We start from the raw sequence: 341690 nt of genomic DNA, 5'->3' as shown, positions 1-341690 counted from the left end.
GATCCTGACGTAATTTATTTAATAGGCTTTCTCCTCGTCTAGATAACCTAAGGTCGTTAAAAAGTTTACTGTAATCTGTTCCAAACATGAAACAAAAATAAAAATAAAGATGTGGGTACACGGTAGGGGTAAAGCGGCATACTTTTAACAAAATTGAGCGCAGCGAAATGCAGTTAAAAGATATAGCGAAACACGGGACTAACTTTAATAGGAATTGGTCAATTGCTTTTCAAAACAATATTAAATCTGACAAAATTACGACTACCAGGGAAAACCACTCCATTTTTAAATTGTTGACCTTTTATAACATTTCACATCATGGAGAAACGAATTTTAGGAAAAACAGATTTAAATATTGCACCCATTGTATTTGGAGGAAACGTTTTTGGCTGGACAGTTGATGAACAAAAATCTTTTGAGATTTTAAATCAATTTATAGAAAGCGGCTTCAATTTTATTGATACTGCCGATGTTTATTCTCGTTGGATGCCAGGAAATAAAGGTGGAGAATCGGAAACAATTATTGGAAACTGGCTAAAAAAACAAAATAAAAGGCACGATGTAATTATTGCCACTAAAGTTGGCTCAGATATGGGTAATGGCAAATCGTTAAAAAAAGATTACATCATTAACCAGGTTGAGCATTCTCTTTCTCGCCTGCAAACTGATTATATAGATTTATATTTCTCTCACTTTGATGATGAACAAACGCCGGTTGATGAAACCTTGAGCGCTTATGAAACATTAATCAAAGCGGGAAAAATCCGATGGATTGGCGCATCAAATTTTTCTGCAGAAAGGCTGAAAGAATCTTTGGTTTATTCTGCCAATAATAACCTTCCTCGCTACGAAGTTTATCAGCCAGGTTATAATTTATTCGACAGAGCTGAATTTGAACAGGAACACGAAAAAATTTGTCTGGATGCAGGTTTAGGAGTTGTAACGTATTATTCTCTGGCTAGCGGATTTTTAACCGGAAAATACCGTAGTGAAGATGACTTGAACAAAAGCCAGCGTGGTGGTGGCATAAAGAAGTTCTTAAACGAGCGTGGTTACAGAATTTTAGACGCACTTGATAAAGTGGCAGGTCAACATCATGTTGAACAAGCATCTGTAGCTTTAGCCTGGTTAATTAATCGCCCATCAGTTACCGCACCAATTGCAAGTGTAACGGATTTAACTCAGCTAAAATCCTTTACAGAGGCAGCCAATTTGAAATTATCAGCTGATGACATTTCTCTATTAGATAAAGCGAGCATATATTAAAAGATTAATTATATATTTAAAATCCCGATGAACAAAACATTTATCGGGATTTTTTGTATTATTCTGGATTTTAATATTACGATGAAAGATAAACTCTCTTTTCTACCCAAATTAGCACTCGTGCTGTTCTGTTTAATCAGTTTAACGTACATTGCTATTTTAGGGCATTCGCTACTTGCTCCCTTACTTTTTTCTTTCTTGATGGCGATTTTATTATTGCCTTTGGCGAATACTTTAGAGCATAAACTAAAATTAAAAAGGAGTTTTTCTACCATTCTATCTGTAATTGTGATGGTGGTTATCATTGGTGGTATAGTTTATTTTTTCGGGAATCAACTAAGCGATTTATGGCAGGATTGGCCGCTTTTAAAACAAAAGGCCGGTGTTTCATTTAACGAATTACAACAATGGATTTCGAAAACCTTTAATGTAAATACTCAAAAACAGTTAGCTTATTTAAACGATAGTACAGAAAAGGCGCTTGCTACAAGTGCAACCATCGTTGCAACAACATTAGCTACATTGTCTTCTACCCTATTATTCTTAGGTTTTACATTATTATTTACTTTCTTTATTTTAAACTATAGGCGCATACTTTTCACTTTTCTAACTTCCGTTTTTAAAGAGGAACACAAAGAAAAAGTAGGCGAAATTGTATCGCAAATTCAATACATAATCAAAAAATATATCATTGGCTTATTTTTACAAATGCTGATTGTTACTGTTTTAATGATGGCCGTGTTAAGTTTATTAGGCGTCAAATACGCTGTCCTTTTAGGTTTGGTTGCCGGCATTTTCAACGTGGTTCCTTATTTGGGTATTTTCTTTGCATTGCTGATAAGCTGTTTAATTACCTTTGCTACCGCTGGTGCAGGTAAAGTTTTGCTAGTTTTAATTGCCTTTGTTGGGGTGCACGCTATCGATGGAAACATTTTAATGCCATTGGTTGTAGGTTCAAAAGTTAAAATTAATGCTCTGATAGCCTTTTTAGGTATAATTGTTGGCGAAATGGTTTGGGGCATTTCTGGCATGTTTTTATGCATTCCTTACTTAGCAATACTAAAAATAATATTTGATAGAGTAGATACTTTAAAACCGTGGGGCTTGTTAATGGGCGAAGAACACAAACCTGAAAAGAAGAAGCGGGTATACCGATTAACAAAGAAAATTCAACTTCAGGAAAAGGATTAATTCAAATCTTTTTACAATAAAGGCTTTTGCTAAAAGCAATTGATTATGTGTAATGTGCTTACCAAAAGCCTTGCTAATTTCTACCTTCCATATAGTTTATTTCAAAGCATTCAATTTTTCTTAATCAAATGGTATTGGTAATTTAGCAGCATAAAATAAATACCATGCCCAACAATCCAATTCCTGCCGCTGCACATAACCCTGCTGATGCTTTTAATCGTTTACTTACCGTTTTAGATACTTTAAGAACGCAATGTCCGTGGGATAAAAAACAAACCATGGAAACCTTGCGCCATTTAACAATCGAAGAAACTTACGAGTTAAGTGATGCCATTTTGGATGGTAATTTAGACGAAATTAAGAAGGAACTTGGCGATGTGATGATGCATCTGGTTTTCTATTCAAGAATTGCTTCAGAAACGAATGATTTCAACATAGTTGATGTACTAAATGGTGTTTGCGATAAATTAGTAAATCGTCATCCGCACATATACGGCGATGTTGAAGTTGAGAACGAAGAAGACGTTAAGCGAAACTGGGAACAAATTAAGCTAAAAGAAGGAAATAAATCTGTTTTGGCGGGCGTTCCGGCTTCGCTACCGGCTTTGGTAAAAGCTGCCCGCATTCAGGAAAAAGCCCGCGGTGTGGGTTTCGATTGGGAAGATAAAAGCCAGGTTTGGGAAAAGGTAGAAGAAGAATTACAAGAATTCAAAAATGAGTTTAATGTTGCCGACAATACGGCTATTGATGTAGAAAAAGCTGAATCTGAATTTGGCGATGTACTTTTCTCGTTAATCAACTATGCCCGTTTCATAAACATTAATCCAGAAAACGCCTTAGAAAAAACCAATAGAAAGTTTATTAAACGTTTTCAATATTTAGAAAACAAGGCAAAAGAAAATGGTAAAGCTTTGGCCGACATGACGCTTGCAGAAATGGATATTTATTGGAACGAAGCGAAAAAACTGTAGTATGATTACTGAAAACGACGATAGCCAACAACCAAAAAACTTAATATATATCATCACTTTTAATGTTAGGGCAACTAAAACCGTTGGAGATGATGGCATTATACCCTGGATAAATATTGCCCGAGCGAATGAAGAAATTTTGAATTTAGTTGATGCTGATGAACTTGTGATTGCAGAAAAAGAGGTTAGCATTTCCATTGATTATCCATTTGAAAGACCCGAAACTTTTTTCTTAACATCGCCAATTGGATTTACCAGAACCCACCTTTTAATAGCAATAAGAGAAAAATTTATAGCCTTATCTAAAGTTCAAAATATAGAGATTGATGCTTTAGATTTAGTCTCTTTGGATGTTTACAAAACCGATTCAGGCTCCATAGAAATTACTTTGGATATTGATTTATAAATTCAAGCAAAGAAGAATCCGTCATTGCAGGTCAATAGCCTTTAAGATTGCTTCGTGCCTCGCAATGACGACAGTCTAAGAAAATTTCCTTTTACCTAATACCTAAAATAGAAGAATCCGTAATTGCGAAGTACGAAGCAATCTCTGACAAATTCAGGCAAGTCAAAAAGATTGCTTCGTGCCTCGCAATGACGACAGCCTAATAAAATGTCCTTTAACCTAATACAAAAAAATTAGAAGAATCCGTCATTGCGAGGAACGAAGCAATCTCTGACAAAACTCACGCAATTAATAAAATTGCTTCGTACCTAGCAATCACGACAGTGTAATAGAATTTTCAGTAAATTAATACCTAAAATCAAGCAAAAATAGAAGAATCCGTCATTGCGAGGTACGAAGCAATCTCTGCCAAACTTCAGGCAATTAATAAGATTGATTCGTGCCTCGCAATGACGACAGTGTAATAGAATTTTTCTAATTAATACCTAAAATCAAGCAAAAATAGAAGAATCCGTCATTGCGAGGCACGAAGCAATCTCTGACAAAATTCAGGCAATAGCTTTAAGATTGCTTCGTGCCTCGCGATTACGACAGCCTAATAAAAAACGCCATCTACATAATACCATTTACCATCTTCCAACTTAAAATATGATTTTTCGTGCAGAACTTCGGTTTGGAACTTATGGTTCAAATAAAACGCTTTAAACTCAACCTTATCAAACTCAGCTGCAACAATTTCCAATTTTAACCACTTCGTATTTTTAGCACTTTTTGTATAAGAATCTGCTGAATTTCCTTTGCGTTTGCTAGGATGAGTGGTTTCAAAAAGGTAGTTTCCATTGGCCAAAACAAATGCCGAATACCTCGAACGCATTAAAGCTTCGGCTGTTGGTGCGTTAGATTTATTTAAATGATAAGGCTGACAACAATTTGCATATTCAAGTCCGCTTGCACAATAACAATTCATTCGTTATAAATTAGTTTTGAAGCACAAAAGTAGGATTTAATAATTTTGGAGCTAAAATTTCCGTAAAATTGCAATGAATAATGAGGTACTTTTTTCACATTGCATACAACGGTCAGTATTTTAGCGGCTGGCAAAAACAACCAAAAGTTAAAAGCGTTCAGGAAGTTTTAGAACATTCGCTTGAACAGATTTTTAAAGTTACCATACCAATTATTGGTTGTGGAAGAACGGATGCACACGTACATGCGAGCCAGTTTTTTTTCCATGCAGATATTGCAATCGATTTTGATTTTGATTTATTGTTTAGGATGAACAAAATACTGCCCTACAACATTGCGGTTTTCGATATTATACAGATGGAAGGGCTGCCTCACGCCCGTTTTGATGCTGTTCAAAGAAAATATGATTATTTCCTTCATACCTATAAAGATCCTTTTCTTAGTCAGCAAAGTTCCTTTTATTTATTGCCCAAGTTAGATTTAGTGCAAATGAAAGCCGCTGCAAAACTTTTACCAAAATACAAAGACTACAGGCCGTTTTGTACACACCCTGATAAATACGAACACACCATTTGCAATGTAATGGATGCAGACATTTTTATTAATGAGCGTGGCGACAGAATCCGCTTTCACATTGCCAGCAACAGATTTCTGGGCAAAATGATTCGGATTTTAATGGGTAAAATTTTGAAAATTGGCAAAGGAGAATTAACAGTTTCTGAATTTGAGCATCATTTAGCTACGCTAGAAATGCCAAAACTTTTAGAGCCTGCTCATCCAACAGGTTTGTATCTATCTAAAGTAACTTACCCTTATTTAAATTTAGCACCACGTACCGAATTTCTTTCGGCCTTAGAAGGCACAAAGTGGATTTCTGTTTAAGCCTGGGTTTTTTGAGTTTTTGCAGTGTTTTTGCCTTCTAAGCGTGATTGCAGCGGTATCCTTTTTGGTTGCAGAAACCTTGATTACCCTACCATTTTGAAGTTCAAAAAGATATAGCGAAAAGCAGGATCATCGTAACCGAAACGAACCACACCCTGCCTTACAAAAATCTATTTAAACCTGATGGCTTTTAGCGGCGAAACTTTACTGATTAACAACGAAGGGATAATTAATACGGTTAAACAAACCACAACGGTGATTACGTTCAATGCTAAAACATCAATAAAATGAAATTCTATTGGCGCATAAGCGAGGAAATAATTGGCCTGATCTAGCTTGAAAATATGCGTAGCCTGCTGAAAAAACCCTAAGCCCAAACCTAAAATATTGCCTAAAAGCAAGCCAATTCCGATAAGGTAAGCTGCATTGTATAAAAATATTTTCATAATGCTCCAGTTGCTTGCGCCGAATGATTTTAGCATTCCAATCATATTTGTGCGCTCTAAAATCATGATAAGCAAAGCGGTTATCATGTTTATTACGCCTACAATTAGCATTAAAATCAGCAATACATTCGTATTTACATCAAGCAAACCGAGCCAGGTAAAAATATTCGGAAAGTTTTCTTTGATAGAAAATGAACGTAAATTTTGAGGGAGTTGCTCAAAAATTTCATCTGCAACGGGCTTTAACTTTGAAAAATCTTTAGTTCTGATTTCTACACCGCCAATTTCGTCAGCTTTCCAATTATTTAAGCGTTTTACAATGTTTAAATTGCCGAGTACAAAGCCCTTATCAATGTCTTCTACCCCAATATCGTAAACACCAACAATTTTAAATTTTCGTGGGCGAAGCTGATTTTGAACAAAATACATGATAAAATCGTCGCCAGTTTTTAGCTTTAAGCGTTTAGCGGTGTAATTCGATACCAATAATTCTTGCATGGCCGCCGTAGAATCGGCAAAATCAATCACTCTACCACTTATTATGTGTTGTTTTATATATGTCCAATTGTAATTTTTATCTACGCCCTTAAAATTAATGCCTTCAATTTCTTCATTAGCAGATAAAATTGCCGGTTTGGTTGCAAATGGATAAAAATACTCTATATTTTTATTGTTCTTGAGCATTTTCTGAGTTTCAGCATCAAGGGTAAAAGGTGAATGCTCAAATGAATTATTTAAATCGTAACGGGTAATTTGCACATCGCCCAAAAAACCTCTAACCTTATCTTGAATTTCTGTTTTAAAACCTTTAATTATTGCGATAGAAAGTATCATAACGGCCAAACTCAGCATTACACCTGCAATGGCAATACGTACGATGAGCTTAGAAAAAGTACGTTCTGATTTTAAAGAAATGCGACCGGCTATGAAATATTCGAAATTCAATTTTGATAAATTTGATGCTACAAAAATGCTTAATTACTATTTAAAAATGGCATTTTTGAAGATAAATTACCAGTTTGAAATGAGTATCTAACTATCTATAATTAAAAAATTGCTAAATTGTTTGTTTTGACATAATAACACAACAAAAACCTATTGAAATGAAAAAATATATCAGCTTTGCTTTAACAAGTATAATTGCCCTTTCTGCATGCGGGCAAACACCTAAACCAGAAAAAACTGAAGAAAATGAGCCTGTAACTGCAACTGAAACAAATGTACCTGCAAACGCTATAAAAACCGGAGCAGAACAAACCGAAAAATATTTGCCATTATTAAAAGGCAAACGAGTTGGTATGGTAGTTAACCCAACATCAATAATTGGTAAGCAAACCTCTGTAGATAGTTTGTTAAAGAGAGGAATAAAAATCCAGAAAATATTTGGTCCGGAGCATGGTTTTAGAGGCAATGCTAGTGCTGGTGTAAAAGTTAGTGATGATGTTGATGAAAAAACAGGTATAAAAGCAGTTTCACTTTATGGAAAACATAGTACGCCAACTAAAGAGGATTTGGCTGATATAGACATCATGGTTTTCGATATCCAGGATGTAGGTGTTCGCTTTTACACGTACATAAACACCTTGCAACACGTAATGGAAGCCTGCGCAGAGAACAACAAACCATTATTAATTTTAGATAGACCGAACCCGAACGGATATTTAATTGATGGTCCGATTTTAGACCCAAAATTTAAATCGGGCATTGGTATTCAACCCATTCCAATTGCACATGGTTTAACCATTGGCGAGTATGCGCAGATGTTAAACGGAGAAGGTTGGTTAAAAAATAAATTGAAATGCAAAATCACCGTGATTAAAAATGCCAATTATAATCATAATATGGAATATACTTTGCCCGTTAAACCATCACCAAATTTAAATACGCAGCAATCTATTTTACTTTACCCTTCAACTTGCTTATTCGAAGGCATTTACCTTAACCATGGCCGCGGTACACAGTTTCCTTTTACTGTAATTGGTGCACCATATTTAAAGGGCATTTATAAATTTTCTTATACACCTACCGGGATAAAAGGAATGGCAGAAACGCCAATTTTTAAAGATGAAGAATGTTTCGGTATTGATTTGAGAAACTACGATACTTCTATCTTAAGAAAAAAAGGACAAATTAATTTAGGATGGGTTATAGAATTATACAAAGCATCGCCTAAAAAAGAAGATTTCTTTAATTCTAAATTGAGCAACCAAACCATGCCAGTAGAAAAGTTAATTGGCGTTGGAGATTTCAGACAACAAATTATTGATGGCAAAAGCGAGGCAGAAATCAGAGCAACCTGGGAACCAGGATTAAGCAGTTATAAAACCATGCGCAAAAAATACTTATTGTATAATTAATGATTGAATTTTGAATGAGTGAATTTATCAAACAATAGTGGATAAAACTTTGTTCTTTAGTTAAAGATTGTTATTTATTCAATGCATAAAATTCATTTATTCAATCATTAAACCATGAGCGGCAAGAAAGAAAAAAGTGATAAACCCGGAAGTAATTATGAGCAAGAAGTACCAAAGGGCAGAGAACCAGTAGATAATAAAACGGTTAGAAAGGCGAATGATAGTAGCCCGCAGAAACCGGTAAAGACTGAGGAACCAGCAAAAAAGAGAGAAAACGAAGAACAACCTGTTCATCCGATAAAAGAAGCACCTAAAGAATAAAAAAAGCTTTCACTGAAAAAAGTGAAAGCTTTTTAGCTTTAATTACTCTTCGTTGCTTTACAATATAAATAAGACCGTCATTCCCGTGAAAACGGGAATCTTAAAGCGAAAAAACAATTGAAAAATACATGTTTATTTAGGCTTTAATATGCCCAGTCAAGCTGAGCATGACGATAGCATATGAACTCTAAACATGCTCATTTAAAAGACTACTCCAAAAATTTAGTTGCTATTCGTAGATTTTAGGAAAGATAGCAACACTTTTTCATCGTGTTCTAAACCTAATTTACCTATACCATTATTATTATCCATTTTCTTCAAAAACTTTTCTAGTTTTTCCTCCTCGTAAGCAGTAATAAGCAAAGGATAAACGTAAGAACTTTTACACACAGCCCTTGTATTACCAAGCTTTTTTGCCACACAATCCAACACGTTTACAATGGTTTTTTTTGTGTTGATTTTTATATCTCCATCTTGTTTACACTTAGAAAATTGTCTTAATGCTTCTAAGGTTCCACCCCAGGTTCTAAAATCTTTTGCAGTAAAATCACTCCCGGTTATTTCTCTGATATAACTGTTTATCTTGCCCGAATCGATACTTTTATGTTCCTTTCCGTTAGTATAAAATTGAAACAAATCTTGCCCAGGAATATCGCGGCATTTTTTAACCAACTTGGCCAAAGAGCGGTCGTTTAGTTCTACGTTTTGTTTAACACCCTTTTTACCAATAAAATCCATGCTAATTTTACTGCCATTTATTTTAACATGCTTATCTCTTAAAGTGGTTAAACCGAAAGAACCATAAAGCTGCTTATAGTTTTCGTTACCAATACGGATTAATGTTTTTTGTAAAACATCAACAGAAATAGCCAACACCTTTCGCTCGTCTAAATCTTTGCGTTTTAAATCTCTGGCCAGTTTCTTTCTGGCTTCAGGTAAGGCTTTGCCAAATTCATATAATCTAAAATATTTATCTTCCGAGCGGCGTGAAGTCCATTTTGTATGGTATTTATATTGCTTCCTTCCTGCGGCATCTGTGCCTGTTACCTGCAAATAACCATTGGCTTTATTGCAAATCCATACACTTTGCCATGCCGGTGGAATTACCAAAGTTTTTATTCTTTCTAAATGCTTCTCGTCGGTAATTTTTGCGCCGTTCTTATCTTCATAATGAAATTTACCAGGTTTCCCTTTTCTGTAAATACCAGGCATCGAATCGGTAACATAAATTAGTCCGCTTGCCTTTACAACGTCTTTACCTTGTATCATTTTAAACTATAAAATAGGGTTAATTTTTAGTTATTTTGTAAAACCTAACGGGAGCATTTCACGTTAATTTACTACACAACATATTCCAGATGAAAATAGTTTTTATGGGCACGCCCGATTTTGCAGTTGCTTCTTTAGATGCTTTAGTAAGGGCAAATTTTGATGTGGTTGCCGTTGTTACAGCCGCCGATAAACCTGCTGGCCGCGGACAAAAATTAAGCGAGAGTGCTGTAAAAAAATATGCTGTAGAAAAAAATATTCCTGTTCTACAGCCCGAAAAACTAAAAAATCCTGAGTTTTTAGCACAGCTTAAATCTTTTAATGCAGATTTACAAGTTGTTGTTGCTTTTAGGATGTTGCCCGAAGTTGTTTGGGCAATGCCATCTAAAGGAACAATTAATCTTCATGGTTCTTTACTGCCACAGTATCGCGGTGCTGCACCAATTAACCATGCCATAATCAACGGAGAAAAAGAAAGCGGTGTTACTACTTTTTTCTTAACCCACGAGATTGATACCGGAGACATTATTCAAAGTGCAAGTGTTGCTATTGAAAGTACCGATACTGCCGGAGATTTACATGATAAACTGATGAACGTAGGTGCAAGCCTATTGGTTAAAACGGTAACTGCAATTGCTGAAGGAAACTACCAAGAACAGCCACAACCACAAAGTGATGTATTAAAACATGCTCCAAAAATTTTTAAAGAAGATTGTAAAGTTGACTGGAATAAACCATCATTAGAAGTTTTTAATTTTATTCGTGGTTTAAGCCCCTATCCTACTGCTTTTACTTTATTAAATGATAAAACATTAAAAATTTTTAAAGTGGATATCGAAGAAAAAGAACCTGCAATTGCAGCCGGAGGCTTTTTAACGGATGGTAAAACTTTTCTGAAATTTGCTACTAAAGATGGTTTTATCAAACTTCAGGATATTCAATATGAAGGCAAAAAACGTATGCAAATTGAAGATTTTTTAAGAGGAATGCGGTTGTAACTCAACCCAAAATTTCCTTAAAACTTCTAATTTAATACAAATTAAAACCTTTCAACTTTACAACATTACAACAATTTTGAAACAACAATTGCTTAAATTCGCCCCATGGCAAAAATATCAATTAACCTTGCTACAGGTTCGTTTCAAAAGGAAGAAATTATAGTCGGAATCGATTTAGGCACCACTAACAGTTTGGTTGCGTTTATTAATCCCGATAAAAATCCGCAGGTTATTAACGATGCCGGTAAAGGAATTTTGGTGCCATCTGTTGTGTATTTCAATAACCAAAATGAAACCGTTGTAGGTAATGAGGCGAAAGAGTTTTTAACAACCGACCCAGCCAATACCATTTTCTCTGTAAAACGATTGTTAGGTCGCTCTTATAAAGATGTAGCCGAACATGCAGCTATTTTTTCTTACAAAATTATTGATGATGATACAGATTCATTGGTAAAAATTCAGGCTGGAAATCGTTTCTATACACCTATTGAATTATCAGCAGAAATTTTAAAGGAGCTAAAGGCCAGAGCCGAACATGCACTGAAAACCCCGGTAAATAGAGCAGTTATCACAGTTCCGGCATATTTTAACGACAGCCAACGCCAGGCTACGCGTGATGCAGGTAAACTTGCAGGCTTGGATGTGATGCGTATCGTGAACGAGCCAACGGCGGCAAGTTTAGCCTACGGAATTGGTTTAGATCCATTGCAGCAAAAAACAATCGCAGTTTACGATTTAGGTGGCGGAACTTTCGATGTTTCTATCCTTCAAATTCAGAATGGAATTTTTGAAGTTCTGGCAACAAATGGAAACACTTATTTGGGTGGTGATGATTTTGACAGAGCCATTCTAAATCACTGGATAGAGAAAAACAACCTTGATATTAAAACTTTAGCTAATGATGCGGTACTGATGCAAACTTTACGCTTACAGGCAGAGGCGGCTAAAAAAGCATTATCATCACAAAATTTATATAACGAAAAGGTTGGCGAAATTTGGTGTACTTTAGATAAGCAAACATTTGAACAGCTTATCGCAAGTAAGGTTGAGGAAACTATAATTGCCTGCAAAAATGCATTGAAAGATTCAGAATTAACTGCGGCAGATATTGATGAAGTAATTTTAGTTGGCGGTTCTACCCGTACACCATTTGTAAAACAACAAGTAGAAAATTTCTTCGGTAAAAAACCACAAGATAATATCAACCCTGATGAAGTTGTAGCTTTAGGTGCAGCCATCCAGGCTGATGTTTTGGCTGGAAACCGTTCTGATATTTTACTACTAGATGTAACGCCACTTTCACTTGGTATTGAAACCATGGGCGGATTAATGGATGTAATTATCGCTCGAAACAGTAAGGTTCCAACAAAGGCTGGTCGCCAATACACTACTTCAATTGATGGTCAGGTAAACATGAAAATTTCTGTTTACCAAGGTGAACGCGATTTGGTTAAAGAAAACCGTAAGCTTGCCGAGTTCGATTTAAAAGGAATTCCGGCTATGCCTGCAGGTTTGCCAAAAGTTGATATTAACTTTTTGCTCAACGCTGATGGTATTTTGACTGTTCAGGCGATTGAATTACGCTCAGGAGTGAAGCAGGAAATTGAAATTACGCCAAGTTACGGTTTGAGCGATGATACCGTAGAGAAAATGCTTTTAGACAGTATTGAACATGCAAAAAGTGACGTGGAACAAAGGATGCTGATTGAAGCTCGAAGTGAGGGAGAACAACTACTTTACACCGCCGAACGTTTCATTGAAAAACATGCAGAACACTTAACTGAGCAAGAAATTACAGAAACTAAAGTTCATATCGAGGCTTTGAAAACAGCTTTGGCTTCGCAAGAAAAAGATACAATTTTGAAAAAAGCCGATGAACTTAATGAGTTTACTCGTCCGTTTGCAGAACGCGTAATGGATGCAGCGATTTCTACAGCAATGAAGGGAAAGAAGATAGAATAGAGTCAGAAGTCTGAAGTCCAATGATATTATCTGATACGCATTTAACCGTCATTGCGAGGCACGAAGCAATCTTACAACTACGGGTTTTTAAATAGCGCTTTAAGATTGCTTCGTGCCTCGCAATGACGTGAGTGTCAAAAAAGCCAATCCAACCATAAAACCTCCTTTTTCTTACCATACATCAAAAATTCTCTACTCCTAACCTATTAACTTTGTTGTATAAATTACAGCGATTATGGAATTAGGTATTGGCATGTTTGGCGATTTGCAAGTGAATGCAAAGGGAGAAATTCAACCAGCACAACAAAGATTACAGGAAATTATAGAAGAAATAAAGCTCATGGATGAAGTGGGCTTAGATTTTTATGGTATCGGCGAGCATCATCGGCATGAATATGCCGTTTCTAGTCCTGAGATTATTTTAGCCGCAGCATCTACAGTTACCAAAAATATAAAATTAAGCAGTGCCGTGTCGGTTTTAAGCTCATCAGACCCAGTAAAACTATACCAGAATTTTGCAACGGTCGATTTACTTTCAAATGGAAGAGCTGAACTTATGGCCGGTCGCGGAAGCTTTATCGAGTCATTCCCGTTATTTGGTTATAACCTTCAAGATTATGATGAACTTTATGAAGAGAAGTTAGAACTTCTTTTAAAAATAAATAAGGAAGCAAAAATTACCTGGAAAGGAAATTTCAGACCAGAATTGGTTAATCAAGAGGTTTTGCCTCGTGCAGTAAACAATAATTTAAAAATTTGGGTTGCCGTGGGTGGTACACCAGAATCAGTAGAGCGTGCCGGCAGATTAGGTTTACCTGTAATGTTTGCTATAATTGGCGGTCAGCCTATGCAGTTTAAGCCACTTTTTGATTATTATAAAAAAGTATATCAGGCTTATGGCCATGATATGAATAAGTTTGAAGTTGGTGTTCATATGCACTCATTGTTTGGAGAAAACAGTAAGGAAATTGCCGATTATTATTATCCATTATATTCAGCACAAATGAATAGAATTGGCAAAAGTCGTGGCTGGGCACCTTATCAAAGAAACCAATTTGATGGTGGAATAAGTGAAAGCGGCGCCTTAATTATTGGTAATGCAAATGAATCAGTAGATAAAATTTTATCGATGGAAGAAACTTTTGGCTTAACACGTTTCTCAGCACACATGGATGTTGGAGGTCCATCACACGCAGCCATGATGAAATCAATTGAGATTTTTGGGACAAAGATTGCTCCAAAAGTTAGGGAAGCATTAAAGAAATAATTATGCTTTCTCTTTTTTAAGCATTTGTAAAAAAGAATAAACATAGCAGCCAACGCAAACGGCAAAAAGGCTTTCTAATAAAGCAAAAATTATCATTGTAGATGTTAATATCAGCGTTGCGGTAGTAAAATTTAATATAAAAGTCGCGGTAATTAAAAGGCAAAAAATAAAGCCCAAAGTTGCCGCGAATTTTTTTGGAGCCAAATCTTTCATTTTTGAAGTAATGTTGAATGTTTTAACAACTTTAACTGCAACCATTTTTAGCAAACTAAACTTTCCATCGGTAAATGCTCTAAAAGAAAAATCAATAAGTAAAAACAATATTGCCCAGTAGTTGGAAGATATAACACAAGCAATGGCAATTAAAGCAACCATAAAAGCAATTATTCTAACTACGTTTTCATTAACTCTTTCTGCTGATACTGGGCAAGACAACTCCATGATTTTATTTTTGGCGAATCTATTAAAATTTTTTGCTAATAATTATCATCTAAAAACTTTTACATCAATTACATAATCTTTTAACCTTTTAAAAATTCATTCTTATATTTATTATTACAACATTTATAAGAATGCAATGATGGTAAAATCCTAACCGAAAATTATATAGGCTTTGATTTTATATCACATTAATTATGGTGAGTTTCTTTTAAATAATTGAAAATTTAAATATAAAAATGAAAAGATTAACGATTCTAATTGCGTTAATCATCCCATTTATTTTCTGTACTTCCTGGGGTTTCTTCGCACATCAAAGAATAAATAATCTTGCTGTATTCACTTTACCTTCCGGGATGCTTTCTTTCTACAAGAAAAATATAAAATACATTACCGAGCATGCTGTAGACCCTGATAAACGGAGATATGCCGATACACTAGAGGCTCCCAGACACTATCTTGATGTTGAAAACTACGAAAAAAGCATAGATAGCATCCCTGAAAAATGGAATGTTGCTGTTGCTAAGTATGGTTTAAAGAAACTTAATCAGGATGGAATAGTTCCCTGGCAAATTCAGCGTACTTATTATAGTTTAATTAAGGCTTTTGAAAATCGAGATTCGATTAAAATATTGAAATACTCAGCAGATTTGGGTCATTATATTGGAGATGCACATGTTCCATTGCACACAACAGCTAATCATAATGGTCAGTTAACTAATCAGGTTGGCATTCATGCTTTTTGGGAGAGCAGATTACCAGAATTATTTTCTGCAGACTATAATTTTATTGTTGGTAAGGCAACATACATAGAAAATCCTTTAAAAGAAACCTGGAAGATTGTTAAACATACCAATACTTTGGTTGATACTGTTCTAAAATTTGAGGCTCAGCTTGCTGCAAATTTTCCATCAGATAAGAAATACAGTTTCTCTGAAAGGAATAACACCGTTTTAAAGCAATATTCGATAGCTTATTCAAAAGCTTATCACAATAAAATGGAGAATATGGTTGAGAAGCAAATGCGTTCTGCCATATTAAAAATTGGTTCATTTTGGTTTTCGGCATGGGTTGATGCCGGCCAGCCAGAATTAAAAAATCTACTCAAAATAGAACCAAAACCCGAAGAAAAGAAATCTGATACAGATACGGAAAAGAAATATCTAAAGGGAATACCTATTGGAAGAGAAATTTGATAAAAACCAAAAGGCAAGAAATAATTTCTTGCCTTTTGGTTTTTTAAAGATTAACAGATTCTATTTTGAATCGTCACCTTCTATTATTTTTTCTATTTTTTTAGGTTGTAGTTTACTCTTTACAGCCGCCCATATTGCTGGCACAAACGTTACTACAGCAATGAAAACAATAACCAGTTCAAAATTATTTTTTATAATTGGAATTTGTCCCAACACATAACCGCCTAACAATAAAGCTACAATCCATGAAACACCACCAATAATATTAAAATAAGTAAAACGACCGAAAGGCATTTTAGCAATACCAGCTACAAATGGTGCAATAGTTCTAAAAATCGGTAAAAAACGACTAAAGATAATAGCCTTTCCTCCGTGTTTTTCAAAAAACTCGTGAGATTGTTCGTAATATTTAAGCTTTAGAATCTTATTATCTTCTTTAAACACACCAGCACCTAATACACTGCCCAGTTTAAAATTTACGGTATTGCCTAAAATTGCTGCAACAATTAAAATTAGCAGCATTAGCCAAATATTCAAACCGGTTTCATGCTCTCCAGCAATTAAAGCACCCATTGCAAATAGCAAAGAATCGCCAGGTAAAAAAGGCATCACAACTAATCCAGTCTCTGCAAAAATTATAAGGAATAAAATTAAGTATGTCCAGGTTTGATAATCATTCACGATTTGAGCCAAATGAACATCAATGTGAAGAATGAAATCTAAGAGTTGTTGTAGTAATTCCAATTGTATATGAGTTTGGGCAAAAGTAGGAATATCAATTTGATTTAAAGACTAATCTAAATTTATTAGTAGAAATTTAATTACTACTGACAATTACCCGTTTTTGTAATTTACCTGCATTGGTACCTTTATTTACACCATCAATCATGATTGTATAGGTATTTCCTTTGACGAAATTTGTATTCAGAATTGTATCTGTAACATTAGGCGAAGCCAAAAGATTTAAATAAATATTGGCATCAGCATCAACAGGGAGCTTTATATAACCTGAATTTTCTCCAGGACCTAATATTTTGACAACACTTGACGATTCATTTCTAATATTAACGTTGGAACTTAAATTATAACCCAGATTAATAAAAAACAATCGAACACTAGATGCATCACGGGCTAGATCATCTTCCAAAACAGTTAAAACAGAATCGGTTGCTGACTTTTTAGTATAGTAAACCGTATAATTCTTACCAACACTAAATAAATATTTAATAGAATCGCTTATACTAGATGTACCAGCGCCTCTTGCATAAACATTATATTCTTTATCGCCCGCCGCAGTTATATAGCTACTGCTTGAGCCATAAACAACAGCTGGTGCAACTTTCAATCCATTAAGATAAAAATCTTGTGCACCCTGGTCAATCGCATTTAAAAACCTAACTCTGGTATCGTAATCATTATTATCATTCTTTACACAAGCAATTGAAAATGAAGCAATAACTAAGACTAAAACAAACTTAATATTTGAAGATAATTTAATTTTCATTGGTGGTTGTAAAGATTATTACAAAGATAGGCTTTGTATTGCAAATATTTGAAAGCCTTGATTTCTTAGTTATCGACTATTAAATGTGCCTCTAATGTTGCAGTAGTTAAACCACTGAGCCAAATCGTATAAATTTTTCCTGGCAATAAATCTGTGGCCGCAATAGTTTTAATATTCCCAGAGCCCACAACGTTGTACCTTAGCGCTGCGCCATTCTCTATGGTATAGTAATTAGAGGCCTCTTTAAACATTAAAGCATTTATAAAAGGTGAACCTGTTTGGATGCTAACATTAACACCTGTATTAAAAAATGGCGTTAAATTAACCACTCTGATTTTCGCCATCGACATGTCTGATATGCTCAGATTATCCTCAAAGTTGATAATCTCTTTTTTTCCATCTCTATCTGCAATTAAAAATGTGCTGTAAGTAAGAGCAGGTGTAAAATTCAAGTTTGTATCTGTATTAAAACTATTAGAACCCATAAAATTAACGCTTCTGTTACCAGAGAGGATTTTAACATATTCACTGGTTTCGCCAAATGCCAGTGGGGCAATAGTCATTTTTGAATTGTCAACAAAAACATTTTGTTTAACCTCACCTTGTACAGCATTAATTACTTTAATTTTTGCCTCACCTTTCGCTACAACGTTTGGATCGTGTTTTTTACAATACATGAAAAATATCGAACAACATATCAACAAAAAAATATGTGTTTTGAAAGATGAAGGATTAGAGCTTTTCATGAGATGGTTTATTTGGTTTAAACAAAAATGGCTTGGTTCAAAAACCAAGCCATTATAAATATGTTTAACTAAAATGTTAGTAATTAGTAACTGTTGTTTAACATTACTGGCATTACAAGCATCAATACATCTTCGTTTTCATCATTTGTTTGAGGAATTAATAATCCTGCCCTATTCGGGGTAGATAGTTCTAAAGTAACTTCATCTCCACTTAAATTATTTAGCATTTCAATTAAGAAACGAGCATTAAAACCAATTTCCAGGTCTTCACCATCATATTGGCAACTTAAACGTTCGTGTGCTTCGTTAGCAAAATCTAAATCTTCTGATGAAATATTTAATTCGCTTCCGTTTATTTTTAACCTAACCTGGTGCGTGGTTTTATTTGCAAAGATTACCACACGACGAAGCGTATTTAAAAACAAACTTCTATCAATAACCAATTTATTAGGATTATTTTGAGGGATAACTGCCTCATAATCAGGATAGCGCTCGTCTATTAAACGACACACTAAATTTATATTCTCAAATTTAAAGAAAGCACTTGTTGCATTATAGTCAACTGATACATTAATATCATTGGTTGGTAATGCAGCTTTTAATAATGTAAGGGCTTTTTTAGGTAGAATAAATGATGTCGCTTTATCAGCTTTACTATCCATACGACGATAACGTACAAGCTTGTGCGCATCAGTTGCTACAAATGTAATGTGCTGAGGTGATAACTGGCAAAACACACCTGTCATTGCCGGTCTTAATTCATCGTTACTAACCGCAAAAATTGTTTTTGTTATTGCTTCGGTTAAAACAGAGGCAGGCAAGTTAACAGATGATGCATTTTCAACTACAGGGATTTTAGGGAAATCATCACCGTTCTCACCGCTAAGTTTATATTTTCCATCGCCTGCGCTAATTTCTATAGCAAATGTTGTATCATCAATGTTAAAAGCAATTGGCTGATCTGGTAAAGTTTTAAGCGTATCTAACAAAATTTTAGATGGAACAGCAACTTTTCCTTCTTCTTTCGATTCTACAGCCAGAGCAGTAGTCATGCTGGTTTGCAAATCGGTAGCAGAGATTGTTAAATTGCCATCTTTAATTTCAAAAAGAAAATTTTCTAATATAGGTAAAACTGTGCTGCTGCTAGATGCACCATTAACAGTTTGCAGGTGTTTTAATAAAGTTGATGTGGATACTATAAATCTCATGATATCTTTTAGTCTTCTTCAAAAATATAAAAATTATTTAGCGTACTTGTACTTGCGGTAATAATGTTGAAAAATTGCAAAGAATATTAACACTAATAATGGAAAAACAACATTAATAATCTGCCATTTAGTTTTTTCGAGCTTGATTTTGGCTTTATCCAATAACCGAATTTTAACTTCCTTGTTTCTTAGATCTATTAGGTTATCATCATCAGTAAAATAATCGGCAATATTTAAGAGCAAAGCTTTGTTACCATAAGTACGTTGAGTGTATCTGTCAAAACCTAATGGTAATGGAGAATTATCTTTAGCTACAACCTGATTTTTAAAAATATCACCATCCCCTATTACAATCATTTTAGCGCTTTTGCCCACATTTGTATTCGTAAATGCACTTGCTATTTGAGCTGGCAAAGGTCTGCCGGCAAATACTGAAGGAAATTCCCCTTCTAACAAAACGCCCGCACTTTGTAGCGGATTTTGAAACGACTTAGGATCTGGCTGTTCGGCAACCATTCGCAAAGAAAACAACTTTGGTGCGTTAAAAACCTTATTAAACGATGATGTGGTTAATATATAGGTTTTCTTTACACCTTTAGCGCCAATCGTATCAACGGTGCTCGGAAACTCGGCTTTAATACCATCTAAATTTTTAACTAAACTGGCGGCGGTATCTGGTAACAAAATTGGATAATAAAGCCAAGGCACAAGTTGTATTTGCGGCTGGCCACCCACAACACCTGTCGAAACCGGAATTTCAGCAGAATTTTTATCCGCTATGATATTATAATTGATTCTTGCCCCATACATAAAAAGCATGTCATCAAGATTAAGATTTTTATTAAAAACCATTTGCGAGCCTTTCCCCTGCAAACTATCCAATTCGGCAGATACCTGATCGATGCTCCAAAGCACCCTGCCCCCATTCATTACAAAATAATTTATTTTATACTTTTCAGTTTCGGTATATGCTTGCTGAGGTTTTATGATAACTAGCATTTTCAACTTATCCAACCCTGCTTTATCGATGGTGTTTAAATTTACTCTTCCAACTTCATAACTATTAGAAAGTGTATGGATTGCATCATAAAGTTCTAAATCGCTTGGTTCTCCATTGGCTTCAGTGAAGCCTATTCGAGGATTATTGCCGTTAACTACTTTTTTAATGCCCGAAGTAAATGCATATTCCAGGTTTTCTATCGAACGGTTAATATTGTCTTCATAATTTCCGCTGGCATCAAGATTTTGAAAAAGTTTAACCGGTAATTCTTTCCCGTCGCTCTCAATCATTGCCATAGGGTAAACCAACTTTTGCGTTAAGCCACTTTCTGTTTTAACACTTAAATTTGTGGCTTCAATACCGTGCATGTATAAATTATTGATAACCGTATCTTGGTCTGCAACGCTTAATCCAGCTAATGGATCAACAAAAACAACTTTTAGATCTGCGTTAGAATATGCCTTATAATCGTTAAGCAAATCTTTTACAGATGTTTGCAAACGCTTAAAAGCTGCAGGCAATTCTCCATTTAAAAAAACTGTTATAGTTATAGGTTTTTGGCTTTTTGCTAATGCATTTTTAGTTTTATCGGTTAAGGTAAAACGCTTATCAGCTGTAAAATCAAAGCGATGAAAAAAATATCTTCCAGTAAGATTTAGTGAAATAAGAATTAAGAAAACGACAATTATATTTAACCAGTTTTTATTGTTTTTCATTATTTCTTTCCTCCCGCAGCCAACATTGTAAATAATAGAAATATTGATGAAAAACTAATAAAATATATTAAATCTCTGGTATCTAAAACGCCTCTACTTATCGATTGGTAATGTTCGTTAATCCCTAAAGATGATATAATAGTTTCGAAACTTTTTAAGGCAAAAAGTTGACTTGTGTAATCAAAGCCCAAGAAAGCAAAAGCACAAAGTGCCGCTGAAACAGCAAAGGCAATAATCTGGTTTTTGGTGAGCGATGAAGCAAAAATTCCAACCGAAGTGAATGCGGTGCCTAATAAAAAGAGCCCAATGTAGGAGCCTATAACTGCCCCTGAATCTATATTTCCTTCAGGTAAACCAAGTTTTGATATTGAAAAATAATAAATTGTTGTAGGTATTAAAGCAAATAAAACCAAAACCAAACATGATAAATATTTAGCAAAGATGATTTGCCAAAGCGTAATTGGCTTGGTAATTAACAATTCGTAGGTACCTTCCTTTTTTTCTTCGGCAAATGAGCGCATGGTTATCGCCGGAATTAAAAACATAAAAAGATATGGAACTAAACTAAAGAAACCACCCATTTCTGCGTAGCCGTAATCGAGAATTGATGTATCAGGAAAAAACCACAGCAAAAGTCCAGAAACCAATAAAAAAACGCCTATGGTTATGAAAGCAACCATCGAACTTAAAAAACTATTTAATTCGCGTTTAAAAACTGCGTACATAACTAAATTTAAATGCCGAAGTTAACAAAATAATAAAGTAATTTATAGATGTCTTACTGTTAAACTAAGTGGTTAAAAGACTTTGAAATACATTATTTTTAAAATGATATAAAGCATCTGTGTATAAAGGAAATATCTAAAGTTCAAAAGCATAAGCTACTTTTAAGCCTGCAAAACCTTTTGTATTTGAAGAATTTAATAGTTGAATATTATCATTTTTTCCCGTCCAGCCTTCGTATCTTAAACCAACATCCAACAATCCCTTATTTCTCAGTTTAAATATATTTCCAATTCCTGGCGACCAAATCGCTAGTGTTTTTTGTGTTTCATTTATTGGGATTCCTGCGCCTAATTGCGCTTCTGCGTAAAAACCTTCGCTTAGGTAATATTTTAAACCAGCTTTTAATGGGATGTAAGTTAAATCTTTAACCATCAGAACTTGGTTTCTTCTGCCAAAAAAATTCATAAAACCGCCGTTTAAACTTATAGCAAGTTGATTTGAAATCGGTAAATCAAATTTTATGGAGCCACCTGTTCCTATTGCCGAAATACCTGAGAAATTTCCGGATGGAAGCCCGATTTCTGCACCAATGCTTAAATTAGTTGTATTTTGAGCTTTTAATATTGTAGCATAAAATGATAGTATGGCAAATAGTAGTAACCGAAATTTAAACATGAATTAAGCCGTAAGTTTTCTAAAAATATCCTCTAATGAATTGTGATTATTTGCCATTTTCAAACCTTCCAACGTATCATTGGCTACAATTTTGCCTTTATTAATGATGATGATATCGTCGCAAATAGCTTCAACCTCCTGCATGATGTGTGTAGAAATAATGACAGTTTTATCTTTACCCAACGTTTTAATCAAGGCTCTTATATCAACCAATTGATTTGGATCTAAACCTGATGTAGGTTCATCCAAAATTAAAACTTCCGGATTGTGAATAATCGCCTGAGCCAAACCAACCCTTTGTCTGTAACCTTTAGATAGCATTCCAATTTTTTTGTGCTGTTCTGGTGTTAAACCAACCATTTCAATCACATCTGCTACACGCTTAGAAATATCTGCAAGCTTGTAGATTTGCGCAACAAAACTCAAAAATTCCTTTACGTACATTTCGGTATAAAGCGGGGTATTTTCAGGTAAATAGCCAATATGCTTTTTTGCATCAACAGCCTCCAGACTAATATTTTTACCAGAAATTTTTGCTTCGCCAGATGTAGCTTCTAGGTAGCCGGTTAGCATGCGCATTGTAGTAGATTTACCCGCACCATTCGGACCCAAAAAGCCCAAAATACGGCCAGGCTTTGCTTCAAAGCTTATAGAATCTACTGCTTTTTGATTGCCGTAATGTTTAGAAAGGCCTTTTACTGAAATGCTCATTGTGTTTCTTTATAAATCGGTTGCCATTGCAATGCACAAAGCAATGACGATATTGTTAGTTAATATTTGCCGAACTTATCTTTTTATTGTATCGAAACTTATCAAGTTGTTCTGCAGCTTGCACAATATTATCTGATGATAAAATATCGGCCCCATTACTTACCAGATGATAATAAATATTCTTCGCAGGATTTGCAACAGAGCTTTTATCAATGTTACCCATGGTACCTAAAATTGTAGTAATACCCTTATTATGCAGGTAATTGTATAGTTCCTTTTCAGGAGCGCTAACACCTAAAAATGCTACAATTCTATTATTTGGTATACCTAAATCATTAAGTCTTTTTAATTCAGATTTTTTCTGCACTGATGCCGAAATCATTAAATCCGGCGCCAGTTTATGAACTTCCTGAGCCTGATTTGCATTGTATGTAATAATGATTGAGTTGCTCTCTACTTTGTACTGCTTAACCTTTTCAATTACTTTAGCGTAAGAAACACCTCGTTTTAAATCTATCGTTAGTAACACTTTCCCCTTACTCCAGCTTAACACGCTATCTAAAGTCGGTATCTTAAATTTAGTTTCGTTTCCTTCATTATCCTTTAAATTAAAAGTTTTAAGTTCATCGTAAGTATAATCTCCAATCAGCCCTTTTCCTGTTGATGTTCTGTCCAGTTTATCATCATGCATAATTACCAAAACAGAATCTTTACTATAAGCGATATCGAATTCGATAACCATTGGATTGTAGGTGGTGGCATTTTCAAAAGTTTCTATGCAATTTTCTGGATAGCCGGGCATCGGACCACCGCGATGCGCACTGATTAATGGATAACGATTATCAGGCGACCATTTTAAGAACCGGTAAAGTTGGTTTGTGGTATCAAATTTAATGTAATGATGAACTTTTTCTTCTTGTTTGCAGGATAAAAAAGCCAATAAAACAGAGAAGAAAAATAATAAGTGAAATTTCATGATTCAAAAGTAGAAAAAAATGGAAGATGGTAAAGGTAAAATGGAGGATTTTTGGTTGAATGTGTTTATTGGTTAATCGTTAAACGGATACATTGAGCATGAACAATTCAACAGTCTACAAATTCTACAATTTAAACGACTAATTAATTCAGCAATTGAAACAATTAATCAATTTAACTAATTAACCGATTCAACAATTCAAATAATTCAAATAATTAACCTTCCGCTACGCATATCCATTTTTAATGGCAAAAACGGCCAAACCAACTCGTGTTTTTAGCTCTAACTTTTCGCAAAGATTGTCGCGGTAGCTTTCTACAGTCCGTGGGCTACAAAACATTTTATCAGCTATTTCCTTGTAATTAAGTTCAGTAACCGTGTATTTTAAAAATTCTTTTTCCCTATCGGATATTTTAATTTCGGCTTCTTTGGCTTTATTTAAACTAAAAAATATAATTTTTGATGCCCATTCTGGATAGAAAAATCCATTTGCTGCCAATTTTGTTAGTGCATTTTCTAATTCTGCCGGATGCGCATTTTTTAATAAATAACCGGTTGCGCCATTGGTAACCATTTTAATAACACTTTTTTCTTCGCCTTGCATGCTCAAAGCCATCACTAATATTTCAGGATGATTTAATTTGACCCAGGTTACAGTTTCAAAACCATCCATTAGGGGCATGCTAATATCAAGAAGTAAAATATCCGGAATTTTACTTCCATTAATAAACCTATCTATTAAATCTTTACCGTTTTCGCAAACGTAGATAACTTCAAAATCTTCAAAATTATTGATGATGCCCTGCAATGCCTTGGCTATAAGTACATGATCATCTACAATAACAATGGTTTTTTTCATGATTAGTTATTTAAAATCACAGTAAGTGCTGTACCATGATTAGGTTTACTTTCAAAGCTGAATTTGCCACCAATAATTTCGGCTCTTTTCTTCATGTTTTTAAGTCCTATTCCTTCTGCATAATTTTTCTCATAATCAAATCCAACACCATTATCCTGAATTTTTAACCTTAAAAAGGCTTCATTATCAGATTGTAAATCAATTTTAATCTCATCACAATTGGCATGCTTTAAACTATTTTGAAGAAATTCTTGCGTAATCCTCAGTAAAACATTTTTACGAACAAAGTCTAAATCAAAATAATCACAATTGTAATTGAACAAAACCTCACACTTTTTCAATGCATTTAAATGATTTACTTCATCTTGTATTAAAGTTACAATTTCATTTCTACTAACATTATCATTTGTTAAATTTTTCGATAGGCTTCGTAAATCCTGTAAAGAGGAATTTACAATTTGATATATCTGTTCAATTTTATCACTCGCCTGTGGCACTTTTTTTTCGTAAACGAGTTGCTGCGCATACAAGCTTACCAAAGTTAATTTTTGCCCAATGTTATCATGCAGTTCTCTACCGATTTGTTGCATGGTATCTTGCTGTATTTCTAATTGAGTTGATAAAAGTTCTTTTTGATGTATTTCATTATTGATTTTTATTTCATTTAAGTACTCCTTTTTTCTCGATTTATATTTCCTGATGTAAACCATAATGGCAACAGTAAAACTCACAAAAAACAGGTTAAATAAAATAACCGTAATTAATAGCTCTGTTTTCCCCATATAAATGAAATTGAAAATAATAAATACATAACTACACCTGAAATTAAGAAGTAATTGTAATAAATATCCCAAATGGTTGAATAATCTTTTAGCAAAGAATAAAATGTAAAAAACGGCAAAGTACCGATGTAAAAAAGTGTTACACCTAAGTTTATGTAAAACATTTTATTTTTATGAAAATTGAGGATGTTTATAGAATTAACCTGATTATAATATTCTTTAAGCACTAAAAACATTAGCAATAAGCAACCTAAAGTGTAGTTGAAGGAGAAATAGATTTTGCTCTCTCTAAAAAACAATTCGCTTACTAAAAACGAAGAGAAGTAAATTGTAGAGCATGAATAAAATAGAACTTTACTATTAAAACATTTGATGGCATAAAGCCAATAAAAAAATATAAATTGAAAAGGAATAATGAGGTAGTTATAATATTTTGCCTTTGAGAAGCTGAAATATAAACCACCCCATTTGCCAATAATTTCACTTAAAAAGATGATTACTAAATAATAGATAAAAAATCGCCAATATTGATTTTTTAATGATGCATAATTAAGCAAAGCGATAATTGCAGCTAAGCCTTCTACCCAAAGAAAGCTATCGCTCAAAAATTTCTGGAAATTACTTAATTCCATTTTTACTAATAATTTTCTACAACGGTAACAGCCGGTGGAATTGTTTGTCCGTGGTTTTGGGCCATTACCTGCATCGCTTGCGTTTCGCCGTCATCACTAATTTTCATCATACGCATGCTTTGGCCTTGCGTTGCTCTATCGGGTGAGTAAGTTCTTTCATCCAGCGGATTAAAGTCAAAGTCTAAATACCCATCAACACTTTTCATTTTTAATGTTGGTATCATTATCAATGTATGTTTTTCGGCAGATTCTTTTGGTATGTTATTATTCTTTCCAAAAATGTCCCAATTATCTGCTTTTGGGTAAGCTGCGTAATAAAAACGTAAGCCCAGGCTATCATCGCTAATGTCTTGTTTTACTCTTTTACTTTCATTTTCGATATCCTGAATAAATTTTTTCAAGGTTTTTAAATCAAACCAAACAGAGTGTGCATCATTTATACCGAGCGTTTTATTAATCAATTCCAGCTGAATATTACGGTAGTTATCAACCATCAGTTGAATAGCTTTTTGGGGCATGGTGTTGGGTTTTCCCGTAGGTGTATCCTTAACTGAGCCTCTAAAAAATTTTTGAATTAAATAAAATGCAATTGCTCCTAAAACAAAAGCAATAATGTAACTGAATGTTGGGTTCGATTCCATAGTTTTTTGGTTTTTATTAAAGTTAACTTTTATTCTCAAATGTGGTAAATCTTTAAAGCATAAAACATGGGGTTTTCCCCATATTTTTTTAGTTGTTTTCACCAATAATCGATTTGTTACTTTTCCCACTGATTTTTAGTGATTTACCTGCCAGTTTTCTACTCAAACTATAACAATTTAGGTGGTGTTAAACGTCGACGATTTTAAAGGAATAAACCGAAAATCCTAAACAGAGTAGGTAACCATTCAATAAAACTAAAAATCATGTCAAAAACTTTAAAAAAAGAAGAAAAGGTAGAGTACACTGGCCGATATCTTGTACTATTACCTGAAGGATCGAATACATCAGATTCTATCAACCAAATCAACTCAATTAGCGGACTGAACCTTAAAAGCTCACTTGAATTTGAAAACGAATTTTTTACAGATAAAGACCTTGCCAAAACAGATGGAATTATCTTAGATAAACTTGGAATTGCCATTGTAAATGAAAAACCAAAAATTGAAAACAACATTAGCAGTTTTGGCGACAACCAAATGATTGTGGAAAAAGAAACGGTTGTTTATGCCATCGGCATGCTTGATGAAAGTACCCAAAACTACGTTGAAGGTTACAGAGATGCCATCAATCAGATTGCAAATGTTTTGGTTGGCCAGGAGATGGACGAATCGAGCTATGCCGAACAAGAATCAGAAGTTGAATCTGTTGGTGCAACCTGGGGATTAAAAGCAACCAACGTAGTTCCAACAAATTTCTTAAGGTACAACCCATATAACGGAGCTGGCATAAAAGTTGCCATTTTAGATACAGGTTTTGATTTTAATCATCCCGATTTTGCTGGCCGACCTGTGGTACACCAAAGTTTTATTTCAGGAGAAACCACGCAAGACGGACACGGACACGGAACACATTGTACCGGTACTGCTTGCGGTCCTTTGAGTTCTCCATCAGCTTCTGAAAGATATGGAATTGCTTATGCTGCAAGCATTTACATCGGCAAAGTATTAAGTAATGGTGGTTCTGGCGGCGATGGGGGCATCCTTGCGGGCATTAACTGGGCAATTGCGAACCGTTGCGAAGTTGTAAGCATGTCGTTAAGAGGCTTTTTAAATGGCTCGGGTTATTCAGCTGTTTTTGAAACCGCTGCAGCCAGAGCTTTAGCCCAAGGAACTTTGATTATTGCTGCTGCCGGTAACGATTCTGCAAGACCAGGTACGGTTAGACAAGTGATGCATCCTGCAAATTGTCCGTCCATAATGGCGGTTGGTGCTGTAGATGTTAATATGAATGTTGCAAATTTCTCTAACGGTGGCTTATACCCTACTTATGGCGCTGTTGATATTGCTGCGCCAGGTGTAAGTGTGTATTCATCTACCAAATTGCCAACCAAATATGCAACCTGGAATGGTACCAGTATGGCTACACCACATGTTGCGGGCATTGCAGCACTTTGGGCACAGGCAACAGGTTTACGCGGTATTAACTTGTGGCGCAAATTAACCTCAACTGCAAAAGTATTATCTTCGCCAGCTAGAGACGTTGGTGCAGGTTTAGTGCAGGCACCTACAAAAACCAGGTTAATTAAATTTCCAATTGACAGGATTCCGATTGATAGATTTCCGCTTGAGAAAGTGCCAATTTTGGTCAACCCAAGATTCCCTATCGACCCAATTGGTCCAATTGAAAGAATAATAAGATGAAATCAAAATGGTTAATATCTGTTAAGGATGGTAGTTTAGACACGGTAACTGCCGAGCTCAGAAAACTTGGTGTGAAAAGTGTTGAAACACTTGAAGCCATAGGTGTGATTATTATTGTGCCAACAAGCCAGAAAATAACAGATGTAAAGAAAATTAAAGGTGTTTTAAGTGTTGAGGAAGAAAGGGACGTTAACATTTAGCCAAACCATTTTTTTATAAAATTAGAACGATGTTGCAAGCAGCAGCATCGTTTTTTTTTGTTAGCAATGCTGATGAAACTTTAATAATTGAACAGCCTTTGCAATTTAAACCCGATCCTCAAACATCTAGGATAATTTGTTTAGGCAATTTTATAACGTCAAAACGCTTGTTAAAAACCTTTTACCTTTTACCTCTTACCTTTTACCTTATTTATTATCTTTGCCTCCATTATGGCTCAAAAGAATAACGACGAACAATTTAAAAATGTAATATCACACGCTAAAGAATATGGTTTTGTGTTCCAAAGCAGCGAAATATATGATGGCTTAAGTGCCGTTTACGATTACGGCCAATTGGGTGCTGAGTTGAAAAACAATATTAAAACTTATTGGTGGAAAGCCATGGTGCAAATGCATGAAAACATTGTAGGAATTGATTCTGCAATTTTTATGCACCCTAAAGTTTGGAAAGCAAGCGGACACGTTGATGGTTTTAACGACCCGATGATTGATAATAAAGATTCGAAAAAACGTTACCGTGCCGACCAATTATTGGAAAATAAAATTGATGAGTTATATTCTGAATTAGCCAATTTTAGCACAGATAATAAAGCTAAATTCGAAGAATTTCAACAAGAAATTTTGGGTTTAAGCGACGAAGGGCAAGCGGCATGGATTCCGGGCTTTAAGGAAGAAAATTCGATTTTAGATAACGCCAAATATCCATTTGTTGATGAGGCAAGCTGGAGATTTGTGAAAAAAGGATTGGCGCTTGAGGTTGAAATGAACCTGGCCCTTAAATCTGAAAATTTAGCACAGCTGAAAGATTTAATTGTTGATTACAAAGTAATTTGTCCGATTTCAAAAACTTCAAACTGGACTGACGTTCGCCAGTTTAACCTGATGTTTAGCACGCAATTTGGTGCAATGGCCGAAGGTAGTGATGAAGTTTACCTTCGTCCGGAAACGGCGCAAGGTATTTTTGTAAACTTTTTAAACGTTCAAAAATCTGGAAGGATGAAAATTCCTTTCGGTATTGCACAAATTGGTAAAGCTTTCCGTAATGAGGTAATTGCCCGCCAGTTCATTATGCGTATGCGTGAGTTTGAGCAAATGGAAATGCAATTTTTTGTTCGCCCTGGTGAAGATAAAAAATGGTTTGAATACTGGAAAGAAGCCCGCCTAAAGTGGCATAAAGCTTTAGGAACTTCGCCTGAAAAGTATCGTTATCACGACCATGTTAAATTAGCGCATTATGCAAATGCTGCAACAGATATCGAATTTGAATTCCCGTTCGGATTTAAAGAAGTTGAAGGTATTCATAGTCGCACAGATTTCGATTTAACACAACACCAGGAATTTTCTGGCAAGAAAATGCAGTATTTTGATAACGATTTAAATGAAGCAGGTAAACCTTATGGAAATTACGTTCCTTACGTTATCGAAACGTCAATAGGTTTAGATCGTATGTTCTTGTTAACCATGATTAATGCTTTTGAAGAGCAAGATTTAAGCACAGAAGATAAGCAAGACAGCCGTACTTTACTACGTTTACATCCTGCCTTGGCACCATATAAAGTTGCTGTTTTCCCATTAACTAAAAAGGATGGTTTACCAGAAAAAGCACGCGAAATTATGGATACTTTGAAATTTGATTTTAATTGTATTTATGAAGAAAAAGATGCAATAGGTAAACGTTATCGCCGTCAGGATGCGATTGGAACCCCGTTTTGTATTACAGTTGACCACCAGAGTTTAGAAGACAACACAGTTACAATTCGCCACCGCGATAGCATGGAGCAAGAACGTGTTGCCATTGCCGATTTAGCTAACATTGTAAATAAACAAGTTAGCTGGAAGAATTTGTTAGCCTAGATTTTACAACCATAGACATCTAAGTTTTGATTATAATATTAAAGTCGCAGGTTTTTTAGCTTGCGACTTTTTTTTTATTTAAGCTTCTTGACCATAATTTCAATCGGTTATTTAGATGTAAAAAACTGAAGATTATGTATTTCAAGCCATCATCACAACTATATTTGAAATCAGAAAACTGATTGAAAATGAAAATCCCTCAAAAATTCTTTGCCCGCCAACACGAAATTGCAGCCGATTATTTTATAGAATTAGATAAACATCTAGCCGATATCGTTTCTGGCAAAGCCACCGAAATGTTCGAGGTAAGGGATTTTGCCGAAATATTGCATGTTCACCCAACTCATTTCAGCAACACCATTAAGTCAGCAACCGGCCATTCGCCATGCTATTTCTTTGAAGAACGTTTAATGGAAATTTCTAAATCGATGTTACAAAATGTTAGTACTCCAATTTCTGAAATCGCAAGGATTTTGACTTACGATCCATCAAATTTTACTAAGTTTTTTAAACACTTTTCAGGGCAAACGCCTAAACAATACCGCGAAGCATATTTTCAATCGCTGGCAGAAAAAAAGGAAATTATCACCATATAAAACTTAATTACTCACCATTTTTCCTTAACGTATCACCATTTTTGAAGCACATTTCCATTTAATTTTGTTTATCAAATTAAAAGAAAAATGGAAATACAAAATAAGATTGTACTAGTAACCGGCGGAAGCAGAGGCTTAGGTAAAAACGCAGCTATTCATTTGGCTAAAAAAGGGTTGGATGTTTTAATAACTTATCAATCGAAAAAAGATGATGCAGATGAAACCGTAGAAGCGCTTAAAGCAATTGGCGTAAATGCAACAGCATTACAATTAAATGTTGGCGATGTAAAAAGCTTTGATGGATTTGTTAACGATGTTAAGGCCATTCTGCTGTCGAATTTTAATGCTGAAAAAATTGATTATTTGGTAAACAATGCAGGGATTGGTGTTCACGCATCTTTCGAAGAAACCACAGAAGAACAATTTGATACTTTGTTAAACATTCAATTTAAAGGCGTATTCTTTTTAACACAAAAAGTATTGGCCATATTAAATGATGGTGGCGGCATTATAAATGTTTCTACCGGCTTGGCTCGTTTTGCTTTACCTGGTTATGCGGCTTACGCATCTATGAAAGGTGCAATGGAAACACTTACCAAGTATCAGGCTAAAGAATTAGGTTCTAGAGGTATTAATGTAAATATTGTAGCACCGGGTGCAATCGAAACCGATTTTGGTGGTGGTGCTGTTAGAGATAACGAGCAATTAAATAAAATGATTGCCTCTCAAACTGCTTTGGGCAGAGTTGGCTTACCAGATGATATTGGTGGTGTTATTGCCTTTTTGTGCACAAAAGAAGCCAAATGGATTAATGCACAACGTATTGAAGCATCAGGCGGTATGTTTTTGTAGCTATTAAATAGAAGCCCTCAACATTGTTGAGGGCCTTTTGTTAAAAAATTTAACACTTTTATCAACAGCAAAAAATAAATACAACTTCAAGGCGTTATCATGTTATCATTGTAAAACCAAACATGTTTCGCCTTTTTTTTATCTCCGGCATATTTTTATTTCTATACGCTAATGCTGCAATGGCGCAACGCTGGACAGATGCTGAATTTAAAAAAGCAAATACGGGTGTATATGCAGACTATTTAACCAGCGAAGAAAAGAATACACTGCTATACATGAACCTTATACGCATTGATGGAGAGAAATTTTATTACACCTTTCTAGAAGATTACATTAACAACTACAACGAGAAAGTTAAAAAATACCGCAATTATAATGAACTTAAAATTTCGCGAAATAATGCTTATTACTTATCATTATTAAAACATGTAAAAGGCATTAAAAACCTGCCAATGTTTTACCCAAATGAACAGTTAAGTGCAGTGAGCAGAAGCCATGCAATAGATTTGAATCGGAATAATATTGATACGCATGAAAGCAGCAATGGCGATTCTTTTTCTAAACGCGTATCAAAATATTTCCCTAAAAAGGCAATGAGTGAAAATATAGATTTCGGCTATTCGAATAGTTTAGATATTGTTTGCCATTTGCTACTAGATTGTGGCGTGCCATCACTAGGGCACAGATTTAACCTGTTAGATCGAAAATATAAATTAAATACAGTCGGAATAAGCATTCAACCTCACCCATCTTACAGTTGGTGCGCAGTTATCGATTTTGTTGCAGAGCCAAACACCCTTTCAAAATAACTAAATCTAAAATTTTTACACGCAAAAAGTCCCTAATTAAAAACAAACAATTAATCTTTATATATTTAAGAGTCTTGGTTTAAAACCCAAGACTTTTTTGTGCCAATCCACAATAAATATTTAAAAAAATTACCTTTGCAACTTAAGTTAATCTAATGCGAAAATTCATCCTGGCTTTTATCGATTTTTTCTATCCTCCATTTAAAGGCTTTATTTCTCAGCATAATTTTAGGTATTTGGCAACCGGTGGCAGTACATGGCTTTTGGGTATTGTGGTGTATTGGTTGGCTTTTCACTATCTTTTTTTAGCTGAAGATGTAAATATTCTGTTCTTCACCGTTAGAAGAGAAACCGCAGCATTAATAGCCGATTTTATGGTTGTAATTCCATACAGTTTTTTACTAAACAGGTACGTAATTTTTACGCATAGTGAAGTAAAAGCACATATTCAGTTGCTACGCTTTTTAAACTTAAACTTTATAAACATATTGCTAACCTACGTTATGCAGAAGTTTTTTATCGAGTATTTAGGCGTTTATCCAACCGTTTCAAAAGTTGTAGTTTCAGTTTTAATTGCCGCATTTAGTTATTTATACCAACATTATTTCACTTTTAGCGTTAAAAAAATTGGTGTTAAAAAGAAAGATAAAAAACATTTGTAAAGCAATTTTTTAGCTTTTGGCAAACAGCAGTCCCGCCCCCGTTTCAAGTCCGCAGTTCGTTCCTCACCTTGCGGGCTTTCTCACTTCGGTCGGGTTTAAATGGCGCAGATAATTCAACTATTTTCGTTTCATTTTGCAGGTGCTTTACCTGTTTTTAGCAAAACATACAATGTTTCCTGAGCGATTAAAAAAATAGACTTCGTAAGTTTAGATTGGTTATTGCACAAACTTTGTTTTTAAACGGGATGGACGCGATATCCTTTTTCGTTTTAGTTAAAACCCACAAAGTATCTTAAGCAGTTTCTTTAATATGTGTGGTTATTATGCCTTGCGGCGAAAAAGATTTAGCAAACAGCCCGACTGAAGGACCCAAGAATGTTGGACCTTCATTTTCAAATCAAAAGGGAAATTATTATTTAATATCATAAGGAGTTAATTTGTAGGCTTAATTCTTGCTAAGGTAAAATCAACATCATAACTTAGCCACTAACCAACTTATTTTTATAATACCTATGAGCCATTTTAACGATTTTAATAATGCGCAAGTAGCAAAATTGCCCAATCATTTAAAGCAATTTATTGTTGCCCAGAATTACGAAAAATACACACCGATTGACCAAGCAGTTTGGCGTTATGTAATGCGCCAAAATTATAGTTATTTAAAAAATGTAGCCTATTATCCATACATAAAAGGCTTGCAAAGAGCTGGCTTAAGCATAGAATACATCCCCGATTTACAAACCATGAATGATAATTTAGGTAAAATTGGTTGGGGTGCTGTAACGGTTGATGGTTTTATTCCACCTGCAGCTTTTATGGAATACCAGGCTTACCGAGTTTTGGTTATCGCGGCAGATATTCGTCAAATTAATCATATTGAATACACGCCTGCACCCGATATTATTCACGAAAGCGCCGGCCATGCGCCAATCATTGCCGATACAGATTACAATAATTATTTAAGTTATTTTGGTTCAATTGGCGCAAAAGCAATGTTTTCGGCAAAAGATTTTGAGCTTTATGAAGCCATCAGGAAACTTTCTATTTTAAAAGAAGCTTCAGATGCTGACGACGCTCGAATTGCGAAGGCCGAAAGAGAATTGAAATTTATAAGCGAAAATATGGGTGAGCCTTCAGAAATGGCTTTACTTGGTCGTTTGCATTGGTGGACGGTAGAATACGGATTAATTGGAACGCTTGAAAACCCAAAGATTTATGGTGCGGGTTTACTTTCTTCTATAGGTGAAAGCGCATCATGCATGCAAAAAGAGGTAAAAAAGTTATGGTACACTATTGATACAATAAATTACCAATACGACATTACAAAAACACAGCCGCAACTTTTTGTAACGCCAACTTTTCAAAATCTGATTGATGTTTTAGAAAGCTTTGCCGATACGATGGCATTTAGGCGTGGCGGCACTGAAAGCATTATGAAAGCCATTGCCTGTAAAAATATTGCAACTGCAGTGTACAGTTCGGGCCTTCAAATTAGTGGGGTTTTTACCGATGTTGGTGTAGATGCTAATGACGAATTAACTTTTATTAAAACAACGGGCCCAAGTGCTTTGGCTTTAAATGGCAAACAGTTAAAAAACCATGGAAAAAATTATCACGCCGATGGTTTTTCATCGCCGGTTGGAAGGTTAAAAAACAGTTTAAAACCGCTTGAAGATTACAACGATAATGAACTTAAAGCTGCTGGTATTGGGTTAAATAAACAAGTTTCATTAGTTTTTGAGAGCGGTATTTCGATAGATGCCCTAACGCAGAAAATTTTAAAAGCTGATGATAAAATTATACTCATAACATTTACAAATTGTACAGTTACCGAAAGCAACGGCAACATATTATTTAAACCGGAATGGGGCAATTATGATATGGCAGTTGGAGCTAAAATTGTTTCGGTATTTAATGGAGCGGCAGATAAAGAGGCTTTTGAAATAATTGCGCCAATTAGTATAGAAAAAACCCACAAAGTTGTTTACGATGATAAAACCATTAAATTACACGAATTATATAAGCAGGTTAGAGCAGTACGGGAAACAAATATGGGGTTTGAAAAATTAAGCAATATTTTCGGTCAGCTTAAAACGCAGTATCGCCAGGATTGGCTTTGTGCCTTAGAAATTCTGGAGCTGGTCTTTCATAAAAAAATCTTTCATCAACTAGAAAAAGAAATTCTGGTATATCTTGAAATTAAAGCCGGAAAAGAGCCAGAACACACCAAATTAATTTTGGATGGATTGCATGTTATTAAAAATCCGGTTTCGCAGCTTATAAGCGATTAATTAACTTTGCACTTTAACTAAAGAATTAAGATGAACATCATTATAACAGGTGCAAGCAGCGGCATTGGTTTTGAAACTGCATTAGAGCTCAGTTTACAAAACAATAATAAAATTGTTGCCATTGCCCGTACGGCAGATAAATTGCGTAAACTTTTAGAAATTGCAAAAAGCATTAATCCGGATTGTACATTACTACCTGTAGAATTTGATATTGCTATTGATGATTACGCGGCCTTAATTCCTTTTTTGAAAGAACGTTTAGGTACGATAGATATTCTAATTAACAATGCTGGAACATTAATTAATAAACCATTTTTAGAAACCACTGAGCAAGATTTAGGTGAGATGCTTCAAAGTAATGTGATATCGCATTTTAGAATGATACAAAATACTATTCCATTAATGCAAGCTGGTACACACATCGTTAACATTGGTAGTATGGGCGGTTTTCAAGGGAGCATTAAATTTCCAGGCTTAGCGGCTTACTCGGCTAGTAAAGCAGCATTACACACGCTTACAGAATGCCTTGCTTTCGAGCTTGCAGAAACTGGAATAAAAGTAAACTGCCTGGCTTTAGGTTCTGCACAAACAGAAATGTTAGAAGCCGCTTTTCCTGGATACCAAAGTCCTGTAATGGCTTTTGAAATGGGTAAATATGTAGCAGATTTTGCCAGAACCGGACATAAATTTTTCAATGGAAAAATTATTCCAGTTGCAGTAACAACGCCTTAAAACTTTAAATCTTAAAAATTATTTGTTAATTAGAGTATTGATAATCAATAATTTAAAATATGGAAACAAATAATCCTTTTCAAACAAATCCGGCATCAGCAGACAATGGTAAAAGCGCTTCTATTGTAAGCTATTTCTGGTTTATTGGCTGGTTAATTGCCTATTTTGCCATGTATAAAGATAATAAGACCGACCTGGCTCGCTATCAATTAAGGCAAACGCTATTATTTCATCTTGTAACTACGGTTATAAGTTGGGGTTTAGGTATTTTTATTGGCCTGGCTTTATTTTCAACAGGAGGTACGGCCATTTATTATTTATTAAGAATTATTCAGGTTGTTTTTCTTGTATTTTGGATTATAGGTTTAATTGGCGCCTTTAACGGCGAAAAAAAACCAATACCATTTATCGGAGAAAGGGCACAAACCATGTTTCCGAGCATATAATTACGCTGTAAAAAATTAAATATAACTGAAGCCCAAACTTAGTTGGGCTTCTTTTGTTTTAACTGGTTTTCAACATTTTAACCTGCTTAAAAATATTTTTCTATCTTTGGTAACAACATATGAAGAAAATATTAGCTGTAATTTCGTTTTTCATTTTGTCTGCAACTGCAGTAAATGCCCAAACTCAACTGCCTGCCCAATATCAGGAATTGGTTAAAAAGTTGAGCGAAAACCTTCCGAAAAGTATCGAGGAAGCTCAAAAGGAGCCTAAATCTACAAACTCAACAAGCCTTATTGATTTTGCTAAAAGCATGTTAGGTATTCCTTATCGCTACGCTACCAGCAACCCAAAAGTTGGTTTTGATTGCTCAGGATTTGTGAGCTATGTATTTAGCAATTTTGGTTTCAAAGTACCACGTTCATCAAGAGAATTTAGTTCAACCGGTAAAGCAACCACCCTTGCCAGTGCAAAAGTTGGAGATGTAATTTTATTTACAGGAAGTAATTCGCGAGTACGTAGAATTGGCCATGTTGGAATTATTTATTCTATCGATAATGATGGCATAAAATTTATTCATTCATCTTCAGGTAAATCAAAAGGCGTAACTATTACTGATTTGGATGGACATTACCGCACCAGATTTATGAAAGTGGTTAGTATTTTATAACAACTATTTCTTAATATATTTCCACATTCTGGTTTTTCCATCTGCAATCCATTCTATTGCAGTTTCCAATCTACGCTGCCTGGTTGCTTCGGTTTTAGCTTCCTCTAACCACAAAACGTAATCTTTTTTATTAGAATTACTAAAGTTTTGAAATACGGCTAATGCCTTCGAATCTTCTTGCAAAGCATCGATAAAATACTGTGGTACAATAAGTTCTTTAGGAGTAGCTTTAATTTTTGCTGGTAATTTTATTCCATCTTCATTTAACTGTGTGGCTTGTTGTATATAAGCCATTAATATATCATCCTCTGGTAAGTCATCAAATGATTTTATTTTACCCAGCAAGCCCATTGCTTCGCTACGCTCTTTAAAAACCCCTAATTCATCTTCAATTAGTGAACCTTTCCAAAAGCCAAAAACGCAATGGTTTTTAAATGCAGCCATGTGGCAAACCGTTCCTTTATATTCAAAAAATGGCATGCTCCATTTCATTCGCTCTTCTATCCTGGCATCTGCCCTATGCACCAAATCTCTAAGATGCTCTAATATTGGAATAGCAAATTCAGCCGAATTCGCAATGTATTGGTCTACTGCTACAAGAGTTTTCATATTAAAAATTTTTAGAGTAAAACAATTTTTAGAGCGAGCTCTACATTACCTTTCTGCAACTGCAATTTTGCTAAATCATGCAATTCGCGTTCGCGTGTGTAAGCATCGCCAATAGTCGCATCTAAAACTTCTTTAACCTCGGGTAATTGACTAACCAAATCGATTTCCTCATCTGCTGGCAAATGTTCAACATTTCCAAGCATACCTAAATCATTGCCGGTTAATACTTTTGATAAGCGAACCGATTGCGGTAAACTATCTACACCAATACCCAATTTTGCTAAAGGTTTTGCTACTTTAAACAAATTTTCGGCAGTTACCCTACAATACCAATCGCCGCCTAAACGAGCAACCAAATCAATTTTCTTCTGGTCAATTTTTCCAGTAGCATCTAAAATATCTTCATTGATGTGGATGAGTTTAACTTCCGCCAGAATCAAATTTCCCGCTCCATGATTTTCTCCCAGTGGGATAACCTGATTAATTACACATTCAAATTGAACAGGTGCCTCCGCAACTCTTGGTGGCTTTACCAAATCGGATGGTAGCATGGTAAAACCTGCCTTTTCAAATTCGTTAACACCTTTTGCATATTCGGTGCTTGCCAAACTCATTTGCTGCACCATATCGTAATTAACAATATTAATAACACATTCCTTCACTTGCAATACGTTTTCGAGCGTATGTTTGGTTGTATTATCTCGTACACGTCTCGCCGGCGAAAAAATACAAATCGGTGGCTTGGTGCTAAACATATTAAAAAAGCTAAATGGACTTAAATTAATATTTCCATCGCTATCAATTGTAGATGCAAAGCAAATTGGCCGTGGCGCAATGGCATATTGCAAATAATCTTGAAGCTGTACAGCAGATAAATCTTCGGTTTTGAGGGTTAGCACGGTTGAAAGGTTTTAAAAAATTACATTCAGGAAATTAGTATTATAAACAATAATTGGCAATCAAAGCCGTCATTGCGAAAGCGATTTTTCATCGATTGAAGCAATCTCATTTACGAATTTATTTACTCAAATGAGATTGCCATGTTCCAATGAAAAATCGGAACTCGCAATGACGATCGCCATAATTGGTCAATAAGCATAAACAACAAATGCTAATAAAAATCCACCAACTTTAGTTTGCCGTCATTGCGAAAGCGGTTTTTTATCGATTGAAGCAATCTCGTTAATGAATTCATCAACTCAAATGAGATTGCCACGTTCCGATGAAAAATCGGAACTCACAATAACGATCGACTTAATGGGTCAATAAGCATAAACAACAAATGCTAATAAAAATCCACCAACTTTAATTTGCCGTCATTGCGAAAGCGATTTTTCATCGATTGAAGCAATCTCATTTACGAATTTATTTACTCAAATGAGATTGCCATGTTCCAATGAAAAATCGGAACTCGCAATGACGATCGCCTTAATTGGTCATTAATATGAAAACCGAAACCTGCTTTTCAAATTATCTTATTTCTTCAAAGCCAATATCGAAAAATCTGTGTTTGCCTTTGTAATTGTATTTGTTAGCGCTCCTAAACCGGTGATTTCCATTTCTACAACATCACCTGGCTGCAACCATTGGCTTGTGTAATTAGGGTCGTTGAGTAAACCTGTGCCATTAAGCTCAAGAAAACAGCCCGTACCCACCGTACCAGAACCAATTACATCGCCTGGAAGTATATCTACACCGTAGGCACAACGTTCAATAATTTCGGCAAATGTCCAATCCATGTCGGCGGCGTTGCCTCTAGAAACTTCGATTCCATTTACGTGGCAAGTCATTTTTAAATTATAGGCGTTACCAACATGCCCATCCTTTGGCGCAACTTTGTATTGCTCCAGTTCATCTGGTGTAACCAACCAAGGGCCAATTACGGTAGAAAAATCTTTGCCTTTCGCCGGACCTAAATTCAGCAGCATTTCTTCCATCTGCAAAGTTCTGGCGCTCATATCATTCATTACCATGTAACCTGCAATGTAATCATCAGCTTCTGAAGCCTTTATATTTCTACCTTTTTTACCAATCACGATTGCTAATTCTAATTCAAAATCCAGCTTATCGAAATGGTCGGGCATACATTCGATATCACCAGTTCCCTGAATGGCATTATGATTTGTAAAATAAAAAATCGGATACTCATCAAACTGCGGAATCATATCTACCTTGCGGTTTCTACGGGCCGCAGCAACGTGTTGCCTAAAAGCATAACCATCTCTGCAACTTGTAGGGTGCGGAACGGGCGCCAAAATTTCGTAAAATATCTCTTCTTTAGCTTGTATGGTGCCATTTTTTATGTCAGCATCTACCTTTTTAGCTCGTTCCATTAACACTTCGCCACCTTCCAGAAATTCCTTCATATTATCCGGGATAAGCTTATCGCAACTATTAAGATTATAAATATGTCCGTTATTGAAAATGCCAAGATGCTCCTGGTCTTCGGTTTTGTAGGATACAAATTTCATATACGATTTGGTTAAAATACGTGGTAAAGCTAATGATTTAGGGCAGTAATTAAAATGATGAAAAAATTATTTAATCTCAATACATTCTTTCGAAACCGGGTTTATGAATTGTAAACCCTTTAATATTCTTTGGATACTATTCATAAAATTAAAATAGAGATTTCCAGAACAAAAAAAGCTCAGCAATTGATAGAAAGAACTAAATGTAAAGAAATTTTATCTTCGAAATAAAATCTGTAATTTAGCAGAATCAAAACCATGATTTTAAAAGCATTACATATTAACTTAGTGAACGACGCGATTGCTGCACGTCGCTATAAGATGCTATCTAAATTAATCATGGCTCAGTATTCTCTGTAATTTTCCGCAACTACCTTTTTGATTAAAACGCCTTGCCGTTTTAATAGTCGATTATTAAGATTTTTTTCTAACCTAACATAAATCAATATGCCTGTTTATCATAAATTGGGGCAAATTCCTGCAAAGCGGCACACGGTTTTCCGTAAACCTGATGGAAATTTGTACGCCGAAGAGTTGGTATCAACCGAAGGTTTTTCTAGCCTTTACTCTTTAGTTTACCATTGCCACCCGCCTACTATTGTAAAACATTTGGGCGAGCCTTACAATGTTGAGCCAAAAATAGCTCGCGAAAAGCACCTTAAACACACCAGTTTAATAGGTTTTAAAATTAAGCCCGAAGATGATTTTTTAAAAAGCCGTAAGGCTGTTTTGGTGAACAGCGATTTACATATCGTTTTGGCGGCGCCAAGAAAATCTATGACAGATTACTTCTATAAAAATAGCCAGGCTGATGAAATGATTTTTGTGCATGAAGGTTCGGGGAAACTAAAAACCGGTTTTGGCGAAATTAAATTTGTTTATGGCGATTATTTAATTATTCCGCGTGGCACTATTTACCAAATGGAATTTGACACGGAAGATAATCGTTTGTTTATTGTAGAAAGTTTTAGTCCGTTGAGGCCACCAAAACGTTATTTAAACCAATACGGACAATTAATGGAACATGCCCCGTATTGCGAGCGAGATTTAAGATTACCAGAAAATTTGCAAACGCATGATGAATTTGGCGATTTTAAAGTGCTCATTAAAAAGCAAGGCCTGATTTATCCGTATACATACGGCACGCATCCATTCGATTATGTGGGCTGGGATGGTTACCACTACCCATACGCATTCTCTATACACGATTTTGAGCCTATAACCGGTCGCTTGCACCAACCGCCACCGGTTCATCAAACTTTTGAAGGACACAACTTCGTTGTTTGTTCTTTCGTTCCACGTAAATATGATTACCATCCAGATTCTATTCCGGCGCCATATAACCATAGTAATGTAGATAGCGATGAAGTGCTTTATTATGTTGATGGCGATTTTATGAGCAGAAAAAGTGTGGTAAAAGGACAAATCACTTTACATCCCGGCGGCATTCCGCATGGGCCACATCCCGGAACGGTTGAAAAATCGATAGGAAAAGAAAAAACGGATGAACTTGCTGTAATGATTGACCCTTTTAAACCTTTAATGTTAACGCAGGAAGCTTTAGATATTGAGGATGAAAATTATCATAAAAGCTGGCAGGAAAATATAGAATAAGATAAGTCTTTAGCCGGAAGTTCGAAAACTTATCACATAAAAGAATTATTGAATAAAATTAATTGACTTCGGTCTTAAATAAAAAATCTTCGGATACTTAATTCGGCATCCGAACACAATACAACAAAAATGGAAGCACTAACATTCGCAGAAAAAATATCTAAAGCACAAGATTTTCTGCCAATTAATGGAACAGATTATATAGAATTTTATGTGGGTAATGCTAAACAGGCGGCTCATTATTATAAAACCGCTTTTGGTTTCCAAAGTCTGGCCTACGCCGGACCAGAAACTGGTGTTCGCGACCGTGCATCGTATGTTTTGCAGCAGGGCAAAATCAGGTTAATATTAACTACGGCTTTAAAATCAGAGCATCCAATTTCTGAACATGTAAAAAAACATGGCGATGGTGTTAAAGTTTTAGCACTTTGGGTTGATGATGCTTACAGTGCGTTTGAAGAAACGACTAAACGTGGAGCTAAATCATATTTAGAGCCGCAAACTTTAACCGATGAGAATGGTGAAGTTAAAATGAGTGGCATATACACTTATGGCGAAACGGTGCACATGTTTATCGAAAGAAAAAATTACAAAGGAACTTTTATGCCGGGTTATCGCGTTTGGGAAAGTGATTATAAACCAGCTGATGCCGGACTTTTATACATTGACCATTGTGTTGGAAATGTGGGTTGGAATAGAATGAATGAAGCGGTGCAGTGGTATGAAGATGTGATGGGTTTCGTTAATATTTTATCTTTTGATGATAAACAAATCAACACCGAATATTCTGCTTTAATGAGCAAGGTTATGAGCAATGGTAATGGCTTTTCAAAATTCCCGATTAATGAGCCTGCAGAAGGCAAAAAGAAATCGCAAATTGAAGAATACCTTGAATATTACGAAGGCGAAGGCGTACAACACATTGCCGTTGCTACAAAAGATATTGTTAGTACCGTAAAAGAATTAAAATCGCGTGGTGTAGAATTTTTAAGCGCTCCACCAGAAGCTTACTACGATATGATGCCGCAAAGAGTTGGCAAAATCGACGAAGAAATTAAAATTCTTGAAGATTTAGGCATTTTGGTTGATTGCGATGAGGAAGGTTATTTATTACAGATATTCACCAAACCGGTAGAAGACCGACCAACTTTGTTTTTTGAAATTATTCAACGCAAAGGCGCTCAAAGCTTTGGCGCAGGTAATTTTAAAGCGTTGTTCGAATCTTTAGAAAGAGAACAAGAATTAAGAGGAAATTTGTAATTAATGATGAAAGTGCATGTTATCTTTCGTTTAAAGGCATTCTTCACTAAAACTTCATAATTGAAGTGCACCTTTGAAATAACAAAACACGAAGCGATTTCTATTTTGTTAAATTCTAAAAAATCATAATTAGTTTTTTAGTTTTCCGGTTACCCTTATCTGATACCTCCTGTATTGCAAAATACGGGAGGTTTTTTTTACTAACCGAGCTTCTGTCGTTTAATTAAATAGGCCTGTAATATTGGATAAAATCCTTCACTAATATCAGCATCAATTAAATCAATTTTATATTGTGCACACTTTAATGCAATATTTTGCCTGTAAGCAGCTACTGCATTTGTATAATTTTCTTTAACCTGGTTGGTATGAACTTTAATTGTATCGCCGGTTTCCATATCTATAAACTGATAAGGGCGATTTTCGAACTCAAAATTAACTTCTTTTGATTTATCAACTACGTTGAAAACAACAATTTCGTGTTTGTTAAATTTTAAATGTTGCAAGGCATCAAAAAATTCATCGGTTTTTTGAGTGTTGGTTTGCGTATTAAATAAATCGCTGAAAATTACTACCAATGATCGTTTATGTATCAACTCTGCCACCTGATGCAAGGCTTCACTCAAATTTGTTTGTGCATTAACTTTGGGTTTTTGCAATAACTCATCAAGCTTGGTAAATAAATATTTTTGATGAACAGTTGTAGATTTTGCGGGTGTATTTAATAAAATTTCATCCGCGAAAAGACTTAAACCAAAAGCATCTCTTTGTTTTTTTAACAAGTACATTAATGATGCCGCCGCTTGAATTGCAAAAGTTAATTTATTGTTTTTTGGTTCGGGGAAATACATCGACGAAGAAACATCGATAACAAACTGACAACGAAGATTGGTTTCTTCCTCAAACCTTTTACTGTAGAGCTTATCGGTTTTGGCGTATAATTTCCAATCAATATTTTTAACATTATCGCCATTGTTATATTGCCTGTGCTCGGCAAATTCTACAGAAAACCCATGAAAAGGACTTTTATGTAAACCTGTAATAAAACCTTCAACAACCTGTTTTGCTAATAATTCGAGGTTTCCATAGCCCGACTCGTTTTCATAATTAAGTTCCTGCATAGAGTAAAGCTAATAAAAGATATATGAAGGGCGAAGCAATTTATTTTTCGTAAATCACATCATAACTGTCACATTGAGCCTGTCGAAATGTTTTTAATAAATTCTTCGACAAGCTCAGAATGACAAATACTATAAGAACTTCAGATATTGATTTTGGCTAATCTGTGCTACTATCCACAGTTCATAAACCCAATGGCAGTGGCAGCCTCCGATTTTTCATCGGAGCTATAACGGACAGTGGGACTGAAATTGCGAAGAATTGCTGAACATTCATTTCCAAAAAAAATAAATTTAATTCAAAAGAGAATTTATCATAAGACCTTTCATTCGGCTGTGGTTGTCACGTTGAGCTTCCCCAAGTTTCGGGAAGCTCAGGATGACCGTGAAGTCTTATAATGATTCTTTTATTTCTTCGCTATTTTATAAAGTTTTCCATTGTCGGTAACGCTGTACATGGCGCCATCTTTACCTTCAACCATATCTCTAAAACGTTCGCCTTTGCCTTCGAGCAAGCGCTCTTCGCCAACGATTTTATTATCTTTAATTACCAATCTGATAATATGAGAACCGCTTAATGCGCCTACAAAAAGATTTCCCTTCCACTCGGCTATAGCGCTACCGTTATAAAACGCAATGCAACCAGGTGAAATACTTGGGTTCCAATAATAAACCGGCTGTTCCATTCCTTCTTTTTGCTGAATGCCATCCCCTACTTTCTTACCGCTATATTCTGTTCCGTAAGTAATAATTGGCCAGCCATAATTTTTACCAGGTTTAATTAAATTTACTTCATCACCACCTCTTGGTCCAAATTCAGCTTCCCATAAATCGCCTGTTAGAGGGTTAATAGCCAAACCATCAGGGTTACGTAAACCTAAAGCATAAATTTCTGGTCGGGCATCTGCTTTACCAGCAAAAGGACCATTTGGAACAGGTTTACCATCTTTAGATAAATGCAGAATTTTTCCTAATGATGAGTTTAAATACTGTGCCTGAATTCTGATATCGCCGCCTGAACGCTCTCCTGTACTCACAAACAAGTTACCGTTTTTATCAAACACAATTCTTGAACCATATTGAAGTTTACCTCCGTAAGCTGGCGTAGCACGATAAATAATGGTTTGATTTTCGATTGAAGTTTCGCTAGCCGCTAATTTGCCTTTTGCAATGGCTAGTAAAACGCCCTTATCTTGCGGCTCGGAATAAGCCCAATAAATCATTCTGTTTTTAGCAAAATCTGGATCTAAAGTTACATCCAACAAACCGCCCTGGCCAGAATCATCTACCTTCGGCAAACCTTCTATCGTTTTACTTAATTTTCCATCTGCTGTTAAAATTACCATGTTACCGGCTTTTTGAGTGATTAAAAAACCACCTTTTGGAAGCTCTGAAATTGCCCAAGGGCGATCAAGTTTATCGTTAAGGATAGAAATATTGAGTTCTGTTTTCGTTTTAACACCTGCAATTCTGGTTTGACCATCAAAAGCGGGTTTAAAATCTGCCGTTGCCTTTTGAGTTTCTACAGGAGTTTGTGCCGAAGCAATTGCTGAAATGCCTAAATTAATAAGGCAGCAAGAAATTATAAATGTTGATGTTTTACAGTTGGATAGTTTCATTAGTTATGATTTTGTTAGATAAAAGAACAAAAAATATCTGTAATAAAAAACCCGAACTCTGTAACGAATTCGGGTTATATATTTTAATAAAGCAAGCTTTATTGAATTAAGCTAATTGCTTATTTAATTTTTCAGCTAATACTGATTTTGGAACCGCACCAACTTGTTTATCAACAACCTGACCATCTTTAAAATATAGTAATGCAGGAATGTTACGGATACCGAATTGCATAGAAATTTGAGGGTTGTTATCTACGTTAACTTTACCAACGATAGCTTTGCCATCATATTCTTTAGCGATTTCTTCTACTACCGGACCCACCATGCGACAAGGGCCACACCATTCTGCCCAAAAATCTACTAATACTGGTTTATCTGATTTTAATACAAGCTCCTCGAAGTTTGCATCTGTGATTTCTAATGCCATAATCTATTTTTTTATGTTCAAATATATATATTCAATTCTAATGCCACCAATAGTGTAATGCCAATTTGACATTTGCGTGGTTTGTCTCACACTTTCTTCATTGCAAGGCACGAAGCAACCGTTATAGTTGAGATTGTTTCGTGCCTTGTAATGAGAATGTTTATCTTAGTTTAACTTATAATTTACAACATTCAATCCGGTTATTTGTTCTAAGAACTTGTTGTTAGGGTTTATCTTTAAATTTTTAGAAGGCAAATCTAACATAAACTCCTTTTCTCTATCGTAAATTGCAAAATTTAGCTGACAGTTTTGCTGTTCGGAATTTGCCTTATTGTCTGCTAATATTTCTTCAATCTGGCGCATCAATTCGTCATTAACCTTTTCTATCGGAACCTGAATGGTAATTGTTTTTGCTAGTTTATCTCGCAGCTCAGACATTAAGTTTATTGAAGTAACTTTAAATTCCCAATCGCCGGCTTTTCCAAAACGCTCGCCTACTCTGCCTCTAATTTGAAGGAAATAACCTTCGGTTAAGAAAGATTTAAACTTCAGGAAATCTTCTCCAAAAAGTGCCATTTCGCTGGCATCATCATAATCTTCGAAAACGAAAGTACCAAACGGCTTGCCGGTTTTAGTTATACGTTGCGAGGCTGTTACAACCAAACCACCTACACAAAGTTCGCGGTTTTTTAATTTTTCAAATTCAGCTAAAACATCTTCATTCGTATCGCCCATGCGTACTTTATTAATAATGCTTAACTGGCGAACGCCATGCGTACAGAATTTATCGAGCTCTAACTTATAATTATCCAAAGGATGGCCCGAAAGAAAGATACCGATAGCATCTTTTTCGTATTTCAACCTATCCATTAAAGCCCACTCTGGCGATACCGGTAAAGATGGTTCTAAAATCATATCTGCCTTTGAGCCACCAAATAACGAACCTTGAGATGTGTTTTCATTATTCTGAAAATCGTTAGCGTATTTGATTATTTTCTCGATACCATTCATTTTATCATTTGGCCCGATGTAAAAATATTGCGCTCTATGATGCCCGAAAGCGTCAAAGGCACCGCTATATACAAAACTTTCGTAAGCTTTTTTATTTACAATTCTTGTGTTAGAGCGTTTCGCGAAATCGTAAATGCTGTTGTAAGTTCCTTTTTCTAATCTTTCTTCGATGATACTTTCTACCGCTTTTTCACCTACGCCTTTAACCGCCGACATGCCAAAACGAACCTCTCCGTTTGTATTAACAGAGAATTTTAAGTCAGATTCGTTTACATCAGGACCCAGTACAGTTACGCCCATTTGCCGACATTCTTCCATAAAAAAAGCTACTTGTTTAATATCGCTCATGTTATTGGAAAGTACAGCTGCCATATATTCTGCCGGATAATGTGCCTTTAAAAACGCAGTTTGATAAGCAATCCAGGCGTAACAAGTAGAGTGAGATTTATTGAAGGCATAAGATGCAAAAGCTTCCCAATCCTTCCAGATTTTTTCTAATGTATCCGCGGCATGTCCTTTTTCTGAAGCTTGCTTCACAAACTTAGGCTTCATCTTATCCAAAACATCCTTCTGTTTTTTACCCATTGCTTTACGCAACACATCGGCCTCACCTTTGGTAAAACCTGCTAATTTTTGCGATAAAAGCATTACCTGCTCCTGGTAAACGGTAATACCATAGGTTTCCTTTAAGTATTCCTCACAGGCATCTAAATCATATTTTATATCTTCTTCGCCGTTTTTCCGCCTAACAAAACTTGGAATATATTCCATCGGTCCTGGTCTGTACAAAGCATTCATGGCAATTAAATCATCAAAAACCGTTGGCTTTAACTCCTTCATGTATTTCTGCATACCCGGACTCTCGTACTGGAAAATACCAATGGTTTCTCCACGCTGGAAAAGTTCGTAAGTGGCTACATCATCTATCGGGAAGTTATCCGGATCTAAATCTATATTATGTCTTTTCTTAACAAGTTTAACCGTGTCTTTAATTAAAGTAAGGGTTTTTAAACCCAAAAAGTCCATTTTTAATAAACCAGCGCTTTCTACAACGGAGTTATCAAACTGGGTTACATATAAATCAGAATCTTTTGCGGTTGCTACCGGAACAAAATTGGTGATATCGCTTGGAGTAATAATTACACCGCAGGCATGAATACCAGTATTTCTTAACGAACCTTCTAAAACTTGCGCTTGTTGAATGGTTTCGGCGCTTAAATCTTTAAGCCCGCCCATGTTTTTAAGTTCAACAACACGTTCGTATTCATCCGGACGTAATGCATCTTTTAGCGCTTTTTCATCAAGATTGAAGATTTTTGCAAGCTTCATATTCGGAATCAGCTTTGCAATTTTATCTGCTTCAAAAAGTGGTAAATCTAAAACCCTTGCCGTATCTCTTATGGATGACTTTGCAGCCATTGTACCATAGGTAATAATTTGAGCGACCTGACTAGAACCGTATTTATTAATTACGTATTCCATTACACGCCCACGACCTTCATCATCAAAATCGATATCGATATCGGGCATGGAAACACGATCGGGATTTAAGAAACGCTCAAAAAGGAGGTCATATTTAATAGGGTCGATATTGGTAATCCAAAGGCAATAAGCCACTACAGAACCTGCCGCCGAACCACGACCCGGTCCTACTGAAACATCCCTCCTTCTGGCCTCTGCAATAAAATCCTGAACAATTAAAAAATATCCCGGGTAACCGGTTTTCTCAATCGTTGCCAATTCAAAATCCAACCGCTCGGTAACATCAGGCGTTAAAACACCATAACGTTTTTTTGCACCTTCGTAAGTTAAGTGCCTTAAATACTTATTCTCTCCACGTTTACCACCGTCAGCTTCATCTTCAGCTACTAAAAACTCCTCAGGAATATCAAATTTTGGAAGTAAAACTTCTCGGGCAAGTTTGTAGGTTTCAATCTTATCTACTATTTCCTGTATGTTTAAAATCGCCTCTGGCAAATCGGCAAAAAGCGATTTCATTTCATCGGCAGATTTGAAATAATATTCTTGATTTGGCAAGCCATAACGGTAACCACGTCCACGACCAATTGGTGTTGCCTGCTTCTCACCATCTTTTACACAAAGCAAAATATCATGCGCATTTGCATCTTTTTTGTTGATGTAATAAATATTGTTTGTAGCTACCAGCTTAACATTATGTTTTCTTGCCAGTAATATCAGTGATTCATTTACACGATTTTCATCTTCCTGATTGTGGCGCATTACCTCAATGTAAAAATCATCGCCAAACTTCTCTTTCCACCAAATCAATGCTTCCTCGGCCTGGGTTTCGCCCATGTTTAAAATCTTACTCGAAATTTCTCCCGATAGATTTCCGGAAAGTACGATGATATCGTCTTTGTATTGCTCAATTACGTTCCTATCGATACGTGGAACGTAGTAAAAACCTTTCGTGTAAGCAATAGACGACATTTTGGCCAGGTTGTGATAACCATTTTTGTTCTTTGCCAAAAGCACCATTTGGTAACCATTATCTTTTGCAGTTCTGTCCAAATGATTATCGCACACAAAAAATTCGACACCAACAATTGGTGTCATAACCATTTCAGTTGGTCTTTCACCAGCTTCTATAGCTGCAGCATTTTTAGCTTCTGCAGCTTTATTATGGTTTAAAACATTGTTCACAAAGTGAAAAGCGCCCATCATATTGGCATGATCGGTCATGGCAACGGCAGGCATTTTATTTGCAGCCGCAGCTTTAACCAAATCGGGTATACTGATGGTACTTTGTAAAACTGAAAACTGTGTATGATTGTGTAAGTGCACAAAGGTTGCCGCAGCAAGTTCCTGCTTATTACCTTCTAATTCTTGTTTAGAAATCCCACCACCTTCAGCTTTTTGAATGCGTTTACGAATTTCATCAGACGCGGCCTTTAAATTGATGTGTTTTAAGCCAATTCCTTTAATTGTTGCAGGATTTACCGCTCTAAATTGCGGGAAATATTCGGCATCAACTAAAAGTTCTTCTTTCTTAAATACTTCGCGTTTTACCAGCTCCAGAAAACAACGTGTGGTAGCTTCTACATCGGCCGTTGCATTGTGTGCTTCGTTAAATGGTTCGCCAAATAAATAGCTATGCAATTCGGTTAAAGTTGGCAATTTAAATTTACCACCTCTACCGCCCGGCAATTGCAAAAGTTGCGCAGTAACTTCTGTACAGGTATCTAAAACCGGCATTTCTGCCATTCGATTTGCAACACCAAAGCGATGAAATTCGCAACCCATTATATTCACATCAAAGCCAACGTTTTGGCCAACAATGAACTTTGCTTTGTTCAGTACTTCGTTAAATTTAGCGAGCATTTCATCAAAAGAAATGCCTTGTTCAACGGCTAAATCGGTCGAAATACCATGAATTCTTTCAGCATCATAAGGAATATTAAATCCTTCCGGTTTAACCAGATAATCCTGATGCTCAACCAATCGCCCCATCTCATCATGCAATTGCCATGCAATTTGAACACAACGCGGCCAGTTATCGGTATCGGTAATTGGTGCATTGTAGTTACGCGGCAAACCCGTGGTTTCAGTATCAAAAATTAAGTACATACGCTGGTTAAAGAATTAGCCGTTCAGAATAATAACGGTTCTTCAAAAATAAGGATTTTGATAGGCTGATTTGTCAAATTTTATCAACAAAAAACTCAAATTATTATGCACAAAAAAAGCCGAAATAAAATTCTATTTCGGCTTTGATTTCACGAAAAAATAGGATATTATCCTTTCAAAGTTTCTAAAAGCACATTTGCAGCTTCTTCTGATGAACCTGGGTTTTGTCCGGTAATTAACAAACCATCTTTTTTAACATAAGAACTCCAATCTGCACCTTTACTATAATGCCCACCAAGCTTTTGCAATTCATCTTCCAGCAAAAACGGCACAACATCTGTCAACTTAACAGCTTCTTCTTCAGTATTTGAGAAACCGGTAACTTGTTTATCTTTTACTAAAGGATTGCCATCCTTATCCTTAACTTTTATTAAAACTCCAGGTGCATGGCATACAAAAGCAACAGGTTTTTCAGCATTGTAAAAAGATTCAATTAAAGAAATTGATTTCTCGTCGTTTGCCAAATCCCAAAGTGGTCCATGTCCGCCCGGGTAAAAAACAGCATTGTAATCGGCTTCATTTATTTCAGCCAGTTTATGTGTTTTGCTAAGCTTATCTTTTAATTCTTCATCAGCTTTAAATCTTTTTGTTGCTTCGGTTTGCGCATCCGGAGCATCGCTTTTTGGATCGATAGGCGGCTGACCACCTTTTGGCGATGCAAGGGTAATTTCTACTCCTGCATCTGATAAAACATAATATGGAGCCGCAAATTCTTCAATCCAAAAACCTGTTTTTTCACCTGTATTTCCCAATTCGCTGTGGGATGTTAAAATCATTAATACTTTCATTATTTATTTTATTTATGTTGATGCTGGCTCTATATTAATGCCAGAAAATGGTTTCTTTATTAAAATGACAAATGCAATACGTTTGGCTAAAAATGTTCCTGACTTGTCAATTTACTTACATCATATCCTTTTACACGGCATCTTTCAATTATATCAGTTAACAAATCAGCTTCCATTCTAGGTGCTCTTGCCATAATAAAAAGATATTTTTCGTCGGGATGACCTACCACAACATAACTGTAATCATCTGCCAATTCTATAATCCAATAACCAATTTTGAAAGGCCACAAAAATTGAGCTTTCATATCGCCGTCAGCTTTCTCATCATAAAAAAACAATTTTGAAGTGATGGATTTTTCTTCCGGATTACCTTCTTTATGGTAAGTTGTTAAAACATCGAAATGATCATCATCTTTTAATGTATAAGTTTCTGTTGTTTGTTTCCAATTCTTATCCATTAAAGTTGGGATAGAATATAATGAATACCATTTTCCGGCAAAGGCATTCAAATCGATATTAGAGATTGGTTTGTTTTCCATATTTATTTGCGTATTAATTAAATTATTCATGCTCCTGACTAACCAATTTGCTCACATCATAACCTTTATTTTTACATCTTTCTACAATTTGCTGCATTAGGTTTTTATCAAGATTTGGTTTGCGAGACATAATAAAAAGATACTTTTTATCTGGGTGACCTACTACTAGATAACTGTAATCTTGGGGCAGCTCGATTACCCAATAACCAACCTTTATAGGCCAAAAAAATTGCGCCTTCATCTTTCCATCCGGTTCATCCGAATAAAAAAATAATTTAGATTTTATAGATTGCTCTTCAGCTTCACCTTGTTTATAATAAGTGGTAAAAACATCAAAACGATTATCTTTTAGCGTGTAGTTTTCTATTGTTTTACGCCATTTTTTATCTAAAAAAGTTGGTATGCTGGTTAATGAATACCATTTTCCCTGAAATTTATTAAAATCTATTTTAGCTATTGGCTGATTTTTTAAATCTTCTTTATGTTGATTTTCTAGAATAGAAAAAGCGAACAATGCTGGAATGGAGATGGCTAAAAGAAGAAAAACTTTGTAGGTATTTAATCTCATAATGTGTTTAAAGTTTTAACAGACTAGTAGTCATAAAGTTTTGAAAAGCATTTTTAAACCTTATATTTATTTATACCTTCGATAGGTAATTAACAGCAAACCATAAAAAATATAGATATATGAAAGTAACGGTTGTAGGAGCAGGCGCTGTAGGCGCAACTTGTGCAGATAACATTGCACGCAAAGAACTGGCTAACGAGCTTGTATTATTAGATATTAAAGAAGGTTTCGCCGAAGGTAAAGCCATAGATATGATGCAAACGGCTACCCTTTTAGGCTTCGATACAAAAATTTCGGGTGTAACAAATGATTACAGCAAAACAGCTGGTTCGGATGTGGTAGTTATTACATCGGGATTACCACGTAAACCAGGCATGACCCGTGAAGAACTTATTGGAATTAATGCCGGCATTGTAAAAGGTGTAGCAGAAAATATATTAAAATTTTCGCCAGAGGCGATTATCATTGTAATTAGTAATCCAATGGATACAATGACCTATTTGGCATTGAAATCTTTAGGTTTACCAAAAAATCGCATTATTGGTATGGGCGGCACTTTAGATAGTTCTCGTTTCAAATTCTATTTATCTCAGGCTTTAGATTGTAACCCAAATGATTTACAAGGTTTTGTTATTGGCGGACACGGAGATACAACTATGATTCCGTTAACTCGCTTAGCTACTTACCAGAGTTTACCTGTAAGCAATTTATTGGATAAAGCTACGCTCGATAAAGTGGCTGCTGATACAATGGTTGGTGGCGCAACACTTACTGGCTTAATTGGAACATCTGCATGGTATGCACCCGGTGCAGCCGGCGCCGCTTTAGTTGAAGCTATTTTACGTGATGAGAAAAAACTTTTCACTTGCTGCGTTTCTTTGGAAGGTGAATATGGCCAAAACGATATTTGCTTGGGCGTACCAGTTATTATTGGCAGAAATGGTTGGGAAAAAATTATCGATTTTAAATTAACTGATGATGAGCAAACTGCATTTAACAAAAGTGCCGATGCCGTTAGAAACATGAATAGCGTATTAGCTGATATGAAATTGGTTTAATATTTAGAGAATTGAAGCAACGCAGCTAGAAGTTTAACGTCTTCTGTTTTAAGCCTCAATGATTAAATTATTATGAAAACAATTTCTATTCCACTTAAACTTATAAACTTACAAGATGATGGCTTCCACCTTTTGGTGGAAGTTGTTGTTTTTAAGGAAAAGCATTTTGCCGTTCTGGATACCGGCGCTTCGAGAAGTGTTTTTGATAAATCATTAATTGAAAAGCATCTTGCTGAAACCATTACAGTATCTGAAGAAATTAATGCCGCAACACTTTTTACAACTACAACAACCATACAAGCTACTATTCCTGAGTTAAAAATCGGTAGGTTGAAAATTCCTTACTATGAAACTGTAGCATTTGATTTGCAATCGGTAAGCGATACCTACCAACAATTTGGGCACCCGCCAATTGGCTGTATCATTGGTGGCGATATTTTAATGAAGCATAAAGCCATCATCGATTATGAGAATTTGCATCTTATTCTTCAAAGATAATCTTCAAACTTATTCATACCATATTTTAAAAGTCCGTATAACTCCATATTTGCATCAGCATGAAAAGTGATATTAGAGATAGAAAAGACATTATACTTTTGGTTGATACTTTCTATAAAAAAGTGGAGCAAAACAATAAAATCGGACCAATTTTTACGGATGTTGCAAAAGTAGATTGGTTGCATCACCTGCCTAAAATGTACGATTTTTGGGAAAGTATTCTATTTGGGAAAGCAATTTATAAAGGCAACCCAATGCTTACACATTTCGATTTGCACAAGAAAGTTGACTTACATCAAGCTGAATTTGAAGAGTGGAAAGGCTTATTTTATAACACTGTTGATGATTTATTTAAAGGAACAAATGCAGAAGCCATTAAGCAAAAAGCTCAATCGATTGCTGATTTAATGCATTTTAAGCTCAACAATCCTAAACCCAAAATTAATATCGTTTAAAAAATTTGTGTCGTTAGGTTGAATATTTTAAATTTAGGTAACCAAACTAATAGAATATGAAATTTTTAAAAGTATTATTGGGAATTATTGTTGTATTGGCAATAATTCTGGTGGTAGGAAGTTTCTTTTTACCCAAAACTTATTCAGTAAGCAGAAGTACAACTATAAATGCTTCAGATAGCGTAGTGTACAGAAACATTGCTGATTTTAATCAATTCTACACCTGGAACCCATGGGCAAAAATGGAACCTACAGCCAAAACAACCTTTGAAGGAACGCCATGCGAACCTGGACATGTTTACGCATGGGTGGGCAAAGAAACGGGTTCTGGTGAAATGAAAATTTTAAAAGCAGAGCCAAATAAACAAGTAGATATAGATTTATTTTTTAAAGAACCATTTGAAAGCCATGCAGATACAAAATTTGATATTGCACCTGATAATGGTGGCAGCAAAGTAACCTGGACCATGAGTGGCGAAAATAATTTTATAAGCAAATGGATGTGTTTGGTTATGGGTGGTATGGATAAAATGATAGGAAAAGATTTTGAAAGTGGTTTAGCATCCTTAAAAGAAAAATCAGAAAAGGGCATCTAAATTCATTTTTTTATAATTTAGCCTTTCGTTAAGCGAAAGGCTTTTTTTATGTTATTTTTTTGTTGATAAACTTTAATGTTTATTTTACGATAATCTAATCAATAAAGATTTGTTAATTCCCAATCCTTTAAATTAATTACTGAAATATGAATTTGTTAATTGTTGAAGATGAGCCAAATGTGGTTTCAGTAATTTCAAGAGGTTTAACTGAAGAAGGTTTTGAAGTGAGTATTGCTCCTGATGGTTTAATAGGCAAGCAAATGGCTTTAAATAATGATTTTAGTTTAATTATACTTGATATTATGCTACCCGGCATTAATGGATTAGAATTATGCAAAATTATAAAAGAGCAAAAGCCCAATACACCCGTAATTATGCTCACGGCATTAGGTACTACAGAAAATGTGGTAAATGGACTAGATAACGGCGCCGACGATTACCTGATTAAACCATTTAAGTTTGCCGAGCTTTTTGCCCGGATAAGAACCTTATTAAGAAGATATAGCGGCGCTCCTGCTAGCGATCAAATTATTCATATTGCTGATTTGAAGATAAACGTAAGCGCCAAAACCGTTCAGCGAAACAATGAAGATATTATTTTAACTGCTACTGAATACAGGTTATTGGAGTTTATGGCTAAAAATAAATCGAAAATATTATCTCGGATTGATATTTTAGAGAGTGTTTGGGATATTGATTTTAACCTCGGCACCAACGTTGTTGATGTATATGTTAATTATTTACGTAAAAAAATCGATAAAAATTACGAACCTAAATTAATCCGTACTGCTGTTGGTTTGGGTTATGTTTTAAGAGAACAATAATGTCTATCGCCAAAAAAATCACCTTACTTTTCGTAATACTTTCTGCAGTAATTATTTCCCTGTTAAGTGGTTTTGTTTGGTATTTTTCTAATGAATTTGCTTTCGAAGATTTTTATAAACGTTTAGAGGCAAGGGTTAACATTGCAGCCCAAATAAAACTTTACAAAGATGTTAACAATAGCGCATACGCTAAAATGCGTAACCAATATTTAGAGCGCCTTCCATCAGAAAGAGAATATATTATTGAAGCCGGGAAAACCGAAAAAAAACTAGACAGAGAGCTTCCCTCAAGTTTTTATAAAAGAATTAATGCTGGTTTAACTGCAAGGTATAGAACCGATAATCATTTTTATGCAGGTAAATTTTTTAAAAATACTTCCGGAAGTTATATAGTAATTGTATCAGCGAATGATCCGGTAGGTTTTAGAGAGCTGAAAGACCTGCAAAAAATCCTAATCATTGGTTTTTTCCTATCGGTATTTTTATCCTTTATTGTTGGGTGGAAATTTTCTGATTACATGCTTCGCCCTTTACGGAAAATTATTAAAAGCGTAAAGCACATGAAAGCTGAGAATTTACACATGCGCCTTGATGTTAAGAAAGGCAAAGATGAAATGACTCAGCTTGCTGAAACTTTTAACAATATGTTAAATCGTTTAGAAACAGCTTTCGAAACACAAAACAACTTTATAAGCAATGCTTCGCATGAGTTACGTACACCATTAACGGTAATTAGTGGTGAACTTGAGCTTGCCATAAACACCAAACAGGATGCAGAAAAGCAACACATAGCCTTAACAAAAATTAAAGATGAAGCCGATAGATTAGAGCACATTCTAACCAGTTTACTAGGCTTGGCACAATCTGGCTTTAATGGCAAAAACCAACCTTGGGAATTAGTTAGAGTGGATGAAATTGTTTGGGAAGTTATAGAAGCCGTTAGCCTGGTTCATCCGGAAAATAAAATTGAAGTGGATTTGAGTAAACTACCGGATGATGAAAATCAATTGGTAATCAGAGCAATCAAAAACCTGGTAAAATTGGCCATTTCAAACATTGTAAGTAATGCCTGCAAATATTCAAATAATAATATAGTCACCGTATTAATAGAGGCCAATCAAAATACTGTTTCTGTGGCGATTACCGATAAAGGTATTGGTATTCCACAATCTGATATTCAGCATATTTTCGAGCCTTTTTACAGGGCATCAAACACCAATGAATTTAAAGGTTATGGCGTTGGCTTACCACTCTCATTAAATATTATCCGCCTGCATCGAGGCAGCATTGGCATCAAATCTCAGGTTGGTGTTGGTACTGAAATTAAGGTAATGATACCAATACATTCCTAAAAGGGATAAATTTAGGCAGATTTATTCTTGCAAAGAATAAGTTTTTCCAATTCTAATCTCGTTTTAATCCTGCTCTTATTTCGCTGTAATCTCTATGGCTTAAAATTGTAATGTAATATTTATCAATTTAAAAAGCACAGCCATGAAAACAGTATTAGTACCAACAGATTTCAATTTAGAAAGCACTAAAATTATCGATGCGCTTGTTCAAGACCAACCGCATGAAAAATTAAACATAATCTTTTTACATGCATTTAAACTGTCAGATTCTATTACTGATATGTTAATGTTAAGTCGCCGCAGCCGTGATTACGAAAATGTGAGCGACGAATTTTATCAAACTCTAAATCAATACCGAGAAAAGTTTCCAAATCAGGTTGCTACAACTGGAGTAGAATATTTCTATGGAAGTACAGTTGCCGCCTTTAAAAATTTTATCGAAGCTTTTGACGTTGATTTCATCGCCTATCCAAAAGCATACAATTTTTGTCCGATTAATAAGTACAGTATCAATCCAAAATTTTTAACAGAACGTTCTGGATGTGCTGTTCTGGAATTAGACATTAACAACATTCGTGTTCCGGAAAACTTAATTGACACCAAAATCCCGGAAAAAGAGCTTATAGAGGCAACCGCCTAACCACTCATCAATTTAAATCAAATTACCATGCTGTTACGCAATAATATTCCGCTCACCTATATATTTGGAAAGATTAAAACAGAATTACTTTTTGTAATAACCTACTCCGTAGGTATTGTTGTACTCTACCAAAATTTTCACATTACACGCATCTCCATTCCGGTAGCAGTTCCCGCACTTTTAGGTACCGTTATTTCACTTTTATTAGCATTCAGATCTAACCAGGCTTACGATAGATGGTGGGAAGCCAGAATACTTTGGGGTGCAATTGTTAACGATTCACGATCAATCTCCCGTCAGATATTATCTTTTGTAGAAAATCCATACGGGCAGGACGACATTGAGCATTTTAAACAAAAATTTATTAAACGACAAATTGCATGGTGTTATGCTTTAAGTCAGTCTTTAAGGGGTTTTAATCCACGCAAAGGACTTGAGCAATATTTATCTCCGGAAGAAATGGCTTTTTTAAAAACGCGTAAAAATGTTACGGTTACCATTTTAGAATTACATGCGATGGATTTGAAAAAAGCCTTGCAAGAAGGATGGATTAATAAATATCAGCAAATTGAAATTGATAAAACCATTACTGCCTTATGTAACCACATGGGCGGCTCTGAAAGGATTAAAAACACAGTGTTTCCGGTAACTTATAGCAAATATATAAGCATGTCTATCCATTTATTTATCGTTTTGTTGCCATTTGGTTTGATAGAATATTTTGGATACATGGAAGTTCCGCTAGTTGTTGCCATTGCTGCATTTTTCTTATTGGTTGAAAAAATGGCTGTGCATTTGCAAGATCCATTTGAGAATAAGCCAACAGATACACCCACAACAACCATTTGCAGAACTATTGAAAGGGATTTATTACAGATGCTGGATGATAACAAATTATATGAGGATAAACCTCAAACCGAACTTGCACCTATGGGCTCGTACTATATTTTGTAAAAAGATAGTTTTTAGTTACATCTCATAATTTGGGATGGTTAGTTAGCCAGCGCCTTTAATCCGGATGGAGAAATGGCAAAGCAAAGTTTGATAGTTGACTCTACAATTATCAATGTAAATGTAAAAACCTCTTCAAGTATAACTCGAAGAGGTTTTTTATTTTCTGTGCTTTTGAAATTCCCTTTAAAGATTTAAGGATTAAGCATCAATTTTAGCATATTTTGCATTACGCTCAATAAATTCTCTACGTGGTGCAACTTCATCGCCCATTAGCATAGAAAAAGTATGATCGCATTCTGCAGCACTTTCAATTGTAGCCTGTAATAAAGTACGCGTAGCCGGATTCAAAGTTGTATCCCAAAGCTGTTCTGCGTTCATTTCACCTAAACCTTTATAACGTTGTATGTGTACGCTATCTTCTTTACCTGCGCCTTTTAAGCGTTGTACAGCAGCATCGCGTTGCACATCATTCCAGCAATATTCAAATTCTTTACCTTTTTTAACCTGATAAAGTGGTGGAGATGCAATGTAAACATAACCAGCCTCAATCAAAGCCCTCATGTAACGATAGAAGAAAGTTAAAATTAAAGTTGTAATGTGCGAACCATCAATATCGGCATCCGTCATGATTACGATTTTGTGATAACGAAGTTTCGTCATGTTCAAAGCCTTATCATCTTCAGGAGTACCTATGCTAACACCAATGGCGGTAAACATATTTTTAATCTCGTCGTTTTCGTAAATTTTATGCTCCATCGCTTTCTCTACGTTCAAAATTTTACCTTTTAAAGGCAAAATTGCTTGAATGTTTCTATCGCGACCTTGCTTTGCAGTTCCACCTGCCGAATCTCCCTCTACTAAATAAATTTCACATTTTTCAGGATCACTGTCAGAGCAATCGGCAAGTTTACCTGGTAAACCAGAACCGCCCATTACACTCTTACGCTGAACCATTTCGCGAGCCTTACGAGCCGCAGCACGAGCCGTAGCAGCCAAAATCACCTTATTGATAATCATTTTTGCTTCCTTCGGATTTTCTTCCAAATAAGCACCTAACGCTTCGCCAACAGCAATATCTACTGCACCCATTACCTCACTATTACCTAGTTTGGTTTTGGTTTGCCCTTCAAATTGTGGCTCCTGTACTTTAACAGAAACAACAGCGGTTAAGCCTTCTCTAAAGTCATCACCAGTAATTTCCATTTTCAGGTTTTTTAACAAACCCGATTTATCTGCGTAACTTTTTAAGGTACGCGTTAAACCTCTACGAAAACCAGCAATGTGCGTTCCGCCTTCGTGTGTATTAATGTTGTTTACATAAGAGTGAACATTTTCCGAATAACTATCGTTGTATTGAAAAGCCAACTCTACCGGAACACCATTTTTAATACCATCAATGTAAATTGGTTCTGGTAAGAAAGATGCTCTTGTACCATCTAAAAAGGTTACAAATTCTTTTAAACCACCTTCTGATTGGAAAACTTCTGATAAAAACGAACCGTCTTCTAAAGTTTCACGCTCATCCGTTAAGGTTAATTTAATGCCCTTATTAAGGAAAGCCAGTTCGCGTAAACGGCTTGCTAAAGTATCATATTTGTATTCAGTTGTTTGCGTAAAAATTGTAGCATCCGGACTAAAAGTTACAATCGTACCACGTTTATCGGTAGTACCAACTTCTTTAACATCGTATTGCGGAACACCAATTTTGTATTCCTGCATCCAAATTTTACCCTCGCGGTGTACCTCAGCTTTTAAATCAGTAGAAAGTGCGTTAACGCAACTTACACCCACACCATGCAAACCACCAGAAACCTTATAAGTATCTTTATCAAATTTACCGCCGGCGTGTAAAACCGTCATTACAATTTCCAGTGCCGATTTATTCTCTTTTGTGTTAATACCGGTTGGAATACCACGACCGTTATCTTCTACTCTGATTGAGTTTCCTACTAGAATCCTTACATCAATTGTATCTGCATGACCGGCCAAAGCCTCATCAATAGAGTTATCTACAACCTCGTAAACCAAATGGTGCAAACCTTTTACACCAGTATCACCTATATACATCGAAGGGCGCTTACGCACCGCTTCCAAACCTTCTAAAACCTGTATATTATCTGCCGAATAATTTGACTTTAAATCTTGTTCTTCGCTCATATTTTATTTAAAACTATAATCCTCAAAAATACGGAAATTTCGGCACTTTAACTAATATGTGGATAAGTTTTGAACTGTTAGAAAAACGCCTTCTGCAAGGTTTAAATAATGATTTTGAAAAGCAAAACCTGCAAATCAGTTTAACCCTCGCCCCGCTTTTTATTACAAGCCCCGAGAAAATCGGGGGCTTTCCATTTCAATCGGGTTTAATCTACAAAAACTGTGGTTCTTTTGTTAGTTCTGCACCCTGCAAGCGCCAATTTTAAAACTGCATTAGCCAACTAAACCCCAGCCTGCAGGCTGACAGGCGATATCAGCGAAAATACTTTTGTTTGCCTTAACAAAAAGATTGTAATGGTTAGCGGGATGAGGCTTTAAAATGAAAAACTGTTACTGCTTTTCAAATAATTTAAACTACTTAACGTTTTATTTGCGAGTGCGTAACTCTTAAATTGCATATAAAAACTAATTTATATAAGTTTGCTAAAATTTATTAAACAATAATGGAAAGAAGAACCTTTAAAACCTTTGGTTTATTTGCTACAGCAGCATTAATTACTGCTTTTTCGGCATGTCAAAACAAAGACGCTAAAACAACTGAAACTAAAAAAACAGATAGCACAACTGCTGCGGTATCTCCAAGCGAGAAAATTGTATATGTTAACTCTGATTCTTTATTAACAAAATACGATTACTTTAAAGACCTTAAAGTAAAATTTGAAGGCAAAAGCAAAAGCGCTCAAGCAGATATGCAAGCTAAAGGTCAGGCTTTCCAAAGAGAGGTTACGCAATACCAACAATCGGCACAAACTTTATCTGCCGACCAAAGAAAATCTACTGAAGAACGTTTAGCACGTAAACAACAAGAGTTACAAACCTACCAACAAAATGCCGGCGGTGCTTTGCAAAACGAGCAAGCTGCAGAGAACGAAAAGCTTTACGATAAAGTGGCTGCTTATTTAAAAACTTACGCTAAAGAAAAAGGCTATAAAATGGTTTTAACTTACTCAAAAGGCAACAGCGCTATATTATTTGCCGATGAAAGCTTAGATGTAACTGCAGAAGTAATTAAAGGCTTAAATGCTGATTATTCTAAAAAATAATTAAACAATATTTAAACTGAATGCCCTGAGTAATCGGGGCATTTTTTTTGCTTAAAATTTAATATGGAAAACATCGAAAAACATGCTGAATTTATGCGTTTGGCAATTAGCCTTTCAGTAAAAAATGTAAAAGAAAATATTGGTGGCCCTTTTGGTGCAGTTGTAGTTAAAGATGGCGAAATTATAGCTGGTTCGGGAAATAAAGTTACTTCCACTAACGACCCAACCGCACATGCAGAGGTTTCGGCAATTAGATTAGCCTGCACCAAATTAAACACTTTTGATTTAAGCGGTTGTGTTATTTATACCAGCTGCGAACCATGCCCAATGTGTTTGGGTGCAATTTATTGGGCCAAAATTGATACAATTTATTATGCAAACACTAAAGTTGATGCAGAAAACATTGGCTTTAGCGATAAATTTATTTACGAGGAACTTGATAAAGCTATGGACGACAGAAGCCTCCCTATTGTACAGTTAATGCGTGATGAAGCCCTGGAAGCTTTCAGGCTTTGGGAGAAATCTCCATTGAGATTGGAATATTAAAGAGGCGTAGTGGCAAAACTGTCATCCCGAGCTTGTCGAAGGGCTTAAGAAATAAACTTAAGGCATTTCGACAAGCTCAACGTGACATATATTATAATGAAAAATTAACCTATTTACTTGCTTCTTTGCTCGTTAATAAGCCAATCATTGAGTCTATTTCTTTTACCACTCCATCATCAGAACCTGAAAAACCAACCGCTTTGAAGCGAATATTTCCATCACCATCGATAATAAATTTGGTTGGTATTCCTTCTACCTTGTAGGCACTTACAATATCAAATTTGGAAGGATCTTTCACATTTTTGGTATCGTACAGAACATTAAAGTTTAACTTTTTTTCAGCGATAAAATCGGTTACAACTTTTTCTCTATTTTCTTCTGTTTGCCATGTATTTACATATAAAAACACCACATTAGGGTTGTTTGCATATTTAGCCATCGCTTTTTGCATACCTGGAAAAGATGCTACACACGGACCACACCATGTTGCCCAATAATCAAGTATTACAATTTTACCTTTTAAATCACTAAGACTAACTTTTTCGCCTTTTAAATTTGCCAATGAAAAGGTTGGAGCCGGAATGTTAATCATTTTTTTAGTCCACTCTGCTTTTGCTTTTGCATTGGCTTCTTTTTCCAAATCAGCCATAAATGTTTCGTATGAACCGGCCTTTTTAAGGTTTGCGTAAAGCATTTTAAAGTCTTTCTTAAGCGAATCAGAGCCTTTTCCTTCTCTGATTAATTTTTCGGCCTCCGTAAATGCTTTTTCATTCTTACCGTCTTTAATTAAATACGTAATGTAGCGTGTGTTAACATCTGGAGGTATTACTTTATAATATGACACCGCTTTTTCTTGTGTTGCCAAGGCTTCCTTAAATTTGCCATCATGATAAAGCAGTAAAGCATACGTGTCTGCGTACATACCCCAGCTTTGGTCTAATGCTTTAATGTAATCTTCTTTTGTTTGATAGAAAGCAGGTTTTTCATCATTCTTCGCCAATTCTATCAAATCGAGCGATTGTTTAGAAATCTTTGTAGCGAAGGCTATATTTTCATTTTTCTCTGCCAATGGCCAGGCTAGCTGATTGTACAAGCCGGCACGAGTGGTTTTTGCATCAACTTTGTTTGCATACAATTCAAATTTTGCATCATTTTTAACACTTGCAAATGCTTCGGCCACAAGTGCATAAACAGAATTTAATTTAGCTGCATCGGCTTTATTAGCCTTGTCTAATTTGAATTTAGTAATCAGATCGTTTGCTTTCTGTTCTAAAGTTGGAGGGTCTTTTTCTGCGTACAAAGCATTCATTGCTTGTCCGTAAGCATAATTCCCAGTCGAAAATTTCTTTAAAACAATTGCCTTAACCGAATCGGCTTGCGCTTTTTTCTTTAAAATATTATATAAGTTCAAATTCGTAACTAAATCTTCCTCTTTCGGATCATTAATTTTAGAAAGTGTTTTAATATTTTCTTCAATCAATAGTGCACCAGTTTCTTTATTTGCTTTATATACGTTAGATAAATAGTTTACCAGGTATTTCTTTTCCAAAGCAGGTTTGATGGCGAAGGCTTGTTTGTAGCTTGCCGCACTTTTTGCATAATCTAAGGTTAAGCCCAGATAAAATTTACCGGCCAAACCAAACAAGAAAGCTTCATTTAGGTAAGCCTCTGCAGGTATTTTTCCATCTTTGGTAAATTTTAACATATAGCCATTTGGCGACTCATCTTTCTGTTCATCTACAGAAAATGCTAAAGCAGCCAATGTAATACTGTCTGAGGTTACAATTTCCCCCTTGTAAATATCTCCTTCTTTTACCAAATCCACTTTTGCGCTTTTAGGATTTGTAGTAGAAAAAAAACTTAATGAGGTACATTTAACATCAGCCAGATTTTGCAGGTTTGTACCTTTGGGGTCGTAAGTAAATTTTACTGTTGTGCCTGCCACCGGATTTTCAGTTGAAAATTTTACCGATTGAGCTCCTGCTAATTTTGCTATAAAACACAAGAGGAGAAATAATTTTAATGGTTTCATATTTAAAAGGTTAGGTTTAGGAATAGAATAACTAAATATATAGTTTATAAATTTAAATCACAAATTATTTTATTAAAATTTAAGGTATAATTATTGCAAAGGTATTTGCATGACCTACGAACAAAAAATTACAAATGAACTTGAATTTTGGAAGTTTAAAACCTTGCAAAAACCATCTCTGTTTAACAAGGTAACGGATAATGTTCAAAAGAAAATAAATAGCTACATACCAGATAAAGTACATAGTGCAATTACGGTTGCAATAAAACAAATGGTAAAGGCTGTACTTTTTGGTTCAACATTTACAACGGCTAAGCCTGTGGAGGATTTTACTTTCATGCATCGCGAAGCGCTGATAATGCAGAAAATAGATAATTATAAAAAAACAGGTGCAGCAGAAGGTGGAATTACCGGAGCGGGTGGTTTTTTAATGAGCCTTGCCGACTTCCCCATCCTTTTAGGTATTAAAATGAAAATGCTGTTTGATATTGCGGCAACCTATGGTTACGATGTTAAAGATTATAGAGAAAGATTATTTATACTACACATTTTTCAGCTGGCATTTTCCAGTAAAAAAGAGAGCCAGAATGTTTTTGCAAAAATGCAGAATTGGGATAACCTGGCTCATAAACTTCCAACCAACATTGATGAGTTTGATTGGTTAACCTTTCAACAGCAATATCGCGATTATATAGATTTAGCAAAACTTGCGCAAATGCTTCCTTTTGTAGGTGCAGCTGTAGGTGCCGTTGCCAATTATAAACTTATAGATAGATTAGGCAAAACTGCAATGATGAGTTATAGAATGAGGTATTTCAGTATGCAATCGGTAGTAATTGCTGAAAAGCAGGTTAAGGATTTACGACTGGAAACTAACGAATAATTTAATCTTCTTCGTTAAACAAGCCTCCTATCAAATCGTCTGTTTCCCTGCGATCTTTCTTGGTTGGTCGCCCGGTTCCTCTATCTCTTTTTAAACTTGGCGAATGAAACGCAGATTTAAATGCATGTGTTTCTTCAACGGGTGTTAAATCTTTGTATTTGGTTAATGCCGTTGGCGAATCGGTTCGGTTGTAACTAAAATCTACAACTTCAATAACTTTTTTTTCTATTCCTTTTGATACCTGATAAACATCGCCAATTTTAACAATTGCTGATGCTTTAATATTTTGGCCCTTAAGTTTAACCCGGCCGGCTTTACAAGCATCTGTTGCCAGGCTTCTGGTTTTAAAAAGTCTGATTGCCCACAAATATTTATCAATTCTAAGTTTTTCTGCTTCTGCCATGTGAGTGTGTTTGTTGCCTGGGTTTATAACTGATTGGTTTAGAACCTAAGCTTACAAATGTAAAAAACCAAAGTTAAGCAACCCAAAGCCAAAAAACCAAGCATCCAAAAAACTAAAAAACAAAATTAAAAACCAATTTTTTTAAGTTATTTTGCATAAAATTTAAAAACATAATGTATTCAGATTTAAAGAAATTAATTGAAGCCGCTTGGGAAGATAGAACCCTTTTAAAATACAGTAATTATTGTGAAGCTATTGAAGCCGTAATTATGGGTCTTGATAAAGGAGAAATCCGCGTTGCTGAACCAGTTTTAAACTCTTGGGGCATTAACGAATGGGTAAAGAAAGCCGTTATTTTATATTTCCCAATCCGTGAGATGAAAGAGATTAAAAGTGGTCCTTTTGTTTATCATGATAAAATGGATTTAAAAACCGACTATAAATCTACTGGTGTACGTGTTGTGCCTATGGCAAGTGCTCGTTATGGTTCATTTTTAGCTAAAGGCGTAATCATGATGCCATCGTACGTAAACATTGGTGCTTATGTAGATGAAGGTACAATGGTTGATACCTGGGCGACTGTAGGATCTTGTGCTCAAATAGGTAAACGTGTACATTTAAGTGGTGGCGTTGGTATTGGCGGCGTGTTAGAACCGGTACAAGCTGCTCCGGTAATTATCGAAGATGATGCATTTTTAGGTTCGAGAGCAATTGTTGTAGAAGGCGTAAAAGTTGAAAGAGAAGCGGTTCTTGGTGCTAATGTTGTTTTAACAGCATCAACTAAAATTATCGATGTAACAGGTCCTACACCTGTCGAATATAAAGGAATTGTACCAGCTCGTTCGGTAGTTATTCCGGGTAGTTACACCAAAAAATTCCCAGCGGGAGATTTTCAGGTTCCTTGCGCTTTAATTATTGGTAAACGTAAAGAAAGTACAGATAAGAAAACTTCGCTTAATGATGCATTAAGAGAAAATAATGTAGCTGTATAAGCCGAAAGCAAAAAGTTGAAAGCTGAAAGCGAAAATAAAATACAAAAAGCCGAAAGTCGGGAACTTGAGCAATCAAGCTTTGGTCTTTCGGCTTTAAGCTTTAAGCTTAAAATCGGTTTCGATGGCAAGCGTGCTGCAAATAACTTAACCGGCTTAGGAAACTATAGCCGTTCGTTGATTGAGAATTTAGCCATCCAATTTCCAGAAAATGAATACTATGTTTATGCTCCAAAAGTTAAGGTAGCTAAACAAATTCAATCCTTCTTTACATTAAAAAACATTCGCCTAAAGCTTCCACAAAGTGGAAAATTTTTATGGCGAAGTTTTAATATTTTAAAAGATTTAAAGAAGGATAAAATTCAGCTTTTTCATGGCTTAAGTCATGAAATACCTTTAGGGATATCTAAAACTCCAATTAAATCAATTGTTACCATCCACGATTTAATCTTTCTTCGTTACCCAGAGTATTATAAGTTTATCGATAGAAAGCTTTACGAATGGAAAAGCAAATCAGCTTGCAAAAATGCCGATAAGGTAATTGCCATTAGCGAAAAAACTAAAGATGATATTGTTGAACTTTACGGGATTAATCCTGATAAAATTGAGGTGATTTATCAAAGCTGTGATGATATTTTTAAAAGCCTGATTCCTGCAGATTCCTTATCAAGAATAAAAAACACCTATCATCTTCCTGAAAAATACATTTTAAATGTTGGAACTATTGAGCCTCGGAAGAATCTGAAATTAATTGTTCAAGCATTAAAAGATGTTGATAAGGATTATAAATTAGTAGTTATTGGTAAGCCAACGCCATATTTCGAATCGGTTAACAATGAAATCCAAAAACTGGGTTTAGAAGAAAGGGTAATTTTCCTCAGGAACATTCCATTTGCAGATTTACCAGGAATTTATCAAATGGCTGAAGTTTTTGTATACCCCTCATTTTATGAAGGCTTTGGTATACCAATAATTGAGGCTTTGTATTCTGGAGTGCCTGTTATTGCAGCAACTGGTTCATGCCTGGAAGAAGCCGGTGGCCCTGATAGTTTGTATGTTAATCCTAACGATTCAAAACAACTTAGCCAGCACTTAAATCAAGTTATAAACGAGCCAGGGTTAAAGGACAATATGAAAGCAAAAGGGCTGGAATTTGTTCAAAAATTCAACAGCCCTTTTGTTACTAAGCACTTGATGGATTGCTACCAGAGTATTTTAAAATAATTACTTCGAAGCTACAGCTGGCGGATACTGAGCCAAAATTTCTTTAATACCTGTATTTAAACGTTCTTCTCTCTTATTTAAATTATCAAGATTAAAGCCACTACCGCGGCCATGCCAAACTAAAGTTTTTGATTTTGGATCTAAGAAATCGATAATTACGGTGCCTTCCATGTATTGGTTAACGTTGGTCATGCCGCCGCCGCCCCAGCCGCCCCATCCCCAGCCCCAACCCCAACCTGGTCCATAAAACCCTGGGCCGTAGTTGTAAATCTGGGTACGTTCTCTGGCTACCACAACTAAATTTACCAATAAATCTGGTTTGGCAGATTTACTGAAGCCTTTAGCTGTTAAATCAGCATCAATAGCTGCCAACATTCTACGCTTATCCAAATTATTCATTTGTAATCTGTTTAAGCCTTTTTCATAAAAATTGTAAGTTTTGTAATTACCGAAATTAGCGGTTTTGTCGTAATCAGATGCTGTACGAAGCGACGAGCAGCTGCTAAATGCTATTACGATCGCGAATAGCATAAATAATTTGGTTAAAGTTCTCATATACATTTTATTTGCGTGTTTCTATTTTTTATAACCTAACTAAAAATACGAATAATTCGGATAATTAGATTACATAACAGCCTAATTTTTACACTATTATTGTTATTCTAACAACCAATAGAAAAAGCCATTGTTTTGGTTTAAATGTTAAATATTGTTCGGTTGAGCGAATTTAACATCTTATCTTTGTACATGCTTAAAGATGAAATTAACAAAGCTTTAGAAGTTTTAAAGGCAGGTGGTGTTATCCTTTATCCAACAGATACAATTTGGGGACTTGGTTGCGATGCTACAAACGCTGAAGCAGTAGATAAGCTCTTGGCCATCAAAAACAGACCAGCTGAAAAAAGCCTTATTATTCTTTTAGACACAGAGAACAAAATTCAAAGCTATGTAACCGAAGTTGCAGATGTAGCTTACGATTTAATTGAGTATGCCGAAAACCCCTTAACTATTGTTTTTTCTGGAGCAAAAAACTTGGCTCAAAATGTAATAAATACTGATGGAAGTGTTGGAATCAGGGTAGCTAAACATGATTTTTGTACACCATTAATTCAAAGATTTAGAAAACCCATTGTATCAACCTCAGCAAATTTAAGCGGAAATCCTTCACCAAAATACTTCGATGATATTGATAGTAAAATTGTGGATGCTGTAGATTATGTAGTAGATTTTGAGCAAGAAAATCGCAGCATAAAAAAGCCTTCAACCATAATGAAACTATCGGCGGGTGGTCAGTTCGAATTTATTCGCAAGTAATTTTATAAATTTTAAAAAATTTAATCAGGTTGTTAACCAAATAGAAAAGGTGTTTTTTCGTGATGAATTCATCATCTTAAAAAAGCTTGTGCTAACAACTCCATTATTATGCAACAACATTTACATAACCCCATATTTAAAATACTATCTACAATTGCAGATAAAAACCAAACCGAAGCTTACGTAATTGGTGGTTTTGTACGCGATTTGTTCTTATATCGTTCTTCAAAAGATATTGATGTGGTGGTGTTAGGCAGCGGAATAGAATACGCAGAAGCTGTAGGTAAAAAATTAAATACTAAAGTAGCCGTGTTTAAGAGTTTTGGTACAGCCAATATAAAATATAACGATTTAGAAATTGAGTTTGTTGGTGCCAGAAGGGAATCTTACCGATCTGATTCTAGAAAACCAATTGTAGAAGATGGTACGTTAAAAGATGACCAGCTTCGCCGCGATTTTACAATAAATGCATTGGCAATAAACTTAAATGCAGAAAATTTTGGTGAATTATTAGATCCGTTTGGAGGCATTAAGGATATTGAAAATAAAATAATCAGAACGCCTCTTGATCCTGAAATCACATTTTCGGATGATCCATTAAGAATGATGCGGGCCATTCGCTTTGCTTCTCAATTAAATTTCACTATTGATGAGCAAGCAATTGAAGCCATAAAAGCTCAAAAAAGCAGAATCAGCATCGTTTCTAAAGAACGTATAACGGATGAAATGAATAAAATTATTTTATCGGCGAAACCATCGGTGGGTTTTAAACTTTTGTTTGATACTGGACTACTACATATAATTTTCCCTCAAATGGCTCAACTTTACGGAGTAGAAATCATCAAAGGGAAAGGTCACAAGGATAATTTTTATCACACCTTGGAGGTTTTAGATAATATTTGTAAAACCACCGACGATTTGTGGTTGCGCTGGGCAGCAATTTTGCATGATATAGCAAAACCGGCAACTAAAAGATTTGAAGAAGGCCACGGCTGGACTTTCCATGGGCACGAAGACAAAGGCGCTAGAATGGTTCCAAAAATTTTCAACGATTTGAAGTTACCCCTTAACGAAAAAATGAAATTCGTTCAAAAACTAGTGCAATTACACCTTCGTCCGATAGTTTTAGCGCAAGATACGGTAACAGATTCGGCGGTTAGAAGATTACTATTTGACGCCGGCGAAGAAATTGAAAGCTTAATGTTGCTTTGCAACGCCGATGTAACCACTAAAAACGAATACAAAAAAGCAAAATATAGAAACAACTTTGAGTTGGTTAAACAGAAGCTTAAAGATGTTGAAGAGCGAGATCAAATTAGAAATTGGCAACCACCCGTTACCGGAAATGATATTATGCAAACTTTTGCTTTGGAAGCTGGCAAGGAAGTCGGAATTATAAAAAGTGCCATTAGAGAAGCCATTTTGGAAGGAGAAATCGCTAATGATTATAATCAGGCTTTTAATTTTATGCTGAGCTTAGCCAAACAAATGGGTTTGAAACCCGTTAATAAATAATTTAATTGCCGAATTGATAAAACAAACAACCTTTTTGTTGCGTTTGTTGTTTTGTGATGAAACAAATTAACTTTATTTTTACGGCTCCAAAAGACAATAATGGCTATTTATAAATTTAAAATTACCTTCGAAGATTTTGATGATGTGGTACGTGAAATCGATATCAAATCTAATCAGACATTTGAAGATTTGCACAAAGCAATACATAAATCAACTGGTTATAATGCAGAAAAACCATCATCATTTTATGTAAGTACCGATAATTGGTTAAAAGGTGATGAAATTGCTTATTTACCTAATGATAGAAAAAAAGATCGTGTTGTTTTAATGGAGAATTCGAAGCTTAGTGGCTTTATTGAAGATCCTCATCAAAAATTTTATTACACCTATAATTTTGATCGCCCTTTTGATTTTCACGTAGAATTGATAAAAATCATTTTGGATGCCGATCCGCATATTGAATATCCTTTTCTGGCTAAAAGCACTGGTGAAGCCCCTAAAATTCTGGAACAGAAAAGCGGTCAGATCGTAGATGCCGGCTCTACAGCTGTATCGGCTGGTGAATTTGATTTCCTTAATGAATTAAATTTTGTTCCTGAAGATACTGATGAATTAGAAGCTATGGGAGAAATGGGCATTAATGAAGAGGAACGAGACGAAGATGATGAAAAGGAAGATGACGAATTTGGTGATGAATTCTCTGACGATGATAATTTTGAAGACGATACACAAAAAGAAGATTACTAATTAAATAAAATGATATTATTAAACTGTCGGACATACATCCGACAGTTTTTTTATGCAAACAAAATGGCTACAAGCAAAAAATCCAAAACATTAGTTGTTATTGTTGGACCAACAGCAATTGGAAAAACAGCTTTAGCTATACATGTTGCCCAACATTTCAAAACAGAAATTGTATCTGCCGATTCCAGACAATTTTTTAGAGAGATGGAAATTGGTACGGCAAAGCCTGATGGAAATGAACTGAGCGCTGCAAAGCATCATTTTATAAATTCTCATTCGGTAAAAGAATTTTTTAGTACCGGAGATTTTGAACAAAGTGCATTAAAAGTAATTGATGGTATTTTTCAAGAGCATGATATTGCTATTATGGTTGGTGGCTCAGGCTTATATATAAATGCCCTTATCAATGGTTTGGATGAAATGCCTGAAATAGATTTAGCCATACGTGCTAAACTTAACCATCAATTTGAAACAGAAGGATTGGAATCTATCCAAAATCAATTAAAAGCATACGACCCCGAATATTTCGACAAAGTTGATCAAAATAATCCTCAAAGGATGATAAGAGGTTTAGAAGTTTTTCTTTCTACCGGAGAAAAGCTTTCTTCAATGTTATCCGCAACTAAAAAAGAAAGACCTTTTAACATCATTAAAATTGGTTTAAACACAGATAGAGCCCTTTTGTACAACCGAATTAATGAAAGGGTTGATAAAATGATGGAATCTGGACTCGTGGATGAAGTAAAGTCTCTTATTGAATATAAAAATTTGAATGCCTTAAACACAGTTGGTTACAGCGAAATATTTGATTTTATGGATGGGAAAATCTCACTAGATGAAGCCATTTCTGCCATAAAACAAAATACCCGTCGCTTTGCGAAAAGACAGCTAACCTGGTTCAGGAGAGACGAAGAAATAAATTGGTTCGAACCCAATGAAAAACAAGCTGTTATCAGCTTAATTGCTCAAAATATTGGCGTATAAAAAAAGCTCTCGAAAAAATCGTGAGCCTACCGTTTAATTATTGATTTTCAGTAAAATAAGACCTTCATTACCAGGGACGAAGCAATCTTAAGGCGATAAATATGACTTTATCGAAGGATTGCTTCGTGCCCCGCAATGACGGAAAAAGTCATTAATTCTCCTTAATTAGGAAATTTAACGCCTCTGTATTGTGAAACATCAACCACTGGAATATTTGAACCGTATTTATTGTTTATCGCATCTATAAATACATTAGCAATAACCGCATTTCCTCTCGGCGTTAAATGCACACCATCCAAAGAAAAAGCGCCACCCGTAATAAAAGATGAATTAATACTTACACCCTGAATCACAATACCAGTTTTAACCTGATTTAAATAACTATAAGTATCAGCAATGGCTAAACTTTTGCTTTCTGCTAACGATTTAATTGTACTGTTGTAACTCAAAACATAATCCTTAACTCTGGCAACTTCATCTTTATCTAAAACCCAATTATTTGCTATCGGATTTAAAGGGTGTAATCCATAAGGCAATCCGGCAGCATTAGGTACACCAAATAAACCTGAAGATTGAAAAGGTAAACGAATTAAATCTTCAGCAGTTGCGGCTCTAACTGTTCCAGCACCTGTTTGAATATAAACTGCGCCAGCAGCAGGATTTATTGCCTTTGCTGCATTTAATAACGCAGCTACGGTAACAGTATTAAAATAGGGAATTGAAGTTACATCGGGTATAGTGGCAACTACACCCTTTTGTCCGTTTGCAGTTAATAAATTAATCAGATTAGAGTATAGAAGCGCAAAGGTTGATTTATCTGTTAGCACATTGGTGGCATCAGTAGTTACACCGCCATTTGTTGCATAACCTAAAGCATCATTATTTCCTAACCAAAGGGAAAAAAATGTATGATTTCTTCCTTGTATAAATTGAAAATAACTAACCGTTCCTACTTGTGCATCAGTTAACAAGCGCTCGAGATAGGGATTTGCAGCGCCAAATGGTGCAGCAAAAGCTAAATCTACTCGCATACCAGGTACACCTAAATTTTGAACCTCGCCACTAAATTTTGTTAACTTACCCGTAGCATCTCTTAGTGCCAGATTTGTGGTTACAGGCGTAAGTGTGGGTGTTCCGTTTATCAAAGCTGTTAAAGATAAATATCCTGAACCATTAGCCTGTGCATCAGTAAAAAAAGGAGAAGTAAAACTTCCGCCTCCTACAGTAGCCATTTTTGCAGCAATTAGATTTGGGTAGGCCACCTTTTGTCCTTCTAGATAGAGTCCACCATCTGCAAAACCTGCTGTAAGAGAGTTTCCTATAGAAATATATTTGCTAAAATTGGCTTGTCCTGCGGTAGTAGCAGCGGTAGATTCAATTTCAGGCTTACACGCAGCAGCGAAAAACATTGCTGCAATCGCCAAACTATTTATTATATATCTTTTCATATAAATTTCTCCTACCATTTGTATGTTAATGAAATGCCTGGTGCATAAACCAATGTTTTAAAGGTACCATCCAAACCTGTTTCTATATTTTTTTGCTTACGCGATTGAACATCTTCAAAAAAGAATGATGCATTGACTTCAAACCTTGAAGTAAAAGAATAGCCAGCGCCTGCACTCAAAATGTAGCGGTTAGCATCTGGTGCCTCTGGTGTTACAAAACCATCCTGAACGGGAGTAAGTGCATAACCAACACCAGCACGTAACGCTAACTTTTTGCTAGCTTTATGATTTACACCAAGCTTAAAGGAAGAACCATCACGGTAATTACGGGCAGATTTTGTATCTGCTAATGCTGATGTATTTACAGCATAATCAAAAGCCAACTCCTTATAAACTCTCCACTGCACCCAACTTGCATCAAAAGCTAAAGTTGTACTTTTTGATAATGGAATACCAATACCTAAAGTTGTTGTAGAAGGTAATGGCAATTCTGCAGTAAATTTATTTCCATCAGGGAAAGAAGGTTTTAATGATGCCGGCACATCGAATATCGCATCACCATCATTCAATTTTGTTATAACTTCTGAGCGGTGAACCACAGCAAATGTGATATTACTTAAGGTGTTGATGTAAATACCTGCATTCCAACCAAAACCTTTACCAGTTCCTTCCAATGTTGCATGACCAGATCTTCCATCAGGAAAATTTACAGGTAAAGCACGTTGTAGGTTCACTTCGCCATGGTTATAAACAAAACCGGCACCTATGCCTATCCTGTCTGTAATTTTAACACTTAAAGTTGGCTGTATATATATTGCCTTCAGATTTAAAGAGGTTAACGCATATTTGCCAGACCAATCATTACCCCAATCTACCAGTCCACCAAAAGGTGTATAAACGCCTAAACCTAATTTCCATTTGTTAGATTTAGTGCCCCATAATGCATAGGCTTCAAAAGGTGGAGCAATTTTATTTTTTACATTTTCAGATATATTTGAACCATTTTGTTGGAAAACAGATTTAAATAGCAGAGGATTAACACCTGCCGAAATTGAGTTTTTTTCTAAAAAACTTACGGCACCCGGATTAAAAAAGATTGAAGCTTCATCTAAAGCTAAAGCAGAACCTGCTCCAGCCATGCCAATTTGCTTCTGTCCTTGTAAATTAACTTGAAAACCTTGCCCCAATACCCAAAAAGGAACGGAAAGTAACACGCTCAATAAAAATTTTTTCATAAAATATATGGTTATAGCACAAGTGCGTACTATGCTAACATAGCAACAAATAATTTGTTTAATAATAAACTGAGAAAATTATGCTTGCGCAGTTGGCCCGCCAAAACCCATCGGGAATGGTGGTTCTTCTTGTGTTTTGATACGCCCGTTCGCTGCCTCAAATTTTTGGATATTATCATCCAATGCAGTTAATAAACGCTTAGCGTGTTCTGGAGTTAATATAATTCTTGATTTTACTTTTGCCTTCGGGATTCCTGGCATAACACGAATAAAATCTAAAACGAATTCGGTATTTGAGTGCGTAATGATTGCTAGATTAGAAAAAATTCCTTCGGCAATTTCTTCTGATAATTCTATATTCAGCTGGTTTTCGTTTTGTTGCTCGTCCATAAGTTTATAATAATATTCGGTAAATAATGCGTTAAAGTTAAGGTTTAATTACAAGCTATAAAATTATTGCTTAACAAAAAAGGGTTGTTCCTATTAGAAACAACCCTTTCTAAAATAAAATGCTATTTTAAGCTTCTACCTCTTCTTGTTTCGAAGCTAATAATTTATCGTACTCTTCTTGAGAACCAACAATGATACGCTCATAACCACGAACACCAGTTCCTGAAGGAATTAAGTGACCAACGATTACGTTTTCTTTTAAGCCTAACATGTTGTCGCGTTTACCTGCAATAGCTGCTTCATTTAATACTTTAGTAGTTTCCTGGAACGAAGCCGCAGAAATGAACGATTTAGTACCTAATGACGCACGAGTAATACCTTGTAAGATAGAACTTGCAGTTGCTGGTCTGGCATCTCTAACCGTAATCTGTTTCATATCTTTACGTTTCAACTGAGAATTTTCATCTCTTAATCTACGTAATGATACAATCTGACCTGGTTTGAAGTCAGCCGAATCGCCTGCATCTTCAACAACTCTCTTATCGTACATTGCATCGTTTTCTTCTGCAAAATCCCAACGGTCAACAGCGTTATTTTCTAAGAAAATTGTATCACCCGGATCTTCGATGTGAACTTTCTGCATCATCTGGTGAACAATTACCTCGAAGTGCTTATCGTTAATTTTTACACCTTGCAAACGGTAAACCTCTTGAATACCATTTACTAAGTATTCTTGAACCGCTGCCGGGCCTTTAATTGATAAGATATCTGCAGGAGAAATTGAACCATCTGATAAAGGCATACCAGCTTTCACAAAGTCATTATCCTGTACAAGGATGTGCTTAGACAATGGAACAAGGTATTTTTTAACTTCACCATCTTTAGATTCGATTGTAATCTCACGATTACCACGTTTAACACCGCCTAAAGTTACAACACCATCAATTTCAGTAACAACTGCCGGATTAGATGGGTTACGAGCCTCGAATAATTCGGTTACACGAGGTAAACCACCCGTGATATCTCGGGTTTTACCAGTTGCACGTGGAATTTTAGCGATAATCTGTCCAGTTTGGATAGCCTCACCTTCATCAACTGAAACGTGAGCACCAACCGGAATGTTATATCCTTTAATAAATTCACCTTTCTTATCAACGATTTGAACAGAAGGGTTTTTAGTTTTATCACGTGTATCGATAATTACTTTTTCACGGTGACCAGTTTGTTCATCTGATTCTTCACGGAAAGTAACACCTTCGATAATTGCATCGAATTGCGCTTTACCACCAAATTCAGAGATGATAACCGCGTTGTACGGATCCCATGAACAAATTTTATCGCCTTTAGCAACTTTATCGCCTTCTTTAACAAATAAGAATGCACCGTAAGGAATGTTATTGGTTACAATAACTCTACCGCTTCCTGGCTCAACAATTCTAAACTCACCAGAACGGCCTAAAACAACCTGTACTTTACCGTCTTCTGTTTGCGTATCAACTGTACGGATGTTTTCGAATTCGATTACACCATCAAACTTAGCAACGATGTTTGATTCTGCAGCAATGTTTGATGCAGTACCACCCACGTGGAAAGTACGAAGTGTTAACTGCGTACCCGGCTCACCGATTGACTGTGCAGCAATTACACCAACAGCCTCACCTCTTTGAACGCGTTTACCAGAAGCTAAGTTACGTCCGTAACATAATGCACAAACACCACGTTTAGCTTCGCAAGTTAATACCGAACGAATTTCGATACCTTCTAACGGAGATTCTTCGATAGCTTTAGCTACATCTTCGTTAATATCTTCGCCCGCACCTACTAACAATGTGTTATCCAAAGGATTATAAACATCATGTAATGAAGTACGACCTAAAATTCTTTCATATAATGGTTCAACGATATCTTCATTATCTTTTAATGCAGTTGTGTACATACCTCTTAAAGTACCACAATCAACATCATTAACAATCATATCCTGAGCAACATCATGTAAACGACGAGTTAAATAACCAGCATCAGCTGTTTTTAACGCCGTATCTGCCAAACCTTTACGAGCACCGTGAGTAGAGATAAAATACTCTAATACCGATAAACCTTCTTTAAAGTTTGATAAGATTGGGTTTTCAATAATATCGCCACCTGAACCAGATTTTTGAGGTTTCGCCATCAAACCACGCATTCCGCAAAGCTGACGAATCTGCTCTTTAGATCCACGTGCACCCGAATCAAGCATCATGTAAACTGAGTTAAAACCTTGGTTATCGCTAGATAACTGGTTCATAACGAAAGTAGTTAACCTGTTGTTGATACGAGTCCAGATATCGATAATCTGGTTGTAACGTTCGTTGTTTGTAATGAAACCCATGTTATAGTTGTTTCTTACTTCTTCAACTTCGTTAGCGGCCTGCTCTAATAATGTATGTTTCTCTACCGGAATGTTTACGTCTTGTAAGTTGAACGATAAACCTCCTTGGAAAGCCATTCTGAAACCTAATTCTTTAATATCATCAAGGAACTGAGAAGAACGAGCCATACCAGTCATTTTAACTACCTCACCGATAATATCTCTTAACGATTTTTTAGTTAATAACTCATTGATATAACCAACTTCTGCAGGTACCAACTGATTAAATAAAACTCTACCAACAGTAGTTTCCGTTAATTTATTAACGATAGAACCATCATTTTGCTTAACATTAACTCTTACTTTAATGAATGCATGTAAGTCTAATTCTTTCTCGTTATAAGCAATGATAACCTCTTCCGGAGAGTAAAAATTTGAATCCTGTCCTTTTACAACTCTAGTTTCATCAGTTCTACGGCCTTTAGTAATATAATAAAGACCCAAAACCATATCCTGAGAAGGTACTGTAATTGGTGTACCGTTTGCAGGGTTTAAGATGTTATGTGCTGCCAACATTAATACCTGGGCTTCCAAAATTGCTGCGTTACCTAGTGGTAAGTGAACAGCCATCTGGTCACCGTCAAAATCGGCGTTGAATGCAGTACAAACTAATGGGTGTAATTGGATTGCTTTACCTTCAACCAATTTAGGTTGGAAAGCCTGAATACCTAAACGGTGTAACGTAGGTGCACGGTTTAATAATACCGGGTGTCCTTTCAATACATTTTCTAAGATATCCCAAACTAATGGATCTTTTCTATCAACAATTTTCTTTGCTGATTTTACTGTTTTTACAACACCTCTTTCAATCATCTTACGAATAATGAATGGTTTGTAAAGCTCAGCAGCCATATCTTTTGGCAATCCACACTCGTGTAATTTAAGGCTAGGCCCTACAACAATTACAGAACGAGCAGAATAATCCACACGTTTACCTAATAAATTCTGACGGAAACGACCTTGTTTACCTTTCAGGATATCTGAAAGAGATTTTAGGGCACGGTTACCTTCAGTTTTTACCGCATTAACTTTACGTGAGTTATCAAATAACGAATCTACAGCTTCCTGTAACATACGTTTTTCGTTACGTAAAATTACCTCTGGTGCTTTTATCTCAATTAAACGTTTTAAACGGTTGTTACGGATAATTACACGACGGTATAAATCATTTAAATCTGAAGTAGCGAAACGACCACCTTCTAATGGAACTAAAGGACGTAATTCTGGTGGAATAACCGGAACGATTTTAACAATCATCCACTCCGGACGATTCTCAATACGTGTATTAGCACCACGGAAAGCTTCAACAACCTGAAGACGTTTTAAAGCCTCATTTTTACGTTGTTGAGAAGTTTCGTTAGCAGCCTGGTGACGTAAATCATAAGATAAAGTATCTAAATCAATACGTTTTAATAAATCTTCTAATGCTTCAGCACCCATTTTGGCGATGAATTTATTAGGATCTTTATCATCAAGATATTGGTTTTCTTTAGGTAATTTATCTAAGATATCTAAATATTCTTCTTCGGTTAAGAAGTCCATATAATTGATACCTTCTTCGGCCATTAAGCCCGATTGAATAACTACGTAACGCTCGTAATAGATAATTAAATCTAATTTTTTAGTAGGTAACCCTAATAAATAACCGATTTTGTTAGGTAAAGAACGGAAATACCAGATGTGCGCAACAGGAACCACCAAAGCGATGTGCCCCATACGTTCTCTACGTACTTTCTTCTCAGTTACCTCAACACCACAACGATCACAAACGATTCCTTTGTAACGAATACGTTTATATTTACCGCAATGACATTCGTAATCTTTTACCGGACCAAAAATGCGCTCGCAAAACAAACCATCACGTTCAGGTTTGTAAGTACGATAGTTAATGGTTTCCGGTTTCAACACCTCACCGCTAGAACGTTCCAAAATAATTTCCGGAGACGATAAGCTAATCGTGATTGATGTGAAATTGCTTTTTAATTTATTATCCTTTTTGTAAGACATATCTCTTTCTTAAGTTTTAAGTTTTAAGTTTTACGTGATAAGTCAACATATAACTTACCACGTATTACCTATAACTTTTAGTCTAACGTAATATCTAAACCTAAACCGCGTAACTCATGTACCAATACGTTAAACGATTCTGGAACACCTGGAGTTGGTAGGTTTTCACCTTTAACAATGGCTTCGTAAGTTTTAGCTCTTCCGATAACATCATCCGATTTAACGGTCAATATTTCCTGAAGAATGTTAGCAGCACCAAATGCCTCTAATGCCCAAACCTCCATCTCACCAAAACGCTGACCACCGAATTGAGCTTTACCACCCAATGGTTGTTGTGTAATTAATGAATATGGTCCAATTGAACGGGCGTGCATCTTATCATCAACCATGTGACCTAATTTCAACATGTAGATAATACCTACAGTTGTAGTCTGATCGAAACGCTCACCTGTTAAGCCATTGTATAAGTAAGTTTTTCCTGATGCAGGAACGCCAGCTTTAGCAATCCATTCTTCTACTTCGTGGTGGGTAGCTCCATCAAAAATCGGTGTAGCGAATTTCACGCCCAATTCTTGTCCGGCCCATGCCAAAATAGTTTCATAAATTTGACCAAGGTTCATACGTGAAGGTACACCCAGTGGGTTCAACACAATATCAACCGGAGTACCATCAGCTAAGAAAGGCATATCTTCATCACGTACAATACGTGCAACAATACCTTTGTTACCGTGGCGACCAGCCATTTTATCACCTACTTTTAATTTACGTTTTTTAGCAACATAAACTTTTGCCATTTGTACAATTCCCGATGGAAGCTCATCACCTACACTAATCGCAAATTTATCGCGTTTGTAAGCACCAAGTTCTTCGTTAACACGGATACCGTAGTTGTGAAGCAACATTTTAATTAACTCGTTTTTATCATCATCAGTAGTCCATTTGTTTGGATTAATGTGATTGTAATCAAGTTCTGCTAAAATTTTCTGAGTAAACTTAGCACCTTTAGCCACTAATAATTCTTTGTAGATGTTAAATACACCTTGCGATGTTTTACCATTTACAATTGTGAATAATTTATCAACTAATTCGGCTTTTAATTTCTCAGTAATATTGTTATATCCTTTGTCTAATTTCTCAATTGCCGATTTTTCTTCAGCTTTTGTAGTTTTCTTAGCACGGCTGAATAATTTAGTATCAATTACTACACCTTGGATTGAAGGAGGAGTTTTTAAAGACGCATCTTTAACATCTCCAGCTTTATCACCAAAAATTGCACGTAGTAATTTCTCTTCAGGTGAAGGATCAGATTCACCTTTTGGCGTAATCTTACCAATTAAAATATCACCTTCTTTTACATCAGCACCAATACGGATAATACCATTTTCATCTAAATCTTTAGTAGCCTCTTCAGAAACGTTCGGAATATCTGGAGTTAACTCCTCTTCACCACGTTTTGTATCACGTACTTCTAACTCAAATTCTTCAATATGTAACGATGTGAAAATGTCATCACGTACAATACGTTCGTTAATAACAATTGCATCCTCAAAGTTGAAACCTTGCCAAGGCATAAATGCCACTTTTAGGTTTCTACCTAATGCTAATTCACCATCCTGAGTTGCATAACCTTCGCAAAGCACTTGTCCTTTAGTAACTTTCTGACCTTTTTTAACAATAGGTTTTAAGTTGATACAAGTATTCTGGTTGGTTTTTTTGAACTTAGTTAAACGGTAAGTTTTGCTATCACCTTCAAAAGAAACTAAACGATCATCTTCGTTACGTTCGTATTTAATAGTGATTTCGTTAGCGTCTACATTTTCTACAACACCATTACCTTCAGCATTAATAAGTGTTCTTGAATCGCGAGCAACGCGACCTTCTAAACCAGTACCAACAATTGGCGCTTCAGGACGTAACAAAGGTACGGCCTGACGTTGCATGTTTGAACCCATCAAAGCCCTGTTCGCATCATCATGTTCTAAGAACGGAATTAACGAAGCAGCGATTGAAGTAATTTGGTTAGGAGCAACATCCATCAAGTCTAATTTCTCAGGCTCAATAATCGGGAAGTCGCCCTCATAACGTGCTTTAACGCGTGGTGTTATAAAATTACCTTTATCATCATATTCTGCATTAGCCTGAGCGATGGTTTTACCATCCTCATCTTCTGCTGATAAATAGATAACGTCTGAATCTACTACAACTTTACCATCTTCAACACGCTTGTATGGTGTTTCAATGAAACCTAAATTATTGATTTTTGCATGCACACAAAGTGATGAAATTAAACCAATGTTTGGTCCCTCTGGTGTTTCAATTGTACATAAACGACCGTAGTGAGTGTAGTGAACGTCACGTACCTCGAAACCAGCACGCTCACGTGATAAACCACCTGGGCCTAATGCTGATAAACGGCGTTTGTGTGTAATCTCTGCTAATGGATTGGTTTGATCCATAAACTGAGATAACTGATTTGTACCAAAGAAAGAGTTAATTACTGACGATAACGTACGGGCGTTAATCAAATCAGTTGGTGTAAACACCTCGTTATCGCGAATGTTCATACGCTCACGGATTGTTCTAGCCATACGGGCTAAACCAACACCAAATTGTGCGTATAATTGCTCACCTACCGTACGTACACGACGGTTTGATAAGTGGTCAATATCATCCACCTCTTCTTTAGAGTTAATTAATTTAATTAAGTATTTAACAATTGCGATAATATCAGCTTTTGTTAAAACTTTTACATCATCAGGAGTATCCATTTTCAATTTACGGTTGATGCGGTAACGACCAACATCTCCTAAATCGTAACGTTTATCTGAGAAGAATAAACGATCAATGATACCACGAGCAGTTTCCTCATCAGGTGGTTCTGCGTTACGCAAAGCACGATAGATGTTTTCAACAGCCTCTTTTTCTGAGTTTGATGTATCTTTTTGTAATGTATTATAAATAATGGTGTAATCGGCCTGGCTAGCACCATCTTCTTTAGAAAGAATGATAGTTTTAACACCAGCTTCGATAACCATATCAATGTGTTCGTCTTCTAAAACGGTTTCTCTTTCAAGAATCACTTCATTACGGTCGATAGAAACTACCTCACCTGTATCTTCATCTACAAAATCTTCAACCCATTTCTTTAAAACTCTTGCTGCAAGTTTACGGCCGATGTATTTCTTTAAACCTGATTTACTAACTTTTACTTCGTCAGCAAGATCAAATAATTCAAGAATGTCTTTATCAGAATCGTAACCAATTGCACGTAATAAAGTGGTAACCGGGAATTTTTTCTTACGATCGATATAAGCATACATTACGTTATTAACGTCTGTAGCAAACTCGATCCATGAACCTTTGAAAGGAATAACACGAGCAGAATACAATTTGGTTCCGTTAGTGTGACGGCTTTGGCCGAAGAACACACCAGGAGAACGGTGCAATTGAGAAACGATAACACGTTCTGCACCATTAATAACAAATGTACCTTTTGGTGTCATATACGGGATTGTACCTAAATACACATCCTGAATAATGGTTTCAAAATCTTCATGTTCAACATCGTTACAAGAAAGCTTTAGCTTTGCTTTTAATGGAACATTGTAGGTTAAACCACGCTCGATACACTCATGAATATCATAACGCGGCGGATCAACAAAATAATCAAGAAACTCTAATACGAAGATATTTCTTGAATCTGTGATTGGAAAGTTTTCAGCAAATACCTTAAACAAACCTTCGCTCGAGCGATCGTCTGACGTTGTATCTATCTGGAAAAATTCTCTGAATGATTGCAATTGCACATCCAGAAAATCCGGATAGTCTATAATGTGCTTACTAGTTGCAAAATTTACTCTTTGTTCGACTGTCTTTGCCAATGGACTAAAAGATTTTAGTTTAAGAATAAACTATTTGTTTGGTTTTGGTTCAAGCATTCTCATCAACCAAGCAAAATGAGATGATTATAAACAGGTAAAGACACCGACATTTTCAGTCGGTGTCTGATACATTTTTAGCTTAGCTAAATTAAGTGATTACTTAATTTCAACTACTGCTCCAGCCTCTTCTAATTGTTTTTTAAGAGCTTCTGCTTCGTCTTTAGCAACACCAGCTTTTAATTCTTTTGGTGCACCATCAACTAAGTCTTTAGCTTCTTTCAAACCTAAACCAGTTAAGTCTTTAACAAGTTTTACAACTGCTAATTTCTGACCACCAGCTTCTTTTAAGATAACATCAAAAGATGTTTTTTCTGCAGCAGCAGCAGGTGCATCACCACCAGCAGCAGGACCAGCAACTACAGCAGCAGCTGCAGGCTCAATACCATACTCGTCTTTTAAGATTTGAGCTAATTCGTTAACTTCTTTAACTGTTAAGTTTACTAATTGCTCAGCAAACGATTTTAAATCTGCCATTTTATTAAGATTTTAAAAATTTACGTAAAATAATTTTATTTAATTTGCGAACTTAAGGTGTTCGTTAACCTTCTCTTTCTTGAAGAGTTTTAACAATTCCTGCAATTTTGCCTCCACTTGATTTAAGCGCAGAAACAACATTTTTAGCTGGTGATTGTAATAACCCAATGATATCGCCAATAAGCTCTTCTCTTGATTTTAAGCTTACTAAGTTATTCAATTGGTCATCGCCAACATAAACTGATGAATCTATGTACGCCGCTTTAAGTACTGGTTTATCAGAAGTTTTTCTCAAAGTTTTAATCAACTTAGCCGGAGCGTTAGCTGTTTTTGAGAATAATAATGATGATGAACCTTTAAGGGCTTCGTATATCTCAGAAGCATCGCCATCTAAACCTTCAATCGCTTTGCGAATTAAAGAGTTTTTAGCAACCTTCATTACGATATCACCTTCAAAACATTTGCGGCGGATGTTATTGATCTGCTCAACAGAAAGGCTAGAAGTATCAGCAATATAGAAATTGCCAAACTCTTGCATTTGTCCTTGTAGTTCTAAAACTACTTCGTTTTTTTCTTCTCTGTTCATGATTAGATCCCCGCTACTGATTTAGTTTCAATTGCAATCCCAGGACTCATTGTAGAAGACACGTGAATGCTTTTAAAATAAGTTCCCTTTGCAGCAGATGGTTTTAATTTAGAAATAACAGAGATAATCTCCATAGCGTTTTCATAAATTTTATCTGCTGGGAATGATACTTTTCCTATTGAGGCGTGTATGATACCCGTTTTGTCTACTTTAAAATCAATCTTACCTGCTTTAACCTCTGTTACAGCTTTACCAACTTCGTTAGTTACTGTACCTGATTTTGGGTTTGGCATTAAGTTACGCGGTCCTAAAACACGGCCTAACTTACCTACCTTAGCCATACAAGCTGGTGTAGTGATAATAATGTCTACATCGGTCCAACCACCTTCAATTTTAGCAACATACTCGTCTAAACCTACAAAGTCTGCGCCAGCTGCTTTTGCTTCTTCTTCCTTATCAGGAGTTACTAAAGCTAAAACACGTACAGTTTTACCTGTTCCGTGCGGTAAAGTAGCAATACCACGTACCATTTGATTGGCTTTACGCGGATCTACACCTAATGAAACATCAATATCTACTGATGCATCAAATTTAGTTGTAGTGATTTCTTTTACCAAAGCAGCAGCATCCTTCAAAGTATAAGCTTTGCCAGCTTCTATTTTAGCATGTGCCTTTTTTTGATTTTTAGTTAATTTCGCCACTGTTGTAAACTTTTTTTAATTAATTGTTCCAGGGTGCGTCACCAGAAACGGTGATTCCCATACTGCGTGCTGTTCCAGCAACCATACTCATTGCAGATTCGATTGTAAATGCATTTAAATCAGGCATTTTATCCTCAGCAATAACTTTAATTTGGTCCCAGGTCACCGACCCAACTTTTTTACGGTTAGGCTCAGCAGAACCACTCTGTAATTTAGTAGCATCTTTTAACTGGATAGCTACCGGAGGGGTTTTGATGATGAAATCGAATGACTTATCAGCATAAACAGTAATTACAACTGGCAATACTTTACCTGCTTTATCTTGGGTACGAGCGTTGTACTGTTTGCAAAATTCCATAATGTTAACACCTTTAGCACCTAATGCAGGTCCTACTGGTGGCGATGGATTTGCCGCTCCGCCTTTGATCTGTAATTTGATCATTGCACTGACTTCTTTTGCCATTTTGTGTTTTTTGTTTATTTAAAACTCAATGTTAAATATTGGAAGCATGTAACATTTATTTTCCTTTCAATTCCTATAAAAGTAAAAGGACTGCAAAGATATGAATAATCTTGCAGTCCTACAATATATTATGTAAAATAAATTTTACTCTTTTTCTACTTGCATGTAGTTAAGTTCAAGCGGCGTTTTACGACCAAAAATCTTAACCATAACTTTTAATTTTTTCTTCTCTTCGTTAACTTCTTCAATAACTCCAGAGAAACCATTAAACGGTCCATCCATAACTTTGATGTTTTCGCCAACGTAGTAAGGAACATTCATTGTTTCACCTTGCTCACTCATTTCATCAACCACACCTAAAATACGGTTAACTTCTGCCTGGCGCATTGGAATTGGATTGCCTGCTTTATCGCCTAAGAAACCAATAACACTGTTAATTCCTTTAATGATGTGCTCTAGCTCTCCATCTAAAGTTGCTTCTATTAAAACATAACCAGGATAAAAGTTACGCTCTTTGGCAATTTTCTTACCGTCTTTCATTTGGTAATATTTTTCCATTGGTATTAATACCTGTGGAACCAAATGAGAGAAACCTAAACGGCTAATCTCAGCATCAATATACTGTTTTACCTTTTTCTCTTTACCGCTTACTGCTCTTACAACATACCACTTTAATTCGCTCATTATAGTATATTAATTAGAAAGTGATTTGTAAAAAGTATCTAGCACAAAAACAGAACCTTTATCCATTGCAAAAATTATTAATGCAATAATTAAAGAGGCTACCAAAACAAGAACTGCAGAGTTTTGAAGTTCTCCCCAAGTAGGCCAAGTTACCTTTTGGGTCATTTCATCGTACGATTCCTTTACAAATTGAACTACTTTAGCCATATTTCTTTTTAATGATTAAATGATTGAGTTAGTGAGTGATTGAGTTTTAAAAACATCCAATCATTAAAACAGTCACTAATTCAATCATTATATTTTGGCACGGGAACAAGGATTCGAACCCTGATCAAAGGTTTTGGAGACCTCTATTCTACCGTTGAACTATTCCCGTGTGTATAAAAAAGAGCTAGCCGAAACTAGCTCTTTTTATATTATTGTAGCTTAAATTAAGCTAAGATTTCAGTTACCTGACCAGCACCTACTGTTCTACCACCTTCACGGATAGCGAAACGTAAACCTTTTTCCATTGCAATCGCGTTAATTAATTTAACTGTGATTGTAACGTTATCACCTGGCATAACCATTTCAGTACCTTCAGCTAATGAAATTTCACCAGTTACGTCTGTAGTACGGAAATAGAATTGAGGACGATATTTGTTGAAGAATGGAGTGTGACGACCACCTTCTGCTTTTGATAATACATAGATCTCAGCTTTGAAATCTGTGTGAGGAGTTACTGAACCTGGTTTACAGATTACCATACCACGACGGATATCAGTTTTCTCAATACCACGTAATAATAAACCTACGTTATCACCAGCTTCACCGTAATCTAAAATTTTACGGAACATCTCAACACCAGTTACAGTAGATTTTAAGTTCTCAGCACCCATACCTAAGATTTCAACTGGATCACCTGAGTTGATTACACCACGCTCAATACGACCAGTAGCAACAGTACCACGACCAGTGATTGAGAATACATCTTCAACAGGCATTAAGAAAGGAAGTTCAGTTAAACGTGGAGGGATTGGAATGTAGTTATCTACAGCTTCCATTAATTCCATGATTTTACCAACCCATTTAGCATCACCGTTTAATCCTCCTAAAGCAGAACCTTGGATTACTGGAATATCATCACCTGGGAATTCATAGAATGATAATAATTCACGAACTTCCATTTCAACTAATTCTAATAATTCAGGGTCATCAACCATATCCACTTTGTTCATGAATACAACTAATGAAGGAACACCTACCTGACGAGCTAATAAGATGTGCTCGCGAGTTTGTGGCATTGGACCATCAGTAGCAGCAACAACGATAATTGCACCGTCCATTTGAGCAGCACCAGTTACCATGTTCTTTACGTAATCCGCGTGACCTGGACAGTCAACGTGTGCGTAGTGACGGTTAGCTGTTGAATACTCAACGTGAGCAGTATTGATTGTAATACCTCTTTCTTTTTCCTCTGGAGCAGAGTCAATAGATTCGAATGAACGTGCCTCAGATAAACCTGCATCAGCTAAACATTTTGTAATAGCTGCTGTTAAAGTTGTTTTACCGTGATCGACGTGACCGATTGTACCGATGTTTAAGTGCGGTTTACTGCGGTCAAATTTTTCTTTTGCCATTTTATTTATAACTAATTAGTAGGTTAACTTTTTATTAATTTTATTTATTGTTTTTGCAATGCAACACAAAAAACCTTGTCTCTTCTGTTTATTTAACAGATTTAACAAAGCTAATTTATTTTAGAGCCAAAGATGGGACTTGAACCCACGACCTCTTCCTTACCAAGGAAGTGCTCTACCGCTGAGCTACTTCGGCTTATTACCTTTAGCTCATAGTTCATTCGTCCATTTGTTCATTAGGCTACTAGTGAACCATTGAACCAATTTTCCAATGAACTGCTAGGAGCGGAAGACGAGGTTCGAACTCGCGACCTATAGCTTGGAAGGCTATCGCTCTACCAACTGAGCTACTTCCGCTTTCGATTTCGGATGGATGATTTACGAGTTACGATTTGTATCGTTAATCTAAATCTTTAAATCTAAAATCTATTGTGGGGAGAGAAGGATTCGAACCTTCGAAATCTTGCGATAACAGAGTTACAGTCTGTCCCATTTGGCCGCTCTGGAATCTCCCCATCTTTTATTTACGATTTTGGATTTACGACATACAATTTTTCAATCGTAAATCTAAAATCTTCAATCTAAAATAAAAAAGAGCCTCCTATCGGAATCGAACCAATGACCTACTGATTACAAGTCAGTTGCTCTACCAGCTGAGCTAAGGAGGCTTTTAATTTTGTGCAATGATACGAAAAATCTTCATTTTTCATATACCTAGCGTATTTTTTTAAATTTTAACTTTTTAAAGAACTAATCATTTCTTTTCGGGCAGCCCCTCTCCGAAATGGAATGCAAATATACACACTTATATTTCAGTTCAAAATTAATTTTAAAAAAAAATAGCGGGTTTAAACACCCGCTATTCCATATTGTATTTTTATCAAAAATAGATGCTTAATAATCAGATATTTCGCCTTCGATTAAAACATTTTTAAGCTCACTATTTTTTTTCCTGGTTTTCTCTTTATGTTTAGTTATTTGCTTTCTTAACGATTCAATTGCTAAATCTGTAGCTTCTTCAAATGATTTACATTGTTCTTTAGCAAACAATGTTCCACCTGGTACAATCAGTTTTATCTCACTTATTTTATTGGCCTCATCTTCTACATTCTCTAATTTTAAATACACTTCACCACTAATAATCTGATCAAAAAACTGATCGAGCTTATTTGCCTTCTTCTGTATAAAATCTAACAACTTACTGTCTGCATTGAAATGGATTGATTGAACTCCGATTTTCATTTTTCCTCCTTTTTTTTACGCCTTTGGATGGGCTTGTTTATAAATTGTTTTTAATCTTTCGATTGAATTGTGTGTGTAAACCTGTGTGGCAGCCAAACTTGCATGACCCAAAAGCTCTTTAATCGCATTTAAATCTGCACCGGCATTTAGTAAACTTGTTGCATAACTATGCCTTAGCACATGCGGGCTCCTTTTATCGCTTGTTGATACCAGTTTTAAATAAGAACTAACAATACGGTATATTAACTTTGGATAAGCTTTACTACCTGTATTGGTAACGATTAAGTTAAACAAATTGTTATTAAAGTTTTGCAACTTTTTTAACTGCAAATAGCTATTTAACTGATTTATAAGCTGTTTATTTATTGGTATAATCCGCTCTTTATTTCTTTTTCCCAATACCTTTATAGTTCCGCCGAAAAAATCTATATCCGTTTCTTTGAGTTGTATAAGTTCTGATAAACGTATGCCAGCACCGAAAAGCATTTCGATAACTAAATGATCTCTTGTTGAATCAAAACTTTCATTAAATACACCATCGGTATCCAGGAGATGATTAATTTTTTCGGTTTCGATAAATGCAGGTAAACGCTTTGGAATTTTTGGTGCTTTTATAACCTGCATCGGATTATTTGAAATCTTTTCTTCGCGAAGCAAAAATTTATAAAAACTGCGTAACGTAGATATTTTTCTGTTGATGGTGCTTTCTGAAGTATTATCTTCTATTAAAAAAACCATGTAACTACGAATGTGTGTGGCTTTAGCCTCTGTAAGCAGAATCTCGTAGGTGACTTTAATATACTTTTCAAAGCCTAACAAATCTGTTTTATAAGAAGTTACGGTATGTTGCGAATAACGTTTTTCGTGTTGTAGATATGTTAGAAAACTATTCAGCAACATATAAGAGATCATTTTTTGTGGAATGATTGAAGTTACTAATTGTTTTAATATTAAGAAATTATTAAGGATTTTTTTACAAAAAAAATGCCTTCAGAAAATATTCTGAAGGCATAATTTATAATTTATCGTTTAACAACTAGATAGTTGTATCTTGATTCATGTTTTGAATATAAACAGCATGTTTAATTTCAGTACGACGAGCTACAGATTTTTTCTCGTATGCCTGACGGCTACGTAGTTCTCTTAAAACTCCAGTTTTTTCGAATTTCTTCTTGAAACGTTTTAGGGCTTTATCTAATGATTCGCCGTCTTTAATGTTGATAATGATCATAACGCTGAAATACCTCCTCTCATTTGGGATTGCAAACATAAGGATTTTATCTGAAAATTGAAAACTTTTTTAGTGAGCACTAAAAACAAAAAAGCAGTTTAAGATTTTTGCCTTAAACTGCTTTAATAATTTGATTAAAAACCTTTTAATTATCTGTCATTAATCTGTTGTACAATAATTCGGTTTGTGAAATAGGGAATATGTACCTTCTATCGCTTGATGGCACCGATGAAACAGTTCCTTTACCTGGCAAATCCAACCCTAACCTTAATAAATCGGGGCTTCTTAAGCCTTCGCCCAGAAATTCGATGTTACGCTCTTTTAAAAAAGCATCGTACAAAGCTTGCGGCGTAGCAAAATTTGCTGCTGTAAAAGTTGTTGTTGCATCAGACCTTTGTCTAACAGCATTTAATAAACTTATTGCTCTCGCATCAACACTATTTGTACTGCGTGCTAAAGCTTCGCCCAAGCTTAACAGTACTTCCGCATAGCGGATAACAGGTACATAATCGCTATATGGTGAGCTTGTAAATTTACTCATTAATTGACTTGGCACGTTTGCTACAGTTGCAGAGGTTACCAATGCCCTTCTCGCATCTGTCGATTTCCAACCTGCATCAGCTACAATTCCAGCATCATTTAATTTATATTCTCTAACAGAAAAGAAATAAGAACCTAGAGCGGTTTGGCCACCTACGATATCGGCGCCAACTACCATTGGCGATGATAATATTGATTCTGTTGTAGTATAAGGCGTTTTATACACGTTTGCCACATTTGCCTGTAAGGCATTAGCTACTCCGGTGGTTGCAGTAAAAGGTGCGGTAGCACTTACAATTTTGTTTGCCTCGGTAATTACATCAGCATAACGCTGCATGCTTAAGTACACCCGGGTTTTAAATGCAATTGCTGTATTTCTATGTCCGCGAACAGTATTATCATAAGCTGTGGTATAAGTTAATGGTAACCCGCTTTCGGCTTCATTTAAATCTGTAATAATCTGCGTATAAACTTGTGCTACGGTACTTCTTGCCAAATCGAAATCGCCTGCTCCGGAGTTCCCTTTTAAGCGAAGCGGAACACCAGGCTTACTTCCATTGCCATCCCAATACGGGCGGGCATATAATTGCAATAAGCTATAATAGGCAATTGCTCTAACCATTTTAGCTTCGGCTATATAGTTTGCCGCAAGCGTTGCACCTACGGTTGCAGAACCGCCAGCAGCCATTCCATCTAAAAATAAATTACAACGGTTAATTACAGAATATGCAGCGCCCCATAAGCCGGTAACTTCTTGGGCATTGTTAGAAGTTGTAAAATTCCAAACCTGGTAGGCGGTAACAGCGTTTGTTGTAAGGTTGATGTAATTATCTGCCCTTACCTCGTTATAAACGATGTAACGACCGCCATAAAAATCACCAGCTTTTAATCCAGAATATATGCCCAAAACCTGAGCTTTAATACGATCTGGAGTGCTAAAAGAAGAAGTAAAATCAACAGCATTTAACGATACCGGATTTAAAGCCCCCTCCTTTCTGCAAGAGGTTGCCATAACAGCAGCCAATGCAAGTGTATATATAATTGATTTTTTCATGTTAATATTCTTAAAATTTAAAGTTTAATCCTGCTGTAAATACTCGACCGTTCGCCACCGAATTTCGCTCGATACCTTGAGATGCGTTAGCACCACCATTTGATGAAACCTCCGGATCGGTACCATTATATTTAGTTAGAATTAGTAAATTTTGCCCGCTAACATAAATCCTGGCGCTTGTTATTTTTAATTTAGCAAGCAAACTATTTGGAAGTGTGTAACCTAGTGAAATATCTCTAAGCTTAATAAAATCTCCTTTATAAACATTGATATCCAGCGGAACTGCTGAACCATTAGACATATTATCGCCGGCTACAACCCTAGGTACTGATGTTATTTGACCCGGTGTTGTCCATCTGTTTAAAATGTCTACAGAGTTGTTCCAGAAACGTTGATCCATGATGGATGCCTGGGTACCGTTGTAGATATAAAAACCAGCCTGATAAGTAAGTGTTAAACCTAAATCGATATTCTTATACCTGAAACTGTTTGTAAAACCACCAAAAAATTTCGGCTGTGAATTGCCATAGATGGTTTGATCTTGAGAAGTGATACCTGGTGCAATCGAACCATCTTCATATCTCCACCTGCTTGCTACAGGAGAGCTGTGATCATATAACATTTTTCTGCCATTGGCTGCAACAAAAATTCTACGTCCAGTTGCCGGATCTACACCTGCTGTTCTGGCGACATAAATCATCCCCAAAGATGTCCCTACTTTAGAAATACTTGCAGTTTCTAAAGATGAGGTTGCCGATGTAAACTGATCTATTGTTGGCGTTAGTGATGTGATTAAGTTTTTATTATAAGTGATGTTGAATGATGGTGACCAGCTGAAATCTTTGGTATTTACAGCTTGTGCATTTACTGTAAACTCAAAACCTTTATTATACATTGAGCCGATGTTTGTTTGCGGCGAATTAGGCAAACCTGCTGATGGCGCTTGAGGTACGTTATAGATCAATCCATCAATATCGTTGTGATAATAAGCTGTTTCGAAAGTAATTTTATCATTAAGGATACCAAAATTGATACCCACATCAAGCTTTTTACTGGTTTCCCAACCTATCATTAAGTTACCTGCCTGACTGAAGTTTAAAGTTGGTGCACCGCCAAACAAACCAGCGCTATAGTAAGAATTTGGCGCATAATTATCTAAGCCATTAAAGTTACCCACCTCACCATAACTACCTCGCAAACGGAAACTGCTGAATATTTTGCCAATTCCACCATTTTTCCAGAAATCTTCCTGTGCAATTTCGTAACCTGCACCAACACTGTAAAAGGTTCCGGCTTTTTTATCCGGACCAAAAGCAGAATACTCATCCTGACGAATGGTTGCATTTAAGATATATTTCTTTTTAAAATCATAGCTTAAACGTGCAAAGAAAGAAACCAGATAGTTTTCGCCGTAGCTACCAGAGTTTGAAAACTGAGCATAACCAGCGGTATAATCATTAAAAGCCTGATCAGATAAACCAGTTCTGGTTGCACCAAAAGCACGACCTACAGTTTTCTGTTGCTCCGTTCCTAATAACAAAGAGAAAGAGTGCACTTCATTAAACGTTCTATCCGCTTGCGCTGTTGTAGTCCATACCCAACGCTTATTCTGACTATAGCTCAAAGTGGCCGAACCCGCATTCGCAGGGTTAGCATTATAGCCATCACCATTAAAAGGATTTGCGAAAGAATCGTTGGTTGAATAAAGATAATCGATACCAAAAACACTTCTTAAGTTTATCCAGGAAACTGGCTTGTATTGAGCATAAGCATTTGATTGAATTCTGTTTAAGTAGTTATATGAACGATCTAAATCAATTTGCACAACAGGGTTGTAGAAACCCACTTGCGAAACCTTATTATTCATCAAACCCAGGTTGTTTCCCGTTAGGTTGTAACCACCAGAATTTAAGTATGGCGATACGTTTGGTGCATTTACCAACGCCACACGACCTAAACCAGCTGTTGCAAAGGCCTGTCCAGACAATGAACCTGAACTGATAACAGCCAAGTTATCTTCATTTGAATATTGAAGTTTCGCACCAATACTTAATGATTTACTTATTTTATGATCGATATTAAAAATCGCCCCTAATCGCTTGTAATCATTCTTTACAATAATACCTTGCTGATTAGTGTAGTTTAGAGACATATAATAATTTGTAGATTCTGAACCACCAGAAACACTTAAGGAGTTACTGTAAGATGTGCCTTGGCGATAAGCATAATCATACCAATTGGTATTAATGGGCTGCCCATCGGGACCATTTGTTAAAGCATAGGCCAGCGTTGCAGCATTATACGTACCGGCATTTCTTAAACCTTCATTTTTTATATCAGTATACTGGAAAGCATCCATCATATCTGGCAAACGCTGTACGTTGGCAACACCAACCCAACCATCATAAGTTACAATTGCTTTACCTGTTTTACCTTTTTTAGTGGTGATAACAACAACCCCATTAGCCGCACGACTACCATAAATAGCTGTTGCCGATGCATCTTTCAAAATATCCATTGATTCAATGTCATTTGGATTGATGCTGGCAAGCGCATTTCCCGCAGCATTTGTACCACTTGCATCACCGGTAAATGTTGCTACACCATCAATTACTATTAAAGGATAAGAACTTAATGAAATAGAGTTTGTACCGCGAATACGCAACACCGGAGGATTGTTTAACACACCATTTGGAATTGAAACCTGAACACCGGCTGCTTTACCACCTAAAGCCTGATCGAAACTTTGAATTGGCTTGTTCGCAATCTGGTCGCCTCTTATAGAAGTTACGGAGCCAACAAGATCTCTTTTTTTCATTGTGCCATAACCGGTAACAACCACGTCATTTAAAGTTGTATTATCTTCAGTTAATGCTGCATTTACTACACCAGATTTAATGCTTATGGTTTTAGGTTCGTAACCAACAAAGCGAAAAATTAGTGAAGTTGTGTTATTGGGTACCGAAATAGAGTACACACCATCTGCCCCGGTTTGGGCGGCTATCCTTACACCCGGAACACTAACTGAAACACCTGGAAGTGGAAGTCCGTCTGAAATTGAAGTTACCTTACCGGTAATCTTCTTTTGTTGCGCCAAAGCCGATAAGCTAATGAAGGCGAGAAGGAATAAAACGAGTAGTTTTTCTTTCATACTTGTAATTTTAGGTTATTGATTAATTATTTAGAGAAAATTGTATTCATTTTTTACAATATCAACCCTAATATAATCGATCAATAAGCTAAAAAAGCTTAAAAAACTCCACATTACGCCCTTCTGAAACGATTAAAAAACACAATAAATAAAAAAATACCACAATATTACTTGAAAATACATAATATTTCCATGCAAAAAGTGATATCTGGTTAAAAATTAGTTTGTTTTAGGTTTTGATTCCCTAAAAAAACAAAAAATTATGATAAATAAGAAATAAATAATAAGTTTTTTTGATAATTATTAACTAAATAATGAATTTATAAGATAAAATGAGTTTATAAACCTAAATATCAATTAAAAAATACCAAAAAGTGTAATTTATAAGATATTTAGACATGATTATGAACTAAAAAATTATTAATATTAAAAATCATTAAAATTATTTACCTAAATAAGAGTTTTTATTACATTTATGCTTATAAACTGTAAAAAATGACATCAGGAAAGAAGGTAATTAGCATAATTTCTATCGTAGTGATATTAATTTTAGCTGCAATTGGTTATTATAGATATTTTTTTGTGTTTGGAGAAGGCGTAAAAGCGGGAGAGCTTAATTACGTTGTTAGAAAGGGATATCTGTTTAAAACTTACGAAGGAAAACTCATTCAAAGCGGTATTAAATCCCGACAAACCGGAACACTGCAAAATAACGAATTTGAATTTTCTATTGGTAATAAAGCGATTGCAGAAAAGATGATGGCAAATAGCGGAAAATTCTACGAACTTCATTACAAAGAATATAAAAACACTTTACCATGGAGGGGATTTTCAGTTTACGTAGTGGATAGCATTATCTCAGTTAAAGAATTGCCACAATAGTTGGTTGGTTAGGTGAAACTACTATCAATTGATAGTGTTTTAGTAAAATTAACTTTTTTACCAGTTTAACTCTTTTGCACAACCCATAGGCTTTTATAATTAGACATAAAAAAATCCGGTGGTTATTCACCATCCGGATTTACTCATAATATATTTGGTTTGTTTTTTCTTTACTTTACAGGCCAGCTCGCCTAGCTTTTAAATTTAGCTTAATATTTCTCTTGCAATCACTATTTTTTGAATTTCTGAAGTCCCCTCGCCTATTGTACACAGTTTGCTATCGCGATAAAACTTCTCTACCGGAAAATCTTTTGTATAACCATAGCCTCCAAAAATCTGCACAGCTTCTGTTGCAACTTTTACTGCAACTTCAGATGAAAAATATTTAGCCATTGCCGATTCCTTTGTCATTGGCAAATGCCTGTTTTTTAAATCAGCCGCCTGGCGAATTAACAATTCAGAGGCCTCGATTTCGGTAGCCATATCGGCCAGTTTGAAGCTTATAGCCTGAAAACTGGAAATCGGTTGCCCAAATTGCTGACGCTGTTTTGAGTAATTAACCGCAGCATCAAAAGCTCCTTTAGCAATTCCTAATCCTAATGCAGCAATTGATATCCTACCGCCATCCAAAACTTTCATTGCTTGCTTAAAACCCTCACCAACATTCCCCAGCAAATTCGCTTTTGGTACACGGCAATTGTCAAAAATCATTTCAGTTGTTTCAGAAGCACGCATCCCCAACTTATTTTCCTTTTTGCCTGCAGCAAATCCAGGTGTTCCACGCTCTACAACTAATGCAGAAATTCCTTTCGAACTTCCCTGATCTCCAGTACGCACCATTACTACTGCAATATCACCACTTTTACCGTGAGTTATCCAATTCTTCGACCCATTAATAATGTAATCATCACCATCTTCAACGGCTGTAGTCATCATCCTTAATGCATCCGAACCGGTATTCGCCTCTGTTAAACCCCATGCACCAATCCATTGTGCAGTTGCTAATTTTGGCAACCATTTCTGTTTTTGTTCTTCATTACCAAAAGCTAGTATATGCCCGGTACAAAGTGAATTGTGTGCCGCAAGCGATAAACCGATTGAACCGCATACCCTCGAAACCTCAACAATAACATCAACATATTCCTGATAACCAAAACCTGAGCCTCCATACTCTTCTGGCACTAAAACACCCATTAATCCCATTTCCCCTAATTGTTTAAACAATTCTACCGGAAAAGTTTGTTCCTCATCCCATTGCATAATATTCGGACGGATGTGTTTTTCGGCAAAATCCCGAACCATCGTCTTAACATTTATCTGCGTTTCAGTTTCTGAAAAATTATAGCTTACGCTCATGAATATATATTTTTTAGTTAGATGCGGCAATGATAAACAATTATTTTTGAGTTATTTACCATCAAATATTTGCGTAGATGTAGAATGAATTGGTATTTGGTTCAATTATTACATACGCTAATTTTAAACCTTAATAAAGACAGTTTTAAAATTTTGATTTTTTTTCATAAGATTTTTGAAATGAATCAATTATTGATAAAAATCTATTATCAGCTAAAAAACTAAATATGGAGCGATCTTATCGATTACTTGCGGTGTAAGAATTTGGATTTTTCTTAAATCATCGATATTTGAATAATTACCATGCTGCTTACGATATTGGATGATGGCGTTAATTTGTTTATATGATAAGTAAGGAGCGCTTTTTAATGCATTAAAATCAGCCGCATTAATATTTATAGTTCTTATTGCATTCGCATTAACCGAAATCTGGTCTTTCACTTCTGCGTATTTAGCCGAGTCTAAACCATACACCTCCATTAATTGCTCTTTTTTGTAAAAACCACCTAAACGCTCCCGATACTTTAAAATCCGTAATGCAAAAGCTGGCCCTATACCTTTTATCTGATCTAATGCTGCTGAGTCTGCCCGATTAATATCTACAACAACCAATGCCTTTTTAACAAATTCCTTTTTTTCATACTGAAAATCCTTTTTTGGAAAGTCAATCTTTTCAATTTCAACATAAGGTAAAAGCTTTTTATACATCTCAGGCGAAATCGTATACATGCGTTGTAAATCTTCGGCCTTAAAAAATTTACCGCCTTTGTTTCTATAGTTTACTATAGATTGAGCCTGTTTTGCTGATAAACCTAAGGTTTGCCAATCTTCAGCATCAATTTTATTTGGGTCGAACTTGAATAACCTATGTGTAATCTTTTCAGATGCATTTTCAATATATTCTTTAGTATAACTAAAGCGTTTTTGATCGCTTATCTCAATCTTCTGTATGGAGGCAAGCATGTTTTCATTGTCTTTTTCTACCTATAGAAAAGAGGAAAGGTTTTAAGAAGGATGATAATAATGATTAAAAGCAGCAATCCATTGAATTCGCTTTTGCTGAAACCGAAATGTTTGTTTAGCCAAATTCTCATTGTGCGATATGACATGTGTATTATAAATATAAATCTTATTTTTGGGATTGCAAAGCACTTGGCGTTTCGCAAATCAACAAGCCCATTATTTTTTTATGAAGATTATAACTACCTCAGAATTTGCAAAGGCAACGAAGATTGATAAATTGGGTGTACCGGGACTAGCCGGCTTGCTGATGGAAATTATGAAGCTGAACGACATTAACGATGTGTTCTCTCAAAATCAGCATTTTAAAGGTTTAGAGTTTGTAGATAAAATATTAGAAACAATTGGTGTTTCGATTGATTTTGATGAGGATGAATTAAACAGCATCCCTAAAACCGGACCATTTATAGCTATTGCAAACCATCCGTATGGCGGTGTTGAGGGTTTAGCATTGGTAAAACTTTTATGTACCGTTCGCCCGGATGCGAAGGTTATGGTAAACTTTATTTTAAAGAAAATCCCAAACCTGGATGAATTTTTTGTTGCGGTGAATCCTTTCGAAAATGTACAACATTCATCAAGCATCAGCGGCTTAAAAACAACTTTCGATTTATTAAGAAATGGAACGCCAATAGGTATTTTCCCTGCGGGAGAAGTATCGACATTTAAATTAGATGCCCAGCAAGTTACGGATAGAATGTGGCATCCGGTGGTTGGAAAACTTATTGCCAAAGCAAAGGTGCCGGTTGTACCAATTTATTTTCACGGCAATAACGGTGTATTCTTTAATATTTTAAGTTTCATACATCCTACGCTACGTACCGCTAAATTACCATCCGAATTTTTAAATAAACATGGCAGAACCATCCGAGTTAGGATTGGAAAGGCTATTGGTTTAGATGAAATTTCGAACATGAACAAAAGCAATAAATTAATGGACTTTTTGCGTGCCCGTACTTATGCCTTAGGTGTGGGTTTAGATACTGAAAAAAAGCTCTTTAATCCTTTAAATTTATTCAAAATCAAAAAGAAAGCTGCTGATGTTATTGAGGAAACATCAAGAGTTTTGATTAAAGATGAGGTAGCAACGCTTGAAGATTTTAAAGTTTGGACTGAGAAAAACTACGAGGTGTATATTGTACCCACTCTTAAAATTCCGAATGTGCTAAGAGAAATAGGACGTTTAAGGGAAATCACTTTCCGTGAAGTTGGCGAAGGCACAAACAAAAAAATAGATTTAGATAATTACGATATTTACTATAACCATTTATTTATTTGGGATAGAGATTTAGAAAATATAGTTGGCGCTTACAGAATTGGTAAAGGTGATGAGATTTTAGAAAGCATGGGCCGCCGTGGTTTTTATTTATCAGAGCTTTTTAAAATGAAGGATCAGTTTTATCCAATCTTAAGGCAAGGGATAGAACTTGGCCGTTCGTGGATTAGAAAAGAATATCAGGGTAAACCATTGCCACTTTTCTTACTTTGGAAAGGGATTTTAAAATATCTGATTGATAATCCTCAATACAGATATATGTTTGGTCCGGTGAGTATTAGCAATAGCTTTTCTAAATTTAGCAAGGCTTTAATTGTAGATTACATCACAAAAAATCATTTCGATTATGAAATGGCCAAATATGTTAAGCCAAGAAATAAATTTAAAGCTGATTTATTGCCAATTTCTACCGATACACTTGTAGATAGCAGTGATTCTTTTAAAGATTTAGATAGTATTATTGGAGACATTGAAAACTCTCACATTAAGGTTCCGGTGCTGTTAAGACAATACATGAACCTAAATGCCAAAATTATTTCGTTTAACATCGACCCTAAGTTTTCTGATTGCTTAGATGGATTTTTGGTAGTTGATACCCACAACATCCCGGCAGAGATTCTTGAAAAACTTGGTAAAAATCTTTAATAAAAAAACCCGGACATCCATCCGGGTTTTTTATTATCAACTAACCTAAACTTTTATAAATACTAACCAAATATTTACATCGGCAAAGGTGAAGTATTAATGTTAAGTTAAAATCAATAAATCGTTATAAAAACACTTTTTTAGAGCAAATTGCATTGATAAATTTACCTTCTTAAGAATAATTTATCCGGTAGAATATTAAAATTATCACAGAGCTGCTATCATTCAAAATTAACTAGAAGTTAAGTTTGTACCCACTTGTTAACATTAAATAATTGTTGATTTTACATTAAATAATATTAAATTTAATGTTACCAAATATTTGAAATTGAAAAACGGTATAAACAAGTTTTCGTTTATTTCTTTAGTCTTGTTAAGCCTATTTTCGTCGCTTAATAGTGCACAAGCTCAATCTTATGCTTTTGAGTTTTTTGATGGCACTTTCAATTTCAATATAGATTCTGGCTCCATTATTAAAACACCATCGCTGGCAACTGCCCAATCGGTTAAAGATTTTTACAATAAAGCCAATACATACAATTACAAACCTCTAATCTCCTTGTTATCTGATTATAAGAAAAAACATAATTTAAACGATTGGATTTTTTATCAACTAATCAGAAAAACGGCTGAACAGATTAGTCCGAAAGCGGAAAATTACAGTCAATACACCTTGTACAAGTGGTTTTTATTAACAAAATGTGGTTATGATGCGAAAATTGCCGTGGGCGATGGACAGATTATTTTTTATGTTAAAAACGATGAAGACATAAGCGACATTCCATTCTTCGAAATTGACAGCAAAAAATATATGTGCTTAAATTACCACGATTATGGCAAACTTTTTAAGCAAGCAGGAGCCTATAAACAGGTAGAAATCTCAGTTCCGGAAGCTACACATGCATTTTCTTACAAAGTAACCAGCATGCCTGATTTCAAACCTGATAATTACAAAGAAAAAGATATACAGTTTAGTTACAAACAAAAAATCAATCATTTTAAACTAAAGGTAAATGATGATGTGGAATCCATTTTTAAAAATTATCCAATAGTTGATTTTGAAACTTATTTTAATATTCCTTTAAGCAGAGAAACCTATAGCTCTTTGATTCCGGTTTTAAAAAATAATTTGAAAAACATGAACCAAAAAAAGGGTATTGATTATTTGATGCAATTTACCCGATATGCGTTTTTATACGAAGATGATGCTCAGAATTTTGGTAAAGAAAAACGTTATTCACCAGAACAAACATTATCCAATACAATAAGCGATTGTGATGATAGGGCTGCGCTTTTTTTCTTTTTAGTGAAAGAGATTTATAACTTACCCATGCTGGCCGTTTTATATCCAAAACATTTAACAATTGCTGTACAATTTGACCAACCTATCGGAAATTCAATTACTTATAATGGCAAAAAATATTCTTACTGCGAGCCCACTCCGCAAATTCAAAACTTAAAAATCGGTCAAATATCAAACAGCCTGAAAGATAAAAAGTATGAAATTGTTTACGCTTACGAACCAATTAAGCGTTAATGTTAATTTTAAGTTAATTCAAAATTAAGGGAAGGTTATCTTATCTGTAAATTTAAAATTGAGTTAAGTTTTTGTTTACATTTAAGTTCTAATTAAAATTTTGAAAATTATCCTCTACACATGGCTGCAATCATTTATTCGGTTTTAAAAGAATTTTTTGTAGAAATTCATAATCATCAGGTTAAGGCCAGAATTCTTTCTCCCGTACATGATGAAAATCTATTTACATTTCAGGTAAATTTATATTTCAAAAATAAGAGTGATGCAGATGCGAATGACCCGACATCAACTTTCAATTCTTATGCAAATGCCGAAAGACACCTTTTAGGTTATTTAGAGGCATTTCAAAACACACTTGATTTAGGTGGCGACATCGCCGAAGGTGCTAAATTTTAAACCAACATTTGCCATCAACATTTTGCGATTGCTACAAGGGGATAGACGACAATTAATCTATATACCAGCTGTTTATACAAAACAAATAATTTGGTGTTAACTCACAATCAATTGGTTAACATAATCATAATATTGATTTCATATTCACATAACATATCTTTGGGAAAATCCATTATTGTTAGATGAAAAAGAAAAAAACTTCAAAGAAAACCCAAGGTACAAGCAAGACACTAAGAAAAGAGATAGCATCTAAATTGACTTCTGCATTTAGCGAAATTGCAAAGGTTTATGGAAAAGAGAAGAAGGCAGAAAAATCAATTGAAAAGCTGGCTAAGAAATTATCAAAGAAGGTAAGCATTAGCACAAAAAAAGATGCAATAGAACCTTTTATTAAGGAAGATGAGCTTCTAACTATCGTTAATGATGCTAAGCCAATCGTAAATAAAACAAAGCGTAAACCAAAGGTTGAAGAAACCACAGAAACTGCATCATAAAAAAAGGGTTTCAGAATTTTAGTTCTGAAACCCTTTTATATTTTACTACTGATTTAACTATTTTACTGCACCTGGTGTAGTGTATGGTAAATTTTGTGGGTCGAAATGAGCCCATCCTGCTGCCCAGTTCTCAGCACCGAATGCACCTTTGTAAGCAACGCTTGTAAAACCTGCTGTTAATTTAGAGTTTGTAAATGCTGCACCTGCGGCTGCTGCCGAATTAACAACTACCGTAAAGTTTGGTACTCCAACTCTTGCTGCTGCAACTAAATCTGCCGAATATTTGTAAGGGTCTGTAAAAATACTTGCGGCCAACGCTGCTGCATCAAAAGTATTTGTTGCGGTTAATAATGGTGTAACAACACCCAAAGCCGTAGCGTTAGAAGCTTTGATTTGATTGCTTTTGCTGTTTGAATTATAAATCAAGTTATTAGCAAAAACAGATCTTCCGGCAACTAGGTTTCCTGATGCATTTAAAGTTCCACCTGCTGGTAAAGCATCATCAAAGAAAACACCTTCAGTGTAACCAACTATTACAGAGTTGAAAATACTGATTGCAGAATTACGACGGATTTGAGCTCCATGTTGGAAGTTAGCATTGATACTTGAACTACCAGAACCCACAGGACCTAAAATTGTCATATTTGAAAATACTGCTGAAGTTTGCGGAGAAGCATTGTCACCAGCTGCGTTGTTATCTGATTCAAATCCATTTGAACCTGATACGTCTGCTGTAACTGATAAACGCTGTGCTAAACCAAACTGAACTTTACCTGAGAAACCATTATCTGTATCAAAATCATCATCCCAAGAATCGATAGCAACTAAGTGAGAACAATTAACAGAACCTCCAAACCATTCGAAAGCATCATCTCCTGAACGATAAACTTCAACATAATCTACAACAGTACCAGAACCAACCGAACCAAAAGTTAAGCCATTAATTTCGTTATCCGGACTTAAAGCAATACCTGCATATTCAATGCGGATGTATTTTAAAACTCCAGAGTTATCTGCGTTATCAGTACCACCGTGCTTACCTTTATCTGTAGCATCAGAGATACCTTCGATAGCTACCGAAGTACCAACATTATTTTGTGCTTTACCTAAAATAATTAAACCACCCCAATCACCTTCTTTGCGGGCACCTGCAGCCACACTCGAAGTAAATACAATTGGCTTTTCTACTGTACCGGTAGCATTGATTTTAGAACCTCTGGTAATTACAAGTGCACCTTTTGTTGCTTTATCACCTTTTATAATTGTTCCTGGCTCGATAGTTAAAGTAGCATTATTTGTTACAAAAACATTACCTTTTAATAGATAAATCTTATTTGCTGTCCAAGTTGTAGATGCAGTAACATCACCTGAAATTTCAACTGTACCTGCATCAGTTGGTGGGTTAATCTCGCCATCATCACCACTTTTAGAGCAACCTGCTAAGAAAACCAATACGCTTAATGCGCATAGTAATAATTGTTTTTTCATTTTAATTAATTTTACTTTTTCCAAAATTAGGATTTGAATGTAATTTGAATATTAAGCCTTGTTTAACAGATCATTAATCCAGCTTTAAATTAATGTTAACCTTAAAATGTGTATGAGAATGATAACGAATAATTGCTACCTGGTTTGTAACTCGCTATCGTTTCATCAGATGTTCTGTTGTACTTTTTGTTTACATCAATATCATAGTATTGAGTAATGCGGTTACCAAGAATATCACCAGCATTGAATTTTATTTCACCTTTGTTTTTAATTACTTTTAAGGCTAATTGCAAATCAATAACATCTCTTGGAACTTCCCAAATTTCAGGGAATAACACACCACCGGCAACTACTAATCTACGTCCAACTCTATTGTATAATGCGTTAAAACTTAATTTATCGCCTAAGAAATTATGTTGTAAACCCGCATTAACAATGTATGGCGCCTGTCCAACCATTGGTCTGTTTGTTTGTTTTAGATTGATGCCTGTATTTGCGGTTACAACTTTAGATTTTATTAAAGATAAGTTTGTGTAAAAAGTTGTTTTCTTTAGAAAATCAGTTTTAGCGATAAAATCTAAATTTTTGCGGAACTCAAACTCAACCCCGTAAACATCTACATTATCAGAATTGATGTAAGTAATAATTCTGGTCGAACCGGCATCCTGATTGTAAGATTCTATTGCATTATGAAATTTTTTGTAGAAACCAGATACAGAAATGATTTGGCCAGCCTCTGGGAAGAACTCGAAACGTAAATCTGCATTATCAATTTTAGCTTCCTTTAAGTTTGGATTACCTTGTTGTAAAGCAAGTAATTCGTAATCATAAATAGCGGCAGAAGATAACTCTCTAAATTCTGGTCTTGCTAGCGTACGATAGTACGATGCTCTTAAGTTAACTTTAGGAGTTAAGCTGTAAGTATAATTAACAGACGGTAAAACATCAACATAATTATCGTTTACTGATGTTTGCGGAGTTGGAACTTTGGCATCTAAAACAACATTAAATTGCTCTACCCTTACACCCCAAACTAATCTCGATTTTTCGCCAAATTTATTATCAAGCATTAAATAACCGGCATTAGTTATCGAATGTGCTTTATAGCTATCAGCATCTGCCGAAATATCATCTAATGAATATGCACCACCGTTTATTGCATCAGCACCATATAATGTACTTAATGGGCGCTGGCTTATTAAATCTGCGTTTGGCGCACCAGTATTCGCTCTTAAACCTACAAATCTTGCATCAAAAGTTCTATCGCGATATATTGAACTTAAACCCGTTTTAAAGGTTGCCAACTGACCGAACATTTTTAATGGAAGCGTATAGTTTAAGCCACCGCTAAAATTGTCTTCACTCAGTTTAGAAAATAACCTCGAGTTTTCTTTACTTAAAGTTCCTGTGCTGGCAGTGTAAACATAATTTGCAGTACCGGCATCAGATGGATTTCTCTGGTAAGAAATTTTCTTTTGGTCTGGTTGATCATTTAAGATATTAGCATAGCTTAATGACCAGTTAATTTTCGAGTTATTTTCTCCTAAAGCATGATTACCTTCAACCGTAGATTTAAATAATTGCTTCTGCATTAAATCAAAAGCGAAAAATTTAATATCTCTACCTCTATCGCTATTAAATCCATCTCTTGTTAAATATGCATCATCATAAGCTCGGTTATAAATATTTTTGAAAGTGATTTTACTCTTTCCATACGTGTATGCAAAGTTTGCAATGGCTCCTAAACTTGTAGAGAATCTGTAAATATCATCATGGTAATCATAATTTACATAATCACGAATTACATCATTATTTATAGTTTGCGAATTTCTGTATGTAAGAGAGAATAGAGCACCAAATTTATTGGTTGTTTCTTTAAACTCTTTAACTCTGCCTAAAGTAAATTGATAATTCTGAGTTGGTAAAGCCGTATTGGTATAAATTTTCCAATCCTGAGATAGCGATTTCATTGCTGAGATTTGCTGAGCAGATGTTAAACCGCTGCTAATTCTGGTACGCGAAGGAAAGTTGGCAGGTAAAGCTTTATCGCCATTATCAAATCCTAAATAATCAGTTGCATTTCTTTTGCCACTTTTAAAATCTTTAAATGTAGATTCTGTATTATAACCTGTACCTACACCAAAACTAATAAAGTTTCTGTCTGGAATATCTTTAGTATTAATTTGTATTGCTCCACCTGTAAAATCGGCAGGTAAATCTGGAGTAGCAGTTTTGCTAATCACTAAATTATCAACCAAATTAGATGGCACAATATCAAAAGAGAATGCTTTACGGTTTGGCTCTGTACTTGGAAGTGATGAACCATCTAGTGTGGCGTTATTGTAGCGATCACTTAATCCTCTGATGACAACAAATTTGTTATCCTGAACAGTTGCACCACTCACTCTCTTTAAAACGTCTGATGTATTTCTATCAGGTGATTTTTTAATCTGATCGCTGGAAACACCATCAGAAATTACGGCACTGTTTTTTTGTTTAGCATATAAAGAGTTAACAGATTCTTGTCTGAAACTAGCTTTTACTACAACTTCACCTAAATTTTGTCCGCCAGATTCACTAAGCACAACATTTAATGAAGTAGTAGCTCCACTTTTAACCTCAACATCAGAAATTTCTTTGGATTGATATCCGATAAAAGAAAATTCTAAAGTATGCTTCCCATCAGCCATTGGAAGAATATATTTTCCATCCACATCTGTAGAAACACCTTTGTTTGTACCTTTAATTCTAACCGTTGCACCGATAATGGTTTCACCCGTTTTTTTATCTGATACTGTACCTGAAATTTTTCCGGTTTGTGCATAAGAAATTATGCCGAAGAATAAAATCAACATCGTTAATGCCGATTTTCTAAAAATTGTAATTGAGTTCAATTTGCCTACGTTTAATTTTAGGCAAAGCTATTACCACAATGTTAGCTACATGTTAGGTGTTAATTAAGCTTTTTTTAGCTAAATGTTAACTCAGTGTTAATTGGTAAAAGATTAATATCTCAAACCTATTTTCTTACAAATAAAGTGCAATAACCATATCGGACCAATTAACAAGAATTTAACATCATCTAAAAACGATGGCTTTTTTCCTTCGATTTTATGCCCGATAAATTGACCAATCCACGCGATAACGAAAATTATTAAGCAAACTAACCATAATGCCAAACCACCAGCCTTTTCCCACTGCTCTAACGCTACAATACCATAACTCATAGCAGCAATAATTAAAAGCATGAAATAAGAAAGCACAGGCGACAGACGATAATAATAATACACTGAAAAGGCAATTAAAAAAGAAGCCCAATTCAAATACATATTATACTTACCTAAAAAAGAAATTTGCGGAAATGGAATTGACCAGACTAAACCTAATAAACTAAAAATAATCAATGGCACACAAATCCAATGTATAACCTCATTTGTATGGTTGTTATGACTTTCCTGATATTTATCGAAATAAACATCTACAGGACGTTTTTGTACAATAGTTTTGGTTTGCTTGCTCATCATGTAAAAATAAATAAAATATTTAAAAGGCAATTAATATCAGGGCTTATACAACATGAATCTGCTTAAATCATTGCAATCAGCAGGCATGAAATAAACTTAGCCATAAAATGCTGTGTATTCCGTGTTTTCTTGGCAAACAAAAAAAGCGATGAAAACTCATCGCTTTAAAATCTATATAACCACATAAATCTGTGGAATCTTTCAATCTGTGTAATCCTCTATTTAGCAAAGGCTACAGAACGGGTTTCTCTAATAACCGTTACTTTAATCTGTCCCGGATACGTCATTTCTGTTTGAATACGAGTTGAAATATCTGCTGCAAGCAATTCTGCCTGAGCATCAGTAATTCTTTCGCTTTCTACAATAACGCGTAACTCTCTACCTGCCTGAATTGCAAAAGTTTTTTCTACGCCAGGATAAGAAAGGGCTAATTCTTCTAAATCTTTTAAACGTTTGATATAACTTTCTACAACTTCTCTACGTGCCCCAGGGCGAGCGCCAGAAATTGCATCACAAGCCTGAATAATTGGAGAAATCATCGATGTCATTTCAATTTCATCGTGGTGAGCACCAATTGCATTACAAATTTCCGGATGCTCTTTATATTTTTCTGCCAATTGCATACCTAAAATAGCGTGTGGCAATTCAGGATTATCATCTGGCACTTTACCTATATCATGTAATAAACCAGCACGTTTTGCCATTTTAGCGTTCAAGCCTAATTCGGCTGCCATGGTTGCGCAGAAATTAGCAACTTCACGAGAGTGGTGCAAAAGGTTTTGACCATAAGATGAACGGTAACGCATACGTCCAACCATACGGATAAGCTCCGGGTGTAAGCCGTGAATGCCTAAATCTATAACCGTACGCTCGCCGATTTCTACAATCTCGTCTTCAATCTGTTTTTTAGTTTTGGCAACAATCTCCTCAATACGAGCCGGATGTATACGGCCATCGGTTACTAAACGGTGTAAAGCCAAACGAGCAATCTCTCTTCTAACAGGGTCGAAACCCGATAAAATGATGGCTTCTGGTGTATCATCAACAATAATCTCAATACCTGTTGCGGCTTCCAAAGCACGGATATTTCTTCCTTCTCTACCAATTACCCTACCTTTAATTTCATCACTTTCGATATGGAAAATAGATACAGAATTTTCGATTGCGGCTTCGGTAGCTGTACGTTGAATGGTTTGAATAACCACTTTTTTAGCCTCTTTGCTAGCCGTTAATTTTGCTTCATCAACAATATCTTTAACCTGCATCATAGCCTGTGTACGGGCTTCTTGTTTCAGGTTTTCTACCAATTGCTCCTTCGCCTCTTCGGCAGATAGCCCGGCAATAGTTTCCAATTGTTTTAAATGCTGATTTTTTAGAACCTCAACTTCTTCTTGCTTTTTAACTGCAATTTCAGTTTGTTTTTCTAAATGAACCTTTTGCTTATCTAACTCTTGTTCTTTCTTGTTGTAATTTTCTAAACGCTGATTTACCGATTGTTCTTTTTGTTTAATCGTATTTTCACGTTGATTAATAGCATTGTTTTTAGCATTAACTTCCTGCTCATGCTCAGCCTTTAGCTGTAAAAATTTTTCTTTTGCTTCTAAAAGCTTATTCTTTTTTAAAATTTCAGCGTTATTCTCTGCGTCTTTTAAAATTTTCTTCACTTTACTCTGTGCAGCAACTTCTTGTTGTTTTAGCAAGTTGCGTAACAGGAATCTACCAACCACAACACCGATGGCTACACCGGCAATTAAGGCAAACACGTATCCTAATATTTCCATTTTGTTTTGTTTGTAAAAAAAAACCGCAGCTAATTTTTAAAGTCTCATCTTTTTCAAACCTCAACTAAGCATAATTAGGGTTTAAGCCATTTTCAGATACTAAAAGCAAATGAAATCCGCCCTCTTAACCCTATAGATATTGAAGTGTTAAGTTTTATAAAATTTGAAACTCAAAAAATAGCTACGGCTATATTTTTGTGCTAATTGTAAAAAGTTTTCATCAGGTTAAATTTATTTCAGCATCTGATAAATCAAATTCTGGTTAAAACCAAAATAACGAATACTTAAAAAGAACGTACCTTATTTTGAAAAGAAATCGTTTAATAAAACATCCAATTCTTCAACTTTATCAGCAACAGCAGTATCCTGGTTTTGCACTTTATTCTCCGTTCTTAGCACAGCGGTTGCGTAATGCAACACAGCCATGGAAAGTAAATCCTGCTTATCTCTAACCGCATAATTTTCCTGATAGTCTTTTATGCGCTCATTAATCATTTTTGCTGCCCGTCTCACAATCTCTTCCTCTTCCATATTAACCTTTAGAGGATAAATACGGTCGGAAATGGTTATTTTAATAGAGATTTCTCCCATTTTTTAGCTTAGTTTCGATTTTTTGCTTTACTTATTTTTTAAGCAATGCAATACTTTTGTCTATCTCCCGCACAAAATCGTTAATTTTTTGTTTAATATCAAGCGACTTTTCGCTTGCTCCTTCAATACTCTTGGCAAGTTTTGTAACCCTTAATTTTTCTTCAAGGTCTACATGTTTTACTTTTGAAGTATCAAGCGCAACTTTTAACGATTGATTCTCAAGCTTTAATAAATCATTTTCTTCTTGTAAGGCATTGCACAACTCGATTACCCGGGTTGTTTTTTGTATTACTTTACTTAATTGTTCTGCAACAGAAGTCATGAATTTATTTTTTAAAAATACAAAATAATATTTTATTTCCTAATTTCTGCGCCTGCTTGAGCTGTTATATTTGTAATTAATTTATGCATAGTTTGCTCAATCTGCTTATCTGTAAGGGTTTGTTCCTCATCTTGCAAAATGAAATTTAATGCATAAGATTTTTTTCCCTCCGGTAATTTATCGCCCTCATAAACATCAAAAACACCAACATCTTTTATTAGCTTTTTGTCGGTTTTGTAAGCAATTGCCTTTAAAGTATCAAAGGTTATATTTTTATCAATTAATAAAGATAAATCTCTTCTTACCTGCGGATATTTTGAAACCTCTTTATTTACAATTTTATTTTTGCGAACAATATCCAGTAGAACAGCCCAGTCAAAATCAGCATAAAAAACCTCTGCATTAACATCAGCAATTTTTCTATCTGCTTTTGTAACCGCACCAAAACGTACTAAAGTTTTATCGCCTCTAAAATATTTAATACCATAGGCGAAATCTTCATCCTCTAATACATCCGATTGATAAGCCGTGATACCCAAACGCGAAATTACTGCATCAACTGCTGCTTTTAAATTATAAAAGCTTGAAGTTTTAGCCTTTTGATTCCATTGCTCATTTTCTGTTGCACCAGAAATCAGTAACAATAACCTCGGACGCTCTACATACTGCTCATTAATTAAATGGTAGGTTTTACCATATTCGTAGAATTTAACATCAGCATTTTTACGGTTCTGGTTATAAGCAACACTCTCCAATGCCGGCATCAGTAAACTTTGGCGCATTACATTTAAATCACTACTTAAAGGATTTAAAATAAAAACGGCTTCATCTGTATTTTTAGAATATGCAGATTTAGTTAAAGAATTACACCAAATTTCTGAATAGCCATTTGCGCTAAGCATATCTGCAATTACGTTTTGTGTATTTTCTTTATCAGGTTTTGATGTATAAGAAAGCGAAGCATTAATTTTAGAAGGAATTTCAACGTTGTTGTAACCGTAAATTCTTAAAACTTCTTCAGTAATGTCGCACTCACGGGTAACATCAACTTTAAATGATGGCACTCTTAGCGCTAATTTATCATCAGATGTATTGGTTGCCGAAATACCCAAAGCCGTAATAATATGCTTAATTTCTGCAGCCGGAATGTTTGCACCAATTAATTTATTAATGCTTGTGCAACTCACTTCAAACTCAAATGGTTTTATGTGTTTTGGATAAATATCAGAAACTGATGAAGAAATTGTACCGCCAGCAAGCTCCTTAATTAAAAGCGCAGCATATTTTAATGCGGTAACCGTCATTTCAGGATCTGTTCCTCTTTCAAAACGGAAAGATGCATCCGTTTTTAAGCCATGCCTTTTAGCTGTTTTACGAACGGAGACAGCGTTAAAGTATGCACTTTCTAAAAATATATTTTTTGTTTCTGAATCAACTCCAGAAGTTTTTCCACCAAATACGCCTGCAATACACATAGGTGCATCTGCATTGCAAATCATCAAATCTTCTGAACTTAATTTGCGCTCAACATCATCAAGTGTTAAAAAAGATGTGCCTTCTGCAACTTTTTTAACAATTACCTTTCCGCCAACAATTTTATCAGCATCAAAGGCATGTAATGGCTGTCCGAGTCCATGCAATACGTAATTTGTTATGTCTACAACATTATTTATCGGCCTTAAACCAATAACCTTTAATTTATCTTTCAACCACTCAGGAGAATCTGCAACCGTAACACCAGAAATGGTTACACTGCTATAACGCGGACAAGCGTCTAAATCTTCAACCTCAACCGGGATAACCAGATTTTCGTTCTCTGTTTTGAAAGCAGATAAATCAGGCATTTCAAATTCACTTCTGAAATAAGCAGCCAAATCTCTGGCTACACCTAAGTGCGAAGCTGCATCAGCACGGTTTGGGGTTAAACCGATCTCGAACACGAAATCATCTTCCATTTGAAAATGCTCTTTCGCTAAAATCCCAATTTGGGTTTCTGCCGGAAGAATCATAATTCCATCGTGAGATTTACCTAAACCAATTTCATCTTCAGCGCAAATCATACCTTGCGATACCTCTCCCCTGATTTTAGATTCTTTGATTTTAAAAGGCTCGCCTTCTAAGGGATAAACCGTTGTACCAACGGTAGCTACAACAACTTTTTGCCCGGCGCCAACGTTTGGAGCTCCACAAACAATCTGAAGATTTTCTTTGCCGCCAACATTAACAGTGGTAACACGTAAACGATCGGCATTTGGATGCTGTATACAAGTTAAAACCTCACCAATAACCAAACCCTCTAAACCGCCAATAACTGGTTGCACTTTATCTACACTTTCAACTTCCAAACCTACGTTTGTAAGGATTAGCGAAAGTTCTTGCGGGGTTTTATCTATTTGAATGAATTGCTTTAACCAGTTGTATGATATTTTCATCTTTTAGTATCAAGTAGCGAGTATCAAGTCTCAAGATTAATCCTGATTGATAATCATATTTTATAAAACGCAAAGATATTATTTAATGGTTAAAGCAGAAAGCTTATCGAGAAATCTCGGTGTAATAAATATGACTTAATTGTTCATTATAATTGAAGCAAGCCTATCTCTAACAAATTCCTCCGTCATCTCGACTGAAGCGCAGCGAAACGGAGAGATCTTTGAACCATAAAAATCGAACTCACAGTTCGGTTTACCACATAAGTATATCCTGGCATAAATCTGTCCATTCATTGTTTTTGATTGCTATTAAATGCTCTTTCTTTAACCTACTCCACTTTTTCAATTGTTTTTCTCTTGCAATAGCTTCTTCAATAGATGGATACATCTCATAATAAACACAAATACTTAAATTATATTTAGCGCTAAAGGATGTTGGATCATACTTATCGCGATGCTGTTTCATTCTTATTTGTAAGTCAGAAGTTACTCCTATATACAATGTTGTTCTTTGGTAATTAGTCATTATGTATACGCATCCTCCTCGTTCCATACTATTTTTTTAAAAAATTTTATATTGAAAGTAAGGATAAATTTATCTGAGATGCGATATACTCCTTCAAAAAACTTTCAAGCTAACTGAATACTTTATCTTGTTTATCAACAGCTGAAATAAAGGTGATAAATAAATAAAAATCATATTTAACGGAAAAGATTTCTCTGCTACGGTCGAAATGACGATGTAGACGAAATGACTACGGCTATTCCTGCGTCATCTCGACTGAAGCGTAGCGAAACGGAGAGATCTTTGAACCACATAACCATTATTAAAAGATTTCAGCTTCGCTGAGCACTTCGTGGTTCTCTGCTACGGTCGAAAAAATGACGACCACAACTAATCTCTGCGTCTATCAGCGCAAACAACTCCATTAACCATCCTAAAAGAAAAGGCGAACAAAAACAGGTAAATGATCTGATGGGTATCTTTTGTCTTTACTATCACTCAACACTGCAAATTTTTGAACTTTAAAACCTTTATTAACGAAAATATAATCGATCCTGTTTTTTAAATCGCTATTAAAATCAAAAGCATTAAAAGTTCCATTCGGACCATAAGGTACTTCGACAGTAATTTCTTTAGCATCTTGCAGAAAAGATTTTATGGTTGAAATTGCTTCAGTTTCAGGCGTAACATTTAAATCGCCAGTGTAAACAACAGGCAATTTTGGGGCAATTTCCTGTATTTTCTGCTTAATTAATTTTGCAGATTCTATGCGGGCTTTTACACCAACATGATCGTAATGCGTATTAAAAACAATAAATTCTTTCTTATTTAGCTTATCATACAACTTTACCCAGCTACAAACCCTTGGCAAAACCGCATCCCAACCTTTTGATGGAACATTGGGGGTTTCTGATAACCAAAAAGTACCACCATCTTTTTTTGTGAACCTTGTTTTATCAAAAAATACGGCAGAAAATTCGCCTTTACGCTTACCATCATCTCTGCCAACGCCAACAAAGTCAAAATTAGAATTTGCTATTAAATCATCGAACTGGTCGGCCAATGCTTCTTGCACACATAAAATATCTGCATCATAAAACTTTACCAAAGCTTTAACATTATCTTTTCGATTTGGCCAAGCATTTACTCCATCGCCTGGATTATTATACCTTATATTATAGGTGATAATATTTATTGGTGTGGTGCTTTTTTGAGCAAAAACTGGTACAGATAACAATGCACAGATTGCAATGGCTATTAAGTTTTTCATGCTGCCAAATTACAAAATTGTTAACTGCCTGTTGTTCATTTTATGTTAAGTAACAATTGTTTTATCTTAAATAATGCCTTCATCGCGATAGCTGTAATAGCCATTATCTGTAAAAATTAGATGGTCAACAATAGGAATACTGAGCAAATTACCCGAAGCAACCATATTTAGGGTAAGTTTATTGTCGCTATCGCTTGGTTTTAAATTCCCTGATGGATGATTATGCGCCATAACAATATAGGCTGCATTTTGCTCTAGTGCAACTTTGAAGATAATTTTCGGGTCGGCAACAGTACCAGCTTGCCCACCTTTACTAATTAATTGTTTGCCAGTAATTTTATTTGCCCGATTGAGCAACAAAATCCAAAACTCTTCATGGTTTAAATGTGCAAAAGTTTGGTAGAGATATTTGTAAACATCACTTGAGGTAGAAACTTTCACAATATCTTCGATGGCAGTTTCTCTTCTGCGCAAACCTAATTCGAGTGCGGCAACAATCGAAATTGCCTTCGCCTCTCCTATCCCTTTAAATTTAGAAAGTTCGGCAATGGAGGCCTGCCCTAACTTAGTGAGATTATTATTAAAAGAATTAAGAATTCGTTTACTCAAATCTACCGCACTTTCGTTTTTATTACCCGAACCAATTAGTATTGCGATAAGTTCTGCATCGGTTAAATGCCTTCGCCCATTAAGTAATAATTTTTCTCTTGGCCTGTCTTCCTCGGCCCAAAGTTTAATTCCTAATTTCTGCTCGTAGTTTTCCATAATTTTTTACCCAAAAAAAAGGCATCCCAACTTGCGGTTGGGATGCCTTTTACTAATATCGTAAAAAATTAGCTTATTTTAAACCGTTAACGAATTTCGTTAATTTTGATTTATTGTTAGCTGCTTTGTTTTTGTGAATAACGTTTTTCTTCGCTAAACGATCTAACATAGAAATTACTTTAGGCAACAAATCTGATGCAGATTTTTTATCTTCAGATGCACGTAATCTCTTAATAAAAGTACGTGTAGTTTTTGCCTGATATCTGTTACGTAAACGTTTTGTAGCGTTTGCTCTAATTCTTTTTAATGAAGATTTATGATTTGCCATTGTAATTAGCCTTTATTTTTTTCTTTAATCGTTTCCTATAATTCGGGTTGCAAATATAGGATTTATGTTTTTAAATTACAAAACACTTTAAACTTTTTTATTTTATTTTTTTATCCCCTTATTATTGGCACAAAAATACTCATAATTTTTAATTCTATATACTGTAAATCACATTATTGAATTGTTTTCTATTAAACCTGCCTAAAAATGCTATTTTTGGACAAAACGACTTTTGAGTGAAAAAACGAATAGCCATATTTGCTTCAGGTTCGGGCTCTAACGCCCAAAAACTAATGGAGCATTTTAAAAGAAGCACCGATACGGAAATTTCATTAGTTTTAACGAATAATGCAGATGCTTATGTTTTGCAGCGGGCGGATAATTTTGAAATCCCCAGCCATGTATTTGATAAACATGAATTTTATAAAACAGATGAAGTAATCGATTTATTAAAAAATCTCGACATAGACCTTATTGTTTTAGCTGGCTTTCTTTGGCTAATCCCTAAAAATTTAATTGCCGCTTATACAGGCAGAATTGTAAACATTCACCCGTCTATTTTACCAAAATTTGGCGGCAAAGGCATGTATGGCGATAACGTTCATAATGCAGTTATCGCCGCAGGCGAAACAGAAGGCGGAATTACCATTCATTATGTTAATGAAAATTACGATGAAGGTGAATACATTTACCAGGCCCGTTATAAAATTGATAAAGCTGATAACCTGGAAATGATAAAGTTTAAGGGTCAACAGCTTGAGCATTTACATTACCCAAGAATTGTAGAGAGCATTGTAAAAAAGATTAAAAAGTAAGTTAATTTAGTTTGTATACTTATCTATTTTAATTTTCTTAGCGATGACTTGCATTTATAATAAGCTATCGCAGATTACAATTATGCAGGCAATAAATCGGTTAACAAAACATCTACAATATTTTAAATCAGTATTAAATTGTGATAAGGGATAAAAATTAAGCTACAACTATCCATAATAAGATAATGTATTTTTTACTCCTTAATCGTATAAAAAAACATTCTGTTTTACTACCTTTGCGGCTCAAAATTTATAGTAAAATGAGTCAACCCATTAAAATCAAAAACGCTTTAATTTCAGTATATTATAAGGATGGTTTAGCGCCATTAGTTGAGTTGCTTGCTAAGCAAGGTGTTCAATTATTTTCTACAGGTGGCACTGAGCAATTCATTAAAGATTTAAACCTACCGGTTACAGCGGTTGAAGATTTAACGGGTTACCCTTCTATTTTAGGTGGTAGAGTTAAAACCTTGCATCCAAAAGTATTTGGCGGCATTTTAAATCGTAGAGGTTTAGAAGGCGATAAACAACAAATTGCCGAATATGAAATTCCGGAAATTGATTTGGTAATAGTTGATTTATACCCATTTGAAGAAACGGTTAAAGCTGGTGGAACAGCAGAAGAAATCATTGAAAAAATTGACATAGGTGGAATTTCTCTAATACGAGCAGCGGCTAAAAACTTTAACGATGTAGTAATTATTGCATCTAAAAACGATTACCCGACTTTGCAGGCTCAATTAGAAGCCCAGGATGGCGAAACAACTTTAGCTCAGCGTAAAGCCTTTGCTAAAACAGCTTTCCACACTTCTTCTCATTACGATACCGCAATTTTTAACTATTTCAATCAGGAAGAACCACTTGATGTTTTTAAACAAAGCGTAACTGAGGCGAAAACTTTACGTTATGGCGAAAACCCTCATCAAGGTGGTGTTTTTTATGGCGATTTAGATGCCATGTTTACAAAGTTGAACGGAAAAGAACTTTCATACAATAACTTGGTAGATGTTGATGCGGCGGTTGCGCTGATTGATGAATTTGAGGAACCAACTTTTGCAATTTTAAAACATACAAACGCATGTGGTATTGCCTCTCGCTCTACTGTAAAACAAGCATGGCTTGATGCACTGGCCTGCGACCCGGTTTCTGCTTTCGGTGGTGTGTTAATTACCAACCGCGAGGTTGATTTGGCAACCGCTGAAGAAATTAATAATTTATTTTTCGAAGTTTTAATTGCACCATCATATCAACCAGAAGCAATTGAGTTATTCAGTAAAAAGAAAAACCGCGTTATTTTACAACGTAATGAGGTTGAACTTAGCAAAAAACAATTCAAAACTTTATTAAATGGTGTAATTGAGCAGGATAAAGATTTAATTATCGAAGGTCCGGAGCAAATGACAACCGTTACGGATAAAGCACCTACTGAACAAGAATTGAAAGATTTATTTTTCGCAAATAAAATTGTAAAACACACAAAATCTAACACTATTGTTCTGGTTAAGGATGACGTTTTAATTGCAAGTGGCGTTGGTCAAACCAGTCGTGTTGATGCTTTAAGACAAGCGATAGAAAAAGCAGCTTCATTTGGCTTTAGCATTAAAGGCGCTTCGATGGCATCGGATGCATTTTTCCCTTTCCCTGATTGTGTTGAAATTGCTGCTGAAGCAGGTATTACTGCAGTTTTACAACCTGGTGGCTCTATTAAAGATGCAGATTCTGTTGCGAAAGCAAATGAAAAAGGTATTGCAATGGTAACCACAGGCGTTAGACACTTTAAACACTAATCGGAAAGAATAAAGTTAAAAGCTGAAAGTTTAGCTTAAAATGACTGTCATCCTGAGTTTGTCGAAGGACAATAGTTAGAAGTTTAATAAAGGGTTAAAACTTAAAGGCCTAAGGGTTACATGCTCCTCATTACGGAGGCACAATAGTTTTTATAGAAGCGTAGGAATTTTTGCAACGGCAAACCCGAGTAAAATAGACCCGATTGCAGTGGAAATATTTTTTGATTTGCAGGTCTTCCATAAGTTCAGCCTGACTAACACAAAAAGATTGGAACAAAAAGCGGGACTGGTTTAACCTAAGAATTACCGCTTTTGATTTTCAATAAATATTTTAATTGCAACAAAATCAATTAAATGAAGAATGAAAATAAAACATAAAACAATAAAAATCCTATTTTTACATTAGGAATAGTATAGATTTAAACAAAATTAAAATAAAGACACCTTTTACATGGGATTATTTAACTGGTTTACGCAAGAAGTTGCCATTGATTTAGGCACTGCGAATACCCTGATTATACATAACGACAAAGTTGTGGTAGATGAGCCATCTATTGTAGCTTTTGATCGTACTACAAATAAAGTAATTGCAATTGGCCGTCAGGCGATGCAAATGGAGGGTAAAACCCACGATAATATTAAAACCGTTCGCCCATTAAAAGATGGTGTTATTGCCGATTTCAACGCTGCTGAAGCAATGATTAAAGGTATGATTAGAATGTTGAACGGTGGTAAAGGCTGGATGTTTCCATCATTACGAATGGTAATATGTATTCCATCGGGTATAACCGAAGTTGAGAAACGTGCCGTACGTGACTCTGCAGAAATTGCCGGTGCTAAAGAAGTTTACTTAATACATGAGCCGATGGCTGCTGCAGTTGGTATTGGTATTGATGTAGAAGAACCGATGGGTAATATGATTATTGATATCGGTGGTGGGACAACTGAAATTGCAGTTATCGCTTTATCTGGTATTGTTTGCGATCAATCTATCCGCGTTGCGGGAGATAACTTCGACTCCGATATTGTAAACTACATCCGTCGTCAGCATAATATTATGATTGGTGACCGTACCGCTGAGAAAATTAAAATTGAAGTTGGTGCAGCGCTACCTGAATTGCAAGATGCGCCTTCTGATTTCGCGGTTCAAGGTCGAGATTTAATGACGGGCGTACCTAAGCAAATTACGGTTTCTTATACTGAAATTGCGCACTGTTTAGATAAATCGATTTCAAAGATTGAAGAAGCAATTTTAAAAGCTTTAGAAATTACTCCTCCGGAATTATCGGCAGATATTTACCAAACCGGCATATATTTAACCGGTGGTGGTGCATTATTAAGAGGCTTAGATAAACGCGTTGCCGCAAAAACTAAATTACCTGTTCACGTTGCAGAAGATCCACTTCGTGCTGTAGTACGTGGTACTGGTATTGCCCTTAAAAATATTGGTGGTTATAAATTCTTAATGCAGTAATCAGGTAATACGTTGTAAGTTTTGCGTTCTACGTTATCAACTTACAACGTATTACCTTTAACTTATAACATAAATGCGTAACCTTTGGACTTTCATAAGCAGATATAACGCATTCTTCCTGTTCATTATTTTTTTTGTTATAGGGATTTACCTTACCATTAAAAATAATGCTTATCCACGCAGTGTAACCTTAAATTCATCTAACGAAGTTGTTGGAAATGCTTATGAGCAATTAAATGTGCTTAAAAGATACCTAAACCTTGGAATGGTAAATGATAGTCTTGCCGCTGAAAACGCAAAATTAAAATCGCAATTATTGGCTCTAACAACTATCGATTCTGCAAAAGATGTGAAGGTTAACGATACGCTTACCAACCAGCAATACACTTACCTTGCAGCAAAGGTTGTTAAAAACTCCATCACACTTAGAAATAACGTAATGACTATTAATAAAGGTTCAGTAGATGGTATTGAAACTGGAATGGCAGTTATTTCTCCCCAAAAAGGTGTAGTCGGATTTATCAGAGATGTTTCATTGCATTTAGCAACCATTCAATCCTTATTGCATAAAGACACTAAAATTAGTGTAACCATTAAAAAAAGTAATGCATTGGGCTCTTTGGTTTGGGGCGATAATAACTTCGACATCAGGAAAGCATTTATTAAAGAAGTGCCAAACCATATTAAGATGAACGTTGGTGATACAATAGTTACATCGGGTTTTGGAAAATTTCCGGCTGGTGTTCCTGTTGGTAGATTAAGTAAAACCGGTGTGGCAACTAATGATAATTTTTTATCGGGCGAACTGAGCTTATTTAACGATTTTGGTACATTACAGTATGTTTACGTTATTAAAAACAAATTGGCAAAAGAACAAGAAATTTTAGAAAACCCTGTTACTCCGAAATGAACAGCAGATTAATTATAGTAAACCTAATCAGGTGGTTCATCCTTTTATTTGTGCAGATATTTCTGCTTAAAAACATGGGCTTTTATGATTTATCTACGCCTTTTATTTACGTTTTGTTTATTCTTTTGCTGCCATTTGGCATCCCGAACATATTGTTGTATGCCTTAGCTTTTGCCACAGGTTTAACACTCGATGCTTTTTATGACACCATGGGCGTACATGCAACAGCTTGTACGGTAATGGCTTTTGTTAGAATATCTTTTATTTCAATCAGTTTAAACCGCGACGCTATTGACGATCCGGAACCATCACTAAGCTATATGGGCTTTCAATGGTTTGCGTTATATGCCTTTCTTTGTGTAGTATCGCACCATTTGGTTTTATTCTTTTTAGAAACATTTAAGCTAACTGAAATTAACTACACATTAATGAGATGCGGCTTAAGTTGTATATTTACGCTACTCATTATTTTACTTGTAGAGTTTATTTTCTATAAAAGAACATCTCGCTAATGGAGCAATTATTTAACAGGAAGTATATTATTCAAGGCTTATTTATTGTAGTTGCCCTAATTCTTCTGGCAAAGCTTTTTTATATACAAATTGTTAGTGATAAAGCATTCGTTTCGGCAGAAAGTAATGTATTAAAGAAAAAGTTTAAATACCCGGCTCGTGGTGCAATTCTGGATAGAACTGGTAAAGTTATCGTACAAAACGAGCCTGTTTACGATTTAATGGTTATACCTAATGAAGTTAAAGCTTTTGATACACTTGCACTTGCTAATGCATTAGAAATTTCGCTTGCAGATGCCCGCAAATTTATGCGCAAAGCGAGGGCGAAATCGCCATACCAGGCTACGCCTTTTGTAAAGCAAATCTCTGTTCAAAGTTATGCTCGTTTGCAAGAAATTATGTACCGCTTTCCGGGCTTTTCTACGCAAGACAGAACCATTCGCCACTATCCTGATAGCGTAGGCGGACAATTATTTGGTTATGTAAAAGAGGTTAGTCAATTAGATATTGAAAAATCAGAAAACTATTACCGCTCTGGAGATTACATTGGAAAAAGTGGCTTAGAACGTTCTTACGAAGAGGTTTTGAGAGGAGAAAGAGGTGTTGTAAATACGATTTATGACGTTCATAATACACCTCAAGGCAGTTATGCTGATGGTAAATATGATATTAATGCCATAGCTGGAGAACGTTTAATTTCAGGAATCGACATTCAGGTGCAAAAGCTTGGCGAAGAGTTAATGCAAAATAAAGTGGGTGCTATCGTTGCCATTGAGCCATCATCCGGTGAAATTATATCGATGGTAAGTAGCCCGGGTTACGACCCAAACTTATTAGTTGGTAAAGATCAAGGAAATCATTATATGGATTTAATTGGTAATCCATATCGACCATCGCTTGTGCGACCAATTCAAGGTTATTATCCTCCGGGTTCTGCTTTTAAACCCATTGATGCTTTAATTGGTTTGCAGGAAGGTGTTATCGACCCAAATACTACATTCTTTTGTCCACATTATTATCAGGCAGGAAATAGAAAAATTAAATGTGAGCACTTTGATGGTTCAATAAGTTTAAGGCGAGGTATTGCCAGATCTTGTAATACCTATTTCTGTTATGTTTTTCAAAAACTGATAACTAAAAATGGGATGAAAAATCAGCGTCAAACTTATCAGGAATGGCGGGATAAAGTGTCTAAATTCGGTTTTGGTGTTAAATTGGATATAGATTTACCTTTTGAAAAGAAGGGATATTTCTACAACAGCGACCATTACGATAAACTTTATGGTAAAAGATGGGGCTACACTAACGTGATTTCACAGGCTATTGGCCAGGGAGAAATTACAGCTACCCCACTTCAAATTGCCAATGCAATGGCTGTAATTGCCAATCGTGGATATTACATAAAGCCGCACTTAATTAAAGCCATAGGCGATAGAATTAAAAAGGAATATGTTGAGAAAAACTACGTTGGCGTAGATGCAAAACATTTTGAACCGGTTATAGATGGAATGCAGGATGCAGTAAATACTTCATGGGGTACGGCAGTACTTTCTCGCATACCAAATATTTTAATGTGTGGTAAAACCGGAACAGTGCAAAACTCAAGAGGAAAAAATCACTCTGTATTTATTGGTTTTGCGCCTCGTGATAATCCTAAAATTGCCATTGCTGTAATTGTAGAAAATGCTGGTTATGGCAGTACATACGCTGCTCCGATAGCGAGTTATATGGTAGAAAAATACATTACCAGACAGGTTTCCGGTGCAAGGGCTAATCAGGTAGAATGGATGAAAAGCCAGAATTTACTACCATTGATAATTGATAAATCGAAGAAACCTAAATTAACCAAAGCCGATAGTCTTTCTATTAAAAAGGCCGATTCTGCTAAAAGGATTCAAGATAGTATTCGCATAAAATCAGCTTCATCAAAAGAAGTGATTTCGGTACAATTAAATAAAAAAACAAAAGTAAATACCAATAAATAATGCAACAGCAGGGCAATCGCTTCTTTTTTAATGTAGATTGGATATCGGTGTTAATCTACATCTGCTTGTGCGCAATCGGCTTTGTAAATATTTATGCATCTATACCGCATCCAGAAAATTCTTCTGCCTTTGATTTTGGAAGCAGTTATGGTAAGCAACTGATTTACATCATAACCGGTTTAATATTAGGTTTATCTATTCTACTTTTTGATGGCAGATTGTTTAATGTTTTTTCTCCATTTGTATATGGAGGCACATTATTATTGCTAGTTGTTGTTTTGTTTGTAGGAAGAAATGTAGGAGGAAACCAAGCCTGGATACCATTAGGCTCTTTCAGGTTACAACCTTCAGAATTTGCAAAGTTTGGAACAGCACTATTTTTAGCGAGATATGTAAGCTCATTTAATCCAAAATTCAGAGATTTTAAATCGATATTTTTTGCTGCAATAATTGTTTTAGCACCTCTGGCCTTAATTATGCTTCAGCCAGATACCGGTTCGGCACTTGTATTTTTAGCCTTTATGTTTCCACTGTATCGCGAAGGTTTGTCTGGTTATTTTCTATTAATATTTTTAGGAATGATTGTACTTTTCGTGGCCGACTTTTTGGTTCCAAGTGCAATATTAATTGGAATTATAATCGCCGTTGCCGGATTATTTATTTATGCTAATAAGCGAAAACAAACCATAATTATAACTACAGTTATGGTTACCGTGATTGCAATAGCCTACCTGTTTTTGGTAAAAGTTGCCTTCAATAATATTTTGGCACCGCATCAGCGTACTCGTATTGAGCTAATGCTCGGATTAAAAACAGATAATAAAGGTGCCGGGTATAATGTAATTCAATCGCAAATTGCTATTGGCTCCGGACAAGCAACCGGAAGGGGCTTTTTGCAAGGTACGCAAACAAAATATGGCTATGTGCCCGCTCAAAGTACAGATTTTATCTTCTCTACAGTTGGTGAAGAATGGGGATTTGTTGGCTGTTTTGTTATTATTGGCTTGTTTATTTTTTTATTATTGAGGTTAATAAATCTTGCCGAGCGACAGCGCTCTACTTTCTCCAGGGTTTACGGATATAGTGTTGCTTGCATTCTATTTTTCCACGTATTTATTAATATTGGTATGACGATTGGAATAATCCCCGTAATTGGCATTCCATTACCTTTTATAAGCTATGGAGGTTCTTCTCTGTGGAGTTTTACAATCTTACTTTTTATTTTTCTTAAGCTGGATTCGAACAGAATGGGATTTATTTAATCTGTTATGAGTTTTCTACTTATAAATTAACTGTTATAAGTTGCCTTTTGTGATGCTCTACCCAGGATAATGTTGGATTATAATTATTTTTACTGCATTTTTTATAGTTAATGCTCTACTCCTAAACGGGTCCAAAACAGACAACTGAACCTAACTAAACCTTCTGTTTAACAATTCATAAAACTGATCTACCGTTGCTTGCTTTGCAGCCCAATTATTTTTGCCGGCATAGTTATTCTGTAAAAAACTATCAGCTGATTCAAAATTTGGCATTTTATTTACGATATCAATAGCTTCAGAATAAGCAAGGTTGTAGCCTCCAAATAAATCCTTAATAAATAAAAGCTTTTCGTTTAAGTTTATAGCCTGTTTCAAATCCAAAACTGGTGCCTTTGCTGGTTCTGCTTGCTGATTTGTTTTTGCCAAAAGATCATTCAATGTAGGTGTTTTTACTTCCTCAACTGGTTTAGGTTTTACCGGAACCGCTTGCGGAAAGAATGCAGGCTTTTCTTCAACTGCCGGAGAAATGATTGAATCGTCAAACAATTCTACTGGCTTAAATGCTTCAATTGGTTTTTCTACATGCGGTTCTTCTGCTACAGTTTCAATTTCTGGAGGTGCTTCAACAGGTTCATCATGTGGCATTAAGAAAGGTTCAGGACCAACCTCATCCTCATCTCCACCAGTAGGCTCATCAACTTGTTGCTCATCTTTTTCATGAATACGTTTCTTTTGCGCTAAAATCTCTTCTTCAGCTCTGCTTAATGGTCTGTCGAAAATCTCATCTGTCGATTTTTGTTCATAATCAAATTTATCATCAGAACTATGATTATTCAAAACAAACTCAAAAGTATTCTCTTCATTATCAGGCTTAAAGAAATTCTGACTTAAAATTTCATCAGCCTTTTCTTCATGAATTTTCTCCTCATCAATAATTTCCTGCTCAGGTTGAATATCTACACGTTCTTCTTCTTCCTCAGCAGTAATAACTTCAGGTAACTCAGCAGGGTCAAAACATTCCTCAGCTTCTTTATAGCTTTTTACGTCAGGCAGAATTATCGTATTTTGCTCATTTAAAAGAAGTGACGAATCTGTTTCAATAAAAGTAGGAGAAGGCTCAGTGTGGTTTAGCTTTTTTATAATTCGAACATGGTCGGCCAAAAAATCGGCATTAGCTAAGAAAAGTTCAACCTCAAGTTCATTTAGCTTTTCAGGATTTTGGCCTAAAAATTCGTACTGTTCATTAAGTTCTGCTAAAATGCTTCCTATCTTTCTGAATATATCTTGTTGATTCATCATAAACTATAAACGATTTTTTAACTGATTTATGTTTGTAACTAAACGTTCAAAAATAACACTTAATTAATGATAACGAAGCGTTATATTTAAAAATCAAGCATTAGAAAGAAACACAACCAGATTTCGAATTTGTTTTATATTTATTTATAAGAATTATTTTCATGTGTTGCAGAAATAGCATGTTCAACATTTTTTTCTAATGTTTTCTTCCCTTTATTCCAGGTTTGAGGTGATGCTAAATCTTCAATAATATGTTCGTACTGTATTGGTAGTTCTGGTAAAACATGCTCAAAATCTTTAAGGTCATTTACAAATTTAAACGAGTTCATGTCACCATATCCCCTAAGTTGTTTTACCTTCAACAATAAGTTATCTAAAGTCTGTAGTTTATCGCTATTCTCCATAAATGGGCTTAAAATGTAATATAAATCGATTAACGTTAGGCATTTTGTTGGCGATTTACGCAAATGATTAGTCCTTAGATTTTCAGAAATTTATTTTTTGAACGATTATTGCAACCATATTACAAAAGCAATTTTCTGATTAATTGGCAACTGGCTTCTTATCGATTCAGATATTTTAATAACTTTGAAACTCATTTAAATAAATCTAAGCGCATATATTAAACCATGTTATTTAGCGAACAAAATTTTAGAAGAAGGGGCGAATTTTCGGGCAGTATTGAAGTTGTTTGCGGTTCGATGTTTTCAGGAAAAACGGAAGAATTGTTAAGAAGGTTAAAAAGAGCGCAGATTGCAAAATTAAACGTAGAAATTTTTAAACCACGAACGGATACACGCTACCACGATTCTGCAGTCGTATCTCATGATTTAAATTCAATCAATTCAACACCTGTAGATAATGCCTCGGCAATTTTGCTGCTTGGAACAAATACGCAAGTGGTTGGTATTGATGAAGCACAGTTTTTTGATGATGAACTGCCTGCTGTTTGTAATAAACTTGCAATGAGAGGAATAAGGGTTATTGTTGCCGGTTTAGATATGGATTTTACAGGTAAACCTTTCGGTCCAATGCCTGCATTGATGGCCATAGCAGAACATGTAACTAAAGTAAATGCGGTTTGTGTGTGCTGTGGAAATCCTGCACTTTATAGTTATAGAACTGTTGAAGATGAATCGACTGTTTTACTCGGCGAAAAAGAGAGCTACGAACCACGCTGTAGAGCTTGTTACTATACAGATAAAAGCTAAGTACCCTTATGCAATCTACACCGTTTAAAAATATTTCTATTTTAGGTTGTGGCTGGTTTGGTTTTGCATTTGCAAAAAAGCTGGTTGAATTAGGTTTTGCTGTAAAGGGCTCTACCACTACGAAAGAAAAGTTGGAGTTATTATCTGCTGAAAAGATTAAGCCTTATCTGGTAAATTTTACAGCAGAACATATAGAGGCAGCCGAAGATTTTTTTGAAGCTGATGCCTTATTCATCTGTATTCCACCGAAACGAAATTCTTTGGAATTAAATGATTACCCGAATAAAATTAAACTTATTCTCGAATCAGCGAAGCATAAAGTTAAAAATGTAATTTTGGTTAGTTCTACCAGCGTTTATGGCGATGAAAACAAAACCCTAAACGAATATGATGATACACATCCAGATACAGATTCAGGGAAAGTAGTTTTACAAGGCGAGCAGATTATTCGACATGTTTATCCATCCAATTTCACCATAATTCGTTTTGCGGGATTATTTGGCCCGGAGCGCAACCCAGGTAGATTTTTTGCAGGTAAAACTGCAGTGCCAAATGGTTTAGCACCAGTAAATTTAATTCATCAAGATGATGCAGTTGGTATTGCTTTGGCAATTATACAAAAGCAAGCTTTCGGCAGAATTTACAATGCTTGTGCACCGCAGCACCCATCAAGAAAAACATTTTACACTAAGGCAGCTACAGATACAGGTTTACAAATACCAGGATTTCTGGAAGAAAAAACCGATTGGAAAATTATCGAAAGTGTAAATGTTCCAAGATTTTTGAAATATGATTTCAAGGTTGGAATTTAATTAAACCGAAAAGACTACCAATCCAACTCCTGTTTTTTAACAAATTGTAGCGGCTTATGAAATATGGTTTACTGTTGTCTTGCAAACTCAAACTGCATTCAGGCATAAGCCTATAATTCCTAACAAAACAAAATAAAATTTGAAAGGGAAAAGTATTAACTCAACAAACCGAGCAAGTCTTTTTTCGTTAAACCTTTGAAAAAACTACCATCGCTTTGAATTAAATTTTTAACCAAATCCTTTTTAACTGCCTGCAGTTTCATAATCTTTTCTTCAATAGTATCTGGACAAATTAAACGTACAGCCATTACATTTTTATGTTGCCCGATGCGGTAAGCCCTATCAATAGCCTGGTTTTCTACTGCCGGATTCCACCATGGGTCTACTAAATATACATAATCTGCCTCAGTTAAATTTAAACCAGTACCGCCGGCCTTTAAACTGATTAGAAATACCGGAATTGAACTATTCGACTGGAAATCCCTCACCACTTCTTCCCTATTTTTTGTTTGCCCGGTTAAATATTGAAATTTAACACCCTTCTCAATCAATCTACGCTTGATTAAATCCAGCATACCTACAAATTGAGAAAAGATTAATATTTTATGGTTTTGAGCTTTGCCCTCAATTTGCTCAACCAGTACATCAATTTTCGAAGAAGCCTGGACGTAAGATTTACCATCAGCAAGTAAAGCTGCCGAGTTGCAAATCTGCCTTAAACGGGTAATACTTTTTAGCACATGCATAGAACTTTTTGGCAATTCATCTTCGGCTTTGCCTAAAATATAATCCTGAATTTCTTTTTTGTTTGCCTCGTAAACCTCTCTTTGCTCTGCACCCATTTCGCAATAAAGTACTATTTCCGTTTTGTCTGGAAGTTCTTTGGCAACCTGCTCTTTGGTTCGCCTTAAAATAAATGGTTTAATTTTATTTTGAAGTTCTTTAGCCCTTTTACTATCCTTAAACTGGTCTATCGGTGTAGAATATAAATCGGCAAACTGTTGTTTGCTACCAAATAAACCCGGACAAGCAAAGGATAACTGTCCGTATAAATCGAAAGTATTATTCTCTATCGGTGTGCCCGTAATGGCAACCTTATTTCTGGATTGCAACATTCTAACGGTTTTGTAGCGCTGCGATTCAGGGTTTTTAATATTTTGAGATTCATCCAGAAAGATATAATTAAAGCGAAAATCTTTAAGGAAACGAATATCAGAAAGTAATGTTCCGTATGATGTTAAAACAACTTCAAAATCATCAAAATCGGTTGTTACCCTGGTACGTTCATTGCCATAAATGGTTTTTACTTTGATAGATGGCGCAAACTTTTCAATCTCGGCTTTCCAGTTAAAAATTAAAGACGCAGGTACAATAACAAGATTTACATTTTCTTGTACTTTTTCTCGTTGTGATAAAATGAAAGCGATAATTTGTATGGTTTTACCCAAGCCCATATCATCTGCCAATATGGAACCGAAATTAAAATCATCAAGAAAATTTAACCAGTTTAAACCTTCATGCTGGTAAGGACGTAGTTTGGCATTAAGCTGTTTGGGAATTTCTACAGGTTGAATATGCTCTGGCCCGTTAAACTTTTCTTTTAATAGTTTTATTTCGTTTATTACATTTCCATCCAGCAATGCTTCTTCGTATAAATCATTTATCGAAGCAAATTTTATTTTTGGGGTCAGCAAAGCATCGTCGGTAATTTCGGCAGCATTAAAATAACTGGTAAATTTTTCAATCCATTCCTGTGGCAAAATACCCGTTGTACCATCATCCAGCGTAACAAATTTGCTTTTGTTACGTATTGATTTATGGAGGTATTTAAGTGCAACGTTTTGCTTTCCGAATTTAACTTTAACTTTGGTTTCAAACCAATCTGTTCCGCTTAAAACCTCAATATTTATATCTGGTTTATGCTCATTAAGTTTATTGTTTTTGAGTTGGTTGAAACCTAAAATATGAATATCCTTTTTTCGCCAGGTATCAAAAGCATCTAAAAACCAAAGCTCTTCTAAAAAACGTTTTCTGTGTAAATAATAAGAATCGTTGGTTTCCTGATCGTAAAAATATGGATGTTGCCTTATAATATCTGCCGTAAACTGAAGTTCTGCCTCTTCATCCCGATGCAAGGTAAAAACGTTACCAAATTTATCCTGCGCCTGAATTTTTTTCTTCGATAGAACCGGAATCTCCATATTGCCGTACTTCATTACGGGAGTAATCAATATATAATCTTCAGATTCTGAAAGATAAACAAGCTTTTCGTTTTCCAAATCGAATCCTTTTTCTTCAATTTGTTTTGGCGTTGCAGGTTTTAGGTATGAATAATCTACGTGTATATTTCCTTCTAAGGGGATGAGGATATTTCGCTGAAATTCTTCGTATTTATTTTTATGAATAACCAGGCGATTACTTTGTTTAATAAAAAAATTAATTACCCTAACATAATGTGCTTTATGAATTAAGTATAGATGGTTATTAAGCTGCACAAAATATTGGTATTTAATGGCTAAAGCATCTAACTGATAATCGTTTCCGTTAATAAACAAACGCCCGGTAATTTCGAAAAAATCGTCTTTTTGATTAACCTGGAGCCGCAAATCCATTTCGAGTAAATGAAGATGGAAAGGCACTATTGATGAAGCCTGAAGGTTTGCAGAAAGTTTATCATCATGTAAATAAACCGGAATATTTAATGGATTTTTAGCAACAGCGGCCAGGGCTTCCAGCTCAATATCGATTTGCTCAGTAGCATAGTTTTGATGAAATCTGCTCAGTCCACCGAAATATTTGAGTGCTTCGCTTTGCTCCGTTTTAAAAATTAAATCAGCAGGATTTACCGCCTTAAACGGATTTTTAACTTTTCCGCTTTTTGTGATTTCGGTTTCAAATAAATTTAAGGTTAGGTTGCCATAGTAGCGGTGCGGACTAAAAACAAGGATGAGATTGCCACTAACAGGCTTTAAATTTTTTGAAGCAAAATTATTCTTATCTGAAGGAAGTAAAACCGATTGTAAGTTTTGCTGCATTTCTGCACTAAAGCCTTGTAAAGCTTTATTTTTGGGTTTTATCTGCAGGCTTTCATTTTCAATTTTTAAATCGAAAAATTCATCCAGATTCGCTTCGTTTTCCAGGCCGTAATCTTCAGCAATTTTAACTAATTTTTGTTTACGCAAAACATCATCAAAGAAAATGCGCAAATCATCAAACTTTAAAATATTATATAAAACCTGTGCCTGATGGCTGCAAAGTTTAGTTTTTGGTGTTTCGCACCTGCAGGTAAGTTTAACAGAATATTCATTTTGCTGAACCAACACAATTAGAAAATCATTAGCGGTTGGCAAGCTAAAGGCTGCAAAATTCAACTCTATTTGTTCCGGCTTTATGTTGTAAAAACCCTTGGCATCGGTAAATATTTGCTGGTTTAAATGCTTTAAAATAAGGGTTTGACTGAGGTTTTTGAGGTTGAAATCTGATAAAACATAATCACAAAAACTCGCTTCCCTTTCCTCACTTCCGATATTATTTTGCTGCATTTAATGGTTAAATATTAAGAAAATAAAAGTAAGATTTTTTAGCGCTTTATTAAAGCATTAACCTTGGAAAGAAGTTTATTATGAATTTTTTGCCTATTCTATTTAAAGATAGATGCAAATAAAAAAACCAGAATTGATTTTAGCCTTTAAAGAGTAAAAATCAATTCTGGTTAAATATCTTAAACAGTAGATTAAGCTAGCACTGATAAAGGATTTTTAAACCAATAAGCTTTTTAAATCCGCTGGAGAATAATTTATAGATTTTAAGGTTTTATCGTCTGCTTTTCTGAAAACCAAAAACAATCCATCAACTTCTTTATAGTAAGATTCTGTATTATCTTTATCCAAATAAAACTGAATGGTCTGTTCGGCTTCTTCTACCGTTTTACAAGCCTTACTCATGTTAGAGCGATGTACTTCATCAAAAAGTGCTTTAAACCTATTACCTAAGCCAAACTCGTGGATTGCACCTGCCAAAACATACTGTAAATCGCAAAGTGCATCAGCAACTTCAACTAAATCATCATTATCTACAGCTTCCTGCAACTCCTTTAATTCTTCCGCTAAAAGCGATATCCTCAAATTAGCACGTTGTTTGGAAGGGATAACCGGTGTTTCTAAAATAGGATGTTTAAAGGTAGTATGAAATTCTGCAACCTGATTTAATGAATTCGTTTCCTGCATGGTAATTGTTTGGTTTAATTGTAGGCTGCAAACTTAAAAAATCTTTCTCACATCACTTCCCTTCGCGTATAATTTTAAAAAATCCTTCGCGGTAAGTATCTCCTATCGGGATAGATTGGTCGTTAATGTAAAGTGCATTACCATCAACCATTTTTATTTTTTCGAGTGAAATAATGTAAGATTTATGAACACGGTAAAATGGCGGTTGTGGCAATTGGGTTTCTAATTCTCTAAGTGATTGATAGGTCACGATTCTTTGGTTGGCGGTGTAAACCGATACATAATTCTTTAATCCTTCTATGTAAAGAATTTCGTTATAGTTTACTTTGATAAACTTATTTTTGGTATCGCCTTTAATAAATATAAAATCGCTGGCAGCAGTTGGTGCATTTAAAATTTCTACCTGCGTAGGCGAAATAATTTGCTGTGCTTTTAACGATGCCTTGTAAAACCGCTCATAAGAAATCGGTTTAAGCAAATAATCAACCACATCAAACTCAAAACCATCAAGCGCATATTCTGGATAAGCAGTGGTTAGAATTACCTTGCATTTATCGCCACAAATTTTCATGAACTGTATTCCTGTTAATTCTGGCATTTGAATGTCCAGAAACACCAGATCGACCAAACCATTTTGAACCATGTTTAAAGCCTCAAAAGCATTGGTTGTGGTGCCAACAAGCTCTAAAAAAGGTGTTTTAGAAATAAACGTAGCAATTATATCTGATGCATAAGATTCATCATCAACAGCAAGGCAGCGGATCATAGTTAAAGGTTTATAATTAATGTTGCTTTATAAGTATTTCCATTGTTCGCAATTAGCAAATCATGTTTATCAGGGTAAATTAAATCTAACCTACGATGAATATTTACTAACCCAATGCCGCTGGTATGATCTTTTTGCGCATGGCTGATTTTATTACTCACTTCAAAACTTAACCTTTTTTGATAAACTTTTAAACGCACTCTTATTGGATGTTTTTCATCATTTAACACACCATGCTTAAATGCATTTTCTAAAAAGGGAATCAACATTAAAGCTGCAATTTTTTGTTCCTCTATTCCTTCCGCTTTAAAATCTACATAAAAATTAGGTTCAAATCGCATGCGGAAGAGTTCAATGTAGCTTTCCAGGTAATCAACTTCTTTGCTTAAACTAACTTTGCCATCCGGACTATCATTTAAAGTATAGCGCATTAAATCTGATAACCTAAGTACCGCATTAGCTAATTTATCTGAAACGGGAATCGCCAGCGAGTATACGTAATTTAAGGTATTGTATAAAAAATGTGGATTAATTTGCGATTTTAAAAAAGCTAATTCTGATTTTACCACCTCATCTTTCAGCTTTCTGTTTGCAATTTCAGTTCTAAAATTTTGCTGTATCGCATAAACCGCAGCCGGAACAACAAGAAATGCAATGCTGTAATAAATATTATCGGATATATATTTTGAGACAGGTGTATCATCCGAATAATTTTTCATACCGAACCATTCGAAATATAATATTTGCTCAATTAGATATCTCATGGAAATGAATATGGCAACTGTAAAAAGGATTCCGGCAATTAACTGAAATATCTTCTCACGCTTTAAAAAGCTGGGATAAAGCCACAAATAGCAAATATAAAATTCAACAATTTGTATAAAATTCATTGATATGTCAAATGCAGATTGCCTTAACGTAACACCTTTGATTAGTGCTTCACCATAAAAATAAGCCAACACAGCTATCCAGCATATAAAGTGTATAACAATGGTTCTGATTTTTCTCATATGGTAAAACTAGATAAAGTAATTCGCCTGATATATTTTGTTATGCAAAACGGCTCAAAAATTATCCCAACAGGTTGTTTACAACGATAAACTATAGAACCAGCAACATCCATACATTGCAGGCAAAGTGCCCAGAATTGCCTAAAGGACTAGCCAAATTTTTAAATCCAGCTTTCTCGTACATACCAATTGCTGTATTTAATTCGGGGAAAGATTCAAGGTAAACTTCATTGTAGCCGAAGTGCTGAGCTGATTCAATACTTTTTTCCATCAGCATTTTTCCAATACCTTTACCTCTTGATGCTGCAGAGACATAAAATTTTACCAGTTCTACGCAACCATCAGGTAAACCATCGGTTGGGTAAATGCCACATCCACCTAAAATTACACCATCTTCTTCGGCGAGCCAATAAACTGAACCTTCTTTCTCAAATAACTCATAAAGTGAATCTGTTGTCGGGTCGGTATATACTGTGCCAGGTTTATCAATCTTAAATTCTCTAAAAATAACTCTAATTACTTCTGCAATAATCGGATTATCTTTTCGCTCTATTTTTCTGATGGTTATTGACATTCTACAACAAATTTTGGGATATAACGCTTTGACAACATTCTGTTAACAATACAAAGGTACATTTACTTATATTTTATTTTATTTATGAATCAGATTTTTAGTTTATTTATACCCAAAGACAGAACATTCCAGCCGCTATTTGAAACAGGTGCAAAAAATTTGATTAATATTTCAGAAGCATTGGTTTTATATCTGCGCTCTAAAGACCAATCGGTTAAAGACAGGCTCTCTAAAGAAATAAAAAACATGGAAGCGGTTGGCGATAAGGCAACTAACACCATCTACGATGAGCTGAATAACAATTTTATTGTTCCGTTTGATAAACAAGACGTACATGCATTGGCTACAAGTATCGATGATATAGCCGATGAAATCCTTTCCATCCTGACGAAAATTGAGCTTTATCAATTAATCGACTTCAAAGAGCCAATTGTAAAATTTGCAGAAATCATTTGTAAAATGTGCACTATTCTTTCAGTTTCCATTAATGAAATTAAGGATTTTAAGAACAAACAGATAATTATCGATATCTGTACCGATATTAAACAATTAGAAAATAAAGCAGACAGGCTTTATGAACAATCAATTTCTATATTGTTCGAAAGTGAATTTGATGCAATCACGTTAATCAGGCAATCGGAGGTTTTGGCTCTATTTGAAAAAACAGCCGATAAATGCGGCGACTTAGCCATAACTATTGAAACAATTTTCCTTAAAAACGCCTAGTTTATACACTTTTCAAAATACTATTCTTTTAAATAGATTGTAAAATATCAAAACAAAAGACACGTAAAAACCTTTTGATATAAAAAGGTATTATGGAAAATCAAGATAAAAACCAAAATCCAAAAGCTGAACAGGATCCTCAGTCTTTAGTAGAAACTATTATTCCTTCAACATCAACAGAAGAAAGTAAAACGACTGAAGTGAAACACAAAATCACTTTAGAAACGCCAAAAACAGGTGCTGATGATGAAAATGTAAATAAAGAGGATGAAAACGATGCTGCAAACAAGAATAGCGAGCCAGAAAGCGCTAAACAAGAAGTTGAATCGGCAGATAATAAAGATGTTGATGATGATGAAGGCGATAAGATAGAAACCGTTGCTCCATAAAGTATTTGGCGAGATAATTGTTATATCGCTAAAATAATCTTACTTACTTGGTATTATGACACACATGAAAAAAACACTATTTTTTTGCCTTCTAACCATTACGATTTTTGGTTGCGGCATTAATAAACAGGCTCAGCAAATTAAAGCTTTAGAAGCCTGTACCTACAAAATAAAGAATGTAAATTCAATTACTTTAGCCGGTACTGATTTAAGCAAGCTCCTTAACCAACAAGATTTTAATATTGCAAGCCTGCCTGGCGTTGCTTTAGGTTTATTGAGAAAAGATATTCCACTCAGAGCAAACCTTAATCTTGAAATTACTAATCCATCTACAAACTTAGCTGCAATAAATCAGTTTGAATATAAAATATTGGTTAACAACACCGATTTAGCAGAAGGAATAGTAAACCAGCCGGTTAGCATTCCGCAAGGTCAAACCGTTATGGTTCCTGTACAAATGGGAAGCAATATTTATGGATTAATATCAAGCGGAAATGTTTTAAGCGACATTATTAAAGCAGCGCAAAAAGGCGCTAAAAACGATGATAAGCTTGGTTTATTGACGATAAAAATTAAGCCGACATTTATGATTGGCAACACACCAGTTAAATATCCTGGCTACATTACCATTAATAAAGACATTAGCAATAAAATATTATTGTAAAATAAAGTCACGTGTAGATGCAAAGCCTCCAAAATTTAAATAATTATGGAGGCTTTTGTATGCTTAAAACTTTTTAGACGGTTCTTTAACCATTCCTTTAAAGCCGCTCTGGTCTAATTGTTCAGAAACCAATTTAATTTCAGCTGATGATAACCTTTGTAAACTTGTTGTAGAATTTGCCCCTAGTGTAGCTGATTTAGCTGCCGTGGTTACAAAACTCCCGGTTCTTGCGTAAGTTAGCGCAAGGTTAAGTAAACTTTCACTTGCATCGCCCCAATCTTTCGTTAAGTCTTCGTAAGCTTCTTTATCTACCGCCAAACCCGAATAATAACCTCCAACACCTAATTGGTTCTTTGTTTCAAATTCTGGAATATACATTTCAACCTTATCAATTTTAATAGGGAAAAAACCAACAGGCTTACCATAAGTTTGTGTACCTATTAATTTTACATCCATAACCGGTTTCAAGCAATTAATGGTTAATTCGCTTGCGGATGCAGTTGCTTCGGTAACAATAAAATATACTCTGTTCAAATTTAATGAACCTGATTTTGCAAAACGCTCAATGTTATCTGCAGAAGTTGATGAATAATCTAAATCGGCATAGGTTGCATATTTACCATTTACGCCTCCTGTAAAACTTTGTATTTTACCTTGCGCATCGAGGAGTGGTTGATGCGATATAACCGTTGCTTTCTTCTGCTCCTTAGTTAAGTTATTTAACCCTTGCAGGTATGAATTATAATAAGAAGTATACATTACATTTCCATTCTGGCCAGATGGAGCCAGTATATCTATAATTTGAGTTGCAGTGCTCACATAACCGCCACCATTGTAGCGCAAATCTACAATTACTTCTGTTACGCCTTGTGTTGCAAAATTTGCAAATGTTGAGTTTATTGCAGCTGTAACATTGTTTGTATAACTGTTAAATACTACATAACCTACTTTTTTTGTCCCAACGGTATAAACGTTTGTAAACAGAATTGGATTTAAAGTATAGGTAGATTTTGAAACTGTAACGCTTTTACTAACGCCAGCTAAATCTGTAAAGGTTAAATTAATCGAAGCAGCAGTTCCAAATAATGCATCATTTAAAAAAGCCACATTACCTGAGCTGTAAGAGATATTTGTTCGACCATTTATTGCGGTTATTCTGCATCCTCTTGTTAATCCCTGTGCACTGGCTGGCGAATTTGGATAAACATATTTAATGCGTAAATCTGGAATGGTGTTGTACAAAACAGAAAAACCAAAATCATTTTCTGTACCATTTAAATCTGCCTTAAGTGCAGCTGTTTTTCCTGTTGCACCATAATCAAAAAATGAATATTTGGGAGAGGTGCTATTCGCAACATATTCATAAGGCAAACCTGTATCCGGATTTTTAGAATACTGCGTTATAGCGAACAGTTCAGTTTCATTACTACTAAAACTTCTTGGTTTAAATACTTCGTAAGTTGGCAACGAAGTATTCCAATAATAAAGTTCTTTAGCGTATAGAAAAATTGAATCTTTAGTAAGTTCATCCCGGGTACCTACCGGATTTACGGGTGTGGGCGGTACAACATCTGGCGAAGTGCTGTTTTTTTTACAAGCAGAAACCAAAATAAGGCCAAACAACACTGTTGATACTAGTGGTTTGATACAGAAATTTTTCATAAAAAATTGATTTCCAAAGGGATTTAATATAAATACGAATAAATAGGAACAATAGTTTACCTAAATGAGCGATTTATTAAATATACGCAATATTATAATTTTAAGTATGCATATGTTTTGTAAAGTTTATTTCAAAAACACCAAAAAAGCCTCTCATTGCTGAAAGGCCTTTTCTGTAATAATACAGGATGGGATGTTAAATTCTTCTATTTTTAGAACCGACTTATTTTAATAAGCCTTTATAAACATTAATTGCTTTATAAAAAAACTGATTGCTCAAACAAAGTATTTTAAAAGTTATAATCTATTCAATCCTTATCTAAATAAACAGGTTCGAATTGAACGATTATAAAGAGCGCTATATTAATTTAATGATGTGAATTTATTTAAAAGTAGCTTGTTAAAATAACAAAGTAGATGAAATGCCTGAAATAATCGATATACTTATTTCTGTAACTAATGGATAATTAAATATACAAAAAATATTTGTTTTTAATACTAATCAAACGTTTGTTTTACAATTAGAAGTAAATTTTGCATTACAATTTCAACTCATATTTTTAAGCTTTACAACTTTAATGTTTATTATATTTATATAGATATTTAACTGGGAATAATAAAATTGGAGAAACTATGGAAAAATTACAATTCGTAAAACAGATTAAAGCAAGTCCGGAAAAGGTTTGGAACATCTTATTTGGAGAAAAAACTTACAGTTTATGGACCACTCCTTTTGCCGAAAACTCAACAGTTGATACTGATTGGCAAAAAGGCAGCAAGGCTATTTTTGGAGATGGAACAGGCAATGGCATGATTGCGAGAATTAAGGAAAATATCCGCAATGAATATTTATCTATAGAACATCTTGGCGAAATTAAAGAAGGTAAGGAAGATTACGACAATAATTGGAGTGGCACCTTAGAAAATTACACTTTAGAAGCCACTGATGGTGGAACACTTTTAAAAATAGACATGGGCGTAGAAGATGAATGGAAACCTTATTTTAACGAAACCTGGCCAAAAGCCTTAGATAAAGTTGCTGAATTAGCGGAAGCTTAGATGAGCCAAAAATAATGGTTGATAAATTTGTTTTAAAACAAAAAGCCTTTCATTGCTGAAAGGCTTTTTAGGAAGTGGTGCCACCTGGATTCGAACCAGGGACACAAGGATTTTCAGTCCTTTGCTCTACCGACTGAGCTATGGCACCTCCCGTTTGGGCTTGCAAATGTAATATTCTTTTTTTCAAATCCAAGAATGCTTTTGCAAAAAATAACATTCTTTAATTCAAAATAAAAAAGCCTTTTATTTCTAAAAGGCTTTTGAAGTGGTGCCACCTGGATTCGAACCAGGGACACAAGGATTTTCAGTCCTTTGCTCTACCGACTGAGCTATGGCACCTCCCGTTTGGGATTGCAAATGTAGTGTTCTTTTTCCAAAAGCAAAATTTTTTTTTCAAAAACAAGCTCGCTAGCTGATTATCAATAAATTAATTTTTTTAAGCTTAAAATATATTTCGCTTTTAATAATTTAGAATAAATACAAACTGAAGTTTTTTTATGCATGCATAACAATTAATTTAAATTAAATATCCTAATTTAGCGCAACAATCCTAACTACATGGTGAGCCAAATCTTATTTCTTGCACTTACTGTTGCTGCAATAGCCCTTTTTACGGTTAATATGCGCAAAATTATCCGCAACATTCGTTTGGGTAAAGCTGTTGATCGAAATGATCAGCCACAAAAAAGATTGATGACCATGTTACGCGTAGCTTTTGGTCAGTCTAAAATGGTTGTAAAACCTATACCTGCATTTCTACACTTCTTCGTTTATATTGGTTTTGTTATCATCAATATAGAAGTATTAGAAATAATGATTGATGGCTTATTCGGCACACACAGAATTTTTCATGGTTTGGGCGGTTTATATAATTTCTTAATCGGTTCTTTCGAAATACTTGCCTTTACCGTTTGGTTAGCTTGTATCATCTTTTTTATCAGAAGAAATGTTTTAAACCTGAAACGCTTTAAAGGTGTTGAAATGACTAGTTGGCCAAAATCTGATGCCAATTACATTCTAATCACAGAGGTTTTGTTAATGACGGCTTTTCTGTTGATGAATGCAGCAGATGCAAAATTGCAGTTGTTAGGTTACGACCATTATGTATCTGCAGGCTCATTTCCTATCAGTCAGTTTTTGGTAAATTTACTGCCAAATTCCACTCAATCTCTTGTAATGATTGAAAGAAGTACCTGGTGGTTTCACATCATCGGCATTTTGGCCTTTTTAAATTACTTACCATATTCAAAACACTTTCACATACTATTCGCATTCCCAAATACGTATTATTCAAATCTAAATCCAAAAGGAGAATTTACAAACATGGCTTCTGTTACCAATGAAGTTAAAGCCATGCTCGACCCTTCATTTGTTCCGGCAGAAACCGAAGCTGGTAAGTTCGGCGCTAAAGATGCTACCGATTTAAATTGGGTAAACCTGATGAATGCCTATACTTGTACAGAATGTGGCCGCTGTACCTCAGTTTGTCCGGCTAATATAACAGGCAAGTTATTGTCGCCACGCAAAATTATGATGGATACCCGCGACAGAATTACTGAAATCGGGAAGAATATTGATAAACACGGAGCAGAGCATCAGGATGGAAAATCTTTATTGGATGATTATATTACCAGAGAAGAAATCTGGGCATGCACAAGTTGTAACGCATGTGTTCAGGCTTGCCCGGTAAACATCGATCCGCTACAAATTATTACTGAATTAAGGCGTTTTGCAGTGATGGAAGAATCTCAGGCACCAGGTAGCATTAATACAATGATGGGCAATATTGAAAACAATCAGGCACCCTGGAAATATTCTCCTGCTGACCGTTTTAATTGGGCAGAAGAAAATAATGGTTGAGGTTGAAACCAAAGTTAAAGATTAAAGAAAACGCTTAATACGTTATTTTCATCACGTCTTGATACTTGATACCTAATACTTGATACTAAATAGAACAGACAAAAAATGGAATTTAAAGTACCAACAATGGCCGAGTTAATGGCTGCAGGAGAAGAACCAGAAATATTATTTTGGGTGGGTTGTGCCGGGAGTTATGATGAACGGGCACAAAAAATCACACGTGATATTTGCAAGATCCTTCATCATGTTGGTATAAAATATGCAGTTTTAGGTACCGAAGAAAGCTGTACAGGCGACCCTGCAAAAAGAGCTGGCAATGAGTTTTTATTCCAGATGCAGGCCATGACAAATATTGAGGTTTTGAATGCCTACAATATCAAAAAAATTGTAACGGGTTGCCCGCATTGTTTCAATACCATTAAAAATGAATATCCGGGTTTGGGTGGAACTTATGATGTTATTCACCACACACAACTTATTCAGGATTTAATTAATGAAGGTAAATTAAAAGCTGAAGGCGGCGAAAGTTTCAAAGGCAAAAAAATTACTTATCATGATCCTTGCTATCTTGGCAGAGGAAACGGAATTTACGAAGCGCCCAGAAAAGCGCTTGAAGTTTTAGATGCACAGCTAGTAGAAATGAAACGTTGTAAAAGTAACGGTTTATGCTGCGGAGCAGGTGGTGCACAAATGTTTAAAGAACCAGAAAAAGGCAACAAAGACATTAATGTAGAGCGTATTGATGAAGCTTTGGAAACCAACCCACAAGTGATAGCTGCAGGTTGCCCATTCTGCATGACCATGTTAAGCGATGGAATCAAGTTAAAAGATAAAGAACAAGAGGTAAAAGTATTGGATATCGCTGAAATTACTGCAAGAGCAAACGGCTTATAATTTACTTTCCTTTAATTGAATAGTTTTGTTGGGCCCGATTCGGGTCAGGCTTTCTCTTATTTGATTTAAATCCTCGGCTTCAATATTTTTTAATGGAATTACTATACTCGCTGCCATCGAATCAACATCTCCTGCCCTATCATTATAAGTCTGAACAATTACATCATCGCTTTTTGTTCGCAAATATAATTTACCGGCTGTTGATGTTCCCAAATAATCCAAATCTTTAAATTTGGCAAGTTTAAATGCAAAGTATTCTACCTTTCCACTGTTAAAGTAACGCTTATATCTGCAAAAACCGTTGTTAGTAACATTTAGCTCGTACTTCTTTATCGTGCTACTTTCCTGCGCAAAATCATAGTGTTCTGTAAAGCTCTTTTGCAAATAATTTACGTATTCATCAACCGAATCTACTGATGAAAAAGCATATAAAAACATACATAGAATAGGAATACACAATAATCGCAAGCAGAATGTAAACTTTTTCATAGGGGTAGCGTTTTGATGAAAGCAAGTTAATTAAATTGATAAATTTGTAATATGATTTTTTCTCCACAATCAAGAGTTTGGATATACCAGAGCAACCGTAAATTAACATCGATTGAAGAAAGAGAAATTCTTCAAAAACTTGAGGCCTTTACCAGTCAGTGGAAAGCTCACGGCAACGAATTAATGGCAAAAGCCGAAATTCGCTACGGTTATTTTATTATTTTAATTGTTGATGAAGCCCAGGCAGGTATTACAGGTTGCTCAATAGACAGCTCTGTAAGAATCATTAAAGATATTGAGCAAACCCATGGGATTGATTTGTTCAATCGTTTCAATATAGCTTACAAGCTTGATGATGTGGTGCACGTTCAAGGCAAAGAAGATTTTGAAACTTTGGTAAACATTAAAAATGTAACACCAGAAACAATTGTTTTTAATAACATGGTTCAATCCTTGCAAGAACTAGAAACTAAATGGGAAATTCCCTTTAAAAACAGCTGGCATGCCCAGGTTTTTGCTCACCTACTTTAAAAATAATTCTATTCAACTTCACAGATATTTCGTAAAAAACTAATCCTCAATAAAATAAGAGGTTAATTTTATGTTAAATGCCAAAACAATTTGATTGGTTAAATCATTATATTGGTTAAATCAAACAATATCTATGGCACGCTGGTTAAAAATCTCCCTAAAAATAGTTTCAGCAATATTTATTTTAATCATTTTAACCTGGTTGGCCAGTGCATTTTACATCAGCAGAAATAAGAAAGAAATCTTAAGTTCCATTTTAGGGAAACTAAATAAAAACTTAAATGGAGAAATTACCGCAACCGGTATGGAACCCACATTACTTAAGAGTTTTCCCGGCGTATCAGTTTCTTTAAATGGTGTTTTATTACGAGATAGTTTATACAATCAGCACAAACACGATTTATTAAAAGCACAGGATATTGATGTTTCTTTAAACGTGCTATCTTTAATTGTAGGCGACGTAAACATTAATCAAATTGCCATCAATAATGCTTCCATTTACATTTATACCGATACTAACGGATATAGTAATACAAGTATTTTTAAAAGTAAAGCTACAAAAACAGAAAAAACTGATTCTAAAACACCAGATTTTGCGGTGCGAAAAATAGACTTAAACAAAGTAAACTTAGTAATTGAGAACAAGAAAAGATTTAAGCTGTTCAATTTCAATATCGACCAGGTTCAGGGCAGATTAAAATATCCTGATAGTGGCTGGACTGGTAAAATACGTTTACGAACAATGGTAAATAGCTTTGCTTTTAATACGCGAAAAGGCAGTTTCTTGAAAGATAAAGTTTTAGATGGGACACTTTCTGCACATTATAGTCGCAAAGACGATGCAGTTATATTAGAGCCTGAAATATTGAAAATTGGGGAGCATCCTTTTAAAATTGGTGCAAGGATAGATTTAGCTAAAGCTGGCTTTAACATTAGCATTGCAGTTGACCAAATCTTATTTAAAGATGTTGCTATGCTGCTTTCGCCAAATATTTCATCAAAACTTTTAAAATTTGGAATTGAAAAACCAATTGACATTAGAGGAAACATAATTGATGATGGTTCTGGGAAATATGGCGATCCGTTAATAAAAGTGGGAATTAAAGTTCGGGATAATGTAGTTAGTATACCCGCCGGGCAATTAACGGCGGCAAATTTTGATGGTTCTTTTACCAATCAAGATACCCTTGGCGGTATAATAGGTGACGAGAATTCTTCTATCAAATTCCATAACTTAACCGCTAAATATTTTAATGCACCTTTAAAAATAGACAGTTTTACTGTTAACAATTTAGCCAGACCTATTGCTACCGGATTGGTAACATCGCAATTTCCATTAACTAACCTAAATAATTCTATAGGAACTAACGATTTTGAGTTTAAAAACGGAACAGCCGATGTAAAACTGTATTGCAAAGCAGATATTGATAATTTCCGGTTTACAAAGCCAGTTGTTTCTGGCGCCATAAAAATCGCTAATGCTGATATTCTCTACATCCCACGCAAACTCCATTTAATAAAAAGTGCACTTAACATCAATTTCAATCAAAATAATTTAATAATAAATAATGGCCATTTTCAACTTGGTAAAAGTGAATTAAACGTTAATTGCAATATTGCTAATTTTGCAAATTTATATTATACCGACCCTGAGAAAATTGTGGTTAACCTGAGCATGTATAGCCCACAATTATATTTAAATGAGTTTTTACCTTTTTTAGGACCAAGAACTGTAAAGAAGAAAAGTAAATCTACAGGCGGCATGAAAACGGCTTCTAAAGAATTAAGTAATGTTTTAGAGCTATCTAAAATGAATATTCAACTTAAAGTTGATAAAGCTATCTATGATAAATTTACTGCCAAAAATTTAAATGCGGATGTTTCACTTAGAGGTTCGGGCATTTACTTCAATAAAATTAGTGTAGCGCATGCTGGTGGTTTACTAACGTTAGATGGAAACATTATTCAGGAAACAGGCTCGAATGTTTTTAAAATCAACTCAAAAATCAGCCACGTTAGCGTAAAGGATTTTTTCTATTCATTTGATAACTTTGGCCAAAACACAATAACGAACAAAAACCTGCAAGGCTATCTATCATCCTTAGTAAATATTTCTGGCAGAATCTCTCACGCTGGAAAAATTCTTCCCCGTTCTATAAATGGAAAAGTGGCCTTCAATTTAAAAAATGCAGCTTTAGTTAATTTCGAACCAATGGTTAAAGTGGGCAAATTTGCTTTTGCTAACCGTAATTTATCTGATGTAAGAATTAATAATTTAGATGGAACATTGATTGTGAAAGGTGATAAAGTAGAAATTAAGCCAATGCAAATTAATTCCAGTGCATTAAACTTTAATGTAAAAGGCATATATGCGCTAAACACCGGAACAAATGTAGAGATGGATATTCCCTTAAGAAATCCAAAAGGCGACGAAAACTTAACCAATAAAGAGAAACGCGAAGCCAGAATGAAAGGAATAGTACTTCACCTAAAAGCTATAGACGATGAGAAAGGTGGAATAAAAATCAGATGGAATAAAGAGCACGATTAATCTTACATATTAAGTAACAATTGTAACACACCTTTTGGGAGTGCCATAGAGTTTTATAGAAAATAGTATATTTGATCTAATCATTATGCTCTCAAAAAATCTATCCCAAATTCTCTCAATATTACTCTTATTTTCAGTCTACTCTTGTACTGATAAGAAAATAGCGAATTCCAAAATTTCTATCCAGGAAATTAATGGAAAGTTTAACTTATTAAAAAACGGAAAAGTTTTTAATATTAAAGGTGCCTCCGGTTACACAAATTTAGAAGAACTAAAAAAATCAGGTGGCAACTCCATTAGAATATGGGACACAACGCATGTGGACAAAATTCTAAATGAAGCAAACAAGCATGGCATTTCAGTTATAGTAGGTTTACCTATTCCGCCAAGTAAATATTTGGATTATTATAATAACGAAGCCAAGGTTGAGGCTGATTTTAAAAAAATTGAAGCATTGGTAAATCGCCTTAAAACCAACCCTGCTGTTTTGATGTGGTGTGTTGGTAACGAGCTGGTATTTCCAAACAAACCTAACTATTACCATTTCTATAAATCATTTAATCGTATTGTTGATATGATACACAAGGATGATCCCGACCATCCGGTAACGACTACGATGGTTAACTTCCAAAAAAATGATATTGTTAATATCAAATTAAGAACGAATATTGATATCATTTCCTTTAATATCTTTAGTAGAATATCTGAACTAAAGGATGACTTAAAAAATTTCAGTTGGTTTTGGGATGGACCTTATTTGATAACAGAGTGGAGTATTGATGGACCATGGGATGGCCATGTTGAAACTGCCTGGAAAGCCAAAATTGAGCCTACAAGTACCTCAAAAGCGAAGGCTTACATTGATAGGTATCAAAAGTATATGCCAACTAACGACCCACGATTTTTGGGTTCGTTCATTTTCTATTGGGGTCAGAAGCAAGAGATTACCCATACCTGGTTTAGCTTATTTGATGAATTCGGAAATAAAACTGAAGCTGCTTATGCCGTAGAAGAATTATGGAAAGGGAAAAAACTAGCTTACACCGGACCGAAAATTACCGATATAAATTTATCAGATAAAAAAGCGATAAGCAATATTTTGCTAAAGCCACAAGAAGCACAAAACGCCCGTATTAATGTTCCCGGAGATACAAGTAATTTAGAAATTAAGTGGGAAATATATCCAGAAGATTGGTTTAAGAAAAACAACGTAGATAATGTTGTGAGACCATCAAAAATTGGCGGTTTAATAATACGGCAATCTGGATTTAGTGTCAGGTTTAACGCACCGGGCATTGAAGGACCTTACAGATTGTTTGCAACTGTTTTTGATAAACAAGGAAATATAGCAACCGCAAATATTCCATTTTACGTAGTTGGTAATGAAAAATAAACCCGAAACTATAATTGCACCCTCAAAATGGGAACTGTTCCGTTTACGCATTATTATCATAGCTGGGGTTTTCGTGATGTTGCTCTTTTTAAACGAGGTTTTTAAAGGCACAGCAGAATATCCGGTATTATATTACATGCTAACCATAACCATCGTGTATACTTGCTCAAGGCTTATACACGAATGGATTCATTACTTTTATATAACCGTACCAACTGATAAAACGTTAAGTAAAGTATATACTGTGGATGTTTTTACAACATTTTGTAAAGGCGAGCCTTATAAAATGATTGAGGAAACACTTCAGGCTATAGTAAATATCACCTACCCACATCAATCTTATTTATGTGATGAATCTGATGACCCCTACTTCAAAGACTTATGCAGGCAATTAGGTGTTCATCATGTAACCAGAATAGAAAAAATTAATGCTAAAGCTGGAAATATTAATAACGCTTTACGTCAATCTAACGGAGAATTATGTGTGGTTTTAGATCCAGACCACGTTCCACAACCTGATTTTCTTGATCCTATAGTTGGTCATTTTAGTGATGAGAAAGTGGGCTACGTACAAATTGTGCAGGCATATAAAAATTATGGCGAAAGTCTTGTTGCAAAAGGTGCTGCACAACAAACCTTTCAGTTTTATGGTCCGATTATGATGACCATGAATAAGTATGGAACTGTACTTGCAATTGGGGCTAACTGCACATTTAGGAGGACGGCTCTGGAATCAATTGGCGGTCATGCTGCTGGCTTAGCCGAAGATATGAATACCGCGATGCATTTGCATGCTAAAGGCTGGAAATCGTTATATGTGCCGCAAGTATTAGCCAGAGGTTTGGTGCCTTCAACAATGTCTGCCTATTATTCGCAACAGTTAAAATGGTCAAGAGGTGTTTTCGAACTTTTGGTAACCTCCTATCCAAAACTTTTTAAAAATTTTACTTGGCAACAAAAAATTCATTATGCAGTAATTCCATTATACTATTTATCCGGATTAGTATTTCTGATGAATTTCTTGATTCCAATTCTGTCGTTAATATTTAATACCAGTCCGATAAATATCGATTTCCTCTATTTTATGCTCTATGCAGGACCTCTGGCCCTATTATCCTTTCTCATCAGGCTTTTTGTGCAACGTTGGGTTATGGAAGAAGAAGAAAGAGGTTTCCATGTTGTAGGCGGCCTATTAATGATTGGAACCTGGTGGATTTTTCTGATTGGATTATATTATACCATTTTAAGAAAAAAGGTTCCATATAACCCTACACCTAAAGATGGTAAGGAGGAGACCAGTTGGAGCATAAACATTCCAAATATTTCTATTATCGTTTTAACGATAGCGGCAATTATTTATGGTTTAAATTCAGATTGGAACCCATACAACTTAATAATGAGTGGATTTGGTCTCGTAAACTGCCTTATTCTTAGCTTTTCAATATTGGCGAGCAGGCAGGCTGGTTTTAGAAAGATAAAAGAAAGTAAGCCAGTTTTAAATACCATAATGTCTGGCCTGTCTGAATTTAAGAAAAGGTTTTGGCTGACTAGAAGATTTTTATACAAGCAAGTTAGGCGTTCGGCATTGTTAATAGCAACTTTGATTGCAGCTTGTATCGGATTTTGGTCTTTCAAAAATAACTTCATATCAGAAAAAGTGACCATCCCAAACTATAATAAAAATATTTTAATACCTGGAATATTCCTACCAGATAATACAAATGGATTATCCTCTGTAAAGAAAATTAACGAACAAGAGAATAAATCAAAACTCAATTTTGGCATCGTATCCCTTTATCTTTCATGGGGCGATGCTGAAAAATGCAAAGTCCCTAGGCAACTTATCGATTCGATCTATCAAAAAAAATCGATTCCGATGATAACCTGGGAACCCTGGCAAAGTTTATTTAATAATTCATCTAATTTAAAAGCTGAAATAATTGAGCAGAAGATTTTTAAACGCATTTTAGAGCATAAATTTGATACTTATTTAGCTGACTTCGCAGCACAAATAAAAAATATCAACAAACCAATATTTATTCGCTTTGCGCATGAAACAGACAACCCACTATATCCATGGAGCGCAACAGGATCAAACACGCCTGCTGAGTTTAAACAAGCTTGGGTGTACATACATCAATTTTTTGCTAAAGAAAATGTTAATAATGTAATTTGGGTTTGGAATCCGTGGAAAGCTGAAGCCATAGATGAATATTTTCCTGGCAACAATGTAGTAGATTGGATAGGTGTAACTAATCTGAACTATGGCACTTCTGATAAAAGTAGTTATTCTATGGAGCAACTTTATCTACCATTTCATCAAAACAAAATATTTAGAACAGGTTTACCTGTGATGCTTGCAGAAATGGGTTCTCTACATAAAGCTAAGCAAAGCGATTGGTTTAATCAGACTACACAAACGTTAAAAAATAAATTCCCGGAAATTAAGGCCTATATTTTATTCGATAGTTCAGTAGATATGAATTTACCTAATGGCTGGACAGGCGATAAACTGAATTGGCAAATAGAAAATTTTAATAGTTTTACTGAGCTTACAAAGCTGGAAAATAAACGTAGTAACTGGATTTTGTTTAATTATAATGTAGATAAACCACATCAAAATAGAATTACAACCAAAAACAACAAGAATCTTAAATTTTTAAATCAAATTAGAGGCATTAACTATAAAAAAAATCAAAACTGGTTTAGTAATGGAATCGTATTAAAAAAGCGTGATATAATTGAAGATTTAACTGAAATCAAAAAAATTGGCTTTAATACAATTAAGTTTTATGGACTTACCATTTACGACAAAACCATTTTAAAAGCCGCCGACGATAAAAATTTGAAAGTTGTTATGGGTTATTGGGTTCCTGAAAATGTAAGTTTGATAGGGGATAGCCTGGAAATGCAAAATTTAGCAGATGAGATTTTCAAAAGTATCAAAGAGCATAAAGATAATTCAAATATAATCATGTGGAATATTGCTAATAATCCAATGAAATCTTTACGTTTTAAAAATTTTAAACCCGATTTATATACAGAACAACAAGCATATTTTGTTTGGTTAAACACGTTAATTAAAAGAATAAAAACCATTGATAGCAGGCCATTAAGTGCAGATATTTATGTTGATGAACATCTTGAAGAGGATTACAACAAATTTGCACAAGCAATAACTGATATAGATTGTATAGGAGTGGTTGAGGAGGAAAGACAAAAAATGGAAGAAAAACTTCCTGAAGTAGAATCATTTTTAAGCAGCATTACACTAGAATCTTACTTAGCAGATAAAAATATCGCAACTGGTTTTTTCATCTCCAGATGGCAAGATGAAAAAACGACAAACTTTATATCTTTTAATGGTTTAAAGGATAATACAGATAAATTTAAAGTTGAGGCCTATCAATTGGCAAATCAATTAACTAATGGTAATCAGAAAATTGAAATACCACTCACTAAAATATTGCTACCTGCAACCACTATGTGGCCGAAAAGCCAGGTTACATTTAATGCATTAATTTTTGAAAATGGTCAATGGAAATTATCTGATGAGAAAAGTATTTTAAAATTTAGATGGGAAATTATTAAGTACGACCAATTTAAAAATCCTATAGAAGTTAAAGACGCTGGTACCGGCACTAATGGAAATATAACTGTACCAGATGATCCGGAAAATTATAGAATAAGACTATATGTATATAACGATAAAATGGTGCGTATTGTAGATTCTCAATTAAACATACGCCTAAAACGTAAGTAGCTTTAATTAGGGTTGAGTTTTTTTGATTAGATGTGAATAGAATTATCTTCAAAACGAATTTTTTGCGGGCATGTAAAAGATGGGATTAACATTGCCTATAACTTCTAATTTGAAGTGTTCATTTTAACTTAAAAATCTAATGGTCCAAGGCGCTTCATATTTCTTAATATTAGATATTGGCGGTGCCTGATGTAAGGCGTAGCATTTTTGGGTGTCCAACGACGTGGATTTGGGAAACATGATGCAATTAATGCTGCCTGATTTCTACTGAGTTTTTGGCAGGATTTGTTATAATATTCTTGTGCAGCTGCCTCGGCTCCGTAAATACCATCACCCATCTCAATCACATTTAAGTATACTTCTAAAATTCTTTCTTTACTCCAAAAAATCTCTATCAATAAAGTAAAATAAGCTTCAAAACCTTTTCTTATCCAAGAGCGACCAGGCCATAAAAACACATTTTTAGCTGTTTGCTGTGAAATTGTACTACCGCCTTTCACTTTTTTCCCTTTTGCATTACTCGCGAAAGCCTTTTCTATTGATTTAAAATCGAAGCCAATGTGTTTCAAAAAAAGTTGATCTTCGGCAGAAACGGCGGCCCTTTTCATGTTATCAGAAATATCTTCAAACCTGACCCATTTTTTCTCCAACTTAAAGGCTTTCCCATCAGCTTTACGTTCAATGTTGCGCAACACCATCAACAAAGTTATTGGCGGATTAATAAAACGAAGTGCAAGAACCCAGATAACCGAAACTAAAAGAAAATAAATAAAAACCTTTGTTGCTATATCAATTGATTTCTTTAACCAAGGTCTTTTAGTTGTAGTTCTTGATTTCGATTTTCGTTTTTTCGTCATGCTGCAAAGTTAGCAAAAACTTGTTCGAGATGTAATTTCTATCCAATCGTTATTGACATTTCGATTATCAAAACTAATAAAGCTTAAACATATTTGTATTTCAATGGTTAATTCAGAAAAGGATATTATGAGTCAGAAAATAGTTTTAATAACAGGCGGAAGCAAAGGCATAGGTTATGGAATTGCAGAATCGCTTTTAAAAAGTGGTTATAAAGTTGCCATTACAAGTAGAACAATAGATGGTGCAAATGAAGCTGCATCGAAATTGGTAGAATTTGGAGATATATTAGCTATAGAAGCAGATGTTAAAGATTTTGCTTCGCAGCAAGAAGCCGTAAATTTAATAGTTGAAAAGTGGGGAAGATTAGATGTGTTAATTGCTAATGCAGGTGTTGGACATTTTGCACCGATTGATGAAATTGGTATTGCAGAATGGAATGAGATTATTGATACTAATTTAACCGGCGTATTTTACAGCATTAAAGCTACCGTTGAGGAGATAAAGAAAAACCAGGGTTACATATTTACCATTTCCAGCCTGGCCGGAACTAATTTCTTTGCTGGCGGTTCGGCATACAATGCCAGTAAATTTGGCTTAACAGGTTTTACGCAATCTGTAATGCTCGATTTAAGAAAATACGGTGTTAAAGTAAGTACGATTATGCCGGGTTCTGTAGCTAGTCATTTTAATGAGCATAGCCCGAATGAGCAGGATGATGCATGGAAAATTCAACCTGAAGATATGGGTAAATTAGTGGTTGATTTACTTGCTATGCCAGCCAGAACACTACCGAGTAAAATTGAAATCAGGCCGACTACGCCTAAAGGATAGATGGATGGAAAATGGATGATGTGAAAGGGAAGATGGAAAAGTCTCCAATTTCTGTATCACCCACCTTACATTTCACATCTTCCATTATAAAAAAAGTCCTTTCAAATTAATGAAAGGACTTTTTTTATGTTTTAAAGAAATGCTTATTCGGCGATAACTTCGAAAGGAACCTGAACTTTCACTTCTTTGTGTAAGTTTAAGTTAGCAACGTATTCGCCAACAAATTTTGGTTCAGTTTCGAAAGTGATACGACGACGGTCAACATCAAAGCCTTGAGCTTTTAATGCTTCTGCAATTTGGATAGTGTTAACAGCACCAAATATTTTACCGCTTTCGCCAGCTTTAGCACCGATAGAAAGTTTAACATCAGTTAAACGTTCAGCAATACCTTCAGCATCTTTCTTAATTTTATCTTGTTTAAAAGCAGCTTGCTTTAAGTTCTCAGCTAATACTTTCTTTGAAGAAACGGTAGCTAAAGATGCAAATCCTTGCGGAATTAAATAGTTACGGCCATAACCTGGCTTTACTGTAACGATATCGTCTTTCTCGCCTAATGATTTAATATCTTGTTTTAAAATAATTTCCATATCAAATCCTCCTATTTTAATTGGTCAGCAACGAAAGGTAACAAACCGATGTGGCGTGCACGCTTAACAGCTTGTGCCACTTTGCGTTGAAATTTTAACGAAGTACCAGTTAAACGGCGTGGTAATAATTTACCTTGATCGTTAATAAATTTTAACAAAAAGTTTGCGTCTTTGTAATCAATGTATTTAATACCGTTTTTCCTGAAACGGCAATATTTTTTACGGTTATCCTCTACTTTAGGGGCAGTAACGTATTGAATTTGTTCTCTTGCCATTACGCTGCAACCTCCTTAGTTTTTTTGTTGAACGCACCGCTGCGTTTTTTAGCGTTATAAGCAACTGCATGTTTATCTAACCTGATGGTTAAGAAACGAAGCACACGCTCATCACGTTTTAATTGTAACTCTAATTTAGCAATCAAATCACCTGGAGCATTATACTCAGTTAAGTTGAAAAATCCGTTTGATTTTTTAGCGATCGGATACGCTAATTTTCTTAAACCCCAATTATCTTCGTGGATAATTTCGGCACCGCCATCAGTAAGAATAGCTTTGAATTTAGCCATAGCCTCTTTCGCAACTTCTTCTGATAACAACGGGGTTAGAACGATAACAGTTTCGTACTGATTCATTGTTATAAAATTTTTAATTTTTTAAGCCCGAGGTATATTACGGGGTTGCAAAAGTAACAATATAATTTTAATTTTCAAACGTTTAGCTAAAAATTCAGGTAAATTTAATGTTAGAAAAACTAAGCAATTATCTGAAAATCAAAAGCATCAGTTCTTTTGACTAAATCGGGTTTTGGATTGTTGCAATTTTTAAACAAAATGAACCAACTTTGCAAATGAGCCCCGATTGCAGTGAAAATACTTTTAAAAGATGTAGCAACCTTAAATCTGCTGCCATGCTGAGACACAGCCTGTACCAACACTTCGGTAGGCAGAATGACAGGAGCTTTTAAAAGATTGCCTGTCTGCGGTAGGCAGGTAACGAAAGCGGAACGGCAGTTACCTAAACGCACAGAAACCTGCGCTTCAAAAAAATATTCCTTCTGTTTTTACCAAAAAAAGGGTTACCTAAAAAGCTAACCCCTTTATAACAATTGTTATAAATTTAATTAGCGAGATTCGATTGTTTTGGTAAATTGTTGTTTGTTAGTAGTTACAATAAAGGTTAATTCTTTTGATGGCGTGCTGCCCACGTTAAATTTCTTAGTCAATTTAGCTCTGTTTGTAAAAGTTTCTTTATAAAGTTGTTCGTTAAATTCATTAATGATTTCAACTTCGATTGGGCTTTTATCAGCATTATCTAAACTAAGCGTAACCATAGCGCTGTCTTTTTCCAAAATGGGTTTAAAAACCTCTGTAATTTTTGGTTCAGAAACTTCTGCTTTATTGTTTACAATATTGATTTGGTATTGAGCCAATTGAGAACCTGTTGTTACGTTTAATGTATACTCACCATCTGGTAATTCATTTAAATCGTAAGTTTTGGTAGATGCACCAGATGCATGGATACTTTCCTGATAGATTAATCTATTATCAACAGCATCGTTTATAGCAAGCTCTATATCCTTTGCTTCGTCTATATAAAAACGGATAGATTTATTGTTTTCTGCTTTAACTTTTAAACTAACAACTTCATCATTTGCTTTAACTCCCGGAGCAGCAAATATTGCCGCTACAACAAGGCTGATTTTTATTAAGTTTTTCATGTATGTGAATTCTTTTAGATGAACAATTATTTAACACCACTAAATTACTACTGTTAAGCACGCATAGTTGATTGTATATTTTCAAACATCTATGCTATTTTACCCTTGAATTATAAATTCATATACAAATGAAACAATCAACCATAATTATTTTAGTATTTTTGTTATAAATGATGAAAAAAATTAAGCCAAGTTTTGAAGTTGTAGAGCCATCTTTTGGCAGCTCATTTTACTATTCTAAATATGTAGAAAATGAGAACAATAAGGCGCATTTATGGCATTACCATCCAGAAATTGAAATGGTTTATGTTAATGGCGGCTCGGGCAAGCGGCAAATTGGTAGTCACGTTTCTTATTACACAGATGGCGATTTGATTTTAATAGGGAGTAATTTACCGCATTGCGGATTTACAGATACCCAAACCGGAAATAAAACGGAGGTTGTTGTTCAAATGAAACCCGATTTTTTAGGCGCTGAGTTTTTAAAGCTAAAGGAAACCAGAGGAATTGCTAATTTATTTGAAAAGGCTAAATATGGCGTAGCTTTTGGAAAGGATACAATGAAACTTGTTGGTCCGGCTTTAGAAAAAATGCATAATGCATGGCCGCTTGAAAAACTATTGGCCTTACTTGGTATTTTGAGAGAGCTTGAGCAGGCATCTGATTATAAACTTTTAAATGCACAAAATTTTTCGCTGGAGATGCAGGTGCAAGACAACGACCGGATAAACATGATTTTTAATTATGTTAAGGATCATTTTTTGGAAGAAATTAGTTTAGAATACATTGCTGACATGTGTAGCATGACGGTCCCTTCCTTTTGTCGCTATTTTAAAAAGATTACCAAAAAAACATTTACGCGTTTTGTAAATGAGTACCGAATTGTACATGCATCTAAGCTTTTAGCAGAAAAACCAACAAGCATTGCAAATATTTGTTTTGAAAGCGGATTTAACAACTTCAGCCATTTTAATAAGCTTTTTAAAGAATTTACAGGGAAAAGTGCCTCGCAATATCGGCAAGAGCTAAAAGCGGTGATTAAGTAGGTTTAGGGTTTAGGGTTTAGGGTTTAGGGTTTAGGGTTTAGGGTTTAGGGTTTAGGGTTTAGGGTAAATTGTTTTATTGGTTAATTGTTTTATTGAAAGTTGTATTTTGGTTATTGATAATTGCTGTTTACTCATCTGATATTATTCTTTTCAACATTCCAACTTTACAACATTCCAACTCAACAAAAATTCCTATTTTCGTGCCGATGGAAAATTTTATAGTTTCTGCCCGTAAATATCGCCCGGCTACGTTCGAAACCGTAGTTGGACAATTGCATATTACAGGAACTTTAAAAAACGCCATTAAGAACAATCAATTAGCGCAGGCATTTTTATTCTGCGGTCCGCGTGGTGTTGGTAAAACAACTTGTGCCCGTATTTTAGCTAAAACCATAAACTGTACAAACCCTACAGCCGAAATGGAAGCTTGCGGCCAATGCGATAATTGCCAGTCTTTTCAAAACGGGCATTCCTTTAACGTTCATGAATTAGATGCAGCTTCAAACAATTCTGTTGATGATATCCGAAGTTTAATTGAGCAGGTAAGGATACCGCCACAAGCCGGAAAGTATAAAATTTATATTATTGATGAGGTTCACATGTTATCTCAAAGTGCATTTAACGCATTTTTGAAAACTTTAGAAGAACCACCATCTTATGCGATATTTATTTTAGCCACTACAGAAAAACACAAAATATTACCAACTATTTTATCGCGTTGCCAGATTTTTGATTTCAACCGCATCCAGGTTGATGATATTTCTGAGCATCTTGCTAAAATTGCCCAAAGGGAAAATATTGCTTATGAAACAGATGGTTTACACATCATTGCTCAAAAAGCAGATGGCGGTTTACGTGATGCGCTTTCGATGTTTGACCAAATTGCCAGTTATGCAAATAAGAACATTACATATAAGGCAGTAATTGACAACCTGAATATTTTAGATTACGATTACTTTTTTAAACTAACATCCTATTTAACGGCTGCACAGGTTAGCCAAACGCTACTTTTATTTGATGAAATATTAAACAATGGCTTTGATGGAAACAATTTCATTAATGGCCTTGCAACCCATTTCCGTAATTTATTGGTTGGAAAAGATACCGCCACAATTAAATTATTAGAGGTAAGCGAAAACATCCGACAGAAATACCTGGAGCAGTGTAAACAAACTGAATTATCATTTTTACTCACCGCATTGAACTTAGCCAATGCCTGCGATTTAAATTATAAAAATTCTAAAAATCAAAGGCTGCAAGTAGAGCTTGCACTAATAAAAATGTGCCACATACGGTCGGTAGTTCAACTCGCTCAACAGCCATTAAGCAATAATAATACAGCAACTGACCTAGATCAGGATAAAAAAAAAACTGATGTAAGTTCGGTTGAGAGTGAAAAGCTGAAAGCTGAAAGTTCCAATGAAGCAGAAAACTTAAAGCTAAAAGCGGAAAGTGAAATTCCGAATCCAATTAATCAGGAATCTGTTTCTCCAATTGCAGTAGATAAGCCTAAAGAAGTAACAAAAGCTAGTCCAACCCCTTCGGCAACATCAATCAGTATAAAAATTCCGAAAGCAAATGCTGCGAGTACACTCATTCCATCTTTAAATGATTTAGAACGTGTTGCAAGTGGAGAAGACGATGGAAAATCTAAAACAGTTACCGGTGAGGCTCGGGAACCTTTTACTTTTGAAAGGCTTCTGGAAGTATGGAATGCTTACATCCAAATTTTAAAGGCCAGCGATAAAATTAATTTATTTACCATTTTAAATAATTTTGCGCCTACGCTACTTAGTCCTGTTTTAATTGAAATAACGGTTGAGAGTAAAACACAAGAACAATTTGTAGTTCAGGAATCGGTAGAACTGATGAATTATCTACGAAAAGAATTACAAAATTTTGCTGTAGACATCTCATTCAAACAAATGGAACGGAAGCTTGAGAACAGGCTTTATGGAAACCGGGAGAAATATGATTATTTGCTCAACAAAAACCCGAAGCTTGAAGAATTAAGAAGGCGATTTAATTTAGATGTAAATCCATAAAAAAGCAGAATTAAAAAGAAATTAATTCTGCTTTTTTTTTACACTGCTATCAGTTAAAACAACTGAATCTTATTGTTCTGTAGCATCATTAATCGGATAGCCTTCTTCATCTAAATCATCCCTATCATCTTCAGGAGTGCGGGCCAAAATCTCATCCTCCGGACTAAGTTTTACACTTTCGCCATTATCTACATGCATACCTAATTCTTCTAAATTATCATCTGCAATGTCTTTATTTCTGGCATATTCATCACCAACGTATGGATTTGCTTCATCATAAGTAGAATCATCATCAACCGCTCCCGCAGCAACCGTTTCATAACCCATTGGGTGATCATAATCTTTATCTTCACCTTTTACATCAAGCTCATAGCTTTGTTTATGTTTATCGTAAGATAGATTTTCTTTGTTGATTTCGCTGTTTGTAGTGGTGCTGTGGATTTTATCCTGTGAACCTTTATTTTCGTTATCTGCCATGATGGTATCTCCTATTTAATTTTAATTATAACAACTGGGTTGGTGGATGGTTTTTGAATTTATTTAGGAATATAATATGTGATAATAAGAAATTATATGCGTTTTTAGATATTCAAACAATGCAAAGATATTTTAAATTTCAGAAACCTAAGCGCTTTGACACACTCACCGTTACAAGTGGTGATTTCCTCCTGCAGATACAATGGATTGTCGCAGATTTAGTAGTCGTCATTTCGACTGCAGCGAAGAAACCTTTAAATGCAACCTTAAATAAATATGTGGCTATTGGAAAAGCTCTATCTCCTGAAAATTCAGGACTGTGCTCCAGGCGGACGGAAGAGCATTAATAGTGATTTTGGCAACACCGGAGAAACCCAAAAATGCACAGTGAAGCTAATCTTTAATGTGATTACTTACAGTTTTTAGCAAAATAAAAAGGCTGTATCATGTTAAACGTTGTCACGTTGAGCCTGTCGAAATGTTTACAATATTAAGCCCTTCGACAAGCTCAGGATGACATCAAATCAGTGATACAGCCTGTTATATAAGTTAGCTTTACCTACAAACTTGCTAAAGCATTATTTAAAGTTGCACTTGGGCGCATTGCCTTACCTGCCAACTCATCATCAGGGTTATAGTAACCACCAATTTCCTGAGCTTTACCTTGTGCACCAATTAACTCCTCATTAATTTTCGCTTCGTTTTCTGCTAAAGCTTTTGCTAAAGGCGCAAATTTAGCTTGCAAATCAGCATCTTTAGTTTGCGCCGCTAATGCTTCAGCCCAATATAAAGCCAAATAAAAGTGAGAACCACGGTTATCAATGGTGCCTAATTTACGACCAGGAGATTTATCTGTAGCTAAAAATTTAGCATTTGCTTCATCTAAAGCATCAGCTAAAACTTGGGCTTTCGCATTGTTTTGCGTTTGCGATAAATGCTCTAAAGAAGCCTGAAGCGCTAAGAACTCGCCTAAAGAATCCCAACGTAAGTAACCTTCTTCAATAAACTGCTCAATATGTTTAGGTGCAGAACCACCAGCACCGGTTTCGAATAAACCACCACCGTTCATTAAAGGAACGATTGATAACATTTTAGCAGAAGTACCCAGCTCTAAAATCGGGAATAAATCTGTTAAATAATCACGCAATACGTTACCCGTAACCGAAATTGTATCTTCACCTTTACGAATACGTTCTAAAGTGAATTTAGTTGCTTCGATAGGCGCCAGAATACGAATATCCAATCCTGTTGTATCATGATCTGCTAAATATTTTTTCACTTTAGCAATGATTTCTCTATCGTGAGCTCTATTTTCATCTAACCAGAAAACCGCAGGTGTTTCAGATAAACGAGATCTGTTTACAGCCAGTTTAACCCAATCCTGAATTGGAGCATCTTTTGTTTGGCACATGCGGAAAATATCACCTTGCTCAACTTTCTGATCGAAGAAGACTTTACCATCAGCATCAGTAACGCGGATTACACCGGTTCCTGTCGCTTGAAAAGTTTTATCATGCGAACCATATTCTTCAGCTTTTTGCGCCATTAAACCTACGTTTGGAACTGAGCCAATTGTAGTTACATCAAAAGCGCCATTCGCTTTACAATCATCTATAGTTGCGGTGTAAACACCAGCGTAAGATCGGTCAGGAATTAGAGCAATTGTATCTTGAGGCTTTCCTTCTTTATTCCACATCTGGCCCGAAGTACGAATCATTGCCGGCATCGAAGCATCAACAATTACATCACTTGGAACATGTAAATTGGTAATTCCTTTATCAGAATTTACCATTGCTAAAGCTGGCCCGTTTGCTATTGCATCTGCCAATGCAGCCTCAACTTCAGCTTGTTTACCATTGCCAGCAATTTTCGAATAAACATCTCCTAAACCATTGCGGGTATCAATGTTTAGTTCTTTAAACAAATCTGCATATTTTGCAAAAACATCAGCAAAGTAAACTTCTACAATTGCACCAAATATAATCGGGTCAGAAACCTTCATCATCGTTGCTTTTAAGTGCGCAGATAATAAAACACCTGCTGCTTTTGCTTCTTCAATTTCTTTAGCTACAAAAGTTTTTAATGCCGATAAACTTAAAGCAGAACTATCAATTACTTCACCTGCTTTTAAGAGCGTTAAACCTTTCAATTCAGTTACCGTTCCATCTGCAGCAACAAATTCAATTTTAAATTGAGATGCACTTTCAATTGTAGTTGATTTTTCTGAACCATAAAAATCGCCTTCAGTCATGCTGGCAACTTTTGTTTTAGAATCTGCAGACCATTTACCCATCGAATGTGGATTAGCTTTTGCGTAGTTCTTAACCGCTTTTGGTGCTCTTCTATCAGAATTACCCTCACGTAAAACCGGGTTTACAGCAGAACCTAAAACCTTTGCATATTTAGCTTTAATAGCTTTTTCTTCTTCGCTTTGTGCGTTATCCGGGTAATTTGGAATAGCAAAACCTTGCGATTGTAACTCAGTAATTGCACCTACCAATTGTGGAATAGATGCAGAAATATTTGGTAACTTGATGATGTTCGCTTCTGGAGTTGTTGCCAATCCGCCAAGCTCTGTTAAAGCATCGCCAATTTTTTGGTCGTCTTTTAAATACTCAGGAAAGTTTGCCAAAATTCTTCCTGCTAAAGAAATATCTCTGGTTTCTACATCAATACCTGCTGATGCGGTAAAAGCTTGTACAATAGGTAAAAGTGAATAGGTTGCCAACATTGGCGCCTCATCGGTTTTGGTATAGATAATTTTTGATGTATTTGACATGTTTTAATTTGATTTTTACTAATTAATTAACAAGAAATCGGATTTTTTATAAAATCCAGAATTTTAAAATCGCCTAAAGATAAAATAAACAGATGAATTAAGGAACATTGTATTGTTAATTATCCTCGGTTACTTAATTTCAAATCGTTAATGTTTACTTCAATAAAAGAATCAATTTTATAATAAAATGAGTTCGTTTTTGTTTAATTAACGCTGCACAAACAACTCCTCAACTTATGTGTTCTTTTAGTGGTAAACGATTCTTCATCATTAAGAAAACTATGAAAAAACAACTTTTATACACAACGCTTCTTTCCTCGGCAATATTTGCAAGTTGCCAATCTGGTTCTAAATCAAATTCGCAAAGCGATAGTTTGGAAAGCGACACAACAGCTAAAACCGCTGTCGCAGATTTAAATCTTCCGGCACCGGATACTACTGCATCCAAAAATAAATTTAGCAAAGTTATTGGCTGGCCTGAAGGCAAAACCCCGATAGCGCCCGACGGTTTTGTGGTTACAAAGTTCGCTTCGGGGATTAAGAGCCCAAGAAATATGATTATTACCCCAAATGGTGATGTTCTTGTGGTTTTAACAAATTCTGAAAGAAGCACTGCAGAAAAAATTGCAGGCGCTGTAACCGGCAAATCAAAATCAGAAGTTCCGGGTAAAAGTGCAAATACAATTATTCTTTATCGCGATGAAAATAAGGATGGAAAGCCTGAAACAACAACTACTTTTTTAGCGGGTTTAAATCAACCTTACGGGATGGCAATTATCGGCAACAGTTTTTACGTTGCCAATACAGATGGTTTATGGCAATACCCATATAAAACTGGCGATACAAAAATTTCAGGTCAGGGTAAAAAGATTTTAAGTTTACCTGCCGGAGGTTACAATAACCATTGGACCAGAAATTTGATAACTAATGCCGATAAAAGCAAAATATATGTAACCGTTGGTTCTGGTAGTAATGTTGGCGAAAATGGAATGGAGCATGAGGTTAGAAGAGCAAACATTTTGGAAATAAATCCGGATGGTACCGGGGAAAAAATTTATGCAAGCGGATTAAGAAATCCGGTTGGTGTAGATTGGGCTCCTGGCACAAATATGTTGTGGACTGCAGTAAACGAAAGAGATGGTTTGGGTGATGATTTAGTGCCAGATTATATTACAAGCGTTAAAGAGGGAGGTTTTTATGGTTGGCCTTATGCCTACTTTGGTCAAAACGAAGACCCACGTTTAAAAGGCCAAAAACCTGAATTAGTGGAGAAAACAATTGTACCAGATGTTGCTGTTGGCTCACACACAGCATCATTAGGTTTAGCTTTTTATAAGGCAACTAAATTTCCTCAGAAATACCAACGAGGAGCATTTATCGGTCAGCACGGTTCATGGAATCGTTCGAAAATTTCGGGTTATAAAGTTGCATTTGTTCCTTTTAAAAATGGCAAACCAACAGGCAAGCCTGAAGATTTTTTAACCGGCTTTATCGCTAATGAAGAAAAAGCTGAAGTTTATGGAAGACCGGTTGGTGTAACGCTTACGCCTGATGGAGCACTACTGGTTGCTGATGATGTAAGTGGAGTGGTTTGGAGAGTTGCAGCTAAGTAAAAATCGAAATCAATAATTTTCAAAGCAGATTAAAATTGTAATTTTAGTCTGCTTTTTATTTTAATTAAATCTTAAACCCAGCCCTTTGAAATCACTTTTCTCAATAGCTTTTCTATTCATATCTTATTCTGCCATTGCCCAAATTTCAAAACCTGATACCGTTAAAAAATTAGATGAGGTTGTTGTAAAAGGATATTATAATAGTGAACAAATCATTCGTTCAGTTTCGGCAGTTAGCCTTTTAGATAGCAATCTGCTTCGTTACCAACCATCAGCTTCAATGGTAAGCGCTATTAACACAATTGCCGGGGTAAGAATGGAAGAGCGTTCGCCAGGTAGTTACCGTTTATCGCTTCGCGGAAGTTTACTACGTTCTCCTTTTGGTATCCGAAATATTAAAATTTATATTGATGATTTTCCTTTAACTGATGCAGGAGGCAATACTTATTTAAATTTAATTGATGCCAGTGCGATACAAAATCTCGAAGTTTACAAAGGGCCGGAAGCGAGTATTTTTGGTGCAAATACCGGGGGCGCAATCTTAATCAATAATCCAGAAATTACGAATAAAATTGAGGCATCCATTACTGCGGGCTCATTTGGTTTATTTCATCAAACGTCAAACATTTCCCATCAATTTAAAAATTACAGTTTAAACTTTGTGCAAGGTTATCAGGAAAGCAATGGTTATCGCGAAAACAGCACTATGAAACGTAAATATTTCCAAACCAATCATCAATGGAATTACAATAAATCGGGTGTTTTAAAAGCATTTATTTTTTATAGTGATTTAGCATATAAAACGCCGGGAGGCTTAACGCAGGCACAAATGGAATTAAATCCGCAGCAAGCCAGGCCAGCAACCCCAACCCTGCCAGGAGCGATTACACAACAAGCTGCAATATATAATAAAACCATTTTTGGCGGATTATCAAATGTTTATCAATTAAATGAAAATTTCAAACACGTGGTTTCCATATTTACTTCCTATACTGATTTTAAAAATCCATTTATTACAAATTTTGAAAAGAGGTATGAAAATACCCTTGGTTTAAGGACTTTTCTGGAGTATAAAAAATCGTTCAGCAATTTAACATGGAATAGCCAATTAGGTTTGGAAAGTTCATCTACAAAATCGCAAGTCAGAAATTTTAATAATAATGCAGGCATAACAGGCACAGCCCAAGCTTTTGATGATTTAAAAGCCTTTCAGGATTTTGGCTTTTTTAGAACTACATTCGATATCAATCGAAAATTGTTGATTGAATTAGCCACGAGTTTAAATTTTTATAAATATAAATATCAAAGCTTTTTCCCGGTTTCGACAGCACAAAGAGAAAGGAAATTTGCAGAACAGTTGATGCCCAAACTGGCAATTTCGTACTTAATTAATCAAAATTTTTCTGTAAGAAGTTCTGTTAGTAAGGGTTACGCCCCACCAACAATTGCCGAAGTACGTTCATCAGACAATAACATTAATAATGATTTACAGGCAGAAAATGGATGGAATTACGAAGTTGGCTTGCGTTACAAATCGCTGGACAATAGATTTTATGCAAACGCTAATGTTTATCAGTTTAAATTAAAAGATGCTATTGTTAGAAGGTTAAATTCTAACGACACTGAATATTTTGTAAATGCAGGTGGAACCAATCAAAAAGGAATTGAGATAGAAACGTCATTTTGGGTAATAAAAGAAAACACCGGACTTTTAAATGCTTTAGAAATTAGAAATAACTATACCTACAGCCATTATTATTTTGATGATTTTAGTAACGCGACAAATAATTTTTCGGGCAATAAGTTAACCGGCGTACCTGCAAACGTATTAGTAAGCAGTTTAAGTTTTCAGTTTAAAAGTGGTTTTTATTTGTTTGCGCAACATAACTACACATCATCTATACCGCTAAATGATGCGAACAGCGTTTTCTCAAAGCGTTATAATTTAATAGAAGCCAAAGCTGGTGTTAGTGCGCTTAAAATTGGCAAAACAAAACTGAACATTTTTACAGGGGTTAATAATCTACTAAATGAAAAGTATAGCTTAGGTAATGACTTAAATGCGGCTAATAACCGATACTTTAATCCGGCAGCATCAAGAAACTACTACGTTGGTACAGCCATTAAACTATAATGCCTTACTTGTTTTAACAAATAAGGCATTACACATCAGAAAAATTTGTTTACATTTTTCATGGGATGTAGAGCTGATAGGATAGACGATTTATTTAGTTTGTTTGGTTTGTAGTTTCGTTTTCTTTAAGATAAATTTCATTTACAACAATTTCTATTGAGTAACGCTTGCTTCCATCTTTTGCTTCGTAAAAATTATTGAGCAAACGTCCTTCAATACTTAAATGTGTACCCTTTTTTACCTTTTCTGCAGCTAATTCTGCTTTGGCGCCCCAAAAAGTTAGCGTAAACCATTGTGTTTTCTTAACCTCCTGTCCACCAGAAGTTTTGTAAGAATCATTAACAGCCAGTTGTACCTTTGCTAATTTTAGTGTACCAGATAAATTTTTAATTTCTGCATCTGCACCTGCAAATCCACTTAATTCTACTTTGTTTGTAATCGCATCCATAATATAAATATTTAGTTTCTTGATAATTAAAGACCAATAGTGCAATTCACTACCGACAGAACAAAGTTGCATATAACCGAAAGGCTTACTCGGGTATTAAACATTTATAGTCGTTTATAAACGTTTAAAATCGGCTATGACACTGATTTAAAAGGATTTATTTTTTGTACCTTATATATTTTATTAATTTTATGCCGTCATCCCATAATTAACTTTAGAAAAATTATGGACCGTTTATGCCTCGATTGCGGTAACCCGGTTAAGGGTCGTGCCGATAAAAAATTTTGTGACGACTTATGTCGCAATAACTATAATAACCACCTAAAAGCTGAAGATAACGCGATTGTTAAAGCAGTAAATTTGATTTTGAAAAGAAATCGCTCAATCCTATCGAAATTTAATCCGGATGGAAAAGCTAAAATAACCCGAAACAAGTTAATAAGTGCGGGATTTAATTTTAATTACCATACTTCAATACACCTTACACATAATGGAAACACTTATATTTTCTGTTATGAGTTTGGTTACCTTGCTATTGGAGAACTTGACATTTTAATTGTAAAAAAGGAATAGGTTTTGCCACACCGCATTTCTTGCCTGGATAATAACTTTTTTGCTTATCAGCAATAAGAATTAAATTTTAAGAATACATTAGCATAGTATTTAGGAATTCATGGAGCAAAGCATTAAACCATCACCAACCGAGCAAGTTTCTGCATATATAGATAAACTTGAACCAAACGTGGCAGAAATTATTCAGGCCATTAGAAAGTTGATTTTATCTACAGATAAAGAAATTGCAGAACATATTAAGTGGAATAGCCCAAGTTTTTACTATACCGGTAAAATTAAAGACTTCGATGCGAAAGAATACAAAAGAGATATTGCAGTATTAAACCTAAATAAACAACGAATTATGCTTGTTTTGCCAACGGGCGATAGGATAACTGAAAGTTTGGATTTATTAGAAGGGAATTATAAAGATGGTAGAAGGATAATAAATTTTAAAGATTTAGATGATGTTTTATCTAAGGCTACAAAACTTCAAAAAGCAATAGAAAATTGGCTTCAAACAGTTGAGCAATAAAAAGGTCAAGTATATAAACTCGACCCAATTATATTCTCTTAATATTCTTTTATTTAAATTCACTCAGCTCCACAACTCTGTCTGGATCGCTCACTTTTAAAAATGATGTTCCTTTTGCGTTTTTATACCAGGTGAAATTATTATTGAAATTCGCCATATTCTCTGGAGCAAGCAAATCGCTTGAAGCCTTTAGATCTACAGATTCGCCAGTTTTATAATTCGTTTGATAAAGAGAAGTTTTTGTGGCAAATACAAATGTGGTTTTATCAGGCGAATATAAAATGAAACGACCTTGTATGCGCTCCGCATCATTTTGTCTTTTCAGCTGATAAACTCTACCATTTATTATCGTTACTACGTAATCGTTATTAAGTAAAAAAATACTCAGCGTTAACTCTTCCAAACCCTTCGTTATTTTACTATCCATTGCGCCATTTGATGGGCGATCGAGTTTGGTAACTTCTGGTTGCCCGTTATGTAGCGAGATTATGTAAAAGGGAGAAACTAAACCTGAACTATCCGCAACCTGAACAATTGCCGCAGTTTTCTGAGTATTTAAAAATCTGGGTTGTAAAAAAATACTTGCAACTGGTTTTGGGTCGTTTTTAACTGAAATTACAGTGTCTTTGTATTTAACATTGTAGGTAATTGCATTTACATTAGATGAATCAACCTTTTTAAAAGTTAAAATATCTTTTTTGCTTTTAGGAGTAGTATTGAAATTCTCTTCTCCGGTAAAATTATTTGCAACTATTGTTTTTTCCAGCTTCGATTCACTACAAGAGAAAAAGCAAATTGAGATTAGTACGAATAAGTAAGTTACTTTCATAAAACAGATGTCTTTTTTTTACTAATTTATAATCTTTATTTCCCAAATCAATAGTGATGGTTAAAGTATTACGTAAAAAAGTGCTCTAATTAAAAAATACATAAATAAAAGATAACATGGTTTGTAAGCAATTATTTAAGGTTTATGTAACGATTAAACATTCATTTTTAGGTATTTATTTAATGACAAAAAATTTGATTGTCATGATTAAAAAACTTTTTGAAAACAGATATATCATATTTTTGCATTTTACATCAAAAAATAAATGAAACAAAATTTGCAACACGTTGCCATTGTGGTAAATGATTATGATGAAGCAATTGAATTTTATACTCAAAAATTAGATTTTGATTAATTGAAGATACGCGTCTATCTGATACAAAACGTTGGGTTCTAATTAAACCAAAAGGTGACAGTGGAAGTTCAATATTGTTAGCAAAAGGCATAACCGAAGAACAAAAAAGCAGAATTGGCAATCAAACTGGTGGTAGGGTATTTCTATTTTTGAGCACTGATAACTTTGAAATAGATTATCAAAAGTTGGTTAATAATGGTGTCATAATTATAAGGGAACCAAGTATTGAAGAATATGGTAAAGTGGCAGTTTTTGCAGATTTATATGGTAATCTCTGGGATTTAATTGAATCAAAAAAATCTGAGCCTTACTTCTACTCTACCAGAATTTAAAAATAAAGGATACAACAAGAATAGAGTTTACAATTTCAGAACTAAAAAAATTAAAGGATTTAACTCTTTTAGAAAGTGGAAATATTTTGTTCGAGATTAAAAGACTAAAAGAAGACCCAAGTGTGATAGTTTTATGGGAATGTTTTAAGAACGAAGAAACTTTCAATAAAAATTTAAAATCTCAACATTTAAAATCATTTCTTAAACTTGATTTGGTAGAATTTGAAAAAGGTTATTTAACAGATAATATTGATTAATAAAAAACAACTGCCCACAATTAATCCTAATTTAAAGCTGACCAAAGTTTATGTAATATTTGCTTTGGTTTGGTTTTTGTGAAAGTTTTAAAAATTATCAATTATGAAAAACCTACTTATCCTCGGGATTGCTTTATGCTTTTTTAGTTCATGTTTAGAAAAAGTTAATCCTGATACCTTAAAAAATACAAACTGGGAATTGACGAGCATAACCGGAATTACATTGCCTGAAAGTGGTACAGCGTCTTTAATATTTGGAGATAGCCTAAAGGTGAGCGGAAAATCTTTTTGTAATAGTTATGGTGGCAAGGCAGAAATCAATGAAGATAAGGTTTCTTTAAAGAATCTCTTTAGTACAAAAATGTTCTGCCAGGACACTGATTCATCAGAAAGGGCTTATTTAAATGCCTTAAACGAAACCAATAATATAAAAATCGTTGATAATAAGCTTGAACTACTAAAAGATGAAAAAACGCTGTTGGTTTTTACCAAAGTAAATTAATATTCATATTTCAAAAAGCCCGATAGAAATTTTTAGTATTTTCGGGCTTTCTGTTCCAAGCCTCTTAAATGCCGATAGCAAAAATTAAAGAAGATTTAAAGTTCTTTTTCTCTACTTTGAGAAAGGCATTTAACGTATTTCAGGAAAACGATCCTTTGCGCTTAGCTGGCGCAACCGCATTTTTTACTAATTTTGCATTACCACCCATATTAATTATTTTAATTAGGCTTTTCGGTATGTTTACCGATAGAAGAACACTTGTTGCAAACATTTTTGACCGTCTGGCTAATATTTTAGATGAGAATAGTATTAAGCAAATCAGACTTACATTAAGAAACATCCGCGGCATAGACCAGGAATGGTATATCACTTTATTAAGTTTTGTATTTTTCTTTTTTGTGGCTACTACCCTATTTAACGTAATAAAAAATTCTTTAGAACAAATCTGGAGTATTGGCATGAGCAGTAAAAAAGGCATTGTTAATACCTTAAAATCCAGGGCTATATCGGTAACCATTATACTCTTGGCTGGTATTTTATTTTTTATAGGTTTACTGGCCGACAGTATTCAGGCGGTTATAGGTTCCTACCTTAAAACCAATTCTCCATCATTTGAACTGATTGCAACATCTATAATTAACCAAATTGTATTTGTAATTATTGTTACCGCATGGTTTACAATTCTGTTTAGATTTTTAACTAATGGTCGCCCAACCTGGCGAGCCGCAATTTCTGGTGGATTATTAACCGGATGCCTGTTTACAGCAGGAAAATATATTTTACGCATTTTGCTTCCGCTAAGTAATATCAGCAATATTTATGGTTCTGCAGGTTCTATAATTGTAATTATGCTGTTTGTATTTTACTCATCGCTAATATTCTATTTCGGAGCATCGTTTATAAAAGCCTTAAGTGTTGGCAGGGAAACACCAATTATCCCTAAAAATGGTGCATTTGCTTATGAACTAACCGAAGTAGAAAACCAAATGATTGAGCACAAAAAAAGGACAGAAGTTTAATTCTGTCCTTTTTTACTTTTTTTAGATTATTTATCCCACCGCAGGAATTTTTTCATATCCTTCCATTTCAAACACGGCAAGCTTATTAAGTAAGTTATAATGTAATGTTCCGAATAGATTTACCAATCCATCTTTGCTTCTGCCTTCCATCCAAACCGACTCTTTAACAATTTCAGTATTTCTGTTTACCTGACTTTTAAAGATGTTATTTTCATCTTTAATAATCAAATCATTAACATCAATCCTAAATTCATTTAAAAGCGAAATGAAACTTTGGCCTTTTAGTAATAGTTCCTTTAAATTCATGGCGATATATTTACAAGGTTAGGTTATTACTAAAACCACACGATGTTAAATTGGTTTTAAGTTTATGTAAAATAATTACAAAATTCGGTATCCAACACCGATTGTAAATAAGTTAAGTTTGGTATCCGGGTAACCTGCCTTATTTATTTTAGATAAACCAAGTTCGTAACGAGCATCTAAACTAAGTTTTTTAATGTCTAAACCCGCACCAAATTGCCATGCAATTGCCTGGTCTTTAAAGTTTGCTTTAAAAACATTTCCTGCTGCCTGCCCAAAGCTTTGATTTTCATCAAGGATTAAAGAAAAAGCAGGTCCTGTATTTATTCTTATACCCACGCCCGCAGCGCCAAATTTTGTTCCAATTAGTAAAGGAACATCTAAGCTGGTAAAACGAACTTCGTTAACTTCGCCCGTAGCATCACTTACCAAATTTGTTTTTTTGCCAGAAATATATAATTCTGGTTGAAAATGAAGACCACCCGCTCCAACCCTCGCCCACAAACCACCATAAAAGCCGGTTCTGTTAGTACTACTAAACGTGTTTTCAGGATCAAATTTTGAAAAATTTGCGCCCGCCTTTACACCAAGTTGAAATGATGGTAAAACTTGCGCATTGGCAAAAAATCCTGCTAATGCGCAGGCCAGAGTTAAATAAATGGTCTTCATAACAATAGGGATAATTAAGTTATAAATTAGTTGATAGCATCATTAATCGCTTGTTGCTCTTTTAAAGCTTCAACATTATTTTTATTTCCAAAGTTCTGTGTTTTATCTGCAAAGTAATCCAAAATACCTGAAATGGTATCTAAGTTATCTGCTAAATTCTGATGAATATCTGGTAAATCTTTTTCCAGTCTGCTATCACTTAATTCGATATTATCAACCTCAATTTTAGCAATTTTTTGAATAAGCGCCTGTTGTGAGTTCTGCACATCCTCTAACTCACGCACTATCTTTTCCATTAATTCAAATTTTTCTAAAGTATTCATAAGTTTTTGTTTTAAATGATTAATTAGTAGATAATAAACCAACTTGTGCGTTTTTTGTTTTTTTTAAGGATAAAAGTTTGGAATTATAAGAAACAACTAATACTTTAGTTTAAAATTCCAGCCATATGAAAAAGTTAATTATCCTTCTACTATTCGCTTTATCAATATCAGTTTCTGCGCAAAATCAAGCCTTTGATAAGGAAAAGCTTTTTGAGTTATACCAGTTGCAAAAATATAGTGAAGCAGCAGATTATCTGAGTAAAATTTACGGTGATGATACTAAAGATTTAAAAGCGCTTAGTCAAATTGGTTATTGCTATATGATGGCCGATAAAACAGCCGATGCAGAGAAATTTTACGCCAAAGCAAATCAGTTACAGCCAGAAAATTTATCAATATTATTTAATCTGGCAAGTATCGTAGCCAAAAGAGGAAATAATAATAAGGCAAACACACTATACGAGCAAATTATTAAAATTGATAGTAATAGCTTTTCGGCATATAAACAACTTGCAAACCTGCAAACTGAACCTTTGAGTGTGAAAAAGATTAATTACCTGAGAAAGGCCAATAAACTAAACCCAACAGATGCAGATGTAGTTTTTGATTTGGCCGAGCTTTACATGAAATCAAATCTATTTTCTATGGCAAAGACCATATTAGCACCTGCACTCAAAGTAGATTCGACTAATATACAATTGCTTAAAATAAAATTACCTATTGCGCTGTCGCAATCGCAACTTGATGAAGCCTTAGCCACCGGACAAAAATTGCTTGCACTAGGCGACAGCTCATCGTTCGTAATGAATAATTTGGGTAAAGTTTATTACATGAAAAAAGAATTTCAGAAAGGGCTGGATTGCTTTAAAAAAGTGAGTAAACTAGCTGATGAAGATAGTAATGAAGGACTTTATTACAATATGGCGCTTTGCTACAGAGGATTAAAAGATTACAACAATGCTGCTGTATACTTTACCAAAGCCATTAATGCAGGAATTTCGAAGAAAACATTATTGTACTATACCAAATTAGGTGAAAGCTATGAGCAAATCGAAAAGTTTGAAAGCGCTGCTGCAGCATATAGAAAGGGTGCATTTTTTGATAACGAAGGTAGTATGCTTTATATTTTAGCGCAGATTTATGATATGAAGTTAAACCAGAAAACAAATGCGATAAATACCTATGCACAAGTTTTAAAGGTATTGCCAAATACCGAAGGCAATAAATCTGTTTTCGAATTTATAAATAAAAGGATGGAAATTTTGAAAAAGTAGTTAGTTTAAATCTTCAAAAACCGGCTTAACATTATCCCAAAATTCATCAAGTGCTACTATTCTTGGTTTAAAGAATGATATCAAATCTGGCCATTGGCTTTTGTTAAAAATGCTAATGCCTTTAAGGGTAATTATAATTTGGCTTATGGTTTTACCGTATTCATCTGTATAATCTTGTATCCATTCCCACTCTTCATTCACGGTATTGGTAAACATTGCTTTAAATTCTTCAAACTGATTAAAGATTAAATGCCTTATTCCAATATCTGAATGGGTAAGTTGGATTGAAATACTTGCTTTCTTATTATCGGCATCCATTTTAAAAAATATATTTTTTACGCCGGTTTTGTAATTTATCCAATGTACTGTAGAGCCACCGGCAGATGGAACAGGTTTCATGTACTGGCCAAAACTTATCCAAAATTGCTGACGTAAACGTGCCGCCTCTTCCTTACTGTACATACAATTATTTATTACCTATCAAGCGGGCAACATATTTACCAATAATATCAAATTCTAAATTTACGGTATCTCCAACCTCAACTTCGTGCAAATTGGTGTGCTCAAATGTATATGGAATAATAAAAACAGAAAATTCATCGCTTTGCGAATTTACAACAGTTAGGCTGATGCCATTAACACAAACAGAACCTTTTTCTACAGTAACATTGCCACTCGCTGCATCGTACTTAAACCTGTATTCCCAGCTTCCATCCAACGTTTCTCTTTTTATGCAAGTTGCAGTTTGGTCTACATGCCCCTGAACAATATGGCCATCCAACCTGCCATTCATTTGCATGCAACGCTCCAAATTTACTTTACTGCCAACTTTTAAACTACCTAAACTGGTTTTACTCAAGGTTTCATCAATCGCCGTTACGGTATGCGTATCATTACTTAATGCCACAACTGTAAGGCAAACACCATTGTGGGCCACACTTTGGTCTATTTTTAATTCGTGGCTAATTGCCGATGCAATGGTAAAATGGATATTTGTATGCGCTTTTTTAATGGCTTTTATTTCGCCAAGGGTTTCTATAATTCCGGTAAACATGGTAAGGGATTAGTATTTTAATCTGTTTTTTCTCCAATCTGATGAATTTTTAACTGCTGATGAATTTGTTAAATTTCCATCTTTCTGATTGAAAAGTTTTGTTGCAATTAAAGCCGCAATTAATGCTTCGGTTTCATCCTGACTTTTTAAGCTATCGGCATTAAAATATTTGCCAACAAAGTGAGTGTCGAATTTCCCTGATTTAAACGCTTCGTGCTGCATTACAAATTTACCAAAACCAAGCGTGGTTTCTATCCCGGTAATCTCATATTCTTCAATTGCCCTAACCATTCTGTTAATTGCCTCTTCCCTATCTTTACCAAAGGTGATGAGTTTTGCAATCATTGGGTCGTAATAAATCGGGATTTTCATACCCTGTTCAAAGCCATCATCAACCCTTACACCGTTTCCTTTAGGAATTTTATAAGTTTCCAGTGTACCAATATCCGGCAGGAAATTATTGTTCGGGTCTTCGGCATAAACTCTTAATTCTACGGCGTGTCCGTTAATTTTTAAGTCTTCCTGGGCAAAAGATAAAGCTTCGCCCCGGGCAACTTTTATTTGCTCTTTAACTAAATCTATTCCTGAAATTAATTCCGTAACCGGATGTTCAACTTGTAAGCGGGTGTTCATTTCCAGGAAGAAAAAATCGAGATTCTCATCTAGAATAAATTCAACAGTGCCTGCTCCGGTGTAATTTACAGAACGGGCAACATCAACTGCACACTTGCCCATAAGCGCTCTAATTTCTGGTGTTAACACCGATGATGGTGCTTCTTCAACAACTTTTTGATGGCGACGCTGAACCGAACATTCGCGTTCAAACAAATGAACAATATTGCCATAATTATCGCCCAAAACCTGAATTTCGATATGCCTTGGTGAAGTAACGTAACGCTCGATAAAAACAGAACCGTCGCCAAAAGCAGAAGTCGCCTCGCTCACCGCAAGTTTCATCTGCTCTTCAAAATCCTCTACCTTTTCTACAATCCGCATTCCCTTTCCACCGCCACCTGCAGCCGCTTTTATCAAAATAGGAAATCCAACTTCAACAGCTCGTTCTTTAGCTTCATTTACATTTTTTATAGCCTCTTCCGTTCCGGGAACCATCGGGATATTGTACTTTAAAGCTGCGGCTTTTGCTGATAGTTTATTGCCCATTGTTTCCATTGCCTGTGGCGATGGACCAACTAAAATTAAACCTGCATCGGCAACCATTTGCGCAAAACCTGCATTTTCCGAGAGAAAGCCGTAACCTGGATGAATAGCCTCAGCACCTGTTTTCTTACAGGCATTGATGATATTTTCACCTAAAAGATAACTTTGATTAGAGGGCGCCGGACCAATGCAAATGGCTTCATCAGCATAACGAACATGCAGGGCATTTCTATCAACTTCCGAAAAAACAGCAACCGTTTTAATACCCATTTCTCTTGCCGACCGCATAATCCGGAGCGCAATCTCTCCACGGTTTGCAACAAGTAATTTAGAAATCTGACGAAAATTTAATTGTTTATCTGGCATTTGGTTAGTAATAAATACAGCTTAAAATACAATTTGCTTTAAAACAAATGTAATATAATTTCGATTGCTCTATCAACCATTTCGGGGCTAATATCCAAATGCGTTACAAACCTGATGGTACTGTTGCTGGTTGTAGCACATAGCAAACCCTTATTTTTAAATTGCTCTACAACTTTAGCTGCCGTTCCGTTTTCAACTTCAAAAATTACAATATTGGTTTCAACCGGCATTATCGATTTTACGTATGGTGTTCGGGCTAATGCAGCGGCTAAATCTTTGGCATGTTTATGGTCGTCTTTTAATCGTTCAACATGATTATCTAAAGCATATATGCCTGCTGCGGCTAAAAACCCAGCTTGCCTCATACCACCGCCAAAAGCTTTTCTAATTTTTCGGGCTTTTTTAGTGGTTTCTTTACTCGCTAACAAAACTGAACCAACAGGAGCACCCAAACCCTTTGATAAACAAACCGATATGCCGTCAAAATATTTGCCATAATCATGCGCTTTATCGCCGGTAGCGGTTAGCGCATTAAATATTCTGGCGCCATCTAAATGCAGTTTTAAACCCTTAATATTACATAAGTGATGAATTGGTGCTATCTGATTAAGGTTGTAACAGCTTCCACCACCTTTATTTACTGTATTTTCGAGCACCAATAAGGATGAGTTTGGATAGTGAATATTATCTTCATTAATTTCTGGCTCAATCAGCTCGGGCGTTAAAATACCTCGTGTTCCATTCAATAACCTTACAGATGCAGCCGAATGAAATGCAATACCACCAATTTCATAACGATATACGTGTGCTGTTTGGTCGCAAATTACCTCATCCATGGGCTGAGTAAAACATTTAATGGCAATTTGATTGGTCATTGTTCCGGATGGACAAAACAAACCAGCTTCCATGTTAAACATTGCAGCAAGTTTTGTTTCCAAATGGTGTACAGTTTCATCTTCACCAAAAACATCATCGCCAACTTTTGCCTGCATCATGGCTTCTAACATTCCGGCTGTTGGTTTTGTAACGGTATCACTCCTGAAATCGATAATTTTATTAGTCATTATGCTAAAAATTTGTAAAATATTTATTTCAACTTAAAAAAGACCAATGCCTTTTCGGGTATAATTTTAAGGTTTTAATGCAATTAAACGGCATCTATAGTGTATTTTTTACACACTTAAATTTAAACAACAATAAATTGTTAAAAAATTATTAAAAAAAAAGATACAAAATATAAGACTTTTTATACTTTTATCGTGCTAAAACCAAAAATAAATAAAATGATAGTAATTGCAGACGGTGGATCAACCAAAACAAATTGGTGCTTGATTAACGAGGCCGGCAGAAAAATTTACTTTAATACCGAAGGTTACAATCCATATTTTTCAAAAGGAGAATATATTGTAAAATCATTAAGAGAATCTCTTCCGGACCACTTAGAAAGAGAAAAATTAACCGCGGTATATTACTATGGAGCTGGTTGCTCTACACCGGCTAACAAAAAAATTGTTGCCGATGCTATGCAACAAGTTTTTACAAATGCAGAAATATTTGTTGGCCACGATTTACTTGCGTCTTGCAGGGCTTTACTTGGAAACGAGCCGGGTTTTGCTGCAATTTTAGGCACAGGAACAAATTCTTGCCTTTACGATGGAAATGACATCACCTTAAACATCGATTCTTTAGGTTATTTCTTAGGCGATGAAGGAAGCGGTTCTTACATTGGTAAAAGAATTTTAAGCGATTACATGAAAGGCTACATGCCAAAAGGTTTGAGAGAAGCTTTTTATGATAATTATGCTTTAACAAACGAAGATATTTTTGATAATATTTACAACAAGCCATTGCCAAACCGTTTTTGTGCAAGTTTTAGTAAATTTTTATACGATTTTAAAGATAGTTATGAAGACTATACTTATAAGACCATCGACTATGCTTTCACGGCATTTTTCGAGGCTTTAGTAATTCATTACCCTAACTACAAAGACCATAAATTAAACTGTGTAGGCTCTGTAGGGTATAGTTTCCGAGATATTTTGAGCATTGTTGCCGACCGCTACGAAATGGGCGTTGGTAAAATTATCCGTTCTCCGATAGATGATTTAGTTCACTATCATTTAGAACTTGCTCCAAAGGCTTAGTTTAGAGTTTAAAGGGGAAAGTACAAAGTTTAGAGTACAAAGCTTAGAGTACAAAGTTTAGAGTATAAAGTTTAGAGTACAAAGTATAGAGTACAAAGTATAGAGTTTAAGATTTAGAGTACAAAGTTTAAGTTCTACCAAAATAAAAAAGGTTCAGTTTGAAATTTCAAACTGAACCTTTTTTGCTAATAATCTATTAGATCAACACTTTCGACTTCCAACTTTTTACTTTCTACTTTTCACTTTTCACTTTTCACTTTCCACTTTCCACTTTCCACTTAAAAAGATATTTCCTTACCGAAAAGTTTAGCGTATTTACGTTTATCAAATCGGTATAATGTAGCAGCTCTGTAAGAAACGCCTTTTTGTTTTTCATCAAGTTCTTTCAATACACCGAAACTTACAATCTTCTTTCTAAAATTTCTCTTATCCAGTTTTTTGCCAAGCACTAGCTCATAAACATGCTGTAATTGAGTGAGTGTGAATTTCTCTGGAAGCAATTCAAAAGCAATTGGCTGGTGCTTAATTCTTCGTTTTATTTTCTCTAAGCCCTTATCGTATATCTTCTGATGGTCGAAAGCCAATTTTGGTAAGGCCGTAATTGGCAACCAATTAGCCTGTTTTGCGTAATTACTTACCGGGCGTAAATCTTTATCACCTCCTAAACGTATCAGCGCATAATAAGCTAAGGTGATAACCCTTCCCTGCGGGTGTCTACCAGGATCGCCGAAAGCATAGTATTGTTCCATGTATATGCCACGCAAACCTGTTAATTCGTATAAAATTCGAGAAGCAGATTGATCTAAACTTTCATCAGGACCAACAATATTTCCTGGCAGCGCCCACCAATCTTTAAAAGGTTCTTCATTCCTTTCGATGAGTAAGATTTTTAATTCCTTTCCATCGAATCCAAACAGCACACAGTCGATGGAAAAAACGGAATCTAAATGAGGTAAAATTTGTTCCAAGGTAAAATTTAGTTAATTTAAGCGTTAAAGGTATGACTTTCAATATTAAGTAAAAAAAATAAAATAAATTACTTAGTGTAGAAAATACACACTATATTCGTAACACGAAGATGAAACCAAATATTAAAAACATAGCCGTACTTACATCTGGAGGTGATGCTCCAGGTATGAATGCTGCAATTAGAGCGGTTGTACGTACAGGAATTTACCATGGCATTAACATGTTTGGTGTTATGCAAGGCTATCAAGGTTTAATAAATAACAACATTAAACCAATGGATGCACGCTCTGTAAGTAATATTTTACATTTAGGCGGAACCATTCTTAAAACAGCAAGATGTTTAGAGTTTAAGACAGACGAAGGTCAGCAGATTGCATTCGATAATTTAAAAGCTAACGATATCGACGCTTTAGTTGTTATTGGTGGCGATGGAACCTTTACCGGCGCTAAACGTTTCGGCGAAAAATTTGGCGTTAAAGTAATTGGCATTCCGGGCACAATTGATAATGATTTAAGTGGCTCTGATTTTACTTTAGGTTACGATACCGCAATAAACACAGTTGTAGAAGCAATTGATAAAATCAGAGATACTGCCGATGCCCACGATAGATTGTTCTTTATCGAAGTAATGGGTAGGGATTCTGGTTGTATTGCTTTAAGAAGCTCTATAGCAAGTGGTGCCGAAGCCGTTTTATTACCGGAAGTAGAAACCAGCGTTGAAGACCTTATTCAGAAATTAGCATTGGGAGCCGCAACTAAAAAATCATCGAGTATTGTTATTGTAGCCGAAGGACACAAACAAGGTGGCGCTTATGATATTGCAAAGCGTGTTAAAGAAACATTTGACCACTATGATACCAAGGTTACGATTTTAGGTCACCTTCAAAGAGGTGGAAGCCCAAATAGTTTCGACCGTATTTTGGGTAGTAGATTGGGCTACGCAGCGGTTAATGCACTAATTGCCGGAGAAAGCGCAAAAATGGTTGGCTTAAATGGTAATTCAATAAAATTAACAAGCATTGATGAGGCGCTTAGCGCTCATTCATATAAACTTGAAAACGATTTAATGGAAATGACGGAAGTTTTATCCATATAATAAAAATGATAGCAGTTGTTTATAGTGGTTCGAGAACAGCATTTTGGAAATTAACTCAAAATGGAGAAGTTGTGGCGCACTGCAATACTACAGGTATAAATCCATGTTTTGTTGACAAGAAAACAATCCTCCAAATTTTAAACAAAAAGATTGTACTTGTTAATAATGCTGAAAATATTAAAAAGATATATTTCTTTGCTGCAGGTGCATCATCTATGGATAGAAAAGATGAACTTGCAGAAACTTTGTCATCTTTCTTTAGATATAGTAAGGTTGTGGTAGAAAATGATTTATTTGGCGCTGCGAAGGCAGTTTGCTATAATAAATCGGGTATTGTTAGTATGTTAGGTAGTGGCGCTAACACCGCTTACTTTGATGGAAAAAATCCCCATGTTAATAATTTTGGCCTTGGTTATGTTTTAGGCGATGAAGGTTCTGCAAATTATTTAGGTAAAATGCTTCTAAGAAGTTTCCTGAACAACAAATTACCTAAAGAACTTGAAACTAAGTTTATCAGAACTTATAATTTAGATAAAAGTCAGATACTTGAAAGGATTTACAATAAGCCACAGGCAAATATATTTTTAAGTTCGTTTCTCGATTTTTTTGTACAGAATAACAAACACGGACATATAATAAAAATGGTTGATGAAGGTTTTGAAAAACATTTCCAAACATACATCTTACCAATAAAGGAAAAATATCCTAAAGAAGATTTACATTTTGTTGGAACGGTTGCAGCAGAATTTGAAGATAGGTTAAGACACACAGCCGATAAATACGATTTAACTATCAAAACCATTATAAAAGAACCAATACTAAATTTATTAAAACATTACACTAATTAACAAAACAATGAGCAAAATTGGAATAAACGGCTTTGGCCGTATCGGCAGACTCGTTTTTAGAGCTGCATTAAAAAGAGGATTAGATATTGTAGCTATTAACGACTTAATTGAGCCGGATTACATGGCTTATATGTTAAAATATGATACTACCCACGGTAAATTCGATGGAACAATTGAAGTTGTAGATGGTAACCTAGTTGTTAATGGCAAAACCATCCGCGTTACTGCAGAAAAAAATCCTGCTGATTTAAAATGGGATGCTGTAGGTGTAGAAGTTGTTATCGAATCTACAGGTTTATTTTTAACTCGTGCTGATGCTGAAAAACACATCGCAGCAGGTGCAAAAAAAGTAGTTTTCTCTGCTCCGGCAAAAGATAGCGACATCCCTACTTATGTAATGGGTGTTAATCACGATAAATTAACGGCTGACCAAACTATCGTTTCTAATGCATCATGTACTACAAACTGTTTAGCACCTATTGCTAAAGTTTTAAATGATAACTTCGGTATTGTTGAAGGCTTAATGAGTACAATCCATGCGGTAACTGCAACTCAAAAAACTGTTGATGGACCATCAGCTAAAGATTGGAGAGGTGGCCGTGGTGGTTTCTCTAACATCATTCCATCATCTACCGGTGCAGCTAAAGCAGTTGGTATGGTATTACCAGAATTAAAGGGTAAACTTACAGGTATGTCTTTCCGCGTTCCTGTTGCTGATGTTTCTGTAGTAGATTTAACTGCTCGTTTAGAAAAACCAGCTACTTATGAGCAAATTAAGGCAGCTATGAAAGCAGCTTCTGAAGGCGAATTAAAAGGTGTTTTAGCTTATACTGAAGATGAAGTTGTTTCATCTGATTTTATTGGTGATGACCACGCATCTATCTTTGATGCAAAAGCAGGTATCTCATTAAACGATAACTTTGTAAAAGTTGTTTCATGGTACGATAACGAGTGGGGTTATTCTTCAGCGTTAGCTAAATTTGTAGAATACTACGCAAGCCTGTAATTATAATTATTAAATAATATATTTTTATTTAAAGGTTAACATTGAAAAATGTTAACCTTTTTTTATTTACTAATAAAATTAAAATTTAAAAAAGAGATTATGGTATGTTTATTGCAATCAATTTAAAAAATATTGAAGAAAATTTAATTTATTGGTTACATAAAAGAATAACAAATTCTTAATACTGCATAAAGAATCTGAAATCGAAAAAATTAGCAATAAAATAACATGATTTCACATTATTTAACAATTAGTTAACCAATTTCCTCACTAAATTTGAAGATTATTATTATTTATCGTGAAAATTAAGCTAAATAATAATTGAAATAAAAATATGACAAAAAAAATACTTAAAAATTTCTTAGTGTATTTTTTACACTAAGAAATTTTTTACTATATTTGTAGAGTAATAATCAGAGATTGATTTTACATTGATAAAAAAGATAAATCATTTTCTACGTTAACATTTGTTCACTGGAAAATTTAAGACAAAGCCTGGCTCATAACAGGTTTATATTTGGTTAGAAAAAAGAGATACGTCTGGATGGAGTATCTCTTTTCTTATTTTACGCCATATTACGCACTGAAAATCAATAGGTTAACTAAGATGCCAAACTGGTATGTTTATGATTCTGTTAATTTTTACTTGCATTATTTATATATTAAAATATGCAATTACCGTTTATCTAAACACTTTTATCTTTCGTTAGTTCGTCCTCAATCCCTGATACCCTCTCAGCTTACATCACGTATTCATCAGCAAAACTAAAATAGCTATTATTGGCAACTGTAATATAACCGCAAACTTCAATATCAAATAGTTGACAATCTTTTAATTTCTGTGCTAGTGTTTATCAGCTTCGCTAGGTCGTAAATTTTCCCTTGGACGATTCTGTACTAATATCAATCTACTGATTTTTTTTGTGCTGTTGCAAGAAGACTTTTAGTTTGATAAAGCACTAATGATACTTAAGATAAAGATTGCATCACTCATTAATTTTTATGATCAGAGGTTAATAGAAGTCCTAAAATTACTATTATTGTTAAAAAAGAAATCTACCGCATAACTTTATCTAACTACTCATGTCATACAAACATTGCCCGAATTGCCAAAAAAAAATGGATGGTCTTATGACTTCTAGATACATTCTAAGTGATCAAACTATCGCAATTATCAATTCATTGCACAATCCCAAGGCTGAAGCATACTGCAATGAGTGTGGCTTGAACATTTTAGCTGAAAAGAAACTCGCTATTGATACCGCAAAGGCAGTTTTGATGGCCGAAATTGAAAGCCTAATATCAGCAATACCCATTATCACAATTCAGAATCCAACAAAGTGGAATTTCAAGATTCTTGGGTTGATTAGTGCTCAATCAATCTCAGGCACTGGTTTTCTATCAGAATTATCAGGCTCTTGGGCAGATTTCACAGGCGGGCAATCATTGACTATGTCAAATAAGGTTTCTTCAGGTGAAGAGATATGCAAAAAGAAATTACGCCTTGTCTGTGCGTTGCATGGTGGTAATGCAATAGTTGGAACAGATATCGACTATTCTGAGGTAGGTGGAGGCAAAGGTATGTTAATGGTTTGTATGGCAGGAACGGCTGTAATTGTTGATTTAGAAAATGAAGATTTTGACACTAAGCGTGACCGACTGAAATTACTAATAAGTAAAGTTAATGAATTGAATGCCATACCAGTATTAAAGCATAGCGAATATTATAGTTAATGAGATATAAATTTTTATCTACTTAGTTACATACCGTGAATGTTGTGCAGCGATTGTAGACATGTGTTTTGTATTTGCTTTGTTGCATTCTCAGCTTTAGCATCCGTTCCAGACAATTTTTTCGCCTGAGCGAATAGCCCTTGTGATTATTATCTGCCATTGATAGCCGTTTGTAGTTTGTCTATCGCTTAATAGCTCAAGTTCTTCTCCTGTCATCATAATATCATTTACTATTTATACTACGAGTCCTTATTATTCCGAAGCGTTTCTTTACCTGCTTTTACTCACCCGTAGCATAGGAAGATCTTATGAGGCGATTAAAAATTTAACACCCTCAAAAACAGGTATTTCAAGGATATCAACATCGGCATGCATGTGTACTTATTCAAGATAGTACGAAGCAAATCCTAGATAGAGAAAGCATTCATGAGGCAACCGCTTCTCCAAAATTAAAACTATGACAGAAACGTAGTGAATGGCGTGTGTTTTAAGTGGCATTAATCTCGCCGGATACCAATATTCTTAATGATATGAGCACTGCCCTGAGCCAATGATCAACAACCGAAGTAACGGCAAACTATAAACTTTTATTAGTAATAGATTTTCCGGCTTTTAAAAGCCAAATAAAGATTTTGTTTTTAGATTCATCAAATGATGAAATATTATTCCATGCGTAAGTAAACGTATTTTCGAGGATTTCAAGACTTTTAATTTCATCTGGTATGCTTCTAACAATGGAACCATATAACGCAGGTGCATAAAGCTTGTAGAGCATTTTGAAACTTTCCTTATCGCCTGATTTTAATTTAATCAAACACAAATCATCTTCCAAGCGACTAACTTTTAATAGTGGCTCACTAAGTTCTGAAGAAAGGTTAGAGATTTGCATTTGTTTAATTAGGGGTAATTAGAACATTAACAAAGTGATTGCTATTATTGTTTAATACAAAGTGGTAAAACAAACAACCCAATGGAATATAAAATTAATAGGCCTGAAAATTAGATTGTTACATACCATAACCTTACAATGAAAGAAATTTTAAAAAAAAAGATCTACATTTGTGCCTTTCGGGTGCTTCCACCCCGAAAAAAAGAAAAGCTTTCCGGCAACGGAAAGCTTTTTCTGTTTAAATTATGTCTAGTCCTGATATTAAATACTCTTAAAAATAGTTATGGCCAGCGGTGGCAAAGTAATGTTTATAGAATACTCCTGATTATTATATCCGCTTAATTCTGGAATTATAGCTCCGCTATTATTTATCCCCGAGCCATAATAAATAATATCGTCTGAATTAAAAATTTCTTTCCATTTCGTTTTAAATGGAACACCTATTTTATAATGCTCTCTTACCACAGGTGTAAAATTTAAGGCAATAATTAGTGTGTTTTTAGCTTTTGGACCTTTGCGCATAAAAACAAAAACAGATTCACTTGCATTATCAGCATCAAGCCATTCAAAGCCCTCGTAACTAAAATTAAAATGATGTAAAGCAGGCTCACTTCTATACAAGAAATTTAATGCCTTTACCGTTTCCTGCAAACCTTTATGTGGCGCATGTTCAAGCAAATGCCAATTTAAGGATTGGGTAAAATTCCACTCACTGGTATCTCCAAATTCATTACCCATAAATAGAAGTTTAGCCCCCGGATGCGCAAACATATATCCGTAAAGTGCCCTTAAATTCGCGAATTTCTGCCAATCGTCTCCAGGCATTTTATATAACATTGGAGATTTACCATGAACCACTTCATCATGCGAAAAAGGCAACATAAAATTCTCAGTAAAAGCATAGGTCATGCTAAAACTAAGTTGATGATGATGATGTTTTCTGCCCAGGGTATCTATTTTAAAATATTTAAGCGTATCGTTCATCCATCCCATCATCCATTTCATACCAAAGCCTAAACCGCCTGAATGTACAGGATGTGTTACCCCCGGGTAAGTGCTACTTTCTTCAGCTATTGTTTGTATACCTTCAAAATTTCCGTACACAGCCACATTCAAATCCTGTAGAAACTGAATGGCACCTAAATTTTCACTTCCGCCATATTCATTAGTTGCAGCATCTCCATCTTCTCTTGAAAAATTAAAATAAAGCATTGAGGCAACCGCATCTACCCTTAAGCCATCTGCATGGTATTTATCTAACCAAAACATCGCATTGCTGATTAAAAAAGAGCGAACCTCGTTTCTATCGTAGTTAAATATATATGATTTCCAATCTGGATGAAACCCTTTACGCATATCGGCATGCTCATATAAATGTGTTCCATCAAACTCATATAAACCATGTCTGTCGCCCGGAAAATGCGATGGTACCCAATCTAAAATCACAGCAATATTTGCTTTGTGCAATTCTTCAATCAAGAACATTAAATCCTGCGGACTGCCATATCTGGAGCTTGCCCCAAAATAGCCAGTAATTTGATAGCCCCAACTCGGAAAAAACGGAAACTCCATTACTGGCATAAGTTCTACATGTGTAAAACCCATTTCGAGTATATAAGGAATTAATGTTGATGCAACTTCTCGAGCATTTAAAACCCTTTCAGGATCATTAGGATCTCTTTGCCAGGAACCTAAATGCAATTCATATACAGAAATTGGTTGATCTAAAGCATTTAATTTTGGTCTCTTTTTTAACCATGCTTTATCTTTCCAGCTGTATTCTGTATCCCAAATTACACTTGCCGTTTGAGGCGGATGCTCCCATTTGGTTGCATAAGGGTCACCTTTTAAATGTTCTGATTCATCAAAACCTTTTACAAAATACTTGTAAACTTCACCCTTACCAATATTTGGAATAAAACCTTCCCAAATGCCTGATTTATCCCAGCGCTTATTTAAAAGATGAGCGCCTCTATCCCATCCATTAAAATCGCCAACAACGCCAACTTTAATTGCATTTGGTGCCCAAACAGAGAAATATGTACCCGCAGTTTTATCAACTGTTGTAATATGGGCACCCATTTTTTCGTATAAACGGAAATGCTTACCGACCAAAAACAAATCAATATCATAATCAGTAAATAAACTATGAGCCCAAACACTTCGATTAGTATCTACTTTAGGCAATGCTGTTTTTTTTACGGTTTCTTTTTTTGCTGCTGACATTTAGAGGTGGTTCTGTTAGATAACTATAACCCCGAAGCTGGTTTAAAGTTTCGGGGCTTAATTAGTATAGGTTACAAACTTAAAATCTGTATTTCTGAAAAGGTTTTAAGGCATTTAAAGTGAAGGATGTTTTTATCATCTGTGTAAAAATCACTCACCTCTTTATTATCTACAATAATCTTTTTTACCTGGAAATTTACACCAACTACATTGCATGCATAGAATTCGTAATTTGGTGTATATAAACCTACAATTCTTTGGTTAACTTTTAAATAATGATTATCACCTTTAACGGTAAACTTTTTCTCCAGGTAGATGTCCTGCTCAAAAGCAAAAGTATCTCCGTGATCTTCATACATATATGAGTTTACTTCGTAATCGCTGTTGTAGATATTTAAAACAACCTCAGTAATAGATTTTTCGTCGACATATTGCATTACAGGATATTCTGGTATAACAGAACCTGCACGTACAAACATTGGCATACTATCTATTTTTGCTTCAACGTGATGCTCGCTTTCTCCATTAAGAATTTCATTAGTCCAGAAATTAAACCACTTACCTTTTGGAAGGTAAACCTGCCTTGCAATAGCACCTTGCTCTAAAACCGGGCAAATTAATAACTTATCACCATAACAAAACTCATCCTGACGGAAGTGATTGCTAATTTTTTCCTGCTCCAGCATAACAAGCGGTCGCAGAATTGGGAAACCATAACGATGATGCTCCCAGAAAACCGAATATAAATAAGGAAGTAAACGATATCTTAATTCGATAAATTTACGATTGATGTCTTCAAAAAATTCTCCGAAGCTCCATGGTTCACGTTCAGCGGTATCACCAGCAGAGTGTGCACGCATAAATGGAGAGAATGTTCCGAGCTGAATCCATCTGGTAAATAATTCGCCATCAGGTTCACCGCTAAAGCCGCCTATATCTGTACCGCAAAAAGGCACACCAGAAACTGATAACCGCTGACATTGGATGTTACCCATTTTTAGGTGTTCCCAGGTTGCAATATTATCACCCGTCCAAACACTTGCATAACGTTGCATACCAGAATAACCAGCTCTTGTTATTGTAAACGGACGTTTGTTACGCATAAGTTTCTTCAAACCCTCGTAAGTAGAACGTACCATTTGCATACCATAAACGTTATGCGCTTTACGGTGAGAACCACGGTAACCATCATAGTTATGGCGAACATCATTCGGGAAGGTTCCCGAACCAAATACAGCAGGCTCGTTCATATCGTTCCAAAATCCGGCCACACCCATATCTACAAGTTCTTCGTATAATTTGCCCCACCATTTTCTAACTTTTGGATTGGTGAAATCAGGGAATTGACAACGGCCAGGCCAAACATGACCCTCCATAAAATAATCATCACTTCTACGGCAGAAATATTTATTGTCTTTACCTTCTTTAAAAACCCAGTAATCATCATCAACTTTAATCCCCGGGTCAATCATCACAACAGTTTTAAAACCATCATCAGAAAGTTCTTTTATCATTCTCCTTGGGTCAGGAAAATACTTTTTATTCCAGGTAAAGCAACGATATCCATCCATGTAATCGATATCCAGGTAAATTGCATCACAAGGAATTTTACGTTCCCTGAATTGTTTAGCAATTTCTTTTACCTTGCTTTCAGGATAATAACTCCAACGGCATTGCTGATAACCCAAAGTCCATTTTGGAGGCATAGCGTGTGTACCGGTTAAAGTTGCATAACGCTTAACCACATCCATCATGTGCGGACCATGGATATAATAATATTGTAATTCGCCGCCATCTGACCAAAAACTGGTTTTCGAAACATCTTCGCCACCAAAATCAAAGTAAGATTTGAAGGTATTATCGAAAAAAATACCATAAGCAGCCTGATTATGCACGCCGATATAAAAAGGTATAGTTCTGTATAATGGATCTTGATTCCAGCCGAAAGAATAGGCATCGGTATTCCAATTTTCAAATCTTCTACCTCTTAAATTGAAATTACCTGATTTATCGCCTAAACCAAAGAAGTTCTCTTCGGGCTGACATTTTTTAGTTGCATAAATGTAGTAGCCACCAAAATCTACGTTTTCTTCCCAATGCATTGAGTTGTGCTCATCTACCATTGTAATGCCAGTAATATTATCCGAGAAAGAAATATGAAAATTCTTTTTCTCTATTTTACAGGTTACAACGCTTGTAGAAACCGTATAATGATCATCATGTTCCTGCATTTTAAAAACAGAAACTTTTTGGTCAACTTCCGGAACGGCGTATGAAAAATCATCTAAGAAAACGCCGTGTGGTGCCAGGCGAACCCGGATCATCTCGTCGCTTACTACTCTAATTTCTACTTTGGCATCTCCATCAGAAAAATAAAAACGGTTACCTTCCTTTTTTACCCGTTTTACTTCTCCTAAATATTGCTTAACTATTGGCTTTACTGAAATATCAACAGGATTATTTAAATGTTGAATTTCCTGCTCTTTTTCGATTAAATCCTTAACGTCGTTTTGCTTGTCGTTTGTTTCTTCCATCCTTAACAATTCAAAAAAAATTTATTAAAAGTTCTTAAACCGGGATGCGTTTAAGAAAGCACTATTATACAAATATTTTACAAAAGGAAACTTAATTGTGCATAAAAAAGCCTGCAAAGTTTAAAACTATGCAGGCTGTTCATTTTATTTTGGGTAATCTGTAAACTACGGGTTAAACGAAAATGCTAAATAATAAATTGCTCCTGCTGCCGGATTGCCATAAGAAGTGATGTAATATTTATTCATAATATTTGAGCCTCCAAGTTTAATAACAGAATTTACTGAAGGTATTCTTAAACTAACCTGGGCATCAGCTGTGCTGTAAGCAGGTACATCTCCTGATGCGAAGGATGAATTCCAGTAGAATTTATCTTGCCAGCGATAAGAAATATTAAACCCAAAGTTTTTAATAATTTCTTTATTGCCCAAACCTAAATTGAAACGAACTTTTGGCGTGTTGAAATCATTGATATAATTTACAGGAAGGTCGCCGATTTGATTGTATGAAACGTTACCGCTTACTGTCCATTTGTTCATTAAATAATCTAAACCTAATGCACCACCATAAGAATTTACTTCACCTTGTGCATTTACCGGAACGCCGTATTTTACAAATGTTGGACTAGCCAAAGTTCCTACATTTTGGTAAACATCTACCGCTGTAATGAAATCTTTGTAAGTATTGTAATAACCGTAAGCATCAATTAAAAGGTTTGGAGTAATTAATCCTTTATAACCTAATTCATAAGATTGAACACTTTCCGGACGAACACCTTTATCATCAAAAGTATATTGCTGTAATAAAGCAGGGTTAGGCGTACCTGTTGCAGCAGATGCTATAAAGGCTCTGTAACTTACATCGGTAAAAGCTTTGTTGCCATTAAGGTTGTATTTACCGAACATAATTTCTGGCAAACCACCAATTAACCTTTGTGAGCCACCGCCAACTGATAAATCTATATATTGGTTTTGAGTGGTTGGGTTACGATAACCTGTTTGATAAGAAGCTCTGATGTTGTTGTTTTTTGCTACTGTGAAAACCCCGGTAATACGTGGCGTAAAACGACCTTCAAAGTTCATGCTTTTATCGTATCTGCCTGCAAATGTAAACTTTACTTTATCATTGAAAAGTTTTTTACCAATCTGCGCAAAAGCACCGTATTCGTTAATATCGATAGATTGATTTAAATCATTAAAAATTGTTCCTGCGGAGTTTAAATCATATAAACGATAGGATGCACCAACCTGAAATTCAACTACGTTATTAAATGCATTTGTAAAATTGTACATACCTTCATAATGGTAAAGGTTTGTTTTATCATCAAATTTAGCACCGTAAACGCTTTGTGATGGATTAGTCGAATTTATAGTGGTTGCGCTGATAGTAGTATTCATGATGCTATTCATTGCAGTGGCAAATTGTGGTGAACCAGGCTCGAAACGGCCTTGATTTGCAACACCCCTTGCTAAAGCATGTGCCGCAGCATCTGTTTGGCCTGCTGCTCTGGCGCCTACATAATTACCTATATACTGCGGAAACCATGTAGTAGATGGTTTTGAAAGCTCATTGATGTAGCTACCCAAAATAGATGAAATATAAGAATCACCTGAACGCTCCTGGGTAGTATAACCTTTAACGTAAAAATCCTGACCTTTAATTTCTAATTTGTACTGACCAATATTAAAATTACGTAGCGAATAACGATCTGAACCTGTGTAAACAGAAGTACCAGTACCCCAATTTGCTTGTGCAACCGCCTGAACGGTATTGGTGATGTTGTAATACATCGCTCCGGATACTTTTAATGATTTAGTATCATAATCAACCAGGTTTTCTTCATTGTAACCTGTTCTTGATACATTTTGATCAGGAATTAGGTTTGCCTTTAAGCCAACATAAAATGGGAAGTAATTTTGAACCGCCGGACGTAATCCAGCTGGCAAATTAGCAATAAACCCTGCTTGTTGTGCCGCATTTGGAATAGCAGCACCAAAGGTACCATCAATTAAATTTTTAATGTTCGGAATAAGTCCTCCCGAACCCGCATTAATACCAGAAATAGTAGCATTTTGCACACTTAATGCAACATTACGCATATTCTGACTTACTTCGTCACCATAAACGTTTATACCGTCATAGTTCGTATCGCTATTTCTATCTCCGGCTTTAGCAGTTCTTGAATTTCTATCAAAATTTGAATAATTATTTCCAAACCAATCTTTAGCTTGTAAGAATGAGAATGCAGCTTTTACACCAAACTTATTATTCCACGATTTTGCTAAACGTACATCTAACTGGTTAAAAGGTTGCACGCTACTGTTATTATCATTTACATGGTTTACGCCCGTTTTATACTGAAAACTTGCTCCCTGATATTTAAATGGATCTTTAGAAGTCATTAATAATGTTCCATTAATACCACCGGCACCGTATAAAGCTGAGGATGCACCAGGTAAAAGCTCAACATTATCAACATCTAATTCAGTTATACCCACAATATTACCTACAGAGAAATTTAATCCAGGCGCCTGGTTGTCCATACCATCAATGTATTGGTTGAAACGGGTGTTACCGTTTGAGTTAAACCCCCTTGTGTTTATAGATTTAAAGGTTAAACTCTGCATACTGCTTTCAACACCTTTCATATTATTCAAAGCATCATAAAAGGAAGGCGCTGCAATTTCGCGAATCGATGCTGCACTCATTCTTTCGATAGATACAGGAGATTCCAAAATACGTTCCGGTGTTCTGGAGGCTGATATGACTACATCGCCACCTAAAACCGTACCTGCATCTAAAAGGATATTAATACCGCTTGTACTGCCGGTAACTTGTTGTTCTATGGTTCCATAACCAATATAACTTGCTACCAAAGTAAAAGGAGCCTTTGCAGCAGTTGTAAAACTAAAACTGCCATCATTGCCGGTGGCGGCTCCACCAGTTTGTCCTTTAACGATTACGGTTACACCAACTAATGGTTCTTTCGATTGTTTGTCTTTAACGGTTCCGCTAACGGTAACGTTTTGGGCATGTACTGCAAAATGAGTTGCACATACAAGCATAAACACATACAAGATTTGCGTAGAGAATTTGCTCATAAAATGATTACTATTTGGTTAGTTGTTCTTTAGTTAATATAAACTTAAATGCTTTTTTTGAATTAAACAAATTATGTTAGCATAATAATTTTTATTAAAATTTATAATTTTGTTTCACATATAGATTGTTGTATTTTGCAGTATTATCGCTCTATCAAACATATAAGTCTGTAGTTAGCTAACCACTATGAATAAACTAAAAGCGCTTTTTTGTATCATTATCCCTATTTCTCTGGCTTTTCTGTTCAACACAAAAATTGGAAACACACCTCCCGTTTTAAAATTCCTAAATCCTTTTATGGGGTTTTGGCAAAATGCAGAGAACAACCATTTTATGTTTAATCACAAAGCGAAAATAAAAGGCGCTATTGATGAAATTGAAATCGTTTTTGATGATAGAATGATACCACACATCTTTGCCAAAAACGACCACGATCTTTACCTAGCTCAAGGTTATGTTACCGCGATGCATCGCCTATGGCAAATGGATTTTCAAACCCGTTTTGCTGCCGGCAGAATAAGTGAGGTGGTTGGCGAAAAGGCAATTGAGGTTGACCGCTATCAACGAAGAATGGGTATGGTTTACGGTGCAGAAAATTCTTTAAAAGGAATGATGGCCGACCCAAAAGCGAAAGAAATGATTCTAGCTTATACCGATGGAATTAATGCTTATATCAAAACACTTTCTCATGCAAATTACCCTATAGAATATAAAATACTCGATTTTAAACCTGAAAATTGGTCGCCGGTTAAGTGCGCTTTGCTTTTAAAACAAATGTCGGCCGTTTTGGCTATGGGTTCTGATGAATTTTACATGACCAACATTCTTAAAAAATTTGGCACCGATGTTACCAAAGACCTTTTTCCTGATTATCCGTTTCGCGAAGACCCGATTATCCCGGTAGGTACAAAATGGGATTTTAAGCCATTGACTATTCCAAAAACGCCCGGATCATTTTTAAAAGCAATAACAGGTAATGTTAAAACAACTGAAAAAATAGAAGGCATTGGAAGTAATAACTGGGCACTTTCGGGCAATAAAACAGCATCTGGTTTCCCAATTTTAGCAAACGACCCACATTTAGACTTAACCCTACCCTCTATCTGGTATCAAATTCAGCTGCATGCTCCAGGCGTAAATACTTATGGCGTTTCGCTTCCGGGCGCTCCAGGGGTAATCATTGGTTTCAACCAGAAAATTGCATGGGGCGTTACCAACGTTGCTGCAGATGTTCTGGATTTTTATCAAATTAAATTTAAAGATGATTCGCACAAAGAATATTGGTATAATAATCAGTGGAAAGCGACAAAAACAAGACTGGAAACTATAAAAATCCGCGGTAGCAAAGATGAAGTAGATACGGTTTATTATACCCATCACGGACCCGTTGTGTATTTTCAAAAACCCAAGTATGCAAGGGCCAATAATGTTCCGGTTGGCGATGCCCTAAGGTGGATTGCACATGATGAATCGAATGAACTTATGACTTTTTATTACCTTAACAGAGGAAGTAATTATGATGATTATCGTAAAGCTTTAACCTATTACACCGCTCCGGCTCAAAATTTTGTTTTTGCAAGTGTAGACAATGATATCGCCATTACGCCAAATGGTAAGTTCCCTTTAAAGTGGAAAAATCAAGGCAAATTTATTTTGGATGGAACTGATCCATCTTATGATTGGCAAGGCTGGATTCCGGCAGCTCAAAATCCAACGGTCAAAAATCCTGCCCGTGGTTTTGTAAGTTCTGCAAATCAATCCTCAACCGATCAGAGTTATCCGTATTATATAAACTGGGAATTTGCACCTTACGAGCGTGGTAAGAGAATTAATGATAGGTTAACGGTGATGAATAAGGCAAATCTCGACAGCATCAGATTAATGCAAACCGACAATTACAGCATCATGGCTCAAAATATTTTGCCGGCTCTGTTACCAATGATAAATAATGAACAACTAAATGCAACCCAAAAAGAAGCGCTTAGTTACGTTAACAAATGGAATAAACGCTACAATGCTGATGAAATTGCAGCAAGTGTTTTTGAAATTTGGACCAAACGCTTATCTTTTGATATTTGGAATGATGAATTTCAGGTTGATGGCACACCCATGCGATATCCATCAAGAGACAGAACCATCGAGATGATTTTAAAACAACCTGAGGCTAAATGGTACGATAATATTAAAACGCCGCAAAAAGAAACTTTAGCTGATTTGGTAAATGAAGCCTTTAAATACAGCTGTGACAGTTTAGAACGTAGATTTGGCCCCATTAATAAGGATTGGAATTGGGCAAACTTAAAACAAACTAATGTTCCGCATTTGGCAAAGATTCCAGGTTTTGGTTCGAAGGTTTTATTAATTGGTGGAGCAAAAAGCACCATAAATGCCATGAGCGAAGCAAACGGACCATCGTGGAGAATGGTGATTGAACTCGGCAAAACACCAAAAGGTCATGGTGTTTATCCTGGCGGACAATCTGGTAATCCAGGAAGCAAATTTTACGACAACATGGTTGATAAATGGGCGAATGGTGAGCTTTACGATTTATTCTACATGCAAAGTGCTGATGATAAATCTGGCAAGGTAATTTCTCGGTTAAAAATATCTAAATAATAAAAAATGGTTTTTCTGGTTATCTTAATTATCTGTTTCTTACTTCAAATGGTTGCGCCTTGGTGGGTCATCATTGTCATTTCATTTGCAACCTGTGGTTTTATCGGCAAAACCGGTAAAATTTCCTTCTGGCAATCTTTCTTAGCCATATTTTTATTGTGGATTGGTTATTCCCTTTTTAAAAGCCTGCCTAACGACAACCTTTTGGCAAGCCGCGTAGCAGTTATGATAGGCGTTAAAATCTGGTGGTTACTATTAATAATTACCGGATTAGTTAGCGGTTTGGTTGCCGGCATAAGTGGTTATTGTGGTTATCAATTTCGCAAAGCGATGCTAATCAAAAAAACTGACGAAAAAATAGCATAAGGCTTTGTACTTTTGCGCCTGTGAATTTCTCTGCCGATAAAATATTTTCTATTCAAGATAAGCATCAATTTGATGCACTTGCATTAAACATTTTCAGATTTCAATCTGAAAATTGCCTGGTTTATCGGGATTATGTTCAAAACTTGCGGGTAAATACCGATGAGGTTAAACGCATAGAAGATATTCCTTTTTTGCCCATTAGTTTTTTTAAAACACACTCCGTATTAAGTTCTAAAAATCGCGTTGAAATAACTTTTAGCAGTTCTGGAACAACAGGCATGAGCCAAAGCAGCCATCACGTAACTGATGTGAGTTTATATGAGCAAAGCTATCTACAGGCTTTTACCCAATTTTATGGCAACATAGAGGATTACTGCTTTCTTGCGTTGCTTCCATCCTATCAACAACGTTCCGGTTCATCATTAATTTACATGGTTAATGATTTGATTGAAAAAAGCAAACATCCACAAAGCGGCTATTTTTTATATAATCATGATGAGCTTTTTTCTACTCTTAAAGCACTACAATTAAAAAATCAAAAAACCATTTTAATTGGGGTAACTTATGCTTTGCTCGATTTTATTGAACAATTTGAGCTTAGTTTTCCAAATCTCGTGATTATGGAAACCGGTGGAATGAAAGGGAAACGCAAAGAAATGGTTCGTGAGGAATTGCATGACCAGCTTACAAGAGGCTTTGGTGTAAAAGCAATTCATAGCGAATTCGGTATGACAGAATTGCTGTCCCAGGCTTACTCTTTGGGCGATGGTATTTTTAACTGCCCATCGTGGATGGAAATTTTAATCAGAGATACGAACGACCCACTAAGCTTGGTTAAAAATGGCAAAACCGGAGGCATAAACGTTATTGATTTGGCAAATGTAAATTCCTGTTCGTTTATTGCTACGCAAGATTTAGGTAGAATTAATCCTGATGGCAGTTTTGAAGTTTTAGGTCGATTTGATAATGCCGATATTCGGGGTTGCAACCTACTGGTACAATAGTTTAGGCCAGTCGCTCATCAAACTGAAAGGGTTTAACCTCTAAAATTTTAATTTTATTAGCATCTGGATGATTTACATTCATTAGAAAATTATATTCATCTTCAATTAAAACGGAAGGCACCCTCAACAGCAAAAATTCCTTCTGCTTTGCAAATGCATCTCCTATTTTAGCGAGCTGTGGTATCGCCGGGTAACTTTTCCAGTTTTTAGGTAAATCTGTAAACTCAACGTTTTTAATTAAACCATCAGGAAGTTCAAAAACAGTTAGACATAAATTTCTGGAATTTATCAGTGCATTTTTATTAGCAAGAATTTCAAGCGCAGCCAAAGCTCTATTTGAAGCCATGTAATGCAAGGGAACACCCACCGAATTCCAGCGTCCACCAAATAATTTAGCGCCTGTTCCAGTGTAATCATTCGCGTAAGTGCAATTGGAAATCCGGTAAAGAATCATTAGCTAAAAACACCGTATTCTATCCTGCCAAGGATGTTTAAAACCATCGTAAAACCAATCCGGGTATCTAGTAAATCGAAGGGGGTTTCGCCTCCTAAAGCAACATTTGGAGCCTTTACCCAGTTGTTAAATGCTTTTTCGCTACCCAAAACTTCAATGCCACGTTCATATAATAAGGCAAGTTCAATTGCTCTATCGGCATACTCTGTTTTAACTAAAGTTGTGGGGGTATACCTTTGCAAGGTACGCTCTGAAATGTGCAATATGGCCGCGATTTCTTCTATGGTTAAAGAAATCTGCTTTGCTAAAGCCAATAACGACTTTTTAGATATGCCTTTTCTTGCAAGCTGTAGCAAATCAAAATCAGATGGGTTTGCGTATTGGCTTCCCATCATGGCGACCATTGGCGTGTAGTTTTGATTACCATACGCTATAGCTGGCTCTTCGGCTTTAGAAACATCTTCCGATTTCCTTTTCATATCAGACAATTATACACAATAATACACATTTTGTCTGAAACAAAAAAATATCAAAAAAAAATCCCAATCGATTTGGATTGGGACTTAAGATTATAGAAGAATATATCTATTCTGCAATCAAAAGGAAATAGTTTTTCTTACCTTTCTGAACAACTATAAACTTATTATTTATCAGATTTTCTGCGTTCAATACTTGATTCGCATCAGTCAGTTTTTCTTTATTTACAGAAACGCCTCCACCTTGTATTAATTTTTTTGCTTCACCTTTAGAAGGAAAAACAGCTGTTTTTTCTGCTAACAACGTTGCAGCATCAATTCCTGCTTCTAATTCAGGTTTAGATAGTTTAAACTGAGGAATACCTTCAAACATTTCTAAAACCTGATTTTCGGATAAGCTTTTCAAAAATTCTAAAGAGCCATTTCCAAACAAAAATTCTGAAGTTTTGATAGCCGTTTCAAGTGCTTCTGCAGAGTGTGTTTTCACTGTAATATCTTCTGCCAATGCTTTCTGTAAAACCCTTAAATGCGGTGCTGCATCATGCTCTTTTTCAAGCGCTTCAATCTCTTCTTTATTTTTTAAGGTAAAAATTCTAATCCATTTTTTCACGTCATCATCTGATGCGTTTAACCAGAACTGGTAAAATTTATATGGCGAAGTTTTCTCAGCATCAAGCCAGATAGCGCCACTTTCTGTTTTACCAAATTTGGTACCATCAGCTTTTTTAATCAGCTGTGTAGTAATTGCATAAGCGGTTCCGCTATCTTTTCTTCTAATTAATTCTGTTCCGGTAACAATATTACCCCATTGGTCTGAACCGCCCATTTGAACAATACAATTATGGTTTTTCCATAAATAGTAAAAATCAAATCCCTGCACCAATTGGTAGCAAAACTCCGTAAACGACATGCCCGTATCGCCTTCTAAACGTTTTTTCACGCTATCTTTCGCCATCATATAATTAACAGTAATGTGCTTGCCAACATCGCGGATAAAGTCTAAAAAATTCATGTTTTTAAACCAATCTGCGTTATTAACCATTACAGCACCATTACCTGCATCTTCAAATTTTAAAAATTTAGAAAGCTGGCGTTTCATACCCGCTAAATTGTGCTCTACCATTTCAGGTGTTTGCAAATTACGCTCATCAGATTTTCCGGAAGGATCGCCAACCATGCCTGTAGCACCACCAACCAAAGCAAAAGGTTTATGACCTGCATTTTGAAAATGAATCAATGTCATAATTTGGGTTAGGTGACCAACATGCAAAGAATCAGCAGTTGGGTCGAAACCAATATAACCAGAAGTCATGCCCTCATTTAACTTTTCTTCAGTATTAGGCATAATATCGTGCAACATGCCTCTCCAACGTAACTCTTCTACAAAATTTGTCATGGTATAAAATTAATTGCGCAAAGATAGTTTTTTGATGCTAAAGCAGAAACCAAATGAAAAGCTAAAATCTTTTTATAAATGAATTGTTATCTTGCTGTTAATAAAAATTGCAATTTCAAAACAGGTAATTTTAAAAGCTATATTTACGAAATGAACTTCCTTTCACATTTTTATTTCGACAGAAACACAACTGATGCAAATATTGTAATGGGAACTGTTTTGCCAGATTTAATTAAAAATGCAGCAAAGGATGCAAATTTATATCCTCAAAAAAATGAGTTTTTATTTATCGGAAACCCCGATGAAGAAAATTTATTAGCAGGGTGGAAACGCCATTTGGCAGTAGATTTACACTTTCATTCTTCTCCATTTTTCTTTGCAAAAACAGCAGAATTAAAACAACTCCTAATTCCTATTTTAGAAAACGCTGTTATTAGACCATCATTTTTAGCACACATCGGCTTAGAATTACTTTTAGATCATCTTTTGATTGAGCATAATCTAATTCAGGTGCACCATTTTTATGATAAATTAATTGCTGTTAAAAAGGAATATTTAAGTGATTTTCTTGATCATTGCGGCTTGAAAAATCCTGATATTTTCTTTAAATTTCTGGAGCAGTTTATCAGTAGTAAATATTTATTAAGCTATCAAAAGCTCGATAACATCAGCTATGCCCTAAACAGAATTTGTATGCGGTTATGGCCTGAAACCTTAAACGAACATCAGCTCAATCAGCTTACGCTTCAACTGAGTTTATTTAAAGAAAAACTGGAAAAGGATTTTATGGATATTTTTGAAGAAATAGAATCAAAACTCGCCTAACTTATCATTAAGCAATCTAAACATCCCTGCTTTTTTTATCTTTGTGTTATGTCGCTATTTGCAGTAAAAGAAGAAATGGATGCATTAGTATCCGAATTAAACCAGCATAATTACAATTATTATGTTTTGGCAATGCCGACTATTGGCGATTTTGAATTTGACAAAAAACTCAAACATCTTGCAGAATTAGAACTGGCAAACCCAGATTTCGCTGATCCAAATTCCCCAACGCAGCGAGTTGGTGGCGACATCACGAAAAATTTCCTTACAGTTCAGCATAAATATCCAATGCTCTCGCTAGGGAACACTTATAATGAGCAAGATTTACGTGATTTTGACGAGCGCATTAGAAAAGCTATTGGTGATAATTTTGAATACGTTTGCGAACTTAAGTTTGATGGACTATCCATTAGCCTCACCTATGAAAATGGCAAGCTTTTAAGGGCTGTAACCAGAGGTGATGGAACTAAAGGCGATGAGGTAACCAATAATGTAAAAACGATACATACCATACCGCATCAAATTAAAACAAAAACTGCACCCGAACATTTCGAAATAAGGGGTGAAATATTTATGCATAAGGCAGCTTTTTTAAGGCTGAATGCTGCCCGCGAAGAACTTGGGGAAATTCCTTATGCTAATCCAAGAAATTTTGCATCGGGCACGATAAAAATGCAAGATAGCAAGGAGGTAGCCAAACGTCCTTTGGATGGTTTTATTTACTTCCTTTACACAGATAAAAATGAATTTAAAAATCATTGGGAAAGTTTAAATGAAGTAAAAGATTGGGGATTTCATGTATGCGAGCACAACAGGCTTGTTAAAAATATTGATGATGTTTTAGCATTTATTCACCATTGGGAAAACGAACGTTTTAAGTTAAGCTACGATATTGACGGTATTGTAATTAAAGTAAACAGTTATGCTCAGCAGCAGGAATTAGGTTTTACGGCCAAATCTCCACGTTGGGCAATATCTTATAAGTATAAGGCTGCAGAGGTAGAAACTATACTCGAGAAAGTAACTTACCAGGTTGGGCGTACCGGTGCAGTTACGCCGGTTGCAAATTTAAAGCCTGTTTTACTTGCCGGCACAACCGTTAAAAGAGCAACTTTGCATAATGCCAATGAAATTGAACGATTAGATTTGCACGAAGGCGATACAGTTTTTGTTGAAAAGGGAGGCGAAATTATCCCTAAAATAATTATGGTAAATGTTGATAAACGCAAAAGTGGCGCTGAAAAAATTCATTATCTCAAAAACTGCCCGGAATGCGGAACCGAGCTTATTAGAAAAGAGGGCGAAGCAGTACACTATTGTCCGAACGATGAAGGGTGTCCGCCACAAATTGTAGGTAAAATACAACATTTTATTTCTCGCAAAGCGATGAATATTGATGGTTTGGGTGATGAAACTATTGAAACTTTCTACAAAAATGGATTGGTAAATCACATCAGCGATTTATATACTTTGCATGAAAAGGCTGTACAACTAAAATCGCTGGATAGATTTGGGGAACGCTCAATTGAAAACATGCTAAGTGGTATTGAAAAATCTAAACTTATGCCTTTTGAAAAAGTGCTTTTTGGTTTAGGTATTCGGTATGTTGGCGAAACAGTTGCAAAGAAACTTGCTGCAGGCGTTAAAAATATCGACAAGCTAGCTAACGCAACTGTTGAAGAATTAACTGCGATAGATGAAATCGGCCAGCGTATTGCGGAAAGCATTGTTGAGTATTTTGGAAATACGGAGCATTTGAAGCAGATAGAATTATTAAAAATAGCCGGATTGGCCTTCGAAATTGAAGAAAAGGTAATTACGCTCGACAGCGATACACTTATTGGAAAAACATTCGTAATTTCGGGCGTTTTTGAAAAATATAGTCGCGATGAGCTGAAGGATTTAATCGAAGCAAATGGCGGCAAAATTTTAAGTGGTATTTCCGGCAAACTCGATTATTTCGTTGCCGGAGATAACATGGGACCATCGAAACTAGAAAAGGCTACAAAATTAAAAGTTCCAATTATAAGCGATGAAGAGTTGCTTGGAATGTTAGCAAAATAAGCGCTTAAGGTAAAATATTAATTATTATGAGACACATCCTAAACGGGGATTTATAATCAAAAGGAACACGTAGGTAAAAAATTGCCTATGTTAAACAAAAACAATATATCAATAATGAACAAATTTCAGGGTACTGGTGTAGCCTTAGTTACACCTTTTAACACAGATGGACAAGTTGATTATAAAGGTTTAGAAAACCTGATTAATCATTTGGTGGACGGCGGGGTAGATTACCTCGTTTCTTTAGGCACAACCGGCGAAACTGCCACAATGACTAAGGAAGAGAAGAAGAAGGTGTGGGCTTTTACCGCTGAAATTAACAACAACAGGCTGCCTTTAGTTGCCGGTATTGGTGGCAACAATACGCTTTCAGTTGCTGAAGACTTTAAAGCCTTTGATACAACAGGTTATTCTGCAATTTTATCTGTTAGCCCCTACTACAATAAGCCAACACAAGAAGGAATTTATCAGCATTATAAATATTTAGCTGAAATATCTCCCCTGGATTTAATTCTTTACAATGTTCCCGGGCGTACAATGAGCAACATGAGTCCGGAAACGACTTGCAGACTGGCGCACGATTTTAAAAACATCATTGCAACCAAAGAAGCATCAGGAAGTTTCGATCAGTTTAACCAGATAATGCGAGACAAGCCGGAAGATTTCTTATTGATTTCTGGTGACGACCCTATCACTTTACCTATGATTGCTTTAGGTGCAAGTGGTGTTATTTCGGTAATTGCAAATGCGATTCCAAAACCTTTTACCGATATGGTTAATTTATGTTTACAAGGCGATTTCCGAACGGCTAACCCTTCACATTTAAGTTTGGTTGAATTTACGCGTTTGGCTTTTGCAGAAGGAAATCCGGCAGGAATTAAAGCGGCTTTAAAACATTTAAATGTTTGTGGAGATACAGTAAGATTGCCATTGGTAAAGGCTTCGGCAAGTTTAGAACAGCAAATCATTGCAGAACTTGAGAAGATAAATCAACCCGCATAATCAAATTTTAATTATATAGAAAAGGCTTCCAGATTGAGTTTGGAAGCCTTTTTCATTTAATAAGATTACTTAAACAACATTGGCGTAAATTCGGATAAGTAATCTCTCCAGTTAGACCAGGTATGTCCGCCTTCGCTTTCTTTATAATCATATTTAAAGCTCATGCCATCAAGCTTCTTTTTAAAGTCGCTCACATTCTTATATAAAAAATCGGTTTTACCGATGGCAATCCAATATAACTTATAGCCATTTTTCTTTTGTGCTTCAAGTTTCAAATCCAAATCTTTATATATTGGGCTATTTGCACTGGCAGGAGGTAATATTGCCGGAGAAAATAAACCTACATAACCAAAAGTTTTAGCGTAGTTTGCTGAGATATAAAGCGAGTGAAATCCACCCATTGATAATCCTGCAATTGCCCTGTCATTCTGATTTTTTCCGGTTCGATAGTTTTTCTCAGTGAAATCAATAATTTCCTTAAAGTAAGATTCCATATCGCCATTAAATACATCAGGTGTCATCATAATCGGTTTGTATAATCCTTTTGAAGATTCACCTGGGGCAGCCGTATTACTAGTGTGTCCATTAGTCATTACAACAATCATTGGCTTCGCTTTGCCCCCGGCGATTAGGTTATCCAATATCTGCGATGCTCTACCAAGTTGCATCCAGGCCTCTTCATCACCACCAACACCATGTAACAGGTATAAAACAGGATAATTTGTTTTAGATGCCTCGTAGCCTGGTGGCGTATAAACGGTAAGTCGGCGGTTGGTTTTTAGACCGGCAGATTCATACCAACGTTTTGCTACTGTTCCATGCGGCACATCTTTAACCATGTATAAATCTGCTTTACCATTTCCCACTAAAAACACGTTTACAACAGAAGAAACATCCCGTATGAGATAAACATTATTTGGGTCGCGTATTTTCAATCCATCAACAATAAAACTATAACTGTAAAGCTCTGAAGGTAAAACTGCTGAAGTGTATGACCAAACGCTGTCTGTCCCTAATTTTAACTGTTCAACTGAAGGTCCATTTGGTTTTGAAGCCAAAAAATCACCATGTATTTCAACCTTTTTAGCATTTGGTGCCTTAAGACGAAACGTAAATGTTCCATCAGCATTCGCTTGAGGAGAAATGACCTCTTTCTGCCGGCCAAAATTTAAATTCTCTTGAGCATAAACCAATTGTGTGCTTAAAAGCAGCAATAGTAGAATTATTTTTTTCATGATTGGATTAGTGACTTTAAATAAAGTTAATGATTTATATATTCAATAATGTAGAGATAAGTAAATCACCACAACAATTAATAAAATACATGGCAATAACCAGATTTATAAACCTGATAGACTTACTGATTAAAAATTCCATTACAAAAGAAAAGGCCTCCTGATGTTCAAGAGGCCTTCAATGTATAATATTTTAATCGCCTAAGCTTTGTTTTTAGTATCCTGTACTTCTAAACGAATAGCCTGCGCTAAGTTTTTCAAATCTTGCATGCCTTTACGTACACGCGTTCCAGCTGCACTGTTACCTTTGTTATAGAATTTGTCTGCGTCAGCTTCCAAAGCTGCAACTAAACTTTTTACTTCTTCAAATTTTTTCATGTTTAAATGCTCCTGTAATTTTAGGTTTTTAGTTTTAATTTAATTCGTGTATCTAATTTAATGTGTTTAATTAAATAAAAAAACTTTTAACATGATAAAAAAACCACTTTAAACTGCTTTTTATCCACATTTATCGTGTTTATAAACAATTAAATCACAAAAAAATAATCCAATTAGTTAATTTTCAGATTATTATAAAAAATTTAAAGCAAAAAATGCCCTTTAAACTGAATTAAAGGGCATGTATTTTATCTATAAAATGCTATACTATGGCAAATTGATTTTCTTTGTAATAGCCATTTTCTAATTTCTCACCAACTTCGCTAAAAGCATCTAATGTACGTTGTACATCTTCAAGTGTATGCACTGCAGTAGGAATTAATCGCAATTCAATCATTCCTTTCGGGATAACCGGATAAACTACAATTGAACAGAAAATGCTGTAATTCTGACGTAAATCAAAAGTAATTGCTGTAGCATCGCTCAGCTCACCCTTTAAAAACACAGGCGTTACAACAGAATCAGTAACCCCTAAATCGAAACCACGCTCACGAAGACCTTTTTGCAAAGTCATTGCAATTTCCCAAAGCTTATCTTTTAATTCAGGCTTGCTTTTTAACAATTCCAGGCGTTTTAATAAGCCAATTACCATTGGCATTGGTAAAGCTTTAGCAAATGTTTGAGAACGCATGTTGTACCTCAAGAAATTGGTAATTTCTTCTGTTGATGCCACAAAAGCACCAATACCAGCCATTGATTTAGCAAAAGTACCGAAGTAAACATCAATTCCTTCAATACAATCCTGAGCTTCGTGTGTTCCGGCACCGGTTTTACCCATTGTACCAAAGCCATGCGCATCATCTACAAGGATTCTGAAATCGAAATCCTTTTTCAATTCGACAAGCTCTTTTAATTTACCTTGTGCACCACTCATTCCAAAAACACCTTCGGTAATTAATAAAATACCACCGCCTGATTCTTTTGTTAATTTAGTTGCACGTTCTAATTGCTTTTTTGCACTATCGATATCATTGTGTTTATACACAAATCTTTTACCCATGTGCAAACGTAAACCATCGATAATACAAGCGTGAGATTCTGCATCATAAACAATAACATCATTTCTATCAACCAAAGTATCGATGATAGAAACCATTCCCTGATAACCATAGTTTAACAAAAAGGCATCGGGTTTACCCACAAAGGCAGCAAGTTCTTGCTCCAATTGCTCATGATATTTCGAGTTACCACTCATCATACGAGCACCCATCGGATAAGCCATCCCAAATTGTGCTGCTGCTTCTTCATCTGCCTTTCTTACCTCTGGATGATTAGCTAAACCTAAGTAGTTGTTTAAACTCCAAACCAAATGCTCTTTACCTTTAAACTGCATGTGTGGTGCAATTTCTCCTTCCAATTTAGGGAAAGAAAAATACCCATGAGACCATTTTTGGTGTTGACCAAGCGGGCCCATGTGCTTTGCTATTTTCTCAAATATATCCAATGTATTATGTGTTATTATTTGTATTAAAATTTTGCGAATTTACGGTTTATTCGGCTTAAAATCAACTCAATTCATCGCTAAGATGTCAATTATAAAAATTTAACATTTTAACCTTACGCCAAAAAGGCCCCGATACATCGGAGCCTTAAATTTATGCTTTGATTAAATTAATCAACATTATCATGAAGAAACGAGTTATTAGGTCTAATCTCCGTTCCCCCATCCTGGTCGTTACTTAATGTAAAGCGACTAACCTGAGACTCAGAAGAATGTTGAACCTGCTGTAACTGCATTTGCTTGCGTTTGTAAGCTGGCTCGTTTTCCAGTTCTTGCAATCCATTAGTTGTACGCAGTTTCATACTCAAATCTTTTAAGCGCATAATGCGCTCTTTTGATTTTTTCAACTGCTCTTCTACTGATTCATCATTTTGATTATCATCTAAACCAACTACCGGTAATTCAGGTTCCGGCTCTGGCATTCTCGGTGCCTCTACAACAGGGGTTTCAAAAACGTATTCTGTTTCTGCAAGTTTTATTTCAAACTCAAAACCTTGTTCTGTAGGCGCTTCTGCTTGTGGCTCTTCCTCAATTAATGTATGGCGAACAATTTCATTTTCTGGTTCCTGATATTTTGGTGCTTCTGCCTTGTTAAACATGCCGCCAAATAAATCAACTTGTGGTGCCTCTTCTTTCAATTTCATTACAGGCTCGGCTACTGGCGCAGCTTTAGGCTGAATAAATGAATTAACAGGCTCAACAGGACGAACCAAAGGCGCTTCTTCAGGTGTTAATAAAGAGATTTTCTTTTTGTTTTTCTCTTCATGTACACGCTCATCAGAAGTTTGGAAACCTGTTGCAATAATGGTAACCGATAATTTATCTTCTAAAGTTTCATCTGTACAATTACCCCAGATTAAATCTGCAGATAAACCTGCTTTTTCCTGTATGTAATCGGTAATGATAGATACCTCATCCATGGTAACTTCACGAGCACCAGAGCTGATGTTCAATAAAATATAACGGGCACCTTCAATTTCATTATCCTTTAAAAGTGGAGATGCTAAAGCACCTTCTACCGCTTGTAAAGCTCTGTCCTCACCTGCAGATGCATGGCTACCCATGATGGCTACACCGCTTTCTTTCATTACGGTACGCACATCTTTAAAATCCACGTTGATATATCCCGGAACAGTGATAATTTCAGCAATGCCTTTCGCAGCAGTTGTTAAAATATCATCAGCCTGACCGAAAGCTGAACCTAAAGTAAGGTTTCCAAAAATCTCGCGTAATCTATCGTTAGAAATGACCAGGTAAGAATCGACATATTTTTTTAGCTCTTCCAAACCTTCATCAGCTTGCAATCTTCTGCGTTTTCCTTCAAAAGAGAAAGGTGTGGTAATAATTGCAACTGTTAATATATCAAGTTCTTTTGCAGCTTTCGCAATGATTGGGCTTGCTCCTGTACCAGTACCACCACCCATTCCGGCAGTAATAAATAGCATTTTAGTTGTACTACCAAGCATAGCTTTAATATCATCGATATTCTCAATCGCTGAGTTTTTACCAACTTCAGGAATTGATCCTGCACCCATCCCTTCGGTTAAGCTAGCACCCAATTGAACCTTATTAGGTATAGGACTAGACTCCAAAGCCTGAGCATCGGTATTACAAATAATAAAGTCTACACCCGTTATTCCTGACAGGTACATATGGTTTACTGCGTTGCCGCCACCGCCTCCAACACCAATTACTTTGATGATTGATGACTTATCTTTTAACATTTCGAACTGCATATTCTTATGAATCAGTTGTTTAAAATTTTTTAAATTCTGTTCATTACTCCATGTAATATTAACACTTTTTCAACAGACGTTTTCCACAAGTGTGCATAATGTGGAAAACTCTTTGCATGTTGAAAAAAATTAACCTTTCAAGTAATCTTCATCACTTACATCCATATCATCCTGGATGAAAATTCTAGCTTTACCTAGCAGTTTATCGAACAAACCTGGTCCGCTTTTGGCTTTTTCTTTAATTGGTTTCGATTTATCAACGATAACCGTACCTTTTCTAATTTCTATTTCCTGCTCTTCGGCTCTTTGAATACCCTTGATTAATAAACCCACACTGGTTGCATACATCGGGCTTTTTAAATCGTCATAAATGGTTTTTGGCATATCCTCATATTTAGATAAATGCTCATTTGGGTAACCAATACGGCAATCTAAACCTGTTACATACTCAACCGCCTGAGATAAATGTTTAAGTAAAGCACCACCACCGGTTATTACAATACCACCAATCAATTTTTTCTCGTATCCTGAAGATTTGATTTCGTAATAAACATGCTCAATAATTTCTTCCATTCTAGCCTGGATAACATAAGCCAAGTTTTTTACAGAAATTTCTTTAGGCTCTCTACCTCTTAATCCGGGAACACAAATAATTTCATTTTCCTTATTCTCTTCGGCCAAAGCAGAACCGAAACGTGTTTTTAACAATTCGGCCTGGTTACGCATAACGGAACAACCCTCTCTGATATCTTCGGTAACGCTGTTTCCACCGAAAGGAATAACTGCTGTATGACGGATGATACCTTCGTGAAAAATTGCGATATCTGTTGTACCACCACCAATATCAACAAGTGCAATACCCGCTTCTTTTTCTTCATCGCTCAACACCGATTCTGAAGAAGCTAAAGGCTCAAGAATTAAATCCTGAGTTTGCAAACCTGCATTATTAACACATTTAATAATGTTTTTTACCGCCGTTACCTGACCAGAAATGATGTGGAAGTTAGCTTCAAGGCGCACTCCAGCCATCCCGATAGGATCTTTAATTCCCGGCTCATTATCAATAGTAAATTCTTGTGGCAAAACATGAATAATTTCTTCGCCCGGAGGCATAACCAGTTTAAACATATCATCAATTAACTTATCGATATCTTTTTTACCGATTTCGTTATTTAATTCCCTTCTGGTTAAAATACCACGGTGCTGCAAACTTTTAATGTGCTGCCCCGCAATACCAACGTTAACAACCTGAATTTCTACATTCGATTGCCCGCTGGCGATTTCAACTGCCTGCATAATACCTTGCACGGTTTTCTGAATATTAGAAACCACACCCCTCGTTACACCTGCCGATTCGGCTTTGCCGATTCCTAATACTTCAATTTTACCATGCTGTGTTCTGCGGCCTACAATAACACAAATTTTTGTAGTGCCGATATCCAGGCCTACTACAATTGGAGACTGACTAGTATGTTTTGCCTTGTCCATATTCGTTAATTTTGTTGAGTTTTATATAATGTTTTTCTAAGGGATCTATTTGTTTTTTTTCTCTTTATTCGTTTTCTGATTTGCATCAGTTTTTGGTTTCGTAGTTACCACAGGCTTTACAGTTGTAGTCTTTTTAACTTCTTCTTTCTTAGGCTCTGCTTTTTTAACCTCAGGTTTTGCAATCACTTTTGGTTTTTCCTTTTCAGGCTCTTTTTTAATTACAGTTTTAGCAGGCTCGGGTTTTGTTGCAATTGGCTTTGAGGCTGCAGTGGTTTGTTTCTGTTCATCTGTACGCTCGTCCGCATCATCAGCCATCGATTTGCCGATTGCGGCTCTTACTAAAGAATCTGCAACTTTTCTACTAATGCTTAAACTATCAACTGCGGTTAGTTTTCTAGCCTGCTTTGCGATTAACGACGAATCACGTTTTTCGCAGATAATTTGGTTCGTATATTTTATATTGATGGTACGGTAGGTTTCCCAGCCAACCTGAGGCATCGCTTTTTTATAAAAAATCAAAAGATTTTTCATCTTGATATCTAGCGAATCGGCATTACCTAAAATGATACGTTGGTTACCCACCCTTGGAATAAGTTCGATATCATTTTTTAAATCCACTGTAATTTGTTCGATTTGGTTATCCCAAAGGGTATCTCTTTTCATGTACTGAGCCGTTTTGTATAAATCTCTAGCCATCTGGGTTCTCAAAGTATCAACCCTTGTACCAAATACTTCCTGGATATTGCCTGTAGCAACAAGTACATTGGCTGTAAAGTTTGGCGAAATCGGCATTTTCAGTCCATCATTATCAATATAAAAATCCTGGCCGCTATTATTTAAAATTCTTAAAACCGGCTGACGCTGCTTAATCTCGATATTCAGCACTCCATCCATATCTACAAAAACCTTTGCAAAGCCTATGTATGGGTTAGCCTGAAGTTTCTTTTCTATCTGATGAATGTTAATCTGCTCTAAATTTCTGCCGACTAAAACGCCCTGATCTTCACGTAAAATCTGGTCTACTTCTTCTCTCTCAATAAAATTATCAGCGCCCGGAATTAATATTTTAACGTTTGTACATTTAACCGTTTGCTTTTTAACATTAATAAAACTTAAAAGCACCACAACGCCTACCAAGCCTACAAGCCAGGCAAACCCAGTAAAAATTGTGCTCCAGTTTGTCCGATTAAACATTGGTTAAAGTGTTTTTTATTGGTTCAATTAAAGTATCAACATCGCCTGCGCCAACAGTTAAAATCAGCTCGGGATTTGTATTTTTTATATAGTTAACTACCGCATCTTTTTCAATTATCTTTTTATTTTCTAAGCTGATTTTGCTTAATAAAAAAGATGCATCTATGCCTTCGATCGGTAATTCCCTTGCAGGATAAATGTGTAAAAGCAGTAATTCATCTGCGGTAGATAAAACCTTTGCAAATTCATCAGCAAAATCTCTTGTTCTGGTAAATAAGTGGGGCTGAAAAATTACTGTCAGTTTTTTTTCAGGATATAATTGCCTAACGGCATCGAAGCAGGCTTTTAATTCTTCAGGATGATGCGCATAATCATCAATATAAATCTGATGATTGTTGTTTACAATATACTCGAAACGACGTTTCACACCTTTAAAATTTGCCACGGCTGCTTTAATCTTTTCAGCATCAATACCAAGTTTTAAAGCAATTGCGATGGCCACAGTTGTATTGGCCACATTGTGTTTTCCTGGCAACATCAGGCTTAAATCCTTAATTGTATGATGCTCATCTGCATAATCAAACACGAACTTGTGTCCTTCAACCCTTAAATTTTCTGCTCTTGCTGTTGCAGAATTACTTACTGCATAACTAATAGAATTATCTAATGGTAAACCTTCGTGAGCGAACAAAATGCCATTTGGTTTTAACTGACCAGCAAACAAATGGAAAGATTCTTCCAATTGGCTTTTATCGCCATAAATATCTAAATGGTCGGCATCCATAGAAGTGATTACCGCTACATCAGGATGCAAGGTTAGGAAAGACCTGTCATATTCATCGGCCTCTACAACCACAACATTATTGTTTCCAAATAATACGTTGCTGTTATAGTTACTGGTAATGCCACCTAAAAAAGCAGTACAATCATAGCCAGTATCTTTTAATAAATGCGCTACTATTGATGAGGTAGTTGTTTTACCATGCGTACCGGCAACAGCAATACAAAACATACCCTTGCTGATAATGCCTAAAACTTCAGAACGTTTTTTTAAGCTGAAACCCTTATCAATGAAATGATTTAATATTTCTGAATGTTTAGGAATTGCAGGTGTGTAAACCACCAAACTATCATCGTTCTTATTTAAAAATGAAGAGGGTAAAGTGGAAATTTCATCTAAATAGGAAATTGAAATACCTTCAAGTTCCAAAGTTTCGGTTAGCTTGGTTTTGGTTTTATCATAACCACAAACAGTTAAACCTCGTTTAGCAAAATAACGGGCAAGCGCACTCATACCGATGCCACCGATACCTACGAAATAAACCCTATTTATTTTACTTAATTCCATGCTTTGATTTATGTTTTTTGAATAACCACTTACAACAATTAGATGTTATAAATGTGATTCTTAATTCCTTGTTTCTTTTATCAGTTTTAATACTTCTTTAGCAATAATTTCATCTGCCATTGGCAGCGCCATCTTCCCTATATTGTTCGCCAGTATTTCGCTATTTTCTTTATCATTTAATAGCTTTAAAGCTTCTGTTACTAAAGTATCTTCAGCAGAACGGTCGTTTATAAGCATTGCAGCATTATTTTTTACGAGCGCTAAAGCATTTTTTGTTTGATGATCTTCTGCAACATTTGGCGATGGCACCAAAATCACCGGTTTCTTAATCATACAAAGCTCGGCTATGGTTCCTGCGCCAGCCCTGCTGATAATTAAATCTGCAGCAGCGTAAGCTAAATCCATTCTGTTTAAAAACTCTAAAATCCTCACATTTGGATGATAGTTTAAACCCAGGCGTTCGATAATGCCTTTATAATAAAACTTACCCGTTTGCCAGATTACCTGAACATCTTGTGCTAGGATTTCCGGTAAATGCTTTTCAATCGCCTTATTTAAAGTTCCGGCACCTAAACTTCCGCCGGTTATTAATATGGTTTTTTTCTGCGGATCGAGTTTTAAAAGCTCAGCACCTGAATAATGCTTTCCTTTAATATCCACCACTTCTCCCCTTACCGGATTTCCGGTTTTCAAAATCCTGTCTGCCGGAAAGAAAGCATCCATGTCATCAAATGCAACACATATTTTTGAAGCCTTTTTACCTAACCATTTGTTGGTTACACCTGCGTAAGAATTTTGCTCCTGTATTAAATAAGGAATCCCTTTTAACGATGCCGCATACAACAAAGGTCCGGATGCATAACCACCCACGCCTACTACAGCATCGGGCTTAAAATCATTAATCAATTGCATCGCTTTGCTTACACTACCTAAAACCTTAAAGGGCAAAGCCAGGTTTTTCATAATAGAGCCACGTTGAATACCACTAATGTTTAAGCCTACAATTTTATATCCGGCAGCAGGAACTTTTTCCATTTCCATCCGTCCGTTTGCACCCACAAATAAAATTTCACAAGCAGGTACAATGCGTTTTAGCGCATTGGCAATGGCAACGGCGGGAAAAATGTGCCCGCCTGTGCCACCTCCTGATATGATAATTTTTGGGGAATTATTCATTTGTTATATTTAATTATTTTAAGATTACTGTTCCGTCATTGCAAAGCACGAAGCAATCTCTTTCTATTTATTTTTTTATTAATATTTCTACAAATTGGGTCGTTATGCTTCCTCGCATTGACGACTTTCCTTTAACCCATCGCTGGGATTTCTCCAACAATAACCTTATTGCTTATTTTTTCTTTATCGGGTGTTGCTTTACCTAAAACGTTCTCTTCAACATCGCGGCTAACGCTTAATATAATTCCAAAGGCCACACTTGTAAATATCATCGATGTACCACCCATACTTACTAATGGTAATGGAACACCTGTTACCGGACCTAAACCAACTGCTACCGCCATGTTTGCAAAGGCCTGAATGGTTAAACTAAAGCTTAAGCCTGCGGCAAGTAAAGCGCCGAATGCTTTGGGCGCCTTGGTTACAATTTTTATACATCGATATAAAAGCACCAGGTAAAGCATCATAATCACAATTCCCCCTAACGTTCCCCATTCTTCAATAATAATGGCAAAAATAAAATCAGAGTAAGGGTGTGGAAGGAAATTACGCTGTGTGCTGTTACCTGGTCCTTTACCAAAAACACCGCCGGTTGCCAAAGCAATTTTTGCCTGGTCGGCTTGAAAACTTTTATCAGAATGCACCAATTCCGGATGCAAAAATGTTTTAATACGCGATTTATAAGTTTCACTCCTCGGACCTAAAAACCCAACAAGTAATAATAAGACCAAACCACCTGCACAAACAATAGAGATTTGCTTGATGCTAATTCTGCCAATAATTAAAAGCAAAATACTTACGCCAAAAAGCATTAAAGCGGTTGACATATTTGCCAGGGCAATTAAAACAAAAACCGAACAAACCGAAGCCATAATCGGAATAAAAGACTCTTTTAAATCCTTGATATTTTCCTGCTTTTTGGTGAGCATTCGGGCTAAAAAGGTTATCAAAGCCAGTTTAGCTAAATCGGAGGTTTGAAAGGTTAAGCCAATAACCGGAATTTTAACCCAACGCGATGCATCATTTAAATTTGTACCAAATATTAAAGTGTATAACAATAATGGTATGGTTACAATCATCAAAATTTTGGATATGCCGGCGTAATACCTATAATCTAATAAGTGAGAAATGTAAATCATTCCAATACCCAGCAAAACAAAAATTAAGTGTTTTGTTAATAAAAGCTTTTCTACTGCTTCACCTTTTTTGTATGCCAATGTACCTGTAGCGCTGTAAACAGCCATTACAGATATTAGCGAAAGCAGGATGATGATTAACCAAATCCATCTATCGCCTTTTGTTTTATTTAGTAGAGCTTGCAACATACCGTTAACCTCCTTCTATAATTCTTTTACTGCCGCTTTAAACTGATTGCCGCGGTCTTCATAATTTTTGAACAAATCGAAGCTTGCACATGCCGGCGATAATAAAACAGCATCGCCACGTTTTGCAAGGTGGAAAGCAATTTGTGCGGCTTCCTCAGCTGAGAAAGTATTTACAATAACTTCCACATCATCTTCAAAAGCATCGTGAATACGTTTATTATCTTTACCTAAACATACAATCGCTTTCACTTTGCTTTTAACCAAATCTTTAAGCATGCTGTAATCATTGCCTTTATCTACGCCACCCATTATCAAAACCACATCAGTTGTCATGCTTTCTAAAGCATACCATGTAGAATTAACATTAGTTGCTTTACTATCGTTGATGAAATCAATTCCAGAGATTTTGGCCACATGCTCAAGGCGGTGTTCAATATTTTTGAAATTGCCCATACTCTCACGAATAGAATCATTTCTTAACTCTAAAACTTTAGCTACAATGCCCGAAGCCATAGAGTTGTAAATGTTATGCTTGCCTTGTAAGGCTAATTCTGTAATAGACATGGCTAGTTCGTTATTTGGTTCAATGTGTATGTGTATTGTATTATTTACTAAATCAGCACCGTTTTCTACCTCATTAATAATAGAAAAAGTGTAGGTTTTAGCGAGTGGTTGTACGCTCTGTAATGCCTTTAATGTTTCCTCATCATCAGCGCAGTAAATAAATGTATCTGCAGTGGATTGATTTTGAATGATGCGCATTTTGGAGGCAGCATAATTTTCAAGCTTGTAATCGTATCTGTCTAAATGGTCGGGTGTGATGTTCAGCAAAACAGCTATATCAGCTTTAAAATCAAACATATCATCAAGCATAAAGCTTGAAATCTCCAACACATACCAATCGAAATTTTCTGTTGCAACTTGTGCTGCAAAACTTTGTCCGATGTTACCTGCTAAGCCAACATTTAAACCTGCATTTTTTAAGATGTGATAAGTAAGTAAACTGGTCGTCGATTTACCGTTTGAACCGGTAATGCAAACGGTTTTAGCTTTAGTATATCGCTTTGCAAATTCAATCTCAGAAATAACCGGAATGCCTGATGCAACCAATTTTTTAATAATTGGCGCCGAAGGTGGAATGCCGGGGCTTTTGATCACCTGATTTGCATTTAAAATAAGTTCTTCTGTATGCTGTTCCGATTCAAATGGTACAGCTAACTTTTCAAGCTCGGTTTTATATTTATCAGCAATAGCACCAAAATCTGAAACAAAAACATCGAAACCTTGCTGTTGGGCAAGTTTAGCTGCACCAACTCCGCTTTCGCCTGCACCCAAAATTACAACACGACCCAGCCCTGCCATTGCTGAGGGACTAGTATTGGTTGTATTTTGATTAGTGCTCATTTTTAATTCTTTTATTAAACCACCTAAGACACCTTAGATAGACTTTTTACTTTCGACTTATTACTTTGTACTTTCTACTTTCAACTTTTAACTTTTTACTTTCAACTCTGTACTTCCCACTTAATCCCTATCTCAACTTCAAGGTTACAATCGTCATGATTGCGAGCATAATGCCTATAATCCAGAAGCGGGTAACAATTTTTGCTTCGTGATAGCCCTTTTTCTGGTAATGGTGATGCAAAGGCGACATCAGGAAAATCCTCCGGCCTTCGCCAAATTTCTTTTTTGTGTATTTAAAATAAGACACCTGCATAATTACTGAAACCAGTTCTATCAAAAACACACCACAAAGGATTGGAATCAAAAGTTCTTTACGAATCATAATCGCGAAAGAAGCGATAATTCCACCGATGGCTAAACTGCCGGTATCGCCCATAAAAACCTGAGCCGGATAAGAGTTATACCAAAGAAAGCCAACACAAGCACCTACAAATGCACCGGCAAAAATCATCAGCTCGCCCGAATTTGGGATGTACATAATGTTCAGATAATCTGCGAAGCCGGTATTTCCGGAAACGTAGGCTAAAATACCCAGGGTTGTACCAATAACGGCCGATGTACCAGTGGCAAGCCCATCAATACCATCGGTAATATTTGCTCCATTTGATACCGCGGTAATGATAAATACAGTAAAAGCTAAGAATACCAGAAATGCATATTTTTCATATCCCGGTCCTAAAAACTTAAGTACTTTGGCATAATCAAACTCATTATTTTTATAAAAGGGAATATTGGTTTTGGTTGATTTAACATCCTGCGTATAGTAAAAGGTTTCTCCTTTTTGGCGCAACACCATTGGCACAGAAGAGGTATTTTTTACATCATCTTTAACCGTTTGGCGAACCACAATATTCGGGTGAAAATACATGGTACAACCTACAATTATACCCAAACCCACCTGACCAACAACTTTAAATCTTCCGGCTAAACCTTCTTTATTTTTTTTAAAAACCTTGATGTAATCATCCAGAAAACCAATTGCTCCCATCCAGATGGTGGTAATAATCATTAGGATAACATACACGTTTGCGATGTTTGCAAATAACAATGTTGGAATTAAAATACCAAGCAGAATAATGATTCCACCCATAGTAGGCGTACCTTGTTTTTGCATTTGGCCTTCAAGCCCTAAATTTCTTACCGTTTCGCCAACTTGTTTAGTGTGCAGGTAATCAATTAATCTACGACCGTAAACAGTTGTGATAATCAGCGATAAAATAATGGAAACAGAGGCACGGAAAGTAATGTACTGAAACAACCTTAATCCAGGAATATCGTAATGCTTATGCAGGTATTCGAATAATAAATATAACATTAGCGGCGAGGGTTAAATTGTTCAAGTAATATTTCCTTATCATCAAAGTGGTTTCTCACACCATTTATTTCCTGGTATTTTTCGTGTCCTTTTCCGGCAATCAAAATAATATCTCCGCTTTGTGCTAAATGGCAAGCCGTTTTTATAGCTTCCTTTCTATCCAAAATGGATAAGGTTTTACGTTTGTTACTTGGCGAAACACCAACTTCCATATCATCAATTATGCTTTGCGGATTTTCAGTACGTGGATTATCGGAAGTAAGGATAACTTTATCGCTCCAATCACAGGCAACCTGAGCCATTATTGGTCGCTTGGTTTTATCTCTGTCGCCACCGCAACCTATAACAGTAATCACCTGTTCATTTCCCTTTCTAATGTCAGCAATGGTATTCAAGACATTTTGTACAGCATCCGGAGTATGTGCATAATCAACAATTCCGATTATTTTATCATCAGAAACGATATAATCAAAACGACCTTCAGCCCCGGTTAAACGGCTTAAAAGTGTTAAAACCTTTAATTTATCTTGCTCTAATAAAATTGCTGTACCATAAACCGCCAGTAAATTATAGGCGTTGAACGAACCGATTAATTTGAAATAAACATCTTCATTATCAATATCCAAATGCAAACCAGCGAAACCGTTTTCAACTATTTTAGCTTTAAAATCGGCAAGTTGTTTAAGCGCATAGGTTTTTTTATGAGCTTTGGTATTTTGCAACATCACCATACCGTTTTTATCATCAATATTGGTTAATGCAAAAGCAGATTTAGGCAGCATGTCGAAAAATGTTTTCTTTGCCTTTAAATAAGCATCGAAAGTTTTGTGAAAATCTAAATGGTCATGCGTAAGGTTAGAAAACACTCCCCCCGAAAAGGTTAAACCCTCAATTCTGTGCTGCGAAACTGCATGGGAGCTTACTTCCATAAAACAATAATCGCAGCCCGCATCTACCATATCTTTTAACAAATGATTTAATGCGACCGGGTTTGGAGTAGTATGTGTAGATGGAACAACTGTATTATTCACGAAATTTTCAACCGTAGAAATTAAGCCGGTTTTGTAACCTAAATCTTTAAACAGCTTATATAATATTGTAGCAATTGTTGTTTTACCGTTGGTACCGGTAATGCCTACTAGCTTAAGTTCTTTTGACGGATTACCGTAAAAATTGCCCGCCATAATGCCCAAAGCAACTGAAGTATTATCTACTTTAACATAGGTAACACTGTAATCTTCAATTTCCGGCAGGTTTTCGCAGATGATAACTGCTGCACCCTGAGATACCGTTTGACTAATATACTGATGACCATCTGCCGCCGTGCCAACGATTGCAAAAAACACATCATCTTTAGCAACTTTACGCGAATCAAAATTAAGTGCAGCAATTTCCCTATCGGTTTTGCCAACCAATTCTTTAATCGTTACACCATATAATAAATCCTGTAATTGCATATATTTTATTTTTGAATGATTGAAATCTGTGGACTCAAAGTCCTGAAATCCCAATCAGTCTTATATTTTAATCTAATTGTATATCTACCAATAATCCTTTGCTAACCTTCACACCTGCCTGTACGGATTGCCTGATAACTTTTCCAGAACCTGAAACCCTGGTCTTTAAACCTGCGTTACCTAAAAGATAAAGCGCATCCTTTAATCCCATTCCTGATACATTCGGCATAACACCTTTACGCTCGCTGTTTTCCTGGAAAATTGTTCCTGCACTGGTATCTATTGTATTGTAATATTCAGATTTAGAAGCAAAAAGTGGTTTAAAACCAAATGCTTTGTAAACTTTTTGAGTTGCTTTACTTTGTCCGGCTTTTGTTGGCGGATTGCCTGTATTACCTACCAACCTCGTTGGCACATCGTTATACATTTGCATGTCGCTGGCGTAAATTCTGTCAGCTATTTCTCTGAATACCGGTCCCGAAACCAAAGCACCGTAATAAGCACCTTTCGGGTCGTTAATCACCACAATCATCGAATATTTTGGCTTATCAGCAGGGAAATATCCTACAAAAGATGCCTGATATTGTCTGTTGGCCTTATAACCTTTATTGGCGTCAGCAACCTGAGCAGTACCTGTTTTACCTGCGATTTTATAAAGTGGGTTGTAAACAATCTGCTTTCCACTACCTTCAGTTACCACACCTTCGAGCATTTTTCTCATTTTGCTAAGGGTTTCATCCGAGCATATCTTTTCGTTGATTACTTTTGCTTTAAACTGCTCAATCGGATTACCTAATCTTCTGATTTCTTTTACAAAGATTGGCGCAATATATTTCCCGTTATTTGCAACCGCATTATAAAAAGAAAGCATTTTTAATGGCGTTAACTGCATCTCGTAACCATAAGCCATTTGTGGCAAAGTCATTTTTCCCCAGCTTTTATTTGTTTTTGGATTTTTAACAACTGGCATTGCTTCTCCAGGAATTTGGAGACCCATTTTTTCATTCAAACGCCAGTCATAGAGGTGGTCTGTAAATTTTATTGGATCAGCTCCATAATGCATGTTAATCAATTTAGCAATCGCTGCATTTGAAGATTCCTCGAAAGCTCTTTTAACTGTTACTGAAGTGACTACTGGGTGTGAATCTGTAATTAATTTTCCAGGAATCTGGTAATAACCTGTCCCTATCATTGTGTTGGTATCTACCAATTTATCTTCAAGTAAAGCCATATACGAGGCTAACTTAAATGTTGAGCCTGGATCTTGATTACCCGCAATAGCATAGTTAAATTTTTCCTTATAAATACCCTCTTCAACTTTTGAGAAATTAGCTACAGCTCTAATTTCTCCTGTTTCAACCTCCATTAAAATAGCCGTTCCATGGTCTGCTTTAGTTGCTATCAATTGTTTCTCTAATGCATTTTGAACTAAATCCTGCATATTAACATCGATAGTAGAAATAATATCGGCACCATCTTTCGGAGCTACTTCTTCTTCATCATTTACCGGAACATACACACCACCAGCAATACGCTGCATTAGCCTTTTACCGGTTTCGCCATTGATGTAGTTTGTATAAGCACCTTCTAAACCTACACCGTTTTTAACATTGGCATTTTTATATCCAATGGTACGGGCAGCCAATGCCTGAAAAGGCAAAATGCGTTTGTTTTGCTGCACAGCGATTAACCCACCGCTGAACTTACCTACGTTGTACAAAGGAAATGTTCTTACTGTTTTTAAATCCGAATAACTTACCTTACGGCGAATTAATAAGTAACGGGCACTGTCCGCACGACCTTTACGAAGCATTCGCGAATAATCTTTTGCAGATTTATCCTGAAAAATACCTGCAAGCTTAATGGCCAGCGAATCAACTTTTTCGTTAAAAATTTTATCATCTGCGATACCACCGGCAAACATATCCATGTGCAATTCATATTCCGGAACAGAGGTTGCCAGTAAACTGCCATCGTTTGAATATATGTTACCTCGAGTGGCCTCTACAGGTAAATATTTTGTGGAAAGACTATCAGCCATAGCTCTCCATTTATGCCCCTGTACAAATTGTACCTGGCCAAGGCGTAAAACTACCGCCAAAGCAAAAAGCACAATTAAGCCAAATGCCAGATATACACGAAGCAATATGTTTGCTCTAATATTCATCGCTTTTAACAATTATTTTTTTTGGAGGTTCTATTAATTCTTTTATGCCTAGTGTATCAACTTTTTTAGCCACTTCGGTTAGTTTGCTTTTAAACATCAACTCGGCTTTCATCGATTTATATTCCCACCTTAATTCTTTTACTTCTTTATTCAGCTTATCAATACGGCGAACATTATTTACTGCAAAATGGCTGTTAGCGATATAAATCATCCCTAAAAAAGCCAGAAAGCATAAAAACGGCAATGCATCTGTAGCCGCTTCTTTTGATATTACACCTTCTATAAAGAACTTACCTAAAAAGGTTTCTGCAAATTTTTTCTCTTCTTCAGTTTTTACCCGCTCAGTTTTTACCTTTTCTGTCTTTACCTTTAATTCAGGTTCAGGCCCTAACTCCTCTTCATCTTCTCTAAACCTGTTCATATCTTTTCAGCTATTCTTAACTTTGCACTCCGAGCCCGGTTATTTTGAGCAATCTCTTCTTCTGTAGCAACTATCGCCTTGCGTGTAATTACATTGAATGGTTTTTGCTGGTTACCAAAAAAATCTTTTTCAACCTCGCCCTGAAATTTACCTTTGGCCATAAAATTTTTTACAGGCCTATCTTCTAATGAATGATAAGACATCACCACCAAATGACCACCTGGCTTTAAAACCTCAGCCGCTTGCTGTAAAAAGTTTTCCAACACCTGGATTTCAGCATTAACTTCAATCCTCAAAGCCTGAAATACCTGCGCTAAATATTTGTTCTCTTTTCCTTTCGGGATGTATGTAGCGATTGCAGATTTAAAACTATCGATATCTGTAAATGGAGAATCTAAACGTGTCGTTACAATAGCTCTGGCTAGTGATTTAGCATTTTTAACTTCTCCATATATTCCAAAAATCTTATGAAGCTTATCTTCTGAGTAAGTATTTAAAACCTCAGCCGCGGTTAAACGTCCGTTTTTATCCATCCTCATGTCCAAATCTGCGTTAAAGCGAATAGAAAAGCCCCGTTCAGGAATATCAAACTGGTGAGAAGAAACGCCTAAATCTGCTAAAATGCCATCAACCTGTTTAAAGCCGTTTAAGCGCAAATTATTTTTAAGGAAACCAAAATTCTGATCGATAAAGATGAAACGATCATCTGCAGGAATATTTGCCTGCGCATCTGCATCCTGATCGAAAGCAATTAATCTTCCATTTTTACCAAGATGTTTCAAAATTTCTTTAGAATGACCGCCACCACCGAAGGTAACATCAACATAAACGCCATCGGGCTTAATATTTAAACCATCAATACAGGGCTGAAGCATAACAGGGATGTGGTAATTATTCTCCATCAAGGCCTCCTTTCTTTCCACCCATAACCTTTTGTGCTAATGCAGCAAAATTCTCTGGTACGTCATCAAAAATATCTTCGTATGATTTTTTATCCCAAACTTCGATTTTATCCAGCTGACCAGCTAAAACAACATCACTACTTAAGCCAGCATATTCTGCAAGCGATTTTGGAATTAAAACACGACCCGCAGCATCAAGATTAATTTCGGTTGCACCACGAGTAAACGAACGGATAAACATCCTAACCTCTGTGTCATAAGCATTCAATTTGCCTATTTCAACAAGCACTTTATCCCAAACAGATTTAGGATAAATAACAAGATTTTTCTCAAAACCGCGGTTAATAATAAATACATCTTTCTCATTTTCAGGCAATTGTTTCTTAAGCGCAGCAGGTACCATAAGGCGTCCCTTTGCGTCAAGTTTACAATCAAATTCACCTAAAAGTTGAGTCATAGCGGTGCTTACACTTTTTATGTAGTGTAAAAGTAAAGAGTTCTACCACTTTTTACCACTTTTTACCACAAAAAAGTTTTCCACATCACTTTTCTCCCACCGAAGACTAAAATACAGGGATTAAAAAACCCCTTTCAGCATTGATTAAATGGCTTATCGACTGATAAAAAGCCAGTTAGCTGACCCTGATTTTTTCGTCAGTTAAAAATTATTTTCATCATCAACGACTAAATATCCACCATTAATAAGGCAACAAATATACCTTCATGACAGTCGTTTTTGCCGAAATGTTATAAACATCATAACATTTGAGATTTCAGCTGTGCGAACATATTTTGTGTATAAATGTTATTATCAGATAATTATATTAAAATGAAGATGAATTTGAAACAGACCGCAAAGATTTTATTAGGTGCAGGATTGATTTTTGCTGGTATTGGTCATTTAACTTTTGCCAGAAAGGATTTCCAGGCACAGGTACCGGATTGGGTACCGCTAAAAAAGGATGATACCGTTGTATTATCTGGCATCGGAGAGATTGCCTTGGGTGCTGCTTTGATTGTAACACCAAAAAAATATGAAAAGCATGTTGGAGTAATGGCAGCGCTAATGTTTGTAGCAGTATTTCCTGGTAATATTGCACAATACACCAATAAACGCAGTGCTTTTGGGTTGGATACAGATATCAAAAGATTCGCCCGCCTGTTTTTTCAACCGGTACTTATTTACTGGGCGTTAAAAAGTTGCAATGCCTTAAAAAATAAGAGCAATTAGGAATATTAACCATCAAAATATATTAGATTATTAATTTTGGAATCCCTTAACTAAATGTAGCCTCTTGCATCCCTTTTTTTTAACCGTTATTGGTGCAATTTTTATATTATCCCTTGTTGTAATCCTTTTATGGATATACGGACGAGATAAGAATTATCAAAATGCTTTATTAGCTGTTGCAATTGGCGGCACTGCATGGTACGCCATGATATTTCTTTTAACGGGTTCGGGCAATATTCAACATTATCCAATCTTATTTAACAAGGGCTTGCCACTATATTATGCTATTGGCCCATGTTTTTACTTGTACCTAAGAGGAGAACTAAATCCCAGCTATAGAAAATTTAATAAGAAACACCTCTTACATTTCTTAATTGTTATACCAGCGCTGGTTTCGGTAATGCCTTATAATTTTCTTGATTTATCGCAACAGCAGCTTGTTGTAAACCGGGTGGCAAAAGATGTTCATTACGCATTTTCAAATAGCAAATATATTGTAGAGCCCTGTCATTGGTTTACTTTTCCGCTTTCAGCACTCATTTATTCTTTCCTTCAGTTAAGACTCACTTATACCGCAGCCAAACAAAAAAGAACTAAAACCATTAAATGGGCCTATCTTTTTTCAAGCCTGTTGGCCTTGATATTTCTGGGGATGCTCGCTTTAAATATTGCAATTGTACACAATGCAAACAGTGCCTACTTCATGTTACATAGAAGTCCGCTGATTTTAACACTAGCCTTAACTTTACTTTTACTGAGCCTGTCTTTCTTTTTAAACCCGGAAATGATATTTGGTTTCGCGGTTAAGTTTGAAAAGGAAGATAACAATTTTCCCTCAATCCAGGTTTCGACAGATAATGTCGCTTCAGAAAAACGAAAGGCGAAACCGGTTGATGAGAAGCTGATTGAGCAGGTGGAATACCATGTTATAAAGCGGCAAGCCTTTAAACAAGTTGGCCTAACGATGAGTGAACTTGCTTCTCAAATGGATGTAGCAAATCATAAACTCTCAGATTTATTTAACAACCACTACCAGTCAAACTTCAATACTTATATTAACCATCTGCGAATTAAATATGTAAAGGAACGCCTTGATTCGGGTGACTGGAAACAATATACTTTAGAAGCCATTGCTTTGGAAGCAGGCTTTTCATCAAGAAACACCTTCTTCGTCGCTTTTAAGAAAGTGATGGATAAAAGTCCCTCTACTTATCTTTCAGGACTTAAAAACGGATAATTTTGTAATGATTTTCAATATCAATACAAAAACCACTTCCCTGTTTAAACGATTTATAAATATTAAATAAGATTTTTGTGAGACCATTAACCGAGTGTACGAGCTTGGTTAATGCGGGAAACTAAACTAACAGGCAGCTATGTCAAATTCAGAGAAAAAAACCTTAATGGTTTTTAAAATTACATCAGAGAAGTTTCTGGAACTTCGCAAATATGTTGACTGCGACAAGCGATCGTTAACCATATTTTCTCCTGGTCATAAGATTTCGAGCGGTGCTGTATTCTTAGATAAAACTTCGCTCGAGGCTATGTTCGAGGAGTTTGAAAATGCTTCATAAATACTATTAATCTCTCAACTATAGTATGGCATTTAATGCCTGTGAAAAAGGCCCGGATTTTATTTCGGGCCTTTTCTAATTATTTGCAGGATTTGATTAATCGTTGATTGCTTTAACGCCCGGTAATTCTTTTCCTTCCATATATTCTAATAAAGCACCACCACCGGTAGATACATAACTTACTTCATCTTCCATACCAAATTTAGCAATTGCTGCAGCAGAATCGCCGCCACCAATTAATGAGAATGCACCATTGTCTTTCGTTGCAGCTACAACAGCATCAGCAACAGCTTTGGTGCCTACTTCAAAACTCTCCATTTCGAACACGCCCATCGGGCCATTCCACAATAAGGTTTTAGAATTTTTAATTACTTCCTGAAATAATTCAGCTGATTTAGGACCGATATCAAGGCCCATCCAATCTGCCGGTATCTGACCAGAATCTACATTTTTCTTATCAGCATCATTGGCAAATTTATCAGCAATTACAGTATCAAGGGGAAGAATTAAGTTTACACCTTTAGCTTTTGCTTTTTCTATTAACTCTAAAGAAAGTTCTTGTTTATCAGCTTCTAAAAGTGAAGTGCCGATTTCTCCGCCCTGCGCTTTTGCAAATGTGTAAGCCATACCACCGCCAATAATCAGGTTATCGACTTTATCTAATAACTTTTCAATTAAAAGAATTTTATCCGACACTTTTGCGCCACCCATAATTGCAGTAAAAGGTCTTTCGGGATGATTTAGTACCTTCTCTGCATTCTCTACTTCAGAAGCCATCAGATAACCAAAGTATTTTGCATCAGGAAAAAATTCTGCAACAATTGCCGTTGAAGCATGCGCACGGTGAGCTGTACCAAAAGCATCGTTTACATATACATCACCTAAAGCCGCAAGTTTTTTCGCGAAAGCTTTGTCGCCTTTTTCTTCCTCTTTATAAAAGCGCAAATTCTCTAACAATAAAACTTCACCTGCTGCCAGATTTTTAGCTTCATTTACCGCAGTATCGCCAATACAGTCATCTGCAAATTTAACCTCCAAATCTAACATAGAAGATAAATCAGATAGAATGTGTTTTAAAGAATATTTATCTGTCGGACCATCTTTAGGGCGACCTAAATGCGACATTAAAATAACCGAGCCACCATCTTTCAATATTTTTTGGATGGTTGGAAGTGCAGCACGCATTCTTTTATCGTCAGTAATTTTAAAGTTATCATCCAAAGGGACATTAAAATCTACCCTTATTAAGGCTTTTTTATCTTTAAAGTCAAACTGGTCTATTGTTCTCATGTTTATTATTTATTTTGATTTTAAGTTTAATTTCATTTCGTAGTGGAAGCCAATTCCTGGGATGTCGAACTCTGGAGATTCGGTTGTAAAACCGATTTTCTTATAGAATGGTGCAGCGGTTGAACGGGCATTGCACCACAGATAATTGGTATTGTATTCTTTCAGGTATTCGATGGCAAAATCTACAAGTGCCTTTCCGTACCCATTGCCTCCATAGTCGCTATGCGTAGCCATCCCTCTCAACTGATAACCCTCTCCCTGGTTTTCAAAAAAATCGTTACGCATAAAGCTCGCAATGGATCTGATTTCTCCATCAAGCTCATAGCCAAGGTGAAAAGTATCATAAGCTTCATCACCATCAAAAATGCAATGCTCAAATGATTTTCCATTTCTAAGCATCATGCTTCGAAGCGGAAGAACTTCTGTTGACGATATGAATTTTACCATAGATTTAATTTATTTCGGGGATGTTTCAAATTTATGCAATCGTTCCCGTAAATTAAGGTAATTGCTGGTTTTTTAGTTGATTGGTTTTTAGATTGTAAATTGTTTATTCCTATCGGATGATTGTTTTTTTTCTAACTATGCTGCAACTGCTTGAATCTTTTTAATTAAATCAACAATTCTGCTGCTATAGCCAAATTCATTATCGTACCAACCCACCACTTTGACTAAATCGCCTACAATAGAAGTAAGCTGTGCATCGAAAACGCAAGAATGTGGGTTATCGATAACGTCGATAGAAACAATTGGATCTTCTGTATATTCTAATAGATTAGCCAGTTCATTATCGGCAGCTTTTTTAAATGCGTCGTTAATTTCTTTAACCGTTGTTTTTTGTTTAAGGATGCAGGTAAAATCTGTTAAGGAACCATTTAACACCGGAACGCGGATTCCGGCGCCACCCAACCGACCATCCAGTTCTGGAAAAATATGCGTAATGGCCTTTGCGGCACCTGTTGTTGTTGGAATAATTGATGATGAGGCTGCCCTGGCTCTGCGCAAATCTTTATGATTGCTGTCATGCAGGTTCTGATCGCCCGTCATGGAGTGAACCGTAGTAATGTAACCTTCTTCCACCCCCCAGTTATCATTTAAAATTTTTATCATCGGGGCGATGTTGTTGGTGGTACAACTGGCATTTGATAAAATCGGACTTGTTAAATCTATATCTTCATCATTTACACCCAAAACAACCATAGGGATATCATCAGCCGCAGGAGCAGAGATAATTACCTGCTTTGCGCCAGAATGAATGTGTCCTTCAGCATCTTCTTTCGTTAAGTTTTTGCCAGTACAATCTACTACAATATCCACTTTTAAAGCCGACCATGGAAGCTGAATGGCATGTTTCATAGAAAAAAACGGAATAGAAATCCCGTTGATAACGATGGCATCAACTTTAGATTCTACAGTCCCTTTAAATACGCCGTGAATGGTATCGTATTTAAACAGGTGTGCCATTGTTTTAGGCTCCGATAAATCATTAATCGCCACCACTTCAAAACCCTCGGCTAATGCCAAACGTAAAAAGGTTCTCCCTATTCTACCAAAGCCATTTATTGCAATTCTCATTAACTAAAATTAGAGCGCAAAATTAATCTTTATTTTGAATTGTTGAGATAATATAATTATTAAGACTTATGATCCTTTCCTGTTTTTGTAGAGAGGGTGCTATTTATGGAGATTGAGTTAAAAAGGGTAGCGGGAAGTGAAAATCTCAGCCGATTTAACCTCAGCACCCGCCCTCTCCTTGAAGAGCCGGAGCCGTTGGTGCAAAGAAAATGCAAGTTTAGAGTTAAATGTTAATTGAGACCTCACCCCCCGCCCTCTCCTTAAAGAGAGGGAGCCGTTAGTGCAGAAAAAAATCACGTTTAGAGTTAAATGTTGATTGAGACCTCACCCCCCGCCCTCTCCTTAAAGAGAGGGAGCCGTCAGTGCAGAAAAAATGCATGCCGGCTAAAAAGCAGAGCGATGATGTAGTGGAAAGGCTTAGCAAAGTGGAATAGAAAGTAGTTAGTTTAACCTCACCCCCCGCCCTCTCCTTAAAGAGCCGGAGCCGTTAGTGCAGAAAAAATGCATGCCGCTAAAAAGCAGAGCGATGATGTAGTGGGAAAGGCTTAGCAAAGTGGAAATAGAAAGCAGTTAGTTTGACCTCACCACCCAACCTCGCCTTGAAGAGCCGGAGCTGTTAAAGCAAAAAAAAATCAAGTTTAGAGTTAAATGTTTAATTGAGCCATCACCCCCAACCTCGCCTTGAAGTGCCGAAGCTATAACTGATAACACGCAACTTATCACAGCTTTAATATTGCTTTTTGGTCCTTTATGCGGAGGCGGTAGAAGAGTACGAAATCAAAGATTATGCACAGGCCAATAATAAAAAATATCAGAAAGAAATTACCGAAATTTTGCATCAGCAATGCCATTGTTATTACCGCTATATTTAATCCGGCGGTTAAGAGAATAATTTGTGGGGGTTTATAGCCTAATCTTTCTAAACGATGATGAATGTGGTTTCTGTCGCCTTCAAATGGCGATTTTCCTTTAAATATTCTTACGGTAAAAACACGCAGAGAATCATATATGGGTACTATGAGCATAGCAACTGCAATTGCCGGTGCAGAAAAAACAAATGGAGTAGTTTCACCTGTAAATTTACTCAGCTCGATAAACTTTATTGATAAAGCCGCTGTTACCAAACCTATAATTAGTGCCCCGGTATCGCCCATAAAAATTTTTGCAGGGTACCAGTTATATCTTATAAAACCTAAAACAGCACCCACCAATGCAAAGGCAATAAATGCATAGGCAAGCTGGTTCATCATGGCAAAAAATACACCAAAAAACAGATTTGCAATGATGCCAATAGAACCCGCCAGGCCGTCAATTCCATCGATGAGGTTAAAGGCATTGTTCAAGAATATAATTAATATCACCGAAAAAACTCCACCCCAAAGCATGTTCATGTCTCCAATTCCTAAAACGCCATACAAACTGCTTAATCTAAAACCACCAAAAAAGACAAGTATAATGGCTACAATTAATTGCAATATGAATTTTGTACTGGTATTAATACCATAAACATCGTCTTTCAATCCCAATGCGGCCAGTATTATGCATGATGTAATCAAGAAATTTGCCTCATTAAATTGAACAAGTGCTGCAAAAAGTAAAACACTAATCGTGAAACTTACAAAAATTGCTAAACCACCTAATCTGGAAATATTATTCCCATGGCTTTTTCGATGCATGTCATTAGTATCAAAAAGACCGTATTTTATTGAAGTAAAAATTATTGAAGGAATACTAAATACAACCATCAACGCTGCTAAAACGAAAATGGCTACATAGAACAATTCGGGGTAGGATTGCAATAGGTATTTTAACAAAATTAGAGGTTTGGTTTACACAAATATATGAAATGCAATTTTACTGTGACAAAGCAAGTGTATTAAATGATAAATATCATAAAGATAATTTTAACTACGTAAGAAAAAACTGTTCAATTTTGTTCAGTTTCTTTTTAAGCAAAATAAGGAGAGGTAATGGAAGCTTATTTCTTCTTAGTGCAATCCAATCATTCTTTGCGGCTTTTAAGATTCCTCGCAAGCTACCATTGCTTAAACCTCCCGTACGCATATTTACCATAAGCATTGGCAGGTATTTACTTTTAATATGATGAACATAAAGAAAGCGAAGCATTAAATCGTAATCTGCAGCTGTGCCTAAATCTAAAGCATAGTTGCCATATTTTTCAAAAACATCTTTTTTTATATATAAAGTTGGGTGTGCGGGCATCCAGCCATTTTCAAAATCCTTTTTGCCAGCCTGCCTGGATGTCCATTTTCTAATAATTTTATTATTTGTAGGGTGGATATAATTTAAGTCACCGTAAAGTGCCTGAAGATTTCCATCATTTTTAAAAGATGTTGCAACTTCAGTAATTATAGAATTACTGGCCAACATATCATCTGCATTCAATAAGCCAATTACAGCTCCCGAAGCCAGATTCAGACCTTTATTTACAGCATCATATAATCCTTTATCAGCTTCTGAAACAAATTTATAGATGTGATTTTCGTACTTTTTAATGATGTTTAATGTTCCATCTGTTGAAGCTCCATCTATGATGATGTATTCTAAATCCGCATAATCCTGAGCGATTACAGATTTAATACACGCTTCCAGAAAAGATTCGCCATTATAAACTACTGTTATTACAGATACCTTCATTAACTATTTTATATCTTTTATTGATGCTGATGCAGCCAATACCTGCGGTAAAGATAAAAAATACGGGTAAATAGTCGTCGATTGGGCACTGTTCGTAATAAGTTCCTTTAATACCACCTTTGGCATGCCCAACGCAGCCATTATATGGCTTTGATGTATCTAAAACCCATATGCAGCCGGCATTTGGATAGATATTTGGATTATTCGAAAAAACACCACCGGGTGGATTTGTTTGATAAATTAATAGTTCTGGATAGCCCGGAACTAAGCAACCATATTCGGCAAATGCAAATAAATGGGATAGAAAGAGCGGGATGATTAAACACAACTTTTTCATAAGCTATAGGATTAATCATACAGCAATATAAAATTAGTTTTGTTGAAATCAAATTTATTTTATATCTAATTTGCTTTAAAATAGCGACTTGTGTTTTGCGGCGGGAAACACTATGCTAACATAACTTAGTACTATTACAGTACTTTATCTATGCTTTATCCCTACTTGATCTATGCCTATGGTATGAAGACCCTTAGGTTACCGTATTTTTTTTCTTCGGATAAATATAAAACCAAAAATACCTGTGGCTGTACCGAGGGCCCAGGAATAATCATCGAAGTTGCAATTGATAACTGTAAAAGAAGCGTAGTAATTACCATTGTAAATAATTCCATCTCTGGGACCAAATAAATCTGCCGCACATACTAATAGGCCTGCTACTACAGCAGCTGTCCCGTTACAAACCTGGCATGATCCTGACGGTGCTGGAGACCAACATCTTCCATTTGAATCAATGTAACTGGTTGTCGTGAAAGCAGGACCAGCTAATATGGAAACTGATGCAAGGCTAGTGTACATTCTATTGCCAACAAGACATCCTTCGGCAGCACTTACATTTTTATCAATGAGTAATGCAAAAATAATTAAGCATAATCTTAAGCGTCTCATATTTGTAACGGATGATGTGTTACAAACCTAAATACACTATTTACTGAAAAGATCGTTCTTTTTGTTCATTCCTGGCTTCCTTGTTAGCTAGTGGTAACAAGTTTTCTGTATATCATTAAGCTAAGTTAAATTGCCTGCGCCTTAAGTACATAAAGCCTAATACCCCTATTGGCAAAATTAGAAATGGTATGTAATCATCAAGGGGGCACTTTATAGTATTCGTAAAATATCCATAATCCCCTAAAGCATTTGTTGTAACCCCAGCTACTATTTTTCTAATTGTACAACCATTTACAGAAGTAACTACGAAAGAAAAGCAGCGATTTAATGGTCGAGGTTCATCCAAATTCCAATCCGAATAACTTACACCAGAACTAGCATTGAAAATTGTACCAGTGTAGGTTTGTAGATATATACGCTGATTATTGATGTTAAAGTATCCATTCAGGTTTTTATCTCTGCACCCCAATTGATTATTCGTTGGAACAAAATAACCTTGAGCCTGGCAGATAAGACTTAAAAATACAAAGATTATAGTAAGGTTTATCTTTTTTAAATTTGAGAAAGGGTTAACTATCGTGAAAGAATGCTCTGTGATTACAGTGATGTTGACTAAAGTTTTCATAGCTTATCAAGTTGACAAGCTTATCAAATCAGCAAAGATTAACCAGAGGATGTAAATATCTCAAACTAAGGCACTACAGTATTATATACGTTAATTTTAAATAAAAAGTTTTTACGCTGGATTTTTACAATAAAAGCTTCTATTTCGAATGTAACAAAAGCCAATGAGACCAATTGGTAGAATTAGAAGTGGAATGTAATCATCTAAAGGGCATTGGTAATAATCCTGAGCAAAAACACCACCATACCATTTATAAGGACTAGCATTACCTGCTCTTACTGCACACTCCCTGCGTGTTGTAGGATTTGGATTTTTGTAGCACGTGTAGTTTACTGCCACACTTAGCCCTTGCCCATCGTAAACAGTTTTACCTTGAATATCAGCATTTTCATTGGTAGGTACAGACACTCCAGGCAATACAGAACGGTAGACATTTGGATAGGCTGAAACTGCGCCATAAGGAAATACAATGATGCATCCTGATGGATTTTGCTGAGGAAATACAGATAAACTTAGCGAAATTAATATTAAAGTAATTAAAAATTTCATTAGAGGATATGGAACGGGACAGTTTCCATATACAAAAATATAGAACAGCGTATCAATCACACTAATTATGCTACATCATCATACAACTTTTATGGTTTTCGAACAATATTCATAACCAATTATTGAAACGCCACAACTTGCAGGAATTTTTAATCTAAATTCACCTACTTTTTCGAAGAAATCAATAGAAATAATAAATTTTATTAATTCCTTCTTAAGTATGCAAAACCAAATAAACCAACCGGAAGAATTAGCCAAGCCAAATTATCATCAATAGGGCAATTGATATATACGGGCGTAAAGGTTATGGTTCTGTAGGATGTTTTAGGATACCCAGTTAAGCTGATTATGACGATTGCATTCGATTAGAAAGCTATTCCTACACCACGTTAAAATTTTTTTTTCTAAAATATGGAAAGCCTAACATACCAATCGGTAGAATTAGAAAAGGAATATAGTCGTCGAGTGGGCAGGGAACAAAAATGATTCTACTTGCAGGTATATAATAGTTTCCTATTAGCGTTCCATTTACTCTACAAGTTTGACCATTGGTCGTTGCATCATCGTAACTATATTTTGGGCAGGCACTTGGATAAGCTGTACTTGGCGAATTATTATAAGCTACTGGAGCACCAAAATTTCTTGTTCCTGACAAAGCTCCATAATAGATAATTTCACTGGTGGTCCCGTAATTAACAGCACATCCTTGACCAGAGGAATATGACACAGTTAAAATTATGAATGATAATAATGACGTAAAAAATCTGAAACTCCGCATAAAAATCTTAAAAATTTTATGGGATATGCTATAAACAATAGAGGGCGTACAAAAATATAAATCTGGTCGGTATTTCCTAATCATATCAAATTCGACGATAATTGATTAGAAAAATAGAATTGAACTGAACTTTGCTAAGTCTTGTACAAATGTACGATGTTACCTGAAGCGCTTTAAATAGAGGTTTTCCCATAAAAATATCTAATTCTTCCGGGCGGATATGCTTCACATAAATAGGTTTACAAAATTACTTTATCCCCATTTTCTTAAAGAATTGGCTTAGTAGATTCTCTTGATTATTGTCAAGAAAAGCATTTCGAGTTGATATTTGTCAACAACATTAGGCAACTGAACAAAATGTTAAATAAAAAACAAGGCATCATTTCAAAAACAAGTAATATTAATCCTACTAAAAATCAAACGTTCTGTATTATTCGTTTCGTAAAAGTCTTGCTTTAACAATTTGGAATATCCATGATAATTGTCAATTGATGTTCTGGTACATCATATTTTTTCTTCATAAGTCATTTTTTAAATTATTTTTGTAATACCAAACAAACACACTTAAAAGCTCGCATGGCCATTTTGAATAGAAGAAACGTATTTATATTTTTAATTCCACTACTATTATTAAGCATATTAAGTGCCTGTTCTGCAAGAAGGGAACGTAGTCTTTTTAATGCGCCAAGTGATATCGTAACAGACACCATCAAACAGGTTTATGTTGTAAACGATCAGGGTATCAGCGATGCTTTTTACAAAATAAAAATAAACGACCAGTTGGCTGTAAGAAATGTTCAAAACCCGGAGTTTGGCGCAACAGGTTCAACAGGATTGGCTAGCTCGGCAATTGGCAGCAGTGCTGGCGCAGCATCAGGCAGTATAAATTCTGTGCTTTCTTATCCGGTAGATTTAGATGGTCAGGTTAATTTACCTGCAATAGGCAAAGTTGCAGTTGTGGGGCTGAGCAGAAGGGAGGCCGCGACTAAAATTCAGGATTTGTATGCTAAACAACTGTTACGCAATCCAATTATCGAATTAAGTGTAGTTAATTTAAAAGTAACGCTTTTAGGTGAGTTTGGCAGACAAGGAAACTTCCTTTTAGAGAAGGAAAATACTACCCTAATTGATATTATTGGTGAAGCCGGAGGTATCACTAAAACCGCAGATCCAAAAACGTTAAAAATTATTCGTGGCGACCGCAGCAATCCGGAACTTATTTATGTAAACTTAAATGACATTAATAGTTTGGCAAGTAAGAAGCTGATTTTGCAGAATCATGATATTATCGTTTTACAGCCTACAAAAAATGCGGCTACTACGGAGAAATTGCAGAGTTTTAATAATATTTTACAGCCACTGCTGGTTGTGGTGAATTTAGCGATTTTGATATTTACCGTAACGAAATAGATTTGGGTGTTATGTTGGCATGGGTGTCTTAGCCGGACAGGCTTTTTTCTTTTGACTACAAAAGAAAAAAAATTGCCGGCTCCCTAGATTTCTTTTGAAGTTATTAGGTTGGGTAATTTCTGCATACCGTGATTCAGACCATGCCGGTTGAGAAGCGAAACGTAGATGTAGTGGTAAGGTTAGTTGGGTATAATATATGGTGCAGATTAAATTACGAGATAAACCTAAGCCCCCGCCCTCTACTTATAGAGCTGCAGCCATCTGGCAATAGAAAACTGATAATAAATTAAGTATATAAATAAAAAACATTGACTGAAACGATTCAAGAAAATAAGGGTGTTAGCCAAAGCATAGATTTTTATAAAATCTTTCGGGTTTTTTTAAGTCGCTGGTATTGGATTGCCGCAACGGTTGGTATTGCTTTAAGCATTGCCTGGGTTTACCTTTGGTATACACCTCCGATTTATCAAACCGGAGCTTCTTTAAAATTAGAAGACAGCAGTCCCTCGTCATTAGGCAGAGATGGCAGTGTACAAACTTCAAATTATAATTATACAGATAAAATACAGGCAGAGAGCTTTACCATTCGCAGCAATGAAGTAATTTCTAATGCTGTAAAAATGCTGGATTACAAAATCAGCTATTACCTAAAAGGAAGGGTTAGAACTACCGAACTCTACCCAAATGTGCCATTTGTTATTGAAATTATTAAGCAAGACAGTGTTAATTTCGATCGTGCCCTTTACGAGGTCACTGCGGCGGATGATGAGCACTTTACTTTATATTTAGCAGAGAACGATAAGCAGAAAACGGTTTACAAATACGGTCAGAACATCAATATTGGCAATATGATTTTCCGTGTTAAAGATAAAATCCCTGGAAAAAGCACTTACCAGTTCAAGTTCAACAGTAAAGAGGATTTTATCGGAAGGGCTATGAGTGGTCTGTATATTGGTGAAGCGGCTCGTTTTACAAATGTGATGAGTTTGAGCCAAACAGATGCTAATGCTGTATTTGCGGCTGATATTCTTAATGCCATCATGAAGGAATATGTGAAGTATGACATTATCCAAAGAAGGCGATCGGCAAAACAAACTGTAGATTTTATTGATAGTCAGTTAGGGTTTATTGATAATGAGGCCGGGAAATCGGGCAGCAACCTAGCCAATTTCAAAACACAGAATAAATTGGTAGATATGAGCTCATCTACCTCAATGACCGTCGGAAAGCTTTCGGATTTTGAGAAGCAAAAAACCGAGCTAAAACTAAAGCAATTTGGAATCAGGCAGCTTCAAGAACAGTTAAACAGCAACAAATCTAAAATTGAGATTGGTTTAGATTTAGATGGCGAACTAAATTCGGGATTGAGTTTACTGGTTACACAACTTAATTCACTTTTGGCCAATCGTGAAGCAAAGCTTAGTCAATTTAACAGCGACTCGCAACCCCTTAAAAATATAGATCAACAAATTTCTAACGTAAAAGCAAACATCAGAAGCAGCGTTGATGCCATGCTTAGAAAGAACGAACAAACCATTAGGTATTTTGATAACCAGATTGCAGGTGTAACGCAAAGCATGAGCACAATTCCGGTTAAAGAGCAGAATTTCGTGAAACTTCAAACCAATTTTGAAGTCAATAATAAGGTTAGAACATTTTTATCAGAGAAGAAACTCGATGCAGAAATGAATGCTGCAGCAGTGGTTTCGGGCGCATCTATTGTTAACCCTGCCTATCCATCATATTATGCAATTTCTCCAAACGCTAATAAAGCTTACAGTACTGCTTTAACCCTTGGTTTGGCTGCCGGATTCGGATTGATTCTTTTGGTAAGATTTTTAAATCCTTACATATACGATAAAGAAACTGTTGAAAGCTTAACCCATACGCCTATAATCGGGGTGATTAGAAAGTTTCCAGATTTTATAGACCAAGATAGTCGCCAGGCACTGTCTTTATCAAAACCTAAATCGGTGTTTGCAGAATCCGTTCGTTCCGTTAGGACAAACCTAAGCTTTTTAGCCAGCCATAAGCAAAGTAAAGTTATTTGTATTACTTCAGAAATTTCCGGGGAAGGAAAATCATTTGTAACCGTAAACCTGGCCAGTACGCTTGCTTTAATTGAAAAACGTGTAGTTTTAATTGCTGCCGATTTACGTAAATCGAAATTGCATAAGGCATTTGGGAGTGATAATAAGAAAGGATTAAGCTCTTTATTATCTGGTCAGGCCACTTTGCAAGATGTAATGATACATGATGACATGCATCATATTGATTTCATTCCATCGGGACCGGTGCCGCCAAATCCTTCTGAGTTATTGCATACAGAAGCTATGAAAGAACTATTAAAGGATTTACAAGCGAAATACGATTACGTATTGGTAGATACGGCACCAGTAGGTCTGGTATCAGATGCCATCCCGCTTATTCGTTCTTCTGATGTTAATTTATTTGTTATCCGTTCGGGCGTTTCGCAACAGAGGGCAGCAAATATTCCGGAGCGTTTATCCAGGGAGTATGGTTTGAGCAATCTTGCCATAGTATTAAATGCCTTTGGCGATGATGCGCTATATTCAAATTATTATACCACAGATTACTCAAGGGGAGGCGGAAACAGTACATATTACTATTCTGATTACTCTGGTTATTCGGGTTCTGGTTATTACGATGATGAAAATAGAAAATGGTGGATGTTTTGGAAGAAGAAGTAAGGGTTTAGGGTTTAGGGTTTAGGGTTTAGGGTTTAGGGTTTAGGGTTTAGGGTTTAGGGGAAAGTTTTGAATTGTAATAATGTTTGTAATTTTATGTTTACTTCAGTCGCCGCCCTCTCCATGAAGAGATGGCGCTATTATGAATAGATTTTAAAAGTTACTAAATAAGATAAAAGTATGCGATTGCCGAAGAAGAATGGATATCTGTTTGATAATAGAAAGATAAAAATGTTGGGGTGCTAAATAACCTCACCCCCCGCCCTCTCCTTGAAGAGCCGGAGCTATTAGGAATAGATTTTAAAAATTAATAAAAATATATCCTGTTTAATAATAAAAGATAAAAATATCGGGGTGCTAGATAACCTCACCCCACGCCCTCTCCTTGAAGAGCGGGAGCTGTTATGAATAAGCCCAAGCCATACTTGAAGAGCGGGTATTAAATTGAAAATTGTTAATTAGATGGATAATAATTACAAGTGGTATCCTGTTTATACGCGTTCGCGGGCTGAAAAAAAAGCTTATGATGAGCTCCAAAAAAAAAGCATTACCTGTTATCTTCCTCTAAAAAAGACAATTAAACAATGGAGCGATCGTAGAAAAATTGTTGAAGAACCCTTGATAAAATCTTACCTCTTTGTGTATATTTCTGCCAAAGAGCATTTAGAGGTTTTAATGACTAATGGCATTTCCCGGTTTCTTTATTTTTCAGGAAAGATTGCTTCCATGCCGGATAAACAAATAGAGGATTTGAAATTATTATTGGCTACTGATGCTGAATTAGAAGTTTTGGATTACAATATTGAACCAGGTGAAAAGGTGAGCATAAAAGCAGGACCATTTAAAGGTATGCTTGCAGAAACTGTTTCCATACACAATAAACAACGCCTAATTTTACGTTTAGAAAATATGGGTGTAGCGATTGAAATAAACACATCAATGGCTTTTGTAGAGCGGTTGTAAAGACCTCAGTCCCCTCCCTCTCATTGAAGAGCCGGAGCTATAATAATCGGCACATTTTTAAAAGCAAAATGTGACTGAAAGGGCGAAGCTGTGTCTAACAACGTGATTGAACTAGTGATTTTACCTCATTCCCCCGCCCTCTCCTTAAAGAGACTAAGCTATGCATTAAATGTAGTGGAAAGGTCTCATTAGTTGAGAAACCTCACCCCCGCCCTCTCCTTGAAGAGCCGGAGCTGAAAACCAATAGATATGTGCCGTATTGCTGGGATTATAGATAAAACTAAAACAGAAGCTCAATTAGTTGCAAATGTAAAAGCAATGTGCGATGCGATGGCTCATGGCGGACCTGATGATGAAGGTTTTTATATTGAAGCGCTCCATGGAATTGCTTTCGGCCATAGAAGGCTAGCGTTGATCGACCTTAGTGCAGCCGGGCATCAACCTATGTTTTATAACGAAAATCGATTGGTGTTAAGTTTTAATGGTGAGATTTATAATTATCGGGAACTAAAAGCCGAATTGTTAAACCTCAGTTATGAATTTAACAGCAACAGTGATACTGAAGTTATCCTTGCAGCTTATGCAGAATGGGGAATTAAAAGTTTTGATAAGCTTAAAGGCATGTTTGCCTTTTCAATTTTCGATACCATTCAAAACGTTACCTATCTGGTTCGCGATTCTTCAGGTATTAAACCCTTATATTACAGCACCATAAACCAAAATCTAGTTTTTGCTTCTGAGGTTAAAGCCTTTAAACAAACGGATTATAAATACACTAATAACAAAGACTGGAAAATTTATTTTCTCGCTTTTGGGCATATTCCCGAGCCATACACTACTCACACTGAAATACAAATGCTACCAAAAGCTAATTATATGGCTTGGTGGCATGCAACAAATAGTTTTGAAATCCATAGTTATTCACATGTGGCAGACGAAAACAGGATCAACAATTATGCTGAAGCATTGGAAAAAGTAAAAAAAGGCTTGCAACATTCAGTAAAACGGCACCTTTATGCTGACGCAGCAATAGGCACTTTTTTAAGCGGCGGAATCGACAGCAGTATCATCAGTATTGTTGCAAATCAGGTGATTAAAAATCCGTCAAATTTGCATACCCTTTCTATCAATTTTGATGAAACTGAATATTCTGAGAAAGCTTTTCAGGATTTGATTAGTAAACAAATTAATAGCAATCATAAGGAAGATAATATAAACAAGACGTGTTTTGAAAAGTATTTCCCACATGCAATGGCTGCCATCGACCAACCTACAACAGATGGCATTAACTCGTGGTTTATCTCTTATTTTGCCAGGCAAAATGGATTAAAGGCTGTGTTGTCTGGCATCGGTGCTGACGAATTATTTGGTGGTTATCCTTCGTTTAAAAGAATGGATTTAGTTGAAAAACTAAGCAAACTACCTCGATTCATCCTTAAACAAGGTTTAAGATTCAATAGTCAAATTTTAAAAAGAGCTTATTATTTAAGCTATAAAAATACCAGCGGTAAGTATCTCTTTTTACGAGGCTTTTTTAATCCCCAGGAAATTGCATCCATATTGAATTTATCAGTTGATGAGGTTGATGAGGTATTGAAAACTGCCAATGTTGGAGTTATGAAATCGAGCTTAACCGCTAAACAAAAAGCAAGTTGGCTGGAGTATAACCTCTATATGCAAAACCAACTTTTAAAGGATACAGATGCTATGAGCATGCAACACGGTGTTGAAGTGCGTGTTCCATTTTTAGACAAGGATTTGGTTCAAATTGTAAAAGAGATTAAAAGTGATTTAGTTTACGAAACGAAGAAACCAAAGGGATTATTAGTTGATGCTTTTAAAAATGTATTACCCGAAAAGATATGGAATCGCCCTAAGATGGGTTTCACATTTCCTTTCGAAAATTGGCTGTCAACGAATGAACAGTTTTTGAGCAAATTTTCCGGTCGTGGAAATAAAAATGTTAACGCTTTTATTGAGGATTTTAAGAAAGGGAAACTGCATTGGAGTAAGATGATAGCTTTATATCAGGTAGTTGACTAGGTGTGTTACACCTCACCCGCCGCCCTCTAATGTGATTAACTTGAGAAAAGCCATTGTCAGTCTGAGCCTGTCGAAGGCCTTTCTTAAAATCTAAATAAAAAATATTTGTCCTTCGACAAGCTCAGGATGACAAACGCAGATAAAAACACCCTTAAGTTAATTACGTACCCCGGACTCTCCTTGAAGTGAAGGCGCATATCAATTAAAATTACCGTTTGACAACTCATAAAAAAGTCCTGTTTCTTACATTATATATTTTCGGTTTAACTGGGGGTATTGAAAAAGTTTGCAGGAGTTTTGCCAAAGTTTTGAAGGATTTATTTGCGGAGGGCAGCATTGAAAATTATCAGGTATTAAGTATGTATGATGCTCAGCCTGACGATAGATATGTTGATTTAAACAAATTCAAAGGGTTTCGAGCGAGTAAGTTGAGATTTGCTCTTGAAGCGATAATGAATGGAAAAAATGCTGATGTTATCGTTCTGAGTCATATTAACCTCTTGCCTTTTGGCTGGCTGATAAAAAAAATTAGTCCTGAGAAAAGAATTGTTTTATTTGCGCATGGTATAGAAATCTGGGGTAAGCGGAGCAAATGGAAAACTAGTTTCATCCAAAAGCAAGTTGAAGTGATCGCAGTAAGTAACTACACTGCCCAGAAACTGAAAGAAATCCATCAGGTATCAACAAAAAACATTAAGGTTATACATAATTGCTTAGATCCTTTCTTTGCAACACCGATTTTATTTGATAAACCACAATCTTTGCTTAAGCGATATAATCTTGAAATAGATTCTAAGGTATTGTTTTCGTTAAACAGATTATCATCGTCTGAGCAATACAAGGGTTACGATAAAGTTATTGAAGTTTTAGCCGAACTTCCTGAAAACTTCTATTACATTTTGGGTGGCAAAGCTGATGCTAGAGAAGAACAAAGGGTTAAAGCACTAATTGTACAGCATAAGCTCCAGCATAGGGTTAAATTAATTGGATTTATTAATGATGATGAACTTATAGATCATTATTTACTGGCGGATGTTTTTGTAATGCCAAGTAAGGCTGAAGGTTTTGGGATAAGCTTCATTGAAGCCGCAGCTTGCGGAAAACGTTCTGTTACCGGAAATCAAGATGGCAGTAAAGATGCAATATTAAATGGTTCTTTGGGTCAGTCGGTAAATCCAATTGATAAACCTGCACTTAAAGCGGCAATACTGGACGAAATAGATTTGATTTACAACAAAATAGATCTACAAGAGAAGTGTTTAAAGGCTTTTGGTTTTGAAGGATATAAGAAACGGATAAGTGATAGACTGGTTAATTGTTGAATTGGCTAATTGGTTAATTGTTCAAAAAACAGGTTCATTGTCTTGCCTGGGTAGGCTTATTTCTCGTGATAAAAAAAGACCTGCGAAGCAAGCTTGAACACAAAACCTAAGCCCCCGCCCTCTCCTTGAAGAGCCGGATCAATTGAAATCTAGACCATGCCGTTTTAAAAGCGGAATCTAGGTGAGGTGATAAGGCTTACCCGGATGGAGACAGAAGGTGAAACTACAAAAACCTCACCCCCCGCCCTCTCCTTGAAGAGAGGGAGCTAAAATTGGATAAACCAAAAAATAGATTGTGGGGTTAGACTTAAAGAGCCGGAGCTATTTGATTGACCAAAACCTGGTAACCAATAAACCGCAACAGATAAAAGGAAATAGAAAATTGGTTACAATCGGCTAGAAATGGGAAATCCGCAACGAATAACGAATTAATGCAACATAAAGAGGAACATAATTGGACTATTGAATCAAAAGCTTCCTTATTTGATTTAAAGTTAAATGAGGTTTGGGCTTATCGCGATTTATTAGTTCTCTTGGTAAGAAGGGATTTTGTTTCGTTTTACAAGCAAACCATATTAGGACCGCTGTGGTTTTTCATACAACCATTATTCACCACCATAATTTTCACTTTTATTTTTGGAAATCTTGCAGGAATTTCGACCGATGGTTTACCAAAACCACTCTTTTATATGGCAGGCATAACCGCCTGGAACTACTTTTCTGATTGTTTGACAAAAACATCTACCGTATTCAGAGATAATGCCGGCATTTTTGGAAAAGTTTATTTCCCGAGGTTGATTATGCCTTTAAGTATTGTGGTAAGTAATCTGGTTCGTTTTGGTGTGCAAATGATATTGTTTCTGATAATGATAGGCTATTATTATTTGAACGGAGCATCCTTCCATATCACATTAACCATTTTACTTTTTCCATTAATTGTTGTTTTAATGGCCTTGCTGGGTTTAGGTGCCGGAATGATTATCTCGGCAATGACCACAAAGTATCGTGATTTAGCTTTTTTGGTGGGCTTCGGCGTACAATTGCTTATGTATCCAACAACAGTAATCTACCCATTATCAACAGCTTTAACTAAATATCCTGAGTATGCCTGGATAATTGAATATAACCCTATGACACCAATTCTGGAAACCTTTCGCTATGGCTTTTTGGGTGAAGGTAGTTTTAGCTGGGGAAGCCTGGTCTATGCTATCGGGGTTACTATGGCACTGCTTGTGTTTGGGATAGTGATTTTTAATAAAGTGGAGCGGACTTTTGTGGATACGGTTTAGGTGAGGTTGAGGAAGAGGTTGAGACTAAGGACGAGGTTGAGACTGAGGTTGTATGGCGCTTAAAAAATAATTTCAATTTTGTTTATATTGCTTATTATATCTCGAGCTAATGAATGTTAAATTCAATACTAGACCATGTATTATAATTTCACAGAAATGCCAGTATGGAAGTTAGCAATGGAATATGCAGTTTCAGTATTCAATTTAACTACTGATTTACCAAAGCAAGAGGATTATGCGCTGACATCACAAATTAGAAGATCATCCCTTTCTATCTCCGATAATTTAGCAGAAGGTTTTGGAAGAGAAACTAATCTAGATAAAAAGCGATTTTACGTAATGTCTAGAGGTTCGCTTCTAGAATCAAAAAATCAACTTATTTATGGGCGAAACGTTGGCTACTTTGATGTTGAAAAAGGAATTGAATTAATAGCAGTGAATGAAAAAATCCATTTTGAACTTAATAAACTAATTAAAAGCTTAAAGTCTTGAACTAGGCCTCAGTCTTAACCTCAACTTTATTTAAAGAATGTCAATAGCTATCAAAGTAGAAAATCTTTCAAAAGTCTATTAATCCAAGATAGAATGATAAGTAAGATTAAAGCAATAACAAAGCAACTAAATTCTCCATTTATAACTCCAGATTTTTTGGACGTAAAGTACATACCTTCATTGGACGGTTGGAGAGCTGTGGCCATAATAATGGTTATTCAAGCACATTTTATGCTTACTTTGGAGAAAGGAACACTAATTCATACGATATTAAAATTTACAGCTATTGGGATTTTAGGTGTAAAAATATTTTTTGTTTTAAGTGGTTTCTTAATTACTACGCTATTAATTAAAGAAAAAATAAAGTTTGGCCATTTAAATCTAAAGAAATTCTTTATTCGCAGAGCATTAAGAATAGTGCCTGTTTTATACCTCTATCTTATTTCAGTTTTTGTTATTAATCAAATTCTTAAACTTAATTTAATACAATCAAATTTTCTAGGACCATTGCTCTACATTAATAACTTTAGCTTTTTTTCTGCGACTTGGCTTACTGGGCATACGTGGAGTTTAGCTGTAGAAGAACAATTTTACCTAATCTGGCCTTTTGTTTTTAAATTTTTGCGCAACAGCTTCAAGATTTGTTTAATAATAATCCTAATCATACCTTTTATTAAGGTTTTCCAGCATTTAAACCAAGAGATTTCGAATTATATTTTAGCCCCATTTTTTGTTCCGGCAAGCTCAATATTTACTGGTGTTTTAATAAGTCTATCATGCTTTAATTCTCGCATCTCAAATAAACTTATCAAACAAAAAAATTTCAAATATGGCATCTTCATAGTTTGTAGTATATGGATATATGTGAATTATTATATATCTGCAAGAGGTATTTATGGAATTTATTCAGTCCCATTTGGCGATATTTTTACTGATTTTTGTATAGCCTACTTGATTTTGTTTTCGATTATCAGAAAATCACATTTCATTTTTGCCATATTAAATAGCAAATTCATAAAAAAAATTTGTGTTATTTCTTATAGTATCTACATCTGGCAACAACTATTCATTATACCTAAAGGAAATTATCCAATATTAGAGCAGTACTTTTATTTTCCTTTTAATTTAATTCTAGTGTTTGGATTTGGTTTTCTATCCTACTACTTTTTCGAAAGACCATTTCTAAAATTAAAAGATAAGTTCTCAAATCACTAAGTCTGCAAGTTTGTCTAAAAAAATTTCCATAAGAGTCGAAAACCTCTCAAAAGCTTATCAACTCGGCCAAATTGGTACAGGCACTATTAGCCGTGATTTGGAGCGATGGTATGCCAAAGTACGAGGAAAAGAAGATCCTTTTTTACGGATTGGAGAAGCTAATGACCGCAGCACCAAAGGTGATAGTGATATTGTTTGGAGTTTAAAGGATATCAATTTTGAAATTGAGCAGGGCGATGCTGTTGGGATTATTGGCAGGAATGGTGCTGGCAAAAGTACACTGTTAAAAATATTAAGTAAAGTTACTGCCCCAACTTCTGGGAAAATTTCGGGTAGAGGTAGAATCGCCAGTTTGCTAGAAGTTGGTACCGGTTTTCACCCAGAACTGAGTGGCAGAGAAAACATCTTTTTAAATGGTGCTATTTTAGGCATGCGTAAAAAGGAAATCCAACGTAAATTGGATGAAATTGTAGATTTTGCGGGGATTGAGCGGTATTTAGACACACCTGTGAAGCGTTACAGTTCTGGCATGTATGTACGCCTAGCTTTCGCGGTTGCGGCTCATTTGGAAAGCGAAATTTTAATAGTTGATGAGGTTTTGGCGGTGGGTGATGCTGAGTTTCAGAAAAAGTGCTTGGGGAAAATGAGTGATGTAAGTAAGGGTGAAGGGAGAACGGTGCTGTTTGTGAGTCATAATATGGGGATGGTTAACCATCTTTGTGACAGCGCTATTGTTCTTAAGAATGGAGTCATAACCAGTAATGCAACAACTTCTATCAGTATAAATGATTATCTCAAAGAGAATAATGGTAAAGCGGATAATGATTTAAAATTAAAACTTTTGACTAAAAAAAATGATTACGGTATCATTTTACATAGTTTTGAAATCAAACCGCACTTTTTAGATTCCAATGATTTTTTAACGAACAGAGATATAGAGATAGTTATACAGTTTGAGTTAAATATGGACGTTATAGGATTACGAATCGGTTTCGAAGTAGTACATGCTGCATCTGAGACTGTAATATTCAGATCTTATCATGATGATGAACATAAACAACATTTTAAATTTAATAAAAAGACTGTACAACTAAAAACTTTCATTCCATCAAACTTTTTAAGTAATGATGAATATATAATTTATCCTACGATTGGGATACACAATGTAAAATGGTTAAACTATAAAGAACAGAGGATTTTGCTAAATATGATAAACTTGGATGGGATAAATTCACTTTATTCAGATGAAAGACCTGGCCTAATTAATCCATTATTTAAATGGCAGTTATTATGAACATAGATATCCTTCTAGCGAAAAAAATTATCAATTTATTCAGTAAATATATTACATACCGAACAACTTCGGAAGCTGAAAAATGGCAAAATTTATTTCATGAAAATGATGCTTTCATAGTTCACGGCCTAAGTAATGGCACCAGATTAAAACTATACAAAGATAGTATATTATCAAAATTGATTTATGAAGGTTTTGAAAACAAGGAGTTACTATTTATAGATAAATTTTTAAAACCAGGAGATACTTTTTTCGATATCGGATCAAATATTGGATTACATTCGATCTTTGCTTCTGCAAAATTAAAGAAAGACGGATATATTTATGCATTTGAACCATCAGTCAAAACTTTCAATAGACTGAATGAAAACGTTTCATTAAATAATTTAAAATCAATAATTACCACATTCCAAATGGGAATTTCAGATAAAAACGAAACCTTATATCTAAACGTTTCTGAAGATGGTCATGATGCCTGGAATTCTTTTTCCAAACTACAACATATAAATCTTAGTCTAAAAGAAGAAATAAGCGTTATCAGATTAGATGATTTTATTTTTGATAATGCTATAAAACCAGATACTGTGACATTCATCAAGATTGACGTTGAAGGATGGGAGTTGCATGTATTAGGCGGATTAGAAAAACTCATTCATTCTAAAGACTTTAACCCAGTTTTCTTAATCGAATTTACTGAGGAGAATGCATTTAGAACAGGGTATTCATGTCGTGATATATATTCATATCTGGTAAATAAAGGATACAAATGGTATGGCTATGATGAGCTTAATAATGAGGTTTATGAGTCACCGCTTAAGGCATACTACCCATATGAAAACTTAATTGCATTAAAACCAGAACGACTTAATAATTTAAGAATAAGACTGCAAGCTGAATGACAGTAACCATTATTACAGTATGCCTTAATAATGATGATTTAGATCAAACCATCGAATCAATTGTCAAGCAATCTTTTGAAGATTTCGAACTTATTGTTATGGATGGATGTTCAACTAATAGCAGGACTATCGAAACATTAGTAAAATATCAACATCATCCAAAAATCAATATTATTTCCGAACAGGATAATGGCATATATGATGCTATGAATAAAGGCATCACTAAAGCGACGGGAGAATATTTGATTTTTGTAAATGCAGGAGACCAATTAATATCTGAGAATGTGTTAAAAGCTGTAACGAAGCATTTTAATAATGAAGATATTATTTATGGTAATCTACAAATAGAAGGAGACGATTTTAGTTTGATTAAAGAATATCCTTCAAAATTGAGTTTTAATTATTTTTTGAAAGATACACTCCCTCATCCTTCCACATTTATCAAAAGGTCGCTTTTCGAAAAATTTGGTTATTATAATTGTAATATGAAGATCTCTGCTGATTGGGCATTTTTTATTAATTCAATATGCAGAAATAATGTTTCCTATAAACATATTCCTCTCGTAATTTCTTTGTTTAAGTATGATGGAATAAGTTCAAAAAGTGAAAATCAAGAGTTAATAAATAACGAAAAGAATAATTATCTACAAAAAAATTTTTCTGCATATATGACCGACTATCAATTACTAGATAGACTTGAAAGCGACCGACTAGCGCTCAAAAACTCTAGAGTAAGGAAGTATCTGTCGATAATTTTTAAGCAACTGAAAGTTTCCGAATTATGAAAATAGTTTCAATAATAGTCCCTTGTTTCAACCATGGAGAATTTTTAGCTGAAACTTTAACATCAGTCTTTAATCAGAGCTATAAACACTGGGAATGTATTATTGTAAATGATGGCTCTAATGACTGGAGTGAGCACATTGCTTTAGAGTGGAGTAATAAAGATGATAGATTTATTTATTATACTCAATCTAATCAAGGTGTATCGGTTGCAAGAAATAATGGGATAAAAAAATCTACTGGCTCTTATATTTTGCCACTTGATGCAGATGATGTCATTCACGAAAACTATTTAGAGGAAGCTATTATCACATTTGAAAATAATCCAAACCTAAAATTAGTTTACTGCAATGGCAAAAAATTTGGCTTAGAGAATGAAAGTTTAAATCTGAATAAATATAATTACAAAGATTTGTTGCTAGGTAATATGATTTTCTGTAGTGCAATGTTTAAAAAAACTGACTTTTATAATACAAGCGGTTATGATAATGATATGCACAATGGATTAGAAGATTGGGAATTTTGGATTCGATTTTTAGACCAAGAATCAAAAGTTATTAAATTAGAAAAAGAATATTTCTTCTACAGAATTCGAGAGAACTCCAGAAACACTATTAAATCTGAACTCCATAGAAATATTAACTGGCAAATTTTCTTAAAGAATATCGACATTTACAAATCTCACTATATTGACCCAATAAGTCAAATAAAACTCAGTCAAACATATAAAAATATGTATCAATTTTCTTTGGATTACAGATTGGGTAATTTCATTATTAATCCATTTAGAAAGATAAAAAATTGGCTTTTTAGTAAAAATGAGTTCAGAAAGAAAAACCCATATTAGGATTAAATTCACTGATTTTTGGCCAGACTTTATACCGGAAAAATCCTTCTTTTATAAAAGATTAGCTCTCAAATACGAGATCGAATTAAGTGATAAACCAGAAATATTATTCTATTCAGTATATAGCACAAATCATCAAAAATATAATTGCACTAAAATACTTTTCACTGGAGAAAATTTACGTCCTGATTTTAAAGATTGTGATTTTGCTTTCAGCTTTGATTATCCAATAACTGAAAGAAATTATCGGTTACCACTTTATGCGCTCTATCAAGATGCTGATACATTAGTCAAAAGAGAATTGAATTTTGAAGAAATATTAAATCAAAAAAAAAAATTCTGTTGCTTTATCGTTTCTAATCCAGATGGTCAATCAAGAAACGAATTTTATCTAAAACTTTCTAAAAGAAGGCGTGTAGATTCTGCTGGCAAACTATACAATAATACAGGCTTTGAATTAATTGATAAAATAAATTTCATTAAAGATTTCAAATTTGTTATCGCTTTTGAAAACTCATCTTATCCTGGCTATGTCACCGAAAAAATTTACGAACCATTTATTTCTAATTGTATTCCAATTTATTGGGGTTCTGATTTAGTAACAAGAGATTTCAACCCAAAAAGATTCATTAATTGCCATAACTATAAAAGTTTTACTGAAGTAATAGATTATATAGAATATCTTGATGATAATGATGCTGATTATCTTTCTATGCTTAAGGAACCGATCTTCAAAAATGATGAAGTAAATGAATTTGTTAATGAAGAATTTATTATGAAACAGTTGGATAAAATCGTCGATTTTGCCCAGAATAAATCATTAATACAAAGATTAATTGAATTTAGAAGATTATTTAAATATTATGTTACTGTGGTAGTTAGAGGGCTTAAACTTAGAAGATATTAATGAGTAGTCCTTTAGTTTCTGTAATTATACCAAATTATAATCATGAAAAATATCTTAAAACGAGGATTGAATCTGTCTTAAATCAAACTTTTCAAGATTTTGAAATTATAATTTTAGATGACTGCTCTACAGATTTTAGTGTAGCAATCTTGGAAAAGTATACAACTCATAAAAAAATATCCATTTTATTATATAATGAAACAAATAGTGGTAATACATTTAAGCAGTGGATTAAAGGGCTTTCCCTTTGCAAAGGCGACTACATTTGGATAGCAGAAAGTGATGACTTTGCGTGTAAAAATTTCTTAAAGTACACAGTAAGGAAGCTTAATGCATCGGATAAAATTGGCTGTGTGTTTGCTGAATCTATTTGGATAGATGAAAATAATGAGAAAATTGCCAATCCAAAGCACAAATTATCTAGTGTTGCGGATATGGAATCTTCAAATTTTATTATAAATTATATGCTTGACGGAAATTTCATATATAATGCAAGTGCTGCATTGTTCAGGAAAGCAGCTTATATACAAAATAAGGAAACTATAGATAAAAATATAATAAAATATAAAGCATGTGGTGACTGGTTATTTTGGGCATTAATTTTAGAAAACTATTCGATAGATTTAGTTTATTCAAGTCAAAATTATTTTAGAAGGATAGAAAGCTCAGTATCTGCAAAAAGTATAAATAGCATAGAAACCAGTTTCGAAACGATTAATGTTATAGCTTTTATAAAAAAATACTATAAAATAAATCTTGGATCAAAACACATAAAGGCAATAGCCGATAAAATTATAACTGTATACACAGCTGGAAGATTCAATATTAAGGATCATTTCTTTATATACCTGTCTGCCACCAAAATTCATCCATCATTGCCTTTTTTAATAGGCTTCAAAGAATTTAAACGTAAACTATCAAGAATACCAAATCCTTTTAAAGTTTAATTATCTTGCCAGATATCTCTATAATCATTTGTTGCTACAATAGCGCAGAGCGTTTGCCTAAAACTATCGAGCATATTTCCAAAATTGAAAATATCGAATCTCAGATAGAAATAATCATCGTTGATAATTGTTCCACAGATGCAACATCCAAAGTGGCTGAACTTGAACTTAATCGATTTTCAAAAAAAATAGATTATCAAATAGTTTACGAATCAAAAGCTGGTTTGAATTATGCGAGAAAAAGAGGATGTGAAGTAGCCAATTATGATTGGTTATTATTTTGTGATGATGATAACTGGCTTGAACGCGATTATATCATTAATTTCTTAAAAAACCTAAATGAATATCCGCATCTAGAAATTTTTGGTTGCGGAATATCTAATCCTGTCTTTGAAAAACAACCTCAAAAATGGTTCTATAAATATCAATATTTATGTGCAATTTTTAATATCGAAGAAAAAAAAAAAAATGTAATGATATCAAATTCTATGGAAGTTGAAAGTTTTGTTTGTGGGGCCGGTATGTATGTAAGAAAAGAGTTCATTAACGCTTATTTTAGTGATGATAGGTTTAAATTAGTAGATAGAATTGGTGAAGCTCTATCATCGGGAGGAGACACAGATTTAGTTTGGTTTGCTCTTAGCAACAACTTGCATGTTGGGCAGTTTTCAAACTTAAAGTTGCAACACTACATAACAGCAAATAGAATAACAAAAAAATATATAATAAGGCTTTATATGGGTATAAGTTTTTCATTTGCGCTTTTAGATTACAAATACAAGTCTACAACTAAAAAGCCAAGGGTATTCGAGTTCTTTTATCATTATGTTAACAACTTACTCCACTTCAATTTTTTAATATCAAGATTGATATATGCAGAATTTATTGGAAGGTATAAAGCGTATCGTTACATACAAACAATTTGATGCAAGTACTTCACATCATTTCCAACAAAGACAATAGCGGAGGTACTATTGCGGCATTGAATTTACATGATGCTTTACAGCAAAAAGGAATTAATAGCGCTGTTTTATCAAGCGCTGAATTGGAGGGTTTTCTGGAAGGTAATGGTTATAGAAGATTTGGCGGTATAGTTGGCAGAATTCAACAAGGGTTGTTAAAGCTTGAGAACCTATTTGCTAAACCAGGATGGATAAATCCTATAGATAAATTCGTTTCGCCCAATATACTCGACAATTATTCGGGCATAGTTCATATCCATGTAACACATGTTGCGCAAATCTCTTTCGATTTACTAAGTAAATTGGCAAAAGGCAATAAAGTTTTCTGGACCCTGCACGATTTATGGCCATTAACTGCAAAATGCATCCATCCTATTGATTGTGATAGGTACATTAGCAATTGCCATCATTGCCCGAAATTACAAGAATATCCAAAACTAAATTGGGATAACACTCCATACCTGCATCAGCAAAAAAGGAACTTCATCAAACAACATAAAATTCATTTTGTATCTCCATCTAAATGGATAAAAAGCGAAAATGAAGCCTATATTAACAATCTTGATGGAAGAATTTCAACCATACCTCACGCCGTAAATTCTAACTTTAGTAAAGCACTTATTGGTAAAGAAAATATCCGAAAAGAATATAATATCCCTGTAGATGGAGATGTAATTCTATTTCCGCAAGGGCGATGGGAAGACGAAAAAAAAGGGGCAAGCTGGTTCGAAGCAATAAAAACCAGATTAGCAGAATGCTACAATTCAGAGCGCAAAATCTATCTTACAACACTTACCGGGGATGTTGTAAGATTTAATAAATTAAATAGTTGGTTAACAGAAATACATTTGCCAGCAACTTCAGATAAGGAAATTATGGCAGCCTATTACCAACTGAGCGATTGTAGTATTTCTTTAAGCGAAATTGAAACGTTTGGTTTATGCGTAGCAGAAAGTTTGGCTTGCGGCGTACCTGTGTTGGCCCGTTCGGCCAAAGGCGTAAATGAGCTCTTAGTTAATGATGTTATTGCTTACACGAAAGATGAATTAGCAGATTATATTTTAGAGCAAAAATGGCAGAAATTTAATTACGAGCCATTATTTTCGAGAGTTGGCAACGATATGAATATAAATAATTGGGCGAAGGCACATATTGCTTTATATGCATCTTAAATCATTCGAAGAAAGCTACAATTCCAAAGATAATGCTATTGGTTTTATCCGTTTAATTTTAGCCGTCTTCGTAATCGTACAGCATAGTTATGTGCTTTTAGGTAGTGTAGACCCACTCAGCCGAATTGGATTAATTAGTTTTGGTGCTTTGGGTGTGAATGGATTTTTTATTTTAAGTGGATTCTTAATTACTTCGAGCTGGTTAAATAGTACGAGCATCACAAATTATGTGTGGCGTAGGATACTTAGAATTTTCCCTGCTTTCTTAGTTTGTTTACTGGTTACAGCTTTCATTATAACGCCATTAATTATCATTCTGAAAGGACAAAGTTTAAGTCAAAATATTTTAAGCCAAATGCTTGGATATATTTTTAGAAACGCGTTGCTGATTATCAATCAACCAGATATTGCAAATCTCACAGCTCAATTAAGAGAAAAATCACTGAATGGTTCATTATGGACTTTATCCTGGGAGTTTCTTTTTTATATTCTATTAGCTATTGGCGGTATATTTGGAGTATTAAGCAAAAGGAAATGGGTATTAATAATTTTTACACTATTTTATATTGCCTGCTATTGGATAGACGAATGTAAATGCACATTCTTTTTAAAGTTTTACACCAATGCAAATGTGGCTATTTTACCTTATTACTTTTTAGTCGGTTCAATTGGATTTCTTTTCAAAAAACACATTCCAGATTCGAAAATATTATTTGCTATATGCACTGCATTGTGGCTACTGGATTTGAAGTATAATCCGCATTATCCACTACATCCGTTCTTTTTACTCTATATTTTACTTTGGCTAACTACACACCTACCAATAAAATCGGTTGAGCGGTTTGGCGATTTTTCGTACGGATTGTATATCTACCACTTCGTGGTTATTCAAACGATTTTAATAAGCTTTAGCCATGAGTTCAAACCTATAATATTATTTTTGATTACTTTGCCAATAGCCTTTGGTTTAGCATATTTAAGCTGGAACTTAATAGAAAAAAGATGCATGAATTTCAAAAGATTAGTTAAATGACGGATAAGAAGTGGCTGATTATAGGTGGTGGTGCAGTAGTGCAAGAGTACTATCTTAAAGCATTTGAACATCTTGGCTTGCTTAATTCGATAACGATTATTGAGCCAAACCCTGAAACTTTCAAAATACTTAAGGAAAAAAAATTAAATGTATTACAACTTGGTTTTGAAGCATTTTTAGCAGAAACAAAAGTGAATTATGATTACGGAATTATCACTTTGCCAAATCATCTTCATGAAACAGCGATAGCATTATGTGTTGCTAAAAACATTTCAGTTTTATGTGAGAAGCCACTCGTACTGACTACCGCAGCATGCGACAAAATAATTGAGCTTGAGGCTGAAACAAACGGAAATGTCTACACTGGCATGGTCCGTCGGTATATGCCATCCTATCTTGCCCTTAATAAGAGCTTAAATCTTTTGGGTAAGATAAAACAAGTTAATATTGAAGATGGTAATCCTTATGCCTGGGTTGCCGATAGCTATGCGGTTTTCGATCCAAAAAACGGTGGCGTATTAGCCGATATGGGCGTACATTATCTGGATTTAGTATATCACCTTTTTGGAGTGCTCCAACCCGTTAAATACGATGATGATTATGAAGGAGGAGTTGAAGCCAACGTTCATTATATTTTAAAAAATGAAGCGGAGATAGAGATTTCTCTAAAACTTTCGAGAACTGAAAAGCTTAAAAATACTTTTGAAATTATCGGTGCAAACGGAAAACTTTGGATGGAGAAAGATAATTTCGAAAGTTGTTTTTTTTCTTCAGCTGATGACATTGTGCATGAGGTAAGTTTAAATTATGCATTTAGCGATGCATCATTACAATATGTATTTGAAGCCTGTTTTGTTGAGCAAATAATCAAATTTTCATCGAATGATAAATCATTGGTTAAAGTTGAAGATGCCAAAGCAGTAATTACGCTTATTGAATGGGCATATAAAAATAGAAAAACGGCTTCAGCAAATTTAAGCAAAGATAGCTATTTAATTACCGGAGGTACCGGATTTATTGGAACCGCATTAACTGAACGTTTATGGAGTAAAGGCATCCAAAACATAACTGTACCCGTTAGAGGGTACAAAAACTGCGCAGCAATCGCCCGATTCAATATTGATTTACCAAAAGTTAATCTTTTAAATTATGAAACGGTACTCAACATTGTTAAAGGGAAGAAATTTATTGTCCATTTAGCTTACGCCACAGATGGTAAAAACGCTTACAATATTAATGTTGAAGCTACAAAAAACGTAGTAAAAGCCGCATGCGAACAAGGTGCGGAGGCCGTTGTTGTACTAAGTACAATGAATGTTTATGGTTTTCCTGATGGTTTTGTAGATGAAAATTCTAATGGAAAACCTGCCGGTGGAGATTACGGTAAATCAAAAAAAATAATGCAAGATTGGTGTTTGCAATTTGCAAAAACTCAAACCAAAACCAGGATTATTGTTTTAAATCCAACATGTGTTTATGGGCCAAATGGCAAAACTTATACCACATTACCAATAACACTTGCCAATTCAAATCGTTTTTGCTGGATTGATAACGGCATTGGAAAAGCAAACATTGTTTACATTGATAATTTGTTAGATGCCATTGAAAAATCTTTGAGCGTAAAAAGTGCACATGGTTTAAATTTAATTATTAATGATGATACAATAACCTGGAGAAATTTTCTTCGTCCGTTATTATTAGATAAGGCTGAGCTGATAGAAAATCTGGATACAAAAAGTTTACTTTCACAAAATTTTAAAGAGAAAACAAACCTTAAAAAGATTACCCGCTATTTAGTGGCTAATTATGAATTTGTTTCTTTAATAAATCAACATCCCATTTTAGGAAGTTTGAAAAAAGTGATTTTCAAAAGCATCCCTAAATTTAGAAACAAGTTAAACGGTGAACGTGAAATTGAATGGCATGATAACGGAATTGAAAATCTGAGAAAAGATACTAAGGAACCTTTCAACCCTCCTATCTGGTTAAATGAACTTTTTGGCAATACGAAAAGTGAATTCTCTTCTAAAAAGGCTAAAGAAATTTTAGGTTGGGAGCCTGTAATACCCACTGAAGAATCATTAAAAATAACTCAAGAATGGCTAGCTCAGCGGAATTAGTTTCCGTAATAATTCCCGCGTATAATGCTGAGCAAACAATTGTTGAGACTTTAAATTCTGTTTATGCTCAAACCCATAAGAATTTAGAAGTTATAGTTGTTAACGATGGTTCTACAGACAACACTTTAAGTATTCTAGAAAAATATTCTAATCCTGTAAAAATACTATCTACAGAAAATAAAGGTGTTAGCCATGCCCGCAGCTTCGGTTTTAAACATGCAAAAGGAGATTATATTCAATATTTAGATGCTGATGATCTACTAAAACCAAAAAAAATTGAGCTGCAATTAGAAGCTTTAATTACACATAATGCTGATGTTGCTTACGGTGATTGGCAAAAATTCAGAGCTGAAAATAATGAAACAATTATCTCTGAAACCATCAAACGCGAAATTGAAGGAGACTTAGAAATCGCACTTTTTACTTATTTCTGGTGCCCTCCTGCTGCAATATTGTATTCCAAAATCATTTGCGAACAGTTAAAATGGAACGAAAATTTACCTGTGATACAAGATGCAAGATATTTTTTAGATGCTGGAATTGCAAAAGGAAAATTTGTTTATACAAATGGAATAATGGCTCAATATAGAACCGGTCAGGCAAATTCATTATCAAAAAAAAGCGATTTAAATTTTGTACGGGATTTGTATGAAAACACTAAAGCTGTTTATGCAGTATGGAAAGTTGATATTAATATTGATAAAAAAAGGGCAATTATAAAATCTTTAAGGCATTGCATTAACCGGCTGAGTGTTTTGGATAAAGGTTTAGCAAAAGAAGCCATTGAATTTCTGCTTCAAATTGAACCGGATTATTTACCGCCTGAAAAAGGGATATTGCGAATACTATCAAAGATTATTGGCTACAAAAGCGCAGAAAAAGTGGCTGGAATTAAAAGAGCGATTAATTCATGAAAATTCTATTTGCTATACAGTATTTTTACCCCACTTCAAATGGAGGAACCGAACGTTATGTCTACGACTTAGCGAAAGAATTGATTGCAAATGGTAACGAGGTGGCGATCTTGAAGATTGGCATCGAAGATGATTACTATTACGAAGATTTAAAAGTATATGTTTTACCAAAAGGTAATTTTTCTAGAAATCTTACAGAAAGAGAAAATTCAATTTTGGCAATGTTTAAAAATATATTAGAAGAATTTAAACCAGATTTATTTCACCTAAATACCCTGCATGAGAAGTTAAATGCACATTTTTTTAAATTAGCAAAAAAAATGGGTATTCCGTGTGCGTTTACTAGTCATTTAGCTAATACAACTTGTTCGACGGGGGAATTATTATTAATGGGTAGACAACAGTGTGATGGTGAATTTAATCTGCAAAGATGCTTTAAATGTGCTCTAAAGACAAATAACAGTCCTCTATCAAGGATATCTGAACTTATTATAGCTGCTGATAAGCATACTGATTTTTTTTCGAAAAATTCTTCAGCATTAATGGCACTACACCAAACAAATTACCAAATAAACCTTCTAAAGGAACACGCTAACTTAATCTTTGTTCAAAGTGAATGGCAGAAAAACGTTCTACTTCTAAATAATTTTAATAAAAGCAGACTTCATTTAATAAGATTGGGTTTGGAATATAATTCAACTGAATCTCATAAAAGTGATGAAAGTAAAGATTCAGTTTCATTTGGTTTTATCGCAAGATTTTCTAAAAACAAAGGATTAAAAGTTTTAATAAATGCTTTAGAAAAGATTAAAATTCGATTAAACTTATTCGTTTGTATTTCTATTGATAAAAAAGATATATCAATATTTGAAAAATCAATTAGCACTATAAAGTTAAATCATCAAATAAATATAATCTTTAATGCCAATAAAAGTGAGGTATTAAAAACCTTGGATTGCATTGATGCCTTAATAGTTCCTTCATTAGTTGTAGAAACTGGGCCGTATGTTGTGTTAGAATCATTATCTAGAAATACACCGGTTATTGGCTCAAACATAGGAGGAATTGCAGAAACAATAATACATAGAGTAAATGGATTATTATTTGAAATGGGAAATGATGATGAACTCACAAAATCAATATTAGATTTTATTGAAAACCCTATAAGAATAAATTGCAATGACTTTCCTTTTGAGATAAATTCGATTAAAAAGTATGCATCAGAAGTAGAAAAGAAATATAAAAATGAACTTGAATTCAGATAAAATATTAAATATTTTTTACCAAGAACCAAACCCTGATAGATGGATTAAATACGACCGTTATCCAAGGCAGATAATTAGAAGAATTATTAGAGGTAAACAAAAACCAGGCGGTGTAATGATGGTAGCCTTACAGTTATTAAAGGGATTAGATAATTTAGGAATCCCTTATCGATTTAATGATTTCCAATACGCTAAAAAAAATCCAGATGAGTTAATAGGAGTAATAGGAAAGCCTCAATTGATTTTTGATGAAAAATTTAAAAATCCAATTCTTTTTGGAGCAGGGGTTTTTTCACATCCAATAGATTGCCCTGATTTATTTGAGAAATATCCGAATGTAAAAAAAATGCTTGTACCAGGCGAATGGATGCGAAAAATGTGCGAACCATTTTACCACGATAAAGTTGAGACTTGGCCAGTAGGAATTGATACTGATAAATGGAAGCCAGAGATAATTAAAGATAAACAAAACATAGACTTTTTAATATATAATAAAATTCGCTGGAATAATGAATATTATAACAAAGATTTAGTCATCCCTATTCTTTGCGAACTCGACAGTAGAAATCTCACATATAAACTTATAAACTATGGTAAGTATGACCATTCCGAGTTAATTAGCAGTTTGAGTAATGCTAGGGCAGCAATCTTCTTATGTGAGCATGAAACCCAAGGTATAGCTTATCAGCAAATTTTGGCAACAAATACCCCCATTTTGGCCTGGGATATGGGTGGATTTTGGCTAGACCCATCATATTATCCAGAAAAGGTAAAATTTAAACCTGTTTCTTCAGTTCCTTATTGGAATAAGGATTGTGGTGAAAAATTCGAAAATATTGAACAGTTCAAAAAAAAACTTATTACATTTTTATCCAATTTTCAATTATACAGACCAAGGGAATTCATTGTTGAAAATTTAACTTTAGAAATTTGCGCAGAAAAATACTATAATATTTATAAAGGTTTATTAAAAACTTGAACACTAAACATGTCAGACTAATTATAGAACATTATAAATATGCAAAATGTAACATTGATAATAAATGTAGCTATTACTGATTTGGATTATGTTGAACAAAACCTACGCCATTTATGCAAATCTCACAATGACATACAAAGACGTATTGTAATTCTAGATAATGCTAAATTTAAAACAGCTATAGATAACCACGTTAACAAAGAGTTAGAAATTTTGATTTCTCTTGCAGAAAAATTAAAAAATGAAAATGTTATAACGGAAATCATTTATAGCAATAATTTTAATTCAAAAAACAAACTTTATAAAAAATATTTAGGTGGTATAATAAATGAAAATGAAGCATATGATTACAGAGGGGCACCTATTTTAGCATACGTAATTGGATTTGAAATCACTCATACAAAATATCTATTACACTATGATGCTGATATGCTAACATATGCTGCAGAACAAAAGTGGGTGAAGTATGCTATAAGTAAAATGGAGAATAATGCTAAATTCTTATGTGCTTCCCCAGCTACTCATCCGGTAATCGAGCAATTTGAAAAAGAAGATGCTGAATTTTGTTGGTTCAGTACAAGATGCTCACTTATCAATTTGTCTGTGTTCAAACAAATAAGACATAACTATCCGATCATGTTTAGAATTGAACTGATTTTAAGAAAACTTTTAAAAAAATCATACCCGAGTGCATTTGAAAGTCTAGTATCTATACTTATGGTTCAACAAAATCTCACAACAATTTATGTAAAATCAAATCCTGCCTATATAATTCATCCAGAAATTAAAAACAAGAAATATCTCCGTCTATTACCACGAATAATAGAATCTATAGAAATAAACCAAATACCTCCGTTGCAAATAGGGAAGGAAAATATTGACGTTGAAGCTTGGAAAAACTACCTAAATTAAAAATAGCATTAATTGCAGATCCAGAATTACCGGTACCACCACTATTATATGGAGGAATAGAACGAATTATTGCCGTGTTAATTGATGGCTATACTAATTTGGGCCATGATGTAACATTATTTGCTCATCCACTTTCTAAAACACCAGCAAAATTATTTGCTTACAAAGGAAAAACAAGTAATGTTGCCAAAGATATTGCTAAGAACATATACATAATTAACAAAGAACTATTTAAAAGTAAGTATGATATTGTGCACAGCTTTGGTAGATTATTGTATTTGTTCCCTCATCTGTCATTAAACATTCCCAAATTAATGAGCTATCAGCGGGAACCAACGATAAGCCAAATTAAAAAAGCTAAAAAATTAGCTAAAAAAAATACTTTAGCTTTTACAGGTTGCAGTACCTACATTAGCAATCAAATTTCACCTTATGCACCTGCCTACCCTATTTTTAATGGCGTAGATTTAAAGATTTATAATTTTAAAACCGTAATTCCAGATGATGCTCCTTTGGTTTTCTTGGGCAGGATAGAACCTATTAAGGGAACTCATATTGCTATAAAAGTTGCTAAAGCCACAAATAGCAAATTAGTTATAGCAGGGAATGTTCCTGTAGAGTATTTTAAATATTTCGAGCAAGAAATTAGGCCTCAACTTACAGACAAAATCACTTATGTTGGACCTGTAAATGATATTCAAAAAAATGAATTACTTGGCTCAGCGTTAGCTCTTTTAATGCCCATAGGATGGAATGAACCTTTTGGCATTGTAATGGCAGAAGCAATGGCCTGCGGTACACCAATAATTGCTTTTAATAAAGGTTCAGTACCTGAAATTATCATTGATGGTTTAAATGGCTTTAGATGTGATAATCTAAACGAAATGATTGAGGCAATTTCCAATTCCTATAAGCTAGATAGAAAGAAGGTGAGAGAAGATGCGGAAAGAAGATTTTCCTCCGACGTAATTATTCAACAATATTTAGATTTATACAGAAAAATGATTGTGCAGGATGTATAAGGGAATACTTGCCAATCCAAATGTTGCGCCACATATCAGGCAGAATGTTCAGGCCTTAGTCGATCATAATATGATTTCTAGGGTATATACAACCTTTTACTATCATAAACAATATCCATTTACAAAATTCCTTAGGATAATATCTAGTAAGATAAATCAAGAAATTAAAAGGAGAAGTCTAGATAAATTCTCTTATGAATTAATAAAAGGTAAGCCATTCTTAGAATTAATACGAACAATTGCTTCGAAAATTACAAATGCTAAAATTACAGATGCTATTTGGAATATTAGTGAACATAGTTTTGATAATTGGGTATCATCACAAATTAATAAAAAAAATGATTTCATTTTCGTTTGCGAACATTCATCGTTAAAAACATTGTTAAAGGCTAAATCAATTCGAATTTTATCATTCTATGAACAGCCAAGTATTCATCACAACACTTTCACTGAAATAATTACCGAACAATCTAAAAAATATCCTCATCTAGTAAATGATGCAGTTAATTTAACCATTGATGAAAAATCTAAAAGTAGAAATCAAAGAAGAGATCAAGAATTGAATATAGCAGATTTCATTATCTGTAATTCTAGCTTCACAAAGAATTCCTTAATATCAGCAGGTATTGAAATAGAAAAAATTATAATGATACCCTTAGGCTTTCCAGAGGTAAAAAATGAAAATAAAAAGAAAAAAAACTCTTTATTTATTTATATGTACGCGGGCAATTTGACTATGGGTAAAGGTATTCATATTTTGATAGATGCTTGGAAAGAAATACAACACCATATAAAAGATGCTGAACTACATTTATATGGCACTTATTTTCTACCAACATCACTAAAAAATGATTTACCAAAAAACATTAAATTTTTTGGTAATGTTCCACATAACGATTTGATTGAAATTTATTGCTCAGCAAACGTCTTTGTTAATCCAACCTTGGCTGATGGGTTTGGAATGGTAACTACAGAAGCCATGTCCTGTGGTCTACCTGTCATTGCATCAAAAAATTCGGCTGGACCAGATATAATTAAGGATAGTGTTGACGGAATTCTTATAAACGCCGGAGACATAGATGAACTAAAAAATAAAATGATTTGGGCGTATGAAAACCAATCACACATTGCAGAAATGGGTTTAAAGGCTATAGAGAAAGCTAAATCATATACTTGGAAAAATTATAGAGATACACTTGCTAAAACAATATATTCCAAATTAAGCAATGATTAAAAAAATTTGCTTAATCACACCTAGTCATATATCTAGTAATCCGAGATTAATTAAAGAAGCAAAAGCATTAGTTAGTCTAAATTACGCTGTGCATATTATATTTGCTCAAACACTTAATTATTTAATAATCGAAGATGAGAAAATATTAAAAAATAATCCAGATCTGACTTATCAAATAATTAGTAATAAGAACATATTTCAAAAAACTCTACTAAAAACCTTAGGTGTAATTTCAAAACATATTGACAAATTTTATTTGATTAATTATCAAGTAAATTATTCATGTAGTTTATTTTTAGATTGCGCAATTAAATTTGATGCGGATATCTACATCGCACATAACCTAGCAGCGCTACCCGTGGCCGTTAATGCCGCAAAAATAAACAAAGCAAAATGCGGCTTTGATGCAGAAGATTTTCATAGAAACGAATTAAGTAATGATCCAAGTATTCATGATGTTAAAATTAAAACCTTTATAGAAGATAAATATTTAAAGCAACTCGATTATATCACTGCTGCTAGCCCACTAATTGCAAAAGCTTATAAAAACATATATCCCAAATTAAAACCAGTTGTGATTAATAATGTATTCGAGCTTATACATCAACCACCAGTTAATTTAAATGAGAATGAAGGCTTAAAATTATTTTGGTTTTCTCAAACTATTGGAAAAAACAGAGGCTTAGAAGATGTAATTGAAGCTATTAATATTATTAATGATGCAAAAATTGAGTTGCATTTATTAGGTAATTTATCAACTGAGGATTTAACCTACTTTAATAGCTTAGCCAAATTCCCTGTAAATTATTATGAGCCAATATCTGGTGATGATATATTTAAATTCGCAGCTAAATTTGATATTGGATTAGCGCTAGAACCCGGATTTTGTTTAAATAATGAAATCGCTTTATCAAACAAATTGTTTACACACCTAATTTCTGGCCTGGCAATTATTGCTTCCAATACCCAGGCGCAACAACAATTTTTAGAAAAAAATGCATTCGTTGGTAGGCTCTATCCTATCGCTAATGTAGCGGAGCTTGCAAAAATTATCATTCAATTTTTAAATAATAAGGATTTATTAAATGATTATAAAAAAAATGCCTATGAACTGGCTAAATCAAAATATAATTGGGAAAGTGAGAGTAAAAAGTTCCTCACTGTTGTTGAACAAACATTAGCTACTTGAAAAAAGTCCTGATTATCTCGCCATATTTTTCTCCAGTAAATGCAGCTGATATGCATAGAGTTAGAACAAGCCTACCCTATTTCGCAGATAACGGTTGGCGAGCGGAAATAGTGACCGTTGACGAACGTTATGTGGATATGGGCAAAGATCCACTCCTATCACATGATATACCTGCAAATATTATAATTCATAAAATAAAAGCTTTATCTAAAAAATGGACAAGTAAATTTGGTTTAGGAAGTATTGCTCTAAGATCATTATGGTTTTATAAAAAGAAGGTAAATCAAATCTTAAAAGCCAGTAAATTTGATTTAATTTATTTTAGCACAACACAGTTTCCAATAATAATATTGGGAGCCTATTGGAAGAGAAAATTTAACATTCCTTTTGTAATAGATATGCAAGATCCCTGGCATTCTGATTACTATAAAGATAAACCTAAAAATGAAAGACCCGCAAAATATTGGTTCTCTTATCGCTTGAATAAATATTTAGAGCCTATTGCCATGAAAAGTGTTGATGGCTTAATTAGTGTATCAGAAGCTTATTTAGATACTTTAATAAAACGTTATCCTTGGTTAAAGGCAATTCCAAAGCAGGTCATTACTTTCGGTGCTTTTCAACCAGATTTTGATTTTGTAAGAGATAACTATCAATTATTTACTAAACCTATTCAAGAGGATGAGGATTCTTTTAACATCGTATACGTAGGCAGAGGCGGACATGACATGAAGGTTGCATTAGTTATGTTATTTTCTGCATTTAAAATAGGGTTAAACAAAATGCCTGAACTTTTTGAAAAAATTCGATTCCAATTTATCGGTACCAGTTATGCACCAAAGGGCGAGGGAATCAAAACGATAGAAGCACTTGCACATGAGCTAGGATTAGCAGCGTATGTTTATGAACAAACCGATAGAATTCCATATTATCAAAATATTTACACTTTAGAAAATGCCGATGCTTTGTTAATAGTTGGTTCTAATGATCCTCAATATACTGCCTCAAAGATTTATCCTTATATTTTGGCTAACAAACCACTACTTTCTTTCTTTCATTCTAAGAGCAGCGCAGCTGAAATTATTAAAGATTGCAATGCAGGCGTAGTCATTCCATTATCGGATAAACAAGAGCATTCTTCAATTGAAACCGCCTATCAAACGCTTAAAGATTTTGCTAGCTTTCAATACAAACATCAAACAAATTGGAGTAATTTCGAACCTCAGAGGGCAAAAGATACGACTTACCTGCAATGTGAATTATTTAATAAAGTGACCGGTTGAAAAATTATCTTTTCAGATTCATCCTTCGAAGAAAACTATTCAAAGGTCAGTTCCGAATATTTTCATGGTTGTATGCAAACAAATTTTTAAGGGTAGTATCGAGAACAACTAAACCAATCATTGGTAATTTTAATATAATTGTAAACACAAAAAACTACATAGATGCTTGCATTTATTACATGGGCGACTATGAGACTTATTTAAAAACTCAATTTAATAATTTAATAAAGCAAGGCGACATCGTTTTAGATGTTGGTGCTAACATTGGTTTTCATACAATGTACTTTGCAGAGTTGGTGGGCAAACAGGGGAAAGTATTCGCCTTTGAACCAATCCCTATTAATTACCATGCACTTCAAGAAAATTTGAAGCTAAACGAATTCTCTCAAATTATCACCGTAAACAAAGCTTTAGGAGATATCAACTCATCTTTAAACATTCATATCGATGAGAATAAAACTAACCCGGGTGCATTTAACCTCTTAGAATCAGGAATAAAAAACACTGTTATTGAATGTGTTAGGGGTGATGATTTTTTAAAAACGAATGGAATTGACAAAGTAGATTTTATAAAAATTGACGTGGAAGGATATGAATTAGAGGTTCTGAAAGGATTGATGGAATCCATTAAAAGCATGATGCCCATCATCATTTTTGAATATGATGATTTATACCAATCGAAGTTAAATGCCAATTCAAAAAGCATCTTACATTTTTTAATAGGTCTTAATTATGGCTTATACAAAATAGATGGTTATGGAAAAAGGTCTGATTTAAACATCGATGAAGCTTTATCTAGTTTAGAAGTTTTGGCTATTCCAAATAAGAACTAATTTTGAAAAATCTAGCCATTATCACAACCCACCCCATTCAATATTATGCACCAGCGTTTAAACTCTTGGCAAAACAATGTAATCTAAAAGTTTTTTATACGCTTGGTTCAGAGACTGAAAATGGCTTGTTCGATAGTGGATTTAATCGAACCATAAAATGGGATATAGATTTACTTGATGGATACCAGTATGAGTTTTTGGAGAATACGGCTAAACAGCCAGGAACACATCACTACAGTGGAATAAAGAATCCTCAAATTATACAAAAGATAAATACTTTCAACGCAGATGCACTATTAGTTTATGGCTGGGCATATCATAGCCATCTAAAAGTTTTGCGATATTTTAAAGTAAAAGTTCCGGTATGGTTTAGGGGTGATAGTCATTTATTGGACGCAAAACCTTTATGGAAAAATTTAGCTAGAAAAGTTTTATTAACATGGGTTTACAGCCATGTCGACAAGGTATTTTACGTAGGCAAAGCAAATAAGGCCTATTATAAAGAATTTGGACTAAAGGAAGAGCAACTCGTACTTGCGCCCCATGCTATAGACAATGAAAGATTCTCTGTAGATAGAAAAGAGGAGGTCAATCTTCTCAGAAAAAGCTTAGCCCTAAATGACGACGATATATTAATTCTATTTGCCGGAAAATTTGAAAGAAAGAAAAATCCGGAATTGTTACTGCAGGCTTTTTTAAATTTGAGGATTGATAATGCTCATTTGTTCTTTGTAGGTAATGGGGAATTGGAAGAAAAGTTGAAAGCGGAGAAGGCCCATCGATACGCTCAGGATGACCATTATACAACTGTTCATTTTATGGATTTTCAGAATCAGAGTTATATGCCAGTGGTTTATCAGGCTTGTGATTTATTTTGCTTACCCTCGCAAGGGCCTAATGAAACCTGGGGTTTGGCCGTAAATGAAGCTATGGCTGCCGGGAAAGCTATTTTGGTATCAGATAAGGTGGGTTGCGCTACAGATTTAATTGAACCGAAAAAGACCGGTGATATTTTTCAATCTGCAAATCATTCAGATTTTATATCTAAATTATCGGCCTTGGTAAGTAACAAAACTCAACTTAAACAAATGGGCCTGCAAAGCAAAGGAAAAATTAAAGATTGGAATTTCGAACAGCAAATCAATCAAATACTAAGCGTACTTCATGCAATCTAATAAGCTATTACATTATTTAACCCTGTACATCCCCTTTATTGTTGCTTATGCATTTAGCAAGAATGCCCACATTTCATACTTAATCGCCTGGCTAGGCTCTTTCTTCATCTTTATTATCTGCTACAAAGAGGTGATTAAAAAATTACCTTCAGATTTACCTGTAATAGAACAATTGCTCAGACCGGTTTTTTTTATGCAGATTGTTTTTGCCGGTTATATGAGTTGCACATCCATATTCTATTATTTAAATACGCTGGGCTATGAATATATTACCTATGTTGGCAATAAAAATCTATTACCGTTTAATATTTACGAATCTATCGCTAACTGTCAGCGGTTGTACGTTTTAGGTCACGCAGCATTAGTAAATGGCATTTTGGTTGCAATGCGTTATCCCTTAAAACAGCATTATCGGATTTACACAAATTCTATGAGTAACCTGCTTTTAGGTATTTCATTTTTTTGTTTGCCTCTAGGATATTTAACAGGAAAAGTTGGAGGACTAAACCAGTTCAGCGTTCAATTGAGCAGTTTAAGTTTTGTAGCCGGCACCATTGCATTGGCATTTGCAATACGCGAACGTAAACGTGTTAACTTGTGGGCCTCCGCAATATTATTTGCAATGAATATGTTTGCAGCGCTATCCTCGGGTTTTAAAGAGCCTGTAATCATAACCACTTTATTATTGGGCGTGTTCCTTTTACCCGTTTATGGCCGTAAAATTATTCCACTTTTTGGAGCAATACTAATTGCATTATTTTTTGTTTTACCAACATTTATCGGAAACTTCAGACAAATGGTTGCAGAAGGTACTGATGTTGCAACTGCAAGAAACAAAAGCATTGATAACATTATTAATAATGATAATTTAATTGATGAGCTTCAAGATGATAACTGGGCGTTTTTGGTTGGGCGGCTTTCTGAAATTGATATGTTTATCAGATACACAAATTCGACGCCCTATTTTATGCCTTATTACAAAACAGAACTGGCAGAAAACGCATTGAAAATGATTGTTCCAAGATTTTTTTGGCCGGCAAAGCCAGATGTTGAGCAGTTGGTTATGACTCGGGTTTACAATGCAGGAGTTGTAGATCGTATATCGCTTGTATCTGCAAAACCTGCATATATTGTAGATTGCTACCTATCTTATGGTAAAATCGGTATTTTAATTGGCCTATTTCTGTATGGTTTTATTGCTCAAAAAATTTCACAAATTTCTGAAATCTGGTTTGGTGGCTATTTTATGGGAACAGCAGTTATGTTTGCAGGCTTATTTCAAATTTTATGGCGTGGAAATAGTTTTGAATTTCTAATAAGTGCTATGTTCTGGAGTTTTATAACCTTAATCATTCTGCAGGCTATCTTAAAAGCCAGAGGTATTTTAGTAAGAATATAAATTGAAAATCATTCACATTACACCTTCATACAAACCTGCTTATGTTTATGGCGGACCGATTGTGTCGGTAGCGAAATTATGTGAAGCATTGGTGAACTGCAAAACGCAAGAAGTGGAAAGCTTGGAGTTACAAGTAGAGGGCGGAGCGCAATACGTAGAAAGCTTGAGGCAAAAAATTGAGCTTAAAGTTTATACTACTACAGCAAATGGAAAAACTGAGTTGGATGTTGACATTGAAACGCCAATATTGGCAGATGGTGTATTGGTTACATATTTTAAAAGATGGACAAAGGATCATAGTCATTTCTCGCCTGGCTTGTTGTGGGGATTGAGAAAAGTGATTCGACAAGCTCAGCATGACAACTTAATTATACATATTCATGCCTGGTGGAATTTGGTTTCTGTATTGAGTTGTTTAATTGCTAAATGGTATAAAATTCCTGTGGTATTATCTCCCAGAGGGATGCTTACTCGTTACACGCTAAACAACAAAAGTTCGATTTCAAAGAAGTTATTACATAGATTAATCGGTTTAAAATTGCTAAAATATTGCCATGTTCATGTAACCAGCGAACAGGAGATAAGAGATGTGCTTCAGATTGTTCAGCCAAAGAGCAATATGGTTATCGCCAATCTGGTAGATGTGCAAAAGATAGTAGTAAAAGGTGAGGATAGAGTGTCAGGTAATAAGTATCAGGTATCAAGTTTGGAAGAACAGGTAGCAGAGGAAAGCGAAAAAATTGTAGCTGAACAGAAGGTTAATACTTCTGTATTCAAACTGTTGTTCTTATCCCGAATAGAAGAAAAAAAAGGTTTAGAACTTTTATTTGATGCACTTGCGACAACTGAATTTGATTATTACCTTACAATTGCCGGTACTGGTGATGAGGATTATGTTAAAAGCTTAAAGAAAAAAGCGAAAAGCTTGAAGTTGGCTGAACGTGTTGAATGGATTGGTCAGGTGAGCAACGATAAGAAGTTTTCTATAATGGCTCATCATGATTTATTAGTACTTCCCTCCTACAATGAAAATTTTGCCAATGTAGTTATCGAAAGTTTGAGCGTTGGTACCTCCGTTTTGCTGAGTGAAAAGGTTGGGTTGGCAGATTATGTAGAAGCCAATAAACTTGGATGGATTTGCAACTTAAATCCGGAAGATATCGCGGTTAAGCTAAGTGAATCTTATCAGCATCATTCAAAAAGAGAAAATATTCGCGTTATTGCACCAGTAGTAATCAGAAAAGATTTTAATGATCAGCTTTTGGTTGGAAAGTATTTGGAATTTTATGAAAGTGTTCTTCGACTACGCTCAGAATGACAAATTAGGAAGGTAACAACTAATTGTAGTTCTTTCGACAAGCTCAAGATGACAATTCTAAAAGGTGAAAACTTAATTATAAATTCTTCGACTCTCTCCATGAGAAAGTTAGCGATACCTCGACAAGCCCGAAATAGCAGAATAGAAAGTGAAAACTAAAATATACATAAGTGAATAGAAATTTTAGTTTTATCATTTTAACTTTTAATGAAGAGATTCATTTGCCGAGGCTGTTGAATTCCATTATAGCGTTAGGTGCTCAAATTTATATTCTGGATAGCGGAAGCACAGACAATACGGTTCAAATTGCTAATGATTATAAGGCTGAGGTTAAAACCAATGCATTTAATAATCATCCACAACAGTGGGATTTTGCGCTCAAAAACTTTGAAATAACAACGCCCTGGATTATCGGGCTAGATGCAGACCAAATTGTAAGCGAAGCATTATTTCAGCAGCTTAAGGATTTTCGAAATGAAAATTACGAAGGCATTAATGGAATCTACTTCAACAGAAAAAATTATTTCCAGGGCAAATGGATAAGGTTTGGAGGCTACTACCCTTTTTATTTATTGAAAATGTTTAGAACAGGAATCGGCTATTCTGATTTAAATGAAAATATGGATCATCGATTTATCGCATCTGGGAAAACCATTGTTTGGAAAAAAGGCTATCTTTTGGAAGATAATTTAAAAGAGCATGATCTCAGTTTCTGGTTAAAAAAACATGAACGATATAGCGATTTGATTGCTATTGAAGAAGCTGAACGCATGCAAAATATTAGAAACCAGACCAGTAAACCATCGTTATTTGGAAATCCGGATGAAAAAAGAGCATGGTTAAAAAATATTTGGTGGAGATTGCCCTTAGGTTTCCGCCCGTATTTATACTTTTGCTACCGTATATTATTTAAGCTTGGTTTCTTAGATGGTATTAGCGGCATAAGATTTCATTATTTGCAAGGATTTTGGTTTAGAGCAAAAGTTGATAAGAAAATAAAAGCAATAAAAAACCCGGTATTTAAGAATATTAAGCCAGAAATTTAAGAAGCGTAATCACGATATGAACGAAGCAGAACTAAAAGAAGCGAAAAAACAGGCCGATAAAAAAGCCATAAAATTCATCCTATCCTTATTTATCTTATACATATTATTTAGTCAAGGCAATTTATTTATGAACAGTGTAATGAGCCCTGGAGGAAGGTATTATAATGCTTCGATAGCTGAGCATTTTAATTACATTCAAGGGTTAAAAAATGCATTAATAATTCCTGCCGTTTGGATAATCAAGCTGTTTGGTTTCTATGCGATTCATAATGATATGGATGTAATGGTTGTAAATGGTCCATTGCTGCGTATAAATTATTCGTGTTTGGGGCTAGGCGTTATGAGTTTTCTGGCAGCCTTTGTACTATCCTTTCCAGCGAGCTGGAAAGAAACTTTTAAGATGTTAGTTATTGGCATCATTACCGTTTATATTTTAAACATTCTTCGTATCGCCGGTTTAGGTTTGCTATTCGGTTATTTCCAAAGTCAGCGGAATTATTTCGAATACCATCACGAAATTTTTAATGTAATTGTTTACATCATTATTTTTGTTATTGTTTTCTTTTGGATAAGAAAGAACACAAAAACCAATAAGCTACAGGCCACTAATATTAGTAAAAAAGCCAACGATACTTTAGCAAATCAAGCTTAATTTAGGATGTACATTTTAGGCATTAACGCATATCATGGCGATTCTTCAGCCTGCATTTACAAAAATGGGCTTATCATTGCAGCATCAGAAGAAGAACGTTTTACCCGTATAAAGCATTGGGCAGGTTTCCCCATTTTAGCTATAAAATTTTGTTTAGCAGAAGCAGGAATTGATATTAGAAAGATTGATCATATTGCCATTTCCAGAGACCCAAAAGCAAACTTTAGCAAAAAAGTTTTAACCGCAGTTAAAAACCGGTTAAGCCTAAAAAATATAGTCGACAGGATGCGTAATCTGCAAAAGGCTAAAAGTATCCAGGACGAATTCATTAATCATTTTGAGCTTAAACCAAATGAATTAAAAGCGCAAATACACAACGTAGAGCACCATCGTTCACATTTAGCGAGTGCATTTTTTGCATCGCCATATAGCGAATCTGCCATTTTAAGTATTGATGGTTTTGGAGATTTTACAAGTACAATGACTGCCATTGGAAAAGAAAACAAAATCGAGCTAATCGACACCGTTAGCTATCCACATTCTTTGGGATTATTTTACACAGCTTTAACCCAATACCTCGGCTTCCCACATTACGGTGATGAATATAAAATTATGGGATTGGCGCCTTACGGTGAAACTAAATACGAGGCGGAGCTTCAACAGCTGGTTCGTTTAAAACCTAAAGGCTTGTTCGAACTCGATTTAAGTTATTTTAAACACACTAAAAAAGGTGTACAAATGGTGTGGGAGAACGGCGTTCCGGCTATGGAAGCTGTTTTTTCAGAAAAGCTATGCAAATTGCTTGGTGAGGCAAGAAAGCATGATGAACCGCTTAACCAGAAACATAAAGATATCGCGGCAAGCGTTCAAAAAGTTGCAGAAAATGTTTTGTTCCATGTTTTAAACCACTTACAGGAATCTACCGGATTAACATCGATTTGTATTGCCGGTGGCGTTGCGCAAAACTCTGTAGCAAATGGTAAAATTAAAAACTTTACTAATTTTATACAGGTGTATATTCCTCCTGCAGGGCATGATGCAGGTACAGCAATTGGTGCTGCCTTATGGGTTTACAACCAAACTTTAGGTTTTGAGCGAACAGAACCTATGGCACATGGCTACTTGGGTAGCCATTATTCAAACGCCTACATAGAAAACCTGTTAAAGCAACAAAACATCGAATATCTTAAACCCTCAGAAGATGAATTTTTTGCATCAGTTTGCGATTGTTTAACAAAAGATGGCGTAGTTGGATGGTTTCAAGGCCGAGCAGAATTTGGTCCAAGGGCATTGGGTAACCGTTCCATTTTGGCCGACCCGAGAAATAAATCGGCCAAGGAAATTCTAAATAGTAAAATAAAACGCCGGGAATCTTTCAGACCATTTGCACCTTCTATCTTAAAAGAATTCGTATCCGATTACTTCGAGGCAAGTGATGATGTGCCTTTTATGGAAAAGGTTTTTAAGATAAAACCAGAGAAACAACCCGAGATTCCGGCGGTTACGCACCTTGATGGCACCGGCAGATTGCAGTCTGTTACAGCGGAGCACAATCCAAAATACCATAAACTTATCAGTCGTTTTTATGAGCAAACCGGAACTCCAATTTTGTTAAATACCTCATTTAATGAAAATGAACCAATCGTGAATTCTCCACAGGAAGCTTTAGATTGTTTTTTAAGAACAAAAATGGATATGCTGGTATTGGGGGATATTATCATTACAAGATAAATTTATTTTTAAGATTTGAGTCAAAATACATTCATTACCATAGAAACCAGGGCTGAACTTGAGGCAACGTTAAGACTAACTTTTATAAATCTGTTGTACACAACTGACTTTTTTTACTGCAAAACATTCATCAATAAATAATAGCGTATTTCCTTGTTCTTTTGATGGAATTTGGAATGCTAGAAATAAAGCCTCAACTATTAGATGAACATTATCGAATTGTTCGAAAAAACGGCGATGTTCGGGTTTCTCGAGATTAAGTAGTATGGCATACTTAAAGTGTTGTGAAAAATCTTTTATTAATGTAGTTTTTCCTACCTGTCTTGCACCCCTGACTATTAAAGGTTTCCTGAGGCTATTTTGCTTCTATTTCATTAAATCCTTCGTAATTGCCCGTGTAAACGCCATACCAACTGTAATAAAGTCAACCCATATTTAATTTAATGCCGTAACAAAGTCAACCCAAACGTAGATTCTTCCAATAAGCGACGGCCTTATCATGATATATTATTTTAGATGGAAGCTGACCTTTCGAAAAAAAGTCCAAACTAAAATTGAACGAAATTTACAATAATGGTTTCAGGCTATAAGTCGTCGCTATTGGAGTTAGAAGGGGTTTATTTAATTTATTAATAATGAATGATTTATGGATTTATAGAAAACAATTAATTTTTATTTTCCATATCAAAATGTGTGTCTCGCTAGCGAAAGAGACTTGTAGGACTTTTGTATTATGATTTTTCAGCAGGCATTTATTGATTGGGAACATAGGTCTAATTGCTAACGCTTGTCCTCCAACTACGGCATCGGTCAAGGCTGTAAGCTGATTCATCTTTTTATTTTTACTTCGGGTTCCAGTTCTGGCTGATTTTTATCAACAGGTGCAGAAAAACTCAGCGGGGAGTTTTGAGGGATAGCAATCTCTGGAAAAATTTTTTCGTTTTTCACTGGTTGCATATGCTCATCATAAAGATTCAAAATCTTAAACTCCGGGTCAGCCGACAGATACACGGACACCGTTTTGCCATCCAATACCATTTTTAGTGAGATTAAATTCCCGAAAAGCAGTGCCTTGATGGCCGCTTCCCGTTTATCTGAATCCTGCAAATCTGCGAAAGGGTATCTATTAAAGGTTTTTTCCAAATCAAATCCATATTCTGGAAAAAATAATTTCATTGGATGTTCACCATCTTTATTGGTAACCTTTAAATCGAGTTTATGCCATACGGGTACTTTTTTATTCTTATTCTCTTGCAAATCGTTGAGATCCAGGACGAAAATATCCTTGCGAAAACTCTGTCCGCAAAGAAGCTTATAGGCTTGAAGGGCAGAAATCCGGTTTCTACTATCCAGTTCAAAGCGCTTTTGAATTGGCTCGGTAGCATTGTATCTTGTTAGTTTTGCTTCCATGGCATTCAGAAAATATGCATCCCCTGTTTTTGATCTGTTGAAACGAAGTTCAAAATGCATCTGATCAACCCCTCTATTGGGATCTGATTTGAATTCCGAGGGAATGTAACGCTGGTTAAAACCGATAGAGAAGGAAATATCCTGCTTTCTGATTGCCTCATGCAATACCTGGTTTAAATGGGTACCAAAACCAAGGTAATCCAATGATTTTTTCAAATATTCATAATTATTTTCATCCATGACTTTTAATTTATTGTTAACTAAGCTTATCTTCCAACTTTTCTCATAGTAGATTCTACCGGTAATTCAGGCATTCCAAATTCGCGTTGCCTTGACACTTTCACCCCTTCCATCTCTGCAAGTGCTGAATTAAAGGCTGGCGTTAGGTGGTCTTTCTGATCTACATTTTCACTCAGTGATCTGATGCCTCGGAGCAGTAGGTAACTAATGCCGCCATCGATCAAAACCGATAGCACTAATGCCTTTCGGTCAGAAATTATCCCTTTAGGTTCACTTGCCCTGTGCTGGATTTTAGTTCCGTCAGCAAGTTCGAGCAAATTTCCCCGTTTGAAAGCCGACTTGTCTTCTTCGCTAAGCAGCATACCATTTATCCGATCTGGCGCCTGAACTTTCGAAACATCATAACCCACAAAATCTTTGGTTAGCTTATCATATTCTACATTAAACATAGTAGCCCTACCTTCTTCACGTTCAACCGCTCTGGAAACAAATGATTTAGCGCCTGAAATTAGTGCCTTCATTTCATCCTCTTTAAGCAAGGGATGAGCCCTTGGTTTTTTATAAATCGGATGAATAAGTAACTCTACTTCACCAGTAGGTCCGCGCTGAAGTGAAAGTCTGGCATCCAGCCTTTCAATCGTAAAATCTTTTCCTTTGAGCTCATGCAGAGAAACCAGGGTAGTTCTTCGGCCGGAAAGCAGGGTGCTTAAATCTTCTGGTTCTAACAGCAGCTGCCCGTCCTGGTATATACCTAGAGCCTCAAGCTGACTTACTGGAAGTTCACTAATATTAAACTGGGTTTTCATAGTTCATCGTTTTAAGTTTTGAAAGATATTGTACTCCGGAGCCGCTTTTGCTGGCGGTATTATCAAAGACACACCCGAAGACTGGCTTAGCTTTTCAGCCAGTAGGGCTGCGTAAAGCGGGTCGGCGCTGGAAAGCGAAAATTGAATACCTGATGGCATTTGAGACATGCGCAGCCGGCCCTGCTTTAAGTGCCCTTCGACTTTATAGATATTATCATTATATAGAATTTCATCCCCTGTGGATAGGAATTTCAACTGTTTTTCAGGCGCTATGGGCAGCTCCGGAGTAGCGGAAGTCTCAAGCACCCTTTTCCTTTCAATCGCCATTAAAAAATCAAATATTTTTTCAGCATCAGCCGCAGCCGAATGGATCTCCATCGGCGTATCGGTCAATATCGATACCCAGCTATCTACATAAGATGCGTGCTGAGCAGGGTCATGGCCAATACCCACCTCCGCGCCAATAATCATGGAAGCAATCTCTGCCCGGAGTTCCTCTTTTGCATAAGGTATCATACCGCTGGTCATCAGCGATGCGCGGTCCAGCCTGGATGGATGACCTGTCCAGTGCGCAAGCTCATGCAGGGCTGTTGCATAATAATTATCTGCTGAGGAGAACTTACTGCGTTCAGGTAAAGTAATGTTATCATAACGAACATCATAAAAGGCCGCATCGATATGCCGGTGGCTGATGTCTGCTCCAGATGCCGAAATCAGAGCTTCGGCTCTGCCAAGTGGATCCCATTGATTCTCTGATGGTTCAATCCTTTTAAGTGCCGGTAGACCGCTAACCTGCTGGGCGTTAAATACCCATGCAGAGCAGACTAAGGGTCTGTCCAGCGGAAGCTTTTGGATGAGCGGCTGGCCTAAATCATCGAAGAGTATTTTGCCTTTATCATCACGAAGTGATTTTTGCTGATGGGTTTTAACATACTGAATTAAGGTGCCCTTTTCTCCACGATTAATGGTTGCATCAATCGATTCGGCCTGCTTAAAAGTAAGCCACCTGGGATCCTCATATCCTTTTAAAAGCAGATTCATCACATTGATGCCCCGGTAGCGGTTCGAGGAAATGACATTATAGGGCAGTTCGAATCCTGCCAAATCTCCCCCTTTCCATGGCTTTTGCCAGGGGGCCGTACCTTTCTGCAGCTGCTCGATTAACAGGTCAGCCACCTGTTGGTGTAACGGGATATTTTTAGTAATCATCTTCTTCCCCTTCCTCTTCGATGGGCAGTTCATCCGAAACGTCTGTCCCGTATTCCTGCGCTTGTTTTTCAGAGAGCACCACTCGGCCATTTTGAGCCAGCAATACCAGCATCGCAGCCAGCGAAAGGTTATCGGTTTGGGTTGTAGTTTTTTCCATGTAAGTTTTAATATTAATAGCCAGCAGGGCATTTATCACTGCCAGCGGGTTTACGAATTTTTCTGAAATTTTTATGCTAAGGTGTAAATGAGGGCCGGTGGAACGGCCGGTGTTGCCGGAAAGCCCGAGCACTGCGCCGGCAGAAATCCACTCCCCTTTTTTCAATGCCACAAATGACAAGTGACCGTAGATACCCTGTAGATTGCCATTGGTTATCTTGACGTATTTTCCAATGATTTCATTTTCTCCTAATTCTGTAACCAGACCAGAAAAGATGCTGAAAACAGGTTCATAGCGGGCAGACAGATCTATTCCAGAGTGGAATTTATGCATCTTTAATGTTGGATGAAGCCTGATGCTATATGCACTGGTTATTTTAAAACTTCCAAGCGGGAGGGAAAACTGAGCAGTGACAAAACCATAATCGAAAACTAAAAAGAGCGTGAATAAAAGGCAACTGATGCGGGCATTCATCTTGAATGCGATTGAGGCTGCAGAGCGACATTGATTTCCAGACGGGCGCTGAGTTTATCAGTTGCCAGATCAATTGCGGTAGGCGATGACTTCAAAAGCTGGCAGGCCTGGATTTGTGAAGAAGAATCGCCTCTGTCCTGAAGCATGTTGACCTGAAAGAGCAGCTTATAATCTTCAAGGGGAATTTTATCTGCACGAGAGAGCAGCAAAGTGTAAAGCTCGGATTTATCTTTTAAAATGAGTACTTCTTTAGCCGGGAAGCTACTATTGTTCAAATCAGCAAAAGTAATTCTGGCAAAAAGCAGACTCTCATCAACCGAGCTGATTACACCAATGCGCATGAGCGATAAATATTCATCAATACGGTCTTTGACCATAGCGATGTTGCCAATTAAATTTTCCATAATGTTGTGGTTTATTTAAGATTTTGCCAAAGCGGCAATGATACCGGAGACCTCCAGGTTTATTTTTATATAGTTTTCCGAAAGCACGGCCTGCTTAGTTCCTTTAAAGTCATAAAATACTGGCATGGACGGATAAGTGGCCTCTTCGGCTGCGATAGCCTTTAAATCCAGATTGATTTTGCAGTTGACCGCAGAGGGAGAAAAATTTCCATTAAAAACATGCTCAGCGTCTTTTGCTAAGATCCCCACCATCTCTCCGGTATTCAGGGCTGCAATTTTACCTGAAGGAATCAGATTTTCCAACCGCTCAGAGAGCGAGACAGAGGTTTTCGAGCGGTCAATGGAAAGGCTCTGGGATTCCTGCTTGACTTTTCCGAAAAGCTTTTCTAACCAGTCTAATGTTTCTTTACTCCGGACTGAACCGGAGAGCACGTTACCGATTACTGCACAAATGGTGTTGGCCACTTCTTTGCCATAATGCTGATGAAACTGAGGCAGCTCCTGAAGGCCCATTAATACCGCTACCTTGTTTGATCTGGCGGTTGCGATAAGGTTTTCAATCCTGTGTACGAATATCGTCGGCAACTCATCCAGAATTATCGCGCTTGGCAAGTTCCCTTTGGAATTAATCAGCCTGGTTAACCGGTTTAATACCACTGAATAACAGGCAGAATTAATGTTCTGGGTGGATGGGTCATTAGCTAGCACCAACGTAGAAGGATTCCAAGGATCGCTGATTTTCAGTGAAAAATCATCTCCGGAAAATACCCAGAATGTCTCCAATGTGGCCAGACGGGATATGAAAATTTTCAGCGTGCCCACCTGGCCTTCAAGCTGATCGAAGGCTTTGGCCTGATAGGCACTTTTGAATGGGGAAAGCAGTGAAGAAAGCTCAATATTACTCATCAAACAATCAAAGATTTCCTGATAAGAATGATTTAAAAAAGCAAGCACATGTGGAAGCGTTGAATATCTGCCAGCCTGGTAGCGGGCAAAAAAATAAATACACGCCGAGAGAAAATTCACGGCGCTCTGTGTAAAAAACTGATCGCTGCCACCGGATTTATCACCCTTTTTTAAGGCCTCAACCAATGCTTCCGCTGTCTCAGAAGCATCAGCCAGTGAGCAGATGTATTCACTTTTGAATACGTTTATGCGCCTGCTTAGCTCTACCTGATTTAAATTGATGACGTGGAAATCCATTTTATTACCTGGAGCACTTTTTTTAGCGCTCAAGTGAGCGCTGTACGCTAAACTTGCCAGGTCCGGAAACTTGAAATCATAGACGCATACACAGAACTGCTTGTAAATAAGCTGTCTTAAAAATGGCATGACCACGCCAAAAGATTTTCCAGAGCCCGGGGTGCCAATGAGCAGTGTCCCGCGAAAGATGTTTTCAATATTAATATACCCCTTTCTCACCTTTTGCCTATAATAATATAGCATTGGAATGCTAACTGAATAAAGGGATTTTGAAGGCAATGAAGGTTGCTCAAAGGATTCTGATTCTACGTTCCATTTATCACCTCCAAATTTTGAACTGATGATTTTTGAAATGTTATCCATGGCGATATGGAGCAGAATCACCCCGGATATCAGGGTTAAACCATAAAACAAGGCGGCTTGTAAAAGCATATCAAATAGGTAAATCGGCGGCGCCGAAAAAAACAGCAGACTTAAAATAAAAAACATAAGACCTAAAGCCAATGGCAGGAGAATCTGCTTATTTACTTTAACATCACGCTGCTTTTTGCTTAAAGTACCGGTGGATGCCAGGCAGATAAGCATCAGTATAAAAAGTCTACTCGCTAGTGGGCTATCGTAGATAATCATTCTACTCATCCCCTGATGCAAACTGAGCAGGATTTTCCCGATACTCAGGGAATCTATTGAAATAGAAGGCATTAATGAGAAGTAGGCAATATCAAGCGATACAAATAAATAGATGCAGAACTGCAACAAGCGGTGCAGTCCCTGAAGTTCCGTACGTTCTTCCATATGAAAAATATGAGGCGCAATAGCGTAGGATTAAAAGCCATCTGCCCGGAGCAACTCACCATAACTAAGCTCAAGAACGACCGTCCTTGAAGAAGGCTGGCGCTCTGCTAAAGTTATCCTTAGCCGCTTGGCGGGGGAAAAGCTAGCTTTTGGCAAAACGTATATATTTCTGGCCTGGTGAATAAAAGTTTGAAGATTAGAAAGGGAGAATTTAGGTTTAAGGTCAAATTGCTGAGCGTTTGTGGCCTTATTGATTTTTTTATCGACTATAGAAAATTTCAGCTCTTCTATCTCATAACCCAGTTCCGAGTCGTTGCTGAAACTAAGATCTAGAAAGATGAGATCCCCGGCGCATCGGATTTGATTCAGTTTTATACCAATGCCCCGTTGTTTTGATAGCGCCATTGGCTTTTTTTCCCTCAATGAAATAAGCGCAACGGATTTGGCATGCATTTGTGGGGTAGAGAGTGAGGGTTGTGATGGGATTAGAGGCAGCATGTGAATGGGTAGTATTTCTACCTCATCGTCAGCTTTCATTAACCCCTGCTCCACCAATACGATTCTGTATTGGGCAAAAAACTGCTCTCCGGTAATGGTTATGACCCCAATAGAACTTCCGGCAGTAATATTGGTCGCACTAAAGCTTTCCTGCAGGCGAATACGCAGGAGATTTTTTAAAGGCAAATCTCCCCTTAACTTTGACTTTGGTAAATCAACGTAACTGATGGGTTCCGGGGAACGGAAATGCAGGGTACTTTCTAAGCTCATGTAAATTACTGGAAGCTCAGTAGCATAACTGTATAATGGACTAAAGTAAAACAATAGCGAACAGAGCGCAAAGTTGAGGTATCGTTTCATAACTGGTTTTTGGTTTTGTTTGAGGATTTATCCAGCAAGTAAACCCTTGTTGGATAATTGATTCTGGCTTTATTTGATCGGACAAGCTTATTTACAGCGCCTCGAGTGGACTGGAACAGCTTCCCTAAAAGGCTCACCAGTTGCCCGTTTTGAGGTGTAGAAGATTCAACCGTGAGGCCGGATAGTGAGGAAGCGCCTAATTCCCTGCTAAATTCCCGGTACAGGGAAGCTGGAACATAAAGCCCCTTTAAACCGTCTAAATCATATAGCTCTAAATTCACCGGCAGTATTTCTCCCTTTAGGGCTATCGAAAAAATGCTGAGTGATATCCGCTGGGTTGAAAAGCCGCTGATAAGCGCATAAAGTATAGTTCCTTTTGAAAGCTCATATTGTCCGACTTTAATTTCGCTGAGTAACCTGATGGGTACCCTTGAACCAATGTAACCTGTTATGGGCTCATCGATAATGGCCTGAATAAAACCCTGTTCCGAATTTTCAGCCATTATGGTTGAATCATCAGCTAGCAGGTGACTCATCTGGCTAACCTTAAGTGGATGAGGATTATATTTAGTGTCTGTCAACAGGTTCTCGCTTTGTTTGGAAAGCATGCCCCGCGGCATTGCCGCTGCCTTGTTCATGCTATCCACTATGGCCATCTGCGCGCGGAATATGGCCATGGGATCGGTTTGCCTGACGCTTTGGGATTTTTCTGGACCAGTATATTGAGAGAGTAACGCTTTTAATGCCCTGTCTTCCTCGCTATAACGTGTTGGAGCGGGATTAGCGGATAAGGAATTTTGATTGGCCTTACTGCTATTACCCATGATGCTGTTTTTTGAAGCCCTGTTTATCGCCTGATTAATTGAATCGAGCATCTGCTTTTCTTTAGCATTGTAAGCAGATGAGAGTTCTTCTGCTGTAGGATTGCTGAGCTCTAGTGCTGACATGGCGGTATAGCCGTCTGATTTTTTATAACGCTGCTTAAAAGCTTCTAATTTGTCTTCAATGGCCCGGCCACTCACCTGAGGGGAGGCTGGGGAGATTTCGCTGCTCAGCTCCCCCGGCTGCTCATTGCGGGCAGGAGCTTTTGCCAGGCTGATGCTATAAACATAAAAAAGAAGATAAATAAATGGCAGGCATATTACCGGCAGCACATATCTGGGGTTTTTAAGGTCAATGTTTTTCATCATTTTTTAAAGATTTATTAAGCTGTTGAATCCTGAAAAAAATATGTTCCATCCTCAGGCTGTCGCTTTTGGTGGGCTGCTTTTTATCTAGGAAAGTCTTTAGCTCAGCTTGAAGGGAGAGGATTTCCACTAAAGCGGCGCTATTGCTTATTGCCCCTTTTGGTAAACCTGAGCTGAAGTTTTGATAGAGATTTTCAGCGCTGGATTTCGGATAGCGGTTCACGGTGAAACATAATATAGCAGAAGCTAGCAGCGCTGCGCCCATAATGCTTAGGCTAAGGGTCCGGGAGTGGATAAAAAATTGAAGGATGCTGGTCTTCAGTTTAAGGCATAATTCTCCCAGCCTATGTTTGGGCATAGAATGATTTTGGATTTTCATGATTAGGATTTTAGAATTGATTTTTTTCTACACTGGAGCGCTCGGTATTATCAAGAGTTTTCCAGGAAGTTATCAGCACGGCGTGCGGGTTAGATTCTGAACGGGCCGGCAAGTCTCTTAACCGGCCTTCGGTAACGAGATTGCGGATGGTGACCATACTTTTGCGGTCAATCCGCTGGGTAGCATAGTATTTAAAGTAGCCCTTTTTTTCATCCAGGTGGATAGAATCCATCTGAATGGTCAGTACCGCTGAAGAAGAAAGTACGGAACTAAAAAAGTTCCTTTCCTTTAGGTTATTATACTGGGCCACTCCGCTTTCATCTATCAGATACATCGCCTGGCGCATTTGGGACTCGATAAAATGCTCATCCGGGATCAAGGAAAAAAACAGGGAATGAAAACGGGATATATGTGCCCGGTATTCAGCTGCCCTGTTAAGTTCTATATCGGTCCTTATCGCTCTTAACGGATTTACTCCATCCTGCAAAACGTAAATGGATTTTCTGGAATCTGATACCTGTCTGTATGCAAAAAAGCTCGCCGTAACAGATATCAAAAGCGCAAGTACGAAACTCGAAAGGGCAAGGAAAGTGGCAAGGCGAATCTTTGCTTCTATATTTTTAATTATCATATCACACTCCCCCAACCGCGGCCGTAGCCATACTGGTCATTTTAGTGGCCCCGCTACCCATTGCGCTTGCTGCCGAAGATACTCCCGAAGTACTCACAATCCAGGTAGAAATACTTGGAACGGTGAACATCGTAAGTGCGCCGATAACAAAAACAATAATGACCATTCCGAAAGAAAGTACGCCGTTGGCAGCAAACCAGCTTAATTTTTGAACGCTCTCCCCGTCGGTGCTAAGCAGCTGGGCATAACGTGAAATTTCTGCCTGCAAGGCAAAATGCTGGAAAAGGGATGCAACATACATCACCAGGTAGCCAATACCAGAATAAAGACTGACCGAGATGAATCTGGCAATCCATTCAGTGAATGAACGCTGAAACCAGGGCAGAATACTTGCTGCGACAGAAAAAGGCCCAAGGATGATGAGTATGGTTGAAAATATGATCTGAACGATAAATATCACATATACGCTGATTCGAAGCAGCCATATCGCCAGGGTTTCCATGATAGAGCTGGCCAGTAACTGCAGGCCAACCTGGAGCCGGTTGCGCATTTCTACAACCGGATTCCAGACCTCAGAGAAGCCTTCCTTAACCGAGCTTTTGACCGATTCCCATGCATTTTCATACCAGGTGTCTGCTTCGGTTTTTGCAACTTCAGTGCTGGCCTGCAGCTTGAAGAGCTCATCGGCAACATCGACCATTAATTTTGCACGCTGCATTCTCAAATTATTTATCTCCGCCGTTCTGGGTCTAATTCCTGATTGAGGTACAATCTATATTCATCCCTGGTACCATCTGCAGTATTTAATTTATCATTATGATAAACCAAAGTGGAATAAACTTTAGAATTCGTAAACGGAGGAATTATATTTCCTGAAAACTTTATTCCTGAAAAAGGGAGATAAAAAAGAAGCAAAAAACTCGTTTGATAAATTTGGCAAATATGTGCTGAATGGAACATCTCTATTTGGAAATTTAACCAAGATTGCCGACTCGCTCAATGAAGGTGGAGCGCATCAAAATTTATCGGGAAATTATTTCAATATGCTAGTTTATAATCATTTCATTAAACCAACTCCTGCTAAATGACCTTCCCTCTACCTCAGCGCCCCAGTCTCCCCATAGACCAATTGGCTGCAGGTTTCAACAACACCTCAGCAACCCACAACTATTACTGGTTGCTATCCATTTTATCGGAACTGGAAGAAGGAAACATTTTAATAGCAAAGCATCATCGTTACATCACTCTGAGAATATCGATTTAAGGCATTTAATATTTTTAAAGGCAAAACGCTGGATTTTAAAAAAAAATAAATGCTTTATTGATGACCATAGGTAAGTCTATTAATTTTCTGAAATAGGATGAGCGGACGGTATTGCTGTTCCTCAAGCATGTTGGGCATTGAGCGTGCTTTTCTGATCTCCGGGCAAACAGCCGGACTATGGAATCTTGTATTTCTGAAAGGTATATTTCGATCCTCCAGTCAGCGTAAAAGAATGCTGCCAGATTTCGGTTAAGTGAATGAGGTACAATCAAAGCTAAAGTATCTGATTTTTAGTGCTTTAAGTCACGAAAAAGAGAGTTGCAAAGCAAGTTTATTGAGCGATAAGTATACTGATTAATAAGTACTTATCAATAAATATTGGGTTTTTACGATTGCATCAAAATTGGCGAAGAACCACTCTTAATTGCCAATTCTTGTGCGGTGTTATTGCCCGATTACATAAGTAGATGGGATTTTAAAATAAGTATTCAATAGGTTTTGCTATCTTTATTAATCTAAATCTTACATCTCATCTTGCATGAACTTAACAGAGCAGTTTTTAAATGAAGAGAATTTTTTCAACGCATTCAAAAAAGTAAAAAATTATCTAAACAAATTAGATGAATGGTATAATCCAATTGAATTAGCAGAATATGAAGCAACTCTATCTTTGCGGATACCATTCTTAATTAAACAAATTCAAGACAAAACATACCTTCCTAAAGCGGTACAACCATTTCCTTTCCCAAAGAAAGACAAGCAAAATGGTGATCATCAAATTAGGCCCTATTTTAATATTCATTTAGATGATCAACTGATTTGGACAGCAATAACGAATGTAATAAGTGATAAAGTTGAAGGAGAGATGCCAAAATGGAGTTATGGAAATCGTCTATATCGTCCGATTTGGTTCGAAGAAAATCCTGTGACAGGAAAAAAAATCTTGGTGAGAGGAAGCTTTAAAAATACTTCGCAAAACTTATATCGGACTTGGAATCAAAGTTGGCCATTGTACAAGAGACATATTTCTTTGACCATTAAGGTTATGTCAAAAAACAAAAATTTTGTTAAGGAAGATCTAGATGATGAAGCAGAAATTAGAATTTATGAACAATCAGAACAAAATCAATTTAAAGATATTCAATACATCGATAAAAATTATTGGAATGAAGGTAAGCTAGATACTCTCTATTGGGCTGGACTCGATTTTAAAACATTTTTTCCAACTATCGAGAAAAATAACATAATCAAGAATATTAAATCATGTCTAATAAGATATGATGGAAGTGATCGAGATGATGTTGATTTAATCCTCTTCACAATTAATCTTATGTTAAAATTTCCTTTAGACACTACTGGGTGGTCTAAGGGAAGACTTTCTACAAAAAATGGGTACAATTTGCAAAACTTAGACATTTATCCTGGACTCCCTACTGGTTTAATTGCTGCTGGTTTTTTAGCTAACGTTTCATTGTTAGAAATAGATCGAGCTATAATCAAATGGATGGATGGTAGAAGAGATGTTGCAATATTTAAATATGTTGACGATCATGTCGTTCTAGCTCAATCTAGGCCTGCACTCTTGGATTTTCTAAATTTCTATAATGAGCAATTAGAAAAAATATGTCCAAACACAGAATTTCAGCCCAGCAAGGTTGAACCTAAAGAAAGCCTCCAATATCAAAAATCTAAAGGTTTTAGTCTCAAAAGGATGAAACACGCAGTGGAATTGGATGTTGATTTTCCAAACCCATTGATGACTAATACATTAAAAAAAGTGTCAAACATCAATAACTTAGATTTTGATCTTTTAGAAAAAGAGGAACTTACCAATATTGAGACTGACCTAAAACACTTACTATTAACTGACTTTCCCGCAACTGAAATTAGGAAAGATACTAAGATGTCGTTTGCCGCTAGTAAAATTTGTTTACTCGCAAGAGAGCTTAAGCCAGATTTCGATCGACTAGATCCATTTTCACCCCTAAATTCTGATTGGATCAATAACAAATATAAGGAATTAATAAAAGACGAAATTTCGAAGGGCAATGATGAAATTTCCGATGAAACTAGAGCAATTAAGAAACAGGAAGCCGCTGAAGAATACATTGCTATAAATTTACCAAAGGCGATAGAGAAAGTCACAAAACGGCATGAATCTTTATTCTTACATCTTCTAAAAGCGATTAAAGATAATGCTGATAAAATCAAATTATGGAAGCGCGGTATCGAATTTTGCTTCTTAACCGGATTCGATGGTTTAAAAGAAATTTTTGATCTAATTCCACAATGTAGTCTAGACCCTCAAAGTGCCGATTATTTGAAAAGTTATTGTTTGTTAAACATCCAAGTATTATTAGAACGTGCTTTTGTCGAGCTTCATGATGAAACAGCTTTGTTTTGGAAAAGCTACTGTTCATGGAAATTTATCCATCATGTAATAGACTTTGACGAGCCTATAATTCGAAAGCCTAAAAAACGATACCCATTTGTCAATCAGACTTGGAGTAATTTTCAGGAAATTAGGATTTTTATTGCCAGCCAGTGTGCTAATCCTCCAACGAGACTTAACAAGTTTGAATTCTTGTTAAATAAGCGTATTGAATTGTCTGAACAAGAAAAGTTCAGGAGTATACTAGGAGTAAAAAACAAGAACGAAAGATTTAGTGTAGAGATTATTTGGTATATCTTATACAAAATCAACTGGTTTGATAAAGAAGAGTTTTTTATTAGGCAGGTTGAGAAAATAGACTTATCATTCCCTTTGTCCTGGAGTATAATTTCTATATATCCTGATCATATTTCACCGACGTTGTTTTACAGAATACAGAATGAAATAGCAAAAACGCCCAAAGATAATTTACTGCGATTTTCCGAAATGCAAAATTTTGTCAAGGAAAATGGATTTACATATGATTTATTTAAAAAAATTCAAACAGAAGATTCTGAAATATTTAACACATACATAGATTTATATCCAAAACTTAAATATCACTTACTAGCAGAAAACAAAGAATATTTGCCTCTAAATAAATGGCTTGAACTTTCATTGGAACGATCAGCTGGGGCCAAATGGATTGATCCAAAATTGTCGGAGTGGAGTCTTATTGAGATAGTAAAACAAATTATTTTTATTATTGAATCCAATATAAATTCAAAGGCTAGAAGTCCGTTTACCTATCCTGACTATGGATATTACTTGGTTCACCCAGCAAATTATCTCATACCCCTAAAATGGCTTGAAGCAGGGAAGGTTGGATGGGATGAATGGAAACAAATTGTGTCTGAAAATCGACTCAAGCTTGTAGAAACCCAAAATTTGATCGATGATTTCAGATACTTTCCTGTATCGAATGTCTGGAATAATACACGTGCAATCTTATTTATGGGTAATGGCGAGCTTCCACTAGTCATCGGTTATTCGATGCTACTCTTAAAGTTGCTGTCAAAGTCATTCATTTGGCCACCAACCGCTAATAAAATTGAGTTTATTGATCAATTATACACACAAGCCTACCAAATACTTGAACAAGAACCTCTCTCATCTGATATGCGTAATTTATTAGGTGCAATTTTTTCCAAAAAGTCCATCGACATTTTTTATTCTTATGAAAATATAGTTCTCGATAAGGAAAAAAGCATAAAAGGGCTGAAAGACTTTCAATTCTACCTAGAAAAAATACAAACTAGACTACTCAACTTTCAACTGACATTAAAGGGTAGAGAACCACGGCAGCTTATCTATATTAATATTGATGATTTAAATCAATCTAACAATAATTTTTTTGAAAGGTTATGAAGAATTTAGTAAATGTTGGCATTATTCAGCCAGTTATAAATCCAGATAATGCGTGGGGTCTAACCTCAGAATACGATTTAAATATTAATTTATTATCAGCTGAACGAGTTTGGGACGAAATACTCATAGGCTTGATCGAAATGTTAAAGGTTGATGGCAGGCCTGACATTATCCTAATTCCTGAATTGCATATACCCGTGTCTAAGATTGCGCAAATTAAAAAATTTAGTAAAAAATATAACGTAATCATTATTGGGGGAGTTGATTTTCAGGTTAACCCTACAAATAAAAAGAAAATCCGCAATAGAGGGATAATTTGTATTCCTGATGCTGCAGGATTTCTATCGAGTGCATTGAGAATTTCCGCAATGCAATTTGGCAAAACATATTTTACATATATGGAGCGTAACATGTTTAGCAAAGGTATTGTTGGTCTTGGTGCATGTGAAGCAGATCCTGAGCAAAATATGTATATATTTGAATCTGAGCAACTAGGAAACTTTGGAGTAATGATTTGCTCGGATATCTTTGATTTGGAGAGAATAATGTTGTATCAAGGTAGAATTCACCATCTTTTTATAATATCACTTAACAAAGACTTGAACACTTACTTTGCAATGGCTGAATCTTTAACAAGAATGCTTTATTGTAACGTTGTAATTTGTAATACAGGACATTATGGTGGGTCTATGGCAGTTTCACCTTACAGAAATGTAAATCAAAGAGTTATTTACAAATATATAGGCCAGCAAATGTTCAATACACACGTTATCAATATTCCACTCACTAAGCTAGAGGAAGCTCAGAATTTCGACTTCATAAATGAAAAAAATAGTCATATTCCGTTCAAATCATCTCCCCCTGGATATAAAAAGCAAATTAACACTCGAAAAATCATAGAGGTAGTTAGGAAAACTTCTGAAATATAATTGCCTTTATACTAGAGATTTTTTTTTCAGATATTTTTTTTGAGATGCATTCATTTAGATTCCCTTTGAATTCAAATTATGCGACTTTTTCTTCCTGGGCATGATTACAATTTTTCTTTCTACATACAAGCGAAGTTTGAGATAAACAAAACTATAGAATTCCCTCTCAATTTCCATATGAATTCAGTGCTCGTTTTAACAAATAGAAATTAGCTTACGAATTAAACAGTTTACTTTCAATAACGACATAAATCTATTTCGATAGACTTTTTTGGACTTGCCTAATTGCGGTGCCTTTTGTTGACCAGTTTCTTTCTTATGGATTCTATCCTTTCGATTTCAAGTTGTGTCAGACCTAGTGAAGTGTTCAGGATACTAAAGTTGTATCGTTCTAAAAGTTCATCGATCGATTTCTTGTTCTTAAAATCTTGTTTATACTGCCCAAAATCTTCTGGAATCACATACGGCACGGGAAGAACCCTAAACTCGTTTGGCGTAAGTTCAAGTACCCCACCACCATAATAGCGTCCTTCGAGCTCAGCGAATGCAAGGGTAAGGGAATTATAGAACGAAAAAATAAAGCCGTTAAGCTCAAAGCCATTTCTCATTTCGATCATGTATGCACTATCTGTAACTAATACCTGTGCATCGTTGCTGAGCAGTTTGGGATATTCGTGGGCTCTCTTGAAAAAAAAGGCCGATGGTGCATCTGCGATATTTGGGATCTGGTACCAAGGCTGCCTCATGGCGCACTTATAGCGAGTGGGCAATTCAAGTTTGACTCCCATGTCTATATAATCAGATAGTTCACCCGCGATATCTTCCCGTTCTAAATTTGAAAAATCAAGCAGGTAGCTTGGCTTCTTCGCCGCAACCAGCGCAGCAAAATCTTGCTCTGTAAAGTCGACAGATCCATTGACGAAAAACCCTTTTTGGAGAATTGGCCTGGCAAATTCTTTTAGGTTATATTGCCCAATAGTATCGCTATTGACGATAAAAAAGCTGTTTGCAGCGGTCACAACTCCTGGCTTATTGTGCACATAATGTGAAATAGGTTCCAACCTTATCTTGAGCTGTTCGATAAAATCATAATCTTCTGGCGAAATGAAGTGGTGGGTCCACTTTTTATGCTTTTCGGCGAGGGCGGTATTCTGATAGAACTCAAAGCGCTGCTCCAAAAGCTCATCCAAGGATTGGATGTTGGTATAAAAAGTGCCAGCTTCATCATGTGTCTTATATCCGATCAAAAGAACCGTATCCTGGCCCTTGCATTCCTGGAATTGTAGTTCGTCGAAGGTAAATATTTCGATCCTTTCAAATTCCTGCTTAAGTAGCTCCCTGATTTCTTCAGTAAATTTTACCTGCAAAAGTTCGAGCGGCAATATTAGTGCTAGGATACCATTTTCATCGAGTTTTCCCAACCCACTGACAAGGAACGAAGTCCAGATATTATTAATTGATTTATTGGAAAGCCCCTTTTCCGCGTGTATCAGACTGGCCAATTCCTTTTGCTTATCGTCCAACAGATTCTTTTTGACGTAGGGCGGGTTGCCAATGTACAGTGAAAAAAGCTGTTGCTCAACAAAATGGTAATCAAGGTAGTCCATATTAAACCCACCTGCCTCTATTTTTGGATCTAAAGGGAGAGCCATGGCCTTGTCCAACTCCTCTGCATTCCTTTCCACTGCCGTAATCAGTACCGAACCAAAACGCTCTAAGTTTTTGCTGCTGGAGATTGCGGACAGAAACGAACCATCGCCAACGCTGGGTTCGAGCACGGTAATCCGCTCACCCGCACTGAGTTGCAAAAGGCAATAATTGGCAACCGCCTCGGCAAGGCGCAGAGGGGTGTAATAAGAACCTGATTTTTTTTTGTCCACGTCTAAATGCTATTGTAATAGTTCATCAGCTCGCTGTCTTGTAGAAAGTATTCCCAACTAATCTTCTCAGCCTTTGCTTTGATGTCCTTATATTCCTGCGAATTTACGTCTCTTTTGGCAAGTTCTGTTGCAAAGGTTTCCAACATTTTCCTTCTTTGGTTCAATTCCCATAACAATTTGATGGACGAACTTCGTTCATCAAACTTGAATGCTTTGGTAACCAGCCATTTCCCCAGATTTGATTTCCACATTATCGCACCATCGGCAGTCCGGAAAAGATGATTGTCAAAATCGGCATCGCAGGGATCAACAAAGCCTGTCTCATTTATGACACGGACATCTTCATCTTTCGACGGCCATTTGGAGAGCTTTTTATTATTGCAAAACTTACACGAATAAACTAAGTTATCGTATTGGCATAGGCCAATTTTTCCCTTGACTATTAATAGGCTTTTTGGCACGAAATGGTCGACTTCGAAATAGGTATGGCGGTAACCATCATAGGATCCGCAATATGCACAATGATCATTAAAATCTATCTTAAGATCAGGTTTATGCGCGGACCAGTTTTCTCCGGTGGGGCTTTGTGTTGGTGCCAGCCTGCGGACAGGCAGCTGATCTCTGACTGTCATTTGGCCTTGTCAATAAGTGACTGTAAAAATTCCTCAGCTTCTTTTCTATTCTTTTCCAGGTTATCTAGGTTCTCGATTGAGACCAATTGTTTTGGCACCTCGATCACTTTGGTACTGTCAAGATTGTTGAGCTCATCCTGGAGCGAAAGAACCTCGCTTTTTTCAGCAGCGTTAAGTCCAGCTTCATGACCCTTGGCTAGCAGTTCCACAAGCCTGTGTTTTTTAGAGTCTACAAGGTTCCTATATTGGTCGATACTCCTTGTAAGCATATTGATGAATCGTTCGGTCTTTTCCTTGTCGTCATCGGTGAAGAGAACATCGGCCTTGTCAAAAATGATCTTCCAGTCTTCCACATGGTTTTCCGCCTGCTGGGTGTCACTGGTAAAGATAATGTGCGGAAACTGTGGTCTGGTCGTATAAATAAGATGTTCGATCTGGTCGCCGTCGAAACCAACTATATTAGATTCCGCCAATTTGTAATCGATCATTAGAAGGTCAATGTCCGATGAATATACTTGGTCCATGAGTGCCTCAGGCGTCATTCCCTTAGTAAATTCATAACCGACAACTTCTATTCCGTACGGTCGGAGATTTCTAACGAACTGTTTTACGGTTTGGCCATTTTCATCAATGTAACCAATCCTGTAGCTTTTTTCCATAGCGTTAATTTTTTCTTATTGGAAATGATAGTTTGATTGCGAATCCATGTGGAGGACTGAGTATTGAGATTTCACCGTTATTGTCATCAACAACATTTTTCACCAGGTACATGCCAAGTCCGGTGCCGATATCGTTACCCTTTCTGTCTTTTTTTGATGTTGTAAAGGGAAGAAAGATTTCTTCCTTCTCCTGGAATATTTCGGAGAGGCCTTTGCCATTGTCTGAATAAGTGATTTCTATATCATCATTTATGATTTCCAAGCCAATCGATATCTTGCGTTCCTGTACTTTCTTCAGCGCATCAAAAGAATCGAAGGAATTATTGATCAGATTGGTAAAGATCGTATCCATGTCCATTTCAAATGCCCTGAAAGAATAATTCAGACCTTTTGTATTGTCCTCCAAAACCAAAGAAATATCACGGGACTTGAATATTTTTGCCCAAGTGGTACACAATGTGCCCACATAAGCTGAAAAATTGAGTTTTCCTCGCTTTCGCTTGTCTTTTTTGATTGCGGTAAGCGAATAGTCCACCCAATGCCTAATCTTTTCATAGTTTTCATCCAATTGCTGGATGATATCATTACCATCGCTATAGGCCTCTATCAGCTTTTTCTCTTTTGGCGTAAGCTTTTCGTAGATCTTTTTTAGGGACTTAACTTCGTTGCCGCTGTTGCGCACTTCTTTTAGCTCATGGGAGAAGGATGACATGATCAACCCAAGACTGGCCAGCCCCCTTACCTGGACGATTTCTTCGTTGTCGCGCTCGGCCTGCTCATCCTCGATAACTTTGAAAGTATCGATGAAAGCTTCTTGATAGGCCCTTTTCTCTTCCACCAATTTTGCCTCTGCGAAGAGGTCTAGCTTTTTTATTTCCTTTCCGTAGATCTTTTCTTCGGTATTTTGCCTCTCCAGTACAATTCTGTCAGCGAGCACTAACGCCCGTCGCATGATTTCCTCCTCCTTCTGAATCTTTTTCTGGGTGTCAAAATATTTGTAATAAACGTTGAGGACCTTTGACCGGTCAACCTCAAACTCGTGGATTACTTGGATAATGATCAAACGAAAAGTATCATAGGCATCGTTTTCCTGAAGAGATCCTCTATCTGATTTATCTACAAGCATCGGGTTCGCATTCCTTGAGATGGTAATTATTCCAGCTGTCTGTTCCGGACGAACTCTCCAATCGCCAATCCGCTGTCCGGCACCGGCAGGACTTTGAGCAACCCTGGCGCCCAGCTTCAGCCAATCGTTGTCAGGATCACCATAAGGCCTTACCCTGAAAGAATCGCGGTATATCTTTACGCCACCGAATTTATCAAGTACACTTTTCCTTTCCTTTGCATTCAGGCTCTTGAAAGGATAGTCCTCTTTTCTAGATACAGCGAACTTAAGATAGTAGAAGGTAAGGTTGAACGAGCCCACTTCTTTGAGCAGTTTTTTGTTCTTGTCATCTAGGTCCCATTTCAGAAGTTTGTCGATAGGCTTGGAATATTGGAAAGACTTTTCTTCAAGTGTCTGTAGATTATATGGCGCTTTCGCATTACGGTAGATCGAAGAAAATTTTCTCCTGACAATTTCCAGGTCTAACTCGTTCCTGGTGATTTCGAATTCCACCATTAGTTTCTTAGAATCGTATTTTGCGGTAAGCTTATAGTCAAAATCATTGAAAAATGCAGTATCGACCGTTCCATATGCATTACCTTCCTGAAGATGGTGTAACACAACCTCAAACGGAATCTCTAGTTCTTTTGGTGGAATCAGTGCCTCTAGGCTTTTGAAAACATCACCGATCTCTTCATCGAACCATTGATCCTTCAGATTTGATATCTTTAGGATGGTCCCCGTGCTAGCTTCAGTATCGAAGATGCCGGAAAGGAAACCGAGATCCTGACCAATTTCCTTGGTCAATATTTTTTTAAAATCAACCTTGCAATCGTCCAGATCAGCCTTGATCTCCGAAATGGACTTGTCTGACTCGTCGAACTGGTTCCAGTCCATCTTCCACTTGAAGCCATCATTATCTTTAGCCGCTTTGGGAAGCGTCCACATTTCTGCAAGGTAGCCAAGTCTGTCTAGCGCAAACCTACCGATGCCCTTTGCTCCAGTCTTCACCCTTTCCTTCGTGGTCACAGAATTACTCTCCTTGTTACCTGTTCCAATCTTCATCCAAAAATCCTTGATGATCGTATCGTCCATTCCCTCGCCATTATCAATGATAAAAATGTTGGCCAGGTGAGTCAGTAGCACCTTGTTTTCATTCCCCTCGTCATCGGCTTCGAGCTTGAAGGGAACATTGAAGATTACCACACAGTTCTGCGCGTCAGCATCATAAGAGTTTTTAACCAGTTCGATTATTGCCCCCTCTGGATTGGAAAAGTTTTCCCTTCCCAAAAGCTTACCCGCCCTAGCAGAAACAATAAAAGGTATTTTGGCCATTGGTCCTAATTAGTTAATTTATAGATACGCTCAGCCATGCCCAGAAAGGGTAGAAGGTTTGAGCGTTAAACAAATACATGTAAATGTATGATTTTTTGGTTTAGATTTCCAAGCCGTTGATCGTTTTGCTCGCCAAAGCCCCTTAGGATAGTGCCTGCCTGTAAAGACTAGTTCGGAGTTCCTCTACTGTCTGTCGTAGAATTACTTGTCATTTTTGAGTGTTAACACTAGAATTAGTTTACATGAGGTCTGGCATGCGAAAGGTGGTTTGTAATTAGTAAATGCTGAATATAACGTTATTTAAATAGCTAACAATAAACTTAGTCCAGCGTATTTTGTCGCACGGTAATATTGGGAACGCCACCTTGAAGGTTCGCGATGACCCAGCCCGTCCAGTCGACATCTAAATAACTATGGGGCGATGCGACAATACTTTGGAACATACTGGACTTAGACCGCAATAGTTCTAGCACCTTGCTCATGTTGTCTTTATCGAAATGGAAGAGGTCATTCCAATCCACCAGTAAAAGGACAGTTTGAAATGCCGCTAAGTGATTAGCCAATGAAACCAGGATATCTACGATTGTCAGAAATTTTTCGCTAGATGATAAATCCCGGAATGGCATATAAAAATCTTTTGAAGACTCGGTTCGAACATAAAGTAAATCTATTTGATAGGGTTTTCGGCGCCTTTCTACAATTTGGATGCCTTTCGCATATAGACCATCCTTGAGGTCAAGGTTTTGCAGGTGTGTTTTTAAGAAGGATCGCGATAGTCTTAAACATTTGGTGATGTCTCCCAAATCATCCTTTGAGTAAGTTAATTCATTTCTAAGGAATAATACATTGATATGGTAAGGAAGGAAAGCTTCCTTGCTGTCCTTCATTTGGTAGACAAACTCGCCAGTATGGTTCATAGATATTTCCGCCCTCGGTAAGATAGGGTTATCAAATTCTAACATACACTCCGCTCGGAAATTGCGACGGTGAAGCCTAGGTTCCAATTGACGGGTTAGCGTGGCGTAAATGACATCCATTATTAGTGATTTTCCAGTATTATTATCCCCGACAATAAAGTTCACTTTACCAAGCATGATCTTCAACGATGCGCTAAAAAGTGAACTGTTCGTGATGGAAAACGCGTTAATCCAATTCATTGGATAATGATGTTCGCCGATTTCCGCAGAAATATGGAACTCATGCCGATCTTTATAGCGGATCAACATATCGGAAGTATGGATATTATTGCTCCAACGGCGATCAACTAGTCCGTGATGATGTTTGCAAAGAAAGATGCCGTTTTGTGGTCCTGCCAGTTGTTGGGGATTAAGTCCACCATTGGTTCGGGGGCCAATAGGCGATGCTGCAAATATATGTCCGCAATCGCCTAAATTGGTCACTTTGTTGCTTTCTGTGCCCGGCCCAATCAGCAGTTTATCACATTTTGGATAACTGCACCTGAAACCTGCCCGGGCTGCGATGATAAATTTCGTATCCGGATGAAAGTCCGGATTACCGTTAGCTTGATTTCTGGACATCTGCTATAATTTCAGGAAGACCGAATGACCTTAGCAATAAATTGATCAGCACGGTGTTCCGCTTTTCGATATATTCACCTTTCCATTCGGAATAATCTAACAGACGGTTGACCATCGCTAGGTTAGATGCTTTACCATCTTCCCTGAAATAAGTATTGATTTTTTTCGCGAAATCGTAATTTTTGGCCTGGGAGTTTTTACGGACTGTGATCAATGATAAATTTCCCAAAGAATTAGTGAATTTTAATTTTTCATCGGTCGTAAACCTGGAGTTCCAGTAATGATCTATCGGCGTTTGCGGCAAGATATGCTCTATATTCAGGCCCCCATAGTGGATCGTAATGGAATGGTCGTTCATTTCTTCCTCGATGCGTGCCAAAATTGGTTTGACTAAACGCTTGCCATATAGATCAGGTGAACGTAACGAAGCGATGATGTAAGTTCGGTCTGCCGAACTCAGCATAAGTTCACTTCCACCAATATACAGATCAGTGCAATTTTCGATTCTGGTATTAATCTTGGCATAGCGTTCTAAGCGTTCGTTCAGTGATGTTTTCATGGCTTCCATGCCCAAAGTCGTGCGTTCGAGTTGTAACAGAAAATCTTTAACTTTATCGGGTGCATTCACATGACGTGCCATGAAAAAGATAGCGCTGGGTATCCAGTCAGTATGTCCGACTCGTTTGAGTTTCCGAAACTGCCCGTTGATAATCTCTGCATGTTCTATGGCTTTATAATCTACTTGAAGAATGTGATGGTAGGCATTTGTAAAAGGGATGAGCACGTTATCGACAAAGCTTTTTGGGTTTTCTGTAGGCTTGACGTACTCGCGGATCTCGGTAATAACCGACTTTTCTGCTTTTTTCTTTGCGTAGATGGCACGGAGGTAACCGAAAAAGTTTTTAAAGTGGTTACTACCCAGTTTAGTTTCGCAGTCTTCCCATTTTTCGGTATAAGTGCTTTGGTCTTCTTCTTCAATCTTTTCGAGTACTTCAGATTTTAGGATATCGGCGATGGTCAGGTCTTTTCCCCGGTCATTCAAGACGTTAAATATCCTGAAGGCCATATCTTCATCGGTGGACGCAACCATCACGATCACACATTTTTGTATGATATAAGTGACCATCAGTTCCAGTTGATCCTGCGTATAGTTTTTCCTTTTGAATTCGTCCAGTAATGCCTTGGCATTCATCATCATTTGGCTTTGGGCATCATTCTTAATACCGATCTGGTCGGGTTTAGCGAAATAGTTAGCTAAACCGTTTTCTTCTTGGATTAAGGCGTTAAAGAACTCCTGGTCGCGAGTTCGAGTTCTCAAACGATAGGTCGCGGATGTCCCTTTTAGCTTGTTGCCTTTCTGGAATATGAACTCTGAGATCGTCTCTTTATGTCCTCTATCAGCGATTGCGAACCGTAAACAGGACAATAAGATGGTCAAAGTTGTTAAACGTTGCTGCCCATCTACGATTTGGGCATTTCGGATATGCTCGCGCTTGATGATCACCGCGCTTCCTAAAAAATAAGGTGGCAACTCATCAAACGGTTCGTCTTTAAAGGCAAACGTGTGCAAGTCGTCCAATAATTGGGTACAGTGTTCTTCCTCCCAAGAATACGGGCGCTGGTAATTCGGGATCGTAAATAAATAATTGTCAGAAAATATATCCTTTACCGCAAGTTTATCTGCCGAGATCGAGGATACTAATTGGGTGTCCTGTGTAGTGGGTATGGTGGTCATCGTTTATAAATATAATTAGTTTACGCCTTTGCCGCAGCAATGTTTAAATTTCAATCCGGAATGACAGGGACAGGGATCATTCCGTCCGATCCTGCGGTTCCAAATTTCAAGCTGTTGCTTGTGCGCAATTTGCATTTTCTGACTGGCCGCAATGTCATCCAGTTTTTTAGTTAATTGTCCATCCAAAAATAAATTGGGGTGCCAATCTTTCATTAGGTAGCTTACCAAAAAGTTATCTAATGCGGAAACCGCCACGCCAACCGGGGTATGTAAGATACCGACCACGGTTGGGATTATCCATCTGATCAGCGATTGCCAGGCAATCGAGCTAAGGCTTTTGCGACTTTTCAATAACTGCTGATAGATTCGTTGCTGGTCGTAATCTTCGCTTTCCAGCCATTGTCTGAATTTACGCCCGTCATAATTATCCCTCAGTTTCAGAATATCGATCATGGTTAAGCGTCCTTGCTGATATAGTCCTGATAAATCCGGCAATTGCTTTTTATGCAAGATGTCTTCAAAGAGTTCGATAGGGTCCGTCCGTCGGCCGCCTAAATAAGGCCCGAGTTTTGCAGCTATGATGTGCTGCGTTCTTTTTTCGGTCGACAAAGTCGTTATCTTGAACTCATGCTGATAGATCAGGCTCTTGTTAGCCTGGTTCAGGCGCATCAGCGGAACGATGTCATCCTCCTTGACGATAATGTTGTCGTAAGATTGGCCGAATTCAAGAAATTTGGTTAAAATGCCATTACGAAGATCAGAACTATCCTCCAAACTTACTTGTTGTTGTAAAAGCGCGCCGTCTGCTTCCAACTTTTTGCCATCCGCTTGGTAGATTAGGGATTTTAACAAGTTTCGTTGGGTAAAACCGATATGTTCCTTTTGCAGTCGGCTCAATATGGCATCGAATTGAAGCGCGGTCGCAGAACTGAAATTCATCAATAAGTTATCGTCTCCATTCGGCATAAAGCCGGCAAATGTACCGCCATCATCTATTACAACGAGTGTGTCTGCTTTTAATAGGAAAAGCGTGGCGGCTATCCCCAGTAAGCTGATCAGTTCTTCGAGCTGGGCAATTCGAATATAAATTTGATCGTGAGTGAGTAAACCATTTAAAAATCGCGATAACAAATGTGAACGTTCTTTGTAGCTAAACGGTATATGACCACTACCCGAAGCGGAACCATAATACCAAACTCCGCCCTGCTCATACCAGCGGTATAAAAAATCATCAAATAGTAGTGTGGTCATAATTTAGCTTTAATGGATAAGGTTTACATATTCAAAATTATCCGTTTTTGAGAATATGTTCGCAAATAATTTTTTTTATCTTTATGATTTCCAGTCACGACCAATCCGGATTGGATTTTAATAAAACAAAAATATATGTAATAAATGATCCCACGGGTTAAAGATAGTTTAAACTATCATAAATGCTTACCTAAGCCCGAACCAAGGACCAAAGGATTGAGTGTTCCAGTCTAACCATCGATTATAAGTCAAAAATGCGTTTTTTGAGTTACAGAAAATTTACAAGATTATAAAATATAGAGCGTACATTCGTCAGAATTTTAAGTTAACGGCATTGAACATACCCAGTTTAGGTCAACAGAGGATAACAGAACGTCATTTTTTAGTCCCAATATTTTTACTGATATATTTCAATTCTGGTTTACGTTGATAGTCTGGTGCTTATCTAAATTTAAAAGAGTTCGAAATGAGCTCAGACGGTGCAGAGTAAGGGTCAAAGGTTCTTAAATTTTTTAGTCCCTATGGTTTCTCTAAAATAAGGTTAAATTCTTTCGAAGGTTGTATGTTTTTTCTAAAAAAAATATATATTTAAGCAATTGCAACTAAAACATACAGACAAAAAAGTGAGTAATTTGGTGAGTCGCTCTTTAAAAACCTTCTAGATAGCCTTTAAACGCTGAAAACTGAACGAAGTTCACATCCAAGCGGGACGGAACTAGTCCTCTCTGTAAACTTATTTAAATGACAGTGCTCTATATCGACGTGCGTTGGAATAATTAATAAGTTAGGCCAGTAAACATCAACGCCGAGCTTTTAGATCTGTTCCATAATCAACAACGCATCTGATTTGACCCATCATTCGCCCTCCCATTTGAATTCAGGCAGTTAAAAAATTTACAGCGAATCTATTTTCATTGAGATGGAGACAATCTACTCCAGTTTATTCAGCTGACAATATTTTCATTTTTAGCCGATACTCAACCCTAAAAAGCGCGATGACAAACAAATTAAAGGCATTACAAAAGAACTAAACTAAGGATTCAGTATTCCGTCGAGTTGCATGTACCTTTTGCAGTTCTTTTCAGGTATAGATTTACTTTCATTATCAATAATCATAACTTTTGGAATACTGCTTTGAAGGCCAAACCATCTGGGAAGACCGTTTCCATTTGGATTACCACTTTTTATAAAGTTTACCAGGTAGGACTGGAAGACTTTTGAAGTTTCAAAATCTTCACTCTCCCATTTATAATTCTTATTTAGGTTGAGATTTCCAAGGGCGTACTCAATATCCGAAGCATGTACCGCGCCCATGACGTCTGCATTGTGTGATCCATGTCCGATGAAAGCTGGACGTTTTCTAGAAAACAGATATCGATAAACTGGAAACCCGTTTGTTTTACTATGCACATCAATCCATTTCCATGTAGAATAGGAAATAAAGCGATCGCTGGCAAGGTCAGTTGCCAACTGTGGGACCTGTTCGTCTGCAGTTGCCGGATACAGTGCCAATATTTCTTTGCTCTTGGAAGTAAAGAGCTTTTCAACTCCGGCCTTATAATTTTCAACCGTAGGTTTCTGATTGGAAAGAATAGTATTCATGCTTCGCTCTGCCGAGTTCCATCCAGCCAGGAGTGGCACATCCATCTGACGACCGTAGCTATAGGTAATAAGTGGTTGTTCTATGAAAAAGTAACCGTCTATTGTTAGGGGAAACCAGTAATCTTTTGAGCGCTTTAAAAGCTCTTTAGCGGGGATTTTTCGCAACTCATCAATGCTACTTGCTCCGCAAGCTTTAGCGAATTCTGCGCCTATCTTCTCCGCATGTGCTAAGCTCACAGGCGGCTCAAACCCTAACACTGACCCGCTCTGCCCGATAGCCCCGTGAAACAGTCCTTTTGAAAGTGGTGAACACATTTGGGCAGAAACCGACATAGAACCAGCGGATTCTCCAGCAATGGTGATTTGATCTGGATTTCCTCCAAAAGCTGAAATATTGCGCTTCACCCAGCGTAGCGCTTCATTCTGATCCTGCAATCCGTAATTACCAGAGCTTCCCCGTTTGCTTTCTTTGGACAGGCTGGCATGCGCTAAGAATCCAAAGACACTTAACCTATAATTTATAGTAATAAAAATAATTCCTTTGCTCGCCATGCTTTCTCCATCATACCTCGGCTCTGATCCATCCCCGCTGGAAAACCCTCCTCCATGAAAGTACACCACTACGGGCAAGGACTTACCATCTTCTACCCGAGGTTTCCAGAGATTAAGATACAGGCAATCTTCACTTTCTTCGGCGCTTCGAAAAACCATGTCATCATAACTATTGCGCTGAGGAGACCTGGAACCAAAAGCCACCGCGTTTTTTATTCCATTCCAGTTCTTTTTAGGAACTGGTGAACGCCATCTGAGCTCACCAAGGGGGGCTTCAGCGTAAGGAATACCCTTGAAAGCTACCACAGAGCTGGACAAGATAGCGCCCTTAATTTTCCCTTCTTTAAGGGTGACCAAAGTTTCATCACCTTTTGCAATTTTGCTCTGAGCGAAAGCATGGCTCAATGAAAATAAAATAAGCAGCAGCATAGTATATTTTTTTATTGTAATCATAATCACCAGATATGGGTCGTTGAAGAGCTTTTATTTATAGTGTAAGAAAAAGATTGACCTCCCTCAATGACTTTGATCGTTTGTGGTTCAGCCGAATTGTTAGAGACGATAAGCACCCGTTTTCCCTCCGGGGTTAAAAAGGCTACATTGCTAACCTTTGTGGTAAGAGTGCTCTCAATTCTTGATGATCCAAAAGGAATAAATTTGGATGCATGCGCAATGACATAATAGGCCAGGTTCCGCTGAACTTTATCTCCATCTATGGTTACCGCTCCCTGACATATTGAGCAGCCGCCATTATCTGTATGCGGGTTATATTTAGCATCCGCAGCAAGGTTCCAGAGAATCACATTTTTACTCCAGTTCCGTAGGGCACCGATGAGTATCCTTCCCACAGGATAAGCGGTATTGAAACCTCCATCCTTGCTTACAGCCATCATTTCCGTAAAATATATGTTTTTATTGGGAAACGCATCATGTACTTTGCCCATCGCTGAAGTCTGACCGGCATATAAATGAAACCCTGAACCATCAATGTAGCTTGCTGCTTCTCTGTCTGCCAAGATTGAAATCGGATATTCCGGGGCATCACAATTGTGGTCGTACAGAACAATTTTAGTTTTTATATTTCCCCGCTTAAAGGCGGGTCCGAGATGATCGCGAATAAAACGAAGCGCTTCTTTGGCCAAAAACTGCATACTGGGGGTATTGCCATCATTGAAAGGTTCATTCTGAATGGTCACTGCGTCAATAGCAATTCCATGGCTTTTCATCGCCTGGATGTATTTCACAAAGTAATTTGCATAAGTGCTATAATACTTATCCATTAATCTTCCACCCTGAACATTTTGGTTTGACTTCATCCATACCGGGGCGGACCATGGAGAACCCATTATTTTTATTTTTGGGGATATCGCTAAAATTTCCTTTAAAACAGGCACCACATCTTTTTCATCCTGCGCCAAGGAAAAATGCTTTAGCTCCGCATCAGTTTCCCCTGCTTTTAGGTCATCGTAAGAAAAGACATATTCATTCAGATCAGATGCCCCGATGCTTACCCGAAGATAACTAATCCCCACCTGGTCTGGTCCATTTCCAAACAGTTCACTTAAGAGCTTTTTCCTTTGCGGAGCGGACATGCGAATGAGGTGTTGCGCGCTGCCACCTGTCAGCGCAAAACCAAACCCGTCAACAGATTGATATTTTTTTTCGGCGTTGATGTTAATGATTTCTGCTTGCCCCCCTCCTCGCTCAAAATTGTTCATTTTTGATAACAGCATCGTTTTATCATTGCTGGTCTCCCAACCCTCCGCCTTGAGTTGTGCCTGAAGCAAAAAAGGAAAAGTATTGATTAAAATAAGAAAGAGCGCGAAATTGAACGCATTAATAGACTGAGAGTATCTGGGCATAAAGGTATACTTGGTTTACACAAATTTAAGCCCCAGGTTATCCTTTTTTTAATAGGATTTTAACAATTTATAATGTTTTGAATTGATGGCCTCCAATTTGACCAACAAATCTCAATCCCCTATACTAATCATCAAAACGGTTATTCCTTTTGCAGGCTTTCCAGTTCCGGGATTTCCAGGATAAGCCTTGACAATTAGTTCTCTCTTAAGGCTGCTTAGATTGTTTCAGCTTGGATTACTTTTTAATAAACACTCACCCTCAAGGGCCTAACTAAACTTTTCTCCAGCAATTGTGAATTTAGCAATTAGCCTGATGCAATTATTATTTTTCTCTCACCCGTTCCCTCCAAATTTAAGCTAGCGTTTGAATTCTATTGAGCAGCTCTAAACAGGCCCTACTATTATGGTATGGGCATTTCCATAATCCGGCTTTGTCTTCTCCAGCCATCAAACTGCCATCTTCTTTTCTGCCCCAAAACCATTCACCATTAGTTTTATCGATGAGGTGAGTAGTGGTATAGTTCCAGATTTTATTGAAATGCTGAAGAAACCTTTCATCTTTAGAAATCTGGAAAGCGTTATATAACCCTACCAGGGCTTCTGCCTGTACCCACCAGTGTTTTTCTGCAATCAGGTGATCGTTTTCTGGATTGAATTCATATACCATTGCATCTTTATCAATACCCTCTATCGCTGCTAAACTGATTTTAAGGGCTAACTGCTTAAATTCGGTAATAAGTTCAACCTCTTTTATCGCTTCAGCTGCTTCGAGCAATAACCAGGAAGCTTCAATATCGTGTCCGTAAGAAATAGCGCTGGATTTAGGCTCCCAGTATTCATTGAAGAACAGTCCTAAATGGCCGTTAGGTTTTAAGATATGAGTTTTAAAAACCTTCAGCAGCTTAATGATCTGATGCTTAAGACCTTCATCAGGCCATAAGGTATATAGCAAACTGTAGGCCTCCAGAATGTGCAGATGGGTGTTCATTGTTTTTTTTTCATTTGCATCCTTATCACTCAATCGCAAATCATCTAACTGCGTCCAATTCCGGGCAAAAGCTTCAAAATAGCCCAGCTCATTTATATCATGACTATATTTTTCGATATCAGCATATAAGGATTTAGCGAGAGTTAAAGCATTTTCATCACCACTGGCGCTAAAATAGGCAGCTAGGCCATAAATGGTAAATGCAATGGCATAGATTTGTTTTTTTTTATCTTTCGCGTTTCCCTTAAAATCAACTGTCCAGTATACCCCGCCAAAACTGTAATCAATGAAATGGCTTTCTATGTATAGGTAGCTCCGCTCAGCGACCGCTAAATCCTCCTTTGAGCCGGTCCTTAAATAGGCGGCAGAAAAACTCCAGAGAATCCTTGCATTTAAAACTGAACCTTTATCAGCCCTAGGGATAATCTGCTCTGATTCATCAATCTGGCCAACAAAACCACCATGTTCATTATCTATGCTGCGCTGTTTCCAGTAACGGAGTATGGCTTGTAGTTCGAACTCAATTTCTGAAGCGCTTGGAAGAGATGTAGCTGACATAATCTGAAAATTTAATTTTGCTAAAACTAACTGGACTGAGCTGATAAAACTAATATTTTTTTAACATAAGCTGATACTAATGCATTATGGCTACAGCACTTGTACTATTCGAGCATTTTTTGATATTATTTTACCTTAACGATTAACAAAAATCGTATAATTTTTCACAAAAAGCTTAGCTATATGCCTCTATAGCCCTCATTTCACCTTTTCTCCGAATTCTAATGAAAATATCACTCAAGAGTTGGAGCTAAACATGTAGTGTTTTTTTAACTATATTGCCCTGTATAACCAAATATAATATGTCTAAAAATGTAATCAGGGAAATCACCCCTTTGACGCCGAACGACTGTTTTACCATTTTTTCCAGAACCAAACAAGAATTTGATTTCCCGCTGCACAACCACGAGGACATGGAGCTCAACTTAGTGCTCAATGCGGCCGGGGCTAAACGGATTGTGGGTGATCATATAGCTGAAATAGAGCAGCAGGAACTGGTGCTGGTAGGCTCTAATTTATCGCACGGTTGGTTTACTCATAATTGTGTAAGTGAGGACATTAGAGAGGTCACCATTCAATTTCATAAGGACTTACTAGATGAAAAGTTTTTAAAGCGCAATCAGCTTTCTTTCATTCGTAATATGTTTGAGCAAAGTAAGCGTGGTGTTCTTTTTTCTAAGGAAACCATTGAACGCATTTCCCCGCGTCTTTTGGCTTTGAGTAAGAAAAGCGGCTTTGATTCGATATTAGAGCTACTATCGATATTGCATGATCTCTCGATATCCAGGGATACCAAACTGCTTTCGGATTCCAGTTTTACTAAGGAAGATTATAATTATAATAGCAGAAGGATTGAAAAGGTATTTGAGTATATGAATAATAACTTCAACAGGCTTATCACCCTTTCTGAAGTAGCCAAGATAGCCAACATGCCAGAAGCATCCTTCAGCCGGTTTATTAAAAAACGCACCGGTTATAACTTTATTGATTCGCTGAACGAAATCAGGCTGGGACATGTCAGCAGAATGCTTATTGACACGACCCAGTCTGTTGCTGAAATTGCCTTTATTTGCGGCTTTAATAATATGGCCAACTTTAACCGCACCTTCAAAAGCAAAAAAGGCTGCACGCCAAAAGAGTTCCGTGAAAACTATGTTGGCAAGCGCGTATTTATTTAAAGTTAAAAGATTTTCTGCATGAAACTATGGAGCTGCTCGCGCCAGAATCTCCACTCATGTCCGCCTGAGCTATCGTGAAATTCATGGACGATTCCCTTTGTTTTTAGTTCATAATCTAACGCCAGGTGTCCCTGGTATCTAGGATCCTCTTTGCCGCAGGCGAGGTAAAGCAGACTAATTTCTTTGTTTACTTTAGCTGGATTAGCAAAAGCTCGAGGGACCCGTTCATTAATATCAAATTGTGCATCACTCAACAACCCGGCACTAAATTCGCCAATGTAGCTGAATTTATCTGGGTTTTTGAGCCCAATTAAGTAAGCCTGCCCGCCGCCCATGGAAAGCCCTGCGATGGCTCTGGATTTTTTATCCGCCCGGGCACGGTAATTTTTTTCTACATATGGAATGACGTCCTTTAAAAGTTCCTGTTCCAACTTCTCAACCCCTTCTTTGCTGCTCCCTCCTGCCCAGCTACCGTCTGTGAGTCCGTTGGTCATCACAATAAGCATTGGTTTTGCTTTATTTTCAGCGATAAGGTTTTCTAAAATTACATCCGCTTTCCCCGCGCTCTGGCTCCAGCTGGTTTCATTGTCTCCCCCACCGTGGCGCAGATATAAAACAGGGAAAATTTGCTTTCGATTTTTCTGGTATTCTGCAGGCAGAAAAATGCACATCCCTCTAGGTTTACCTAAAGCCGAAGACTCATATTTAATGGATTGCAAAATTCCGTGCGGGACGTTTTGATGCTCATCAAACCTTGCCTTATCACCAGGCACTTCCACGATACTCCCGTAGAGCTCAGTACCAGATTTTACAACCGGGTTTTTAGGATCAAGGGTCTGAATTCCATCTACAGAAAACACATAGGAATAAATCCCGGGCTTTTGCGGGGCAATTTTAATTTCCCAATTTCCTGCGGTGTCTTTTTGCATCTCTACAGGCTTAATGTCCCATTCAGCAAAAAGCAGTTTAACCGATTTGGCAGACTTGGCTTTAAACCTGAAAACAATGCTTTTATCATTTTCCACTACCGGAGAATATGGTGGAGAGGCCGGACCCCACCATCCCTGAACGCTGTAAGTGTTAGCAGGTTTTTGCGCCAGGATTGAGCAGGAAACCAGGCTTAAAAGAAGAAAGAGAATTTTTTTCATCATATGTATATTTTACCAGCCTTTCATCTCATCCAAAGAGATGATGTTTTCAGCTTTCATTAAAGCGTTTAATTGAGCAGGGGTATTGTGTGAGAATACTAATTCTGACCAGCCCATAAAAAAGGTCCATTTTGGCTGTTTTGCCATCACTTGCGCAGTAGGAAATACCTGACATTCACCAATGGCGATGGGCTTTTTGCCGCCAGCTTTTACCATAATATCATACTTTTGCTGGCTGAATCCTGTTTTATCATCATAAATATCCAGCGCAGCAACGTCCCAGTAATCTTCACCGGGATTATAATCTACCGCATCTTTTTCCAGGGTTTTAAAATCCTGTATGTCCCATACCCAAATCAGGTTATCTAGCTTTTTGGTTTTGCTTAAGTAATCGTGAGTGAGCTGGTAGAGTTTTCTTGTACCCTCCGCACCAGGTCTTCCGCCCCACCAGAAAACGCCCTGATTCATTTCATGCAAAGGTCTGAACAGCACTTCCACATTTTTCTCTTTGAGTTGGCTTAGATATAAAGCGATCTCATCCATCATTGACTTCCACCTGGTATTTATCAAAGTTCCATCGGTCAAAAGCTCCTTCCACTGCTGATCAGTTAATTTACTCAGCACCCCTTGCTTATCCCAGCCGCATGGCTGCTCCAGCGCAGGATTACATGCGTGCCACATGATATTAACAAGACTTCCTTTCCTCCACTGCTCCGCAGCTTCATTAATCATGGTTTGTCTGTTTTGAATATTTTCAGACTGGAATAGAAAATCCCCGCTCCAAAGCCCGGGATATTTCCCGGTCGTGTTAAATACTTCCTGCGTCCATTTTTTTGGTTCTGCATTTGGCTCCCGGTTATGTATACCAGAAATGGTATATTTTCCAGATACCGAGTAAAGGTAATTCAGTGATTTAAACCGGGTGGGGCCTTTCGTCGTTTTTAAGTCTTTCTTCCCTTTCTGCCGAGCAAGATTTTGCGCAAAAGCGAAATGGCTAAAGCTAAAAAGCATCATTAAAATTAAAGCGTATCGGCTATTTTTCATCTTTAAGGTTTCTTTAAAATGTATACAAAATCTGTATTAGGGGCAAGCTCAAGGTTATTGATGTCCAGGCTATCACCTTTTGATGAAATTTTGAGATCTGCATCAAAACGCTGAGTTTCGCAGTTATATTTGGTAAGCTTATAATTTGACAAGGTAACAGGTAAGCTAATATCAGTTTTCTGGATTTCAGCTTTAGGGTTATACAGGTAAATAAAAATATCAGCGCCGCATTTTACGCTAAACACTTCAATAGCCGTGTTAGAGCTCTTCACCCTCAGGCTATCAAAACTCCCTTTCCCAGACTGCATCATTTCTTCCTGAATGCGGCGGACACTAGCAATATATTTATCGGTGCCACGGTTATCAAAATACTCCCACCACCAGGAAAGCGGCAAGATGGGGGTCGGCGAGAAAAGGCCATACCACAATCCACGTTTAAAATCTGAATCCATGCCATCAGCGAAATCATCGAAGTTTTTAGACCAGTCATATTCATAGCCATATTCACCAATCACATATGGTTTAACATAGGTTTTGGTATAGCTTACAATGGTGGTAGGCAGGGCACGGTTATTTTTGTAGATGTGTTTTTGGTTAAAATCTATGGCATCAATAGAATTTAGTCCTTTTAAATCCCGGTGAGAAATGCTTGTGGTCACCAGGTGTTTATAGGGGTCTGTTTTTTTTACGTAGTCCACCATTTCCTGGTGCCATTGCACGATATGTTCAGCTGGGATTGGATTGTTTTTATCCCTGAACTGAACATTGTCTATTTCGTTGAAAAACTCCCATGCACCTATCGCGCTGCTGTAACCCCAGCGCGCAATAATGAACCTTAGACGGTTGCGGTATTCTTCCTTAGCCTTCGCATCTATAAAAAAATTAGCAGAAGAAACCCCATAACGTCCGTTTTTAGCATCATGAGATCCCGGACCTAAAGTGAGCATAATGTACAGGCCCAGTGAATCAGATAAATTAACCATTCGGTCCATTTTTTCTATCGCGCTTGGATTAAAGTATGCCGGGGAATTGCTGTATCGCCTGTTATTTATTCCACTTTTCCAGTCCAGGGGCAAATTCCATGAACAAATCCAGGTTCGAAAATAATTTCCCCCATGTTTAGCCAGCGAAGGTAGCATGTACTCATAGTTATACTTGGGATTTTCATGAAGGGCTTTAAAGTATTTTGAATCATCATCATCTCTTGATTCCCAGCAAATATTTTCTCCGATGCCCCTGAAAGCCTCGCCATTATCGAACCTGGAGGTCCAGTCATTGCCCTTATGCAATATGCCTTTAAGCTTAGATGGTGTTACTTTAAATGAAGAGGGTTTGCTTAAAGAAACCTCTTTGCCGTTTTTGCGCAGCGCGAAAGTATACGCATAGCTTCCATTTTCCTGGGCACTGAAGCGCGCCTTCCACAGCGAGCGCTTTCCGGATGGCCCAGATTCATAGTAACATGGCAGGTTAATTTTTTTACCAGTAGGAGAAGTAAGCTGCATGTCAAGGGCTAAATCTTCCTGAAAATATGGATTATCAAAATCTGCCTGCAATTCGATTGTCCATTCTGCTTTTTCATAGGTTTTCACAACCCGATTAACCTGGGTTGTTTTTATAATACGATTTTGCGCCTGCACAGAAAAACTCATCAAAATAACAAAGGCAAAACAAAAAGAGATATTTTTTTTCATAGGTTTCATTCGGGAATTTCCCCGGAAATTGGATTTGGTTAGCATTAGTGTTAGATTCAAATCTACAAGAGTGGATGTATTAAGCGTTAATAGTATTTTAACAAAATCCTATACTCAAATTTTCTTCACATAAATGATACAACAAAAAGGATTATCTTCCAAAAGTTATCCTGCCAAGCTTTATAATGCCTTTATACGGACTTTGTCTGCGCCGCATGATAAAATACAAATCATGCCTGCCTTTGATGAGAGCGTTGACTGGACTTACGATATCAGCATATTTATCAAACGAGCCGGTTGAATTGTAGCTAATTTTTGAGATTAAGGGTCCTGCACGCGAATCCCGCCTAACCTCGATTTCTCCATCCATGGTGGAGGCATAGTTAAATGTGAAATTTTTAATTCCATTTAGGTCCGTCTGTTTTAATAAAATATAAGCCTTATTATCTCCTTCAGATAAACTATTGCGGAAGCGCTCAAAACCCACATGAGCGTCCGCCAGCGCAGGGTTGATAACCGGGCTTCGTAAGAAAAACTCTTCGGTGCTGGAAAGTGGCCCAATAGGCTTTCTTCCACCATCGGTATAGCTGACTTGAAACAGGTAGCCACCTTCAGGCTCCTCTTTAATTGAATTTAACTTCAGTGTGCCGGTTTTGGCAAGCGCGATGCGCTGGGCGGTTTTCTCCTGCGGCATAGAGAAGATATAGTTTACGATTTCTTTTGCATCGCTGGTGGAAAGTTGCGGATGGGCGCTCATCACGCTTGTTTGCCCCCAGCTTCCACCACCTCCTTTGATAATTTTTTCCGCAAGTTTTTCTACCGAGCCGTTTTGAGAGCTGTAGCGGGCGGCGATATCAAAATAACTTGGTCCTATGGCTTTAGCATTCGCCAGATGGCAGGATTTACAGTCGCTGGCGGCCATTAGCGCTTTACCTGAATAACTGGCCTGCTGTGATTGATTTTTTTGACCTGCCGAAAGGTAAGTATAAAAAGCCTTCAACCGATTTGGTGCAATTTTTAGATCTTCCTTATCACTGGCCTGGATGGCGTAATTAAAGGGTTTATTAGCCCAGAAAAATGATTTATTCTCAGCACTATAAATAGAGACCACTGGAGGGGTATTACCAACTTTTATAATTAAAGTGTCTTTTGCGCTGGCGCCGCTTTTATCACGTACCGTTAAAATCGCCTTATAAGTTCCCGGGTTTTTAAATGAATATGATGGATTAATTTTATTGGACGCTACAACCTTGCCCTCAAATTGCCACTGGTAACTGAGCTGCTCATCGTCATCTAAATCATAGCTTTTTTGCCCACGAAAGTTTACCAGTAGTGGCGCTTTACCTGCAATGCTGCGATGGGAGGGGAAATTTTTTCGCTCGGAAGTTAAAAATACTGTTTTGTCCAACCGCTGGTGTTCTTTTTCATTTACGATTTCTGCTTTGGCAACAGGTGCTCGGTTTCCGGTATTATATTCAATTTTCACCAGCGAAGCATCCGCATTGGCCGCTCCATATACAGAACCATATTCGAGCATGTAGAGTATACCGTCGCTGGAAAAAGCCATATCAATGGGCCTTTTAAAATTTCCATTGGCCGCCATAAAAGGCTCATTTCGCACATAGTTTTCTTTTTCATCAAAACTCAAGGCAAATACCCAATTACGCATCCAGTCGGCAATAAAAAATTTGCCATCATAATACTCCGGAAAGCGGTTTACAGCGCCAGTTTGCTTATAGCTATAGAAAGTTCCGCCAATGATGCATCTGCCTCCAAGCCCAAGTTCGGGAAATTCCTTGGAAGCAAGGTATGGATACCAGATCATCGCAGGCATGGCCGGCGGCAGCTGGCTTAACCCGGTATTGTTTGGCGAATGGTTAACTGGTTTTTCAGGATCAAATTTTCCTCCGGCGGTCTTTTTTGCAAAGTCCCAATGCGCATAGGCCTGATTATCGCCAGCAAAATAGGGCCATCCGTAGTTGCCTGCGGACTTAGCCTGGTTCACCTCATCAAAGCCCATTGGACCCCGCTCGCTTTCCTGCCCCGCATCCGGGCCAATGTCGCCCCAATAAAGGGTCGAGGATTTTGGATTCAGCGCAATTCGGTAGGGGTTTCTGGTTCCCATCACGTAAATTTCAGGCTTTGTTTTTGGTGTCCCGGGCTTGAATAAATTACCTTGTGGAATGCTGTAGGTTCCATCAGCTTCGGGGTGTATGCGCAAAATTTTTCCCTTGAAATCATTGGTGTTCCCCGCGCTGCGTTGAGCATCTCCGCTAAAATTAACTTCACCCGGGCGCTCATCCAGCGGAGCGTAACCTTCAGAAGAAAAAGGGCTGCTGCTATCACCCGTTGAAAGGTATAAATTTCCCTCTTTATCGAAGGCGAGCGAGCCGCCATGGTGGGAGCCGCTATTTTTTTCAACCGGAACACGCAGTAGTATTTTTTCACTCGATAAGTCTAAGACGCTCATTTTTGACAAGCTAAACCTGGATAAGTTAAAATAAAGAGGTTCCTGGCTTTGGCCTGCTGGCGCATAATAAAGATAGATAAAGTTGTTTTTGTCAAATTCAGGATCGAGCGTTATGCCGATGAGCCCGGTGCCCCCGATATTGGTGGTCGCTAATTTTTCAACCAGGGTGTTTTTATGTGTTTTGGTATTATAGAGATACAGGTTACCGAAAAGTTCAGTGTAGAATATACGGCCATCTTCGCTCACAGCGAGCTCCATCGGGGAATTTAGGTTGGTAGACAGGATAGTCTTGGTAAAGCGGTTTTGCTCGGGGAGTGGTTTAGCGTAGGCTTTAGCATAGTCTAGCTTAGCCCCATTTCCAAGCGCATACTCAATGCCGCCGGCAAGCTGAGCTAAAAATAAAGGTTCTGAATAACTTTCTTCGGTATGTCCCAGGCCGGTGTAAAAAGCGCGTCCGCCATCATATTCATGATACCAGATGATAGGGTGTCCGGTGCCATTTGTTCCCCCATCGTAACTATCCTCATCCAGGCTGGCCAGGACCTTGATGCCGGGATAGAAAGACCTGTAATTATACCACTCATCGCTTCTTGTCCAGCTTTCCGGCAAATTGCTGCTTGCCGGATGGCTTTTATCGCTGACCTGGATGGATGCTTCACGCACATTTGGATTATGCGGATGAGAATCAAAATAAGCGCCGGTGAGTTGTCCATACCAGCTCCAATCGTATTCGGTATCAGCCGCGGAGTGGATGCCTACATACCCTCCACCGGCCTGAATGTATCGCTCGAAGGCCGTTTGCTGTTCTGAGTTAAGCACATTGCCAGTTGTAGAGTTAAAAATTACAGCGTTGTAAGCAGAGAGCTTTAGTTCATTAAAATAAGCTGCGTTTGTCGTGGTATCTACGCTATATCCTTTTTGTTCTGCTATCTTTTTTATTGCAGCAATTGCTGAAGGAATCGAGCTGTGGTGCCAGCCAGCAGTTTTGGAAAAAATAAGCAAGGCTGGTTTTGACTTTGGCGCCTGAAAGCCCTCAATAAAAAAAAGGAGCAGGCTGAATAGAAGCGTAAAATATTTTATTTGTAGTGAATTGTTCATCATTGAAGTTTTATCGTATTGGCTGGATTAATCCTGCAAGGCATACTGTATACCAGCGAGCAGGTGTTTTAAAAATAAAGGGTCTTCATAGTGTTCGGGGAAATGGCCAAGCGCAGTATAAAAACTCCTTCCCCCTTCAAACTCATGATACCAGGCGATAGGATGATAGGCGCCATTTTCGCCTCCCTTGTAGCTTTTTTCATCTACGCTGAGCAATACGTGCAGCCCCCGTTGCAAGTCCCGAAAGTTATACCACTCATCTCTTCTGGAGAAGGATGGCGGAAAAAATTTAGTAGCGGGATGGTTGCTATCCTCCAGGTGAAGGGTTGCAGTTTGAGGCTCGGGGTGACCGGTGAATACCCCGCCAACAAGCTTTCCATACCAACTCCAGTTTTTTTCTATCGTGGAAGCCGCGTGAATACCGACGAATCCTTTGCCCGAACGAATAAATTTTTGCATTGCTGCTTTTCCTGCGCTGTCGATAATATTTCCAGAGGGGCTTAAAAAGATTATTGCAGCGTATTGCTTTAGATTTTCCTCGTTTAGTGCGGTGGAGTCTGTAGTCTGATCTACAGAAAAATGGTTTACCAGGCCAAGTTTTTTTATCGCTTTAATACCTGCATCAATTGATTCATGGTGGTAACGGGCTGTTTTTGAAAAGATCAATACTTTTTTCTGGGCGCTGGCTAATAAACTCAGGCTAATGCAAAGGAGTAAAGTGAATATATTTTTCATCCGTATAAAATTATTTTCAATGGTTATGAAGCTATCATGATTTTATTCATTGGTTTTTGTGGTTGGAAAATCATGATGGTTTCATATCTGTATTTAAGGTTGTTTAACGTAAAAAATGTCCCTCAGTAAAATCCTGGCCTTATCTTCCTGGATTGTAATGCGCCGGTCTTCAATTTAAATGCGCTTTATATACCATTTGAAAGCATTCCCCAGCGCAGGTGCATAAGTCTCCACCGCGCTGAGGTTTGCAGATGAACTGGCTGATTTTAAAAAATTCTGGTTGGTTTTCATTTGGTCTTTTTATTTACCGACGAAGTATTTTTTAGCAGCACAAATAAGGGCTGACTTTCGCCACCTTTATCCGAGCTGTAATATTTGTTTCCAAGTAAAAGGTCGATTTTCCCATCCCCGTTAAAATCTCCACTATCCATCGTTAGTCCTTTTTGAAAAGCTACGTTTTTAGCTAAAGTAAAGCCCTTAAAGGCTAAGTTCCCCTGATTTTGAAGATAGATGAACGCTTCCCAAGGGCTAGATGCGGCAGGAAATGCGCTGATGGAAGCGATATCCAAGTCCCCGTCTAAATCGAAATCGCGGGCAATAGCTTTATAGCAGCCGTTCATTGGATAAAAAAATGATTTTCTAAACTGCCCTTTTTTATTACCGAAAAAAATATAAATGCCATGGTAGGGTTTTAGTACCGGAGAGAGGTCTGCGTTATCCCCGCAGGTATACAAAAGGTCTTTAAAGCCGTCCTGGTTAAAATCAACAAGTTCAAAACTGCTTGATCCATAAACCGGGGGGAAGCGTAATACTTTTTCAGTATCGAATTTACCGTTTCCAAGATTTCTAAACAGAAATACGCCTTCATCGCCTTGCGCAAATAAAGCATAAATGTCCGCTTTATTATCACCATTCACGTCGGTTATAATAAAATCTATTATCCCAGGCATCGGCCTCAAGATGTGCTTTTTATAAGTACCATTCTTACTCGCTTGCGCCCATAACAGCTGGCCAGTGAGTCTTCCAAACTCACCTATTAAAATATCTTTTAACCCGTCGCCATTTAAGTCCATTTTGAGACTTTTTACTGGCCTGGAAAGTGAAGAGAATATCGGTGTTCTGCTTAAAAGCTGCTGAAGTGCAGTAGGGCTGAACTCGTACACGCGCCCCCCACTGCTTTGGCTGGCCATATAATTTTCACCAATGAAAGTGGCAAGATTAGGCCTGGCAGATAAATCCATATCCACTAAGGTCCCTGGCAGCTTTGAAGATTTCAAAGTATCTAGCCGGGCATTGATTTGGTACAACTGGTTTGATATGCCGTTTTGGATAAGCAGACAATGATTTGATTCCGGACTAATTTTCACGTAAGTTGCTAAAGCAAGCTTACTATAGAAAATATCTTGCTTTGGCAATAGTACTTCAAAAGACGGAAGGCCAAACGTAATTTCTTTTCTTTCCTCTTCAGCTAATCTTTGCGGAGCGGAGTCAAGATAATAGGTTTTGATAGCCTGCCACTCCTTAATGGATAATAGCGGTGTGGAGGGAATAAGATTCTTTCCCTCTGCCTTTAGCGAAACGCTTGGGGCTTCCACTCCTAAAAACATGCCCATTGCTGGAAGCACTGCTCCTCGCCAGCTGTTTTTCGGCAGCAGACTAGGCTCGGGAAATTGGTGACAGGAGCTGCAGTATTTTTTAGCCAGTAACTCCCCACGCTGATCATCTGCTGTGTTAAAATTTAAGTTTTGTTTCGGTGTTTTAAGGTTTGATTTACCAAGAATATAAAAAACCATCGCGCTAATAAGCGCAATGGTGATTATCATTATATGTCTTTTGCTTTTACTCAATTTTTAGGGATGTAAGCGATTCTTTTATCAAAGTTTCAACGCATTTACGTCGATAACTACGATAACCTTGTTATTCAGTGCACTTAAGGAAAATTTACTTGGCGAGGAAATTGCCACCGCAAGCGCTACTTTTTTTCCAGTATAGCCCGATTTAAGCTGCGCGGCATCAATACTCAGCAAAAAGGTGCCTGCACTTTGCCCCTCAGGCACGGAAATACTTCCAGGAAGCCTGTAAAGTCCATCCGGGAGGAGTACTGTATTAGCTAGCAGGTTTGATGCTATCAAAGTGTTGATGGTATCAGGCCTGGTGCTGATGTTTACCGAGTAGCCCTCATCAGTGGTCTTTCCACTTCTAGCCACACCGAGAATCACCTTGAGCTGGTTAGTCTTTGCATCCAAAGTATAGTTCCTTGAAGCAGAATCCAGGCCTTTTGGCACCAGGTAATTAAGGTTCGAGCTTAGGCCCTGGGGCATATAAATTTTAGCATCACCATAATCTAAGTCCTGATCGTTTTTTTCGCAGGAGAACAAAAGCACCATTGAGCACAGCGCAAGCAAAATGGCGGAAGAATAAAATATTTTTTTCATTGCTTTTAAAATTAATAGCCTGGGTTTTGGGTAATTGATCCGTTTGAGCGCACAACTTCCGCTCTTGGAAATGGCAAGTAATACATCGCCGGAGCCCTGAAGGTCCGTGTAGCGACATCGACAATGGTATAATTGAAGCTGCCATTTGCATTTTTACTTACATTTACGCCCTTGATAGGCTGATTTAATAATGTGGCGGCATCGTTCCATCGAAGCAAATCCCAGTAGCGGTGATCTTCAAAGGCTAGTTCAATTCTGCGTTCATGCTTGATTGCTGCGCGGAAAGCATCTTTTCCGCCTGTCGAAACTGCTGGCATCGCCACCCCTACCCGTGCCCGCACCATGTTCAGTGCTGTTCTGGAGGTCATCGCTGCTGGCGCATCAGGCGCTGTGCCATCCGGACCGTAAGCCTCATTCATCGCCTCGGCGTAATTAAGCAACACCTCGGCGTAACGAATGGCTACCCACTGATGTTGCGCGGTGGCATTGTTCACTAAATCCAGATTTGGCGCCAGGAATTTTTTTAAATAATAGCCTGTGCGGGAAGTATTGGTTTTAGCCATATCATCAACAGCACCAGGGGACTGATCAATCGTACGACCGTTCCAACTGCTGCCATTTAATACTACCGTTTCTGAAAGTCTTGGGTCGCGGTTCGCATAAATGTTGGCAGCATCGGCGCTGCCTTTGAGTTCATACTCGGCCACAAGATTATGGGATGGGGTCACCCCACTCGCGCCACCAGTAGTTGTAATGGGATAATTGGCTCGCTCCAAATCATTGGATGCAGGCCTGCGAATAGCAAGAATGGTTTCGGCGCTGCTGAGTGAATTATTTCCCTGAAAATAATTCCCGTAACCTCCGGTATGAAGCGCGTAACCAAATGCAGGGGTAGCGATTATTTCCCTGGCGGCAGCCGCTGCCCTTGCCCATTTGGCGGGATCATTCGATGGGTTATGTAAAGGACTTGCCGCGTATAAAAGTACACGTGCTTTTATTGCCAGCGCTGAACCTTTAGAGAAACGTCCATCCTGGTCTGAAAAACCGTTAGTTTTCCAGCTCACAACCAAAGAGTCTTTATAGGTGTCGATTTCCGAAACTATGTAATCAACCACCTGATCATAACTGGATTTTGCAACCACTAAATCGCCACCAGCCTGCTGCAGCGTTTTGGTAACAATAGGTACCCCGCCATAGCGTTTAATAAGTTCAGAATAATAATAGGCCCTTGCAACATGCGCCTCACCACGGTAAGCACTGATGAAGAGTTTATCGCGGTTATAGTTCGTCACGTCCGTCAGGGTATCGCGATTCTGGCTGATCATCGCTTTCCAGTTTTTAGAATAATCCAAAAAGAAATTCGCCGCGCGGATGCCTTCATAGCAGGCATAATACTTGTTAGCCTCTGTCGAAGGGTTAGCCTCACTCAAGGTCGCCTGATTAAAAGGAATCACCCCTTGGGCAAAGGTTAGGGTTTGCTGGGCATCATCGCTGGCAGCGTCAAAAAAGCTATTGTCTAAAGTAGTAAATCCTACAGCAAAACTAATCGGTGCATAAAATGCATTCGCAAAGCCGGTCAGTGAGCTTCTGGTGGTCTGAATGGTTTCAGGTGTTGGAAGTGTATCCATCCTGGTATCCAAAAAATCTTTTTTACAGGCACTGAATAGCAGCAGGCCGGCGAAAAAGAGGGTCAAATATGGTGCTCTGATTTTCATCATTTTATTTTTAGAATTAAAAAGTAACCGACAGTCCGGTATTGAATGATTTAATGCCTGGATAAGCGCTTAGCGTTTCCGGGTCTAATCCGTAGTCTTTTTCCAGCCTGCTCCAGGTTAATGGATTGACAGCATTTACATAGAAGCGCAGGTTAGCAAGCGAAAGCTTTTTAACAAAAGCAGGACTAAAAGTGTAACCTAATTCTACGTTACGCAGGCGAAGGAAATCCCTGCTTTTCACCCAAAAGTCACTCGCGCGGTAATTATTATTGTTCGCGGCCGTAGTTAAGCGTGGATAATTCGCGCTAGCCCTGGTATCAATGCCCTGGTCCGGGTAATAAGCCCATGCATTTTGTGCAACCGGAAATACATTTCCATTGCCAACGAAGGCTTGAATCTGATTAGGGGCAGCACTTAAAATGTTCACTGATGAACCGCCAATACCCTGGAATAGTGCACTTAAGTCAAAACCTTTATAGCTAAAGTTTGCACCAAAAGAATAGGTCATTTCCGGAAATAGGGATTTGCCCACTGAGGTAATGTCCTTTTCATCAATAATATTATCTCCATTTAAATCCTGGTATTTTAAGTCTCCGGGCTGAACAAGCCCAAAGGCAGGCAGCGCGCCACCTTTTAAAGAACCATTAGCATTAAAATCTTCGAGTTGATAAAACCCCTTTGAAACAAGGCCATAATTCTGGGCTATTGATCGCCCGGTTTGCTGGTTGTATTCATATGGCTGGGGAATTTCAGCAAAATAGTCGATTTTGTTTTTATTGTAAGCCACCTGTCCCCAGATGCCATAACCAAAATCTCCTTTTTTATCTGAGAAGTTGACAGAGAGTTCAAAGCCTTTATTGGTTACTTTTCCAAGATTGGCAAAGCTATTTACAGTGCCATAAATTCCGGTAATGGTATTGTCCCGGGTAAGGATACCACTACGCTTATCTAAAAATACATCCGCCGACAGGCTTAGTTTTTTAAAGAAATTCACTTCTGCCCCAAAGTTGTATTTCAGGCTTTGTTCAGCAAAAATATCGGGATTGGCTAAAATATTCTGATTCAGGCCTGAGTTACCCGTGATGCTGGAGTTTCCGGTGTAAAAAGTTCCACTGTTATTATAGTACTGCTGATAGAGAAAGCGTCCGCTATTCTGGGTTTCTGAATCCATGCTTCCGGTCTTTCCGGCAGATGCGCGTAATTTCAACAGCGTGATGGATTTGCTATCTTTTAAGAATGCCTCGTTGGAAACTATCCAGCTGGCAGAAATCGCGGGATAAAATCCCCAACGGTTACCAGGCGCATAACCATCAGCGCCGAAGTAAGAAAAACCAAGTTCAGCAACATAACGGTTATCATAGCTATAGTTAGCCCGTCCACTGATATTTTGGTAACGGTAGATATAAGCATCGACGCCGCCATCGGTTTTAAAATCAGACTGATGATAATTTAGTGCAGATAAAATCTGGTGTTTTCCAAAACTTCTCTCATAACCGATTGTACCCATGAGCTGTTTCCAGTCTTCCTGTCCACCGGGAATCATGCCCGTTGCCCGGAGCGGAGTGAGTACATTTGTCGGGCCACCGGGCTGACCATTAAAGAAGCGGGGATAATCTGCCGTTTTAGAGTAATTACTCTGCGAATAGCTATTGAAGGAATAGGCCTGGCTTAAATATAAGCCTGGTGTGAGCTCATCCAGACGCTCTTTGAGGGTGAAATTTCCCTGAAGGATGCGTCTGTGGGAAGAAAACCAGCCCAGCGAATTGATAGATGCTACGGGGTTATCGGGAAAAAGCGAAGTACCAGAGTAATTTCCGGTAGCCCCATCCCTTACTGGATAAATATTGGATGGGTAACGCGAGAGGTTTTGCCACAGGTTGGCTCCGCTGTAGTTTGGCGCTTTACGGTCTTCAATTCTAGCGCCAAGATCTACCTTAGCTTCAAATATGTCAAACATTTTAAAGTCCAGGTTTGATCTCAAATTATAACGTTTGACTGTCGAATTTGAAGTCGCATCTGTTTGCTTGACATTATATAAGGCTTGTTGGTTGGCGTAATCCATCACGATGTTGTATCTGGCATTATCATCCCCGCCGGTAAAACTCAGGTCACCATCAGTATATGGCGCATGGTTTTTTAACACCTGATCAAACCAATCAACATTGGTTCCAGTGCCGTTTCTGTAGCCTTGCAACTGTGCAGGCGAATAAAGAGGGGACCAGACCCTGCCCCTGTCGTTACTGATGGCCTGATTATACAGGCTAGCATAGCCGAAAGCATCGAGAGGTTTATTGATATTGATCGCTTTCTGAATACCGGTCCTTGCCTGAAAAGAAATGGTCGGCTTACCAATTTTTCCTCTTTTTGTGTTTACATAAATCACCCCATTGGCCCCGCGCATCCCGAATGTGGCAAGCGCTGCTGCATCTTTTAAAATAGAGATGCTTTCAATCTCTGCAGCGGAGAGATAAGCTAGGTAATTGAGATTGGTTTCAAAGCCGTCAACAAATACTTTGTAGGTATTATAGCCACCAGCAGAGGTCGAGGATAGCGATCCCACGCCTCTGATTCCAAGCGCGGCGTTATCATAACCTGGCTCACCTGAGCCAAGGTTGACACTCAGGCCATTCAACCTGCCGTACAAAGTATTGGTTAAATTCATGGTCGGCGTTTGATACAAAGCCTCACCGCTCACAGATGAGACGGCAGCGGTCGAGTTAATTTTTTTGATATTAAGCAGTCTCCCCGGCTCTATACGCGCGGTATCCCTTGCCGCGCTATCACTTAGGCTCTTATTTTGTGCGGCAACATTCATCGCTAGGCCCAGCAGCAGGCAGGCGGAAAGAACAGTGCTTTTTATATATTGGTTAGTCATATTTCCTGTATAGTTAGTTTGTTTTCAGCGTTTAATACCCTGGGTTTTGAACCAGTATGCGTTTATTAATCTCCGAAAGTGGAATGGGTTCTAAATACATCTTTGCGTTCCAATAGGGGCTCAAAGTGTTGTTATTGGTGTAGGATAATATATCAGAGGTTATGGCAGGATTGCTTTTGCCAGGAGCAAAAGTAAACCTGAATTCTTCATACTGCCCGCCGATCACCCCGCTTGCGATATCAGAACGTTTCCAATGTTTAACATCAAAATACCTGCGGTTTTCCTTATAAAACTCTATGCTCCATTCCCGCTGTATTAACAGGCGAAGCCTTGACTGATCGGTTTCTGTGATACTTGGAAGACCTGCTCTGTTGTGGACAATGTTTAGGTTTTGAAGCGCTTTGGCCGTATTACCCAGTTCATTATAAGCTTCGGCTAAATTCAGGTAGAATTCAGACATTCGGAACAGTGGCCACTCAAACCAGGAACGGGTGCCTGCCTTGTAATAAAATTTGGTGCTCTGTGCGTCGCCTTTTCCGGATCCTGAGATATTCACACCTGAATTGATGTTATCATATGACCAGACTGAGTTTCCAGGGTTATTCCAGGCATCAATCCCATGCGCATAATTATCTGCCTTGAATCTTGGCTCCATCTGCTGCATGCGCGTATTGTAGTCGGTGTATGGTCTTGCCGCATCTCCTACCTTTGGCCAGTCCTGATCGGTACCGTCAGCTTTATAATAAATGCGAAGAAAATTTGTGATCATCCCTGCATTATCAGTTAGATATCTTTCGTTGTTAATGTCATTGCCCCCTCTTCCTGAAGATCCTCGGACAGGAATATAGAATTTGAACATTTTAACGTTATTGGCATTATTATCCACTTTATAGGCTAGTAATACTTCTTTATTATTGGGCGTTGAGGTTGCAGTCCCGTAGTCATCAAGTGCGTTAGGATTAGGGGTATTTGCACCGCCTCCGCTATTGATGATGTCGGTAGCATGGCTTTTTCCCCAGGCAATGACAGCTTCGTTGGCGGTCACTGCATCCGTCCACCTTTGCTGGCTTACGTTACCAAAACATATCATATTGTTGTTTGCACCTAAACTTAAATAAGGTGTTGCCGAATTAAATAAGGGTCTTGCAGCATATTGCAATGCTCTGGCTTTTATCGCCAGTGCGGCGCCTTTAGTCAACCTGCCCACAGACTTATCTGGCCAGCTATCTGGAAGCCCGGCGTAAGCGGCATCGCTTAGCTGAATAATGTTATCAAGGGTTGCCTGCAGGGTAGCGCGGGGAACAGCTAAATCATCTGAAGAGATAAAGGTTTTATTCACAATCGGCACACCGCCATAACGGATGAACATGCCCATATAACGGTAGGCGGTTAAGCCAGCCATTTCAGCTTTTACATAAGCTTTTGTGGCGCCATCCATATCAGGCACTTTATCAATGTTTTCAGAAATAATATAGTTACGCCTGATGGCTACAAAGTTATTCGCAAAGTTATCGGTACTGCGCTCTGAGGTAAGTCCTGCTAAACTATAAGCAGCATAAATATCTGCCCAGCTTTCTCCAGGCATCGCTTCGCCAGAAATGCCAGAAAGTGTGCCGTTTCCGATATTGGTGCCACCATTATCAAAAAGACCCTGACAAAGAGAAGTCCTGTAGGCATTGGCGAGCGCCTTGGTAGCCTCAACAGAGGAGGCGAAAACCGTCTCTATAGTTGTGTTCCCTGTAGTTTCAGGTTTTTCTAAAAATTCTTTCTGGCAAGAATAAAGGCCAGTCGCGCCTATTATTGCGGAGATGAAGTAAATTATCTTTTTCATATTTTTTGATAATCAGGTTTAAAAACGAATATTGGCGCCGAAAACGAAAGCCCTGGTTAGCGGGAAAAGGTAAGAAGTTCCGCTATCGGTTTGCTCAGGGTCAATCTCATCAAAATCATTGTCCCAAGTGAAAAGGTTATTGCCATTTGCGTAAATCCTAAGGGAACTGATGCGCGCTTTTTTCATGAATCCGTAAGTATTGAAAGTATAACCGAGTTCTATATTTTTTAACTTCTTGAAAGCTGTAGAGACTAACCAGAAATCAGAATTCTGGTAATTATTTGCCTCACTGGCTGAACCTGCGATGGTAGCTCTTGGAAAAGTTATCTTCTCCCCATTGGCAACCTTCTCAGGGGTCCATCTACCGTCAAACTGCCATTGGAATGCGTTTCCTGCATTTTTCACAAATGGGTGATTCATTCCGTTATTGATATTAAATGAACCTTTGCTTTTGCCAATGAAAAGTACGTTTAAATCAAAGCCCTTATAATTGATGCCGGTCTTCAAGCTAAAATCATACAATGCCCGGTTGGTGTATCCTATAGGCACCCTATCTGATGCATCTATTAGACCATCACCATTAATGTCTTTATAGCGGATATCTCCAAGGGCAGCCTGATTGCCATTATAAGTCAGCACAGGGCGGTTGTTAAGCTCTGCCTGGGTATTGTAAAAACCATCCGAGACAAAGCCTTTGTACTGACCAAAACTATAACCGGAGGTATTCATCCAAGGGTATGGGTTGAGGGCCTCGGCATTGTAAACGATTTTATTTTTTGCATAACTCAGGTAAGCGTTGATGTTATAACCAACCTGTCCCCTGGTTTCTGACCAGCCTAAGCTTACTTCATAACCTTTGTTGTTCATGATGCCCAGGTTTGCTCTTGGTACATTCGCTACTGCGACCCCATAACTTGCCGGGATGGTACCAGGCTGGGTGAAAATATTGGTCCTGTCATTTTTAAACCCTTCAATGATTAACGAGAGTTTATTTTTAAAAAATTTCGCCTCCAGACCTAAGTTTCTTTTGGTTTCTTCTTCCCAGGTTACCGACGGGTTACCAAGTTTACTCTCATTTGTTCCAGTGGTTAGCGTATTTGGGGTTGATCCGTCACCGTTGCCAAAATAATACCCTGGCTGATTGATCACAAAAGTACTGGGAAGATATACATAGCGGTCGCCACCAATTTTATCGTACCCGCTAAGTCCATATGAGCCCCGGAATTTTAAGAAGGTTATCCAGTCGTTTTTAGGAAAGAAGGATTCGTTTGAAGCGACCCATCCCAATGAATATGCAGGAAAAAGGCCAAACCTTTTATCTTCAGCGAACTGTTCGGTGCCGTTATATCCAACGCTGATTTCTGCCAGGTAACGCTCTTTGTAGTTATAGGCCACATTGCCCACAAGTCCCATATTTCCTGACGGGGTGTTAAAGTTATCTATAGGCAGATAATATTTTTGTGCATTTGCAAGCACAAGGGCGGTAACGCTATGGTTACCAAAGCTACGCGCATAGTCAATACCTGCATCCACGTAAAAAGTACGGTTCACGCTATTATGATTGGGATTAGGATTAAACGTACCTGAAGAGGTACGCTCGCCACCAAAAAAATCAAGTATATTTGGATCAATTGGATTGCGGCGAACAGAAAACTCCGGAAGAGTTACCCGGTAAGTGGTTGCTTTTGAGTAATTGTTTTCATAATTCACATTAGCCCTAAGGGATAGACCCTTAGTTAAATAGTCCATCGTGTATTTGGCCCCGATGCGTCCGGTTAATCTTGAATCGTATGTGGTTTCTGTTCCGCTGGCAAGTAAGTTTCTAATGGAATTCTGGTTACCCAGTAAACTTCCAATTTTACGTCCCAGTGGATTCGATGCCGTGCCTGGGTTACCTGCAATACTGTTGATGAGTTTATTGTCTATAATACCCGGCGCCATCATGGCGTTGGTATCATAAAGGTATTGCATAATGATTTTGTAGCGGTCAGTGAGCGAGGTTCCCCCATCGATACCAGGTCCAACGATGGTGCCGAACTGTCCGGATAAGTTAACCGAGATGGCCAGGTTTTTTACAGCGTTGATGTCAAAGTTGGATAAAAAGTTGTAGCGGTCATAGGTTGATTTCGTATTTGCGCCATAGTAATCTGTATTCTGAAGGATGGAGCCTTGCGAAAAATAGCCTAGTGAGGTATAATACTTTACTTTTTCAGTACCGCCAGCAATGTTTAAGTTAAACTGTTGCTGTGGACCCTTACCACCAAACTGATCTTTAAAGAGATCGCGGCTAGAATAATATAGCGCAGGACTGGCGTTCAGCGCATCCCTCTGGGCACTGGTGAGCCCTGGATAATTAGCCACTTCAGCAGGGGTATAGTCGCGGTTGTTGGCAAACTTCCATAGATCGTTGCTATCGAAAAGGTAATCATTGTAAGCAGACACACCATAAGTGCTCTGCTCGGTGCGAATCGCCTCATTGCGCATTAAAGCGAAATCATAGGAGCTTACATTCTTCGGCAAGTTGGCTGCTGTGGTGAATCCGAAATTTGTTGATGCGCTTAAAACAGGCTTACCAAGTTTACCTCTTTTTGTGGTCACGATAATAACACCGTTTGCACCCCTTACGCCATAAACTGCAGTGGAAGATGCATCTTTGAGAATATTAATACTTTCAATTTCATTGGCATCCATTGAGTTTAACCTCGAGTAGGTCTGCTCAGGCGGTTCTGGCACTCCGTCGATAACGATAAGCGGATCTGTTGACCCAGCATAAGTGGATACTCCACGGATATTAATGGCTGCATTATTGCGACCGGGTTCTCCACTTTGTTGCAAACCTGACACGCCTGGAGCATTACCGATAAGCATATTGGATATATTGGATACAGAGGTAGATACCAGTTCTTTTCCGCCAATGGTAGAGACCGAACCCGTTACGGTAATTTTTTTCTGCTGGGCTCCAAATCCTTTTACCACAACTTCATCCAAATCGCCGGTAGTTGATTTTAGTGATACATTGATTGTTGAACTGCTGGCTTCTAGTTCACGTGTTGCGTAACCCACTGCCCTAAAAATCAGGATAGCAGAAGATGAAGATACATTTAGGGAATATTGCCCTTCCCCGTTAGTTGAGGTGCCTTGCTGGGTACCTTTTATCATCACCGAAACGCCAGGCAAGGGTTGGCCACTATCGTCGTTAACTACGCCTTTTATGTTTCTTTGCTGGGCAAAGAGTTGGTAAGTAAAGGCTAGTAAAAAGGTTAGGCACACCGCTGTTGTGTGTAAAAAACTTTTCATAAAGATTATTTTGGTTAGTTGATTTGCAGGGTGCAAATTGTATAAGCAATATTAGTTAAGATATTGCCTGTTAATTAATGGTATTTTAACAAAATGTGGTATAATTTGTATAGATAATATTCGAAGTCAAGCGCTTTCTAGCATTATCTCTTTAGTGGCTTGAATGGATTTTAGCAGCACTGATGGTGAGGTATTTTATTGCGGAATTTGGCAAATGATTTTTTTAGCTGATAAAAAGTCTCAGCCCCATAGACACAATATTAGACTGATAACATCTTTTATCCTACCTATTATTTGAATGGTAATTTGCAAAAAAAGAAAAAAAGAGGACCCATTTTATTAAGGGCCCTCCAACCGCTAAACCAATTATAAAATTCATTTCGGCTAATTCGCTAACAGCCTTTGCAAGTTAACTTTAAGCTGATAGTATTTTAACCTATCTTAATGTTTTAATAACGAACTTCTTATAAATTAAAGCTATTACTAACGTTTTTCAATTAATTCCAATTGTTCATTTTTTTCAACCATTTTACAAATCTGTTGTACTGAGGCGGCGCTGGTAAATCCATCCTGTGGACTATTCATGGTATAATCCAATAAGCTATCAATGCTGGAGGTCGCCACATGCATTCTTGTATCTGAAGATGCGTAATAAATAAAAACCTTTCCGTCATCATCTGCTATCCAGCCGTTGCAAAAAACAACATTTGACACATCACCCACCCGCTCCTCGCCCTCGGGTGCGAGAAAATAACCTGCAGGCTTGTGAGTGACTTTGGTAAGATCATTTGCATCGCTTAAAAATAAATACAAAACATAACGAAGACCGGCGGCAGTATTACGCACTCCATGCGCCATCTGCAACCAGCCCTTTTCGGTTTTTATCGGAGCTGGACCAAGACCATTTTTAGCCTCGTAAATTGTATGATATATTCTCTTATCGATGACAGTTTCCACATCTACCGTTGCATGCTCAATATCATCTGCAAGCCCAAATGCAATACCTCCGCCTTTACCTGCCTCAATGAAACTGTCCTGTGGACGGGTATAGAATGCATATTTACCATCCACAAATTCCGGATGCAAAACTACATTTCGCTGCTGGGCGGAGTGGGTTTTGAAATCCGCTAATCTATCCCAATGAATGAGGTCCTTGGTACGAACGATCCCACATTGCGCAACAGCAGAAGACTGATCCGATTCAGGCGCCGACGCATCGCGGCTTTCGGTACAAAACACACCGTAAATCCATCCATCTTCGTGTTGAACAAGGCGCATATCATATAGATTCGTTTCCCCTTCGAGGTGTGGAATGATAGCTGGTTTATCCCAAAATCTGAAGTTATCGATTCCGTTATCACTTTCGGCGATAGCAAAAAAAGATTTCCTATCGCTGCCTTCCACTCTTGCCATCAGCACGTATTTACCTTCAAATTTGATGGCCGCCGAGTTGAATACCGCGTTGATGCCGATCCGTTCCAATAAAAGCGGGTTACTGCTCTCATCCAAATCATACTTCCATTTATAAGGCGCGTGGCTAGCGGTAAGCACTGGATTTAGGTAACGCTGAAAAATACCATTAGTGTAGTCTATTGCTTCGTTTTTTTGACGGATGAGCGATTCATATTGCGCTACTATTTTTTCCAGTCTGCTGTTAAAATTCATTTTATGTTAAAGTCTAAAAATCTAATTTTCTAATTTATTCCACCAGGTGCGTTTTAATATCGCCGCAATTATGACAATAAGAACAATGGTGATGATTAATGGCGTTTTCATCCAAAGGATAAAATACATCGGAAGGACAGTCAGGCAGAGCTGAGCTACTATGCCTAAACCTACATTGAACATGTCAAGCTTGAAGCGCTTGTTACCTTTAAAATCAGGGCTTTCCATTAAAATCAATTCATGAACCGGTTTCCAAAACCCCCAAGGCCTAACATTGCGGTAGAAGCTTTTTAGAACCTGCTCATCCGTTGGAGGAGCGCTATAGGTGCCCGCCAGAGCGCCGACGATGGAGATGATAAATAGAACTGGAAAATAATAAAGAAATTCAATACCACTAAAGAAGTGCGAAAAGATCAAGGCACCAGCGATACCTGAAAGCATCCCCCAGAAAAAGCCGTTTGCATTAAATCTCCACCAATACCATTTTAACACGTTCGCTGCGATATAGCCGCCATATAGCCCTGATACTATCCATTGCAAAATGCTGTTGACGTCTTTGGCAAAAAAACCCAAAAAAACACCAACCACAACCACCACTAGTCCAGTTAAATAATTCATCGTCATGATTTGCTTAGTAGAAGCTTCAGGCTTTACGTATTTTAGGTAAATGTCGTTTACGATATAAGCTTGAGCGGCATTTAAAGTTCCTGAGAAAGTCCCCATAAAGGCACCCATAAGACCGGTAAGTACAATACCCAACACGCCTACTGGCAAAAATGAATTTATGGCTGCTGGCAGTATGCGCTCAAAATCAGTTCCTGTTGGTGAACTTAAATCCAGTTGTTTGTAATATAAAAGCGCTAGCACTGTAAGCCCAATAACCATAGTGTATCGGACAGGAAGAAGTATTATAGAAACAAAACCTGTCATTTTCGAGGCGTCTTTGGGAGAGCTGGTTGAAAGTACTTTTTGCATATCATAATTTGGTGCGGGCCCGGCCAAACTTGCAAAGACACCTTTAAATAGCATCATCATAAAAAATAATCCAAATAAACCGTAACCGTCATCGGCAATCTTTTTATTGGCATCAGCCACAATATTTGACCAATCCAGCTCAAGTTTCCATCCAAAAAAAGGATTCGCCCAACCCTTCGGGGTCTGAATGGACTGGCTTTGCAGGTGAGTAAAGGCTATATAACCAATGGCAATACAGCCTATGGTCATGATGATGTATTTGATCACATCTCCCAATACAATACTATGCATTCCCCCGAGTATGGAATAAAAAGTTGCAAATAAGGTGAACAAAATACCATAAAAGTGGGGGACATATTGTGCGCTGACATTAAAGGGTATATAGGGCTCCACGATGTTCCACGGTATGAAAATTTCGACAAATTTACCAAGACCAATGAAGCCGTATGCTAAAAATCCCAGACAACCGATTAGAGCGAAAACAACTGTGACGTTATGGGATGCCTTAACACCGCGGCCCTTTAAGCCAAAACGTGTGGCTAACCATTCCGCACCAGTATCAGCATTTGATCGTCTTAACCATTTTGCAAGAAACATCATGTTGAAAACCTGATTGAAAACAGGCCATAGCCACGGAATCCAGATGCTCTTGAGTCCATAAACAAAGCAAAGCGAAACCATCCACATGGTTCCGCTGATATCGAACATGTCTGAAGCATCACTTAAACCGAGCATATACCAAGGCAATTTTTTGCCGCCCATCAGGTAGCTTTCTTTATTTAAACGGGCTTTATTGCGGTAATACCAACCAATGAAGACCATCATCACTAAATAAAAGACCAAGATTAGAATATCGAGTAGGTGCAGCTTCATCTTAGTCGTTTAGCGCTTGTTTGGTTAACGTAATAAGGGTTGAAACTGGAAATTGGAAGTTGTAATGGTCCTGAATCAAAACTGGAGTATTTCTCATATAATGTTTGGTTAGTGCATCACGAATTTAAGATTCGCTGCTGCATTTTATATTTCAAAAGTAGCCTTGAAAAGAATGAAATGTTAATACTATTTTATCCAATGTTTGTATTTTAAAAGCATGCGTTAGCTTTCCGGGTGAGGGAATAAGGGAGTACCAGATGCACAAGGCCATATCATTAAGATTTATTTGAGGTTGCAATTTCCAAAGAGTGATTAAAATGTTGGTAGAGATTTTGAATATCATCGATAGTATTTTATCAAAAAATAATTGGCTGGGTTAAGCTGAGGAGAGTTTGTTATCAGCTGCTATCCTAACTTTATTAAATCTACTTTGTGAAATAGGGAGCCGGAAAGGCGATTTGGTGGTTCTGCAGATGAAGCTGGCATAAAAAACAATTGCGCCTAGGTTGAACTTAAGAAACCATATTATCCACTGTGTCAAAAAAATCATGAGCCCTAAGACGGGGGCAGGTGATTTTGTTGAAGCACTTGGTAAGATCCAAAGAAATAATTGCCCTATATAAATTTACCAATTCTGTTAATACGCTAAAAACTGATCTAGTTAACGTAAATTCATTCCAAAGACTATTAATTTTCCAAAAGCCAATGTGGAGTTCCGCAGTATCGTATCGTGTGGCGACAGAAATTCTATGCTTACTCCGATAATTTATTTAAAGATATCTCTCAGCATTTCTCAGCCCAACCCCTTATAGAATGAGGATGATGAGTTGAACATTCTTTGAAAAGGATAGTAATCTTCTTCTTATAAGGCTTTTAAAAATTAGTCTTCCCATGGATTAAAACAACAACCACCGAAACTTTTGATGGCTGCTTTTCGTTTCTAGTATAAGCCACATCGTTATGAAAATATCTCAGCTTATACTTCTCTTTTGCTTTTTCATCTCATTCCATACTGCATTTGCCCAGGATGAAGCATCCTACACTTTTAAAAACCCATCTACCAATGGTACTGGCAAGGTTTATCTGGGTAGAGAAATTGCCCACGTAATGAGCTTCGAAGGTGTAGATTGGCTGGAACGCAATAGCCGAACGCAGGAAGAAAACACCATTCTGGCCATAGCTTCCCTGCCGATAAAAATTAATAGTGTAGTGGCCGATATCGGTGCGGGCTCAGGATTCTATACTTTCCGAGTTGCCCAGAGCAACCCAAAGGGCAAAGTTTATGCGGTGGAGATTCAAAATGACGCCATTGCCTATCTTAAGAAAAAAGCTCTTGAGGATAAATTAGCGAATGTTGAAGTAATCAAGGGTACAGAAATATCTCCCAACTTACCACCTAACTCGATTGACTTGGCTTTTATGGTGGATGTTTACCACGAGTTAGCGCACCCTGTAGCCTATCTGGCTGCTTTAAGGAAGGCACTTAAACCAGGGGGCAGGCTGTTACTACTTGAGTACAAGGAGGAGGATCCGACAGTAGCCATCAAAGCTGAACTGCATAAACCAATTAATTTGACCCCTTTCTGCCAATTGTCCAAAATACAGAAAAGCAAAACTTTACAGCAAATTTATTTCCGTTAAGACGGGATCAATGTGCTCTGGTTTATCCAGCCTGGCTCTCTTCAGTGAAAAGATCATTTAAATCAGATTCACAAAGTTCGTAAAGCTCCTCATAGGTGATCCCAAGTTCGGTAAACCGTTTGATGTACCCATCAACAGTCTTACGGTTAATTTTCAAAAGGAGAGCTACCTTCCGGTTGCTGAATTTCTTTAGCTTTAATGCAATCAAAGTGCGAAGTTCCATGATATCAATCCGTTGTCCTGCCATGTATCTGCTTTTTTATCTCAGATACAAGACTATAATAAATCATGGAAAGTGGCCCATTGACCTCCGTTTTAGAAGTCCGGAATAAATAATTTTGGCCCAATTACCTCCGTTTTATAGAAAGCTAATAACGGAAGGCTGGCCCAATGACCAGCGAAATAAAGCCTTTTTTTTGGCCCAGTCATGAATGAAATGGGTGGCCCGCTATGCAGCGAAATGAGTGGCCCAGTGACTTGCGTTATAGACATCTTGTTAATCTAATTGTTTGTTATTTCAATCATTTCTTTTGTATTTGATTGAAGTAGCAATCAGATTAAGGCAATTTGAAAATAGGGTATTGAGATTTCGCTTGTTGAAGGACAAGTGATTAAATTCTGATCCTATATGAACTGATACGGTCCGATTATGATCCGATTACAATAATCTGTAATAAGATCAGGATCCAATCCCTTAATGACAAGTTATAGCATGACGATACACCACCAAAATGCTTCTTAGGTATGATCTCTGTTTTTGAAGTAAATGTTGTAAAGACGAATGTCTCTCTGGCTGACCAGTTTATTTACATGTTTCGTATTTTTCGGCGTTCATCGCCGAAAAATAGCGCTTTGATAAATCAAATTGTTTATATATATTTGAGTTATCGGCGTTCATCGCCGAAAACCTTTAAGATTGTAAATATGCCAATAGATTCCAAAAGACGTAAAAATGTATTCCGCTTGGTGCCGGAAGGGGTACTGGTTAGCAGGAAATGGTTGCTGGATCACGAGTTGTCTAATCATGCAATCGACAATCTACTTAAAAGTAACCAGCTAACAACAGTTAAGAATGGTATATATAAGCGCGAAGGATCAATAGTAGATTGGGGAGATGTCGTGTACTTTTTACAAAGAGCTCAGAAAACAGACCTAACTATTGGTGGAATAACAGCTCTAGAACTTCAAAAGTTATCTCACTACCTTGCTTTATCAAAAAAAAGAACAGTGCATTTATATGGAAAAGAAGCTCTGCCCGGCTGGCTAAACAGAGCAACAGATAGTGCCAATTTTATAAAACACAGCCTAACTGATTTATTAGGGCAGCCGGTTACCCAGACATTACAGGGGCAACTGTACAATTTTACCAAGACATTAAGCTGGAAGGACAGTAAAGAAGGGTTAAGGCTGTCTACGCCTGAACGAGCCATCTTGGAGGTACTAAACGATGTTCCTGCGAAAATATCCTTTGAACATGCTGATGAATTGATGCAAGGTTTGACAACGCTATCTCCGCGTGCTTTACAGCAATTGTTAGAAATATTCAATAATGTTAAAGTCAGGCGTTTATTTTTCTATTTCGCTGAAAAACAAAACCATCCTTGGTTAGCCAAGTTGAACAAGGCAGGATTAAGTTTCGGATCCGGAAATCGTGTGGTGGCCAAAGGTGGGCATCTAAATAAAAAATATCAAATTACGGTACCAGCAAGCTATGAGTAAGAAAGAAGAGTACATCGAACAGGTAAGGTTGTTAATCCGCTTGTTGCCGATCATTGATAAGGAAGACTACTGGAGATGTGCTCGCTCTTTAGATAAAATTAAATAATTAAATAGGCAAGGAAAGGCTATCACTAACTTTAAGAATACACTTCCTGATCCTTTATCTGAACTTGCTCAGCAAACGTTAAAAGATCCATATGTATTCGACTTTCTTACCTTAACTAAGCCATATCAAGAAAGAGATATAGAACGACAATTGATTTCTCATATTACAAAATTCTTGCTGGAGCTAGGAAAAGGATTTGCTTTTATTGGCTAAAATTGAGATCATCTGTCGCTGTTGATACCATATATTCCGGACGAAATCAACAAGTGGTTTACAGTTTATATAATGGCCGACAGGTAAAAACCGGCGATACCATTTTGTTTACTCAGAATTATAACAAAAAAATGATTGCAGTTGTTGCCTCTAAGAATGGTATGATAAGCTATCCTAAAACAATAGGTAATAAAAGAGATGTTAAGGCAAATGATATGTTATATACCATTTCTTCAATAGAGCCATTTCATCACAAACTTTCGGTTCCTTTTTCTTTAATCCGATAAGACGCAGGTATTCTAGCTTATCCTTGCAAAGGTAAAAGTCAGCAAACTCTTTAGTCTGATAGCCATTATCATTATAGCTCTTTTCAAAATAACAAGACACATCTAAACCCCGCTGGTCACATAATGAGGAAAATAATATTTGCTCAAAGATGACATTGAAACTTGCAGTTGTTTTATTTTCACTTGATATATTCTTTAATGCGAACGTTGCTGCGAGGTCCACATATTCTTTTAAAAACATCAGGTAATTGCCTCCGAAGATACCCGCATTGACTGAAGGAATAGAATTAAGATTTTGTATGTTCTTCACACAAGTTGGCAGATGAGTAAGATGCCTAAACTCGGAAGCACACATATCTGAATAGTAAGCGGTTCCTAATTCTTTATTTTGCACAATCAGATCGGAATTCTCCTAAGCCCCACTAAACTTTTCCCAAATAAATACATCCCCGTCAATATGAATAAAAGGTTTTTCCTCCAGTCCGTATGTAAGTAATTTAGGCAATGCTCAATACTTATCAGTTAAGTAATCTAAATCATCAAAACATACCTTAATTTCAGTATAAGGTAAATTCAGTATTTCTCCAAAAATCTTGGCAGCGTTCGAATCCGTGTAAATCAACAATTCTTGGTAATGTTCTCTTATCTTGTCCATAAACCAATTCATTTGACCCCCTTTCGTCAATTCTGTAAAATACAGATAAGCAAAACTTTACATAAAATTTATTTCTGGTGGAACGGGGTCAATCAATTCTGGTCTATCCAGCTTAGTTCTAAAAGTTGTTTGATATACCATTTCAGTTTTCATTGTTTTAAAGAAACTCTCTGCAACTGCGTTATCCTACCAATTTCCTTTTTTGCTCATACTCTGGATTAGTGGTAACCCCAACAACTGTTTCTTAGACTCTGAATAAGCATACTGAACGCCCTGATCAGAGTGGAATATTAGTGTATCTCCGATTCTCCTGTTTGCTTTTGCCGTCTAGAATCCGCTAATAGTTGTGTTTTTGATTAGTGACCACCCAATTACCTTTCTATCCGCAAGGTCGATAACCGTTGTCAGGTAAACCCATCCAGCACCTGTGAGTATGTAAGTAAGGTCCGAGACCCATTTTTCTCCTAGCCCTGTAGCCGAAAAACCTCTGTTGAGAACATTTGTTGCCACAGGATGCACATGATTTGAGTCTGTTGTTTTTACCCATTTCTTTGGGTATAACACTCTGGATACCAGCTTTCCTCATTATCCTGGCTACCCGCGGCCTGGATGCTTGGATACCCTTTTCAGCGAGCTTGGCCGCAATCCTTGGAATCCCGTAAACCTTTTTGCTATCGCTATGTATCTCACCGATCTCTTTGATTTAACCAATAATAGAAACCACTGCTAGCTTACCCGACATACCCTACACATCATTTCAACTGGAAATATTATTCGGTGCTCCCTTATAAATCCGAATATCTCCGGTCTCCCTTGGAAAAGATGCCGACCGCCTTTTTTAAGATGTCACGCTCCAGTTGAGCATCTTTTAGCTCTTTCTGTAGTTTTTTAATCAGCTTTTGATCATCGGTTAATTCTGCTACTCCTTGCCCGCACTCTGATTCCTGTTGTCTCCATTTACTCAAAAGAGCATAGTCGATACCTAGCTCATCAGCTACCCCTTTTACAGATCCCTTAGTTTAAGAAAGCTCTACTGCCATCTTTTTAAAGGATTCGTCAAACACCCGTTTGCTCATATAATTAAAAGTTTCTTTCCAAATCTGACGACTAAATCCCTATAGTCAAATGTAGCAACTCCAAAATTTTATCAAATAATGAAGGGATAATTTATTTTTCAACGGAATAAGTATATCTTGAAGTATAAGTGTCCTCTATATTTAAAAAGCACAGTAACTACAATAGATTGCCGGTAAATGTCAGAGAACGAAGGAAAGATTTTATCATTATTTAAAGCCGTTCAACAGGGGGATAAAGCTGCCTTCGATGAATTATTCCTGCTTTACCATCAGAAACTAATTTCGCTGGCCAGACACTATGTGACTAGTCAGGAGGATGCTGAAGAGATTACTTCTGAAATGTTTGTGAAATTATGGTTGAAGCGTGGTAATCTCTCTAAAGTTTCCAATCCCGAAGTATATCTCTTCATTTTGATAAAGAACGCCAGTTTAAATGTTGTCAGGTCCGAAAAAAGGAGAAAATTGATTTTCAGCTCATCCACAGCTGAAGAAATTGCTTTATACCAAGCAGTATCAAATCCTTCTGACCGGGAACTATTTTTATTGCTAAATAATGCTGTGGCAGCACTCCCCCAGCAGCGGAAGATAATCTTCAAGTTGATTAAGGAGGAAGGGCTAAAAAGCAAAGTAGTCGCAGAAATTATGGATATCTCCGTACGCACAGTAGAAAACCAGCTCTACAAAGCGGTAAAATCCCTAGCTGATACCCTTAGCGGGTATTTAGGATACCATCCTCAAGCAAAAAAAAACGGGACAAAAGTAATTCTGTATTCATGTCTTTACTTTTTTTATAGTATGAGTAAGTAGTATGGGTATAGGACGTGTCTTTACTTTAAATACATGAATGATGAAAAGAGATAAATTCATTTTTTTATTTTCAAAAAAACTTTCAGGCGAAATTGAAACCGCAGACAGGGTTTTACTAGATAAAGCCAATAGTGAAAACGAGGAATATAAACGATTGGCTAAGCTACTGACCATTTATTATAATCAGAAGCATCCCCTTGATGAGGTAAGTAGCAGTCATCAACTCAATCAAGTATGGACGCGCATATATAGTATTGAAAATGAAAACTTTGAGGATAAATACAACTTTTTACCTTCAAAAAGCCAACGCCGTACGCCTATTTGGATAGGGGCAGCAGCAGTTTTGATTGTGCTTTCTTTCATTAGTTTTTTAGCATACAAACTGGGTAACCAGCAACCCTCATCGGAACTGGTTCGGTTAAGCACTAACGAGGAAAAAACTTTTAAAATGATGGATGATGGCACCAGAATCTGGCTGAATAAACATTCAAGCCTAGTTTACAATAAGGCATTTGGAAAGACAAATAGAGAAATCACTTTGTCTGGAGAAGCATATTTCGATGTGGCAAGAAACGCCAAAGTCCCACTTTTCATACATGTGGGTGATATTGATGTTGAAGTAAAGGGAACCGCCTTTAATGTCAGGGCCACCGGCGATAAAAAAAATATCGAAGTGGCTTTGGTGAGGGGCTTAATCCAGGTAAGTGATAGGCAGCAAAAGCAAAATGCTCTACTGCTACACCCTAATCAGAAAATCGTTTATGGCTCAGCTCAGCAAAATGAAATAAATAAACTTCAGCTCCGTTCAATAAATCCGTCCGCGCTTTTGAAAGAGACAGGATGGATAGCAGACACGCTTGTTTTCAGAAAAGAAAAACTCAGGGAATTGGCCGCAAAACTGGAAAAAAAGTACGATGTAAAAATAAATATCCAAAGCGACGTGTTAAAAGAAAAACGCTTCAGTGGCATTTTTATCAACGAAACCCTCGATCAGGCCCTTACCTCTTTAAAATTATCCTATCCGTTAATCTTTACCATCAATAAAAGGATGGTATTTATTAAGGAGCAGGAATGAATAAGAAATCCATGAATTTGGCAATTGACTATGTTTTGAGGTATTTTATATGAGAAATAATAGATATGCTAGAATAGTAATCACTTTGATACTAATTATCCTTTCTGACTTATCAGCAAGCGCGCAACAGACTAAAATTACGCTCAAGTTGGAACGTAAACCAATTATAGAATTATTTAAAGCAATACAACTTCAAAGCGGCTATTCGGTAGTGTACAGCGATGAGGTGGTTTCTGACACAATGATGATATCCGTGAATGCGCGTAACCTACCGGTGACTCAGGTGCTCGATAGCATTTTAGCGTCTAAGAATTTATTTTCCCAAACCCTTTCTCCATCACTGATTGTGATTCGAAACAGGATCTCAGCCTTAGAAAAACCTAAAGATAATCAGCTATTGATATCAGGAAGAATTGTAGACGGGGAGGGCAATGGTGTTCCATTTGCAACGATTTCAGTTGTCGAACGTGGCGTGCTGATCAATGGAAACATTACAGATGAGCAAGGATATTTCAAATTCAGACATGACCTTAAACAACTTCATGATGCTACAATTAAGTTGACGTCTCTTGGTTATCAGGCTAAGATTTTAGAATTTCTTCCACCCCAGCCATCCGGAGTTCTGGATTTTGGTAACATCAAGCTTAACCCTGAATCCAAAACGTTGCAGTCGGTACAAATTAAAGGGAATCAAAGAGTAATTGAAATGAATGAAGGTAACATTGTTTTCAATGTTTCAAAAAGCATCAATGCTCAGGGCAGTAACGCCCTTGAATTATTGGCCCGCGCCCCTGGCGTAAGTGTAGCGAGTGATAATTCAATTTCCTTAAATGGCAAGGCTGGCGCCTCTGTCCTGATAGACGGGAAGATGACCTACCTGTCAAATACAGAAGTGGCGGAGTTACTTAAGACCATGTCCTCATCTAACATCAGGTCGATAGAAATCATAAATAGTCCGGGCGCAAAATATGATGCGGCAGGTTCAGCTGGCATTATCAACGTAAAAACTTTGAAGTCTGCTGTTGACGGATTAAATGTGAGCCTGACCTCAGGACTGAATTATGGTGTGTACCTGAGAAATAATCAGGATATATCGTTTAATTACCGAAAAAACAGGCTTAACCTCTACGGCGCCTATAGCCATTTTATAGGCTATTATTCCTATCTCTATGGTGGCGACCGGGTTCAGGAAGGCAGGTTTTTTAATAGCTCAACTGACGATGTGGATAAGAGAAATAAAATCGGATCGAGAGTTGGTGCTGATTTTCTGATTAATAAAAAAAATACAATAGGTGTTCTATTGAATGGCAACTTCCTTTTTGGCGGAGGCATTACTGATACCAGAACAGAAATCGGACCCGAATCCACCAGTACAGTAGAACAGGTCTTGACCGCCGTGAACGACTATTATGCGCAAGGTACCCAGCGCTTCAATATCAATGCGAATTACAAATATGAAGATACCCTGGGCAGAACGCTCAATATAGATGCAGACTACGGAACTTTTACCAAGCGTGCAGGAAACCTCCAATCCAACAGATATACGCTGATTGACAATACGGTAACCAGCGACAATCTTTACCGCTCGTTAAATGGAATCGACATTAATTTAGCCGCTGTCAAACTCGATTACACGACTAACTTATGGAAAGGAAAACTGGAAACAGGGCTAAAATACTCGATGGTATCTTCTTCAAACGATTCACGGTTTCTGGAAGTTCAGCAAACGAGTGAAATCCTGGACCCATCACGATCAAATAAATTCTCGTTTCAGGAACGAATCAGTAGCGCTTATTTCAATTATAAAAAACAAATTAGCAAGTGGCAACTTCAAGGTGGATTAAGGGTAGAATATTCAGCTTCCATTGGTCAACTGGAGGAAATCTCAAAAGTCTCGGGCAATCAGCAACGCATTGATAGAAACTATACTAACCTTTTCCCTTTTTTATCAGCTAATTTCAAAGCTTCACCTTTGCACAGCCTTTCGCTTAGCTATTCGAAAAGGATTGATCGACCGGCTTACCAAAATCTGAATCCATTCATATACCTATTGGATGAGCTTTCTTTCTGGCAGGGAAACCCATTCTTAAAACCTCAGATTAGCCATCGCGGGTTAATTCAATATGTTTATGACAGCTCCACCATTATCGGCATGAGTTACAGCTATACCGATGACTTCAGCGTTGAAGTGACCGATACGATAGGCGTTTCAAAGATTGTGATGGTTCCCCGGAATCTTGGCCATCAAAAGCATTTAGCTTTAACCTTAACACAATCTTTAAAACCTCTCGCTTGGTGGGAACTTACCTTTAACGCAACCCTTTTCAGGCTTAACAATAAAATTGACTTTGGAAATGAAAGAAAACTTGACCTAAACCAGACTGCTGCCAGGCTCGGTCTTCAGCAGACCTTCAAATTACCAGAAGGTTTTGTCGGGGAAATTTCCAGCGTTTACAATTCGAAACGTTTAGTTGGTGCCAATCAGTTTTTTGAGCCCAACAGCCAGATAGACTTAGGACTTCAGCGGAGCTTCCTGAATAAAACCGCAAGTTTAAGAATTGTGTACAGTGATATTTTTAAGGGTAATCAGTCAAACTCTTTCCAAAGTATTGGCGGGTTCAGGATCTGGAATTATGGGTATTTTGAATCCCGGCAACTCAGGTTAAGCTTTAATTATAAATTTTCTACCGGAAACTCAAAGGGACCTAGAACGAGAACCTCTGCGCTCGAAAATGAAAGCGGTCGGATAAAGTAACAAAGGTAATATTGGGTCTCCTGGAATTTCTCCAAATACGAACATTGAATTCGAAGTATTAAATGCGAGCTTCTATATAGGTTATTAAAGCTTTTTTGCATGAACGACCCTTCCCTGAGTCAGTATTAGCTCTATTATTTTTCCATCTTCAGCTGCAACGAATTCTATGGTTCCATTGATTTCCTTCGAAAAGAATTTGGTCTGGCTTTGGGCAAGGGCTTCGATTTTCGGCTGTCCGGTGGCCTGGGCGAAAAGGCGTTTGCCATCCCGGCTGATGGTCAGTATAAAATTGGGCATAAGCTGATATCGGCCGGTATAACTTTCCAGTAGTGCTTCAGGAACCTCAGTCACGTTTACGGTTTTAGTTTGGTAAAGTCCTTTGAAGCCATAAACTTTGGCAATGCTGTTGATGAGTTCAGGTATGATCGCGCCGTTATCTGAATTGACCATGATGACAAGGCCGTTGCCCCCTTCCAGGCTACCGTAATATGCGGATTGAAATCCATAATTGGAGCCCCCGTGACCAAAATATTTGGTACTGTCTGGCGATTCAATGAAAACGCCAAGGGCAGATCCATTACTGTTCGTATATGGTGTCAGACGGATTTTGGTGTCTGATTGGTTTAATACTTTATTGGATTTGCCGTGGTAGGATAGCTGGGTTTCGATAATGTATTTAGACAAATCAATTGGATTGGTCCAAAGGCCAGCTGCTGCCTGTTCGGGGTAAATGTGGAAGTCTCCTTTAATCGCTGATCCATCTGCAAGGTATCCGGTGGCCAGGTTTTGTTTTTTTCTGTCTAGTGGCGGTTGGGCAAAAGTACTTTCGTTCATGCCCAGGGCTTTAAGAATAGTATTGTTCAGATAATCCTGGTAAGTTTTACCAGTAAGGTCGGTTAAGAGCTGCTGGGAAATGGTAGTGCCTCCACCAGAATACTGCATCTTCGATCCTGGCGCAAACTGCGACCGTACGGGTTCAGAATTTGCAGGCTTTGTACCATTGAGTATCTGGATGGTGGTGGGTAAAGCGGCGCTGGTCTCGTAACCGCCGAACCCGTGGACACTCAGGCCCGCGGTATGACTAAGCAGGTTAGCGGTATTAATTTTTTTGCCTTTGGACAGGGAATCATATGGGAATTTCCAGTTTTTCAGGTAGGTATTGATGTCTGAATAAAGGTCCAGTTTTTCATCGTGGAAGAGTTTTAAAATGGCCAGGGCATTGAAAGATTTGCTGATAGAAGCCGCCTGAAAAAGTGTATTAGTTGTGGCTTTGGTCTGTGTAGCGGCATCGGCCATTCCATAGGCTTTAGCAAAATCAACTTTATAGTCACTGATGACGGCGATGCTCAGGGCTCGAATGTTGTAATGTTCCATTCGCTCTAAGAGGTTCATTGGTTTTTCACCGCTGATGAGCGTCTGGCCGGTGAGGTTGTTTTCGACCTGAGTGATTCGGTCGTTAACGTTTTGTTGGGCGGAAGTGCTTATGACCCATAGGCAAAACGCTGTGATGAGCAGATTGGTAGGCCCTATTGCCTTTAAGAAAATTTTGAAGCTTTTAGGCTTGATTGGGTATTGCAAGGCATATTTCATAATATCGCGATTTGGCTTATGACTAAGCTACACAATTATTTTTCAAAAAACCCCCTTGCTAACTAAAACAATAGTTAAATTAGTTGAGTGTATTTATTAAACCTTCTACAATATTATAAAAATCAATTTTTCAAATTTTGGCATACCCGTTACCTTTGCTCTAATTTAGATTTACATTTTATGATGTATTAGGACAGAACCTCGACTGTTTCCTGAATATCTATGTTCAATTTTTTTTTAAGACAGCATTTGGTTGCATAAAATATAAACATTGTAGTCATGAAATCAAATGAATATTCCGACGCATACTGGAATTGCAATAGTACACTAGAGATTTTGTTTCGTCAGATATTTTTTTTTGAGATGCATTTATTTAGATTCCTCTGGATGCAATTTATGCGGCTTTTTTGCTGTTCCTCATCGTTTTTTCAAACTC

General features: G+C 36.4%; 294 protein-coding genes, 7 tRNA genes and 3 pseudogenes. 136 read left to right on the top strand and 168 right to left on the bottom strand.

The window, feature by feature from the left end:
* The first annotated feature begins 318 nt into the window (after positions 1 to 318).
* The 4 genes from LUA86_RS12315 (at position 319) to LUA86_RS12300 (ending at position 3834) form a co-directional block, all read left to right on the top strand.
* Positions 319 to 1266 (top strand): aldo/keto reductase, encoded by a 948-nt coding sequence (locus tag LUA86_RS12315; protein ID WP_231463108.1) that lies wholly within the window; start codon positions 319 to 321, stop codon positions 1264 to 1266.
* Between the two features lie 27 nt (positions 1267 to 1293).
* A complete protein-coding gene (locus LUA86_RS12310) occupies positions 1294 to 2457 on the top strand; it encodes an AI-2E family transporter (RefSeq protein ID WP_231463105.1) in 1164 nt (387 codons plus the stop codon).
* 164 nt (positions 2458 to 2621) lie between these two features.
* Positions 2622 to 3428: a nucleoside triphosphate pyrophosphohydrolase gene (gene mazG, locus LUA86_RS12305; RefSeq protein ID WP_231463101.1), complete on the top strand. Its 807-nt coding sequence runs from the start codon at positions 2622 to 2624 to the stop codon at positions 3426 to 3428.
* Between the two features lies 1 nt (position 3429).
* Positions 3430 to 3834: a hypothetical protein gene (locus tag LUA86_RS12300; RefSeq protein ID WP_231463098.1), complete on the top strand. Its 405-nt coding sequence runs from the start codon at positions 3430 to 3432 to the stop codon at positions 3832 to 3834.
* A 595-nt stretch (positions 3835 to 4429) separates the two neighbouring features.
* On the opposite strand, the gene LUA86_RS12295 is transcribed toward LUA86_RS12300, so the two are convergent.
* Positions 4430 to 4801, bottom strand: coding sequence for a YchJ family protein (locus tag LUA86_RS12295; RefSeq protein WP_231463095.1), 372 nt, complete (start codon positions 4799 to 4801; stop codon positions 4430 to 4432).
* Between the two features lie 80 nt (positions 4802 to 4881).
* On the opposite strand from LUA86_RS12295, the gene LUA86_RS12290 reads away from it, so the two are divergent.
* A complete protein-coding gene (locus LUA86_RS12290; RefSeq protein WP_231463092.1) occupies positions 4882 to 5682 on the top strand; it encodes a tRNA pseudouridine(38-40) synthase TruA in 801 nt (266 codons plus the stop codon).
* A gap of 170 nt (positions 5683 to 5852) precedes the next feature.
* On the opposite strand, the gene LUA86_RS12285 is transcribed toward LUA86_RS12290, so the two are convergent.
* Entirely contained in the window at positions 5853 to 7073 is a 1221-nt protein-coding gene (locus LUA86_RS12285; protein ID WP_231463089.1) for an FtsX-like permease family protein, read from the bottom strand.
* A gap of 158 nt (positions 7074 to 7231) precedes the next feature.
* Between LUA86_RS12285 and LUA86_RS12280 the strand changes: the two genes are divergently transcribed.
* Both LUA86_RS12280 and LUA86_RS12275 read left to right on the top strand, forming a co-directional pair.
* Positions 7232 to 8485, top strand: a complete 1254-nt coding sequence (locus LUA86_RS12280) for an exo-beta-N-acetylmuramidase NamZ domain-containing protein (RefSeq protein ID WP_231463085.1) — start codon at positions 7232 to 7234, stop codon at positions 8483 to 8485.
* Positions 8486 to 8599: 114 nt separating this feature from the next.
* Positions 8600 to 8806: a hypothetical protein gene (locus LUA86_RS12275; RefSeq protein WP_231463082.1), complete on the top strand. Its 207-nt coding sequence runs from the start codon at positions 8600 to 8602 to the stop codon at positions 8804 to 8806.
* Between the two features lie 222 nt (positions 8807 to 9028).
* Here the strand turns inward: LUA86_RS12275 and LUA86_RS12270 are convergent, their stop codons facing one another.
* Positions 9029 to 10075, bottom strand: a complete 1047-nt coding sequence (locus LUA86_RS12270) for a DNA topoisomerase IB (RefSeq protein ID WP_231463078.1) — start codon at positions 10073 to 10075, stop codon at positions 9029 to 9031.
* An 89-nt stretch (positions 10076 to 10164) separates the two neighbouring features.
* Here LUA86_RS12270 and fmt point away from each other — a divergent pair, with 89 nt between their 5' ends.
* The 3 genes from fmt to LUA86_RS12255 all read left to right on the top strand — a co-directional run bounded on the left by fmt (position 10165) and on the right by LUA86_RS12255 (position 14302).
* Positions 10165 to 11073, top strand: a complete 909-nt coding sequence (gene fmt / locus LUA86_RS12265; protein ID WP_231463075.1) for a methionyl-tRNA formyltransferase — start codon at positions 10165 to 10167, stop codon at positions 11071 to 11073.
* A gap of 105 nt (positions 11074 to 11178) precedes the next feature.
* Positions 11179 to 13035, top strand: a complete 1857-nt coding sequence (gene dnaK, locus LUA86_RS12260; RefSeq protein WP_231463072.1) for a molecular chaperone DnaK — start codon at positions 11179 to 11181, stop codon at positions 13033 to 13035.
* A gap of 235 nt (positions 13036 to 13270) precedes the next feature.
* Positions 13271 to 14302 carry an Atu2307/SP_0267 family LLM class monooxygenase gene (locus LUA86_RS12255; protein ID WP_231463069.1) on the top strand — a complete coding sequence of 344 codons (1032 nt, stop codon included), beginning with the start codon at positions 13271 to 13273 and terminating at the stop codon, positions 14300 to 14302.
* Here the strand turns inward: LUA86_RS12255 and LUA86_RS12250 are convergent, their stop codons facing one another.
* Positions 14303 to 14743, bottom strand: coding sequence for a DUF4395 domain-containing protein (locus LUA86_RS12250; RefSeq protein WP_231463048.1), 441 nt, complete (start codon positions 14741 to 14743; stop codon positions 14303 to 14305). It abuts the gene before it with no gap.
* A 236-nt stretch (positions 14744 to 14979) separates the two neighbouring features.
* Here LUA86_RS12250 and LUA86_RS12245 point away from each other — a divergent pair, with 236 nt between their 5' ends.
* The gene (locus tag LUA86_RS12245) at positions 14980 to 15936 is read left to right on the top strand and encodes a zinc dependent phospholipase C family protein (RefSeq protein ID WP_231463034.1); all 957 of its coding nucleotides are present in this window, start codon (positions 14980 to 14982) and stop codon (positions 15934 to 15936) included.
* A 60-nt stretch (positions 15937 to 15996) separates the two neighbouring features.
* On the opposite strand, the gene LUA86_RS12240 is transcribed toward LUA86_RS12245, so the two are convergent.
* The 3 genes from LUA86_RS12240 to LUA86_RS12230 form a co-directional block, all read right to left on the bottom strand.
* Positions 15997 to 16680: a DedA family protein gene (locus LUA86_RS12240; RefSeq protein WP_231463029.1), complete on the bottom strand. Its 684-nt coding sequence runs from the start codon at positions 16678 to 16680 to the stop codon at positions 15997 to 15999.
* 73 nt (positions 16681 to 16753) lie between these two features.
* Entirely contained in the window at positions 16754 to 17440 is a 687-nt protein-coding gene (locus LUA86_RS12235; protein ID WP_231463026.1) for a DUF4397 domain-containing protein, read from the bottom strand.
* Positions 17441 to 17505: 65 nt separating this feature from the next.
* Entirely contained in the window at positions 17506 to 18117 is a 612-nt protein-coding gene (locus tag LUA86_RS12230) for a DUF4397 domain-containing protein (RefSeq protein WP_231463010.1), read from the bottom strand.
* On the opposite strand from LUA86_RS12230, the gene LUA86_RS19250 reads away from it, so the two are divergent.
* On the top strand, positions 18116 to 18244 hold the full coding sequence (locus tag LUA86_RS19250) for a hypothetical protein (protein ID WP_255713461.1): 129 nt from the start codon (positions 18116 to 18118) through the stop codon (positions 18242 to 18244). The two genes, LUA86_RS12230 and LUA86_RS19250, sit on opposite strands and share 2 nt — an antisense overlap.
* A gap of 25 nt (positions 18245 to 18269) precedes the next feature.
* Here LUA86_RS19250 and dnaN read toward each other — a convergent pair whose 3' ends face one another.
* The 10 genes from dnaN to LUA86_RS12180 form a co-directional block, all read right to left on the bottom strand.
* Positions 18270 to 19394, bottom strand: coding sequence for a DNA polymerase III subunit beta (gene dnaN, locus LUA86_RS12225; RefSeq protein WP_231462981.1), 1125 nt, complete (start codon positions 19392 to 19394; stop codon positions 18270 to 18272).
* 33 nt (positions 19395 to 19427) lie between these two features.
* Positions 19428 to 21110, bottom strand: a complete 1683-nt coding sequence (gene gldG / locus LUA86_RS12220) for a gliding motility-associated ABC transporter substrate-binding protein GldG (protein WP_231462968.1) — start codon at positions 21108 to 21110, stop codon at positions 19428 to 19430.
* Positions 21110 to 21835 carry a gliding motility-associated ABC transporter permease subunit GldF gene (gldF, locus tag LUA86_RS12215; RefSeq protein ID WP_231462965.1) on the bottom strand — a complete coding sequence of 242 codons (726 nt, stop codon included), beginning with the start codon at positions 21833 to 21835 and terminating at the stop codon, positions 21110 to 21112. Before gldF ends, gldG begins: the two co-directional genes overlap by 1 nt.
* Positions 21836 to 21971: 136 nt before the next feature.
* Entirely contained in the window at positions 21972 to 22511 is a 540-nt protein-coding gene (locus LUA86_RS12210) for a hypothetical protein (protein ID WP_231462938.1), read from the bottom strand.
* 3 nt (positions 22512 to 22514) lie between these two features.
* Positions 22515 to 23222, bottom strand: coding sequence for an ATP-binding cassette domain-containing protein (locus tag LUA86_RS12205; RefSeq protein WP_231462935.1), 708 nt, complete (start codon positions 23220 to 23222; stop codon positions 22515 to 22517).
* 55 nt (positions 23223 to 23277) lie between these two features.
* Entirely contained in the window at positions 23278 to 24198 is a 921-nt protein-coding gene (locus LUA86_RS12200; protein ID WP_231462906.1) for a glycerophosphodiester phosphodiesterase family protein, read from the bottom strand.
* Between the two features lie 226 nt (positions 24199 to 24424).
* Positions 24425 to 25057 carry a response regulator transcription factor gene (locus tag LUA86_RS12195; RefSeq protein ID WP_231462903.1) on the bottom strand — a complete coding sequence of 211 codons (633 nt, stop codon included), beginning with the start codon at positions 25055 to 25057 and terminating at the stop codon, positions 24425 to 24427.
* Positions 25058 to 25059: 2 nt separating this feature from the next.
* Positions 25060 to 25839 (bottom strand): sensor histidine kinase, encoded by a 780-nt coding sequence (locus LUA86_RS12190; protein ID WP_231462900.1) that lies wholly within the window; start codon positions 25837 to 25839, stop codon positions 25060 to 25062.
* Entirely contained in the window at positions 25818 to 26471 is a 654-nt protein-coding gene (locus LUA86_RS12185) for a hypothetical protein (protein WP_231462870.1), read from the bottom strand. The genes LUA86_RS12190 and LUA86_RS12185 overlap by 22 nt, the downstream gene beginning before the upstream one ends.
* A gap of 5 nt (positions 26472 to 26476) precedes the next feature.
* Positions 26477 to 27112, bottom strand: coding sequence for a hypothetical protein (locus LUA86_RS12180; RefSeq protein ID WP_231462867.1), 636 nt, complete (start codon positions 27110 to 27112; stop codon positions 26477 to 26479).
* A gap of 264 nt (positions 27113 to 27376) precedes the next feature.
* Between LUA86_RS12180 and LUA86_RS12175 the strand changes: the two genes are divergently transcribed.
* The 11 genes from LUA86_RS12175 to LUA86_RS12125 all read left to right on the top strand — a co-directional run bounded on the left by LUA86_RS12175 (position 27377) and on the right by LUA86_RS12125 (position 37944).
* Entirely contained in the window at positions 27377 to 28813 is a 1437-nt protein-coding gene (locus LUA86_RS12175) for a S8 family serine peptidase (RefSeq protein WP_231462864.1), read from the top strand.
* On the top strand, positions 28810 to 29013 hold the full coding sequence (locus LUA86_RS12170; protein WP_231462850.1) for a hypothetical protein: 204 nt from the start codon (positions 28810 to 28812) through the stop codon (positions 29011 to 29013). The genes LUA86_RS12175 and LUA86_RS12170 overlap by 4 nt, the downstream gene beginning before the upstream one ends.
* Before the next feature lie 231 nt (positions 29014 to 29244).
* The gene (locus LUA86_RS12165) at positions 29245 to 30888 is read left to right on the top strand and encodes a glycine--tRNA ligase (protein WP_231462838.1); all 1644 of its coding nucleotides are present in this window, start codon (positions 29245 to 29247) and stop codon (positions 30886 to 30888) included.
* A 188-nt stretch (positions 30889 to 31076) separates the two neighbouring features.
* Complete coding sequence (locus tag LUA86_RS12160; protein WP_231462835.1) at positions 31077 to 31484, top strand: AraC family transcriptional regulator; 408 nt, start codon at positions 31077 to 31079, stop codon at positions 31482 to 31484.
* 87 nt (positions 31485 to 31571) lie between these two features.
* Complete coding sequence (locus LUA86_RS12155; RefSeq protein ID WP_231462820.1) at positions 31572 to 32336, top strand: SDR family NAD(P)-dependent oxidoreductase; 765 nt, start codon at positions 31572 to 31574, stop codon at positions 32334 to 32336.
* Positions 32337 to 32458: 122 nt separating this feature from the next.
* A complete protein-coding gene (locus LUA86_RS12150) occupies positions 32459 to 33145 on the top strand; it encodes a CAP domain-containing protein (RefSeq protein ID WP_231462817.1) in 687 nt (228 codons plus the stop codon).
* 155 nt (positions 33146 to 33300) lie between these two features.
* Positions 33301 to 33807, top strand: a complete 507-nt coding sequence (locus tag LUA86_RS12145; RefSeq protein ID WP_231462815.1) for a GtrA family protein — start codon at positions 33301 to 33303, stop codon at positions 33805 to 33807.
* Positions 33808 to 34319: 512 nt separating this feature from the next.
* Entirely contained in the window at positions 34320 to 36098 is a 1779-nt protein-coding gene (locus LUA86_RS12140) for an aromatic amino acid hydroxylase (RefSeq protein ID WP_231462812.1), read from the top strand.
* A 30-nt stretch (positions 36099 to 36128) separates the two neighbouring features.
* Complete coding sequence (locus LUA86_RS12135) at positions 36129 to 36830, top strand: SDR family oxidoreductase (protein WP_231462809.1); 702 nt, start codon at positions 36129 to 36131, stop codon at positions 36828 to 36830.
* Between the two features lie 59 nt (positions 36831 to 36889).
* A complete protein-coding gene (locus LUA86_RS12130) occupies positions 36890 to 37276 on the top strand; it encodes a DUF4870 domain-containing protein (protein WP_231462792.1) in 387 nt (128 codons plus the stop codon).
* Between the two features lie 119 nt (positions 37277 to 37395).
* On the top strand, positions 37396 to 37944 hold the full coding sequence (locus LUA86_RS12125; protein ID WP_231462788.1) for a C40 family peptidase: 549 nt from the start codon (positions 37396 to 37398) through the stop codon (positions 37942 to 37944).
* Between the two features lie 3 nt (positions 37945 to 37947).
* Here the strand turns inward: LUA86_RS12125 and LUA86_RS12120 are convergent, their stop codons facing one another.
* The 3 genes from LUA86_RS12120 to LUA86_RS12110 all read right to left on the bottom strand — a co-directional run bounded on the left by LUA86_RS12120 (position 37948) and on the right by LUA86_RS12110 (position 41024).
* On the bottom strand, positions 37948 to 38553 hold the full coding sequence (locus tag LUA86_RS12120) for a YdeI family protein (RefSeq protein WP_231462786.1): 606 nt from the start codon (positions 38551 to 38553) through the stop codon (positions 37948 to 37950).
* A gap of 11 nt (positions 38554 to 38564) precedes the next feature.
* Positions 38565 to 39452: a flavin reductase family protein gene (locus tag LUA86_RS12115; RefSeq protein ID WP_231462784.1), complete on the bottom strand. Its 888-nt coding sequence runs from the start codon at positions 39450 to 39452 to the stop codon at positions 38565 to 38567.
* 576 nt (positions 39453 to 40028) lie between these two features.
* Positions 40029 to 41024, bottom strand: coding sequence for a fumarylacetoacetate hydrolase family protein (locus LUA86_RS12110; RefSeq protein WP_231462782.1), 996 nt, complete (start codon positions 41022 to 41024; stop codon positions 40029 to 40031).
* A gap of 447 nt (positions 41025 to 41471) precedes the next feature.
* On the opposite strand from LUA86_RS12110, the gene LUA86_RS12105 reads away from it, so the two are divergent.
* Both LUA86_RS12105 and hppD read left to right on the top strand, forming a co-directional pair.
* Complete coding sequence (locus LUA86_RS12105) at positions 41472 to 42638, top strand: homogentisate 1,2-dioxygenase (RefSeq protein ID WP_231462767.1); 1167 nt, start codon at positions 41472 to 41474, stop codon at positions 42636 to 42638.
* Positions 42639 to 42767: 129 nt separating this feature from the next.
* Positions 42768 to 43898: a 4-hydroxyphenylpyruvate dioxygenase gene (gene hppD / locus LUA86_RS12100; RefSeq protein ID WP_231462765.1), complete on the top strand. Its 1131-nt coding sequence runs from the start codon at positions 42768 to 42770 to the stop codon at positions 43896 to 43898.
* A 200-nt stretch (positions 43899 to 44098) separates the two neighbouring features.
* On the opposite strand, the gene LUA86_RS12095 is transcribed toward hppD, so the two are convergent.
* The 7 genes from LUA86_RS12095 to LUA86_RS12065 form a co-directional block, all read right to left on the bottom strand.
* Entirely contained in the window at positions 44099 to 45016 is a 918-nt protein-coding gene (locus LUA86_RS12095; protein ID WP_231462763.1) for a DUF58 domain-containing protein, read from the bottom strand.
* 404 nt (positions 45017 to 45420) lie between these two features.
* A complete protein-coding gene (locus tag LUA86_RS12090) occupies positions 45421 to 46632 on the bottom strand; it encodes a PQQ-dependent sugar dehydrogenase (protein WP_231462755.1) in 1212 nt (403 codons plus the stop codon).
* Positions 46633 to 46738: 106 nt separating this feature from the next.
* Positions 46739 to 47059, bottom strand: a complete 321-nt coding sequence (trxA, locus tag LUA86_RS12085; RefSeq protein ID WP_109923776.1) for a thioredoxin — start codon at positions 47057 to 47059, stop codon at positions 46739 to 46741.
* A gap of 165 nt (positions 47060 to 47224) precedes the next feature.
* Complete coding sequence (dnaE, locus tag LUA86_RS12080; RefSeq protein WP_231462746.1) at positions 47225 to 51658, bottom strand: DNA polymerase III subunit alpha; 4434 nt, start codon at positions 51656 to 51658, stop codon at positions 47225 to 47227.
* Positions 51659 to 51825: 167 nt separating this feature from the next.
* On the bottom strand, positions 51826 to 52506 hold the full coding sequence (locus LUA86_RS12075; protein WP_231462744.1) for a type 1 glutamine amidotransferase domain-containing protein: 681 nt from the start codon (positions 52504 to 52506) through the stop codon (positions 51826 to 51828).
* Between the two features lie 86 nt (positions 52507 to 52592).
* Positions 52593 to 53045, bottom strand: coding sequence for a lipocalin family protein (locus LUA86_RS12070; protein WP_231462742.1), 453 nt, complete (start codon positions 53043 to 53045; stop codon positions 52593 to 52595).
* A 22-nt stretch (positions 53046 to 53067) separates the two neighbouring features.
* Positions 53068 to 53613, bottom strand: coding sequence for a lipocalin family protein (locus LUA86_RS12065; RefSeq protein ID WP_231462733.1), 546 nt, complete (start codon positions 53611 to 53613; stop codon positions 53068 to 53070).
* A 119-nt stretch (positions 53614 to 53732) separates the two neighbouring features.
* Between LUA86_RS12065 and mdh the strand changes: the two genes are divergently transcribed.
* The 8 genes from mdh to LUA86_RS12025 all read left to right on the top strand — a co-directional run bounded on the left by mdh (position 53733) and on the right by LUA86_RS12025 (position 59990).
* A complete protein-coding gene (mdh, locus tag LUA86_RS12060; protein WP_231462716.1) occupies positions 53733 to 54671 on the top strand; it encodes a malate dehydrogenase in 939 nt (312 codons plus the stop codon).
* 72 nt (positions 54672 to 54743) lie between these two features.
* A complete protein-coding gene (locus LUA86_RS12055) occupies positions 54744 to 55169 on the top strand; it encodes an aspartyl protease family protein (RefSeq protein WP_231462714.1) in 426 nt (141 codons plus the stop codon).
* 59 nt (positions 55170 to 55228) lie between these two features.
* A complete protein-coding gene (locus LUA86_RS12050; RefSeq protein WP_231462711.1) occupies positions 55229 to 55624 on the top strand; it encodes a group III truncated hemoglobin in 396 nt (131 codons plus the stop codon).
* A 56-nt stretch (positions 55625 to 55680) separates the two neighbouring features.
* Positions 55681 to 56220 carry an SRPBCC family protein gene (locus LUA86_RS12045; protein WP_231462703.1) on the top strand — a complete coding sequence of 180 codons (540 nt, stop codon included), beginning with the start codon at positions 55681 to 55683 and terminating at the stop codon, positions 56218 to 56220.
* Positions 56221 to 56366: 146 nt separating this feature from the next.
* Entirely contained in the window at positions 56367 to 57044 is a 678-nt protein-coding gene (locus LUA86_RS12040; RefSeq protein ID WP_231462697.1) for a response regulator transcription factor, read from the top strand.
* Positions 57044 to 58396, top strand: coding sequence for a HAMP domain-containing sensor histidine kinase (locus LUA86_RS12035; RefSeq protein ID WP_231462694.1), 1353 nt, complete (start codon positions 57044 to 57046; stop codon positions 58394 to 58396). Before LUA86_RS12040 ends, LUA86_RS12035 begins: the two co-directional genes overlap by 1 nt.
* A 142-nt stretch (positions 58397 to 58538) precedes the next feature.
* Positions 58539 to 59036 (top strand): hypothetical protein, encoded by a 498-nt coding sequence (locus LUA86_RS12030; RefSeq protein WP_231462692.1) that lies wholly within the window; start codon positions 58539 to 58541, stop codon positions 59034 to 59036.
* Between the two features lie 27 nt (positions 59037 to 59063).
* Positions 59064 to 59990, top strand: a complete 927-nt coding sequence (locus LUA86_RS12025; RefSeq protein ID WP_231462690.1) for a bestrophin family protein — start codon at positions 59064 to 59066, stop codon at positions 59988 to 59990.
* 198 nt (positions 59991 to 60188) lie between these two features.
* On the opposite strand, the gene gyrB is transcribed toward LUA86_RS12025, so the two are convergent.
* Positions 60189 to 62147: a DNA topoisomerase (ATP-hydrolyzing) subunit B gene (gene gyrB / locus LUA86_RS12020; RefSeq protein ID WP_231462683.1), complete on the bottom strand. Its 1959-nt coding sequence runs from the start codon at positions 62145 to 62147 to the stop codon at positions 60189 to 60191.
* 503 nt (positions 62148 to 62650) lie between these two features.
* Here gyrB and LUA86_RS12015 point away from each other — a divergent pair.
* Complete coding sequence (locus LUA86_RS12015; RefSeq protein WP_231462651.1) at positions 62651 to 63250, top strand: OmpH family outer membrane protein; 600 nt, start codon at positions 62651 to 62653, stop codon at positions 63248 to 63250.
* 63 nt (positions 63251 to 63313) lie between these two features.
* Positions 63314 to 63796, top strand: a complete 483-nt coding sequence (locus tag LUA86_RS12010) for a nucleoside deaminase (RefSeq protein WP_231462649.1) — start codon at positions 63314 to 63316, stop codon at positions 63794 to 63796.
* Positions 63797 to 63905: 109 nt separating this feature from the next.
* Here the strand turns inward: LUA86_RS12010 and LUA86_RS12005 are convergent, their stop codons facing one another.
* Positions 63906 to 65828: a TlpA disulfide reductase family protein gene (locus LUA86_RS12005; protein WP_231462647.1), complete on the bottom strand. Its 1923-nt coding sequence runs from the start codon at positions 65826 to 65828 to the stop codon at positions 63906 to 63908.
* A 109-nt stretch (positions 65829 to 65937) separates the two neighbouring features.
* Between LUA86_RS12005 and LUA86_RS12000 the strand changes: the two genes are divergently transcribed.
* Positions 65938 to 66711, top strand: coding sequence for an EcsC family protein (locus LUA86_RS12000; protein ID WP_231462645.1), 774 nt, complete (start codon positions 65938 to 65940; stop codon positions 66709 to 66711).
* Position 66712: 1 nt separating this feature from the next.
* On the opposite strand, the gene LUA86_RS11995 is transcribed toward LUA86_RS12000, so the two are convergent.
* Positions 66713 to 67114, bottom strand: coding sequence for an RNA-binding S4 domain-containing protein (locus LUA86_RS11995; protein WP_231462643.1), 402 nt, complete (start codon positions 67112 to 67114; stop codon positions 66713 to 66715).
* Positions 67115 to 67287: 173 nt separating this feature from the next.
* Between LUA86_RS11995 and LUA86_RS11990 the strand changes: the two genes are divergently transcribed.
* Positions 67288 to 68106 carry a 2,3,4,5-tetrahydropyridine-2,6-dicarboxylate N-succinyltransferase gene (locus LUA86_RS11990; protein WP_231462641.1) on the top strand — a complete coding sequence of 273 codons (819 nt, stop codon included), beginning with the start codon at positions 67288 to 67290 and terminating at the stop codon, positions 68104 to 68106.
* A 15-nt stretch (positions 68107 to 68121) separates the two neighbouring features.
* Positions 68122 to 69327: a glycosyltransferase family 1 protein gene (locus tag LUA86_RS11985; protein ID WP_231462637.1), complete on the top strand. Its 1206-nt coding sequence runs from the start codon at positions 68122 to 68124 to the stop codon at positions 69325 to 69327.
* Here the strand turns inward: LUA86_RS11985 and LUA86_RS11980 are convergent, their stop codons facing one another.
* Entirely contained in the window at positions 69328 to 69882 is a 555-nt protein-coding gene (locus LUA86_RS11980; RefSeq protein ID WP_231462635.1) for a DUF4136 domain-containing protein, read from the bottom strand.
* Positions 69883 to 70074: 192 nt separating this feature from the next.
* Here LUA86_RS11980 and LUA86_RS11975 point away from each other — a divergent pair, with 192 nt between their 5' ends.
* The 4 genes from LUA86_RS11975 (at position 70075) to miaA (ending at position 73887) form a co-directional block, all read left to right on the top strand.
* A complete protein-coding gene (locus LUA86_RS11975) occupies positions 70075 to 70641 on the top strand; it encodes an L-threonylcarbamoyladenylate synthase (protein WP_231463121.1) in 567 nt (188 codons plus the stop codon).
* 108 nt (positions 70642 to 70749) lie between these two features.
* Entirely contained in the window at positions 70750 to 72156 is a 1407-nt protein-coding gene (locus LUA86_RS11970) for a CCA tRNA nucleotidyltransferase (RefSeq protein WP_231462627.1), read from the top strand.
* 99 nt (positions 72157 to 72255) lie between these two features.
* On the top strand, positions 72256 to 72903 hold the full coding sequence (locus tag LUA86_RS11965) for a plasmid pRiA4b ORF-3 family protein (protein WP_231462625.1): 648 nt from the start codon (positions 72256 to 72258) through the stop codon (positions 72901 to 72903).
* A 63-nt stretch (positions 72904 to 72966) separates the two neighbouring features.
* The gene (gene miaA, locus LUA86_RS11960; RefSeq protein ID WP_231462617.1) at positions 72967 to 73887 is read left to right on the top strand and encodes a tRNA (adenosine(37)-N6)-dimethylallyltransferase MiaA; all 921 of its coding nucleotides are present in this window, start codon (positions 72967 to 72969) and stop codon (positions 73885 to 73887) included.
* 161 nt (positions 73888 to 74048) lie between these two features.
* On the opposite strand, the gene LUA86_RS11955 is transcribed toward miaA, so the two are convergent.
* From LUA86_RS11955 to LUA86_RS11850, 22 genes are all read right to left on the bottom strand, one after another.
* Positions 74049 to 75335: an SGNH/GDSL hydrolase family protein gene (locus LUA86_RS11955; RefSeq protein WP_231462615.1), complete on the bottom strand. Its 1287-nt coding sequence runs from the start codon at positions 75333 to 75335 to the stop codon at positions 74049 to 74051.
* Positions 75336 to 75346: 11 nt separating this feature from the next.
* The gene (locus tag LUA86_RS11950) at positions 75347 to 76570 is read right to left on the bottom strand and encodes an OmpP1/FadL family transporter (RefSeq protein WP_231462614.1); all 1224 of its coding nucleotides are present in this window, start codon (positions 76568 to 76570) and stop codon (positions 75347 to 75349) included.
* A gap of 78 nt (positions 76571 to 76648) precedes the next feature.
* Positions 76649 to 76960, bottom strand: a complete 312-nt coding sequence (locus tag LUA86_RS11945; RefSeq protein ID WP_231462600.1) for a DUF3467 domain-containing protein — start codon at positions 76958 to 76960, stop codon at positions 76649 to 76651.
* Between the two features lie 127 nt (positions 76961 to 77087).
* A complete protein-coding gene (gene rpoC, locus LUA86_RS11940) occupies positions 77088 to 81374 on the bottom strand; it encodes a DNA-directed RNA polymerase subunit beta' (RefSeq protein WP_231462598.1) in 4287 nt (1428 codons plus the stop codon).
* A gap of 77 nt (positions 81375 to 81451) precedes the next feature.
* Positions 81452 to 85255 (bottom strand): DNA-directed RNA polymerase subunit beta, encoded by a 3804-nt coding sequence (gene rpoB / locus LUA86_RS11935; RefSeq protein WP_231462590.1) that lies wholly within the window; start codon positions 85253 to 85255, stop codon positions 81452 to 81454.
* Between the two features lie 156 nt (positions 85256 to 85411).
* The gene (gene rplL, locus LUA86_RS11930) at positions 85412 to 85789 is read right to left on the bottom strand and encodes a 50S ribosomal protein L7/L12 (protein ID WP_231462588.1); all 378 of its coding nucleotides are present in this window, start codon (positions 85787 to 85789) and stop codon (positions 85412 to 85414) included.
* A 64-nt stretch (positions 85790 to 85853) separates the two neighbouring features.
* Complete coding sequence (rplJ, locus tag LUA86_RS11925; RefSeq protein ID WP_231462586.1) at positions 85854 to 86375, bottom strand: 50S ribosomal protein L10; 522 nt, start codon at positions 86373 to 86375, stop codon at positions 85854 to 85856.
* 2 nt (positions 86376 to 86377) lie between these two features.
* Positions 86378 to 87076: a 50S ribosomal protein L1 gene (rplA, locus tag LUA86_RS11920; protein ID WP_121951270.1), complete on the bottom strand. Its 699-nt coding sequence runs from the start codon at positions 87074 to 87076 to the stop codon at positions 86378 to 86380.
* Between the two features lie 19 nt (positions 87077 to 87095).
* Positions 87096 to 87539: a 50S ribosomal protein L11 gene (gene rplK, locus LUA86_RS11915; RefSeq protein WP_010601094.1), complete on the bottom strand. Its 444-nt coding sequence runs from the start codon at positions 87537 to 87539 to the stop codon at positions 87096 to 87098.
* A gap of 144 nt (positions 87540 to 87683) precedes the next feature.
* On the bottom strand, positions 87684 to 88223 hold the full coding sequence (nusG, locus tag LUA86_RS11910; protein WP_231462584.1) for a transcription termination/antitermination protein NusG: 540 nt from the start codon (positions 88221 to 88223) through the stop codon (positions 87684 to 87686).
* Between the two features lie 9 nt (positions 88224 to 88232).
* Positions 88233 to 88430: a preprotein translocase subunit SecE gene (gene secE, locus LUA86_RS11905; protein ID WP_231462560.1), complete on the bottom strand. Its 198-nt coding sequence runs from the start codon at positions 88428 to 88430 to the stop codon at positions 88233 to 88235.
* A 95-nt stretch (positions 88431 to 88525) separates the two neighbouring features.
* Positions 88526 to 88599 (bottom strand) — tRNA-Trp (locus LUA86_RS11900).
* Between the two features lie 55 nt (positions 88600 to 88654).
* Positions 88655 to 89842: an elongation factor Tu gene (gene tuf / locus LUA86_RS11895; protein ID WP_231462553.1), complete on the bottom strand. Its 1188-nt coding sequence runs from the start codon at positions 89840 to 89842 to the stop codon at positions 88655 to 88657.
* A 124-nt stretch (positions 89843 to 89966) separates the two neighbouring features.
* Positions 89967 to 90038: transfer RNA gene (locus LUA86_RS11890), tRNA-Thr, on the bottom strand.
* A gap of 88 nt (positions 90039 to 90126) precedes the next feature.
* Positions 90127 to 90199 (bottom strand) — tRNA-Gly (locus tag LUA86_RS11885).
* 75 nt (positions 90200 to 90274) lie between these two features.
* Positions 90275 to 90357: transfer RNA gene (locus tag LUA86_RS11880), tRNA-Tyr, on the bottom strand.
* Between the two features lie 80 nt (positions 90358 to 90437).
* Positions 90438 to 90510, bottom strand: a tRNA-Thr gene (locus LUA86_RS11875).
* Positions 90511 to 90736: 226 nt separating this feature from the next.
* On the bottom strand, positions 90737 to 91084 hold the full coding sequence (gene hpf / locus LUA86_RS11870; RefSeq protein WP_231462551.1) for a ribosome hibernation-promoting factor, HPF/YfiA family: 348 nt from the start codon (positions 91082 to 91084) through the stop codon (positions 90737 to 90739).
* A gap of 15 nt (positions 91085 to 91099) precedes the next feature.
* Complete coding sequence (locus LUA86_RS11865; RefSeq protein WP_231462549.1) at positions 91100 to 91984, bottom strand: tyrosine-type recombinase/integrase; 885 nt, start codon at positions 91982 to 91984, stop codon at positions 91100 to 91102.
* A 136-nt stretch (positions 91985 to 92120) separates the two neighbouring features.
* The gene (gene rpsU, locus LUA86_RS11860) at positions 92121 to 92315 is read right to left on the bottom strand and encodes a 30S ribosomal protein S21 (RefSeq protein ID WP_231462547.1); all 195 of its coding nucleotides are present in this window, start codon (positions 92313 to 92315) and stop codon (positions 92121 to 92123) included.
* Between the two features lie 145 nt (positions 92316 to 92460).
* Positions 92461 to 93909: a RagB/SusD family nutrient uptake outer membrane protein gene (locus LUA86_RS11855; protein WP_231462545.1), complete on the bottom strand. Its 1449-nt coding sequence runs from the start codon at positions 93907 to 93909 to the stop codon at positions 92461 to 92463.
* Between the two features lie 10 nt (positions 93910 to 93919).
* Complete coding sequence (locus LUA86_RS11850) at positions 93920 to 97060, bottom strand: TonB-dependent receptor (RefSeq protein WP_231462543.1); 3141 nt, start codon at positions 97058 to 97060, stop codon at positions 93920 to 93922.
* A 495-nt stretch (positions 97061 to 97555) separates the two neighbouring features.
* Here LUA86_RS11850 and LUA86_RS11845 point away from each other — a divergent pair, with 495 nt between their 5' ends.
* Entirely contained in the window at positions 97556 to 97942 is a 387-nt protein-coding gene (locus LUA86_RS11845; protein ID WP_231462541.1) for a hypothetical protein, read from the top strand.
* A gap of 204 nt (positions 97943 to 98146) precedes the next feature.
* Here the strand turns inward: LUA86_RS11845 and LUA86_RS11840 are convergent, their stop codons facing one another.
* Both LUA86_RS11840 and LUA86_RS11835 read right to left on the bottom strand, forming a co-directional pair.
* Positions 98147 to 99298 (bottom strand): acyl-CoA dehydrogenase family protein, encoded by a 1152-nt coding sequence (locus LUA86_RS11840; protein ID WP_231462539.1) that lies wholly within the window; start codon positions 99296 to 99298, stop codon positions 98147 to 98149.
* 213 nt (positions 99299 to 99511) lie between these two features.
* Entirely contained in the window at positions 99512 to 100261 is a 750-nt protein-coding gene (locus tag LUA86_RS11835; protein WP_231462530.1) for a ComEA family DNA-binding protein, read from the bottom strand.
* A gap of 226 nt (positions 100262 to 100487) precedes the next feature.
* Here LUA86_RS11835 and LUA86_RS11830 point away from each other — a divergent pair, with 226 nt between their 5' ends.
* The 4 genes from LUA86_RS11830 to LUA86_RS11815 all read left to right on the top strand — a co-directional run bounded on the left by LUA86_RS11830 (position 100488) and on the right by LUA86_RS11815 (position 104666).
* A complete protein-coding gene (locus LUA86_RS11830) occupies positions 100488 to 102239 on the top strand; it encodes a lysophospholipid acyltransferase family protein (RefSeq protein ID WP_231462522.1) in 1752 nt (583 codons plus the stop codon).
* Between the two features lie 328 nt (positions 102240 to 102567).
* Positions 102568 to 103776: a hypothetical protein gene (locus LUA86_RS11825; protein ID WP_231462514.1), complete on the top strand. Its 1209-nt coding sequence runs from the start codon at positions 102568 to 102570 to the stop codon at positions 103774 to 103776.
* 120 nt (positions 103777 to 103896) lie between these two features.
* Positions 103897 to 104172, top strand: coding sequence for a hypothetical protein (locus LUA86_RS11820; RefSeq protein WP_231462513.1), 276 nt, complete (start codon positions 103897 to 103899; stop codon positions 104170 to 104172).
* A gap of 182 nt (positions 104173 to 104354) precedes the next feature.
* Complete coding sequence (locus LUA86_RS11815) at positions 104355 to 104666, top strand: hypothetical protein (RefSeq protein WP_231462511.1); 312 nt, start codon at positions 104355 to 104357, stop codon at positions 104664 to 104666.
* A 57-nt stretch (positions 104667 to 104723) separates the two neighbouring features.
* Here LUA86_RS11815 and LUA86_RS11810 read toward each other — a convergent pair whose 3' ends face one another.
* From LUA86_RS11810 to rpsT, 11 genes are all read right to left on the bottom strand, one after another.
* Complete coding sequence (locus LUA86_RS11810) at positions 104724 to 106154, bottom strand: hypothetical protein (RefSeq protein ID WP_231462505.1); 1431 nt, start codon at positions 106152 to 106154, stop codon at positions 104724 to 104726.
* A gap of 101 nt (positions 106155 to 106255) precedes the next feature.
* The gene (locus tag LUA86_RS11805; RefSeq protein ID WP_231462503.1) at positions 106256 to 109048 is read right to left on the bottom strand and encodes a TonB-dependent receptor; all 2793 of its coding nucleotides are present in this window, start codon (positions 109046 to 109048) and stop codon (positions 106256 to 106258) included.
* 111 nt (positions 109049 to 109159) lie between these two features.
* A complete protein-coding gene (locus tag LUA86_RS11800) occupies positions 109160 to 109675 on the bottom strand; it encodes a DUF962 domain-containing protein (RefSeq protein WP_231463118.1) in 516 nt (171 codons plus the stop codon).
* A gap of 221 nt (positions 109676 to 109896) precedes the next feature.
* A complete protein-coding gene (gene rny / locus LUA86_RS11795; RefSeq protein ID WP_231462495.1) occupies positions 109897 to 111459 on the bottom strand; it encodes a ribonuclease Y in 1563 nt (520 codons plus the stop codon).
* A gap of 300 nt (positions 111460 to 111759) precedes the next feature.
* Positions 111760 to 112050 (bottom strand): cell division protein ZapA, encoded by a 291-nt coding sequence (locus tag LUA86_RS11790; RefSeq protein WP_231462488.1) that lies wholly within the window; start codon positions 112048 to 112050, stop codon positions 111760 to 111762.
* Between the two features lie 31 nt (positions 112051 to 112081).
* On the bottom strand, positions 112082 to 112372 hold the full coding sequence (locus tag LUA86_RS11785) for a hypothetical protein (RefSeq protein ID WP_231462481.1): 291 nt from the start codon (positions 112370 to 112372) through the stop codon (positions 112082 to 112084).
* 32 nt (positions 112373 to 112404) lie between these two features.
* The gene (gene pheT / locus LUA86_RS11780; protein WP_231462479.1) at positions 112405 to 114804 is read right to left on the bottom strand and encodes a phenylalanine--tRNA ligase subunit beta; all 2400 of its coding nucleotides are present in this window, start codon (positions 114802 to 114804) and stop codon (positions 112405 to 112407) included.
* A 253-nt stretch (positions 114805 to 115057) separates the two neighbouring features.
* Complete coding sequence (locus tag LUA86_RS11775; protein WP_255713457.1) at positions 115058 to 115357, bottom strand: GIY-YIG nuclease family protein; 300 nt, start codon at positions 115355 to 115357, stop codon at positions 115058 to 115060.
* A 385-nt stretch (positions 115358 to 115742) separates the two neighbouring features.
* Entirely contained in the window at positions 115743 to 116579 is an 837-nt protein-coding gene (locus tag LUA86_RS11770; RefSeq protein ID WP_231462470.1) for an endonuclease/exonuclease/phosphatase family protein, read from the bottom strand.
* A gap of 66 nt (positions 116580 to 116645) precedes the next feature.
* Complete coding sequence (gene radC / locus LUA86_RS11765) at positions 116646 to 117344, bottom strand: DNA repair protein RadC (protein WP_231462465.1); 699 nt, start codon at positions 117342 to 117344, stop codon at positions 116646 to 116648.
* 73 nt (positions 117345 to 117417) lie between these two features.
* Positions 117418 to 117672, bottom strand: coding sequence for a 30S ribosomal protein S20 (rpsT, locus tag LUA86_RS11760; protein WP_231462463.1), 255 nt, complete (start codon positions 117670 to 117672; stop codon positions 117418 to 117420).
* A gap of 236 nt (positions 117673 to 117908) precedes the next feature.
* Between rpsT and purN the strand changes: the two genes are divergently transcribed.
* The 7 genes from purN to rodA all read left to right on the top strand — a co-directional run bounded on the left by purN (position 117909) and on the right by rodA (position 126417).
* A complete protein-coding gene (gene purN / locus LUA86_RS11755) occupies positions 117909 to 118487 on the top strand; it encodes a phosphoribosylglycinamide formyltransferase (protein ID WP_231462455.1) in 579 nt (192 codons plus the stop codon).
* A gap of 260 nt (positions 118488 to 118747) precedes the next feature.
* Complete coding sequence (gene purH, locus LUA86_RS11750; RefSeq protein ID WP_231462444.1) at positions 118748 to 120274, top strand: bifunctional phosphoribosylaminoimidazolecarboxamide formyltransferase/IMP cyclohydrolase; 1527 nt, start codon at positions 118748 to 118750, stop codon at positions 120272 to 120274.
* Between the two features lie 451 nt (positions 120275 to 120725).
* Complete coding sequence (locus LUA86_RS11745) at positions 120726 to 121748, top strand: rod shape-determining protein (protein ID WP_039478263.1); 1023 nt, start codon at positions 120726 to 120728, stop codon at positions 121746 to 121748.
* Positions 121749 to 121821: 73 nt separating this feature from the next.
* Entirely contained in the window at positions 121822 to 122658 is an 837-nt protein-coding gene (gene mreC / locus LUA86_RS11740) for a rod shape-determining protein MreC (protein ID WP_231462430.1), read from the top strand.
* Positions 122655 to 123170, top strand: coding sequence for a rod shape-determining protein MreD (locus LUA86_RS11735; protein ID WP_231462428.1), 516 nt, complete (start codon positions 122655 to 122657; stop codon positions 123168 to 123170). Before mreC ends, LUA86_RS11735 begins: the two co-directional genes overlap by 4 nt.
* Positions 123170 to 125155, top strand: coding sequence for a penicillin-binding protein 2 (gene mrdA / locus LUA86_RS11730; RefSeq protein WP_231462421.1), 1986 nt, complete (start codon positions 123170 to 123172; stop codon positions 125153 to 125155). Before LUA86_RS11735 ends, mrdA begins: the two co-directional genes overlap by 1 nt.
* Positions 125155 to 126417, top strand: coding sequence for a rod shape-determining protein RodA (gene rodA, locus LUA86_RS11725; RefSeq protein WP_231462419.1), 1263 nt, complete (start codon positions 125155 to 125157; stop codon positions 126415 to 126417). The genes mrdA and rodA overlap by 1 nt, the downstream gene beginning before the upstream one ends.
* A 150-nt stretch (positions 126418 to 126567) precedes the next feature.
* On the opposite strand, the gene LUA86_RS11720 is transcribed toward rodA, so the two are convergent.
* On the bottom strand, positions 126568 to 127716 hold the full coding sequence (locus LUA86_RS11720) for a hypothetical protein (RefSeq protein WP_231462417.1): 1149 nt from the start codon (positions 127714 to 127716) through the stop codon (positions 126568 to 126570).
* Positions 127717 to 127856: 140 nt separating this feature from the next.
* Complete coding sequence (locus tag LUA86_RS11715) at positions 127857 to 128120, bottom strand: hypothetical protein (RefSeq protein WP_231462415.1); 264 nt, start codon at positions 128118 to 128120, stop codon at positions 127857 to 127859.
* A gap of 225 nt (positions 128121 to 128345) precedes the next feature.
* Between LUA86_RS11715 and LUA86_RS11710 the strand changes: the two genes are divergently transcribed.
* Positions 128346 to 128927, top strand: coding sequence for a thymidine kinase (locus tag LUA86_RS11710; protein WP_231462413.1), 582 nt, complete (start codon positions 128346 to 128348; stop codon positions 128925 to 128927).
* 8 nt (positions 128928 to 128935) lie between these two features.
* A complete protein-coding gene (locus LUA86_RS11705) occupies positions 128936 to 129739 on the top strand; it encodes an NAD(P)-binding domain-containing protein (RefSeq protein ID WP_231462411.1) in 804 nt (267 codons plus the stop codon).
* Between the two features lie 155 nt (positions 129740 to 129894).
* On the opposite strand, the gene LUA86_RS11700 is transcribed toward LUA86_RS11705, so the two are convergent.
* From LUA86_RS11700 to LUA86_RS11680, 5 genes are all read right to left on the bottom strand, one after another.
* Complete coding sequence (locus LUA86_RS11700; RefSeq protein WP_231462409.1) at positions 129895 to 133281, bottom strand: DEAD/DEAH box helicase; 3387 nt, start codon at positions 133279 to 133281, stop codon at positions 129895 to 129897.
* A gap of 216 nt (positions 133282 to 133497) precedes the next feature.
* Entirely contained in the window at positions 133498 to 133965 is a 468-nt protein-coding gene (locus tag LUA86_RS11695; RefSeq protein WP_231462397.1) for a nucleoside triphosphate pyrophosphohydrolase family protein, read from the bottom strand.
* 52 nt (positions 133966 to 134017) lie between these two features.
* Positions 134018 to 134731, bottom strand: coding sequence for a LytTR family DNA-binding domain-containing protein (locus tag LUA86_RS11690; RefSeq protein WP_231462389.1), 714 nt, complete (start codon positions 134729 to 134731; stop codon positions 134018 to 134020).
* A gap of 2 nt (positions 134732 to 134733) precedes the next feature.
* Entirely contained in the window at positions 134734 to 135741 is a 1008-nt protein-coding gene (locus LUA86_RS11685; protein WP_231462387.1) for a sensor histidine kinase, read from the bottom strand.
* A gap of 91 nt (positions 135742 to 135832) precedes the next feature.
* Positions 135833 to 136315, bottom strand: coding sequence for a GNAT family N-acetyltransferase (locus LUA86_RS11680; protein ID WP_231462385.1), 483 nt, complete (start codon positions 136313 to 136315; stop codon positions 135833 to 135835).
* 84 nt (positions 136316 to 136399) lie between these two features.
* On the opposite strand from LUA86_RS11680, the gene LUA86_RS11675 reads away from it, so the two are divergent.
* The 3 genes from LUA86_RS11675 to LUA86_RS11665 all read left to right on the top strand — a co-directional run bounded on the left by LUA86_RS11675 (position 136400) and on the right by LUA86_RS11665 (position 138094).
* Positions 136400 to 137041 carry a DUF47 domain-containing protein gene (locus LUA86_RS11675; protein WP_231462380.1) on the top strand — a complete coding sequence of 214 codons (642 nt, stop codon included), beginning with the start codon at positions 136400 to 136402 and terminating at the stop codon, positions 137039 to 137041.
* A gap of 92 nt (positions 137042 to 137133) precedes the next feature.
* On the top strand, positions 137134 to 137430 hold the full coding sequence (locus tag LUA86_RS11670; protein WP_231462372.1) for a hypothetical protein: 297 nt from the start codon (positions 137134 to 137136) through the stop codon (positions 137428 to 137430).
* 64 nt (positions 137431 to 137494) lie between these two features.
* Positions 137495 to 138094, top strand: a complete 600-nt coding sequence (locus LUA86_RS11665; RefSeq protein WP_231462332.1) for a hypothetical protein — start codon at positions 137495 to 137497, stop codon at positions 138092 to 138094.
* Positions 138095 to 138157: 63 nt separating this feature from the next.
* Here the strand turns inward: LUA86_RS11665 and LUA86_RS11660 are convergent, their stop codons facing one another.
* Positions 138158 to 139756 carry a S41 family peptidase gene (locus LUA86_RS11660; protein WP_231462330.1) on the bottom strand — a complete coding sequence of 533 codons (1599 nt, stop codon included), beginning with the start codon at positions 139754 to 139756 and terminating at the stop codon, positions 138158 to 138160.
* A 633-nt stretch (positions 139757 to 140389) separates the two neighbouring features.
* Here LUA86_RS11660 and LUA86_RS11655 point away from each other — a divergent pair.
* On the top strand, positions 140390 to 140815 hold the full coding sequence (locus tag LUA86_RS11655; RefSeq protein ID WP_231462328.1) for an SRPBCC domain-containing protein: 426 nt from the start codon (positions 140390 to 140392) through the stop codon (positions 140813 to 140815).
* Between the two features lie 75 nt (positions 140816 to 140890).
* Here the strand turns inward: LUA86_RS11655 and LUA86_RS11650 are convergent.
* Both LUA86_RS11650 and LUA86_RS11645 read right to left on the bottom strand, forming a co-directional pair.
* Positions 140891 to 140963: transfer RNA gene (locus tag LUA86_RS11650), tRNA-Phe, on the bottom strand.
* 118 nt (positions 140964 to 141081) lie between these two features.
* Positions 141082 to 141154, bottom strand: a tRNA-Phe gene (locus tag LUA86_RS11645).
* A 219-nt stretch (positions 141155 to 141373) separates the two neighbouring features.
* Between LUA86_RS11645 and LUA86_RS11640 the strand changes: the two genes are divergently transcribed.
* Both LUA86_RS11640 and LUA86_RS11635 read left to right on the top strand, forming a co-directional pair.
* Positions 141374 to 142675: a 4Fe-4S dicluster domain-containing protein gene (locus LUA86_RS11640; protein WP_231462326.1), complete on the top strand. Its 1302-nt coding sequence runs from the start codon at positions 141374 to 141376 to the stop codon at positions 142673 to 142675.
* 105 nt (positions 142676 to 142780) lie between these two features.
* On the top strand, positions 142781 to 143569 hold the full coding sequence (locus LUA86_RS11635; RefSeq protein ID WP_231462324.1) for a (Fe-S)-binding protein: 789 nt from the start codon (positions 142781 to 142783) through the stop codon (positions 143567 to 143569).
* Here the strand turns inward: LUA86_RS11635 and LUA86_RS11630 are convergent.
* On the bottom strand, positions 143564 to 144058 hold the full coding sequence (locus tag LUA86_RS11630) for a hypothetical protein (RefSeq protein WP_231462322.1): 495 nt from the start codon (positions 144056 to 144058) through the stop codon (positions 143564 to 143566). The genes LUA86_RS11635 and LUA86_RS11630 overlap by 6 nt on opposite strands.
* Positions 144059 to 144109: 51 nt before the next feature.
* Between LUA86_RS11630 and LUA86_RS11625 the strand changes: the two genes are divergently transcribed.
* The 4 genes from LUA86_RS11625 (at position 144110) to LUA86_RS11610 (ending at position 152296) form a co-directional block, all read left to right on the top strand.
* Complete coding sequence (locus tag LUA86_RS11625; protein WP_231462315.1) at positions 144110 to 144589, top strand: ABC transporter ATPase; 480 nt, start codon at positions 144110 to 144112, stop codon at positions 144587 to 144589.
* Positions 144590 to 144722: 133 nt separating this feature from the next.
* Positions 144723 to 147140, top strand: a complete 2418-nt coding sequence (locus LUA86_RS11620) for an AsmA-like C-terminal region-containing protein (RefSeq protein ID WP_231462306.1) — start codon at positions 144723 to 144725, stop codon at positions 147138 to 147140.
* Positions 147141 to 147225: 85 nt separating this feature from the next.
* Positions 147226 to 148533, top strand: a complete 1308-nt coding sequence (locus tag LUA86_RS11615) for a glycoside hydrolase family 2 TIM barrel-domain containing protein (RefSeq protein ID WP_231462304.1) — start codon at positions 147226 to 147228, stop codon at positions 148531 to 148533.
* Positions 148523 to 152296, top strand: a complete 3774-nt coding sequence (locus LUA86_RS11610; protein WP_231462301.1) for a glycosyltransferase family 2 protein — start codon at positions 148523 to 148525, stop codon at positions 152294 to 152296. Before LUA86_RS11615 ends, LUA86_RS11610 begins: the two co-directional genes overlap by 11 nt.
* Before the next feature lie 128 nt (positions 152297 to 152424).
* Here LUA86_RS11610 and mtgA read toward each other — a convergent pair whose 3' ends face one another.
* Positions 152425 to 153153, bottom strand: a complete 729-nt coding sequence (gene mtgA, locus LUA86_RS11605; RefSeq protein ID WP_231462289.1) for a monofunctional biosynthetic peptidoglycan transglycosylase — start codon at positions 153151 to 153153, stop codon at positions 152425 to 152427.
* Between the two features lie 103 nt (positions 153154 to 153256).
* Here mtgA and LUA86_RS11600 point away from each other — a divergent pair, with 103 nt between their 5' ends.
* On the top strand, positions 153257 to 153985 hold the full coding sequence (locus LUA86_RS11600) for an SDR family oxidoreductase (RefSeq protein WP_231462287.1): 729 nt from the start codon (positions 153257 to 153259) through the stop codon (positions 153983 to 153985).
* Positions 153986 to 154128: 143 nt separating this feature from the next.
* Here LUA86_RS11600 and rplI read toward each other — a convergent pair whose 3' ends face one another.
* The 4 genes from rplI to LUA86_RS11580 all read right to left on the bottom strand — a co-directional run bounded on the left by rplI (position 154129) and on the right by LUA86_RS11580 (position 156288).
* The gene (gene rplI, locus LUA86_RS11595; protein WP_231462285.1) at positions 154129 to 154572 is read right to left on the bottom strand and encodes a 50S ribosomal protein L9; all 444 of its coding nucleotides are present in this window, start codon (positions 154570 to 154572) and stop codon (positions 154129 to 154131) included.
* Positions 154573 to 154583: 11 nt separating this feature from the next.
* A complete protein-coding gene (gene rpsR / locus LUA86_RS11590; RefSeq protein WP_056093004.1) occupies positions 154584 to 154847 on the bottom strand; it encodes a 30S ribosomal protein S18 in 264 nt (87 codons plus the stop codon).
* The gene (rpsF, locus tag LUA86_RS11585) at positions 154847 to 155203 is read right to left on the bottom strand and encodes a 30S ribosomal protein S6 (RefSeq protein WP_231462283.1); all 357 of its coding nucleotides are present in this window, start codon (positions 155201 to 155203) and stop codon (positions 154847 to 154849) included. The genes rpsR and rpsF overlap by 1 nt, the downstream gene beginning before the upstream one ends.
* Before the next feature lie 488 nt (positions 155204 to 155691).
* Positions 155692 to 156288 carry a hypothetical protein gene (locus tag LUA86_RS11580; protein WP_231462275.1) on the bottom strand — a complete coding sequence of 199 codons (597 nt, stop codon included), beginning with the start codon at positions 156286 to 156288 and terminating at the stop codon, positions 155692 to 155694.
* 170 nt (positions 156289 to 156458) lie between these two features.
* On the opposite strand from LUA86_RS11580, the gene LUA86_RS11575 reads away from it, so the two are divergent.
* Both LUA86_RS11575 and LUA86_RS11570 read left to right on the top strand, forming a co-directional pair.
* Entirely contained in the window at positions 156459 to 157334 is an 876-nt protein-coding gene (locus tag LUA86_RS11575; RefSeq protein ID WP_231462267.1) for an AraC family transcriptional regulator, read from the top strand.
* A 206-nt stretch (positions 157335 to 157540) separates the two neighbouring features.
* Positions 157541 to 159379 (top strand): DNA polymerase III subunit gamma/tau, encoded by a 1839-nt coding sequence (locus LUA86_RS11570; protein ID WP_231462265.1) that lies wholly within the window; start codon positions 157541 to 157543, stop codon positions 159377 to 159379.
* Positions 159380 to 159448: 69 nt separating this feature from the next.
* Here LUA86_RS11570 and LUA86_RS11565 read toward each other — a convergent pair whose 3' ends face one another.
* Positions 159449 to 159856: a hypothetical protein gene (locus tag LUA86_RS11565; RefSeq protein ID WP_231462258.1), complete on the bottom strand. Its 408-nt coding sequence runs from the start codon at positions 159854 to 159856 to the stop codon at positions 159449 to 159451.
* 119 nt (positions 159857 to 159975) lie between these two features.
* Here LUA86_RS11565 and LUA86_RS11560 point away from each other — a divergent pair, with 119 nt between their 5' ends.
* Complete coding sequence (locus LUA86_RS11560; protein ID WP_231462251.1) at positions 159976 to 160203, top strand: hypothetical protein; 228 nt, start codon at positions 159976 to 159978, stop codon at positions 160201 to 160203.
* Positions 160204 to 160415: 212 nt separating this feature from the next.
* Here LUA86_RS11560 and LUA86_RS11555 read toward each other — a convergent pair whose 3' ends face one another.
* Positions 160416 to 162635, bottom strand: a complete 2220-nt coding sequence (locus LUA86_RS11555) for an NADP-dependent isocitrate dehydrogenase (RefSeq protein ID WP_231462248.1) — start codon at positions 162633 to 162635, stop codon at positions 160416 to 160418.
* A gap of 281 nt (positions 162636 to 162916) precedes the next feature.
* Here LUA86_RS11555 and LUA86_RS11550 point away from each other — a divergent pair, with 281 nt between their 5' ends.
* Entirely contained in the window at positions 162917 to 164248 is a 1332-nt protein-coding gene (locus tag LUA86_RS11550) for a sorbosone dehydrogenase family protein (protein ID WP_231462241.1), read from the top strand.
* Between the two features lie 85 nt (positions 164249 to 164333).
* Entirely contained in the window at positions 164334 to 166382 is a 2049-nt protein-coding gene (locus LUA86_RS11545) for a TonB-dependent receptor (RefSeq protein ID WP_231462239.1), read from the top strand.
* Positions 166383 to 166476: 94 nt separating this feature from the next.
* Here LUA86_RS11545 and LUA86_RS11540 read toward each other — a convergent pair whose 3' ends face one another.
* Positions 166477 to 166830, bottom strand: coding sequence for a single-stranded DNA-binding protein (locus LUA86_RS11540; RefSeq protein WP_231462233.1), 354 nt, complete (start codon positions 166828 to 166830; stop codon positions 166477 to 166479).
* Between the two features lie 225 nt (positions 166831 to 167055).
* Here LUA86_RS11540 and LUA86_RS11535 point away from each other — a divergent pair, with 225 nt between their 5' ends.
* Together LUA86_RS11535 and LUA86_RS11530 are read left to right on the top strand one after the other, a co-directional pair.
* The gene (locus tag LUA86_RS11535; RefSeq protein ID WP_231462230.1) at positions 167056 to 167403 is read left to right on the top strand and encodes a hypothetical protein; all 348 of its coding nucleotides are present in this window, start codon (positions 167056 to 167058) and stop codon (positions 167401 to 167403) included.
* Positions 167404 to 167503: 100 nt separating this feature from the next.
* Positions 167504 to 167917: a DUF1801 domain-containing protein gene (locus tag LUA86_RS11530; protein ID WP_231462224.1), complete on the top strand. Its 414-nt coding sequence runs from the start codon at positions 167504 to 167506 to the stop codon at positions 167915 to 167917.
* A gap of 49 nt (positions 167918 to 167966) precedes the next feature.
* On the opposite strand, the gene LUA86_RS11525 is transcribed toward LUA86_RS11530, so the two are convergent.
* Positions 167967 to 168746, bottom strand: coding sequence for a hypothetical protein (locus LUA86_RS11525; protein WP_231462218.1), 780 nt, complete (start codon positions 168744 to 168746; stop codon positions 167967 to 167969).
* A 265-nt stretch (positions 168747 to 169011) separates the two neighbouring features.
* Between LUA86_RS11525 and LUA86_RS19350 the strand changes: the two genes are divergently transcribed.
* The 5 genes from LUA86_RS19350 to LUA86_RS11505 all read left to right on the top strand — a co-directional run bounded on the left by LUA86_RS19350 (position 169012) and on the right by LUA86_RS11505 (position 171211).
* Entirely contained in the window at positions 169012 to 169101 is a 90-nt protein-coding gene (locus LUA86_RS19350; protein WP_370634363.1) for a VOC family protein, read from the top strand.
* Positions 169102 to 169175: 74 nt separating this feature from the next.
* Positions 169176 to 169433, top strand: coding sequence for a VOC family protein (locus tag LUA86_RS11520; RefSeq protein ID WP_231462216.1), 258 nt, complete (start codon positions 169176 to 169178; stop codon positions 169431 to 169433).
* 86 nt (positions 169434 to 169519) lie between these two features.
* Positions 169520 to 169690 carry a hypothetical protein gene (locus tag LUA86_RS11515; protein WP_231462214.1) on the top strand — a complete coding sequence of 57 codons (171 nt, stop codon included), beginning with the start codon at positions 169520 to 169522 and terminating at the stop codon, positions 169688 to 169690.
* Positions 169691 to 169793: 103 nt separating this feature from the next.
* Entirely contained in the window at positions 169794 to 170192 is a 399-nt protein-coding gene (locus tag LUA86_RS11510) for an META domain-containing protein (RefSeq protein WP_231462205.1), read from the top strand.
* Positions 170193 to 170260: 68 nt separating this feature from the next.
* Positions 170261 to 171211 carry a YihY/virulence factor BrkB family protein gene (locus LUA86_RS11505; protein WP_231462203.1) on the top strand — a complete coding sequence of 317 codons (951 nt, stop codon included), beginning with the start codon at positions 170261 to 170263 and terminating at the stop codon, positions 171209 to 171211.
* Between the two features lie 30 nt (positions 171212 to 171241).
* On the opposite strand, the gene LUA86_RS11500 is transcribed toward LUA86_RS11505, so the two are convergent.
* From LUA86_RS11500 to LUA86_RS11490, 3 genes are all read right to left on the bottom strand, one after another.
* Complete coding sequence (locus tag LUA86_RS11500) at positions 171242 to 171517, bottom strand: hypothetical protein (RefSeq protein ID WP_231462201.1); 276 nt, start codon at positions 171515 to 171517, stop codon at positions 171242 to 171244.
* A 75-nt stretch (positions 171518 to 171592) separates the two neighbouring features.
* On the bottom strand, positions 171593 to 172183 hold the full coding sequence (locus tag LUA86_RS11495) for a porin family protein (RefSeq protein ID WP_231462199.1): 591 nt from the start codon (positions 172181 to 172183) through the stop codon (positions 171593 to 171595).
* 26 nt (positions 172184 to 172209) lie between these two features.
* Entirely contained in the window at positions 172210 to 172506 is a 297-nt protein-coding gene (locus LUA86_RS11490; protein WP_231462175.1) for a hypothetical protein, read from the bottom strand.
* A gap of 125 nt (positions 172507 to 172631) precedes the next feature.
* Between LUA86_RS11490 and LUA86_RS11485 the strand changes: the two genes are divergently transcribed.
* Entirely contained in the window at positions 172632 to 173780 is a 1149-nt protein-coding gene (locus LUA86_RS11485) for a lipopolysaccharide assembly protein LapB (RefSeq protein ID WP_231462173.1), read from the top strand.
* Here the strand turns inward: LUA86_RS11485 and LUA86_RS11480 are convergent, their stop codons facing one another.
* From LUA86_RS11480 to LUA86_RS11465, 4 genes are read right to left on the bottom strand one after another with little or no spacing between them, the layout of a single operon-like run.
* Positions 173781 to 174242, bottom strand: coding sequence for a DUF4268 domain-containing protein (locus LUA86_RS11480; RefSeq protein WP_231462172.1), 462 nt, complete (start codon positions 174240 to 174242; stop codon positions 173781 to 173783).
* Positions 174243 to 174246: 4 nt separating this feature from the next.
* A complete protein-coding gene (locus tag LUA86_RS11475; RefSeq protein WP_231462171.1) occupies positions 174247 to 174834 on the bottom strand; it encodes a riboflavin synthase in 588 nt (195 codons plus the stop codon).
* Positions 174835 to 174843: 9 nt separating this feature from the next.
* Positions 174844 to 176358 carry an acetyl-CoA carboxylase biotin carboxylase subunit gene (gene accC / locus LUA86_RS11470; RefSeq protein ID WP_231462169.1) on the bottom strand — a complete coding sequence of 505 codons (1515 nt, stop codon included), beginning with the start codon at positions 176356 to 176358 and terminating at the stop codon, positions 174844 to 174846.
* 38 nt (positions 176359 to 176396) lie between these two features.
* Complete coding sequence (locus tag LUA86_RS11465) at positions 176397 to 177422, bottom strand: low specificity L-threonine aldolase (RefSeq protein WP_231462161.1); 1026 nt, start codon at positions 177420 to 177422, stop codon at positions 176397 to 176399.
* Between the two features lie 219 nt (positions 177423 to 177641).
* Between LUA86_RS11465 and LUA86_RS11460 the strand changes: the two genes are divergently transcribed.
* On the top strand, positions 177642 to 178502 hold the full coding sequence (locus LUA86_RS11460) for a BadF/BadG/BcrA/BcrD ATPase family protein (RefSeq protein ID WP_231462159.1): 861 nt from the start codon (positions 177642 to 177644) through the stop codon (positions 178500 to 178502).
* 278 nt (positions 178503 to 178780) lie between these two features.
* Here LUA86_RS11460 and LUA86_RS11455 read toward each other — a convergent pair whose 3' ends face one another.
* A complete protein-coding gene (locus tag LUA86_RS11455; RefSeq protein WP_231462152.1) occupies positions 178781 to 179470 on the bottom strand; it encodes an NUDIX domain-containing protein in 690 nt (229 codons plus the stop codon).
* 110 nt (positions 179471 to 179580) lie between these two features.
* Between LUA86_RS11455 and pfkA the strand changes: the two genes are divergently transcribed.
* From pfkA to LUA86_RS19345, 4 genes are all read left to right on the top strand, one after another.
* A complete protein-coding gene (gene pfkA / locus LUA86_RS11450; protein ID WP_231462145.1) occupies positions 179581 to 180567 on the top strand; it encodes a 6-phosphofructokinase in 987 nt (328 codons plus the stop codon).
* Between the two features lie 5 nt (positions 180568 to 180572).
* Entirely contained in the window at positions 180573 to 181415 is an 843-nt protein-coding gene (locus LUA86_RS11445; RefSeq protein WP_231462133.1) for a hypothetical protein, read from the top strand.
* A 7-nt stretch (positions 181416 to 181422) separates the two neighbouring features.
* Complete coding sequence (gene gap / locus LUA86_RS11440) at positions 181423 to 182421, top strand: type I glyceraldehyde-3-phosphate dehydrogenase (protein ID WP_231462130.1); 999 nt, start codon at positions 181423 to 181425, stop codon at positions 182419 to 182421.
* Positions 182422 to 183504: 1083 nt separating this feature from the next.
* Positions 183505 to 184155: a heavy metal-binding domain-containing protein gene (locus LUA86_RS19345; protein ID WP_370634362.1), complete on the top strand. Its 651-nt coding sequence runs from the start codon at positions 183505 to 183507 to the stop codon at positions 184153 to 184155.
* 577 nt (positions 184156 to 184732) lie between these two features.
* Here the strand turns inward: LUA86_RS19345 and LUA86_RS11430 are convergent.
* The 4 genes from LUA86_RS11430 to LUA86_RS11415 all read right to left on the bottom strand — a co-directional run bounded on the left by LUA86_RS11430 (position 184733) and on the right by LUA86_RS11415 (position 192903).
* On the bottom strand, positions 184733 to 185044 hold the full coding sequence (locus LUA86_RS11430; RefSeq protein ID WP_231462120.1) for a hypothetical protein: 312 nt from the start codon (positions 185042 to 185044) through the stop codon (positions 184733 to 184735).
* A gap of 261 nt (positions 185045 to 185305) precedes the next feature.
* Complete coding sequence (glgB, locus tag LUA86_RS11425) at positions 185306 to 187270, bottom strand: 1,4-alpha-glucan branching protein GlgB (protein WP_231462117.1); 1965 nt, start codon at positions 187268 to 187270, stop codon at positions 185306 to 185308.
* A gap of 71 nt (positions 187271 to 187341) precedes the next feature.
* Positions 187342 to 189804 carry a glycoside hydrolase family 31 protein gene (locus LUA86_RS11420; protein ID WP_231462053.1) on the bottom strand — a complete coding sequence of 821 codons (2463 nt, stop codon included), beginning with the start codon at positions 189802 to 189804 and terminating at the stop codon, positions 187342 to 187344.
* Between the two features lie 165 nt (positions 189805 to 189969).
* Positions 189970 to 192903, bottom strand: coding sequence for a TonB-dependent receptor (locus LUA86_RS11415; protein ID WP_231462051.1), 2934 nt, complete (start codon positions 192901 to 192903; stop codon positions 189970 to 189972).
* A gap of 187 nt (positions 192904 to 193090) precedes the next feature.
* Between LUA86_RS11415 and LUA86_RS11410 the strand changes: the two genes are divergently transcribed.
* From LUA86_RS11410 to LUA86_RS11400, 3 genes are read left to right on the top strand one after another with little or no spacing between them, the layout of a single operon-like run.
* Positions 193091 to 195520, top strand: a complete 2430-nt coding sequence (locus LUA86_RS11410; RefSeq protein WP_231462049.1) for a penicillin acylase family protein — start codon at positions 193091 to 193093, stop codon at positions 195518 to 195520.
* Positions 195521 to 195526: 6 nt separating this feature from the next.
* A complete protein-coding gene (locus LUA86_RS11405) occupies positions 195527 to 195886 on the top strand; it encodes a hypothetical protein (protein WP_231462041.1) in 360 nt (119 codons plus the stop codon).
* 20 nt (positions 195887 to 195906) lie between these two features.
* The gene (locus LUA86_RS11400; RefSeq protein ID WP_231462033.1) at positions 195907 to 196890 is read left to right on the top strand and encodes an acyl transferase; all 984 of its coding nucleotides are present in this window, start codon (positions 195907 to 195909) and stop codon (positions 196888 to 196890) included.
* A 1-nt stretch (position 196891) separates the two neighbouring features.
* Here the strand turns inward: LUA86_RS11400 and LUA86_RS11395 are convergent, their stop codons facing one another.
* From LUA86_RS11395 to tyrS, 3 genes are all read right to left on the bottom strand, one after another.
* Positions 196892 to 197344: an RES family NAD+ phosphorylase gene (locus LUA86_RS11395; RefSeq protein WP_231462031.1), complete on the bottom strand. Its 453-nt coding sequence runs from the start codon at positions 197342 to 197344 to the stop codon at positions 196892 to 196894.
* Complete coding sequence (locus LUA86_RS11390) at positions 197344 to 197823, bottom strand: antitoxin Xre/MbcA/ParS toxin-binding domain-containing protein (protein WP_231462024.1); 480 nt, start codon at positions 197821 to 197823, stop codon at positions 197344 to 197346. Before LUA86_RS11390 ends, LUA86_RS11395 begins: the two co-directional genes overlap by 1 nt.
* Positions 197824 to 197929: 106 nt before the next feature.
* Positions 197930 to 199216 carry a tyrosine--tRNA ligase gene (gene tyrS / locus LUA86_RS11385; RefSeq protein ID WP_231462023.1) on the bottom strand — a complete coding sequence of 429 codons (1287 nt, stop codon included), beginning with the start codon at positions 199214 to 199216 and terminating at the stop codon, positions 197930 to 197932.
* A 150-nt stretch (positions 199217 to 199366) separates the two neighbouring features.
* Between tyrS and LUA86_RS11380 the strand changes: the two genes are divergently transcribed.
* From LUA86_RS11380 to dapA, 3 genes are all read left to right on the top strand, one after another.
* Complete coding sequence (locus LUA86_RS11380; protein ID WP_231462020.1) at positions 199367 to 200041, top strand: ACP phosphodiesterase; 675 nt, start codon at positions 199367 to 199369, stop codon at positions 200039 to 200041.
* Between the two features lie 48 nt (positions 200042 to 200089).
* The gene (ligA, locus tag LUA86_RS11375; protein WP_231462011.1) at positions 200090 to 202105 is read left to right on the top strand and encodes an NAD-dependent DNA ligase LigA; all 2016 of its coding nucleotides are present in this window, start codon (positions 200090 to 200092) and stop codon (positions 202103 to 202105) included.
* A 114-nt stretch (positions 202106 to 202219) separates the two neighbouring features.
* Complete coding sequence (gene dapA / locus LUA86_RS11370) at positions 202220 to 203107, top strand: 4-hydroxy-tetrahydrodipicolinate synthase (protein ID WP_231462009.1); 888 nt, start codon at positions 202220 to 202222, stop codon at positions 203105 to 203107.
* A gap of 65 nt (positions 203108 to 203172) precedes the next feature.
* Here the strand turns inward: dapA and LUA86_RS11365 are convergent, their stop codons facing one another.
* The 16 genes from LUA86_RS11365 to mraZ form a co-directional block, all read right to left on the bottom strand.
* The gene (locus LUA86_RS11365; RefSeq protein ID WP_231461997.1) at positions 203173 to 204342 is read right to left on the bottom strand and encodes an esterase; all 1170 of its coding nucleotides are present in this window, start codon (positions 204340 to 204342) and stop codon (positions 203173 to 203175) included.
* Positions 204343 to 204543: 201 nt separating this feature from the next.
* On the bottom strand, positions 204544 to 204720 hold the full coding sequence (locus tag LUA86_RS11360) for a hypothetical protein (RefSeq protein WP_010602932.1): 177 nt from the start codon (positions 204718 to 204720) through the stop codon (positions 204544 to 204546).
* Positions 204721 to 204982: 262 nt separating this feature from the next.
* Positions 204983 to 206224, bottom strand: coding sequence for an aminotransferase class I/II-fold pyridoxal phosphate-dependent enzyme (locus tag LUA86_RS11355; RefSeq protein WP_231461994.1), 1242 nt, complete (start codon positions 206222 to 206224; stop codon positions 204983 to 204985).
* 167 nt (positions 206225 to 206391) lie between these two features.
* The gene (gene ftsZ / locus LUA86_RS11350; protein ID WP_231461987.1) at positions 206392 to 208017 is read right to left on the bottom strand and encodes a cell division protein FtsZ; all 1626 of its coding nucleotides are present in this window, start codon (positions 208015 to 208017) and stop codon (positions 206392 to 206394) included.
* Between the two features lie 129 nt (positions 208018 to 208146).
* Positions 208147 to 209505: a cell division protein FtsA gene (gene ftsA / locus LUA86_RS11345; protein ID WP_231461973.1), complete on the bottom strand. Its 1359-nt coding sequence runs from the start codon at positions 209503 to 209505 to the stop codon at positions 208147 to 208149.
* A 45-nt stretch (positions 209506 to 209550) separates the two neighbouring features.
* Positions 209551 to 210699, bottom strand: a complete 1149-nt coding sequence (locus LUA86_RS11340; protein ID WP_231461971.1) for a cell division protein FtsQ/DivIB — start codon at positions 210697 to 210699, stop codon at positions 209551 to 209553.
* On the bottom strand, positions 210692 to 212047 hold the full coding sequence (gene murC, locus LUA86_RS11335; RefSeq protein ID WP_231461969.1) for a UDP-N-acetylmuramate--L-alanine ligase: 1356 nt from the start codon (positions 212045 to 212047) through the stop codon (positions 210692 to 210694). The genes LUA86_RS11340 and murC overlap by 8 nt, the downstream gene beginning before the upstream one ends.
* A gap of 60 nt (positions 212048 to 212107) precedes the next feature.
* A complete protein-coding gene (murG, locus tag LUA86_RS11330; RefSeq protein ID WP_231461968.1) occupies positions 212108 to 213223 on the bottom strand; it encodes an undecaprenyldiphospho-muramoylpentapeptide beta-N-acetylglucosaminyltransferase in 1116 nt (371 codons plus the stop codon).
* Positions 213224 to 213354: 131 nt separating this feature from the next.
* A complete protein-coding gene (locus tag LUA86_RS11325; protein WP_231461966.1) occupies positions 213355 to 214548 on the bottom strand; it encodes an FtsW/RodA/SpoVE family cell cycle protein in 1194 nt (397 codons plus the stop codon).
* A 15-nt stretch (positions 214549 to 214563) separates the two neighbouring features.
* The gene (gene murD / locus LUA86_RS11320) at positions 214564 to 215952 is read right to left on the bottom strand and encodes a UDP-N-acetylmuramoyl-L-alanine--D-glutamate ligase (protein ID WP_231461963.1); all 1389 of its coding nucleotides are present in this window, start codon (positions 215950 to 215952) and stop codon (positions 214564 to 214566) included.
* A 127-nt stretch (positions 215953 to 216079) separates the two neighbouring features.
* Positions 216080 to 217327, bottom strand: coding sequence for a phospho-N-acetylmuramoyl-pentapeptide-transferase (mraY, locus tag LUA86_RS11315; protein ID WP_231461956.1), 1248 nt, complete (start codon positions 217325 to 217327; stop codon positions 216080 to 216082).
* Positions 217327 to 218784 (bottom strand): UDP-N-acetylmuramoyl-L-alanyl-D-glutamate--2,6-diaminopimelate ligase, encoded by a 1458-nt coding sequence (locus tag LUA86_RS11310; protein WP_231461954.1) that lies wholly within the window; start codon positions 218782 to 218784, stop codon positions 217327 to 217329. The genes mraY and LUA86_RS11310 overlap by 1 nt, the downstream gene beginning before the upstream one ends.
* Positions 218785 to 218851: 67 nt before the next feature.
* A complete protein-coding gene (locus tag LUA86_RS11305; protein WP_231461952.1) occupies positions 218852 to 220951 on the bottom strand; it encodes a penicillin-binding protein in 2100 nt (699 codons plus the stop codon).
* Positions 220941 to 221372, bottom strand: a complete 432-nt coding sequence (locus LUA86_RS11300) for an FtsL-like putative cell division protein (protein ID WP_231461933.1) — start codon at positions 221370 to 221372, stop codon at positions 220941 to 220943. Before LUA86_RS11300 ends, LUA86_RS11305 begins: the two co-directional genes overlap by 11 nt.
* Entirely contained in the window at positions 221369 to 222274 is a 906-nt protein-coding gene (gene rsmH, locus LUA86_RS11295) for a 16S rRNA (cytosine(1402)-N(4))-methyltransferase RsmH (RefSeq protein WP_231461931.1), read from the bottom strand. The genes LUA86_RS11300 and rsmH overlap by 4 nt, the downstream gene beginning before the upstream one ends.
* Positions 222264 to 222731, bottom strand: coding sequence for a division/cell wall cluster transcriptional repressor MraZ (gene mraZ / locus LUA86_RS11290; protein ID WP_231461924.1), 468 nt, complete (start codon positions 222729 to 222731; stop codon positions 222264 to 222266). The genes rsmH and mraZ overlap by 11 nt, the downstream gene beginning before the upstream one ends.
* A gap of 378 nt (positions 222732 to 223109) precedes the next feature.
* On the opposite strand from mraZ, the gene LUA86_RS11285 reads away from it, so the two are divergent.
* The 3 genes from LUA86_RS11285 (at position 223110) to LUA86_RS11275 (ending at position 225079) form a co-directional block, all read left to right on the top strand.
* Complete coding sequence (locus LUA86_RS11285) at positions 223110 to 223505, top strand: hypothetical protein (RefSeq protein WP_231461922.1); 396 nt, start codon at positions 223110 to 223112, stop codon at positions 223503 to 223505.
* Between the two features lie 64 nt (positions 223506 to 223569).
* Positions 223570 to 224742: an AraC family transcriptional regulator gene (locus tag LUA86_RS11280; protein WP_231461920.1), complete on the top strand. Its 1173-nt coding sequence runs from the start codon at positions 223570 to 223572 to the stop codon at positions 224740 to 224742.
* Between the two features lie 139 nt (positions 224743 to 224881).
* The gene (locus LUA86_RS11275; RefSeq protein WP_231461919.1) at positions 224882 to 225079 is read left to right on the top strand and encodes a hypothetical protein; all 198 of its coding nucleotides are present in this window, start codon (positions 224882 to 224884) and stop codon (positions 225077 to 225079) included.
* Between the two features lie 96 nt (positions 225080 to 225175).
* Here LUA86_RS11275 and pgk read toward each other — a convergent pair whose 3' ends face one another.
* The 10 genes from pgk to LUA86_RS11225 all read right to left on the bottom strand — a co-directional run bounded on the left by pgk (position 225176) and on the right by LUA86_RS11225 (position 233377).
* Complete coding sequence (gene pgk, locus LUA86_RS11270) at positions 225176 to 226369, bottom strand: phosphoglycerate kinase (RefSeq protein ID WP_304622662.1); 1194 nt, start codon at positions 226367 to 226369, stop codon at positions 225176 to 225178.
* Between the two features lie 9 nt (positions 226370 to 226378).
* Positions 226379 to 226816: a GNAT family N-acetyltransferase gene (locus LUA86_RS11265; protein ID WP_231461911.1), complete on the bottom strand. Its 438-nt coding sequence runs from the start codon at positions 226814 to 226816 to the stop codon at positions 226379 to 226381.
* 135 nt (positions 226817 to 226951) lie between these two features.
* On the bottom strand, positions 226952 to 227944 hold the full coding sequence (gene gap, locus LUA86_RS11260) for a type I glyceraldehyde-3-phosphate dehydrogenase (protein ID WP_231461903.1): 993 nt from the start codon (positions 227942 to 227944) through the stop codon (positions 226952 to 226954).
* A 719-nt stretch (positions 227945 to 228663) separates the two neighbouring features.
* Complete coding sequence (locus LUA86_RS11255) at positions 228664 to 229758, bottom strand: MraY family glycosyltransferase (RefSeq protein WP_231461890.1); 1095 nt, start codon at positions 229756 to 229758, stop codon at positions 228664 to 228666.
* 94 nt (positions 229759 to 229852) lie between these two features.
* Positions 229853 to 230602, bottom strand: coding sequence for a glycosyltransferase family 2 protein (locus LUA86_RS11250; protein WP_231461888.1), 750 nt, complete (start codon positions 230600 to 230602; stop codon positions 229853 to 229855).
* On the bottom strand, positions 230571 to 230939 hold the full coding sequence (locus tag LUA86_RS11245) for a hypothetical protein (protein WP_231461886.1): 369 nt from the start codon (positions 230937 to 230939) through the stop codon (positions 230571 to 230573). The genes LUA86_RS11250 and LUA86_RS11245 overlap by 32 nt, the downstream gene beginning before the upstream one ends.
* A gap of 198 nt (positions 230940 to 231137) precedes the next feature.
* The gene (locus LUA86_RS11240; protein ID WP_231461884.1) at positions 231138 to 231548 is read right to left on the bottom strand and encodes a hypothetical protein; all 411 of its coding nucleotides are present in this window, start codon (positions 231546 to 231548) and stop codon (positions 231138 to 231140) included.
* A gap of 115 nt (positions 231549 to 231663) precedes the next feature.
* Positions 231664 to 232173 carry a hypothetical protein gene (locus tag LUA86_RS11235; RefSeq protein ID WP_231461882.1) on the bottom strand — a complete coding sequence of 170 codons (510 nt, stop codon included), beginning with the start codon at positions 232171 to 232173 and terminating at the stop codon, positions 231664 to 231666.
* Between the two features lie 111 nt (positions 232174 to 232284).
* Positions 232285 to 232722 carry a hypothetical protein gene (locus LUA86_RS11230; protein WP_231461880.1) on the bottom strand — a complete coding sequence of 146 codons (438 nt, stop codon included), beginning with the start codon at positions 232720 to 232722 and terminating at the stop codon, positions 232285 to 232287.
* A 379-nt stretch (positions 232723 to 233101) separates the two neighbouring features.
* Positions 233102 to 233377, bottom strand: a complete 276-nt coding sequence (locus LUA86_RS11225; RefSeq protein WP_231461878.1) for a hypothetical protein — start codon at positions 233375 to 233377, stop codon at positions 233102 to 233104.
* A 699-nt stretch (positions 233378 to 234076) separates the two neighbouring features.
* Between LUA86_RS11225 and LUA86_RS11220 the strand changes: the two genes are divergently transcribed.
* The 33 genes from LUA86_RS11220 (at position 234077) to LUA86_RS11060 (ending at position 272858) form a co-directional block, all read left to right on the top strand.
* Positions 234077 to 234910 (top strand): polysaccharide biosynthesis/export family protein, encoded by an 834-nt coding sequence (locus LUA86_RS11220; RefSeq protein ID WP_231461871.1) that lies wholly within the window; start codon positions 234077 to 234079, stop codon positions 234908 to 234910.
* A gap of 308 nt (positions 234911 to 235218) precedes the next feature.
* Complete coding sequence (locus tag LUA86_RS11215) at positions 235219 to 237621, top strand: polysaccharide biosynthesis tyrosine autokinase (protein WP_231461870.1); 2403 nt, start codon at positions 235219 to 235221, stop codon at positions 237619 to 237621.
* Positions 237622 to 238080: 459 nt separating this feature from the next.
* Positions 238081 to 238581, top strand: coding sequence for a UpxY family transcription antiterminator (locus LUA86_RS11210; protein WP_231461868.1), 501 nt, complete (start codon positions 238081 to 238083; stop codon positions 238579 to 238581).
* Between the two features lie 249 nt (positions 238582 to 238830).
* Positions 238831 to 240624: an asparagine synthase (glutamine-hydrolyzing) gene (gene asnB / locus LUA86_RS11205; RefSeq protein ID WP_231461866.1), complete on the top strand. Its 1794-nt coding sequence runs from the start codon at positions 238831 to 238833 to the stop codon at positions 240622 to 240624.
* Between the two features lie 308 nt (positions 240625 to 240932).
* On the top strand, positions 240933 to 241946 hold the full coding sequence (locus LUA86_RS11200) for a glycosyltransferase family 4 protein (RefSeq protein WP_231461858.1): 1014 nt from the start codon (positions 240933 to 240935) through the stop codon (positions 241944 to 241946).
* A gap of 431 nt (positions 241947 to 242377) precedes the next feature.
* Complete coding sequence (locus LUA86_RS11195) at positions 242378 to 243235, top strand: ABC transporter permease (RefSeq protein ID WP_231461856.1); 858 nt, start codon at positions 242378 to 242380, stop codon at positions 243233 to 243235.
* A 135-nt stretch (positions 243236 to 243370) separates the two neighbouring features.
* Positions 243371 to 243727, top strand: coding sequence for a four helix bundle protein (locus LUA86_RS11190; RefSeq protein ID WP_231461847.1), 357 nt, complete (start codon positions 243371 to 243373; stop codon positions 243725 to 243727).
* Positions 243728 to 243820: 93 nt separating this feature from the next.
* Positions 243821 to 244942 (top strand): acyltransferase, encoded by a 1122-nt coding sequence (locus LUA86_RS11185; protein ID WP_231461845.1) that lies wholly within the window; start codon positions 243821 to 243823, stop codon positions 244940 to 244942.
* A 10-nt stretch (positions 244943 to 244952) separates the two neighbouring features.
* The gene (locus LUA86_RS11180; RefSeq protein ID WP_231461843.1) at positions 244953 to 246236 is read left to right on the top strand and encodes an ABC transporter ATP-binding protein; all 1284 of its coding nucleotides are present in this window, start codon (positions 244953 to 244955) and stop codon (positions 246234 to 246236) included.
* Positions 246233 to 247135: an FkbM family methyltransferase gene (locus tag LUA86_RS11175; protein ID WP_231461841.1), complete on the top strand. Its 903-nt coding sequence runs from the start codon at positions 246233 to 246235 to the stop codon at positions 247133 to 247135. Before LUA86_RS11180 ends, LUA86_RS11175 begins: the two co-directional genes overlap by 4 nt.
* On the top strand, positions 247132 to 247920 hold the full coding sequence (locus LUA86_RS11170; protein WP_231461839.1) for a glycosyltransferase family 2 protein: 789 nt from the start codon (positions 247132 to 247134) through the stop codon (positions 247918 to 247920). Before LUA86_RS11175 ends, LUA86_RS11170 begins: the two co-directional genes overlap by 4 nt.
* Positions 247917 to 248765, top strand: a complete 849-nt coding sequence (locus LUA86_RS11165; protein ID WP_231461837.1) for a glycosyltransferase family A protein — start codon at positions 247917 to 247919, stop codon at positions 248763 to 248765. The genes LUA86_RS11170 and LUA86_RS11165 overlap by 4 nt, the downstream gene beginning before the upstream one ends.
* Positions 248737 to 249672: a glycosyltransferase family 10 domain-containing protein gene (locus tag LUA86_RS11160; protein ID WP_231461829.1), complete on the top strand. Its 936-nt coding sequence runs from the start codon at positions 248737 to 248739 to the stop codon at positions 249670 to 249672. The genes LUA86_RS11165 and LUA86_RS11160 overlap by 29 nt, the downstream gene beginning before the upstream one ends.
* Complete coding sequence (locus tag LUA86_RS11155; RefSeq protein ID WP_231461819.1) at positions 249672 to 250619, top strand: glycosyltransferase family 2 protein; 948 nt, start codon at positions 249672 to 249674, stop codon at positions 250617 to 250619. Before LUA86_RS11160 ends, LUA86_RS11155 begins: the two co-directional genes overlap by 1 nt.
* Positions 250620 to 250624: 5 nt before the next feature.
* Positions 250625 to 251545 (top strand): glycosyltransferase, encoded by a 921-nt coding sequence (locus LUA86_RS11150; RefSeq protein WP_231461817.1) that lies wholly within the window; start codon positions 250625 to 250627, stop codon positions 251543 to 251545.
* Positions 251545 to 252753, top strand: coding sequence for a glycosyltransferase (locus LUA86_RS11145; protein WP_231463111.1), 1209 nt, complete (start codon positions 251545 to 251547; stop codon positions 252751 to 252753). Before LUA86_RS11150 ends, LUA86_RS11145 begins: the two co-directional genes overlap by 1 nt.
* A complete protein-coding gene (locus tag LUA86_RS11140; RefSeq protein ID WP_231461815.1) occupies positions 252743 to 253786 on the top strand; it encodes an acyltransferase in 1044 nt (347 codons plus the stop codon). The genes LUA86_RS11145 and LUA86_RS11140 overlap by 11 nt, the downstream gene beginning before the upstream one ends.
* Positions 253783 to 255906, top strand: coding sequence for an NAD-dependent epimerase/dehydratase family protein (locus LUA86_RS11135; protein ID WP_231461813.1), 2124 nt, complete (start codon positions 253783 to 253785; stop codon positions 255904 to 255906). Before LUA86_RS11140 ends, LUA86_RS11135 begins: the two co-directional genes overlap by 4 nt.
* Positions 255885 to 256820: a glycosyltransferase family 2 protein gene (locus tag LUA86_RS11130; protein ID WP_231461811.1), complete on the top strand. Its 936-nt coding sequence runs from the start codon at positions 255885 to 255887 to the stop codon at positions 256818 to 256820. The genes LUA86_RS11135 and LUA86_RS11130 overlap by 22 nt, the downstream gene beginning before the upstream one ends.
* The gene (locus LUA86_RS11125) at positions 256817 to 258085 is read left to right on the top strand and encodes a glycosyltransferase (protein ID WP_231461809.1); all 1269 of its coding nucleotides are present in this window, start codon (positions 256817 to 256819) and stop codon (positions 258083 to 258085) included. The genes LUA86_RS11130 and LUA86_RS11125 overlap by 4 nt, the downstream gene beginning before the upstream one ends.
* Positions 258066 to 259064 carry a glycosyltransferase gene (locus LUA86_RS11120; RefSeq protein WP_231461807.1) on the top strand — a complete coding sequence of 333 codons (999 nt, stop codon included), beginning with the start codon at positions 258066 to 258068 and terminating at the stop codon, positions 259062 to 259064. Before LUA86_RS11125 ends, LUA86_RS11120 begins: the two co-directional genes overlap by 20 nt.
* Positions 259065 to 259103: 39 nt before the next feature.
* The gene (locus tag LUA86_RS11115; RefSeq protein WP_231461806.1) at positions 259104 to 259976 is read left to right on the top strand and encodes a hypothetical protein; all 873 of its coding nucleotides are present in this window, start codon (positions 259104 to 259106) and stop codon (positions 259974 to 259976) included.
* Positions 259955 to 260998 carry a glycosyltransferase family 4 protein gene (locus LUA86_RS11110; protein ID WP_231461804.1) on the top strand — a complete coding sequence of 348 codons (1044 nt, stop codon included), beginning with the start codon at positions 259955 to 259957 and terminating at the stop codon, positions 260996 to 260998. The genes LUA86_RS11115 and LUA86_RS11110 overlap by 22 nt, the downstream gene beginning before the upstream one ends.
* Entirely contained in the window at positions 260991 to 262232 is a 1242-nt protein-coding gene (locus LUA86_RS11105; RefSeq protein WP_231461802.1) for a glycosyltransferase family 4 protein, read from the top strand. Before LUA86_RS11110 ends, LUA86_RS11105 begins: the two co-directional genes overlap by 8 nt.
* Positions 262225 to 263421, top strand: a complete 1197-nt coding sequence (locus tag LUA86_RS11100; RefSeq protein ID WP_231461799.1) for a hypothetical protein — start codon at positions 262225 to 262227, stop codon at positions 263419 to 263421. The genes LUA86_RS11105 and LUA86_RS11100 overlap by 8 nt, the downstream gene beginning before the upstream one ends.
* Positions 263418 to 264704 (top strand): glycosyltransferase, encoded by a 1287-nt coding sequence (locus tag LUA86_RS11095; RefSeq protein WP_231461797.1) that lies wholly within the window; start codon positions 263418 to 263420, stop codon positions 264702 to 264704. Before LUA86_RS11100 ends, LUA86_RS11095 begins: the two co-directional genes overlap by 4 nt.
* A 68-nt stretch (positions 264705 to 264772) precedes the next feature.
* Positions 264773 to 265537 (top strand): FkbM family methyltransferase, encoded by a 765-nt coding sequence (locus tag LUA86_RS11090; protein WP_231461788.1) that lies wholly within the window; start codon positions 264773 to 264775, stop codon positions 265535 to 265537.
* Positions 265538 to 265602: 65 nt separating this feature from the next.
* Positions 265603 to 266712 carry a glycosyltransferase family 4 protein gene (locus LUA86_RS11085; RefSeq protein WP_231461786.1) on the top strand — a complete coding sequence of 370 codons (1110 nt, stop codon included), beginning with the start codon at positions 265603 to 265605 and terminating at the stop codon, positions 266710 to 266712.
* Complete coding sequence (locus LUA86_RS11080) at positions 266702 to 268111, top strand: exosortase Y-associated Wzy-like protein (protein ID WP_231461784.1); 1410 nt, start codon at positions 266702 to 266704, stop codon at positions 268109 to 268111. Before LUA86_RS11085 ends, LUA86_RS11080 begins: the two co-directional genes overlap by 11 nt.
* A 1-nt stretch (position 268112) precedes the next feature.
* On the top strand, positions 268113 to 269429 hold the full coding sequence (locus tag LUA86_RS11075) for an XrtY-associated glycosyltransferase XYAG1 (protein WP_231461782.1): 1317 nt from the start codon (positions 268113 to 268115) through the stop codon (positions 269427 to 269429).
* Positions 269430 to 269599: 170 nt separating this feature from the next.
* The gene (locus LUA86_RS11070; RefSeq protein ID WP_231461780.1) at positions 269600 to 270475 is read left to right on the top strand and encodes a glycosyltransferase family 2 protein; all 876 of its coding nucleotides are present in this window, start codon (positions 269600 to 269602) and stop codon (positions 270473 to 270475) included.
* 16 nt (positions 270476 to 270491) lie between these two features.
* A complete protein-coding gene (gene xrtY, locus LUA86_RS11065; protein ID WP_231461779.1) occupies positions 270492 to 271127 on the top strand; it encodes an exosortase Y in 636 nt (211 codons plus the stop codon).
* A 6-nt stretch (positions 271128 to 271133) separates the two neighbouring features.
* Positions 271134 to 272858 carry a carbamoyltransferase C-terminal domain-containing protein gene (locus LUA86_RS11060; protein WP_231461777.1) on the top strand — a complete coding sequence of 575 codons (1725 nt, stop codon included), beginning with the start codon at positions 271134 to 271136 and terminating at the stop codon, positions 272856 to 272858.
* Positions 272859 to 272933: 75 nt separating this feature from the next.
* Here the strand turns inward: LUA86_RS11060 and LUA86_RS19340 are convergent, their stop codons facing one another.
* The 12 genes from LUA86_RS19340 to LUA86_RS11005 all read right to left on the bottom strand — a co-directional run bounded on the left by LUA86_RS19340 (position 272934) and on the right by LUA86_RS11005 (position 283329).
* Positions 272934 to 273197: an AAA family ATPase gene (locus tag LUA86_RS19340; protein WP_370634371.1), complete on the bottom strand. Its 264-nt coding sequence runs from the start codon at positions 273195 to 273197 to the stop codon at positions 272934 to 272936.
* 489 nt (positions 273198 to 273686) lie between these two features.
* The gene (locus LUA86_RS11055; RefSeq protein WP_231461775.1) at positions 273687 to 274508 is read right to left on the bottom strand and encodes a hypothetical protein; all 822 of its coding nucleotides are present in this window, start codon (positions 274506 to 274508) and stop codon (positions 273687 to 273689) included.
* A 26-nt stretch (positions 274509 to 274534) separates the two neighbouring features.
* On the bottom strand, positions 274535 to 275314 hold the full coding sequence (locus tag LUA86_RS11050) for a DUF4099 domain-containing protein (RefSeq protein ID WP_231461773.1): 780 nt from the start codon (positions 275312 to 275314) through the stop codon (positions 274535 to 274537).
* Between the two features lie 3 nt (positions 275315 to 275317).
* Positions 275318 to 276523, bottom strand: coding sequence for an ArdC family protein (locus tag LUA86_RS11045; RefSeq protein ID WP_231461771.1), 1206 nt, complete (start codon positions 276521 to 276523; stop codon positions 275318 to 275320).
* Positions 276513 to 277154, bottom strand: coding sequence for a M23 family metallopeptidase (locus LUA86_RS11040; RefSeq protein ID WP_231461763.1), 642 nt, complete (start codon positions 277152 to 277154; stop codon positions 276513 to 276515). The genes LUA86_RS11045 and LUA86_RS11040 overlap by 11 nt, the downstream gene beginning before the upstream one ends.
* Entirely contained in the window at positions 277151 to 277558 is a 408-nt protein-coding gene (locus tag LUA86_RS11035; protein ID WP_231461762.1) for a hypothetical protein, read from the bottom strand. Before LUA86_RS11035 ends, LUA86_RS11040 begins: the two co-directional genes overlap by 4 nt.
* A gap of 15 nt (positions 277559 to 277573) precedes the next feature.
* Entirely contained in the window at positions 277574 to 279556 is a 1983-nt protein-coding gene (locus LUA86_RS11030) for a type IV secretory system conjugative DNA transfer family protein (protein WP_231461760.1), read from the bottom strand.
* Positions 279557 to 279586: 30 nt separating this feature from the next.
* Positions 279587 to 280414 (bottom strand): DUF4138 domain-containing protein, encoded by an 828-nt coding sequence (locus tag LUA86_RS11025; protein WP_231461752.1) that lies wholly within the window; start codon positions 280412 to 280414, stop codon positions 279587 to 279589.
* Positions 280411 to 281604, bottom strand: a complete 1194-nt coding sequence (traM, locus tag LUA86_RS11020; protein WP_231461744.1) for a conjugative transposon protein TraM — start codon at positions 281602 to 281604, stop codon at positions 280411 to 280413. The genes LUA86_RS11025 and traM overlap by 4 nt, the downstream gene beginning before the upstream one ends.
* A complete protein-coding gene (locus LUA86_RS11015; protein ID WP_231461742.1) occupies positions 281588 to 281980 on the bottom strand; it encodes a hypothetical protein in 393 nt (130 codons plus the stop codon). The genes traM and LUA86_RS11015 overlap by 17 nt, the downstream gene beginning before the upstream one ends.
* A gap of 10 nt (positions 281981 to 281990) precedes the next feature.
* Positions 281991 to 282611, bottom strand: a complete 621-nt coding sequence (traK, locus tag LUA86_RS11010) for a conjugative transposon protein TraK (RefSeq protein ID WP_231461740.1) — start codon at positions 282609 to 282611, stop codon at positions 281991 to 281993.
* Between the two features lies 1 nt (position 282612).
* Positions 282613 to 283329, bottom strand: coding sequence for a hypothetical protein (locus tag LUA86_RS11005; protein ID WP_231461733.1), 717 nt, complete (start codon positions 283327 to 283329; stop codon positions 282613 to 282615).
* 1084 nt (positions 283330 to 284413) lie between these two features.
* Between LUA86_RS11005 and LUA86_RS11000 the strand changes: the two genes are divergently transcribed.
* Together LUA86_RS11000 and LUA86_RS10995 are read left to right on the top strand one after the other, a co-directional pair.
* Positions 284414 to 287674: a hypothetical protein gene (locus tag LUA86_RS11000; protein WP_231461731.1), complete on the top strand. Its 3261-nt coding sequence runs from the start codon at positions 284414 to 284416 to the stop codon at positions 287672 to 287674.
* Positions 287671 to 288603 carry a hypothetical protein gene (locus LUA86_RS10995; protein ID WP_231461729.1) on the top strand — a complete coding sequence of 311 codons (933 nt, stop codon included), beginning with the start codon at positions 287671 to 287673 and terminating at the stop codon, positions 288601 to 288603. The genes LUA86_RS11000 and LUA86_RS10995 overlap by 4 nt, the downstream gene beginning before the upstream one ends.
* Before the next feature lie 281 nt (positions 288604 to 288884).
* On the opposite strand, the gene LUA86_RS10990 is transcribed toward LUA86_RS10995, so the two are convergent.
* The 10 genes from LUA86_RS10990 to LUA86_RS10945 all read right to left on the bottom strand — a co-directional run bounded on the left by LUA86_RS10990 (position 288885) and on the right by LUA86_RS10945 (position 304300).
* On the bottom strand, positions 288885 to 290483 hold the full coding sequence (locus LUA86_RS10990; protein ID WP_231461727.1) for an N-6 DNA methylase: 1599 nt from the start codon (positions 290481 to 290483) through the stop codon (positions 288885 to 288887).
* Positions 290484 to 290485: 2 nt separating this feature from the next.
* Positions 290486 to 291115, bottom strand: coding sequence for an HNH endonuclease (locus LUA86_RS10985; RefSeq protein ID WP_231461706.1), 630 nt, complete (start codon positions 291113 to 291115; stop codon positions 290486 to 290488).
* Positions 291112 to 291774, bottom strand: a complete 663-nt coding sequence (locus LUA86_RS10980; RefSeq protein WP_231461704.1) for a hypothetical protein — start codon at positions 291772 to 291774, stop codon at positions 291112 to 291114. Before LUA86_RS10980 ends, LUA86_RS10985 begins: the two co-directional genes overlap by 4 nt.
* Positions 291775 to 291778: 4 nt before the next feature.
* On the bottom strand, positions 291779 to 294214 hold the full coding sequence (locus LUA86_RS10975; RefSeq protein WP_231461695.1) for a sensor histidine kinase: 2436 nt from the start codon (positions 294212 to 294214) through the stop codon (positions 291779 to 291781).
* Between the two features lie 320 nt (positions 294215 to 294534).
* Positions 294535 to 295752, bottom strand: coding sequence for a hypothetical protein (locus LUA86_RS10970; RefSeq protein WP_231461687.1), 1218 nt, complete (start codon positions 295750 to 295752; stop codon positions 294535 to 294537).
* The gene (locus tag LUA86_RS10965; RefSeq protein ID WP_231461685.1) at positions 295733 to 297487 is read right to left on the bottom strand and encodes a DUF262 domain-containing protein; all 1755 of its coding nucleotides are present in this window, start codon (positions 297485 to 297487) and stop codon (positions 295733 to 295735) included. Before LUA86_RS10965 ends, LUA86_RS10970 begins: the two co-directional genes overlap by 20 nt.
* Positions 297488 to 297502: 15 nt before the next feature.
* The gene (locus tag LUA86_RS10960; protein ID WP_231461683.1) at positions 297503 to 298738 is read right to left on the bottom strand and encodes a YecA family protein; all 1236 of its coding nucleotides are present in this window, start codon (positions 298736 to 298738) and stop codon (positions 297503 to 297505) included.
* A gap of 1032 nt (positions 298739 to 299770) precedes the next feature.
* The gene (locus tag LUA86_RS10955) at positions 299771 to 301345 is read right to left on the bottom strand and encodes a carboxylesterase/lipase family protein (protein WP_231461681.1); all 1575 of its coding nucleotides are present in this window, start codon (positions 301343 to 301345) and stop codon (positions 299771 to 299773) included.
* A gap of 2 nt (positions 301346 to 301347) precedes the next feature.
* Positions 301348 to 302754, bottom strand: coding sequence for a glycoside hydrolase family 30 beta sandwich domain-containing protein (locus LUA86_RS10950; RefSeq protein ID WP_231461679.1), 1407 nt, complete (start codon positions 302752 to 302754; stop codon positions 301348 to 301350).
* A 352-nt stretch (positions 302755 to 303106) separates the two neighbouring features.
* Entirely contained in the window at positions 303107 to 304300 is a 1194-nt protein-coding gene (locus tag LUA86_RS10945; RefSeq protein WP_231461673.1) for an AGE family epimerase/isomerase, read from the bottom strand.
* Between the two features lie 302 nt (positions 304301 to 304602).
* Here LUA86_RS10945 and LUA86_RS10940 point away from each other — a divergent pair, with 302 nt between their 5' ends.
* Positions 304603 to 305478 (top strand): AraC family transcriptional regulator, encoded by an 876-nt coding sequence (locus tag LUA86_RS10940; protein WP_231461665.1) that lies wholly within the window; start codon positions 304603 to 304605, stop codon positions 305476 to 305478.
* A gap of 2 nt (positions 305479 to 305480) precedes the next feature.
* On the opposite strand, the gene LUA86_RS10935 is transcribed toward LUA86_RS10940, so the two are convergent.
* The 13 genes from LUA86_RS10935 to LUA86_RS10875 all read right to left on the bottom strand — a co-directional run bounded on the left by LUA86_RS10935 (position 305481) and on the right by LUA86_RS10875 (position 329330).
* Positions 305481 to 306629, bottom strand: coding sequence for an esterase (locus LUA86_RS10935; protein ID WP_231460673.1), 1149 nt, complete (start codon positions 306627 to 306629; stop codon positions 305481 to 305483).
* Between the two features lie 9 nt (positions 306630 to 306638).
* Complete coding sequence (locus LUA86_RS10930; RefSeq protein ID WP_231460672.1) at positions 306639 to 307670, bottom strand: glycoside hydrolase family 26 protein; 1032 nt, start codon at positions 307668 to 307670, stop codon at positions 306639 to 306641.
* Positions 307671 to 307672: 2 nt separating this feature from the next.
* On the bottom strand, positions 307673 to 309361 hold the full coding sequence (locus tag LUA86_RS10925) for a DUF5060 domain-containing protein (protein WP_231460671.1): 1689 nt from the start codon (positions 309359 to 309361) through the stop codon (positions 307673 to 307675).
* Positions 309362 to 309512: 151 nt separating this feature from the next.
* A complete protein-coding gene (locus LUA86_RS10920; protein WP_231460670.1) occupies positions 309513 to 312932 on the bottom strand; it encodes a ThuA domain-containing protein in 3420 nt (1139 codons plus the stop codon).
* A gap of 24 nt (positions 312933 to 312956) precedes the next feature.
* Positions 312957 to 313664: a ThuA domain-containing protein gene (locus tag LUA86_RS10915; RefSeq protein WP_231460669.1), complete on the bottom strand. Its 708-nt coding sequence runs from the start codon at positions 313662 to 313664 to the stop codon at positions 312957 to 312959.
* A gap of 287 nt (positions 313665 to 313951) precedes the next feature.
* Positions 313952 to 315487, bottom strand: coding sequence for a VCBS repeat-containing protein (locus LUA86_RS10910; RefSeq protein WP_231460668.1), 1536 nt, complete (start codon positions 315485 to 315487; stop codon positions 313952 to 313954).
* 51 nt (positions 315488 to 315538) lie between these two features.
* Positions 315539 to 316099 (bottom strand): hypothetical protein, encoded by a 561-nt coding sequence (locus LUA86_RS10905; RefSeq protein ID WP_231460667.1) that lies wholly within the window; start codon positions 316097 to 316099, stop codon positions 315539 to 315541.
* A gap of 11 nt (positions 316100 to 316110) precedes the next feature.
* The gene (locus LUA86_RS10900; RefSeq protein ID WP_231460666.1) at positions 316111 to 317817 is read right to left on the bottom strand and encodes a RagB/SusD family nutrient uptake outer membrane protein; all 1707 of its coding nucleotides are present in this window, start codon (positions 317815 to 317817) and stop codon (positions 316111 to 316113) included.
* A 13-nt stretch (positions 317818 to 317830) separates the two neighbouring features.
* Positions 317831 to 320689 (bottom strand): SusC/RagA family TonB-linked outer membrane protein, encoded by a 2859-nt coding sequence (locus LUA86_RS10895; RefSeq protein WP_231460665.1) that lies wholly within the window; start codon positions 320687 to 320689, stop codon positions 317831 to 317833.
* Between the two features lie 31 nt (positions 320690 to 320720).
* On the bottom strand, positions 320721 to 322520 hold the full coding sequence (locus LUA86_RS10890) for a RagB/SusD family nutrient uptake outer membrane protein (RefSeq protein WP_231460664.1): 1800 nt from the start codon (positions 322518 to 322520) through the stop codon (positions 320721 to 320723).
* A gap of 18 nt (positions 322521 to 322538) precedes the next feature.
* The gene (locus LUA86_RS10885; protein ID WP_231460663.1) at positions 322539 to 325817 is read right to left on the bottom strand and encodes a TonB-dependent receptor; all 3279 of its coding nucleotides are present in this window, start codon (positions 325815 to 325817) and stop codon (positions 322539 to 322541) included.
* A gap of 483 nt (positions 325818 to 326300) precedes the next feature.
* Positions 326301 to 327482, bottom strand: a complete 1182-nt coding sequence (locus LUA86_RS10880; RefSeq protein ID WP_231460662.1) for a glycosidase — start codon at positions 327480 to 327482, stop codon at positions 326301 to 326303.
* Positions 327483 to 327503: 21 nt separating this feature from the next.
* Positions 327504 to 329330 (bottom strand): sodium:solute symporter family protein, encoded by a 1827-nt coding sequence (locus LUA86_RS10875; RefSeq protein ID WP_231460661.1) that lies wholly within the window; start codon positions 329328 to 329330, stop codon positions 327504 to 327506.
* A 960-nt stretch (positions 329331 to 330290) separates the two neighbouring features.
* Here LUA86_RS10875 and LUA86_RS10870 point away from each other — a divergent pair.
* Positions 330291 to 330971: a class I SAM-dependent methyltransferase gene (locus LUA86_RS10870; RefSeq protein ID WP_231460660.1), complete on the top strand. Its 681-nt coding sequence runs from the start codon at positions 330291 to 330293 to the stop codon at positions 330969 to 330971.
* A gap of 22 nt (positions 330972 to 330993) precedes the next feature.
* Here the strand turns inward: LUA86_RS10870 and LUA86_RS10865 are convergent, their stop codons facing one another.
* The gene (locus LUA86_RS10865) at positions 330994 to 331218 is read right to left on the bottom strand and encodes a hypothetical protein (RefSeq protein WP_231460659.1); all 225 of its coding nucleotides are present in this window, start codon (positions 331216 to 331218) and stop codon (positions 330994 to 330996) included.
* Positions 331219 to 331715: 497 nt separating this feature from the next.
* Here LUA86_RS10865 and LUA86_RS10860 point away from each other — a divergent pair, with 497 nt between their 5' ends.
* Both LUA86_RS10860 and LUA86_RS19335 read left to right on the top strand, forming a co-directional pair.
* Positions 331716 to 332690 (top strand): type IV toxin-antitoxin system AbiEi family antitoxin, encoded by a 975-nt coding sequence (locus tag LUA86_RS10860; protein ID WP_231460658.1) that lies wholly within the window; start codon positions 331716 to 331718, stop codon positions 332688 to 332690.
* 127 nt (positions 332691 to 332817) lie between these two features.
* Positions 332818 to 333009: a PDDEXK nuclease domain-containing protein gene (locus LUA86_RS19335; protein WP_370634370.1), complete on the top strand. Its 192-nt coding sequence runs from the start codon at positions 332818 to 332820 to the stop codon at positions 333007 to 333009.
* A gap of 201 nt (positions 333010 to 333210) precedes the next feature.
* On the opposite strand, the pseudogene LUA86_RS19330 reads toward LUA86_RS19335, so the two are convergent.
* From LUA86_RS19330 to LUA86_RS19320, 4 genes and pseudogenes are all read right to left on the bottom strand, one after another.
* Positions 333211 to 333951: pseudogene (locus LUA86_RS19330) on the bottom strand (DUF6734 family protein).
* 57 nt (positions 333952 to 334008) lie between these two features.
* Positions 334009 to 334122, bottom strand: a pseudogene (locus tag LUA86_RS10845) (IS3 family transposase); the annotation flags it as partial.
* A gap of 208 nt (positions 334123 to 334330) precedes the next feature.
* The gene (locus tag LUA86_RS19325; RefSeq protein ID WP_370634369.1) at positions 334331 to 334645 is read right to left on the bottom strand and encodes an IS3 family transposase; all 315 of its coding nucleotides are present in this window, start codon (positions 334643 to 334645) and stop codon (positions 334331 to 334333) included.
* Between the two features lie 91 nt (positions 334646 to 334736).
* A pseudogene (locus tag LUA86_RS19320) lies at positions 334737 to 334952 on the bottom strand (IS3 family transposase); the annotation flags it as partial.
* Positions 334953 to 335204: 252 nt separating this feature from the next.
* Between LUA86_RS19320 and LUA86_RS10840 the strand changes: the two are divergent.
* The 3 genes from LUA86_RS10840 to LUA86_RS10830 are packed head-to-tail and all read left to right on the top strand — an operon-like array spanning position 335205 to position 339664.
* Complete coding sequence (locus LUA86_RS10840) at positions 335205 to 335834, top strand: RNA polymerase sigma-70 factor (protein ID WP_231460654.1); 630 nt, start codon at positions 335205 to 335207, stop codon at positions 335832 to 335834.
* A gap of 40 nt (positions 335835 to 335874) precedes the next feature.
* Entirely contained in the window at positions 335875 to 336909 is a 1035-nt protein-coding gene (locus LUA86_RS10835) for a FecR family protein (protein ID WP_231460653.1), read from the top strand.
* A gap of 49 nt (positions 336910 to 336958) precedes the next feature.
* Positions 336959 to 339664: an outer membrane beta-barrel protein gene (locus LUA86_RS10830; protein WP_231460652.1), complete on the top strand. Its 2706-nt coding sequence runs from the start codon at positions 336959 to 336961 to the stop codon at positions 339662 to 339664.
* Positions 339665 to 339748: 84 nt separating this feature from the next.
* Here LUA86_RS10830 and LUA86_RS10825 read toward each other — a convergent pair whose 3' ends face one another.
* Positions 339749 to 341254 (bottom strand): serine hydrolase, encoded by a 1506-nt coding sequence (locus tag LUA86_RS10825; RefSeq protein WP_231460651.1) that lies wholly within the window; start codon positions 341252 to 341254, stop codon positions 339749 to 339751.
* Between the last annotated feature and the right edge of the window lie 436 nt (positions 341255 to 341690).

Origin of the sequence: Pedobacter sp. Leaf132, assembly GCF_920984695.1 — a bacterium.
Classification (GTDB): Bacteria; Bacteroidota; Bacteroidia; order Sphingobacteriales; family Sphingobacteriaceae; genus Pedobacter.
This window is presented reverse-complemented; position numbering and strand designations above follow the sequence as displayed.

Bases quoted from the DNA above. Each gene is read 5' to 3' on its own strand.
- gyrB (WP_231462683.1), bottom strand. From the start codon at position 62,147: ATGAGCGAAGAACAAGATTTAAAGTCAAATTATTCGGCAGATAATATA.
- LUA86_RS11950 (WP_231462614.1), bottom strand. From the start codon at position 76,570: ATGAAAAAATTTTTATTGAGCGTGTTACTTTCCGTTCCTTTTTGGGTA.
- murG (WP_231461968.1), bottom strand. From the start codon at position 213,223: ATGAATAATTCCCCAAAAATTATCATATCAGGAGGTGGCACAGGCGGG.
- LUA86_RS11025 (WP_231461752.1), bottom strand. From the start codon at position 280,414: ATGAAACGATACCTCAACTTTGCGCTCTGTTCGCTATTGTTTTACTTT.
- LUA86_RS11120 (WP_231461807.1), top strand. From the start codon at position 258,066: ATGAACTTGAATTCAGATAAAATATTAAATATTTTTTACCAAGAACCA.
- LUA86_RS11195 (WP_231461856.1), top strand. From the start codon at position 242,378: ATGCAACATAAAGAGGAACATAATTGGACTATTGAATCAAAAGCTTCC.
- LUA86_RS10975 (WP_231461695.1), bottom strand. From the start codon at position 294,214: ATGGCCAAAATACCTTTTATTGTTTCTGCTAGGGCGGGTAAGCTTTTG.
- LUA86_RS11865 (WP_231462549.1), bottom strand. From the start codon at position 91,984: ATGTTGCTGAATAGTTTTCTAACATATCTACAACACGAAAAACGTTAT.
- ftsZ (WP_231461987.1), bottom strand. From the start codon at position 208,017: ATGCAGTTCGAAATGTTAAAAGATAAGTCATCAATCATCAAAGTAATT.
- LUA86_RS11030 (WP_231461760.1), bottom strand. From the start codon at position 279,556: ATGGAAGAACGTACGGAACTTCAGGGACTGCACCGCTTGTTGCAGTTC.
- LUA86_RS11015 (WP_231461742.1), bottom strand. From the start codon at position 281,980: ATGAAAATCCAAAATCATTCTATGCCCAAACATAGGCTGGGAGAATTA.
- LUA86_RS10880 (WP_231460662.1), bottom strand. From the start codon at position 327,482: ATGAATTTTAACAGCAGACTGGAAAAAATAGTAGCGCAATATGAATCG.
- LUA86_RS11855 (WP_231462545.1), bottom strand. From the start codon at position 93,909: ATGAAAAAATCAATTATATATACACTTGCATTGGCTGCTGTTATGGCA.
- mdh (WP_231462716.1), top strand. From the start codon at position 53,733: ATGAAAGTAACGGTTGTAGGAGCAGGCGCTGTAGGCGCAACTTGTGCA.
- gap (WP_231462130.1), top strand. From the start codon at position 181,423: ATGAGCAAAATTGGAATAAACGGCTTTGGCCGTATCGGCAGACTCGTT.
- LUA86_RS11100 (WP_231461799.1), top strand. From the start codon at position 262,225: ATGATTAAAAAAATTTGCTTAATCACACCTAGTCATATATCTAGTAAT.
- LUA86_RS12005 (WP_231462647.1), bottom strand. From the start codon at position 65,828: ATGAAACCATTAAAATTATTTCTCCTCTTGTGTTTTATAGCAAAATTA.
- LUA86_RS11245 (WP_231461886.1), bottom strand. From the start codon at position 230,939: ATGAAAAAGTTGTGTTTAATCATCCCGCTCTTTCTATCCCATTTATTT.
- LUA86_RS11955 (WP_231462615.1), bottom strand. From the start codon at position 75,335: ATGAAAAGATATATAATAAATAGTTTGGCGATTGCAGCAATGTTTTTC.
- LUA86_RS10980 (WP_231461704.1), bottom strand. From the start codon at position 291,774: ATGGAAAAAAGCTACAGGATTGGTTACATTGATGAAAATGGCCAAACC.
- LUA86_RS12160 (WP_231462835.1), top strand. From the start codon at position 31,077: ATGAAAATCCCTCAAAAATTCTTTGCCCGCCAACACGAAATTGCAGCC.
- LUA86_RS12120 (WP_231462786.1), bottom strand. From the start codon at position 38,553: ATGAAAACTCTTGTAGCAGTAGACCAATACATTGCGAATTCGGCTGAA.
- LUA86_RS11380 (WP_231462020.1), top strand. From the start codon at position 199,367: ATGAACTTCCTTTCACATTTTTATTTCGACAGAAACACAACTGATGCA.
- LUA86_RS11250 (WP_231461888.1), bottom strand. From the start codon at position 230,602: ATGAAGGTATCTGTAATAACAGTAGTTTATAATGGCGAATCTTTTCTG.
- LUA86_RS11720 (WP_231462417.1), bottom strand. From the start codon at position 127,716: ATGATGAATCAACAAGATATATTCAGAAAGATAGGAAGCATTTTAGCA.
- LUA86_RS10985 (WP_231461706.1), bottom strand. From the start codon at position 291,115: ATGACAGTCAGAGATCAGCTGCCTGTCCGCAGGCTGGCACCAACACAA.
- rpsF (WP_231462283.1), bottom strand. From the start codon at position 155,203: ATGAATCAGTACGAAACTGTTATCGTTCTAACCCCGTTGTTATCAGAA.
- LUA86_RS11130 (WP_231461811.1), top strand. From the start codon at position 255,885: ATGGCTAGCTCAGCGGAATTAGTTTCCGTAATAATTCCCGCGTATAAT.
- LUA86_RS12025 (WP_231462690.1), top strand. From the start codon at position 59,064: ATGCTGTTACGCAATAATATTCCGCTCACCTATATATTTGGAAAGATT.
- LUA86_RS11495 (WP_231462199.1), bottom strand. From the start codon at position 172,183: ATGAAGACCATTTATTTAACTCTGGCCTGCGCATTAGCAGGATTTTTT.
- rpsT (WP_231462463.1), bottom strand. From the start codon at position 117,672: ATGGCAAATCATAAATCTTCATTAAAAAGAATTAGAGCAAACGCTACA.
- LUA86_RS11845 (WP_231462541.1), top strand. From the start codon at position 97,556: ATGACATCAGGAAAGAAGGTAATTAGCATAATTTCTATCGTAGTGATA.
- LUA86_RS10945 (WP_231461673.1), bottom strand. From the start codon at position 304,300: ATGTCAGCTACATCTCTTCCAAGCGCTTCAGAAATTGAGTTCGAACTA.
- LUA86_RS11140 (WP_231461815.1), top strand. From the start codon at position 252,743: ATGCATCTTAAATCATTCGAAGAAAGCTACAATTCCAAAGATAATGCT.
- LUA86_RS11000 (WP_231461731.1), top strand. From the start codon at position 284,414: ATGAACTTAACAGAGCAGTTTTTAAATGAAGAGAATTTTTTCAACGCA.
- LUA86_RS10920 (WP_231460670.1), bottom strand. From the start codon at position 312,932: ATGATGAACAATTCACTACAAATAAAATATTTTACGCTTCTATTCAGC.
- LUA86_RS12170 (WP_231462850.1), top strand. From the start codon at position 28,810: ATGAAATCAAAATGGTTAATATCTGTTAAGGATGGTAGTTTAGACACG.
- LUA86_RS10825 (WP_231460651.1), bottom strand. From the start codon at position 341,254: ATGAAATATGCCTTGCAATACCCAATCAAGCCTAAAAGCTTCAAAATT.
- LUA86_RS11220 (WP_231461871.1), top strand. From the start codon at position 234,077: ATGGCCATTTTGAATAGAAGAAACGTATTTATATTTTTAATTCCACTA.
- LUA86_RS12275 (WP_231463082.1), top strand. From the start codon at position 8,600: ATGAGCGGCAAGAAAGAAAAAAGTGATAAACCCGGAAGTAATTATGAG.
- mrdA (WP_231462421.1), top strand. From the start codon at position 123,170: ATGGAGCAATTATTTAACAGGAAGTATATTATTCAAGGCTTATTTATT.
- LUA86_RS11980 (WP_231462635.1), bottom strand. From the start codon at position 69,882: ATGAGAACTTTAACCAAATTATTTATGCTATTCGCGATCGTAATAGCA.
- LUA86_RS11700 (WP_231462409.1), bottom strand. From the start codon at position 133,281: ATGCAGCAAAATAATATCGGAAGTGAGGAAAGGGAAGCGAGTTTTTGT.
- LUA86_RS12210 (WP_231462938.1), bottom strand. From the start codon at position 22,511: ATGTTTAAATTTCGGTTACTACTATTTGCCATACTATCATTTTATGCT.
- fmt (WP_231463075.1), top strand. From the start codon at position 10,165: ATGAAAATAGTTTTTATGGGCACGCCCGATTTTGCAGTTGCTTCTTTA.
- LUA86_RS12010 (WP_231462649.1), top strand. From the start codon at position 63,314: ATGGAAAACATCGAAAAACATGCTGAATTTATGCGTTTGGCAATTAGC.
- LUA86_RS11655 (WP_231462328.1), top strand. From the start codon at position 140,390: ATGGAAAAATTACAATTCGTAAAACAGATTAAAGCAAGTCCGGAAAAG.
- LUA86_RS11430 (WP_231462120.1), bottom strand. From the start codon at position 185,044: ATGCAAATCTCTAACCTTTCTTCAGAACTTAGTGAGCCACTATTAAAA.
- LUA86_RS11310 (WP_231461954.1), bottom strand. From the start codon at position 218,784: ATGCAATTACAGGATTTATTATATGGTGTAACGATTAAAGAATTGGTT.
- LUA86_RS10900 (WP_231460666.1), bottom strand. From the start codon at position 317,817: ATGATGAAAATCAGAGCACCATATTTGACCCTCTTTTTCGCCGGCCTG.
- LUA86_RS11050 (WP_231461773.1), bottom strand. From the start codon at position 275,314: ATGAAAACCCAGTTTAATATTAGTGAACTTCCAGTAAGTCAGCTTGAG.
- rplI (WP_231462285.1), bottom strand. From the start codon at position 154,572: ATGGAAATTATTTTAAAACAAGATATTAAATCATTAGGCGAGAAAGAC.
- LUA86_RS12290 (WP_231463092.1), top strand. From the start codon at position 4,882: ATGAGGTACTTTTTTCACATTGCATACAACGGTCAGTATTTTAGCGGC.
- murC (WP_231461969.1), bottom strand. From the start codon at position 212,047: ATGGAATTAAGTAAAATAAATAGGGTTTATTTCGTAGGTATCGGTGGC.
- LUA86_RS11265 (WP_231461911.1), bottom strand. From the start codon at position 226,816: ATGGTAAAATTCATATCGTCAACAGAAGTTCTTCCGCTTCGAAGCATG.
- LUA86_RS12000 (WP_231462645.1), top strand. From the start codon at position 65,938: ATGACCTACGAACAAAAAATTACAAATGAACTTGAATTTTGGAAGTTT.
- LUA86_RS11965 (WP_231462625.1), top strand. From the start codon at position 72,256: ATGGCTATTTATAAATTTAAAATTACCTTCGAAGATTTTGATGATGTG.
- LUA86_RS12110 (WP_231462782.1), bottom strand. From the start codon at position 41,024: ATGAAATTTGTATCCTACAAAACCGAAGACCAGGAGCATCTTGGCATT.
- LUA86_RS11045 (WP_231461771.1), bottom strand. From the start codon at position 276,523: ATGATTACTAAAAATATCCCGTTACACCAACAGGTGGCTGACCTGTTA.
- LUA86_RS11670 (WP_231462372.1), top strand. From the start codon at position 137,134: ATGGAAAATCAAGATAAAAACCAAAATCCAAAAGCTGAACAGGATCCT.
- LUA86_RS11830 (WP_231462522.1), top strand. From the start codon at position 100,488: ATGAAGATTATAACTACCTCAGAATTTGCAAAGGCAACGAAGATTGAT.
- trxA (WP_109923776.1), bottom strand. From the start codon at position 47,059: ATGGCATTAGAAATCACAGATGCAAACTTCGAGGAGCTTGTATTAAAA.
- gap (WP_231461903.1), bottom strand. From the start codon at position 227,944: ATGAGAATTGCAATAAATGGCTTTGGTAGAATAGGGAGAACCTTTTTA.
- gldF (WP_231462965.1), bottom strand. From the start codon at position 21,835: ATGTACGCAGTTTTTAAACGCGAATTAAATAGTTTTTTAAGTTCGATG.
- LUA86_RS11815 (WP_231462511.1), top strand. From the start codon at position 104,355: ATGAAAAAGAAAAAAACTTCAAAGAAAACCCAAGGTACAAGCAAGACA.
- LUA86_RS11465 (WP_231462161.1), bottom strand. From the start codon at position 177,422: ATGACTAATAAAATTATCGATTTCAGGAGTGATACCGTTACAAAACCA.
- LUA86_RS12030 (WP_231462692.1), top strand. From the start codon at position 58,539: ATGAAAACAGTATTAGTACCAACAGATTTCAATTTAGAAAGCACTAAA.
- LUA86_RS11240 (WP_231461884.1), bottom strand. From the start codon at position 231,548: ATGAGACGCTTAAGATTATGCTTAATTATTTTTGCATTACTCATTGAT.
- LUA86_RS11840 (WP_231462539.1), bottom strand. From the start codon at position 99,298: ATGAGCGTAAGCTATAATTTTTCAGAAACTGAAACGCAGATAAATGTT.
- LUA86_RS11715 (WP_231462415.1), bottom strand. From the start codon at position 128,120: ATGGAGAATAGCGATAAACTACAGACTTTAGATAACTTATTGTTGAAG.
- tuf (WP_231462553.1), bottom strand. From the start codon at position 89,842: ATGGCAAAAGAAAAATTTGACCGCAGTAAACCGCACTTAAACATCGGT.
- ligA (WP_231462011.1), top strand. From the start codon at position 200,090: ATGTCGCTATTTGCAGTAAAAGAAGAAATGGATGCATTAGTATCCGAA.
- pfkA (WP_231462145.1), top strand. From the start codon at position 179,581: ATGAAACCAAATATTAAAAACATAGCCGTACTTACATCTGGAGGTGAT.
- secE (WP_231462560.1), bottom strand. From the start codon at position 88,430: ATGGCTAAAGTAGTTCAATTTGTAAAGGAATCGTACGATGAAATGACC.
- rsmH (WP_231461931.1), bottom strand. From the start codon at position 222,274: ATGGAGAATAATTACCACATCCCTGTTATGCTTCAGCCCTGTATTGAT.
- LUA86_RS11005 (WP_231461733.1), bottom strand. From the start codon at position 283,329: ATGCAGCGTGCAAAATTAATGGTCGATGTTGCCGATGAGCTCTTCAAG.
- LUA86_RS11555 (WP_231462248.1), bottom strand. From the start codon at position 162,635: ATGTCAAATACATCAAAAATTATCTATACCAAAACCGATGAGGCGCCA.
- LUA86_RS11300 (WP_231461933.1), bottom strand. From the start codon at position 221,372: ATGAACAGGTTTAGAGAAGATGAAGAGGAGTTAGGGCCTGAACCTGAA.
- LUA86_RS11690 (WP_231462389.1), bottom strand. From the start codon at position 134,731: ATGATCCGCTGCCTTGCTGTTGATGATGAATCTTATGCATCAGATATA.
- LUA86_RS11340 (WP_231461971.1), bottom strand. From the start codon at position 210,699: ATGTTTAATCGGACAAACTGGAGCACAATTTTTACTGGGTTTGCCTGG.
- LUA86_RS11635 (WP_231462324.1), top strand. From the start codon at position 142,781: ATGGAATTTAAAGTACCAACAATGGCCGAGTTAATGGCTGCAGGAGAA.
- LUA86_RS11850 (WP_231462543.1), bottom strand. From the start codon at position 97,060: ATGAAAGAAAAACTACTCGTTTTATTCCTTCTCGCCTTCATTAGCTTA.
- LUA86_RS11145 (WP_231463111.1), top strand. From the start codon at position 251,545: ATGCAAGTACTTCACATCATTTCCAACAAAGACAATAGCGGAGGTACT.
- LUA86_RS11360 (WP_010602932.1), bottom strand. From the start codon at position 204,720: ATGAAAAAATTTGAAGAAGTAAAAAGTTTAGTTGCAGCTTTGGAAGCT.
- murD (WP_231461963.1), bottom strand. From the start codon at position 215,952: ATGAGCACTAATCAAAATACAACCAATACTAGTCCCTCAGCAATGGCA.
- mraY (WP_231461956.1), bottom strand. From the start codon at position 217,327: ATGTTATATTTATTATTCGAATACCTGCATAAGCATTACGATATTCCT.
- hpf (WP_231462551.1), bottom strand. From the start codon at position 91,084: ATGAAAATCGGAGTTCAATCAATCCATTTCAATGCAGACAGTAAGTTG.
- asnB (WP_231461866.1), top strand. From the start codon at position 238,831: ATGTGCCGTATTGCTGGGATTATAGATAAAACTAAAACAGAAGCTCAA.
- LUA86_RS11135 (WP_231461813.1), top strand. From the start codon at position 253,783: ATGACGGATAAGAAGTGGCTGATTATAGGTGGTGGTGCAGTAGTGCAA.
- LUA86_RS11395 (WP_231462031.1), bottom strand. From the start codon at position 197,344: ATGATTCTTTACCGGATTTCCAATTGCACTTACGCGAATGATTACACT.
- LUA86_RS12050 (WP_231462711.1), top strand. From the start codon at position 55,229: ATGAAAAGTGATATTAGAGATAGAAAAGACATTATACTTTTGGTTGAT.
- LUA86_RS10905 (WP_231460667.1), bottom strand. From the start codon at position 316,099: ATGAAAAAAATATTTTATTCTTCCGCCATTTTGCTTGCGCTGTGCTCA.
- LUA86_RS12135 (WP_231462809.1), top strand. From the start codon at position 36,129: ATGAACATCATTATAACAGGTGCAAGCAGCGGCATTGGTTTTGAAACT.
- LUA86_RS11600 (WP_231462287.1), top strand. From the start codon at position 153,257: ATGGTTAATTCAGAAAAGGATATTATGAGTCAGAAAATAGTTTTAATA.
- LUA86_RS12255 (WP_231463069.1), top strand. From the start codon at position 13,271: ATGGAATTAGGTATTGGCATGTTTGGCGATTTGCAAGTGAATGCAAAG.
- LUA86_RS11705 (WP_231462411.1), top strand. From the start codon at position 128,936: ATGCAATCTACACCGTTTAAAAATATTTCTATTTTAGGTTGTGGCTGG.
- LUA86_RS12315 (WP_231463108.1), top strand. From the start codon at position 319: ATGGAGAAACGAATTTTAGGAAAAACAGATTTAAATATTGCACCCATT.
- LUA86_RS11745 (WP_039478263.1), top strand. From the start codon at position 120,726: ATGGGATTATTTAACTGGTTTACGCAAGAAGTTGCCATTGATTTAGGC.
- LUA86_RS11125 (WP_231461809.1), top strand. From the start codon at position 256,817: ATGAAAATTCTATTTGCTATACAGTATTTTTACCCCACTTCAAATGGA.
- LUA86_RS10930 (WP_231460672.1), bottom strand. From the start codon at position 307,670: ATGAAAAATAGCCGATACGCTTTAATTTTAATGATGCTTTTTAGCTTT.
- LUA86_RS10885 (WP_231460663.1), bottom strand. From the start codon at position 325,817: ATGAAAAGTTTTTTACACACAACAGCGGTGTGCCTAACCTTTTTACTA.
- LUA86_RS11475 (WP_231462171.1), bottom strand. From the start codon at position 174,834: ATGTTTACCGGAATTATAGAAACCCTTGGCGAAATAAAAGCCATTAAA.
- mreC (WP_231462430.1), top strand. From the start codon at position 121,822: ATGCGTAACCTTTGGACTTTCATAAGCAGATATAACGCATTCTTCCTG.
- rpsR (WP_056093004.1), bottom strand. From the start codon at position 154,847: ATGGCAAGAGAACAAATTCAATACGTTACTGCCCCTAAAGTAGAGGAT.
- LUA86_RS11580 (WP_231462275.1), bottom strand. From the start codon at position 156,288: ATGAAAAACTTAATAAAAATCAGCCTTGTTGTAGCGGCAATATTTGCT.
- LUA86_RS10865 (WP_231460659.1), bottom strand. From the start codon at position 331,218: ATGGCAGGACAACGGATTGATATCATGGAACTTCGCACTTTGATTGCA.
- LUA86_RS10950 (WP_231461679.1), bottom strand. From the start codon at position 302,754: ATGCCCAGATACTCTCAGTCTATTAATGCGTTCAATTTCGCGCTCTTT.
- radC (WP_231462465.1), bottom strand. From the start codon at position 117,344: ATGGAAAACTACGAGCAGAAATTAGGAATTAAACTTTGGGCCGAGGAA.
- LUA86_RS12045 (WP_231462703.1), top strand. From the start codon at position 55,681: ATGAAATTTTTAAAAGTATTATTGGGAATTATTGTTGTATTGGCAATA.
- LUA86_RS12180 (WP_231462867.1), bottom strand. From the start codon at position 27,112: ATGGAATCGAACCCAACATTCAGTTACATTATTGCTTTTGTTTTAGGA.
- LUA86_RS12190 (WP_231462900.1), bottom strand. From the start codon at position 25,839: ATGGGGAAAACAGAGCTATTAATTACGGTTATTTTATTTAACCTGTTT.
- LUA86_RS10955 (WP_231461681.1), bottom strand. From the start codon at position 301,345: ATGATTACAATAAAAAAATATACTATGCTGCTGCTTATTTTATTTTCA.
- LUA86_RS11105 (WP_231461802.1), top strand. From the start codon at position 260,991: ATGTATAAGGGAATACTTGCCAATCCAAATGTTGCGCCACATATCAGG.
- LUA86_RS11445 (WP_231462133.1), top strand. From the start codon at position 180,573: ATGATAGCAGTTGTTTATAGTGGTTCGAGAACAGCATTTTGGAAATTA.
- LUA86_RS11575 (WP_231462267.1), top strand. From the start codon at position 156,459: ATGATGAAAAAAATTAAGCCAAGTTTTGAAGTTGTAGAGCCATCTTTT.
- LUA86_RS10835 (WP_231460653.1), top strand. From the start codon at position 335,875: ATGAAAAGAGATAAATTCATTTTTTTATTTTCAAAAAAACTTTCAGGC.
- LUA86_RS11835 (WP_231462530.1), bottom strand. From the start codon at position 100,261: ATGCTTGCCTCCATACAGAAGATTGAGATAAGCGATCAAAAACGCTTT.
- nusG (WP_231462584.1), bottom strand. From the start codon at position 88,223: ATGAGCGAATTAAAGTGGTATGTTGTAAGAGCAGTAAGCGGTAAAGAG.
- LUA86_RS12040 (WP_231462697.1), top strand. From the start codon at position 56,367: ATGAATTTGTTAATTGTTGAAGATGAGCCAAATGTGGTTTCAGTAATT.
- LUA86_RS11785 (WP_231462481.1), bottom strand. From the start codon at position 112,372: ATGACTTCTGTTGCAGAACAATTAAGTAAAGTAATACAAAAAACAACC.
- dnaN (WP_231462981.1), bottom strand. From the start codon at position 19,394: ATGAGATTTATAGTATCCACATCAACTTTATTAAAACACCTGCAAACT.
- LUA86_RS12250 (WP_231463048.1), bottom strand. From the start codon at position 14,743: ATGGAGTTGTCTTGCCCAGTATCAGCAGAAAGAGTTAATGAAAACGTA.
- LUA86_RS12055 (WP_231462714.1), top strand. From the start codon at position 54,744: ATGAAAACAATTTCTATTCCACTTAAACTTATAAACTTACAAGATGAT.
- LUA86_RS11480 (WP_231462172.1), bottom strand. From the start codon at position 174,242: ATGTACAGTAAGGAAGAGGCGGCACGTTTACGTCAGCAATTTTGGATA.
- LUA86_RS11505 (WP_231462203.1), top strand. From the start codon at position 170,261: ATGCCGATAGCAAAAATTAAAGAAGATTTAAAGTTCTTTTTCTCTACT.
- LUA86_RS19350 (WP_370634363.1), top strand. From the start codon at position 169,012: ATGAAACAAAATTTGCAACACGTTGCCATTGTGGTAAATGATTATGAT.
- LUA86_RS11530 (WP_231462224.1), top strand. From the start codon at position 167,504: ATGGAGCAAAGCATTAAACCATCACCAACCGAGCAAGTTTCTGCATAT.
- traM (WP_231461744.1), bottom strand. From the start codon at position 281,604: ATGATGAAAAACATTGACCTTAAAAACCCCAGATATGTGCTGCCGGTA.
- LUA86_RS10940 (WP_231461665.1), top strand. From the start codon at position 304,603: ATGTCTAAAAATGTAATCAGGGAAATCACCCCTTTGACGCCGAACGAC.
- LUA86_RS10860 (WP_231460658.1), top strand. From the start codon at position 331,716: ATGATCTCTGTTTTTGAAGTAAATGTTGTAAAGACGAATGTCTCTCTG.
- LUA86_RS10995 (WP_231461729.1), top strand. From the start codon at position 287,671: ATGAAGAATTTAGTAAATGTTGGCATTATTCAGCCAGTTATAAATCCA.
- dnaK (WP_231463072.1), top strand. From the start codon at position 11,179: ATGGCAAAAATATCAATTAACCTTGCTACAGGTTCGTTTCAAAAGGAA.
- LUA86_RS11420 (WP_231462053.1), bottom strand. From the start codon at position 189,804: ATGGAAGAAACAAACGACAAGCAAAACGACGTTAAGGATTTAATCGAA.
- LUA86_RS12090 (WP_231462755.1), bottom strand. From the start codon at position 46,632: ATGAAACTATCCAACTGTAAAACATCAACATTTATAATTTCTTGCTGC.
- LUA86_RS12155 (WP_231462820.1), top strand. From the start codon at position 31,572: ATGGAAATACAAAATAAGATTGTACTAGTAACCGGCGGAAGCAGAGGC.
- LUA86_RS10830 (WP_231460652.1), top strand. From the start codon at position 336,959: ATGAGAAATAATAGATATGCTAGAATAGTAATCACTTTGATACTAATT.
- rpsU (WP_231462547.1), bottom strand. From the start codon at position 92,315: ATGATCATTATCAACATTAAAGACGGCGAATCATTAGATAAAGCCCTA.
- rny (WP_231462495.1), bottom strand. From the start codon at position 111,459: ATGGAAATATTAGGATACGTGTTTGCCTTAATTGCCGGTGTAGCCATC.
- mraZ (WP_231461924.1), bottom strand. From the start codon at position 222,731: ATGACTCAACTTTTAGGTGAATTTGATTGTAAACTTGACGCAAAGGGA.
- gldG (WP_231462968.1), bottom strand. From the start codon at position 21,110: ATGAAAAACAATAAAAACTGGTTAAATATAATTGTCGTTTTCTTAATT.
- LUA86_RS12280 (WP_231463085.1), top strand. From the start codon at position 7,232: ATGAAAAAATATATCAGCTTTGCTTTAACAAGTATAATTGCCCTTTCT.
- LUA86_RS19345 (WP_370634362.1), top strand. From the start codon at position 183,505: ATGTCATACAAACATTGCCCGAATTGCCAAAAAAAAATGGATGGTCTT.
- LUA86_RS11975 (WP_231463121.1), top strand. From the start codon at position 70,075: ATGCTTAAAGATGAAATTAACAAAGCTTTAGAAGTTTTAAAGGCAGGT.
- LUA86_RS11365 (WP_231461997.1), bottom strand. From the start codon at position 204,342: ATGAAAAAAATAATTCTACTATTGCTGCTTTTAAGCACACAATTGGTT.
- LUA86_RS10965 (WP_231461685.1), bottom strand. From the start codon at position 297,487: ATGACCACCATACCCACTACACAGGACACCCAATTAGTATCCTCGATC.
- LUA86_RS12300 (WP_231463098.1), top strand. From the start codon at position 3,430: ATGATTACTGAAAACGACGATAGCCAACAACCAAAAAACTTAATATAT.
- LUA86_RS10870 (WP_231460660.1), top strand. From the start codon at position 330,291: ATGAAAATATCTCAGCTTATACTTCTCTTTTGCTTTTTCATCTCATTC.
- LUA86_RS12310 (WP_231463105.1), top strand. From the start codon at position 1,294: ATGAACAAAACATTTATCGGGATTTTTTGTATTATTCTGGATTTTAAT.
- LUA86_RS11680 (WP_231462385.1), bottom strand. From the start codon at position 136,315: ATGTCAATAACCATCAGAAAAATAGAGCGAAAAGATAATCCGATTATT.
- LUA86_RS11060 (WP_231461777.1), top strand. From the start codon at position 271,134: ATGTACATTTTAGGCATTAACGCATATCATGGCGATTCTTCAGCCTGC.
- LUA86_RS12270 (WP_231463078.1), bottom strand. From the start codon at position 10,075: ATGATACAAGGTAAAGACGTTGTAAAGGCAAGCGGACTAATTTATGTT.
- LUA86_RS10875 (WP_231460661.1), bottom strand. From the start codon at position 329,330: ATGAAGCTGCACCTACTCGATATTCTAATCTTGGTCTTTTATTTAGTG.
- LUA86_RS11500 (WP_231462201.1), bottom strand. From the start codon at position 171,517: ATGAATTTAAAGGAACTATTACTAAAAGGCCAAAGTTTCATTTCGCTT.
- LUA86_RS10960 (WP_231461683.1), bottom strand. From the start codon at position 298,738: ATGACCACACTACTATTTGATGATTTTTTATACCGCTGGTATGAGCAG.
- LUA86_RS11410 (WP_231462049.1), top strand. From the start codon at position 193,091: ATGAATAAACTAAAAGCGCTTTTTTGTATCATTATCCCTATTTCTCTG.
- glgB (WP_231462117.1), bottom strand. From the start codon at position 187,270: ATGTCAGCAGCAAAAAAAGAAACCGTAAAAAAAACAGCATTGCCTAAA.
- LUA86_RS11040 (WP_231461763.1), bottom strand. From the start codon at position 277,154: ATGAATGCCCGCATCAGTTGCCTTTTATTCACGCTCTTTTTAGTTTTC.
- LUA86_RS11185 (WP_231461845.1), top strand. From the start codon at position 243,821: ATGATAAGTAAGATTAAAGCAATAACAAAGCAACTAAATTCTCCATTT.
- LUA86_RS11155 (WP_231461819.1), top strand. From the start codon at position 249,672: ATGAGTAGTCCTTTAGTTTCTGTAATTATACCAAATTATAATCATGAA.
- rplJ (WP_231462586.1), bottom strand. From the start codon at position 86,375: ATGAACAGAGAAGAAAAAAACGAAGTAGTTTTAGAACTACAAGGACAA.
- tyrS (WP_231462023.1), bottom strand. From the start codon at position 199,216: ATGACAAATTTTGTAGAAGAGTTACGTTGGAGAGGCATGTTGCACGAT.
- LUA86_RS11390 (WP_231462024.1), bottom strand. From the start codon at position 197,823: ATGAAAAGGAAATCGGAAGATGTTTCTAAAGCCGAAGAGCCAGCTATA.
- LUA86_RS11995 (WP_231462643.1), bottom strand. From the start codon at position 67,114: ATGGCAGAAGCAGAAAAACTTAGAATTGATAAATATTTGTGGGCAATC.
- LUA86_RS11790 (WP_231462488.1), bottom strand. From the start codon at position 112,050: ATGGGAGAAATCTCTATTAAAATAACCATTTCCGACCGTATTTATCCT.
- LUA86_RS11285 (WP_231461922.1), top strand. From the start codon at position 223,110: ATGAATTTGAAACAGACCGCAAAGATTTTATTAGGTGCAGGATTGATT.
- LUA86_RS11490 (WP_231462175.1), bottom strand. From the start codon at position 172,506: ATGAATACTTTAGAAAAATTTGAATTAATGGAAAAGATAGTGCGTGAG.
- miaA (WP_231462617.1), top strand. From the start codon at position 72,967: ATGGCTACAAGCAAAAAATCCAAAACATTAGTTGTTATTGTTGGACCA.
- LUA86_RS11695 (WP_231462397.1), bottom strand. From the start codon at position 133,965: ATGCAGGAAACGAATTCATTAAATCAGGTTGCAGAATTTCATACTACC.
- LUA86_RS11710 (WP_231462413.1), top strand. From the start codon at position 128,346: ATGTTATTTAGCGAACAAAATTTTAGAAGAAGGGGCGAATTTTCGGGC.
- LUA86_RS11625 (WP_231462315.1), top strand. From the start codon at position 144,110: ATGATTTTTTCTCCACAATCAAGAGTTTGGATATACCAGAGCAACCGT.
- LUA86_RS11640 (WP_231462326.1), top strand. From the start codon at position 141,374: ATGGTGAGCCAAATCTTATTTCTTGCACTTACTGTTGCTGCAATAGCC.
- dapA (WP_231462009.1), top strand. From the start codon at position 202,220: ATGAACAAATTTCAGGGTACTGGTGTAGCCTTAGTTACACCTTTTAAC.
- LUA86_RS11610 (WP_231462301.1), top strand. From the start codon at position 148,523: ATGAAAAATAAACCCGAAACTATAATTGCACCCTCAAAATGGGAACTG.
- LUA86_RS12230 (WP_231463010.1), bottom strand. From the start codon at position 18,117: ATGTATTGTAAAAAACACGATCCAAACGTTGTAGCGAAAGGTGAGGCA.
- rodA (WP_231462419.1), top strand. From the start codon at position 125,155: ATGCAACAGCAGGGCAATCGCTTCTTTTTTAATGTAGATTGGATATCG.
- LUA86_RS11190 (WP_231461847.1), top strand. From the start codon at position 243,371: ATGTATTATAATTTCACAGAAATGCCAGTATGGAAGTTAGCAATGGAA.
- LUA86_RS11055 (WP_231461775.1), bottom strand. From the start codon at position 274,508: ATGGATGAAAATAATTATGAATATTTGAAAAAATCATTGGATTACCTT.
- LUA86_RS12205 (WP_231462935.1), bottom strand. From the start codon at position 23,222: ATGAGCATTTCAGTAAAAGGCCTTTCTAAACATTACGGCAATCAAAAA.
- ftsA (WP_231461973.1), bottom strand. From the start codon at position 209,505: ATGGACAAGGCAAAACATACTAGTCAGTCTCCAATTGTAGTAGGCCTG.
- LUA86_RS11160 (WP_231461829.1), top strand. From the start codon at position 248,737: ATGAGTTCAGAAAGAAAAACCCATATTAGGATTAAATTCACTGATTTT.
- LUA86_RS11170 (WP_231461839.1), top strand. From the start codon at position 247,132: ATGACAGTAACCATTATTACAGTATGCCTTAATAATGATGATTTAGAT.
- LUA86_RS11405 (WP_231462041.1), top strand. From the start codon at position 195,527: ATGGTTTTTCTGGTTATCTTAATTATCTGTTTCTTACTTCAAATGGTT.
- LUA86_RS10935 (WP_231460673.1), bottom strand. From the start codon at position 306,629: ATGATGAAAAAAATTCTCTTTCTTCTTTTAAGCCTGGTTTCCTGCTCA.
- LUA86_RS12035 (WP_231462694.1), top strand. From the start codon at position 57,044: ATGTCTATCGCCAAAAAAATCACCTTACTTTTCGTAATACTTTCTGCA.
- LUA86_RS11775 (WP_255713457.1), bottom strand. From the start codon at position 115,357: ATGGAACGAGGAGGATGCGTATACATAATGACTAATTACCAAAGAACA.
- LUA86_RS11990 (WP_231462641.1), top strand. From the start codon at position 67,288: ATGTATTCAGATTTAAAGAAATTAATTGAAGCCGCTTGGGAAGATAGA.
- LUA86_RS11115 (WP_231461806.1), top strand. From the start codon at position 259,104: ATGCAAAATGTAACATTGATAATAAATGTAGCTATTACTGATTTGGAT.
- LUA86_RS11735 (WP_231462428.1), top strand. From the start codon at position 122,655: ATGAACAGCAGATTAATTATAGTAAACCTAATCAGGTGGTTCATCCTT.
- LUA86_RS12175 (WP_231462864.1), top strand. From the start codon at position 27,377: ATGTCAAAAACTTTAAAAAAAGAAGAAAAGGTAGAGTACACTGGCCGA.
- LUA86_RS12065 (WP_231462733.1), bottom strand. From the start codon at position 53,613: ATGAGATTAAATACCTACAAAGTTTTTCTTCTTTTAGCCATCTCCATT.
- LUA86_RS12235 (WP_231463026.1), bottom strand. From the start codon at position 17,440: ATGAAAATTAAATTATCTTCAAATATTAAGTTTGTTTTAGTCTTAGTT.
- LUA86_RS10895 (WP_231460665.1), bottom strand. From the start codon at position 320,689: ATGACTAACCAATATATAAAAAGCACTGTTCTTTCCGCCTGCCTGCTG.
- LUA86_RS11525 (WP_231462218.1), bottom strand. From the start codon at position 168,746: ATGAAAGTAACTTACTTATTCGTACTAATCTCAATTTGCTTTTTCTCT.
- LUA86_RS12070 (WP_231462742.1), bottom strand. From the start codon at position 53,045: ATGGAAAACAAACCAATCTCTAATATCGATTTGAATGCCTTTGCCGGA.
- traK (WP_231461740.1), bottom strand. From the start codon at position 282,611: ATGATAATTAAAAATATAGAAGCAAAGATTCGCCTTGCCACTTTCCTT.
- LUA86_RS11275 (WP_231461919.1), top strand. From the start codon at position 224,882: ATGTCAAATTCAGAGAAAAAAACCTTAATGGTTTTTAAAATTACATCA.
- LUA86_RS11565 (WP_231462258.1), bottom strand. From the start codon at position 159,856: ATGGCAGATAACGAAAATAAAGGTTCACAGGATAAAATCCACAGCACC.
- LUA86_RS12245 (WP_231463034.1), top strand. From the start codon at position 14,980: ATGAAAAGATTAACGATTCTAATTGCGTTAATCATCCCATTTATTTTC.
- LUA86_RS10840 (WP_231460654.1), top strand. From the start codon at position 335,205: ATGTCAGAGAACGAAGGAAAGATTTTATCATTATTTAAAGCCGTTCAA.
- LUA86_RS12145 (WP_231462815.1), top strand. From the start codon at position 33,301: ATGCGAAAATTCATCCTGGCTTTTATCGATTTTTTCTATCCTCCATTT.
- LUA86_RS12105 (WP_231462767.1), top strand. From the start codon at position 41,472: ATGCCTGTTTATCATAAATTGGGGCAAATTCCTGCAAAGCGGCACACG.
- LUA86_RS11415 (WP_231462051.1), bottom strand. From the start codon at position 192,903: ATGAGCAAATTCTCTACGCAAATCTTGTATGTGTTTATGCTTGTATGT.
- LUA86_RS12185 (WP_231462870.1), bottom strand. From the start codon at position 26,471: ATGGAATTAAGTAATTTCCAGAAATTTTTGAGCGATAGCTTTCTTTGG.
- LUA86_RS11820 (WP_231462513.1), top strand. From the start codon at position 103,897: ATGGCTGCAATCATTTATTCGGTTTTAAAAGAATTTTTTGTAGAAATT.
- LUA86_RS11235 (WP_231461882.1), bottom strand. From the start codon at position 232,173: ATGAAAACTTTAGTCAACATCACTGTAATCACAGAGCATTCTTTCACG.
- LUA86_RS12165 (WP_231462838.1), top strand. From the start codon at position 29,245: ATGGCTCAAAAGAATAACGACGAACAATTTAAAAATGTAATATCACAC.
- xrtY (WP_231461779.1), top strand. From the start codon at position 270,492: ATGAACGAAGCAGAACTAAAAGAAGCGAAAAAACAGGCCGATAAAAAA.
- LUA86_RS19250 (WP_255713461.1), top strand. From the start codon at position 18,116: ATGAAAAATATCGAACAACATATCAACAAAAAAATATGTGTTTTGAAA.
- LUA86_RS11685 (WP_231462387.1), bottom strand. From the start codon at position 135,741: ATGAGAAAAATCAGAACCATTGTTATACACTTTATATGCTGGATAGCT.
- LUA86_RS10915 (WP_231460669.1), bottom strand. From the start codon at position 313,664: ATGAAAAATATATTCACTTTACTCCTTTGCATTAGCCTGAGTTTATTA.
- mtgA (WP_231462289.1), bottom strand. From the start codon at position 153,153: ATGACGAAAAAACGAAAATCGAAATCAAGAACTACAACTAAAAGACCT.
- LUA86_RS11620 (WP_231462306.1), top strand. From the start codon at position 144,723: ATGGCACGCTGGTTAAAAATCTCCCTAAAAATAGTTTCAGCAATATTT.
- LUA86_RS11210 (WP_231461868.1), top strand. From the start codon at position 238,081: ATGGATAATAATTACAAGTGGTATCCTGTTTATACGCGTTCGCGGGCT.
- LUA86_RS10970 (WP_231461687.1), bottom strand. From the start codon at position 295,752: ATGTCCAGAAATCAAGCTAACGGTAATCCGGACTTTCATCCGGATACG.
- purH (WP_231462444.1), top strand. From the start codon at position 118,748: ATGAGTCAACCCATTAAAATCAAAAACGCTTTAATTTCAGTATATTAT.
- LUA86_RS11665 (WP_231462332.1), top strand. From the start codon at position 137,495: ATGAAAAAAACACTATTTTTTTGCCTTCTAACCATTACGATTTTTGGT.
- mazG (WP_231463101.1), top strand. From the start codon at position 2,622: ATGCCCAACAATCCAATTCCTGCCGCTGCACATAACCCTGCTGATGCT.
- LUA86_RS11660 (WP_231462330.1), bottom strand. From the start codon at position 139,756: ATGAAAAATTTCTGTATCAAACCACTAGTATCAACAGTGTTGTTTGGC.
- LUA86_RS11540 (WP_231462233.1), bottom strand. From the start codon at position 166,830: ATGGATGCGATTACAAACAAAGTAGAATTAAGTGGATTTGCAGGTGCA.
- LUA86_RS11485 (WP_231462173.1), top strand. From the start codon at position 172,632: ATGAAAAAGTTAATTATCCTTCTACTATTCGCTTTATCAATATCAGTT.
- LUA86_RS12295 (WP_231463095.1), bottom strand. From the start codon at position 4,801: ATGAATTGTTATTGTGCAAGCGGACTTGAATATGCAAATTGTTGTCAG.
- LUA86_RS11945 (WP_231462600.1), bottom strand. From the start codon at position 76,960: ATGGACGAGCAACAAAACGAAAACCAGCTGAATATAGAATTATCAGAA.
- LUA86_RS12075 (WP_231462744.1), bottom strand. From the start codon at position 52,506: ATGAAAGTATTAATGATTTTAACATCCCACAGCGAATTGGGAAATACA.
- hppD (WP_231462765.1), top strand. From the start codon at position 42,768: ATGGAAGCACTAACATTCGCAGAAAAAATATCTAAAGCACAAGATTTT.
- LUA86_RS11535 (WP_231462230.1), top strand. From the start codon at position 167,056: ATGGACCGTTTATGCCTCGATTGCGGTAACCCGGTTAAGGGTCGTGCC.
- LUA86_RS11325 (WP_231461966.1), bottom strand. From the start codon at position 214,548: ATGTTGCAAGCTCTACTAAATAAAACAAAAGGCGATAGATGGATTTGG.
- LUA86_RS12195 (WP_231462903.1), bottom strand. From the start codon at position 25,057: ATGAAAAAAACCATTGTTATTGTAGATGATCATGTACTTATAGCCAAG.
- LUA86_RS10925 (WP_231460671.1), bottom strand. From the start codon at position 309,361: ATGAAAAAAAATATCTCTTTTTGTTTTGCCTTTGTTATTTTGATGAGT.
- LUA86_RS12095 (WP_231462763.1), bottom strand. From the start codon at position 45,016: ATGCAGGAACTTAATTATGAAAACGAGTCGGGCTATGGAAACCTCGAA.
- pgk (WP_304622662.1), bottom strand. From the start codon at position 226,369: ATGAGAACAATAGACCAGTTTGACTTTAAAGATAAAAAAGCCTTAATA.
- LUA86_RS11630 (WP_231462322.1), bottom strand. From the start codon at position 144,058: ATGAAAAAGTTTACATTCTGCTTGCGATTATTGTGTATTCCTATTCTA.
- LUA86_RS11305 (WP_231461952.1), bottom strand. From the start codon at position 220,951: ATGAATATTAGAGCAAACATATTGCTTCGTGTATATCTGGCATTTGGC.
- LUA86_RS11165 (WP_231461837.1), top strand. From the start codon at position 247,917: ATGAAAATAGTTTCAATAATAGTCCCTTGTTTCAACCATGGAGAATTT.
- LUA86_RS12140 (WP_231462812.1), top strand. From the start codon at position 34,320: ATGAGCCATTTTAACGATTTTAATAATGCGCAAGTAGCAAAATTGCCC.
- LUA86_RS11035 (WP_231461762.1), bottom strand. From the start codon at position 277,558: ATGGAAAATTTAATTGGCAACATCGCTATGGTCAAAGACCGTATTGAT.
- rplK (WP_010601094.1), bottom strand. From the start codon at position 87,539: ATGGCAAAAGAAGTCAGTGCAATGATCAAATTACAGATCAAAGGCGGA.
- LUA86_RS11175 (WP_231461841.1), top strand. From the start codon at position 246,233: ATGAACATAGATATCCTTCTAGCGAAAAAAATTATCAATTTATTCAGT.
- rplL (WP_231462588.1), bottom strand. From the start codon at position 85,789: ATGGCAGATTTAAAATCGTTTGCTGAGCAATTAGTAAACTTAACAGTT.
- LUA86_RS11615 (WP_231462304.1), top strand. From the start codon at position 147,226: ATGCTCTCAAAAAATCTATCCCAAATTCTCTCAATATTACTCTTATTT.
- LUA86_RS11800 (WP_231463118.1), bottom strand. From the start codon at position 109,675: ATGAGCAAGCAAACCAAAACTATTGTACAAAAACGTCCTGTAGATGTT.
- LUA86_RS12130 (WP_231462792.1), top strand. From the start codon at position 36,890: ATGGAAACAAATAATCCTTTTCAAACAAATCCGGCATCAGCAGACAAT.
- dnaE (WP_231462746.1), bottom strand. From the start codon at position 51,658: ATGTACTTAATTTTTGATACTGAAACCACGGGTTTGCCGCGTAACTAC.
- LUA86_RS12200 (WP_231462906.1), bottom strand. From the start codon at position 24,198: ATGAAATTTCACTTATTATTTTTCTTCTCTGTTTTATTGGCTTTTTTA.
- LUA86_RS11560 (WP_231462251.1), top strand. From the start codon at position 159,976: ATGCAAAGATATTTTAAATTTCAGAAACCTAAGCGCTTTGACACACTC.
- LUA86_RS12150 (WP_231462817.1), top strand. From the start codon at position 32,459: ATGTTTCGCCTTTTTTTTATCTCCGGCATATTTTTATTTCTATACGCT.
- LUA86_RS11970 (WP_231462627.1), top strand. From the start codon at position 70,750: ATGCAACAACATTTACATAACCCCATATTTAAAATACTATCTACAATT.
- LUA86_RS11080 (WP_231461784.1), top strand. From the start codon at position 266,702: ATGCAATCTAATAAGCTATTACATTATTTAACCCTGTACATCCCCTTT.
- LUA86_RS11510 (WP_231462205.1), top strand. From the start codon at position 169,794: ATGAAAAACCTACTTATCCTCGGGATTGCTTTATGCTTTTTTAGTTCA.
- LUA86_RS10890 (WP_231460664.1), bottom strand. From the start codon at position 322,520: ATGAAAAAGATAATTTACTTCATCTCCGCAATAATAGGCGCGACTGGC.
- LUA86_RS11460 (WP_231462159.1), top strand. From the start codon at position 177,642: ATGATAGTAATTGCAGACGGTGGATCAACCAAAACAAATTGGTGCTTG.
- LUA86_RS11550 (WP_231462241.1), top strand. From the start codon at position 162,917: ATGAAAAAACAACTTTTATACACAACGCTTCTTTCCTCGGCAATATTT.
- LUA86_RS11770 (WP_231462470.1), bottom strand. From the start codon at position 116,579: ATGAAAAACTTAATAGCCATTGCAATCTGTGCATTGTTATCTGTACCA.
- accC (WP_231462169.1), bottom strand. From the start codon at position 176,358: ATGCCAGATAAACAATTAAATTTTCGTCAGATTTCTAAATTACTTGTT.
- LUA86_RS12125 (WP_231462788.1), top strand. From the start codon at position 37,396: ATGAAGAAAATATTAGCTGTAATTTCGTTTTTCATTTTGTCTGCAACT.
- LUA86_RS12015 (WP_231462651.1), top strand. From the start codon at position 62,651: ATGGAAAGAAGAACCTTTAAAACCTTTGGTTTATTTGCTACAGCAGCA.
- pheT (WP_231462479.1), bottom strand. From the start codon at position 114,804: ATGAAAATATCATACAACTGGTTAAAGCAATTCATTCAAATAGATAAA.
- LUA86_RS11230 (WP_231461880.1), bottom strand. From the start codon at position 232,722: ATGAAATTTTTAATTACTTTAATATTAATTTCGCTAAGTTTATCTGTA.
- LUA86_RS11810 (WP_231462505.1), bottom strand. From the start codon at position 106,154: ATGAAAAAACAATTATTACTATGCGCATTAAGCGTATTGGTTTTCTTA.
- LUA86_RS11675 (WP_231462380.1), top strand. From the start codon at position 136,400: ATGAATCAGATTTTTAGTTTATTTATACCCAAAGACAGAACATTCCAG.
- LUA86_RS11570 (WP_231462265.1), top strand. From the start codon at position 157,541: ATGGAAAATTTTATAGTTTCTGCCCGTAAATATCGCCCGGCTACGTTC.
- rpoC (WP_231462598.1), bottom strand. From the start codon at position 81,374: ATGTCTTACAAAAAGGATAATAAATTAAAAAGCAATTTCACATCAATC.
- LUA86_RS10910 (WP_231460668.1), bottom strand. From the start codon at position 315,487: ATGATAATCACCATTGCGCTTATTAGCGCGATGGTTTTTTATATTCTT.